Raw genomic sequence first — 461,373 nt, 5'->3', positions numbered from 1 at the left:
TGAAGCCCACGCTCCACCGCACGCGGGGCGCCCCCACTACGAACTCCGCATCGCCCGCCCACCGAGCAGCCGGGGCAAACACCCCACAGATCAGGGGGCCCTCTTCTGATGACCGCCGTCCTGCGGATCAGGGCCCCGCCTCACCCAACGTAAAGGTGGTTTAATTACTCCGCCGTCAGCGGAGCAGGGCAACCTCCGACCGGCCGCGCGTCCCACGGGGCGCCACAAATCTCAGACAACAAATGACGGCCAGCGCACAAGGGCAACAAGGCGCTGGCCGTCGGTGTCTCTCACCAGAAAGACCACACCATGCTATGTGACCGACACCCCGACTGTCCCCGGCCCGGCGACATCGCCCAGCTCAAGGGGGGTAACAGCATCGGCGCTGATCCCACCGACACCTTCGTCATCGTCGAGGACTTCCCCCCGACCGGCCGACACCTCGTGCTCAACCTGCCCGCCGACCACCCCGGCCGCGCCGACTGGGCCGCCGCCGTTCCTCTCGCCGACATAGCCACCCTCACCCGGCTCGAACCGGCGGGCAGCCGTACGTGGGCGCCGGCCCCAGACCCGGACGACATCCAGTGACCCCGCCGAGGGGTCACGACCCCGACCAAGAACAGGAGGCGACCGTGTCCCGCAAGACCGGCCGCACGCTCTACTCACGCGCGGACCTGCGCAAGGTCCACGGCATCAGCGAGCCGACGCTTCAGAACCTGTGGACCGACCGGGAGAACAACGGTCACCCGCCCGTCGCGGAGACCATCGACGGCGTCATGCACTGGGACGGCGACGTATGGGCGACGTGGCACCACGAGCTTCAACGCCAACGGGCCGTCGCGAACACCACGAACCCGCCGAAGCTGGACGGCGACCCCGAAGAGATGGTCGGCCCAGCCGAAGCCGCGAAGGTCTGCGGGTTCGCGGACTCCGCCACCGTCTCCCACTACGTCAAGAACCCGCCCGAGGGGTGGCCGGCGCCGGACGACTGGGACGAGCTTCCGACCCGGCGGCGTCCGAAGTGGAAGCGCTGGCGGCTGTGGCAGTACCTCGCGGACCGGAAGGGCCGCGGGCACGCCGGCGGACGGCCCACGGGCCGCCGTGGACTGGCCTACCCCTACCAGGGAGACGAGCGACTGACCCTCGCGCGGCAGGCTATCGCGGCGAACCCCGGCGCCAAGAATGCGGAACTGATCCCCGAGCTTCAGGAGCAGACGGAGAAGACCTATTCTCGCCCGACCTGGAACCTGATCCTCAAGGCCGCCCGCGAGCACCCCGAGGAGTGACCTGTGTCCGATGCCCGCTGTCCGCGCTGCGGCGGCCCGCTCGGTGAACGGCCCGCACGTTCCCGGCTGACCCTTGATCGTGAGGTCGTCATCTGCACCCCTTGCGGCTTGGATGAAGCGGAACGAGGTGCGAGTGAACTGCCGCCCATCCCATTCGGTGACTGGCCTGTGAAGTAACCGTCCTCCAGGCATGAGGGCTGCCCCTTAGGGGCGGCCCTCATCTCGTCTTCGTACGACAGGGATCACGCCAAAACGTCGATGCGCCCTCGACAGGCAGCACGGATCGCCTGGAGGTCGGCAACGGCGAGCTGTTGTTTGGTCTCGTCGTGATGCGGTGCGTCAATGACCGTCATCAGTGTGCGCCCCAGCTCCGTAATGGACTCGGTCGGTAGCACGAAGGAACCGGCCAGGTGAAAGCCGGTGTCGACCCGAGTGAGGAGAGTTGCTTCCAGGACATCCCAGGCACGCCGAGCAGCCGCCTGCTTGTCCTGCCGATCGGCGTCTGGGGCGCGGCCGAGTTCTTCCAGGGATCTGATCATGTCCGTTGTCCGCAGATGCAGCGCGGTGCAGATCCTCCGCACTCGGGCGAAGACCTTCAGAGTTACGGCGGCTCCGGCCGCGCCCAGGGTGAGGGTCGCCCCCAGCAGAACCGGCCGGAACCGCGCATCATCCTGGGTGTACTGCATGAACCACAGCACGCCAATCAGCCCGCACCAGAGAGCGAGGGTCCGCACCGGCGCGGCTCTGCCGAGCCGGCCTCGAAGGCGTTCGACCGCGAAGTTGCTCGGCTCAATGCCAGTTCCATATACGAACTGAAGGCACCACACCAGAAGTAGCAGCCCGGCAGCCTTTCCGCGGTCGTTCGGTGTCGAGACCAGGGCCAGCCACGCGAACAGCGTCACGAGGATGAGGTAGTACGCCAGGGGAGCCGCGGTGAATCGGCGTTGGCTCTCCTTGGGCAGCCCTTCGTACCAGGGCTTGAGCAGCCAGAGCACGGGCAGCGCGAGCGCCACGCTGACCGGGAGCTGAACCATCAGCCAGACCCTGGAGCCTGTGGCGATGGCTGCGAACATGAGCATGGGCACCGCGAAACCGAGTCCGGTAGCGATAGCGAACTGCTGGTTCTCGGTCAGTCCTCTAACCCGCGTGGGTATCTCCAGCGCGCGCAGGCGCTCTTTGACGTTGAGCACGGGTGGGGCCTTCCGGGATTTTGTGCCGTCTGTCGGCACGACGGCCTACCAAGCTATGTCGCGGCACTGACAGCAGCTTCTTCACCCTGGGCGAGGGCTGATGGTCAAGCCGTCCCCGGCTCGACTTGATCGTCTCGCTCGTCGATGTGCCCAGAGTGGCAAACCCCCATACCCCTCTTTCAGAGGTAAGAAGCCGTATCTCAACCGATCATGGAACGTGGAGGTCGAACAGGGTTCCTGGGGTGGTCTTCCGGCTGTAGGTGCATCAGGGCAGGGACTCTCGGTAGCTCGGGGCCCCTCACGAACAAGCGGAAGCAACCGGCCTAGATACCTTCATACTCTGGGCATGAGTAGATACGCCGAGGTCATCGTGCTGGCGCGGAGGGCGGAGAAGGTGATGGAGCCGCTGACGCGTCCCGACGAGGGCCGGGAGTGGTACCAGTGCTTCACCCGGGTCGACGACTACGTGTTCGCCGGAGAGGGCGGGCGGTCCGAGGAGTGCTACGGCTGGGTGATCCAGTTCATCCGTCACAACTGGACCGGGCTGCTGGCCCACCTGGAATCGCTGCCCTGGCCCTACCCGTGGTCGGTACAGGTCATGATCCGCGACGAGGACGACGACTGCTTCGGGCTGTGGATGCTCTACGACGGCAAGCTGGTCGAGGTGCCGCTGCCCCATACTCGGCGGGATCCCTTCCCGGCCAGCCTCAGTGGCGTGCTCAGCCGCACGGACGGGCCCCGAGACTGAGAAGCCGCATCTCGACCGATCTTGGAACGTGCGGGTCGAACAGGTTTCCCGCGTGAGTGATTTCCGGACGGCTGGTGCATGAAGGCAGGACCTCCTGGTAGCTCGGGGATGCGAATCCTTAACCGAGTACCCGGAGGCCCTGTTGCCGCAGTTGTACGCGTCTGCGCCCGCCCATTTCAACTCGTCCGACGTGTCGTGCGATTGCCTCGCGCACGTGTACGGCAACGCGGCCGATCACCCCGCCCGGAAGCCGCACTACCCGTCGGACATGTCGGACGAGGAGTGGGCGGCGGTCCGTCCTCTCCTCCCGGTCCCGGCCTGGTTGGAGGGCCGGGGCGGGCAGCCTGAGGGCTACTGCCACCGTCAGATGCTGGATGCGATCCGCTACCTCGTCGCGGGCGGGATCTCCTGGCGGTCGATGCCGGTGGACTTCCCCGCCTGGGCCCGGGTCTATGCCTTCTTCCGCCGCTGGCGCGCGAACGGGCTGATCGCCGAGTTCCATGACCGGCTGCGGGAGAACGTTCGAAAGCGGGAAGGTCGCGAGGCGCAACCCAGCGCGGGGATCATCGACGCGCAGTCGGTGAAGGCGGCTGCCTCGGTGCCCGCCGCCTCGCGCGGCTACGACGGAGGTAAGCAGGTCAACGGGCGGAAGCGCCACGTGATCACAGATTGTCTCGGTCTGATCCTAGTCGTCGCGGTGACCGCCGCGAACATGGGCGACCGCGAGGCAGCCCTCCCCTTGCTGGCCCGGCTGCGGGACCTGCACCGGGACATCACCCTGGTCTGGGCCGACGGCGGCTACACCGGCGGCCTGATCGACTGGTGCCGGGAGAAGCTCGCGCTCACCCTCGAGATCGTTAAACGTACCGACGACATGGAGGGGTTCGTGGTGCTACCGCGACGGTGGGTGGTAGAGAGGACGCTGAGCTGGTTGATGCATTCGAGGCGTCTGGCCAGGGACTACGAGACCCTGCCCGCGACCAGCGAAGCGATGATCCTGGTCTCGATGATCACGCGGATGGGGCGCCGGCTGGCCCGGCCACGAGCCGCCGTCCCGCACTGAACATCCCCGATGCCTCCAGGAGCAACCAGCCACGCTCGCCCAGGCGTTTCGCCTTTGAGCGCACTCCTTCAACCTTCGCCGACACTGTCGTATCGATCCCCAGCGCCTCGGCGATGTCCTTGGCCCGCACCGGCTCCGGGCCCGGCCGGTCCTGGAGCACATTCAAGATCCGCTGATTGTCCGGCGAGAGGACCGACACCGACAGCCCCTCCCGCCACGCAGGCACCACAGCCCCCGGCGCCGACGCGGCCACGGGCTCAGGGTCGGGCTCGGGCGGCGCGACCTTCTCCTCTCCGTCCTCAGTGACGACGGCGGTCTCGGCTGCGGACACGGCCAGGGCATCAACGAGTTCCTCACGCGCGATCACTCGTCGCTCCAACTCGACCTCAGCGGCCTCCAGCGCTGCAGCCGCCAACGCCGCGGCCTCCCGAAGCTCTTCGGCCCGCACACGAGCAGCCGCCTCGCGCTCCTCCAGCAAACCCAGAATCGACGCCACCGCGCGCACCTCGACGATCAGACGGAAACAGGACGCAGGATCTCTCCCTCGTCCCACCGAAACCATTCCTGACCAGCGAAGACTCAAAGATCACGTTCGGTTGAGATACGGCTTCTAACAGCTCAACAGCCATCAGACTCCAGGAGCCTGATCCGCACCGACGCCCAGGCCGCCCCGAGTATCCGAGGTTTCCCCTCGTTGATCATGATCTTGAACTTAGAGGACCAAGGTATCGTCACTTCGTGACGATACAATCAGCCAAGACGACCGAATCTGACCGGATGAGAGCGGGGGGTAAGCGGGCCGATGGGATGGGTGACCATGATCGGCCCCTCCGACGAGCAGGTTGAGTACCGCCTTACCGGCGGCCACGGCTGTGGGAAGTCCGTAGCGGTCGACGCCGCTCCCCTCGTCGCCGCCATCGAGGCCAAGGCCGAAGCTGCTGGTGCCCCCGTCGCTTCCCTGCTCGCCAACCGCGAGGCCAAGCGCGCCTTCTTCCGCGCCCGCGGACTCATCCGCAGTAAGGGCACCGCGCGGTTCACCGGCTTCGACGCCGTCGAAATCGCTGCCGCGGCCGGACTCGACGCCCGCGACCTCTACGGCGAACAGGCCCTTCCCCCACGGCCGACCGACGGACAGGTGGAGTACCACCTCGATGCCAGCGAACGCCCCCTGGTATGGATCGGAAACGGCCTCACGGAGTTCGGCACCACCCCCGGCAGCGTTCTCGCCCCCGAGCACTTCCAGGCCGCCCGACGCCTCATGCACGGCGAGGACCCCCGGACCGGGCAGACTCTCGTAGAACCCAAGCTCGCCATTGCGCCGACCGCCAAGCTCCCCGCCGCCCAGCTGGCCCGCGCCATCCGCCGCGCCGCCGCCGAACGCAGCGTGAAGCCCGTTTCCCTGCTGGACTCCAAGCGTAAGCAGGACGCCTTTCGCAGGATGGAGAGCCAGCTCAAGCGGTTCGGGGAATCGCACCGCGTCCCAGCCTCCACCGTGGTGAAGCTCGCCGATGCTGTCGGCATCGACGCCGTCGACCTGTACGGCGAAGACACGCTGGAGAAGGCCGTGACCGCTGAGGCGGGCGGCCACCTGGACGCCCGTGCTCTGCTTCGCGCCGTCGAGGCCCGCGCCACCCAGTCCGGACAACAGCCCGGCGACCTGTTCACCGCCGCGTCGATGAAGCGCCGATACACCCAGACTGAAGGCGAAGGCGAACGCCGTCTTCGGGATCTGCCGATGGACGTACGCGAAGCCGTCGCCATGGCCAAGGCGGCGGGGCTTTCGCCCGAGAATGTGTGGGACACCGAGGAGATCAAGGCCGCTCTCCTCGAAGGCCGAGTGCAGGTCGGCAACTTCGGCGCCGACGTCACCTTGGACCTCGCGAAGTCGAAGTCCGCGTTCCTCGCCTACGCCCCGGAGGAGATCGCCGCTCAGGTCGAGGGCATCTACACCTCCGCCGGCCGCGAGTCCATCACCGCCCTCGAACGGTGGACCGCGTACGCCATGCGTGGTCACCACGGTGACGGCGACGAAGCGGAGACCTTGGAGACGAGCGGGTTCTCCGGCTGGATGATGGTGCACCGCGCCGCCCGGCCCGTGGACGGTGCCCCGTACGGCGACCCCCACTTTCACCTGCACTTCACCCTGGCCAACATGGTCAAGGGTGCCGACGGCAAGTGGTCCACCATGGCCAGCGGAGGCCGTGACCTCCACCGACACACCCGCGCGACCCAGTCCCTCATGAACGCCCGTATCCGCCGAGAGCTGACCGACAAGTTCGGCATCAGCTTCCGTCGCGAGGAGCGGACCGGCGCATGGGAGATCGCAGCGATTCCCGAGGCGACGATCCGCCTGTTCAGCAAGCGCGACAGCCAGGTCCGGGATCTGCTGACGAAGCTGGGCATCGACTACGACAGCGCCACGACCCGCGAGCGTACCGCCGCCTCCACCGCATCCAAGGCCGCGAAGAACGGCGAGGCCGCCGGAGTCGGGGACGACGTCCTTCGCGCCTACTGGCAGGCTGAGGGGCGTGCTGCCGGTGAAGACCCCGACGCCATCGCAGCCAGCGCGATGGAGCGGGACCGAGCGGATCAGAACCCCTCTCTGGACGAGCTGTGCGCCCAGGTCTTCGACCCGAAGACCGGCCTGACCAGTCACTCCAAGGAATTCACCCACGCCGCCGCCATCGCCGCCGTGTTGGACGCTCTCCCGTATGGAGTCGCGAACGCCGAGGAAGCCGAACAACTCGCCACCTCCGTCCTCCGTCAGGCCGGATACGCGGTTCAGCTGAACCCGAAGGGCGCTCAGCACTTCACGCACGCCGACCGGTACACCACGGCGGATGTCGTGGCGGCGGAAGCTCTGATCGTCTCCGAGGCAACGAACCGGCTCGGCACGCAGGCCGCCGTCGTCAGCAGCGACACGGTCGACATGACTTTGTCCACCGTCGAGGCCCAGCACGGTGGCACCTTCGCGTTCTCCGACGAACAGCGCGCCGTCCTCGAACGGCTGCTCACGGCCGGGCACGGAATCGACGCAGTCGTGGGCATCGCCGGAGCGGGCAAGACCACGATCATGGACACCGCCCGGCAGGCATGGGAGGCCCACGGTCTCGTCATCGCCGGCGCGAGCACGGCCGCCGTCGCCGCCGCGAACCTGAAGGCCGAGGCGGGCATCGAGTCCCGCACCCTCACGTCCTGGCTCACCGGCATCCGCAACGGCGGCATCGGTCTCACCGGCGTTGACGTTCTGGTCGTGGACGAAGCCGCCATGTGCGATGACCGGGACATCGCCGAACTCCTCACCCACGCCGCGATGACCGGCACGAAGGTCGTAGGCATCGGTGACCCGAAGCAGCTGCACTCGCCCGGCATCGGCGGTTCCTTTGCCGCCGTGCACCACATCGTGGGCGGACTCAGCCTCAACGAGAACTTCCGGCAGACGGACATGGTCGAGCGCCGGGCCTTGGAGCTGTGGCGCGACGACAACCGCGTGGAAGCACTCCGCACCTTCACCGGGGCTGGCCGCGTGCACGCCCTCGCGGACAAGGACACCACCCTCGCCGCGATGCTGACCATCTGGGCCGACAAGCGCGCCGCGCACACCGACGACCACACCGCCGTGCAGCAGCTCCTCATGCTGGCCGCCACCAACGAGATCGTGGAGGAACTGAACGTCGGAGCCCGCGCACTGCGGAAGGAGAGCGGCGACCTCACCGGTCCCGACCACACCTACGCGCTGCCCGGCGGCGGCGAGCTGACGCTGTCCGTCTGTGACCAGGTCCTCCTTCGGATCAACGACTACCGGGGCAAGAAGAGCCGAGGCGCGAACGAAGACGTGCTGAACGGCTACCGCGGAATCGTGCGCGCCGTGGACGAGGAACGGCGGGTTTTGGTCGAGTGGCGCGAGAAGACCGCCGACGGCCACCGTGACGTTGCAGAATGGGTCAACGCCGAATACATCGCGCAGGGCGGACTCAGCCTCGGATACGCGATCACCGGTCACAAGTCTCAGGGCCTGAGCGTTCAAGAGGCCCTGGTCTACGGACCCGGCGCGCAGGCGAACGCCCTGTACACGATGATGTCGCGCGACAAGAAGGAATCTCACCTCTTCCTGCCGCTCTCCGTCTACGAGACCGACGCCGACCGCGCCGGCCACGGCGACGCACTCACCGAGCAGGAACAGCTTGACCGCGCAGTCGCGGGCCTCATCCGGGAGATCGAGAACGGCACCGAGGAACGCATGATCCTCACCGAACTCCCGAAGAACGCGGTCCCCGTCCACGTCCGCCAGGCCGTAGAGGATCTGCCGATCCCGCGTGGCCCCGGTGCGGGAGAACCGCATGACGCGGACGCCCCGGGAGAGGACGCGGAGCCCGAGGTCCGATCTACCCCGGCCACGGCCGGGCGGCACGAGGAGCTGACCACTCCTCCTGAAGCCGCGCCGACGGCTGACCGTCCGTACGCCCACCTCAGTAATTCAGCCATGCGCGACGCTGCGCGAAAGGCGGCGACGGCAGCGCGCGGCACCAGCGCGGCGGCCGAGAAGGCGGAGGCCGCCGCCGATCGTGCCGAACGGGAGGCTGCTGCCGGAACAGGCCCCAACTCGCTCGCGCTCCAACGCCGTCATCAGGACGTTGCCGAACGTGCCGTGGCCATCCGCGAAGTTCGAGCGCTGGACGGCACGATCGCTGAACGCACCGCCCGACTGAACGGCACGCAGGCCCGTATCGAAGGTCTCGAACAGCAGCTGGCCGCGACGGGCCGTTTCGGGCGCTCGGCGCTCCGCGGTGACGAGCGTGCTGCGGTTGAGGCGGACCGGGAGGCACTACTTCGTACCCGTGAGGAGACCGGACAGGACCTGGAGCAGATGAATACGCGGCTCCAGGAAGTTGCCGGGCAAGCCGGGCCCGTTAGTGAACACGAAGCAGTGCTTACGGAAGCGGACATGCCACAGCAGGAGAAGGCCGCGCTTCTTCGGCGGGCCAAGGCCAAGGACAACGAGGCAGCCAAGCAGCTTCGTGCCGAGGCCATCAAGGCTCGCAGAACTGCTCGCGGCGCTGACCACCGAGTGTCCGGCCTCCAGAAGGAGGCGAGTCTGCGAACCCAGCGCGGGCGTCAGCACGCCGACGCCGATGAGTCCGTAGCGCCGTCATCTCCGAAACCCGAGTCCTCGTACGCCAACCGAACCGCGATGGACTACACACAGCCCGGCCCACCGCCGGACAGCGCTCAGGACGCACCGCCTGTGTAGAGGGTGCCTGAGACTGCCTAGGTCGGCGGAGCGAAGACCGCGTTGTCGGACATCCGGTCGCGGAACGCGTCCGGGATGGTGCCCATGAGCCAGAGCCGGCGCGTCACGTGCACGGTGCCGGTTGGATCGTCCAGCAGGACGTAGCGGGACTCCTCGTCCCCTACGTAGCCGATCTCGGGCGGGAACCCTTGCTCGTCGGTCCACGACAGGTAATGGACGCCGTCGATCCGAAGGGCACGACGGCCGTCCGGGTCTTGGTCGCCGAGCATCGCGTACCCCAGGCACATCAGCCAGAAGTCACACGAGCTGCACACCCGATAGGCAGCCATCCGCGCGCCGACACCTCGGATCTCCCGGTCTGTCCCCTTGTTCGGGCACAACTTGCACTGGAACAACTGGTACACCTCGGGTGTACGGGCCCGCCTCATGCGCCGGAGGCGGCGGGCCTGCGCCGGACATGCTTGCATCGGACACCGCGTTCGATGTCCTGGAGCGAGGGTTTACGGGACGCCCCGCAGTCGGTGCACTCGCTCGGCCAAGGCATCGAGCGGGCACCGGGGTAAGGCCCCTTCGGCTCGTAGCCGGCCGCACGCATCACCTCCTCGGCCTCACGCTCATCGGCGGTCACCTCGGTGGTGGGCGGGGGCCCGGAGACGGCCGCGGGCGGGAGCTCGAAGCTCTGTGTGTGTCCTCCGAACAGCAATCCGAGGCTCACCCATTGCTTCTGCCGCGATGGAACGGTCATGGCAAGTCCTATCTCGCACGACTATGGGTCGCTTCGCCTGGGCCTACAGCTAGGCCGTGTCTGATAATTGATCTTGTGGCTGGCCGAGGTGAACTGACGGATGCGGCGTGGGAGCAAATACGACCGCTACTTCCTGCGGTGGATGGGCGGGGTAGGCCCTGGCGGGATCACCGGCAGGTGATCGACGGGGTGCTGTGGCGGCTGCGGACCGGTGCTCCGTGGCGAGATCTGCCCGAGCGGTACGGCCCGTGGCAGACCGCCTACGAACGCTTCGCCCGCTGGGAAGCCGATGGCACATGGGCCAGGTTGCTTGAGCACGCGCAGGTCCGCGATGACGCGGTGGGCCGGATCGAGTGGACCGTGTCGGTGGACTCCACCATCAATCGTGCCCACCAGCACGCCGCCGGCGCCCGCAAAAAGGGGAGCCCTGCGGGGACAAATTGGAGGATCCGCAACGCTCGGCGGCGCGGCAGGCTCTCGGCCGATCCCGGGGAGGACTTACCACCAAGGTCCACCTGGCCGTCGACGGACGAGGCCTGCCGCTGTCCATCGTCCTGACACCGGGCAACGTCAACGACTCCACGATGTTCGACGCAGTCCTGGACACCATTTACGTTCCCCGGTCCGGAATGGGCAGGCCCCGACGCCGACCTGACCGGGTGCTGGCCGACAAGGCGTACTCCTCCCGGGCTATCCGGGCCGCGCTCAGGCACCGTGGCATCAAGGCCACCATCCCCGAACGCTCCGACCAGGTCGGCAACCGGCGTCGAAAAGGCAGCGCCGGCGGTCGCCGCCCCGCATTCGACCGTGAGGCATACAAGCACCGAAACGTCGTGGAACGCTGCTTCAACCGACTCAAACAGTTCCGGGCCGTCGCCACCCGGTTCGACAAGCTCGCCACCCGCTACCAGGCGGGACTGCAGCTGAGTTCGCTCATCTTGTGGCTACGCGATCTGGTGCCGTGACCACCGGGCGAACAGACTTCGCCTCCTGCGAGGTTGAGTCGTGAACGCCGTTTGCGGGACACCCAGCGCATCGAGCCGTGACATGAGCCGAACCTCTTGCTCTGACGTGACAGAGATCCACAGGGCTGTGCCCGTGTCGCTGGCGCTGAAGATCTCTCGACCCTGTCGCCACGCCTCGGCCCCAATCGTGTAGGGAGCCAAGGCCAGAAGCACGTCGAATTGCGTGTCGTCGCGGACATCGACGTCAATCGCCATGCCAGGATCACCTTTCGCAGACCGGACGCCCTCGGCCACCTCGTTGGCGGCCATCGCCAACACCTGCTCATATGCGGGCGCCACTTCCCGTGGCCAGGCGATATCGCTGTAGGCATCGATGTGAGCCGTCTCGATGCTGTCTCGCAGGACACGAAGCGCCTCACGGTGAACACGTACCACGTCTGCTGCCTCCAGGCCGTCTCGGAGGAACAGGTCTCGACGTGGTTCATCGGCTTCACTGGTCATGCGGCTCAGCCTTTCACGTGCCGATGTCATCCGTTTGAAGGGCCTGACCTTTCGCGGCTGCGGCTGCCGTTGTGGCCACGCAGCTGACGACTTCGCTCGCCCACAGCTTGATCATTTATCAGACAGGCCCTAGTGGCCCCCGGCGGTTTACACGGCTCGCGGCCGACCTATGTCCCGCTTTCCTGGTGCAGGATCGCCGCCCTCGCTGCCCAGGCCAAGACGCTCTGTCCCCGCATGGACAGCCCAAGCCGGTTCCAGTGAAAGATCACGTGATAGCTGAGCACCTGCCTCAGCCCCCGGTCGAGCGTCCCGTCCTGTACGGCACGGCGGAGCTCCTGCCCCGTGCTGCGGAAGGCGGCGGCCCACTCGGCGACGGGCTCCAACAGCCCGTCGGGGCGCAGCAGGACATCACTGTCGGCGAAGAGCAGCGGCCGGATCTCCTGCGCGCGGGTGTCGAGCCGGTCTGCCGGGACGCCGCTGACGGTCGATCGGTGCTCTTCCGTGATGACGCGGTGCCACACGTCCCCTTGCTCGTACCACTCCAGACCCGCGGCGCGCATCATGATCGTGCAGAGGAGAACGGACAGCTCGCGCGGTCCCACGGCCAGGTCCCCGCGCTGCCTTAGTTGCTGCGCCTCTCGGCTGTCGGTGACGAACAGCGTGTGCGCGGCCGTCATGCTGACCGCGCCCCCGAACGCTGCGGTCTCCGGCTCGTAGATCCCGGGCCACCACCGTTGCAGATGCCCGTCGGAGACGAGACGGTCGAAGCCGTCGCCGAGGGCCAGTTTGGTTCCGGGCTCGGGCTGTAGACGAAGGCGCAGGCGCCAGCACGGGTGCTTGCGGGTGTACCACCAGCCGCCGATGAGCCCCGTGGCCTCTGCCTCCCGAAGCACGGGGAGCACGTGCGTGGTGAAGGTGGTGTCGGCCTCCGTCCAGTTGGTGAAGTGGAGGTACACCTGCCACCAGTCGGTGGTGGCGGCGTGGCGGGCCAGGGCCTCCCGGCCGGCTTGGTCGTAGACCGTCACGGCGTCGGACAGGATCGTCGGTTCCATCCCGTACTGGGCCGCGACGTCGGGGATCGGCAGGCCGGTGAGGGCAGCGGAGACCGCGCGCTGGATCGGGCTCGGCTCCGTCAAGATCAGTTGATCAAGAGACATGCGTCCCATCCGGAGATCGGGGCCTGCTGTGAGGCGTAGGTGGTGAGGGCGAGCGCGGTACCGGCGTCGCCGTTGATCAGGCCGGGCTCGGGAAGGTCCGGCTGGGCGTTTGCTGCGAGGGTGTCGCCGAGGCGCTTCGGGAGGGTCTGAAGGCGGGGGTCGCGGGCATCGGCAGCGGCGCGGGTGGCGGTCTGGTAGATGCCTGCCCAGCCGTGGCACAGACCCGAGTCGGTGACGTGGGCGAGCTGTTCGGGGTCGGTCAGGGCGCGGTACAGGGCGTCCTCGTAGAACGCCTGAACGTCGGGGGCGCGCAGGGCGAGCCCGGCGAGTTGCCCGGCCCGTGCGATGCCCGTGGTTCCGTAGCACCAGCTCGGCCGGGTGGGAGCGTCGTGGTGCGGGCGCCCAAGGTCGAGATCGCGGCGCGAGATGTGTTCGGGCCACCAGGGACCGGAGGGACTGAGCTGGCACCAGGCGTCAAGGTGTTCGCAGATGCTCCAGATGGCTTCGCGGTGGCCGCTGACGGTGATGCCGCGGCGCATGGCCTGGGCCAGCAGGAGGAGCGGGCCGGTGATGCCGTGGGCGGCACCGAAGTTGCCGTGGCCACCCGGGAAGTGGGGGGACTCGCCACGGGCCGGGTCGTGGCGGACCCACCAGCCCGGCAGGCCGCGGCCGTCGGGGACAAGGGGGCGGGTCAGGGCAACGAGGTACTTCAGGACCCGTTCCAGGGGGAGCCCTTCAGGGTCGGTCCGCAGGAGGTACGCCCCGATGCCGGTGAGGCCGTAGAGCAGGTCGTACTCGGCGAACGTGGGCAGGTCGCCCTTGCGGATGCGGGTGAGCGCGGCGTCCACGCGGCGGTGGGTCAGGTCGCTGATGTGCTGGTGCAGCGTCCGGCGCGCCGGTTCGTACAGGTGCTGGAAGGACGGCGGGACGGTGGTGAGGACGAAGCCGAGGGCCGGGGCGCCGAGGAACAGTCCGGCGGTGTCGGCCGCGCTGATGTGCCCGGCCGCTGCGGCGGTGATCCATCGGTGAGCGGGGCGCCAGGAGCCGCCGTGACGGCTGGCCATCTCGATGTGCAGCAGGCTGATTCCGGCGGCGCCGTCGGCGAGGGACTGCACCGCCCAAGGCTCGTCCGGGGGCGGGGGAGCGGGTTGTGCGAGGTGGGCGGTGTACTGCTCCAGGATCGCCGCAGTGGTGACGGCCGGCGCGGTCATCGGGCCGCCATCCTGTGCTGGAGGGCCGCGGTTCGTACGAGCCGGATCGTGGTCTCCTCGGCGCGCGGGTCGACGCCCAGGGCCCGGACGTGGTGCTGATGCAGTAGCGACCGGGCGACGCCGAGGGGATCACGCTGACCGGTCAAGGCATTCCGGTAGGTGTCCACAGCGGAGGCGCGGGCCCGCCATGCTTCGGCGACCGCAGGGCCGCCGGGGAGGGCCGCGAGCGCGGAGGCGCCGTTCGGCGTGGCGAGTTCGAGCACCTGGGTACGCAGGGCCCGGTTCAGTCGCCCCGCGCCCTGGGGAAGGTTGCGCACCAACCACTCCTCGCCCGCCGCGGTGTTCGGCGCCAAGGGGGTGACGAGGTGCAGGGCGCTGGCCGCGGCGAGGGCCTGCGGGGCGAAGGTGTCGGTGCGCTCGGTGAGATGGATCTGCGCGAGGACGGCGGCGGAGTCCGCGGCGAACACCTGGTGCGCGGCGTCCATGGCCGCCTCGCCGCCGAAGCGCCCGGTCTGCGGCTGGTAGGGAGCCAGGACGAGCCCGGCCGCCAGACCGGTCCCGTGAAGGCTGCCCGCCCACGTATGAACGTGCTGGGCGGCGGCCCCGTATGCGTCCGGCGGCAGGTGCAGCGTGAGGTCGAGGTGCTGGTCGGCGTCCGGGCGGGCCATCTCCCGGTGCCGGGTGAACCACCAGACCGGCAAGGTATTGCCGAACGCGGCGAGGAGGCTGGGCAGGTGGCGGCTCAGGATCTCGTCGTAGCGGCGCGGGTGCGCGTGAAGCTGCGCGAGCAGGACGTCACCGGCGCCCGGAAGATGCCGCCCCAGGGCCGCCGGGGCGGCGGCGCGCGGGCGGGGCACATCGGCGGTGTCCGGCTCCCGCCGGCCCAGGGAAAGCCAGATCTCGTGTGCCCGTCCGATCCAGCCGTGGGCGTCTGCGTCCGGGACCTCGCGCAGCTCCAGACGCCGGGCGTTGTCGAGGTGGGCGCGCAGGGCCCGGCGGTGGACCGGGTGGGACAGGTCGAGGGGAAGGCGCTGGTCGTACTCGATGATGGCGACCTGCATGGGGACCCGCAGCCGGTCCCGCCAGGCGGTGAAGGCGTTCTCCCACTCCTTCGTCGGGGCTTTGCGGCCGGGCAGGTCATCGGCCATCAGCAGCCATCGGGCCTGCGTGAGGATGGTGCGGCGGTAGCGCACGCGCGGGAGGAACGGGAGCCGGGAGCCGGCGCCGAAGTCGAACGGCTTGTAGGCGGCGTACCGCCCGTTGGCCACTTCGGCGAGGAACCGGGCCAGTGGTGGGGTCTGTGTCCCGCCTTCCAGGGCATGCAGGACCCGCACGTCGATGCGCCGGCCGGTGGAGAGCTGCACGAGGTGGAAGCTGCGCGGGTCCGCCGTGACGGCGATGTCGGCGAGCGGGATCGTCGTCTCGTCCGTCTCCTGGTGGCCGTACAGCTCGATGACGTGCGGCAGCAGTCGCGGCGTACGGGTGACGTTCTCGTTGCGGTGGCGGCGCGGTGGGAACACGAGCTGCGCCGTGAGGGCGTCCGGCGCCCCGTGGTACGTGGCGGCGAGCGCGTCCTGATGCTCGGGCGGCAGGACGTGGGCGAACCGGCCGGCCATGCTGCTGCCGGGGCGGGGGACCGCGGTGAGGAGGACATCGAAGGTGCCGCTGGACAATGCCCGGGTGCTGGGTGAGTGGACTTCGAAGGCGGCCTCCACCCGGGGCACGAACAGCCGCTCGTCCGCTCCGGCGGCCTTCTCCAAGGCGTCGACCATGTCGTCCGTCAGCCGCAGTTCATCGCGGCCGTCCAGGAGGACTTGCTGCATCAGCGCGAGCAGCAGTTCGTCGCGGTCGGTGCGCACCTTCAAGGCGGCGCCACGTTCGGAGCCGACGTATCCGGCGGGCAGGCCAAGGCCGCTGTCGGCGACCAGGTCCATCACCGGCACCAGGGCGCCGACGCCGTACCGGGCCCGGAACCGGCGGTGGTAGTCGCGCCAGTGCTGGTAGCCGTAGGGCTGCGGGGTGGTCCGGTAGAGGGCCGACACGGCTGCCTGCACTTCCGCGATCACGGCCTGCGGGAGCTGGGTCTCGCAGTCGAGGGCGGTGTCAATGAGCAGCGGTGTCGGGGTGACGGGGGTGAGGGCGCGCATCCGCCCAGCGACGGCGCTCACGCTGGTGTCGGAAAGCGTCGGCTGGTGGGCGGACACGTCGTCGCGCAGCGCGTACAGCGCGTGGACCAGGTCCCGGACCTCCGGGACGTTCTCCGCCTGGTGCCGGTCCAGTTCGCGGCACAGGTGCTGAAAACCGTCCACGGTGGTCATGGGCGCCCACAGGCTGGTGATGAGGAACTGCTGCTCGACCAGGCTGGTGAGAAGGGCGTCGATCTTCTCCGGTGTCGCCTGCGGGAAGCGGTCGCGCAGGTGGCTGTGGAGGTCGCCGTAGGGGATGGGGGTGCGGGCCGCGTCCATGGCGGCGGCCACCGGCCGGGCGTTACGGACGGATATCTCGACCGGGGCCAGGAGGACGGCGTGGCCGTCGGAGGGCGGGCCCGGCGCCACGAGCCGGTCACCGCGGGCGCGGGCGGCGTTGTTGGCGACGAGCGGTAACCGCTTCAGCAACGCGGGGGTGCGCTGGAGCCGGAGAACCATGTCGGTGACCCATTCGGCGTCCGGCCGGATCATCGCGCGGTGCTTGTCGCGCCACCGCGCACTCGCCCGGGGCCCGACGGACACCGGGGCGATGCCGGCGAACAGGCCAAGCGGGGTCGGCCGGTGCTGCCACCGCAGGAGATAGGAGACCGTCGACAGCGCGGTGCGGCGGACGTGACGGGGCTCAGTCTGCCGGCCCCGGACGACGGCCTCGATGGCGTCGGACAGGACGGGGGTGGCCAGCTCCAGCGCGCTGCGGAAGTCCTCGCGCTGCCAGATGCGGTTCAGCCATCCGCGGGTGACGGCCACGTTGTCCAGGTCGAGGGTACGGGGGATGTCTGCCGGCCCGGGGCTGGTGGTGGCGCGCAGCATCGCAACGCCTTGCCACTGGTATCCGGCGGCTGCTCGGGAAGCCATGAGGCCCTTCCATGAGGCGGCGCGGGGAGGGGAGAGGGGCCTGTGGGCCGGGCGAAGCGCTTCGCCCGGCCCACAGGTAAGGGGTCGGCCTGGATCAGGCCGGGTCCTCCGTGAAGGAACCGCAGGCGGAGGCACCGGTCGCGCAGGTGGTGCCGCAGCCATCGCCCGTGGAGCACATGAGATGGCCGTACGAGTGCTCGGCGATGACGACCTTCACGTCCAGGGGCGCGAAGTCGTCGTCGTCCAGGCCCGCCAGCGGGGCGGGCGCGACCGGGGGCGGGGCGAGAGTGGCGCTCGTCATGATGTGCCTTCCTCTTGTTGGGGTGGTGCGGGACGACCTGGCTCCCGGTGTTACGCCGAGGGCCAGGAGAGCGAGATCCGGCTGTGCACCTTGTCGATGACCCGGTCGGCCGGGATCTGGTCATCGGGAGTGCTGGCCGGATAGACCCGGATGACCGGGCTGGGGCCGCCGCGCCGGTTGGCCTCCCAGTCGCGGAGCACGTCGGCGATCTTGTCGGCGAACTGCTCCGCGTGCGGGCCGAGGGCGTGCACGCCGTACTCCAGGTGCTTGTTGTCCTCGGTGCGGCGAGTGACGAGGTAGGCGAAGGTGTCGTCCTCGACGGCCGCGAGGGCGAACCGCTTGTTCACCGGGTCGACCAGGCCCGTGTCCGAGTTCTCATCGACGGCCATCGTGCAGAAGCCCGGCAGGCTGATCGCCATCGCCATCTGGAGGGTGTCGATGAGTTCCTGGATGCGGACGGTGACGCCGGTCCATAGTTCGTGGCGCGGAAACGTGACGGCGTTGTCGAGCCGGTGCGGGTCGGCCGGCAGGCCGTCATCGAACTTGAGCCCGATCTCCGGGGTGCCGTTGACGAGGAGGAGTTCTTCCCGGTGCGCGTTCGAGCCCTGCATCGGGACGAAGCCGCAGATCCGCGCCGACTCGCTCTCCAGGTAGGGGCCGTGCTCGCCCTTGACCTGGGTGAAGGCGACCGACCGGGTCAAGCCCCGCATCCGCAACGGGACGACGAGCCGGCCGCCCTGCTTGAGCTGCGTGGTCCAGGCCGGGGAGACGTCCCAGGCCCCGGCTGTCACCATGACGACGTCGACCTCACCGAGATCCGGGATGGGCTCGGCGGCGTCCGCGGTGACGACGTGCACCCGGCCGTAACCGTGCTCGTCCAGGAGCCGTCGCGCGCGATCGGTGACGACGGGGTCGATGTCCACGGTGACGACTTCACCGTCCTCACCGACGAGTTCGGCGAGGTAGGCCGCATTCAGCCCGCCCGAGCCGATCTCCAGCACCCGCATCCCGGGCTTCACCTGGGCCTGCTCCAGCATCATGGCCTGGATCTGCGGCGCGGAGACGGAGCTGAGCTGCACGCCGTGCTCGTCCGTCTTGGTGATCACGGCGGCATACGTGTCATACGCCTTGTCCAGCGGCGTGTCGGCGGGGGTGAACTCGTGCCGGGGCACCTTGCGCATCACCGCTTTGATCTCCGGGGAAGAGATGTTGCCGTCCGCGCACAGCTCGTCCACCACCTTGTTCCGCAGGCGGGTCGCCTCGTCGGGCTCGACGGTCGTGTTCGTCATGGACTTCCTTCGGTCGTTCGTGTTCGGGGGGTGGGTAGGCCGGCACGCGTGCCGGGGGCCGGGAGGCTGTCGGCGAAAGCTCTCCGTTCTCGTCGGACCGCCGAAGGTTGGCGGGTTCGTGCTGGACGGCGCGCGAAGGTCCGGCGCCGGTGGTGAGCCGCCCGGCGGTCCTGTCTGTACCACTCAGGAGAGCCGGGCGGCCGTCTAGGCGGTGGGCACAAGATCGTCCAGGTTGACGACCTTGTACTCCCGCAGTTCCCGTACGAGCTGGGAGGCCAGGAACATGCCGATCTGGGGATGGCGGTAAGGGATGGGGGAGTCCATGTCCGAGAGGGCCTGTAGGCCGTTCGCGCTCCACTGGTACGCGTGGCCGATCACGCCGTACAGCGGGAAACGGGTGGCGAGAAGCGCTACGTGGCCCCTTGCCCTGAGCCGTGGGCACCGGCCTGCCGCCATCCGGGCGTGCTCCAGACAGACCGGCGGCTGCGCGGTCTTCACGGGACCGTCGTAGCCCTGTTCACCCGCCGTCTCCAGGAAGAGGATGCCGTCGGTGCGCTTCAACTGGACGGTGCATACCTGGCACCGCAGCAGCGCCATCGTCACGCGTTGACGGTGCGGGTGAACCATCCGCCAGCGCGGTGTCCCGCAGGGCTGCCCGAAGGTGTCGAGCGACATGGAGTAGCGGGCCCAGAGCACGTCCTTGAGGTCTCGGTCCGGCGGCGCCTCATCCACGTATCGGAGACGTGGCCGGCCGTCCGGCCCGCGGCCCATGCGCAGATTGAGGAATGAGTCGGCCTCTTCGCCCTCCCGGGCGGTGATGTAGGGCACGACGATCTGGGGAGCGGTGGTCACGCGGTGCTCCCGGCGGCGAGCGCGACCGGCCGGTGCGGAGCGACGATCTGGCCGTTCGGCAACAGCTCGCCGGTGTCCTCGAAGAGCAACACCCCGTTGCACAGCAGGCTCCAGCCCTGTTCAGGGTGGGCCACCGTGGGGCGGGCGGCCTCTCGGTCGGAAGCCTCGGCCGTGGGACACGGCGGGGTGTGCTGGCACATCGTACTCGTCGTCCTCTCAAGGCAGTGTGGGGAAGTTGGGCCCTCTTCGGCGACTACGAAGCCGTGGGGGAACACGGAGTGGAGGTTGCCGAAGAGGGCGTCTGTGGGCGTTCACGTACAAACGAGGTGATGGCGGACTCGCTGTAGCCGTAGAAGCGGCCGAAGACCACGTCGTCCTCCCACCACTCGGGAGCGAGATCGCCCCACTCGACGGTGTGGCAGGTATCGCGGTACGGCGACCATCGGACGCGGAGGTCCGGAAACCCCGGCCGGTTCGTGAGAAGGTCGCGTGCCCCTATTGCCAGGGACAGCAGATCGAAGGACATGTATCCGCCGCGACGCGGGCCGCCGACCGGCACGGCAAGCAGTGGTGCCCGGAAGACGCGTACCGCGACGGCGTGAGCAAGGACCTCGGGCCGGGCAAGGCGGTCCCGGAAGTGCTCGAAGTCGTACGCCTCCTCGGCAGGGCAGAGGGAAGGGCCGAACGAACGCGCCGAAGCCTTGGTGGTCGTCAGCACTCGACCAGCCCCCTGACGATCCCGGCCTCTTCCAGAAGCTCGGCGAGATCGAGGGTGAGTCGCGCCAGCTTCCGAACGAGTCCGATGGTCTGTCCCGCATCGCCGGCCACTACCTCGGCACGCAGCGTGCGGGCCTGTCCGATCAGAGCGGCGATGTCCGGGTGCTTCTCGTCGGCTTTGTCTCGCAAGGCGCGGGCTACAAGCAGCTTGAGCGCCATGAGGAAGCGCTGAGTAAGGGCGTCGTTGTTGTAGTTGGGTAATGGTGCTCCGCCGGACGGGCCCGCGGCGTGGTGGCTGATCTCTTCCTCGCCGTGCAGGATTGTGTCGAGGTCGTCGTACACCTCGTTCCAATCCACGCTTGCCCACTCGCGCACTGCGCACAGGTACCGCCGGACCTCCTCCTCACCGTGTGGAGGAGTCCAAGGGTTCGTGGGGACCGTCGGGTCCTTAACGCGGACCGGCATGGTCTCCGGGTTAGTCGTCTCGTCGCGTAATGCGGTGTTCGTCATCAGCACGCCACCAAACTCAGCTCGCACCACGTGGTGGCGCCGTTGTCGCTGACACCCCACGCGCCCTGTCTGCTTCGGGCGATCTCCTGCACGAGCACCAGGCCGCGACCGTTCTCGTCGTCGTCCTCGGGGCACTGAGCAGTGGGGCGAGGTCCGGGCACGCCGTCATGGACACGGATGCGCAGGACGCCATCGCGCACGTCAAGGGTCAGCCGGATTTGCCTGCCACCGCTGTGCACGATGGCATTGGTGATCAGCTCAGAGACAACGAGTGTCGCGTCGTCGGCGACGCAGGTCAGACCGCGGGAGGTGAGACGTTCGCGAGTCACGAGCCTCATGGCGCGGACGCGGGACTCGTCTACGGGAGGGGGGCGCTCGCCTGGGGAGTGCTTGGTGATGGGGAAACGCTCCTCCACCAGGCCGCCGGCACGAGTTGCGGTCGGGCGCTGCGACGCCGGGCCGATCACCGCTCCGCCCCGCTCTGTGAGGCCCCGTTTTCCGGGGCGGCCCGGTCGTCAAGGGAAGCGAGCGGGCCCGTCCGGCGTTGCTGGCCCGGGACGTGGCGGAGCAGTCCGGCAAAAGGAGGCAACGGTGTGTTCGCAGCGTCCGCGAGGTTGCGGCGGCGCTCACGATCTGCGGGAGTTCGTGTGGTCATCGGTAGTCCCCTTCCGCGAACGGGAAGAGGGCACCGAGCCTGCCGTGCAGAGCAACCGCTTCATCGGCCGTCAGGACCAGCGGAATGGTCGCGGGCTCCGTGGCCCCCTCGTGCAGGTCGAGGGGGACCGCGAAACGACCGGCCTCCGTGTGCGCGACCTCGGCCTCACGAGCAAGGCGGAGGTGGCGCTTGGCGGGCGGTAAGGGCGCCGCGCCAGCTTCCGTCTGAGCGTGACTTGTCGTCATGACCCGTAAACGTAGGGCCACTTCGGAGCCCCACCCCTGAGAAAAAATCAGGGCTGAGTAACGCTCAGGGTCTGCATATGCCTACGCGGCCAGCCCGATGTGCTTCGCTACCGCACGAAGGTCGTCGCGCCACATCGGTTTCTCGCGCTTCAGCAGGTCGGCCACCGCCTCCCTGACCAGGGGAGAGAACACGATCTCCTCCGGAGACTGCTTCAGCAGCTTGCCGAGAATGTGCACCGTCGCGTAGTCGTCTCGCTGGATGCGGTTGAGGTTCATTACCTCGATCAGGTACCGGGTCCGACGTTCGAGCGGGACCTCTTCGTTGATGAGGACGTGATCGGCGGCGCGAAGCGCTTCGCTGGTGTCGCCCTCCTCCGCCTTCAGGTGTACCTCGTGCATGGCGAAGTTGGTCGGACCGAAGCACGTGTGCCAGTGGTTGAGGTCCGCGCCGACCCGGTCCACGGCCTGCTGCGCGCCGTTGTACAGGTCCCACGCCCCCGGGCCCTTTGTAGCGCGTACGGCGGCGACGGCACCTTGCAGGTGTAGTGCGCCGTACGCGGACCAGTGCTCCGCGTTGGAGTCGTCGTGCGGCCGGCACTGGGCGATGGTCTGCCGGGCAAGTTCGTAGCTGTCTTCCACATCTCCAGCGGAAGTGAGAACGCAGGCCAGATTCCAGGCCGCAGCTGCGAGGAGGGCCGGGTCACCGGCGTTGTCCGCGAGGGAGAGGCCGCGGTCGGCCGCAATGCGGGCGAGGGTCGGTTCACCGACGCGGCGAAGCCAGATCTGGTGCAGGCCGTAGAGACTGATGAGCTGCCGGAGGACGGTGCCCTCCTCCTCAGGCGAGGCGTCGCGCAGAGCGGCGTGTCCCTGCCGCAACAGGGTGGGCAGCCGCTCGCCGACATCGCGGTACCGGTCGTCAGCCTGCGTCTCGTAGACCTTCCAGGCGTCCGTAACCGAGGACTCGAAGTCGTCGGAGGTGACCGACCCGATCCGCTGCGGAAGGAGGGAGGCGGGCAGCGACAGGGCCTGTCGGATGAGCGGAACGTGCTCGTGCTCCGTGCCCGCCGTAACGATTCCGGACACGTAGCCGCCCGTCAGGTCCTCCAGACTGCATCGCAGCTGCTTACTCAGGGCGATCAGGATTGGAAGCCGGTCCAAGGGCATCCGGTCATTCTCAATCTTGTAGACCCAGTTCTCTGACCTGCCGATTAGGTCTCCCAGCATCCTTTGGGACAAGCCCCGACGCTCACGCCACCACTTGATCCGCTGGCCGATGCTGAACAACTCTCCGTCATACACCATGGGTTGACCGTTCGCCGTAGTGGACAGGGCACTCGTGTCAAGCGTAGGCCCACGTGCTTCGGGGAGAGGCGATACTGGGGGTCTCTCCCTCTGGGGAGGGCACTCAACGGTCCCCCTGTCGCCCTGCGGCCGGGGGACCGCGTACACGTATGAAAGATCGGCAAGGAGGCCGCTTTGCCAGCCCCATACCGTGGCCTGATCCTCGACTTCGGTGGTGTGCTCACCACTCGGATGCGACTGAACGGGCAGGCGTTCGAGAGAACGGAGGGATTGACTCCAGGCGCGTATTTCGCGGCGCTGAATGAGCATCCCGACGGCGTCGCGATCTATGCAGCACTGGAGGTCGGTGAGGCAACCCAGGAGGACTGGAACCGTGTCATCGGCGGCATCCTCGGTATCGACTCCACCGACCTGATGCGGCGCGCTCTGGCCAACCTCCACCCGGAGCCTCAGATCGTCGCCGCCGCGAAGCGCGCTCGTGCGGCAGGGATCAAGGTGGCCATGCTCAGCAACTCGTTCGGGATCGAGCCCTACAACCCGTACGAGGACAAGGGCATGTGGACGGACTTCTTCGATGCCGTGATCTTGTCGGAGCTGGAGGGCGTACGAAAGCCGGCGCCGCTCATCTATCAGCGTGCGCTTGACGCCCTAGACCTGACCGGTCCTGAGTGCATCTTCGTTGATGACCACGCGGAGAACCTGCCGCCCGCCGAGACCCTGGGCATCCGCACCGTGCACCACACGACCGATCCCACCGGCACAGCTGCCATCCTCGACTCGCTTCTCCTCGACCCCGCTCCCGCTTGAACGAACAGAGCGAAACAGCTCGCCGGGGACGTCACGCCGGCCAACGAACGGCAGCAGCGTTCGAGGAACCCCTAGGGCTCCTCGAACGCTGAAGGACAGGTATGGGCTCTTGCTGGAGGGCGTTCTAGATTGCTGGGGACTCGGGCCCGTCGGGTTCACTCGGCCCTTCTGAAGGGGGTACTCCCCCATACGTAGGCCGCCTGGTGTCCGCTCTTCCAGGCTGATCATTTTTCGCGCCCGCGTCGGGGGTGACCTCACCAGGCTCCCGGGCGGCGACCTTCGTGAACACCTGCTCCGCGCGATCCAGGGTCAACCGCATCGTGCCGTAAGGCCCCACGGCGTACCCGGTCCGGTGCCCATGCAGGTGCAGTTCCTCCACTGCCTGAAGGCCGGCGTCGACCTCCGGCACGTCGTCCGGTGGGACGAGGGCGTGCAGTTCCTCCGTCCACTCCCAACCGAGATCACGGAGCACGGTCCGGGCTTCCTCCTGCTCCCAGCCGCTTCGCGCCACCAGTCCGTGACGAGGGTCCGTCGAGAAGACCATGTTCGGGTCCGTCATCATCCGGCCATCTCCTCGACTCGTCCCGCAGATCCCGTCTCCTCGCCCTTGGCCGTGGGCCAGGCCGCGAGCTGGAAACGCGCCGGACGGTCGTCGTGCTTGCCGACGCGGCATTCGTCGCCTGCCTTGCCCAACGTCTTGTTCATTCGGGTGAGGAAGCGGTCGTACTGCTCATGCCAGATCACGGACGAGCCCGCCTCCGTATAAGCGTCTCCCCTGGTGAAGGCCAGGGCCGCGATCTCGTATGCCAGGCCCTCGTGCTTCGCCCAGCAGGGCGGGATGACGTCCTGCGGCTGCCAGGCGTACGTCCGGTTCAGCCAGCGGCACACGGAATCGAGCCACGCGGGCATCGGCTTGATCAGCTCTGCTGACAGGGCGCCGATGTCCCACGGGGCGGGACCGTCGGCGGCCACGGACTCCTCCGTGCTCCGCTCCGCGATGTACTCCAGGATCAGTGCGGGCGGCTCGGGGAAGGGGTCGAAGCGGGTCAGGGTCTCGGTCATGCGGCAGCCGCTCCTTCACGGCCGGCCCACGCCGCCGCGTGGGCATTGGCCTGGTTCTTCTTCTCGGTGGCCCGCCGGGTCCGCTCGGCTTCGTTGGCGGCTCGAAGGTCACGGACGTGACCCTCGATCTCGGACCAGGAATCCCAGGTCCACATGCCGTCGAGCCGGGTGACGATCGGCGGGAGGTTGTCCGCGAGGACCAAGGCGTGCCCCTGGGGCAGGCCCCTGATTTGGTCTCCTCGAAGGACGGGTTCGAGCGCCATGTGCGTGGCCGTCGAGTGGCCGCCACGGTCCCCGCCGGACGTGGTCTTCGTCGTGCGTTCTCGCTCGACCTGACCGCACAGGTCGGACATGTCCTTCAGGAAGTCGGGGTCCTTGTCCCCCGGCAGGACGATGACGTTGTTGGTGAAGGCCGCCAGCTCCTTGGCGGTGTCCTCGCCGAAGCGGGCACGAGCCGACGCCCACGCCTGGAGGCCGTAGACGACCGTGATGCCACGTCCCCGGCCGTCGGCGACGCGTTGGCGGAGGGAGGGGATAGGCGCGATGTTCGGCGCCTCGTCCAAGGCCGCGAGGAGTGCAGGGTCGAGCCGCCCGGCCGGGGACGCGAGGGCGTGCGCCTCCGCGAGATCCAGAAGGTCTTCGGCTATCGCGGTGGTCAGCGGCGCGACGCTGTTCACCTCGCTGTCCTTGCCGAGAAGGTAGAGGGTGCCCCCGGCGTCGAGGAACGCGCCGAAGTCCGTGGGGTCCTCTCCGTCTTCCTGAAGGGCGTTGATCACCGACTGGTGCATGAAGGGTTCGAGGGCCGCGTCGAGGGTCGAGGCGGTGTTGCCGACGGTGCGGCTGTCGCCCGTGGTGGCCGTGCGGAGCATGTCCGCCCAGCCGGGGCCAGCGCCCGGGTGAGCGTTGAGGATGCCGAGGGGTGCCGGGTCGGTCAGCTTCCGGGCCCACCGCAGAACCCAGTCGAGCGAGGCGCCGTCGAGGGCGGCGGCGTGGAAGAAGGCAGCGAGGATCTTGGACGCCTGCCCCTTGTAGAAGGCGCTGCCCTCGCTGGACTGTGCCGCACCGTTGGGGGTGCGCGAGCCCGCGACGAACGCCTTCCCGCGCATCATCGCCACCTCCGTGTCGGCTGCGCCGTTGATCGGCGTCCACCGGAAGCGCGGGAGGCTAGGAGCGATGTTCTGCGGGTCGAAGACCGCGACGGGGCGACCGTCCCGCTGCCGCGCGTCGAGGGTCAGTTCGACCAGATCGGGCTTGGTCGAGGTGGCCAGAACCGGCCCGGCCCAGCGGCGGACGAGCGGGGCGAAGAACCGCAGCGTCTTTCCGCTGCCCATCGGGCCGATGACCCGGCATGCCTTGTCGGCGCGGGACCACAGCTCGACGCCTTTCGGGCGCTGCGAGGTGCCCAGCGAGTAGCCGAAATCGTGAGGATCGAGGGGGTGGTGCATGACGTACTCCGGAGCGAGGTGGGCGACGAGGAAAGAGGGTCAGCGAGCGGCGGAGCGGTCCTTCGCGAAGCTCACCCCGGTTGCGCGGTTGGGGTGGCCGTCGTCGCTGGTGAGGGAGGGCCGGATCTCGGTGGCCTTCAGGACTGCTTTGGCCGACATCTGGCGCTTGAGCTGTCCCTTGCTCGCGAATCCGGCGTTGCGCCGTCCGCGGTTCAGCAGGAACCAGAGCGTCACCAGGGCTACCGCGCACACGGCCGTCACGGCGTACAGGGCAAGGGAGATGCCGCCGGGCATGATGTCCATTACTCGGCCCTCCGGGCGACGCGGGCCGCCAGGTAGCGCATCCGCCGGCCGCACAGCCGCGACATCGACGCGTCGGGCCCGGCACAGCGCGGGGGCGCGGTGTGGAAGGCGCTGTGCAGGTCTTCTGCGGCTCGCCAGATGTGGGCGACGGCCGTACGTACGCGTCCTCCAGCGGCGGAGCAGTCGCCGTGGTCCAGCACGAGGGCCAGTTCTTTCATGCGCCGGGCGAGGTCGAGCGCTTCGGCGTGCAGCTGGTCGATGTCCTGTCGCACCGCGCGTTCGTCGGCGGGAAGCGTGGTGTGGTCGGTGGTGACGGTCATGGCGAGGGCTCGTTCCGAGTCTGCGTGAAAGGGGTCGGCGGCAGAAAGGTGGCGGTATCCGCTCATTCGGCGTCCGGGGAGGTGCTGGGCAGGTCGGTCATCGAGCCGGAGGAGAAGCACAGGTGCTGTTCGGCCTCGACCAAGAGGTGTTGGACGCCCGGGTAGATCACTTCGCCGACCTTCCACAGCGCGATCCCGCGGCGCAGGCGCATGATGTGCTCGGCCGTCCAGGACGGCAGGCCCAGCCGGGACACCGTCGCTTCCGCCTCGGCCTTCTTCTGGCTGTAGATCACGATGGTGTCGGCCATCTTCAGGGCCGCTTGGGTCTCCGGGCTGTCGTCGATGTCCGACAGGTGATGGACGATGAAGATGCAGGACAGCCCGTAGCCGCGAGCAAACTTGAGGAACTTCTCCAGCAGCGAGGCGAGTTGGGGCGTCCCGAGGATGTGCCATGCCTCCTCGCAGACGAGGATGCGCTTGCGCTGCGTGTAGCGGCGGCAGCCGGAGCCGGGGTTCGGCCCCAGCTCCCAGGCTCCGGAGTTCGCGTCGACTACGACCCGGTCGTGCTGCCCCGGCTCTGTTCCGCATTCGCACAGCGGGCGCAGCCAGACCTCTTCGAGGAAGACCGAGATCACGGCGACGAGGATGGTCATGGCGACGCCGCCGGAGGGGACCTTGGTCAGGTCGAAGACGATCATGTCGGCATCGAGGTCCACACCCAGGCTGGTGGGGCCGTCGAGCATGCCCGTCAGGTCGCCGGTCGCGTCCTGCTCGCTGCCGCAGAGCCGGTCCAGGACGTAGGACGCCTCCAGGCCGTCACCGAGAAGTTCGTCCCGCGTACGCTTCTTGGCCGTCGCGTCGGACTCCTCCGGGGACCGCAGCGCGGCGGCGACGTCGGCCAGGACCGGGGTGCGGCCGAGTTCTCCCGCCCTCTGGTGGGCCCTGCGGATCGCGATCCGCAGGGCAGAGCCGGCGAACTCGTCCAGGGCCTTGCCGAGACCCAGTTCAACGATCGTGCGCACCAGCTCGACTTGCCGCTTGCCCGCGATGGCCGGGTCCATCGGGTTAATGCACGAGGCATCACGGCCGCCGCCGGGCGCGAACTTCACCGGGGCCTTGCCAGTCAGCGAGCGGCCGAGCGCGGCCCACTCGCCTTCTTCGCGCTCCTTCTGCTCCTTGGTGTCGAGGACGACGACCTGACGCCCGAGGCGGATCTGCCGGGCCGCGTACGTCTTGGTCAGGGCCGACTTCCCCCGGCCCGTGTCCCCCATGACGATCATGTTGCCGCCGGGCAGGCCGTCGCCGAACGCCGAGAACGGGCAGTAGATGAACGCTTTGCCCGAATACAGCTCCCGGCCGATGATCGCGCCTGCCGTGCCGAGGGTCGGCGGTGCGATGGGCAGGTACAGGGCCTGGCTGGTGGTCGTCTCGGTGTAGAGGGGACGGCGCACCGTCTCGTGCATCGGCGACAGCGGGGCGAGGTCGAGGAGGTCTGTCACTTGATGCCTCCGGCGAGGGGCAGGGTCGTTGCGAAGGCGCGGGCGTGTTCGAGGTCGAGCCATTCGATCCGCAGGTGTGCGTTGCGGGCGCGGGAGGCGGTGGTGCGCTTGGTGCGCTCCAGCTCTTCGGCGCTGCGCGAGGAGATGGTGATGTAGCCGACGACGGCGGAGCCGGCCGCGCCGGAGGAGGCCAGGGTCATGCCTCGTGATCCGGTAGCACTGGCGGCGATCTGGTCGCGCGGGTCGATGTTCTTGCCGCGCTTACGGTCGCGGTCGATCTCGGCCTGGTTGTTCGTGTCCTCCGCGAGCATCCGCTCCACGGCCTTGTCGTTGGGTTCGAGCTGCTGCGTGATCGAGATGGTGCGGATGACGTCGGGCATCCCGATCAGCAGAGGCGAGAGGAAGTCGGGGCCGACGGGGGTCGTGGGCCATCCGACGACGGCGGCCGTGGCGTGGTACCAGCTGTCCGTGGAGCCTGCCGCGCGGGTGGCAACGTGGGCGCCGTCGCGGACGTCGACGTTGCGGGGGAAGGCGTGCGCCTGTCGGAGGTCGGTGTCCCAGATGGCGTGGTCAGGGTCGTAGGAGTTGCGGATGAACGCGGTCATCCGGCCTTCGTCCAGGGGCGCGATCACGGAGAGGTCGGCGTCCTCCGCGCGGGACCACAGCTCATCCAGGTACGCGGCCATGGCGGCGGCGATGCCTTCGTCACCAGTACCGCGGGCGGCACCCTCGGCCGCCAGGTCGCGGGTGAACCGGGCGTGGATGGTGATGTAGTAGCGGTGCTCCTCGGCGCTGGTGGAGACGGCGTTGGCCAGTACGTCGTACGAGTCCTTCAGCCACTGCGGGGCGTCCGTCGTCGCGGTCGACTCGTCGCGCTGCGCGATGTAACGCTGGTGGGCGTAGGGGTCCGACTTCATCTGCCGGGCCAGGACCTGGATGCGCTTCACCGGGTGTTCTTCGACGTTCCCGAAGGCGTCGAGGAGTTCGCCCCAGCGCTCCAGGGCCACGATCTGCTCACCGACTTCCTTGCCGCCGAGGCCGGGCGAGGCGATCTCCAGAGTGGCTGTGACGCACCCGGCCTCCGGCTGGAGGACCACGACGGCCTGCTGACCGCGGACCGTGACCGGCACCCACGTCATGCCCGTGACGCCTTCCGGCTCCACAAGAGCGGCGTCCGGGGGCGTGCCATTGGCACGCACGCCGGCCTCGACAGCCGGGGACACCCACACGCCGCCGGTACGGCGGAGCGCCTTGCGGTGGTAGCGGTTGATTCGCCACCAGCGGTAGAGGGTGCGCCGCTGGGAAGTGCCCTTGGGCCGGTACGGGGCGTACACGATGACCAGGGCGAGCAGGATTGGCAGGACCAGGCTCGTCGCGGCGATGGCCGTCACGCCGTTGAAGAGGTAGCCGAACAGGATGCCGGTGACGGCGCCGCCGCCGAGGACGACCTGTTCGCCGAGGTCGCGGCGGCCCACCAGGCCGGTGGGGCGGTGCTTTCCGAACTGATACGTACGAGTCGACATGGGGGGTCACTGATCCTTGCTGGGGTTCGGTCGTCCGGGTGCCTGGCCGCCCGCGGGCCGCGATGGAGGCGGAGGCGGGGGCGTGGCGGAGGGACCGGAGCCCGAGGTGGTTCCTGATGCGGAGGAGGGGAAGGCGGGCGGCGTCGGGCCCGAGGTTCCCGGGCCGGGCGACGGCGGCGAGGGCGGCTGAGCCGTGCTCGGCGCCCCGTCGGCTCCCGGCGGGTGTCCGGCCGAGGCGTGGCCGCCGGCCGAGGACCAGTCCGGAGAAGAGCTGACGACCGGGTCGGAGGTCGCTCCCTGGGGACGAGCGGCGTCCGGTGCGCCGGACGTACCGGCGGAGTGGTCGCCGCCCTGCTGGCCTTCGGACTGTTCGGGCTTGCCGCCGCCTGCGGCGTCGGTCCCCTGCGCGCCCGGGGAACTGGTGGCCTTGTTCTTCGCCATGTCGACGCCGGCCTTGGCAACGGCGGCCCCGGCCGCGACCGGTCCGGCCACAGCAGTTCCGCCTCCCATCTTCGCGCCAGCGGTCTTGGCGCCAGCGCTCTTGGAGCCGCCGACCAAGGAGTCTTGGACACGAGCGCCCATCGCCCTGTTGGCGTGCTGGGCGGGGCCGTCGACCGCTGCGGCTGGGCCGGAGGACTGTGCACTCTTCCGGTCGTGGTGGAGGCTGGCCATCTCGTCGCCGAAGGCGGGCACCCACTTGTAGAGCGTGGCGGACGCGAAGACGGCGAGCAGGAGAATCAGCGCGCCGACCAGGGTCTTGGAGACCGCGTCGGACATGCTCCCCGAGGTGTCGCTGAGGATCGCGCCGCCGAGGCCCAGCAGGGCGAACAAGATCGGTTTACTCAGCCCGATAGCGAAGATGGCACCGAACCACTTCTTCGACTTGCCCCACAGGTCGCGATCGACCAGCCCGGCGTTGACGATCGGCCCGAGCGCGACGGCCACGTAGATGGCCGCGCTGCGGATCAGCAGCTCGATCCACATCAGCAGGGCGCCGCACATCATGATGAGGTTGACGACCAGCAGCTGTCCCACGCCCTCCGTGGGGTTGGCTGCCATGACCTTGAGGATGTTCTCCAGGAACGGCTTGAAGTTGCTCGTCGCGTACGGCTCGAAGATGGCCGTGACTTCGTCAATGGCCTTCATCAGCAGTGCGATTGCGCCCGGCGTCATGGCGTTGACCACGAACTGGAGGAGCAGGAAGCCGATCGCCTCGGACACAGCGGTGGTCAGGGCGACTCCGCGGACCGCCCGCTTGGCCACGGCGATCAACCAGAGGGCCACGGTGAGCAGGCTGGAGGCCGCGAAAATGATCGCGTACTGCTTCAGGAAGCCGGGGCTCGTGAGGTCGATCTTCGTCGTGTTCTGGATCAGCTCCAGCATCTTGCGCAGGAACCAGATGTTCGCCTCGGTGAGCTTCTGGAGCAGGAACCCCAGCGGGTCCTTGACGAAGTCGATGGCCGCCTTCGCCTCGCACACCATCGGGATGTAGCAGAAGGGGTTGGCCACCGCCGAGGGCACGAACACGAACCCGATGATCACGTTGACCATGGCCACCGCCTGGAGGCGGCGGCGCCAGCGGCCTGGGGTTCCCCGCTCGATGGTCAACAGGCCGGGGGCATCGTCACGCAGTCGCAGGCGCATTGCTGGCACCCCCCACGTCCGCGAAGCTGTCGGCCGGGTCCGCCTCCTGCATGGCCGGCGGCGACGGCACGAGCGGTTCAGACGGCGTGACGGCCGTCGTCTTCCAAGTGCCTTCCTCCCAGACGAGATCCACGGTCATGCGCAGGAAGGCGACCTGCGGGCGCTGCGTCTCGTCCTTCCCGGCGACGCCGCCCACCGACGCCGTCCACAGCTCGATGCTCGCGGCCTGGTCGGAGTACGAGATCGAACGGGTGGCGAGCGCCGCAGTCCGCGTGATCAGTTCGCTGCCGTCGGCGGTCGTCCCGTCCGCGCCGACACCGCGGTTCTCCATGACCAGACGAGCCGTCGAGTCGGTGTCCGAGGTGACCGAGTGCAGCACGCTCGACGCAGCGGTGGCCGCCAGCATCCGGTGCCGCCAGCCCTCGTCGGTGAAGAACCGAGGGTCGCCGTAGAGCATGGTGGCGCTAACGGCGGCGGCACGCGCCCCGCGCTCGTTGTGCCCGTACGGGGCCGGGAATCCACTTCGGTCTTCGCTGCCGCTCAGCACGGGGTCTTCTGCAGCGGCCGGAACGTAGTCCGAGAAGTCGCCCGGCACGTTGGACGCCTGCCGCACGTCGATCGGAGCGACCAATCCCGTCGAGGCCGAACTGTCCTTCAGCTTCCAGTCATTGGACTCCCAGGTGAGCGTGACCGTCACCGACTGGAAACCCGTCTTCGGTGTCGCGTGCCCGGCCGCGCTGCCGCGAACCGTCGTCGTCCATAGCCGCACCATCGCCCCGTGGGCGTCGAAGCCCAGGACATGCGCCGAGAGGACACCGGTACGCGCGACGGTCTTCTTGACGGAGACCTTGGAGGTGTCGCCCCGCAGGGAGCCGACCACGTCCTCGGCAGCGTGGTCGGCCTTCTTCACCGCCGCATCAGCCGAGCCCTTGGCCGCCATAACTGCCACCGCACGGTGCCGCGCGTCCTTGTCTGTGAGGAACTGCGAGCTCCCGCTGACCGTCGTGTAGTTGGCCGCTGCCGCCTTGGCGCCGGATCGAGTGTGCGGGTAGCCGACGGGGACGCCGTGCAGCTCCCGCACGCCTTCCCCGCTCGCCTGCGGAGCCGAGTGGGCGGGTGCCGACGCGGAGGGGGCCGTGGCCGGAGGGGTGCCCGTCGTCATGCTGACGACCACCCCGGCCGCGGTGACCACGGCCGCGCCGCCGGCCGCGATGCCCCAGAGCTTGGCCGACGAGCGGCGCGCTCCGCTGGCTTTCGAGGAGGAAACGTTCCTCCGGGATCGGATAGGCATGGGTCACACACCCATGCCGTACGTGATGGCGAAGATGGTGCCGAAGCTGGCTACGAGGAAGACGCAGGTCAGGCCGCCGACCATCATGCCCTTGCCGCGCGAGCTGTCCATCGTGGAGTGGCCCTCGCCGAACCACCCCTTCGACTTGCCGACACCGGCGAGGAAGGCACCGGCGCCGACGACGAGGACGACGGCGGCGATGACACCCAGGATGACCTTCGCCGTGCCGCCGAGCTTCCCGAAGGGGCCCCAGTCCGGCTTCACGCCGGACACGACATCGGCTCCGGCGGCGAGGGTCGTGTGCAGGGAGGGATCGGCAGCGGCAGAAAGGAGGTTGTGCATGGTTCAGCCCCTTGGTGCTGTGAGGAATGGTTTGGGATGTTTTGGCGTGATTAGCCGACGTGCCGCATCGCGATGATCTGCGGTTTCCAGTAGCTGAGCGGCTTGATCCGCACCTGAGCCCCGGTGCGCGGTGCGTCAATGACCTGGCCGCCGCCGATGTACATGCCGACGTGCTCAGGGCCGGCGCTGCCGGGGACGCTGAACAGCAGGTCACCCGGGACGAGTTGGGAGACGGCCTTGACGGCGGTCCCGGCGTGGACCTGGTCGTACGTGGTTCGCGGCAGGTTCACTCCCGCCGCTGACCAGGCCATCTTGGTAAGCGAGGAGCAGTCACAGCCGCCCACACCCTCGTACGGCATGACGCAACTGCCGCCCCACCGGTACCAAGTGCCCAGAGCCGTCTTCGCGGCCGAGATCGCGCGGGCGGCGCCCTTGCCGGCCGGTGCGTCCGGGCTTACGGCGTCGGCCCATTTCGAGGCCAGAGCGCGGATGCTGCGCACGTAGTTGCGGGTCTCGGGGTACGGGGGGATACCGCCGTACTTGATCACCGCGCCGCCGCCCGCGTTGTACGCGGCCAGCATGTTGTCCGTCGAGTCGCCCGGTACCTTCTTGACCTCGTCGGCCAAGGTGCAGTCGTACGCGGCTTGCGCGGCGATGGCGTCGGCGGGGTTGCGGACGTCCTTGACTCCGTCGCCATCGCCGTCCTTGCCGTGCTGGGCCCAGGTCCCCGGCATGAACTGGGCGATCCCGAGAGCGCCGACGGGTGACGTCGCGCCGGAGTTGAAGTGGCTTTCCGTGTAGAGCTGAGCCGCCAGGAGCGAGGCTGTGACCTGCGGGCACTCGCCCGCGTGCTTGTTGATCAGCTCACGGACCCAGCCCGGCACGGGAGCGTCCGTCGTGATGCCGCCACCCGGACCGGCTTCCTGCGCGGAGGCGCTGTCGGCCCCTCCGAACGTAGTCAGCATGGCGACACCGGTGATGAGCCCGGCCGTGACGAGTCCCAGGCCAGTTTGCGTGCCCTTGTTCATCGCGGCCCCGTCACGCCCAGGGCAAGGCGGTGACGCGCCAGCCCTTGGAGGTGTGCTCCAGGCGGAGCGCGAGCTGTTCGCTACTGCTGCGCGTGTGACCGGACTTCGGGGTGGTCGTGAGGGTGTAGCTCACGCGGACGAGAGCGGAGGAGGCCGATGCCGCAGGTGCGCCGTCGGGGACGGCTGCTGACGTGATCTTGGCCGTCTGGTGTGCCTTCTCGGCCCGCAGGGCGGCCCAGGCGGCGTCTTGACCCGGCCGCTTCTGGGCGAGCACGCCAGCGAGTTCCCCCGAGGCGAGCCGCGCTGCCCGAGCGCCGGCATCCGCGTACGAGCTGTCGGCACCGTCGCGGGCGTCGTGTTCTGCGTAGGCCGTAGCGAAGGCCCGCGCCGTCCGCTCAACGTCAGCTGGGAGCACGGTGGTTGACGAGGAGGCGGTAGCGCTGCTGTGCGGCGTGGCCGTGTCGGGGATGCCCGCAGAGACGGAGTGCGGCTGCGCGGACACGGTCGAGGCCGCAGAAGCGTCGCTGGTCGAGCTGGAGCAGCCGGTCGACAGAAGGGCCAGGGAACCAGCCACACCTATTGCGGCGGATATGGGTATGAAACGGGTGAATCGAGGCATGCGGGGACCACAACCTTGGTGCAAGAGATTTCGGAAGTGCGAGCGGCGCGGTCCCGCGGGGGCTGGGGCCGCGCCGCTCCTTCGCAGGAAGGAGGGGGATTCCTTCTGCGGGCTTTACCGGCGAATGCCGGGGAAATCGCAAAGCAGGCCGGAGCGTATAGCTCTATCTGCCTTCTCATCTGAGGAAGAGTTCGATCTTGTTTCGCATCTGCGAGACGGTTGAGCTGGCGGGCGCGTTACTCATATCAAGGCCATCAGCCCCTTCCGTGATTCGAGCGAGATCGTGAGCAGATCTCTACGGCCGGAAAACGCCTTGCGGCGTTGGCCGTGCCTGAATCCTTGCAGGGGTTCGCGGACAACTCGAATCACGAAAAAAGCCGGAACTTAATTCCAGGAATTAAGTTCCGGCTTTCGCTCGGGGGGAGGCTTTGCGGGCCCTATGCGGCCCCGTGGCGCAGGTGCTCGATCGCCACGCCGAGCCACGGCGCGTCCGGGCCGGAAAGGAGCAGGGGTGCGCACGTGCTGTACGAGAGGACGACGGCGGACGGCTCAGCAGCGACCCCGGTCAGAAGGGCGTGGTCGAACGGCATCCACTCACGAGCCCTCAGCGGCAGGAGCCGTACCCCGGTTGAGGTGAGCACCACTCGGGCCGCGGTGTGATCGCGCCACTGCGGAAGAGCGGCATCTTCCGCTTCCTGGCGCCGACGGGCGTCGAGTCGCCCGTTGCTCACCCACCGCCGGCCGAAGGTTGGGTGATCCTCGAAATACCCGCTGGCCGAGGTCGGGTAGCCGACCTCTGTCCCGTAGAAGCGGGCGGCGGAGCACGCCACGTCCGCGAAGGCGACTTCACCGGCCGCAAGTGCAAGGCCGTCCGCTTGGACCGGCACAAGACTGCCGCCGCTCTGGAGGTGAACCGTGAGGGCGGACGCTGCCTGTATGGCATCGGCGCGGACGGCGTCCTCCGCCCGGTCGCGTCGGCGAGACCACATCGTCGTCCTACCTTTCAGAGGTGGTTGCTCTGGTCATTCGTAAGATCGGAGGGCCCAGGGGCTCTGGGTATGGCTGTCATCGTCGCGCCGTAGATGGCTCAAGGAACTTGGCCGCCCGGAGCCCCGCGACGACTCGACCGCCAATTGGGAGATGCGACTCCGATCGCTGCGTAGGACAACGTCGGCGAGGTCGTCTGCGGGATCGATGTACGACGAGCTGGCGGAGGAGAACGTGCCCGAGATCTGGGCCGGAGTGGACATCGGCAAGACCCATCACCACTGCGTGGTGATCAACGCGGACGGCAAGCGTCTGCTGTCCCGCCGGGTCGCGAACGACGAGAGTGAACTGCTCACCCTGATCGGCGGTGTCCTGGAGATATCCGCCGACACCCTGTGGGCGGTTGATCTCAACCACGGTGGTGCCGCGCTGCTGATCGGCCTGCTGGTCAGCCATGGCCAGCCGGTCGCCTACCTCACCGGCCTGGCGGTCCACCGAGCCTCGGCCACCTACAAGGGCGGCGAGGGCAAGACCGATGCTAAAGACGCCTTCGTCATCGCCGACCAGGCCCGCGTCCGACGCGACCTCGGCCTGCTGCGGCCCGGCGACGAGATCGCCGTCGACCTGCGCACCCTGACCACCCGCCGCCTGGACACAGTCTTCGACCGGACCCGGCAGATCAACCGCCTCCGCGCCCAACTGCTTGAAATCTTCCCCGCGCTGGAACGGGCCCTGGATCTGACGAACCGGGGGCCGGTGATGCTGCTGACCGGCTACCAGACCCCGGCGGCGATCCGCCGGGCAGGCGCGAGCCGGATCGAGACGTGGCTGAAGAACCGCAAAATCAGAGGCGCCGCCGCCTTGGCGAAGGCGGCCGTGGAGGCCGCCCAGGCCCAGCAGACCGCGCTTCCCGGCGAGAAGCTGGCCGCCGCCATGGTGGTCCGCCTCGCGAAGGGGGTGATGGCCCTCGATGAGGAGATCGCCGAGCTCGACGCCCTGATCGAGGCCAAGTTTCGCGAGCATCCGCACGCAGAGGTGATCCGCAGCCTGCCCGGCATGGGCGCCAAGCTGGGAGCCGAGTTCCTCGCTGCGACCGGTGGTGACATGGACGCCTTCGGCAGCCCCGACCGCCTGGCCGGCTTCGCCGGCCTGGCCCCCAGACCACGCGACTCCGGACGTATTAGCGGCAACCTGCGCCACCCCCGGCGCTACCACCGCGGTCTGCTGAGAACCATGTACCTGTCGGCCATGGTGAGCCTCCAGTGCTGCCCGGTCTCGAAGGCGTTCTACGACCGGAAGCGGAGCGAGGGCAAGGGCCACAAACAGGCCCTGCTGGCTCTCGCACGCCGACGTCTCAACGTCCTGTGGGCGATGATCCGTGACGGAGAGTGCTTTCACGCTTCACCTCCCGTCACGGGAGCGGCTTGACAACACGATTGGGAAGTTCCTTCCTGATCAAGCTGACCGGCCGGGGCCTGCACGGCGCGAGCCACGCAGGCCCCGGGCCCGTCATGAGATGAGATCACCAGAGGGCGGTGGAGGCAGCGGCGGGTGTCCTCGTTGCCTCCTCGTCCTCTTCCTTCAGCCGGGCCAGCAGCACACCAAGACGGTCGTTGCTGATCGCCTGGTGCTTGCGGACGGCGTCCCCTACAACCTCACGACTGGTCCGTCCGGCCCGCTCGGTAGCGGCCCGCGCGATCGGCAACAACTCCGCCAACCAGTCGTCGTCCGCCTCCCGGTCCTGTGGGCATTCTGCGTCGTCCGGGGCGGACGGCTTTTCGCCGTCCGTAGGGGTCCGGACCGCCGTGGGCCCGGAGGATTTCGTGCTCTCCGGCACTGCTGTGGTCGGCGCGTGGTCCGCAGGTTCGCCGCCCGGTCCGTCCGCGCTCTTACCCTCCGTCTCCTCTCCGTCCGCTCCCGCGGACGGGTGAGCCGCAGCGTCCTCCGTACGTGGTTCTACGTCGGGCAGGGGCTCGGCTTTCCGCAGGTCAACGGTTACTGCGGCGGGATCCTGCGGCGCGGACGGACCGCTCGTCAACGGCCGTGGAGGCATCGACGCTGGTGCTTCGAGCGGACGAGGACCCTGCTGGACCGCGACGCGTTCGAGCGTCGGAGACTCCTCGCGGACCGGTCCGGGACCAGTGTCAGCCCGGTCCGGGACCGCCCGCTCAGCCGTCCGCGCCATCAGGATGTAGAGGTGGACCGATCCGGCCAGTGCGAGGGGCGCGAGCATCGACAGCACACCGACGACGCTGTCCGTAAGGTGCAGCGCGGACCGTCCGGCCTGCGGAGAATCATTCAACGTGATGGCGTGCAGAGCGTTCGCGCCGAGGCTCGCCCCGGTCGCCGCGAGGAACAAGAACCAGGCGTAGAGCCGTGCGGCGAACCGCTGGTGCCGAAGGAGCACGATCGCCCGCACTCCGTAGGCAATGAACCCGTCGATGAACACCGGGAACAGGTAGGACAAGGTCTCCCTGGCATGGATCGCGAGGGCGATCTGACGCAGTGCGTCGTACGAGAAGGCGAAGCCGGCCGCGCCGAGCAGGATGATCGCACTGCGGTCCCAGGCCGTCATTCCGCGCAGGCCGTAGCTCTCCTGCTGTTCGGTTCCGGCCGCCGTGTCTATGTGTGCGTGTGACATCAGAGGTTGCCCCCGTCGCGCGGGCTGATGTCCTGCCAGGCCGGGGTCTGCGAGAGGAGCTGTCCGAGCTGTTCCAAGGACGTGACCTCGTGCACGTGCTGACTTGGGCAGCTCACGCACGACACCCGTAGCGAGATTCGGTCTGTGCCGCCCAGATCGGTGTAATACAGCTCCAGGTGCTGGCCTCCGGTCGTGTCGAGCGACGCGAAGGCTTGCAGGTGTTCCTCGAAGCTGAGAAGTCCCAGCACGTCCCAGTCGAGCGTGACTGCGGCGTCCCCCAGGAGGGCGCGTGCGTACTTGGACGCTGCGGTGATCGACCTCGGACCCCAGGTGCGGAAGGCAGCCTCCCGAGCGGTCTTGCGCCGCTCCTCTGCGGTGGTGAGGTGCTTGGCCGCAGCGAACATGATCGGGTGACTCATCAAGGGCCTTCCAGAAGATCGGTAGTGCGGGGTGCGGTGCTGCCGCCGGGCTCGTTGGCGAGGCGGAGGAGAACGTCCGCGTGGCATGGAGCGTCAAGGGGGCATGTGCACATCAGGTCGAGCCCACGCAGGACTCGGGCGAAGCGAGCGGCGTAGTGCCGCCCGACCGGGCCCCGGAGCGTGGCGGCGAAGAGGTCCACCGACTCCGCAGCGTCCATCGGGGGACCGAGCGGGGACCGCACCCCGGCTGTGAACGGGTTCGCGTACCGGCTGCGAGGACCGACGTATGCACAGGCTGTGGACAGCGCTGCGGCGTCGCGGGACGCTCCGCGGAGGCGGACGGGCATCACGCCGCCCTCCCACCACGGCGCCGATCGGCGCCGATCATCGGCACGAGGGTCGTGACCATCTCGGCCAGACGGCTCGCCACGCGGGCCCCGACGAAGTCGCTCAGGTCCGGGCCGTTCTCATCACGGGCCGGAAGGTTGGACGTGATGATCGTCGGCAAGCAGTGGTTGTACCTGTGGTTGATCAGCCGGTACGTGACCTCTTCGGTCCATTCCGAGGTCTTCGCCGTGCCGAGGTCATCGAGGAGCAGGTACTGAACCCGGCTGAGCCGTTGCAGCTCGTGTTCTGCTGCCCCCATGACCTGTGACGGGCGCAGGTTGCCGTACATGTCCGCTGAGTTCACGGCGATCAGCTCGAACCGGTCCGGTCCGCCGGCCGCGATCCTCCGCAAGGCCCCGTACGCCTCGTGCGTCTTGCCCGTCCCCGTGAGACCGGTGAGGAGCAGAGCGCCAGCGGCAGCGTTGTCCGTGAGTGCCCGGTCGGCCCAGCCGATGACCTCCGGCAGCGTGGCCTCAGCATCACGGAAGCGGGGAGGGGTTGCCCGCTGCCAGCGGCTCACGGCGTAGTCGGCCCGAGCCCGGCAGTGCCACTCGCGGTCTCCCGGGTTCTCCTCCGGTGCCTCGTCGGCGGGGTTGACATCCGGCACGGCCTGAAGTCCTTTCGCAGCGAGTATTCGTTCCATTGCGCGCATCGACCTGGCGCTGCCCGCGCGTTCCGGCTCTGCCATGATCAAAATCCGTTCTGGTAAGCGCTGGGGGCGGCGGTGTTCTGAAAGGGAATCCAGCCTCCGGACTGCCGACGCAACGGCACGACATTCCCCGGGGAGGCTGCTGCGGGAGCGTGCGAGGGCAGATCAGCCCAGATACGCAGCAGATAGCGGGCGGACTGTGGCGGGCGGTCGGCGTTCCATCGCCGCGCCACCATCTCGACCAGCCGTTCATTTCCCCAACGTGCTGCGAGAGCTGTTACCCGATCCCATTCCGATTCGGTCAGTCGCCAGCCGACGAGCATTCCAGCGCTCGTTATGGCTGTTACCAGGTCCTTGGCTCCGTCCGGAACCTTCACCGAGTCCTGCTTGACGGTGCTGTTCTCTCGGTGCGACCTCAGCAAGATAGCTTGCTCTTTGGTGGTGGTAATACTCCCTACGGGAGTATTACCACCACGCACGCGCGAGGAAGAAACTTCCGAATCTGCGTGATGAAACTTCCTACTTCCGGCTTCCGTAGCGGGGTTCTGGGAAGCAACTTCATGGACCTTCCGTCCCACAACTGACTCATCAGGGCGGGAAGTAGGAATTTCCTTCCCGGGACTGGTGCTTTCCTCCACGGCCCCGTTGCACAGCAGGATGGAGTAGGCATTCGGGTTGGAAGCACCCCCTCCCCGCTCGTGGCTCAGTTCTCCGAGCTTCGCCAGCTCTCCGAGGCACTTTGATATCGAACGGGGCGTAAGGCGGGTAAGCGTCGATATCTCGTCCAGGGTCAGCGTCGCCTTGCCGTCGTCGTCCGCCTCACGGGCCAGCGCCAGCATGACGAGGCGTGAGCCCCGGCACGACTTTGACTGTGACCAGACCAGTTCGGTCGCTATGCCGCTCATCAGCGCTCACCGCAGCCTATGAATATGCGACGGCTGAGGGAAAGGCCAAAAGACTGGTCGTCTTCCGGGACGTAGCCGTTTTGATGCGGCTCCGGGGTGAGATACAGCGTTTCGGTAGGGAGGTAGAAATCGTGGGCGCGACGCCAGTCGGCTGCCCTGCCGAAACCGCGCCTGACCATTCGCGCCACTTCCTCTTCGGTCCTGCGGTCGATGAGCATGCGGTAAAAATCCGATTCGAAGAGGTGGGTAACAGACCGACTTACGGGAAAGACCCGTACGAGCACGGCCGTAGGTGCAATTTCTCGGATCTCAGCACCGATGTTCGTACGGCGAAATCCGGAGGGGTTGTTCTGAAGCATGGGAGAACTCCCGTGAACGCAGGGTCCGCCGTGCGGAAGAATCGCTTCTTCGGGAGCGGAGTCAGGCGGCTACGACGCGGAGCGGGGGCGTGCCCTGCTCGGCCTGAGATTTTCGGTAGCGACGGGCGAGTTTCAGCAGATACTCGTGCGTCACGCCAAGCCCGCGGGCGACGGCGGCAGCGTCCAGTGAGGGATCAGTGGCGAAGTGCGCAATCACCGCGTCCCGGGCGGGCTTTGTCAGAGGTGAGGTGCACCCTCTAAGCGCGCCTTCTACGGCTTTCTCGGTGTCCCGGTCTTGCCAAGCACGCCGCAACTCTGAGCGCTCCGAAGCCAGAAGACCGCCCCGAATGCCGTACTCGTCGTCATCCTTGAGGGATTCCACCAGGCACCGGGCAGCGACGGCCACTGGGCATGACGCGCAGAAATTGCGAGGACGATTGAGGGAGATTCCCAACTTGGCCTTTACCAAGTCGGGGTCTTCCCGTGGGCCGTCTGCGAGAGGGACGAACATGTTGATGTCCTGGTTAGCGCATCGGGCAGATTCGGCCCAGTGCTTACCCGGAGCTCTCTTCGACTCCTCCAGGAGGGGCAGCCAGTTTCCCTGGTGCACAGCCTTGATAAGGCTGGATATGTCAGTGCTCATTTGTGTCTCGCGATGTTCGCAGCGCCGCGAATTGTTCCATCGGGCGCGAGAGGAGATCAGGAACGCTTACGAGAGCGCTTGGACGGCTGAAGCACCATCAGTGCCGACTCGTCATCCCTCTGGGTCCTTGCGTCAGGGCTGACGAAGTGCATATCGGAAATCGCGTGGAGGTCGTCCTCCGTGAACTGCACGAATTTCCCGAACTTCCGGTGCGGGAGCGTCGATATACGCTCACGAAGCCACTTTTCGGGAATGTTCAACCGTTCAGCAGCTTCGCTGTACCCGATGTGCAGACGCTTGTCGCGGGACTCCGTAGCCTGACTGCCCAACAAGGCGTCCAGGCCGCCGGCCTGAGCCAAGAGACCGACCATGGCCGCGAGTCCCTGCAAGTCCACGGCCGGGCCCGCGTTCGCCGGTGCCACGGCCGCCATCACGCCTCCAGCCCGCGCAGTTCGGCGGTCCGCAGGTCGAAGGCATGCCCGCCGGAGGCCGCCCATCCGGCCTGGGGGAACGAGCGAATGATCCACCGGGCGATGGTGAGCGCCTTCGCCCGAGGGACACGAAGGGTTCGTCCACGGGCGTTCACGGCGGTCAGCCCGAGGTGGGGCCACAGGGTCCGAGGCCCCTGAAGGCGAACTTGTACGACAGCGGCTTCCGGCAGCATGGACGACAGTTGCGCCGCCAGCCGTTCGGCCGGGCTCGAAGGGATCTCCACCTTCGGGTTGCAGCCCGTAGTAGGGGACATGCGACACTCCTTTATGTGGTACGCCGCTCCGTCGTGCCGTGCGAAAGGACACGGAGTGGCCGTGCGAGTGACCAGCGCCCTTGTCGGGGGTCGCGGATCACGAGCTGTCTGGCGTCCGAGAGGTGCGAACTCTCGGACGCCGATGGCGTTTTGAGGGAAGGGACCGCGCCCGAGTGATGCGCGGTAGCCCCTCTCCACCAAGTCGGTCCACGATGGGAACCGCAGGTGTGCGAAGGCTGAGAGGGGTGCGAACCCCCTCGTTTTTCGCTAAGATGAAGCTATCTTGGTTCGCATCAAAAGTCAACAGTCCGAGGATTCCTCGGATCACCCAAAAACGAGGTCCGATGCCAGCTCGCCGTTTCGACAGAGAACGTGTGCGTGCGGTACGTCGAGCCGCCGACGTCTCGCAGGCCGACGTGGCGTCCGCCCTCGGTGCTGCGGACTCGACCGTGGCGGGGTGGGAGTCGGGAGCGACGACACCCGATCAAGAGAAGTTGCCTGCTCTCGCCAGGGTGCTGAACCGGGATCTGGGCGACCTGTTCCCGCGCGACGGCTTGCCCGATCTGACCGACCTACGGTGCGACGCCGGCCTCTACCGGTACGAGACGCGGGCGGTCATCGGAACTAAGAGCGATGGGCCGGTGGCTGGAGCTGAGCAGGGCGTCCGACGACTCAAGGACCGGTACGTCCCTCTCCTGGCGGCTGCATATGGGGTGACCGAGGACGAGCTGAAGCGCGCCCAGGACCGGTCTTTCGGAGAGGCTGACGAGGACGCCGCCGAGGCCGAGAAGGTGCCGGAGACGCTGGCTGAGAAGATCACTCTCCTGCTGGAGCGCTCCTACCCGGGCAGAACCGCTCCGGGGGATCAGGAGATCGCGGACTCGGTGAACGCCTACGCGGGCTCCCAGGTCACATCGGCCGAGGACATCGAGGCCCTGCGGACGGGTGGAGACGACGCACCGGTGCCCGTGGTCCTCGAAGGTCTGGCCAACTTCTTCGACGTCTCCAAGCTGTACTTCGAGCCGAACGAGTCCGTCGCCCGGCAGGTCTACGAAGGACTCCGCCTCATGTCGGCGGCCAAGCAGGGCAAGGTGGGCCGAGTCCGGGCCCGCGGAATGAGCGCCGAGGGCCTGCCGGCCGATGTCCTCTCGATCCTGAACGACCTCGCCAGCGAGCTGGACAAGAAGGCCGGTCCAAGCACCAACAACTAGGCCGTGTATCGAAAGTGGATCTTGGGTTCTGAATGATCATGGTTCATGGGTTGAGGGGCCACGAAGTTTCCGGACAGGCACCCAATAGGGTTGTCCTGAACAAGGAAACGAGGAAGAAGTGGCGCCACCCAGTAAGTACTCGCCGGAGTTCCGCGAGGAAGCCGTCCAGATCGCGTTGAGGTCAAGCAAGACGATCTCCGAAGTCGCCCGGGAGCTTGAGCTGAACTCGGAGACGCTACGCGGCTGGGTGAAGAAGCACCAGAAACAGCAGGAACCGGCCCCCGATGCGGAACTGACGGTGAACGAGCGGGCGCGTCTGAAGGAACTCGAACGACGCAACCGCGAGCTGGAGATGGAAGTTAGCTTCCTGAAAAAAGCCGCAGCGTACTTCGCGAAGGATCCCCGGTAGCAAGCAAGTACGAGTTCATCGACGAGATGCGGCTCGGCACCGAGAAGTACGCATACAGCGTCGAGTTCATGTGCGGCCGACTCGGCGTCTCCAGATCCGGCTACTACGACTGGCGATCCCGCCCGGAATCCGCCACAGCTCAGCGGCGCGAAGAACTGAAATTGCTCATCGAGAAAGCCTTCGACATGTCCGGCAGCACCTACGGGCACCGGCGCATCCAGGCCCAGCTGCACCGCTGGGGCGTCACCGCGGGCGTGGAGCTGGTCCGCCGCCTCATGCGCGAACTGGCCCTGGTGCCCTGCCTGCCACGGCCAAAGAGGTTCAACCTCACTCAGGCTGTGGCCGGCCAGGTGCCGGACCTCGTCGGCCGCGACTTCACCGCGGATGCGCCCGGCGAGAAGCTCGTCGGTGACATTACTTATATCGCGACCGGGGAAGGCTGGCTGTACCTCGCAACGGTCATCGACTGCTGCACGAAGGAAGTCATCGGTTACGCGATGGACGACCACTACCAAACCCCACTGATATCCAGGGCGATCCGTAACGCGGCACGGAATAGGAACCTCTCGGCCGGCGCGATATTTCACTCGGATCGCGGAAGTAACTACATGTCAGCCGAGTTCGGGAGGACGCTGGACGGCTTCGGGCTCCGCAGATCTGCCGGCCGCACCGGGATCTGTTTCGACAACGCCATGGCCGAATCATTCTTCGGCACCCTGAAGAACGAGCGCGTATCAAGAGTGACTTACCTGACCCGCGAGGCCGCCCGGCAGGACATCACTCGCTACATCGAATTCTGGTACAATCGCAAACGCCTCCACTCGGCGGTGGGTTATCGCCCTCCGCGCGAAGTCCACGCCGAGTACGAGAAGTTGCGAATCGCCGCGTGAAATAAACGGTCAGAAGCCTGTCCGGGAAACGCGAGGCCCCTCAGGTCGGGGAGATCTCACGGACGAGCAGTGGGCAGCGCTGGAGCCGTTGTTGCCGAAGGGGACGAAAGCGGGGCGGCCGCCCGTCTGGCCTCGGCGGCGGCTGATCGACGGCATACGGTTTCGAGTCCGGACCGGTGTTCCCTGGCGGGATGCGCCCATCGAGTACGGGCCGTAGGGCCGGGTCTACGATCTGTCTCGCCGGTGGCAGCGGGACGGCACCTGGCAGCGGCTCCTGACCCGGCTCCAGTCCCAGGCCGACGCGAAGGGTGCGATCGTGTGGGATCTGAGCGTCGACTCCACTGTCTGCCGCGCCCATCAGCATGCGGCCGGGGCTCGTAAGCAGGATGATCTGCAGAAGGAACCACCCGGCGGTGTGTTCACTGAGCCTCGTGATCACGGGCTGGGACGGTCGCGCGGCGGGTTCATCACCAAGCTGCATCTGGCCGTTGAGCAGGGTCAGAAACCAATGTCGATCGTGGTAACGGCAGGGCAACGTGGAGACTCGCCGCAGTTCGAACCGGTGCTGGAGAAGGTCCGCGTGCCCCGCCTCGGGCCGGGCCGGCCACGCGTTCGCCCCGACCGCCTCCCGCAAGAACCGCGCTTACCTGCGCCGCCGCGGGATCTGCTGCACCATCCCGGACAAGGCCGACCAGGCGCGCAATCGCCAGAAGTTGGGCTCTCGCGGTGGTCGGCCGCCGTGCTTCGACCCGCTCGATTACCGCGAGCGCCATGCGGTCGAGTGCGGGATCAATCGACTGAAACGTAATCGCGCTGTGTCCACCAGATACGAGCTCGCCGTCCGGTATGAGGCGACCGTGCTGGTCGCGGCCCTCAACGAGTGGCTGTGACCCACCGAAGAGAGACTTGCAAGACGGGCACGGACGGGAACACTCGATCGCTCTGGCGCCCGTGCCACAAGCTCAAGACTCGTGCGAGGACTTCGGGTCCGCTGGTGCCCAGCCTGGACAGCGGCCCGCAGATCGCCCTGCCCGGACAGCGGCAGCCGGGGAGGCGCCGGTGGCCGGGTGACGGCCCGTACGCCGAGGGGCGGCCCCGGCCGGGATGGCTGGGACCGGCGTCACGACGTACATCACCGGAACACGCCTGCACGGGCCGGCCGCAGTCCGGCTGCCGCACCCAACGGCGGCGTTTGACCACTGCACGACTACGGACGGATGGTGCGGGAGAGCGCGAGAGGGCTGCAGCCCTCTCGCCAAGACGACCTGCACGCCTGGACCGTGGCCCGCAGGTTTCGCGCGATTGCCGTGCTGCGCGGTGGACCGTATTTGAGATGCCGGTGCGTTCCACTTCTTGATCAGACGAGTGGCCGTTGGATAGGCTCCACCGATACGGTGTGTGACGCTCGGGGAACGTCCTGTGTGCAGCCACCGGCGCAGGGGGGGTGGGCTGTGCCTGACTCGATAGCCGTGCCGACGGGTGTCCAGCCAATCAGCTTCGATGTGCACGCAGTCCGCGGGGGAAGCCCCGGCGGAGCCCGCGACGACTTCGAAACGATGATCGCTCAGCTTGCCGCCGCGACTACCCCAAACGTACGGTCCGTCGCTGCCAACCCGGGCGACTGGGGTATCGACGCCTTCGCCGGAAACCTCGGCGGAGCGATCACAGTGTGGCAGTCCAAGTACTTCATGCCGGCCACCACCAAGAAGCACGTACAACAGGTCAAAGACTCGCTCGACAACGTGCTGAAGGCAGCCGTCAAGAACGGCCACACCATCGCCAGCTGGATTCTGTGCATCCCCTCCAGCATGGACGGCCCCATGACGGCATGGTGGGACACGTGGACGAAGGCGAGGGAGAAGGAACACAGCCTCGTCATCCAGCTCTGGGACGAGACCGCCCTCCGGAAGAAGCTGCTTAGCCCCGAGGGCGACGACGTGCGTCGCGGCTTCTACGAGACGTACGCTCAGGCCGCCCCCGGCCCCGTGGAGCAGCTTCGGCTGGTACTCGAAGTCGAGGACGACAAGGCAGCCGCCCTTGGCTCCGCCTTGTTCATTCGGCAGATGACCGAAGCCGGCCACGTGGAGCTGGACTCGGCCAAGAGGCAGTTCTTCAATGCCGATCTGGTGGCTCGCGAGATCGCGCACAAGGATGTTCCGGCGGAGGTGGCGGCGCTCAGTTCCGCCGATGCGACGCTCCACGGTCTATGGGAGATGCAGTTCAACGAATGCGCGGCCGAGGACGCGCTTCGGGTTCTCCACACCCGTGTCTGGCGGGATGTACGCAACGAGCACGACAAACTGCCGAAGTCGCTCCGCCTGGAGCTGGTGCACAGCTGGGGGCTGGTCCACCGGCTCGTGGACAACCGCAAGGCGGGCTGGGTCAAACACTGGCGGCAGATCGCCGCCGAGCACTCCGACGGCTGACCGCCGTCGCCTGTCCTGTCAGACCTACGAGGAGTTCGCTGTGGAAGCACACCGGCCGGTGATGATGCCGGAGGACGAGGTGACCTTCCGGCTGGCGCAGCTGCTGCTTCTTCTCGACGCTGTCGCCGGACACGACGCGAAGGGGGCGAGCCTGGAGCGCATCGGCTACTACGACTTCCTGTCGGCGAATCCCTTCCTCGTCGTCGATTCCGACGGCCGGGAGGGCAATATGCTCAGGCTGGCCGGGTTCGATCCGCAGGTGCTCTCGTACGCGTCCTCCTCGCAGCGCTTCACCAGTCGACGCGAGCGCATCCAGCACGACCTCGGACTGCTCGTGGCTTACGGGTGTTGCGAGGTCCACAACCGCAACGGCGCCTTCGCCTATTCGATCAGCAACCGCGGTCGGGAACTCGGGGCTCGCTTCACCGCCACCTACGCCGCGTCGTTCACCACTGCGGCGTCCATCGTCGTGCGTCGCCTCCGCAAGCTCAGCGACAAGGCGCTGCGGGAACAGACCGCACGGTGGCTGCGGCCGGATGGAGAGGGCGGGCCCGGTGCCGCGCTCCTCAGCGTGCTGGGTCCGGGACCGCAGGCACCTGACATGCCCTGGGAGGGATGACCACCATGCAGCCTCTGCCTGGCATCCGGATCCGGCGCCTGCGCCTTGCTGGCGTCAGCCGGAACTATGACGTCGATTTCACGCAGGACCAGCGGGTTCGGGACCTGTCCGTGGTGGCCGGGGCATTCAGCTCGGGCAAGACCGCGGTGTTGGAGTTCATCGCCTACGGCCTCGGTGGGAAGCGCCATCCACGGCATCCTGAGGTGCTGCGGAAGGTCCGTTCCTGCCTTCTGGAAGTCGAGCTGTCCGGCGAACCGCACGTCATCGAGCGGCCCGTCGGGGAGCCGTCGAAGGTCGCCTACGTACGCCGGGGGACGCTGGACAGCCCGCCGCTCTCCAAGCCTGAGAGCAGGACCATCGAGCCGGCGGGAGCGCCCGAGAGCCTCTCCGCTCTGCTGCTGGGGCACTGCAAGCTCGAAGGCGTCCAGCTGCGGGAGGCCCCCTCCAGCCGTGAGTCCCGGACCGACCCCCTGAGCATCCGCGACCTCATGAACCTCGCGTTCCTGCCCAACGAGCGCATCGCCTCCAAGAACTTCCTGTTCGAGAACGAGTACATGAAGAAGCACAAGCTGAAGCAGGTGGTCGACGTCGTCTTCGGCGTTCACGACGACCGCGCCGTCGAGCTTGGGCAACGCATCAAGGAACTGGGCGCCCGACTCACCCAGGCACGCTCCGAACTCGCCGCAGCACGGGCGTTCGTCGACGAGCAGGACGTTCCCACGGTCGGCGCGCTGATCGCTGACCAATACGAAGGCGAGCTGCGGGAGCTGACCGAGCAGCTACGGGCCCTCGACGAGGCAGCGCAAGCCGGCACTACCTTCGCCGGGCGTCTGCGCCGCGAGCACCAGCAAGCTGCCCAGCGCGCCCGGCGAGCCGCCGGCGTGGTACGTGACTGCGAGACGCAACTCACCCGGATGATGCCGCTGCGGGCGCAGTACGCGGACGACCTCGTCAAGCTCAATATGCTGGCCGAAGCGCAGCGCCTGTTCGACCCCCTCAGCGTCACGACCTGCCCGGCGTGCCTGAATCGGCTGCCCGCTCCCCCGTCGGTGGAGAACGGCTCGTGCAGTCTGTGCAGCCACGAGCTGCCCCACGGCGACGGGCACCTGACGCTCGGCACCGCCACAGCCGAGCACTCGTCGGATGAAGGGCGGCTGGATGTCGCGGCCGAGGTCAGGGCCACCAAGGCCCGTCTGAAGGAGATCACTGCCTACGTTGAGGGCCTGGACAGCTCGCTCGCCACGTTGAAGCTCCAGGCAGAAGACGCCGCCATCGACGAAGAACGTGCCGCGGCCGCGGTCGACGAAGCCACTTCGCCCACCGTCACCCCGTTCCTCGCCGCTCGCGACAACCTCCAGCGCCGGCGCGAGGAAGTCCTCCGTCATCTCCAGCACGCCGAGAACGCGACGAAGCTTCAGGCTGGCCTGGAGAAGCGCGCCGCGCTCGTGGAGCGGCAGGAGGCACAGATCGAACGCCTGCGGGAGGAACGCGACCGGCTGGGAGATGCCGCACAGGACCGGGACCTGGTCGTCGGCCGAATCAGCGGCCGGTACAGCGAACTCCTGCGGCAGTGGCGCTACCCGAAACTCAGCCAGCCGATAATCGACACGAACCTGGTTCCTCACGTACGCGGCGACTCCTACCGCGAGGCATCATCCGGCGCCCGAACACTCCTGACCCTGGCCTGGCAGCTGGCCGTCTTCGAAGTGGCCGTCGAAACATCGGCCGCCCACCCAGGCTTCCTCATGATCGACAGCCCGCAGAAGAACCTGGGCCACGGCGCCACCCGGGACGCGGTAATCGCAGACGCGATCGCCATCGACGACTTCTACCGCCACCTGACCAGTTGGCTGGCTGAACAGGGGGCCGGTGCCCAGGTGATCATCGTCGACAACAGTCCGCCCGTGCTCGTGGAAGAGAACGTCGTGGTCCGGTACAGCCGCAACGAGGACCGGCCCCCCTACGGGCTGATCGACGACGAGACCACTACAGACGAAGGCAGCCCCGAATAACCTCCTCACCCCGCCTAGGCCATTCACCCGCCCGCCCCTGCGTCTGCCGCGGCGTTGGCGATCGGCCGCCAGCGGTCTCAGGGCGCGCCCGCGCGCCCTGGTGGTGTTGTGGTCGTTATGGCTGTGGATCGCCGGGTTCACCGGCGCTGACGGTCAGGAGCCGGAAGATCAGGTTACTGAGCCCTTTCAGCTGCCACTCGACGATCCCAAGGTCTGCTTTCGATACACGGCCTAGTGCCGCATCAGGCGACGTTCGCCCTGGACTTTGGTGATCGTCAGGGCGTATGGATGAGCGGGGTCAACTGCACGCCGAGCTGATGTTCTGGCTCGGCGTGCGGGACACCGTCCGCGCCAAGGAACAGGTAGAAGTACTGCGTCGTCAACGGCCTCGACGGCGAGGTCTCGCCCGCAGTGGAGCCGCTCAGGGCCCCAGCAGAGTAGAAGTGCGGCAGCCACTTGGGGCCCACGATCGCTTCCACCCAGGCCCGCGCCTCCCCTGGGTCAACTGCCTGGCGAGTGCCGAGCTGCTTGTGCCGCGCGGCGACCGACAGTGTCAGCACAGCCCCTTCCCGGCCAGGACGGTCCAGGAGTACGGCCTGGTCGATGATGTCCCCGACGATAGTGAGGACAGCATGCCGGTCGGTCACCGAGCGCACCGGTCCGAAACGGTGCGGCACCGTCTTTCCCTTCGCCCGCAACTGCTCCAGCACGGTTGTGGGCAGTACGGAGGCCAGGCCGCTATCGGCCGGCTCCGTAGAGAACAGGTTCCGGCGAAAGTGCCGCAGCTCTTCCTCCTGCTTACGCAACACAGTACGAATATCCGCACACATGCCGCCTACGGTACAAGCTGTCCTAATGCGCATCGAACCACCCGGATGTTCCTCTACCGGCACCGGCCATGCCAACCGCGAGGAGCGGACAGCATGATCCGCCGCTGCATCGCTTGGCGAGACCGCCATGCGACCGGCTGAGGACTTCAGCTGGCCGGCGACAGGGGCGAACGTTCCGTGATGCGGCGCTGGTGCCCTGTTCCCCGGACCCGCGAGGGTCAGGAAACAGGGCACCAGGGTGAGGTTCTTACTGTCCCGTGCTGTTCGGTTCGTGGCGCAGACCGGAGGCGAACACGGTTTGGACTCCGCTCAGTGCGGAGAGATCCGCAAGCGGGTCACCGTCCACCAGGAGGAGATCCGCTCGGAAGCCGGGAGCGACCTTCCCTGTGATCTCGCCCAGGCCCAGGGCAGCAGCCGCTTGCGACGTCGCCATGTCGATGATCGAGGCGTTCGACAGCCCCAGGTGCGAGTAGAACGACAGGGCCTGAGCAAGCCCGTCGAAGCCGGCACGCTGCACGCCTGCATCTGTCCCCGCGATCAGGCGGACTCCGGCGTCGGCCATCTGCCGCACCAGGTCGAACATCGCGTTGGCGCGCTCCTCGCCGAAGAAGCGCGGGAGCATCTGCCAGTGCGGGCTTACGGCCGGGCAGACGGTGATGTCCTTCGCGATGATCTGCTGAACCACGTCGGGCCGGAAGTCCAGGCCATCGCTCGACATCCAAGTGCAGTGCTCGATGGTGTCGACGCCGGCCTCTACGGCTGAGGCGATGCCGTCGGCACCGTGCGCATGGGCCGCGACAGGCACGCCCGCTTTGTGGGCTTCCTCCACAAGGGCGGCCAGTTCCTCCGGCGTGAACTGCGACTGGTGGCTCCTGGGGCCGTCCTTCGTGAGGCCGCCACCGGTGACCATCGCCTTGATGACGCCTGCCCCGGCCGCGAGGTTGCGCCGTACGAGCTCGCGGATCTCGGTCTCGCCGGAGACTTCGCCGCCGAGGAAGTGGCAGTGTCCGCCCACGGTGGTCGCCGGGGTGCCCGCGGAGACGATCCTCGGTCCTGGTGTACGCCGATCGCTGATTTCCGCAGCCAGACGAAGCGCCAGTCCGCCGCGGTCACCGAGATCGCGGACGGTGGTGACACCACTGCGCAGGAGCTGTTCGCTGCGCCGCCGCATGTCCTCGAACAGGGCTTCATCCGTCGAGCCCTGGAGGGTGGACACCGGATCAGGCCCGCCATCGAAGGCCAGGTGAACGTGAGCGTCGATGAGCCCCGGCAGCACGGTTCCGCCGAACTCGAATCGAGGCGCGTCGGCCCCGGCCCGCTCCTCGATCTCCTTGCGCGGCCCGACGGCAGAGATCGAGTCGCCCTCGATGAGAACGGCACCGTCTTCCAGGTAGGTCCCCGACTCGACGAGCACTCGTCCACCGGTAATCAGCATCGTGACTCCTTGATCTTGCGAGGTCATGCGGCTGCGCGCAGTTCGTCGGATACCGCAATCAGTTGTTTCACATCCGACTCGCGGTCGCTCCCCAGCGCCATCGCGAGCGGGACCGCGCGGCGGGGCGCAGGCACCCCCTTCTCGATCCGAGTGGAGGCCCGGCGAAGCCGGGCGGCGAGCTCGGCGGAGTCGATGTTGAGGACTGTGCTGTCGTCACCCTCGTCCAGCAGGTACGGGCTGATGTCCACCAGGCCGTCGCGGCACTCCACGATGCGGCGGTGGTAGCGCCGGTGCACGCCACGGGCCCGCCATCGGTCCAGTGCAGCAGAGGATGCCGGCCTCAGCACGTTGTCCGGATACGCCTCCGCCAGCAACTCCCACAGAGGCGAGAGGCGACGGTGATCACGCCGGTGTTGAAGCCAGAGTCGTAGGGAGGAAATTCGCGCTCGGGCTCCGGAGTAGGTGACACCCGCGGCGAACAGCAGGATTGATGCGACCAAGAGGAAGGCCACGGCCGCCATAAGGGGATGTGGCACGTCCACGTCTGCTGAGCGAACGGCGACGATGACGGCTCGAATCGCGCACGCTACGGCCATCGCTCCCAGACCGACGGCGGTCATCCAGAGCCCGGTGGAGTGCGGGCGTCGGGACATGCGGGCGTATCGGCGGGTCCACCGAAACGTCATGCCGAGGGCATACATGAGGTAGAGGCCAGCGCCGCCGTAGAAGAAGGCGATCTGGGGAATCGTCATGTCGGCTGTGCTGAAGCTGCCGGCGAAGACCTCGTGTGGCACCGACTCCGCAGCCACGGTAATCGCGACTGCGACGACCCCGACGAGCATGGCTTCCCTGCGTGCCTGCCGACGCCCCGCTTCTTCGTCAGCGGCGGAGTAGAGGTAGAAGCACATGAGGAAGTAGACCGTCAGGAGCAACAGCACGTTCTGGATCAGCTTCGCCGTCCCGTGGCCGGCGACGGTGTCGACTCCGGACGCGCCGCCGGGCATCGCTACGGGGTACGAGAGCGCAGCGCAGAGCAGGCAGAGGGTGACCGAGCGAAGAGGTGCGTCATGCGGGCTTCGCTTCCACTGGTAGAGCTTCCAGACCAGTGCGGCCAGGAGCCCCAAGAGCAGGAGTTCCACGAGTTACAGCCATCCTCGCCGGTCGCCAAGAGCCGCCTCGACCCGGCGCAGGGCAGGATCATCAGCCGGAGGAGTGGAGCTTGCGAGCAGGGCCGACCACTCCAGGATGATCGTCGCCGCGAGTTCGACGGAGCACTCCTCGCCGTCGTCGTACGAGCAACGCTGGGCAACACGCTTGATCGCCTCGGTCCCGAAGACCGGCAACAGGGTGGCCCACCCCTCCACGTCGACGGCCGCCGCGTCTTCATCAGGAGCGGTATCCGGCGTATCCGTCTCCACCTTGCGGGCGGAGTCCTCGGCTGCCTTCTCGTTCTCCGCCACGAGGATGTGTCCGACCTCGTGCAGGATGATCCCATCCTGGTGCAGCTCGGTCGTCTCCTGCTGGTACAGAATCACGTCGTAGGTGTCGTACTCCGCCCACATGCCCGAGGGGCCGGGCTTGGGCAGCGGAGCTGCACGCAGAAACAGCGGGCGCCCGCGCCGCCGGCTCAGCTTCTCGCAAAGGTCGTGAACGTCGAGTGGGGGAGTTACCCCGAGGTCTTGCAGCTCCCGCCGAATCAGGCGGTGCAGATCCTTCTCCACCGTCCGGGCCGTGGCTGCACGCCAGCGCCCAAGGCGACGGCGGTTGACTCCGTCCTGAGCGGGAACCTTGGGCTCCGACGTGTCTCGACCACTCTTATCCGACCACACTGAGTAATCCCTCCAACCGGCTCTGATGGCTCCCCCGAGCCGGGCGACACCGCGCCCATGTCGATGACGTCCGGTTCCCGGCGCCGGAAACGACCGCAGTCGGCTGCGCCTGCGCCCCACTAAACCCCCTCGCAGGGAGAGGGATGCCAGGACAACCAGGGCCTCCCGTCTACTCGGATATCACGTACGCGAACACGCACCGACGCCCGAGCGGGGCTGCCCCGTGGAGCTCCCGGGAACCTCTTTGGACAGTACGTGACGCTTCCGACAGGGCATGGCCTAAAAAGCATGATCGATTCGTGTAGAAACCAGGTAACTTCGGCCGGTCAAAGCGACGTAAATCAACCTTGTTCAATCTCGTGCGAGGCTCTGAGCTGGAGGTTTATGGTATGGCGTGAACGGATCAACTTTTGCGAGTCGATGTGCGACTCCGTTATCAACCTGAGACTTTAAGTGGAGCGGGCACTCTCGCAAACGCCCGCGAAGTGGACAAAATGGCTGATCGGAGGGGGTGTGGCGGCGGTCACTCTGGGGCAGTTCGGGCAGCTGAAGCGTTTACGCTTTCAGCCATGTCGAACGCGATATCCACCCAGCCGGACAGTTACCTGGAGTTCTGGAGTGAGTACCATCTGTGCACGCTGACCACGCTGCGACCCAATGGGCGACCGCATGTCGTGCCCGTCGGTGTGACGGTGGATGTCGCCGCCGGAGTGGCCAGAGTTATCACCCGCAAATCGAGTCGTAAAGTGGCCAACATTCTCGCGGGTGGGGGCGAATCCCGCGTGGCCCTGTGCCAGGTCGACGGAGGCCGGTGGGCCACGCTCGAAGGGGTGGCGGAGGTGTGCACCGACGAGGCTGCGGTCGAAGACGCGGTTGCCCGTTACGGAAAGCGATATGGCCGTACGCCGGCCCCGGACCCTGAGCGGGTCGTCATCCTGGTCTCGGTCGAACGGGCACTGGGCCAGACCTTGGGCGCCCGACCCCAGGCAGCCCAGGCCGCTGCGTAGCGTCAAGCGACCCACGGCATAGGCATATGCAGACCCTGAGCGTTACTCAGCCCTGAGTTTTCCTCAGGGGTGGATGACCGAAGTGGCTCTACGTTTGCGGGTCATGACAACAAGTCACGAACAGACGGACCCCGGCGCGGCACCCTTACCGCCCGCGAAGCCGCACCCCGCGTTGAGCGCGGCTCTGCCCGACGGCACTATCCGTAGCATCGTCGTGCGTCTGGCCGCCCACCTCAACGAGCAGGACGGAAGGCCGGCGTCGCCACCCGCGCTGGCCCTCGGCATCTTCGAGAGGGTCGGATCGAACTGGCTGTCCGACTCATTGCGCGGGGCAATGCCGCAGCACAACGAGCCTTTCCGCCAGCAGCTCGGTCGCGAACACCCGTTGTCGCCTGGTAACCGCGTGCCGCCGAGTCTTCAGGGGACCGGACTCAGCGGCTTGGGCTGGCACCATCTCCTGTGCGCGCTCAGCGACCTGCACGGGCAACCCCGGCACTTGGTCAAGGAGACGAATCTCTTCTTCGCCACGGACACCGTTCTGGGCATGCTGCCTGAATCGCCGGCCGTCGTCCTGACCCGGGCACCCATCGGGATCGCTTCCTCGTTCGCCCGAGGTCGGCTCTGGGACCGATGGCGCTACGGCGACCGCTACGCGCAGGTTGCCGCGACGGCCCGCGCACCCAGGTGGCGTACGGTCTTCGCCCCGCTCCTTCCGCAGGACGATCCCGATCCGGCCACCGCTTTGGGGCGGCTGATCGTCGTGAACGCACTGCTGCTCGCCCGCGCCCTCTTCGACGGAGACGAGCCGTTCCGCCGTCCCCGCCTGGTCATCCCGTACGAACAGCACGTCAGCGATCCCGGACGTACGGAAGTGGGCCTCACCCAGTTCCTCGGTATCGGAATGCCGGGACCGGCCGAGGAGTCGCCTAACGTCGCTGCTGGCACTACGACTGCGACGGACACCACCTTCGCCACCACCGGACGCAAGGACACCTTGGTCGCCGAATTGGCCTCCGGTGTGGTGGACCTCGTCAGCGCTGCGGTAGAGAAGACTCTCGCCCAGGCCCGCCAACAGCTCGACCCCGAAGTGACCGAGACCGTCACCCAGTGGCTCGCAGGTGACGATCAGTACGAGGTGCACGAACCCGTGCTCCGGCCCAGCCGCCGCGTCCGTCCCCAACCTGATCCCCAGCGGATGGCCAAACCGGCCTACAGGCCAGTAGGGCAGGCCCAGTGGCGCAATCTGCTGGTCACCAACGCGGAAATGGCCGAGCTGCTGACCATGCTGCACGCGGGCGGGGCAGTGAACTCCCGGCTCGGTACCAATCTCCTGGTGTGCCCGATGCCCCACGAACGTGGTGGACGACTCCACCACGACCCGGCCAATCGGCGCTGGGAGGTCAGCCGCGGATACGAGTCCCATCCCGCGTACTGGGTCACGTGGATCGGGGCGGCAGTCGCGGCCGCATGGTTCGGAGCGCGGTTGCCCAGCCGAGCCGAAGCCTTGGCCGCCACGAAGGGAGCGCGGGCGTACAACAGCGGCTACGTCGTGGGTGACAGCTGTCCTGTGGTGGAACCCCCCGGCCTTGGCGATCGGGAGATTCACCACTTGATCGGCAACGTTCAGATTTGGTGTGGCGATGGCCCCGCGCTGCCTGAATCGCAGCCCATACAGCGGTACTTGTTCGGTGCGGCCTGGAACACTCCGAGCACCGAGGATGCGGTGTCGGCTGTCCGCTCGCGCTACTTGCTGGGCTCCTCGCGAGGCGTTGGGATTCGCTTGGTACGCGACCTCCACACCACCGATGCCGCTCGGCTCGGAGCTTGGGAGCTGGCGCACCTGCTCAATCAGTGGGTCGACTCCGTCAACGAGTCCGCCCGGACCACGCCAGGCGGACTCGACCGGCTGCTGATCAGTTCGCTGGGCTCATAGGCCGATTGCGGACTTCGGCCCCATGTATGAACCCGCGCCCGGGAACCCGTCCCGGCAGAGCTTCACGAACACGTCACTGAAGCCTCGGTCGGGCAGGTCGTCCAGCGCCACGAACTCGACGCCTCGGATCGGCCGCGTGTCCGCACCCTCCTTGACCGCTCCGATCTCTCCGCCCACGATGCGGGCCTCGAAGGTGATGTGAACGACGTGAGCACTTGTGTTGTCGCACAGGTACAGCAGCCGGCCCACTTCAACCACGGCGCCGGTCTCCTCCTTCATTTCTCTGATCAGCGCCTCTTCCAGAGCCTCGCCGTCCTCGACCTTGCCGCCGGGCAGGGACCAGGTCCTGGGGCCGTCGGTGTCCTGGTTGAGCACCAGGATCTTGTCGTCCTCGATGACGATGCCCGTCACACGTGTATGCATCCGCCGACGCTATCGCTCGGGGGACCGGCCCGAAGGGGACACCGATGAATCTGCCGACAGCCTCTGCGGTGCCCCCTGTGGTGATCGCCGCAGGCGGACTGGGCACTCGGGTGGGTAGCTGGTCGCCGTACCTGCCCAAGGAGCTGCGGCCGGTTTGTGGTCGGCCGGGTTTGGCGCACATCGTGGATGAAGCCGCCGCCCTCGGCAGTGCCCACGCTGTAGTGGTCCACCACCCCTACTACACGCCGCTGATCGACTGGACCCGCCAGGTCCTCGCCCCCGGAGCCTTGGCCCACTACCAGACGCTCACCAACCAGCCTCCAGCCCAGCCGTCGGCAGCTGACTGCCTTCAAGTCGACTTCATCGCCCAGCACGGCAGGTACGCCGACATCACATCCGTGCTGAACGGCGCCGAACACCTGCGCACGGGGGATCTCTACGTGGTCTTCGCTGACAACGTTGATCCCACGCACGCGGCACTGTCCACGCTCGCCGAAGCGACGCCTCTGGATACTCCTGCGGTGCTAGCCGCACCATTCAACGTGGACGAGGCGAGCAACCACGGAGTGATCGTCTGCACGGGCGAGGGGTCGGTACAGAGGATGGTGGGGCTGATCGAGAAACCCGACCGTGAGCAGGCGGGCCTACTGGTGGCTGAGCGCGGCATCACCAACCTCCGACTCCTCCAAGGGCGGATGCGAGTGACGCCGCGACTGCTGCGCTACCTCGCCGTTGCCGCGGGGAAGGCGGCCTGCGAGCCGAAACTCTCTCTGGCACTGGCCTCCTACGCGCAATCCCATCGCGTCGAAGTGGTCACCAGCACGCAGTCCTTCACGGACCTCGGCCTGCCGAATACGGAAGGAGTCGTTGACGACGCGATTCAGACGTCAATGCCTGCTTTGGGCTAGTCCGGCTCCGTGACCGTCGGGTGCACGCACGCTGTTTGCGCGTTTGCCGGACGCGGGCGGCTGAAAGCCTACAATTCTGGGGTTGAGAGGTGCATCCGAGTTGCAGCCGCAACGGGTTTTGAGGGTGTGCCCATCAGTGGGCACATCGAGTCGGGGCAGCGGGATCGAGCAGGATGGAGCGGGACGGAAACGGGTCGGAAAGTCCGATTCTCTCGCAAAGGCTTGGTAAAACCGCAGGTTGGAGCGTCGTCCGTTTCGGGTTCGAATCTCCTAGGCTCCACATCGCTGGACCCCTCTGATCTGCGGAAACGCAGTCAGGGGGGTGTTTTTGTCCCGATTTTCCGTGCTGACGTGTCAGCGCGGTGATGCTGACGTGAGACTCGTGGGCCCAGTGTTTTCAAAGGTTGTTCCGCTGCTGGCTCTCCTGGCGGATCTCCTGGGTGTCATGGGGTGGGGGGTATGGCAAGGGAGCGGTCCAGGCTCATCGAACACGTCGGGCAGCTGGAGGTCCTCCACACCCTTGACCTCGACTACGCGGGGACGTACGGCGTGATGCTGCTGCACCGGGAAGGTGTACCGGTGGGGATCGCGGCCTCGGTTCACGCAGCGCGGAGTCTGTTGCTCGACCCGGAGAGTGATGCGCTGGTGGCAACGGTCGCCCCGGATGCGTACGAGGGGGCTGGGGTGCGGGTCTTCGACCTCAACCGCTGACCGGGGCAGCCGACGAGTACACCTCGGCCGTGCCCAATCGGTTCGGTGAGGAGACCGGGTTCGTCCTGGCCGGGGTGGCGATGACGGTGCGCACCGAAGTCGAGCAGGTCCGCTGGGGCGGGTGCGCGAGGCTTCAGGCGACGCCGTAGCCCTGGGCGGCGGTGACCGCGCCCCGGGTGCGGGCGGCCTCTTTCAGGTGTGCCGACTGCGGGTTCCGGCGATCTTTCAGCCGCGTGGCTGGGGCCATTTCTCCCGGAGCCAGGCCAGATCGGTTTCGGCGCGGGCGCGGGCCGTCCGCTCGCGGGTGAACACCGCGTCCGTCTTGGTCAGGACCAGGGTGTAGGGGCGTCCCTGGCGCCGGGTGGTGTGAGAAACGGGCAGGCCGGCCAGGTCGATACGGCTGTGGATGTGCTGGCGCTTGTCCTTCGCGAGCGGCCACTCCATGACCCGGGGGGTGCGGGAGGTGAGGAAGGCGTCCAGGTCGGGGCAGAGGTCGCAGCCGGAGCGGCAGGTACCGGCCGGGGCGAGGGACCAGTCGTCCGCAGCTCGTACGGGGAGGGCGACGGCTGCGGTCAGCCGGGCCTGACAGTGGTCGGCGAGCGACTGGAAGGCGCCGCCCGCGGGGGTGTCATCGCGTGCGGCGGCCGGGTGGCGTGCCGCGGCGCGCAGGGCCGGGAGCAGGCATTCCAGGGCGGTGTCCGGCAGCCCGCGCAGGGTGGTGGTGATCGTGTCGGCGGTCCGGGGGCCAGCTGCTTGCACGATGTGGGCGAGTGTGGTGCCGAGCCGCTCCATGGCCGGGCGGCGTTCCGGCTCCCGGCCTACGCCCAGCAAGCTGGTGAGCTGCTCCTCGATCGCTTGCCAGGCCCCTTCGGCCAGCGGTGTGGCCACCGCCTCCCCGCCACCGTCAGCGCTCCGCAGAGCGGCACATAGGCCGGGTAGGGATTCGAGCCATGCCGCGCGGTCGGCCCCGGTGTAGGCGCCGGTCGGGCCGAACCAGCTGGCGACGGTCTCGCGTGCCCACGTCTGTCCGTACCGTGCGGCCGCTTGTGCGAGGTCGGGGGCGTGGTCCTCGCTCAAGGTCTCCACCCCGAACGGCGCGAGGAGCATCACGGCGGTGTCCGCCTCCCCGACACCCACCGCGACGCTCAGGGCGGCGGCGAAGAGCGGGGCGGCGGGCGGGCCCGAACCGTGGTGCTTCCAGATCGGGGCGAGCGACCGGGCAAGCGTACGTGCGAGCTCCAACTGGCCGGTGTCCAGGTGGCTCTGGAGCTCGCGCAGGGCTCCCTCAGAGCCCGCTTCGGCGCGTGCTTCGAACGAACGCCGGCGGGGCCAGAGCACCACTGCGGCCCGCCTGTACCAGCGGTCCAGGGTGTTGCCGTAGTTGCCCATGTAGCCCTCGTACTCGGACTGGTAGGGCGTGAGGTCCTTGTTCTCGGTGGTGGCGCACACCTCGGCGTACGGGACGGGCAGGGAGATCTGCTCACCGCCGGTGCCGTCGGGGCGGGTCCACCAGCCGAGGGTGATCTCGTCGTCGATCAGGTCGTTGAGTTCGTAGTCGGAGAAGTCTCCGCTGCGGCGGCGCTCGGCTCCGGGCTCGCCGTCGGGGTCGAGGAGGCAGTCACCCTCGCATTCCTCGTCCTCGCAGCCGTCGAAGTGCTCGGTCTCGCCGTAGTAGTCGTAACGGTCGTGGGGCGGTACGGCGTCCCACGTCTCCTTCACCTCCGCCAGCGCGAGGACCGCTTCGCAGTCTGCCTGCCCGGCGGCCTGGCGGAGCAGGACGGCGCGGGTGGCGTCGACGCCCTTGAGGCGGTCCCAGTCCAATCCGCGCTGGGTGTACTCGTGGTCGAGGAGGTAGACGAGCCGGTTGGGCCGCGTGGCCTTGGTACGGACGTAGCCGTAGCGGTCCTCGGCAGGCTGGGCGAAGTGCTCGCTCAGGCAGTGGGCCAGGTCGACCACCGGCCCGCTGCCTGCCGCGTCGGCCGGCCGGACGGGCTCGGCGAGAAGGTTCATGGTGAGGGTGATGCGGTACCCGGAGTTGACGGGCTTGACCTCGTGACGGCAGTCCGCGTAGAAGGCGGCGAAGGTTAGCCGCTCCCGGGACGCCTGGTACGTGACGCTGCGGCCAGCGTGTTCGACAACGAGTTCGCCGCCGGTGTGGTGCGAGGGCAGCGAGACGACGAGGCTGCCCACCATGGAGTCGTCCTTCTCGGAGTCCTGGTGCGGCAGGAAGAACTGCCCCTTGCCGTAGACGAGCAGCGCGTGCGGTTCGGCGCGCAGGACGGTGGTGGGCGGCAGGCCGAGCGCGGTACGAACCCCGTCGAGGACACCGCTCAGCGTGCGGTCCCAGTCGGGGCCGCCCAGGGTGAACCGGTCCGCAGTGATCTCCCAGGTGTCACGCACGCCGGTGTCGGCCAGGGTCTGCTCACCGCGGCCGAAGCGGGCCTGCCGGGCCTGGGCGATCAGCTTCTTGGTGACCGGGGCGCGCAACGGCAGGGGCAGCTTGCCGACACCGTCGACCTCTATGCGCAGCGCCCGAGCGGGCATCTCGATGCGAGTACTGAAGTCCCCGTGCCGCTCCGAGCCGTCGAGCAGCTCTGCGAGTCGCTTCCGTGCCTCTTGCCCCATGGTGCATCCGTCTCCCTGCTCGGCGGCGTGCCGTTCCGGCCGTCCCGAAAACCCTAGTGCTACAGGGAGGCCCTACACATGGTCGACAGGATGATCTTGACATTCGGGGAGTACGTGGGTAGGGGGCGAGATCGACGTGGACCGCGTGATGGGGATGACAGCACTGCCTGTTCCCCGGCAAATTGCCTGCCCCCGCCAAGGTGCGGCGGCGGGCCGAGCGGCTTGAACGGTCAGCGGACCCAGTTCTTGAGCGGTTCGGTGTCGAGGGCGAAGCCGAGCGGGGCGGGAAGTTCGACGGTGCGGCCGAAGGGGCGGCGCAGCAGGCTGGCGTAGGTGTCGCCGTCGGGTTCGCTGTAGACGAGGGTTTCGCAGGTGTCGCGGTCGATCAGCAGGTAGACGGGGATGCCGGTCTGGGCGTACGCGGCCGGCTTCTCCTCGCGGTCACGCTTGTCGGTGTCGCTGTCGTACGAGGTGACCTCGACGACCATTACGACCTGCCCGGGGTCAGCCCACTCGCCTTGTCCGGCGAAGCTGCCTTCAGGGGCGAGAGCACCGTCCGGTTTGGCGTTGCCTTTGCGGTAGCGCTCGATGCGCAGGCCGCGTTCGGGGTAGAGCCACAGGTCGGGCTGGTGCTGCATGCAGTGTTTCATCAGCCAGCGGATGATCTCGTCGTGGTCGCCGTCGGGCACCGCTTTGACTCCCAGCCTGCCGTGGATGAACTCCATCCGGACGCCTTCACGCTCGGCGGCGGCAGCGATGCGCTCGAACTCCTCGGCCAGCATCTGTGGCCGGTCCTCAGTGATGGTCACCACACACCTCCCGCGCCCAGTGTAGGCAGCGCAGGGCGGAAGGGGGACGGCGTCGATGATCTGGCTTCGGCTCACCGTGTTCTTGGCGAGCTACACGGGCGGGTGGCTGTGGCGACTGTGGGGGCATTCAGAGCAAACTGCTCTTTGCTCTGCTCTACAGTGCCGTGAGCAGGCGCTTTCGTAGGTGTCGTTCACGAAATGCAAACGTCGTTGAGCCCGTGCTGACATGTCAGCACGGCACCGGGATCGAGGGGGATCGAGCCGGACCGAGGAGGATGAAAACAGGCGCGTTTGTCCAGATTTTCCGTGGTGACGTGTCAGCACGGTGGTGCTGACGAGCAGCTTGAGAAGCCCGAGTTTCCGGGGCTCGGGCTGCATTGGTCTCCCCTGCTGATCCCCTAGGCCCGGCAAGAGGGATGGCGTGCGGGTTCGCGTTTCCTACTCGTTTGACACAATGGGGCCATGTCCGAGACGACGTACAGCATCGGTGAGGGGCCGGCGACCCGGGTCGGCCTTTCTCTGCCTGAATTCGTTCGGGGTGGGCGGGCTGGCTGGGATCGCGACGGGGAGCCCGGCGCCGATCAGCGTACGTCGAAGTGCCCGACGCTACGATGCGGGCGCCGTGCTGACACAACTGTGGGCTCTCTGGAGTCATCACGCTGATTTGCATGGGCACGCGCGATGCGGTTGCCGCGTGAACCCCAGAATCAGGGGAGTTTGGGTGTCGCTGGCGAGCCATGATTCGTGACTGCAACGGCTCGCTGGTCCGTGCTGACGCGTCAGCACGGGTGCCGGATCGAGGGGGGATCGAGCCGGACGCAGGAGGATGGAAACGGGGTTGTTTGTCCGCTTTCCCTGGCGTTTCCGCAGGCCAGGAAGGTATCAATTTCGAGTTCGAATCTCCTAGGCCCCACATCGCTGGACCCCTCTGAATCTGCGGAAACGAGGTCAGAGGGGTCTTTTTTTGCGGCATCTACCCGTTGAGGCCGGGAGCAGGGCGACGTCCGGTGGCCCAGCGCAAGAACAGAGGACACGCGAGAACAGAGGACAACAGAGGCGCTCGCGTCAGTCGCCGACGACTCAGTGCGTTGTGGCAAACCGGATCTCGTTCGAAGCCTGCGGTGCGGGTGATCATTCGGACAGAGATGCCGGTGCGGTCGTGGGCATAGAGAAACGGGCCCCTTGGTAGTGACGTGGTTGTTGAGGCCGGTCACGAGCAAGGAGGCCCGTTGTCGGACGAGTTGACCATCTCTGCTGTGCCTGCGTCCACTGCGGTCACCCTTGGGTGTGACTGCTACGTGCACCGGTTCGGTTCGATCGCTGCGGGGCGGCGGGCAGGCTGCTATCCGAGTGACATGACGGACGCGGAGTGGGCCGAGGTCCGCTCCGTGATGCCGGTGCCGGCCTGGCTCCTGAAGCGGGGCGGGCGTCCGGAGGCGTTTTGCCATCGCGAGATGCTCGACGCGGTGCGCTACCTCGTCGACAACGGTGTGAAGTGGACGGCTCTGCCGGTCGACTTCCCGTACTGGCGGGCGGTCTACGATTTCTTCCGCCGCTGGCGGTCCTACGACTACGTGCGTGAGCTGTACGAACGCCTGCGACGCTCGGCGAGGGAACGCACGGGCCGCAACGCCGAGCCCAGTGGGGGGATCATCGACAGTCAGTCGGTGGACGCCTCCGAAACCGTCGGTGAGGACAGTCGCGGATACGACGGGGGCAAGTCATGTGACGGCCGCAAGCGCCACATCCTGACCGACACAGAGGGCCTGCTCCTGGAGGTCACCGTGACCACGGCCGACGTGCACGACTCCAAGGCCGCCCCCGCGCTGCTGGAGACGTTCATGGACCAGCCGGGCCGGCTGCTGAAGCTGGTATGGGTCGACAGTGCCTGCCAGGGGCCGGCCTTGGCGAAGGCGTTCGCCCGCCACGGAGTGCGCGTCGAGGTCGTGCGCCGCTCCGACGGACAACGCGGATTTGTCGTACTGGCCCGCAGGTGGGTGGTGGAGCGAACGCTGAGCTGGCTCTCCCGCTCACGCCGCCTCAACCGCGACCACGAACGCCGCCCCGATCACCACCAGCAGATGGTGTGGTGGGCCGCCGTGATCAGGCTGTCGAGGCGCCTGGCCGGGGACGCTCCGCACGGGCCGGACAAGCGCCCCGGCCGACTGCTCCGGGCGCGGGCATGAACCGTCCGTCCTTCGCCCGCAGCAGCCAGCCCCGCTTCTCCAGCACGTTGGCACGGTGACGGATCTTCTCCACCTCGTTCTTGATCTCCGCCTCCCGGCCCACCGCCCGCGTCAGCTCCACCCCGTTCACCGGCCCCGAAGCGGCCACCACCGCGGCGAACACCTCCCGATACAGGCCGCTGAGCACCTCTTCACCCATGCCCGACCGCCACACCGGCGGCCGCCCGCCCTGCCCCGCGCCCAAGCCGCTCGATCCCACAACAGCAGCCGCCTCACGACCAGACGGCACGGAAACCGGCGTATCAACCGTGCGCTCCTCCGCCAGCACCGACACGAGTTCCTCACGCCCCACCCGGGCCCGCTCGACCCGCTCCCGCGCGGCATCCACCTCCGCCTGAGCCTGCTCCAGAACCTCCGTCCAGGACTCCAGCTCCTGCCTCGCCCGCGCCTCACGCCGTTCCACCAACCCCAGCACCGACGGCATCGCACCCTCCTCGATCCACAACAAGCCGTCCGCTGCCTGCCCCTACTCCGTCGCGATCACGCCCCGCACACGAAGAAGCCCCTGCTCATCGAACAGGGACTCCCTTTGCCACAACGCACTCAGGTCGCAGGTACCTGGTGCGCGACGTCAGCGACCCGCGCTCCCTTCCTTCCGGCGCATGGACCTGCTCGGGCAGGTGGACCGGCCCCGGGAGGACGGAACCAGCCCGGTATGGGACACCGCATTCCGATGGAGCTCCGTGCCGCGGCCCCGGCAGGTCCACCGGCGGCTGATGTCCGAACCCGGCATCCGCTCACTCGTGGTCATCGGGTTGCTGACGAGAATGCCGGGCCGGCGCCGGCGCGCCGTGACAGGGAACGGGCGCCGGAGGACCTTGAAAGATCCTCCGGCGCCCGTTCCGTTGCGCGGGAGCCGTTCAGCGGCGGTCGTCGAGATCTGTGCCGTCCACACCCTCCGGGCCATCCGTCCTCTTGTTCTCCGTCTCCGCCTGCTTGGCCTGGACCTCCGGGTCGAGCGACGTCGGACCGCTGCCGTCGACCGAGGACAGCGGTGCGCGGTCGGAGACCTCAGTGGGAGCAGGCGGTTCGACCAGCCAGTCCGGGTTGGCCTGCTTGTCCCACCACCTCCAGGCGGCGTAGGCGGCGCCCGCCGCGACGCCGAGCACGGCGAGCCCCTTGAACAGCCGCCCTGCCTTCGCCCGCCGCTCGTGCTTCCTGGTCAGCTGCCTGATCTCCTTCGCGGTCACCTGGCTGCGCAGCGCTGCCAGTGCGGCGGCGCTGCGGGCCGTCGCCTCCTCGGCCACGGGCTGGGCGGCGGCCATCGCCTGCCCGACGCGCGGCACGGTGTAGTCCGCGGCGCTGCGGGCGGCCCGGCGGGTGCGGAGCGCGGCGCGCTGGGCGGCCTCGTCGACCTTCGGGGGTACATGGGCACGGGCCAGTTCGATACGTGGTGCGAGGTGCGCGTCGTACTGGACACGGGCCTGCTGGGCTGCCTTCGACACCTTCGGCGCGAGCAGTGCGCGGGCCTCGTACGCAAGTTGTGCGGCCTGGTCCTTGGCCGTGTCGGCGTAGGGCGCCACCACTTCCGCGGCGTGCTGCACGCTGTCCTTCGCCGAGTCGGTTGCGGCGCGCACGCTGTCGATGCGGGTCACGGGATCCTCCTCCTTGGTGGCGGGTGGATACTCCGCCTTTCCACCCATTTCGAGATCATGCCTGCCGGATGCCTGCCTGGCATGCGGGGCAGGCATCCGGGTCAATCAGGTCATCGGTGACGCCTTAGGGCAATGCGGTGCAAGGGGAGCTTGCCGACGACAATGCCACGGTTCGCTTCAGCCCGCGCCGGTTCGTCACGCACTTGGCCGCATTTGTTCCTGCGGGGAGCGGCACATGGGGGTTGCGGCGAAGGCGCGGGCGAGCGGGGCGGGATGGGGGCCTCGGTGGACGGGCGCGGAATCGGGCAAGAAGGTGAGCGAAGGGCGTTCCGGGTGGCGGCCGGGCGCCGGAGCGGACGGTCCGTGCGAGGATCGGTGGACGTCACTGAAGACTCAACGTCACTGAAGACTTACGGAAGGCAGATCGTGGCTGAGCAGCTTTACGCCACCTTGAAGACCAACCAGGGCGACATCGAGATCCGGCTCCTGCCGAACCACGCGCCCAAGACGGTCAAGAACTTCGTCGAGCTCGCCAAGGGCGAGCGGGAGTGGACGCATCCCGAGTCCGGCAAGAAGTCCACGGACCGGCTGTACGACGGAACCGTCTTCCACCGCGTCATCAGCGGCTTCATGATCCAGGGCGGCGACCCGCTGGGCAACGGCACCGGCGGCCCGGGGTACGAGTTCGGTGACGAGTTCCACCCCGACCTCAGCTTCAACAAGCCGTACCTGCTGGCCATGGCCAACGCCGGCCCGGGCACCAACGGCTCGCAGTTCTTCGTGACCGTTTCGCCGACCGCCTGGCTGACCGGCAAGCACACCATCTTCGGCGAGGTCGTCGACCCCGCCAGCCAGAAGGTCGTGGACGCCATCGCGGCCGCCAAGACCAACGCCCGCACCGACCGTCCGCTGCAGGACGTCGTGATCGAATCGGTCGTCATCGAGAACCGATGATCACCAATGGTCATCCGATGATCACGCTCTGATTGGCCTTTCGGGAACCAAGCGCCCTGCTCGTCCGTACTTGTTACATAACGGACGGGCAGGGCCGCGTTGCGCGTGCTGCCGCCACGAGAGCACCGAGGGGACCGGGAGTGATGGGACCGATGGACCAGAAGCCGCCGGGCGACCAGGACCGTTCCGCCGCCATGGACGGCTCGCTGAGCTGCTACCGCCACCCCGGCCGTGGGACGCACATCCGGTGCACCAGGTGCGACCGGCCGATCTGCCCCGAGTGCATGGTCAATGCCTCGGTCGGCTTCCAGTGCCCGGACTGCGTCCGCCAGGGCTCCGGTACGGGACACGGCCCGGCCGCCAATCAGCCGCGTACCGTCGCCGGCGGCGCCGTCACGGCCGACCCCCGACTCGTCACCAAGATCCTTCTCGGTATCAACGTCGCCCTGTTCATCGCCGTACAGGTGAGGGGTGAGGCACTGGTCAACGACCTGATGCTGCTCGGCCGCGCGACGACCTACTCCGGCGGGCCGGTGGAAGGCGTGGCCGAGGGCCAGTGGTACCGGCTGGTGACATCGATGTTCCTGCACCAGGAGGTGTGGCACATCATGTTCAACATGCTGGGGCTGTGGTGGCTCGGCGGGCCACTGGAGGCGATGCTCGGCCGCGCCCGCTACCTCACGCTCTACATGCTCTCCGGCCTGGCGGGCGGCGCCCTCACCTACTGGCTCTCCGCGCCCGTACAGGGCTCGCTCGGAGCCTCCGGAGCGATCTTCGGACTGCTGGGCGCCACCATCGTGCTCATGCGCCGGCTCAACTACGACATGCGCCCGGTCTTCGTGCTTCTCGCGGTGAACCTCGTCATCACCTTCAACCCCTGGGGCGGAATCGCCTGGCAGGCGCACGTCGGCGGTCTGATCGCGGGCACCGTGGTCGCGATCGGCATGGTGCACGCGCCCCGCGAGCGGCGCGCGCTGGTGCAGTACGGCACCTGCGCCCTGGTCCTGGTGGCCGTGGTCGCCGTCGTTTTCGCCAGGACGGCCGCGCTGACCTGAGCTCCCCCAAGGGTTTCCTTGGCCTTCTTTGTCGGCTCTCCGTGGGCTCTGTGGGGCTTCCTGAGGGCTTTCCGACGGCTTCCCGGGGGCTCCCAGGGTATTCCTTCGGTCAGTTGTCCACAGCGCGCGCCGGATCTTGTGCATTCTGTGGGAACAACTGTGCCCCTTGTCGCTGAGCTGGGTTTTTCCAGCAGAGACAAGGGGCACGCCATCCCTCCATGAGGGAGGCTGCAGTCACATCGGCGTCAACAGTCAGGGAGTTATCCACAGATCGTCTGACCTTTTCCCCCGCCTGTGGATAACTCTGTGGGTAACTTATCGCAAGGGTTGCGGGACCGGGCTCCGCTGTGGGATCAGGCGCCCTGCGGCCCCGCTTCCGCTGCGTGCCCTACTTCCACTGCGTGGAGACACCGAAGCCTCCGGCGATGAAGCCGAAGCCGACGACGATGTTCCAGTTACCCAGCGACTGGATGGGCAGATCGCCGTCGGTCACATAGAACACGACGATCCAGGCCAGGCCGATCAGGAAGAGCGCCAGCATCACCGGCGCCACCCAGCTTCGGCTGGTCAGCTTTATGTTGGTTGCCTGCTTCGCCGGAGGGGGCGTGAAGTCGGCCTTCTTGCGGATACGTGACTTCGGCACGAGGAACTCTCCTGTCGATGCGCTGCGTGACCGCGCAGGGAACTGTGGCTGGCGCCGGGGCAAGGCGCGAGGGGGAATGCTGCCTCCCCCGGGCGTCCGTTAGCGTAGTGCTTCCGTGGCGCCGAAGGAGATAAGGGTACGTTGAGCAATTCTGCCGACTCTCCCAGAGGACCGGTCCGGCGCACCTTCCGGCACCCGGTCAGGGTGCTCACCGCTGCCGTCTTCGCCCTCGCCGGACTGATCTTCGTCACCAGCGCCAACACGGCCAAGGGCACCAACATCCGTACCGACTCCTCGCTGCTGAAGCTCTCCGACCTCATCCAGCAGCGCAGCGGCAAGAACGCCCAGTTGGACGAGACCAACGCGTCGGTGCGCGAGGACATCGACACCCTCGTCCGGCGGGATGACGGCAGCACCGAGGCGGAGGACGCCCGGCTCAAGGAGCTGGAGAGGGCCGCGGGCACCACGAAGATCTCCGGCCGGTCCGTGTCCGTCACGCTCGACGACGCCCCGCCCAATGCCACCGCCAACCCCGGCTACCCCGATCCGCAACCCAATGACCTGGTCATTCACCAGCAGGACCTGCAGGCGGTCGTCAACGCCCTCTGGCAGGGCGGCGCCGAGGGCATCAAGGTCATGGACCAGCGGCTGATCTCCACCAGCGCGGTGCGCTGCGTCGGCAACACCCTGATCCTCCAGGGCCGGGTCTACTCCCCGCCGTACAAGGTCACCGCGGTCGGTGACCCGGGCAAGCTCAAGCAGGCGCTCGACGACTCCCCGGCGATCAGCAACTACCTGCTGTACGTGAAGGCCTACGGGCTCGGCTGGAAAGTCGAGGAGCGCGAGGCGGTGACTCTTCCCGGCTACTCGGGCACAGTGGATCTCCACTATGCGGAGCCGGTGAAGTAGCAAGCAGCTGTGGGGAGGCCGACGCGGTGTCGGTGCGACTGATCGTGAGAACGTTCAGCGAACTCTGCATCACCGTCGGCGCCGTGATCGTGCTCTTTGTGGTGTACGTGCTGTTCTGGACGGGCGTGAAGGCCCAAGGAGCGACCGAGGGGCAGATCGACACCCTCCGCGACCAGTGGGCGCAGGGCACGGTGTCGGCACCTGCGCCGGACGCATCCCCGACTCCGGACGCGTCCCCTACGCCGTCGACGCCGCCCGCGCCTGCGGCGTACCGGGACGGGAAGCCGTTCGCGATGCTGTACATACCCCGCTTCGGCAAGGGCTGGGAGTGGCCCGTCCTGGAGAACACCGAGGTCAGGACCTTGCGCAGGGGGCTCGGTCATTACGCGGGGACCGCCCGCCTCGGCGCGACGGGCAATTTCGCGGTGGCCGGACACCGTCGCACCTACGGGGATCCGTTCAAGGACTTCCCGAAGCTGCGGCAGGGCGACGCGGTGGTGCTGACGGACGGGACGACGTGGTTCACGTACCGCATCGACAAGAAGCCCTACCGGACGGTGCCGAGCGACACCGGGGTCATCGACCCGGTCCCCCGCAAGTCCGGTTTCGACGGGCCGGGCCGCTATCTGACGCTGACCACCTGCGACCCCGAATGGGGCAGCAGCCACCGGCTGATCGCCTGGGCGCACCTCGATGCGACCCAGCCTGTGACCGACGGCAGGCCGACAGCTTTCCACAGCTGACCCACGCTTCTGCCCCGGCCCTTTAGTCTGGTCCCGTACCGAATGGAGGGGACAGCATGTACGGCTGGATCTGGCGGCATCTGCCGGGCAGCGCATGGGTGCGTGCGCTCATCTCGCTGGTGCTGGTGCTGGCTGTCGTCTACGCGCTTTTCCAGTACGTCTTCCCGTGGGCGGAGCCGCTGCTGCCGTTCGGCGATGTGACGGTCGACGGCTCGACCGGGACGGAGGGCGGCCAGTGAGCGCCCGCATCCTCGTCGTGGACAACTACGACAGCTTTGTCTTCAACCTCGTCCAGTACCTCTACCAGCTCGGCGCCGAGTGCGAAGTGCTGCGCAACGACGAGGTGACCACGGCACACGCCCAGGACGGCTTCGACGGCGTACTGCTGTCGCCCGGTCCCGGTACGCCGGAGCAGGCGGGTGTCTGCGTCGAGATGGTGCGCCACTGCGCGGCGACGGGCGTCCCGGTCTTCGGGGTCTGCCTCGGGATGCAGTCGATGGCGGTGGCGTACGGCGGTGTGGTGGACCGGGCCCCGGAGCTGCTGCACGGCAAGACCTCGCTGGTGAACCATGAGGGCACCGGGGTCTTCACCGGTCTGCCGTCGCCCTTCACCGCGACCCGCTACCACTCGCTCGCCGCCGAACCCGACACGGTTCCCCCGGAGCTTGAGGTGACGGCTCGTACTGCCGACGGCATCATCATGGGGCTGCGCCACCGCGAACTGGCGGTGGAGGGTGTGCAGTTCCACCCGGAGTCGGTGCTGACCGAGCACGGCCATCTGATGCTGGCCAACTGGCTGGCCCAGTGCGGCGACACGGGAGCCGTCGCGAGGTCGGCGGGGCTTGCGCCGGTGGTGGGCAAGGCCGTCGCGTGACCGCACTCCGCCCCGAACATGACGCCGGACAGGACAGCCCGTACGAGCAGGGAGCGTACGAGGCCGCAGGCGCGTTCGAGGCGGCGGTCGACCAGCTGGCGGATCCGCTGAACGACCCGCTGCCGGGGCAGGAGCGGGCACGGGGGCGGGGGCTGCACCGGGCGCCGGATCAGCCGCCGCAGGAACAGAGACAGGCGCGGGCCCGGACACAGGCGCAGGAACAGGCGCCACACGGGGCGCAGAGGCCCGAGGAGACCCCGCCGGAGTGGTACGACCCCGAGGGGTTCGAACGGGACTGGTACGGGCAGCAGACGCCCGCGCCGTCCCCCGCGTCGGCACCCGTGTCTGCGTCCGCGCCGACACCTGCGTCAACGCCTGCGTCAACGCCTGCGTCGACGCACCGGGCGCAGCCCGTCACCCGCGCCTTCCCGCTCGACGACGAGACGGTTGGTCTGCGGACGGCGGACACCCGGCGCCTGGTCGACCAGGCGGTTCCGGTGACGATGCCGGAGCCGATGTCGGCACCGGGACCGGGATCGGTGAGCGATGCGGAGAGTTTCGCGGAACCGGGCGCGGGGCCCGAGAGCGTTGATCCGGAACCGCGCACCGGAGGCCGCGCCGAGCGGCGGCGCGCTGCCAAGGGGCGCGGCCGTAGGCGTACCGGACCGCAGCCGGAGAGCATGGCGTCAGCCACGGAGCCGGCCGCATCGGCTTCGGCCGCGAAGCCGATGTCGCGCGTCGAGGCACGGCGTGCGGCGCGTGCGGCCAAGGACAGTCCGGCCGTTGTCGCCAGTCGGGTCGTCGGGGAGCTGTTCATCTCGCTCGGCGTGCTGATGCTGCTGTTCGTGACGTACCAGCTGTGGTGGACGAATGTGCGCGCCGACCAGTACGCCGGCAAGGAGACGCACAAGATCCAGGACGACTGGGCGAAGGGTGACCGCAACCCCGGTGCGTTCGAAGCGGGGCAGGGATTCGCCATCATCCACATCCCGAAACTGGATGTGGTCGTTCCGATCGCCGAGGGCACCAGCAAGGAGAAGGTCCTCGACAGAGGCATGATCGGTCACTACAGCGAGGGCACGCTGCGCACCGCGATGCCGTCGGCCAAGCAGGGCAATTTCGCGCTGGCCGGTCACCGCAATACGCACGGAGAACCGTTCCGCTACATCAACCGGCTGGCCCCCGGTGACCTGATCGTGGTCGAGACGCAGGACGCGTACTACACGTACGAGGCGACGAAGACTCTTCCGCAGACATCGCCGTCAAACGTCTCCGTGATTGGTCCGGTTCCGCCGGGTTCGGGGTTCACCGGGCCGGGCCGGTACATCACTTTGACGACCTGTACACCCGAATTCACGAGTACGTACCGTTTGATCGTCTGGGGCAAGATGGTCGACGAACGGCCGCGCAGCAAAGGGAAGCCCGACGCGCTCGTCGGCTGAAACATCATCACGACAGGGACGGGTGCGGTGACAGCGAGGACCGAGCAGGAAGAGCGCGTAGGTGAGTCCGTGCCCCCGCCGCGGCGCAGTGGCCGCCATCCCGTGGCGACTGCGGTCAGTGTCTTCGGTGAACTGCTGATCACCGCAGGCCTGGTGCTGGGGCTCTTCGTCGCCTACTCCCTCTGGTGGACCAATGTGCTCGCCGATCGCGAGGCCACCAAACAGGGCCACACCGTCCGCGACCGCTGGGCGGGCGGGCCGGGCGCGCTGGACACCAAGGACGGCATCGGCTTCCTGCACGTCCCGTCGATGAAGAACGGCGAGGTGCTGGTCAAGAAGGGCACCGACACCGGGAACCTCAACGACGGCATCGCGGGTTACTACACGGACCCGGTGAAGTCGGCTCTCCCCTGGGACGAGCAGGGCAACTTCACCCTGGCGGCACACCGCGACGGGCACGGGGCCAAGTTCCACAACATCGACAAGGTGAAGACGGGGGACGCGGTCGTCTTCGAGACCAGGGACACCTGGTACGTCTACAAGGTCTTCAAGGAACTGCCCGAGACGTCGAAGTACAACGTCGACGTGCTGGAGGCGGTACCGAAGGGATCGGGAGCGAAGAAGCCCGGCCGCTACATCACGCTGACGACCTGCACACCTGTCTACACGTCGAAGTACCGCTACATCGTGTGGGGTGAGTTGGTGCGTACGGAGAAGGTGGACAAGGACCGTACGAAGCCGGCGGAGCTGCGCTGAGACAGGGACTGAAGTCCCAAGAGGACCTCGATCGGGCCGACTTCACGGAGCAGGCCCGTAGGATGGCGAAGGCCCGAAGCCGCAACTTCTTCTTGCGGCTTCGGGCCTTCGCGTCCACGGGTCGCTGTCGGCTACCTCAGGATCGCAAGCGTTACTCCAGCGCTCCACTTTTCGAGGTGAGCGCGGTCGACGAGGGTGATGCCGTGGGTCTCGGCGATGGCGCGTGCCTCGGGTGTGAAGGAGGTCGTGGCGACGAAGAGAGCCACATCGGCCCCGTGCTGGACGAAAGAGGCGCCGAGGAACTTCTGCAGCTCGCCGCTCCACACCGGACGGTAGGGCGCGAAGCTCTTGCACTGAACGACGATGCTCCGGCCGTCCGCGGTCACCGCTGTGACATCCACACCCCGGTCGCCGCGGCCGCCGTGCACCACGACGTCCGCGCAGCCGTCGCGACGGAGCAGCGCGGCGACGTGGTGCTCGAACTCCCGCCAGTTCATGGCATCGATGGACGCCATGACTCCGGTGTACGGGCGCGGGCCCTGGGCGTGCTCAAGATGCCTGAGCCTTCGGTGGTGGTTGCAGAGCTTCCGCTCGACCTTCTCGACGTCGTTCCGGAGCGAGATCAGCTCTTTGCGGTGCTCGCCGGAGGCCTCGATGAGGGTGTTGAACATGGGGACGACGGTCTTGCCGAGGATGTGGGTGATGCGTCGGTCGATGCGGTCGTCGAGGTACTCAGGTCCCCTGTGGACAGAGTTGTCCACAGGCTGAGTCCGCGCCACGTACTCCATGTCAAGCAGGTATGTACGCACCTGACGTGCGACTTCGCTGTCCCGGAGGAGCATGGCGACGTTGAGTACCGTCCGTCGGGAGAAGACCGCGATCGCCCGTGAGCGGGACTGAATTCCACAGGCCCCCTTGAAGAGGGCCAGTCGCGTGCCTGTCAGAACATGGAGGCCATTGGAGTCCAGCTCCTCTCTGTGGTCCTCCATAACGGACTCAAGGGTCTTCACGGCCACCTCGAAGTATGCCGCGACCATCGCCGTGGTCACGTGCATGCCGTCAGGCAGCAGCGAGAGCGCCTTGACCTTGTCGAGCACCTCTGTCCGGCCGGCGACGTCATTGCGTAGAGACCTCGACTCCAGCAGTACCGCATCGTTGATCACGTTCATGCCCTCTCGACTCGTCTCGGATGTTGGTGCGAGCTGGGGGTGGGGCCTGAACCCCCACGTCACCCCATCGGTCCAACGATTCAGGACATATGAAGACACGATCGGTATACGGCTGCATGTGCGGTATGCCGGGCAACTGGTACGGCGGCGGACACGGCAAAGGGCCCCGGTCACCTTGCGGTGAGCGGGGCCCGATGGGTGGTTCTGCTCGGGGTCAGTCCCGTGAGCCGGACGGGCCGCCGAAGATGTTGCCGTTCCCACCGCCCGGCATGGTCTGGACGGTGACCGCGCTGTTCTTGTCGACCGGCTGGTTCGCACCGGGCTGGAAGCCGACGATCTTCGCGTTGTCGTCATTGGGGCCCTGCACCGGGCCGAGCTGCAGACCCGCCTGAGCCAGCAGGCCCTTCGCCTCCGCGAGGGTCCTGCCCATCAGATCGGGAACCGTAGTCTTCTCCGGCTGCGGCGGGCCCTTCGAGACCTTCAGGACGATCTGGACGTCCCCGGCCTGCTTGCCGGCCTCGGGGGACTGCTCGACCACGGTGTCCACCGGCTGGGGCGAGTCGATGTCGACACGCTGGATGTTTGTGAACCCGATGCCCTTGAGCTGCGCCTCCGCATCCTGGTACGTACGGTTACGGACGTTGGGGAGGTCCAGGAGGGCCTGCTTGGCGACCGTGATCGTGACCTCGGAGTTCTTCTCGGCCTTCGCGCCGCCCTCGGGGACCTGCTTGATGACCGTACCCGCGGGCTTGTCGGACTCGGCTGCGGTGACGTTCACCGCGAAGCCCTTGTCCTCAAGGTCCTTGCGGGCGGTCGCCTCGGTCTTCTCCACGACGTCCGGGACCTCGACCTTCGGCGCACCGGTGGAGACGACGACCGTGACGGTCTCCTGCTCCGCCATCTTGCCGTCGGCTGCCGGGGTCTGGCTGCAGATCTTGCCCTTGGCCTGGTTCTCGCAGGGTTCGCGCGAGCCGACCTTGAGGACGACACCGGCGTTGTCCGCGAGTTTCTGTGCTTCCTTCACGGTCGAGCCGACCATGTTCGGCACATCGACCCTGCCGTCGCCGCTGTTGTTGTCGCTGAACACCGACCGGCCGATCAGGATCGCGCCGATCAGCACCAGGACGCCCGCGACGATCAGCAGGATCGTCGAGGTGTTGCTCTTCTTCTGGCGGCGGCGGTCCGGGCGGTCGTCGTAGCCGTAGCCGCCGTCGTCCGGGTTGACCGGGTTGACCGGGGGCAGCATGGACGTGGGTGCGCCGTGCTGGTCCGTGGCGCGCAGAGCGGTGGTGGGCTGGTCGTTGCCGTATCCGTCGTAGCCGCCGTAACCGGGCGCGCCCATCGCCGCGGTGGCGGCGACCGGCCGGCCGTCGAGGCAGGCCTCGATGTCGGCGCGCATCTCGTCGGCCGACTGGTAGCGGTAGTCGGGGTCCTTGACCAGGGCCTTCAACACGATCGCGTCCATCTCGGGCGTGATCTCGGGGTCGAAGTTGCTGGGCTTCTGAGGCTCTTCCCGTACGTGCTGGTAGGCGACCGCGACGGGGGAGTCCCCGATGAACGGCGGCCGGACCGTCAGCAGCTCGTAGAGCAGGCAGCCGGTCGAGTAGAGGTCGGAGCGGGCGTCGACCTGCTCGCCCTTGGCCTGCTCCGGGGAGAGGTACTGGGCGGTGCCGATGACGGCCGCGGTCTGGGTCATCGTCATGCCGGAGTCGCCCATGGCGCGGGCGATGCCGAAGTCCATGACCTTGACCTGGCCGGTGCGCGTCAGCATGACGTTCGCCGGTTTGATGTCGCGGTGGACGATGCCCGCGCGGTGCGAGTACTCCAGCGCCTGGAGGATGCCGACGGTCATCTCAAGGGTGCGCTCGGGCAGCAGTCTGCGGCCGGAGTGCAGGAGTTCCCTGAGCGTCGACCCGTCGACGTACTCCATGACGATGTACGGGATGGAGACCCCGTCGACGTAATCCTCGCCGGTGTCGTAGACAGCGACGATCGCCGGGTGGTTGAGCGAGGCGGCGGACTGGGCCTCACGGCGGAACCGGGCCTGGAAGGACGGGTCGCGGGCCAGATCGGCCCGCAGTGTCTTCACAGCTACGGTGCGGCCGAGCCGGGTGTCGTGTGCGAGGTAGACCTCGGCCATGCCACCACGGCCGAGCACCGAGCCCAGCTCGTACCGGCCGCCGAGGCGACGCGGCTCTTCCATAACTGTTCCAGCCCTCTCCGTCAGTCCCGACCGCACCGGTGTGCGGTCCGGCGGTGTGCTGCTCGCGCATACGCTACCGGCCGCACACCACCTGATCGGCCCGGAGTCCGGACCTGATATCTGACCGGTATCCCAATGTGCAGGTATGGCACCCGATGTGACGGGCATCACTTCTTGCTGTCGATGACTGCCTTCATCACAGCCTGTGCGATCGGGGCGGCCAGACCGCCACCGGAGATGTCGTCGCGGTTGGCCTGGCCGTCCTCGACGACCACGGCGACGGCGACCGGGGAGCCGCTGTCGGTCTTGGCGTACGAGATGAACCAGGCGTACGGCTTCTCGCTGTTGTTGAGACCGTGCTGGGCCGTACCGGTCTTGCCGCCGACGGTGACACCCGGGATCTTGGCGTTCTGCCCCGTGCCGCTCTCGACGACGGTCTGCATCATCTCCTGCAGCTTCTGGGCGTTCTCACCCGAGAGGGGCTGGCTGAGCTGCTCCTTCTCGTGGGTGTAGATGACGTCCAGGTTGGGGGCCTGGCGATCGGCGACCATGTACGGCTGCATCAGCTTGCCGTCGTTGGCGATCGCGGCGGCGACCATCGCCATCTGCAGTGGGGTGGCGCGGTTGGACGCCTGACCGATGCCGGCCATGGCGTTCTGCGGGCGGTTGTCCTTGGGGTAGACGCTGGCGTCGGCCCGTACCGGAGTGAAGATCTCCTTGTTGAAGCCGAACTTGTTCGCTTCCTCGATCATCTTGTCGTTGCCCAGGTCATCGCTCATCTTGCCGAAGACCGTGTTGCAGGACCAGCGGAGCGCCTCGCGGAGCGAGGCGTTCTTGCACGGGATGTTGCCCTCGTTCTCCAGGTCACTGCTGGTCAGTGGGAGCCGCCAGGGCAGCGGCGACTTGGTGGCCTCGTCGATGTTGGTGTACAGCCCGTTCTCCAGCGCGGCCGCGGCGGTGACGACCTTGAAGGTCGAGCCGGGCGGGTAGGTCTCGCGCAATGCCCGGTTGAGCATCGGCTTGTCCTTGTCCTTCAGGAGCTGCTGCCGGGCATCCGCGTCTTTGAGGGAATTGCCCGCGAAGACCGAGGGATCGTACGAGGGGGTGCTGACGAGGGCCAGAATGGCGCCGGTCTGCGGATCGATTGCCGCTGCGGCACCCTTCTTGTCACCGAGTCCCTTGAAGGCGGCCTTCTGGGCGGCGCTGTTGAGAGTCGTGACGATGTTGCCGCCGGTCTTCTTCTCGCCGGTGAAGAGGGACAGCGTGCGGTCGAAGAACAGCTGGTCGCTGTTACCGGTGAGGATTCCGTCCTCGATGCTCTCCAGCTGTGACGCGTCGAAGGCCTGCGAGGAGAAGCCGGTCACGGGGGCCCACATGGGGCCGTTCTTCCAGACCCTCTTGTACTTGAAGTCGCTGCCCTTGGTCTCGACGGACCCGGTGACGGGTTCTCCGTCGACGATGATGTTGCCGCGTTCGTGCGCATACCGCTCGATCTGGACACGGCGGTTGTGCTCGTTCGCGTTCAGTTCGTCGGCACGTACGTACTGGAGCCAGTTGACGCGGACCAGGAGAGCGAGGACGAGCAGCCCGCAGAAGATCGCGATCCTGCGAAGGGGCTTGTTCACGGTCGGACCACCTGGGTCATCTCGGCGTCGGGTGACGGGGCTGGGGCCGGCGCCGGGCGGCGCGCGGTGTCGCTGATGCGGAGCAGGATGCCGATCAGGGCCCAGTTGGCGATCACTGACGATCCGCCTGCCGCGACGAACGGCATGGTCATACCGGTCAGCGGAATGAGTCCCATGACACCGCCGGCAACGACGAAGACCTGAATGGCAAAGGAACCGGAGAGGCCGATCGCGAGGAGCTTGCCGAAGGGGTCGCGGGCGGCGAGCGCGGTGCGGACACCGCGCTCGACGATCAGGCCGTAGACGAGAAGGACGGCCATCATCCCGGCGAGGCCGAGCTCCTCGCCGACGGTGGCGAGGATGAAGTCGGAGTTGGCGGCGAAGCCGATCAGGTCGGAGTTGCCCTGGCCGAGGCCGGTGCCGAGGGTGCCGCCGGAACCGAATGCCATCAGGGACTTGGCCATCTGCTCGCTGGCGGCCAGCTTGCCCCATCCGGCGAACGGGTCGAGCCAGGCGGTGACGCGCTGCTGGACGTGCGGTTCGAATGTGGCCACGCCGACGGCGCCGGCTGCGGACATCAGCAGGCCGAAGACGATCCAGCTGGTGCGCTCGGTGGCGACGTACAGCATGACGACGAACATGCCGAAGAACAGCAGGGAGGAGCCGAGGTCGGTCTCGAAGACCAGGATGAGGATCGAGAAGGCCCAGACCATGAGGATCGGCCCGAGGTCCCTGCCCCGCGGCAGATAGAGACCCATGAAGCGGCGGCTGGCCAGGGCCAGCGCGTCGCGCTTGACCATGAGGTAGCCGGCGAAGAACACCGCGATGATGATCTTGGCGAACTCCCCTGGCTGGAGCGTGCCGACGCCGGGGATCTTGATCCAGATCTTGGCGCCGTTCACGGCGGGGAAGAACATCGGAAGGATCAGGAGGAACAGCGCCACCAGCATGGAGATGTAGGTGTAGCGCTGCAGAATGCGGTGGTCCTTGAGGGCCACCAGCACGACGATCAGCAGCGCGACGCCCACTGCCGAGAACAGCAGCTGCTTGGAGGCGGCGGGCGCGAAGTTCGGGGTTGCCTGGAACCGTTCGGACTGGTCCAGACGCCAGATGATGGCCAGTCCCAGCCCGTTCAGCAGCGTCGCCAGCGGAAGCAGCAGCGGGTCCGCGTACGGGGCGAACCTGCGGACGGCGAGGTGGCCGATGCCGCCGAGCAGGGCGAGCCCGAGTCCGTACCCGAGCATGCCCGAGGGCAGTTCGCCGTTGAGAGCGAGGCCCACGTTGGCGTACGCGAACACCGAGATGAAGACGGCGAAGAGAAGCAGAACCAGTTCGGTGTTGCGACGGCTCGGTGCGTCGATCGCGCCGATCGTGGTCGTATTGGTGACAACGCTCATGGTGCTGAAGGCCCCCTACGGCTTTACTGCTTACCGCACTGCGGGACCAGCTTTTTCTCTTCCTCCGAGAGGCTGGGACCAGGAGTGGGAGTCGCTGCGTTCGGCTTGGTCGTGGTGGTACCGGAAGTGCCGGACGTCTTGGCGGCGTCCGAGTCCGTGCCACTGGCTTGGCCCTCGTCGGAGCGGGCCTTCTCGGCCGCGCGTCGCTGGGCGTCCTTCTTGCAGGCGGTCGCCTGGAGGGCGAGTTCGCCGACCTTCTCGCGTGCGGAGGTGAGGTTGCCCTCGGCGATGGTCGCCTCGACCTGCTTGCGCTGGTAGGGCGGGAGGTACTTGAGTTCGATCTCGGGGTGGTCCTTCTCGACCTTCGAGAGCGAGACCCAGGCCAGGTCCTGGCTGATGCCCCGGAACAGCGCGACGTGTTCGTTCTTCGCGCCGACATAGAACTGGTTCTGGGTCCAGCGGTAGCCGCCGTAGAGACCGCCGCCGATGACGGCGAGCGCGAGCACGACGTAGAAGGACCTCTTGAGCCACTTGCGGCCGCCGCCGGGCTTGATGAAGTCGTCGTCGGTGTACGCGTCGAAGGAGCCGTCGGGCATTTGGCCGTAGCCGGCGCCGGCGCCGCTTCCGGGCGGTCCGAAGCCGCCTGCGGGGGGCGGGACCGGGCGGCCGAGGCCGGCCGCCCGTCCGGCGGGGGTCTGCATGGCGCTGCCGTCGTTCAGCTGGGCGGCCTGGTTCTCGGCGACCGCGCCGACGATGACCGGGGTGTCGTTGAGCTGTCCGGCCAGGGTGTCGTTGTTGTCGACGTCCAGGACGTCGGCGACGATGCAGGTGATGTTGTCCGGGCCGCCGCCGCGCAGAGCGAGCTGGATCAGCTCCTGGATGGTCTCCTGGGGGCCCTGGTAGCTGGCGAGGGTCTCTTCCATCGTCTGGTGGGAGACGACGCCGGAGAGCCCGTCGGAGCAGATCAGATAGCGGTCGCCGACCCGGACCTCACGGATGGAGAGATCGGGTTCGACGTGGTCGCCACTGCCCAGTGCCCGCATCAGAAGGGCGCGCTGCGGGTGGGTGGTGGCCTCTTCCTCGGTGATCCGGCCCTCGTCGACCAGCCGCTGCACCCAGGTGTGGTCCTGGGTGATCTGGGTGAGTACGCCGTCGCGCAGCAGGTACGCGCGGGAGTCGCCGACGTGGACGAGGCCGAGGCGCTGGCCGGTCCAGAGCAGCGCGGTGAGCGTGGTGCCCATGCCCTCCAGCTGGGGGTCCTCCTCGACCATCATGCGCAGTTGGTCGTTGGCCCGCTGGACCGCCGTACCGAGCGAGGTGAGGATGTCCGAGCCCGGGACGTCGTCGTCGAGCTGGACGAGTGTGGAGATCACCTCGGAGCTGGCGACCTCGCCGGCCGCCTGGCCGCCCATGCCGTCGGCGATGGCGAGCAGGCGCGGACCGGCGTAGCCGGAGTCCTCGTTGCCTTCCCGGATCATGCCCTTGTGCGATCCGGCGGCGAAGCGCAGGGAAAGACTCATGCGCACCTCTCCCGTCGGCTCGGGGTACAGCCGGTCTCGAGCCACACTGCCCACCCTCCGGTCGGGAGCCGGGCCGGGTCCGTTGCCCGGGCCGCTGCGGCTCGCTCGCTCCGCTCGCTCATTGTCGTACTACTTCCGCAGCTCGATGACGGTCTTGCCGATCCGGATCGGCGCGCCCAGCGGAACAGGTGTCGGGGTGGTAAGTCGGGTCCGGTCGAGATACGTGCCGTTGGTGGACCCGAGATCCTCGACGATCCACTGGCCGTCACGGTCGGGGTAGATCCTGGCATGCCTGCTGGACGCGTAGTCGTCGTCCAGGACGATCGTTGAGTCGTGGGCCCGGCCCAGCGTGATCGTCTGCCCCTGGAGCGCCACCGTGGTGCCGGTGAGCGTGCCTTCGGAGACGACCAGCTTTGTGGGTGCCCCCCGGCGCTGGCGGCCGGGCTGCTGGCGTTGCTGCGGCGGTGCCGCGGCGGATTGGCGTGCCTGTTGCGGACGTGTGTCGCTCGCAGTGCGGCGTGAGCCGCGTTGCGTGACGCGCGTTCCGAACAGGTCGCTGCGGATGACCTGCACGGCCACGATCACGAACAGCCACAGAACAGCCAGGAAACCTAGCCGCATGACCGTCAGGGTCAGCTCTGACATTGCCCCCGCTTCACCCTTCGGCTTGCCGGTAAACGATGGTGGTGCTGCCCACGACGATCCGCGAGCCGTCGCGGAGCGTAGCGCGGGTTGTGTGCTGCCCGTCCACCACGATGCCGTTGGTGGACCCGAGATCCTGGATCGTCGAGGGCGTTCCGGTCCGGATCTCACAGTGCCGGCGCGATACGCCGGGGTCGTCGATCCGCACGTCGGCGTCGGTGCTGCGTCCCAGCACCAGCGTCGGGCGGGAGATCTGATGGCGGGTGCCGTTGATCTCGATCCAGCGCCGGACCTGCGCGTTCGGCAGGGGGCTGGGCCCGGCCGGCGGGTGCCGGTCGGTGCTGGGCGCTCCGGGCCTGCCTGCGCCCGGCGGCGGGGCCGCGGGCATGGGCGGGGCGGCGCTGGGCGGGTAGCCGTAGCCGCCGGTGGGCTGTGCCGGCCGTCCCTGGCCCGGGTAGGGGGGCTGGCCCTGCTGTCCCGGGTGGCTCTGCGGTCCTGGCCGGCCCTGGGGGTCCTGCTGCTGTGACGAACTCGACGCCAGGGTGCGGCTGCGCACCCGGTAGAGACCGGTGTCGAGATCGTCGGCCTTCTCCAGATGGACCTTGATGGGGCCCATGAAGGTGTACCGCTGCTGCTTGGCGTAGTCGCGGACCAGGCCGGAGAGTTCGTCGCCCAACTGGCCCGAGTACGGGCTGAGCCGCTCGTAGTCGGGCGTGCTGAGTTCGACGATGAAGTCGTTGGGGACGACCGTCCGCTCACGGTTCCAGATCGTTGCGTTGTTGTCGCACTCGCGCTGGAGGGCTCCTGCGATCTCGACCGGCTGGACCTCGGACTTGAAGACCTTGGCGAAGGTGCCGTTGACCAGACCTTCGAGACGCTGCTCGAAACGCTTCATGACTCCCATGGGGCACCTCCTCCGTTGTAGTCGTCCCTGTACTGCTTACTGATCGTATCCACGCGTCGGGAAATCGGCTGGTTCCCCTTGTCTGCCCTGTGGATGAGTGTCACCTCTCACACGGATCGTAGAGGCGGCTTCCTGACAGTGTCCCGCACCTGGGGTGCACTGAGGAGGAGTGGGGGCGGCCGCACGGCGTTCCCGCTTCCCGCCTGGCGTTCGGTGAAACAACGGATGTGAATCCACCCTGTCCAGCGTGCTAATCTTCCGGATGTCGCCAGGCGCTCGCACCAAACGGTGAGAGAGTCTGAAAACACCACTCTTGCGCGAGTGGCGGAACGGCAGACGCGCTGGCTTCAGGTGCCAGTGTCCTTAGGGACGTGGGGGTTCAAATCCCCCCTCGCGCACAAGAGAGAAGCCCCACAGGCCAACGGTCTGTGGGGCTTCTTCGTTCCCGTTCGTCCGCGTTCGTTCCCGGGCTTTGTTTCACGTGAAACGCCGGATTTGTAGCGTCCTGTGCGGGTGTTGGGGCTTACGGGGCCCATGGAGTCCTGCATCCCCTCGGGTCCCGGCCGGCTGTGTTCCGTACGGCTCAGGCTGCGAGGCGGGCGGCGAGGGTCTTGCCCTTCTCCGCGGCTACGGAGAAGGCCTGGGTGCGGGAGGCGTCGGCGAGCGGAATGAGATCGGCCATCGCGGGCTGGGACCGGGCCAGCGTCAGTTCCGGGACGATGAAGTCGACCTCGGCGCCGAACATGGTCGTCAGCAGCGTCTCCAGGTAGTTCTGGACGAACTCGGCGCCCTCGCGCGGGGTGCCGGCGGCGTACGAGCCACCCCGGCTGGCGACGACGGTGATCGGGGTGCCCGTCGCCGTGCTGTCCGGACCCGCGTTGTGGCCGACGATGATCACCTGGTCGAGCCAGGCCTTCAGCGTGGACGGAATGGTGAAGTTGTACATCGGGGCGCCGATCAGGATGGCGTCCGCCGCTGCCAGCTCGTCCGCGAGTTCACGGCGCAGCGGGTCCTCGGCGCCGGCGGCGACAGCCGCGGCGTCCAGATGGGGCAGCGGGGAAGCGGCGAGGTCGCGGTAGACGACCTGGCCGTCGGGGTGCTGCTCACGCCAGGCCTGCACAAAGGCGGCACTGACATCGCGCGACGCGGAGCCCTCGGGGAAGACGGCGGAGTCGAGGTGAAGAAGTGTGGCCACGGGGATCTCCATGGATATCTGGGGGTGGCGGTATCTGGGGACGGCGGCAAACCGGTGCGGTGAGTCGCCATTTTCGTATGCACCTAGTAATAACATAGCTGCTTATTATTCGTAAGTACCTCATGGTCGCGCAGTACCCTGGGGTCATGGCGGAGCACAGCGAACAGGCGTGTAGGCGGGTCGATGTCGGCATCACCCGTGTCTTCGAGCTGTTCGGCAAGCGCTGGACGGGGCCGATCGTCTCGGTGCTGCTGCAGCAGCCGGTGCACTTCGCCGATCTGCGGCGAGCGATTCCGGGCATCAGCGAGCGCATGCTTTCGGACCGGCTTTCCGAACTCGGTGCGGCCGGACTGGTGGTGCGTGAGGTCGATGAGGGGCCGCCGCTGCGGGTTTCGTACCGTCTGACCGGGGCCGGTGCCGCGATGGAACCCGCGCTCAAGGAGCTGGCTCACTGGTCGAATACGTATCTGACCTCTGAAGACCCCTGCTGAGGCGTACCGGACGCCGAGGGGGCGGTGGGGGTCCGTTTTGTGGTGGGCCGCCGGCCTGTGAATGGGTGTCGCGGGACTGCGGGACTGCGGGACTGGTCGAGGGGAAGCGGCGGAAGGACGTGGCGGTGCCGGCTCCGGCCGCTGCTGTCGCCGAGTGCACGGAGGCAGGGGCCGCGTAGCGACGGGGGCGGCACGTCAAGGCCGAAGCCCGGACCGGGGCGGATGACGAGGAAGAACTGGAAGAGGCCGTCGGCGTCTGACCCGGCCCGACCGGGTCTGCCCAGGACAGAGTGTTGTCCACAGGCCGCGCGGTGAGTTTTCCACAGGGGCAGACGGCTTTCGGCGGACGGCGGTACCTTCGTCGCAATTGATCTGCGACAGGCATGGGGCCAGGAGCGCAGGACGAGGGCGGGGGAGGCTGCGCGCCATGGGTGAAATCGAAGCGACAGTGCCGGTTCAGCGGGCTGTGGCAGGTGATCCGCGCATTCCGGTCGTACCCGGATTCGCGCGCCGGACGAATGCGGCGACCGCGGTGGGCGGGAGTGCGCCGCAGTCGCCCAGGGAGGCGGGCAAGACGCTGCGGGAGAGGGTGCCCAGGGCCGCTCACTCAGCTCTTGACCTGCCTGCCGGGCGGCCGGATGCGGTGCAGGCGGTCGAGGAGTCGAGCCGGGGCAGGGTGCCCGGACTCACCTCGATCCGGGTGGGACGGATGGCGGCCACGCCGTTCGCGTTTCTGCGCGGTTCGGCCGGGCTGATGGCCCATGACCTGATGGGCACAGCGGTCAGCGGGGTGGGCGCCCAGCTCTGCGGCGATGCGCACGCGGCCAATTTCGGCCTGTACGGCGACGCGCGGGGCAGTCTGGTCATCGACCTGAACGACTTCGACGAGACCGTGTTCGGCCCCTGGGAATGGGACCTCAAGCGCCTCGCCACCTCGCTGGTTCTCGCCGGGCGCGAGGCGGGGGCGGACGAGGACACCTGCCGCCGGGGCGCGTACGACACGGTGGGCGCATACCGGCGGACGATGCGTCTGCTGGCCAGACTGCCCGCACTCGACGCGTGGAACGCCATCGCGGACGAGGAGTTGGTCTCGCACACGGACGCGCGGGATCTGCTCGGCACCCTGGAGCGGGTCTCGGAGAAGGCCCGTAACAACACCAGCGCCCGCTTCGCGGCCAAGTCCACCGAGGATTCCGGGGACGGCGGACGCCGCTTCATAGACGCGCCGCCGGTTCTGCGGCGGGTGCCGGACGAGGAAGCCGCGGCGGTGGCGGCGGGACTCGGTGACTATCTGGGCACGATTTCGGAGGACCGCGTACCGCTCCTCGCCAGGTATGCGATCCATGACGTGGCGTTCCGGGTGGTCGGTACGGGGAGCGTCGGCACCCGGTCGTACGTGGTGCTCCTGCTCGATCACCGTGGTGAGCCCCTGGTGCTGCAGGTGAAGGAGGCGCGGCCCTCCGTGCTGGCGCCCTACCTCCCGGCTGTCGGGTTCGATGTGCCGGAGGTGGCGCACGAGGGGCGCCGGGTGGTGCTCGGGCAGAAGCGGATGCAGGTCGTCAGCGACATCCTGCTGGGTTGGGCCACCGTCGACGGACGCCCGTTCCAGGTGCGGCAGTTCAGGAACCGCAAGGGCAGTGTGGATCCGGCGGCCCTGGCAGCCGATCAGGTCGACGACTACGGCCGGATGACGGGTGCACTGCTGGCGCGGGCCCATGCGCACAGCGCCGATCCGCGGCTGATCGCGGGCTACTGCGGCAAGAACGAAGAGCTGGACGAGGCGGTGGCGGCGTTCGCGGTGACGTACGCGGACCGCACGGAGGCGGACCACGCGGAGCTGGTGCGGGCCATCGGTTCGGGGCGGATAGCCGCCGAACTGGGCGTGTGAGGAGCTTTGTGCCGACCGCGCGTCCTCGGGGCGTGGACGGTGGCCATACGCTGGACGGGTGACCCACGAAGCGGCCGGGGCGCCGACCACCCGGAACGACGATGACCGGCAGGACAACGACCGGCAGCACGAGCAGCCTGCGCAGGATGCGGAGCACGGAGGGCCGGCCGGTGCCGATGATGGCGCCGGTCCGGAGGCCGACGCCGCTGGCGCCGCTGAGGGGGTCGGCGAGGCTGCCGACGGGACCGCTGAGGGGGCTCGGCCCGAGGCTCGGCTTGCGAAGGCTGTGAGGGCGGCGGAGCAGGCGCTGATCGAGTTCGAGATCGCGGTGGAGACCTTCCGGGTCGAGGTCGAGAACTTCTCCCGGCTGCATCACCAGAAGCTCGGGCCGATGTACGCCCGCCTCGATGAGCTCGATGCGCAGATCGCGGAGGCCCGGGCCGCCAGGACCGGTGACCCCGAAGACCTTCGCAAGGCGCAGGAGGCCCGGGCGATCGTGATGCCGATGCCGGGCGTCGACGAGCTGTTCCACGACTGGATGGACTCGGACGGGCTGTCCCCCGAGGCAGCGGCGATGCTGACCGAGCAGCCGGTCCGGCCGCCCAAGCGGGTCCGGCCGACCGAGGAGGCGCGCAAGCTCTACCGCGAGCTGGCGCGCAAGGCCCACCCGGACCTGGCGCAGGACGAGAAGGAGCGGGCGCGCCGGGACGAGTTCATCACCCGCGTCAACGGCGCCTACGGGCGCGGCGACGAGGCGCTGCTGAAGGAGCTGGCGCAGGAGTGGGCGGCCGGGCCGGTCGCGGAGCGGGCGGAGCTCGGCGAGAGCGGGGAGCTCTACGCCCGGCTGGAGTGGCTGACCCAGCGCAAGGAACTGCTGACGGTGCTCGCCCAGGAGTTGGAGGAGAGCGCGATCGGGGCCATGCTGCGGATGGCGCCCGACGATCCGGACCGGCTGCTCGACGAGATCGCCGATCAGCTCCTGGGCGAGGTCACTCGGCGCGAGGCGGAGCTGGCGGGGCTGGTGCAGTAGCGTTTCAGGTGACTCTGGAGCGTACGTACGAGAGAAGGCATGACCCATGAATTTCGCCCCGCTGCCCTCGGTGGATGTCGCGGTGGTGCCGTCGGACGGCTTTGTGCTGGATGTCCGTGAGGACGACGAGTGGGCGGCCGGACATGTCGAAGGCGCTCTGCACATTCCGATGAGTGACTTCGTGAGTCGCTTCGGCGAGCTGACCGAGGCCGTCGAGGACGGTCGGCGCGTGCATGTGATGTGCCGGGTCGGTGGCCGGTCCGCCCAGGTCACCCAGTATCTGGTGCAGCAGGGCCTCGACGCCGTGAACATCGACGGCGGGATGCTCGCCTGGGACGGTGCCGGACGCCCGATGGTCACCGACAACGGCAACCCGGCTTTCGTGCTCTGAGCCGGTCGGGTTGGGTCCAGTTGAGACCGTCCCGGGGCCTCCGGGGTCGGGCTCGTGGTTCTCAGCCGAGGGGATGGGCGGCCAGCAGATCGCCCAGGGCTGCCTCGTGCGCCGCTGCTGGGCCCAGGGAGAGTTCGATCTGCTTCGCCCAGGCGTGGAAGCGGTGCAGCGGGTAGTCGGTGTCCGCGCCGAAGCCGCCGTGCAGATGCTGTGCCGTCTGCACGATCCTGCGGACACCGTCCGACGCCCAGATCTTCGCCACGGCGATGTCGCCCTCGGCGGGCAGCGCGCCGGTTGTACCTGTGGAGATCCTCCAGGCCGCCTGCCAGAGTGTCAGTTCCATGGCCCGCAGATCGATGTACCGGTCGGCGGCCTGGACGGCGACGGACTGGAACGTGGCGACGGGGAACCCGAACTGCTCGCGCTTTCCCGTGTATTCGCTCGTCATGGCCAGCACCGTCTCGCCAAGGCCCAGCGCGAGCGCGCAGGTTCCGGTGGTGAGCAGGGCGCGCAGCCATTCCCAGGCGTCGGCGGTGTCGATCAGTGCGCGGTCCTCCACCCGTACGCCGTCGAGCCGGACCTCGGCGAGCAACTCGCCGCTGGTGGACACCTGTTCAGCCAGCGTGACGCCTTCGTCGGAGTGGCGTACCAGGGACAGGACGGCGCGGCCGTCGGCCGTGTGGGCGGGCACGGCGATCCAGTCCGCGACCTGCGCCCACGGCACCCCTGACTGCACCCCGTCGAGCACCCAGACCGAGCCGCTGTCGCTGTCGCCGGAGTCCCGGCGGGCGGTCACGGCGAGCTCGGCCGGATCGTGGCCGGAGCGGCCGTTGGCCCCGACCGTGAGAACCAGCTCACCCCGGCCGACGCGGGGCAGCAGCTCCGCCGCCAGCCCCGCGTCGCCGTAGCGCTGAAGCACCATGGCGACCGCACACGTCTCCAGCAGCGGCACCCTCGCAAGCACCCTGGAGGATTCACGCAGCACCAGGCAGAGTGCGATGAGATCGAGCCCGGTCCCGCCGTGCTCCGGCGACAGCGTCAGGCTCAGGAGGTCGCCCGCGGCGAGCCCGGCCCACAGAGACCGGTCGATGTCCTCGGCCACCGCGCCCGGCACGAGAGCGGGGCTGGGCACTCCGTCGGGTACGACGCCCGAGAAGACCGCTTTCGCCGCCTCAGTGGCTGCCTGCTGTTCCTCGGTGAAGGTGAAGTCCACTGCCCTGGCCTCCCGCGAACCGCTGCTCCCGTACCCGGACCTGACGGGCCGTCAAGATAGAACAGGTTCTATGAGAAGGGAAGAACGGAAGGCGGGGTGGGTGGATCGGGGGCGGGTGTCAGCGGTCGAAGTCGAGCTCCACCTCCGGCGTGACCGGATGCGACTGGCAGGCCAGCACATAGCCCGCCTCGGTCTCTTCCGGTTCCAGTGCGAAGTTGCGGTCCATCCGGACCTCGCCGGAGACCAGGAAAGCTCTGCACGTTCCGCACACACCGCCCTTGCAGGCGTACGGCGCGTCGGCACGGCTGCGCAACACCGTCTCCAACAGTGATTCGCCGTCCTGGACCGGCCAGTTGCCCGAGCGGCCGTCCAGTGTCGCGGTGAGTGTGCTGTGTGCGGGTGCCTCGACACGGGTGCGGGCGGTCGCGTTCGGCCCGTCGTCCACATGGAAGATCTCCTGGTGGATACGGATCCGGTCGATGCCCAGGCCGCGCAGCGCACGGTCGGCCGCCTGGACCAGTCCGAACGGGCCGCACAGATACCAGCCGTCCACATCCGGCACCGGAAGCAGCGCGGGCAGCAACTCGGTGAGCCGATCCCGGTCCAGCCGGCCGGACGGCAGGCCTGCCTGCTGTTCCTCCCGGGAGAGCACCGTCACCAGCTGGAACCGGTCCGGATAGCGGTCCTTGAGGTCGGCGACCTCGTCAAGGAACATCGTCGAAACCGCCGTCCGGTCACTGCGGACCAGGCAGAAACTCGCGTCGGGCTCCCGCGCCAGCAGCGTCGCCGCGATCGACAGCACCGGGGTGATTCCACTGCCCCCGACGATGGCCGCGAAGCGTCCGGCACGGGGCGTGAGCGCGAAGCGGCCCATCGGAGCCATCGCCTCGATCAGGTCACCGACGGCGAGTTCCTTCAGCGCGTATGTGGAGAACGCGCCGCCGTCGACGAGCCGGATGCCCACCCGCAGCATCGGGTCGGCCGGTTGCTCGGTGGCCGGGGAACAGATCGAGTACGAGCGGCGAATCTCCTCGCCGTCGACGGTGTAGCGCACATTGAGGTGCTGGCCGGGCTTGTGGCGGAAGGTCTCGCGCAGCTCGGACGGTACGGCGAGGGTGACGGCCACCGAATCGTCCGTGAGCCGTTCGATCGCGCGGACCCGGAGCGGATGGAACATCTACAACTCCTTGAAGTGGTCGAACGGTTCGCGACATGTCACGCAGCGGCGCAGCGCCTTGCAGGCGGTGGAGGAGAACCGGCTCAGCAGCTCCGTATCGGTCGAGCCGCAGTGCGGGCAGCGGACCGAGAGCGTGAGCGGCACCGGGCCTCCCGCGGGAGCCGTGGCGTCGTGCGGGCGCGGGGGCGCTATGCCGAACTCGGCCAGCTTGCGCCGCCCTTCAGCGCTTATGTCGTCCGTGGACCAGGCCGGCGAGAGCACGGTGAGCACGGAGACCTCCGGTATGCCGTGGTCGTGCAGCACCCGCTCGATGTCGGCGGACATGGCCTCGATCGCCGGGCAGCCGGTGTAGGTCGGGGTGAGACGTACGGTGACCTTGCCCGGTGCCACCACGTCCACACCCCGCAGGACTCCCAGCTCGTCCAGGGTCAGCACGGGCAGTTCGGGATCGGGAACAGAGCCCGCGAGCCGGTGCAGCTCCTCCTCCAGAAGCGTTTCGGTCACCATGACGCCCCCGGGTGGCTGCGATGCAGATGCTGCATCTCGGCGATCATCCTGCCGAAGGGTTCGGTGTGGATGCCCTGGCGCCCCGCGCCCGCCGTCCACGCTCCGGACTGCGGACCGGCCGGCACGGTCAGCGTGGCCCGCTCCAGCACCGCGGTGACGGACTCCAGCCAGCCGCTGTGCAGCGACTGCCAGTCGATCTCCACACCCTCGACGGGCTGGAACAGCTCGCCGGTGAACCGCCACAGGGCGTCCGCCCCGCGCTGCATCCGGTCGTGACTCTCGGCCGTGCCGTCGCCGAGCCGTAGCGTCCAGTGCTCCGCGTGGTCCTGGTGGTAGGCGACTTCCTTGACCGCCTTCGCCGCCAGCCCGGCGAACGGGCCCTCACCGGCCGCCAGCTGCTCGTACAGCAGCCGTTGGTAGACGGAGAAGTAGAGCTGGCGGGCGATGGTCTGGGCGAAGTCGCCGTTCGGCTGCTCGACCAGCTGGACGTTGCGGAAGGCGCGCTCCTCGCGCAGATACGCCAGCTCGTCCTCGTCCCCGACGAGGGAGAGCAGCACCCGGGCCTGCCCCAGCAGATCCAGGGCGATGTTGGCCAGGGCCAATTCCTCCTCCAGCACGGGGGCGTGGCCCGCCCACTCCCCCAGCCGGTGCGACAGCACCAGCGCGTCGTCGCCCAGGGCGAGGGCCGCGGTCACAGGTGCTTCACCCCTTCCGGGATCTCGTAGAACGTCGGGTGCCGGTACGGCTTGTCACCGGCCGGCTCGAAGAAGGAGTCTTTCTCGTCCGGCGAGGAGGCCGTGACCTGGGCGGACGGGACCACCCAGATGGAGACGCCCTCGGAGCGGCGCGTGTACAGATCGCGTGCGTTGCGCAGGGCCATTTCCGCGTCGGGGGCGTGCAGGCTGCCCGCGTGGGTGTGGGACAGCCCGCGGCGCGAACGCACGAACACCTCCCACAGCGGCCATTCGGTCGAGCTGTTCATGCTGTCGCCTCCCCATCGTTGCGAACCGCTGTGTGCTTCTCGGCGTACGCGACCGCCGCGTCCCGGACCCAGGCGCCCTCCTCGTGCGCCCGGCGGCGCTGGCTGAGGCGCTGCTCGTTGCACGGGCCGTTGCCCTTGAGGACCTCCTGGAACTCCTGCCAGTCGATCGCCCCGAAGTCGTGCTGTCCACGCTCCTCGTTCCACCGGAGATCCGGGTCCGGGAGGGTGAGCCCCAGCGCCTCGGCCTGGGGGACGCAGATGTCCACGAAGCGCTGTCGCAGCTCGTCGTTGGAGTGACGCTTGATCTTCCAGGCCATCGACTGCGCCGAATGGGCCGATGCGTCGTCCGGCGGGCCGAACATCATCAGGGACGGCCACCACCAGCGGTTCACCGCGTCCTGCGCCATCTCGTGCTGTGCCGGGGTGCCGCGGCTGAGGGTGAGCAGCAGCTCGTAGCCCTGACGCTGGTGGAAGGACTCCTCCTTGCAGATGCGGACCATCGCCCGGGCGTACGGACCGTAGGAGCAGCGGCAGAGCGGCACCTGATTGGTGATCGCGGCGCCGTCCACGAGCCAGCCGATCGCGCCCACGTCCGCCCAGGTCAGCGTCGGGTAATTGAAGATCGAGGAATACCTCTGGCGGCCCGCGTGGAGCTTGTCGAGCAGCTCCTCGCGGCCGGTGCCGAGCGTCTCCGCGGCGCTGTAGAGGTAGAGCCCGTGCCCGGCCTCGTCCTGCACCTTGGCGATCAGGATCGCCTTGCGGCGCAGCGAGGGCGCTCGCGTGATCCAGTTGGCCTCCGGCTGCATTCCGATGATTTCGGAGTGGGCATGCTGGGCCATTTGCCTGACCAGCGAGGCGCGGTACGCATCCGGCATCCAGTCACGCGGCTCGATGCGCTCGTCCGCCGCCACCGCGGCGTCGAAGGCCGCTGACAGGGCCGCACCGGCCCCTTCGGGCCCGCCTGATCCCGCCTGCGCTGTCTGGTCCGCAGTCACTGCCGTCATCCCGGACTCCCTACCGACCGACCGATCGTTCGGTTCATTGTCTTCAATGGTGAGTCGGTGGCCCGTAGGGTGTCAACCCTGTGGATAACTCACCGGGGATCGACGGGGATCGGGGCGGGATGGATTCGTACGACGACAGGGGCGTCGGGAGCGTGGGCGGGGGCGCCGGGCCAGGGGCGGGGCAGCGCGAGGACGTGTCGTCCGTCGCCGGTCAGGGTCCGGGGGCGGGTCCGGGTCCCCGTGGCGGCATGGCTGCCCTGACACTTCCGTATCAGATCGTCGCCGCGGTCGCACTGTCGGTCATCGGGCTGTTGGCCTGTGCTCAACTGGCCATGGTGTTTCTGCACGTGGCACCCTCCAACACCCTGACCAAGCAGCACGGTGAAGCGGTCGACGACTGGGTCTATCCCGAGTTCGAGCAGAACTGGAAGCTCTTCGCCCCGAACCCGCTTCAGCAGAACATCGCGATACACGTCCGGGCCGAGATATCCGGCGCCGACGGCCGCCGCACCACCTCCTGGATGAGCCTCTCCGGTGAGGACGGCAAGGCGATACGAGGCAATCCGCTCCCCAGCCACATCCATCAGAACGAACTCCGTCGTGGCTGGGACTTCTACCTCGGCTCCCACGACAGCGAGAACCGCGCGAACGGCACGCGCGGTGAGCTCTCCGAGCGCTACATCCGCCGCATCGCGATGCTGCGCCTCAGCGAACACGACTACGGCGGCACCATCGAGCGCATTCAGATCCGCTCCGAGGTGCGGTCCGTCGCGGCGCCCGCATGGAGCAAGGAGAAGATCAGCACGAGGCCGTCCTACCGGGTGCTGCCGTGGTGGACCGTCACCGCTGCCGATCTCCCCGAGAACGCCGAGGGGGCTGACCAGTGAGTACGTTCGCCTTCGATCGCAAGCTCGCCCGCGGCATCCAGCGGATCACCTCCTCGGCCCTCGGCCCGTACCAGAGCGCCGTCACCCGGATCGGGTTCTCCGCCACCTATCTGCTGTTCCTGCTGCGCGAACTGCCGCACCGGCACGAGATGTACGGACCCGATGCTCCGTGGCGCTGGGACATGGCGGAGCAGCTCATATCGGGCAATGGAGCCTTCACCACGCTCATGTGGTCGGACAGCACGGTCTGGTTCGAGATCGTTTACGCGGTTGCTCTGCTCTCCGCCGCGCTGCTGATGGTCGGCTGGCACACCCGCGCCATGTCGGTCCTCTTCATGGTGGGTGTGCTCTCCCTGCAGAACCGCAGCATCTTCTTGGGCGACGGCGGGGACAACGTCGTCCATCTCATGGCGATCTATCTCGTGCTGACGCGCTGCGGGCAGGTCTGGTCGCTGGACGCCCGGCGTGCGGCGCGCGTGGCCCGGGTGGCTGGTGCGGCCGGTGCGGCGGAGGAGGGTGCGGAAGCCGAGGGTTCCCGGCGTGCGGTGCTGGGGAATGTGGCCGGTCCGGTTCTCTGGGTGGTGCTCGGCCCGGTCCTGCTCGTGGCCACCTTGACGGACGGCCTCGGCGGCACATGGTGGCTGCCGGCTCTCCTCTGGATCCTCTGGGTCGGACAGGGTGCCTGGTGGGCCGTGAACCGACACGCACCGCAGAGCGAAGCGCGCACCCTGCTCGATGTCGTCGCCAATCTCGCCCACAACGCGACCCTCGTCGTGATCATGGCCGAGGTCTGTCTGATCTACGCGACGGCAGGTTGGTACAAGATCCAGGGTTCGCGGTGGCAGGACGGCACGGCGCTGTACTACCCGCTCAAGCTCGACTACTTCACGCCCTGGCCCGGGCTGTCGGACATCCTCGCCGCCAACGGCGTGATGGTGATGCTCATCACGTACGGCACGGTCGTCGTTCAGGTCGCCTTCCCCTTCACCCTGTTCAACCGGCGGGTCAAGAACGTCCTGCTCGTCGCCATGATCTGCGAGCACGCCGGCATCGCTCTGCTGCTCGGACTGCCCTTCTTCTCGATGGCCATGATTGCCGCCGACTCTGTCTTTCTGCCGACCGTCTTCCTGGTGTGGCTGGGCGGCCGGGTGACCCTCGGACGGGAGCTGCTGTTCTCCCGCAGGGGGAAGGTGCCGAGGCAGCGGCAGCGTGCCGTCCATGACGAGGAGGCCCCGCAGCACAGCGGCGACGGGGGCCATACGCTCGTCGGGTGAGTAGTGAGAGTGGCAGCAGTGACAGCAGCGGCAGCAGTGACAGTGCGGGTGGCGCGGGTGGTGCTGGTGACGGGGAGCCGTCGGCCGAAGAGTCCGTAGGGCCTGGACGCGAACCGTCCGTGGCATCCGTATCGGCGACGGAGCCGATGCAGTACGACGAGGGCTTCGGGACGGAGATCGGCGTCGGGCCGCATCCGCTGCCCTGGCCCGAGGACGAGCGGTACGACCCCGAGCTGCTCGCCCACGGCGACCGGCGCAATGTGGGCGATGCCTACCGCTACTGGACGCGGGAGGCGATCGTCGCCGATCTCGATCTGCGGCGGCACGACTTCCATGTGGCGGTCGAGAACTGGGGCCACGACTTCAATATCGGCTCCGTGGTGCGCACCGCGAACGCCTTCCTCGCCAAGGAGATCCACATCGTGGGGCGGCGGCGCTGGAACCGGCGCGGTGCGATGGTCACCGACCGGTACCAGCATGTGCGGCACCACCCCGACACGGAGTCGCTGACCGCGTGGGCCGCGGCGGAAGGGCTGCCGATCATCGGGATCGACAACCTGCCGGGGGCGGTGCCGCTGGAGCGGACCGAGCTGCCGCGGCGCTGCGTGCTGCTCTTCGGACAGGAAGGGCCCGGGCTGACCGAGGAGGCGCGCAAGCACGCCGCGATGGTGTGCTCCATTGCGCAGTTCGGGTCGACGCGGTCGATCAACGCGGGGGCCGCGGCTGCGATCGCCATGCATGCGTGGGTGCAGCGGTATGCGGAGATTCCGGGGTAGGCGGGGCGCCTGCGGCGGGCCTGTTCCCCTACCCGCCCCTTCCCGTAACGGGGGCTCCGTCCCCGGACCCCCGCTCCTCAAACGCCGGAGGGGTTGGGTAGGGGCCCGGAGAAACCGGGATGGGGAAGGGGCCGGGATGGGGAAGGGGACGGGACGGGGAAGGGGACGGGGTGCCAGCGGTGGGGATTACGCCTGGCGGCGGACTTCCACGGTGCGGAAGCGGTTTGCTACGAAGGCCCCGTCGCAGAGGGCCGCGTTCGCTGCCGGGTTGCCGCCCGAGCCGTGGAAGTCGGAGAACGCCGCGGTCTGGTTGACGTACACCCCGCCCGTCAGGTTCAGCGAGAGCTGGGCCGACTCGTCCAGGCAGACGTCCTCCACGGCGCGCTCCACCTCGGGTGAGGTGGTGTACGCGCCGACTGTCATCGCGCCCTTGTCGCGGATCGTGCGGCGGAGCAGTTCCACGGCGTCGGCTGTCGAGTCGACCGCTACCGCGAAGGAGACCGGTCCGAAGCACTCCGTCAGGTAGTGCTCCTCGTCGTCCGGCTTGGTGACGTCCAGTTTCACGACGACGGGGGTGCGGACCACGGCACCGGGGAATTCCGGGTTGGCCACCTCGCGGGAGGGCAGGGCGACTTCGCCCAGCTCCGCGGCCGCTTCCAGACGGGCCTTCACACCGGGGTTGACCAGGGCGCCGAGCAGGGCGTTCGCCCGGGCGTCGTCGCCCAGCAGACCGTTGACCGCGGCGGCGATGTCGGCGACGACTTCGTCGTACGTCTTGTCGCCGGCGTCGGTCGTGATGCCGTCCCGGGGGATCAGCAGGTTCTGCGGGGTGGTGCACATCTGGCCGCTGTACAGCGAGAGGGAGAACGCCAGGTTGGCGAGCATGCCGTCGTAGTTGTCCGTGGAGTCGACGACGATCGTGTTGACCCCGGCCTTCTCCGTGTAGACCTGGGCTTGGCGGGCGTTGGTCTCCAGCCAGTCGCCGAAGGCGGTCGATCCCGTGTAGTCGATGATCTTGATCTCGGGGCGGACCGCGAGGGTCTTCGCGATGCCTTCGCCCGGCCGTTCGGCCGCCAGGGCCACCAGGTTGGGATCGAAGCCTGCCTCGACGAGCACCTCGCGGGCCAGCTGCACCGTGAGCGCGAGCGGAAGCACGGCGCGCGGGTGCGGCTTGACCAGGACGGGGTTGCCGGTGGCCAGGGAGGCGAAGAGACCGGGATAGCCGTTCCACGTGGGGAACGTGTTGCAGCCGATCAGGAGTGAGATGCCGCGGGGCGCCGAGGTGAACGACTTGTGGAGCTGGAGCGGGTCGCGCTTGCCCTGAGGCTTGGACCAGTCGGCGTTCTGCGGGGTGCGGGTCTGCTCCTCGTATGCGTACGCCACCGCCTCCAGGCCGCGGTCCTGGGCGTGGGGGCCGCCCGCCTGGAACGCCATCATGAAGGCCTGGCCGCTGGTGTGCATCACGGCGTGGCCGAACTCATGCGTCCTGGCACTGATCCGCGCCAGGATCTCCAGACAGACCAGGGCCCTGGTCTCCGGGCCCGCCGCACGCCAGGCGGCCATCCCCGTACGCATCGCCGGAAGCAGGACATCCAGATCGGCGTGCGGATATTCGACGCCCAGCTCCGGCCCGTAAGGAGAGGTTTCCCCGCCCGTCCAGCCGTCGGTGCCCGGCTGGCCGAGGTCGAGCCGGGTGTGCAGCACGGCATCGAATGCGGCCTTGCCCTCGGCGGCGCTCAGGCTGCCGGGGGCGCCGTCCTCGCCGTATGCCTTCGGATGCTCGGGGTGCGGGGACCAGTAGGCGCGCGTACGGATCGCGTCGAGGGCCTGGTCGAGCGCGGGGCGGTGCTTCTCGGACAGCAGGTGCGGGGAGAGCTCGGCGGCCATGACGGACCAACTCCTCATCGAGCTGGGCAGGGACGGGCGGACAGAGTTAGAGTAACCGAACGATCGGTCGGGACAAGGGGGCCCGCCAAACCTGTGGACAACTCGTAGGGGAGGATCGCGGACATGACCACGGCCAAGCGGGACACGTACACCCCGGAGACTCTGCTCACCGTCGCCGTCCGTGTCTTCAACGAGCGCGGCTATGACGGCACGTCCATGGAACATCTCTCCAAGGCGGCGGGCATTTCCAAGTCGTCCATCTATCACCACGTCGCGGGCAAGGAGGAATTGCTCCGGCGTGCGGTCAGTCGGGCGCTGGACGGGCTCTTCGGAATTCTCGACGAGCCGGGAGCGACGCAGGGGCGCGCGATCGAGCGGGTCGAGTACGTCACCCGTCGTACCGTCGATGTGCTGATAGCCGAACTGCCCTACGTCACGCTGTTGCTGCGCGTAAGGGGCAATACGAAGGCCGAGCGCTGGGCCATGGAACGGCGGCGCGAGTTCGACCACCGGGTGACCGATCTGCTCAGGGCGGCGGTCGCGGACGGCGATCTCCGCTCGGACGTGGACATACGGCTGGTGACCCGGCTGCTCTTCGGGATGGTCAACTCCCTGGTGGAGTGGTATCGGCCGCAGCCGGACGGCGGCGTGGAAGGCGAAATGCTGGCGGACACGCTCGTCCGGGTGGCCTTCGAGGGGATGCGTTCCAGCCGCTGAACCGTTGACGGCCGGACAGGTCCAGACCACCATCCTTCGGCATGACCACCGCTGCCCTGCGCGTTCCCGGGCTCCTGTCCGCCGCCGTGCTGATCGCGGCCGTGTCGCTGACCGGATGCGGTGGCGGCGATGGTGACGTACGCGGGGACCGGGCTGCGACCGAGGCCGCGGCGCCTGACGACCTCGCTGCCTGACGCCAGAAGAGGCGAAGACCGCTTCCCTCGCCTTCGAGTCCGCGGACGGGAACGAGACGGGCGCCCATGCGCCGGGCGGTGCGAACGGCGGCGGGACCGGCGCGGGGATCGTGCTCGCGCACCAGTCCGACGGCACGGCCTGTCAGTGGAAGGACAAGGCCGACGAGCTGCACCGGGTCGGCTATCGGGTGCTCGCGGTCGATTCGGCGGGCCAGGAGGTCTCCGAGATTGTCGGAGCGGCCGCGTATCTGCGCGGCAAGGGTGTGGAGAAGCTACTGCTGATGGGGGCGTCCAAGGGAGGCGCCGCCGTGCTCGCGGCCGCGCCCGCGATACGGCCGCAGCCGGACGCGGTGATCGCGCTCTCCGCGCCGACGTTCTACTCCGGCATGAACGCGCTGGACGCCGTCCCGAAGCTGACCGCCCCGGTGCTCTACATGGCCGCCGAGTACGACGGCTCCTTCGGGGAGGACGCGAAGGAGCTGGACAAGGCCGGAGCCAAGGGAGCGGAGCACAAGCTGGTCTACGTCAGAGGTGCGGGCGAGCACGGGGTGGCGCTGCTCGACAGCGTGGAGAACTGGGCCACGGTCCGGGCATTCCTCAAGAAGTACGGATCCTGAAGCAGATCCGGCACCGGCTGCGGCTCCGGTTTCGTCCGGATTGCGGCTCATGTTCGCCGGTTGCCGTCAGGCGAGCTCGGTGGGTCTGTCCGGGCCCGGGGCCAGGTCCGTCTCCTCGAACACCAGAAGTGTGCGGGTGGAGAGCACCTCCGGGATGGCCTGGATCCTGGTCAGGACCAGCTCGCGCAGCGACCGGTTGTCCGGGGTGTGCACCAGCAGCAGGACATCGAAGTCGCCGCTGACCAGCGCGATGTGCGTGGCCCCCGGCAGTGCCTGGAGCTGTTCGCGCACGGTACGCCAGGAATTCTGGACGATCTTGAGCGTGATGTACGCGGAGGCGCCCTGACCCGCCCGCTCATGGTTCACGCGCGCGCTGAAACCGCGGATCACGCCGTCGTCGATGAGCCGGTTGATGCGGGCATAGGCGTTGGCCCTGGACACATGGACGCGATCGGCGACCGACCGTATCGAGGCGCGGCCGTCCGTCTGGAGCAGTCGCAGGATGTCGCGATCGACGGCATCGAGCGGGCGCGCGGGCGGAACCTGGCCGGGGTCCTGGCCCCCATCGGCCATTTGTTCAGCTGACATGTGCCCGCGCCTCCCTGTCCTGGACGACCTGCCCCTATCCCAGGCTGTGGAGAACCGTTTGTCCACAGGCTGAAGGTGCCTGTAGCCAAAATGCGCTCGCGACCGAACAATCGGTAGGTGAGGCGCACCACATCCGTGCCTCGGACAGTGCTCGACATTTCGAAGTATTTCGACACCCCTCGGCATCGGACGATCCCCCGACGCCGACAGACGCCGCTCGAAAACCCCTCGACGCCAGGAGGTGCTTGTCATGACGGTCCAAGAGCTGCCCGGCGCGGCTGCTTACCGGCCCACGCCGCCCCCGGCCTGGAAGCCGCTCACCGACCCCGCGCCGTTGCTCCCGGACCCCGAGCCGTACCGCGTGCTCGGTACGGATGCCGTGGCCGATGCCGACCCCGAGCTGCTGCTGCGGCTCTACGCGGAGCTGGTCCGCGGCCGGCGGTACAACGCGCAGGCCACCGCTCTCACCAAGCAGGGCAGGCTCGCCGTCTACCCGTCGAGCACGGGGCAGGAGGCCTGCGAGATAGCGGCCGCGCTGGTGCTGGAGGAGCGGGACTGGCTCTTTCCCAGCTACCGCGACACGCTGGCGGCCGTGGCGCGCGGCCTGGACCCGGTCGAGGCACTGACGCTGCTGCGCGGCGACCGGCACACCGGTTACGACCCGCGCGAGCACCGCATCGCCCCGCTCTGCACCCCCCTCGCTACCCAGCTGCCGCACGCCGTGGGCCTGGCGCACGCGGCGCGCCTCAAGGGCGACGATGTGGTGGCGCTGGCCATGGTCGGTGACGGCGGGACCAGCGAGGGCGATTTCCACGAGGCGCTGAATTTCGCGGCCGTCTGGCAGGCCCCGGTCGTTTTCCTTGTACAGAACAACGGCTTCGCCATCTCCGTGCCGCTCGCGAAGCAGACCGCTGCTCCGTCCCTGGCGCACAAGGCCGTGGGATACGGGATGCCGGGCCGGCTGGTCGACGGCAATGACGCGGCCGCCGTGCACCAGGTCCTCGGTGAGGCGGTGGAGCGGGCCCGCAGTGGTGGCGGTCCGACGCTTGTCGAGGCGGTGACGTACCGCATGGACGCCCATACGAACGCCGACGACGCCACGCGCTATCGCGTCGACAGCGAAGTGGAGGCGTGGCGTGCGCACGATCCGATCCAGCTCCTGGAGCGGGAGCTGACCGGGCGGGGGCTGCTGGGTGACGACGGGATCGAGGAGGCGCGTGCGGCCGCTGAGCGGATGGCTGCCGCTCTGCGTGAGCGGATGAACGCCGATCCGGTGCTCGACCCGATGGATCTCTTCGCCCATGTCTACGCGGAACAGACCACGCAACTGCGGGAGCAGGCTGCCCGGTTGCGTGTCGAGCTGGAGGCCGAGCAGGACCAGCACGGTCACGACGACGTGGAGGAAGGGCGATGACCACGGCAGCGGCGCCGGCCGGAGAGCGTGCGGCGAAGGCAAGACCCGCCACCATGGCGCAGGCGCTCGGGCGAGCGCTGCGCGACTCGATGGCCCAGGATCCGACGGTGCACGTCCTCGGTGAGGACGTCGGCACCCTCGGCGGGGTGTTCCGGATCACCGACGGTCTGGCGAAGGAGTTCGGCGAGGACCGGTGCACGGACACCCCGCTGGCCGAGGCGGGCATCCTCGGCACGGCCGTCGGCATGGCGATGTACGGGCTGCGGCCCGTAGTGGAGATGCAGTTCGACGCCTTCGCCTATCCGGCGTTCGAGCAGCTCATCAGCCATGTCGCGAAGATGCGGAACCGGACGGCCGGTGCCATGCCGTTGCCGATCACGGTCCGGGTGCCGTACGGCGGCGGGATCGGCGGCGTCGAGCACCACAGCGACTCCTCCGAGGCGTACTACATGGCGACGCCCGGTCTCCACGTCGTCATGCCCGCCACGGTCGAGGACGCGTACGGGCTGCTGAGGGCCTCGATCGCCTCCGACGACCCGGTGGTCTTCCTGGAGCCCAAGCGGCTCTACTGGTCGAAGGCGGACTGGTCGCCCGAGGCGCCGGTGGCCGTGGAGCCGATCGGACGGGCTGTCGTACGCCGGCCAGGTCGCAGCGCGACGCTGATCACGTACGGGCCGTCGCTGCCGGTCTGTATGGAGGCCGCGGAAGCGGCCGTCGAAGAGGGCTGGGATCTCGAAGTCGTAGACCTGCGCTCGCTGGTGCCGTTCGACGACGAGACCGTCGCCGCTTCCGTACGGCGTACGGGGCGCGCCGTCGTCGTCCATGAGTCCTCCGGTTTCGGCGGTCCCGGCGGCGAGATCGCGGCCCGGGTCACCGAACGCTGCTTCCACCATCTGGAGGCGCCGGTGCTGCGGGTCGCCGGGTTCGACATTCCATATCCGCCGCCGATGCAGGAGCGGCACCATCTGCCGGGCGTGGACCGGGTGCTCGACGCGGTCGCCCGTTTGCAGTGGGAGGCGGAGAGCTGATGCCGCAGGTACTCGAATTCAGGCTGCCGGATCTCGGTGAGGGGCTCACCGAGGCGGAGATCGTGCGCTGGCTGGTGGAGGTCGGCGATGTCGTCGCCATCGACCAGCCGGTCGTCGAGGTCGAGACGGCCAAGGCGATGGTGGAGGTGCCGTGCCCGTACGGGGGCGTGGTGACCGCGCGGTTCGGTGAGGAGGGTGCGGAACTTCCGGTCGGTGCACCGCTGTTGACGGTGGCAGTGGGCACGGACGCCGGTGCTGAGGCGGTGGTGTCCGCTGCGGGGCCGGGCGGCGGGGCAGGCTCCGGGGTCGGTACTGGTTCCGGTTCCGGTGCGGCGGAGGCGTCCGGGAATGTGCTGGTCGGGTACGGGACGGGCGCACCGGTGGCGCGCCGCCGACGAGTCCGTCCCCAAACGACGGCGGCGCCTGTTGCCGCACGCGTGACGGATTCGGCTGCAGAAGCGACTGCGGTTGCGGCAGTGGTTTCTGTGACTGTTCCGGACGTGGCGCAGGGGCCGGTGGCCGTCGTTTCCCCCCTGGTGCGGAAGCTGGCGCGGCAGCATGATCTCGATCTGCGACAGCTGGCGGGCTCCGGTCCCGACGGGCTGATCCTGCGGGCCGATGTCGAATCCGCGATCAGGGCGCTGGCAGAGGGTCCGGCGGCTGCCATACCGGCCCCGGTCCCGTCCGTGGTCTCGGTGCCGGAGCCGGGTCCGGTTTCGGAAGCGACTGCGGGTACAGCCGCGGAGCGGATTCCGTTGCGCGGTGTCCGGGGTGCGGTCGCCGACAAGTTGGCGCGCAGCCGGCGGGAGATCCCCGACGCCACGTGCTGGGTCGACGCCGACGCCACCGAGCTGATGGCGGCCAGAGCCGCGATGAACAGCGCCGGTGGTCCGGCCGCCGGGCCCAAGGTGTCGGTGCTCGCCCTGCTGGCGCGTATCTGCACCGCCGCGCTGGCCCGGTTCCCCGAGCTGAATTCCACGGTGGACCTGGAAGCGCGGGAGATCGTGCGGCTGCCGGAGGTTCATCTCGGGTTCGCGGCCCAGACCGAGCGGGGCCTGGTCGTCCCTGTCGTACGGGATGCGCAGGTCCGGAACGCGGAGTCGATCGGGGCCGAGATCACCCGGCTGACCGAGGCGGCCCGGACAGGGAAGCTGACCCCGGCGGAGCTGACCGGCGGCACGTTCACGCTGAACAACTACGGAGTGTTCGGAGTCGACGGCTCGACCCCGATCATCAACCACCCGGAGGCGGCGATGCTGGGCGTCGGCCGGATCGTGCCCAAGCCGTGGGTGCACGAGGGCGAGCTGGCCGTACGCCAGGTCGTCCAGCTGTCCCTGACCTTCGACCACCGGGTCTGCGACGGCGGCACGGCGGGCGGCTTCCTGCGCTACGTGGCCGACTGCGTGGAACAACCGGCGGTGCTGCTGCGCACGTTGTAGACCGAAAGAGGTGCGGGCTCCCGTTTCCTCCCCTCCACTGATCCACTGGATTGCGGACGGGGAGGATCAACGGGAGGCCGCGGCCCGCATACTCGGATGCATGACCGCGTATGACGTCATCGTCCTTGCCGGAGGGGCCGCCAAGCGGCTCGGCGGCGCCGACAAGCCCGGAATCCGGGTCGGTGGGCGCTCGCTGCTCGACCGGGTGCTCGCGGCCTGCGCCGACGCCTCGACCACCGTGGTGGTGGGCGGGCGGCGCCCCACTGTGCGCGCGGTGACGTGGACGCGCGAAGAACCGCAGGGCGGAGGTCCGTTGGCCGCGCTCGACGCCGGGGTCCGGCGTACCTCGGCGGAACGGGTTCTCGTACTCTCCGCCGATCTGCCGTTCCTCGGGGACAACACCGTCAAAACACTGCTGACCGCCGCCGGGGACGGGCAGCGGGACGGGGCCCTGTGCATCGATCAGGACGGTCGCGACCAGCCTCTCGTCGCCGCCTACCGTGCCGAACCGCTGCGCCGCGAGCTCGCCCTGATCGCCACCGAGCACGGCACTCTGTCCGGACTCCCCCTGCGATTGCTGACGAACGAACTCGACCTTGCCCGGGTGGAGGCCGGCCCCCTCGCCTCCTTCGACTGCGACACCTGGGAGGACATCGCCTCGGCCCGGGCCCGGATCAGAGAGCATGGGACCGTGCTGGACGAATGGATCACCGCAGTCAAGAACGAACTGGGCATCGAACTCGACGTCGACACCGGCGTCCTGCTCGACCTCGCCCGCGACGCCGCCCACGGAGTCGCCCGGCCCGCCGCACCCCTGACGACCTTCCTGGTCGGGTACGCGGCGGCGAAGGCGAGCAGCGACGGCGACGGCCCGGCGGCGGTGGCTGAGGCCGCCCGCAAGGCCGCCGCGCTCGCCCTCCGGTGGGCGGACGAGAACGAGACGCAATGACGGCTCCTAACGGCAGCTCCGACCGGCCTCCGCCGACCGATGCCGCATCGATGGGCGGCCGTCCCCCGGCGGGCGCGGGGCCCGTGGAGAGCGCGGGACCTTCGGCGTGCGTCGAGCCTCCGGCAGGTGCCGGGCCTTCGGCCCGTGACCGTCCGGGGCCGGGCATTTCCGGGGTGGCGTCGGCGGACCCCGGGATGGCGTCGGGCGATCGGTCTTCGGCGGTCGGATCGTCTTCGGCGGGCAGCCCGTCTTCGGAGGAGTTGCGGGCGGCCGACGAGAACCGGGCCGTTGAACAGGCCCTTGCTCTGGTCGGGCGGCAGGCGGCAGGCGAGCCTCAGCCCCCGCGGCCCCCCCGGTCCGAGGAGCGGCCCCACTTCGTGGACTCCCGCTCCTCGGGACAGCCGGACTCGGACTCCGCGGACCGGCCCCCGACCGTGGAAGGACTCGCGTCCGCGCCCCAGCCCTCGTCCCGGAGCGCCGACCGGCCCCACACACCTGATCGGCACAGGCAGACAACGCCCTGGCGGGAGGCGCGTGCTCTTGCCGCGCGGTTGGGGCGTGAAGTCCGCGTCCGTGGCCGGCGACTCCCCCTCGGGCAGGCACTCGGACACGTACTCGCCGAGCCGCTCGTCGCGCTCACCGATCTGCCGTCCTTCGACACCTCCGCCATGGACGGCTGGGTCGTCAGCGGACCGGGGCCGTGGACGATCCGGGAGGCCGACGAAGCCGGGGACGAGAAGGGTTCGGGGGGTGCCGGTGAGGGCGCGGGCCCACGCCAGGGACTGGGCATTCTCGCCGGGCACAGCACCTCCGCCGCGCTCCTCGACGGCCAGGCCGTACGGATCGCGACCGGCGCCCGCATCCCGGCGGACGCCAACGCCGTGATCCGCAGCGAACACGCACACGTGGACGAGGCCAGGGGGCTGCTCCATGCGCAGCGGCAGGTGCTACCCGGACAGGACATCAGGCCCCGCGGCCAGGAGTGCCGTTCCGGCGATCAACTTCTGCCCGCCGGAGCCCAGGTGACGCCCGCCGTCCTCGGTCTGGCCGCCGCAGCCGGGTACGACGAACTCGTCACGGTCCCGCGCCCCCGCGTCGATGTCCTCGTCCTCGGTGATGAACTGCTGACCAGCGGTCTGCCGCACGACGGGCTGATCCGTGACGCGCTCGGCCCGATGATCGGCCCCTGGCTCCGCGCGCTGGGCGCCGAGGTCTCCGCCCCGCAGCGCCTCGGTGACGACGCGTCGGCGCTCCGTCGCGCCCTCACCACCTCCGACGCCGATCTGGTCATCACCACCGGCGGTACCGCCTCCGGCCCTGTGGACCACGTCCACCCGGTTCTTGCCGAGATCGGGGCCGAGTTGCTGGTCGACGGCGTCGCCGTCCGCCCAGGTCACCCGATGCTGCTGGCCCGGCTCGGGACGGACGGTCCGGATGCGGGCCCGTATCTCGTCGGACTTCCCGGCAATCCCCTGGCCGCAGTCTCCGGGCTCCTCACGCTTGCCGAGCCTCTGCTTCGGGGACTGGCCGGCCGGGTGCCTGAGGCGCCGTACCGGGTCGTCGTACGCGACGAGGTGCACGGGCACCCGCACGACACCCGTCTGGTGCCCGTCGTCCACCGCAACTTCGGCAGTTCGGGAACCGACAGCGGTGCCGAGCACGTCGTACCGCTGCATTACAACGGTCCGGCGATGCTCCGGGGAATTGCCGCGGCGGACGGGCTGGCTGTCGTACCACCGGGCGGGGTACGGTCCGGCACCGAGGTGGAGATCCTCGATCTGCCATGGGCCTCGGCGACGCCGTGGACGGAAGGGTGTTTCACGTGAAACTTCCCGGCCACGATGCGATGGCCAGGCGCGCCGACGAGTATGTCGCGCCCACGCGGGTGCAACTACCGCGCAGGGTTGTCGACGGACCGGCGCGACAGGTCGCCAAGCGCCTGATGATGGCGTTGATAGTGCTCGCCGTCACCGTGCTGATCGTCTGGCTTGACCGCAGCGGATATCACGATGCCGCCGACGGCAAAGTCGATCTGCTGGACGCGGTGTACTACGCGACAGTCACCCTCTCCACCACCGGTTACGGCGACATCACCCCCTACGGGGACGGTGCACGGCTCACCAATGTGCTGCTCGTGACACCGCTGCGGGTGCTCTTCCTGATCATCCTGGTCGGCACCACTCTTGAGGTCCTTACGGAACGGACCCGGGAGGATTTTCGGCTGAAGCGTTGGAGAACCAACTTGCGTGACCACACCGTCGTCGTCGGCTTCGGCACGAAGGGCCGTTCGGCCATCCAGACCCTGCGGGCCACCGGCCTGAAGAAGGAACAGATCGTCATCGTCGACCCGGCGACCAAGGTGATCGAGATCGCCAATGCCGAAGGGTTCGTGGGCGTGGTCGGCGATGCGACGCGCAGCGAAGTGCTGTTGCGGGCCGAGCTTCAGAAGGCGCGTCAGATCATCATCGCCACCCAGCGCGACGACACGGCGGTGCTGGTGGCACTGACGGCGCGGCAGCTCAACCGCGGCGCGAAGATCGTTGCCGCGGTGCGCGAGGAGGAGAACGCCCCACTGCTCCGGCAGTCCGGCGCCGACGCCGTGATCACGAGTGCCAGCGCGGCCGGCCGGCTGCTCGGCCTCTCCGTCCTCAGCCCGAGTGCGGGCACGGTGATGGAGGACCTCATCCAGCAGGGCAGCGGTCTCGACCTCGTCGAACGGCCGGTGATAAAGGCCGAGGTCGGCAAGAGCGTCCGGGAGACCGACGATCTCGTGGTCAGTGTGCTGCGCGGGCATCGGCTGCTCGGATACGACGATCCGGCGGCCAGCCCACTGCAGTTGACGGACCGTGTGATCACCATCGTGCGTGCCTCGAACGACCCGCCGCTGAGCGGAAACCCTGTTACGGGCACACCGCGCCCGTAACAGGGCATCGCGTTGTACCTGGGGCCCCGCCCGCGGTGCCACGCCGTCGCCCCGGCCGCTCCACGGAGTAGCCTCGCGCCATGTATGCGATCACGATCCCCGAACCCGGTGGCCCCGAGGCGCTCGTATGGGCCGAGGTGCCCGATCCGGTAGCCGGCGAGGGCGAGGTCCTCGTCGATGTCGTGTCCAGCGCGGTCAATCGCGCCGACGTACTGCAGCGGCAGGGGTTCTACAACCCGCCGCCCGGCGCGTCTCCGTACCCCGGCCTGGAGTGCGCGGGCCGCATCTCGGCAATCGGGCCCGGTGTCACCGGCTGGTCGGTCGGCGACCAGGTGTGTGCGCTGCTCGCGGGCGGCGGTTACGCGGAGAAGGTCGCCGTGCCCGCCGGGCAGCTGCTGCCCGTGCCGGACGGGGTCGACCTGACTCTGGCCGCCGCGCTGCCCGAGGTGACGGCCACGGTCTGGTCGAACGTGTTCATGGTGGCCCATCTGCGCCCCGGCGAGACCCTGTTGGTGCACGGCGGATCCAGCGGCATCGGCACGATGGCGATCCAGCTCGCCAAGGCCGTCGGCGCACGGGTCGCGGTGACCGCGGGCGGCCCGGAGAAGCTGGCGCGCTGCGCGGAGCTCGGCGCCGACATCCTGATCGACTACCGGGAACAGGACTTCGTCGAGGAGCTGCTCAAGGCGACGGACGGGGCCGGTGCGGATGTCATCCTCGACATCGTCGGCGCGAAGTACCTCGACCGTAACGTGAAGGCACTCGCTGTCAACGGCCGGCTTGCCGTCATCGGTCTCCAGGGCGGCGTCAAGGGCGAGCTGAATCTGGGCGCCCTGCTGAACAAGCGGGCCGCCGTCACCGCGACTTCGCTGCGCGGCCGCCCGCTCGCCGAGAAGGCCGCCATCATCGCCGCCGTACAGGAGCACGTCTGGCCGCTGATCGCCGACAATGTCGTCCGGCCGATCGTGGACCGCACGCTGCCGATGCCGGACGCCGCCGAGGCCCACCGGGTGCTGGAGTCCAGCGCCCACATCGGCAAGGTGCTGCTGCAGGTGCCCGCGAGCTGACGCCCGCCCCGCTCCCGTCGCGCGCGAAAGGCCCGGCACACAGGTCGATGACCATGTGTGCCGGGCCTTGATGTCGTTGCTACGTGATCGAGGCGTGCGTACCAGGGGCGTACGGACCGGAGACGTACGGACTGGAGGCGTACGGACCAGAGGTGTACGGACCAGAGGCCTACGGACTAGAGGTACGGGCCCGACCGGATGGCCCCGTGCGGGTCCCCGCTGCCGTCCTCGTCCTCGTGTCCGCTCCCCGGCGGAAGGGCGCGCCGCATCTGCTCCAGCTGGGCCCGTGCCGCCATCTGCTGGGCGAACAGCGCCGTCTGGATGCCGTGGAAGAGACCCTCCAGCCAGCCCACCAACTGGGCCTGCGCAATCCGGAGTTCCGCCTCGGAGGGCACCGACTCCTCGGTGAACGGCAGGGAGAGCCGCTCCAGCTCCTCCACCAGCTCCGGCGCGAGGCCGTCCTCCAGCTCCTTCACGGAGCTTGCGTGGATCTCCTTGAGCCTGACCCGGCTCGCCTCGTCGAGAGGAGCCGCCCTGACCTCCTCCAGGAGCTGCTTGATCATGCTGCCGATGCGCATGACCTTCGCGGGCTGTTCGACCATCTCCGTCACCGGGACCTCCCGCGATTCGTCGTCAGTGCCACCGCCGCCGCCGATCGCCATGCCGTCCTGCCCCACTACGAGGACTTGGGGGTGCTCCTGCGACCGTTCATTCCTCGGCATCTCCATGGCGCCATTGTCTCGCACACCTGCCGTACAACACGGTGGTGCCCCCGCAAACGGTTGATCCACCGTTTTCGGGGGCACCGAACCGGCCGGTCAGATCACCGGCCGCACCGTCCGCGTCGTCATCCGGCTCGCCGGGCCAGCGCCAGGCGCGACCGTGTGAGCGCCGCCGCGAGCAGCCCGGCCAGCAGCGGAATGCAGACGACGAGCAGGCCGATGGTCGCCCAGGGCAGCACGATCGGCGTGTACGCCGAGTGCGTGGGATCGAGCCGCATCAGCTTCAGCGCCTCCCGCAGGTCGATGAGGCGCAGCGCCACCGCGGGCACCAGGCCCGCCAGCGTGCCGAGCACCACACCCGTGAGCGCCACCACCAGGCACTGGAAGCCGGACAGCTTCCGCCGTACGCCCGGAGGCGCGCCCACCGCGCTGAGGGTGTTGAGATCGGCCTCCGCGTCCGCCTTGGCGAGGCCCGTGGTGATCGCGGCCGCGCCCAGGGTCACCATGCCCGCGAACAGGGTCAGGATCAGCAGTATGGTGTCCTGCTCCCCGCTGGATCCCTGGTCGGACTGCACATAGACGCCGCCGCCGGCCTGCGCGATGGCGCCGGAAACCCGCTGGTTCTCGGCCTCCGTCGGCACATGGGTGACGGCGTACGCGCTCCCGGACGCCCTGGTGTGCAGGCCGAGCCGCTCCGCGGTCCGCTCCGGAAGGATCATGCGGATACCGGGGGTGGCGGCGTACTTCGCGGGGGCCACGTACACCTTCAGCTTGTCCACGGTGGTCCGTGCCTCGCCCGGGTGCTGCTTCCCGTACTTCTTGTCCTCCTCGCTGTACCGGTGGACCGCCTTGACGGTGACCTCGCCGTTCTCCGCGTACACCGGGTTGAGCAACACCGGTGTGCCCGCGGCCAGTGCCTTGGCGGCGGCGGGGTCGTGGAGCTTCACGTACGTGTCCAGCAGGTCCGCGTCCGCGACGACGATGCTGTTCTCCTCGGTGTTGAAGACACCCGACGCCATCAGGTCGGTGAGGCAGGCGGGGGAACGCATCAGCTTCTTGTGCTCGTCGGCGGAGAGCCGCGCGGCGAGATCCTTGGCTCCCTCGCCGGTCAGCGGGCAGGTGTGGGCCTTGCCGGCCGGCCTGACCAGCTCCAGCGAGCCGCAGTGGTTCTCCTCGTAGCGGTTGCAGTCGCTGCCGGCCCAGACCCGGCGGAAGTCCGCGTGTCCGCCGGTGACGGCCATGTCCTGCTCCACGGCCGTCCGCACCCGCGGGAGCTGCTCGGCCGCCTCCTCGTCGACGGACGCGAGGATGACGGTCCCCTCGGTGATGAAGGGAACGTGGTTGTACTCGTCCTCGGCGGATCGGCTGGACATGTACGTGGCGATGGCCACCGAACCCGCGACGGCCGCCATCACCGCGGCGACGGCGGGAGCCGTACGACCGCGGTTGCGGGCCGCGTCACGCAGCGCCATCCGGGGCGAGAGGGGCAGCCTCCTGCCGAGCCGTCCGAGGAAGCCGACGATCACCGGGATGCAGGCGAGCAGGCCGAGTTCGGCGATGATCGAGCCTCCGGCGACCAGCGTCGAATTCCCGCTGCTGCCGCCGTAGACGGCGATCGCGGTACCGGACGCCAGCACGCAGGCGCCCAGTACGGGCAGCACGCGTGAGGAGCGGCGGACACCGCGTCGTCCGGTGAGCGATTCCAGTACGGACTGCCGGCTCGCCACGATCGCCGGGGCGAACGCCGCCAGCAGGCCGGTGATCAGGCCGATCACGGCGATGAGCAGCAGCTCCAGGGGCGGCATCGCGAGCGAGCCGAACCGGTGTCCGGCCCAGTTCTCGATCACGGGCCGGAAAACCGCGGTGAGCCCGAGGCCGACCCCGACACCCGTCACCGCTCCGATGCCACCGAGCACCAGACCGCCACCGAGCACCACGGCCCTGACGTGGCGTCTGTCCCCGCCGCAGGTGCCGAGGAGGCCGAGCTGGCGGCGCGAGCGGCGCGCTCCGACCGCGAAGGCCGGTCCGGCGAGCAGCACGATCTCCAGGACCGCCATGGCGATCACGGTGACGAAGGCCGTGCTGACCTCTTCGGAGCGGACTTCGGAGATGCCGGGGCTCCTGGCCGCCAGCGGGACCTCGGAGTCCGGCGGCGGGTCGAGGACGACCTGCCGCGACTTGACGAGGACGCCCGACTTATTGGCCGCCATGATGTGCGGCCAGGTCACGCCCACCCCCTCGGGCCCCTTGACCAGCCAGTTCGTGGACCCGGCGTTCGGCGGGAGCACTTTCTTGTCGTGGTCGGACTCGGCCTTCCACGGGGCGATGACCGCACCGGGGTCGGCGTAGAGCGCCTGGGTCTTCAGCTCGCCGGGCAGCTCGACCACACCGGTGATGGTGTACATCCGGCCGGAGTTGCGCACGGTGGTGGTCGAGCCGATGTCCAGCCCGGTCGCCTTCAGGAACGGCTCGGTGGCGGCCATCTCGCCCTTGCCGTGCGGGTGGGCGCCGCGCACGAGGTCGATCTTGCCGCGAGTCATCCGGTCCGACGTCCGGATCTCGAAGATGTCGGTGTCCGTGACGCCGTACCGGGTGGTGACGCTCGCCGGGACGGACTGGATGCTGATCGCCCGCGAACCCTTGGGGAGCGTCGTCCTGACGTCGACGGGGGCGGGGCTCTCCACGGGCGGTCCGTCGTCGGGCCCCATGTAGCCCTCGCCGTTGGGGGACTGCTCGATGGGGCCCATCGCCTGGTCGCTGAACAGCGCGTCGGCGGAGCCCATTTCGCTGGTCAGCGCCTCGGCGGTGGTCGGCGTCACGCTGCGGTACGTCACATCGACGGCCGTGACACCGAGCACGGGTACGGCGATCATCGCGACCACCAGGGCGCTGCGGCCCTTGGCGCGCATCGCGTCGCGCCTGGCTATGCGGAGGGAGGCGCGCCAGCCCGTGAAGACGCTCACTTGGCGGCCTCGGCGGCCAGCAGCGAGTCGGCGTCGGCGGTGAGTGTCTGGTCGACGATCGAACCGTCCCGGAGGAACACGACCCGGTCCGCCCAGGCCGCGTACCGCGGCTCGTGCGTCACCATCACACCGGCCGCACCCTGGTCACAACGGTTGCGCAGCAGCGCGAGCACGGCCTCGCCGGTCTCGGAGTCGAGCGCTCCGGTCGGTTCGTCGGCGAGCACCAGGCGCCGGTCCCCCACCAGCGCGCGGGCGATCGCGACACGCTGCTGCTGGCCGCCGGACATCTCGTCCGGGAAGCGGTCGGCGATCTCCAGGAGCTTCAGCTCCTCCAGCGCCGCCCGCGCCTCCTTGCGGGCCTTGCGCACCGAGACGCCGTCCAGTTCGCGGGGCAGCGCGATGTTCTCGGCGGCGGTGAGCGCCGGTATGAGGTTGTAGTCCTGGAAGACATAGCCGACGCTGCGGCGGCGGAGGGCGGCGACGCCCTTGCGTCCGAGGCCTGCGATGTCCTGGCCCTCGATGACGACCTGGCCGCTGGTCGCGGTGTCGAGACCGCCCGCGATGGTCAGCAGGGTGGACTTGCCGGAGCCTGAGGGGCCCATGACGGCGACGAGTTCACCGGCGTGCACGGAGAGGTCGATTCCGCGCAGGGCGTGCACCTCGGCGATGCCGGTGCCGTGGGTGCGGGTGAGCGCTCGGAGTTCGAGCACCGGTGCGTCGGCCGGCAGCGGTGAGCCGGACGAGGACGCGGATCGGGACGGGGCGCGCGAGGACATGGTGGGTGGTTCCCCCCTTGGAACGGGTCTGTGTCTGTGGGGCCGACGCGGGACGCCTGAGCGGTCCGTGGCCGGCGCCGGGTGTGTGCGTGGCGGTCCGTGGCAGATGTTCGGTGGATACGTGGGCGGCTGCGGCGGGCGCCCGGTGGGCGCGCGGGCGATCCGTGGTCAGCGGCTGTTGCGTGGACGTGGGGTACGGGCCGCCGCGCGCGCCGGAGTACGGGCCGGGGCGCGGCTGGGCGTACGTACCTCGGGCTCCGGTTCCGTGGCCGCCGCCTCGGCGAGGCGGACCAGCCGGGACTCGCAGTGGTCCAGCCAGCGCGCCTCGGCCTCCGCCTGGAAGATCAGCTGTTCGACCACGAGCAGCCAGGCGACCTCGTCGCGGTTGGCCGGGACATCGGCGAGGGCCTGGGCCTTCAGGCGGGTGTAGTCCTGCATCGCCTTCACGGTGTGGTGGCGCTGGGACTGGATGACGGCCCGGATGTCGACCCCGGGCGCGCCGACCGCCATGGCGAGCTTGATGGCCAGTTCGTCGCGGGGCGGGTTGCTGCGGTCGACGGGCGTCTCGAACCAGCTCCGCAGTTCGGTGCGGCCTTCGTCGGTGATCGCATAGAGGGCGTGCCCCTGGTCGTCCTCGTCGTCCTGGACGACCAGGCCGTCGCGCTCCAGCCGGCTCAGCGTCGTGTACACCTGGCCGACGTTGAGCGGCCAGGTGGAGCCGGTGCGCGATTCGAATTCGGTACGGAGCTGGGAGCCGTATCTGGGCCCCTGCTCCAGCAGGGCCAGCAGCCCGTGGCGGATCGACATACTGAGTATGTATACCGAGTATGTTGTTCGATGCAAGTCCCTGCCGGGATGTGTCCCGGTCGGGTCAGTCCGGGCGGCGCATACGGAAGGCGAGGAAGCCCAGCCCCAGTCCTATCAGCGCGATTCCCGCGCCCAGCGACACCCGCTTCACCCGCTCCACGGACGGCCCGCCGAGGGCCTGGGGGGCGGACCGGCCGATTCCGGGTGACGTGCTCGCTGCCGGATTCACGGTGGTCATCGGCCCCGGGTCGGTCGCCGCGGGCCGCGCGTCGGGCTCGTCGAACGAACTGTCCGCGGGCGTGAGCTCCCACGGCTGGAGCTGCCGCCCCGGCCGCAGCCGCCCTTCCCCGGCCTCGCGCCCGGCGAGCGGGGACTGGGCTTCGGCGGGCTCCGAATCCGCGCGCGCGGCAGCGGCGGAGGGGGGCCCGGAGGAGGGTGAGGCCGAGGGGGAGAGGGATGCCGAGGGGGAACCGGAGGCCGGGGAGGAGCGCGGAGGAGATGCCGGGGGCGCGGGGGCGGCCGAGCTGCCGCCCGAGGGGGCGGTCGTCGGTATGCCCGAGGGTTCGGCCGAGGATTCGGCCGAAGGAGTGAGCGAACCCGTGCCTGACGGTGCGACACCAGCGGCGGAGGCGGCGGAAGGCCGACCGGAGAGCGGGGCGGGATGCGGGGTGGAGTGCGAGGCGGAAGGTGGTCCGGCCGGTGTGGTCGAAGGCGGCGTCGCCGCGGCGCTGACCGCATCCGGCGTCCCGCCGGAGCTGCGCCGGTCCGCGTGCGCCACGCCCGTCGCGCCCCCCAGCGCGGCGCCCGCCGTGAATATGAGGCAGACCGCGCACCTCGTGGACCGTGAAGGGTGAAGTCCTGGAGCCATGCGGTCAGCGTCACATGTGACGATATGTCCGGCATCTCGGATGGGTGACATCCTCAGGACCCGCCGTCACACACCGCGGCCCTCACACGGACGTGGCGCTCACCACGTCCACCGGCCCGTCACTTTCGCCCGCTCAGGCCGGGTCGCCCGTCGCGATGCGCAGCTCGAAGTGGGCGCCCGTCTTGGGCACGGCGGTCCCGGAGGTCGGGAACTGGTCGATGACCTGGTCCTCCGCGTAGGTGTTCCCCGGCACCTTGATCTGCTTGATGGTCCAGCCCGCCGCGTCCGCGCACGCCTTCGCGGAGAGGATGTCCTTGTACATGAAGCTCGGTGCGTCGACCTTGTTCGGGTCGTCGCTGTCCTCCATGGCGTCCGTGCAGTCCTCGGTGTCCATCGTCCGGTTCCGTTCCGGATCCTTGTGCTCGCTCGCGACCGGCGATTCGCTCTCGGAGCCGTCGCCGCCCGAGCCATCGTCACCGTTCAGCGAGAGCACCGTGATCAGCCCGCCGATCGCGATCAGCGCGACCACGATCGAGCCGACGATCACCGGCATGTTCCGCTTCGAGCCGCCGCCACCGGAGCCGACGTGCGACTGCGGCGAGATCGTGTACGGCGGCGGGGCCTGCTGCTGCATCGGGGACATCGGGGACATCGGTGCCTGGCTCTGGTACGCCGGGGCCGACTGCGGGTAGCCGTACGACGGTGCCGGAGCAGGCGTCGGGGTCGGGGTCGGCGAACCGTACGGCCCCGACTGGTAGGGGCCCGGCTGGTACGGCGTCTGGACGTTCTGCGGAGCCGGGGTGGACTGGTCGACGGGCGGGAAGACCGCCGAGCCGACGCCCGATCCGCTGTTCGACGGAGCACCGCCGCCCGCGACGATCACCGGAGCGCCGGTCTGTCCGCTCGCGTTCAGCACGCGCGCGATCTCGTCCTGCATCGCCGCGGCGCTCGGGAAGCGCTCGTTCGGGTTCTTCTTCAGCGCGCGGGCGACGAGCGCGTCCATCGCCGGTGTGATCGACCGGTTGATGGTGGAGGGCGCGACCGGCTCCTCCTGGACGTGCGCGTACGCGATGGCGAGCGGCGAGTCCGCGTCGAACGGGATGCGCCCGGTCAGCAGCTGGAACAGCATGATGCCGACCGAGTACAGGTCGGAGCGCGCGTCCACCCCGCGGCCCAGGGCCTGCTCGGGGGAGAGGTACTGCGGGGTGCCGACGACCATGCCGGTCTGCGTCATCGACGTGACGCCCGACTGCATGGCGCGGGCGATGCCGAAGTCCATGACCTTCACGACACCGCGCTTGGTCACCATCACGTTGCCGGGCTTGATGTCGCGGTGGACCAGGCCCATCTCATGGCTGGTGTCCAGCGCGGCCAGGACGTCGGACGTCACCTTGAGCGCCCTGTCGGCCGGCATCGCACCGTAGTTCTGGATGTCCGCCTGGAGGACGGAGCCGAGCGGCTTCCCCTCCACGTACTCCATGACGATGTACGGCATCAGCGCGCCGCCGAGCTCGTCCTCGCCGGTGTCGAAGACCGAAACGATGTTGGTGTGCTGCAGTTTGGCAACGGCCTGCGCCTCGCGCCGGAACCGCTCGCGGAAGGACTGCTCGCGTCCCAGCTCCGTGTGCAGCGTCTTGATCGCGACGTGGCGGTCCAGAGCGGAGTCGTATGCCAGATATACGGACGCCATCCCGCCCTCGCCGAGCAGGTCGCGCAGCTGGTACCGGCCACCGGCGACCGAACCGCCCGCATAGCGCCCCTGAGCGCCGTGTGCGCCGTCCTGGCTCATGACTTGCTTCCCCCTCGGCGCGCGACTGACGCGATGATCCCTATTTACGCGCCAAGTCTGCCCGAGGGGTACGACACGTCAAGCCGGGTGCCCGTTCCGTGACCCTACGCACAAGAAGCGTCTCGGAAGCGTTACAGGAACCGCATGGAATTTGCGCGGGCGGCACGCCGGCCGGTTGGATGACCGGTCCCTCTCGGAAACGACGGGTCCGGCGGAGGCTGTAGCGTGACGTGGCAATGCAGCTAAGGCCTCTCGTCCCGATCAGCCCGGCAAGATCCGGACGAAAGACCCTGGGCACCGTGAGAAACCGCGGACGCGCGGACAGATACGACGGCGAGGACTGATGGCACCCGATTCCGAAGCAAACGGCGGCGGAGTTTCGGATGGCACCGACTCCTGGGGCATCGGCGGTGTCGTGGGTGACGGACGCTATCGGATGACCCACCGGCTCGGCCGGGGCGGCATGGCCGAGGTCTTCGCGGCCGAGGACGTCAGGCTGGGACGTACGGTCGCGGTGAAGCTCCTGCGTTCCGATCTTGCCGAGGACCCGGTCTCCAAGGCCCGGTTCACGCGCGAGGCCCAGTCGGTCGCGGGCCTCAACCACCATGCGATCGTCGCGGTGTACGACTCCGGCGAGGACGTCGTGGGCGGCCAGACCGTCCCCTACATCGTGATGGAGCTCGTCGAGGGCCGCACCATCCGCGATCTGCTGCTCAACGCCGAGGCCCCGCCGCCCGAGCAGGCGCTGATCATCGTCTCGGGTGTGCTGGAAGCCCTCGCGTACTCGCACCAGCACGGCATCGTGCACCGTGACATCAAGCCCGCCAACGTGATCATCACGAACTCGGGCGCGGTCAAGGTCATGGACTTCGGCATCGCCCGTGCGCTGCACGGCGCGCAGTCGACGATGACGCAGACCGGCATGGTCATGGGCACGCCGCAGTACCTCTCCCCCGAGCAGGCGCTGGGCAAGGCCGTCGACCACCGTTCCGACCTCTACGCCACCGGCTGCCTGCTGTACGAACTCCTCGCGCTGCGGCCCCCGTTCACCGGTGAGACGCCGCTCTCCGTCGTGTATCAGCATGTGCAGGACATCCCGGTCCCGCCGTCCGAGGTTCTGGCCGCGGTGCCGCCGGAGCTGGACGGGCTGGTCATGCGCTCGCTCGCGAAGGAACCGGACGACCGGTTCCAGAGCGCCGAGGAGATGCGCGGCCTCGTCCAGTACAGCCTGCAGATGCTTCAGGTGCAGGGTGGCCACACGGGTACGTGGAACACCGGCCCGGTGGCGATGCACGACGGCGGACACACTCCGGCCATGGGCATCGCCGGGGGCACGATGGCGATGGGCCACCCGCAGCACGGGGACACCTCGCAGGGCCCGATCCTGCCGCCGATGAACCCCGACGACGGCGGCTACGAAGGCGGACACCACGGCGGTGGTGGCGGTCGCGGCAAGCTGTGGCTCTTCGTCGTGCTCGCGCTGATCGCGATCGGGGCCGGTGTCGCCATCGCCGTCAACGCGGCGAACAACAACGGCAACCAGCACGAGAAGACGCCGACCACGACCTCCGACTCGCCGGATCCGTCGAAGAGTTCGCAGGAGCCGAGCGACGAGGAGACGGAGGTGGTCCCGCCGCAGGACAGCACCACCGGTGGTGAGCAGCAGCCGACCTGGAAGCCGTCCACCACTCCGTCCACCACGCCCAGCAAACCGTCCGTGCCCCCGTCGGACTCGGCCACCCCGCCGGACACCGGCGAAACCAGCGGAGGTACGACGAGCGACGGTGGTACGACGACCGACGGTGGTACCAGTACCGACGGTGGCACCAGTACGGACGGTGGTACGACGACCGACGGTGGTACGACCGCCGACGGTGGTACGACCGCCGACGGCGGGACCACCACCGGTACCAACGGCAACGCGGGGCCCGCGGGGGGCGCCACCCCCTGACGTGCCGGGCTCTCACCCCGTGAACGCCTCGCACACCGCCTCGTACTCGCGCGTCCACCAGACCGCCAGGGCCGACACCGCAGGGAACTGCGGGTCGGCCCTTCGGTCGTCCAGGCAGTACCGCCAGCGCAGCATCCAGAAGTCGTTGAGCCGCTCCCACCACACCCGGTGCACCGCCGCGGCCAGTTCCGCCGCCCCCGCGCCGGCCGCCCGCCGGTAGGCCCCCGCGTACGCCCGTACCTTCTCCAGCTCCAGCTCCCCGGTGGGCTGTACGAAGAAGATGGCCGCGGCCCGTACCGCCTCCTCCGCGCGTGGCTGGACCCCCAGCCGGTCCCAGTCGAGGATCGCGGCCGGGTCCTTGCCCCGGTAGAGGACGTTGAGCGGGTGGAAGTCGCCGTGCACCCAGCCGGTGGCCGGGACGTCGGGGGTGGGCGGCCTGCGGTCGGCGTGCTGTTCCAGCAGGGTGCGCCGCTCCAGGAGGCGGTGCTCGGCCAGCTCGTCGAAGGAGTCCCGGGGGCGGCGCCCGCGTGCGGCCGCCAGCAGGTCGTCGATCAGCGCGAAGGTGTCGGCGGGGTCGGGGCTCCGGTATCCGCCGGAGCGCCCCGCGAGCCCCGCGCCCGCCTCCATGACCTGCTCAAGACCGGTGTGCACGGCCCCGAGCAGCGCTCCGAGCCGCTGCGACTGGGCGGCGGTGAGCTGGGCGCCCGCCCGGTGCAGCCCGTCGACCCAGGGGTGCAGGGCGTAGCACCGGCCGCCGATCTCCGTGACTGTGTCACCCTCTGTGTCCTCCAGGGGCGGGGCGACGGGCACGCCGAGTGACTGCAGCCGCTGGGTGGCGCGGTGCTGGCGGACGATCGTGGCGCGGTCGCCGGTGGAGTCGTCGAGGTGATGCTTGAGGAAGTAGCGGCCGCGCGTGGTGGAGACGCGGTAGCCGTGGTTGAGCAGGCCCTGGGTGACGGGATTGCAGGTGAGGGGCTCACCGGCGTCCGGGTAGCGGCGCAGCACCTCGTCCACCGGGGGGACGGGCGGACGGGGCACGGCCGGACGGGGCACGGGTGAGCGCAGCACCTCGCCGGCCGGCGGAGCGGACGGAAGGATTACAGATGAGCGCGGCACTCGCCAGATGTTAGATCACGCTGCGTTGCGGATCAGTTGACTTGCGTGAAAGCTCAGAGTGTGAATGGAGGCGAAGTGCGGGTCGACCCCGAGGTAGGCCGGGGTGAAGGGCTCCCCGTTGACCACGGCGGGCGCGGCGCCGAAGCGTTCCCGCTGTTCGGCGGTCGGGCGCACGATCTCGGCGGGGCCGGTGAACTGCACGGACCACAGCTCGCCCTCGTCCCCCGAGGGCGCGGTGTTGAAGTTGTCCGCCCCGTACGCCACGACCGTGCCGTCGCAGGCCTCGTGGTAGCCGAGGCCGCTGTGCATCCGCAGGACGACGCGGCCGTCGATCACGATGTGGCGGGCCACGGCCAGTATCGGGAGGGCCCGCATGCTCGTCGCCAGTCGGCCGTACGGGACGCGGCCGAGCAGTTCGAGCGCGTGGAGTTCCTCAGGGAGCATGGTTCCACTCTCCGCCACCGGGGAGGCCGTGGAAAAGAGGCTGCGGCCCCAGGTGGTCCGGGACCAAAGTCCCGAAGAGCGCCGAAAGCCGCGGTCCCTGGGGTCACCGAAAGCCGCGGTCCCTGGGATCACCGAGAACCGCGGCCGAACGGCCCGCGCCGCGGCCGCCTCACCACACGACGCCCGGCGCCCCCGTCCCTCCCGCCGCTCACGTCACGCCACGCTCAGTGCTTCTCCGCCTGCAGCCTGGCCACGTACGCAGCGGCCTGCGAGCGCCGTTCCATGCCCAGCTTGGCGAGCAGGCTGGAGACATAATTCTTGATCGTCTTCTCGGCGAGGTGCAGTCGCTCGCCGATCACCCGGTTCGTCAGCCCCTCCCCGATCAGATCGAGGATCTTGCGCTCCTGGTCGGTGAGGGAGCCGAGCTTGTCGTCGCCCCGGCCCTTCTTGCCGTCGCGCAGCCGCTCCAGCACCCGGGCGGTCGCCACCGGGTCCAGCAGCGACTTCCCGGCCGCCACGTCCCGTACCGCGGCCAGCAGCTCATTGCCGCGGATCGCCTTCAGCGCATACCCCGACGCGCCCGCCATGATCGCGTCGAAGAGCGCCTCGTCATCGGCGTACGAGGTCAGCATCAGGCATTTGATGTTCTCGTCCTGGGAGCGGATCTCCCGGCAGACCTCCACCCCGCTCCCGTCGGGCAGCCGCACATCGAGCACCGCCACATCGGGGTGGGTCGCGGGGATGCGGACCAGCGCGTCCGCCGCCGTGCCGGCCTCGCCGACGACCTCGATGTCGTCCTCGACCGAGAGCAATTCATGGACTCCGCGCCGGACGACTTCGTGGTCGTCCAGCAGAAAAACGGTGATTTTTCCTTGTTCGTGCACAAAACGCAGTCTCACACACTCGCCTCTTCCCTGCCGCCGAACGGCGGGATAACGTGCCGTTGTTCCGGCGGCCTGCAAGGCTGTTCCCAGTGCTGTGACCAGCGAGAGTTCCCGACTTTCTCGATTTACTTGGAAATCCAAGCAAAATCGCAGGTCAGATAGGGTTTCGCAGTTATGCGGCCTACTGGGTAACGTGCTTTCGGCAGGGCGCTCGCCGGGGCACCTGTCACGCCTGTTCCCGGACCGAGCGGCACCCACCCCGTGCACGGGTACGGACACAGGCGAGCCGCACTGGCTTCCCGGCAGACCCCGGGGGCCGGACCGACGGAGGAGCACGCACGTGACCGTGGAGAGCACTGCCGCGCGCAAACCGCGACGCAGCAGCAAGCGGACCAGCGCCGTGAAAACGACCGCCAAGACGCCCGCTGAGACGCCACAGAGTTCCGAGCCCGAGCTCGTACAACTGCTGACGCCCGAGGGCGAGCGGGTCGAGCATCCGGACTACCAGATCGACCTGACCGCCGAGGAGCTGCGCGGTCTGTACCGGGACATGGTCCTGACCCGCCGCTTCGACGCCGAGGCCACCGCCCTGCAGCGCCAGGGCGAGCTGGGCCTGTGGGCCTCGCTGCTCGGCCAGGAGGCCGCCCAGATCGGCTCCGGCCGGGCCCTGCGCGACGACGACTACGTCTTCCCGACCTACCGCGAGCACGGCGTCGCCTGGTGCCGGGGCGTCGATCCGACCAATCTGCTCGGGATGTTCCGCGGTGTGAACCACGGCGGCTGGGACCCGAACACCAACAACTTCCACCTGTACACGATCGTCATCGGCTCGCAGACCCTGCACGCCACCGGCTACGCCATGGGCGTCGCCAAGGACGGCGCGGACTCGGCCGTGATCGCGTACTTCGGTGACGGTGCCTCCAGCCAGGGAGACGTCGCCGAGTCCTTCACCTTCTCCGCGGTCTACAACGCCCCGGTCGTGTTCTTCTGCCAGAACAACCAGTGGGCGATCTCCGAGCCCACCGAGAAGCAGACCCGCGTCCCGCTCTACCAGCGCGCGCAGGGCTTCGGCTTCCCCGGCGTCCGGGTCGACGGCAACGACGTGCTCGCGTGTCTCGCTGTCACCAGGTCGGCGCTGGAGCGGGCCCGCCGGGGTGAGGGCCCCACCCTCGTCGAGGCGTTCACCTACCGCATGGGCGCGCACACCACCTCCGACGACCCGACGAAGTACCGGGCGGACGAGGAGCGGGCCTCCTGGGAGGCCAAGGACCCGATCCTGCGGCTGCGTACCCACCTGGAGAAGGAGGGCACCGCCGACGAGGCGTTCTTCACCGCGCTGGAGGCCGAGAGCGAGGCCCTCGGCAAGCGGGTGCGTGAGGCGGTACGGGCGATGCCCGATCCGGACCGGATGGCGATCTTCGACCACGCGTACGCCGACGGGAACCCGCTCGTCGACGAGGAGCGTGCCCAGTTCGCCGCCTACCAGGCATCGTTCGCAGACTCTGCCGAGGAGGGCAAGTAGCCATGGCCATGGAAAAGATGTCCATTGCGAAGGCTCTCAACGAGTCGCTGCGCAAGGCACTCGACACCGACCCCAAGGTCCTCATCATGGGTGAGGACGTCGGCAAGCTGGGCGGGGTCTTCCGGATCACCGACGGACTGCAGAAGGACTTCGGCGAGGACCGGGTGATCGACACCCCGCTCGCCGAGTCCGGCATCGTGGGCACCGCGATCGGCCTGGCCCTGCGCGGCTACCGGCCCATCGTGGAGATCCAGTTCGACGGCTTCGTCTTTCCCGCGTACGACCAGATCGTCACGCAGCTCGCGAAGATGCACGCCCGCGCGCTCGGAAAGATCAAGCTGCCGGTCGTCGTGCGCATTCCGTACGGCGGCGGCATCGGCGCCGTCGAGCACCACAGCGAGTCCCCCGAGGCCCTGTTCGCGCATGTCGCGGGCCTGAAGGTGGTCTCGCCCTCGAACGCGAGCGACGCCTACTGGATGATGCAGCAGGCCGTCCAGAGCGACGACCCGATCATCTTCTTCGAGCCGAAGCGCCGCTACTGGGACAAGGGCGAGGTCGAGACCGACTCCATCCCCGGCCCGCTGCACAGGGCCGCCGTGGCGCGTACGGGCTCCGACCTCACGCTCGTCGCTTACGGCCCGATGGTGAAGGTCTGCCTGGAAGCGGCCGCGGCCGCTCAGGAGGAGGGCAAGTCGATCGAGGTCCTGGACCTGCGCTCGATGTCCCCGATCGACTTCGACACCATCCAGACCTCGGTGGAGAAGACCGGGCGGCTCGTCGTGGTCCACGAGGCGCCGGTGTTCTACGGCTCCGGGGCCGAGATCGCCGCCCGGATCACCGAGCGCTGCTTCTACCACCTGGAAGCACCGGTGCTGAGGGTCGGCGGCTATCACGCCCCGTACCCGCCGGCCCGGCTGGAGGACGAGTACCTGCCGGGTCTCGACCGTGTGCTCGACGCCGTCGACCGCTCGCTGGCGTACTGAGGAGAAGGTTCGTGACGACGATGACCGAAACGTCTGCTCGCTTCCGTGAGTTCAAGATGCCCGACGTGGGCGAGGGACTGACCGAGGCCGAGATCCTCAAGTGGTACGTACAGCCCGGCGACACCGTCAGCGACGGACAGGTCGTGTGCGAGGTCGAGACGGCGAAGGCGGCTGTGGAGCTGCCGATTCCGTTCGACGGTGTGGTGCATGAGCTGCGCTTTCCCGAGGGCACGACCGTCGATGTCGGCCAGGTGATCATCGCGGTGGACGTGGCACCGGGCAGCGGTGACGCGGCCACGGCCACGGCTCCCGCGCCGGTTGCGGAACCGGAACCCTCAGAAGCGGCGGAAGAGGCGGCTCCCAAGGGCCGCCAGCCTGTCCTGGTGGGGTACGGCGTCGCCGAGAGCTCCACGAAGCGGCGCGCCCGCAAGGGTGCCGCGGCCGCGGCACCCGCCGCGGCGGCCGCGATCCAGGGCGAGATGAACGGCCACGGCGTCGCGGTCCCGGAGAGCAGGCCGCTCGCCAAGCCGCCGGTGCGCAAGCTGGCCAAGGACCTGGGCATCGACCTGGCGACGGTCGTCCCGACCGGCGAGGGCGGGATCATCACCCGCGAGGACGTGCACGCCGCGGCCACGCCCGTACCGGCACAGGCGCAGGCCCCCGTCGCGGCCGCGGTCGCAGCGGCCCCCGTCCCCGAGGCGCCGGCCGCCGTCGTCGCGGGCGTGCGGGAGACCCGTATCCCCGTCAAGGGCGTACGGAAGGCGATCGCCCAGGCGATGGTCGACAGCGCCTTCACCGCGCCGCATGTCACCGAGTTCGTGACGCTCGACGTCACGCGCACGATGAAGCTCGTCGCGGAGCTCAAGGAGGACAAGGACATGGCGGGGGTGCGGGTCAACCCGCTCCTGATCATCGCCAAGGCGCTCCTCGTCGCGATCAGGCGGAATCCGGAGGTCAACTCCGCCTGGGACGAGGCGAACCAGGAGATCGTGCGCAAGCACTACGTCAACCTGGGCATCGCCGCCGCCACCCCGCGCGGTCTGATCGTGCCGAACATCAAGGACGCGCACGACAAGACCCTGCCGGAGCTCGCCGCGGCGCTGGGCGAGCTGGTCTCCACGGCACGCGAGGGCAGGACGTCCCCCGCAGCCATGGCGGGCGGCACGGTGACGATCACCAACGTCGGTGTCTTCGGTGTCGACACGGGGACGCCGATCCTGAACCCGGGCGAGTCCGCGATCCTCGCGGTCGGGGCGATCAAGCTCCAGCCGTGGGTCCACAAGGGCAAGGTGAAGCCCCGTCAGGTCACCACGCTGGCCCTGTCGTTCGACCACCGCCTGGTCGACGGCGAGCTCGGCTCCAAGGTCCTGGCGGATGTCGCCGCGATCCTGGAGCAGCCGAAGCGGCTGATCACCTGGGCGTAACGGCCCGCGGACAGTACGGCGGAGGGGCTCACCACGCGCAGTGCGTGGTGAGTTCCTCCGCCGTGTGCCGTGTGCGGACTACTTCTTGAAGCTGTAGTCCATGATCTTCTTCATGTCCGCGGTGCGGGTGGTCGCGCTCGTGGAGGCGAGCACGGTGCCGATGACGGTCTTGCCGTTGCGGGTCGCCGCGAAGACCAGGCAGTACTTGGCCGTCGGGCCGGAACCGGTCTTCACGCCGATCGCGCCGCTGTAGCTGCTGAGCATCGCGTTGGTGTTGGACCACGACATGTAGCGGTAGCCGCCGGACTTCGTGGTGACCTTCTGCTTGGTCGACTTGGTCTTGACGACCGCGCGGAAGGTGGAGCTCTTCATCGCGTTGCTGGCGAGCTTCGTCAGGTCGCGCGGCGTCGAGTAGTTCGAGCCGTTCCCTATGCCGTCGAACGAGTCGAAGTGGGTGTTCTTCAGCCCGAGGGACTTGGCCTGGGCGTTCATCTTGCCGATGAACGACTTCACGCGGGCCGCGCGGGTGGTGCCGGAGCCGAACTTGTCGGCCAGCGCGTACGCGGCGTCGCAGCCGGACGGCAGCATCAGGCCGTACAGCAGCTGGCGGACCGTGACCTTGTCGCCCACGATCAGGCGGGCCGACGAGGCGCCCTTGGAGACGATGTAGTCGCTGTACGCCTTCTGGATCGTGACCTTGGAATCCAGGTTGAGGTTCTTCTGCGCCAGGACGACCTTGGCGGTCATGATCTTGGTGGTGGAGCCGGTGGAGCGGCGGGTGTCCGCGGCCTTGGAGAACAAGGTCTTCGCGGTCCCGTTGTTCATCACGTAACCGCCCTTGGCGGTGATCGTGGGGGTGGGCGTCGCGGCCTGTGCCGTGGAGGCGAACGCGCTGCCCGCGATGACGGCACCCGCGGTGAGGGCCACGGTGGCAGCGGCAGAAACGCGGTTTATGCCCTTAATACCCTTAATGCCGATTTTCAACTTGAACGCTCCAAATACCCCTGGAATGCGGCCACATGAGGGTGCCGCTCGGTGGTGAGACTCACGGGACCGGGGGAAGGATGTGCTGATTCCTGGGGCAATTTCGGGGCTGAGGTTGATTCGGGCCATCGGGTGAACCCGTCCGGATCGCGGACCGGTTTCGTCATGTACGCATGTTGTATCTATGCTGTGTACATGCCTGCAGCGCCCCCGGTCGTGAATCCCCCCGTCAAGCAGCCCCCCGCCGCCGAGCGCGTCTACACGCACATCAAGGAGGCGGTCCTGGACCGCCGATACGAGGGCGGCACGCTCCTCACCGAGGGCGATCTCGCGGAGGCCGTCGGAGTCTCCCGTACGCCCGTGCGCGAAGCGCTGCTCCGGCTGGAGGTCGAGGGGCTGATCAAGCTGTACCCGAAGAAGGGCGCCCTCGTTCTCGCCGTCTCCGCGCAGGAGATCGCGGATGTGGTGGAGACCCGGCTGCTGGTCGAGGAGTTCGCGGTGCGCAAGGCCGTTCCGGCGCCCGCGAGGCTGATCGGCCGGCTGGAGGAACTCCTGGAGGAGCAGAGGCAGATGTCGGAGGCCGGGGATCTGGCCGCCGTGTCCGTGAAGGACCGCTGCTTCCATGCCGAGATCGTGCGCAACGCGGGCAACGACATTCTCTCGCGCCTCTACGACCAACTGCGCGACCGGCAGCTGCGGATGGGGGTCGCCGTGATGGAGGCGCACCCGGACAGGATCGCCGCCAACATCACCGAGCACGGCGAGCTGCTGGAGGCGATCAGGTCCGGTGACGCGGACGGCGCCGCGCAGGTCGTCCGTCGCCATGTCAGCCGGGTCAAGGTGCTGGTCAGGGGTGAGGACCGGTGAGTTCTGCCGCCGCTCCCACCCTGTCCCTGCCCGGCGATCCACCCGGCGGCCGGCGTGCCGTGTGGGTCTGGGGCATCGGTGTCGCCGTCTACTTCGTCGCCATCATCTTCCGCACCAGCCTGGGCGTCGCCGGACTCGACGCAGCCGACCGGTTCCACGTCAACGCCTCCGCGCTCTCCACGTTCTCGATCCTCCAGCTGCTCGTCTACGCGGGCATGCAGATACCCGTCGGCCTGATGGTCGACCGGCTCGGCACCAAGAGGGTCCTCACCTTCGGGGTCGTCCTGTTCACCCTGGGGCAGCTCGGCTTCGCGCTCTCCCCCTCGTACGGCATGGCGCTGGCGTCCAGGGCGCTGCTCGGCTGCGGCGACGCGATGACGTTCATCAGCGTGCTGCGGCTCGGCGCCCGCTGGTTCCCGGCTCGGCGCGGTCCGCTGATCGGGCAGGTCGCCGCGCTCTTCGGGATGGCGGGCAACCTCGTCTCGACGCTCTTCGTCGCGCGGGCCCTGCACGGATTCGGCTGGACCACCACGTTCGTGGGCAGCTCGGCCGCCGGGGTCGTGGTGCTGGTGCTGCTGCTCCTCTTCCTGAAGGACCACCCCGAGGGCCACGAGCCGCCGCCCGTCGAGCACGCGGGCGCCGCCTACGTACGCAAGCAGATCGCCGCCTCCTGGCGGGAACCCGGCACCCGGCTCGGGATGTGGGTGCACTTCACCACGCAGTTCCCGGCCATGGTGTTCCTGCTGCTGTGGGGGCTGCCGTTCCTGGTGGAGGCGCAGGGGCTGAGCCGGTCCGCCGCCGGTGACCTGCTCACCCTGGTGGTGCTCTCCAACATGGCGTTCGGGCTGGTCTACGGGCAGATCATCGCCCGCCACCACGCGGCCCGCGCCCCGCTGGCCCTCGGGACGGTCTCGGTGACGGCCCTGTTCTGGGCGTCGACCATCTTCTACCCGGGCGACCATGCGCCGATGTGGCTGCTGATCGTCCTGTGCGTGGTGCTCGGCGCGTGCGGCCCAGCCTCGATGATCGGCTTCGACTTCGCACGGCCCGCCAACCCGCCGGAGCGCCAGGGCACCGCGTCGGGCATCGTCAACATGGGCGGCTTCGTCGCCTCGATGACCACGCTGTTCGCCGTGGGAGTGCTGCTGGATGCGACCGGGGACGACTACCGGATCGCGTTCGCCTCGGTCTTCGTGCTGGAGGCGCTCGGCGTCGTACAGATTCTGCGGCTGCACTCCCGGGCCACGCACCGCGAGCGGGACCACCATGTGATCAGCCGTGTGGAGGCCGTGCACGTACCGGCGTGACGCGCCTGCCCGCGTGACGCACCTGTCGCGTCCGCGGCCCGCCGTGCCGGATCGGCGGCGCGCCCGTCCATGTACGACGGGCGCCGCCGACCGCGGTGGCACGGCGCCGGGACGTCACGGCTTCAAGGCCACACGGCTTCGAGGCCTCATGGCTTCGAGGCCTCTTGGCTCAGGGTTTCACGACGTCACGGCGAAGTTCTGCAGGATCGCGTCCGCCAGATCCTCGTCGCCCTCGACCTTGATCCGGTCCGCGACCGAGCCCGCCCGCACCCGCCCGCAGGCGAGGCGGAAGTACGTCTCCCAGTCCATCGCCAGCGTCACGGCGGGCCCGAGCGAGGGTGAACCGTCCACCGAACCGCGGCCCTCCGCATCGACCCTGACCGTGCGCAGGAACTCCATCGGTCCGTGCACATCGAGCACGACCGCCGAATTGGCCGGCGCGCCCGCGTCCTTGGCGACCACATCCGGCAGCGCGGCGAGCAGCGCGTCCCGGGTGATGGTGGCGCCGGGGGAGTCCAGATTGCCGGGCTGTCCCAGCGTCGTCCGCAGATCCTGCTCGTGCACCCAGACGTCGAAGGCCCGCATCCGCAGTGCCAGTTCGAGGGTCTGCTCGGCGCCGAGCGGCGCCCGGACCATGGTCTGGGGGGCACGTGACTCATTGCGGAGCTGACGTGCGCGGCGAATGATCGTGTACTCCAGCTCGGAGGTCATCTCCGGCGCTGTGTGGTGGCGCCGCACATCGACCTGCATCTCCATGTAGCGGGCGATGTCGCTCTGCACATGGTAGAGATCGCGCGGCAGCGTGTGGATCGGACGCGGATCGCCGAGCTGCTCGCACTCCATGCCGATGACGTGCGAGACGACGTCACGCACCGACCAGGCGGGGCACGGTGTGCGGCGGTTCCACTCTCCCTCGGCGAGCGGCTTCACCAGCTCGGCTATCGACTCGACGGAGTGGGTCCAGGCATCGGCGTAGGTCTGGAGGCTGGGATGGACGGTCACGGGACCCCTCGTGCGGTTCTGCGGTGCATGGGCTGGATGCTGGGCGCGGGCGGCGGGCTGCGTGGGAGGTTCGGTCGCTAAGTTACGCTGCGAGCAGGCACCCCGGCAGTGCTTTCGTGTGACGATCGTAGGCCTGTGTTGACGGCTCGAATGCCAGGACGGTGGTAGTGTGCACGCCTCCCTCATCCAGATCGCAGTAGACCCGGACGAATCCGTCAATTCCCGCAGGCGGCGCGCGGCTTCGCTGATCGCGGCCCAGCACGGTGCGGATCTGGTGGTCCTTCCCGAACTCTGGCCGGTCGGCGCCTTCGCGTACACCGACTTCGAGGACGAGGCCGAGCCGCTTCAAGGGCCCACCCACGAGATCATGGCGAAGGCCGCCGCCGACGCCGGGGTCTGGCTGCACGCGGGCTCCTTCGTCGAGCGCGCCGACGACGGCACCCTCTACAACACCGCACTCGTCTTCACCCCCGAGGGCGAGCGGGCCGCCGCATACCGCAAGGTCCACCGCTTCGGCTTCGACAAGGGCGAGGCGGTCATGATGGGAGCGGGCGAGGACCTGGTCACGGTCGCTCTGCCGCAGACCACCCTGGGCCTTGCCACCTGCTACGACCTGCGCTTCCCGGAAATGTTCCGCGGCCTGGTCGATGCGGGCGCCGAGACGCTGATCGTCGCCGCGGGCTGGCCCGAGCGCCGGCGTGCCCACTGGACGCTGCTGGCCCGGGCCCGCGCCGTCGAGAACCAGTCGTACGTCCTGGCTGTCGGCACCGCGGGCACCCACGCCGGGATCCAGCAGGCCGGACACAGCATCGTCGTCGATCCCTGGGGCGAGGTGCTGGCGGAGGCGGGCGCGGACGAGGAGGTGCTGAGCGTGGAGTTCGACCCGTCGAAGGTCGCCGCCACACGCGAGCAGTTCCCGGCCCTCAAGGACCGCCGTCTGGGACTCGCGCCGCCGCGCTGACCAGCGGGTGGACCCGGCGGGACAGCCCTCGCGTTTCACGTGAAACGCGGTCCGACACCGGCATCGGGCCCCTTCGCCGACCATTTCGTCCCCCTCCGGAATGCGGGCCGTCTAGCGGAGGCGCGTGGAGGTGGACGACGTGGCCGACGCGGTCGCCGTCCGCATGGAGCGTCAACGCGTCCTCTACGAGGGTGACCGGCGGTTCGCGTTCCTGATTGAGGAATCGGTCTTGCGGAACGGGCTCGGCGGGGCGGACGCGCAGGAGGAACAGCTCCGCCACCTCCTCACGGTCGGCTCACTGCCCAGCGTCAGCCTGGGCGTGGTCCCCACACGAACCGAACGCTGCCGGATGCCGGTGGAAGGGTTCTGGATCTTCGACACCGGACAGGTCAATGTCGAGCTGGTCTCCGGCTACCTCACGCTGACCCAGCCGACCGAGGTTGCCGCGTACGCGGACACGTTCACCGAACTCGCTGACATGGCCGTGTACGGAGTGAAGGCCCGCGCGCTGATCACGAGCGCCATGCAGACACTCAGGTGAAAACCGTGCAACCTCGCGCAATCTCCTGGAAGTTGCTGCTCCGGCGTTCCTAGCGTGGTCGCTACACGGACGACACAAGGAGCGGGGCCGTGAAGGCGGTCACGTATGCGCAACCCCCGGTAGAGCTGCCGTTGCCAACGGACCCCGAGCCCGTCGGTGGCTGGCTGCGGGGTCTGCGCCGCCCTGGCTACACAGCGCCGGGAAGCCCGCCTCCTGGGCGACCACTCCAGGGTCAGCGATTGCAACGTGGAGCTTCGGAACCACCCGCACCCCGAGGGAGCCACATGACCGTGAGAGCCGTGCTCCGGTACGTCAGCTACGTCATGCACCGCCACCCCTCGGCGGGGACGACGGCCACGGCGCGGTGCCTGAACCCGGATTGCCAGTGGACAGCCGCGCCGACCGGGAGCGCGGACGTGTGCACGGATATGTGTATCGAGCACACGGGCCGTACCGGTCACATGACCTTCGTGCGGGAGTTCTCGGAAGTCGCCGTGGTCGAGCGTGCCCAGTGAGGGTGTCAGTCACCGACCTGGTGTTCCACGCGGTGGCGGATGTACTCGTCCGGATGGGACCGGGCTATCGCCACGGCCGCGTCCACCAGGTCGTGCAGCTCCGGAGAATAGGCCGACTTCCGGAGCGGCAGGCCCGGCAGGATGCAGCGCCGGACGTCCGGGTGCTCGTTGCTCACGAACTCACGTAGAGCAGCTTCATTCCACTCGGCCACCACGGCCGAGCCGTCATCGGGCTCAGCCTGACCGGTAAATCCGGGGTTCTTGGCCCGTACGAGGGGCATCCGTAGGGGTAGGGCTGACCAGTACCAGGCCCGCGCGGCGCCCGCTCGCTCAAGGTCCGTGCCGGTCCGCAGGTACCCGAGCAGCGCGGATTGGACGCGGCTGTGTCCGAACGCGTTCAGAGCCGGCTCGATGAAGCCACGGTTGAAACTCGGGTTGGGGTCGTGGACGGCCGCCTTGACGAGTGCGTCGAACGCTGCCTCGGACAGGTCCATACCTTGGCGGCAAGCCTCACGCAGCGCCGCCCGAGCGCGGTGCTCCCAGGTCAGAGGTCCACCCGGCTGAGACTCGGGAGCGACGGCGAGCCCGAGGATCCGGACGACCTCCTCCAGACGCGTGGCGAATGGCTCCCGCTTGTCCTCGGTGCGGTCCGGCAGCGCCATGAAGCTCTGTTCCGTCCGCGCCTTCTCACTGGCAGTCGTCTCGTTCCCGTCCGCAGCCATTCGTCGCTCCCCCCGCCGTACGCGTGTGATCCGACGTTCATAGCAGGATGGCAAGCTTGAAGAATGAACGATGCTGCTTCGGCGCCCACCCCTGCGCCCGCACCCCGCAAGCGTGCCCGTGTCCGTGCCCCCGAGCTGATCGGCAAGGGTGGCTGGCTGAACACCGGCGGCAAAGAGCTCACCCTCGCCGACCTGCGAGGTAAGTGCGTTGTTGTGGATTTCTGGACCTTCTGCTGTGTGAACTGTCTGCATGTCCTCGATGAGCTGCGCGAGCTGGAGGAGAAGCACCGCGACACCGTCGTGATCATCGGTGTGCACTCGCCGAAGTTCGTCCACGAGGCCGAGCACCAGGCCGTCGTCGACGCCGTCGAGCGGTACGAGGTCCACCACCCGGTCCTCGACGACCCGGAACTGGCGACCTGGAAGCAGTACGCCGTACGGGCCTGGCCCACGCTCGTCGTCATCGACCCCGAGGGCTATGTCGTCGCCCAGCACGCGGGCGAGGGCCATGCGCACGCCATCGAGAAGCTGGTCGAGGAGCTGGAGGCCGAGCACGGCGAGAAGGGCACGCTGCGCCGCGGCGACGGCCCGTACGTCGCGCCCGAGCCGGTCGCCACGCATCTGCGGTTCCCCGGCAAGGCCCTGCTCCTGCCCGACGGCGGACTCCTCGTCTCCGACACCACCCGCCACCGCCTGGTCGCGCTCGAAAGCGACGGCGAAACGGTGCGTCGTCACTTCGGTACGGGGGACAGGGGGCTCACCGACGGCGGACCCGACCAGGCCAGGTTCTCCGAGCCGCAGGGGCTCGCCGTGCTGCCCGACGGTCGGATCGCGGTCGCCGACACCGTCAACCACGCCATCCGCGCCCTCGACCTCGCCTCCGGGATCACGAAGACCCTCGCCGGTACCGGCCGACAGTGGTGGCAGGGCTCGCCGACGGCCGGACCGGCCCGGGAGGTCGACCTCTCCTCCCCCTGGGACGTCGCCTGGTTCGCGGACCGGCTGTGGATCGCCATGGCTGGCGTGCACCAGCTGTGGACGTACGACCCCGCGACGCAGACCGTGCAGGTCGCCGCGGGCACGACCAACGAGGGCCTGGTCGACGGGCCGGCCGACGAGGCCTGGTTCGCCCAGCCGTCGGGGCTCGCCACATCGGCCGACGGGGAGCGGCTCTGGATCGCCGACTCGGAGACGTCCGCCCTGCGGTACGTCGAGCGGGACGGCTCAGGCTTCGCCGTCCGTACGGCCGTCGGCACCGGCCTCTTCGATTTCGGACACCGCGACGGTGCCGCGGACCAGGCGCTGTTCCAGCACCCGCTGGGGGTGACCGCGCTGCCCGACGGGTCCGTCGCCGTGTGCGACACGTACAACCACGCGCTGCGGCGCTACGACCCCGCGAGCGGTGAGGTCACCACCCTGGCCACGGATCTGCGCGAGCCCAGCGACGCCGTGCTGGTCGACGGCGATCTCTTCGTCGTCGAGTCCGCCCACCACCGGCTGACCCGGCTGCGCCTCCCGGAGGAGGCCGTACGCGTCGCCGACCAGGCGCATCGCACGCAGCGCACGGCCACCGAGATCGCCCCGGGCACGCTCCGGCTCGATGTGGTCTTCCAGGCCCCCGCCGGGCAGAAGCTGGACACCCGGTACGGTCCCTCGACCCGGCTGCTGGTCTCGTCGACCCCGCCCGAGCTGCTGGCGGAGGGCTCCGGTCCCGGGACCGATCTGTTCCGTGACCTGGTCCTGGCGGACGGCGTCACCGAGGGTGTCCTGCATGTCTCCGCGATGGCGGCGTCCTGCGACGACGACCCGGAGAACGAGTACCCGGCCTGCCATGTCCACCAGCAGGACTGGGGCGTCCCCGTCCGCGTGACCGCGCAAGGAACGTCCCGGCTGCCGCTGGTGCTGGCAGGAATGGACGAGCAGGCCTGACCGCCCGGCGCGGCTCGGGCGTCCGGTAACCGTCTTCCGCCGCCCCGGCCGGGGCGGCGGCCCGCGCCCGGAACGCTCAGCCCGTCAGGAACGCCGCCACCGCGTTGGCCAGCAGATACGGGTCGTCCGCGCCGCACAGTTCACGGGCGCTGTGCATCGAGAGGATCGCGGCGCCGATGTCCACGGTCTGAATGCCGTGCCGGGCGGCGGTGATCGGTCCGATCGTGGTGCCGCACGGCATCGAGTTGTTGGAGACGAACACCTGCCACGGCACGCCCGCCTTCTCGCACGCCGCCGCGAACACGGCCCGGCCGCTGCCGTCGGTCGCGTACCGCATGTTGACGTTGACCTTGAGGATCGGGCCGCCGTTGACGACCGGGTGATGGGTCGGGTCGTGGCGCTCGGCGTAGTTGGGGTGGACCGCGTGACCGGTGTCGGAGGAGAGACAGATGGTCCCGGCGAAGGCCCGGGCGCGGTCCTCGTACGTACCGCCGCGGGCGAACACGGAACGCTCCAGGACCGTGCCGAGCAGGGGCCCGTCGGCGCCGGTGTCGGACTGCGAGCCGTTCTCCTCGTGGTCGAAGGCGGCCATGACCGGGATGTACGGGAGCTCGGCGTCCGGCTGTCCGGAGACGGCGGCGAGCGCGGCGACCGCCGCGTGGACGGAGAGCAGGTTGTCCATCCGGGGCCCGGCCAGCAGCTCGCGGTCCCGGCCCAGGTAGGCGGGCGGCTCGACGGCGTGCGGCATCAGGTCCCAGCCGGTCACGTCCTCGGCGTCGACACCGGCCTCCTCGGCGACGAAACGGATCAGATCGCCCTCCTCGACGTCCCCGAGCCCCCAGATCGGCTGCATGTGCTTCTGCCGGTCGAGCTTCAGGCCGTCGGTGTTGGCCGACCGGTCCAGGTGCACGGCCAGCTGCGGTACGCGCAGGAGCGGCCGGTCGATGTTCACCAGCCGGTGCGTGCCGTCGCGCAGCGAGATCCGGCCGGCGAGACCGAGGTCCCGGTCGAGCCAGGTGTTGAGGAGCGTCCCGCCGTAGATCTCCACGGAGATCTGCCGCCAGCCGTACGCCCCGGTGTCGGGCAGCGGCTTGACCCGCAGGTTCGGCGAGTCGGTGTGCGCCCCGACGATCCGGTACGGGGTGTGCGCCGCGGCGCCCTCCGGCACGTACCAGGCGATGATCGAGCCACCGCGCAGGACGTACTTCCCCCCGGTGGTGCCGTCCCAGGCCGCAGTCTCCTCGACCTGTCGGAATCCGGCCTTCTCCAGCCGCTCGGCCGAGCTGGCCACGGCGTGGTACGGGGAGGGCGAGGCCATGAGGAAGGCCATCAGGTCGTCGGTGTGACCGCGGTCGAAGCGGAGGGAGGAACTCATGTTCTTCACTGTAACGAGGCTGGAGTGGAACATTTCCCCCTCGCCCCGCGGCCCCCTCGCCGTCCCGGGCGCCGGGCCTACAGCTCGTCGATGGCGGTCAGGTCGATGTCGATGTCGTACGGGGAGGAGAGCTTCAGCCGGTCGTGGTGGACGCCGGTGGAGACGTAGGTCTTGTTGACCGGGTCCAGCTCGTAGGTGATGACCATGGGGCGGTCTTCCTCGCCGGTCATCTCGACGAGCCAGAAGTGCTCGATCCCAGCCGCCGCGTATTTGTGCGGTTTGGTGTCGCGGTCGCGGTCGCGGTCGCGGTCCTCGGATTCGGGAGAGACGACCTCGACGGCGAGCAGGACGTCCGCCGCTTCGTGGCGTGTCTGCCGTCGGCCGGTGATCGCTTCGGCTTTCACGACGACCACGTCCGGTTCCGGTGCGTTCCGCCTGCCCAGCACCACGGCCATCTCCCGACGCACCCGCAGATGCTCAGGGACGTGTTGGCGCAGGCCATTGACCAGCAGGTCCATCACCAGCGTGTGGAAGTCTCGCTGCGGACTCACGAAAACCAGGCTCCCGTCGATCAGCTCTGTGTGCGGCGGGAGGTCGTCAAGCGTGAAGAAGTCGTCCACGGTGTAGCCGTCCTCAGGTGGGACCGGCCACTTGGATGTCTCGCGCCGCAGCTGCGACGCCTCGGGCAGTGCCTCGGCGGTCATTGTTCCTCCCATGGACGGGATTCTGGCCCTGCCGCCAGCGTACCCAGCTGATACGACAGCACCGCCACCCGAAAGCGTGTTCGGGTGGCGGTGCTGGTTGACGATCTTGGGTGGAGAGGGCCTAGAACGCCGCCTCGTCCAGCTCCATCAGCGAGTTGTCGACGGACTCGGCGAGTGCGCGCTCGGCGCCGACGCCCGGGAGGATGTTCGCGGCGAAGAACTTCGCCGCGGCGATCTTGCCCTGGTAGAAGGCGACATCCTTCGCGGCGGCGTCCCGCAGCTTCTCGGCCGCGACGGCCGCGCCCTTGAGCAGCAGATAGCCCACGACGACATCGCCGGAGGCCATCAGCAGGCGGGTGGTGTTGAGGCCCACCTTGTAGATGTTCTTGACGTCCTCGCCGGTCGCGGTGAGGTCGTTGATCATCGTGCCGACGATCGCCTCCAGGTCCACGGCCGCCTTGGCGAGCGAGTCCAGCGCACCGGACAGCTCCTCGTTGCCCTGGGCGCCGGCGAGGAACTTCTTGATCTCCTCGGAGAGGATGTTCAGCGAGGCGCCCTGGTCGCGGACGATCTTCCGGAAGAAGAAGTCCTGGCCCTGGATCGCCGTCGTACCCTCGTACAGCGTGTCGATCTTGGCGTCACGGATGTACTGCTCGATCGGGTACTCCTGGAGGTACCCGGAGCCGCCGAAGGTCTGGAGCGACTGCGCCAGCTGCTCGTACGACTTCTCGGAGCCGTAGCCCTTCACGATCGGGAGCAGCAGGTCGTTGAGGCCGTGCAGCGCCTTGGCGTCCTCGCCCGCGGCCTCCTTCTCCTGGATCGCGTCCTGGACGGTGGCGGTGTACAGCACGAGGGAGCGCATGCCTTCCGCGTACGCCTTCTGCGTCATGAGCGAGCGGCGCACGTCGGGGTGGTGCGTGATGGTGACCTTGGGGGCGGTCTTGTCCATGAACTGCGACAGGTCCGTGCCCTGGACGCGCTCCTTGGCGTACTCCAGCGCGTTCAGGTAGCCGGTCGACAGCGTCGCGATGGCCTTCGTGCCGACCATCATGCGGGCGAACTCGATGATGCGGAACATCTGGCGGATGCCGTCGTGCTTGTCGCCGATCAGCCAGCCCTTGGCGGGGTGCTGGTCGCCGAACGTCATCTCGCAGGTGTTGGACGCCTTGAGGCCCATCTTGTGCTCGACGTTCGTCGCGTACACGCCGTTGCGCTCGGCCAGCTCGCCGGTCGTCCAGTCGAAGTGGAACTTCGGGACCATGAAGAGCGAGAGGCCCTTCGTGCCGGGGCCCGCGCCCTCGGGGCGGGCCAGCACGTAGTGGATGATGTTCTCGGACATGTCGTGCTCGCCCGAGGTGATGAAGCGCTTCACACCCTCGATGTGCCAGGAGCCGTCCTCCTGCTCGACGGCCTTCGTGCGGCCCGCGCCGACGTCCGAACCGGCGTCCGGCTCGGTCAGCACCATCGTCGAGCCCCACTGCTTCTCGACGGCGATCTCGGCGATCTTCTTCTGCGCCTCGTTGCCCTCGTCGAAGAGGATGCCGGCGAACGCCGGGCCCGAGGAGTACATCCAGACGGCCGGGTTCGCGCCGAGCAGCAGCTCCGCATAGCCCCAGATCAGGGAGCGCGGGGAGGTCGTGCCGCCGATCTCCTCGGGCAGGCCCAGACGCCAGTACTCGGAGTCCATGAACGCCTGGTACGACTTCTTGAAGGTCGCCGGGACCGGAGCCGTGTTGGTCTCAGGGTCGAAGACCGGCGGGTTGCGGTCGGCGTCGGCGAAGGACTCGGCCAGCTCGTTCTCCGCGAGGCGGGCGACCTCGTCGAGGATGCTCTTCGCCGTCTCGACGTCCATCTCGGCGAACGGTCCGGTGCCGTACGTCTTGTCGCGCCCGAGCACCTCGAAGAGGTTGAACTCGATGTCGCGGAGATTCGACTTGTAGTGCCCCATGGGAAGGCTCCGTAATCAATAGCAGTGGCGTGCAGCGACCCGGGAAGGGGTGTGGGCCGGGCGGGCGACGAGCTGGCGGTGCGTATATCAGCTGACCTCTCCGATGATGCTACCCGTCAGTAATAAGACGCAACCCCCCAAGGGCCTGATGTGTCCGATTACTCTTTGCGGTATGTACGGCTACGACCAGAACCCGGGCGCACAGCAGCAGATGGGTGGCGGCTACGGCGAGCAGCCGCTGTATCCCGAGCCCTCGCCGCCCTCCCTGGGTGATGCGGTACGGGCCTTCACCACCGGCTCGCTGTCCGCCGAGGACTTCCAGCAGATCTTCGCGACGTCGAAGGTCTACTGCCCGCGCGGCGACAACCCCGGATTCCTCGCGCTGCACAACACCCAGCAGCCGGTGATCCCGATGTTCACCACGCTCAAGGAGCTGCGGCGGTACGCGGGCAAGGAGTCCAAGTACTTCGTGATCACCGGGGCCGAGGTGATCGACCTGCTGCCGACCGGCTACGGCTTCGTCCTCGACATGGAGGGCGAGCACCGCATGGTCTTCGACGCCAAGGCCGTGGAGCAGATGGTCGACTTCGCGATGCGCCGCATGTACGGCTGACGTCCGCATCCCTGTTTCCGGAAGGGGCCCGTACCGCTCGGTACGGGCCCCTCCCGTTGCCGTGGGCGGCGCGCGGGAATGGGTGGCACCTTGCAAGATGTTCACCATTCAACTAACTTGAACTCAGGACAATCCCCGGAGGTGGCTCCCATGCCCGCAGTGACCGTCGAAAACCCGCTGACCCTGCCCAAGGTCGCCGCCTCGGGCGACGCCACGGCCCGTCCCGTGCTCGCCGTCACCACGGCGCCGAGCGGATTCGAGGGCGAGGGCTTCCCGGTGCGCCGCGCGTTCGCCGGGATCAACTACAAGCACCTCGACCCGTTCATCATGATGGACCAGATGGGCGAGGTGGAGTACGCGCCGGGCGAGCCGAAGGGCACCCCCTGGCACCCCCACCGCGGCTTCGAGACCGTCACGTACATCATCGACGGCACCTTCATCCACCAGGACTCCAACGGCGGTGGCGGCACCATCCAGAACGGCGACACCCAGTGGATGACCGCCGGGTCCGGCCTGCTCCACATCGAGGCCCCGCCGGAGTCCCTCGTCATGTCGGGCGGCCTCTTCCACGGCCTCCAGCTCTGGGTGAACCTGCCCAAGGCCGACAAGATGATGGCCCCCCGCTACCAGGACATCCGCGGCGGCCAGGTCCAGCTCCTCGCCTCCCCGGACGGCGGCGCGCTGCTCCGCGTCATCGCCGGTGAGCTCGACGGCCACGAGGGTCCGGGCGTCACCCACACCCCGATCACGATGGTCCACGCCACCGTGCGCCCCGGTGCCGAGGTGACCCTGCCGTGGCGCGAGGACTTCAACGGACTCGCGTACGTGCTCGCCGGACGCGGCAGCGTCGGCGAGGAGCGCCGCCCCGTCCACATGGGGCAGACCGCGGTCTTCGGCGCCGGTTCCTCGCTGACCGTCCGCGCGGACGAGAAGCAGGACGGCAACACCCCGGACCTGGAGGTCGTCCTGCTCGGCGGCCGCCCGATCCGCGAGCCGATGGCGCACTACGGGCCGTTCGTGATGAACAGCCAGGCCGAACTGAAGCAGGCCTTCGAGGACTTCCAGGCCGGCCGCCTCGGCACGGTGCCCGCCGTCCACGGAATGTGACACCCGCGGCCGGAGTGTGACAGTCCGTCACTCGTACGGCTTCACAAGCGGGACATCGCACCCGCGCCGTGATCGGGTGGGAGGGTGCAGACCCCCAAGCCCCTCCTGCCCGACGGCGCGCGGCGCACGGCCGCCTGGTGCGGTGTCGTGCTCCTCGTCACGGGGGTCGCCGCGGTCGCCGTCTGGCTGTGCGTCATCTTCAAGACAGCGGTCACACCCGTGCTGCTCGCGCTGCTCGGTACGGCGCTGCTCGGCCCGGTCCACCGCCGGCTGACCGCCCGCGGAATGAACCGCTCGCTGGCCGCGGGGCTCACCTGCGCCCTGCTCGTCGCGGTGGTCGGCGGCGCCGGATATATCGTCGTCACCGCGCTCATCGACACCGGCGACCAGATCGTCCGGTCGCTGAAGGACGCCGGGCAGTGGATCGTCGATCACTTCGGGGTCGGCAGGAACATCGATGTGGACGACCTCGCCGCCAGTACCCGGAAACTCTTCGAGAAGTTCGGTGCGAGCGCCGCGGGCGGACTCCTCACCGGGATCAGCCTGATCGGCTCGCTGATCGCGGCCGGCGTCCTCGCCCTCCTGCTGACCTTCTTCTTTCTGCGCGACTCCGACAAGGCCGTGGACCTGGCCCACTCGATCGCCCCGCGCGGGACCGGGGACCTGGTGGAGGCCATGGGGCGACGGGCCTTCGAGGCCGTCCAGGGCTTCATGCGCGGCACCACGTTCATCGCGCTGATCGACGCGGTCTGCATCACCGTCGGCCTGCTGATCCTGCGCGTCCCCGGCGCGGTGGGGCTCGGTGCGTTGGTCCTCGTCGGCGCCTACATCCCCTACCTCGGGGCGTTCATCTCCGGCACGGTCGCGGTGCTTGTCGCGCTCGCCGACCGGGGGGTGGCGATCGCGCTCTGGGCGCTGGGGGTCGTGCTCGCCGTACAGGTGCTGGAGGGCCATGTCCTGCAGCCGATGATCCAGAGCCGTACGGTCCAGATGCACCCCGCCACCATCATGATCGCGATCACGGCGGGCGCCGGTGTGGCGGGCGTGCTGGGCATGCTGCTCGCGGTACCGGCCTGCGCGGCGGCCTTCGGCATCATCAGCGAACTACGGGGCAGGCCCCCGGACCGCCCTCCCGGCCGGTCCGGCGTTTGAGGACGGGGAAACCTCCATCGGGAGAACCCTCCACCGGGAGCCCCGGGGTCGCATCAACCCGGCTCAGTCCTCCGGCCCCGTCCCCGATTCGTTCAGCTCGAACCAGATCGACTTCCCCGCCCCCCGCGGATCCACCCCCCACGCATCGGCGAGCACCTCCAGCAGCACCAGACCCCGCCCGCTGGAGGCCATCTCCCCGGGCCGGCGCCGGTGCGGCAGCTCGTCGCTGCCGTCGGCCACCTCCACCCGCAGCCGCCGCTCCCCTTGCTCCCTGTCCGCCCGGGCGACCATCAGCGCGTCCCCGTCCGTGTGGACGAGGACGTTGGTGACCATCTCGGAGAACATCAGCACCGCCGCGTCGACCTGCTCCGGATCCGCCCAGTCGTGCAGCAGCTCCCGCAGCTGCTGCCGCGCCGCCGAGATCCGTTCGGGCTGGGCCTGCGCGATGGTCAGCGCGGTGCGCCGCGACGCGGTCGCCCTCGGCGTCCCCCCGTCGCGCCGCAGCAGCACCACCGCGATGTCGTCCTCCCGGCGGTCCGCCAGCGGCCCGGTCGTGTAGTGGGACGTCGGCCCGTGCACGGCCTGGACGAGCGAGTCGGCGAGCTTCTCCAGGTCGGACGTGTCCCGTTCCAGGATCGGCCGCAGCCGGATCCAGCCGGTCCACATGTCATGGCCGCCGGTCTCGATCAGCCCGTCCGTACAGAGCATGATCGTTTCCCCGGCCTCCAGGGTGAGCCGGGTCGTCGGATAGTCCGCGTCCGTCTCGATGCCGAGCGGCAGCCCGCCCTCGGTCTGGCGGATCACGGCGGTTCCGTCGGCGGTCATCACCACCGGATCGGGGTGGCCGGCCCGCGCGATGTCCAGGACGCCGGTCTCCGGGTCGGCCTCCGCGTACAGACAGGTCGCGAAGCGCGGCGCGTTCGCCTCCCCGTCCTCGTACGCGTCGGTGAGCCCGGAGAGGAAGCGCGACGCGCGCGCGAGCACCGCATCCGGGCGGTGCCCCTCGGCGGCGTAGGCGCGCAGGGCGATCCGCAACTGCCCCATCAGCCCCGCGGCGCGCACATCGTGGCCCTGGACGTCACCTATGACGAGCGCGAAACGGCCGTTGGGCAGCGGAATCATGTCGTACCAGTCGCCGCCGACCTGGAGCCCGCCGCCGGTCGGGATGTAGCGGGCGGCGACCGTCATCCCCGGGATGCCGGGGCCGAGGGACGGCATCATCGAGCGCTGCAGCCCCAGCGACAGCTCCCGCTCGGTCTCGGCGACCCCGGCCCGGGTCAGCGCCTGGGCGAGCATCCGGGCCACGGTCGTCAGCACGGACCGCTCGTCCGGCGAGAACGACACCGGGTGCCGGAACCCCGCCATCCAGGCACCCATGGTCCGCCCCGCCACCAGCAGCGGCAAAAACGCCCAGGAGCGGCGCCCGAAGCGGCTGGCGAGCGGCCAGGTGGCCGGGTAGCGGCGGCTGTACTCCTCGGGCGAGGGCAGATAGATCGCCCGGCCCGTCCGTACGACCTCGGCGGCCGGATAGTCGGTCTCCAGCGGCATGTCGTTGAACGGGCCCTCGTCGCCCATGTCCTGCCCGTGGTGCCCGATGATCGTCAGCCGCTCGCCGGCGATGCCGAAGACCGCCAGGCCGTCCGGCGAGAACCCGGGCATGGAGAGAGAGGCGGCGACCCGCAGCACCTCCTCGGTCGACCGGGCCTCGGCCAGCGCCCGGCCCGCGTCCAGCAGGAACGCCTCACGGGAGCGGCGCCAGTCCCCGGTGATGGGGGTGTGCGCCCCGGTGGCGCCGGGCTGCGGCTCGGCGACCTCCTGGAGGGTGCCGACCAGCACATAGGCCGCGCTGCACGGCTTCTCGGCCGGGAGGGGCTTGGAGCGGCTGCGTACGGTACGCAGCACCCGGCCGTTCTCGTCCACGATCCGCAGCCTGGCCTCGGCGAGGGTGCCCTCGGCGACCGCGAGATTCACCACCCCGTTGATCTCGTTCCAGTCGACCGGATGAAAACGGGAACGCACCGCGGACTCGCGGAAGACACCGGCGGCAGCGGGCAGCTCCAGCAGCCGGGCCGCCTCCGCATCGAGCGTGACGGTCCCGGCTCCGTTGTCCCAGCGCCACAGACCGGTCGCGGTCGCGGCCAGGACGTCCTCGGTGCGCATTGCCCCAATTTAAGAAGATCTGATCGGTGGACGCCACCGAGGAATGCCGCGGATTGCCGCCCGGACCCGCCCGGGATGATCTTGAGATGTCAATGTCAATGATTCGGTGCGGGCGCGGGCGGTAGCCTGGGGTGGCTGAATCCACCCCGAACCGCGAAGACTGGATGAACGAGAATGCATCGGTACAGGTCCCACACCTGCGGCGAGCTCCGCGCCTCTGCCGTCGGCGCCGACGTCCGACTGAGCGGCTGGCTGCACAATCGCCGAGACCTGGGCGGCATCCTCTTCATCGATCTGCGTGACCACTACGGTCTGGTGCAGCTCGTCGCCCGCCCCGGCACCCCCGCCAACGAGGCCCTGGCGAAGCTCACCAAGGAGACCGTCGTACGGGTCGACGGCAAGGTCTCCGCGCGCGGCGCCGACAACGTCAACCCGGAGCTCCCGACCGGCGAGATCGAGATCGAGGTCACCGAGGTCGAGGTGCTGGGCGAGGCAGCCCCGCTGCCCTTCACGATCAACGCCGAGGACGGGGTCAACGAGGAGCGGCGTCTGGAGTACCGCTTCCTCGACCTGCGCCGCGAGCGCATGCACCGCAACATCATGCTGCGCTCGGCCGTCATCGCCTCCATCCGCTCCAAGATGGTGGCCCTCGGGTTCAACGAGATGGCGACCCCGATCCTCACCGCGACCTCCCCCGAGGGCGCCCGTGACTTCGTCGTCCCCTCCCGTCTGAACCCGGGCAAGTTCTACGCCCTGCCGCAGGCCCCGCAGCAGTTCAAGCAGCTGCTGATGATCTCCGGCTTCGACCGCTACTTCCAGATCGCGCCGTGCTTCCGCGACGAGGACGCCCGCGCCGACCGTTCGCCCGGCGAGTTCTACCAGCTCGACGTCGAGATGTCGTTCGTCGAGCAGGAGGACGTCTTCCGGCCGATCGAGAAGCTGATGACCGAGCTCTTCGAGGAGTTCGGCAACGGCCGCCACGTCACCTCGCCGTTCCCGCGCATCCCGTTCCGCGAGGCGATGCTGAAGTACGGCAACGACAAGCCGGACCTGCGCGCCAAGCTGGAACTGGTCGACATCTCCGACGTCTTCGCCGACTCGGAGTTCAAGGCCTTCGCCGGCAAGCACGTCCGCGCCCTCCCGGTCCCGGACACCGCGGGCCAGTCCCGGAAGTTCTTCGACGGCCTCGGCGACTACGCCGTCCAGCACGGCGCCAAGGGCCTGGCCTGGGTCCGCGTCGGCGAGGACGGCACCCTGGCCGGTCCGATCGCCAAGTTCCTGACCGAGACCGACATCAAGACCCTCACCGAGCGTCTCTCCCTCGTTCCCGGCCACGCGGTCTTCTTCGGCGCGGGCGAGTTCGACGAGGTCTCCAAGATCATGTCCGTCGTCCGCGTCGAGGCCGCCAAGCGCGCCGGCCACTTCGAGGAGGGCGTCTTCCGGTTCTGTTGGGTCGTCGACTTCCCGATGTACGAGAAGGACGAGGACACCGGCAAGATCGACTTCTCGCACAACCCCTTCTCGATGCCCCAGGGCGGCCTGAAGGACCTGGAGGAGAAGGACCCGCTGGACATCCTCGCCTGGCAGTACGACATCGTCTGCAACGGCATCGAGCTGTCCTCCGGCGCCATCCGTAACCACGAGCCCGAGCTGATGCTCAAGGCCTTCGAGATCGCCGGTTACGACCGCGAGACCGTCGAGCACGAGTTCGCGGGCATGCTCCGCGCCTTCCGCCTCGGCGCCCCGCCGCACGGCGGCATCGCCCCCGGCGTCGACCGCATCGTGATGCTGCTGGCCGACGAGCCGAACATCCGCGAGACGATCGCCTTCCCGCTCAACGGCAACGCCCAGGACCTGATGATGGGTGCACCGACGGAGCTGGACGAGTCCCGCCTGCGCGAGCTGAACATCGCCCTGCGCAAGCCGGCGGCAACGGCAAAGGACAAGACGGAGAAGTAACCCCCGGTTCCTTCCCCCGGTTCCACGTGAAACAGCCCCCGCCTATCAGGCCGGGGGCTGTTCGTCGTTTGCGGCGGGCTGGGTACGTGGGCGCTCTGATCCGTCGTCAGCCGCCGTTCCGGCGGACGGTACAGCCATATGGCCCCCGTGCGGATTCGCGTCGGCGTGTCGCGGCGTTAACTGGGTTCAGCGGGACGAGGCATGACGGGGAGGTCGCCCGTGCTGCCTTCACTCACGACCGCTGAGGAGTACCCGTGTCCGTGTTCCGTCCGTCGGCCGCCCGGCGTCCCTCGTATGCCGTCTGCGCCGGAACGTGTGCAGCGGCGATTGTGCTGCTCACCGCCTGCGACAACACCTCCCATACTGCCACGGGCAACCGCGATGTCCGGGTAGGCGCGACGGTTTCCGCCGGTGTCGCGGGACCGCAGGCCGACGGAGCACGGGGCAGGGCCGCCCCCGCTCCGGCCGTTCCGCGGGTCCGTCCCCGGGAGATCCCCGCCCTGGGGCTGCGGACCAGGGCGGCGATCCCGGCGGAATCCCGGCAGGCGCTCGTCGTCACCGGTGACTCCTACGACTCCAGCCTGTCCACCGCGGTTCTGTACACCCGCGACGACCCCGCGGCGGGCTGGCGCGCGGCCACGGACCGCTGGCCGGCGCACAACGCCCTGAACGGCTGGACCGACGAGCACTGGGAGGACGATCTGCGCACCCCGACCGGGGTCTACGGACTGACGTCCGCGGGCGGTCTGCTCGAACCCCCGGGCACCATGTTCCCGTACAACCAGAGCCCGGATTTCGCCCTGAGCGGCGAAGGGTTCGACGGGGAGCCCCTGGCGGGTTCCTTCGACTATGTCGTCGCCGTTGACTACAACCGGATCCCCGGCGCCTCACCCCTGGACCCCGAGCGTCCGCTCGGCAAGGAGCGGGGCGGCGGCATCTGGATCCATGTGGACCACGGCGGCCCGACCCAGGGCTGCATCTCGCTCCCCGCGGACCGGATGAGGGAACTGCTCCAGCTTCTCGACCCTGCTAAGAAGCCGGTCGTCGTCATGGGGGACATGGAGGGACTGGAGCGGTGAACCGAATACGGGCCCGGGGTCGGGCCCGTACGCTGCCGGGACCGGTTGTGCGGTCCCGGCCCCTTCCTCCATGCGCTTACGCGGGCTTCTCCTCCAGGCGGGGGAACAGCACCGCGCCCTTCGTCACCGTCGCACCCGCCGGGAGCAGGCCCCAGGTGCCAGCGTCCTGTACGCGCTGATCGGACAGCGCGCCCAGGGACGCCTCGGCGCCCAGGGACTCCCACAGCTTCTGCGAGGTCTCGGGCATCACGGCGTTCAGCAGGACCGCGACACCGCGCAGCGACTCGGCGGCCGTGTAGAGGATCGTCGCGAGGCGGGCCTGGCCCTCGGGGGAAGTGTCCTTGGCGACCTTCCAGGGCTCCTGCTCCGTGATGTAGCCGTTGACCTGCTTCACGAAGTCGAAGATCGCCAGGATGCCGGCCTGGAAGTCCAGCTCCTCGCCGATCTTCTGGTCCGCCGCGGCGACGGCCTTCGCCAGCCCCTCCTGGACCGCCTTCTCGGCGTCACCCGAGGCGGTGGCCTCCGGGAGCGCCCCGCCGAAGTACTTGCCGACCATGGCGGCGACGCGCGAGGCGAGGTTGCCGTAGTCGTTGGCCAGCTCGGAGGTGTAGCGGGCGGAGAAGTCCTCCCAGGAGAACGAGCCGTCGCTGCCGAACGCGATCGCCCGCAGGAAGTACCAGCGGTACGCGTCCACGCCGAAGTGCGAGGTCAGGTCCTGCGGCTTGATGCCGGTCAGGTTCGACTTCGACATCTTCTCGCCGCCGACCATCAGCCAGCCGTTGGCCGCGACCCGGCCGGGCAGCGGCAGACCCTGCGCCATCAGCATCGCGGGCCAGATCACCGCGTGGAAGCGGAGGATGTCCTTGCCGACCAGGTGGACGTCTGCGGGGAACGTACCGTCGAACTTCTCCTGGTTGGAGCCGTAGCCGACAGCCGTCGCGTAGTTCAGCAGCGCGTCGACCCACACGTAGATGACGTGCTTCTCGTCCCACGGCACCGGGACGCCCCAGTCGAAGGTCGAGCGGGAGATGGAGAGGTCCTGCAGGCCCTGCTTGACGAAGTTCACGACCTCGTTGCGGGCGGACTCGGGCTGGATGAAGCCCGGGTTGTTCGCGTAGAACTCCATCAGCTTGGGGCCGTACGCGCTCAGCTTGAAGAAGTAGTTCTCCTCCTTGAGGATCTCCACCGGCTTCTTGTGGATCGGGCACAGCTTGACGCCGTCCTCGTCCTCGATGAGGTCGCCGGGGAGCTTGTACTCCTCGCAGCCCACGCAGTACGGGCCCTCGTACCCGCCCTTGTAGATCTCGCCCTTGTCGTACAGGTCCTGCACGAACTCCTGTACCCGGTCGGTGTGGCGCTTCTCCGTCGTACGGATGAAGTCGTCGTTCGCGATGTTCAGGTGCTCCCAGAGGGGCTTCCAGGCCTCCTCGACGAGCTTGTCGCACCACTCCTGCGGAGTGACGTTGTTCGCCTCGGCAGTGCGCATGATCTTCTGACCGTGCTCGTCCGTGCCGGTGAGGTACCACACCTTCTCGCCGCGCTGGCGGTGCCAGCGCGTGAGCACGTCGCCTGCGACGGTCGTGTAGGCGTGGCCCAGGTGAGGAGCGTCGTTGACGTAGTAAATGGGGGTCGAGACGTAGTACGCCTTCGCCCCCTGCTTCTCGGATCCAGTGGCCGCCATGGTCGAAATCCTAACGGCCTGCGGGAGATCAACTCACACCGATAAACCGGGCCCCGGGCACGGGGACCTCCGCGCAGACGTCCGTGGAGACCTTTGCGAAACATTCCTTCCCGTAGCAAAGACGCATCCTGGGAGGGAGTGGGCACGCATGCACGAGGCAGGGGACATCACGATGCGGGTACTGGTCGCCGAGGACGAGGAGATCCTGGCGGAACTGGTCGCCACCGGGCTGCGGCGGGCGGGGTTCGCCGTCGACACGGTGTACAGCGGCGATGCCGCCCTCGCCTACCTGGGGCTGCACGACTACGACGTCGTCGTCCTCGACCGCGACCTGCCACGCGTGCACGGCGACGACGTGGCTCGGGGGCTGGTCGCCTCCGGCTCACGGACGAGGATCCTGATGCTCACCGCCGCCGGTTCCATGGAGGACCGCGTCGCCGGGCTCGACCTCGGCGCCGACGACTATCTGGGCAAGCCGTTCGAGTTCCCCGAGCTGGTGTCGCGGGTACGGGCGCTGCGGCGGCGCAGCGCCCGCCCCGTACCGCCGCAGCTGGAGCGGCACGGCGTCCGGCTCGACACCGTACGGCGCACCGTGTCCCGGGACGGGCGGGAGCTGGACCTCTCGCCCAAGGAGTTCTCGGTGCTGCAGCTGCTGCTGGAGGCCGACGGCGGGACCGTCAGCGCGGAGGAGCTGCTGGAGCGGGCCTGGGACGCCAACGCCGATCCCTTCACGGGCGCCGTCCGCGTCTGCATGAGCAAGCTGCGCGGGAAGCTCGGGGAGCCGGCCCTGATCCGTACCGTGCAGGGCGTGGGGTACGCCCTGTGAAGCGCCTGTGGCGTGTTCCGCATGTCCAGCACTCCACGATCCGTACGCGGATCGCGCTCGTGTACGGCGGGGTGTTCCTGGTGCTCGGGGCGGCGTTGCTCGCCACCGTCAACCTCGCCTCCCGCGCGGGTACGGACTCCCAGGCGCGCGCCATCGCCCGCACGGCCGTGGTCGTCCAGCCCGGCTACGCGGTGAACGGTCCCCTCGTCACCCGGCGCAGACTCGGGCCACCCACCGTCTACGACCTCACCGACCATGTCAGCGACGCGGCCGGTCAGCAGCTGCTCATCTGGTCCGCGGCCTCGCTGCTCGTCATGACGGCCTGCGCCGTCGGCGTGGGGTGGTGGACCGCGGGGCGGGTCCTGCGGCCCGTTCACGCCATGACCGCGAAGGCGCGCCGGCTCTCCGAGCACAACCTGCACGAACGGATCGCGTCCAGCGGCCCCGACGACGAGCTGAAGGAGCTCGGCGACACGCTCGACGAGCTGCTGGCCCGGCTGGAGAAGGCGTTCGACAGCCAGCGCCGGTTCATCGCCAACGCCTCGCACGAACTGCGGACACCGCTGGCCACCCAGCGCGCCGCGATCCAGATCGGTCTGGACGACCCGTCCCAGGAGGATCTCGTACGGACTCGGCAGACGCTCCTGGACAACAACCGGCGCAGCGAGCGGCTCATCGAGGGGCTGCTGGTCCTGGCGCGCAGCGAGCGCGGTCTCGCCGCGGGGGAGCGGGAGGCGGTGGACCTCGCGCAGGTGCTGGCGGAGGAGACGGCCCGGCGCCCGGGTGTGAAGGCCGACGCCAGGCCCTGCGCGGTACGGGGGAACCGGCTGCTGCTCGCCCAGTTGGTGGCGAATCTGCTGGACAACGCCGTGACCTACAACGTGCCCGACGGGACGGTGGACGTGTCCCTGGTGACGGCCGGTGACGGCGTGCTGCTGGAGGTGTGCAACACCGGGCCCGTGGTGGACGCGGCGGACATCCCCGGGCTGTTCGAGCCGTTCCGGCGGGGCGAGGGCAAGGACCGGATGGGGCGTGGTTCGGGGCTCGGTCTCTCGATCGTACGTTCTATAGCCGTGGCGCACGGCGGTACGGTCACGGCGGTGCCCGGCCCCGGGGGCGGGCTCGCCGTGACCGTACGCCTGCCGGTGGATCAGTCCTCGGCCGGCGCCGCTTCGCGGGCCGCGATCCAGGCGGGGAGGGCGGCGAGGACCTCGCGGTAGAGCGTGGTGTCCGCGACCTCGCGGGGGGCGGGGCCCGCGTGGAAGAACGCGGCGTTCGGGGCGTCCAGCTTCCGCAGGAAGTCGAAGCCCTTCGCGTCCTCGTCGCCGAACGCGACGAACTGGAAGAACAGCGGCAGCCGTGCCGCCTCGGTGAGCGCCTGCTTGGCGGGCTGCTTGGCGTCCGGCGGGCCGTCCGTCTGGAAGATCACCAGCGCGGGGCCGGTGGACTCCGACTTCTCGTAGTGCGCGACGACCTCTTCGACGGCGCTCTGGTAGTTCGTACGGCCGAGGCGGCCCAGGCCCGCGTTCAGCTCGTCGATCCGGCCCTCGTGGTCGGTGAGGCCGACCGTGCCGGTGCCGTCGATGTCGGTCGAGAAGAAGACGACGGGGACGGTGGCACTCTCGTCCAGGTGTGCGGCGAGGGCCACGGTGCGGTCGCCCAGGTGCTGGGCGCTGCCGTCCTTGTAGAACGGCCGCATGGAGCCGGAACGGTCGAGCACCAGGTAGACGGTGGCCCGCAGCCCGGTCAGCCCGTGCGCCTCCAGCCCGGCCTGGGCGGCCTTGTACGACTCGACCAGCGCGGGCGCCTGCGCCGTGACCTGGGCGAGGGGGACGGCGGGGGTGGGAGTGGAGGTGGGGACGGCGGGCGTGGTCTCGGGCTCGGCCTCGGCGGTGACGGGCTCGGGCTCGGCGGTGGTCTCGGCCTCGGTCTCGACCTCGATGGGCTGGGGCTCGGCGGGAGCGTCGACCTCGGCGGTGGGTGCGGGCTCCGGGGTCACGGCCTCGGGCTCGGGCTCGGGCTCGGGCTCGGGCTCGGGCTCGGCGGGAGTTTCGACCTTGGTCTCGGCTTCGACGGCCTCGACCTCGGCAGGGGCCTCGACCTCGGCGACGATCTCGGCGGCGGGTGCTGCCTCCGGCTCGGCGGGGGCCTCGGGCGCCTTGACCGGCTCCGGCTCCGGCTCAGCCTCGGCGGTGACGGGCGCGGCCTCGGGCTCGACCTCGGCTTCGGCAGTGACCGGCTCAGCTTCGACGAGCTCGGGCTCGGCGGCGACCGGTGCGGTCGTCGGCTCCAGCTCCACAGTCTCAGGCTCCACAGCCTCAGGCTCCGTGACCTCGACGGCTGTCGGCTTCGGCTTCTGGGACGAGCCCTGTGACGGGACCGTGGGGAGGGATGCCTTGTCGAAGGCTGCAGCCACCAGGTCCGATGCCAGGCCGCTGTCGCCGGTCGCGGACCGGGGAGAGGCGGGGGCCGGTACCGAGGCCTTGGTGGCCGGTACGGTTTCGCGCACCGGGGCGGTCTCCGCAGCCGGCTCCGACTCCGCAGGCGCTGTGCGTTCGGTCTGGGGCGGAACCGTGGCCGTCGGCGCCGGCGCGTCCTGCTCCGCGCGGTCGCGGCCGAACACCTTGCGCAGCAAGCTCCGAATGCCCATGGGTGAGGCCTTTCGCGTGAGTTGGGTGCGATAAATGTCCGACCTGCGGGAATTCATCCCTGGCCAGGGCGGATACGTAAGGTTAGCGGCCGGATCCGGCCGTTCGGTGGCGCGGCCCGCCCGTGGCACAACTGAGCCGCAACCGAGTCCTGCGCGCCTGCCGCGCCGACCTGATGTGTGTCATTCAAATGTGCCCACCTGACTCCGAGTTGCCTCGTCTGTATGGGCGATCGATATGCCTGACATATCGTCAGGAATGTTGTTGTCCGCGCTGTCCCGCAGAACAGGGCGCGCCTGCCGCATTAGAGTCGGATACATGGTTTCCGGTGAGGCGCCGCAGGCGGAGGGAAGCGTTCGGGTCGACGTCTGGATCTGGTCGGTCCGGCTGACGAAGACGCGTTCGCAGGCCGCTGCCGCCTGTCGTGCGGGACATGTGAAGGTCGCCGGTGAGCGCGCCAAGCCCGCGCAGGCGTTGCACCTCGGCGACGAGGTACGGCTCCGGCACGCGGGCCGGGACCGGGTCGTGGTCGTGTCGAAGCTGGTGAAGAAGCGGGTCGGGCCTCCGGTGGCGGCGGAGTGCTTCATCGACAACAGCCCGCCTCCGCCGCCGCGCGAGGCGGCGATCCAGGTTCCGGTACGGGACCGGGGTACTGGGCGCCCGACGAAGCGGGACCGGCGTGAGATGGAGCGGCTGCGGGGGACCGGGCCGGCGGAGTGACCATGGTCCGGTGGGTGGTGCGTTCCCCGGACCCGTCTGTTCAGCCCTGGTAGCCCTCGACCTCGTCGGCCGGACGGATTCTCGCTGCGGACGGGTCCTCGCCGTACTCGCTGAGGGCGCGGCGCTGTCGTAGCAGGTCCCAGCACTGGTCGAGCCGGATCTCCACCGTGCGCAGGCGGGATTTCTCGTCCTCGGTGAGGCCCGTTTCCCGGGTGGAGCGGTTGCGCAGGTCCCGTTCCTCCGTGATCAGTCCGCCGATGTTGTCGATGATGTCGCGTTCCTGGTCGTCCATGACGTCTCCTCCGCGTGGGTTCAGAGCACGATGACCGTCTTGCCGCGTGCGCCGCCCGTCCGGTTGCGGTCCAGCGCCTGCGGGGCCTTCTCCAGCGGGAGTTCGATGTCTATGGGCACGCGCAGGACGCCCTCGGCGGCGCCCTCGGCCAGGACGTCGAGCAGGACCGGGGTGGGTTCGAGCCGGAAGTCGATGCCGGTCACGTCCGCGGGGAGAGCGGCCCCGGCGGCGACGCCCCGTGTGGTGAGGGCGATCCCGCCGCCGCGTACCAGCGTGGCGCGGGCGGCGAAGGCCTCCGGCGTGGCGGAGACCAGGTCGACCAGGGCGTCGACGCCGTCCGGGCAGGTCTCCCGCACACCTTCTTCGAGGGAACGGTCCGTGGTGTCGATCGTGGCGGTGGCGCCCAGGGCCGCCATCCGCCCCCGTTCGTCGCCGCGCACGGCCGCGATCACGCGCACGTCGCGGGCCGAGGCGAGTTGGGTGAGATAGCTGCCGACGCCGCCCGCCGCGCCGATGACCAGCAGGCTCTCGTGGCCGCGGTGCACCGCGATCTCCAGGATCTGCGCGGCCGTCATCCCGGCGGACGGCAGCGCCGCGGCGGTGCGGAGGGGCAGGTCGTCCGGGACGAGGGTGATGACGGAGTCCTGCGGTACGGACACGTAGTCGCAGTAGGTTCCGGAGACGTACGTGCCGGTGTCGGCCGTCGGAGCGGCGATCCGGCCGAAGACCTGGTCCCCGACCCGGAAACGGTTCGCGCCGCTGCCGATCATGTCCACCCGGCCCGCGAAGTCCACGCCGACGACCAGCGGGAACGCGTGGGGGGTGGGGTCTTCGTCCGGCGAGCCCTGTGCGGCCTGCCAGTCGCACGGGTTGAGTGCGGCGTACTCGATCCTGACCCGTACCTCACCGGCTTCCGGCTCGGGCTTGGGCAGCTCGACCAGTGCGGGGTCGGCCCGGAACGCGCTGACGGCTATGGCTCGCATATGGATGACCTCTCAGTCCTCCCCGATCCGGCAGTCACGAGAACCACTCTTCCCCGGCCCGTCCACCGCCGCACGTCGAACCGGCTGCGTTACGGGTGCCGTCCGCGGGCGCGCCGCCCACAGCCGCCCGAGCACCGCGCACAGCGCCACCGCCAGCCCCGCTGCGAACACGGTCCACGCCGTCGTGCGCAGCGAGGCCGTCAGCGCGTCGTACACCGCCGCCGCGGCGCCCGCCTCGCTGTCCGGCACCTCGGACAGCACCCGGTCCCGGGCGATCGCGATCACCGCGCGGAGCACCAGCGCCCCGAGTGCGAAGCCGATCCCGGCCACCGCCGTGGCCGAGAGCGTGGCGCGTGTGGAGCGCCCGGGCCCCGGTCCGCCGCGCAGCCGGGCCACGGCCACGGTCAGGACGGCGAACACGACCGTGCCCACGGCGGGCCACACGCTCCCGGCCCGCAGCCACCGGAAGGTCTGGCGCAGCTGGTCGGCGCGGTCGGCGGAGACGATCGTGATGTCGGTGTGCTGGACCGGGATGAGGTCGGCCACCGGCACCCCGTTCTCCTCCAGGTTCCGCTTGACCTGCTCCGTCATCGGCGCCAGATCGATGGTCACGGCCTCGTCGGTGTTGCCGTTCAGCGCGGCGGTGACGGCTGCGTGGGCGGTGCGGTTGGCGGCGTTCCACGCGGCCCGGAAGGCGTCGGTGGTGGTGAAGGACATCACCGCCTCGTGGAGGAAGTCCCGCACGGTGCTCTGGATGGGGCCGGCGTCGATCTGCTTCATCGCCCCGTCGGTGATGAGGTCGCTGACCGTGCCGCGTACCTCGGGGTCGGAGGCGAGCGGGGCCACCGCGGCGACGTAACGGTCCGTGTCGTCGATCTCCAGATCCACCCAGGCGGAGAGCGCGCTCAGCGGCACGAGCACGGCGAGCAGCACCAGCACCACCACTGCCAGAGCCGCCGAGAGATACGTACGCACCCCTCCAGGGAATCCCGTACGGAAGCGGTGCGCCCCGGGCGCTGCGCCATCCGAGTTGCCGGGTGGCGCAGCCGGGTGTGCCCTGGAGGGAAAAGGGGCGACGGAAGGAGTTCTCCGCCATGGCCACTCATGCGGCAACGCCGGCCCGCCAGCGGGCCGGTGCCGGGTCACGGACGCGTCGGCACAGCGCCCTCGCCTGGGCCATACCCGTCACGCTGGGTGCGGCGTACGGCCTCTACGCGTCGTTCATCCTCCGCAACAACGGCGCGAGCGGCGGCCGGCAGTTCTGGTACGGCCTGATCGGTGCGGTGGTGCTCGCCGTCCTCTGCTTCGCGCTGGGCCGGATCCAGCACACCATGCTGCCCCTGGTGCGGGCGGTGGCGTACGGCGCGCTGACGGCCGCGGCGATCGGCCTGCTGGTCGGGCTGACCGATTCGAGCGTGCTGCGGTCCTCGGCACTGGGACTGGCGGTCGGCCTCGGGATGTTCATCACGACGTTCTACATCTTCTACACGCACGAGCAGACGTGAGCGCGTCTTCCGGCGCATCGTGGACATGAGGGCGGGCCCGCACGGCAATCGTGCGGGCCCGCCCTCATGTCCATGCCGTCGCGGTCAGTCGCGTACGACCGTCACCGGGCACGGTGCGTGCTGGGTGACATGGAGGCTGACCGAGCCGAGCAGGGTCGCCTTGAAGCCGCTGTAGCCGCGGGCCCCGACGACCAGCAGGTTCGCGCCCTTGGCACGGTCCAGCAGGGACTGGGCCGGGTTGCCGATCACCACGACCTTGCTGATCGCGGCCGCTCCCTCGGCGCCCAGGGCCTCTTCCAGCGTCTCGGTGAGGGCCACGGTCGCGACGGCCTGCGGGTCGAAGTCCTCCGGCATGCCCGGCATCATGGACGCCCAGCTGGTCGCGGGGTACTCCCAGCTGTTGACGGCCTCCACCGTGTCTCCGGTCAGTTCCGCCTGGCGTACGGCCCAGTGCAGCGCCTTGATCGACGACTCGGAGCCGTCAACGCCCACCACGATCCTGCCCATCTCTGCCTCCAGCTCGGTTCGGCTCAGTGCGCAGCGGCGTCGTGCGAGAAGACCTCGCACGACGCGTCTTTCGGTCCAACCCTAATCAAACCGGTCACCGCTCCGGATGGCGGGCCGCCTTAGCCCGGTCAGTCCAACCGGAGGTCGGCGAGCTGCTGTTCGAACGGTACGACCTCGTCGTCGAGCCCCAGCGTCCTCGGCGCTCCGGAGGCCGCCCGGCCTCCCGTGATCATGGTGGCGAGCTCGCCGCCCGCGCGCCGGATGCGGGACGGCAGGCCCTCGGTGTACTCGTCGCCGGACGAGCCCCAGTCCTCCGACGCCGCGTACACGGAGGTCGGTACGACGGTGGCCCGCAGGTAGGCGAAGAGCGGACGCATCGCGTGTTCCAGGACGAGCGAGTGGCGGGCGGTGCCGCCCGTCGCCGCGATGACGACGGGCTTGCCGGTCAGCGCCGTGTTGTCGATCAGGTCGAAGAACGACTTGAACAGTCCGCTGTACGACGCGGTGAAGACGGGCGAGACGGCGATCAGGCCGTCCGCCTGCGTCACCTCCTTGATCGCCCCGTCCAGGGCGCTCGGCGGGAACCCGGTCACCAGGTGGTTGGCGATGTCGACGGCCAGGTCGCGCAGGTCGATCACGCGGACCTCGACCGCGCGGTCCTGCTCGGTCAGCAGGCGCTCACGGGCGGCACCGGCCAGCCGATCGGCGAGCAGCCGGGTCGAGGACGGACTGCTCAGCCCGGCCGATACGGCGACGATCCTCAGGGGCTCGGTGGCGAACGCGGTGGACGAGGTGGACACAGTGGTCAGGCCTCCTTCGTGGCGGTGAGGGCCGTGCGGGCGGCGACGGCCGGGTGTACGGGGGCGGAGTCCGGGACTCCGGCCGGCCGCAGGCTGGCGAACTCCTTGCGCAGCACCGGGACGACCTCCTCGCCGAGGATGTCGAGCTGTTCCAGGACCGTCTTCAGCGGCAGTCCCGCGTGGTCCATCAGGAACAGCTGGCGCTGGTAGTCGCCCACGGCGTCACGGAACGAGAGGGTCCGCTCGATGACCTCCTGCGGGGAGCCGACGGTCAGCGGCGTCTGCTGCGAGAAGTCCTCCAGCGACGGGCCGTGGCCGTAGACCGGCGCGTTGTCGAAGTACGGGCGGAACTCCCGTACCGCGTCCTGCGAGTTCTTCCGCATGAACACCTGGCCGCCGAGGCCGACGATGGCCTGCTCGGCGGTGCCGTGCCCGTAGTGCGCGTACCGCTGGCGGTAGAGGTTGACCATCTTCCTGGTGTGCTCGATGGGCCAGAAGATGTTGTTGTGGAAGTAGCCGTCGCCGTAGTACGCGGCCTGTTCGGCGATTTCCGGGGAGCGGATGGAGCCGTGCCAGACGAACGGCGGGACGCCGTCCAGCGGGCGCGGGGTCGCGGTGAAGGACTGCAGCGGCGTACGGAACTTGCCCTCCCAGTCGACGACGTCCTCGCGCCACAGCTTGTGCAGCAGGGCGTAGTTCTCGATGGCGAGCGGGATGCCCTGGCGGATGTCCTTGCCGAACCACGGGTAGACCGGGCCGGTGTTGCCGCGGCCCATCATCAGGTCGACGCGGCCGTCCGCGAGGTGCTGGAGCGTCGCGTAGTCCTCGGCGATCTTCACCGGGTCGTTGGTGGTGATGAGGGTGGTGGACGTGGACAGGATCAGGTTCTCGGTGCGGGCGGCGATGTAGCCGAGCGTGGTCGTCGGCGAGGACGGGACGAACGGCGGGTTGTGGTGCTCGCCGGTGGCGAAGACGTCCAGGCCGACCTCCTCCGCCTTCTGCGCGATGGCGACGGTGGCCTTGATCCGCTCGTGCTCGCTCGGTGTCCTGCCGGTCGTCGGGTCGGTGGTGACGTCTCCGACAGTGAAGATCCCGAACTCCATGGCGCCCGCCTCCTGATTAGTTGAACGTTGAACTATGTGAACACACCCTACAACGGGACACCCCCCTGACCTATTCCGTCGGGAAACCGATGCGTGGGCGGTGCGTACTCTGGAGGGGGTCACGGAGGCCGCACGCGCCCCCGGCCGAGGAGAGGCGGGCACGGTGAGCGAGAGCAGCGACAGCGAGCGCTGGAAGGAACGCGGCGTGGCACTGCGCGTCTTCGTGTACGTCTTCGCCACACACCTCTTCGCGGGCTTCATCTGGATCCTCTTCTACGTGGGCGAGCACGCCAAGAAGTGAGCCGTGGGCCCCTGTGGAGCCGTGGTCGTAGATCCTCGGTCGCAGGTGCCCGGTCGCGGGGACCAGGGCCGTGTGCCGATGCGAGCGGCGGCTCCGGATGCCTACGCTGCGGGCCCCGGCGCGCAGAGGGGCGTGCCGCTGTCAGGGAGGGGCACCGCCGTGCCGTTCACCGCACGCAGTCATGTACGCCTTGCCCGGCCGTCACGGGATCTCGCCGCGGCCGAGCGGTTCTGGGTGGGCGGGCTCGGGCTGGGCGTGCTGTTCCGCGCCGAGGCGGGCCGGGAGCCCGGTGCGCACGATCTGCTCATGGTGGGGCTGCCGGATGCGTCCTGGCACCTGGAGCTCGTCCACGGCGGCAACCACCCCGTCGCACCGCACCCCACCGAGGAGGACCTGCTCGTCCTCTATCTGGACGGCCCCGTGCCCGAGGAGACGGTGGAGCGGCTGGAGGGGCACGGCGGCAGACGCGTCCTGTCGCCGAATCCGTACTGGAACGAGTGGGGCGTCACCGTCGAGGACCCGGACGGGTACCGGCTTGTGCTGTGCCGCCGCGGATGGCCGGCTTCTGGCCGTACACTCGCCCCATGACCTCCGTACCGTGCCGGAACTGGTGGCGCTCCTTCTAGGAGCGGCCGCCCCCATCTGCACGGAATCAGGGCCGTTCGACAAGGACGGCCCTTTCTGCTGCCCCCGTACGGCGGGCCGTCCTCCACGCACACACCATCGCGAGGAGAGACCCATGACCGTCACTGCCACTGCCACTGCCACTGCCACCGTCGCCGCCAGTGCCTCCGATTCGGGCGACCTGGAGGAGCGGATCCGGCGGACGCCCGACCGGTTCCGTGTCCTGACCGGCGACCGGCCCACCGGGGCGCTCCACCTCGGGCACTACTTCGGCACCCTCCACAACCGGGTGCGGCTCCAGGAACTCGGGGTGGACGTCTTCGTCCTCGTCGCCGACTACCAGGTGCTGACCGACCGGGACGTGGCCGAGCGGCTCACCGAGATCACCGAGGGGCTGCTGCTGGACTACCTGGCCATCGGGATCGACCCGGCGCGCTCGACGATCTTCAACCACAGCGCCGTACCCGCGCTCAACCAGCTGATGCTGCCCTTCCTCAGCCTGGTCTCCGTCGCCGAGCTGGGCCGCAATCCCACGGTCAAGGACGAGGTCGCGCACTCCCGGCAGTCCGCCGTCAGCGGGCTGATGTTCACGTATCCCGTGCATCAGGCCGCCGACATCCTGTTCTGCAAGGGCAACCTGGTGCCGGTCGGACGGGACCAGCTGCCGCACCTCGAAGTGACGCGGACCGTCGCACGCCGGTTCAACGAGCGGTACGGGACGGTCTTCCCCGAACCGGAGGCACTGCTCTCCGCCGCGCCGCTCCTCCTCGGCACCGACGGCACCAAGATGAGCAAGAGCCGCGCCAACTCCATCGCGCTCGCCGCCGACGCGGACGAGACGGCGCGGCTGATCAAGGGCGCGAAGACCGACGCCGAGCGGCACATCACCTACGACCCCGAGGGACGGCCCGGGGTGTCGAGTCTGGTGCTGCTGGCCGCGCTCTGCCTGGACCGTGATCCGCACGCGGTGGCGGAGGAGATCGGCGGCGGGGGCGCCGCCGTCCTCAAGCGGACGGTGACCGAGGCCGTCAACAGCGCGATGGCGCCGATCCGGGCCCGGCGGGCGGAGTACGCGCAGGACATGGGGTACGTACGGTCGGTGCTGCGGGCGGGCAACGAGCGCGCCAACGCCGTGGCCGACGCGACGCTGGCGGAGGTGCGGGCGGCCATGGGAGGCGTGCTGTAGGCCCGGCTGCCGGTCAGCCCGCCGTCGGCCAGGCGCCCCGTGCCGCGATGTCCAGGACCAGTGCCGCGATGTTCCACGCGTCGTCCGCGCCGCTGTGGTGGCGGCCTTCCAGGGGGAGCCCCGCGATCCGCAGGGCCTCGGCCATGCCGGGGCGTTTGCGCAGGGCGTGGGCGGCGGTGAAGGGGATCTTGGCGTTGGTGTGGCGGCCGTCGTGGCCGAAGGGGTACGGGGTGCCTGTCGCCCGGCACTGGCGCCTGAACTGGTTGTGGTCGTAGTCGCCCCAGCTGGCCCACGGGCGCGCCCCGGCCTCGTGCCCGGCCGCCAGCAGCCGGCAGGCGTCGGCAAAAGGCAGGCCGGTGTCGACCTCGGCCTGCGTCAGGCCGGTCAGCTCGGTGCAGAAGGCGCTGACGGTGGACCGGGCCGGGCGGACCAGGATCCGGTGGCGGGCGATCCTCTCGGCCGCCCGCAGGTCGACGACCGTCAGCCCGATCTCGATGATCTCGCCGACCGCCCCGGGCGGCGGCTGCCCGTCCCAGCAGGTCGCCTCGATGTCTATGACGTTCAGGAGTTCCGTCTCGGGTTCCGTTCCCATGGGAGCGAGGGTAGGGAGCGGGGATGCGGGCGGGCATCCGGATATCGCGGGCTCCGCTTTCCGCGCAGGCTCAGCGGTGTGTCAACGAGGTGCGTCTGCGCAGTAGTTCGGCCAGGCCGCGGCGGGTCGCGGCGATCACCACGCGGTCCTCGTGGCGCAGTACGTAGCCGGGGTGCAGGTCCCAGACCAGGCCCGAGGGGCGGTCCGTGGAGGTGCGGGTGGGGGTGGCGAGGTCCGGGCGGCGGTCCTCGGGCGGGGTGGCGTCCAGGGCCAGGACCCGCCAGGCGCCCGCCCGGAACGCCTGCTCGACCGTGCGGCCCTCCAGCTGAGGATGCCCCGCGACCTCGACGGCCGCGAACAGCATCACCTTCCGCTCGACCGGAATCGCACCCAGGATCTGCCGGCCCATCATGGCGACCGCGAAGGACGGCGCGGCCAGGTGGGAGACGGAGCGGGAGCGGGTCAGGGCCTGCGGGTGGGCGGTGCGCAGGGTGCGGTAGACGGCCGTGGCGAACTCGTCGTCGAACAGGCGCAGGGCCACGCGCAGATCCGGCTTGACCGAGCGGGCGTACAGCGCCGCCTCCAGATTGGTGGTGTCGACGCTGGTCAGGGCGAGGAGGGCACGGGAGCGCTGGATCTTCGCCGCCTCCAGCACGCCCTCCTGCGTGACGTCACCGAGGACCACCGGTACATGCAGCCGCCGCGCCACGGGGATGCCGCGCGCGTCCGGGTCGTCCTCCACACACACCACGGGAATGCCGAGCTCACGCAGCCGGACGAGGACCCGCGTACCGATCTTGCCGAGGCCCAGCAGCACCACATGGCCGGACAGCCCTCGCGGCGGCCGGCGCAGGGACGAGGCCGTGCGCAGCGATCCGAAGGCCTCCAGCACGCCCGCCACGAGCAGCGGAAGCAGCATCAACCCGGCCACGCCCGAGAGGAGCTGGATCACCTGACGGGCCAGGGGGTCGCCGATCGCCGGGTCGCCCATCGCGAACAGGTCCAGCAGCGTCAGATAAGCGGCGTGCAGCGGATCGTCGCCCGTGGTGAGCGTGGAGGCGATGGCGAGGCCCAGCACGGCCAGGCCGACCCCCAGCGCCGACCAGCGCAGCCGTCGCGAGAAGAACTGGCTGAGTGGTGCGCCCCTGCCGCCCATCCGGGGCGGCGGACCGGCCGGGCCCGCCTCGCTGACCGCCTCCAGGACGACCGTCCCACGCCCCGTCGCCGCTGCCACCTGCCGTTCGTCGGGCAGGAGTTGGGGGCCTTCGGCGCCGCTGCTGTCGGAGCCCTCGGCGCCCGCCGGGTCATGGGTGGTGGAGGAGAGCAGCGCGAGGGTGCACAGGCCGGGGTCGGCGATCCGGCCGTCCTCGGGCGGGGTGCGTTCGGCGGCGCGCAGCAGCAGGCCCTCCGCCTGGATGACCTTGCTGGAGCCGGTGAGCACGGTCGCCGCGAGGGCGGGCGCGGCGGTGTCCGCGTCGGACAGGACGGTGGTCGAGGTGTCCAGCGCGCCCGGGTCGATGCCGGGTGCGGCGACGGCGGCGGCCTGGTCGAGCAGGGTCTCCAGGTGCTGGCCGAGCTTGCGGTTGTAGAGCCGGATGACCAGCCGGACACGGGGGTTGAGGCGGCGGGCGGTCAGCGCGGCGCGGATGTTGCGCTCGTCGTCGTCGTAGACGAGCGCCAGTGCGGCGGCCGTGTCGACGCCCGCCTCCTCGAGGGCCTCGTCGGAGGGCTCCGGCGCCTCCACGATGCGTACCGCTTCCACTCCGGCGTTGGTGTCGCCGTTCCCGGAAGCCCCGGCGGGACCGATGCCGCCGCTGCCGCCGTTCCCGCCGTTGCGGTTCATCGCCTGTGACATCCGGCCGAATAGCGCCGCTGCCCGGCCCCGGCCGTTCAGCGGCAGATCCGGCCGGCGCGCGTCGGGCCCCGGCGGCAGTACGAGGGTGACCCGCTCCCCGTACACGTAACGCAGCTCCACGGCGAGCCGCTGGGCCAGTGCGTCATCGCCGCAGACGACCATGTGGCCGGTGAACGGGGAGCGTTGGGGCTGCTGGGGAAGGGGAAGTGGAGACACGGGACCCAGCATGCCTTGCTCCTCTCGTTCCTGTTGCGGTACGAGCCCTGCAGCCGGAACGGCGGTTCGGTGCGCGTCGCGTCCGTCTGCGCGACGGAGGCGATGTACGCGGCGTTCACGGCCGGCACCGTGTCCCGGGTGGTCAGCAGCGCCCGGGCGAATACCGCGCAGGCGAGCCCCGCGCGGGTGAGGCCGGTGACATCGTTGCGGTGCAGCAGGACCGGACGGGTCAGGCTCGTGAACCGGCCGACGACGACCCCCTGCTTCCGTGCGGGCGGACCGGCGGTGACCCCGGTGCTGCGGCACCGCGTCGAGCGGTGCCGCAGCACCGGGTCTTCCCCCGTATCCCCCGTGTTCCCCCGGTTGGTGCTGACCGGATCGTGTCATCCGGAGCTCTGTGCCGCACTGCCGGAATCCGGCAATCTTTATGCTTTGTTGATGCCGGGGAAAAGCGCCGGGGCAGGTCGCCGCGCGTTGAGCGAGTGTCAATGTCGCGTCAGGATTTGGGGAGTACGCGTGGCGGAGCCGGAGATACCCGACGATTATGTGACGGACCATGCCCGCATCCTGGCCGAAGTCGCCTCCACCGGACGCCGGTTGACGCGGGACGAGCTCGACGCCCGCCGCCTGCTGGGCAGGGAGGCCGCCGAGGCCGGATTCCAGCTGCGCGCCCTGGTCGGTCTCCATCTCGCCGCGACCCGTACGGCCTGGCCGCTCACCCCGTCCGCCGATGTGGCGTCCCTCGACTCGGTGCTCGCCGCGGTCGAGCAGTCCGTCGACGCCTTCGCTGCGGGCTTCGAACGGGCCCAGCGGCTGACCGTACGCCGCGAGGAGGCGGCACGCCGCGAGTTCATCGACGATCTGCTGTACGGGCGCAGCGATCTGGGCCGGCTCGCCGAGCGGGCCACCCGGTTCGGGCTGAGGCTCTCGCGCGCCCACGCGGTCGCGGTGGCGACGGGCCCGGAGGCGTACACCGAGACCGACTCCGTACCGCGCACGGTCGAGGCGGCGCTGCTCGCGCGCTTCGGCGGCCGGAAGATCCTGATCACGACGAAGGACGGGCGCCTGGTCTGCATCGCCCCCGGTAGCCAGCCCGACGTCCTGCGGTATTTCGCCAAGCAGTCGCACGCGGCGACGGACGGCGGCCGGGTCGCGGTCGGCCGCCCCCACCAGGGCCCCGGCGGCGTGGTCCACTCCTACGACGAGGCGCTCGACGCACTCGATCTCGCCGAGCGGATGGATCTGGACGATCCGGTGCTGTACGCCGCCGACCTGCTGGTCTACCCGGTGCTGACCAGGGACCGGCAGGCGATGGCCGATCTGGTGCGCAGTCAGCTGGGTCCGCTCCAGCGGGCGCGCGGCGGCGCCGAACCCCTGCTGAAGACGCTCAAGGTCTACTTCGACGCGGGCTGTGTGGCCGCCGAGACGGCCCGCAGGCTGTCGCTGAGCGTGCGGGCGCTGACGTACCGGCTGGAGCGGATCCATCAGCTGACCGGTGCGGATCCGTCCGACCCGGTGCACCGCTACACATTGCAGACGGCGGTCATCGGAGCCCGGCTGCTGGACTGGCCGGCCAAGGAGCTGTGACCCGGCGCGCCCCGGGGACGGGCGGGGCGGCCCGTCCGGGGGCCTGCGCGGTCAGTTGGGGGTCGACGGTGAGGGCGGTGACTCCGAGCGGCAGACCGAGCGCGCGCAGGGCCGGTTCGGAGAGCCTGATCCAGGGCTGGGCGTCGCCCAGGGTGGCGGCGAGCCGGTGCGGGGAGGTGAAGCCGACGGCGGTGCGCTCGCCCAGTGGCGTACGGAAGAACCGCGCGGTGCGACCGGTGCGGCAGGCTGCCGGTCCCGGCCGGACGGGGACGAAGAGCAGTCCGGCCGGGCCGGGATCAAGAGGTTCGGGGCCGGCCGTTCCGCTGTGCTCGGACATGGGGTGCCTCCTCGACGTGCCCTGGGTGCATGCGTGCTGCACCCAACACGTTATGCCCATGGGCGGGGGGAGTTGGCACGGCCCTGACGCTCCGTTGACGCGAGACCCCGCACCCGTGACGCCTTGCTGATGCGTGTTGCTGCGGGGGCGGGGTCCCGGGAAGGAGGCGGAGGCGGAGGCCTACAGGTCGAACTCGTGCGGCGGAAGGTCGAGCGCGAAGCACGCCTCCCGTACGACGGCCTGCTCCGACTTGTCGAAGTCGCCGTCGGCGCCGCCGATGACGATGCCGATCTGGATGACGGCACGCGCCTCGGCGGGCTTCTTCTTCGCCTTGCCGATCTCCTGGAGCACGCTGACCTTGCCGAAGGCGAAGTCGGTGGTGAGCTTGTTCACATAGTCGTTGAAGCGGCGCTGCAGATCGTCCGCCGGGAAGTTCTGCAGAACTTCGTTGGAGGCGATCAGCGAGGCGACACGCTGGCGTTCGGACGGGTCGATGGAACCGTCGGCCGCGGCGACCAGGGCGCACATGGCCATGCTCGCATCACGGAACGCGCCGCTCTTCAGGTCGTTCTTCTTCGCTTCCAGCTGCGACTGCATCGACGAAGCGGATTCCTTGATCCGATCCCACAGTGCCATGACGTCTCCATACGTTGCGTTGCGTTGTGTTGCCGGAATGGATTCCAACTCTACAGACGTGTAGAAGTTAGCAGGATGGGCGCCCGCTGTGTCCCGGAAACCGCGGTAAGTAGGATGCTGCGACCCCGCCGTTGACGCGGCATCGCAGAAGGGCGGACCCAGATGGACTCGGCCAGGCACGGCCACCACCCGGACAACGAGCCGCCCCGTGAGGAAGTGCCCGAGCCGCTGAGCCCCGATCAGTTGCGCCCCGGCAGCCGGCGGCTGCGCAGGCGCGGGCAGGGAGAGCTGGAGGCCCAGGTCCTCGCCGTACTGCACTCGGCGAACGGCCCCGCGACGGCCGGCTGGGTGCAGGAACACCTCGACGGCGACCTCGCGTACACCACCGTCATCACGATCCTCTCCCGCCTCCACGCCAAGAAGGCCGTGACGAGGTCCCGCGAGGGCCGCTCGTACACCTGGACGTCCGCCTCCGACGAGGCCGGTCTCGCGGCCCTGCGGATGCGCCGCGTACTGGACGGCGAACGCGACCGGGACGCCGTGCTCGCCCACTTCATCTCGGCCCTGTCCCCCGGCGACGAGGAACGGCTGCGCGCGCTGCTGGCCCGCGCGGACGCCCCGGAGGATCCGGACGCTGGGAACGGCCCGGACAACTCCCCCGACGCGGAAGGCCGATAGCGGTCCGATGGGTGTCTTCGTCTGTCTGCCGCTCGTGCTGCCGCTGACCGCGCTGCCGATCGCGCGCCTCGCCGGACAGCATCTGCACCCCCGCAGCGCGACCCGGCTGCTCGCCGCCGTCGGAACGCTGCTCGCCCTGTGCAGCACGCTGTGCCTGGGCCTGCTGATGGTGGTCGGTACGGCCCAGCTCCCGGGCAATCCGCTCCCGGACGGCTGGTCGGACCCTGAGGTGCGGGACGCGGTGCCGTACGAGGTGAAGGCGGGCATCGTCGCGATCGGGGCGCTGGCGGCGGTGGTCGGGACGTGCGGATGGACGGTGTACCGCCATGTGCGGCTGCGCATCCGTGCCGGACGCGCCCTGGCCGCCGCCTCTGCCGTCACCTCGGGCGACGTCGCGGTGCTCCCGGACCCGGAGCCGTACGCCTATGCGCTGCCCGGCGATCCTGGCCGGGTCGTCGTCTCGACCGCGATGATCCGGTGTCTGGACGCCCGTGAGCGGCGGGCCCTGGTCGCACATGAGCGGGCCCATCTGGCCGCCCGTCACCACCGCTATCTGCTGGCCGCCCATCTCGCGGCGCGCGCCAACCCGTTCCTGATGCCGCTGCGTACGGCGGTGGCGTTCAGCACCGAACGGTGGGCGGACGAGGAGGCCGCGCGTGCGGTCGGCGACCGGCGGGTGGTGGCGGTCGCGGTCGGCAAGGCGGCGCTTTTCTCGCACCGGGCGCCGGACGCCTCGGTCGGCTTCGCGGCCTTCGCCGCCGCCTCCGAGTTCGACTCCGCCGCGGGTCCCGTACCGCGCCGGGTGGCGGCGCTGCTCGCCCCGGTTCCGCAGGCGCGGCTGTGGCCCCCGTCGTCCTCCCATGCAGCGCTCGCGGCCCTCGTCGCGACGGCGGGCACAGCGGTCTCGGCGTTCTCGTCGCTCAACGCGGCGGTGACCCTGGTGCGGATTCTGCACGCGGCGACCCCGCTCTGATCCGTACGGACGGGACCGGCGCACCGGCCGGGCACCTCTGCGGATAGTGCCGGCCCGCACGGTACAAAGGGGGATGGCCGCGTACGAACAGGCACATCAGGACCGACCGTCGGACCGGGGCGGGGACGACGACGTCGAGGGGGTGACGCGTGCCGTGCTGACGGCGTCCAGGCTGCTCGTCGCCCTCTCGGCGCGTTCCCTGGCGGCGGTGGAGGACAGGGTGACACTGCCCCAGTTCCGGCTGCTCGTCGTGCTGTCCACGCACGGGAACGCCAAGCTGGTGACGCTCGCCGAGCGGCTCGGGGTGAACCCGTCGACCGCGATGCGCATGCTGGACCGGCTGATCGTCGGAGGCCTCGCGGAACGGGAGGTGAACCCCGCCAACCGCCGGGAGACGGTGCTGCGGGTGACCCCGGAGGGCCATCGGCTGGTCGAGGACGTCACGGCGGGCCGCCGCCGGGAGATCGCCGCCATCGTCGAACGCCTCGCCCCGGAGCAGCGCAGCGCTCTGATCGACGCGCTGACCGCGTTCACCGCGGCGGGCGGCGAACCGTCCGTACCGGCGGACGGTTCGGACGGGTACCCGCTGGGCTGGACATCCGACCTCCCCGCCCACCACGACATGTGACCACTGCGTCCGGCTGCGGGAGCCGGGCCCTCAGTCGGCGGAGGAGGCGAACTCCTTTTGGACCGCGGGCGCCGGACGGACCGCGGGAACGTCGCCGCTCCCCGTGCCGCCCTTGCCGTCCCGGTCCCGTTCCCGCCACGCCTGGATCCTGGCCACGGCGGGCTGGGTCCAGCGGGCGGTCAGCGGTCCGACGATGACGAGGATGAGGACGTACGCGGTGGCGATGGGCCCGATACGGGGCTCGGTCGCCACGGCCAGACCGGCGATGACGATGGAGAACTCACCGCGGGCGACGAGCGTCCCGCCGGCCCGCCACCGGCCGCGCGAACCGATTCCGGCGCGCCGGGCCGCGTACCACCCGGTGCCGATCTTGGTGAGGACGGTGACGATCGCCAGCAGCGCCGCCGGAAGCAGCACCGGCGGAATCTCGGCCGGATCGGTGGAGAGCCCGAAGAACACGAAGAAGACGGCGGCGAACAGATCCCGCAGCGGCGTCAGCAGCTTGCGCGCCCCCTCGGCGACCTCGCCCGAGAGCGCGATCCCGACCAGGAACGCCCCGACGGCCGCGGACACCTGAAGCTCCTGTGCCACACCGGCCACCAGGACGGTCAGCCCGAGCACGACCAGGAGCAGCATCTCCGGGTTGTCGGAGGACACGGCCCGGCTGATCAGCCGCCCGTGCCGCAGCGCCAGATAGAGCACGAACCCGACGGTGCCGAGCGCGATGAGCAGCGCGACGCTGCCCCCGGCGAGGCCGACGCCCGCGAGCATCGCGGTGAGCAGCGGCAGATAGACGGCCATCGACAGGTCCTCGATGACCAGCACACCGAGGATGACGGGCGTCTCGCGGTTGCCGAGGCGCCCCAGATCGGTGAGCACCTTCGCGATCACCCCGGACGACGAGATCCAGGTGACCCCGGCCAGTGCGACGGCCCCCACGGGCCCCCACCCGAGCAGCAGCGCCGCCACCGCCCCGGGGGTCGCGTTGAGCACGAAGTCCACGGCCCCGGACGGGTACTGCGTCTTGAGGCTGGTCACCAGCTCGGAGGCGCTGTACTCCAGGCCGAGCAGGAGCAGCAGCAGGATGACGCCGATCTCGGCGCCGACGGCGGTGAATTCCTCACTGGCCCCCAGCGGCAGCAGCCCGCCGTCCCCGAAGGCGAGCCCCACCAGCAGATACAGCGGGATCGGTGAGAGTCCTATGCGTCCGGCGAACCGTCCGATGATTCCGAGGCCCAGGATGACGGAGCCGAGCTCCACCAGCAGCGCGGTCGTGTCGTGCACGGTCAGCCCTCCGCAATGATCTCGGAGAGCGAGTCGACGCCCTCACGCGTACCGACGACGACGAGCGTGTCCCCGATGGCCAGCCGGAAGTCCGGCCCGGGCGAGGGATGCGCGCTGTGCGTCCGCAGCACGGCCACGATCGAGGCCCCCGTCCGCGTCCGCGCCCGGGTGTCCCCGAGCAGCCGCCCGCCGTACGGGGAGCGCGTCCCGAGCGGTATGTGCTCGGTGACGAGATCGATGCCCTCGGTCCGTACGGCGTCGATCGGTGCGGCGTCGATGAGGTGTGCGAGGCCGGTGGCCTCCTGTGGTGTCAGGGGTACCGAGAGCCGGCACGAATCGGGGTCGTCCTGGTCGTAGAAGCCGATGAACCGCCGCCCGTCGTGGTGGACGACGACGGAGATGTGCTGTCCCGACTCGGTCGTGTAGTCGTACTGCACGCCGACTCCGGGCAGTGTGGTGCGGTGGGTTCCCATGGCTTCCTCCCGAGAGATGCGGCGTCACGGCGACACACTTGGTGATCTTTTTAGCTGCCCATTACCTTATCCGGAGGCTTCCGCCGCCTGTGGGGGCCGCCTTCCGGGAAGGAAACGGGAATGCCGGACAGCCGAGAGCTCAAGTTCCGAGTGGTCACGTCGTTCCAGCGGCATGTCGTCAACCCGCTCGCCAGACGCTCGCGCTCGCAGACCCTTCTGGAGACGACGGGCCGCAACTCCGGTCTCCCGCGCCGCACCCCGGTCGGCGGCAGCCGCGTGGGACCTGAGTTCTGGCTGGTCTCGGAGTACGGCGAGAAGTCTCAGTACGTACGCAACATCCAGGCCGACCCCCGGGTGCGGGTCCGGATCAAGGGCCGGTGGCACACCGGCACCGCCCACCCGCTCCCCGGGGACGACGCCCGCGCCCGGCTCAAGAGGCTGCCGCGCTCCAACAGCGCCGTGGTGCGGGCTCTGGGGACGAACCTGCTCACGGTGCGGGTGGACCTCTCGGACTGACGCCGGGCGCGGGCGGGGTGCGGGGCTGATCAGTCGGTGATCTCGATCTTCCCGTTGGCGGAGGCGGAGCCGGATGCGGCCGCCTCCGGACCCTGAGCGGACGGGCCGTCCGAAGCCGTGGCAGCCGCACCGCCCTTGAGGTTCTTCAGCAGGGCCGCCAGGTCGACGCCCGTCGTGGAGCTGAGCAGTTCCATGCCCTGGGCGACGTTGTCCGTGACCGTACGCGACAGCTGACTCGCCCCGTCCGTCGAGATCACGGTCAGCTTGTCGATGGCGCTCAGCGGCTCGGACGCCTTGGCGACGACCTGCGGCAGCACCTCGACCAGCATCTGGAGCACGGCCGCGTCGCCGTACTGCGCGAACGCGTCCGCCTTCTTCTGCATGGCCTCGGCCTCGGCCGCACCCCTGGCGGCGATGGCCGCGGCCTCCGCCTCGCCCTCGATGCGTACGGCGTCGGCGAGGGCCGAGCGGTGCAGCTTCTCGCCCTGACCGGTCAGCCGGGAGCGCTCGGCGTCCGCCTCGGCCTCCTTGACCTGGGCTATCCGGCGGGCCTCGGCCTCCTGCTCGGCCCGGTAACGGGCGGCGTCGGCGGGCTTGCGGACCTTGGTGTCGAGTTCGCGGTCGGTCAGCGCCGCCTGGCGCTCGGCGACCTTCTCCTGCTCCGCGAGGACCTCCTGCTGGCGGGCCGCCTCGGCGAGCGGGCCCGCCGCGTTGGCCTTGGCCGCGGCGGCTTCCGTCTCGGCCTTGATCTCGGCCTGCTTGAGGTAGAAGGTCCGCTCGGCGATCGCGATCTCCTCGGCGGCCTTGAGCCGGGCCTGCTCGGAGGCACGCCGGGCGATCGCCTCGGCGATGTCCGCCTCCTGCTTGGCGCGGGCGGCCTCGGGGCGGCCGAGGTCTTCGAGGTAGGAGCCCTCGGTCGTGATGTCCTGGATCTGGAAGGCGTCCAGGATCAGGCCCTGCCCGGAGAGGCTCGCCTCGGCCTCCTCCGCGACCTGTCCGGCGAACGCGGCACGGTCGCGGATGATGTCCTCGACCGACATCCGGCCGACGATGGCGCGCAGCGCGCCGGAGAGCACTTCCTGGGTGAAGCCGACGATGCCGTTCTGCTGCTGGAGGAAGCGCTGGGCCGCGGCCCTGATCGCTTCCTCGCTGCCGCCGACCTTGACGATCGCGACGCCTTCGAGGTGCGACTTCACACCGCGCAGGGTGACGGCCCCGCGCACGGCCACCGGGATGTGCCGGCTGGACAGGTCCAGGGTGAACTTCTGCTGGACGAACGGGACGACGAAGACTCCGCCGCCGACGACGACCTTCTGACCGCTGTTGTCGATGCTGGTGCGGCCGGTGACCGGGTCGGTCGACTTCTTGCCGCGGCGGCCGGTGATGATGAACGCCTCGCTGGGCCCGGCGACCTTGTAGCGGGTGATGACGACGAGGGCGAGCAGCACCAGGAGTACGACGACTCCGATGACTGCGATCAGGACTGGGCTCATAAGGGTGTCCCCCCTGCCTCCCTGCGGGGACGGCAGCTCGATTTCAGGTGGTGTTCCGAACGTCGCGTCGGGCGGCGTATCGGGCGATGGTGAGAGCGGTGGTGAGAGCGTTGGTCAGCGCTCGACGGGGCGTACCGCGACCGAGGTGGTCGACAGCGTGGCCTCCACCCAGATCTCGGTGCCGCGGGCGACCGGCACCGGGCTCTTCGCCGCCAACTTCACGGTCTGGCCCGCGAGTTGCAGCAGGACCTCGCCGTAGCCGTCGGCGGGGATCGCCGTGACGACCGACCCGGACGTGCCGATGAGATCGTCGCCGCGCGGTGTGGTGCTGGTCTGGTCCCGCATCAGGGCCCGGCTGAACTTCCAGGTCAGCCAGGCCGCGACGATCCCGGCCAGCACCCCGGCGGCGCTCGCGGCGACCGTACCGGCGCCGGTGGTGCCGAGCACGATCGCTCCGCCGAAGCCGAGCATCGAGAGGAACCCCGCGATGACGGGGAGGGACAGGAGGCCGTCGAAGAGGCCGTCCAGTACGCCCCCGAAGAGGCCTTCGAGAATGCCGTCGAAGATCAGGGACAGGGTGAGCAGGGCGATTCCCGCGATGCCGAGACCGAGGAACAAGGTCATGTGATCACCCTCCCCGGTCTCCGGAATCCCCCGACGAAGTCTCCCCCGGCCATGTCTCCCCCGAACGCCGCTCCCCGAACATTTCCGTCGAACTGGCTGGATGATCCCATACACACCGGACAACGGATACTGCTGGGTTCCGGCAGTCTTTTACGCGTTCTTGATGCCGGACAACTGCTCGGTCAGTGTGTCCAGCGACTGGAACGTGGCCCCGAGCAGCGCGACGTGCTTCCAGCGCAGTACGCCGTCGGGCCCGATGAGGAAGACCGCGCGGCGCACCCCGATCCCGGGCGCGGTGACGCCGTACGCCCGCGCGGTCTCCCGGCCGGCGTCCGCGAGCAGTGGCATCCGCAGTCCGTGGGCGCGGGCGAACGACTCATGGCTGTCCACACCCTGTGGACTGATGCCCCAGACCTCCGCGTCGAGCTCGCCGAAGGACTCCATGCCCGAAGAGTACGAGCAGAGCTGCTTGGTGCACACGGCCGTGTTGTCGCCCGGGTAGAACGCCAGGACCACGGCGCGGCCGCGTGCGGCGGAGAGGGTGTAGTCCCGGCGCTCGAACGTCTCGCCGGTCAGCGCACCGCCCGGCAGTGTGAAGTCCGGGACGCTCAGGCCGAGTTGTGGCGACGATCCCATGTGGTTCCTCCGTGGTCCGGTGCTGTGTACGCGTTCGGGGACGTGTTCCGGCTCGTGTTCTGTCACTGGTCCGTACGCGGCTGCGGGCCGTCCACCGCGAAGCGGTAGACAGTCGACTCCCTGGCCCGGAAGCCCAGCCGCTCGTACAGCCGGTTCGCGGCGGCGCGGTCCGGCCGGGAGGTGAGGTCGACGGTCCGTGCGCCCGCCTTCCGGGCCAGTGCCAGTGCCTCCTGCGTCAGCAGGGCCGCGATTCCCTGCCCGCGTGCCCCGGTGTCGACGACGACGTCCTCGATGCGGGCCCGCACTCCGGTCGGGACCGGCAGCAGGAGCAGCGTCAGTGTTCCGACGACGGTGCCTGCGGCACGGGCGACGAGCACCGTGTTCGTCTCGCACCGCACCAGCCGGTCGACCGCCTGATGATCCAGTGGCCGGGCGGTCGAGGACAGTTGCGGCAGCAGCCGGCCGAAGGCGGCCACGATCTCCGGAGTCGCTTCACGGACGATCTCTACGTCGACGCTCATGCCGCGGAGCCTATAGCGGGTGACGCGGGCGGCGCCGTGGTGCACGGGCGGGGGAACGGGCGCACCCTGGTAGGGAGGTGATCGTCATGACGCAGACGACTGTCGGGTGGCATGTGGATCTTGAATTCGAGGAGGACACGCACCGCACCCGTGCGGCCGCCCTGGTGCGGCTTCCGGACGGGAACGAGGTGCGGTCCCATGGATATGCGAGCCGTCACCCCTCCGACAAGGACCAGCCGAGGGTCGGCGAGGAGATCGCGGGAGCCAGAGCACTCAACGAGCTGGCGATGAAGATGCTGACGAAGGCGCACGACGAGATCGACGAGGCGTCCGGGCGGACATCGCATCCGCTCGCCTGAGCCGGGGTCGAGGAGTCCCGGGCGTTCACACGCCCGGGACCTGTGCGCTGCCCGCGCGCCAGGGGGATGACCCGCCCCTGCTGCGGATGCGCGGCGGGGGCGGGCGGCCGACGATTGAGGGCCGGGCAGCGGGAGGTCCGTGCCCCCGCCCCAGGAGGTTGACGTGCAGGGCGACGCGTACGCCGACAGCGCGGTGCCGTTCGACCCCGCGGCCCTGGCGGCCCTGGTCGAAGGCACCATGGCCGGGGTGGGCGTGCTCGACACGGGGCTGCGCTATCTGTACGTCAACCCGGCCCTCGAACGGCTCAACGGCATCCCGGCCGCCGAACACATCGGGCGCACCGTCTCCGAGGTCCTCCCGGGGGTCGACGTGGGCGAGGACATGATGCGGGCCGTGCTCGCCGACGGGAAGCCCCGCGAGATCACCTCCAGCGGAGTCACCGCCACCGTGCCGGGCTCGGTCCGGCGGTACTGGCACGGGGCGTTCCACCGGCTGGAGGCCGGCGAGCGGATCGTGGGCCTGGCCGGGATCGTGCTGGAGGTCATGGCCTCCGAAAACGGGCGGCGCAAGCTGGAGCAGGCCCGGCGGCACATGACCATGCTCGACACCGCGGCCGCCCGGATCGGCACCACGCTCGACATGGACACCACCTGTGCCGAGCTCGCCGACCTCGTCGTGCCGGGGCTGGCGGACCTCGCCACGGTCGAGGTGTTCCCGCCCGATGTCGCGCCTCCGGTACGCCCCGCACCCGCCGGTGTGCTGCGGCTGCGCAGGGCGGCGCTGACGGCGGTGGCCGGGATGCACGACGGGCTGCCGGGGTTCGGGCCGACCGGCGAGTACGTCGACTACCAGGAGGGGGCCGCCGTGCAGCGCTGTCTGGCGACGAACCAGGCGGTCGTGGAGAACCTCGCCACCGACGAACAGCTCAGGCGCTCCGCCCCCGTCCCCGAACGGGTCGCCGTCTACCGCGCCCTCGGGATGCACTCGGCGGTCATCGTGCCCGTCGCCGTGCGCAGCCGTCCGCTCGGCGCTCTCGTCCTGATCAGGGCGGGGGACTCACCGGTCTTCGCCGACGAGGACGTGGTGGTGGCCCGGGAACTCGCCGGCCGGGCCGCCGTCGATCTCGACCACGCCCGGCGATACGCCCACGAGCACACCATCGCCCTGGAGCTGCAGCGATCCCTGCTTTCCGAGCCGCGCCCGCCGCACCCGCACATCGAGATCGCCACCCGCTATCTGCCGGCCGACCGCAGTGTGCTGGTCGGCGGCGACTGGTTCGACGTCATCCCGATGCGGGACGGACGGCATCTGAAGGCGATGGGCGATGTGATGGGCCACGGCGTGGAGGCGGCGGTCGCCATGAGCCACTACCGCTCGCTGCTGCGGATGTTCGCCGACGACGGTCTGCCGCCGCACCGCATCCTGGAACAGCTGGACCGGATGGTCGAACGGTCGGGTCTCGACCGGGCGGCGACCTGTCTGCTCGCCGTCGTCGACCGCTTCGGCGGTGCGTGCGAGGTGGCGAGCGCCGGGCATCTGCCGCCGGTGCTCATCGACCCGGGGAAGGCGGGAACCAGGGTGTGCGACGGGGTACCGGTGGGCCCGCCGCTCGGCACCGGGGTCGGGGGGTACCGGACGAAGGCGGTGGAGTTCGGGCCGGACACGGTGCTGTTCATGTACACCGACGGCCTGGTGGAGCGGCGCGGCGAGGACATCGACATCTCGGTCGGCCGCCTGGGCGAGCTGACCCTGCCCGAGAACGGCAGCCTCGACGAACTGCTGGACACGGTCCTGGAACGGTTCGGCCCGGGGGCGGAGGACGACATAGCGGTACTGGCCTCGCGCACCCGCCCCCGCGCCGTCCCCTGATCCGGTTCAGCCCAGTTCCAGGCTGGTGATGCCGAACAGGCCGCTGTGGTCGACGTCCGGTGTCGGGCCCGTGTACATCCGGGCGGTCTCGAACGACGGGGTGAGGCCCAGTTGTTCCGCCATGCGCACGGCGGACGGGTTGACGTCGGGTACGTCGATTGCCACCGGGGTGCCCGGATCGGTGGCCGCGAGCGCGCCGACCAGAGCGCCCGCCACCTCGGGCGACTCCGCGTACACCGGGCCGATGCGGGACGACGTACGGCACGGGCGCAGCACGGCCAGGCCCCGCAGCTCCCCGTCGCGGACCGCGGCGAGCGAGGTGCGTCCGGGCCCGGCGATCCACGGCGCGAGGAAACTGTCGCGGTCCGCGGGGAAGAAGCGGCGGTCGTAGGAGGCCAGTTGGCCGAACGGGAGGGTGCGGGCGTCGACGAGGGCGCTGCCGGCCGGGACGGGCAGCCCGTCGGGCGGCAGCCCCTCGTAACGCATGTTCGTCCAGGCCGAACGAAAGCCGGATTCACGGTAGTTGGGCTGCTGGGCCACCACTCCGTCCAGCCCGACGTTGCGCCCCTCCAGCCGTGCCATGCCGGCCCGCCAGAGCCGGATGCCGTAACCCCGGCCGCGCAGCTGGGGGCGGGTGAGGTAGAAGCCGAGGAACCCGAACCCGGAGCCGTAACGGATCACGGAGACGCAGGAGACCGGCTCGCCGTCGAGCCGGCCGATGAGAAAGCCGCGCGGATCGGTGGCGAAGAAGGCGTGGCGGTCGGTCAGGCCCGGGTTCCAGCCCTCCTCGTGGGCCCATTCGGCCAGCATCGTGAGGTCGTCGGCGCTTGCGGTGGTGATCTCGAAGTTCGGCACGGGGCACCTGTACCCCGGGGGGCGACCGGTTCAACGGTGGTTGTTCCGTCACCACCCGGTCGGGAGGAGGGCCGGATCAGACGAACAGGAACGCGCCCGCCGTCGCGGCCCCCAGCGACGCCCCGGCGACCGTCTGTGCCACCGAGTGGTACCCGAGCGCGACACGCGACCAGCACACCGCGACCGTCATGGCGTACCCGAGCAACCACCACGGCGAGTGGACCGCGGCGAGCAGGGCGACGACGGCCGAGCCGACCGCGGCGTCCACCGAGATCTTCCAGACCGTGTTGACGGCGAGGAGGATCACGGTCATCGCCCAGAGGGCGAGCATCGCGGCGAGGATGCCGGTGGGGGCGTGGCCGAGGACCATCACCACCGAACCGGCGCCGATGGAGCCGAGGATGACGAAGAAGATCGGGGCCCGCTTGGTGCGGTCGACGACATGGCGGTCGCCCCAGGTGCCGCGCCCGCGCTCCCATTCGATGTACCCGGCGGGTACGAGTCCGGCGCACAGGGCGCCGAGGAAGCCCCAGAGAAGTCCGGTCCAGTGACCGGCGGCGGCCAGGCCGATGCCGAGCATGCCGGTCAGCAGGAGGTTGCGGGGCTGGAAGACATCGGTGACGGTACGCGCGACGCCGGTGCGCGCCGATACGGGAGCGTCCGTGGTGTCGGTGGGGGCGGGGGTCATGCCTGCTCTTCCAGGGAGGGTGTACGGGCTGGCTCGGCGGCGTCGGCGGCGTCGGCGGATGCGGCGGACACGGCGCGGTCCAGCACGCGTTCCGCCCGGTCGTCCGTCACCGTCCGGTACGCGGCGGCCACCCGTACCAGCCAGGCCACCTCGCCGTCCTGGTCGGTGGCGTGCTGGGGCTCGACCGTCGCGGCGACCGAGGCCGGCGCCCCGGCGTTCCTGGCCTGCAGCGCGGCCTTGATCCAGTACGCGTCGGCGAGCGGTCCGGCCTTCTGCGGGTCCGCGGTGCCGCCCGCCGTGCCGTCCGCGGCGGCGGCCTTGGCGGCCGGGAGCAGGGTGTCGGGGACGTAGTGGCGCAGCTTCTCGACGGCGTCCGCGATATCGGCGGCCCAGCGGTCGATGCGCAGGTCGGCAGGGGTGTCGAAGCGGGTCAGTTCGCGGGCCAGCGAGGCCGGGGGGTCGAAGGGCTGATCGGGGAAGGCCGTCATCAACTCATGCCAGAGGCCGTGCAGTCTGACCTGGGCCCGCCACAGCTTCGCGCGGCGCCGTCCCTTGCTGAGGGCGGGGATGGAGGCACCCACCGCGAAGAAGGTGAACAGCACCACCTGGGCGGCCTCGGTGACCTCGTCGAAGCGCAGGGCGAAGGCCGCGCTCGGCTGGTCGACGACGCTGACCCACAGGAACAGGGTCCGGCTGACGGTGTATCCGACCCCGATGAACATGGCGAACGTCATCATCCCGAGGCCCACGCGCAGATGGCGCAGCCCGGCACCGGCGGTGGCCAGCGCCCACTGGTACGCGCAGACGGCTGACGCGGCACCCAGGTAGAGGTAGAACACGCTCATGTACAGCGTGGCGCCCCACTGGCCGGCGTGGTCGGCCACGAAGCGGTCCGAGGGCACGGAGCGGTCGACGACGGTGAAGAACAGCACCGTCAGCAGGATCAGCGTGGCGATCGACGCCTTGGCGGCCACCTGCTGGATGGCACGGGCGAACCCCACGTGGCGCGGCACGGTCCCGGCGTCGGGGTACCGGCCGTAGATCGCGACGATGTAGCTGAGGATCGCCAGGATCGCGATCGTCGCCGTGTAGTGCTTGATCAGGACGGCGAGGTCGGTGACGGCGCTGTTGTTGAGCGCGATGCGCACGGCCTGCGTCTTGGTCCACAGGGCGGCGGCGAATCCCGCGTAGCAGCCCCACAGGGCCCGGCGGCGCTTGTCTTCTTCGTCGCCCCACAGCGCGGCGGGCATGCGCCAGAGAGCGACGGCCGTCATCAGGGCCGCTACGAGATAGCCGGCGAGGTCGAGCGGGGTCACGGGCGGAATCCTCGGGGTGGGGGACGCGGGGGACGGTCGGTCATCAGGTGCGGCGGAACAGACCGCGGCGGCGGGTGGTGACGGGGTGGGAGAGGGAGTCGGCCAGGCGTCCCACCATGTCGTCGCTCGTCACGTCCCTGGCCATGCGGGGAATGAGCGACGCGCCGAACTCTGCCATGCGTTCGTCTTTCGTGTCGTACTGCGCCCGGGCCTGTACGGCGCCGTCGCCGGACCGGAGCGCGTCGGCGATCGTGGCGGCCACGGGCGGGGGAACGGCGGCGGGCGGCCGCGGCGGGGGTTCGGTTCCCAGGACCCGGCTGATCAGTGAGGTGTCGAAGACCGGCAGCAGCCGCCGGAGCTGTTCCGGGTCGAGGGAGGTGCCGTGGTCGAACCACTCGTGGCACAGCTCGTGCAGGATGACGTGCTGGGTCTGGTAAGCGGTCGGGCGGCGCCGGTAGAGCACGTAACTGGTCCCGCCGGTCTTCAGACGCAGCCCGCAGGCGGCGTTGACCCGGGCCAGCCGGTCGGGCATCTCGTGCAGCACGATGGTGCGGCCGCGAGCCGCCTCCATGTTCGCCACCAGTGCGTCGATGGAGAAGGGGGCGGGGATGGGCAGGTCGGCCAGCCCGGCCTCGCACTCCTTCCGCAGTTCGCGCAGGGACATGGCGACCTACTTCTCCGGCTCGCCGTGGGCGTTGCCGCTGTCGCCGCCGCCTGTTTCGCTCTGCCGTCCCCGGGCGTCCTCCAGCAGGGAGAGCGCGAACTGCAGCAGCTCCGGCGGGAGTCCGTCCTCGTCGAGGCCGCGTCCGGCCAGTCCGCTGATCTCCCCCGTACGCCGTTTCGCGAGGAACTGCAGCCCGGCGACGACGTCGTCGACGACCTCGGACTCCTCCTTGAAGAACCGCCAGTCCACGCCGAAGCCCAGACCGAGCGCCTTGAGGATGTCCTCGGACGGCTGGGTGACCTTGGCGGCAAGGATGTTGGAGAAGTAGCTGTGCGAGAGGGATCCGCCGCGCTCCTTGACCAGATCGGCGAAGACCCGCCCCGAGATCTTCTGCCCGGGGAATGTCTTCTCGACCATGTACTCGACCTTCTGCTGCAACGTCCGCAGCTCCGGCGCGCGTTCCTCGCCGCTGTCCATCCGGCCCCCCCCACGTATCCGCCCCCGTCCGACCGGCGCTGCACGGTCTTCGATTTCGGTCAACGGGCTCGTACTGTAACGAACCCTGACGCGGAGCCCTCGGAGCGGGAGGTATTTGGCGAGGCCGTACGGGATTGGGCTTGCGCAAACACTCTGCGTCACTGTTAACTCGAAAAAACACGGGCAGGGGACCACGAGGGGAGTCCCCTGCCCGTGAAGTCGCCGCGGGCAAAAGGGGCATGGCTCGCACATTAGGTGTAGCCCTTCACGACGGGGGATGCGTGAAGGGCTACACGTTCATTATGACTGCTGGTCAGGTCGCCATCAACTGACGGCTCGGTCAGCGTGTTCGAGGGCGCCGTGCCGGATCCGCCCCGTGCCGGACTCGGGCGGGCCCCGCGCCTGCCCTGCGCAGGCCCTGTTTCCGGCTCCCGCGGTGCCTGCCGCCGGGCGAATCCCACTGCCGCAGGCGCGGAATTTTGTGTAATGTGCGACAATTTAACTGATCCGGCGCCCGACGCGCCGTGACGTACTCGCGCAGCTGGGGCCCGCACCTTCGGGTGTGGGCCCCAGCTCGTTGCTTTTTTCCGCGTCCGGTACGGCTCATGCTTCGCAGCCAGATTTCGTATACGTATGCCAACGGCCCGTTCCTGCAATTCCCGCGCCGCTCGTCGCCTCGGTGAATTCCTCGACACGCGCCATATCGAGGAAAGAGATCCGTATGAATCGCGACCGAACATCCCGCACATTCCACACGGCCCACGCATCCCGCACATCCCGATCCGGCGGTTCCGGCCGCAGGCCCGCCGCCCTGCAGGGCGAATTCGCGCTGCCGAAGACGATCACCCCGGCGCTGCCCGCCGCGGAGGCCTTCGCGGATCTGGACATGCCCGCGCCCCTGCTGGCGGCGCTCGTCGCCGAGGGACTCAGCACGCCGTTCCCGATCCAGGCGGCGACCCTGCCGAACTCCCTCGCGGGGCGCGATGTGCTGGGCCGCGGCCGGACCGGCTCCGGCAAGACTCTCGCCTTCGGCCTGGCCCTGCTGGCCCGTACCACGGGCAACCGGGCCGACGCCCGCCGCCCGCTGGCCCTCGTCCTCGTCCCCACCCGGGAACTCGCCCAGCAGGTCACCGACGCGCTCACCCCGTACGCCCGCCCGCTCAAGCTGCGCATGGCCACCGTCGTCGGCGGCATGTCGATCGGCCGGCAGGCCTCCGCGCTGCGCGGCGGGGCCGAGGTCGTCGTCGCCACGCCCGGCCGGCTCAAGGACCTCATCGAGCGCGGCGACTGCCGGCTGGACCGGGTCGCCATCACCGTCCTCGACGAGGCCGACCAGATGGCCGACATGGGGTTCATGCCGCAGGTCACCGAACTGCTCGACCAGGTGCGGCCGGAGGGCCAGCGAATGCTGTTCTCGGCGACCCTGGACCGCAACGTCGACCTGCTGGTCCGCCGCTATCTGCACGACCCGGTGGTCCACTCCGTCGACCCGGCGGCCGGTGCGGTGACGACGATGGAACACCATGTGCTGTACGTGCAGGGCGCCGACAAGTACGCCACCACGACCGAGATCGCGGCCCGTGAGGGCCGGGTGATCATGTTCCTGGACACCAAGCACGCCGTGGACAAGCTCACCGGCCATCTGCTCAACAGCGGGGTGCGGGCCGCGGCGCTGCACGGCGGCAAGTCCCAGCCGCAGCGCACTCGCACCCTGGACCGGTTCAAGAGCGGGCACGTCACGGTGCTGGTCGCCACGAACGTCGCGGCGCGCGGCATCCACATCGACAACCTCGACCTGGTCGTCAACGTCGACCCGCCGAGCGACCACAAGGACTACCTGCACCGCGGCGGGCGCACCGCCCGCGCCGGTGAGTCCGGCAGCGTCGTCACGCTGGTGCTGCCGGGGCAGCGCCGCGACATGACCCGTCTGATGGCCGACGCCGGGATCACCCCGAAGATCGCCCAGGTCCGCTCCGGCGAGGCCGAGCTGAGCCGGATCACCGGAGCGCAGGCGCCCTCGGGGGTGCCCGTCACCGTCACCTCCCCGGTCACCGAGCGGCCCCGGGGCGGCGGCCCGTCCTCGCGCGCACGCCGCGGCGGCCCGGTCCGGTCCAGCCAGTCCCGCCGCTCGGACCTGCCCACATCGGAGGCCCGCGCCGCCGCCAAGCAGCGCCGGGCGAACCGGGGCTCGTAGCCCGGATCTGCCGGAGCCGCGGGGCCTGCCGCCCTCCCCCGCTAGCGCCCGCCCGCGACCCTCAGCACCGCGCCTGTCACGTACGACGCCTCGTCCGACAGCAGCCATGCGATGGCCGAGGCGATCTCGGGGGCCGCTCCCGGGCGGCCGAGCGGGATGCCGGATGCGGCCGCGTTCGCGCGGTCGGGGTCGCCCGCGGTGGCGTGCATCTCGGTGTCGATCATGCCGGGGGCGACCGCGTTGACCCGGACGCCGTCGGGGCCCAGCTCCTTGGACAGCCCGACCGTCAGGGCGTCCGTCGCCGCCTTCGTCGCGGCGTAGTGGACGAAGTCCCCGGGGCCGCCGAGCGTGGCGGCGGCCGAGGAGACGTTGACGATCGCGCCGGACCCGCGGGCCGCCATGTCCTTCGCGGCCCGACGGCAGCACATCAGGTAGCCGAGGAGGTTCACGTCGATGACCCGGCGCAGCGTCTCGGTGGAGGTGTCGACGAGTCGGCCGAGCGGCCCGGTCACGCCCGCGTTGTTGACCAGCCCGGTGACGGGGCCCAGCCGGTCGGCGGCCGTGTCGAAGAGCCGCTCCACATCGGCCTCCACGGCGGTGTCCACCCGCACCGTGACGCAGCGCGCCCCCGCGGACCGCGCCGCGGCCGCGGTCCGCCCGGCGGCCTCGGCGTTGCTCACGAAGCCGAGGGCCAGGTCATGCCCTTCGGACGCCAGCCGGACACAGGTCGCGGCACCGATCCCGCGACTGCCGCCGGTGACGACGGTGACGGGGCGCGACGACGGAGCGATGGTGCTGCCTGCCACTGGAGGAACCTCTCTCGTTGTCGGGCCACGACGGACACGGCGGCCACGGCCGTGTCCGGGCGTGTGATGCCGGTGCCCCACTCGTACCACGGCCCGCCCGCTGTTGGGGTGGCGCCGGGCGGGCCGTCGGTGCGGTGCGCGCCGGGGGCGTGCGCGGATGGCTAGGGTCGGCGGCTGACGGACCGCTGTCGGCGTGGAACGGGATGAATCGCCCGGCGCCGATGATGGCTCCTCCTCAACGGCGTTCCCCTGTCACCGCCTCGCATTGCGGTGGCAGGGGACGCCGACCGCCTCCGGCTACGCCCACAGCGCCTCGGCGACCGAGACGCCCACGAACACCGCGCCCAGCCCCGCCACCACGCTCGCCGCGACATTGGCCGCCGCGTAGAACTTCGCCCCGTCCTCGACCAGCCGCAGCGTCTCGTAGCTGAACGTCGAGTACGTGGTGAGCGCCCCGCACAGTCCCGTACCGAGCAGCAGCTGCAGGTCGGAGGAGGCGGCACCGGCCGCGGCCGCACCGGTCAGCATTCCCAGGATCAGGGACCCCGTCACGTTCACCGCGAAGGTGCCCCACGGGAAGACGGTGTCGTGCCGGGTCTGCACCGCGCGGTCGGTCAGATACCGCAGGGGCGCCCCGACCGCAGCCCCGACGATCACCAGCAGCCAGTTCACCGGGTCCGCTCCCGGCCGTCGCCGTAGTGCACGGTCTCGCACGCGTCCAGGACGACCAGGCCGCCGTCCGCGACCAGCTCTTCGATGAGCGGCAGGAACGCGCGGATCCGCTCCTCCGCGTCCACGATCACGACCGCCACCGGCAGGTCCTCGCTCAGCGAGAGCAGCCGCTGGGTGTGGATCATCGACGAGGCGCCGAAGCCCTCGGCCCCGCGGAACACGCTCGCGCCCGAGAGCCCAGCCTTGTGCGCCCGGTGCACGATCTCCGTGTACACCGGCCTGTGGTGCCACGCGTCGGACTCGCCGACGAGGACCGTCAGCCGCAGGGCCCGTTCCGTGTACGGAGTCCTCGTCATGACTGCCTCCACGCCAGCACGCGGCGGGTCGCCCACACCGCACTCCACACCGCCGCGAGGGCCGCGCACAGTGTCAGTCCCAGATACGCCAGGCCGGCCCGGGCCCGGTCGCCGTCCACCAGCCGCTCGATGTCCACCGCATACGTGGAGAACGTGGTGAACCCGCCCAGCACCCCCGTACCGAAGAACGGCCGCACCAGCCGGTGCGCCGCCCACACCTCGCTGATCACCACCATGAACACGCCGATCACCGCGCACCCGACGACATTCACGAGCAGCGTCGTCCAGGGGAAGCCGCCCGGGGCGGTGGGCCAGATCAGCGCCGCCCCGTAGCGGGCGCATGCTCCGAGCGCGCCGCCGAGCGCGACGACCGCGACGACGGAACCCTGGGGATTCCTGACTCCCATGCGTATCCGTTCTCTCGCCTGCTGCACACCCCAGGCTATCGCCGCCGCCCCGGGCGGGCCTGCCCGGGGCGGCGGCGAATGGAAGGCGGAGAACGGAGAGCGGAGAATGGGCAATGGGCATTGGAGAAGAGGAATTCGGAAAGCAGAATTATGTATTCCGATTTCTGCCGGACCCGGATCTGCGGATGTTAGGCTCGCGCGATCCCGCGCGGAGAAGATCCGGGCGACGAACGGGAGAACGTTGGCAGTGGAGAAGACCTCGCCGAAGATCGTGGTGGTCGTGCCCACCTACGACGAGCGGACCAACCTGCCCGTCCTCGTGAATCTCCTGATGGATCTCGGCCTGCCCGACCTGCATATTCTCGTGGTGGACGACAATTCCCCGGACGGTACGGGCGAGGTCGCGGACAAGCTGTCGGCCGACACCGCGGGCAGGGTCGGCGTGCTGCACCGCAAGGAGAAGGACGGGCTGGGACGCGCCTATGTGGCGGGCATGACACGTGCGCTCGCCGAGGGCGCCGACGTGGTGGTCCAGATGGACGCCGACCTCTCCCACCCGGCATCGAGGCTCCCGGTCATGATCGAGACGCTGCTCGCCGAGGATGCCGCCGGGGATGCCGCCGTGGTGATCGGCTCCCGCTATGTGGCGGGCGGCTCGCTGGCCACGGAGTGGCCCTGGCACCGCAAGGTGCTCTCCGCCTGGGCGAATCTCTATGTGAACGCGATCCTCCGGTTGCGGGTGGAGGATGCCACCGCCGGTTTCAAGGCCTGGCGGGCATCGACGCTGAAGGCGATCGATGTGTCCTCGGTCCGCAGCAACGGCTATTCGTTCCAGGTGGAGATGAACTACCGCACGGTCCGGCGCCATTTGAGGATCGTCGAGGTGCCGATCCGGTTCGAGGAACGGGTCGCGGGCGAATCGAAGCTCGGTCTGAGCGTGCAGATCGAGTCCGCCCTCGCACCGTGGAAGCTGCTGTTCGGCAGGGACAGCCGCTGATTTCCGGCGGGATTCCGGGGGCTGCCCCGGCCCCGCTCAGCCGCAGAGGTTCCTCGCCGCGCCCGCCGGGGTCGCCCCGCGTACGGTGTCGGACTCGGTCCGTGTGGTGAGCGCCGCGCACAGGTGCGCGGCGCTTTCGTCCGTGTCGAGGTCTCTCGTCCGGCGGAGCGGCCGCCCGAGCCGTTCCTGCGGGGAGACGCCGTCCCTGGCGTGCACGATGCCGATGACGCCGATGCCGAACAGGGCCAGCGGGGCGTCGGCCCCGGTGCCGAGCGGGCGGAGGGCCAGCCAGCCGGGAGTCAGGCGCATGGCGGTCCGGTGGAGGCGGTTCTCGCCGATGCGCCAGGTCCACACCCGTACCGTCGCCGCCTTCAGGATCGCCTCGACGATGTCCACCCGCTGCTCCACCTGGCCCTGGAGATCGGTGGGTACGGAGGTGGGCGGCTTGAAGAGGTCGTAGTCCGGGAAGGTCGCGTACACCTGGCGGCCGGTCGGGTCGAGGGAGAGGTGCGCGGCGCCCAGCGAGGACGGGAAGCCGGTGAGCCGGGCGACCTGCCGGCCCGTGTGCAGGTCCCAGACGCGGTACTCGGTGCCGTCCTTGTCGCCCGAGGGCGCGAGTGCGGCGACGATGCGGGTGCCGTCGGCCGAGGCGCCGACGCTCGCGTCCACGGCGAGCGGTGCGAGGACGCGGGGCGATCCGCCGGGCCGGTCGAGGTCGACGCGGGTGAGGACGTGGCGGGTGTAGCGGTGTGTGCCGGGCGCCCTGGTCAGCACGGTCGCCGCATGGCCGCCCGGGGACAGCCAGAAACCGGTGATCCCGGTACCCCGGACCGCAAGCGGGCGCTCACTGATGAGCCGGCCGCCCGCCGTCTCGCGGCGCTGCACCGACCAGCGGTTCTCGCCCGTACTGATGACCAGTGCGAGCACATCGCCGGACGGGTCGAAGCTCATCGCCGACACCTCGGCCGTCCGCGCGATGCCGGACACCGGGACGACGGTCGCGGCCCGCCCGGAGACCGCGTCGTACACCGTCAGACAGGTGGTGAACTCGGGCTTCGTCGGCACGGACGTGACCGAACCCGGCGTGCTGCACGCGTTCTTGGGGAGATCCGGGCCGATGGCCGGGCCGACGCTGTGGATGAAGGCGGCATGGCGGCCGCCCGTGTCGAGGACCGGCCGCCCGCCGAGCATCAGCGGATCACCGCCGGTGAGCCTCACCCGCTCGACGCCGGTGCCGTCCGCCCCGATCCGCCACAGCGCGGGCTTCATGTCGGGGGCGGTGGTGACCATGGTCCGTCCGTCCGCGCTCAGCCGGCTGGGCACGTCGGTCACCGTGTTCTCGGCGTTCATCACCTCGTTCTCGGTGCGCGTCGTGTCGCCGTCGGGCACCACCAGGTCGACCGACTGGAGCTGGGTCTCCGCGTTGCGCACCGCGCCGCGGGTCTCCTCGGTCGAGTCGGTGCGATAGGCGCGCAGGGCGAGCTGGGCGGAGCCGTAGACGTCGCGCACATCCAGCTCCTTGGACGCCACGGCCAGGGAGTGGGCGGCGGTCCCACTGATCGTGTCCTGCTGCTTGCTCCACTGGAGCCCGCCCAGCAGGGCCAGCGCGCCGACCACCGCGACGGACTGCAGGCCGATACGGCGCCATCGGCGTCGGCTCAGGACCAGATAGGCGCGCTCGTCGGTGCCGATGTCGTCGGGGTGGGCGAGCATCTGGCGCCGTGCCTCGCGCAGTTCGGAGAGCGGGAGCAGCCGGTGTCCGGGGCGGCCCTGCGTGTACCAGGCGTCGATGCGTCCGCGCAGGGCGTCCTGCCAGATGCGGAAGTCGCGGTACTGGCAGGCGAGTTCGCCGAGCCGGTCCCAGCGGGTGATCAGCGACTCATGGGCCAGCTCCACACCGAGCCGCGCACCGCCCGTGCCGGTGCGCGATTCCGGCAAGGCCGTCCCGGGGCGTGGTGCGTCCTCCAACTCGCGTATGACGACGACCCGTTCGGTGGCCAGCCGACCCGCAAGCGCCCAGGCGTCGTCGTCGAAGTCCGCGCGGGCCGCGGAGCGCCGGGTGAACGAGACCCGGTCGGGCAGGGGATGCACCAGCTGCGTCAACAGGCGGGTGGCCGCGGTGCGTCCGGGGCCGTCGAGCCCGCTCCACACCTGCTCGGCGTGGCGGGCCAGGGCGTGCTGGACACCGCCCGCCTCGGTGTACGCGCGATGGGTGAGCAGCCCGTTCTCCTGCCGCTCCCACAGCTGGGCCAGGGTGAACTGGACGAGCGGAAGCCGGCCGGGGGCGTACCCGACCTCGTCCATGATGCGGCCGACCAGACCCTCCTCGTACGCCACCGAGCGGATCTCCTCGACCGGCCCGGTGATGGCCCTGCGCAGTTCGGGGTCGTCGAGTTCGCCGACCGTCACCAGCCGGTGGTCGTCGACCAGGAAGCGCAGCCTCGGCCGGTTCAGCGCACTGCCGAGGAAGTCGGCGCGCACCGCGCTCAGCAGCCGTAGCCGGGAGTGCGGTGCGGCGGCCTCGGCGAGCGCGGTGCCGAAGGCGTCCGCCCGGTCGTCGGACTGGGCGAAGATCTCCTCCAACTGGTCGACGAACAGCAGCAGCCGGTCCGCCCGGTGTGTCTCCAGTACGGCGGCGACGGCCTCCCGCAAGCCCTCCCGGACGATCCGGTCCGTCAGCGCGGACACCCGGTCCAGCCGGTCGGCCGGCTCCCGCTCGGCAGCGACGGACCGGTCCAGCGCCAGAGCGAGGGAGCGCAGGGGCGTACGGGCCTCGGAGGGGCGCATGGACACGATGAGGTTTGCGGGGTCCTCCCGTAACCGGGGCAGTACTCCCGCCCGTACGAGGGAGGACTTGCCCACACCCGAGGGGCCGAGCACCGCGGTGCGGCTCATTCCGGCGATCCGGGCGGCGAGCCCGTCCCGCCCGAAGAAGACCCCCGACTCCGCCTCCGTGAAGGACCGCAGCCCGGGGAACGGGGACGGTGGCTGGGCCATGGCGCGCAGCTGCGGCCAGGCGGCGAACAGCTCGGCGGCGGGCACCATGTACGCGCTGCGGATGCCCGATCCGCGCCAGGCGGTGATGATCATGCCGACGGCGGCGGTGCGTTCGGCGTCCCAGACGGGCACGCCGGAGAAGCCCTTGCGGATGTCGAACTGGCTGGTCCCGTCCACATCGATCTGGACCCAGCCGTGCGCCTGCCGGCCCCGCAGCCGGCCGATGCTCCACACCCCGCTGTCCGAGAGCGCCGGAAAGCCCAGCACGACACCGCGGAGATCGAAGGTGTCCCCATGGGCGACGAGCGCCGCGGGGGTGGCCGCGACCGGGGCGGGATCGGTCAGCCGGAGCCCGGCGAGGTCCTCGGGCGCCTCGGTGCCGGGCGGCACCCAGTGCACGATCTCGGCCCTCAGCCCGGTGCCGGGCGCGAGGAGGGGGAAGTCGACGGTCACGGGCCCGGTGGGCCGTGCGCTGCTCCCGGCCGCCTCGCCGAGCGCCGTATTGACGACATGGGCGCAGGTCAGCAGGTGTCCGGGCGCGGCCAGGAACGCACCGCCGACGGGCCGCCCGTCGGGGCCCCGCACCCGGGCGACCGCGGCGCCCAGCGGACTCGCGCTGCGGCCGCTCCGCGCACGGCCGACGTCCGTAGCCAAGACGCCCGTCACCCCGTTCCCCGCCCGGTTCTGATAAGCATGGCACAACAGGCCTTGCTCAACGGGCTGTTGAGACTCATGGGGTACGGGGAACAGGGGGCTGGACATGGCCGAGGTGGTCGAGGTGCTGCTGGACGGTGGCGGCACCGTGTCCGTGGAGGTGCCGGACGACGCACCCGTGATCGAGCGGGTCAGCCGGAACGGCGACGCCCTGAGGTCCACGGCGGACACCCTGCAGGACGCCCTCGCGCGCATCCGGCCCGCGGTCGACGCGGTGGTGGGCCAGCTGCGGGACGCGGCGAGCCCGCCGGACGAGGTGAACGTCCAGTTCGGCATCAAGATCACGGCCGAGGCGGGGGTGGTCGTCGCGAAGGCGGCCACGGAGGCGAACTTCACGGTCTCGGCGACCTGGCGGCGGGACGAAGCACGGCCGGTGGACGGGCCGGGCAGCGGGAACGCGACCACCGCCGGGGCCTGAAACAGGTCATCGGCTGTCGCCGCTCAATCGCTGCCGGGTGTCACATGCCCGCTGTACCTGGCCTGCGTCAGCAGGGAGAGAACCTCCTCGTCGGAGGTCTGCGCGAAGTCCCGGTACCACTCGCCGACGGCGTAGAACAGGCGCGGCGTGGACAGGCACACCACCTCGTCCGCGTAGTGCCGCAGCCGGGCGACCGCGTCCGGCGGCGCCACCGGTACGGCCGCCAGCAGACGGGCCGGCCGCTGGGCCCGTACCACCTGGCAGGCGGCCTCGGCCGTGGCGCCGGTCGCGACGCCGTCGTCCACGACGATGACGGTCCGGCCTTCCAGCGGCGTGCGCGGCCTGCCCGCGCGGTACGTCTGCGCCCGGCGTACGAGCTCCGCCGTCTCGACCCGCTCGACCGCCGCGAGGTCCTCCTTGCCGGCGCGCAGGTGGCTGATGACGTCCTCGTTGATGACCCGCACCCCGTCCTCGCCGACGGCGCCGAACGCCACCTCCTCGTGGTGGGGCACGCCGAGCTTGCGGACCACGATCACATCGAGTTCGGCGCCGAGCATCTGCGCCACCTGGAAGGCCACGGGGACTCCGCCGCGGGGCAGCCCCAGCACGACCGGATTCTCCCGCTCCAGATGACGGAGCGCCTCGGCCAGCTGCTGTCCCGCGTCCACTCGGTCGGCGAACAGCACAGTGGTTCACTCCTTGATTCCCTACCTCGAAACAACCCCATGTGCGGCGGCTCCGCAACTCGGGCAGGGTCGGTGACATGGAGCGAATCGGAGCGGTACTGATCGACATCGACGGTGTGCTCACGGTGTCCTGGAAGCCGCTGCCCGGCACCGTGGCGGCCATGGAGCGGCTGCGCGAGGCGGGTCTCCCGCTGGTGCTGGTCACCAACACGACCTCCCGCACCCGCGCCTCGATCGCCGGGAGGCTGGCCGCGGAGGGCTTCCCCGTCTCCGCCGACGACATCCTCACCGCCCCCGCCGTCACCGCCGCCCACCTGCGAGAACACCACCCAGGCGCCCGCTGCCTGCTGATCAGCACGGGCGACATCCGGGAGGATCTGACGGGTGTGACACTCGTCGAGGAGGCGCCGGATGTCGTCGTTCTCGGCGGGGCCGGGGAGGCCTTCGGCTATGCGGCGCTCAACCGCGCTTTCCGCCATGTGCAGCGGGGGGCCCGGCTCGTCGCCATGCACCGGAACATGTACTGGCGCACGGCCACCGGGCTCGACCTCGACACGGGCGCCTTCCTCCTGGGACTGGAGCGGGCGGCCCGCGTCGAGGCGGAGATCACCGGCAAACCCGCCGGGTCGTTCTTCGCCGCCGCCCTGTCGCACCTCGGCGCCACCCCGTCCAGCGCCCTGATGGTGGGCGACGACATCGAGACCGACGTACTGGCGGCCCAGCGCGCCGGGCTCACCGGCGTACTCGTCAGGACCGGCAAGTACCTCCCTGGCACGCACCGCGCTGCCGACGGAACCCCGGACCATGTGATCGACTCCTTCGCCGATCTCCCCGCCCTGCTGGAGCGGCTGGGGACATGAGGGGGCCGCTCAGGACACCGGAGACGTCTTGGGCACCTCGCCCTCGGTCGTGTTGACGTCGATCACGGAGAACGCCGCGCCCTGCGGGTCGCTCAGCGCCGCGAAGCGGCCGAACGGCATGGTCATCGGGCCGAAGTGCAGGGTCGCGCCGCGCTCGGTCGCCTTCGCGACAGCCGCGTCGCAGTCCGGGACGGTGAAGTACACGTTCATGTACGGCGGGACCTCGGGCGGGAATTCGTCGCCCATCTTCATCCGGCCCATGACCGTCCGGTCGCCGACGTTGAACATCCTGAAGTCGACGTGGTCGTCCGCCATCTTCACCATGCTGTACGGGAAGACGGCGGAGAAGAACGCATCCGACTTCTCGGGCTCCCGGGTGAAGACCTCGGCCCAGCAGAACGCGCCGGGCACGCCCTGGGCCTCGAAGCCCTCGTGGCTGCCCGCCTGCCAGACGCCGAAGGTGACGCCTGCGGGGTCGCGGGCCAGCAGCATCGTGCCGAACTCGCCGACCTCCATGGGGTCCATCAGCGTCTCGCCGCCGTTGGCGCGGATCCTGGCCGCGGTGGCGGCGGCGTCCGGCGAGGCGAGGTAGAGACACCAGGCCGACTGCCCCTCCTGGCCGGGCATCGGGGGCACGACGGCGGCGACCGCCTTGCCGTCGGCGTACGCCTGCGTGTAGTCGCCGAACTCGGACGAGGACTCGCTGTACGTCCAGCCCAGCACGTCACCGTAGAAGCTCTTCGCCCCGTCGAGATCGGGGAACATCGCGTCGGCCCAGCACGGCGTGCCCTCCGGTTGTACAGCCATGACGTCGACTCCTTCGTGCTCGCGCGCTCAGTGGATCGTCCGGTCTCTCGCCGTCCGGGTTTTCACGCTAGCCAGCCGACCGCCCGTCCGCGCGCTGGACATGGGGTGGGCCTGTCGTCATCAGCGGTCCAGCACCGGACCCGCCGTGTCGAGCGCCGCACCGGCGTGATCGGCGAGGGTCACCGCCACGAGCCGCGCCTGCAACGACGGGACGGTTCCCGGCAGGGGCCGGAGCATGAACCGGCCGGAGTAGTGGCCGCTCGCCGAGGCGCGGAGCTCGATCTCGCCCTCCGGCCAGCCGTCGCGGTCGACATCCCTGCGCCGGTGCCCCACGACGACACCGCCGTCCTGTTCCAGCCTCGGCGGCTGCCCCAGCAGGCTCCCGTACTCGAAACGGCAGCCCTGCAACCGCAGCACGTCCATGAGCTGGCGGCGTACCTGCTCGACCACCAGGTCGGGGGAGGTGGCGGACTGGACGAGCAGCGCGGTGTCGTGGATCCGGACGAGGTGGTCCGCGTCCGTCACGGTGATCACCCGCAGGCGACGGGCGCGGGCGGCCAGCTGCGACACCACGAGGCCCACGGCCAGGAGCAGCACCGCCGTCTCGACGTCGGCGGCGCCCGCGATGGTGAACCGCTGGTACGGAGGGGTGAGGAAGAAGTCGAACCAGGCGGCGGACGACAGTGCCGCGACGGCCCCGGCCCAGCGGTTCCCGGTGGCCGAGACCGCCACCACGACGACGACCAGGACCAGGGCCGGATCGGCGCCCGACACGCTCGTACGGAAGGGCGTCAGCACCAGCGCGACCAGGAGGGGGCCAGTCAGCGCGGCGGCCATTGCGATGCGGTCACGAAGCGGGAATTCCATGATCCACCTCGCTGTGGTCCACAGTCTCTCCGGCGCCGGCCGCTCCGGCCGGCCACTCCAGCGTGCGTCCGGTCCGCCCCGCCCGGCGCTACGGGCCGGATGCCTTGACGCGTTCCTGGCGCGGACAGGGCATCAGCCCGGCAGATCGGTGCAGTGCGCCACCGTGGCGTCGTCGGGGACCCGGGCATCGGGGCCTTCGGCGGTGCGGGCTTCGGCCTGCCTGACGCGGCGGATGACATCGGCCGGCCCGTTGGCGGCGAGCAGTTCCAGTACGCCGGGCCAGTCGGTCAGGCCGTACGGGCTGACGATGCGGCCGGCGCCATTGCTGAGCAGCGCGACGCCGTCCAGGTCATCAAGGGGCCGGCTGCCGGTGACCGCTTCCTGCGCCGCGCGCGGATCATCCTTGGCGATCCAGTAGCCGCCCGGCTGGTTGCGGCGAGCCCGCAGCGCCTTGACGCAGGAGTCCCGGATCCGGTCGTACTCCGGCGTCCCCTCGGGAACGCCTTCCAAAGGCACTGAGCAGATGCGCCTGGCGGCCACCTCGCGCTCGTCGGTGATGACCTGCGGGCCGTCGTGGACCCGGTCGAGGACGAGGAAGGAGTCCGCGAGCAGGAGGTGGTCCAGGCGGCCCCGGTGGGCGCGGACGATCGCCACGGTCGCCTGCGGGCTGCTGGGGTTCGTGATGTCGCAGGTGCCGCGGTGATCATCGGCTGTCTCGCCGATCACCGCGGCGAGGATCGTCGCGAGGTCCTGCCCGTCGTCGCGCGACAGACGGCCGAGCAGCGCGCCGCCGAGGCGGTGCGTGTACCAGGCGACACCGTGGGAGCAGATCGACTCGGTTCCCGGGATGCCGGCGCCGTCCAGCAGCACAGCGGCGCCGGGAACGGCACCGACGAAGTCCTCGTTCGGCCGGCCGGCCCTGCCGGCGCTGGTCGCCATGCTGACGCGCATTCACGGGCTCCTGGGGCAGGGCGTGAGGTGAGGCTTCCGGCAGGACGGCGGCCGGCCGGGAGCCGATACCCCGGCCGGGAGCCTTGTCGCTGTCCTACCCCACTCGCGCCCGGACCAACTGCGCCCGGTGTGACCGGGCGGGTTGTCTACCGTGCCGTTGCGAAGTCCTGCGTCCAGTAGCTGCCGGGCTGGGCGAGGCCCACGCCGATCTCCTTGAACGAGCAGTCGAGGATGTTGCGCTTGTGGCCGGGGCTCTCCATCCAGCCCGCCATGACGCTCTCGGGGGTGCTGTAGCCGTAGGCGACGTTCTCGCCGTACGCGCTCCAGTCGTAACCGGCGCTCGTGATCCGGTCACTGGGGTCCGAGCCGTCGGAGCCCGTGTGGGACATGTTCTGGTGGGCCGCCATGTCCTCGCTGTGGGCCTGGGCGGCCTTCGTCAGCTTGGCGTTGAGGGTCAGCGGCGAGCAACCGGCGTTGCTGCGCTCGTTGTTGACGAGCGTCAGTATGCGGGCGACGGCATCGGACACCGGAGCGGTGGTCGCCGATGCGCTCGCGGACGCGGTGGGACGCGGGGTGCTGGTGGTCGCTGTGGGCTGCGGGGTTTCGGCGGTCGCGGTGGGCCGGGGTGCGCTCGTGGTCGCGGTGGGCTTCGGCGAGCTCGTGGCCGCGGTGGGCCGGGGTGCGGTCCTGGTCGCTGTCGGCCTCGGCGCCTTCGTGGTGGCGGAGGGGCGCGGTGCGGTCTTGGTCGCGGTCGGCTTCGGGGTGCTCGCGGGGGTGATGAGGTCTGCTATGCCCCAGTGCGTGGTGCGCTGTGCGGCGTGGGTCCGCGAGGCCTCCGCGGCCGGCTTCTCGTGCGGGTTGAAGCAGGCCATGGCGACAGAGGGCACACCCACGGCCGCCACGGCAACGGCGGCGATGATGATCCGCCGGCGGGGCGTTTTCTTGCGGTGCTTGCTCATGTGTGTGACCTCGCTCGATATTGCGCAGTTCCCGCGCCCGGGCTCGGCGGCGCCTTGCGGTCGCCATTCTTGGAACGGCCCTCGGAGCGGGGCAACAGGCGCACGTACTACCCGGGCTCGTAGAGAGGGAAGGGGCTTGAAACGCGCCCGCGGCCGTGCAGGCGGGGGACGTCGCGCCCCGGCGAGCCACTGCCGCACCGTCAGGAGTCTCTGCTCGGCCGAGGAACGGGCAGCAGTGGGGAGTGGCGCGAACGCGGCGGGGCTTCTCGCTCTCATACATGCCCCAATTGGGACAAACTCGCTATATCGCCGAGGTGGCATCTACTAACCGGCGCCCTGAACGCGAAAATGTGCTGTGACCGATGTCACCGGCGACCGACGCAACCATCCGTATCCGGCGAAGCGCCGGACTCCGTGGACCCCGGCCCTGCCCCGGGGCACGGCTGCCTAGCGCGTGGTGCCGTTGCGGCGGGTCGCGGCCGCGACGGTGGCCATCAGCTCCGCGTCCAGGACGGACGGGTCGGCCAGCCGCGTCGGAGCGGCGTACGGCACGGATCTGTTGGTCATGTGCCTGCCTCCTGGACTGCCTGCCGAGAAGGGGCTGCTGCTGCGGCTGTCCGCGCTGGACGCGGATGCCGCCACCGCCGTACGCGTGATCGCCCACTTCGAGGCGCTGCTCGGCGGCGCAGATGTCGTGCGTGATGTCCTCGTCGAAGAGTGCCTTGCTGCGCAGCCCGCCGCCGATCTCGTCGGCGCGTTCGTACAGTTCCCCCCAGACCCGCGCGCCAGGGTGACGCCGGCGGCGAGTCCGTTGGGGCCGGTGCCGACGACCGCGACGTCGATGCCGCTCATGCGGGTTCGCCCGCGTCCTGTCCCGCCGTGTTACCGGCGGCGAGCACACCTAGGCCGATCTTGTCGGTGCGGCCGGGCGATCCGCCGAGCCGGTGCACGAGCACCCAGTTCCCCGTCTGCGCGAGCACTCCGGTGAAGGCCGAGGCATCGCGGGTCGCGCCGTTGTGCCAGAGCAGCGGCCCCGCCGACTGCCAGGACGGCGCCGGTTCACCCAGTACGCGATCGAGCAGCAGTCCGGTGATCACGGTGGCCAGCGCGCGGGGCGTGGCCCAGAGCCCGCCCGCGGGCAGGATCGGCCCGTTCATGGTCCACCGGTCGCGTTCCCCACCGAACAGGCTCCGCGCGCCCAGCAGCCGACCGGCGGGCGGCTGCGCGGTGACCTCGTCCACCTCCATCGGCGTGAGCACGTACTCACGGACCAGTTCCTCGTACGGCTGCCCGGCCGCGGACACGAGGGCCGCACCGAGCACGGCGTAACCGAGGTTGGAGTACTCGGCCTCCTGCCCCGGTCGTCGTACGGCGATCTCCCCGAGCCGGCCCAGGACGGCCCGCAGCGCGTCCTGGTCGAAGGCCGCGTAGGGATCGCGGCCGCTCAGGCCCGGTGGCAGCCGCGGCAGGCCAGAGGTATGGTCCGCCAGCATCCGCAGCGTGATGCCCGATCCGGGCGGCGCCGGGAGCCGTTGCTCCACCGCGTCGTCGAGGCCGAGCAGACCCGCCCGGACCATCCGCATCAGTACGGTGCCGGTGAGCACCTTGGTCAGGGACCCGATCTCGACGAAGGCTGCCGGATCGTGCCCGTGCCGGGCCAGTGGCGGAGCCGAGCTGCTGAGCACGCAGACGGGCACGGGCCGCAGTGACAAGCGAGCCATCAGGGCTGCGCCCACTGCTGGAGAAGGGCCTCGCGTTCGGCAGGGCGCGGACTCTTCTTCCCACCGTGCGCCCGCCCCCAGGCGCTGAGGGCGGCCAGGCCGGGAGTCCCGTCGACGAGGCGGTCCAGCACCTGATGGGACAGCTCCACCTCACGAGGGGTGTACGCACCGGCGGCGGCCGAGTGTATGAGCAACTCGGTCTCCCCGTCTGCTGCTTGGACGCGCACGGTCATCTCGGCAGGACCCTCCGGCCCGCCCACTCCCATGGCTCCGAGCGCCACGTCCAGTGCTATCGACAGCTGCCGGCCGGGAGTCGCCTTGGCCCGCGCACCGACGACGGTCACCGAGCCGAGGTCGGCCCACTTCCAGGTGCCGGACTGCGGTCCGACCGCTTCGAGGCCCGCGTCGGTCACGCGGACACCGGGGGTCGATTCGCCAGGCGGCGCACCGAGATGGACCGCATCCTCGGAGACCCAGAACAGCCCGACCATTGCCACAGTTGACTCCACCGTTCACTCATTGCCGTGGGTCCGATCCGAAATCCGGTCTCGGTGAACCCGCCTGACGATCAGCTGGCATTTTCCATCGCGCCCGGGGCGGCTGCTCTGCCGACGTCCTCTTCCGGCCGTCACGGCCGCGGCGATGGCGAGCACGCCGAGGTTGTGCAGCGGGGCCCGCAGCGTTCTGGGACCTTCGGGTATCCGGCGGATCCAGCGCCCCGCGAGTCCCGAGGGGAGAGAAGCGGTCGTAGCAGCGGGTCAGAACGAGCATCGGGATGACGAGACAGGCGGTGCAGGACGAGCACCGGGCGGCCGCCCACGCCGAAGGTGACGGCCGGCGCGCTCAAGAGTCCAGCATGGGAGCGGTGTTGCTCATCGCAGGTCACCTGCCTTCCGCCAGTCGAAGTCCTGCACGCTGATCTCGTCCTTCGCGCTCGGGTCGTCGCGCTTTGACCAGGACGGCAACTTCCTCACGTACATACGGATCTGGATGCTCCGGGGGTCGCCTCCGCACGCCCGGGGCATCTGCGTCATGGCGTACCGGGAAGGGAAGCGGACGGCGTCCTCGCGTGAGCTCTTCCCGTACGGCATGAGGGGAGGAACCGGCTGTCCTGCGCGGCGAACGGGGGGATTTCGGCCGAGAAGGACGGCGCGGCGGATCTGCTGACGCACTCCGCTGGCGCATCCCGAAGTACGCGTGGCAGCGGCTCTCATCAATTCCCCCGAATTCACCGGACCGCGCTCACGGAAAAACCAACGCCGGTGGCGGGGCACCTGATAAATGGGTTTAGGTATCGACATATTGTCCGGTACAGGACAACTTCATGTCGGCGCGCCGCGAGGGGTCCGGGGGGCGCCATGGGTCGGGGGCGGCGCTCATGGAGCACGAGCCGGACCCCGTGGATCCCTACCCCAGCGGGGTGAGGCACGGATCGTCGGCGGTGCGCATACTCGCCACCATGAACAAGCACGGGCACCTCGCCGACTTCCTCCAGGCACGCCGGGGCCAACTGCGGCCCGAAGACGTGGGGCTGCGGACCTACGGCGAGCGGCGCCGGGTGCCCGGGCTGCGGCGGGAGGAGCTCGCGATGCTCGCAGGCATCAGCGCGCCCTACTACACACGCCTGGAGCAGGGCCAGTCACGCAACGCCTCGCGCGAGGTGCTCGACTCCATAGCGAGCGCCCTGCGGTTGGACGAGTCCGAGCGCGCCCATCTGCACGCCCTGGCCCGTGCCCCCGGACGGGCCAGGCCCGCGGGCCGGCCGCGCGCCGAACGCATCACCCCGGCAACCGGCGCTCTGCTGGCAGCCATCGAGGGCACACCCGCCATCGTCGTCGGTCGCCGCAGCGATGTCCTGGCCTGGAACCGTCAGGGGCACGGGCTGTTCGCCGGCCATCTCGATCCGGGCAGCCCCAACGTCCCGGGCCGACGGCCGAACATGGCCAGGCTGGTGTTCCTCGACGCGCACACCCGCGACCTGTACGCCGACTGGCCCGCCAAGGCGAGGGCCGTGGTCGGCAATCTGCGCCTGACGGCCGGCCGATACCCGGACGATCCACTGCTGGCCGGGCTGATCGGCGAACTGGCCATGAGCAGCGCGGAGTTCGCCGCGATGTGGGCCGATCACCGGATCCTGGCCTGCGATGTCGCCGAGTACGAGATGCGCCACCCCTCGGTCGGGACACTGACAGTCACCCAGCAGACGCTGCAGAGCCCGCAAGGAAGCGGGCCGTCCCTGGTGGTGGCCACAGCCGATCCCGGCTCCCCGTCGGCCACAGCCCTGACCCTGCTCGCCCACGCCACCGCACCGCAGGACGCGGCCCGGCCGCGCCCCGCCACCGAATCCCGCACCACCTGACCCGAGCCCCTCCGTCGCCCGAGGCGCTGCCCCGACCAAGGCGCCGCACCGCGGCTGCCGCATGCCCGAAAACAGTGAAGGAACCATGTCCAAGCGACGCATCAGGATCACCATGTCGGCCCTTCTGGTGGCCGCAGCCGCCCTTACGACGGCCGCACCGGCCAACGCGCTCTCCACCGGAGGGCCACTGACAGATGTGCGGATCACCACCCGTTTCGACCTGTCCGCCGGCCAGATGCCGGAGAACATCGCCCTGCTGCCCGACGGCACGGCATACGTCACCTTTGCCGCCGGCCGCCAGGTGGCCCGGATCACTCCCCGGGGCGCGACTCGCATCCTGGCTACGCTGCCCGCCCCCGCCGACGGCGGGGTCGACACGCCGGTCCTCGGCTTCCCCCTGACCACCGGCATCGTCCATGTCCCGGACGGCACCGTGTACGTGCTGTACGCGACCGGCACGGCCGATCTGACGGGACTGTGGCGGCTGCGCCCAGGGGCGGCCCCGCAGCGCATCGCCGCGCTGCCCGCAGGCGGCCTGCCCAACGGGCTGGCACTGGATGAGCACGGCGAACAGCTCTACATCACCGACTCGGTGCTCGGTACCGTGTGGACCGTCCCCGTCACCGGCGGCAGGCCCACCGCATGGTCCACCGCCCCCGAACTCGCCTCGACCGGCTTCCTCGGAGCCAACGGCGCGAAGGTACACGCCGGCGCGCTGTGGGTGACCAACCTCGACCGGGGCACCCTCCTGCGCATTCCGATCCGCTCCCCAAACCGTGCGGGAGCGCCGCAGGTCAGGGCATCGGGCATGGCCGGTATCGACGATTTCGCCTTCACCGGCCGCGGCGGCGACATCCTCGCCGCCCTCAATGCCCCCAACACGGTCGTGCGCATTCACCCCGATGGCACCAGCACTCCTGTCCTCGACGCCGGCGACGGGCTCCAGAACCCCACCTCTGTCGCACTGCGCGGCAATGACGTATACGTGCTCAGCGCCGCCTACACCACGGCCACCGACCCCAACCTGCTGCGCGCACGCCTGCGCCGCCACCTGTAGGAGCCGGCACGATACGAATGCAGGAGCACATGTCATGAGTGACGTCTCCGTCGGTGTCGGCGAATACACAGGGAAGGCTGCGCCCGAGAAAGGGGCCACCGGACGCAGCACCCGGCGGTGGACCTGTGTCGGGAGATCACCAGCTGACAGCGTCGTCCATCGACTGCTGCCAGTACGTGACCTTGAGCGAGTCGTCGATGTAAAGGCCCTTGGCGGGCAGCGAGGGGTGGGCGCCCGCACCGACGCTCTCATTGCCGGAGCGGCCGTGGAAGTAGACGACCAGGGACTTCTCCGTGCGGCCGTGGGAGCCGCTGCCGTCGGCGGCGGACAGATTCACTGAGGCATAGCCGGACTCGCCCGGCTTGAGTGTGACGACAGCCTGCGGCTGGGAGTCCTCGATGACCGGCGGCACCGACTGGGCCTCTCCGAAGCGGACGGCCGGGTAGCCGTACAGGTAGCAGGTGTTGCTGCCGGTGTTGGTGACGGTGAGGAGCATGTGGTTGACCGGGCGGTTCAGGGGGGCTGCGACGGTCTTGGTGTTGGACCCCTCGCAGGTGACCGCCTTGCCGGAGGAGGCGGGTGCCTTCGGGGCGGGGGCATGCGCGGCCGGCTTCGAGGTGGTGGTGGCCGGCTTCGCGTCGTCAGGGGAGGAGGTGCGGCCGGAGGATCCGGAGGCGGACGTCGGTGCCGCGGGAGCGGTCGCGGAGGGCGAGCCGGTTGTGGAGGAATCCGCTGACGCGCCCTCGTCCCTCGTGCCCGTTCCGTCGTTGCACGCGGTCAGGGAGAGGGCGGCGAGCGCGACGGTCGCGGCGGCGGTCATAAGGCGGGTGCGGGAGTTCCGGATGCTGGACATGTGGCTGTGCCCCTTCGGCGTTCGGGTGGGTGTGGTGCTTGGATGACTGGAGCTTGTGGGGTGATCCGTCCCAGCCGCCATGGACAGCGCGGAGTCAGGGACACCGAAACACTGGAATGGGCTCTGAGCAGGGGAGACACAGTTCCCCTGGAACGCGTGGATGGGACGTGGGGGATGGTGGAACGAGTGCCGGAGGCGAAAGGGGCCGGAAGGGCGGACGAGTTCGCGGCGCTGCTGCTGGAGCTGAAGGACCGTTCGGGACTGAGCTACGGGGTGCTGGCCAAGCGGCTGCACATGAGCACATCGACGCTGCACCGCTACTGCAACGGCACCGCAGTGCCCAACGAGTACGCACCGGTGGAACGTCTCGCACGGGTGTGCCGGGCAACGCCGCAGGAGCTCGTGGAGCTGCACCGGCGCTGGATCCTGGCAGACGCGGCACGAAGAGGCAGGCCGGACCAGGCCGCTGCGGCCGGGGCGAGGAACGCGGGTGACACCGCCGCGGATCCGGCCCGTGTGACGGGCTCGGCTCAGGAGACCGGTTCAGCCGGGGTGGCTCGTGGAACCGGTTCGCCGGAGACGGTGGATACCGGATCGCCGGCGGATTCGGCCGGCGCGGCGTCCACGCACGGACTCGGCCAGGACGGTGAATCGGTAGTCGTCGACGTGCCGCGCAAGCCCGCGCCGCGACGGCGGCGCCGTAGCGCGCTGATCGCCTCCGTCGCGGTGGCCGCCGTGCTGGGAGCCGTGGCGCTCGCCGTCAATGTGCCCTTCGGCGGGGACGAGAACGACTCGAAGGGCCGGCGGGCAGCCGGCGTCACCGGCAGGGCGGAAGCCACAGGGCCGTCGGCGACAGACTCCGCCCCCCCTTCCCCGGCCGGTGGGAGCCGCGGGCCGTCCGCCTCCGCCCCCACCGTCGAACCGGGCAGGACCGGGCCCGGTACATCCAAGGTCAGCGGCGAGCAGGGCGCGGCCGAGCCCACCAGCGGCAGCGCCGCCGTACCACTGAACGTCGCCTCCCGCCCCTATGTCTACGACAGCCCGTGCAGCCAGCATTTCCTCGTCGACAGCGCACCCGCGCAGGTAGGCCCGCCCGCGAGCGAGCAGGACGCGCCGCGTTGGGCCGCCGCCTACGGAGCGGTCTCCTCGGGGGAGCAGCGGGTCGCTCTGACCGTTCAGGGCGCCGGGCAGGACACGGTCGTCCTGGAGGCGCTGCACGTACGCGTCGTCGCCAAGGGCGCGCCGCTCGCCTGGAACGACTACGCGATGGGAGTCGGCTGCGGAGGTGGCGTCGACACCAAGTCCTTCGACATCGACCTCGACAACGGCAGCCCCACGGTCACCGTCAAGAACGGCCAGCGCGACTTCCCGTACAAGGTCAGCGAGTCCGACCCGGAGGTTTTTTACATCACCGCGCACACCAGGGCCCACGACGTCCGCTGGGACCTCAGCCTGGAATGGTCCAGCGGCACCCGCAGCGGCACGGTGCACATCGACAGCAGCGGCACCCCGTTCCGCACGAGTGCCGGCATCGGCCGACCGGGCTACGACTACCCGTTGGGCGGCGGCGAGTGGATCGAACGGGAGGAGGGCTGACCGGACTGGGGGACAAGGGGCTTGACGCCCTCTCAGTCGGCCGAGAGTTCGCCTTGGTCGTCGAGGACCTTCATATGCACTGTTTCTCCGTTCGAGCCTTCCCAGACGGTGCACCAGAACGAGTTGCCCTTCCTGGCCTCGACGGCGGCCGGGCATGTCACGCCGTCGGTGGAGGCTTTGCTCTGCCCTCGCGCAGCGGCAGCCGCTGCCCGCGCCACGGTGTCCGGATCCAGCAGCCGTGGCGTATCGGTGCTGGTGCTCACGACTTTGATCGTCACCGTCAAGGCGCAGGCGGCGACGATGACCGAGGAGAGTGCGATGACGGTGCGCGCGGTCTTCCCTTGATCAGTCACACGTAGCAGGCCCGAGCCCGCAGGTTTCGCCGCAAGGGCATCGGGCGGCTGCTGACCGAGCTGGTCCAGGAGCGGTTCCGCAGCGAGGAACGGAACGCCGTCCGTCTCGCCGTCCTGGACAACAACCCCGCGGCCCTCGCTCTCTGGAGCTCACTGGGCCGGCAGGAGATCGACCGCCGCGCCGACAGGCAGCACGGTCGACCCTGCATCCTCATGCACAAGCAGCTGGCGGGAGGGGGCCCGCGCTGTCATGGCGGTTACTTCGGGTCGCGGTTGAACTTCGCGTTGGACCAGAAGTAGCCGAGCACGGTGAGGCCGAGGCACCAGGCGATGGCGAGCCACCCGTTGTGGCCGATCTCGGTGCCGAGGAGGAGGCCGCGGAGGGTTTCGATGGCGGGGGTGAACGGCTGGTACTCGGCGATCGGCTGGAACCAGCCGGGCATGGAGTCGACCGGGGTGAAGGCGCTGGAGAGGAGCGGCAGCAGGATCAGCGGCATCGCGTTGTTGCCGGCGGCCTCGGCGTTCGGGCTGATCAGGCCCATGCCGACCGCGATCCAGGTGAGCGCCAGGGCGAAGAGCACGAGCAGCCCGAACGCCGCGAACCACTCCAGGGCCGTGGCATCGGTGGACCGGAAGCCGATGGCCACGGCGACGGCGCCCACGAGGACCACGCTCGTGACCGACTGCAGCACGCTGCCGACGACGTGCCCGACGAGCACCGAAGGGCGGTGGATCGCCATCGTGCGGAAGCGGGCGATGATGCCCTCGGTCATGTCGTTGGAGACGGACACCGCGGTTCCGACCACGGTGCTGCCGATGGTCATCAGCAGCAGGCCCGGGACGATGTACGCGATGTATGCGGAGCGGTCCGGAGTGCCGCCGCTGATTCCGGCGCTCATCGTGTCGCCGAAGATGTAGACGAAGAGCAACAGCAGCATGATCGGGGTGAGCAGCAGGTTCAGGGTGAGGGACGGATAGCGCCGCGCGTGCAGGAGGTTGCGGCGCAGCATCGTGGACGAGTCGCGTACGGCGAGGGAGAGGGAACTCATCGGACGGTCTCCTCGGGCTGGCTGGGCTGGTTGGGGATGTCGGCGGTGCCGGTCAGGGCGAAGAACACGTCGTCGAGGTCGGGGGTGTGGACGGTCAGTTCGTCCGCCTCGATGCCGGCGGAGTCGAGCCGGTCGAGGAGGGAGCGCAGTTCGCGCTGGCTTCCGTCGCTGGGGACGGACAGCGACAGTGCCTCGTCGTCCCGGGTGACCTCGCGCAGGGCGACGGCGGCGGACTGGTACGCGGCCGGGTCGGTGAACCGCAGCCGCACGTGCCCGCCCGGGATGAGCCGCTTGAGCTCCTCGGCGCTCCCTTCGGCGGCGATCCTGCCGTCGTTCAACACAGCGATGCGGTCGGCGAGTTCGTCGGCCTCATCCAGGTACTGGGTGGTGAGGAAGACGGTGACGCCGTCGGAGACGAGGCCGCGGATGATGCCCCACATGTTGTGGCGGCTGCGCGGGTCGAGGCCGGTGGTCGGCTCGTCGAGGAAGATGATCCGCGGGTTGCCGACCAGCGTCATGGCGAGGTCGAGGCGGCGCTTCATGCCGCCGGAGTAGGTGGAGGCGGGCTTCTTCGCCGCCTCCACCAGGTCGAAGCGCTCCAGGAGTTCGGCGGCGGTGCGCCGCCCCTCGCTGCGGGAGAGGTGGTGCAGGTCCGCCATGAGGAGCATGTTCTCCTCACCGGTGATCAGCCCGTCGACCGCGGAGAACTGGCCGGTGACACCGATCGCGGCACGGACCGCCTGGGGGTCGGTGGCCAGGTCGTGCCCGCCGACGTGCAGGTCACCGGCGTCGGCGGTGATGAGCGTGGAGAGGATCTTGACGGCGGTGGTCTTGCCGGCGCCGTTCGGGCCGAGCAGGGAGAAGATCGTTCCTTTGGAGACTGCCAGGTCGATGCCGTCGAGCACGGTCTTGTCGCCGTAGGACTTGCGCAGCCCGTTCGCTGCGATGGCCAGGTCGGTCATGAGGGGTGCTCCTTCAGAGGCTGCGGGCGGTGATGTCGCCGTAGGCGGTGGTCGCGTGGATGTTCAGGTCGGCGGCGCCTTCGGTGTTCTTGAGCGCGTTGTGGATCCGGCCGTAGGCGGTGCCGGCGTCGAGGGAGGCGGAGACTCCGCGGGCGGCGCCGACCGACACCTCGCCGGACTCGGTGCGCAGCGTGACCGTGCCGCGTACGGCCTCGGCGATGTGGATGTCGCCCTTTTGGGTGCTGATCTCCGCGGGGCCGCCCAGGCGGCCGACCGAGACGTCACCGGCGAGGAGGGTGAGGCGGGTGCTCGCGGCCTCGTCGAGCTCGACCGAGCCCTGCGCGCCCTCGAAGGCAACGTCGCCGAGCCGCCCGACGCCCCGGAACTCGGCGCCGGCCGCCTTCGCCTCGATGCGGGAGCCGGCGGGCAGCTGGATGGTCACCTCGACGGACCCGGAGCTGCCGAGGATCCGGTTCTTCGCCGCCGGGGCCTCGATCCGCAGGACACCGGCGTCGTATGCGACCTCGATCTGCTCCGCAGCCTTCACATCACGGCTCTTCGAGGCGTCCGCGGGCAGGCCTCCACCGCGGTGTCGGCCCGGTCGGAGGCGATGAACCGGATGCGTCCGGCAGGGATGTCGAGGACGGCCGAGACCGGGGCGGGTGTGTCGAACTTCTGCATCGTGCTCTCCTTCACTCCGTTGTTTCCGATGAAGGAAAAGCTACGTTGCGTTCATATATCTGGCAATGAAGTCGTTGCGCATAATTGCCATCAGTGCAGGCTGTAGCTGGGAAATCGTTGCAATGGAGTTGACCTTAATGCAACAACTGTCACCGTGTGTGTTGCAATGGACTGAGAGTGAACGCTATGCTTGAGGCGCCAGGGCCACGAAGGGGATCGCGCTGGCGGAGGGGGTGGACTCACCCGGCAGGAACGTCAGCAGATCGCGCTCGGGCTCACCGACGGCCTGATCCACGTCATTCGGGGGTGCATGCGCCGCACCCTGCCACCCGCCCTGTCGGCCGCGCTCGCCGTTCGCTCGCGCCGCCCCGGAGCCGGTTCAGGAGACGGAGAGCCGTCGGTCGGTCCGCATCAACCCCCCACATAGGTAGGTCGGTTGACGGACGAAGCTGCGGGGGTCCAATCCGAGGCCTGGACAGCAAAGAAGCCTGGGCCATTGGCCTGGGGCTTCCGCATGAAGCGGGTGACGAGAATCGAACTCGCGCTCCGAGTCCGGGAATCAACCGGCACTGGGTGGTCGTAAGGCCTCTGTTCGATGGACGATCGAGCGGGACTGACAGATCCTCATCGCGGTGCTTATGATGCCGGGGATGAAGAACTACTCCTCGTACGGATCGGGGGAATCGTTCGCGCAAGGTGAGTGCTGATGGCACACCACTTCGCGAATAGGATTCCGGCCCACCTGTTGATGTGGCAACGCGTGCGCGAGTACGCCGTGCCACCGTCCATGATCGAGACCGCGACCGCACGGCGTGCGGTCGGCGACTGGGCCGGGGCATGCGCCGCCGCCCGGGTCGATATCGATCTCGATCTGCGCGCCGTGCGTGACCGCCACGGCACCGATCTTGTCACCCGCCTTCGTGCGGATTTGCGCCGCCTGGCTCCGGATCTGCTCCGCTGGCACATGCCCCGGATCGCCCCCGACGGGCGGCTCCGCGCCGGACTCACCATCTCCCTGGCCCGATACCGGAGCTCCGGTGCCATGCCGCTGCACCTGGTGGTGCGGACACCGCCGGCCTGGGCGGACGCCGGGCAGTGGATATCCCTGGCCCTGTGGGAGGAGTCCGGGTACGACCCAGGGCGCCTTCCGCATCCGCATCCGCATCCGCATCCCAACCGGCGTTTCCGGCTCGACCTGCACCGGCATCTCTGGGACTGCGAACGGAGCGGCGAACTGGCGTGGCGGTGCGGTGCGGGCGAGGCGTCATCCCTGGTGCCGCCCGACCGGCCTTACGCACCCGCTCGGCCAGACATGCCGGACTTGCCGGATCGGCCGGCCGTCCACGATTACTCGTGGGGGTCGGCAAGTTGGGCTGCCGAGGCGGAGTTGCTGTTGCAGGCAGAGGGTTGCCCCCGCGGGGCCTTCACCGTACGGCTCGGTACGCGGAGTCGCGCCGTGCTCGAACTCGTCGCCCCCGACGACAGCCATGCCCCGACGTTCCGGCCGCTGCGGGAGACGCTGCCGCCGCAGGAGGTTGCGGCGCTTCCGGTGCTGCCGGATGCGGCGGCCCGGGTCCTTCCGGATCTGGAGCTGCTGCGCGCCGGGCTGGTCGCGACCGATCGGCTGCATCCGCTCGTCGCCACAGCACTGGCGGCGTTCGGCTCAGCGGCGCTGTCCAGCTCGGGACCGGCGACCGGCCCCGCCTCCCGGCCCGGTGATCCGCACCGGGTGGAGTGCCGGGGTGAGGTCCACCGGATAGCGCTGCGGGACGGGACACTTACGGCGATCGATCACGACCCGGCACAACTGCGCCGGGAGGAACTGCTGGTGGCGCTCGGCGGTCCCGCGCTGCCCTGCCTGCGTGCCATCGACGAGGTGCACCGTGACCCGGAGGCACTGCCCGCGGTCCGGGAGCGGCTGGGGCATGGCGACATCGCCGGGGCCCTGGCCGTGGTCGAGGGGCTGCTCGGTCCCGGTGCGGTCCTGCGCGACGGGCCGCTGCGGGAGGAGTTGGAGTCGGCTGCGGCCCGCCGCATCGACCACGGGCTCTTCCGCTCGGGGTTGGTCGCCGTGCACCCCGGTGCCGGTTCGGCAGCGGGCGGAAAGGCCTCGGGCCCGAGGCACGCGGGGGCGGGTCACCGCCCCCGACTCGACCGCCGTACGCCTCCCGCAATGCGCCTCAAGCAGAGCGGCCGGGCCCGGCCCCGTACCGGCCTGATCCCGAGGACCAGCTGACCGGCTGTCCCACCTGAGTTCCGTGCTCGCACTGCGCATTGCGCGCTGCACGCCCACGACATCCGGAACGGGCCGTTCCGTCCCGTTCCGTTCCCTCATCCCACCCAAGGTGATGCCCATGACCTCCAGCACCCTCCTGCCCGCCCCCGCCCCCGCCCCCGCCCCCGCCCCTGCCGGTGCGCCCGCGCCCACCTCCGTCGGCGCGTCCGGGACCGGCACCCAACTCGCCGTCGCCGGCGACCTCCTGTCCCTCCTGCGCACGACCACCACCGAACCGCGCCCCGACGAGCAGCTCGAAGCCCTCACTCTGGCCGTCGCGGCCGACCTGCCCGTGCTGCTCTGGGGCGAGCCGGGCATCGGCAAGACCGCGGCCCTGACGCAGCTCGCCACTTCCCTCGACCTCCCGCTGACGACCGTGATCGCCAGCGTCCACGAGCCGACCGACTTCTCAGGGCTGCCCATCGTCGGAGACGACCCGGCGGTGCAGGGGGTGCCGATGGCGCCGCCGCAGTGGGCCGTGGAACTGGTGCGGGCCGGCCGGGGGCTGCTCTTCCTGGACGAACTCTCCACCGCCACACCGGCCGTCCAGGCGGCGCTGCTCCGGGTCGTCCTGGAGCGGAGGGTCGGCGCGCTGCAACTGCCGCCGGAGGTACGGATCGTGGCCGCGGCCAATCCGAGCGCGTCGGCGGCGGACGGGTGGGAGCTGAGCCCGCCGCTGGCCAACCGGTTCGTGCATCTGTACTGGGTGCACGACCGGGAGGTGGTGGTGCGCGGGCTGGGCGGGGTCTGGCCCCGGGCGGAGCTGCCCCGGCTGGTGCCGGAGCGCTTGCCGGAGGCGGTTGCTTTCGCCCGGCGCGCGGTCTGCGGATTCCTGGAGGCCCGGCCGACGCTGATCCACCGGCTGCCTAGCACGGAGACACGGCGCGGCGGTGCCTGGCCCTCGCCCCGGAGCTGGGAGGCCGCGTTGGCCCTGCTTGCCTTCGGTACGGCGGCCTCCGTCTCCCGTGAGGTGCTGGCACTGCTGGTGCGGGGCACGGTGGGGGACGGGCCGGGGCTCGAACTCCTTGCCCATCTGGACCGGATGGACCTGCCGGACCCGGAGTCGCTGCTCGCCGATCCGGCCTCCGCCGAACTGCCGGTGCGGGGCGATCTGCGTCAGGCTGCGCTGGAGGCGGTGGTGGCCGCCGTCGGGGCGCGGCCCGAGCGGGCACGGTGGGAGGCGGGCTGGGCGGTGCTGGTCCGGGCGCTGGAGACCGGCCCCCCGGACCTGCTGGTCGCCCCCGCGACGACGCTGGCCTCGCTGCGGCGCGACGACTGGGAGGTGCCGGCGGCGGTGGAGCGGCTGGTCGGGGTGATTGGTCTCGCCCGACAGGCGGACCGGTCGGTGGGGCGGGTCGCGGCGGCGGCCGACGCCAGGCGTGCGGCGAGGGCACGCCGATGACGGGGGGCGCGAAGCACCCTCTGCCGCGCCCGATGGCCCGGCCCGCGCCGCCGCGCCCGGTGCGGGCCACCGTGCCGACGCCACCGGCCGGCTCCGGCACGCCGTACGGAGCGCCCGGACTTCCGCTGGACGTGGAGAAACTGCTGACCGCCCGGCTGCACGCGGTGAAGGTCCGCCCCTACCTGGCAAGCGCACTCTTCGCGCTGCACGTGGTGGAGGACCGGTCGGTGCCGACGATGGCGGTGGACGCACACTGGCGCTGCTACGTCGCCCCCGGCTTCGTGGAGCGCACCCCGGTGGAGGAACTGGCGGGCGTCTGGGTGCACGAGGTCTCCCATCTGCTCCGGGACCACCACGGGCGGGGTGAGCGGTATGCGCGGGAGCACGAGGAATACGGGCCGGGCGCTCGGCTGCGGCGGAACATCGCCGCCGACTTCGAGATCAACGACGACATCTACGGTGACGGTCTGCCCCTGCCTGCCGGGGCGGTGCTGCCGTCTCTGCTGCGGCTGCCCGACGGGTTGCTGATGGAGGAGTACCTGCGGAGGGCGTCGATGTCAGGGCTCACCGGGGACTTGGCCTGGCTGGACTGCGGCAGCGGTGCCGACGGGCAGGGCCGACCGTGGGAGCTGGGGCCCGACGGGGCACACGGGCTGAGCAAGCAGCAGCGGGACGCGGTCCGCTTCCGGGTGGCCGAGGGGATCAGGGGCCGGCCGGGCGACGCTCCGGAGGGATGGCGCCGGTGGGCCGACGAGGCGTTCCATCCACCTCAGCCGTGGCGGCGGTTGCTGGGGGCGGCGATCCGCTCCGCGGCAAGTGCGCCGGGGGTGGGCGAGGACCACAGCTACCGGCGTCCGTCCCGGCGCTCGGCCAGTGTCCCCGGAGTGCTGCTGCCGAGCCTGCGCCATACGCCGCCCCGGGTCTGCGTCGTGATCGACACCTCCGGGTCGGTGAGCGACGCCGAGCTGGGCAGCGCGCTGCTGGAGGTGGCGGCGATCTCACGGGCGGTGGGCGGGCGGCGCGACCTGGTCTCGGTGATCTCCTGCGACGCGGCGGCCGGGGTCGCCGTCCCGCTCTGCCGCGCCGAGAACATCGAACTGGTCGGCGGCGGAGGAACGGATCTGCGCTCCGGCTTCGCCCGGGCTCTCCGCTCCCGGCCCCACCCGGACGTGATCGTCGCCCTGACGGACGCTCAGACACCGTGGCCCACCGCGCAGCCGCCCTGCCGCACCGTTGTCGGCCTCTTCCCCCGCCCCTTCCGCGCTGCGGAAGAAGAGAACCCCGACTACGTCCCGGACACCCCGCCGCCCTGGGCACGTGTCGTCACCATCACCTGAGAAAACGCGGAGCGCCCTTCCGACGCTCGACCTTCGGACGTGAATGGGCGAGTTGTCCTTCCGACGGACGTCCGTCAGCGTCTCGATCACCGAAGCCTTCCGCCCGCGTTGCCGCGAGGAACGGACCCTGCAGTTTTCCGACCGAACGGGACGGAGGGCCCATGACGTCCCGGGCCAACGCCCTGCGGGACTTCGACAGAGCGTGGGAATTCAACTGGGGTGCCACGCTTCCACCGGGACACCTGCTACGCACAGCTCACCCGGACCGGTGGGTGCATTTCCACAGCCTGCCGCCGAGGGGCCTCGGACGGCTTTTCCGCCCATACGACGGCGGGGTCGACATCCTCACCTCGACCCTTGCCGAACGGAATGGCTCTAGCAGCACCCAGGGGCCTGTGACACCGCTGTCAGCCGACAACAAATAGGGCCCCGGTGTCTGACCTGGGCCTTCGTCATGGAGCGGGTGACGGGAATCGAATTCGCGCTCCGAGCTTGGGGACCACCGGTGATTGCGACGGCCGCATATGCCCTGACCTGGCGATACGCCGCGCTGGAGGTGCTCCCGGTGTGGTCTCTCGGCGCCCTGTCACCGCTGTTGACCGCTCGGCTGGGCACGAGCATCGGGGCGCTGTGCACGTCCACCGCGGTTGCACCCCGATGACCATTTCGAGGAGGAGGTGCCGAGGCGCACCAGAACCCCAGCGTGAACATTCGTCGGACGCCTCCTAGTGTCTCGTGATCCTGTTCATGTCAGTTCGAGTTGTTATTAACGAGTTTCTTCACGTTGGTCGCGACGAGTCGGACCTTCGCGAGGACCTCGCCGGCGGTCGCGGTCCAAGTGAACGGTTTCGCTGTCGTGTTCCAGGAGTTGATGTAGTCGCGGATCTGTTTGATCAGGACGTTGACGCTGGAGAACGTGCCGCGGCGGATGGACTGCCGGGTCAGGATTCCGAACCAGATCTCGATCTGGTTCAGCCACGAGGAACCGACGGGAGTGAAATGGAAGTGGACTTGCGGGTTCTTGACCAGCCACTCCTTGACCTCCGGGGTGGTGTGCGTCGAGAGGTTGTCCAGGACGACATGGATGTCCTTCCCGGCGTGCGGTTTCACCGCCTTCTTCAAGAAGGCCAGGAAATCCTTGCCGTTCCGGGTCGGCCTGCACTCGCCGAGCACTTCACCAGTGGTCACGTTCAGGGCGGCGAACAGGTTCGTGGTGCCGTGCCGGACGTAGTCGGCGGTGCGCTTCTCGCTCGCCGCGAAGGCGACCGGCAGCACCGGCTGGGTCCGGTCCAGCGCCTGGATCTGCGTCTTCTCGTCGATCGAGAGGACCACCGCGCCGCCCGGCGGGGCCAGATACAGGCCGATCACGTCGGCCACCTTCTCCGCGAACGCGGGATCTTTGGAAATCTTGAAGGTGCCGGACCGGTGCGGCTTCAGGCTCTCCTCCCGCCAGACGCGCGCGATGTAGTGCCAGGACACGGTGATGTTCTCGGCCCGCTCCAGATACTTCGCCAACTCCCGCGTGGACCAGCGCGAAAGCCCCGTGCCGTCCGGCGGCGTCATGCGCGTCAGCGCAATCACCCGGGCCCGCACCCGCGCCGGCACCTGTTCCCGCGCGCCACCGGGACGCTCACCTTCCAGCCCGGCCAGGCCCTGCTCGGCATAGCGGATCTTCCAGCGGTCCACGGTCGGCAGCGACACCCCGAGCAGCTCCGCAATGTCCTTGCGCCGACGCCCCTCACTCGACCACAGAACGATCCGGCCCCGCGTAGCGATGTCCGCAGGAACGTCCCGGCTGTTCACCAACTCCCGCAACTCGGCGGCCTGTTCCACGGAGATCTCCACACCAAGAGACCCTGCCATACAAGATCAAGTAACGCTGACGGAATCACGAGACACTAGCGGGGGATGGCGCCAGCAGCCCCGGACCGTGACAGCGACAGCTCGTCGGCGAGCTGCCGTACGACGGCGATGTCGCTGAAGGGAAGCAGTTCCTCGCCGATGATCTGGTGCGGCTCGCTGCCCTTCCCCGCGACGAGGACCACGTCGTCGGGCCCGGCGGCGGCGAGGGCGAAACGGATGGCCTGACTCCGGTCGGGGATCCGCTCGAACGGGGTGCCGGTCGGGGCGATGCCGGGGGTGATCTGGTCGAGGATCGCTCCGGGATCTTCAGTGCGGGGGTTGTCGGAGGTGAGGACGCAGTGGTCGGAGAGCCGGCCGGCGATCTCTCCCATGGCCGCCCGCTTGGTGGTGTCGCGGTCGCCGCCACAGCCGAAGACGGTGATGACGTGGGCGGTGGCGAAGCCGCGGATCGCGGTCAGGACCTTCTCCAGCGAGTCCGGGGAGTGGGCGTAGTCCACGATCACGGAGGTGCCGAGCGGGGTTACGTGGCGCTCCAGCCTGCCCGGGACCGGCGGCATCAGCCGCAGGGCGGCGACGAGGGCGCCCAGGTCGTGGCCGAGGGCGTGGCAGGCGGCGACCGTGGCGAGGGCATTGGACACCGAGAACCGTCCGGGGACGGGGATGGACGCAGGGTACGTACGCCCCTGGTGGTGGAGGGTGAACCGGCTGCCGGTGGCGTCCATGGAGAGGTCGGTCGCCCGGTAGTCCACGTCGGCGTCGGTGTCCAGGGCGTACGTGGTGACCGCCCCGGCCCCCGGCATCAGGCGCTGGATCCAGGCGCTCACCGGGTCGTCGGCGTTGACGACGGCATGGCGGCACAGGCCCTGGAAGAGCCGCAGTTTTGCGTTCCGGTAGCTCTCCATCGTGCCGTGGTCGTCCAGGTGATCCTGGGTCAGGTTGGTGAATACGCCGACGTCTATGTGGGCGTCGTCCACGCGATGGGTCAGCAGCGCCATCGAGGTGGCCTCCAGCACGACACTGCCCGTGCGGCGGTCGCGCATGTGACCGAGCAGGTACTGCAGGTCCGGCGACTCCGGCGTGGTCAGGACCGAGTGCGGCATCGGCACCGGGTCGTCGCCGATGCGGCTGCCGGCCGTCCCGATGACCCCGACCCTCGCACCCTCGGCGATCCGGAGGACCGACTCGACCATGTACGACACCGAGGTCTTTCCGTTGGTGCCGGTGATCGCCACCATATCCATCGCCCGACCGGGCTCGCCGTAGTAGCGGGCGGCGACAGCCGAGGCCGCGACCCGGATGTCCGGTACGCCTACGACGCACACCCCGTCCGGGACGACGACGCCCGTGCCTTCCACCAGGACCGCCACCGCTCCGAGTTCCACGGCACGCGTAATGGCTTCGGGGCCGCCTTCGCGGTGGCCCGGTACCGCGATGTACAGCGAGCCACGGGTCATGCGGTGGGCGTCGAAGTGCATTCCTCCGCTGATTCGCGTTCCGATGGAGCCCTGAAGCACCTGGTGGGTGTGCCCGTCCAGCAGTTCGTTGAGTTTCAAAGCTGTCCCCTCGGAAGCGGAGCTCCGGTACGCCGGTCTACGGCAGGCCGGAGGGCCGCGGTGATGACCATGGACCTGGCTGTCCGGTACCTGGAGTCAGGCACCCGACTGTTGGGGGATCGCGCAGGACGTGAAAGAAATCCGGGCACGGCGGAATTCGGCTCGGCGGCTCGGTGCTGCGCGAGTCTACGCCTGCACATCGGGGGGAACGGTCCGCCCCGGTCCGGCTGGAGTGCGCAGGAGCACAGTGCTGCCCCCGGGCGCCGTGCGGCACAGGCTGGACGGTGCGTGGCGGCGTTGGGCGAGCGGTGGCCGTACGTCGACAGGATCATGGTGAGCCGGCCCTTGTGGCACACCGGGCCCAGCACACTGACCCTCGCCGACCGTACGGTCCACATCAACCGCTTCGACGCCGGGGAGAGCCCGAGTGCGATCTGCCTGCCCTCCTACGGCGCCGGGCGCTGTGATCCGCTGGTCGTGCCACCCGGCGCGACACCCGCGGAGGCGGACCGTCTCATGCCCTCGGTGAGCACCCACGACGAGACGCGTGCCGGACAGGCCGGAAGGGCCCAAAGACGATGCCGCAACGCGGCCTCACTGTGGTGCCCCGCTTGCGACGGCTGCTATTCGGTCGGCGACGACACCCTGTGGGCGTCAACCGGCGCAAGAAGGGCACCGGGAACACACTGTCCGCGCTGAAATCGATCCGCGCCGGCCGGCCCGACGGCGCCCCGATCTGCGTGATCCTGGACAACCTGTCCGCCCACAGGGGCGCCGACGCCCGGCGCCGGGCGGCGAAGCACAAGGTCGAGTTGTGCCTCACGCCGACCTACGCCTCGTGGGTCAACCTCATCGAAGCCCACTTCGGACCGCTGAGGCGGTTCACCATCGCCAACTCGAACTACCCCAACCACACCGCGCAGACCGGGCGTTGTACGCATACCTGCGGTGGCGCAACACCAACGCCCGCCACCGCGACGTCCTGGCCGCCAAATGCAAGGAACGCGCCCGCAGCCGATGCGAGAAAGGCATCCGCTGGGGCGGTCGGCTACTCGCCGACGGCGCCATCGATGGCCTCACGGAGGAGGTCCGCATGGCCGACGTGGCGGGCGTACTCCTCGATCACGTGCTCAAGGACGAACCGCACATCGGTGTCACCGAATTCCCGGTTCGGCACGATGCGCGCGAGGTCGACGGTCACCTTCGCGAATACCTGCCGCGACTCCTCGCACGCCTTCAGGTAGTCCTCGTAGACGTCCCTGGCCGGCGTAGCGTCCGACTCGTCGTACCACTCGCCACCATCAGCGGTGACGTAGGTCCGATAGGGGAAGAAGCGAGGTGTCGTGCCTGCCAACGTCCGCTGGAACCAGGCACGTTCGACCCCCTGTAGATGACGCATGAGCCCCAGCAGGGTCAACGCCGACGACCTCACAGGACGTAGCCGCAGTTGTGCATCCGAGAGGCCCTCGCACTTCCACAAGAAGGTCGCTCGGTGGTAATCGAGATTCGAGGCGATCACCTCCAGCCACGGGCCCGATACTGCGCGCTCAGGCCGGACGAGCTTCCGGATCACAATGTCGCTCACGCTGGAGTCTCCTTACCGGTCATCAAGCTTGATCGAGTTCGTATGTGCCCACGACCCGAGGACTGGGCGGCGCCTCCACCGGCACCTCACGGGCACGTCCGTTCAAGAAGACCTCTTTTCGTATCGGAACTCATCGCTCGATGCCGCAACGGGAGTGGCCATTCACGCTGCGAGTGGCCGGGTATCGCTGCGAGTCACAGGCGGCCTGAACGCAGCCCGGCGAACCCGTGCGGTCACAGCACCAGCGGGCGCGTGGTTGGGCGGTGCCGCATTTCCGAGGCGTTCATGGTCGACAACGGATGCGGCCAATCACCTTTCCGGAGCGCTCGCTTCATGGTCCCGGCGTGCCTCGTGTCAGTGAGGTTCCCGCAGCGGCCCGAGCGCTGTGAGCCGGCTCGGAGAAGGAGATCTCCCAGACCTCACGGACATCACGAGTGACCGGTGTGCGAAGCGTGGGCCACACGCAGACGAGCAGGGTACGACGCGTCCAGAGTCATGTGGCATTCCTCACAGCGAAAGCACAGGCAGTGAAAGCAACTGCACCCTTTCGTCTTTTCTGTCTGTACCGGTGTTGTGGTATTGGCCGGACCAGGGGAAAAATTGTTGACGGTCAACTGCCGCCCCGGCCATACGATCACCTCAAGTCGCATCTGCGTGTTCCATTCCGCTGCGACCCCTTCTTCTCTTTTCGGACCTCGAAGGGCTCTTGTGAAGATTCGCCGGATTCTTGCCACAGCTGTTGCCGCCGCAGTGACCACGCCTGCTCTCCTGCTGTCGGTCACCCCCGCGTTCGCCGACGACAAGCCGGCAGCGCAGACGCAGGAGAAGCCGTCCATCGCGGAGCTGGAAAAGGCCGCCGCCGCAGCGAAGGTGGCGTACGACGACGCCGTAGCGGCCGAGAGTGCCGCCGAGGCGGCTCTGGAAGCGCTCCTGTCCGACACCGCTCCCCTGGCCGTGGCAGCCAAGGCCGCCCAGGCCGCGGCGGCCGACGCCGCAACCGCGAAGACCGACGCCGACCGGGCGGTCGTCGACGCCCAGGCGGCGATCGACGCCCTCCCGGAGACGGCCACCGAGGAGGAGAAGACCGCCGCGGCGACGACTCTCACCAAGGCAGAAGCCGCCGCCGCGGCCGCCGACGAGGCCAAGGCCGCCGCCGATGCGAAGGTCGTGGAAGCCCTGGACGCGCGTGACGACGAGCGGGTCGCCGCAGTCCGGACGCTGGATCAGGCGCAAAAGGCCACCAAGGCGGCGCTCGCTGACAAGACCGCCGCCGACGAGGCGCTGGCCAAGGCGAAGGAGGAGGGTGAGGACGGCGGGGACTGCGTCCCCGAGGCCAAGCTCACCACGGTCGTCACGGGTCTGCCGTCCACGGTCGTCGCCGGTACGAAGGTCAACTTCAATCTCCGGGTGACCAACGGCACCGACAAGGCGATGGACGAGGTGCTTCCGTTCGCCTACGTCCACGCGACCGACCGGAGCGGGCTCAACGCCATCGACGACCTGGTGCACCTGCAGTGGTCGTCCGCCTCGTCCTCGAAGTGGAAGACCGTCGACAACGAGCACTACATGGACGCCATCAGCCCGCTGAAGGCGGGCGCCCACGCCGACGTCAAGATGCGCCTCACGATCGACGCCTCGGCCCCCGCGGGCAATGGCATCACCTTCGTGGCCGGTGACTACTTCAACGACAACGGCACCTGCGGCGGGAGCCCGGACCTCGAGGGCTACGAGTTCCTGATCGCCGCCGCGGGAAGCAAGCCCGGCAAGGTCGACGACGCCAAGCCCAGCACGACCAAGCCGAACACCTCGGACCTCAAGCCGCAGAGCGGCGCGTCGGCCAGTCCCGTGAGCGGCAGCCTCGCCGCCACGGGCTCGTCCTCCGCGACGTCGCAGCTCGCCCTCGCGAGCGGCGCGGCCGTGGCGATCGGCGCGGGCGCGGTGTTCGTCGTACGCCGTCGCAAGGCCGGCTCCCACGCCTGACGCATGAGGCGGGGAGCCGACCAGGTACCCCGGCCCACATGCTGACAGCCCAGCGGGTCCGACACCGAGCGATGTCGGGCCCGCTGCGGTGACACGGCCGCCTGTGGCACACCGTCCTCGTGCCCGAGACGAGCTACGTCTCTCCACCTACTTCACGACTCACTCGCGAATAAAGCCGTACGGGCCGATGGCACATCGCTGGCCGATATCGCCCGTGACCTCCAGTTGAGACCCGCTTGTCTCAGCGACCTCACTTTCCGTCTGATGGTCGCCTGACCCAGCACTTTGCGGACGAAACGAAACGCTTCCCCGCAATGGGGTGGTGGAGGCCGCACAAAACGGATCGCAATATGCGAGGCTCGCCGCCGCCGCGCCACCGATGCGTGGCGAGGTCGGATAGGTCCAGACAACAAATAAGCCCCCGGCCGCCGGCCCGGGGCTTTTGCGTGGAGCGGGTGACGAGAATCGAACTCGCGCTCTGAGCTCGGGGAGCAGCGGCGCATGCGGCGTTCTCGCACGCTTTGGCTTGCCCTTATTCAGCATCAGGGGCGTGGTCGCAGGGCCTCGCGAATCACCGGCTCGACGGCACGGCCGCGTCAGGACGTCCTACTGGTGCGGATCGATTGGAGTGGGAGCACCGGTGCTACTACTCCTTCGGCTCCGCCTGGACCGCGGATGAAGAGACGGCGGCCCCGCGAAGGCGGCCGTAGGGGCGGGGTGTGAGGCGCGAGGTGTCCGATCGGAAAGGCGACCGCCGTGGTTCGCTCGATCGGGTCGCCGGGTCGCCGGGTCGCCGGGTCGCGGGGTCGCGGGGTCGCCATTCGACCAAGTCCGGTCGCATTTCTCTACGGGGCTGCGTTTCGTCGACGATTCGAGAGGTTTTTTCTGCTGTTCTGTCGGAAGAAATTACTCGGAGGGCTGACTGTGCTGCCGTGAGTGCGAAGGTGTGCGTAAAGGGACTGGCTGTTCGCTTTCATGATATAGTCCTAATGAATTTACAGGACGCCGCGAAAAAAGGGGAATGGCGTGAATACCGAGAAGGTTACGGCTCGACGTCTTACGGCCGAAGAGGTTTCGGAATTGGGCCTCCAGGACGACATCTTCGTCTCGGCGGAGATGGATGGCCTTCCTCTCGACTGCTACGCCCCGGCTCTCCTTACGAAGCCGGGTAAGAATTTCGAAAGAGGGTCCTTCATCGCGAGGACGATCTTCGGTGAGGAAATTCATGTTCTCCCGGAAAATCTCGAAGAGCGCGGGATCTGGATTGCCGACAAGGCAGGGGAAGAGATCGAGGTTCTCCAGAGTGCCGGCGTCCTCCTGAACCTCGCCCTCTTCGTGCCCGACGGGAACAAGGAATCCCTGGACTCGCTCTACTCCGCCGCACGGGACGCGTTCGGCGCGGGGATCGTTCAGCGCTGGAGCGAGGAAACCGTCGCGGTGCCCGACGTCAAGGTCGACCTGTACGAGGAGCCGGCCCGGGGGCGGAAGAACACGAACACCCAGAACCGCGACCGCCGTGCCCTGGACATCTACCCGACCCGAGTGCGGTTCCTGGAGCCCAGCGATGGCTGGAGGTTCATCGTCGAACCGCACAAGGAGATCGTCGATGACACACCGACGATCTGACCTGATGGCAGGTTAGCCTCGTCTTTCGCGGGAGCCCGTCAGCTTGCTGACGGGCTCTTCTTCGTTTGCCGGGGCTTGCGGGCGGGCCGGTGCTGTCGCGGATCTCGCCGCCAAGTTCGACAGCGGGCATCCAGGCGGAGGGCAGCACTGTCGGCACGGACCGGTGAATCTGATAGGTGATGGTCATGCCGGCCGAGTGGGGCAGCCATCGGCCCCGCTTCGCGAACCATTCGACGGATGCGCGGGTGCCTCCGCCGCAATCCGTGCGGATCAGCGTCCGCCGCCCTCGGCGGCACCTTTTCGAGGCCGTTGCGCCCCTCATCTGTCGCGGGGCTCCTGCGTTTGTCGCCGGTCCCCTGCGGCTTCGTCTGCGGTCGGTAACAGAGGGATCGTGTACGGGCGTTCGTATGTCCTCATGGGGGCACGGCATCGGCGGAGACAACAAAGGGGCGGGCGGACATGGCAAGGCGCAAGGGGAGGGGATGGCACGGCCGGCTTCTCGCGGCGGCGCTCGGGGTGACGGCGGTGGCCGCGGCCACCTCGGTGTGGACCGCGCAGGCCGACACCGCCGGAGGGCGGCAGCCGCAAGCGCGTGTCTCCGCGCCGGACGCCCAGCCCGAGGACCGGACCGTGGCCAAGGTGGCGGCGGACATCGCGCACGCCTCGGACCGCGGCGCCCGGGGCGTCAACATCACCATCGACGACGGACCGGACCCGGTCTGGACGCCGCAGGTGCTGCAACTGCTGAAGGACAGCGGTGTGAAGGCTACGTTCTGCATGGTGGGCACGCAGGCCCAGGCACACCCGGACCTGGTCAAGGCGGTCGTGGCGGGCGGGCACCGGCTGTGCAACCACACCGTCTCGCACGACACCACCATGGACACCCGGTCCGAGGCATACCAGTCCCAGCAGATCCTGGATGCCGAACGCATGATCACCAAGGCGTCCGGAGGCGTCCGGCCTCAGTATTACCGGGCCCCGGGCGGTGCTTTCACCCCGTACAGCAGGCAGCTCGCCGCGTCCCGGGGGATGCGGCCGCTGGGCTGGAACGTCGACTCGAAGGACTTCGAGCGTCCCGGTGTGGACACCATGGTCGCCACCGTCAAGAACGAGATCTCCAACGGGCCGACCGTCCTCTTCCACGACGCGGGAGGGGATCGCTCCCAGACCTTGGCCGCTCTGAGCGAGGTGCTGCCCTGGCTGAAGCAGCAGGGGTACTCCTTCGGCTTCCCCGTGCGGTGAGTAAGGCTCGCCCGCACTGACAACAAGAACCGCCCCCCCGACACCGGCAGCCAGGTACGAACAAGTTGGTCGTCGCAACCTCCGACCAGTCCCAGGTGATCAAGAACGGCCGGCCGGTCACGCTCTACACACCGTAGGCCGGTGCGCAGGGACTTCGGGCGGGAGATCGGGTCGTTGCTACAGAGGGCCCGCCGCTTGCCGAGGAACCTACTTCTGCAGGAAGGACTGCAGCATGGCTGTCACTTCCTGCGGCTTCTCCTCGGTCACCCAGTGACCCGAACCCTTCAGGACCCGGCCGTCGACGTTCACGGCGTACTCACGCCACTGGTCGGCGATTTTGCCACCGAACGATGCCTGGCCGCCGATCGCCAGGACGGGCATCTTCAGTTTGCCTTCGGCCAGGAACTTCTTGTTCTGCTGGACGTCTTCGCGGAGCTGGCGGTACATGTTCATCCAGGCCGTCGTGCGTCCGGGTTCCTTCAGCCCGGATCCACCGGCTGACCTCTGTGGACAACTTCTCCGGGAACGAGGAAGAGCCTTGTGACCTGCGATGATGGGAGTTCTTGAGGCTTCCAGCACGCACGATGACAAGGCTCTTCCGAGATGCAATCTTCCCATGCCGCCGTCCATGTCTCCGCACTCTTCGACGAGCCGAATCTGATCGCGGATGCGGGGCTGCTTCCGCTGATCGCGCTCGCCGAACGGGTCGGCCTGCCCGGTCTGGCCGCCCAGGTCCGCATCGAGGCGGCCGACAACAGCGGCGGCGCCCATCCGGCGGCCAAGGTGATGTCGCTGCTGGGCGCGATGTGCTCGGGGGCCGACTCCATCGATGATGCCGACCGGCTGCGGCACGGCGCAATGGACCGGGCCTTCGCCGGGATACGCGCCCCGTCCACGCTGGGCACCTTCCTGCGCTCCTTCACCCACGGCCACAACCGGCAACTCCACCGTGTGCACCGGGAATTCCTGGCCCGCCTCGCGACCCGTACCCCGCTGCTGCCCGGCGCCGGGCAGCTGATGTTCATCGACATCGACCCCACCCACCGCCGGGTCTACGGACGGGCCAAGCAAGGCGCCGAGCACGGGCGCCTGAAGGGGCAGCGCACCCTGCACCCGATCATGGCCACCCTGTCCACCCCGCTCGCCCGGCCGGTGATCGGTGCGGTCCGCCTGCGCCGCGGCAAGGCCGCCGACGTCCGCGGCGCGAAAAGCTTCGTCGCCCAGGCCCTGGCCATCGCGAAGGACGCGGGCGGAACCGGAATCCGGATGGTGCGGGCGGACAGCAAGTTCTACACCGCCGATGTGGCCGCCGCCTGCCACAGGTCCGGTGCCCACTTCTCCCTCACCACGGGCATGAACCCCTCCATCGCCGCCGCGATCGGCCGCATCACCGAGGACGCCTGGATCCCGATCCGCTACCCCGAGGCGTTCGTGGATCCCGACACCGGCGAGATGGTCTCCGACGCCGAGGTCGCCGAGACCGAGTACACCGCGTTCACCGGACGCAAGAAGGCCGAGCAGGTCACCGCCCGTCTGATCGTGCGACGGGTGCGACGCCTGAACCCGCAAGCAGCCACCGGGCAGGGCGAGTTGTTCGACTCCTGGCGCTACCATCCCATCTTCACCAACAGCCCCTTCGGCATGCTTCAGGCCGAACTGCACCACCGGCAACACGCTGTCGTGGAACAGGCGATCGCGGACGGGAAGTCCTCCGCGCTCGCCCACCTGCCCTCGGGAAACTTCCAGGCGAACGCCGCCTGGCTGATCCTGTGGGCCATGTCGCACAACCTGCTGCGGGCCGCCGGCGCCCTGGCCTCGGCCTTCCACGCCAAGGCCACCACCGCCACACTCCGCGCCCACCTGATCCACGTCCCCGCCCGACTCGCCCGCACCGCGAGGACCAAGCTGACCGCCCACCTGCCCGCCAACTGGCCCTGGCAGGCCGCCTACCAGGACTTGTTCGAGGCCGTCCATCACCCACCGTCGACACCCTGACGGCCTCCATCGACACCGCACCCTGACGGCCGCACCGGCCACCGGCACCACCGCCCCAGCCCCGACTCGCAAAACACCTCGGACAGGCCGCGACCCGAGCGCGGCGGGCGCCGCCCGCCCTCGAACCCAAGCCCCACACCACCATCAGCCCTCGGCGAGAAATCGGACCTCGGAAACATCAGCCGGTGGATCCGGGTTCAGGTAGTGGGCGTAGAAGTCGTAGTCAGCCGGGCTGAACGCGGACTTGTTGGCCAGAAGCTCCCCGATGAAGCCCTGGACAAAGGAGCGCTCGTGACCGGAGATGAGTTGCTCGGCGAGAGACAGCTGGAACAGGCCGAAGTGCCACATCGACGGGGTTTTCGGGTCGGCCTCCAGAGCCGGGAAGCTGTAGAGGCTGTCGTCCGGGATGGGAGCTTCCATCACGGCCATGCGGCGCACCTCCGACGGCCACTGGGCCGCGTAGGCGTAGCTGACCCACAGGCCGACGTCGTGGCCGACGATCTGGACGCCGTTGTTCAGCTTCAGCTGCTTCAGCAACTGATGCACGTCCGCAGCCATCTGCGCCTTCTCGTAACCGCTCTTGGTGACCTCGGAGTTGCCGGCGCCGCGCAGGTTGACGGCGATCACGGTGTGGGTCTTGGAGAGCGGGCCCATCTGATGCCGCCACTCGGCCCACGTCTGAGGGAACCCGTGGATCAGCACGACCGGTGAACCTTTGCCGCCTTGCAGGTAGTGCATGCGAAAGCCGTTCACGTCCGCGTACTTGGACTGAAAACCGGGGGGTGGTTCCGCTTGCGGGTAAGGCGACGGCGACTGTGCCGCCTTGCCCGCGCCATACCCGCGACTCTCGCCCCATGCTCCGGTGCTCAAGCTGACGGAAACCACCAGGACAGTCACCAGCGCCGCGACGAGCGCGATGAGCGCGATGAGCGTGTTGGTCCTTCTTATCCGGGTGCCCATGATTCACCTACCTGAAGTGACTCACCTGCTGCGAGTCATTTTCTCGTCATAGGTCACCAGCACACGTGACTACGGTGAAGCGACCCAGCGAATCCGGCACGACACACCCGACGAATTCAGCCCGCAGGTCCTCAATCTCCCTCAGGAGCAGCATGGACGCTATCGGCACTGGTGACGCTGCACATGCCTCCGAGAGTCATGAGAGCTTCCAGAAGCAAATACTGATGGTGGGGGCAATACGAAACGCTGGGCGCCTTCCTGGTTGCAGAGGCTGCCGGAGGCAGAGCTGAACGTTGGCCCTACCCGACCACCATGAGCACAGCACGCGGGGATGTGCCATTGGGAGGCCGTCCGGGAACCCGTCCGCGTCGACAATTGAGTCAGCGGCCGACTCCACGTCGTTCAGTTCAGTGCGTGGGGGACAGGCCAAGGCGCTGCGGGCATCGGTCCGGGAGACGGCTCCTTTCACAGCGGCGCGGAGGGCACGCCGCCTCACGGCTGGTCCAGATATGCTGCCTGACCTGCAGGAACCGGCTGGTGCTCCGCTGAACCGACTGTCGTTATGTCTCCCGTTTCGATCGCTCTTCACTGCCCCTACTGGCACGTTTCGGCACGGCCGCAGCCGGTGCAGCCGCGTTGCCCAGCCCTCTGACACCCGTGTCGGATGCCCGGTGAGTGTCCGTACGGAACCCAACCGCCGTGACGGCGGACAGAACGGAGACCTGCCCCCGAGCGACCGGGCTGTCACTGCTGCGGTGACCGGCTGAGGCTCGTACAACCAATCGATGCTCATGGCGGTCCTGTTCAGCGACGTCTGATCGACGTCTGATCGACATCTGTCGCTGAACAGGACCGAAGGACTTGATGAAACCAGCCAGACGCACCGTCGCCACCGCCTTGGTTCTGGCCACGGCGGGCGGAGTGCTCTACGCCACCGCCCTGCCCGCCTCCGCGGTGGTGAGCTGCACCTCCCCCGTCTTCAAACGGCAGTTCTTCGCGAACACGACGTTCTCGGGCACGCCGAAGAAGACGGACTGCGACTCCGCGATCGACCAGAACTGGGGCACGGGCGCACCCGTCTCCGGCGTACCGTCCAACAACTTCGGCGTGCGCTGGTCTGTGACGCGTGACTTCGGCTCCGGCGGCCCCTTCACGTTCGCGGTGTCCGCCCAGGACGGCATACGGGTCTACCTCGATGGTGTCCGCAAGATCGACCTGTGGAAGAACGTCTCCACCACCGTCAAAAAGACGGTCAACGTGACGATCCCCAGTGGCAAGCACACGCTCCGCGTCGACTTCGTCAACTGGACGGGCACCGCGAACGTCAAGTACGCCTATACGCCGCGCACCTCCGTCGACGTCGACAAGGTCAAGCCGCTCACCCCGACGGGCGCGGTCGTCTCCTACGGCACCGCCACCGGCGCGGCCAAGTTCACCTGGTCCAGGAACAAGGAGATGGACCTCGCGAACTACCGGGTCTACCGGCGGCTGAAGGGCTCGTCGTACGGCAGCAAGCCGCTCGCGACGACCACCGCCACGTCGTACACCGACAGCACCCTGCCGAAGACCGGCGCGGCCTACTACTACGAGGTGCGGGCCGTCGACAAGGCGGGCAACGTCTCCGGCGGCAGCGCCGACCAGCTCGTCACCACCGTCGACAGGACGCCGCCCGCCGCGCCGTTCGTCGAGTGGGACGCGTGCCCGCCCGGCCAGCCCTACGCGGCCCCGCAGCTGGTCACCACCGCGGAGAACGCCGCCGACATCGCCTGGTACGAGATGCAGCGGCTCGACGCGGCCACGAACCGCTGGAGCACCGTCTACTCCGGCGCCAAGGGCGCGATCTGCGACACCGGCTATCCGGCCGACGGCAGCAAGGTCACCTACCGGGGCCGGGCCCGGGACGCCGCCGGGAACTGGTCGGCGTACTCGGCCGCCACGACGTTCACCACCTCCGACCTGACCCCGCCGGCCGCCGTCGCGCAGCTCCGCGCCGAGTATCGGTCGGGTGTTCCGCATCTGGTGTGGTCGCCCGTCACCGGGGCCGCCTCCTACCAGGTCCTCCAGTACGACCCGGCGACCGGCAGCTACGGCAACGCCCTGCCCGAGAAAAGCACCACCACGCAGACCGACGTGGTGCCGAGCCAGCTGGCCGCCGTCGCCGAGAGCTACCGGTACGCGGTGCGCTCGGTGGACGCCAAGGGCAACGCCGCCGCGCCGGTGGAAATCACGCTGAAGATGGCCGACCGGCCGGAAGCGATCGCCGCGTTCGAGACCACCGCCCACAGGTTCGATGAGGGCGTGATGGTCGAGTGGAGCAGCGTCGACCCGTGGACCGTCGACGAAACGCCCCTTCCCACGTACAAGATCGTCCGCACCGACACCGTGACGGGCGAGACCAGCACCGTGGACAAGTGCAAGCCGTTCACCCCGTGGGATGAGCCGCTGGATGACCCGGACACGTACTGGACCTGGGCGGACGACAACGCCCCCTTGTCCGCCCGCAAGCAGGTCAACGGCACCTGCTGGGACGTCCAGGGCAAGTCGGAGACGACGTACGAGTACCGGGTCGTGACGACCGACCGGTACGGGCATGTCTCGCAGCCCGGCCCGGCCGCCACGGAGACCACCCCGGACACCGAGCGTCCCTCCCCGGTGCAGAACCTGACCGCGGAACGCGTCCCGCTCGGCGTCCGGCTGACCTGGACGCCGCCCGCCGATGCCGACGTCACCGGCTACCACGTGTGGCAGGGCATCACCGACCCGGACAGCGGCGAGACGGTCTGGAAGGAGAACTGCTGGATCGGCAGCTCCCTGGCCAGGACCGAGATGCTCTGCCCGACAGTCCCCGACGGCGCCACCCACGTCTACAAGGTGGCCGCCACGGACGGCCGGCTTCTGTACGACGACGAGCCACTCGACGTCCTCCACCCCGCCGAGGTCTCGGTCACCCTGCCCGACACCCGGCCGCCGGGCTGGACGGAGACCGAGGTCCGTGAGGGCCAGTACCCGGAGCTGTACGTCGGCTGCTCCGAGAGCTCCGGCCTCGGGGACTGTTCCCGGTTCGCGAGCTACCGCGTGGAGCGCTGGGACCCCGCCACGGCCGCCTACGTCACCCTGGCCGAGGGCACGACCGGCGACACCGCGTTCTACATGGACACCACGGTGCACGAGGACCGGCTCGGCCTGTACTACTACCGCGTCGTACGGCTGGACGCCTCGGGCGCCGAGGCCGTGACCCGATCGACGGCGTACGGCATCTGGGACTCCTGGCTCTGACCGGACGTGAGACATGAGGGCCGGACGTGAGACATGAAGAGGGGACCGGAGGATTCTTCGGTCCCCTCTCACACGCCCGCTACAGCACCGGATCGCGCCGGTAGAACCCCGTCCCGATACCGCCGCCCCCCTTCCTCCCCCTCCTGCACGACCTACGAGAGCGGCAGAGGGCGGCACTGACCACCAGAACTCGGACGGTGAGGGGCAGCAGGAGGTTGCGGAAGGCATCGACGGGCGAGTGCGCAAACGGCCTTTGTCGAAGGTGGCGGTGCATAGAGGCGGTGCAGGCAGCTTTCGCGGCGTTGGATCTGCCGCGGTAGTACGCCGTGCCGAGGTTCATGCCACTGTCGGAAGTGATCGGCGCTTGAAGCCATGCCACGCTCATCTGGACGCCTGCCTCGGCCCGAGCGGCGGCCACGAACGTGGCATACGGGTCGGCTACCGAAGATGCCTCGGTCTGTAGCCACGCCTGGTGAAAGGCCATGCGCGGCCTGGTCAGCAGAAACGCGAAGTCTATCGGCCCTTTTTCCACGACGCTCCCGTCGGGCAGGCAGCCCCGAGCGGGTGCGTGCCGGCTTGGCTGTCTGTTGATGAGGTGCCTGGGGCCCAGGGTTGGCAAGTTGGGGCATGCAAGAGGGCACGCCATTCCTCGCCCGGTCTGGACAAGAAAGAACCCCCGGGTCGTTGACCTGGGGATTTGTCTTGGAGCGGGTGACGAGAATCGAACTCGCACTCTGAGCTTGGGAATCACCGGGCTTTGTGCCCCCATCAACGAGCTGACCAGCGGGAATGGGTGCCAAGGGGAACCGCGGAGCTCGCCTCGGCACCCGTGGTTGACCGTGGTTCCCCCCTCGGTCGGGCACGGGGACCTTCTGTTCCGTGCTCAGCAGAATCGGGCGGCGACAGTCATACCGGTAACTCCGCGGGCCCGGAGGGACGCTGCCAGCCGGGGGCGGTTGCTGGGGTGGTGCCGCGCTGCTGTACCACCCCAGCCAGGCCAGGGCCGGCGGCGTGATTGTGCTCGTCATCGCTGCTGCGTCGGTAGCCCAGTTGATCCGTTGGTATCCGCTGGTAGAGCGAACGTCATGCCAGCGCGACTCCGTGAGTCCGAATAAGACCCTTTTTACATGTATATGAGTATTTCCTATGGGCGAGTGACGGTGCATCACGAGTCAGCGGGAGCTCGTCGTGAGTACGGCGCCTGTGACTGACCAGAGCTCACCTCGAGCGCCAGGGAGCCTGGCGACTGAGGTCAACGGTGACAAGAAAGGACTCATCCATGGCATTGGATGCCATCCCCTCCACCCCTCCTGGCAGGCGGCGAACACGGAGATTCAAAGCAACTGTCGCCATGCTGCCTGCGGCCGCGCTGGTGCTGACGATGACTTTGATCTCGAACCTTGCGAGCGCAGCTGAGGCGTCCGTGGGATTGGGGACTGCCACGAGTTACGCGGTCCTGGCCGGTACAACGGTCACCAATGTGGTCGTCCCCCCGGTCCCCAACACGGTCGTCAACGGCGACCTGGGGCTCAGCCCTGGGAGCTCGGTGACGGGCTTTCCGCCCGGAGTCGTCAACGGGGTGCAGCACGTCGCCGATGCCGCCGCCGTTCAGGCTCAGTCCGACCTGACCATCGCCTACAACGACGCGGCCAGCAGGGCAACCAACACCGTCCTGACCTCCCCGGGTGACATCGGTGGACAGACGCTGGTTCCCGGCGTCTACAGCGCTTCGTCGTCGCTGAATCTCACCGGGACTGTCACTCTCGACGCCCAGGGTGACCCGAACGCCGTCTTCATCTTCAAGATCGGATCCACTCTGATCACGGCCCCGACGAGCAACGTCTCGCTCGTCAATGGAGCGCAGGCCTGCAACGTGTTCTGGCAGGTTGGGAGCTCCGCCACGATCGACACCAATTCCTTCTTCAAGGGCAACATCCTGGCCCTGGAGTCCATCACGGTGAACACCAATGCGGCGATTGAGGGCCGGGCGCTGGCGCGTAATGGTGCGGTCACGTTGGACCACAACGTCATCACGAGGGCGGTCTGCATGACGGGACCGCCTGGGCCTCCTGGACCGACCGGGTCGACCGGCCCCTCCGGGCCTCCTGGACCGACCGGGTCGACCGGCCCCTCCGGGCCTCCTGGACCGACCGGGTCGACCGGCCCCTCCGGGCCTCCTGGACCGACCGGGTCGACCGGCCCCTCCGGGCCTCCTGGCCCCTCCGGGCCTCCTGGCCCCTCCGGGCCTCCTGGGCCGAAGGGGCATAAGGGAGACAAGGGTCCGAAGGGCCCTAAGGGAGACAGGGGCTCTAAGGGGCATAAGGGAGATAAGGGATCTAAGGGGGACAGTCACAAGGGTAACGGCAAGAAGGCCAACAGCCACAAGGCCAACAGCCACAAGGCCAACAGCCACAAGGCCAACAGCCACAAGGCCAACAGCCACAAGGCCAACAGTCACAAGGCTTGGTAGCGTCTGCTCGTTCTCGAGGCTGTATCGCAACGGTGGCGGCCTCTGAGAAGCGGCGCTATGCGTCCGTGAGGTGACTGCGCCCCTGGACATACCCTCCAGGGGCGCACAACCTCCCCGGCCGGACTCCTGGCTGGAGCAATGCTCATTACCTGTGGCGCAGAGCAGGGCAATGGCACGGCAATACGGAACAGACGGGGAAAGAATCCGCTTTAGGTTGATTTGCGGTGTATTCTAAAAGCAAGGACGCACACTCTCACGTGTGGCGCCCTGGAAGGGTCGGCTCCGGTGGCGAGACCATCGGGGCCGCTTCCATGTCCGCATCAACTTGGTGGTGCGGGGATGATGCCCACGCCCATGAGGATCTGCTCCGCGGGCGTGCAGTTTCCGTCCTGCACGGCCATGGCCATCGCAGCGCGCGCGGCGGCGGCACCGGCCGTGGGCGGGATCACCAGGAACGAGAAGTGGTCCTGCTCACCACGCGTGACGATCATCGTGCTGTCGTCGACGGCGGACCAGTCGATACGGACGGTCCGGCCATCGATCACGAGGTGGCCCGGGGCATCGTCCCAGGCACTCGCGTCCAGACCGACCCGCGCGATGGGTCCCAGCCGGGCGACCAAGGCGTCGATGAGACGGGGCAGTTGGGACGCTATGTCGCGGGAACGTGGCCACCACGCACCGTCGAAGATCCCCTCGCGATTGGAGGTGGTCTCCATCCGCAGCACCGCGGCCCCGGGAACGATCGGCCGACCGCTCGTGTCCGACAGGAGCAGGAGCGGTGCCGCGTCATCGGTACGGCCAGGGACATGCGCGTTCGAAGTCATGGCAAACCACTCCCCCGGGCGTGCACGTCGAGGAAGATCTCCATGCCTCACATCCCTTCCCTCGGGCCCGGCGCCCGGGCAAGCTCGGCCTCCCGCATCAGCCCACTCGCGGTGAGGCTCCGTGCCGGATCGGCGGCTGCGGTCAGCAGTCGGGCGGCGGTACCCAGGTCCGTCTGCGGTGGGATCACCAGCAGGTCCCAGCGGCCGGTGGTGTAGGAGAGGAGCAGCAACTTGTTCGGGTCCTGTTCGGGCTTGAACCAGCCGACGTGGACCACATGCCCCCGGACGGGCACCTTCCGTGGGATCACGGGCCAGACGGTGGGGTTCACCGTCACGCGGGTGATCCGCCCCCACAGCGGGTCGAGCACCGCTGTCAGCGCGGGAAGTTCCGCCGTCAGATCGCGCGACCGCGGCCACCACGCACCGTCCAGCAGAGCGGGATCGGTGTCGGTCGGAGCCAGCGAGAGGCGCGGCGGCAACGAGGACAAAGAGAAGGTCCGGTCGTCGACCGCGGACGTGTACAGAATGGTCGCAGTCATGACGCGAACCCTGCCCCGGGCTGGTCTACACGGGCCCGGCGTTGTGAATCGCCAAGAACGACACAGGCTCGGAGCTCATGTACGGAATGTTCTGGGTATGTCCAGGATACTCCGGCGGGGCATCCGGCGGAGTGCGGCAGCCCTGGGGATACGAGCCCACGACGGATCGAACGGCATGCAGGGACCTTCCGTTCACCACACCCGGAGGGAACACCGCTCGTGTCCTCGTGACCGGCGGTTCGTTACCCCCGCCGTGATCATCTCTACCGTCGCCCGGCGCATGGCCGCCGCCTCGCTGACAGCAGCCGCCCTGGCCGCACCCCTGCTCATGTCCCCGACCGCGCACGCCGACTCGCCGGAAACCATCGGTTGATGAACAGCTGAGAGGGAGGCCTCGGGGTTGCCCAGCCTTGCTCATAGCTACGAGTGAACCGCGGACCGCCGACGACATGGGCCGACATGCCGCGCTTGGCGTAATGAGCCGATCGGCCGGCGTTCCAGGTCACGTTGTGCGGAGGCGGTGGCAGGAAGGAGGTGGCATACCGGCCATGGGCGAGGAGAGCGTGGATCGGTCGGAGGGTTTCGGCGAGCGGCTGCTCGGTCTGCTGCTGGACAGGGCACGGCTGCTGCCGCCGCAGCTGATCGCCCCGCTGGTCGCGGAGGAGGTGGCCAGGATCGGAGGTCGTGACGTCTCCATCCTGCTCCAGGACTACGCGCAGGAGCTGCTGGTGCCGCTGCCGGGCAGGAAACTGCACGTCAGCGAGCCCGAGCCGATCATTGATTCCCCCGCCGGCCGGGCGTTCCTGCGCGGGGACGTCGTCGAGGTGTCGCAGAGCCCCTCGGGCATGCGGATGTACCTGCCGCTGCTGGACGGCAGCGCCACGGTGGGCGTGATGGCCCTCACCCTGGACGCCGTCGGCGACGACGACCGGCGGCTGCTGAGTCGGCTCTCCGGCCTGGTCGCCGACCTGCTGGTCACCAAGAACGCCTACACCGACGAGTTCTTCCGAGCCCGGCGCCGTGAGCCGATGAGCGTGTCCGCGGAGATCCAGTGGAGCCTGCTGCCGCCGATGTCGATGTCCGTGCCGCAGATCGAGGTGGCCGGCATCCTGGAGCCCGCCTACCGCATCGCCGGTGACAGCTTCGACTACGCCCTCAACGACAACATCCTGCATGTGGCCGTGATCGACGCGATGGGCCACGGTCTGGACGCTGCCACGATGGCGACCGTGGCCATCGGCGCCTACCGGCATGCCCGGCGCGTGCGCGTCAGCCTGGCCGAGAAGTACGCGTTCATGGACGATGCCATCTCGCGGCAGTTCGGGCCCGACCACTTCGTCACGGCGCAGCTGATGCATGTGAACATCGCCACCGGTGAGATGGCACTGGTCAACGCGGGCCACCCCGCGCCGCTGCTGATCCGCGACGGCCGGGTCGTGCAGCAACTGGAGAGCGCGACGACGCTGCCCGTCGGCTTCGGCGGTGAGGAGCCCCGGATCAGAAAGCACACGCTTCAGCAGGGCGACCGGGTGCTGTGCTACACCGACGGCATCATCGAGGAACACGTCAACGACGGGGAGCAGTTCGGCGAGGAACGCCTCATCAACTGCGTGAACCGCCTGGGGGAGGAGCCGTCGCACGGGCTGCGGGCGGATCTGCGCCGGCTCTCCCACACACTGAAGTGGGAACGGCGCGGGCGCACCAGCGACGACGCCACCCTCTTCATGATCGAGTGGCACGGAGGCGCCGCCGACCACCTCGCGGTCCTTGACTGAGTGCCCGCGCGTCAGGCCCGATCACGTCATGGGCGACAAGGGCTACAGCTCGAAGGCAATCCGCACCTGGCTGCGACCCCAACCCACCACTCACCCCAGCTTCCATCCCGTCCGCCTTCGGCCCACACCGCGCGGGTGTCGGCCGGCGGCGGCACGCTATCAATGAGCCAGCCCGAGGGCGGCAAGGAGCACTGCGGGCCCATGCCGACCGACACCCTGGACGCTACGGCTGCAGACCGAGCGTCTGGGGTCGATTCAAACAAGTCAGGAGCCCGGCCAAAGGTCCCCTCACAGTCCTGTCCTGACGCCCGACCGGCCCGTGTGATCCCTCGCGCATCGCACGGAAGGACAGCAGTACCCGGCATGGCAGATCAGATCGCGGTGGTCGGCGGCGTGGCCACCCACACCGACTTCCACCAGACAGCCGTGATTGACACCATTGGCCGGCACCTGGCCAACGCTCCGTTCCCCACCACCCCCGACGGCTACCGCCGCCTGCTGGAGTGGATGCGCTTGCACGGTGACGTGCTCGCCGTCGGGGTCGAGGGGACCGGTGCCTACGGTTCCGAACTCGCCCGGTTCCTTCGGGTGAACGAGGTGACCGTGGCCGACGTCGACCGCCCTGACCGCAAGGCCCGCCGGGCCAACGGCAAGTCCGACCCCGCCGATGCCTACGCCGCCGCGACCGCCGTCCTGTCCGGCCGCGCCCACGGCCGGCCCAAGACCCGCGACGGCATCGTGGAGGCCATTCGGTCCCTGAGGGTGGTCCGCCGCTCCGCCATCAAGTCCCGCACCCAGACGATCAACCAGATCCGCACACTCGTCGTCTCCGCCCCCGCCGATGTCCGGGAACGACTGCGCAGCCTTCCCACCCACCAATTGATTGCGCAGCTGGCCCGCTCTCGCCCCGGCGCGGACCTCGCCGGCCCAACCTGCGCCGTCCGAACCGCACTGCGGCGTCTGGCCCGCCGCTACCAGCACCTCACCCAGGAGCTAGCCTAGGCTGACGCCGAACTCGACCCCCTGGTCGCGCAAGCGGCTCCCGGGCTGGTGGATTTGATCGGCACAGGCACCGAGACGGCCGCCCAACTCCTGATCACCGCAGGCGACAATCCCGACCGGCTGAAGTCCGAAGCTTCCTTCGCCCACCTTTGTGGGGCAGCCCCCATCTCCGCCAGTTCCGGCCGGACCAACCGCCACCGCCTCAACCGCGGTGGCGACCGCCAGGCCAACCGTGCCCTCCACACGATCGCCCTCGTGCGGATGCGCTACGACCCCCGCACCCGGCTCTACGTCGCGCGACGCACTGCCGAAGGCATGTCCAAGAAGGGCATCCTCCGCTGCCTCAAACGCTTCATCGCGCGAGAGGTCTACAAGCATCTGACCAGCATGAATATCCCACGGCTACACCTCCTACAGGCCACTTGACGATCTATAGGAGCTTCCCTGACGCCCTGGGCCGTGACTGCTCGGCTCTGCCTGGGTCGAAGGCAGTCGGGATGGGAGCCCACAACGCTCACCACGAATCCGCCGGCACCCGCGAACGTACCCCCTCGTACGGACGCGGGCGATCGCTTCTATTCCTCGCTGTTGGTGCCAGTCGTGGATGTCAGCGCTAGCTGCGCCTGGGCCGACGGGGCACGTCGACTATCTGTCAGGTTTTGACGAGGGCGGAGGAACGTCCTTGTCGAGCAGGCCGTTTATGAAGCTGACAGCGAGATTGCGAGTCCCGGAGTCAGCGCCAGCGGCTCCACCTGCGTACCAACGGAATTCCTCTGGGTCACGCTCGGCTTCGTTCAGCCAGTGAGCCAGTCGGTGAAGACGCCCCCACTCAGTCGTATCGCAGTCTCGTGGACCCAGTCGGCTTCGGTGCCCGCATAGGTATCCAGCGCGCGGATGGCGAGACCAGCAGACGTGGGCGCAAAGACCGCTCGACACAGATCGCGGGTTTCGGAAGAGACCGGCATGCGACTGAGAATGCAGCCTGCATCATCAGTCGTGCAATGGGACGAGGGCAGAGGCTCTGTCCGGTCCACTCGAGGCAGGACTGCCCTCACGACCTCCCTGTACCCACGACTCATCTCAGCTTTCATCCCGCCGCCTTCGGCCCACACATCGTGGAGCGGGCCGATGCTCGGCGCCCTGGCTCTGTACGCCGAGCTGCCTGGTGTCGACGACGTGTTCATCGACACCATCGGCCCCTCTCTGGAGGGGAAGCCTTCTGGAGCGGATCTGGTGCGGGGCGATTGAACTGGTCCAGGCAAGAAAGAACCCCCGGGCCATTGACCTGGGGGTTTGTCTTGGAGCGGGTGACGAGAATCGAACTCGCGCTCTGAGCTTGGGAAGCTCATGTTCTACCATTAAACTACACCCGCGAGGCAAGCCGTTTGATCGGCTGTGCATCGCCCCACACTGTACCCCATGCCAGGTCCCCGGCGTTTGAGCCGTGGGGCCGTTTTGCAGTGGTGGTGGGTGGATGTGGGTGTCGGGGGCGGGAGTTGAGGGCGTAGCGTGGGTGGTCGGAGTGCCGCCTGGAGTGGCGTCCTGTTCATCCCCTAATGTGGCGGTCTCGTCCAAGGCTTGTTGGGGAAGGGACTTGATGGACTCCATGGAGCGCACCGTCGTCCGCTGTGCCGAAGGGCACGTTTTCGCTACCGCTTCGTTCCCGATGCAGCAGCTCGGGCCCGGGCGGATCGGTCCGGGGCGGCTCATTCGCTGTCCTCGCTGTGCGCGGCTGCGGCAGGCCGTGCCAGTGGTGTTCGAGCAGCGGTAGGAGCGGTAGGAGCGGTGACGGCAGGCGCGCGGGGCGGTCCCGGATTGGGGCAGGCCCGCGCGTTCTGCGTATCCTCGGGGCGTGCTTCTCTCAGATAAGGACATCCGGGCCGAGATCGACGCCGGACGTGTACGCATTGATCCGTTCGACGCGTCGATGGTTCAGCCGTCGAGCATCGACGTGCGGCTCGACCGCTACTTCCGGGTGTTCGAGAACCACCGCTATCCGCATATCGACCCAGCCGTCGAGCAGGCCGATCTGACGCGCATGGTCGAGCCCGACGGCGACGAGGCGTTCATCCTGCACCCCGGTGAGTTCGTGCTCGCTTCGACGTACGAGGTCATCTCGCTGCCCGACGATCTCGCGTCGCGGCTGGAGGGCAAGAGTTCGCTGGGACGGCTCGGTCTTGTGACTCATTCGACCGCCGGGTTCATCGACCCCGGTTTCTCCGGGCACGTGACCCTGGAGCTGTCGAATCTCGCGACGCTGCCGATCAAGCTGTGGCCGGGAATGAAGATCGGGCAGCTGTGCATGTTCCGGCTGAGCTCGCCCTCGGAATTCCCGTACGGCTCCGAGCGGTACGGATCGCGGTATCAGGGGCAGCGTGGGCCGACCGCGTCGCGCTCCTTCATGAATTTCCACCGGACTCAGGTGTGATGCCGGATGAGCGATGACGTGCGGGAGAACCTGACGTACGAGGCGTTCGGCCAGGCCGTGCGTGAGCTGGCGCAGACCGTGGCCGACGACGGTTTCGAGCCCGATGTCGTGCTGAGCATCGCGCGCGGCGGGGTATTCGTCGCGGGCGGGCTCGCGTATGCCCTGGACTGCAAGAACATTCATCTGGTGAATGTGGAGTTCTACACCGGGGTGGGCACCACGCTGGAAATGCCGGTCATGCTGGCACCCGTTCCGAATGCCATCGACTTCTCGGACAAGAAGGTCCTGATCGCCGACGATGTCGCCGATACCGGGAAGACTCTGAAGCTTGTGCGTGATTTCTGTATCGATCATGTCGCAGAGGTGCGCAGCGCGGTCATCTACGAGAAGTCGCATTCGCTCGTGAAGTGCGAGTACGTGTGGAAGAAGACCGATCGCTGGATCAACTTCCCGTGGAGCGTGGACAAGCCCGTCGTGCGGCGTAGTGGTCAGGTTCTCGACGCCTGACGCCCGCCCGGAGACGGAGATATGGAAGAACCCCCGGGGTCTGCTCCGGGGGTTCTTCTGTGCCTGTCGGCGGGAGCGTCAGATCGTGCCCAGCTTGATGATCGACAGCAGGGCGATCAGCTGGATCGCCGATGCGCCCAGAGCCTTCGGCCACGGCAGGTCGTGCGACTTGCTCACCATCGAGGTGAAGAGCGCGGCCGAGGCCAGCCAGGTTATCCAGCCGAGGACCTGGACCAGGGAGTTCTCGCCGCCGAGGAAGAGCGCGAATATCAGGCGGGGCGCGTCCGTGATCGACATGATCAGCATGGAGAGGCCCACGGTCGGCTGCCAGGAGCCGTTGCCGCCGAGCTGGCGGGCGAGCGTGTGCGTGACCGCGCCCAGGACCAGGCCGCCGATGACGAAGCCGATGCCCGTGACGACGACGTAGGGGACCGCTGTGGAGATCGTCGCGTGGATCGCGTCGTCCCGGGCCTGGTCGAAGCCGAAGAGGGCGAGCAGGCCGTACAGGAACGTGACGATCAGCGCCGGGCCCCAGACGGGGTAGTCGCGCATCTGCCAGAACGTCGGACCCGGGCGCAGCACGATGCCGGTGAGCAGGTCCTTCCACGGCAGTCGTGGGCCCGCGGGCTGGGCGGGGGCCTGGCCGGCGCGGTAGGTGTTGCCGTCGCCGTACGGGTCCTCGCCGATGCTGAACGCCTGGGTGTGGCCGGGGGAGTTGGCGTACGGGTCGCCGTGCTGGGCGGGCCCGTGGGGGTGGTGGGGCTGCTGGTACGGGTCGCCGAAGTATTCCGGCTCGCCGTGGCCGCCGCCGTTGTACGGGGGCGGCGGGGCGCCGTTTCCTCCCGTCGGGGGCCATGGCTGCTGGGCGTACGGCGGTGGTGCCTGTGTGCCGTACGGCTGCTGCCGCGGTTGCTGTTGCGCTTGCTGCGGGGTGCGGTTGTCCCGGCCGCGTCCGATCCTGAATCCAGCCACGTCGTCGAACGTACCTGGTCCGCGCGGGTGCGGTGAGAGTGCCTGGGGAACCTGCCCGCCATTGCTGCCGAGCTGTGACATCCCGTAGGGGATGTCCCCGGCCCCCTCGGGGGAAAGCAGAAGCGGCCGGTCCTGCCCCCGAGGCAGGTCCGGCCGCTTCTGTCGCACGACAGCCCGAGCTACTTCACCGGCTCCGGCTCCGGTGCGTCCGCCGGCTCCGCCTCGCCGGCCGGGTCGGCCGGGGTCTTCACGGAGTCCAGCAGCAGCTGCGATACGTCGACCACCTGGACCGACTCCTTCGCCTTGCCGTCGTTCTTCTTGCCGTTGACCGAGTCGGTCAGCATGACCAGGCAGAACGGGCAGGCGGTGGAGACGATGTCGGGGTTCAACGACAGAGCCTCGTCGACGCGCTCGTTGTTGATGCGCTTGCCGATCCGCTCCTCCATCCACATCCGGGCACCACCGGCGCCGCAGCAGAAGCCGCGCTCCTTGTGGCGGTGCATCTCCTCGTTCCTGAGGCCCGGGACCTTCGCGATGATCTCGCGCGGCGGGGTGTAGATCTTGTTGTGACGGCCCAGGTAGCACGGGTCGTGGTACGTGATCAGGCCCTCGACCGGAGTCACCGGGATCAGCTTGCCCTCGTCGATGAGGTGCTGGAGCAGCTGGGTGTGGTGGATGACCTCGTACTCGCCGCCGAGCTGCGGGTACTCGTTCGCGATGGTGTTGAAGCAGTGCGGGCAGGTCGCGACGATCTTCTTCGACGACTTGGGCTTCTTCGTCGACTCGTCCTCGTCATCCTCGCCGAACGCCATGTTCAGCATCGCGACGTTCTCCTGGCCGAGCTGCTGGAACAGCGGCTCGTTGCCCAGGCGGCGGGCCGAGTCGCCCGTGCACTTCTCGTCGCCGCCCATGATCGCGAACTTGACGCCCGCGATGTGCAGCAGCTCCGCGAAGGCCTTCGTGGTCTTCTTGGCGCGGTCTTCGAGTGCGCCCGCGCAGCCGACCCAGTACAGGTAGTCGATCTCCGAGAGGTCCTCGACGTCCTTGCCGACGATCGGGACCTCGAAGTCGACCTCCTTGGTCCACTCGACGCGCTGCTTCTTGGCGAGCCCCCAGGGGTTGCCCTTTTTCTCCAGGTTCTTGAGCATCGTGCCCGCCTCGGACGGGAACGCGGACTCGATCATCACCTGGTAGCGGCGCATGTCGACGATGTGGTCGATGTGCTCGATGTCGACCGGGCACTGCTCCACGCACGCACCGCAGGTGGTGCAGGACCAGAGCACGTCCGGGTCGATGACGCCGTTCTCCTCGACCGTGCCGATCAGCGGGCGCTCGGCCTCCGCGAGGGCCGCGGCGGGGACGCCCTTCAACTGCTCCTCCGACGCCTTCTCGTTGCCCTCCATGTCCTTGCCGCCGCCGGCCAGCAGATACGGGGCCTTGGCGTGCGCATGGTCGCGCAGGGACATGATCAGGAGCTTCGGGGAGAGCGGCTTGCCCGTGTTCCAGGCCGGGCACTGCGACTGGCAGCGGCCGCACTCCGTACACGTGGAGAAGTCGAGGATGCCCTTCCAGGAGAACTGCTCGACCTGGGAGACACCGAAGGTGTCGTCCTCGCCCGGGTCCTCGAAGTCGATCTCCTTGCCGCCGCTGGTCATCGGCTGTAGGGCGCCGAGCGCCGACGAGCCATCCGCGTTTCGCTTGAACCAGATGTTCGGGAAGCCGAGGAAGCGGTGCCAGGCCACACCCATGTTGGTGTTGAGCGAGACTGTGATCATCCAGATCAGCGAGGTACCGATCTTGATCATCGCGGTGAAGTAGATGAGGTTCTGCAGCGTGCCGAGCGCGAGGCCCTTGAATGCCAGGACCAGGGGGTACGAGACGAAGTACGCGGCCTCGTAGCCCTCGACGTGGTGGATCGCGCCCTCGAGACCGCGCAGGGTCAGGATCGCCAGGCCGATGACGAGGATGACGTACTCGACGAAGTACGCCTGCCAGGCCTTGGAGCCTGCGAAACGGGACTTGCGGCCGGCCCGGGAAGGCAGGTTCAGCAGCCGGATGGCGATCAGCACGAGGATGCCGACGACCGTCATCAGACCGATGAACTCGATGTACATCTCGAACGGAAGCCATTCACCGATGATCGGCAGCACCCAGTCGGCCTTGAAGAGCTGTCCGTACGCCTGGAGCAGCGTCGGCGGCAGCGTCAGGAAGCCGATGGCGACGAACCAGTGCGCGAAGCCGACGATCCCCCACCGGTTCATCCGGGTGTGGCCGAGGAACTCCTTGGCCAGGGTGATCGTGCGCTGCTTCGGGTTGTCGGTGCGGCTGCCTGCCGGGACCGGCTGTCCGAGCGTGACGAACCGGTAGATCTGCGCGACGGCTCGGGCGATGAGCGCAACGCCGACCACAGTCAGCACCAGCGACACGATGATCGCGGCGAGTTGCATTTGGGGGCTCCTCGGGCCTGCGAGGGTGGGATCCAGCGTCTACGAGCGAATACTGGGGATTACTAAGCAGTAACTTAATCAGTCTGTGCTGACACTATCCACTTATTCCGCCGCGATGTAGCCGCACCGGCGGTGATCTGTGTCGCTCAGGTGTGCCTTGCCGCGCCGAGTGGGTCCGCGGATCGCTCTGCGCAGTGGGGTGTGTACGGCGCCCGCCAGGATGGCCAGGTCGAGGCCCACCCAGTGGTGCTCGGCGTAGTGCTGATCGAGCAGGGCCGGCTCGTCCCAGGGCATTCCGGAGCGGGAGCGTACCTGTGCCAGGCCGGTGAGGCCCGGTTTCAGTTCCTGCCGCCAGTGTCTCGCGGCGGTGGCCGTGGCGGTCTCGGGGGTGCCGGCGTCCGGTGTCAGGGGCTCCGGGCCCACCAGGGAGAGATCTCCGCGTACGACGTGCGGCAGCCGGGAGAGCAGGTCCAGGCGCAGCCGCCGGGTGCGCAGCGAGCGCAGTACGAAGAGGCGGCCGCCGAGACCGATGCGGGGCGAGCGGATCAGTACGCCGCCGGGGTGCCGCCGTGTGGCGAGGGCAAGGGTGAGGGCGCCTGCGGCGAGCAGGGGTGCGGCCAGGGCCAGCAGGAGCGAGCCGAGGACCAGATCCAGTACGCGCTTGGCCGATGGTCGCTCCCATGCCCGTGCCCCGTTCTGCAGCGCCTTCCATGCCCGCTCCCAGCGGTGCGCGCGCATGCGGCTCCTGCGCCGGACCTGCCTCTGCCTCTGTCTCGGCCTCTGCCTCTGCATCGTTCGCACCTGCCTGCGGGTCGGGCGGATCGAGTGCCGGTTTTGCGTGGCTCACGGCATTTTGTGACAGAACGATCCCATGGCGCGATGATGGGGACGGGCTGCGCGGCCCGCGGAGCGTGCGGGTGTCGCCCCCGGCCTCCCGGTGCGCGCGAGGTGTGTGCACGATACTTGAGTCTGCCCGACTCAAGTCTGTTGACACTGGGGCGGGTGTCATGCATCCTTGAGTCAGTTCCACTCAAGTAGTCAAGCTGGAGGAATTGAAATGGCACGTGCGGTCGGCATCGACCTGGGCACGACTAACTCCGTCGTCAGCGTTCTCGAAGGCGGCGAGCCCACCGTCATCACCAACGCAGAGGGCGCCAGGACCACGCCGTCCGTCGTCGCCTTCGCGAAGAACGGCGAGGTGCTGGTCGGCGAGGTCGCCAAGCGCCAGGCAGTGACCAACGTCGACAGGACCATCCGCTCCGTCAAGCGCCACATGGGCACTGACTGGAAGATCGACCTGGACGGCAAGAGCTTCAACCCGCAGCAGATGAGCGCCTTCATCCTGCAGAAGCTGAAGCGGGACGCCGAGTCGTACCTGGGCGAGAAGGTGACCGACGCGGTCATCACCGTCCCCGCGTACTTCAACGACTCCGAGCGTCAGGCGACGAAGGAGGCCGGCGAGATCGCGGGCCTGAACGTCCTGCGTATCGTCAACGAGCCGACGGCCGCCGCGCTGGCGTACGGGCTCGACAAGGACGACCAGACGATCCTCGTCTTCGACCTCGGCGGCGGCACCTTCGACGTGTCGCTGCTGGAGATCGGCGACGGCGTCGTCGAGGTGAAGGCCACCAACGGTGACAACCACCTCGGTGGTGACGACTGGGACCAGCGCGTCGTCGACTACCTGGTGAAGCAGTTCGCCAACGGGCACGGCGTGGACCTGTCCAAGGACAAGATGGCTCTGCAGCGTCTGCGCGAGGCCGCGGAGAAGGCGAAGATCGAGCTCTCGTCCTCGACCGAGACCACGATCAACCTGCCCTACATCACGGCTTCCGCCGAGGGCCCGCTGCACCTGGACGAGAAGCTCACGCGCTCGCAGTTCCAGCAGCTCACCGCTGACCTCCTGGACCGCTGCAAGAGCCCGTTCCACAACGTCATCAAGGACGCGGGCATCCAGCTCTCCGAGATCGACCACGTCGTTCTCGTCGGTGGCTCCACCCGTATGCCGGCCGTCGCCGAGCTCGTCAAGGAGCTGACCGGTGGCCAGGAGGCCAACAAGGGTGTGAACCCGGACGAGGTCGTCGCCATCGGCGCCTCGCTCCAGGCCGGTGTCCTCAAGGGCGAGGTCAAGGACGTCCTGCTCCTCGACGTCACCCCGCTGTCCCTCGGTATCGAGACCAAGGGCGGCATCATGACGAAGCTCATCGAGCGCAACACCACGATCCCGACCAAGCGTTCCGAGATCTTCACGACGGCCGAGGACAACCAGCCGTCCGTGCAGATCCAGGTCTACCAGGGCGAGCGCGAGATCGCGGCGTACAACAAGAAGCTCGGCATGTTCGAGCTGACCGGCCTGCCGCCGGCCCCGCGTGGCGTCCCGCAGATCGAGGTCGCGTTCGACATCGACGCGAACGGCATCATGCACGTCGCCGCCAAGGACCTCGGCACCGGCAAGGAGCAGAAGATGACCGTCACCGGCGGCTCCTCGCTGCCGAAGGACGAGGTCAACCGGATGCGTGAGGAGGCCGAGCAGTACGCGGAGGAGGACCACCGCCGCCGCGAGGCCGCCGAGTCGCGCAACCAGGGCGAGCAGCTCGTCTACCAGACGGAGAAGTTCCTCAAGGACAACGAGGACAAGGTCCCCGGCGACGTGAAGACGGAGGTGGAGACCGCGCTCACCGAGCTGAAGGAGAAGCTCAAGGGCGAGGACACCGCCGAGATCCGCACCGCCACCGAGAAGGTCGCGGCCGTCTCCCAGAAGCTGGGCCAGGCGATGTACGCCAACGCCCAGGCCGAGGGCGGCCCGCAGGGCGACCCGCAGCCGGGCGCCCAGACCAAGGCCGACGACGACGTCGTCGACGCCGAGATCGTGGACGACGAGAAGGACGCCAAGGGCGGTGCGGTGTGACCGAGGAGACTCCGGGCTTCGAGGAGAAGCCCGACGTCCCCTCCGGCACCCCTGACGGAGCTGAGCCGAAGGACGCCCCCTCCTCGCCCGAGGAGGCGGCGTCCCCGGCCGGGGACGCAGTACAGACGGTCGGCCTGACCGCCCAGCTGGACCAGGTCCGCACCGCGCTCAACGAGCGCACGGGCGACCTCCAGCGGCTCCAGGCCGAGTACCAGAACTATCGCCGTCGCGTCGAGCGCGACCGGGCCACGGTCAAGGAGATCGCAGTCGCGGGCCTCCTGTCCGACCTCCTGCCCGTGCTCGACGACGTCGGCCGGGCCCGCGATCACGGCGAGCTCGTGGGCGGGTTCAAGTCGGTGGCCGAATCCCTGGAGACGGTCGCCGCCAAGCTGGGCCTGCAGCAGTTCGGCAAGGAGGGCGAGCCCTTCGACCCGACGATCCACGAAGCCCTGATGCACTCGTACGCGCCGGATGTCACCGAGACGACCTGCGTGGCGATCCTGCAGCCGGGGTATCGGATCGGCGAGCGCACCATCCGCCCCGCGCGGGTGGCGGTGGCCGAACCCCAGCCGGGTGCGGCACCGGCCGCGGCCAAGGAAGAGAAGGCAACCGACGAGGAGAGCGGTGGCACCGAGGAGGTCTGACATTCCGTCTGACCACCTCGTGGCCCACCGCCCGGCCATGCGACCGGCCAGTGTGCCGGTCGCATGGCCGATCGTCCGGAAGGAGGGACGTCGATGAGCACGAAGGACTTCGTCGAGAAGGACTACTACAAGGTTCTCGGCGTCCCCAAGGACGCCACGGACGCCGAGATCAAGAAGGCGTACCGGAAGCTCGCCCGCGAGTTCCACCCCGACGCCAACAAGGGTGACGACAAGGCGGAGGAGCGCTTCAAGGAGATCTCCGAAGCGAACGACGTCCTCGGCGACAGCAAGAAGCGCAAGGAGTACGACGAGGCGCGCGCCCTCTTCGGCAACGGCGGCTTCAGGGCCGGGCCCGGAGGCGCCGGAGGCAACTTCAACTTCGACCTGGGCGATCTCTTCGGAGGCACCCAGGGCGGGGGCCAGGGCGGCGGAGCCGGCGGTTTCGGCGGCGGCGGCGGTCTGGGCGATGTCTTCGGCGGCCTGTTCAACCGGGGCGGTGCGGGGACGCGGGTGCAGCCGCGCCGCGGCCAGGACATCGAGTCCGAGGTGACGCTCAGCTTCACCGAGGCGGTCGAGGGGGCCACGGTCCCGTTGCGGATGTCCAGCCAGGCGCCCTGCAAGGCGTGCTCAGGCACCGGTGACAAGAACGGCACCCCCAGGGTCTGCCCGACCTGTCTCGGCACCGGTCAGGTCTCGCGCGGCACCGGCGGCGGCTTCTCGCTCACCGACCCCTGCGTGGACTGCAAGGGCCGGGGCCTCATCGCCCAGGACCCCTGCGACGTCTGCAAGGGCAGCGGCCGGGCGAAGTCCTCCCGGACCATGCAGGTCAGGATTCCGGCGGGCGTCTCGGACGGCCAGCGGATCCGGCTGCGCGGCAAGGGCGGCCCGGGCGAGCGCGGCGGACCGGCCGGCGATCTGTACGTCGTGGTCCATGTCGACGCCCACCCGGTCTTCGGCCGCAGGGGCGACAACCTCACGGTCACCGTGCCCGTCGACTTCACGGAGGCGGCACTCGGCGGCGAGGTGAAGGTGCCCACGCTCGGCGGTCCGCCGGTCACCCTGAAACTGCCCGCGGGCACCCCCAACGGGCGTACGATGCGCGCCCGCGGCAAGGGCGCCGTACGCAAGGACGGCACCCGGGGCGACCTGCTGGTCACCGTCGAGGTGACAGTGCCCAGGGACCTCAGCGACGAGGCCAGGGACGCACTGGAGGCCTACCGGAAGGCGACCGCGGGCCACGACCCGCGGGCGGAGCTGTTCCAGGCTGCGAAGGGAGCTTGAGGTGGACGGCCGACGACGCAATCCGTACGAACTGACCGATGAATCACCGGTGTACGTGATCTCGATCGCGGCCCAGCTCTCGGGCCTGCATCCGCAGACGCTGCGCCAGTACGATCGCCTCGGCCTGGTCTCGCCCGACCGCACGGCCGGGCGCGGCAGGCGCTACTCGGCCCGCGACATCGAGCTGCTGCGCACCGTCCAGCAGCTGTCGCAGGACGAGGGCATCAACCTCGCCGGCATCAAGCGCATCATCGAACTGGAGAACCAGGTCGCGGCCCTCCAGCAGCGCGTCGCCGAACTCTCGGCGGCGGTGGACGGCGCGGCGGCGGCGATGCAGCAGCGCGAGGCGCAGGTGCATGCCTCGTACCGGCGGGATCTGGTTCCGTATCAGGATGTGCAGCAGACCAGTGCGTTGGTGGTCTGGCGGCCGAAGAGGCCGAAGGACTGAGCGGGTCCGGCCGCTTGGCCGGGTGATTCGCTCACGACTTCTCCCGTGTGGGGCCGGGGAGCTGATGCTCCCCGGCCCTTCGCCGTGTGTGCGGGCTCAGCCCGGGTCCTGTTCCAGGATCCCCGACCTGGCTATCAGATAGCCGAGTTGGGCCCGGCTGTTGCTGCCGAGAACGGCGGACAGCTTGGCGACGTGCGCGCGGCAGGTGCGGACGTTCATGCCGAGACGGCGGGCGATCGAGTCGTCGACATGTCCTTCCACGAGGAGTTGGGCGATGGAGCGCTGCACACCGCTGATCCCCTTGGGGGTCGGGTCGTACTTGACCTCTTCCAGGAGCGGGGCCGCACGGGTCCAGAGCTGCTCGAACACCTTGACGAGATACTCGACCAGTCCGGGATGGCGCAGCTCCAGGGCGACTTGGCGGTCGTCCTGGGCGGGGATGAACGCGACAGTGCGGTCGAAGATGATGAGCCGTTCGATGAGCTCCTCGAGCGTCCGGATCTCCACGCTCTCGTCGGACATCCGCTCCGCGTAGGCCAGGGTGCCGGGGCTGTGCCGTACGGTGTGCTGATAGAGAGTGCGGATGCTGACACCGCGATCCACCACGGAGAGGCCCCGTTCCAGGGCTTCGCTGAGGCGGTCCTCGCTGCGGCCGCCGCCGGGCTGGACGGTGAGGACTTCCGTGCGGCACTCTGCCGTGGCGAGATCCAGTGCCGCGTTGATCCGGTTGACGCCCTCCAGCACGGTGATGGCGTGAGTGGTCGGCGGGTCCTGGGCGCTGATGTCCATGAACGGCTCGAAGGACTCGGCCAGCAGGACCGAATGCAGTCGGCGCTCCTGGATCTCGCGTTCTATGGGATGCAGGCGCTTCGCCAGTGCGGCGGACGGCGGTACGGGACGCAGCCAGTCGGGGTCGTCGGGGTCGGGGTGCAGCAGGGCGAAATCCATCAGGCAGGGCGCCGGTTCCACCTCGCTGCGGGCGATGCGTCCCGAGCGCAGAGCGCTGGCGTAGAGGCGGCCTCCCGCTTCGCATAGTTCGGTGATCCCATGAGGATGTGTCGGCTTTGTATCGCTTGTGACCATATTCTCCACCCCCCAGGTTCCTGAACATTCAGGAACATGATGCATCGACTCAGTGGTGTTCGTGTGCCCAGGTGAGACATCGTCTTAGGTGCGGGGGAGAAGAATCCACAAGTGAGGACGAAGCCGACTATGTATAAGCGAATGCTTCGCTCGGCGCTTGCCGCCTCGTTCGTCGCGGCCCTGGGACTCGGGGTGCTGAGCGGCGGCGACATTGCCTGGAGCGGCGGGGCGGCACCCTCGCCGGGTGACATTGCCTGGTCCACTCAGGCGTCGGCACCAGGTGACATCGCGTGGTCCACTCGGGCGTCCGCGCCGGGTGACATCGCGTGGTCCGTCCAGGCATCGGCACCGGGTGACATCGCATGGTCCACCGGGACCGCTGTGCCGGGTGACATCGCGTGGAGCGTCGAGGCGGCAGCCGGGCCCGGTGACATCGCCTGGTCCGAACCGATCAACCAGGGCGCATGACCATCCCGCCGGACGACCGGACCTTCCGGCGGGAGATGGCTACGGCCTACCGATCAGGCTGGCATTTCATCGATCTCGTCACGGCCGTCCCCCGCTGTGGCGACTCGCTGATGGTCACCCTGTTCGGCGACCCCATCGTTGTCGCACGTGAAGAAGACGACGAAGTGCGTGCGTACCGCTGTCTCCGCAAGCCGCGTGGAGCTCCGCAGCCCGTCCGCTGCGCGATTCGGTACGACATGATTTTTGTGAACCTCGACCGGCGGGACCACCAGCTGTTCGAGCCAGAGACCATTTCCGCCACCCCCCGCAGTGCCTGAGCGATCCCCCGTCGTCATATGTCGCTCAGTCACTCCCCCACACAACGGCGCCATCGTGACCTGAACACGATGGCGCCGTTGTGCTGCCCGCGGGCATACGGGGCTCACGCCCTGCCGAGCGCCCGGTCCAGGGTGATCTCGATGACGACGCGGTCCGGGTTGGGCGCCGGCGTGCGTTCGTAACGCTGCGCGTAGCGGCTCACCGCGTCGGCGACCACGTCCGGCTCCGTGCGTACCGTCGCGAGGCCCTCCAGCGTCGCCCAGCGGCCCCGGTCGACCTGACAGACGGCGACCCGGGCGCCGTCCGGGCCCGCGGCCAGGATGTTGGCGACCTTCCGGCTGTTCTTGTTGGTGATGATGCGGGCGAGCCCGGCCCCGGGGTCGTACGTCACGCCCACCGGCACCACGTGCGGTGTGCCGTCGGAGCGGGGTGTGGTCAGGGTGCACAGGTGGTATTCGCGCCAGAACGCGAGGTACTCGGGGCTGGGATTCGTCACGTCGACTGCCATGGGGACAGCGTAGGCAGCGCCGGACAGTGGCCCGCCCCTGCGGTGGCGGAGGCGCGCTCCGGCCGGTTCACTCGGAACAGTCAGGGAGGGGCCCGCGGGCCCCTCCGCGAGCCGGTGAGTGGGTTGAGTGGAATAGACTCAACTTTATGCACGTTGACTCTGTCAGTACTGTGCGGAGAGCCAGTGCTGTGGAGAGGCCAGTCACCGCAAGGAGGAGAAAGCGCACGTGGACGCCGAGCTGACCAACAAGAGCCGGGACGCCATCAACGCGGCCACCAGCAGGGCCGTGAAGGACGGGCACCCCGATCTGACCCCCGGGCATCTGCTGCTCGCGCTGCTCGCGGGCGAGGACAACGAGAACATCATCGATCTGCTCGTCGCCGTGGAGGCCGACCAGATCGCCGTACGCACCGAGACCGAGCGGCTCCTGGGCGCCCAGCCCAGCGTCACCGGGTCGACCGTCGCCCCGCCGCAGCCCAACCGCGAGCTGCTCGCCGTCATCGCGGACGCCGCGCAGCGCGCGAAGGAGCTCGGCGACGACTACATCTCCACCGAGCACCTGCTGATCGGCATCGCCGCCGTGGGCGGCCGCGCCGGTGAGATCCTCTCCGGGCAGGGCGCCAGTGCGAAGAGGCTGCTGGACGCATTCGAGAAGAGCAGGGGAGGGCGCCGGGTGACCACTCCCGACCCGGAGGGCCAGTACAAGGCGCTGGAGAAGTTCGGTACGGACTTCACGGCAGCCGCCAGGGAAGGCAAGCTCGACCCCGTCATCGGGCGTGACCAGGAGATCCGGCGGGTCGTCCAGGTCCTGTCCCGCCGTACCAAGAACAACCCCGTGCTCATCGGTGAGCCCGGCGTCGGCAAGACGGCCGTCGTCGAAGGGCTCGCCCAGCGCATCGTCAAGGGCGACGTCCCCGAGTCCCTGAGGAACAAGCGGCTGGTCTCGCTCGACCTCGGCGCGATGGTCGCGGGCGCCAAGTACCGCGGCGAGTTCGAGGAGCGCCTGAAGACCGTCCTCTCCGAGATCAAGGAGAGCGACGGGCAGATCATCACGTTCATCGACGAGCTGCACACCGTCGTCGGCGCGGGCGCCGGCGGCGACTCCGCCATGGACGCGGGCAACATGCTCAAGCCGATGCTGGCCCGCGGCGAACTGCGCATGGTCGGCGCGACGACGCTCGACGAGTACCGCGAGCGGATCGAGAAGGACCCCGCCCTGGAGCGCCGCTTCCAGCAGGTGCTGGTTGCGGAGCCGAGCGTCGAGGACACCATCGCCATCCTGCGCGGCCTCAAGGGCCGTTACGAGGCCCACCACAAGGTCTCCATCGCCGACTCCGCGCTCGTGGCCGCCGCGACCCTCTCCGACCGCTACATCACCTCCCGCTTCCTCCCCGACAAGGCCATCGACCTGGTCGACGAGGCCGCGTCCCGGCTGCGCATGGAGATCGACTCCTCGCCCGTCGAGATCGACGAACTCCAGCGCGCCGTCGACCGCCTCCACATGGAGGAGCTCGCCCTCAAGAACGAGACCGACCCCGGCTCCAAGCAGCGCCTGGAGAAGCTCCGCCGCGACCTCGCCGACAAGGAGGAGGAGCTGCGCGGCCTCAACGCCCGCTGGGAGAAGGAGAAGCAGGGCCTCAACCGCGTCGGTGAGCTGAAGGAACGCCTCGACGAACTGCACGGCCAGGCCGAACGCGCCCAGCGCGACGGCGACTTCGACACCGCCTCCAAGCTGCTCTACGGGGAGATCCCCGGCCTTGAGCGCGAGCTGGCGGAGGCGTCGGAGGCCGAGCAGGAGGCCGCCAAGGACACGATGGTGAAGGAGGAGGTCGGCCCGGACGACATCGCCGATGTCGTCGGCGCCTGGACCGGCATCCCGGCCGGACGCCTGCTGGAGGGCGAGACCCAGAAGCTGCTGCGCATGGAGGAGGAGCTCGGCAAGCGCCTCATCGGCCAGACCGAGGCCGTGCAGGCGGTGTCGGACGCGGTACGCCGTACCCGCGCCGGAATCGCCGACCCCGACCGGCCCACCGGATCGTTCCTCTTCCTCGGCCCCACCGGTGTCGGCAAGACGGAGCTCGCGAAGGCCCTCGCCGACTTCCTGTTCGACGACGAGCGGGCCATGGTCCGCATCGACATGAGCGAGTACAGCGAGAAGCACAGCGTCGCGCGGCTCGTCGGCGCCCCGCCCGGCTACGTCGGCTACGAGGAGGGCGGCCAGCTCACGGAGGCGGTCCGCCGCCGCCCGTACAGCGTCGTCCTGCTGGACGAGGTCGAGAAGGCCCACCCCGAGGTCTTCGACATCCTGCTCCAGGTCCTCGACGACGGCCGGCTCACCGACGGACAGGGCCGGACGGTGGACTTCCGCAACACCATCCTGATCCTGACCTCCAACCTCGGCAGCCAGTTCCTGGTCGACCCGCTGACCAAGCCCGAGGTGAAGAAGGAGCAGGTCCTGGAGGTCGTACGGGCCTCGTTCAAGCCGGAGTTCCTCAACCGGCTCGACGACCTGGTGGTCTTCTCCGCGCTCTCCGGCGACGAGCTCTCGCACATCGCGAAGCTCCAGATCGACCGGCTGGCCGGGCGCCTGGCCGAGCGCAGGCTCACCCTCGACGTCACTCCGGCCGCCCTGGCCTGGCTGGCCGAGGAGGGCAACGACCCGGCCTACGGAGCACGGCCGCTGCGCCGCCTCATCCAGACGGCGATCGGCGACCGGCTCGCGAAGGAGATCCTCGCGGGCGAGGTAAAGGACGGGGACACCGTCCGGGTGGACCGGGTCGGCGACGGCCTGCTCATCGGGCCCGCGATCTCGGGGAAGACCTTGTAGATCGCGTACGGCCTGTTCGATGCCGTGTCCCCGGCCGGGAGTCTGCGCATCCCGGCCGGGGACCCGTCGTCCGCGCCGCACTGCAATTGAAGAAGAATTGCGATGATTTCGGGGGGACGGGAAATCGACCGCCGTCGTCGGCGATCCGTTGTTCAACGTCGATATTGAGCCAAACGCTTCGCCCCGCTTCGAGGGGTGAGGCCGCGTCACCCGCCCCGCCCCGGGTTGCGCCGCCCGCCTCTGACAAGGGAAGCCTGCCCGGGCGCCCGCAGCGCCCGCCCGGGGGCACGCGAATGATCAGGACACCTCGGGTCGTCCTCCACAACCTGCTTACAAGGAGGATTAGAGACCGAATTCGGCAGCCGGTAGCGTGCCCGCATGAACGAGCAGATAGGCGATGAGATAAGTCCGGGGCCCAAAAAGCCCAGATCTGACAATCTCTTTCACCTTGGCGAATTTCGTACCCTCTGGGCCGCTTATGCCCAGTCGATCCTGGGTGACCAGCTGGCACGCGTGGCCCTGTCGTTGCTCGTGTTCGAACGCACCGACTCGCCGGGATGGACCGCGGCGACGTATGCGCTGACCACCTTGCCCGCTCTGCTGTCCGGGGTGCTCCTGTCCGGTCTGGCGGATCGTTTCCCCCGGCGTACGGTCATGATCGGGTGCGACCTGGTGCGGACGGTGCTGGTCGGGCTGATGGCCCTGCCCGGTACGCCGCTGCCGCTGCTGGCCGGGCTGCTGGTGCTGGCGCAGTTGGCCGAGGCACCCTTCGGCGCCGCGCAGGGCGCACTGCTGCCGACCGTGCTCGGCGAGCGGAGATACGAACGCGGCCAGCGGGTCATGCAGATCACTCACCAGGTCGGACAGCTGGTCGGTTTCGCCGGTGGAGGTGTGCTGGCCGTGTGGCTGGGCAGCCACCTCTCCCTGGGTGTGAACGCGGTGACGTTCCTTCTCTCGGCGACCCTGGTCAGGTTCGGCGTGAAGGCCCGTCCCGCGGCGAGTGCCGACGGCGGCGAGCACAAGACGCGGCTCGGCGCCCAGGTCGGGGGTGCGGCCGCGCTGATCTGGTCGGACCGCAGGCTGCGCTCACTGGTCGCGCTGGGGTGGCTCGCGGGATTCGTCGTCCTGCCGGAGGGGCTGGCCGCCCCCTTCGCGGACGAGGCCGGCGGGGGTGCCTCCTCGGTGGGACTCCTGCTGGCCGCGCATCCGGCCGGAATGGTGCTGGGGGCAGCCATTCTGGGGCGGGCTCAGGTCGGGGACGAGCGGCGGCGCCGCCTGCTCGGGCCGTTGGCGATCGGCGCCAATCTGCCGCTGATCGTCTACTGGCTCGGCCCCGGCGTGGGCGTGGCCATGCTCCTGCTGCTGGTGTCGGGGGTGTGCTCCGCCTATCAGATCACCGCCGGGGCCACCTTCGTGCTCCTGACTCCGGCCAACCGGCGTGGCCAGGCGCTGGGGCTCGCACGGTCGGGGCTGATCGCCATGCAGGGGATCGGAGTCGCCGTGGGGGGCCTGGCAGCGGAGCTGTCCGGGTCGTCGGCGAACACCATCGGCGCGTCCGGACTCCTCGGAGTCCTGTGCACGATCCCCGTCGCCGTTGCCTGGTCACGGGCGCGGGAAGCCGGTGCGGGAGCGATTCCCCGGAGGGCGTAGACCCTCTGAGGGCCAAACGCGGCTAGGGTTCGACGGCAGGAAACCACGTGCGATCCACAGGAGTACCCAGCGATGTCTATCGATCCGTCCTCGATTCCGAATTTCGGGGGCCAGCCCGAACCGCAGGCGGCAGGACCCGAGGGCCCCGTTGTCCCTGACCAGGACCTCGTCAAGCAGCTCCTCGAACAGATGGAGCTGAAGTACGTCGTCGACGACGAGGGCGACCTCGCGGCGCCGTGGGAGGAATTCCGCACGTACTTCATGTTCCGCGGCGAGGACGAGCAGCAGGTCTTCTCGGTCCGTACGTTCTACGACCGCCCGCACGCCGCGGACCAGCGCCCGGTCCTCCTCGACGCGATCGACGACTGGAACCGCCGCACCCTGTGGCCCAAGGTCTACACGCACACCCACGAGCCCGAGGAGGGCTCCGAGGACGCCGAGGTCTCGGTCCGTCTGATCGGTGAGGCGCAGATGCTCATCGGTACGGGCGTCAGCCTGGAGCACTTCGTCTCGTCGACGGTCAGCTGGGTGCGCGCCTCGATCGAGTTCGACAAGTGGCTGCAGGAGCGCCTCGGCCTGACCCCGGCCGAGGAGAAGCCGCAGGACGGCACGGAGCAGGCCGCTCCGGACGCCTGAGTCCCGCACGGCAGTGACGCCCCGGCCCGGTGCGACGGTCTCCACGACCGCCGCCCCGGGCCGGTCCGCGTTCCGCCCGACGGTCGAACGTTTCTGAGACGTCGCACCAGGGGAATTGCGGAACGCGCGGCGGAAATGGGCCGGCCCGGCCCGTCGATCCAACGGGACAGCCCCGGGATCGGCGGCCGGCCTCATCTGCGACGTAGGCGTAGGGGTGTCGGCTCAGGACGCCAGGCGCCGCAGGCGTCCCACCGCTTCCTGGAGAACGTCGTCGCGCTTGCAGAAGGTGAAGCGGACCTGGCTGCGGCCCGCGTCGGCGGTGTCGTAGAAGACGGAGTTGGGGACCGCGACGACGCCGCAGCGTTCGGGGAGGGCGCGGCAGAAGGCGTAGGCGTCCTTCTCGCCGAAGGGGGAGATGTCCGTGGTGATGAAGTACGTGCCCTGGGGTTCGTGGACCTCGAACCCGGCCGCGCGCAGCCCGTCGCCGAGCAGGTTGCGCTTGCGCCGCAGGTCGGCGCGGAAGCCGTCGAAGTAGGTGTCCGGCAGGCGCAGCGCTTCGGCGATCGCGTACTGGAAGGGGCCTGCGCTGACGTAGGTCAGGTATTGCTTGGCTGTCCGGACGGCGGCGACGAGCGAGGCGTCCGCCGTGACCCAGCCGACCTTCCATCCGGTATACGAAAATGTCTTGCCGGCGGATGAGATGGACACGGTGCGCTCTCGCATGCCGGGCAGGGCCGCGATGGGGTGGTGTGCGCCCTCATAGACCAGGTGTTCATAGACCTCGTCGGTGACGACGAGCAGGTCGTGTTCGACGACGAGCGCGGCGATGGCGCTCTGTTCTTCGGCGGTGAGGACGATGCCGGTCGGGTTGTGAGGCGTGTTGAGGAGCAGGAGGCGGGTCCGCGGGGTGATCTTCGACCGCAGTTCGTCCAGGTCCGGGCGGAAGGACGGGGCGCGCAGGGTGAGCGGTACCCGCTGTGCTCCGGCCATGGCGATGCAGGCGGCGTAGGAGTCGTAGAAGGGCTCGAAGGCGATCACCTCGTCACCCGGTTCGAGGAGGGCGAGCATGGTCGCGGCGATCGCTTCCGTTGCCCCCGCGGTGACCAGCACCTCCGTGTCGGGGTCGACGCTCAGGTCGTAGAAGCGCCGCTGGTGGTCGGCGATCGCGGTGCGCAGCTCGGGGATGCCGGGGCCCGGCGGGTACTGGTTGCCGTGCCCGGCGCGCAGTGCCCGGACGGCGGCCTCCCTGATCTCTTCGGGGCCGTCGGTGTCGGGGAAACCCTGGCCGAGGTTGATGGAGCCGGTCCGTACGGCAAGCGCCGACATCTCCGCGAAGATCGTCGTGCCGAACTCGGCGAGGCGGCGGTTGAGCAGCGGTCGTCCCTGTGTCATGGCCGCCATCCTGCGCGGAAGCTCTGGAGTTGCTCAAGTCTGCTTTGGCCGTACGGGGACGGGGGCATCCCCGACACACGAAGGAAGCGCGGGGAAGCGCGAAGAGGCGCGGGGATGCGCGAGGCAGTGCATGGAAGCGGGGGGACCTCGCTTCGGGGGAATGGAAGGACGTGAGGTCGGTGGGGATTTTCGTCGGAGTGGTGATCGCGTTCGTTGTGATCGGGCTGGTCGTCTCGCAGGTGGGGGCGGGCAACCGGAAGAAGAAGCGCCGGGGCGCGCGCGGGGGCTCGGGCAGCGGCAGCGGCAGCGGCAGCGGCGGCGCCGCGGGCGGCAGCTGGTGGGCGGGGAATGACAGCGGCGGCTCCTCCTGCGGCAGCGGTGACTCCGGTGGTCACTCCGGAGGTCATTCGTGCGGTGGCGGTTCCTCGTGCGGTGGCGGGGGCGGATGCGGCGGAAGCAGCTGACACGGGGCAGCTGATCCGTGACCGGGCAGGACCACACGCCCGGTGCCGGACCCGTGCGGTCCGGTGCCCGACAGGTGCCCGGCGGGTGAACTCCCGCCGGGCACCTTTTTGTTGGGGGTCTGAGCGAGACACCGGTGAACAGATGAACCGAGAGGCCCCCGAGGGGATGGAAACCACGCCAAGTTGGGTAAAAGCGCTGTGGATGCGGCGTACTTCGTGATTCCCTCGGTGGAGAGAACATCCAGCCCTCGGACCCGAGTTGGACCTGATCGGGCGCTTCCCACCTCCCACGTGCATCACGTCGGAGGCGTCCCCTGTCCATGTGTCCACGCTTGCTTGCGGAGCCGACCCATGCTCACGACCCTCCAGACGGCCTATTCCGACACCCGCGCTGCCGACCTGGCCTGGGCGCTGGGGCGCGAACCCCTTCCCGCCCTCGCCGTGCTCGACCTCGATCTCGTGGGTGCCCGAGTCCAGATGCGCCTGCTCGGCGCCTCCCACCAGGTGCTTCTTGAGGAGGACGGGGGCACCTGTTCCGAAACCGTCGCGTGTATGCCCGGCAGCAGCACACCGCTGCCGCTCGGTGTCGCCAAGCGGCTCGGGGAGTGGGAGTACGAATTCGCGGCGCGCGTCGAGACGCTCTCGGCGGGCTCGTTCGCGGGGCGCGCGCAGGAGCTCCTCGCGCTCGTCGCCGACCATCCCCACGGTCTCGCGGGGACGTTCCCGGGCAGCCCGCACGCCTTCACGGCCATGCTCGCCCAGCGGACCGAGGGGCAGGTGCGGTGGCGCACCTGGCATGCGTATCCGCAGGAGGGCCAGCTGGTGGTGACGCGCACCCGCGTGGGAGTGCGGATGCCGGCGGCAGCACTCTGACGCGGTCCGGGTCCGTTGTGAGCACGCCACTTGCACCCTTGTGGGTGACAGGCCGCCACTGCGTCGTGACGTAGCGTTCGCAACATGATCGACCAGCAGGTGTCGCTGCGAGGGGGCGCGGCGCGTCTTCCCGTGCGGCCGAGGACCGGTCGGTGTCTCGTGCTGGCCGCTGTCTTCATCTGTGCCGCCTGCGGTCTGGTCTACGAGCTCGAACTGGTGGCGCTCGCCTCCTACTTGATCGGTGACTCCGTCACCCAGGCATCCGTCGTGCTCTCCGTGATGGTGTTCGCGATGGGCATCGGCTCGCTTCTCGCGAAACGTTTGCGCAGCCGTGCCGCGGTCGGTTTCGGGCTGATCGAGGCTGCGCTCGCCCTGGTCGGCGGCTCCTCGGCGGTCGTGCTCTACGCGTCGTTCGCCTGGATCGGGGAGTCGCGGTTCGCCCTGGTCGGGTTCTCGCTCACGATCGGGATCCTGATCGGGGCGGAGATCCCGCTGCTGATGACGCTGATCCAGCGCGTCGACCGGCAGGACGCGGGCGGGACCGTCGCGGATCTTTTCGCCGCCGACTACGTGGGCGCGCTGGTCGGCGGGCTGGCGTTCCCCTTCCTGCTGCTGCCGGTGCTCGGGCAGCTCACCGGGGCGCTGTTCACCGGCGCGGTCAACGCGGCGGCGGGCGGGGCGCTGGTGCTGTGGGTGTTCCGGCGGGATCTGACCCCGCGCTCCCGGTGGCTGCTGATCCTCGTCAACGTGGCCGTGATCGCCCTGCTCGCCACCGCCACGGCGCTGGTCGACGACTTCGAACGGGCGGCGCGACGCGCGGTGTACGGGGACGGGGTGCGGGTCGCGGTGCGGACCGGGGTCCAGGAGGTCGTGCTGACGGGGGCGGGGCGCAGCTCCCTGGACCTGTATCTGGACGGGCGGCTGCAGGTCAGCGCGCGCGACGAGTACCGCTACCACGAGGCGCTGGTGCACCCGGCGATGAACGGGCCGCACGCCCGCGTCCTGATCCTGGGCGGCGGCGACGGCCTCGCCGCGCGTGAGGTGCTGCGCTATCCGGACGTACGCGGTGTCACCCTCGTCGAGCTCGACCCCGGCGTCACCCGGTTGGCCCGTACCGACCGTGCGCTCTCGGCGCTGAACGCGCACGCGTACCGCGATCCGCGGCTGACGGCCGTCAACGCGGACGCCTTCAGCTGGCTGCGGACGGCGCACGGCAGCTATGACGTGGTGATCTCCGATCTGCCCGACCCCGGGATCTCCGCCTGTACGAAGCTGTACTCGGCGGAGTTCTACGGCCTAATCGCCGAGGCCCTCGCGCCGGGCGGCCGACTGGTGGTGCACGGGGGCCCGCCGGTGACCCGGGCGCGTACGTACTGGACGGTGGAGGCGTCGATGCGGGCGGCGGGCCTGCACACCCGCCCGTACCGGATCAGCGGCCGGCTCTCCGATTTCGCGGCGGGCCCCGACCGGGCCGCGTACCGGGCGCAGGCCGAGGACGGCTGGGGCTTCGTCCTCGCCGCACCGGGCGGGGCCCCGGCGCTCGGCCTGCCCCCGGGGGCGCCCCGGCTGCGGTCGCTGACGCAGACCTCGCTGGAACGTGCGGGGCGGGATGCGCAGAGCGCACGGCTGCGCGGGCTGCCACCGTCGACGCTGGTGCATCCGCGGTACTGGGAGGACCGGTGAGCGGTGCGTCGTGCGTCCGCGTCCGGTGGGCTCCGCGACTGGCCTTCGCGGTCGGTCTTCGCGGTCGACTTTTGGGATGCGGAACCGCTGACGTGATGGCCGGGGCTGAGTAGGCTCGGTTTCCATGGAGCATGAGGTGTTCGTTCCGGTTCCGGTCCCGTCCCTTCGGCGGACGCTGGGCGATCCCGCCCGCGTCGCGCGCTGCGTGCCGGGGCTCCAGCAGGACGCCGACGCGTCCGCGGGCCCGCTGTCCGGCCGGCTCAGGATCCGGGTCGACGGCCACACGATCACGTACCGCGGTGCGCTGCGGTTCAGCGACTCCCCGCAGGACGGTCCGGACGGGGACGGGGTCCTGGTGGCGGGCGAGGGCGTCGAGGCCCGCGGGACCGGCTCGGCGAAGCTGGCTCTGACGATCAGCCTGACGCAGAAGGACGGCGGTACGGCGATCGGTTTCTCGGGAACGGCGAGCGGCGACGGCCGCCTCCCGGACCTGGACCCGACGGCAGCACTCGCAACGGCCCACCGCCTGCTGGACCGCTTCGTCCAGCAGCTGGTGACGGAGACACTGGCGGGCGGGGACGAGGTGGCCGAGGACGCCGCGGGCGGGGTCCTCGGGGAAGCCGAGCGGTCCGTCGGGGAGGCCGTGGAGCAGGCCATCGAGGAGGCGGCCGAGGAGGCCGACGCGACCGGCGCGGCCACCGGAGCCCTCGATGAGTCCGCCGACGGGACCGGCATCGGCGACGAGAGCGACGATGCCCAGGCCGTGGACGAGGCGTCCTCCGCCGAGAAGCCCCCGGGCACGGGCTCCGTCTTCGACGCCCCCGTGCCCCCGCCCTCGCTCGACCCCGTGGCGGAAGTGGAGTTCACCGTCCCCGACGGCCCCCCGGCCGAGGCCGCGCACGCCCGGCGCACCATGATCGGCCGCAGCGCCGAGGAGGTCGACCACGCGCCGCCGCGCGGCAGGTACGCCCCCGTACCGTCACCCGATTCGACCACCGCGGGCGCCACGCTCCGCTGGGTCGCCCCCGCCGCCGCGCTCGCGCTCGCCTCCGCCGTCGTGGTGGGCCGGGCGCTGAGGCGGCGGAGGTAGCCGCGCCAGTAATCTCGGTCGGGTGAGTAGCAGCGAGAAGGACGTCCGGCTGTCCGTCGGCGACGCAGAGTTGACCGTGAACCCGACCAACGGCTGTCGCATCAGCAGCCTGCGGATCGGTGGCACCGAGCTGTTGCGGCAGGGGGAGCGGTTCGGCTGCTTCCCGATGGTGCCGTGGTGCGGGCGCACCGAGAACGGGCTCTTCCACAACGGCGACGTCCTGCACCGGTTGCCGGTGAACTCCCCGCCGCACGCCATCCACGGCACCGGCAGGAACACCGCATGGCGGACCGCCCGGGTGGGTGAGCAGGAGGCCGCGTTCTACTACGACCTCGCCGACCCCTGGCCGTACCCGGGCCGGGTGACCCAGACCTTCGAGCTGTCCGAGGACTCGCTCACCCTCGCCTTCGGCATCGAGACCTACGACGACTCGTTCCCGGCGCAGGCCGGCTGGCACCCCTGGTTCCTGCGCAACCTCGGCGGCGGTGGCAAGGACGTACAGCTGGCCTTCGACGCGGCCTGGCAGGAGGAGCGGGGCGCGAACCATCTGCCGACAGGCCGCCGCATCCCGCCGCTGCCCGGCCCGTGGGACGACTGCTTCGGGATGCCGGACGGGGTCGATGTGACGCTCACCTGGCCGGAGCAGCTGGAGCTGACCGTGAAGAGCCGGACCGAGTGGGTCGTGATCTACGACGAGCAGGACGAGGCGGTCTGTGTGGAACCGCAGTCCGGTCCGCCGAACGGACTGAACACCGCTCCCCACTACGTCACCCCGATCGAGCCGCTGGAGATCGCGACGACCTGGAGCTGGCGCACCCTCTGACCGCGCGGGCGCGGGCCGTGAGGCGGGCCCTCTAAGCTCATAGCCATGACTGACGTACGTGCTGAGCTGCTCCAGCAGATCAAGGACAAGGCCGTGGTTCACGGCAAGGTGACCCTCTCCTCGGGTCTTGAGGCCGACTGGTACATCGACCTGCGCCGCATCACGCTGGACGGCAAGGCCGCTCCGATGGTCGGTCAGGTCATGCTCGACGTCACCGCCGAACTGGACTACGACTGCGTCGGCGGGCTGACGCTGGGCGCCGACCCGGTCGCCACCTCGATGCTGCACGCCTCCGCCGCGCGCGGGCAGGAGCTGGACGCGTTCGTCGTCCGCAAGGCGCAGAAGGCGCACGGGATGCAGCGCCGCATCGAGGGCACGGATGTGAAGGGCCGCCGCTGTCTTGTCGTCGAGGACACCTCGACGACCGGCGGTTCGCCGCTGACCGCCGTCGAGGCGGTGCGCGAGGCCGGTGGCGAGGTCGTCGCCGTCGCCACGATCGTGGAGCGGGGTGCGGCTCCGGCCATCGCGGAGGCCGGTCTCCCTTACGTCCACGCCTACACGGTGGCGGATCTCGATCTGGCCTGACCTGCGGCTTTTTCCAGGGGTGGACGGTTTCACGTGAAACCGTCCACCCCTGTCGTATGTCCGCGAACAAGTCGCCGGAGCTCGGGGGGAGCAGGCCGGGTGGAGCCGGAGCGAGAGTCTGGGAAGATGGGGGCGACGATGACGTCGCCCCCAGGTCAGGGAACCAGCAACGCACACCCGCACATCCCAAGGAGCGGACAGATGCCCATCGCAACCCCCGAGGTCTACGCCGAGATGCTCGACCGGGCGAAGGCAGGCAAGTTCGCCTACCCGGCCATCAATGTGACGTCGACCCAGACCCTGCACGCTGCACTGCGCGGCTTCGCGGAGGCGGAGAGCGACGGCATCGTCCAGATCTCCACCGGTGGGGCGGAGTTCCTGGGCGGCCAGCACAACAAGGACATGGTCACGGGCGCCGTCGCCCTCGCCGAGTTCGCGCACATCGTCGCCGCCAAGTACGACGTCACGGTCGCGCTGCACACCGACCACTGCCCCAAGGACAAGCTGGACGGTTACGTGCGTCCGCTGCTCGACATCTCCGCCGAGCGCGTCGCCAAGGGTCAGAACCCGCTGTTCCAGTCGCACATGTGGGACGGCTCGGCCGAGACCCTCGCCGACAACCTGGCCATCGGCCAGGAGCTGCTCGCCAAGGCCGCCGCTGCCAAGATCATCCTTGAGGTCGAGATCACCCCGACCGGCGGCGAGGAGGACGGCGTCACGCACGAGATCAACGACGAGCTGTACACCACCGTCGACGACGCGCTGCGCACCGCCGAGGCGCTCGGTCTGGGCGAGAAGGGCCGCTACCTGCTGGCCGCCTCCTTCGGCAACGTCCACGGCGTCTACAAGCCGGGCAACGTCGTGCTCCGTCCCGAGCTGCTGAAGGACCTCCAGGAGGGCGTCGCCGCCAAGTACGGCAAGTCGTCCCCCTTCGACTTCGTCTTCCACGGCGGCTCCGGCTCCACCGAGCAGGAGATCGCCACAGCGCTGGAGAACGGCGTCGTGAAGATGAACCTCGACACCGACACCCAGTACGCCTTCACCCGCCCGATCGTGGACCACGTGTTCCGCAACTACGACGGTGTGCTGAAGGTCGACGGCGAAGTCGGCAACAAGAAGGTCTACGACCCGCGCAGCTGGGGCAAGTCCGCCGAGGCCGGCATGGCCAAGCGCGTCACGGAGGCCTGCGCCAACCTGCGTTCCACCGGCACCAAGCTGAAGTAGCGGCCGGTACGAAGTGTGGCCGTGGGCCCGGTACCCCTGGGGTGCCGGGCCCACGGCATGTCCGAGAGAAGACGTGAGGAATCCCCGTGAGTTCCACCGCCCGCTATGACTTCGACACCGTCGTCGACCGCCGGGGCACCTGGTGCGTCCAGTGGGACGGGGTCGCGGACCGGTTCGGAGTGGACGGACTGCTGCCGTTCACCATCTCCGACATGGACTTCGAGACCGCCCCGCAGGTGCTGAGCGCACTGCGGGCCCGGCTCGACCACGGGGTGTTCGGCTACACGACCTGGCAGCAGGACGACTTCCGCTCGGCGATAGCCCACTGGTACGCGACCCGGTACGGGACACGGATCGACACCGGGCAGCTGGTGTACGCGCCGTCCGTGCTCAGCCAGCTCTCGCAGCTGCTGCAGATGTGGACGGCCGAGGGCGAGGGCGTGGTCGTCCACACCCCGACGTACGACGGTTTTCGCAAGGCGATCACCGGGCTCGGGCGCGAGCTGCGGGGTGTACCGGTGGGGGACACCGGCGCGCTGGAACGCGAGCTCGCCCGCCGCGACAGCAAGGTCCTTCTCGTGTGCTCGCCGCACAATCCGACGGGCCGGGTGTGGACGGAGGCCGAACTGGGCGGGATGGCGGCGCTCGCCGCCCGGCACGGGGTCGCGGTGATCAGCGACGAGATCCACGCGGACTTCGTGCACGGGGAGCAGGTGCATGTGCCGTGGACGCGGGTCGGGGGCGAGGGGCGCTGGGCGCTGATCACCTCCGCGTCGAAGGCGTTCAACTTCCCGGCGCTGACCGGCTCGTACGGGCTGATCGGCGATCCGGCCGACCGGGCGGAGTTCCTGCGCCGGATGGAGACGGCGGAGGGGCTCGCCTCCCCGGCGGTGCTGTCCCTGACCGCGCACATCGCCGCGTACCGGGAGGGCGGGGCGTGGCTGGACGAGGTCCGCGCGTATGTCGCCGGGAATCTGGCGCTGGTCGCGGACCGGCTCAACAAGGCGTTCCCGGAGCTCGGATGGGAGCCTCCGCAGGCCGGCTATCTGGCCTGGATCGACCTGCGCCCGGCGGGCGTCACCGACGACGAGGCGTTGCAGCGGGTGCTGATCGAGCACGAGAAGATCGCGGTGATGCCGGGCGCGGTGTACGGGGCGGAGGGCTTCGTGCGACTGAACGTCGGGTGCCCGCGCTCCAAGGCGGAGGCGGGCGTGGAGGCGCTGATCCGGGGGGTACGGGCGGTGGCGGAAGCGGGGGCGTAGGGGATTCCGTGCCGCGTGCACGGGAGCCTTCGACGACTGCGCCGGCGCCCCGGCCGGCTTACGGTGCCCCGTCCCGATGGCCTTCCCGGCGGGGAGCGGCCATGCTGCTCGTATGCCTGACGCAGAGACGGGGGCCATCCGCGTCGCCTCCCCCACCGGACGCTGGGTCATCCTCACCACCGTCCTCGGCTCCAGCATGGCCATGCTGGACTCCACCGTCATCAACGTGGCCCTGCCCCGCATCGGCAAGGACCTCGGCACCGACCTGGCCGCCCTCCAGTGGACCGTCAACGCCTACATGCTGACCCTCGCCGGGCTGATCCTCCTCGGCGGCTCCCTGGGCGACCGGTACGGGCGGCGGCGGGTCTTCGCCGTCGGTGTCGTCTGGTTCGCCGCCGCGTCCGTGCTGTGCGGCATCGCGCCGAACGCCGCGGTGCTGATCGCCGCCCGCGCTCTCCAGGGCATCGGCGGGGCGCTCCTCACGCCCGGCTCGCTGGCGCTGATCCAGGCGAGCTTCCATCCCGACGACCGGGCCCGCGCGGTCGGGCTGTGGTCGGGGTTCGGCGGGGTCGGGGCCGCCATCGGGCCGTTCGTCGGCGGCTGGCTCGTCGACGGACCCGGCTGGCGGTGGGTGTTCCTGCTCAACGTGCCGGTCGCCGCGGTCTGTCTGCCGGTGGCGCTGCGCCACGTACCGGAATCGCGCGCCCCGGAAGCACACGGGCGCTTCGACGTGCTGGGCGCCGTCCTCGGTGCGCTGGCCCTCGCCCTGGTGACCTATGCGCTGATCGAGGCGCCGGGCCGGGGGGCGTCCGGCGTGGTGATCGGGTCCGCCGTCGGCGGGATCGTGCTCGGGGCGGTGTTCGTACAGGTGGAGCGGCGGCGGAAGGACCCGATGCTGCCACCGTCGGTCTTCGCGTCCCGGCAGTTCACCGTCGTCAACATCATCACCCTGTGTGTGTACGCGGCGCTCGGCGGCTACTTCTTCCTCTCCGCGATCCAGCTCCAGGTCGTGGCCGGGTACTCGGCCCTCGGCGCGGGCACGGCCCTGCTGCCGACGACCGTGCTGATGCTGCTCTTCTCGGCCTCCGCGGGCGAGCTGGGCCAGCGCATCGGGCCCCGCATCCCGCTCACCGTCGGACCGCTGATCGCCGCCGCCGGAATGCTGCTGATGCTGCGGGTCGGGCCGGGGTCGAGTACCGCCTCCGCCTACTTCAGCGATGTGCTCCCCGCGGTCGGTGTGCTCGGCGTCGGGCTCGTCACCGTGGTCGCACCGCTCACCGCGACCGTACTGGCCTCCGTGGACACCGCACGGGCCGGTCTCGCCAGCGGGATCAACAACGCGGCCGCCCGCGCCGCCGGACTGATCGCGGTGGCCGCGCTGCCGCTGCTCGCCGGGATGGGTCCGGAGGCGTACCGGGACCCCGGCGAGTTCGCAGCGACGTTCCGGCGGGCCATGCCGATGTGTGCCGGGCTGCTCGTGCTCGGTTCGCTGATCGCCTGGGCGACCGTACGGAAGCCTCCTGTGACGGCGGGCGAGAAGGAGAAGGCGCGCCCCGAGTGCACGGTGCACTGCGGCATCGTCTCCCCGCCCCTGGAACCCGCCCCCGGGGAGGCGGGGCGGCCGGGCGGGGGCGGCCCCTTCCTGGGGAAGCCGGGCGGGAACGGGCCCCTGCCGGGGAAGCCGGACACACCCGGCGCGGGCTGATCTCCGCGCGCCGGCCGGGTACCCCCGGCGCGCATGTGCCAGGCACACTTGAACCCATGTCGATCCACGAGAACCTGCTCGGGGGGCCTCCCCCGACCCACCTGCCCGACGACCCCGAGCCGCGCGAGCTGCTCGCGAACGGCACGCCCCCCGCCGACGTCGCCGCGAAGTACCCGACCTCCTCCCTGGCCTGGGCACAGCTCGCCGACGAGGCGTTCGAGGGCGGCCGCGTCATCGAGTCGTACGCCTATGCCCGCACCGGCTACCACCGCGGCCTCGACGCGCTGCGCAGGGCCGGCTGGAAGGGCCACGGCCCCGTACCGTTCGAGCACGAGCCGAACCGCGGCTTCCTGCGCGCCCTGCACGCCCTGGCGCGGGCCGCCCAGGCGATCGGAGAGCAGGAGGAGTACGAGCGCTGCTCGACGTTCCTGCGCGACTCCTCGCCGACCGCCGCCGAGACCCTGGGCTGAGAGCCCGGAGCATCGTCACGGACCCCGCGGATGCACCGGCATCCGCGGGGTCTGCGCGCTCCCGCGGGCTCCGTCTAGGATGCGGGCAGGGGACCGGAGCTCCATCACCTCACGGAAGGGGCGGACCGCTACCCGGAAGCTCGTGTCGAGGAGACAGAAATGTCGACGATCCACCCCGACCCCGAAGCCACCGGTGCGCAGACCCCGCACCTCGACTTCGCGGGAACGACTCCGTACGAGGACTATGTCCAGGCGGATGTCCTGACCCATCTCCAGCACCTTCGCTCCGACGACCCGGGCGAAATGGTCTTCCTGGTCACCACCCAGGTCATGGAACTGTGGTTCACCGTCATCGTCCACGAGTGGGAGACCGCCGCGCACGCCCTGCGCGAGAACCGGCTGCCCGTCGCACGCGATGCGCTCAAGCGGTCGGTGCGGGAACTGGAGGCGCTCAACGCCTCCTGGACGCCGCTCGCCCAGCTCACCCCCGCCCAGTTCAACTCCTACCGCGCCGCCCTCGGTGAGGGCTCCGGCTTCCAGTCGGCGATGTACCGGCGGATGGAGTTCCTGCTCGGCGACAAGTCGGCGTCCATGCTCGTGCCGCACCGGGGTGCGCCCCGTGTCCACGCCGAGTTGGAGAAGGCGCTCGCCGAGCCGAGCCTGTACGACGAGGTGCTCGCCCTGCTCGCCCGGCGCGGGCACGCCGTACCGCAGGCCGTGCTCGGCCGGGACCTGACGCAGAAGTACGAGCCGTCGCCCGAGGTCGAGACCATCTGGGCGGAGATCTACGCCAACCCCGACCAGCACGACGAGCTGGTCCGGCTCGGCGAGGCGCTCACCGACGTCGGCGAACTGGTGTGGCGCTGGCGCAACGACCATCTCGTCGCCACCCGGCGCGCGATGGGCTCGAAGACCGGGACCGGCGGTTCCGCCGGGGTCGCGTGGCTGGAGAAACGGGCCACGAAGAACGTCTTCCCCGAGCTGTGGACGGCGCGCAGCCATGTCTGAGACCTTCGCCGCGCGGGCCGCGGCACTCGACGCCGCCGATCAGCTCGCCGATCTGCGCAAGCTGTTCACCCTCGACGACACCGTCTACCTCGACGGCAACTCGCTCGGTGCGCTGCCCGCTCATGTACCCGCCCGGGTGCAGGAGGTCCTCACCCGCGAGTGGGGCGAGCTGCGCATCCGGTCCTGGGACGAGAGCGGCTGGTGGACCGCGCCGGAGCGGATCGGCGACCGGATCTCCCCGCTCGTCGGGGCCGCCGCCGGGCAGATCGTCGTCGGCGACTCCACCAGCGTGAACGTCTTCAAGGCCGTCGTCGCCGCGAGCCGGCTGGCGCCCCAGGGGCGCGACGAGATCCTCGTCGACGCGACGACCTTCCCCACGGACGGGTACATCGCCGCGTCCGCCGCCCGGATGACCGGCCACCGGCTCGTCCCGGTCGCCCCCGCCGAGGTGCCGGACGCGCTGGGCGCCCGTACCGCGGCCGTCCTGCTCAACCATGTCGACTACCGCACCGGCAGGCTCCACGACCTGCCCGGACTCACCGCCGCCGTGCACGCGGCGGGCGGCCTCGCCGTGTGGGACCTGTGCCACAGCGCGGGCGCCCTGCCCGTGGGCCTGGACGAGCACGGCGTGGACCTCGCGGTCGGCTGCACGTACAAGTACCTCAACGGCGGCCCCGGTTCGCCCGCCTATCTGTACGTCGCCGAGCGCCACCAGGCGGCCTTCGACTCGCCGCTGCCGGGGTGGACGTCGCACGCCGACCCGTTCGGCATGGCCCCCGGGTACGCCCCGGCGGACGGCGCCGTACGGGGCCGGGTCGGCACCCCCGACATCCTCTCCATGCTGGCGCTCGAAGCGTCGCTGGACGTGTGGAACGGGGTGTCGATCGAGGCGGTACGGGCCAAGTCCCTGGCGCTGACGGACTTCTTCCTGGAGTGCGTCGCGGCGTACGCGCCCGAGGGCCGGGTCACCTCCATCACTCCGGACGCGCACGCCGAGCGCGGCAGCCAGGTCGCACTGCGGTGCGCGGACGCGGAACCGGTGATGAGCGCGCTCATCGCACGGGGCGTCGTCGGGGATCTGCGCCGCCCTGACGTGCTGCGATTCGGGTTCACCCCGCTGTACGTGGGCTTCGCCGACGTGGAGCGGGCGGCGCGGGTGCTGGGCGAGGTGCTCGGCGAGGCGCTGGAGGGCTAGTGGGCGAGCCTCTGCAGTGATCTGCCGGCGGGGACGGGAGCCTTCCGTACTGGTACCGTCCCCGCAGGTCAGGCCAGTTGAGCCCAGATCCGGTTGGGCTCGGTACAGGACGGTTGGAGCAGCATGTCGGATTCTGCCGCGCGTGATCGTGACGCAGCCGAGGCCGAGTCGGCACTCTCGCACCCTCCGGTCGCCCCCGATGCGTCTGCCGCCTACGGCAGCCACCCCGACCAGTTGATCGACTTCTACGCCCCGCGCGACGGCCGGACCGGTGCGCCGGTCGTGGTTCTCCTGCACGGCGGGGCGTGGCGGGCGCCGTACGACCGGCAGCATGTGTCGCCGTTCGCGGACTTCCTGGCCCGGCGCGGTTTCGCCGTCGCCAGTGTCGAGTACCGGCGCGGCAGCGAGATCCCGCAGCAGCGGGGCTCCGGTCCGGTGGCGGGCCGCTGGCCGGAGACCTTCGACGATGTCGCCGCGGCGATGGACGCGCTGCCCGGGCTGCTGGCCGTGGTGCTTCCGGAGGCCGATGCCCGGCGGATCGTCGTCACCGGGCACTCCGCGGGCGGGCAGCTTGCCCTGTGGGCCGCCGCCCGGCACGTACTGCCCGAGGGCTCGCCGTGGCGGCTGCCCGCGCCGCCGCCGCTGCGGGGCGTCGTCGCCCTCGCGCCGATCGCCGACTTCGCCACGGCCGTCGAGCTGGACGTCTGCTCGGGGGCGGTCGGCCAGTTCCTGGGCCGCGCGGACGACTTCGACGAGCGGTCCGCGCACGCCGACCCGGCCGTGCTGCTGCCCACCGGGATCGCGACCACCGTGGTGCAGGGAACCACCGATGCAGATGTGCCCAAGGCCGTTTCCGAGGCGTTCGTCGACGCGGCGGCGAAGGCGGGGGAGACGGTGGGCCTGACCCTGCTGCCCGGCGTGGGCCACTTCCCGCTGATCGACCCGGCGAGCGACGCGTGCGCGGTGGTGGCGGAGGAGCTCGCACAGCTGGCCTGGTGAGCGGCGGGGGGAAGGGCGCCCGGCGCATAGTACTTGCGACGGACGGCGCAGGATCCGTATCACTGCTGACGACGCCGTGGGCCGGGCCGCCTACCTTGGGATCGTGACCGAGACCAACAGGACCAGAAGCCCCGAGTTCCGGCTGGCCGCAGGGGCGGTAGGCGGCCTGCGGCAGGACCTCTTCCACGATGCGTTCGCCTACCGTCCGCTGGCGCCCATGCGGACCGACGGGGCGCTGACCCGGCGGCTGTCCGAGCGGATGCGCGCGCGGGCCGCATGGACGCCGCACGCGCTGGTCGGTTTTGCCGCACTGATCACGTTCCTCATAGGCATCGGCACAACGAACAGTTCCGGGATCGGGTCCGGGATCGAGATCATCGTGACCGGGCTGCTCCCGGCGCTGACCGTCGGGATGACGCTGGTCCGGCCGGTCGGCGCGTTCTGGATGTCGATGGCGCTCACTCCGGTGACAGCCGTGGTCACCGGCGGCGACTGGCCGTGGGTGCCGAGCATGTTGCTCTCGCACCTGGTGGTGCTCGTCGTGGTCGCGGCCCGGACCCGGCCGCGTACCGCCGCCTGGATGTGGGTCCTGACCCTGGTGCTCGGCACCTTCCTGGAGAATTTCGGCTGGCACTACTCGTCGACCACCGGGCCCATGGCCGTGACCTCCGCGTTCGCCCTGCTCGTGGTGACCGTCGTGCAGACCCGCCGGGAGGCGGAGCGCGAGGTGACCGTGCAGCGCACCGTGACCGCCGTCGAACGCGACCGGCGCACGCTGCTGGAGGAGCGCACCACCATCGCCCGCGAACTGCACGACGTGGTCGCCCACCACATGTCGGTCGTCGCGATCCAGGCCGAGGCCGCCCCGTACCGGGTGGAGAACCCGCCGCCCGAGCTGGAGCAGGCCTTCGTCACGATCCGGGAGAACGCGGTCGCCGCACTCACCGAACTGCGCCGGGTCCTCGGCGTCGTACGGGCCGAGGACTACCAGGCGCCGGACGCCCCGCAGCCCACCCTCGCCCAGCTCGACGGGCTCCTCGCCAATGTGCGCGAGGCGGGCCTGGAGACGGAGAAGACGGTCACCGGCGCGGTACGTGAACTGCCGCAGGGCGTCGAGCTGTCGGCGTACCGGATCATTCAGGAAGCCCTCAGCAACACGCTGCGGCACGCGCCGGGCGCCGACGCCAAGGTGGAGATCGGCTATGTGCTGGGCGGTCTCGGTCTGCGGGTGGTCAACGGGCCGCCCACCGCTCCGGTGAAGCCCTCGCAGGGGGCCGGTCACGGGATCACGGGGATGCGGGAGAGGGTCGCGATGCTGGGCGGCGACATGACGGCCGAGGCGACGGAGGAGGGCGGTTACGAGATCACCGCGTTCATCCCCGTCCAGCCCGCCGACACCACGGGCGAGTCGCACGAGCCGCGCAAGGCTCAGGCGGAACAGGCGGAGCAGTCATGAGCAGCCCCGCCGCCCCCTCCATCCGGGTGCTGATCGTCGACGACCAGATGATGGTCCGCGAGGGCTTCTCGGTGCTGCTCAACGCCATGCCGGGGATCGAGGTCGTCGGTGAGGCCGTCGACGGCCGGCAGGCCATCGCACAGGTCGCGGCGCTGCGCCCCGACGTGGTGCTCATGGACATCCGGATGCCGGAGCTCAACGGCATCGAGGCCACCCGCGAGATCGTCGCCGCCGACGCGGACGCCAAGGTGCTGGTGCTGACCACCTTCGATCTCGACGAGTACGTGTACCAGGCGCTGCGCGCCGGGGCATCCGGCTTCCTCCTCAAGGACGCCTCCGCCCGTCAGCTCGCCGACGGGGTGCGGGTGGTGGCCGCCGGTGAGGCGCTGCTCGCCCCGACCGTCACCAAGCGGCTGATCAATGAGTTCTCGAAGCTCGCCGAGACCCCGCGGCCGCCCGCCTTCGCCCGGATCGGCGACCTCACGGAGCGCGAGACGGAGGTGCTAGTCCTCATCGCGCAGGGCCGGTCGAACGCGGAGATCGCCTCGCATCTGGTGGTCGCCGAGTCCACCATCAAGACGCATGTGAGCCGCATCCTGGTGAAGCTGGGGCTGCGCGACCGTACGCAGGCGGCGGTCTTCGCGTACGAGGCCCGGCTGGTCACGCCGTCCTGAGCGGCTGGGCGTGTCCCGATCAGCCGGCCGTGTCCCGGGTGGGTGGTCGGTGGCCGTCGGGTCCGGTTAGCGTCCGTACATGCACCCGTCCTCACGTCCCGCGGCCGACGACTCCTCCGCACCCTCCGCGCCTTCGGCACTCTTCGACCCCTGGTCCCCGGCGTTCGTCGCCGACCCGTATCCCGCCTACGCCGCGCTGCGTGCGGCCGGGCGGGTGCACTACTTCGAGCCGACCGACCAGTGGCTCGTACCGCACTACGCCGATGTGTCCGCACTCCTGCGCGACCGCCGCCTGGGCCGTACGTATCTGCACCGCTTCACCCACGAGGAGTTCGGCCGTACGCCGCCGCCCGCCGAGCACGAGCCGTTCCACACCCTCAACGGGCAGGGGCTCCTCGATCTGGAGGCCCCCGACCACACCCGCATCCGGCGCCTGGTCTCCAAGGCGTTCACCCCGCGCACGGTCGAGCAGCTCGTCCCGACCGTACGGCGGCTGGCGGCCGGGCTGGTCGACTCGTTCGTCGAGGCGGGCGGCGGGGATCTGCTCACGGCGGTCGCCGAGCCGCTGCCCGTGGCCGTCATCGCCGAGATGCTCGGCATCCCGCAGTCCGACCGCGCCCCGCTGCGGCCCTGGTCGGCGGCGATCTGCGGAATGTTTGAACTGAACCCGTCGGACGACACCGCCCGTGCCGCCGTCCGCGCGTCGCTCGACTTCTCCGCGTATCTGCGCGAGTTGATCGAGGAGCGGCGGAGGAACCCCGGCACGGATCTGGTCTCCGCGCTCATCGCCGCTCACGACGAGGGGGAGCGGCTGAGCGAGCAGGAGATGATCTCGACCTGTGTGCTGCTGCTCAACGCGGGCCACGAGGCGACGGTCAACACCACGGTGAACGGCTGGTGGACGCTGCTGCGCCACCCCGAGCAACTCGCGGCCCTGCGCGCCGACCACGGGCTGCTGCCCACGGCGGTGGAGGAGTTGATGCGGTACGACACCCCGCTGCAGATGTTCGAACGCTGGATCCTCGACGACATCGAGATCGACGGGACGGTCATTCCACGCGGCTCCGAGGTGGCCCTGCTCTTCGGCTCCGCCAACCGCGACCCGGCCCGCTTCCCGGCCCCGGACACCCTGGACCTGGCCCGCACGGAGAACCCGCACATCACCTTCGGCGCGGGCATCCACTTCTGCCTGGGCGCCCCGCTGGCCCGCGTCGAACTGGCGGCTTCCTTCGGTGAGTTGCTGCGCCGCGCCCCGAAGATGCGGCTGGCGGCCGAGCCGGAGTGGAACCCGGGCTATGTGATCAGGGGCCTGAGGGAACTGCGCGTGGAGCTGTGACGGAGGGGACGCTGTGAGGAGGGGGCGCTGTGACCGGGGCGACGCCGTGACCGAGGGGCGGGCCGGCACCGGCACTCAGCAGTCCGGACCGCAGCTCGACGGCGGGCCCTGCAGTACGTCGAATGCCACCCCGAAGCCCGCGAGGGCGGCGAGGAGCGCCGCCGCCCCGAGCGACCGCCGCCACTTTCCCTGTACGAGGGCGAGGAGCGCGGCCCCGGCCGCGAGGCCGCCGAGCGTCATGACCGGCAGCCCGAGCAGCAGTACGTTCCACTCGGACTCGCCCTCGAAGCCGCCGAAGATGCCGCGCCGCCCGTAGGGGGCCCAGGCGAGCATCCCGGCGGCTCCGCCGGCCGCGACGACCAGGCATCCGGCGACCCCGCGGACGGCTTCATGGACGGTCTCGCGTCGGTTCTCCATGACGGGGGTGACGCGGGTACACCGGGCAGTGGTTGCACCCCGGGGCCGCCGCCCGCCCCGCGGCGCCCCCGTGCCACCGCCACCGCCACCGTCACGTCAGGACATCGCGCCGCCGCAGCGCCGCCACCCCGGCCCCCACCAGCACCACAGCGGCCGCGGTGAGCGCCAGCACCGGGCCCCACTCCATCCCCGTGCCCCCCGGCAGCTTCGGCAGGTGTGTGAACGGCGATATGTCCATCACCGGCTGCGGCAGATCGATCGCGGGCCCGATCCACCCCAGCGCGAGGCAGATCCCGGCCACGCCCCAGGACGCCACCGCCGCCTTCGGGAATGCTCCGTACAGCAGGACCGTCACTCCGCCCAGCAGCCAGATCGCGGGCAGCTGCACCAGTGACGCACCCAGCACGGCCGGGAGTTCGTGTCCGTAACCGGCGGCCAGGCCCAGGCCGCCGACGGCCATGATCAGGGCCGCGCCGCCGAAGGCGATGACCAGATGACCGGCCGCCCAACCGATCCGGCCGACCCCGCCCGCCAGCACCGGTTCGGCGCGCCCGGCGGTTTCCTCGCCGTACAGCCGCAGCACCGACGCGACGATGTACAGCGCGGCGACCATCCCGAGCATGGAGACCATCGCGGCGAGGAACGCGTCGGTCAGACCGGACTGGCCGCCCATCCGCTCGAAGATCTCCTGCGTCTTGGCGTTGTCGCCGACGAGATCCGCCGCCCCGCCGGTCAGCCCGCCGAAGACGACACCGACCGCGGCGAAGGAGAGCGTCCAGCCGATCAGTGAGCCGCGCTGGAGCCGCAGCGCGAGGCCGGACGCCGTGGAGATCCGCCCCTGGGCGGGCCCGGGGCGGGTCGCCAGGAAGCTCATGCCGACATCGCGCCGCCCGGCCAGGGCGTACGCGAGGGCGGCCTGGACCGCGATGGCCGCCGCGATGACGAGCAGCACCCACCAGCGTTCGTCCGCGTACGCGCGCACGTTCTCCGCCCAGCCGATGGGGGAGAGCCAGGTCAGCACGGACGAGGCGTCGTCCGTCGCCGAGTCGCCCGCCGCCTTCAGGACGAACGCGGCGCCGATCACCGCCGCCGTGAGCCCCTTCGCGAGCCGGGCGCTCTCGGTGAACTGCGCGGCGATCGCGGCCGTGCAGGCGAACAGCACACCGATCCCGGAGACCGCCAGCGCGAGCACCACCGCTCCGGTGCCGCCCGCGCCCGCCCCGGCCATGGAGGCCGCGATCATCAGCGCCAGCGCGGTGTTGGCGATCAGCGCGGCGAGGAGCGCGGCGGTCAGCGGGGCGCGGCGGCCCACCATGGCGGAGGAGAGCATCTCCTGACGGCCGGTCTCCTCTTCCTCCCTGGTGTGCCGTATGACGATGATCAGGCTCATCACGGCGGCCAGTGCTCCGCCGAAGCCGACCATCCGCCAGCTGACGAGCCCGCCGACGGAGTCGTCGAAGACTGGGCCGTACAGGGCGCGGAGCGAGCTGTTGGCGTTCATCGTCGCGGCCAGCTCGGCACGCTGGGCGGCGGTGTCGTACAGCGAGGCGAAGGACTTCCCGACGGAGGAGAAGGAGGCGCCGAGCACGATCACCCAGATCGGCATCATGATCCGGTCGCGCCGCAGCGCGAGCCTCAGCAGGGGCCAGGTGCCGGCGAGCTGCCCGGCGCTTGCTCCGGCCCCGGCCCGGCGTCCCGCACCGGCCGGTGCGGTCGTGGTCACGGCAGTCATCGCGCCGCCACCCCCACGCCCTCGCTGCTGCCCGTCGCGCCGGTTCTGCCCGTCGCGTCGGTCGCGTAATGACGCAGGAAGAGCTCCTCCAGCGTGGGCGGGGTGCTGGTGAGCGTCCGGATGCCCGATGCGGAGAGCGATTTGAGGACGCCGTCCAGCTTGTCGGTGTCGACCTGGAGGGTGACCCGCAGGCCCTGTATGTCGAGGTCATGGACGCCGGGCAGATGCGCCAGCCCGTTGGGCGCACCGGCCAGTTCGGCGCTGATGTTCGTACGCGTCAGATGGCGCATGTCCGCCAGTGAACCCGTCTCCACCGTCTGCCCCTGGCGGATGATGCTGACGCGGTCGCAGAGCGATTCGACCTCGCTGAGGATGTGGCTGGACAGCAGGATCGTCCGCCCGCGCGCACGCTCCTCGGCGACGCAGTCCTGGAAGACCTCCTCCATCAGCGGGTCGAGCCCGCTCGTCGGCTCGTCCAGGATCAGCAGATCCACATCGGAGGCGAACGCGGCGACGAGCGCGACCTTCTGACGGTTGCCCTTGGAGTACGTTCGCCCCTTCTTCGTCGGGTCGAGCTCGAACCGTTCGACGAGGTCGGCACGTCGGGCCCGGTCCAGGCCCCCGCGCAGCCGCCCGTACAGATCGATCACCTCGCCGCCGGAGAGGTTGCGCCACAGCGTGACGTCGCCCGGGACGTACGCCACCCGGCGGTGCAGCTCCACCGCGTCCTTCCACGGGTCGCGGCCGAGCAGCTGGGCGGCGCCGGAGTCGGCCCGCAGCAGTCCCAGTAACACCCGGATGGTGGTGGACTTCCCGGAGCCGTTGGGCCCCAGGAAGCCATGGACCTCACCGGTCTCGACCCCGAGGTCGAGGCCGTCCAGCGCATGCGTGCGGCCGAACGACTTGTGCAGCCCGGCCACCGTGATTGCCTTCGTCATGATTTTGAAGCTACGCTACTTTCATGAATTTGTGAAGTTAAGGAAGCGTATAAACTTGCGAGCGCGGCGGGAGCCGGCGAATCAGGGGAGACGATCGGGTCATGACCAGCGAAACGGAACAGAGCACGCGCGACGGGCGGGACGCGGAGGCCGTGTCGCGATTCGTGGAGCGGTTCGCCTCGGACATGACGGAGGCGGGGATGCAGCGGATGGCGTCCCGCGTCTTCGCCGCGCTCCTCGTGGACGACGACGCGTCGATGACCTCCGCCGAGCTGGCCCTGGCGCTCCGGATCAGCCCGGCGGCCGTGTCCGGCGCGATCAATTACCTCACGCAGGTCAGCATGGTCGGCCGCGAACGCGACCCGGGCTCGCGCCGCGACCGCTACCGCCTGCACGACGAGGTCTGGTACACCACCTTCACCCAGCGTGACCGGGTGCTCACCCGCTGGGAGAACACCCTCAAGGACGGCGCCCGCACCCTGGGCGAACACACCCCGGCCGGCGCCCGCCTGGCCGAAACGGCGGCGTTCTTCGAGTTCGTGCAGTCGGAGCTGGTCGGAATGATGGACCGCTGGCACGAACACCGCAAAACCCTCGACCTCCCGACGCCCGACGCCCCCGGCCAGGCCTGACGGCCCGGCCCGCCGCGCTCACTCCCTCAGCCCCGCCACCAGGGGCGCCGCCCGCACCTCCGCCGGACGCAGCTGCCGCCGCAGGCTACGCCTCGCCCACCGGCAGCATCAGTCCCCAGGCCCCCGCCCGTACCGTCCATGTCCTCGTGCGGACCGGGCCGCCGATCTGTATGTCCGCGCGGTAGCGGAAGTCCGCGCCCGAGACCGTGACGGCCTTGGCCTCCGCCGTGACCGGTTCGCACGACGCGGGGCGGATCACCACCTCCGCGAGGCCGCCGTCGCCGCCCTGGGAGGTCACCGTCACCGACTCGACCGGGCGGTCCAGGTCGTTCAGCAGGACGCCGTCCGCCTCGACCCGCAGGCGGTGCGTGCGCGCCGGGGCGGGGGGTGCGGGCGGGGTGGGGCGCACCAGGGTGCGGACCAGGGAGCGGCAGGTGTCCCAGACCGCCGTGACCCCCGTGTGGGCGGCTGCCGCGCGCGGCAGCGCGCTCAGGGCCGGGATGTGGAGCGCTCCCAGGACGATGCCGTCGCTGTCGTCGACCAGCAGGTCGAGCCTGCGCACGGCGCCGTCCAGCGCCGTGCGCGCCGCCGCCACCGCGCCCAGGGGCACGCCGAGCGAATGGGCGAGCTCCAGCCCGGCCGCGGTGCCGACCGGGATCAGCGCGAGCGCGGCGTCGGCGGGCTCGCGCTCCCGGTGCAGCAGGGCCACCGCCCGCCGCAGCGCCCGGTCGTCGCCGACCACCACCGGACGTCTCCCGCCCCGGCGGGACAGGGCCCGCGCGAACTCCTCGGGCCCGTCCGGCAGGCAGATCTTGGCGTGCGAACCGGCGCTCAGCACGTCCTTCGCGATACGGACGGACTCGCCGTCGGTCCGGCGGGCTACCGGGTCGATGACCACCAGCAGCTGGTGCGCACCGTCGCCGGGGGGCTGGGCAGCCGACACCTCGGTCCTTCCTCGGGTAGCATCTTGGTGCAAGAGCCCCTTGCGCTATTGCGCCAGGGGCTTCGTCTATTCCGGGGCACCCGGTTCGACGGTTCAGGCCTTGTCGTACATCGTCGTACGGCATGTACGACGTTTACGTACGCCCCCTGACCTTGGACATGCCCCGCCCGGAAGGGGTGTACGCCTGTGCCCGCACTTGTGCTGCTCGGTGCTCAGTGGGGTGACGAGGGCAAGGGAAAGGCCACCGACCTCCTCGGTGGATCCGTGGACTATGTGGTGCGCTACCAAGGCGGCAACAATGCCGGCCACACGGTGGTCGTCGGCGACCAGAAGTACGCACTGCATCTCCTCCCCTCCGGAATCCTTTCGCCGGGGTGTACCCCGGTCATCGGAAACGGTGTCGTCGTCGACCCGGCTGTCCTGCTCTCCGAGCTGAGTGGGCTGAACGATCGCGGCGTGGACACGTCCAAGCTGCTGATCAGCGGTAATGCCCATTTGATCACCCCGTACAACGTCACCGTCGACAAGGTGACGGAACGGTTCCTCGGCAAGCGCAAGATCGGCACGACCGGCCGCGGCATCGGCCCGACGTACGCCGACAAGATCAACCGTGTGGGCATCCGCGTCCAGGACCTCTACGACGAGTCGATCCTGGAGCAGAAGGTCGAGGCGGCCCTGGAGCAGAAGAACCAGCTCCTCGCCAAGGTCTTCAACCGCCGCGCCATCGAGTCCGGCAAGATCGTCGAGGAGATGCTCCAGTACGCGGAGCAGATCAAGCCGTACGTCGCCGACACGACGCTCATCCTGAACAACGCCATCGACGAGGGCAAGGTCGTCCTCTTCGAGGGCGGTCAGGGCACGCTGCTCGACGTCGACCACGGCACGTACCCCTTCGTCACCTCGTCGAACCCGACCGCGGGCGGCGCCTGCACCGGTGCCGGCGTGGGCCCGACGAAGATCAGCCGGGTCATCGGCATCCTCAAGGCGTACACCACGCGCGTCGGTGCCGGTCCGTTCCCGACGGAGCTGCTCGACGAGGACGGCGAGGCGCTGCGCCGCATCGGTGGCGAGCGCGGTGTCACCACCGGCCGCGACCGTCGCTGCGGCTGGTTCGACGCGGTGATCGCCCGGTACGCGACCCGGGTCAACGGCCTCACCGACTTCTTCCTCACCAAGCTGGACGTGCTGACCGGCTGGGAGCAGATCCCGGTGTGCGTCGCGTACGAGATCGACGGCAAGCGCGTCGAGGAGCTCCCCTACAGCCAGACCGACTTCCACCACGCGAAGCCGGTCTACGAGATGCTGCCGGGCTGGTCCGAGGACATCACGAAGGCCAAGACCTTCGACGATCTGCCGAAGAACGCGCAGGCGTACGTGAAGGCGCTGGAGGAGATGTCCGGCGCCCCGATCTCCGCGATCGGTGTCGGCCCCGGCCGCACCGAGACCATCGAGATCAACTCGTTCCTGTAGGACGGGACAACGCGGAGGGGGGCCGGGGCGCAACAGCCGCCCCGGCCCCCCTCCGCGCGTTCAGTCCTCGCCGCAGATCCGCAGCCCCTTCGGCGTCGCGCACGGCAGATGCCCGTGCGTGCGGATCACGTCCTGGCCGTTGCCCCGGCTCAGATAGCCCAGGAAGCTGGAGGCCAGCGAGTCGGCGGGCGGCTGGCCGTAGGTGTAGGCGTACTCGATCTCCCGGTACGGGTAGGTACTGGAGCCGATCGTGTCGACGGACGGGACGGTGGAGTCGATGGCGACCTGGTGCGCCCCCGACAGCACGGTCCCGGCGCGCAGTTCGCTGTAGCCGATCGCGCCGTCGAGCCGGGCGACGGTGGACAGGACCTGTTCGGTGGAGTCGAGTTCGCAGCGGACGACCGGGGCCCGGGTGTCATCCTTCGTGGCGCAGTCGCGGGAGGACTGGGCGGGTTCGTTGCGGTCGAGCACACGGCGCTGGAAGACCTCGCGGGTGCCGGAGTTGGCGTCCCGGCTGACCAGCAGGACGGGCAGGTCGGGTCCGCCGAGCACCTCCCAGTTACGGATGTCGCCGCTGTAGATCCGACGGATGTCGGCGAGGGTCAGGTTCTTCAGCTGCACCTTGTCGTTGACGACGAGGTGGAAGAGCGAGACGGCGACCCGGTTCTCGCGCAGCTGCGGGAAGCCATCCGGCTTGGGGCCGTCGGACAGGGCGATCAGGGCGGGTGAGCCGGACTTGCCGGCCTCGGCCCCCCGTTCGCCGAGCTCCCGTATCCCGGCGTTGCTGCCGTGCGCGTCCACGGTGACGGTGGAGCCCTCGCACTCCTTCTCGTACTTCTTCGCCAGCTCCCGTACGACCGGCGCGAAGGCGGTGGAACCGGTCACCGTCAGGGAGCCCCGGGCGCAGCCGATCGGGGGCGGGGTGTCGTCGCGTATCAGGATGATCGAGGCGAGCGTGACGACGCAGACGGTCAGGGCCACGGTGATCAGCCGGGCGGCCCGGCCGAAGAGCGGCGGCTTGTCGTCGGGGCGGGCGGCGCGGTTCGGTGTCACCTCGCCGTCCCGGATGCCGCCGGTGATCCTGATCGGGCTGTCCACGGTGGCCCCGGTGAGGAGCACCAGCAGCTTGAAGTGTTCGCCCCGGTTGAGCGGTACGCGCGGCAGCCGGATGAGCGGACCGCTGTGGCGCATTCCGCCCGCGGGGGTGAAGTGCTCCATCAGATGGTCGGCGCCGGATGCCTGGGTGACCGCGATGCCGCGGACCGTGCGGCCGGTGAACTCCACGGTCAGCCCATGCAGTTCACGTCCCGTGTAGTCGTTGTCGGCGATGGACTGCGAACCGTCGTTCTCGATGCGGAGCAGGACGAGCGTGGCATCGGCCATGTCCGGTGTCTCGCTGAAGAGTCCGAGCCGCACATTGGCCCGGCCCTGGCTGACGTCGCTGCCGATCGGGGTGTCCATCTGGACCCGGTAGCCGATGTGCTTGCGGCGGGGCACCCGGCGCTCGTACCAGAGCACTCCGACCGAGGCCAGGACGCCCAGTACGGCGGTCGCCACGGCCACGACGTTCTCGGCGCTGAACCACTCCACGGCTTCCTCGCACTCCCCTCGTTGGAGCTCACCGGCCCCTGTCGGACCTCGCTGGACGCGTGTACGTGCGGCGGCTGGTGCGGGTTCGGTCTGCAGTTCGGGTCACCGTATGGGCGGCGTGGGGGAGTTGTGGGCGCAATGCCGGTTCCGTCGGCCGACGTTCGCCAGCCGTTCGCCCGCGCGTCCACAATGTGTCCGGCGTTCCGCATGCTGGACGGGCCGGAAGGTTTTACCTTCGGCCCCTCCCGCGGTGCGGCCCATGATCCGGATGAACTCGTTCCGGAATCACTCCTGTTGGGGGCGGGTTCGAAGGTGCGCATGGGGGACGGGACCGCCCGCACATGCTCCGATGCGAAGAGTTTCCGGCGTTGGTCTAGACCTTGACAGGTCCAGACCAACGGCGCTTGAGTGGCCGTCAACCCCCCATGGCGGCGCACCGCCCAGCTCGGTGCGCCGCGCCGAAGGAGTGATCACGTGATCAGACGCATCATGGGCCTGCTGACCGCGCTGGGCGCGGTCCTCGCGATGGTCGTCATCCTCCCCGCCACCACCGCCGCGGCAGCCGCCTGCGCGGCACCCTGGAACTCCTCGTCCGTCTACACCGGCGGCGGATCGGCCTCCTACAACGGACACAACTGGACCGCCAAGTGGTGGACCCAGAACGAGACCCCCGGCAGCTCCGACGTCTGGGCGGACCAGGGCAGCTGCGGCGGCGGTACGGACCCGGGCACTCCGTCCGGCTTCGTCGTCAGCGAGGCGCAGTTCAACCAGATGTTCCCGAACCGGAATTCGTTCTACACCTACAGCGGACTGACGGCGGCCCTCAGCGCCTACCCGGGCTTCGCGAACACCGGCAGCGACACCGTCAAGCGCCAGGAGGCGGCGGCGTTCCTCGCCAACGTCAGCCACGAGACGGGCGGTCTGGTGTACGTGGTCGAGCAGAACACGGCCAACTACCCGCACTACTGCGACAGCAGCCAGCCCTACGGCTGCCCGGCCGGCCAGGCCGCGTACTACGGCCGTGGTCCGATCCAGCTCAGCTGGAACTTCAACTACAAGGCCGCCGGTGACGCCCTCGGTATCGACCTGCTGGGCAACCCCTACCTCGTCGAGCAGAACGCCTCGGTCGCCTGGAAGACCGGCCTCTGGTACTGGAACACCCAGAACGGCCCCGGCACCATGACCGCCCACAACGCCATGGTGAACGGCGCCGGATTCGGCGAGACCATCCGCTCCATCAACGGTTCCCTGGAGTGCAACGGCGGCAACCCGGCCCAGGTCCAGAGCCGCATCGACCGCTACCGGGCGTTCGTCCAGATCCTCGGCACCACCCCCGGCTCCAACCTGAGCTGCTGACCCGTACTCCGCAGATCCCCCACCCGACGGTGGGCGTGCCCGGCCCCGGCCGGACATGCCCACCGTTTTCGGTTCACCCCGCCAGATCCAGCGCCCGGAAGGCCAGCCACAGGTCGTAACGGGCGCTCGGCGTCCGGAGCAGCGAGCGGTGAAGCGTCGATTCGAGGCGAGTGAGGCGCTTGCGGACTCCCGGCACCGAGATGCCCAACGCGGCGGCCGTCGGGCCGAGCTGGGCCTCGCAGTCCAGCCAGGCGCGGAGCGTCGTCCGTGGGTCGGTGGTGCTGCCGGAGATGCCGGACTCGGTGAGCGGGCGCAGTTGGCGGGCCGCCCACTCCTGGACCGCCGGGCCGCGCAGGATGTCGTCCAGCCGGTGGGGCCGCTCGGACGCCGCCTCGTCCCGGTCGGCGGCCCGGTGCGTGGTGGGCGTGGCGCGGATACGCAGGGCCAGGTCGAGGGCGGCCTGATCGGCGACCCGGTGCAGATCGAGGCCGAGCAGCTCACCGATCAGCCGCAGCCGTGCGGTCAGCGTGTTCCGGTGGATCTTCAGATGCTGGGTCGCGTGCGAGGAGAACGCGAGCCAGGAGGAGAGGGTCGCCGCGAGCTCCTGGCTGCCCGGGTCGTGGCTGCGCCGCGGCAGATGCGTGAGCAAGGGGTGCAGCAGCGCGTCCGCCCACTGCGCGGCGGCCGCACCGACGACCAGGGCGGCATCCGGCGCCGAACCGAAGCAGGCATGGCGGCCCGGCAGCCCGCGGGCCACGGCCAGGGCGTGGAACGCCTGGCGGTATCCGGTCGCCGTGTCGGACAGCGGTACGTCCTCGCTCGCCCCCACCACGCACTCGTCGACCACATCGGCGACCCGCAGGCCAAGTTGCTGTTCGGCCGCGTCCGGATCCGCCGGCACGACCAGGATCAGATGGCGTGCGTACACCGGACACCGCACGATCCAGGACCGCCCGGCCGAGAGCTCCGTGCAGATCCGGGCCACCTCGTCCCGGCGCCCGCCCGGGCATTCCACGACACACACCCGGACGGGGTCGGGCAGCGTGGGCCTCAGGGCACCCGCCACCTGGTGCGCTATCGACAGCTGGCCCGTCATGAGCAGATGCAGTACGGCTTCCCTGCTGCGGGACTCCGCGAGATCGACGCGGCGGCGCTTGCGCTCCACGGTCTCCGCGGCCCAGCACATGGCCAGCGGCATCGCCACGTCGGAGAGCAGCGGAAGGAGCCCGTCCGGCAACGGGCGCGGGGCGACGACGGCGAGGACCGGGGCGGCGGCGTCGGGCGGGCCGCCCAGCGGGAACAGCCGCGCGGTGTACGGCCCCCGGTCGAACGCGAACGAGCTCGCGCCGAGCGACGCCAGCTCCTTCGCGCCCTCGGTGGCCAGCGCGGCGGCCTCGGCGCCCATACGGTCCGCGGAGCGGGTCACACCGTGCAGGACGGTGCCGTCCCCGTCGAGCAGCCCGGCCCAGCCCTCCGCCCGGCCGGACACCCAGCGCAGGAGCTCCTGCGAACCGCCGGACCGGGCCAGTCGGTACATCCGTAGTACGTCGTCGGCCCGTTCCCGCGCGTGCACACATCCTCCGCCTCTGCGCTCCCGCCAAAGGAGCCCACGAAAAAAACCGGAGCGCATCATACCGTTTTGACTGTGCGGACTGATACCTCCGGCGGCCCACACAGTGCGAACTGAATCTTCCTGATGCCTACCCGAAGTCCTACAGTCCGAACACGGTTGCGGCGCCCTTCGGGGGAGGGGCACGGGGGCGACGGCAGCGGCTCACGGGGGTGGCCGCTGTCGTCGGCCGCGGCCGTTCTTCTGAACTCCCGTTGTCAGTGGCGGCCCCTAGTGTCGGATCACGATCACGATCGCGATCCAGAGACGACCGGGAGAGACCGCCGCCATGGAGTTCCGCATTGAGCGCAGCGCACTGACCGATGCCGTGGCCTGGGCGGCCCGGGTGCTGCCCACGCGCTCGCCCGTTCCCGTGCTGGGCGGGCTGCTGCTGGAGGCGGCCGACGGCCAGTTGCGTATCTCGGGCCTCGATTACGAGGCGTCCGCGTGCATCGAGGTGGAGGCGGAGACCATACGGGCCGGGAAGGCCCTGGTCATGGGCCGCCGGCTGCTCGATGTCTGCCGGGTGCTGCCCGAGGGAGCCGTGGAGTGCGCGGTCGAGGTCTCACGGTTCTCCCTGACGAGCGGCAGTGCCCGCTTCGGGCTCTCGGTGCTGCCGTTCGACGACTACCCGGCGCTGCCTTCACTGCCCGAGGTGCTCGGCGCGGTGGATGCGCAGGAGTTCGCGGCGGCCGTCGCCCATGTGACGGTGGCGGCGGGCCGGGACGACACGCTGCCGACCCTGACCGGCATCCGGCTGGCGCTCGACGGCGACACGATGACGCTCGCCGCCACCGACCGCTACCGGTTCGCGGTACGCACGCTCGCGTGGAAGCCCGCGAAGGATGGCGTCTCGGCCGATGTCGTCGTCTCCGCCCGCAGGATGAACGAGATCGCCCGTTCCTTCGGCCGCTCCGGAATGGTCCGACTCGCGCTGGACAACGGCTCGGTCGGTTTCGAACTGGCCGGGATGCGCACGACGGTCCGTCTGCTGGACGGCCGACTGCCGCGCCACGACAAGCTGTTCGCCCTGGCCGACCCCGTCTCCGCGGTCACGGACCGGGCGCCCCTGGTCGAGGCCGTCAAGCGCGTCTCCGTGGTCGCGGAGGGCGGCAGCCCGCTCCATCTGACCTTCTCCGGCGACTCGGTGCTCCTGCAGGCCGGTTACGAGGACGACGTCGCTTCCCAGCGTCTGCCCGCAGTGCTGGAAGGCACCGCTGAGCTGACGGTCGCCTTCAACCCGTCGTACCTGATGGACGCCCTGGCCTCGTTCGACGCACCCGTGGTCAAGTTCGACCTGCTGGGGCCGGGGCAGCGCGCGATGGTCACGGGGCGGCCATCGGGGGAGGACGCAGCGGGGGAGGATGCCTCGCACCCCGCTCACCAGCATCTGCTGATGTCGGCGAAGCCGCTGATATGAGGTGCGGGGCCGGACGATCCGTCCGGCCCCGCACTCATTCGCCTGCCCGCCCGGGCCCGGTTACTTCGTGAAGATGAAGTACTTCCAGGTGCCGCTGGTGGTCGAGTTCACGGTGTCGCCCGAGGTGCCGTTCACGTACGAGGCGCGGACGCGCATCCGGTACCCCGTGTCGTGGGTGCCGGTGAGCGTCACGACGGACTTGCCGCCGGTGCCGAGCTTGAAGTACTGCGAGCCCGCGTCGTACCACTTGCCCTGGTAGTAGAGCTGCAGGGACAGCTTGTGCGAGCGGTTCTTGTAGTACGTCATCGTCGTGGTGAAGACCGGGTTGGTCTTCTTGTGGAAGTACGCGTACGACGTCGAGCCGATCTTGGCCGTCTTGTACTGCTTGGAGATGGAGGTCGAGACCTTCACCTTGGCGTACGCCGTGGACGTGACCGTCTTGGACGTGTAGCGGCCGTCGCCCTTGAAGACGGCGGTGACGGTGGTGTCGCGGGTCATGTCGACGGTGGTGGACAGATTGCCCGAGGAGTTGACCTTGCCGGTCTTCACCAGCTTCTTCGGCTTGTCCGAACCGAACGGGTCCACCCACAGCTCGACGGTCCGGTTCTTGTACGTCTTGCCGAGGTGCGCGGTGAACGAGACATCGGTGCCGTAGGAGTACAGCGCCTTGTTGTGGTTCAGCGTCAGCGAGGTGACCGTCCGGGGGACGGCGACCTTGTCGGAGCCGGAGGCCGCGGAGTGGGCCGCGTCGCCCGCGTAGGACACCTTGTACGTGACCTGACCGCCCGCGGTCGGGGTGTCGGTGAAGGAGAAGCTGCCGTCCGACTTCAGCGTCACCGAGGGGAGCGTCCTGCCCTTGGGCGACTCGATGTCGGTACGCGTCACCGTGGCCTTCGCACCGGTCGGGAACGCGCCCTCGGACTTCACCCGGCCCGTGACCGTGAGCTTCTTGCCGAGCGCCGACTTCTCCGGCGCGCTGACCGTGACCGTCGTCGCGGACTTGACGGCGTCGGTGAGGACCCGCAGAGAACGTACGCCCTCGCTGTTGACCGTGACCGCGAACAGTCGGCTGGTGTCCGGCGCCCAGGCCAGGCCCGAGTCCTCCAGGGTGTCCGAACCGCTGCTGTTTCCGGTGTTGGGGAACTCGTACGTCCGGACCGGCTTGGCCGTGGCGTCCTGCTTGTAGATGTACACATCCGGCGAGTACCAGCTGGACGAGCCTGCGGCGACCGTGCCGTTCGGGGCGATGTCGACGGCGTTGGGGTACGAGTCGGATGCGTACTTGACGTCCGGCGTGAGGTCCGACGTCCGGTACGCCTGGTGGTAGTAGGGAGACGCGCTGGCCACCACGACCTGCTTGCCGTCCGGGCTCAACGCGAGGTCGCGCAAGTTGCCCCCGTCGGTCGACAGGAACGCGGTCCGCGTGGCCGAACCCGAGGACACGTCGTAGACGGCCAGATAGGTCGGGCTCTGGGACTCGATACCGGCGGCCAGTGTGTCCGGCGCACCCGGGGCGGAGGCCAAAGTCGGGGCCCCGTACCAGGTGCTGTTCGTCTCCTGGTCCAGGGTGACGACCGGCTCGGCGCCGGACAGGTCGAGCGAACCGATGTGGCCCGAGCCGCCCCCGCCGTACCCGAACCAGAGCTTCCCGCCCGCCAGCGCCGGGAACTTCGGGTCGGTGCCATCGCCGGTCGCGTACCGCGCGGACTCCTGGAGAGCCGCCGTGTCGATCGTCACGATGGCATCGACGCCCGGCACAGCGGCGTACAACGTGCCGAAGTCGGCGGACAGTTCCAGGCCGGTCACGCCCGGCAGCGACGGGATCGTGCCGACGACATTGCCGCTGTAGTCGGCGACGAGCACCTTGCCGCCGGCCGGGTCACTGATGAAGACCCGCTGATGCACACCGTCCGCGACGATGTCGCCGACCGACGCGGCGGGAAGGATCTTGCTGGAGTCGGCGGCAGCCGGGTTCGCCGCACCGCCGACCAGAACCACTGAACTGAAGAGGACCGCGAGCGAAGTCGCGGTCGAGATTCTGCGCGTACGCAAAATGATGTACCCCCACGGTAAAAGAGGGCCGCGTGGCACCCGGAGATGAGAGAGAGGTGCGGCCCGGATCGCAGGGTATGGCATGCCAATGACATGCCGTGAACATTTACGGGGCCGGGGCGTCCCCGGCCCCGTGCAGCGTCAGTTCGCCCAGGTGAGGAACGTCGACCAGGCCTCGGGAGCGACCGCGAAGGTGGGCCCTTCGGGCACCTTGGAGTCCCGGACGTGGACGGCGTGGGGGCAGGTCGCGACCTCGATGCAGTCGCCGCCGTTGGCCGCGCTGTACGAGGACTTGTGCCAGTCGAAGGCCACTTCGACGCAGTTGCCACCACCGCTGTCGCTGTAGCTGGTCTTGAACCAACGAAGTGTGTTGCTCATTGCTGATCTCCTGCCAACCGCTCGATGAGGTTTAGCGATTTGTGAGGACCCAGGGCCTGTGCCCGGATCTTCGCACAGCGCTGGGCGTACCTGCTGACCTTTGCTGGGTCGTTGATCAGCCAGCTCTCCTCCTGCACTTCCAGATAAGTCAGGTGCTGGTGGTCCGGGGTCTCCAGAACGTTCAAGCTGCCGTGGCCTCCGGCGTACTCGCCGCCTGGGCCCGGGTCCAAGGGCAGCACTTGAAGCGTGACGTTGCGACGCCGGGCGCACTCGGCGAGGTGCCGCATCTGCTCCTGCATGACTTCCTTGCCGCCGTATACCCGGGTGAGTACGGATTCCTCCAGGACCAGCTCGATGAGCGCCGCCGGGTCCCGGTCGAGGAGGGCTCTGCGGGCCATCCGCGCCTCGACGAGTTCATCCACTCGCGCATCGGGAAGCGGAGGATATCCTCCGCCGATCAACGCCCGAGCGTATGCCTCCGTCTGAAACAGTCCGTGGACGAAGTCCATTGCGTACAGCTGGATTCTTACTGCCGTCTGCTCCAGGGGAACATAGCTCTTGAACTCATCCGGATACTTCTCCATCCGGATGTACTTCCGCGCTGTCTCGAAGATGCCGGTGCTGTCACCGAGTACGCGCTCCAACGCTGCCAACATGTCGTCGCTCGCGGGCTGTGCGCAGGTCTCCATCGCACTCACCGCCGCTGCTGAGTAGCCGATTTCGCTGCCCAGGCGTTCTTGTGTCCACTTGCGCTTGATACGCATTGTGCGGGCGACCTCGGCCACCATCTGTGCCGTCGGACTTGCCGTCTCCTTGTTCCCTGCTCGCGCCACTGCGATCCCTTTTCGACTCAACCGGTCTCAACCGGTCACTACCCAGACCCGCCGAACTCAACTGAATTTCAAGGGAGTTCACACGAATCAACGGGTATACGACGCCCCTAGTGTCTCGTGATTCCGTCAGCGTTACTTGATCTTGTATGGCAGGGTCTCTTGGTGTGGAGATCTCCGTGGAACAGGCCGCCGAGTTGCGGGAGTTGGTGAACAGCCGGGACGTTCCTGCGGACATCGCTACGCGGGGCCGGATCGTTCTGTGGTCGAGTGAGGGGCGTCGGCGCAAGGACATTGCGGAGCTGCTCGGGGTGTCGCTGCCGACCGTGGACCGCTGGAAGATCCGCTATGCCGAGCAGGGCCTGGCCGGGCTGGAAGGTGAGCGTCCCGGTGGCGCGCGGGAACAGGTGCCGGCGCGGGTGCGGGCCCGGGTGATTGCGCTGACGCGCATGACGCCGCCGGACGGCACGGGGCTTTCGCGCTGGTCCACGCGGGAGTTGGCGAAGTATCTGGAGCGGGCCGAGAACATCACCGTGTCCTGGCACTACATCGCGCGCGTCTGGCGGGAGGAGAGCCTGAAGCCGCACCGGTCCGGCACCTTCAAGATTTCCAAAGATCCCGCGTTCGCGGAGAAGGTGGCCGACGTGATCGGCCTGTATCTGGCCCCGCCGGGCGGCGCGGTGGTCCTCTCGATCGACGAGAAGACGCAGATCCAGGCGCTGGACCGGACCCAGCCGGTGCTGCCGGTCGCCTTCGCGGCGAGCGAGAAGCGCACCGCCGACTACGTCCGGCACGGCACCACGAACCTGTTCGCCGCCCTGAACGTGACCACTGGTGAAGTGCTCGGCGAGTGCAGGCCGACCCGGAACGGCAAGGATTTCCTGGCCTTCTTGAAGAAGGCGGTGAAACCGCACGCCGGGAAGGACATCCATGTCGTCCTGGACAACCTCTCGACGCACACCACCCCGGAGGTCAAGGAGTGGCTGGTCAAGAACCCGCAAGTCCACTTCCATTTCACTCCCGTCGGTTCCTCGTGGCTGAACCAGATCGAGATCTGGTTCGGAATCCTGACCCGGCAGTCCATCCGCCGCGGCACGTTCTCCAGCGTCAACGTCCTGATCAAACAGATCCGCGACTACATCAACTCCTGGAACACGACAGCGAAACCGTTCACTTGGACCGCGACCGCCGGCGAGGTCCTCGCGAAGGTCCGACTCGTCGCGACCAACGTGAAGAAACTCGTTAATAACAACTCGAACTGACATGAACAGGATCACGAGACACTAGTCAGTCAAGGGAAACGCTAACCAATCGGGGCCAGACTGGTCCTGTGAATGCACCGAAAAGTGAACTCAACCTTGAATGGATTCCGGCCTCCGGATTTCAACTCCGCAAGGCGGGCGTGCAATTCGACGCCGTGCGCGTGGACGGCGACGAAGGGCGGCAGCTGGCCCTCCTCATGGAGGCGATCACGGGCGGTGAGCCCGGGCCCGTCGTCACCGAGGCCAACGGGCGGCGGGCGGTGTACTTCCTGGTCCCGGCCGGCAGCACCGTACGGAAGTCCTGGCCGGAAGGGGCGACTTTGCTGAACGCGACGGCGGGCCGGATCAGTTACGTACCGATTCCGGCCCTGATCGGCCGTACATGGCCGCTGGCGTGGCACTTTCCGCCGACAGGGCCTGACAGGTTCGTCCACACCCTGTTACTGCTCAACGCGGCGTCCGCGCTGCTGGGCTGATCAGTCGGACTTGGTGTACGTGAGCTGCTCGCCGGTGTCCGTGTTCTGGCGGCGCAGGGAGCCGTCCGGGAGCAGGGTGAGCGTGGTGGGGCTGCCCGCGGTGCAGGACGCCATGGGCTCGCCGACGACGACCGTGGAGGGGCCGACCTCCACCGGTCCGGAAGCGGACGGTTCCGCGGCCAGGTCCGCCTGGAAGACGCAGTGGTAGGAGCCGCCGGAGTCGAGCGGGCCGTCCGCGGTGAGGGTGAGGACGGTCTGGCCGACCGTGCCCTGCTGGATGACGAGTTCGCGGGTGGAGTGGCCCGAGGCGTTGTCGATGGAGCCCGACCAGTTGCCGAGGTAGTCGGCCGGGACGGGGCCGTCGCTGTTCTTCTGCTCGTCGGAGGGGGAGGAGTCCGTGTCCGGGGACGACGGGGCGTCGGTGACGGGGGAGTCGGACGAGGTGTCCGAGGGGGACGGGGAGGCGGTGGGGGACGAGTTGGGCGTCGCCCCGCTGTTGCTCATGAGCGCGTAGACCGAGCCGCCCGCGCCGATGGCGACGAGCAGGGCGACCGCGACGAGGGCGATGGTCGAGCCCTTGCCGCGGCGGGCGGGTTCGGGGCCGGGCTGTGGGGCGATGGGGTAGACGGGGCCGTACGGGGGTGTGGGGCCGAAGCCGGGCTGGTGCTGCTGCTGGTGCTGTTGTTGCGGGTATCCGTACCCGGCGTGGTTCTGCTGGGCGGGCAGCTGCGGATAGCCGTACGCGGGGGCGGGCGGCGCGGGCGGGGCGAGGGGTGGCATGGGGACGCCGGCCATGGTGGGGAGCGTGTGGACGGCGCCGGGCGGCGTCTCGGGAGCGGGTGCAGGAGCGAGCGCGGGCGCGGGCCGGACCGCGGGGGCCTTGTCCGCGACGGGTTCCTGCTGGGCCGCTTCCTCCGGGTCCTCGGAGTCGAGCAGTTCGACGGCGTGACGGCCGAGCTGGGCGATGAGGGCGCCGGGGAGCCAGGGCTCCGTCGCCGTCGCTGCCGGGTCGCGGTCGGCAAGGCGTTCCAGAATCGTTTCCGTCGTCGGACGGGCGGCCGGGTCCTTGTGCAGGCAGTCCTTGATGAGTTCGACGAGGCCGGCCGGGATGCCGGTCAGGTCCGGGTCCTCCTGAGCGATCCGGAACAACTGCGCGTGCACGCCGCTGTCGGAGGCCCCGAACGGGAGGCGGCCGGTCGACGCGTACGCCAGCACCGAGCCGAGACAGAACACGTCGCACGCCGGGGTGACGCGTTCGCTCCGGATCTGCTCGGGCGCCATGAAACCGGGCGAACCGACCAGGGCGCCGGTGCGGGTGAGGCCGCCGTCGGTGGCGGTGTCGAGCGCCCGGGCTATGCCGAAGTCGATGACGCGCGGGCCGTCGATGGTCAGCAGGATGTTGGAGGGCTTGAGGTCGCGGTGGATGAGTCCGGCGGCGTGGATGGCCTGGAGGGCGTGGGTGAGGCCGGCGCCCAGGATGTGGACCGAACGCTCGGGCAGGGGGCCGTACGCGCCGGAGACGGTGGCGTGCAGGGAGGGCCCGGCGACGTATCCGGTCGCGACCCAGGGCACGGCGGCCTCGGTGTCGGCGTCCAGCACGGGGGCGGTCCAGGAGGAGCCGACCTGGCGGGTGGAGTGGACCTCCTGGCGGAAGCGGTCGCGGAACTCCTGCTGCTCGGCGAGTGCGCCGCGTACGAGTTTGATGGCCACGGTGCGGCCGCGGTCGGAGCGGGCGAGGTAGACCTGTCCCATGCCGCCCGCGCCGACGCGGCCGAGCAGGCGGTAGGCGCCGATGCGTTGCGGGTCGGTGGGCCCGAGCTTTTCCATGGTGCGTGTCCTCCCCCGTACGGCGATACGCCGGAACGCGTTGAGAATAGCTGCGGTGCTGTGCGGCGGCGGGGCGGGATTTCTTCACGCCCGTACGCGGGGTGCCCGGTGCTTCCTCTTCCGGTTCCGTCCTCGAACGCCGGGCGGGCTTGATTCGGCCGGGCCCGCTTCCGGACGCGACACCCTGCACAGCAACGCGCCCCACGGCATACAACGTGGTCATGTCGAGCCGCTCCCCGCCCGACCTACGCTCGCCGCATGACCCCTCATGCCCCTCATGCCCCGCATGTCGACCCCGCAGCCGGTGCGGCCGTGAAGGCCGCCGACCGTGCGCACGTGTTCCACTCCTGGTCCGCCCAGGGCCTGATCGACCCGCTCGCCGTCGCCGGCGCCGAGGGGGCGTACTTCTGGGACTACGACGGCAACCGCTACCTGGACTTCACCAGCGGCCTCGTCTACACCAACATCGGCTATCAGCACCCCACCGTCGTCGCAGCGATCCAGGAGCAGGCGGGCAGGCTCACCACCTTCGCCCCCGCCTTCGCGATCGAGGCGCGCTCCGAGGCCGCACGCCTCATCGCCGAGCGCACCCCCGGCGACCTGGACAAGATCTTCTTCACCAACGGCGGCGCGGAGGCCGTCGAGAACGCCGTCCGGATGGCCCGGCTGCACACCGGCCGTACGAAGGTGCTCTCCGCCTACCGCTCGTACCACGGCGCCACCTCCACCGCGATCAACCTGACCGGTGACCCGCGCCGCTGGCCGTCCGACAACGGCTCGGCGGGCGTCGTCCGCTTCTGGGCGCCGTTCCTCTACCGCTCGCCGTTCCACGCAGAGACGGAGGCCGAGGAGTGCGCCCGCGCGCTCCAGCACCTGGAGGACACCCTCGCCTTCGAGGGCGCCGCCACCATCGCGGCGATCATCCTGGAGACGATCCCCGGCACGGCGGGCATCATGACGCCGCCGCCCGGCTACCTCGCGGGCGTGCGCGAGATCTGCGACCGGTACGGCATCGTCTTCATCCTCGACGAGGTGATGGCGGGCTTCGGGCGTACCGGCAAGTGGTTCGCCGCCGACCACTTCGACGTCACGCCCGACCTGATGACCTTCGCCAAGGGCGTCAACTCCGGTTACGTACCGCTCGGCGGTGTCGCCATCTCCGCCGAGATCGCCGCCACCTTCGAGACCCGTGCCTACCCGGGCGGACTGACCTACTCCGGTCATCCGCTGGCCTGCGCGGCCGCTGTCGCCACCATCCATGTGATGGAGGACGAGAAGGTCATCGAGAACGCCGCCCACATCGGCGAGACGGTCCTCGGCCCGGGCCTGCGCGACCTGGCCGAGCGCCACCCGTCGGTCGGCGAGGTCCGCGGCCTCGGCGCGTTCTGGGCGCTGGAGCTGGTCCGTGACAAGGAGACCCGCGAGCCGCTGGTCCCGTACAACGCGACGGGTGCGGCAAACGCCGCGATGGCGGCCTTCGGGGCGGCGGCGAAGAAGAACGGCCTGTGGCCCTTCATCAACATGAACCGCACCCACGCCGTTCCGGCCTGCAACGTCACCGAGGCCGAGGCCAAGGAGGGCCTCGCGGCTCTCGACGTGGCGCTGGCGGTGGCGGACGAGTACACGGTGTAGCGCACGGGCCCGCGGCCCCCGTACGGGCCCGCGCGGTCCGGCGTCACGGCGCCCCTTCCCCTGCCCGGATCCGGGCACCGCGGCCCTGGCTTAAAGTGACCCGAGCCGAAAAACGGGAAGGGGCGCCATGGGCGCGAGCGGAGCTGTAACCCGCAGTACGCTGCGGCAGCAGATCGCGGACGCGCTGCGTGACGAAGTGCTTGCCGGGCGTCTGCAACCGGGACGGGAGTTCACCGTCAAGCAGATCGCCGAGCAGTACGGCGTCTCGGCGACGCCCGTGCGCGAGGCGCTCTTCGATCTCTCCGCGCAGGGCCTGCTCGAATCGGACCAGCACCGCGGTTTCCGGGTGCGGGAGTTCACCGTCCCGGACTACCGCTCGATGGTCGAGGCCCGCACGCTGGTCATAGACGGAGTCGTCAGCGGCATCTTCGGCGGGCCCACGCTGTCGGCCGCGCAGCGGGCGGCGCACCGGGACTGCCTCGTTTCCGTACGCCGCAGGGCCCAGGAGGCCGCACGGGCGGCACAGGGCGGCGACCTCGACATCCTCATCGGCTACGACCTGCGGTTCTGGCGCGAGCTGGGCGCGCTCGTGGGCAACACGTACATCACCGATTTCCTGCACCGGCTGCGCGTCCAGGCGTGGGTGTTCGCGGTGCCCTATCTGCGCAATGACCCGGACGCCCGGGACGCGCTCTGGGACGGCCACCCGGCCCTGGTCGCGGCGATCTCGCTCGGCGACCACGACGCGGTGCGCGCGGCGCTGGACGGCTTCAACGCGCACGCGCTGAACTGGGCGGACCGGCTTGAGTCGAAGGCCCGGGCGGGCACCCGCGCCGGGACTCCGGCGGGAACTCCCGAGCACTCGGCGGGCCATGATCCGCAGCAGGCGGCCTCCGCCGACCCCCATCCGTGACCACCGGCCACTGTGCGCGACGACCCCACCGCATTACGCTGTCCCGACCGTTGTGAATACTCCGATGTGCACCCCGTGGGAGAGCGAGACTTCGTGGCCTGTGACCTGTGGCTGGTTCCCCTCGTCGATGTGCTGTGCCACAGCCCCGACAACCCGTTCGCCGAAGAGATAGCCGTCTACGACAAGGCACTGGGCGAGGCCGGACTGCCGCCCGTTCCCGTGTACGCCTACATGCCGGGCCTGACCGGCGACGTCGCCCCGATCGCGGGCTTCGACTACGACGCACTGCACTTCCTGCGCCGCGCCTATCTGCTCCAGCTCAGCGGCCTCGCCGTCACGCCCGTCGACGAACTGGGCGGGGACTACGAGCAGTTGCTGGAGATGTTCGAGGCGACGGCTCAGCAGTCCCACCTCGTCTGGCACTACGACCACGCGGGGGCGTACGTCCCGCTGGACTTCGCAGCCCCGCTCTCCAACGACGACCTGCTGGCGGGCGGCGGCCCGCTCGGCTCCGCGCACGGGCTGCTGCGGGAGTTGGAGTTCGTCGCCCCGTCCATCGGCATCGACCCGGCGAACCCGCCGGCCGCCCCGCTGCCGCCCGTCGGACCGACCTCACTGGAGGAACCGGCGGGCCCGATTCCGTACGACGACAGCCCGTTCGCCCGTGAGCGGCACGTCTGGCTGGGCCTGCACGCGGCGGCCACCCGCAGCCTTGCCCAAGGCTCCATGATCATCTTCAGCTGAATCAGAAGCGGGCGCCCTGAGTACTGCGTACCGCCAGAGACTGGGCGGGCGCCTCCGGCGTCACCGCGGTGGGATCACCGGGGTGACTCCGGAGGCCGCTGCCGCGGCATGTTCGGCCGGGCCATGGTCTGCAGCGGGAACCGTCCCGGCGACGCCCCCTGGTCCGTACGCCCCACGCCCCCGCTGCCCGACGAAAGCGCCTGCATTCCCATCGGCGCGGGACCGGCCCGGAACTCCACCATCCAGTCCGCGGTCTCGGTCCGTACGAGCTCCGTGATGTCCTCCGAGAACCGCCGCAGCACCCCCAGACACCGCTCGGCCGCCTCGCTGGCCGTCCCCTCGGTCGGGCCGAGCACCTCCCGTACGCACTCCGACGCCCAGTCGAACTGGAGCACCTGGAGGCGTCGCTGCACGGCCTGGGCGGTCGCGAGGTTTCTTATCCAGCCCGAGGTCAGGCCGAAGTACCGGTCGAACGCCATGCACGCGGCGCCCAGCAGCAGCGACAGATAGCCCCAGCCCGCCGCCCCGCTCAGCGCCCCGGTGAGATCGAGCAGCGGCAGCGCGGCGCCCGCCACCGCCCCGGCCGCCGTACCGATCCGCAGCGCCCTGGCCCCGAGCCGCTTCCACACGCGGTCGCGCAGATACCAGTCGGCGGTACGCAGTGCGTCGGCCTCGACCCAGCGGTACAGCTCGTCGAGGCGTTCGGCGGGTTCGCCCCAGTCGCCGAGCGGGAACGGCGTACCGGTCAGATCCCGGCCCCGCGCGCCCCGGACGTGTGCGCCGGAGCCCGAACCGGAGGAACCGGCCGAACCGGGCTCGTTGCGGGGCGGCCCTTCGGGCTGCATCTCCGGCTGACTCACCGGGGTACTCCTCTGCATTCTGCGTAGCGGCGCCTGATGTCTGGCGGTGTGCTCGACGGTGGGGCTGATCACTGCTCTCCGGCGTGGCCGACTGTCCCGCGAACGTAACCTTGCGTGACGAGCGGTGTACCTGGGTGTCCTGATGCGCATGCCCTTCCTACCGCCGAATGGTGGGCCGTGGGGTCGAAATCGCGGTATTCCCGGGTGCGCAGGGCCTGTGATCAGGTATAGGACTCTCGCCGACGTTGCAAGAAACTCACTCGAAAGAGTTGCTCGCCAGTGGGTGGGGCGCGCTGAGCGGTGACCACGTAGGCTCGGCGTACCGAAACTTTTTTGTCGTCGAATTGCCAGGAGTGACCGTGATTCCCGGTGGTGGTCAGCCCAATATGCAGCAGCTGCTGCAGCAGGCCCAGAAGATGCAGCAGGACCTCGCCGCGGCCCAGGAGGAACTGGCGAGGACCGAGGTCGACGGCCAGGCGGGTGGCGGTCTGGTGAAGGCGACCGTGACCGGCTCCGGCGAGCTCCGTGCTCTGGTGATCGACCCCAAGGCCGTCGACCCGGAGGACACCGAGACGCTCGCGGACCTCGTCGTCGCGGCGGTCCAGGCGGCGAACGAGAACGCGCAGCAGCTTCAGCAGCAGAAGCTGGGCCCGCTGGCCCAGGGCCTGGGCGGCATGCCCGGCCTCCCCTTCTGACTCCTTCGACTCTTCCTCTTCCGACTCTTCTGATCCGATGTATTCATAGCTCATCCAGGAAGGCGTTCCGTTGTACGAAGGCGTGGTTCAGGACCTCATCGACGAGTTGGGCAGGCTGCCCGGCGTCGGTCCCAAGAGCGCGCAGCGGATCGCCTTCCACATCCTGCAGGCCGAGCCGACCGATGTGCGCCGCCTCGCCCATGCCCTCCTTGAGGTCAAGGACAAGGTCCGGTTCTGTTCGGTCTGCGGCAACGTCGCCCAGCAGGAGCAGTGCAACATCTGCCGGGACGCGCGCCGCGACCAGACGGTCATCTGTGTGGTCGAGGAGCCGAAGGACGTCGTCGCGATCGAGCGGACCCGCGAGTTCCGGGGCAAGTACCACGTGCTCGGCGGCGCGATCAGCCCGATCGAGGGCGTCGGACCCGACGATCTGCGCATCCGCGAGCTGCTCGCCCGTCTCGCCGACGGCTCGATCACGGAGCTGATCCTGGCGACCGACCCGAACCTGGAGGGCGAGGCCACCGCGACGTACCTGGCGCGGATGATCAAGCCGATGGGCCTGCGGGTGACGCGGCTGGCCAGCGGGCTGCCGGTGGGCGGCGACCTGGAGTACGCGGACGAGGTCACCCTGGGCCGCGCCTTCGAGGGGAGGCGCCTGCTCGATGTCTGAAACCTTCACGATCACGACTCCCGATGTTCTTGCATCGGCTCACGACGGCTTTACGTTCAGCGACGCTATGTTCTACTCACCGTTCGCGACCGTGCCCACGGGAGGTCCCCTCGATGTCTGACGCCACGCTGAACTCCGTCACGCATGACCCGGACGACTTCGCCGTCCAGATCGCCGACCAGATCAAGACGTTCATCGTCGCCGTCACAGAGGTGTCCAGGGTCGAGGAGCCCGAGGAGGCCGTCCCGGTCCTGCTGCTCCAGGTCTCCCAGCTGCTGCTGGCCGGCGGCAGGCTCGGCGCGTACGAGGACATCGTCCCCGACGAGCGCTACGAGCCGGACCTCGGCGCGGAGCCGGACGCCGACGGCCTGCGCGAGCGGTTCGCCGCCCTGCTGGAGCCGATCGACGTCTACTCCGAGGTCTTCGACCCGTACGAGCCCCGCAAGGCCCCGGTCCCGGCCCGTATCTCCGACGACCTGGCCGACCTGGTCACCGACCTGCGCCACGGTCTGGCCCACTACGAGGCGCACCGCACGACCGAGGCCCTGTGGTGGTGGCAGTTCTCCTACTTCTCCAACTGGGGCTCCACCGCATCCGCCACCCTGCGCGCCCTCCAGTCCCTGATCGCCCACATCCGCCTCAACCAGCCTCTCCAGGAGCTGGACGGCCTGGACACGGACTCGGAGACCGTCGACGACGAGCTGGCCGAGGAGGCGGGCCGCGTGATGGCCGAGGAGATCGCGGGGCCGCTGGGGCTGCGCCCGGTGCAGTAACGGCCGATGAGCAGTGCCCGGCGCAGCGGGGCTTCGGGCGACACGCCGATGATCACGTGTTGAGCGGGATATCTCACCATGTGGTATCTGCCGGGTGATTCCGGACAGCTCGTTAAACTGAGGCGACCGCAGTAACGGACTGAGCGAGGAGCGCACGTGGGCCTTGTCGTGCAGAAGTACGGAGGCTCCTCCGTAGCCGATGCCGAGGGCATCAAGCGCGTCGCCAAGCGAATCGTCGATGCCAAGAAGAACGGCAACCAGGTGGTTGTCGTGGTGTCAGCGATGGGCGACACGACGGACGAGTTGATCGATCTCGCCGAGCAGGTATCCCCGATCCCTGCCGGGCGTGAGTTCGACATGCTGCTGACCGCCGGAGAGCGGATCTCCATGGCCCTGCTGGCGATGGCGATCAAAAACCTGGGCCACGAGGCCCAGTCGTTCACGGGCAGCCAGGCGGGCGTCATCACCGACTCGGTCCACAACAAAGCGCGCATCATCGATGTGACGCCCGGCCGTATCCGTACGGCGCTGGACGAGGGGAACATCGCGATCGTCGCGGGGTTCCAGGGCGTGTCCCAGGACAAGAAGGACATCACCACCCTCGGCCGCGGCGGGTCCGACACCACCGCCGTCGCGCTCGCGGCCGCGCTGGACGCCGAGGTCTGTGAGATCTACACCGATGTGGACGGTGTCTTCACCGCGGACCCCCGCGTCGTGAAGAAGGCGAAGAAGATCGACTGGATCTCCTTCGAGGACATGCTGGAGCTGGCCGCGTCCGGCTCCAAGGTACTGCTGCACCGGTGCGTGGAGTACGCACGCCGCTACAACATCCCGATCCACGTCCGCTCGTCCTTCTCCGGACTGCGCGGAACCTGGGTCAGCAACGAGCCGCAAGGGGACCAGAAGGTGGAGCACGCGATCATCTCCGGAGTCGCCCATGACGTCTCCGAGGCCAAGATCACCGTCGTCGGCGTGCCCGACAAGCCGGGCGAGGCCGCCGCGATCTTCCGCACCATCGCGAACGCGGAAGTCAACATCGACATGGTGGTGCAGAACGTCTCCGCCGCGGCGACCGGTCTGACCGACATCTCGTTCACGCTGCCGAAGGCCGAGGGCCGCAAGGCCATTGACGCCCTGGAGCGCAACCGCGCCACCATCGGCTTCGAGTCGCTGCGCTACGACGACCAGATCGCCAAGATCTCCCTGGTCGGCGCCGGCATGAAGACCAACCCGGGCGTCACCGCGGGCTTCTTCGAGGCGCTCTCGGACGCCGGTGTGAACATCGAGCTGATCTCGACATCCGAGATCCGCATCTCGGTGGTCACCCGCGCCGACGACGTCAACGAGGCCGTGCGCGCCGTGCACACCGCCTTCGGTCTCGACAGCGATTCCGATGAGGCCGTCGTCTACGGGGGCACCGGCCGATGACCACACGCCGCCCTTCGCTCGCGGTCGTCGGAGCGACCGGGGCGATCGGCGGTGTCATGCTCCAGATCCTTTCGCAGCACGCGGATGTCTGGGGCGAGGTGAAGCTGATCGCCTCGCCGCGTTCCGCCGGCCGCAAGCTGGTCGTACGCGGTGAGGAGAGCGAGGTCCTCGCACTCACCGAGGACGTCTTCGACGACATCGACGTGGCGCTGTTCCTGGTGCCCGACGCCGTCTCCGCGCAGTGGGCGCCGATCGCCGCCGCCAAGGGCACGGTCGTCATCGACGACTCCGCCGCCTTCCGGCTGGACCCGGACGTTCCGCTGGTCGTGCCCGAGATCAACCCGCACGCCGTACGGATCAGGCCGCGCGGCATCGTCGCGAGCCCGAACTGCACGACGCTCTCGCTGATCGTCGCCGTCGGTGCGCTGCACGCCGAATTCGGGGTGCGGGAACTGGTCGTCTCCTCGTACCAGGCGGTGAGCGGGGCCGGCCGGGACGGCGTCGCGGCCCTGCGTGAACAGCTGTCGATGGTGGCCGGTACGGAACTGGGCACGAAGCCCGGAGACGTACGCCGGGCCGTGGGGGACACGGAAGGCAGCCCCTTTGCCGCGCCGGTGGCCCTCAATGTGGTGCCCTGGGCCGGGACCGAGGCCGGGGACGGCTGGTCCTCGGAGGAGCTGGCGATCCGCGAGGAGTGCCGCAAGGTCCTGGACCTGCCGGGCCTGCGGGTGGCGGCGACGTGTGTGTACGTACCCGTCATCGCGACGCACTCGATGTCCGTGCACGCGCGGTTCGAGAACGAGATCGCGGTCGACCGGGCCCACGAGATCCTGGCGACGGCCCCGGGCGTGGTGCTGTACGACAGCCCGGCGGCGGGAGACTTCCCGACACCGTCCGACGTCGTCGGCACCGACCCGACCTGGGTCGGGCGAGTGCGCAGGTCACTGGACGATCCCCGGGGTCTGGAACTGTTCGTCTGCGGCGACAACCTCCGCAAGGGCGCGGCGCTGAACGTGGCGCAGATCGCCGAATCGGTGGCTGCCGAATTCCCCTGGTCCTGATCGAACCTGATTTGTACGTTCTGTGAAAGCGCTGTGAGCAAGTTGCAGGTCTGAACCTCTTGAGCTGGGACGTCGGGGTATCCGACGATGACCTTTCGGCCTGTTGCAACCGCAGGCCGGAGAACACGCGTCTATGCGGTCACTTCTTGCGCGGCGGGGCGCAGGCGGCTGGATACGTTCGGCGCATTCGGGGCATTTGGGGAAGAGCAGGTACGTATGAGGGCATGTCGCATCGCGTCGAACGCGGTGCCTCGCGCGTACAACCCTGACGGGGGGAAACGTGTCCAACTGGCGTGGCAGAGGTTCTCGATATCACAGTGGTGGGCCCCCTGCGCGGCGCTTCGGTGCGACCGCTCAGACGGCCCCGCGCACCCGGCGGTATGCCGGTGATTGCGCCCATGCCCGCTGCGCGGCCGACGCGGCTGCCGTCGCAGCGCGAGGGCGCTGAGGAGAGCGTGGCTGCTGGAACCACCGTCGACCATCTCACCGAGACCTATAGGGCCCACTACCGTTCGCTGCTCGGCCTCGCGGCTCTGCTCCTGGATGACACCGCCTCATGTGAGGACGTCGTGCAGGAGGCGTTCATCCGCGTGCACTCGGCGCGCAACCGGGTACGGGACCCCGAGAAGACACTCGCGTATCTGCGCCAGACCGTCGTCAACCTGTCGCGCTCCGCGCTGCGCCGCCGCATCCTCGGGCTGAAGCTGCTGTCCAAGCCCATGCCGGACATGGCGAGCGCTGAGGAGGGCGCGTACGACCAGCTGGAGCGGGACGCGCTGATCAAAGCGATGCGGGGGCTGCAACGGCGCCAGCGAGAGGTGCTGGTGCTGCGTTACTTCGCGGACATGACGGAGGCCCAGGTGGCCGAGACGCTGGGTATTTCCCTGGGCTCGGTCAAGGCCTACGGCTCCCGTGGGATCGCGGCGCTGCGCGTCGTGATGGAGGCGCAGGGATGAGTCGGCGCTTCCACGGGAACGAGAACGGCCACGAGGGTGAGCCTCGGATCGACCGGACTGACCGGACTGACCGGACTGGAAACGGAATTGTGAACGACGGGCCGGAGAGCGCCTCAGCTGAGAACCCGGACGAACCCGATTCGGGTACGGGCAGGGGCGCGAGTACGGGTGCAGGCGCGGGTGCGGGGCATGCGGATCGGGACCTCGCGTCCGTGAGCGGCTCCGGCGTCGGCGGCGATGGCGTCTTCGGTGACGTCCCCGGTGGCGGTCTCGACCTGGACGAGGTCGCGTTGCGCCGCATGCTGCGCGGGGCCGTCCAGAACCTCGAACCCAGCGACGGCACTCTCGACCGTCTGTACCGCGCCGTGCCCGTCCGGCGCGCCAGGCGGCGGCAGGCCGTCGTCGGCATGGCGGCTGCGGCGCTGCTCATCGGCACCGCGGTCCCCGCCTTCGTCCATGTCGCGAATTCCGGCGGCTCGAACACCGCCAACCCGTCGATAGCCGGACACGGTGAGCAGACGCAGGGCGGCAACGGCACCGAGAACGGCTCGGAGGGCGGCGGGAAGAGCAGCGGCGGCAGTATCGACGGTCACAACAACGGCGGGAACCAGCCGGAGAGCAGCAGCAGTCCGTCCGACAGCCGCGGCCAGGGCGCCGACGGCAACCTGGTCGGCGGGGTCACCGACCCGGCCGCCACCGTGGCGGCCTCCCTGCCGACCTGCGACCCGGGGCAGCTCGGCGTCGCCTCGGCCGAGACGGGTGCGGCGGGTGCCGACGGCACGGTGTACGGCACCTTCCGGATCTCCAATGTCTCCGGCACGGGCTGTTCGGTGAGCAGCAGCGGCAGCGTGGGCTTCGAGGCGATGGGCGCGGCCGATCCGGCCAAGATCAGCGTCGTCCAGCACACCGCGGGAGACGCGGCGGCCGGGCTGCCCGACCCCTCGCGGGAGCAGGGGACGGTACTGCTGCAGCCGTCCATGTCGTACGAGGTGAAGTTCGCCTGGGTACCGAAGGACACATGTCCGACCGACGGAGGCACACCGAGCCCGACACCGACGGACGGCGCGGGCGGCGCCTCTGCCGCGGGCAGCAGTACGGGCACCACGGATGGGACCACGGGCACCGCCGCACAGTTCGGCAGCGAGGACGGCGGCGGGGTGCTGGACGGCAGCGTTGCCGTGACGCACACACCGGAGGCCGGGGCGCCGGTCGCGGAGGCGAAGATCGCCAACGCCTGCGCCGGCACGATCTACCGGACCGGGGTGTTGTCCCCCACGACGTGACGCGGGGGCGGGGAGTACGGCGTAGGCCGCGTACTCAGCGCGTGCTCACTGCGGCGGGATCGGCTTCTGCGGCTGCGACTGCGGCTGCGACTGTGCCCGTGCCCGTGTCTGTGGCCGCTTCTTCGACCAGGCCCAGCTTCAGGTCCCGTGCCGCTTCGGCCTCGCGGCGGACCAGCCGGAACCACATGAAGAGCACGAACCCGGCGAAGACGAACCACTCGCCGGTGTAGCCGAGGTTCTGGAAGGCCTTCAGATCGAGCCCGGTGCCCTGCGGCGCGGCGGCCGGCACGGGACGCAGCGCACGGGTGGTGCTCGTGGTGCCGGTGCCGGTGCCGGTGTTGGCGTTGGCGTTGGCGTCCTGGAGCGTCACCCATGCGTCGTAGACGTCGTACGGGACGAGATTGACCAGGGACGCGGCACTGATGATCCCGAGCTGGCCGTCCGGTAGTCCGCCCGCCGTGTCGACGCCCTCGGTGCTCGCGTTCTCGGACGCCTGGAGGTCGCCCGTCACCGTGACCTCACCGGTCGGTGCGGCGGGAACGGCGGTGCCGCCGGGCTTGCCGGGCAGCCAGCCGCGCACCACCGGCAGGGCCTTGCCGCCGTCCGTACGGAGCATGTTCAGGACGTAGAAGCCGCTCTTGTCGTCCAACTCCCGTCCGGGCACCAGGAACTGGTCGGCGTACCGGCCGGTGGCGGTGGCGGGGCGGCCGGAGGTCACCGTGTCGACGGGCAGGAGGTCGTCGATCGGCTTGGCGGGTCTCGTGCCCGGGGCGGGCTGCTTCTCGGCGGCGTCGTGCGTCTGCACGCGGTCCTCGAAGCGGCCGAGCTGCCAGGTGCCCATGAACACGCAGAACGGGATGGCCAGCACGACGAAGAGGTTGATCCCCCACCATCGCGGGGTCAGCAGGAACCGGTACACCCCTCCAAGGTACGGTCCCCGCTCCGGCCACCCGGAGCGGGGGGCCGGAGTGAGGCGTCGGAGCAGAGTTCTGTAGCGGCGTTCCGGGTACCGATGCGGCTACTGGCCGGGGTTGCCGGTCAGGTGGCGCCGGGCGAAGTCGAGTTCCAGCCGGAACTGCTTGATCCGCTCCTCCACGACGAGCGAACCGTGTCCCGCGTCGTACCGGTACACCTCGTGCACCGCGGCACGGCCGCTCAGCCGGTCCACATAGTTCTCGACCTGGCGGATCGGGCAGCGCGGGTCGTTGACGCCCGCCGAGATGTAGACCGGCGCCCGCACGGCGTCCACGTACGTCAGCGGGGACGAGGCCTCGAAGCGCTCGGGGACCTCTTCCGGCGTGCCGCCCAGCAGCGTGCGGTCCATTGCCTTCAGGTCCTCCATCTCGTCGTGATACGCCGTGACGTAGTCGGCGACCGGGACCGCCGCCAGGCCCACGGCCCAGTCGTCCGGCTGCGTACCGAGGCCGAGCAGGGTCAGATAGCCGCCCCAGGAGCCACCGGCCAGGACCAGCTTCGCCGGGTCCGCGAGCCCGGACTTCACCGCCCACTCCCGCACCGCGGCGATGTCCTCCAGCTCGATCAGGCCGACCCGGTGCTTCAGCGCGTCCGTCCAGGCGCGGCCGTATCCGGTGGAGCCGCGGTAGTTGACCCGGACGACCGCGTAACCGTGGTCCACCCACGCGGCGGGGCCGGAAGCGAAGGCGTCGCTGTCGTGCCACGTGGGCCCGCCGTGGATCTCGAAGACCGTGGGAAACGGGCCCTCGGCCGAGGCGGCGGGCCGCTGGACGAGGGCGTGGACGCGGCCCCCGGGCCCGTCCACCCACACGTCCTCCACCGGCACGGACGCCGGAGCCTTCATGCCCGGCGGATCGAGCACCACCGCACCCGAGGTGGACCGGATGACGGGCGGCTGCGCGGCCGACGACCACAGGTACTCCACCGTGCCGTCCGGCCGGGCCGTGGCACCGGACACCGAACCCGCGGGGGTCTCCACCCGGACAGGAGCGCCGCCCGCACCCGGCTCGTACCGCCACAGGTCGCTGCGGGCCTCGAAGCCGTGCACGACCAGCAGAGCGGAGGCGTCCGGATACCATTCGGCGCTCACATCGCCGGGCAGGTCGAGCGCGAGGTCCGTCTCCTCGCCCGTCGTCGGATCCCAGATCATCGGCTCCCAGCGGCCCCGCCGCTGATGCCCGACCAGCAGCCTCGTGTCCCCGGCGACGGGGGCGAAGCCCAGCACGGACAGGCCCAGCTCCTTCGTACCGCCCTCGGTGTCGTCCAGTTCGGCGACCGTCGACCCGTCGGGCCGCACCACGCGCACCGCGGAGTGCATCGCATCGCCGTGCTCGGTGTGCTCCAGCGCGATCAGCGACCCGTCGTACGACAGGTCACCGACGCCCGCCGACTCGCGGTGGCGGTAGATCTCGACGGGAGCCGCCCCGGGCCGTACGACATGGATCGTCGTCCCGTCCTCGTCGGTCGAGCGGCCGATCACCGCCGTCCCGTCCCGCCCGATCGCGAGCCCGGCCGGGTACGAGGCACCGAGACCGGGGGCCGCCGGCTCGTCCACCGGCTCCGCGCCCCCGCCGCCGTGGAACGGCTGACGCATCCACACCCCGAACTCGTCACCATCGGTGTCGCTGAACCACCAGATCGACTCGCCGTCCGGTGTCAGCACGCCGTCCGTCGTGCCGTTCGGCCGGTCGGTCACCTGGCGCTGCTCGCCGGTGGCACGGTCCCATGCGTACAGCTCGTACGTCCCCGTGGCATTGGAGACGAACAGCGCGCGGTCCGGCGCGTCCTCCGCCCAGTCGGGCAAGGACACCCGTGGCGCCCGGAAACGCTGCTCCCACTCCGGGACGGAGGCGGTCGCCGGTGCGGGAGCGGTCGCGGGAGCGGAGGCGGTCGCCGGTGTGCCGGGGGCCGTCGAGCCAGTGATCTCAGTCATGTCCCCCATTCTGCGCCGGAACGCCGACAATCCGTTCGCATCGTCCGCAGCCTGTGGATAACCTCCCGGACATCTATGCACCGACCCCTGCCGACTGGCACGAGGCCAACCGCGCGCGCTGGGACGAGCGCGTCCCCATCCATGCCGTGAGCGACTTCTACGACCTGGATTCCTTCCGCGCCGGCAAGGACGCCCTGCGCCCGTTCGAGCTCGCCGAGGTCGGTGATGTCACGGGCAGGTCGCTGCTGCACCTGCAGTGCCACATCGGGCTCGACACCCTCTCCTGGGCCCGGCACGGCGCCGCGCGCGCCGTCGGTCTGGACTTCTCCGAACCGGCCGTCGAGACCGCGCGCGGCCTGGCCCGTGAGCTGGGGTTCGGCCAGGACCGGGCGGCGTTCGTCGCCGCCGATGTCCATGACGCCGCGGAGGCCGTCCCGGACCCGTCGTACGACATCGTCTACACCGGCGTCGGCGCGCTGAACTGGCTGCCCGACATCCGGCGCTGGGCCGAGACCGCCGCATCGCTCGTGGCGCCCGGCGGCTTCCTCTATCTCGCGGAGTTCCATCCGCTCACGGACTGCCTCGACGACTCGACCGGCACGACGGTCGAGCACGACTACTTCAGCCGCGACGCATGGGTGGACGAGACGCCGGGCACGTACGCGGACTTCGACGCACCGACCGTCCACAACCGCAGCGTCGAATGGCAGCACCCGATCGGCGACGTGGTGTCGGCGCTGGCCGCCGCCGGGCTGCGGATCGAGTTCCTGCACGAGCACGACGTCTCGCTCTTCGCCCGCTTCACCGCGCTGGAGCGGCAGGGCGACGGCCTCTACCGCTTCCCCGTAGACCGGCCGCGCATCCCGCTGATGTACTCGATCAAGGCATCCCGGCCGGCCGGCTCCTGACCGGATGCGGAATGCGAAGTCCGGCGCTCAAGGCCCGTTGTCAGTGGTGGGGTTCACACTCGACCCATGACCACGACTGCTGATCTGCGCGCCGCGGCGGAGACGTACTGGACCGCGGCCGACGACCGCGACTGGGACACCTTCGCCACGACGCTCGCCGACGAGGTGCTGTACGACCTGCCGCAGACGCGCGAACGCATCCGCGGCAAGGAGCGGTACATACAGTTCAACCGGGAGTACCCGGGGGACTGGCACGTCCGTGTCGAACGGGTCGTGGCCGACCAGGAGGGGCAGCAGGTGGCTGTCCGGACGCTCTTCTCGGTCGGCCCGCAGGAGCTGCACGCCATTCACTTCTTCACGTTCGACGCGCAGGGGCGGATCAGCGAGATCACCGACTTCTGGCCCGAGCCCTACGAGCCCCCGGCGGGCCGGGAGCATCTCGTGGAGCGGTACTGAGGGGGGAGGCAACGGAGAAGTGCGGCGGGCGGCCGGAAGTGCCTCCGGGGGCCCGCCGCACTTGCTCCTGTACCTCCCTCGTCCGCGTCCTACGCGGCCGAGCGGAAGGCCGGAAGATAGCCGCCCGACTGTCCGGCGGCCTTGGGGTGGTACGAGTTGTAGACCGGGATCGTCACGCTGTTGAGCCATGCGTCACCGGAGCACAGCTCATGCCCGGTGAACTCGTCCACCACGCTGGAGAACGCGAACCCGGAGTTGGCCGCCTGCTTGGCGATGACACTGTTCAGGACGTTGGACGCGTTGTTGATGGCGGCCCGCTCGTTCTCCGAGAGCCCGGCGATGCAGCTGCCGCTGAGCTGGTAGAAGCGCGGGTAGCCCAGCACCACGACACGCGCCTGAGGGGCCCGCGACCGGATGGAGCCGTAGAGCGAACTCAGGCTGGAGGGAAGCGAGTTCTGCATCTGCGAGACGGCCGAACTCACGCTGCTCAGGCAGGTGGCCTCGCTGTAGAGCACGCAGTCCTGCATGACATCGGCGAAGCCGACGTCATTGCCGCCCGCCGTGACGCTGACCAGACCGGTGGACGAGCTCAGCGCGCCCAGCTGGCTGCCCGCCACCGAACCCGTCGTGGCGCCCGAGCAGGCGACGAAGGCGAAGGACGAAGGCGAGTTGGCTGCCGCCCAGAGGTAGGGGTAGGCCTTGGTGCTGCGGCGGCAGTCGCCGCTGTCCGAGATGTAACTTCCTGCTCCTACACCGGACGAGTACGAGTCACCGAGTGCGACGTACCCGCCGGTGGCCGCCGAGGCCGGCTGGGCGATGCCCAGGGCGGCCACTGCGGCGAGGACAAGGGTGGAAGCGGACGCCCAGAATCTCCGTACTGACATGACTGTCAGCCCTCCGAGGGGGTGGGGGGTGGCTAGGGGTGATTGAGCGCCACGTTTCTAGCAGCTGCGGGTACTCGCCGGTAATAGCTGCACAAGAACTGGTCTGATATGCCCGAATGATCGTTCGGTCGCCTTAGCTCCGCGCGTAGATAAACCTCTCGGAGGCCCGGATCTGCGCGTGAAGTCGAAGCCTCCACCCCGGACCTGACTTGGCGTCAGGCAAGTTTTCGGGTGCGCAGTTCACGCACGGCACATGGTGCATGGGGTGGTGGATCATCTACGCAGAGTCACCAACGGTGGTCGTGTGAGTCGGATCCGCGGGGGAAGTGTCCGGACACAAAACCGCCCTCTGTGGTGGCACCCGGTGTCGGGTGCCACCACAGAGGGCGGTTGTCGTGGATCTACAAGAGAGATCTACGCGTGTGATCCACGAAGGTCAGTTGTGGCCGAACCTCCGCTGCTTCCGGTGAGAGACCTGCTCTGAAATCGAGTGCACCGTGTTCTGGGCGGCCGTTGGCTGCGGCGTCTGTTCCTTGGTCTCCGGAGCAGCGCTGCGTTCATGGCCGCCGGTGCGGGCGCCTCGGTTCTGCCGACTCTGCTTCTTGCCCACGATCGTGCCTCCTGTAGCGGATCTCGGATGATGGGCCACTCCCAGATTCGCATGTGAGTACGAAAGGTGCATTTCGGTCTACGGCTGTCAGGTGCGCTTACTCCAGGCAGATATTCGGATGCAGGTCGGAGCGAGGCTGGACGCGGCTGCGACTGCCGCTCGACTTCGCCGAACCGCCCCGGGAGGACCTGGAGTTCGTGACGGGTCACGCCTCCTCCGGGGTCAGGGTGGTGCGTCGCGGGCTCAGCTCACCGCCACGCCGTAGGGGCTGGCGCCGAGGGTGACAGTCGCGACGACCTTGTTGGAATCCGGGTCGATGACCTTGAGCGTGCCCGCTCCCTGATTCGTGACGTAGATCGCCTCGTCGGTGACCTCCAGGTTGAACGGGTCGGTGCCGGGAGGGCCCAGGGCAACGGTCGCTGAGACACGGTGGCTGTCGGTGCTGATGACGGATACGTTGCCCGGGCCGAGGTCGGCGGAGTAGGCGAACCGGCCGTCGGGCCCGATGGCCACGTCAAAGGGGCCCTCGCCGACGGATACGGTGGACACCTCTCCGGTACGGGTTCCGACGGCGAGGACGTGCGCCGCCGTCTCGTCGGCGACGTAGGCCGACCTGCCGTCCGGGGTGATGGCGACGCCCACCGGGGAGAGCCCTGCGGGAAGGTTCCGGTCGACCCGGCGGGTGCGGGTGTTGATGACTGACAGGTTGCCGGACCCGGAATTCGCCACGTAGGCCGAACCACCGTCCGGACTGAATGCCACGTCGACCGGAGACTTGCCGACCGGGATGGTAGAGGCCACCTTGTTGGTTCGGGTATCGATCAACGAGACGGTGTTCGAACCGCCGTTGGTGACGTAGAGGGCGCTGCCATCGGGGCTGAGGCCGACACCGGTGGGGCTCCTCCCGACCGTCACGGTTGTGACGATCTTGTTGTTCCGGGTGTCGAGGACCGAGACCCGGGCAGAGCCGCTGTTGGCGATGTACACATGCTTGCCGTCCTTGGCGGCCGCGACGCCTTCGGGGCCCACACCGGCCGGCACGGTTGCGACGACCTTGTAGGTACGGGCGTCGATCACCGAGAGCGTGTTGTCCTGCTGGTTCGTGACGTAGACACGGCCGCCGGCACCGGCGAGGACAGGCGCGACCGGCACGGCGGAATCCTTGCGGACCGAGGTGGCGTGCGTACAGGAGATCAACAGGATCCCGATGCCCGCCGCGAGTGCCGGCCGGAGCGTCCTGGCGGGTCGACGGCGGCCACCGCCGGCTCGGGTCCGCAGGGCAGAGAACATCTCGCCTCCTGTGCGCATTGCGACGGTTCGGTCCGGGGCCGCGCGGGGCGGCGTCCCCGCCGACGCCGTCCGGGGCAGGGAAGGATCAGGTCAGGAGCCCGCGGGCGTAGTAGTCCTTCTCGTCCCGAACTCCGGGAAGTGCGAAGAAGTAGCCTCCGCCCCGTGGGCTGATGAACGGCACCAGTGTTTCGTCTTCCAACCGGGTCTGCATGGCGACGTAGGTGTTCAGCTCCTGCTGGAAGCAGACGAATGCATGCCCCATGTCGAGTTCCGGCAGATTGGGGCTCCGGTCGTAGTCGTAACTGCGACGCAGGATCGTGCTGGTCGCCGCGGTCTGCGGAGTCTGGGGATTGGCGAGGCGGATGTGCGAGTTCAGCGGGGTGATCAGGCCTTGCGGGTCGTTGGTGTAAATGGGGTCGAGGAGATCCGTGGCGTTCTCGTCCACGGCGTACATGGGGGCGCCGCTCGCCTTGCGGCGGCCGAAGATCCGCTCTTGTTCGGCAATGGGCACCTTCTGCCACGCCTCGATGAAGAAATGCACGATACGCAGCACGTGGTACGTGCCGCCTGCGGCCCAGGCCGGTTCGGCGCTCTTCGGCTGGACCCAGACCACCTGATTCATCTGGGCGTCGTCGGTGACGGTCGGGTTGGAGATTCCGTCCTTGAAGCCGAACCAGTCACGCCGGACACCGACGGGACGCTCCGGATTGCGCTGGCCATCAATGCGCCAGCGCAGCTTCATCGCGGACTTGGTGTGGGTCAGGATGTCGATCAGTGCGTGCACCGTCGTGTCGCGATGATCAGCGCAGATCTGGATCAGCAGGTCACCCTGGCTCAGCGCGGGGTCCAAGTCGTCATGGCGGAAGGGCGTCATCGTGACGAGCTGGACCGGCTTGCGTGCGCTCAATCCGTAGCGGTCGTCGAAGAGGGACGCGCCCACTGCGACTGTCAGAGTGAGGCCATCCGCCACGAACGTGGGCCCCATGATGCCGTTGTCCGATGGCGTTGCCGTCTGGGGCACCTCCGGTGGCCTGCCGCCCGCCGTGAGGAAGCGCGCACGCGAGGTGAGCGCGCGGAACAGGTCGGTGAGCTCCGCGCGGTCGGAAGCGGTCACGTCGAACGAGACGAAAATCGCGTCCTGTTGGGGCGCAGTGGCGATGCCTGCCTGGTGATAACCGTGAAAGGGAATCGTACGGGATTTCGGTTCCGCCTTGATTCCGGACGTCGTGGCGGCGAGCGCCTCACCGTTGCCCAGAACGGCCCCGCCCGCCGCTCCGGCCATGCCCGCGGCGGCACCATGAAGAAACGACCGCCGGGCAAACGCACTTGCCGGGCATCCTCCCTCGCTGCGCTCTTCCTCCAGGGGCACGGAAGTCTCGTCGGTCATGGTTCCCCTCGGGCGACGATCCAGGTGACAAGCGGTACGGCTCCGCCGCCATCGGATTCCGTGAACTGGCCCCGGCGCAAGTGGCGCGCGATCGTATGCGGCAACCCCATCAGCGTCTGGATTGCCGCGAGTTACATAAATGTTCCGTAGAACGTAATATATTGGACATTCGGGCTCGCGCCACTTGGAGAGAGGCCGCCTGGTCGACCTCTCCCGCCATCGACATCGCACTGGTGGGTCATGCCGACGCCCGCAGCGTCAGGGCGAAGAGGTCACCATCGATGCCGACGGACGGCGGAGGCGCGGGCTTTCCTTATGGCGCACATGTTCGAATTCCGGTCACGCTGCACGCGCGGCATCGCACCAGCTCAAGGCGACCCTTCGCCGGGCCGCTCTGTCCCTCGCCCGCCCCGCGGCACAAGCCGAGCGCGCCGCGCGAAGGAAGATGGCCTCAGAAACGAGTCAGGGTCCTGATCCACGAGCGGCGACGAACTCGGCGAGGTGCCGGACCCGGACGGGAACGGCGACGACAACGGCACGGCCAGGGGGCAGCGGTCATGAGCGGCGGCGGATACTTCAGGCGGGTGGGGGCGGTACGGCCGAGCCACCTCATGTTCACCGGCGGCGTCGGCGCCCTCGTCGACCTGCCCAACTTCTCCGTCATGGTCAAGGGCCTCGACCACTGGAGTTACGCCGGTGTGCCCGATCCGGTAATCGAGGAGCCCCGCCTCCGCGGGGCCGTCAACCGGGCCCTGCGGCGCTACGGCCCGAACCAGGTGGGCGAACTGCGCGCCGCCCCATGGATCCCCGGCACCGACACCGACCCGAAGGGGAACGCGGCACGGATCGGCGTGCCCGTGACCCCTTTCTGGCAGTGGCTGCGCTGCACGGCGTGCAATGAGCTGGCCTCCCTGGGCTCGGGCAAGTGGGGGTTCGAGAACAACAACGCTCGCCGCCCTGACGAGGCGCGGTTCTACCACGAGAACTGCTACCGGAAGAGGAAGGGCCGCAAGCCCCTCGCCGTGGACGCCCGCTTCGCGCTGGCCTGCACCAAGGGCCACCTCGACGAGTTCCCGTACACGGAGTTCGTGCACGAGGGCCGCGCCTGCCCCGACACGACGTATCCGACGCTGCGAATGCGCGACAACGGGGGCAACCTCGCGGCCAACGTCTCCCTCGAATGCCTGGTGTGCAAGAAGGCGAAGCGCAACATCCGGGACGCGATGGGCGACAAAGGCCGAGAGAACCTGCCCCGTTGCCGTGGCCGGCACCCGCAGTTCGACGGCGTCTACGACACCTGCGACGAGACGCCGTATCTGCTGGTCGTGGGCGCGTCCAACCAGTGGTTCCCCGTGACGCTCAGCGCACTGGCACTGCCCGACACCGGGACCGACTCGCTGCGTAAGCTCGTCGAGGAACGCTGGCCGGACCTGGAGGACTTCGAGGACGAGGCAGAGATCGCCATGTTCGCCAAGAAGTCGAAGCACCACCGCTACCTGCGCGACTACGAACCCGGACAGGTCTGGCAGGCCATATCCGCCTACCGCGCGGCCTTGTCGGGCGATGCGGGCGAGACCGAGCAGCCTCCAGGCCCTCCGGACCTACTGACCCCCGAATGGCAGGTGCTGTCCGCGGCGAAGACCGCCGACCCGACTGAGGACTTCGCGCTGGTGGACGCTTTGCTCAGTGGGCCCTTGTCCACTGTCTTCTCCCAGGTGCGGCAGGCGGAACGACTGCGCGAGGTGCGGGCCCTCATCGGCTTCACCCGGCTCGACGCCCCCGATCCGGAGGACCCCGGCCTGGTCACCCGCGTGGACCTGGGGCGGCGCGAGCGCGGCTGGGTGCCGGCCAGCGAGGTGCGCGGCGAGGGGCTGTTCCTGCGGGTGGACGATCACCTGATCGAGCAGTGGGAGCAGCGAGTCGCGTCGAGCGACGCCCTCGCCGCACACGCCGCGGCTTTCGGCCGGTTCCGTGAGCACCGCAGGTCGGAACGGATCCAGGACGGCTCCGACCTGATGCAAGGCTGGCCGGGCAGTCGCTACATCGCCCTTCACACGCTCTCCCATCTACTCATCCGCACCATCGCGATGGAGTGCGGCTACAACTCGGCGAGTCTGGCCGAGCGGATCTATAGCGGCGACGCCGAGGAACGGCGGACCGGCATCCTCATCTACACGGCCGTCCCGGACTCGGAGGGCACGCTTGGCGGGCTGGTCTCCCTCGCCGATCAGGATCCGAGCACTGGGGAGAACCGGCTGGCCAGGATCGTACGGACGGCGCTGTACAAGGCGGGGCGGTGCTCCTCGGACCCGCTGTGCGGCGAGCGTCTTCCCAAGGCGCCGGAGGACTTCCTGCACGGTGCCGCCTGCCACTCCTGTCTGTTCGTGTCCGAGACGACGTGCGAGCGCGGCAACCGGTTCCTGGACCGGCGGTTCATCACCCACCTGGCAGGCGACCCGCAAACGCTGGCCCTCATCCCGGACTTCGGGTGAGCGGATCGACCCGGTGAGCCGCAGACGCTTCGAGGCGGCGGCAGCGACGGCCGCCGCCTCGCTCGGTCCCACACGGACTAAGGCGCTGGCCACGCTCCTCTCCCAGGGCCGCTCGCCTGCGTACATCCTCGGCAGGCTCCAGACGCCGGCCGCGCTGGAAGCCGTATCGGCGTTGCTGGTGTCGATGACGGAGGACGGCGTTCCCTCGGCGGAGGCGGCGGCGTATCTGCGGGGTTACGCGGCGGCCTGGACCCGGCGGCGCGAGGACACCGAGGCCCGAGCGGTGTGGAGCGGCCCTTCCACGCCCGGGACACCCGGCCGCGCCACCGCCCAGGTGCTGACGGAGGTGGTCGGCGCCGCGGAGCACCGGCTCGTCGCCGTGACCTACTCGGCCCGCTCGTACGCGCCGCTGACCGCAGCGCTGTCCGAGGCCGTGGCCCGAGGCGTCACGGTGGACATCGTCGTGGAGACGCTGGAAGGCGCGGGCGGGCTGCTCTCTGGGAACGAACCGGCCGACGCTTTCTCCCGTATACCGGGCATGCGGCTCTGGCACTGGCCGAAAGGCCAACGCCCCGCTCCTGGCAGCCGGTTGCACGCGAAACTGGCGGTGGCCGACGACCGGATCCTCTTCCTCTCCAGCGCCAACCTCACGGCGGCCGGCGCCGAGCGCAACATCGAGGCGGGCGTCCTGCTGAATGGCGGTCCCATGCCGGGGCGAATGGCGGACCACATACGGGAGTTGCAGCGTCGTGGGGTTCTCGCGCGGTGGCCAGGAGCTTCATGAGGTACCGCCACCGTCGAATGATCGCCATTCACATGACCGATTGACAGCCACTGTGCCCGGACAGCCGGAAACTGACCAACAATTGAGCCTCCAAGTTTCGCGAAATGTAGGAGGTCGCTGATGGTCGCCGTCGCTCTAGTACACAGCACCGCGCTGATGACGGAGCGGCTCCCTGAGAAACCTCCGGCCTGGCTGACCCGGGGTGAGCGGACCTTCGCGTACCCGTACAGGGACTGGAGGAAGCCGCGTGTGTGGTGTCTCGCCTTCTTCACGGACCGTCACGCCCGCTATGAGCAGCGCAGGATCATCGGGGTGGGCGGCGTCTTCCCGGGCAGGCGGTCGGGTACCTACGAACGTGCTCTGCTCGCCCGTGACTTCACCGCACTCCAGGTTCCGCTGCCGCTCGTCGACCTTGAGGGCGCCATGGGGGCCAGCCGCCGGTTTCTCAAGGACGACGGTCGTTTGTCTCCCGCGGCCGGCGACAACCTGCTCGCCGCCATCCGGCATCTGCGGCCGGAACTGAACGAGACGCTGGATGGCCTGGAGAACAGCCTGGGGGCCAATCCTCCGACAGGTCGGGAGGGAGAACAGCGGAGCTTTGAGAAGGACGCGGTGGGCACCGTCATGGAGACATTCGGCGCGGACCGCGATCAGCTCGAAGCGTGGCAGCAGCCGCTCGGCGGCGACGATCCCCGCTCCCGGTCCGTCCCCTTCATCGAAGGGATGCCCGCCCTCCGGCAGATCGAGGACCAGCAGATCGTCCACGACTACCTGCGCTTCCCTGGCATGGAGGGCGAAGACGCCGTGCAGGTCGGCTGGCGGATCTACCGCCGCAGCTCCGAATCCCGCCATCGGCTGTTCGTGTACAACGCCAACCGCACGAACGCCGAGACTGTCATGGGCGTCGACATGATCTACGTGAACGAGCACGCCCGCAGCGTGGCCATGGTCCAGTACAAGCGGATGCGTCAGAGCGGGCCCGGCTGGGTGTACTGGCATGACGCTACCGGCGAGCGGGAGCTGAAGCGGATGGAGACCGTCGACGAGGAGTGCAAGGCCGAGGACCGGTGGGCTCGGAGCAGTCAGGAGGGGCCGACGACGCTGGGAGATCCACGCCTGGTACCCACGCCCAGCATGGTCAAACTGTGCCGAACCACTCCCTTCATGATGAACTCCGCTGCCCTCATCCCCGGCATGTACCTGACGCGGGAGCACTTTCAGGAACTGCTTCAACGCCCCGAGGCCGACGGGCCGTCCGGCGGGACACGCATCGTCGAGGAGTCGGTTCCCCGGTACCTGAACAACACCACCTTCACCACGCTGCTCAGGGACGGATGGATCGGCACGCGCGGCACCGGCTGGGACTACGTCATCGACCTGATACGCGAGAGCCTGTCCGCCAGCGGGCCGGGCTCCGTCGTCGTGGGGATGCACCGGAGCGAGGTTCCGCCCGGCAACCGTCGAGTCAACTGACCCGTGCCGCAGGCGGACGGAGATCGAGGCGATCCGGCTGCCCTGGCACGTACGGACCGGTCTCGCGAATCGGAGCCGGTCAGTAAGGTGATCGTAGTCTTCTGGAGGGGCGCGGATGGCGACGCTGGGGATGCACCGGGACTTCCTGCTGGAGTTCGCGGCGTTGGAGAAACCCGTCCAGAAGCGGGTCTTCGAGGTGTTCGAGAAGTTCGCGGCAGCGACGCACACTGGGCTGCACCTGGAGAAGCTGAGTCACCAGAAAGATCCACGGCTGCGGACCATCCGCATCACCGGCTTCTGGCGCGGCGTCGTCCTCAAGGGCGAGTCGGGCGACAGCTACCTGCTGCTCAAGGTGCTCCCCCATGACAAGGCCAACGACTGGGCCGCCAAGCACCGTGCGTCGGTGAACGAGGCGACGCAAGGCATCGAGATACGCAACGACGTGGCCCTGGAACGGGCCACGGCGGGGCTGCGTGCGCTGGCCGCCGAGGAACCGACCCGCCTGTTTCCCCACTCCGACTACCCGGACAAGGTGCTGCGCAGCCTCGGTGTGGACGAGGAGATCCTGCCGATCATCCGGCTGATCCCGGACGAGGATCATCTGGAGGCACTACACAAGGTGCTGCCGGAGCATCAGTACGACGTCCTGCTGGGGCTCGCGACCGGCATGACGCCCGAGGCGATCGATCGGGAACTGGTGCAGGCGTACGCCCGGACCGCCGCGCAGACCCCTGCGGCCGACGACGGTGACGAGCTGGGCACCGCGATGGCCCGTTCCCGCGGCCGGGTCGCGCTCGTGTCGGGCCCCGTCGAACTGCAGGGAATCCTGGAGCGGCCGTTCGACGCCTGGCGGGTCTTCCTGCACCCGAGCCAGTACCGGGTGGCGTACCACGAGGGCTACGCCGGGCCGGCCCGCGTCACAGGCGGGCCCGGCACGGGGAAGACGGTGGTCGCCCTGCACCGGGCGTACCACCTGGCGCGGCAACTGCCCGAGGGCGCCCCCGACGGGAGCGTCCTGCTCACCACTTTCACCAGGGATCTCGCGGCCGAACTAGAGCGCTGTCTGACGCTGCTGGTCGAGGAAGAGGAGGTCCGGGCGAGGATCCGGGTAGTCAACGTCGACGCCCTGGCCAACGAGATCGTACGGGCGGAGCGCGGCGGCGCCCCGCTGAAACTGGTCTTCGACCAGAAGGAGATCACCGCCCGCTGGACGCGCATCGCGCGTCGGCTGGGGATCGACTTCACGGACGTCTTCCTCGACCAGGAGTGGCGTCAGATCGTCCTCGCGCAGGCCCTGACCGAACCGGAGGAGTACCTGAAGGCGCCGCGCACCGGCCGCGGCACCGCGCTCCCACCGCTGAAACGCCTTCAGGTGTGGCGGGCTGTCTCCGCTTTCGAGGAGCAATTGCGCCAGGCCGGCGAGTGGACGTTCCTTCAGGTGTGTGCGGAGGCGGCACGTGTCTTGGACGGCCGGGAGCAGCGGTTGTACCACCATGTCGTGATCGACGAGGCGCAAGACTTGCACCCCGCGCAGTGGCGGTTCCTGCGGGCCCTGGTCGCTCACGGTCAGGACGATCTGTTCCTCGCCGGGGACACCTACCAGCGGATCTACGGGAACCGGGTGTCGCTGCGCTCGCTCGGCGTCCAGGTCGTCGGCCGCTCGCACCGACTGCGGATCAACTACCGCACCACACAGGAGATCCTGGCCTGGTCGGCCTCGCTGCTGACCGGTGAGGAGCCGGACGACATGGACGGCGGGAACGAGACGCTGGCTGGATACCGCTCCACCATGCACGGAGAGCGGCCGGAGACGGCCGGGTATGCCACCAAACCCGAGGAGATTGAGGCACTGGTGGCCCGGGTGCGGGACTGGACCGGCGCAGGGGTGCGGGCGGAGGACATCGGGGTGGCGGTGCGCTTCGCCCAACTGGGACGGGACATCGCCCAGGCTCTGGAGCAGGCTGGCCTCGCCGCGTGCGTGCTCGGTGCCGGGCATGGTGGCCCCGGTGTCCGGATCGGCACCATGCACCGGATGAAGGGGTTGGAGTTCCGCTGCGTCGCCGTGGCCGGAGTGAACGACGGCACCGTGCCGATGAAGTCGGCCGTCACCGCGGTCGACGTCGACGCCCAGCAGCATCAGGAGGACCTGAACGGTGAGCTGAACCTGCTCTTCGTCGCGTGCACACGGGCGCGCGAGGCGCTGCGGGTGTCCTGGCACGGGGCGCCGAGTCCATTCCTGGCGCCGGTCGTCAACTCGCGCCCGTGATGTCCATGGGCTTCGCTCGCCGTTGCTACAGGCCCCATGCGTGACGTGGCGTGGGGCCGCAGGATGCCGTCGCCCCACGCTTCACCGGAGGGGTCACGGAGGGTGTCAGGGACTGTCGGGGTCCTTGTCCACCATACGGCGGGCCTCCGCGAGAGCCACCGTATGCGCGAACCACTCCAACACCGCGCAGATCTCCGCGCTGTGCGCGGCGAAGACCTCCACCGCGAAGGACGGGCGCAGGTCCAGTTTTGCCTCGGCCAGGTCGATGCCCTCGATCTTGTTCAGGCGGTTCATCAGCTCGCGCCGCAGAGGCTCGTCGTCGAACGGTGGGCGCCGTTTCAGATACTGGAAGACGACCTCTACGGTGCCGGAGACCGGGTAGAGGGCCAGGGGCCACAGCTCTCGGGAGGCGGGGGCGTTGCCGAAACTCACTGTGGGGAAGCAACTGGTCTCGCTCGCTCGGCCGTAGGCGAGATGACCGCCCTGCTGCTCCCAGAAGCGCAGGGCGTCCAGGACGCCGTCGACGGTCTCCTCGGTCTGGTTGTCGCGCAGTTGCGTTTCGAACCGGCTGGTCGCCGACTGCTGCTCATCGCCGTCAGCCCGTGGTGACGGCTCGGCCTCATCGGCGACATCCTTGCCCAGCAGGGCCGCCAGGTCGGAGGTGGTCAGCCGGTGGGATCGGCGGGCCCGGCCCGCATCGTCGAAGGAAACTCCCTCGGCCTCCAGACGGGTTCGCACATCACCGAGGTCCTGGCCGTCCGGCCACCTGAAGCCCGCCGAGACGCGGCCGTCCGCCGTCAGCACCCGGTAGGCGCCGTGCAGGCCCACCTTGGACGCCAGATGCTGGCCGACGGGGACGGCGTGGGTGCCGATGAGCGCGGCGACATCGCCGTACGTCGTCCACGTCCCGGCTGGCATGGCGAGAAGCGCGGCCCGCAGCTCCTTCCATCCGGACCACTCGTCGTCCACCGGGACCGTGCCCGCGACGGGCCCGGGCCACAGCCGCACCACCCGGTCGGCGAGGGCGGCGCCGCGGTCGAGGATTTCCGCCTTCCCCCAACGTTCCCGCCCTGCGATCTCCTGGTTCATCCGCAGGGAGCTGAAGTCCAGGATCTCCTGCTTGCGGCGGAACGGATGGTTCGAGAGCTTCGCGTTGTCAGCGGAAAGAGTCAGGTTGCCAAGCGTGTGGACGAGTAGGGCGTGGAGTTCCTCGGCGCCCTGTCCGTCCTCGGTCTCCTCGGCCAGCAGGTCCAGCCACTGGTGTGCGGGGCTCTGTGGCAGCACGTGCTCGACGGTCAGGCGTGCCTTGGCGAAGTCGACCGGTTCGCTCGCTCTGTAGCTCTCCTCCAGCCTCCGCAGCACCTGGAACCGCTGGTTGCTGCGGCCCGCCTTGTAGAACGGCCGGGTGCGGATCGCCTCGCGGACGGCGTCGTCGTCGGGCCAGACACGGGCACCCGTCTTGCTCTTCGACAGGAAGCGGCTTACGGCCTCGGCCGGGTCGTCGTCCTTCTCCATCTCCTTGGCCATCTCCATGAACACCCGATTGCTGCCCGTGGTGGAGTGTCCGGTGAACAGGCGCCGCACCATGTAACTCTCGGCGTACGCCAGTGCCCGGGCGGCCTGGTGGGGTGTGGCCTGCCCATCGTCCACGCGGCCGAGCAGATGAAGTGCCAGCGGGTAGTGGGTCTGACCGCCCCACCGGGAGAGCCTCTCCAGCACTTCGCGCAGCTCAGGGTCGGCCTCCCTCTCGGGTTCCAGGATCCGCATCAGACGTTCCGCCCGGCGGGCCAGGGAGGCGATCTCGGCCTCCAGGGCCGCTTCGTCGGAGCTCAGAGGCTCCAGGCGTTTCTTCTGGTCCCGGTAGATCTCGCTCTGCTTCGCCCGGCTGTTGCCGGCCACCACCAGGTCGAGCCAGACGAGGAGTTCGAGGTTGGCGGGGCCTAGCCGTTCCTGCATGGGCAGCCAGAGACTCTGGTAGACGGACTCACCTCGGGTCGGCAGGCACATGAAGAGGTAGTTGCGCAGCAGGTCGCTCTGGCTGAGTCCGACCCCAGTGTTGTTGATCGACTCGAAGATCCGGTAGACGTTGTCACCCTCCGACGCGGTGATCTCCACGATCGACAGCAGACCGCTCAGCACGGTCTCCACCGCGTCCGTCCACGTCTCACCAGCATTTTCCTCGCCCTCTGCGAGGGCGCCCAGGAAGAACCGGTAGGCGGCACCCACGTTGCCGGGGCCGCCGGCCCTTGGCGAACTCTCGACACAGGCGGTGAAGGCGTCGCGGTCCGCCTGCGTGGGCAGGAGCCGGTAGTGGTCGTCGCCGCTTCGGTACTTGTTGACGAGCACAAGGTCGTGGATGCGCTCGGCCTTCTGCTCCGCGCCGCGTTCCCGGTGGCGGTCGCGCAACGCCGTGAAGGCGAGCATGAGAGTGGTGAGCCGCTGCTGGCCATCGACCACGAGCCAGCGCTGCATGCCGCCGGCGGTGATCCGGCCCGGGGCCAGCACCACGGAGCCGAGGAAGTGCGCCGCGGGGGGCCGTCCTTCCAACTGCTCCTCGACCAACTCCTGAACGTCGTCCCAGAGTTGCCGCAGCTCGTCCCGCTGCCAGCTGTAAGTGCGCTGATAGAGCGGCACTTGGTACTGCTTCTCGCCCTGGACGAGTTCGTTGAATGTGGTCTCCTGAGCGTGCACGCGCGTCTTTCCCCCTGCCGAGTCCCGGACGACCCATATTCCACCATCGGGGCGGGGGTGTCCTCGTCCTCGACTGGATCAGTAGCGGCGACGCGTCTTTCGGGGGCCGGGCCTCCCGGCTACACGAGGGCGCGCTGACCCACACATTTTCGGTTCCAGCATCGTGACGGTGCTCCAGAAGGACACCGGCGGTGAGTTGCCGACGCCCCACTTTCGGTAGCCCGAGGCGAAGGTACGGGCCATCGCGTGGTCACTGATGGCGCAGAGGTCGGTACTCAGTCCGAGGATGCGGAAGTCGCCCATCGCCCGTGAGTCGTCGGAAAGATGGGCCCACCGGCTGCCGGTAGGGCGGCACTCGAAACTGCCGCCGTGTATCTGCTCTCACTCGCGGACCATCCCGATCAGGACGGCATCCGTCTTACGGCCGTCCGTGAGCCGTCTCTGCTCAGCGGGCGCCTTGGGCCAGGATGCGGCTGATCGTGTCTTCGGCCTTCTCGGTGTTCTGCGAACCGGAGCCTGCCCTCGGGTGCGATGAAACCAAGCAACACACCTCTCACAACGGCGCACACAATGCCGGGCAACCGAGGGCATTGTCTCGCCCCTCGCTGCCGGGAAACCACGCGCCGACGCAGATGGCTCATTTCAAGTCCATGTGGAAACAGGGGAATTCGCGTGGGTACGGGCCGAGGAGCGTCTGGTCAAGCCCGTGTTTCTGGTGACACCCCATGTTCCAGATAGGCGGTCAGGCCGTCTGCGCGCGCCTGGATGCCAGCGTTGATTCGTCGTACGAGGCGGGGAATCGTGAGCTCTGGCAGTCGCTCGGCGTGATGGAAGTCGTAGCTGCGGAGCTCGTCGGCTTGCAGCGCGATCTGCTGGCGCTGGTCCGCGCTGAGACGGCCGCCGTCGAAAAGGTAGAGGACCTTGTCTCCCTCTCCCGGATTCGGTGCCCAGTCCACGACGAGCAGGCGGCCGATGTCCGGCTTGATGCCCAGTTCCTCCTGGACTTCGCGCACACACGCTTGTCGGGGAGACTCCCCGTGCTCGACGTATCCGCCAGGGATGTCGCGGTAGTCCTTGTAAGAGGGTTCGACGAGCAGGACTCGATCAGCATCGTCGAAGAACAGCGCGCCGGCTGCCATGCGCGGGTGGGCCATCTTCGCTTCGTGCTCGTTCTCGCTCACGGGACGGACTCTAACCGCCGACGACGCCGAGCCTGCGCGCCAGGTCTGCCACGGGCTGGGACGGGCGGCCTCGGGTACTCCGGATCCAGCCGATGACCAGTTCTCGGCTCAGGTAGTGGTGGCGCACCTGCTCGGGGGCGGCCTGCTCGGCGTCCAGCAGGGTGGCCAGGGCTTCGTCGGTTCGGTTCCAGGCGCTGAGCGCTCGGGCGACTTCCAGGTTGTGCCTCACGCGGCGTTCCACCGGCAAGCTGCTGGTGTCGATGCGTTGTCCAAGGTCGGCGGCTATCTGGATGTCTCCGAGCTCTCCGGCGGTGGCGACGCAGTGGATGGCCACGTTGGTCGGGCCGAAGGCAGTCCACAGGTGGTTGGCGTCGGCGCCCAACCGCTGTGCGGCTTCGTCGGCTTCGCGAAGGAAGGTCTGTGTCGTCGCCCGGTCCTCCGCGCGGGCTGCCGCCATCGCGCCGGCGAGGAAGAGGGTGCCGTAGACCGAGAGGTACTCGTCGTTCGCGGTGGCCAAGCCGGGCTGCATCACGGCCGCGGCATCGTTCACCAGCTGGACCGCCGGGACGAAGCGCCCGGTGGCCAGCAGGCAGTGTGCGACCGCCCGGAAGAGCGAGCCCGTCACCGCACTCTGGCCGCTGTGCTGCGCGGCCGCCAGGCCGCGGTCGGCTGCGATCCATGCCAACTCCGACTCCCCGACCTTGCCGAGCACCATGGCCGCGCCTTGATAGGTCAGGGCGAGCAGGGCATGAGCTTCTTCCCCATTGCGCCCCGAGTACGTGCGGGCTGCGGCGAGGGCATCGGGCAGTACGAGGGGAAGGCGTCGCGTGGCGAAGCCGTAGCGGGACGCCTGATAGGCGTCGAGGATCTCCTCCACGTTGGCCCGAAGGTCCATCAGGGCCGGTGGTTCATTATCGGTCGCAGGCCCCAGTAGCGGCGTGAGCTGCTTGTAGTCCATGAGGGCTTCACGCAGGGCGGGGACCGTGCGGCGGCCGCTGTCGTTCGACCACTCCATGAGGGTCGGTTCGGCAAGCAGGTCTCCGAGGGAGACGTCGAGGGCCCCGGCGAGTGAGGTGATCACCGAGAGCCGGTCGAGCTCGATCCGATTGTTCTCCGCTTTGCACAGCCAGTCCGTGGTCCGTCCGACAAGGCCGGCCAGGACTTCTTGGGAAAGGCCGCGTCGGCGCCGGTACCAGGCGACGCGCTCGCCGATGGTCAGGTTTTCTGTCATCCCTCGCATGTCCTGAGCATCACCTCGTGGCCGGAATCGACCCCGGAAGGATTTTCCGGGGTGCTGCGGGGTGCCGTACCTACTGTCGCAGTAGATCGAAAAGGCCGCCGGGCAATGTGGTCAACTCCCGCCGCCTCGGGCGGCTTTGGCTATCGGTCCTACTTCCCGCATGGGAGTGGGGCACGGCTCGCTGACACGGACTGGAGGTGTGGAGGGTGCGCAGCACGAAGTCGGCGGAGCCGTGGACCGAGCAGGGTCTCGGCCCATTCGGCCCGGCAGCTCTCAAGCCGTACTCCAGAACGAGCTTCGCCACGGACGGCAGCGCCTTGCTGAAGATCTACGTGGGCATCGACCCCGAGGGCCGGCGCCGACGTGAGGTTGCGACCGTCGAGCGCGCTGCCCTGTGGGGTATCTCGGTCCCGGCCATCCTGGCCACGGGAAACGACGAGCCCGGCTCTTGGACGGCATTCCGGGCCGTGGATGGGACGCCGTGCTCGGTGGGCACGCACACAGCGCTTGAGGAGTACATCGGTCATGTCGAGGCTGTGGGCGGCAGGCTGCACCGGCCTGTTGCCGGCATTACGCCCGGTTCCGGCTGGGAAGCACGGCGAGCCAGTGGCGTTTCCGCACACCAGTTCCTGCTGGATCAGTTCTCTCCTCGCTGCTGGTGGCTGCCCTGGTGGGTGGTGCTGAGTGAGGCCCTCCAACCCATCGATTCCCATCCGGTTGTTCACCTGCATGGTGACCTCAAGCCCGAGCACCTCCTCGTCGACGGCGATCGCCTGTACCTCGTCGACTGGGAGGCGAGTGCCTGCGGACCGGCCGTCGTCGACTACACCGACGTGGTCTTCCACCTCGTACGCGACCTGCTGTACGGGGGTGTGCCGCCCGGACGCATCCCGGTCGATCTCCTGACCCGATTGCCGTTCAGTGGCCCTGTCCTGGCCTGGCGCCTGCTCCTCTGGCTCGATCGCCGTCGGACGCAAGACATCGACCTCATCACCGCTCACGACGTCTATCGACTCGCTGCCGAGGAACAGGCTGCGTCCGCGTACCGGTCACTCGCTCAGTCAGTCGCGCTCCTCCGCGCTGCCGGCGTTCCGCGCTGACTCCTCCGCTCCACCGCTCGTCCAGGCGTGCTGACGCCTGCGCTCATCCCCTTCTACCCACCCCTGAACGGGAGTTCGTGATGCCTCGTACGAGCACGATCATCGACAACAGCCACATCGTCATCGACACCGGCATGGCTCAGCCGGACGCGACGACCATCGTGGAACGCAAGGGCCTCGGCCATCCGGACACCCTGGCCGACCATCTCGCCGAGCGGTTGTCCCGCGCCTACAGCCGCTACACCGTTCAGCACTTCGGCGCCGTACTGCACCACAATTTCGACAAGCTCGCCCTCCTCGGTGGAGCCAGCGAGGTGCGGTACGGCGCCGGCCGGATGACGTCGCCGGTGCGGGTCCTGGTCAACGGGCGGGCCGCGCCCATGTGCGGCGGCGAGCCGATACCGGTCACGGACATAGTGGAGACCGAGGTCCGGGCGTTCTTCGCCGAGCGACTGCCCGAGGTCTCGGAGCACCTCGACATCGTCTTCAACATCACCAGCAACTCGAGCCCGGGTGCCGTCATCACCGGCGGCGGGGTGCCCGACCGCACCCGCTGGTTCAACCCGCGCTCCGTCGAGGATCTCCGCGAGCGGCGAGTACGGCTCTCTAACGACACGTCCCTCGGCACCGGCTGGGCGCCGGAGAACCCCTTCGAGTCGTTCGTACGGGAACTGGTGGACCACTTCTCCGGGAAGAGCGAGTTCACGCTCGCCCACGCCTGGTGCGGTTCGGACGTCAAACTCATGGGCTACTGGGACGGCGCTCAGGCCGACATCGTGTTGTGCGTTCCCCAGAAGTCGCGCCATGTCGCAAGCCGGGCGGCGTACGTCCGCAACGCGGAGACCGTTCTCGCCGAGTGCCACCGCCTCGCCGCCCTCCGGCTGCCCGAAGCGGAGGCGCGCTTCCGGCTGAATGCCCGCGACGTACCGGAGAAGGACGAGCTGTACCTGACGTACACCGGCAGCTCGATCGAGTCGGGTGACGAAGGCGTCGTAGGGCGAGGAAACCGGGTCAATGGGCTGATCACACCGCTGCGGCCGATGAACCTTGAAGGCGCCAACGGCAAGAACCCCGTCTACCACGTCGGCAAGCTGTACAACGTGGCCGCGCAGCGTCTCGCCCACCGGCTCCACGAGGCGACCGAGGGGCACGCCGAGGTTCACCTGGTGAGCACGACCGGGCAGCGGCTCGATCAGCCCTGGCGCATCCTCGTCCGCCTGTCGTCCCCCGACGCCGAGGTGGACAAGGTGCAGGCCCTCGTCGCCGAGGCTCTCGGCGAGTTCCTGGCCCTGACGGACGAGCTGGTTTCCGACGGGATCGTGCTGAGCTGATGGCGACGCGGACGCTCGGAGAGGTTCCCGCAGGGTGCAGGCAGCGACTACTCGCGCACTACGGGCCGGAAGCCCAGGCGTGGCTGGACACAGCACCGGACCTGCTGGAACAGGCCGCCGAACGCTGGAAGTTGTCCCTCGGCGACTACTACGACGCCGGACACGCCTCGGTGATCGCGACAGCGATCGCCCTTGACGGGCGTCCGCTGCTCCTCAAGGCATGGACCGACCCTGCCCGGTATCGCCACGAAGTCAGTGCGCTGCGGCTGTGGGCAGGCGGACCGACGGTGGACATCGTCGAGGCCGCTGACGACCAGGCGGTGGCCGCCCTGGAGCTGGTGGGAGGGCGCCCTGGTGGCGCTGAGCGGCCAGAGCGCGAGGTTCAGATGGTGGCTGCCGCCCTTCAGGGGCTGCACGCTCTTGGCCGGCGCCGAAGACGACCGAACAGCTTCCCGCTGCTCGCCGACCACCTCAGTACGGAAATGCTGCCGCGGATCCGGCGACGGATGGAGACGCTCGACCTCGGCGCACGGCATCTCGTCGTCGATGCCGCGCTCCCGGCGCTCGCCGGACTGCAGGAAGACGGAGACAGGACGACTGTCCTGCACGCGGACCTGTACCGGGAGAACGTGCCATTCGACCGGCTGGGGCACCCTCGCCTGCTCGATCCGCTGCCCATGCTGGGCGACGCGGCATTCGACTGGGCCTTCTGGACCGTCTATTACGACCTTGGGCACGGGACCAACGGACGGCTGGCCGCTGCCGCTCGGATCTCTCGGATCCCCATCCCTGTGCTCGCACCGTGGTGCAGAGCACTGGCCCTCGACGGACTCCTTTACTACCTGGAGGCCAGAGACCCGAGAGCGCCGCAGATGGCGGAAGTGCTCGCCGGCCTCTCCGCGTCGACCCCGAGGAGCGGCTCGTGACCACCTACGTTCTCCGCCACGGACAGACGAACTACAGCAAGCGATACCTCGTCAACGGCGACCCGTCCCAACCCATCCACCTGACCGAAGAGGGGCGGCATTCGCTGAGCCTGGGCTGGTCCACCCTCCCCCTCCACACCGTGCGGACGTGGCTGACCAGCGAGTTCCCACGTGCACAGCAGACAGCTTCTCTGCTGATGGGAGTGCCGGCGGCGGAGCTGGTCATCGACCCTCGCCTGAACGAACTCGACTACGGAGAGTTTGAGGGCAGCCCATTTCTGGAGTACGCGGTCTGGCTCGACGGCCAGGGCCCGAACGAGCGGCCGACGGGTGGCACCGAGTCCCAGCGCGACGGCATCCGGAGGATGCTCACCGGACTGCTCGCCGCCCTGGAGCGCCCTGGTCCCCGCGTTCTCGTAGGCCACGGCCTTCTTGCCTCCGTGCTCCTCTGGCATCAGAGCCGATCTCCGAAGGAGGCCATACCGCTCTTCTTCCCCGAGGCGCCGTACGTCGAGCCGATCGCCATACCAGATGACGAGCTGCTGGACTGGGTCACGACGCTGATGAGTGATCTCGACAGAGACGTTCCGGGAGGTCGCGCCGACCGTGGGGGCGCGGACATATTCCGGATCGGTGAGGGCTCGGCGGTTGCTACCGTCGATTCCGTATCCCACCAGCCGGATCAAAAGGATCTTCCTCATGCATGATGCCCGCGCCCTAATTGAAATGGGTGCCGAAGCGGTTCGTCGGCTCGCCCGTCGCGGTTACTCTCTGGACCTGTCCGAGCTGGAGTCCCTCCAGTCTCGGCGCAACCAGAGCATCCGCTCGGCCGACGAGCTGCGGGCTGAGTCCAAGCGGGTGGCGAGTGAGGTCCAGCAGACGGCCAAGCAGGGCGGCGACATCTCCAAACTGAAGGAGCGCGCCCGCGAGCTGAAGGACCAGATCCGGGAGATCGAGGCCGGGCAGGTGGAGGTCGAGGAACAGCTCCGCGATCTCCTCCTCAGCATCCCGAACCTGCCGGACGACGCGGCCCCGGACGGCGACTCCGAGGAGTTCGCGATCGAGATCCGCCGGGTCGGCACTCCGCCGGCCTTCCCGTTCGAACCGAAGGACCACGTCGACCTTGGCGAGGCCACCGGCATCCTCGACTTCGCTCGGGCGACGAAGCTGTCCGGCCCGCGCTTCGCGGTCTCGCGCGGCGCCGGAGCAGCACTGGAGCGTGCCCTGGCCACGCTCTTCCTCGACCTGCACACCCGTCGGCACGGGTACGTCGAGCACGCGGTCCCGTACCTGGTCACCCGCAAGACGATGACCGGCACGGGGCAGTTGCCGAAGTTCGAGGAGGACCTGTTCAAGACCGGCGTCGCCGACCGCGAGCTGTTCCTGATCCCCACGGCCGAGGTGCCACTGACCAACCTCTACGCCGACGAGATCATCCCTGCGGCCGAGCTGCCGCTGGCGCTCACCGCGCACACGCCGTGCTTCCGGTCCGAAGCAGGCTCGTACGGCCGCGACACCCGGGGCCTGATCCGCCAGCACCAGTTCGCCAAGGTCGAGATCGTCCAGATGGTCGACCCGGCGGATGCGGACGCCACGCTGGAGACGATGGTCGGCCATGCCGAGGCGTGCCTGAAGGAACTCGGCCTCGCCTACCGCGTCGTCAAGCTGGCCGCGGGTGACACCGGCTTCTCCGCCCAGCTCACCTACGACATCGAGGTCTGGATCCCGAGCCAGAACACGTACCGCGAGATCTCCTCGGTCTCCAACTTTGGCACCTTCCAGGCCCGCCGGGCCAACATCCGGACCCGCGGCGAGGACGGCAAGCCCAAGCTCGTCGCCACCCTCAACGGCTCCGGCCTGCCCGTCGGCCGCACCCTGGCCGCTCTCCTTGAGCAGTGCCAGCAGCAGGACGGCTCCATCGTCCTGCCCGAATCGCTCGTCCCGTACCTCGGCTTCCGCCGTATCTCGGCGGACGGAACACCGGAGGCATAACGTGCTCGTCGGCGTCTGCGACTTCCCTGGTAGCTACGCCTTTCCACCTGCTGGCTACGGCGGGATCGAACGATGGCTGTGGGCGGTCGCCGTAGGCGCCCGAGCCGCAGGCGCCGACGTACACCTTCTTGGGCCGGGCTGGCTCAGGGACCTGGAGAACGACTGGGTCCGAAAGCCGGTTCGCCTGGAGGACATCACACCCGGAACGCTCGCAGAGCGGGAGCTGCGCGGCAGCGGCTACGACCTCATGGTCGTGGGCCACGAGTACCCGTCGCTTCCGGCCTGGACCCGCACATGGAGCGAGCTGGACTGCGACGTCGCCACGTTCCAACACTCACCGGTTTTCCAGCACACCGCCACCGCCTTCGACGGCCGACGGTCGCGGCTCTACTGCTACTCGCCCGAGATGACCGAGCGCTACGCCGACCACCGGCCGATCCCTGAGCTCGCCGTTCACCTCGGCCTCCACGAGGAGGAGCCTCCAGCCACCGCTGGTAACGACCTCGTCTGGCTCGGCCGGATCGACGAGGACAAGGTCCCACACATCGCCGTGCGGGCGGCACAGATTCTTGGCCGCCGGATCCGAATCGTCGGTCCGGTCTTCGACAAGGAATATGTGCGGCGCCACGAGGACCTCTTCGGCGCCGAACACGTGGAGTGGGTCGGCGAACTCGGGGGCACCGCCAAGACAGCCGCGATCGCCGAGGCGTCGGTCTTCGTCTACACGTACGCCCGTGGGTACGTAGAGGCCGGTGCCGCTGTCTTCGGTGAGTCCCTCCGCGCCGGCACTCCTATGGCTGCTCTCACCTGGCGGGAAGGGACATGTGCCCAGGCAGCCTTGTGTAACGAGACCGGCGCGGTCGCCGTCGCCGACCCCCGAGAGGACGATGAGACAGCGGCGCGGAGGCTCGTCGACTCAATACAGCAGGCGGAAGACCTCGACCACCGCCGGGTCCAGGCTGTCGGAATGCAGCGCTTCGACCCGGTCCGTCACTTCCAGACGATGGCGACACGACCGTGCTGACCCGGGTGAAACAAACGTTTGGGGATGAATTGGCCCAGCAGATACCGGGCGTGCTGCGTGCCGCGTTAAGCCCGCACTGGGAATTCACGGCCGACGGCCGCCACATCGAGATCCGCCACCCGAACCGTGGTTCTCCCTACAGACCACCGCGCAGACCGCTCGCATGGAGTGAACTGCTTGACTCGCTGGAGACTGGTTTCGCGCGAGACGGGGTCGCACGTGACGCCTGCCTTCCCCTCCGCTGGGGCCGGGAGACCGAACTGACCATCTCCGCGGTCCAGGCACTCGACCCACTGCTCAAAGACGGCCAACTGCGTACATACCGAAGCGGGTTCCTGCCCCAACCAGTCGTCCGCTTCACGGGTCAGAGGGACGCCACCGGCCACCTGAGGGACGGCTTCCTGACCTCCTTCGTCAACATCTCCCGGGTTCAACGGATAGACAACCTGCAGGAGTACGGTGCCATCCTCGACGGGTGGCTGACAGTGCTCTCCCAACTCGGCTTTCATGCCCGGCACTTGGGCATCAAGGGCAAGTTGTCCTCCTGGCGTCGGCGGCAGGTCGAGGGCATCACACTGCGTTTCCAGCACCTGGACCGCACCCTTGGCGACATCGTCCTCCTATGGAACACCGAACACCCAGGCCACTTGGCCGTGGACGTCGGCAGCGGACTCGAACGCTTGGCGTGGGCTCGCACCCAGAAGTGCTGGCATCAACTGATCTACGCCAGCTTCGCCGAGGCTGCGCCGCCGACCACGCTGGATGCCATCCGTACCGCCACGCTCCTACTTGGGCACGGGATCAGCCCAGCTGCCCGGGGAGCAGGGGGAATCACCCGGCGGGTCATTGGCTCAATCGACCGAGACACCGCCCGCCTTGGCGTCGGAGCCCTGGTCCGGGAGATGTACGGCTACTGGTCGCTCGTCGGCGTCCTGCGCGCTCCATGGCCAGAGATCGCTCGCGCTATGGAGGAGGAGATGCGTCTGTAGGGCCACAGTATGTACGGGAGTTCCAGGGTGTGTCATGAACCGCGTACGGCAGGCCGCGGAGTTCTGCGACTCATCGGTGCCCCTCTGCCCTGGCCATGGCAGAGGGGCACCGTCATATGGCTGGCGTCACCTTGTCTTACGGGGGCGATTGTCTCGGTTCGGCGAGAGGCCGGCGGCACGTCGGTTGCCCGTTGTCGCGGTGGTGGTGGGCTCGGGCATCGCGGTCGCGTCGGCGGGCAGGTCGGCCATGCGGCGCAGCCGCCACACCAGCACGTCACTGATGGAATCGGCGGTGCCCAACTCCTGCCGTCCGGCAGCTTCTGCCAGGAGTGCGGCCGGGTCGTGTCCGGTGGTCTCGGCGTCGGCGAGTGTGGCGGCCAGGGCGTGCCAGCCCGCTTCGGCGAGGATCTGTTCGGCCAGCTCCGGCACTGTCTGGCGCAGGTGGGCGGCCTGCTTCTGGCGCAGGGGCTGGGGCAGGCGCCGACCTCGCCGGTACAGCACGCCCAATGGGACGTCGGCGGCTGCCTGGTAGGCGGCGCGCAGGTGTTCGGCGGCTTGGCGGGCTGCGGCGGCCTGTTGGGCGTGGTTCTTCTTCGCGTGCCAGTGGGCGGCGGCGGTGATGAGGAAGAACGCCATGTCGATCGCCATCGCGGTGGTGGCGCCGTCTTCTCCGCGGCCCAGGGCGGGGCCGCTGTAGACGAGGTCGCGGGCGGCCTGGCGTAGGGCGTGGTCGTGTCCGCGTTCTGCCTTGATGTGGGAGCGCGTCGCCCGCTCGAACGCAAAGGCCGCCTCACGCAGTTCGGCGCGGGTGTGGGCGGCGGAGGTCTTGGCGAGCGCGTCCAGGACCTCCCCGGCCGCCGCGATGTGCGCGGCCACCTGGGCGTCCTCACCATGGTCGATGACCAGCATTGCCTGCCACGCAGCCGTGGCCGTCCGACGCCGCGCTGTCGCCGGGCCACTCGGGGCTTCGACGGAGGGTGCGTCCGTGCCCTGGTTTGGGATGCCGGCGGTGAAGCGTTTGCGGATGCGGGGCAGGGACAGGTCGGGGGAGAGGGTGGAGCCCGCGTAGAACACGGGCTCTTTCTCGCCGTTGCGGTTGTCCGGGAGGGCGACCTTGTAGCCGAGCAGGTCGCCGGAGGGTGCGACGCGCTTGCGGATCAGCAGGCCGGCGGCGGCCAGTCGGTCGAAGAACTCCTCCTCGCTCATGGCTCCGGCCACTGCCCGCCGTACGGTTTCGCGCAGTTCCTCGCGTGCCGGTTGCTCCCTGCCCTCGCGTTCGGCTTTGTGGCATTCGGCGCTGGTGGGGGGCTTGGCAGCGGTGCCGTCCCCGGGCGGGACGCGGCGCAGTCCGTAGTCGGCTTCGATGCGGCGGCATTCGGTCTGGGCGCGGCGGGCCTCGTTGTGCAGGCGGGGCCGGCGGCCGTCGTCGCGTACGAGGGTGGCGATGATGTGGATGTGGTCGGCGGCGTGCCGGACTGCCGCCCACCGGCAGGCGGTTTCGTCGCCGTCGGGGGCGATGCCGGTGGCGGCGACCATGCGGCGGGCGATGGTTGCCCAGTCCTCGTCGGACAGGATCGGGTCCTCGGGGGCGGCCCGCACGGACAGGTGCCATACGTGTTTCTCGGGACGCTTGCCGGTGGCCAGGGCAGCGACGGGCTGGTCGAGGAGGCGCTGGAGGTGTTCGTAGGTGGCCTTCGGGTCGCGGCCGGGGTCGGGGGTGAGCGGGTCGAAGGCGGCCACCAGGTGCGGGTCGGTGTGTTCCTCTTTGGTGCCGGGGCCGTAGAGGTAGCGGATCAGGCCGATCGTCTCGCTGCCGCGGTCGTGGATGCTGGGGATCACTCCGGGGCACCGCCGTCGCGGTGGGCGAGCAGGGCGTCTGCGGCGTCCTCCATGCGGCGGGCCGCGCTGCCGACGCGCTGGGCCATGGCGTCCAGGTGGGGTGCGTCGGCACCGGAGTTGAGGGCCTTGGCGACCTGGTTGAACAGGCCGTGGATCCAGCCCAGGTGCCGACGGGCGGCGAACAGCTCGTTGATGACCTCTCGTTCAGTGGCGATCTCGGCGGCAGTGCGATGCAGGTCGCGTGCGGCCTTGTCGACGGCGTAGGCAAGGAAGGCGGCGTTGGACATCTGGCAGTGGGCGGCGGCGTCGGTGAAACGCTGGAACTCGGTGTCGTTCATGCGGCAGCTGGGCTGGTGCAGACGCTTGAGCGACGTCGGCTGACGCGGACGCTGGCGTCGCTTCGCCAGGGATTCGGCCTGCCGTTGCCTTCCCTGCTGCGATCCGCCCTAGGTCGCAGCCTGACCCCCCGGTGCCCCCTGGCACCGGGTTGTTCCCGCCACTCCTGGGGCGGGAATCCCGGGAGCATTGCTCCCGGTACAACTTGCTGGGCTGTTGTCTGGGGCGATCGGTATCTCCTGCTGGTTGATGTGGTCAGGGTGGTGGCTGGGCACGGGTGATGTTCTCCGGGGTAGGGATGCTGAGCCGCCGGGGGTGTGCCGACTGTTGGCAGACGGCCAAGGGTCGGAGCAGCCCAGCGGTTGTGGTGTGTGATCTTGGAAGGGCAACTGAGGCACGGGCTGGCGGAGCCGCAGCCGCGATCGCAAGGCCAACGGGGACCGGTCCCCAAAGCGCTGCGGTGCACGGTCCCCAGACACTTGGGGACGGGCACGTGCCGTTCATCGGGGACGGTCCCCCTGACGCATCGTCACGGGGACCGTCCCGTTCCACGGCATGGCCTCGGTCCCCGACGGGACCGTTTACGGGCTTTGCGGGGACGGTCCCCGATGCTGGGACCGTGACGGGGACGCCTTCGTGCCCCCCCTGACCAGCGGGTTCGTGAAGTCCTCGCCCGAGCTGACCAGTTTTCATATGGGCCTCGGAGACCGCGTCATCTCGGTCGTCGACGCAACCAGTCCCCCGCCTTTGGGGACCGAGGTGGGGACGGTCCCCGTTGCTGTCAGGCTCGTTCCCCGCAGCCTGTGACGGGCGATCTCTTGGGACGGTCCCCGATCGGTGAGGCGCATGCTTCGGGACCGACGCCGGGGACCGTGCCCAGCCGGCGATTCGCCTGGCCCCCCAGCTGTCCACGCGGGGCAGGCGGGACGGTGGCGAGAGGCAGGGGCTGCGTCATGTAGCTCTCTGCCGGGCGAGCACTCTGGCAGCGAGCTCGACATGTGTCGGATCGGGCGTGGCCCGGGGCGCCCTGCTCCGGGTGCGGCCGTCGGGGCCCACACGCCGACTTCGGCAGGGTTCGCCCTCGCGGGAGTGGCACCACTCGCATCGAACGCTGAGGGCATCGGGTTCTCCCCGCGCGACGGCGGTCTCGCGTACGTCACGGTTCCGCCGGTAGCGGTCAAGCTCGACGCGCGGGCGGCAGGAGGGATGCACGAGCCGACAGCGCGCAGTTGGGTCTTGATGTCCGGGTGGGGGTCGCCGCGCGTGAGCTGCCGGTGCGTCGAGGGGGCCGCCCTTCCGGCGGCGCCGGCGTGCCGACTGCTCATGGGCTCAGCCCGCCAGGCGGTCGGGTCGTCCGGGTCGGCGACCGGGGTCGGGTCGGTGTGTCGGGCGAGTCGGTCACGCCGGTACGTGTGCCACTTGTGGGCGACGTCCACCGGGAGGATCGGGTACGGCGAGTCGAGGACGTGGGCTCGTACCGCTTCGCGGACGTCCCGGCCGTGGACCGTGGTGAAGGGCACGTCGTCCAGCAGGTCGTGCCACTGGGCGATGTGGGCGCGGCCCTCGCCCGCGCCGGTGCGGATGTTGCGGGGGTCGAGGCGGCCGATGTAGGCCAGGATGGCGGCGATTTCGGTTCGTTCCAGGGTGGCTATTCCGTTCCGGTCGGTTCGTCCAGGGCGGCGAGCAGGGCGGCCATGTGCGCCTCGGTGCGGGTGATGCCGGGCGTGGGCGGGGCGGGCGTGCCGCCGGGCAGGGCGTAGAGGTTGGGTCGGTCAGGGGCGGGGGTGCGCTCCCGGGCGATCCACGCGCGCCAGTCGGCAGCCCAGGCGGCGGCGCTGCGGGGCGCCCATGCGGCCCGGTAGGCGCGCCACTTCTCGTCGGCGGCGTGCAGGGCGTGCTCGCCGAGTCGGTCGAGGTGGCCGTCGTGCTGCAGCCAGGCCCGGGCGCCGTCATCGACCTGCCAGTCGGTGGCGGGGATGAACGGTGCAGAGCTGCTGCTGTTACTACCGTTCACCTTCGGTTCTCTTCTGTTCTGGGGGTCGGAATCCGCACCCCCAGGGGGTCTGAATCTGACCCCCCAGGGGGTCAGATTCCGTACCGGGGGATCAGATTCCGACCCCTCGTCGAAGGCGTCAGCAGGGCCGGAGTCCGGTCCCCCAAGGGGCAGATTCCGACCCCCCGGGGGCAGATGCTGACCCTGCTCCGCTGCCTCCTCGGCCAGGAACCGGGCAGCGTCCGGCAGGTGGTAGTACGTCTCGCCCCGGGGCCCCTTGCGTCCGGCGAGCACGACCAGCTCCCCGTCGGCCACCAGCTTGGCCAGCGCGTCCCGCACCGCCGTACGGGAGGCGTTCGTGCGCTTCATGAGGGTGGGCACGGACGCGTACGCGATGCAGCGCCGGTCCGGGCATCGGTCGGCGATCAGGGTGAGTACCAGGCGGGCGGTGCCTTTGCTGCGGCTGTGGTTCCACACCCATTCGCGGGCGTCGTGGCTCATGAGGTGGCGGCTCCTAGGTCAGGGTGGGGAGGTGCGGTGAGCCCTCGTCGGGCGGTGCGCGGGGGAGGAGGTGCACGGTGCCCGACCCGAAAGCATCGGGGAGGGGTGCGCGGTCGTGCGCAGGCGGGATTCTTGCGTCCGGCACTGGTATGCCGAGGCGCATGCTGCCGGAGTCGGCCACCGGGGCGCGTAGCCAAGATAGCCACATCGGTGCCACACAAGTCCAGCATTCCGCCGAGGGAATGAGAGAGCTGACGGCGAACGCGTGCTCGGAGGCATTCCCAAAATTGTAATCCTGGATTGGCTGTTGCCGAAATAGCTTGCCTGTGAGGTCGAGCCAGAAGGATCACATCCGGAACCTGTTGACCTCCATCGGAGCGCAAGTTACAACACAACACCCCATGTCAGCACACCTGTCTGGCGGCCTCAGCCGCCATCTTCCGGTACCCCTGGAGCCGGGTCCGGCGGCAATTCCCTTCGCGCAGACGGGCGCAACATAGCCGACGATCGCCGGTTTCCCAAACCGGTGATTGCGACTTACAACTTGGAGCCATGGCAGCACGATCCCTGGAATCGGTCCGGCCGGAATACGAAACCGCCCGCCCCCTCGAAATCCCCGCACCGTACGCGTCCTCGCCCAGCGAGAACTCGCCGCCCGCGTCACCGGCCTCGGCCGTCCGATGTCCCACACGATGCTGTCCCGCATCGGACGAGCACAGGGCCGCTACGACATCGACGTCGCCGTCGCCTTCGCCCAGGCCCTCCCCGTCTCACCTCTCGTGCTGCTGCATGGGGCCGAGCATCCCGTGACGAGTTTCCGTCCAACACCGTCGACCGAGCACGCCCGCCAGAGTTAGGACCCATTCCTTTTGCCCCACACCGCCATCCCCCGCGCCCTTGCCCGCTCCCTCCCCGGCACCGAGGGCGAAGCCGCCTTGACTCGCCTCTACCGCCCCGAGGAGATCGCCGAGATCCTCGGCTGCTCTGCCTGGTGGGTCAAGGACCGTGCACGACGGCGCCTGATCCCGCACACGCGAGTTGGTCGCGCCTACCGCTTCACCGCTGAACACCTCAGCGCGATCATCCGGATCCACGAAGAGCCGGCAGCGCAGTCCGCGCAGCGCACCCCTTCCCGGACGTCCCGGCCTGCGCCGACCACGGCATCACCGCGTACGGGGCAGCAGCCCCAGTCCCCGGCGTCCTCCGTCCCCCGTCTCCGGGCCCGACCGCCCCGTAGGTCGCAGTACGGCACTGCCGCCTAGCACGAACCAGCAGACAACAGGAAGGGGGGCCACAGGGCGTGGGCTTTGCCGAGAAACGCGGTAGTTACTGGCGCGGCAGATACAAGGTCAGCGAAGGCAAGTACGGCACCGTCGTCGATCCGACAGGTGCAGTGGTCAAGTTCGCCACCAAGCGTGAGGCGAAGCATGCCGCAGACGAGGAAGAGGCCAAGGTGCGACGCGGCACCTGGCGCGATCCGGCGGCCGGCCAGGAGACGTTCGGCGAATACGCCAGTCGCTGGTACGACGCCCAGGACCTGGCCGCGTCCACCATACAGAACTACCGGCGCCACATAGAGGAGCACCTTCTCCCCGAGTTCGAGGACAAGGCGCTCGCCGGCATCCTCCGCACCGACGTGGACGTCTGGGAGAAGCGGGAGAAGGCCGTCTACGCCGCGTCGAGCGTCAAGACGTGGCGCGCGACGCTCCACCTCATCCTGGAAGACGCCGTGGATGAGGGACTCATCGCCTCCAACCCTGCCGCGAAGCGACGCGGACGCGGCAAGCGCGCCGGCCGTTCCCGCGACCGCGGACCCGAGAAGGTCATCACCGATCCGCTCGGACTGCTGCTGATCGCCGAGCGCGCAGCCCTGCTTTCCGGCCGCGACGACGAGTTCGTCGCCGTGATCCTCAAGGGCTACACCGGCATGCGGTGGGGTGAAGTCGTCGGGCTGGAGACCGAGTTCGTCCGCCCCGGCGCCGTACGCGTCGAGCACCAGCTGTACGAACTGGACTCGGGCGAGCTGACCCGTTGCCCACCGAAGGACGACAGCTACCGCACCCTTGATGCCCCCGCCTTCCTCTCAGCGCTGGTCGCCGATCACATGGCCCGCGTCAAACCGGCGCCCTGCCCCTGTCACGGCAAGCGGTACGTCTTCCGAGGTCAGGGCACCGCCCGCACCGGCGGTCACCAGGGCGCCAAGCTCGTGGACGTCGCCCGCCGTGCCGGAGTCTCCACCGGTACGGTCTCCAACGTCCTCAACCATCCGGAGCGCGTAGGCGAAGAAGCCCGCGTCCGAGTCGAACTCGCCGTCAGGGAACTGAATTTCGTACGTGGAGGCACCCCCACGGTGACCGCTGCTCACTGGCGCCGCAACGGCTTCGCCACCTGGCTGTTCACACCGGCCACTTCCGGCTGGTATCCGAAGAAGGCGCCCCAGGAGGCCCGACCCGTCCCGCTGCTCGGCGATCCCCGGCCCGGCATCCCGGTCCGAGGCCGCGGCGCCCACGACAGGGCGGACGCCTGCTGGCTCCCCATAGCCGCGGGACTCACCCCACACGGCCTACGCCACTCCCACCGGACGCACATGGAGGATCTCGGCACGGAGAAGGTCCTCATGGACGATCGCATGGGCCACATCGACGGCTCGGTCTCGGCACGCTACGCGCATGTCACCCCTGGCATGCGTGAGCGCCTCATGCTGGGCCTGACCAAGCAATGGGAAGCGGCTCTGGATGTCCGCCGGGGCATGCATCCGCGGTCGCCAGTCGCTGCCCTGGACCGCCTGTTGCGGTCCGCGTTTTGACGCGTTGCTGACGCTTTCTTAGCGGTGCTCCGGCATGGAGAACGAGCCAAAGACTGCCGGGAGTCGGCAATGCGGTTCAGGCGCCCAATAGGCAGGATGTGGGTGAGGGGAGCACGCGGAGTGGTCTTGATGCCGGACACCGGCAGGTGTCCGGCATCAGGCACATGACCGCGTGCTGTGCAGGCTGGGTCGGATCGGGGGTTAGGTATGTGGACGTTTGTCGAGGCCGCCACGAGTTTCCCGACCCACCTGTTCACCGCCGCCCTGGTCGTCGTCGCGAGCTTCTGGCTGCTGGTCGCGGTAGGCGCCGCTGACTACGCCGGTTTCGACGAGGACGTCAACGCCGACGCTTGGGGTTTTAAGGGGATGCCGGTCGCGGTGGCGTTCTCCTTGCTGACGGCCTTCGCCTGGATCGGCAGCCTCTGCGCGACTCTCTTGCTGGATCCGGTCGCCGCATCGTGGCCGATGAGTGCCCTCTCCGGAGCCGTCGTACTCCTCGCCGCCCCACTGCTCGCGTGGCGCCTGACCTGTGTGCTCGCGCGGTTCCTCCATCGCCGCCGGCACGGCGAACCCGGCCAACCCGAGCTGCCCCCTTCAGTCGGGACGGCCGGTGACGAGCGGACCAGCCCGGCCGATACGCCGCCCCGAGGGGCCTTCTCGTCCTTCCGGCAGTTGCCGAGGGTTCCGCTTTCGCGGCCCTGACCGAGCGTTCACTACCTCGCCTGCCGAGCCGCACGTCGTCGGACGGTGCTCGCTCCGAGACTTCAACTCCCTTACGCCCAAAGGACCTCTGTCATGAATGCCATCACTGTGGGCATCGTCGCCTTCCTGCTCATCGCGGGCGTCTTGCTGCTCGTCGTATCCCAGCTGTTCCGCAAGGTCGAGCAGGGCAAGGCGCTGATCGTCTCCAAGCTGCGGAAGGTCGATGTGACCTTCACCGGGCAGGTCGTGCTGCCGGTGCTGCACAAGGCCGAGGTGATGGACATCTCGGTAAAGGCCATCGAGATCACGCGGGCTGGCAAGGACGGGCTGATCTGCAAGGACAACATCCGCGCCGACATCCGCATCTCGTTCTTCGTCAAGGTCAACAAGACGGCGGAGGACGTCGTCAAGGTCGCCCAGGCCGTCGGCACCGCGCGGGCCAGCGACCAGAAGACCCTGCAGGAGCTGTTCCACGCGAAGTTCTCCGAGGCGCTCAAGACCGTCGGCAAGCAACTGGACTTCACCGATCTGTACACCAAGCGCGAGGAGCTGCGGTACCGGATCATCGAGGTCATCGGCGTCGACCTCAACGGCTACCACCTGGAGGACGCAGCGATCGACTACCTGGAGCAGACGCCGCTCACCCAGCTCGACCCGGCCAACGTCCTCGACGCCCAGGGCATCCGCAAGATCACCGAGCTGACCGCGATCGAGCACGTCCGCACCAACGAGGCCCAGCGCACCGAGGAGAAGGAGATCACCCGGCAGAACGTCGACGCCCGCGAGGCCATCCTGGAGCTGGAACGCCGGCAGGCCGACGCCGAGATCAAGCAGAAGCGGGAGATCGACACCGTACGGGCCCGCGAGGAGGCCGAGACCGCGCGGGTGGTCGAGGAGGAGCGGCTGCGGGCGCAGGGCGCGTTCCTGAAGACCGAGGAACAGCTCGGCATCCAGCGCGAGAACCAGGCCCGCGAGGTGGCGGTCGCCGCGAAGAACCGCGAGCGGGTCATCGCTGTCGAGAACGAGCGCATCGAGAAGGACCGGCAGCTCGAAGTCATCGCACGGGAGCGGGAGACCCAGCTGACGCAGATTGCCGCCTCCAAGGAGGTGGAGGCGGAGAAGCGGGAGATCGCCGAGGTCATCCGTGAGCGCGTCGCTGTGGACCGTACGGTCGCCGAGCAGGAGGAGTCCATCAAGACCCTGCGCGCCGTGGAGGACGCCGAGCGGCAGCGGAAGGCGGTCGTCATCGCGGCCGAGGCCGAGGCGCAGGAGCAGCTGGTCAAGGACATCAAGGCCGCCGAGGCCGCCGAGCAGGCCGCCGTCCACCGTGCCGCCGAGCAGCTGACACTCGCCGAGGCGCAGCTGAAGTCGGCGGATCTGGAGGCCAAGGCCAAGCTGCGGCTGGCCGAGGGCGTGCAGGCCGAGGCCGCCGCCGAAGGACTCGCGGCTGTCCAGGTCAAGGACAAGGAGGCCGAGGTCATCGAGAAGGCCGGCCGCGCGGAGGCCGAGGCGACGCAGGCTCGGATGCGGGCCGAGGCGGAGGGTGCCAAGGCGCAGGCTCTCGCCGAGGCCGAGGGCATCGGCGAGAAGCTGAAGGCCGAGGCCGCCGGTCTGACCGAGAAGGCCGCCGCCATGGCCGCCCTGGACGACGCCTCGCGTGGCCACGAGGAGTACCGGCTGCGGCTCCAGGCCGAGAAGGACATCCGGCTGGCGGGCCTGGACGTGCAGCGGCAGGTCGCCGAGGCGCAGGCCACGGTGCTGGCCACCGGGCTGGAGAACGCAGACATCAACATCGTCGGCGGCGAGTCGGTCTTCTTCGACCGGCTGGTGTCCTCGATCGCGCTCGGCAAGGGCGTCGACGGCTTCGTGCAGCACTCCGAGACCGCACAGGCGCTGGCGAAGCCCTGGCTCGACGGCACCGCGAGCTTCACCGACGACTTCACCCGGGTCCTCGGCTCGGTCTCCACGGCCGACGTGCAGAACCTGACCGTCTCCGCGCTGCTGATGAAGCTGATGAAGACGGGCGGGGCCGACTCCGGGCAGTTCCAGCAGTTGCTCGACAAGGCCGGCGAGCTGGGTCTGGCCGACAAGCCGCTCGCTGCCCTGAACGGCAGCGCGGTCCACGCCTGACCCGTTCCCGGTCCGGAGCCGCCGCGCAGGGGACGGCGGCTCCGGACGTGTTCACCCGACTTCCTGAGAGGGCTCTCATGACCACCGGCCTGGACACCGGCACCTACGAGGTGCTGCGTGACCGCCTCGCCACGCAGGCCGCCGAACTCGCCCGGCGCGCCGAGGCGCTCAACACCCGCCGCACCGAGGAGTTCGGCTCCACCGGCCTCGAACTCAACGGCACCGAGCGACTGCGCACCGAGCACGCGTGTGTGCCCCGAGACATCGTGGCCGTCGGCGACGTACTGCTCTTCGGCTACAACGTCCTCCCCGGCGCACAGCCGGAGACCACCGTCGGTGACGTCCTCGCCCTGCACGACCGCGACCTGAACCGGTTGCCGGACGACGCCGTACCCGGCCTGCTCGACGACCCCGCGTTCGTCCGCGAGTTCGCCGCCCTCTACCGCTACTACCGCCAGGCTCACCTTCTCCAGCTCCGCCGTGTCGACGGCAAGTTGCTGGCGGTCTTCCGGACTGGCGAAAAGCCCGGCGACATCCGCGTCCTGCGCTGGGCCCTGTCCGAGAACGGGCAGGCGTCCTTCCTGGACGCACGCGGCGACCGTGATCACGTCTTCCCGCCGTCCCACGACTTCGTATGGACGGCGACCACCCGCGAGTACCATGTCCTCGGCCGCCACCCCCATGTGTCCGTCGAGGGCGAGGTCTTCGTCGCCACGGTAGGCGGCACCCTCACCGTCAAGCTGGACGACAACACCGAGACGAGTGGGGGCAGTTACGCGGAGCCGGTCACCGAGCCGCTCCAGTCCCTCGCCGATGCCGACATCGCGTACGCGCGCGTGGGCGCTCTGCTCTTGCTGCGGATCCTCCCGTACAAGGAGGACACGCACCGCTACCTGGTGTTCAACACGCTCACCAGGACCGTCGTCCGCCTCGACGGCATCGGGCAGGCGTGCCGCCGTCTCCCCGAGGACCAGGGCATCGTCTTCCCCGGTGGGTACTGCCTGGCCACCGGCACCCACAAGACGTACGAACTCGACACGTCCGAGCTGGAGTTCGAGCGGGAGATCCGCTCCCCGAACGGCGAGGACGTCCTGTACGCCTTCCACGCGCGCGAGGAAGGCCGCAGTCTGCTCCTGCCGTACAACCTGATCCGCAAGGAGGTCGCCGCCCCGCTGTCCTGCCACGGCTGGGCCCTCTTCGACGATGGCACCCTGCTGGCGTTGCGCGCCGACAGTGACGAGCCACAGCGCGTGCACCCGCTCCAGCGGTGGAGCTCCCCGTACGTCTCCGACACCCACGCCGCCACCCGCCCCGCCGGCAGCGGTCCGCTGGCCCGAGTCGGCAACGCCGACCTGGTTCGCGGTATCTCCGACTGCCTGTCCCTGGCCGGTGCCGTCGCCGACACGACGCCGACGACCCAGGTGTATGCGGCCCTGGCCGCCGCCTGCGTCCGGGTGGCGGACACCCACCACTGGCTGGGCGAGCCGGATCTCGGCGACCTGAGCACACCGCTCCATGAGATGAGGGCCACCGCCGAGCAGGTGCTGGCCGAGTTCGAGACCGTCCAGGCCCTGACCCGGCAGGCCGCCGACGCGCTCACCGCAGCGGCGGAGCGGATCGCCGGAGTCGTACGACGGCTGCGCGGCGAGGCCCCGCGTGGCGCCGCCGGCTGGGTGGCGGGGCTGAGCGAACTCCGGCAGGCGCAAGGGCATCTGCTCACCCTCAAGGACCTGCGGTACGCGGACGCCGCTCGCATCGGCGAACTCGCCGCCGAAGCCGAGGCCGACCTAGCCGCCTTCGGACGGCGGGCCGTCGACCACCTCGCCCGCGAGGACGCCTTCGCCGGCCACCACGCCGAAGTCGAGCAGCTCATCGAGGACGCCGAGGCGATCGCCACCGTCGCCGAAGCCGCGCCGGTCGCGGCCCGGATCAGTGAACTCGCCGACCAGCTGGGCACGGTGACGGAGGTCGTCGCCGGGCTCGACATCGCCGACGCCACCGTCCGCACCTCCGTCCTGGAATGGATCGCCGAGATCCTCGGCGGCGTCAACCGCGCCCGCGCCACCCTCGACAGCCGCCGCCGCGAGCTTCTGGGCCACGAGGGACGAGCGGAGTTCGCCGCCGAGTTCGCACTGCTCGGCCAGGCCGTCACCGGTGCGCTCGCGGCCGTCGACAGCCCGGAGACCTGCGACGCGCAACTCGCCCGCCTGCTGATGCAGGTGGAGAGCCTGGAGTCCCGGTTCGCCGAGTTCGACGAATTCCTCGGCCCGCTCGCCGACAAGCGCGACGAGATCCACGAGGCGTTCTCCGCCCGCAAACAGACCCTCGCCGACGCCCGCGCCCGCCGCGCCGAACGCCTCGCCGACTCGGCGGACCGCGTCCTGCGGACGGTCACCCGGCGCGCCGCCACGCTGGACGACGCGGACGCCGTCGCCACGTACTTCACCTCCGACCCGATGCCCGCCAAAGTCCGCCGCACCGCCGACGAACTGCGCGAACTCGGCGACCAGGTCAGAGCCGAGGAGCTGGATGGCCGGCTCAAGTCGGCCCGCCAGGAGGCTCTGCGCGCCCTGCGCGACCGCACCGACCTCTACGCCGACGACGGTCGCACTCTCCGCCTCGGCAGCCACCGCTTCGCCGTCAACACCCAGCCCCTGGACCTCACCCTGGTCCCGCACTGCGACGGCCTGGCTTTTGCCCTGACCGGCACCGACTACCGCGCCCCGGTCACCGACCCGGACTTCGCCACCACCCACCCGTACTGGGACCGCCTCCTGCCCTCCGAGTCCCCGGAGGTCTACCGCGCCGAGCACCTCGCCGCCCGGCTCCTGGACGAACACGGCCCCGCGGCCCTGGCGGACGCCGACCTGTCCTCCCTCGTCCGGCAAGCGGCTGAGGAGGCTTACGACGAGGGTTACGAACGCGGAGTCCACGACCAGGACGCGGTGCTGATCCTCGGGGCTCTCCTGCGCCTGCACGAGGGTGCGGGGCTGCTGCGCCATGAGCCCGCCGCCCGCGCCGCCGCCCACCTGTTCTGGGCCCACGGCACGACGGCCGAGGCACGCCAGAACTGGGCCCGACGCGCGGTGTCCCTCGCCCGTGCGCGCGACACCTTCGGCCTGGCGCCCGCGATCGCCGACCTTCAGCGGGAACTGGCGGATGTGGTCGGCTCAGAGGCCGCCGCCGGGTACCTCTTCGAGGAACTGACCACCGGCCCCGACGGCTTCGTCATCAGCGCCGGCACTCGCACGCTGCTCGACAAGTTCCGCCGGACGGTGGGAACTTCGTCCTACGACGATGACTTGGCCGCTCTCGCCGACCCGGCCGTCCGCAAGCAACTGGTCGAGGCATGGCTGACGGCGTACACGACCGCCACCGGGACCGACCTCGCCCTCGGCGACCTGGCTGAGGCGGTGGCCGCCGAGCTCTGCCCCGACCTGCCGCGCTATGAGTCCGACGCGCCTGTGACCGTGGCCGTCGAGGGACTGCTCGGCGCCCACCCGCGGATCACCGGCCGTACGCTCACCGTCCGGATCGACGAATTCCTCGCCCGCACCCGGCAGTTCCGCACCGACGAGGTCCCCGCCCACCGCGCCTACCAGCGCCACCGCACCGCCCTCGTCGCCGCTGAACGAACCCGCCTCCGCCTCGATGCATTCCGCCCCCACGTGATGTCCGCGTTCGTCCGCAACCAGATCATAGACGAGGTCTACCTCCCGCTGATCGGCGACAGTCTCGCTAAGCAGCTCGGCACCACGGGCGACACGAAGCGCACCGACACCGGCGGTCTGCTCCTGCTCATCTCCCCGCCGGGCTACGGCAAGACGACCCTCATGGAGTACGTCGCCGACCGCCTCGGTCTGCTGCTCGTGAAGGTGAGCGGCCCGGCGCTGGGCCACACCGTCACATCGCTCGACCCGGCCGAAGCCCCGAACGCCACCGCCCGCCAGGAGATCGAGAAGATCAACTTCGCGCTGGAGGCGGGCAACAACACCCTCCTCTACCTCGACGACATCCAACACACCTCGCCCGAACTGCTGCAGAAGTTCATCCCGCTGTGTGACGCCACCCGCAGCATCGACGGTGTCCGGGACGGCGAGCCGCGCACCTACGACCTGCGCGGCAAGCGCTTCGCCGTGTGCATGGCCGGCAACCCCTATACCGAGTCCGGCACCCGCTTCCACGTGCCCGACATGCTGGCCAACCGCGCCGACGTGTGGAACCTCGGCGACGTCCTGACCGGCAAGCAGGCCGCGTTCGCGCTCAGCTTCATCGAGAACGCCCTCACCGCCAACCCGGTCCTCGCCCCGCTCGCCGGCCGCGACCGCACCGACCTCGACCTGCTGATCCGCCTCGCGCAGGGCGACGCGACGGCCCGCGCCGACCGGCTGACCCACCCGTACGCGCCCGCCGAGCTGGAGCGGATCCTGTCCGTCCTGCGCCACCTGCTCACAGTCCGCGAGACGGTCCTGGCGGTGAACGCCGCGTACATGGCCTCGGCGGCCCAGTCCGACGCCACTCGCGTCGAACCGCCCTTCCGACTCCAGGGCTCGTACCGAAACATGAACAAGATCGCCCAGCGCGTCCAGCCGGTCATGAATGACACCGAACTGGCCGCGCTGGTCGAGGACCACTACCGCGCCGAGGCCCAGACCCTCACCACCGGCGCCGAGGCGAACCTGCTCAAGCTGGGCGAGCTACGCGGCACGCTGACCGCCGATCAGGCAGCCCGCTGGGCGGAGCTGAAGACGGCCTACGTCCGCACCCAGGCCCTTGGCGGACCGGAGGACGACCAGCTGGCCCGGGCCGTCGCTGCCCTCGGTCTCCTCGCCGACCGGATCGCCGCAGTCGAGTCGGCGATCGACAGGGCGATCGACCCGCGCCACCTGATCGCCAACCCGACGGCACGCCACGCGGCCCGGCGGCAGGGACAGTGATGATCTACTTCCTTGCGCCACTCGCTGCCGCCGTCCTGGTCATCGCCGTCGCCACGGCCGTGCTGATCCGGCGCGACCGAAGGCGACCGGAGGCAGACGCCGACACCCTGCGCATCGAGGCCGCCGCCACTTCGGGCCTGCGCGAGGCCAGGCGCCGGGCCCACGCCTACCGGAACCGCTTCCTGCGCGAGCACGAGTGACACAGGAGCAGCTGAGGCCGTCTTGTCCCGGCCGAGGACAACCGCACGCTCCGTGCCTAACCTGGCAGATATGGGACGACCTGGCAGCGGACGAGCCCGGCCCGGCGGTACCCGCCGCCCGGCGTCTACCGGTGTGGTCCGTGACCGGTACTGGGCCCGCGACCTGCGTAGCGCGGCACGATGCGGCGTGCAGCTCTTCGGGGCGCTGATGCTGCTCGATTGGGTGCTCACGGAACTCACCGCCGGCCGTGCCGCGCTGTGGGCCGCGCTCGGCGGACTGCTCTGCATCGCGCTGACGCCACCGCGCGTGAGCGCGGAGGGCGGTGTACTCGACTCCCGCGGGTTGCTGGCCCACGACCGGGTACATACAGACCACCTCGTGGCCGTGCGGATGTCCGAGGGGATTGCACAGCGGCTGGTCCTGACCGACTCGTCCGGTCGGCATCTGGTACTGGACCCACATGTCCTGGCCGCCAACCCGTTGCTGTGGCACCACCTCGATCAGGGTGCCCGCCGATCCGTCCAGCACGGCACGCTGCGGTACGGCAGGGCGGTGCTGGAGAGCCTGGGCCGTCGTATGGACGGGGAGGCATGCCAGGGGATTCTGCGGGCTTCCGGCCTGGAGTAGCTCCTACGATCCCGCCGTACTGACCGCTCCTGTCGCGCCGAGAAGCTCGTGCAGGAGATGCGAAGCGGTGATGGCGCCGATCAGGTGCGTCCCAGCCTTGTCCTTCTTGGCGACCGCCACCAGCGGGCTGCGCACCCGTGCCATCAGCGCGGCCACCTCCAGTGCGGTGTCGTCGGGGTCGGCGATCGGCGGCGGCTCGGACTTGCTGGACAGGCAGTCCCCGACGGTGCGACCCTCCAGCGCCTTGCACAGCCGGTCGGCGTGTTTCTCGTCGACGACCGCGGCGAGCGTCGGATCCTCCACCACATAGGCGGGCACCAGCACCTTGACCATCTGGGAGGCGGGCAGGATCGCCTTGGGCTCACCGTCCGCGTCGAGCACCAGCAGGCCCGGAAGCCGGTGCTCGGCCATGAGCCGGGCCGCGTCCACGGCGTCGCTGTCGACGCTCACCGTCTCGTATCCAACCGCCAGGTCACGGGCGCGCACGGCGGGCTCCTCATCTGCTGGAAACGTCCCTGCCCTCAGCGTCGTACACCCTCGGGGCACAGGCCAGGACATTGACGCGAAATATACGGCGCCGTCAGCTTGAGGAGTGCGGGCCCTGCGGCCACCCTCCGTCGGTTCCGGCTCCGTCGCGGATCGTGGACTGCACGGCCCGACGGTAGAACCACTCACCGAGCTCCGAGCCGCACATGAGCCCCGCCGCGAAGGTCATCATCCCGAACTGCGCGGGGAAGGTGGCCAACGCGGCGTCCTCGGAATCCAGCCCGCCCCACTTGGCCAGCGGCACGACCATTCCGCTCGCCCAGAGCACCAGGAACGCCACCCCTCGGACCCGGATGCCCCACGGGCTGGTACGTCGTCGGACCCACCGGGGAGACCAGCCACAGATCAGGGCGATCGCCAGAGGCAGCGCTAGTGCGGAGAGACCGCACACCCACAACACATCGAACACGGCACACCTTCCTCGTCCCCCGCGACCATGCGGTGCGGGACTTCCGACTCAGGCCAGGGCGAAGTAGCGCAGCCACACGTACCCGGCCGACAGCGTCACCGTCACGACGGTGACGACCAGGCCGTACTTGGTGAACTCCCAGAAGGAGATGGGCTGCCGGTTGCGCTCGGCGATGCCCAGGACGACCACGTTGGCGCTTGCGCCGATGGCGGTGGCGTTGCCGCTCAGGTCGGCTCCGATGGCCAGGGCCCACCACATGACGTGGTCAGGGTCGCCGCCCATGTTGTGCACCAGGTCGGCGGTGATGGGGGCCATGGTGGCGACGTAGGGAATGTTGTCCACGATCCCGGACAGCACGGTCGAGGCGCCGAGCAGCAGCATGGAGCCGCCGAGATCGTTGTCGCCGATGGCGTCGGCGAGAGACTTGGAGATCTCGCCGATCACACCGGTCTCGATCAGCCCGCCGATCATGACGAACAGTCCGGCGAAGAAGGCGAGGGTGGGCCATTCGACCTCACCGATCACGTCGCCGGTCTCCACCGCAGAGAGCGCGATGAGTAGACCGGCCCCGAGCAGGGCGACGACGCTGGGCTCGTAGTGCAGCACCGGGTGGAGCACGAACCCGGCGACGACCAGCACCAGCACCACCAGCCCCTGGACGAGCAGCCGGGGGTCCTTGATCGCCTCGCGCTCCTCCAGCGCCATGATCTCCAGGGCGCGGGTCTCGTCGTAGACGAACGACTTGCGGAACAGGAAACGGCACAGCACGACCAGCACCACGGTCAGGAACGCGGACAACGGGGCGAGGTGGACCAGGAAGTCGTTGAAGGTGAGGCCGGCCCGGCTGGCGATGATGATGTTCGGCGGGTCGCCGACCAGGGTCGCTGTGCCGCCGATGTTCGATGCGAACACCTCGGCGATCAGGAATGGCGCGGCGGGCAGTGCGAGGCGCTCGCACACCAGCAAAGTCACCGGGGCGATCAGCAGGACGGTGGTGACGTTGTCGAGCAGTGCGGAGGCGACAGCGGTGATGACGACGAGCATCACCATCACCCGGAACGGCTTGGCCCGCGCCCGTTTCACGGCCCAGATGGCCAGGTACTCGAACATGCCGGTCTTCTTCAGCACACCGACGATCATCATCATGCCCATCAGCAGGAAGATGACGTTCCAGTCGATGCCGCTCTCTTCGGAGAAGAAGGCCGACGCGTCGTCGGTGGCGCCGATCGCCAGCATCAGGGCTGCGCCTCCGAGGGCCGCCGCCACGCGGTGGATCTTCTCGCTGATGATCAGCGCGTAGGTGGCCACGAAGACGGCGATGGCCGCCCAGCTCTCCCAGCCGTTCACGTTCCTCCGATGAGTCGTTCCATCAGGCGGGCGGCCGTCACAGCGCCCACGAGCTTGATCTCGTCGCCGTCGTGTTCGACGACGGCGACGAGCGGGGTGTGGGTGCGAGCCATCAGAGCCGCGACGCGTGTGACGCTCGCGTCCGGGGCGACGGTCGGCGGCCGGACTCGGTGGCGGGGCAGCTACTCCGCCACCGTGAGCCCGGCTATCCGATCCAGCGCTTCGTCGAGGTCCCGGTCGTCGCCCTCGGCTCCGGACACGGGGCCTTCCAGCGTGTGCGGAGGAAGGAGGGGCCCGATCAGCTGTGGTCCGGCCACCGCGGCGTACGGGTGTCCGTCGCGATCCACGACCAGCAGCGCGGGCAGCCCTTGCTCGACCAGCAGCCGGGCTGCCGTGCGCGCGTCGTCGTCGGTGGTCACGGACGGGTACGGCCCCGCAAGCTCACGCACCGACATGGTCGGCCTCCTTCGAGGTCAGGGGCGCCTCGTGGCCAGCGCGCACACCGGCGATGTCCTCGACGTGGAAGAGGCGGGCGATCGGCACGTCGGTGGAGCTGTGCGCGACGATCGAGAAGGCGATGCACACGGCGATGAGCGTGAACGCCTCCTCGCCCTGCGGAATCCCGGCCTGCAGCACCAGCAGCCCGTACACCACCGAGGCGAAGCCCTTCGGCCCGAACCAGGCGGCGACCAGCTTCTCCTGCCGGGTGAAGCGGGTGCCGAGCAGCGACAGCAGCAGCGAGGTCGGCCGGATCAGCACGATGGCCAGGACGACCGCGACGTACCCGCCGAAGGACAGGTCGCCGAAGAGCTGCGGCGTCAGCAGCGCTCCGAACACCAGGAGTGCCGCGAACTTCGCCAGCTCCGCCAGCGCCTCGCCGAGCGGCTCGAATGCCTCTTTCGCCTCCAGCGACCGTGCGGTGAGCACTGCCCCCGCCGAGAAGGCGGCGAGGTAGGGGTTGGCGTGCGTGAGGTGGCAGACCGCGTAAAGGATCACGCCGATCGCCAGCGGCAGCAGCGGCTGCAGCTTGGGCTCGGCGCCCAGCAGCCGGAACCGCACCAGCTCGATCACCACGAAGGGGAGTACGACACCGAAGACGAGGCCGAGGACCAGCTCCAGGGCGATCTTGCCGAGGTCGGCCTCGGCGTGCCCGGACGTCGGGCCGGCCGCGGCGATCAGGATGAGCACGACCGGCAGTGCGAGGCCGTCGTTGATGCCGCTCTCCACGTTCAGCAACTGGCGCAGCTTCGCCGGGACTTCCTTGCGGCCGACGATCGCCGAGGCGAACACCGGGTCGGTGGGTGCGAGGACGGCGCCGACGAGGAAGGACGTTGTCCAGTCCAGGCCCACAGCGAAGTGCGTGACCAGGGCCATCCCGACGAACGCGAGCGGCATGCCGAGCCCGAGGGCGCGGGCCGGATTGCGCCAGTTGGCGCGCAGCTTCGGGAAGGAGACGTGCATGCCGTCGGTGAACAGCACGGCGAACAGGGCCAGGTCGGCCGTCACGGACACGATCTCGCTGCCCGGCGTGATGTGGATCAGCCCGAGGAAGCCGTCACTGACCAGCGCCCCGCCGAGCAGGAAAAGGAGGGAGGTGGACAGGATGGTCCGGGCGGCGAGCCCGGACAGCAGCACCGCGATGAGCAGTGCCACCCCGAAGACCACGACGAGCACCATGACCAAACCCCCGATCGGCAAAGAGACTTGTCCCTACAACCGCCGACCAGGCTTCCCGGCACACCGCGGGGAACCCTACACGTTCTTTACGTGGCATTGACAGATCCTTGGCGGGCACTCTGGTGTGCCGGTCATTGCCGGATTCCGGCAACTTCAGCGGCTGGGGCCCGCTTCAGCCGTCCTGCTCCGACAGAGCGCGGGACAGACCGATCTGGTGCAGAACCGACTGCGCATGGTCACTGGCGTGGGTGATGACCAGCCGGCCACCGCGCACCCGGGCCGTTCGAAGCGCCGCGAAGAACGCCGCGCAGCCGTCCGGGCTGAGGTATTGCACATCCGCCAGGTCCACTTCCAGGACGTCCACCCCGGTGTCGATCAGCCGCACGAGTCGTCGGCTTGTCGCATCGGCGTTTCGGGCATCGAGGTCGCCGTGCAGGCGGACGACCGTGTGACCGTGCGGAGGATTGTCCCGGCCGGGCCGATGCCAGCGAATAAGAGAGCGAAAGCGGTGCATCGGGCCTCCGGGCACGCGAGCCTGTCCGCCGACCAGACTTCCCGGCACACCTGTGGGCAGCGTAGAGGCCCAGGCAGCGGAGCGCCTGCTGTGCGGACCCGTTCGGTGGCTCCGCCGGACTGCCGGAGCCCGGCAGAGACCTCGCCCCCACCAGGGCCCGATCCCCGGCCCATGCGCTAGAAAGGCGTCAACAGCTCATCGGATCCGGGGGAGCACATGGCAGGGCAGGACGTTTCCGAGGAGTACCTGGAGGGGTACGCACGCCTTCTCGCGGACGCCTCGGGGACCGGGCGTCGTCTGACACGGGAGGAACTGGACTCGCGCCGGGTCCTGGGGGAGCAGGCCGCCGAGGCCGGGCTCGGACTGCGTTCCCTGGTCGGCGCCCACATGGCCGCAACGCGAGCGCACTGGCCCACCGGTAACACCGCGTCCGCCGACGACGTCCTGGCCGCCGCCGCCCAGGCCCTCGACGCGTTTGCCGAGGGCTACGAACGCGCCCAGCGCCACGCCGTACGCCAGGAGGAGGCCGCCCGCCGTGAGTTCATCGACGATCTGCTCTACGGCCGCAGCGACCTGGGCCTGCTGGCCCAGCGCGCCGAACGCTACGGACTGCGGCTGTCGTACGAGCACGCGGTCGCCGTGGCACGTGGTGATGTTGCATACGACGAGGGTGACCCCGTGCCCAGGGAGGTGGAGCGCGCGCTGATAGGCCGCTTCGGCGACCGCAGCATCCTGCTCACCACCAAGGACGGCCGACTCGTGTGCATCGCACCCGGCGACCAGGGTGATGTCCTTGCCTACTTCGCCAAGCAGGCGTTCGCCGCCACCGACGGTGGCCGGGTCGCGATCGGCCGCCCGCAGCCCGGCGCGGCCGGCGTCGTCCAGTCGTACGAGGAAGCCCTGAACACCCTCGATCTGGCCGACCGTCTGGAACTCGACGAACCCGTGCTCCGCGCCGCCGACCTCCTCGTCTACCCCGTCCTCACCCGCGACCGGCAGGCCATGGCCGATCTGGTGGTCAGTGCCCTCGGCCCGTTGCGCCAGGCCCGCGGCGGAGCCGAGCCGCTCCTCGACACCCTCACCGCCTACTTCGACTCCGGCTGTGTGGCCGCCGAGGCGGCCCGCCGGCTGTCGCTGAGCGTGCGTGCGTTCACGTACCGTCTGGAACGCATCCACAAGCTCACCGGCGCCGACCCGTCCGACCCGGTGCACCGCTACACGCTCCAGACCGCGGTGATCGGGGCCCGGCTGCTGGACTGGCCCGCGAAGCCCTTCTGAGCGGCGTCGTTCGCAGGAGTCATGTGAAGCGCAGGCTGGGGGAAGGCGATCTGCCCACACAGGTCGCCGAGTTGGGAGAGAGGCCAGCGGAGTATCGGTTCGAACGTCGTGGACCGGACACCGTGGGCGCTGCGCTGGACACAACGGGTCCGGTGATTGACGGGTAGTAGTGCTGTTGCGGGTGGCGTTGCTGACTCGTCGTGGGAATTCTGCTTGTCCTGATACGGCTGTTGGTGTGACCCTTCTTATGGACGAGAAGGACGCACGACATGGCATACGCTCGCTGGCGCCACATCCTCATGGAGTCGCAGCGGCACGCCCTCAAAGCGGTGGACGAGTGGAATTGCTCGACTGGTAATTACAGCGACTTCCTCACGCACATGCACAGGGCGTGGCACTACCTGCTCCACGCCGAGTTCCACAAGGCGCAGATCGACTACCACTACCGAGACCCCAAGACCGGTCACCACCAGCTGATCGACGGTGAGCCCAAGGCTTGGGATCTGGACCGGTGCTTGCGGGAGCGTTTCCCCGACAACCAGGATCCCGTGCGTTTGAACGGGGAGCTGTTCGTGGCGCTCCGCAACAAGGTGGAGCACCGCTACGAGCACAACCTGAAGATCGTCACAGGCGGCAGGGCCCAGGCGCTCGTCATGAACTACGAGCAGGAACTGGTCGCCCACTTCGGCCCCGAGCACAGCCTTGCCGATCGGCTCCGCTTCCCGATGTCGCTCCAAGCACTCACCGCTGAAGGGCGGGAGCAGCTCCAGGCAGCGGCGAAGAAGCTGCCGAAGCACACCCGCGACCTGGTGGCGAAGTTCGAGGCCGCCATCGATCTCACGGTCCTCGACGATCTCCGATACGACTACCGCGTACGGCTCGTGCCCATCATCGGCGCCAAAACGGACGCTGACCTGGCGATCAACTTCGTCAAGCTCGACGAACTGAGTGAGGACGAGCGCAGGACCATGGTCGAGGCCGGGCGTCTCGGCACGGTGATCGAGAAGATCAAGCACGTCGAGGTGGCCGACAAGGACATGCTGCTCCCAGGGCGGGTCGCCCGCCTGGTGGAAGAGCAAGTGCCCTTCGAATTCAGTGTCCACAACGAGCACGCCAAAGTGTGGCGACGGCTCGCAGTCAGACCTGCCACCGGAGCTCCCGACCCCCGCGCCACGAACGCGAAGTACTGCATCTACAGCGAGGCATTCGGCACATACGTATACACACCCGCCTGGGTAAGGAAGGTCGTCAGGGAGATCGGCACCGTCGAGAAATACCGGGAGTTCTTCGGAAAGGAGCCTCGCCCGAAGAAGGTCACCCCGTTCCCGAAGCAGGCGGGAGCACAGGAACCGAACGACACGCGGCAGCGCAGCAAGTCCGCCTGAATCTCCGGCCGAAGCGTGTCACTCACCGAACAGGCTGTCCTGCACGTATTCGACGACCGTCCGCTCCGGGTAGAAGACGGCCAACAGCATGAAGGTCTTGGGATGGGCAGCGATGTTGCCGACGAAGAAGTGGACGGCCCGGTCCGGAGCGCACATCCGGTTGTACCAGCGCTCGCGCAGTGCCTCGTGGACCCCGCGCTCGCCGTACCTGCGCAGGAACTTGCGGTACGACTGGCCGGCCTCCCAGTCCTTCAGCCCCATGTCGTGGGTCGGGCAGTCGTCGTCGGCACAGCGGAAGCTGTAGCGGAGGTCGAGCGGTACCCATTTCAGTGGGTTCAGCTCCTGCTCGAACAGGTCGAGTTGGTCGGCGAGCGCGGCCTTGGAGACGGACCAGGGCTCGGCGGGCTCCAGCCGAAAGCGGGTGATCTCGGCGGGCTGGAAGACGCCGAGGGATGTTCCCCGCTTCTCTTGATCCCGCTTGATGGCGCAGAGCGACGGTGCGACCAGAGGCTCCACATACTGGTACCGCTTCTTCCAGCCGCCGTCGGGCGGCACCTGACCCACGATCTCCAAGGTGTCGAGGTCTGGCCGGAGGCTCTCCGGCCGTGAGTCCCGCTCTGGACGGTGCGGTTCGATATCGACCTCGATGATCGAGTACTTGGAGAACCGGGCCTCCTCGCTCAGGAGTCGGAAGGGCACCGGGAAGAGCCGCACGTGCTGCGGCTCCCCTTGGTCCAGGCGTATGCCAGCCACGCAGCTGGTCTCGCGGTACTTGTTGGACAGCTCCGGATATGTCTTGACCGTGATCATGATCCGGGCCCGCTGCCGCTTTCCGAGTGCCGACGACGCCATGTGTGCCCCCTCCATCGATCTCCCCGATCTGATTGGAAGAGAGGCATGCACCGCTGGCAAGGGCGCGTGCGAAACCCGACGACGAAGTCAGGCCAAGGGATTCACCGGCACCGAGACCCGGCTGCGGACCACCTCCAGGACGACCTGCCGGTGGCAGCGGCTCTCGTCCTTCTCGAAACACAGCACCGCGACACGTGACGTTCGGGCGTGCTCCGCGAGGCGGTCAAGGTCGGCCAGAGCCTCTTCGGACTGCAGCAGGGCACGGAAGCGCGCCTGTCCCACTTCGACGCGGCCGTCCCAGAAGGGCTCCCGATTGTCCTTGGGATTGCCCAGGCCACGCAGGTGCGTGTACTCGATGCCGGCCTCGGCAAGCGCGCCCCCGAGGCGGGTCTTGCTGAAGCCCTTCTTGCGGCTGATCGGGGTGAGCCGTACATCCGCAACCACGCCGATGCGGCTGGTGACGAGCGAGGCGACGAACGAGTCGATGTCCCGCCCTTCGTATCCGGCTGACCAGAGGCCGGGCGTGACCTGGGCCGCCTGGAACAGATCATCGAGGGAGACCGCGAGGGCCTCGGCCATGGCGCCGACGGTGAAGAAACCTGGCTGGATCGCTCCCTCGTTCTCCAGGCGGCTCACCGTTCCGACGGCGATGCCCGCCTCCTTGGCCAGTCGTTCACGCGTCCACCCGCGGTCCTCCCGCAACGCGCGTACCCGCTGGGCGAGCGCACGGGCACGGTCGTGGGGAGGCGCTGAGCGATGACCTGCCATGTGCGGTGTTCCTAACGACCGTTGGGGCGGCCCGCCGCGGTCTTCCTGGTCAGCTACGAGCCCTGGATTCGCGAACGCGCAGGTCCGAGCGCGCGTGAGCGCCGCTCTTCCTGCGGCACTGGAGACTGCTCCTGGGAGAAGCCGACCAAGATCTTCTCCCAGATTTCTCCCAAGCGATCTCCAGGAACCACTCAGGGGCCCGACCCGCACTGCGGATCAGGCCCCTGACCTGGTACTTCACTGTCGGGGTGGCGGGATTTGAACCCACGACCTCTTCGTCCCGAACGAAGCGCGCTGCCAAGCTGCGCTACACCCCGATCGTCGTCGGTGTCCCGGCGACATCGATTACTTTAGCCCACCCGCGCCCGCAGACGAAATCCGGTTTATGTGCTGCTGAGGGCGAGGGGGCCGAAGGGGGCCCGGGAGCCGTGGGGCTCAGTCCCGGGGGGTCAGGGTCAGCAGGGTTGCCTCGGGGGGGCAGGCGAAGCGGACCGGGGTGTAGCGGTTGGTGCCGCAGCCTGCGGAGACGTGGAGGTAGGCGCGGTGGTCCTCGACGGAGTGGGTGGAGAGGCCCTTCACCCGGTCCGTGTCCAGGTCGCAGTTGGTGACCAGGGCTCCGTAGAAGGGGATGCAGAGCTGGCCGCCGTGGGTGTGACCGGCCAGGATCAGGGGGTAGCCGTCCGCGGTGAAGGCGTCCAGGGAGCGCAGGTAGGGGGCGTGGACCACGCCGATGGAGAGGTCGGCACCCGTCTCGGGGCCGCCCGACACCTCCGCGTAGCGGTCGCGCTTGATGTGCGGGTCGTCCAGGCCGGTGAAGGCGATCTCCAGGCCGTCGATCTTGAGGCGGCCGCGGGTGTTGGCCAGGCCCAGCCAGCCCGCCTCGTCGAAGGCGTCGCGCATCGGCTCCCACGGGTTGTGGACGACGCCGACCGCGGGGGAGTTTCCGTTGAGGCCGTGCTTGCCCTGGGCCTTCTCGAAGAGGTAGCGGGCAGGGTTGCGGAGCTTGGGGCCGTAGTAGTCGTTGGAGCCGAAGACGTACACACCCGGGAACTGCATCAGCGGACCGAGCGCATCGAGCAGCTCGGGCACGGCTCCGGGGTCCGAGAGGTTGTCGCCGGTGTTCACGACGAAGTCCGGGCGCAGGCCGGCCAGCGACTGCAGCCAGGCGCGCTTCTTGCGCTGCCCGCTGACCATGTGGATGTCGGAGACCTGGAGTACGCGCAACGGGCGTGCCCCATGAGGGAGTACGGGGATGGTGACCCGTCGCAGGCGGAACGAGCGGGCCTCGAATCCGGCGGCGTAGGCGAGGCCGACAGCGCCGACCGCTGCGCCGACTGCCGTGACTTTCAGGGGTACTCCGTAGCGTGCGCGCATCCGCCCATCGTTGCAGACACCGTGAGCCCCGCGGAAAACCGGCGGGCGGCCCGCACCCCGCACCTGCCACAATCAGCACATGACCACGCTCAAGTCCAAGCTCAAGGAAGACCTCACCACGGCCATGAAGGCGCGTGACGAGCTGACCTCGTCCACGCTCCGGCTGACGCTCACCGCCATCACGAAGGAGGAGGTCAGCGGCAAGACGGCTCGCGAACTCTCCGACGACGAGGTGCAGAAGGTGATCGCCAAGGAGGCGAAGAAGCGCCGCGAGGCGGCCGAGGCCTTCGCCCAGGGCGGCCGGAGCGAGCAGGCCGAGCGCGAGCGGGCCGAGGGCGAGCTGCTCGACGCGTACCTGCCGAAGCAGCTGAGCGACGACGAACTGGGTGCGATCGTGGCGTCCGCCGTCGAGGAGGCGAAGGCCGCCGGGGCCGAGGGCCCGCGGGCGATGGGTGCCGTCATGAAGATCGTGAACCCGAAGGTCGCGGGGCTTGCGGACGGCGGCCGGGTGGCCGCCGCGGTGAAAAAGCTCCTGGCTGGCTGAGCCCGCGCCGCGTACGTACAGGGATGCACGAAGGTGGGGCGCCCCGGATCTGGATCGATCCGGGGCGCCCCACCTTCATGTGCGTGAACGGTAGAAGTCAGGGCCCCTGCGTACCGCCGTTGGTCTGACCGCCGCGGCCGCCGGTGTTCCCGCCGATCATGTCCGGCGGAACGCTGATTCCGGGGAACGGACTCTTGTCTCCGGGCTTCTTGCCGGGCTTCTGGCCCCCGGGACCGTTCCTGCCGGGGTCCTCGTCCTCGTCGTCGTGCTTCGGCGGGTCCGGGATGTTGACGGTGTTGAAGGCGGGGGCGACCACCCCGTTGAGGGCGCCCGTCATCGCGTCCCGCCAGATCGGTCCGGGGACCTGTCCGCCGTACACCTTGTCCTGGTACACGCCGCCGATGGTGATGTGCTCCATCTCGACCTTCTGGGACGGGCTGCCGACCCAGACGGCACCCGACATGTTCGGCGTGTAGCCGACGAACCAGGCGTTCTTACGGGCGTCGGTCGTACCGGTCTTGCCCGCGTTGTCGCGGCTCTGGAGGCCGGCCTCCTGACCCGTGCCGGAGTCGACCACACCGCGCAGCAGGGTGTTGATGGTGTCCGCAGTCGTCTGCGACATCGCCTGCGAGCAGCTGGTCTTCGGTACGGGAAGTGAGTCGCCGGCCGCCGTCCTGACCGACTCTATGGCGATCGGCGTGCAGTACGTACCGCGGTTGGCGAACGCCGCGTAGGCGCTGGCCATCGTGAGCGGCGAGAGGCCGTTGGAACCGAGGGTCAGCGTGGACGGGTTCTGCGGCAGCTTGGTGCCGTCGCCCTGCACCACGCCCAGCTTGTCGGTCATCTGTGAGACCGGACACATGCCGATGTCCTGGAGCATCTGCACGAAGTAGGTGTTGACGGACTTCTCCATCGCCTCCTTCAGCGAGTACGGCCCCTTCTCGGTCTCGCTCTCGTTCTCCAGGTGATACTTCGGCACGCCGTCGTTGACCCACGGGTTGCCGCAGGACCGCACCGTCTCCGGGTAGTCCATCTCGTACGGGGCCGGGTAGACCTGCGTGGCCGGCTTGCCGCCCTCTATGGCCGCGGAGGCGAGGAACGGCTTGAACGTCGAACCGGTCGGGAAGCCGTAGTTCGAGCCGCCCATGCTCTTGTTGACCGAGTAGTTGTACTGGGTCTCGTTGGCCCCGAAGCCGTACGGCTTGGACTGGCCCATTCCCATGATCTTGCCGGTGCCCGGCTGGACCAGCGTCACGGCCGTCGCGACCTTGTCAGTCTTGTAGACATGGCTCTTGATCGAGCTCTGCACCGACTGCTGGGACTGCGGGTCGAGCGTCGTCCGGATCGTCAGACCGCCCCGGTTCCAGATCCCGGCCCGGTCCTCCTTGGTCTTGCCGAAGACCGGGTCGGAGAGGAAGACGTGACGTACGTAGTCACAGAAGAAACCGGCTCCGCTGACAGCCGTGATGCAGCCGTTCTGCGGCTTCTTGACCTTCAGCTTGATCGGATTCGACTTCGCCCTGTCGGCCTCGGCCTGCGAGATGTCACCGACGTCGGCCATGCGCTGGAGCACGGTGTTGCGGCGCTTGGTCGCCTCGGCGGTGTCGTTGACCGGGTCGTAGCGGCTCGGCGACTGCACGATGCCGGCCAGCAGCGCGGATTCCTCCAGGGTCAGGTCCTTCGCGCGCTTGGAGAAGTAGCGCTGCGAGGCGGCCTCGACGCCGTACGCCTGCTGCCCGAAGAAGGTGATGTTCAGGTAGTTCGTCAGGATGCGCTTCTTGCCGAGCTTCTCCTCGACCTGGATCGCGTACTTCAGCTCCTGGATCTTGCGGCCCATGGTCTGCTGAGTGGCCTGCGCGACCTTGTCCGGGTCGTCGCCCGCCTCCTCGACGAAGACGTTCTTCACGTACTGCTGCGTGAGGGTCGAGGCGCCCTGCGCGGTCCCGCCCTCCTGCACGTTGCGGTTCAGTGCGCGCAGGATGCCCTTGAGGTCGATCGCCCCGTGCTCGTAGAAGCGGGCATCCTCGATCGCCACGATCGCCTTCTGCATGTACGGCGAGATGTCCTTCAGCTCGACCACCGTGCGGTCGCGCGAATAGACGGAGGCGATTGTTCCGCCCTTGCTGTCCAGGATCGTGGTGCGCTGGCTCAGTGGTGGAGTACGGAGATTGGCCGGGATTTCGTCGAATCCCTCGACCGTCCCCTTGGTGGCGAGACCCAGTGCTCCGGCGGCCGGCAGCGCGATGCCCGCGAGCACAACTCCGGAAAGTGCGGCGACACCGAGGAACTTGGCGGCCTGCTGGGTCGTCGTGAGACCCCCGCCCGAGCGCTTCTTTGGCATGGGGGCAGCCTACGTTCTCATTCGCCGGACACGCGTATATGCCTTGGCCTAAGCTGCTCACAACTGTCACAGCAGTCCCGTTCCGTATCAACCCCCGTGCACGATCCGGCCACGCGTTCAGGCGCTCCCGAATTCGCCTCCTGTGTCATCGAACGTCCGTTGTGATCCAGGCGAACTGTCCTGATTCTGCCGGGATGGCGAGGTATGTCCTCACCTCACTCCCCTGGGTGATCTGCCGCATACGCATAGTCCGTTCGGGCCATTCAAGATTGGGCCCGAAGGGGGTGTTGTGCTGTCGCCGCCTTCCGTAACGTCCTCAACTGGCAGCGGTGAATATGCCGCTACCGCCGTGGGGGAGCCTCGATTCGGGAGAGGACGGCGCCGTGATGGGCTGGGTAACCGACTGGAGTGCGCAGGCAGCCTGCCGCACTACCGATCCAGATGAACTGTTCGTACAAGGGGCAGCGCAGAACAGGGCCAAGGCGGTGTGCACCGGATGCCCGGTGCGGACCGAGTGCCTGGCCGACGCGCTGGACAATCGCGTCGAGTTCGGCGTGTGGGGCGGAATGACCGAGCGGGAGCGCCGCGCACTGCTGCGCAGGCGGCCCACCGTGACGTCCTGGCGCCGGCTGCTGGAGACCGCGCGCAGCGAGTACGAGCAGTCCACGGGCATCCTGCCCGTGGCGATCGGACTGGATGACGACGAACTGCACGAGAGGTACGCCGCGGTGGGATAGGCCGCACGGGCGGCTACGCAGCTCCGGCCGGGACAGAACCGGTCGCGAGCCGGTCCCCGATGGCCCGAAGCCCTGCGAGGTCGTGTACGTCACCGGGCAGGGCGGCCACGTGGGTCATGGCCACCTCCGGGTGCAGCGCGGTGAAGCGGTCGCGTGTGCGCTGTTCGCGTGCGACTACCTGCATCCGTTCCGCATGCAGCCGCAACAGACCCGCGGTCAGCTGCTCGACGGAGACGGCCTCGGTCGCGATCGCGGTCCTGGGTTCGGCTGCGGCTTCGGGAATCTGCTCGGAGGCCTCGGGAGTCTTGCGGGTTTTGGGGGTCTCGCGGATCTTGGGAGCCCGCTCGGAAGGATCGGGATCGGGTTTGGGAGAGGAACGATCGGGAGTGACGGCTTCGGGAGCGGCGACCGACCAGTCGGCCGGGTCACGAAGTCCAGCCTTCCCGGCCGTCTGATCCACAATGCCGACCCCGTCAAGATTTTCTGCGGCCGCCAGTGCGCGCTCGGCTGAGAGCCGGGCGGCGTCGCTGCCATGGACACGGTTGAGCACCAGTCCGGCCAGCGGCATCTCCTCCGCGGCCAGCCGTTCCACGAAGTACGCCGCCTCGCGCAGCGCGTCCCGCTCCGGTGTCGCGACGACGAGGAACGCCGTACCGGGTGCCTGAAGCAGTTTGTACGTGGCATCCGCCCGGGTGCGGAAGCCGCCGAACATGGTGTCCATCGCCGCCACGAAGGTCTGCACGTCGCGCAGGAACTGGCCGCCGAGCAGCTTGCCGAGGGTGCCGGTCATCATCGACATGCCCACGTTGAGGAACTTCATTCCGGCCCGGCCGCCCATCTTCGCCGGGGCCATCAGCAGCTTGATGAATTTTCCGTCCAGGAACGAACCGAGACGCTTCGGGGCGTCCAGGAAGTCCAGCGCGGAGCGTGACGGCGGGGTGTCGACGATGATCAGGTCCCACTCGTTGCGCGCCCGCAGCTGGCCGAGCTTCTCCATCGCCATGTACTCCTGCGTGCCCGCGAAACCGGCCGACAGGGACTGGTAGAAGGGGTTCTCCAGGATCGCGCGCGCCCGCTCGCCGTCCGCGTGCGCCTCGACGATCTCGTCGAAGGTCCGCTTCATGTCGAGCATCATGGCGTGCAGTTCCCCGGCGCCCTCGCTCTCGATGCCGGGCACCCGGCGCGGGATGTTGTCCAGCGAGTCGATGCCCATGGACTGGGCGAGCCTGCGGGCCGGGTCGATGGTGAGGACGACGACCTTACGGCCGCGCTCGGCGGCCCGTACGCCCAGCGCCGCGGCGGTCGTGGTCTTGCCGACCCCGCCCGATCCGCAGCACACGATGATCCGGATGCCGGGGTCGTCGAGCAGCGCGTCGGTGTCCAGCGCGGGGGCGGTGGCAGGGGCCTCGGTTCTGTCCGGGGCCGCGTCTCTGCCGACGTCTCTGCCTGAGTCGGTATCCGCGTCCGTGTCCGTGTCCGCGGCCGTGGTCGCGGTCGTGCCCTGTGTCATGTACCCACCCCTTGTCCCGCCCCTTCGCCCGCCCCGTCACCCACGCCCTGCTTGCGGAGCTCGGTCGCCAGGTCGTAGAGGCCTGCCGGGTCCATGCCCTCGCTGATCAGCGGGAGTTCGTACCCCGGCAGGTCCAGGCCCGCGAGCACCGCACGCTGCTCGCGCTCCAGCTCGACCCGCTGGGCGTGCTCGGCGGCCTGCTCGACCAGCGGGCGTACGAGCCCCGCGGAACCGGTCACGCCCGCACGGGTCAGCGCCTTGGCGATCTCCTTGCGGCGGCCGCCCGCGGCGGTGCGCAGCGCGTCCTCGTCCAGCAGATGCGGTCGCACCATGTTCACGATGACGCGGCCCACCGGTAGTTCGGCGGCCCGCAGCTCGGCGATGCCGTCCGCGGTCTCCTGGACCGGCATCTCCTCCAGCAGCGTCACCAGATGGACCGCCGTCTCGGGGGACTTCAGCACCCGCATCACGGCCTGCGCCTGATTGTGTATCGGGCCGATCCGGGCCAGCCCCGCCACCTCGTCGTTCACATTGAGGAAGCGGGTGATGCGCCCGGTGGGCGGCGCGTCCATGATCACGTAGTCGTAGACGTACCGGTTCTGCTTGTCCTTGCGGCGTACGGCTTCGCAGGCCTTGCCGGTCAGCAGCACGTCCCGTACACCGGGCGCGATCGTGGTGGCGAAGTCGATCGCGCCGAGCTTCTTGAGCGCCCGGCCCGCGCTGCCGAGCTTGTAGAACATCTGGAGGTAGTCGAGAAGGGCGCGTTCGGCGTCGATCGCGAGGGCGTACACCTCGCCGCCGCCGGGCGCGACGGCGATCTTGCGCTCCTCGTACGGAAGCGACTCCGTCTCGAAGAGCTGGGCGATGCCCTGCCTGCCCTCGACCTCCACGAGGAGGGTGCGCCTGCCCTCGGTCGCGAGGGCGAGCGCGAGGGCGGCGGCGACCGTGGTCTTACCGGTACCGCCCTTGCCGCTGACGACCTGGAACCTGCTCACGTATTCGAGCCTAACCAGTCGGGCCGCGGGCTACGCACGAGGCTGTGCGTGCCAGGCATTACAGTCGGGCCATGACCAAGTGGGAATACGCGACCGTGCCCCTTCTCGTGCACGCGACCAAGCAGATTCTGGACACCTGGGGCGAGGACGGCTGGGAGCTGGTCCAGGTCGTTCCCGGCCCGAACAACCCCGAGCAGCTCGTGGCCTACCTGAAGCGGGAGAAGGCGTAGTGGCGGGCGCGGTCGAGGCGAAGCTCGCCGAGCTCGGGCTGACGCTGCCGGACGTCGTCCCGCCGCTGGCCTCGTACCAGCCGGCCGTGCAGTCGGGGGTGTACGTGTACACCTCCGGTCAGCTGCCGATGGTGGACGGCAAGCTCGCGGTCACCGGCAAGGTCGGCGCGGAGGTGACGCCCGACGAGGCCAAGGATCTGGCGAAGACCTGCGCGCTCAACGCGCTGGCCGCCGTGAAGTCCGTCGCGGGCGACCTGGACCGCATCGCGCGCGTCGTGAAGGTCGTGGGCTTCGTCGCCTCGGCGTCCGACTTCACCGGGCAGCCCGCCGTGATCAACGGCGCCAGCGAGCTGCTGGGCGCGGTCCTCGGTGACAAGGGCGTGCACGCGCGCAGCGCGGTGGGCGTCGCGGTGCTGCCGCTGGACGCACCAGTGGAGGTCGAGGTCCAGGTCGAGCTGGTGGGGGCCTGAGCCGTAGCTCCGGTGCCGTCCGCTGTTCGTTCTCCTGCTCTTGTTCTTCGATCCCGTCCGGTCGTGATGACCGGGCGGGATCATGTGTGTACGGGGCATGTACGGATCAACGTGGCTCTCGAACATCGTCGCGGTTCCGGATAGCCTCCGGCCATGTCCAATGGTCAGTGGTACCCACCGGAATGGCCCGACCGGATCCGGGCACTCGCCGCAGGCGAGCTGACGGCCGTGACCCCGAAGCGGGCCGCCACCGTGATGCTGCTCCGGGACCCTGCCGCTGACACCGAGGGCGGTCCCGCCGTCCACATGCTGCGCCGCCGCGCCTCCATGGCCTTTGCCGGCGGGGCGTACGCCTATCCGGGTGGCGGGGTCGATCCGCGCGACGACGACCGGCTCGTCGGCTGGGCCGGACCCGCGCTGGAGAGCTGGGCCGAGCGGCTCGGTGTCGGTACGTCGGCCGAGGCGCAGGCCATCGTCTGCGCGGCGGTCCGTGAGACGTACGAGGAGGCGGGCGTCCTCCTCGCGGGCCCGACCGCCGACACGGTCGTCAGCGACACCACCGGCTCCGACTGGGAGGCCGACCGCGAGGCACTGGTCGCCCGCGAGCTGTCCTTCGCGGAATTCCTGGACCGGCGCGGTCTGGTGCTGCGCTCCGACCTGCTGGGCGCCTGGGCACGCTGGATCACCCCCGAGTTCGAACCGCGCCGCTACGACACCTGGTTCTTCGTCGCCGCGCTCCCCGAGGGCCAGCGCACCCGCAATGCCTCCACGGAGGCCGACCGCACGGTGTGGATCGGGCCCGGCGAGGCCGCCGACGGGTACGACAGGGGCGAGCTGCTGATGATGCCGCCGACCGTGTCGACGCTGCGGGCGCTCAGGCCGTACGGGACAGCTGCCGAGGCCCTGAAGGCGGCGGATGCCCAGGACCTCACCCCCGTACTGGCACAGGCGCGGCTGGAGGGTGACGAGTTGGTGCTGAGCTGGCCGGGACACGACGAGTTCACCAAGCACATCCCGAGCGGGCCGGGCGAGCCGGGCGGATCTGGTGGTTCCGGTGATGTCCGTGGCGTCGGTGATGCCCGTGGTGCGGGAGGTGAAGCCGGATGAGCGATGCGGCCGCGCTGCCCGGACAGCCACGCGGCGGGGTGCTGTCCGGCCCCGCCACCACCCGTACCGTCAACGTCCTCGCCCCCAACGCCTCGGCGATGACGCTGGACGGCACCAACACCTGGATCGTCGCCGAACCCGATTCCGATCTCGCGGTCGTGATCGACCCGGGCCCGCTGGACGACATACATCTGCGGGCCGTCATCGACACCGCCGAGCGCGCGGGCCGCCGGATCGCGCTCACCCTGCTCACCCACGGGCACCCGGACCACGCGGAGGGCGCGGCACGCTTCGCCGAGCTGACCCGTACGAAGGTGCGCGCCCTGGACCCGGCGCTGCGCCTCGGCGACGAGGGCCTGACCACGGGCGATGTGATCACCGCTGGAGGGCTGGAGCTGCACGTCGTGCCGACCCCGGGCCACACCGCGGACTCGCTCTCCTTCCATCTGCCCGCGGACCGGGCGGTGCTGACGGGGGACACGATCCTCGGGCGCGGCACCACGGTCGTCGCGCATCCGGACGGGCGGCTCGGCGACTACCTCGACTCGCTGCGGAGGCTGCGCTCGCTGACCGTCGACGACGGCGTGCACACGGTGCTGCCGGGGCACGGTCCGGTGCTGGAGGACGCGCAGGGGGCGGTGGAGTTCTACCTCGCGCACCGCGCGCACCGGCTGGCCCAGGTGGAGACGGCGGTCGAGGCCGGGCACCGGAGGGCATCGGAGGTGGTGGCGCAGGTGTACGCGGACGTGGACCGGTCCCTGTGGCCCGCGGCGGAGCTCTCCGTACTTGCGCAGCTGGAGTACCTGCGCGAGCACGGGCTGATCTAGGACGCATGGGCGGCGCAAGGCAGGCGCAGGGCCATGCGCAGGGCGCTCGTACGGCACGCGCAAGGCCCCGCCGTGCGGCGGGGCCTTTTGCGTACGTGAGAGAGCGTCCGGTCGTCGGCGGGGCGGCTAGCGGGACCGCTTCGCCAGGCGCTCCACGTCCAGCAGGATCACGGCGCGCGCCTCCAGGCGCAGCCAGCCGCGTCCGGCGAAGTCGGCGAGTGCCTTGTTGACCGTCTCGCGGGAGGCGCCGACCAGCTGGGCCAGCTCTTCCTGGGTCAGGTCGTGGACGACATGGATGCCTTCCTCGGACTGGACGCCGAAGCGGCGCGACAGGTCGAGGAGGGCGCGGGCGACACGGCCCGGTACGTCCGAGAAGACCAGGTCCGACATCTGGTCGTTGGTCTTGCGCAGTCGGCGGGCGACAGCGCGCAGCAGGGCCGTGGCCACCTCGGGGCGGGCGTTCAGCCAGGGCTGGAGGTCGCCGTGGCCGAGGCCGAGGAGCTTGACCTCGGTCAGCGCGGTCGCGGTGGCGGTGCGCGGGCCCGGGTCGAAGAGCGACAGCTCACCGATCAGCTCGCCGGGGCCGAGGACGGCCAGCATGTTCTCGCGCCCGTCGGGGGAGGTGCGGTGAAGCTTCACCTTGCCCTCGGTGACCACATAGAGGCGGTCGCCCGGGTCGCCCTCGTGGAAGAGCGCGTCGCCGCGCGCGAGGGTCACCTCACTCATCGAGGCGCGGAGCTCCGCGGCCTGCTCATCATCGAGCGCCGCGAAAAGCGGGGCGCGCCGCAGAACGTCGTCCACGAGTTCTCTCCTTGTCGGCCTGTTCAGGGAACCGTGGTCCCCATCATGCCGGACGGTAAAACAGTGCGATCAATCACAAACCAGTTTGACGCACGGGCGTGCCGAACCGTGAGGCAGGGGGCCGATTGGGGGTGGATACGCGGTGACCGGGGCGGATGTCAGTGCGTGGCTCTAGGCTGGCCGGGTGTCCAAATCGCCGGTGAGAGCGCAGGCCAAGGGGGCTGATGGGGTGTCGGAAGGCCGTGATTCCGCTGTGGGCGAACAGGCTGCGAGCCGCCCGAGAAAAGCGACAAAACGCCCTGCGGGCGAGCAGGCCCCGAAGGCCGGAGCCACGGCCGGGGCAGGGGCCGGTGCGAAGTCCGGAGCAAAGCGGCCCGGTGCGAAGCCGGAATCGCATCTGGCGATGGTCCGCCGTGCCCGCAGGATCAATCGTGAGCTGGCCGAGCTCTATCCGTACGCCCACCCCGAGCTGGACTTCCGTAACCCCTTCGAGCTTCTCGTCGCCACGGTCCTCTCCGCTCAGACCACCGATCTGAGGGTCAACCAGACCACCCCCGCCCTCTTCGCCGCCTACCCCACCCCCGAGGACATGGCCGCGGCCGTCCCGGAGGAAATGGAAGAGCTCATTCGGCCGACCGGCTTCTTCCGGGCCAAGACCAAGTCGCTGATAGGCCTCTCCGTGGCGCTCAGGGACAGATTCGGCGGCGAGGTGCCGGGCCGCCTCGCCGATCTCGTCACGCTCCCGGGGGTCGGCCGCAAGACCGCCAATGTCGTCCTCGGGAATGCCTTCGGCGTACCCGGCATCACCGTCGACACCCACTTCGGGCGCCTCGTCCGGCGCTGGAAGTGGACGGAGCAGGAGGATCCGGAGAAGGTCGAGGCCGAGATCGCCGCGATCTTCCCCAAGAGCGAGTGGACGATGCTCTCGCACCGCGTCGTCTTCCACGGCCGCCGTATCTGCCATGCCCGCAAGCCCGCCTGCGGCGCGTGTCCGATCGCCCCGCTCTGCCCGGCGTACGGGGAGGGCGAGACCGACCCGGAGAAGGCCAGGAAGCTGCTGAAGTACGAGATGGGCGGTCAGCCCGGTCAGCGGCTGAGCCCGCCGGCGGACTACCCGGGCAAGCCCGCGCCGCCCCTGGGGGCCGGCTGACGTACGGCGCTCGCTCCGGAACGAAATGCGTGACGACAGGCGTTGAAAGACGAGGGGTGCCTATGAAGACGCACGAACAGAGCACGCAGCGGCACGATACGTACGGGCAGAGCGCGACCGGAGTGGGCGCGGCGGGCGCAGGTCACGACGCCGCCATCACCGTCACGGCCGAGGGCCTGCCCGACTGGCTCGCCCCGGTCGCCCGGGCCGCGCGGACCATCGAGCCGGACCAGCTCAGCCGCTTCCTGCCGCCCGAGAGCGGCGCCGGGCGGCAGTCCGCGGTGCTCATCCTGTTCGGGGACGGCGAGCGCGGCCCCGAGCTGCTCCTCATGGAGCGATCCGGAAACCTGCGTTCCCATGCTGGGCAGCCCTCGTTCCCCGGTGGCGCCCTGGACCCGGAGGACGGCGACCAGGCCACGACAGGGCCGCTCAGGGCCGCTCTGCGGGAGGCCCAGGAGGAGACCGGCCTGGATCCGCGCGGGGTACAGCTCTTCGGTGTGCTGCCCCGGCTCTACATCCCCGTCAGCGGCTTCGTCGTGACGCCGGTCCTCGGCTGGTGGCGGTCGCCGAGCCCGGTCGGCGTGGTTGATCCGGGTGAGACGGCCCGGGTCTTCACCGTTCCCGTGGCGGATCTCACGGACCCGGCCAACCGGGCGACCACGGTCCACCCCAGCGGCCACCGGGGTCCGGCATTTCTGGTCGAATCCGCCCTGGTCTGGGGTTTCACCGCCGGAGTGATCGACCGGATTCTGCACTTCGCGGGCTGGGAGCGTCCGTGGGACACCGCCAAGCAGGTGCCGCTCGACTGGCGTGCATGACAGTCTGACTCCCGTGCTGTGCTGTCCGGCCCTGTCCGGACCCAGCCGAAAAGAACGGGCCCGGTGACGAATCTGCGAGGCTATAGACGGTGAACGTGCTGGACATCCTGCTGCTGGCCGGCGCCGTGTGGTTCGCGGTCATCGGCTATCGCCAGGGGTTCGTCGTCGGCATCCTGTCGGTGATCGGGTTCCTGGGTGGCGGTCTCGTCGCCGTCTATCTGCTGCCGATCCTGTGGGACCAGCTGACGAACGGCTCCGAGGTCTCATCGACGGCAGCCGTCGTCGCCGTCGTCATCGTGATCGTCTGTGCCTCGGTGGGTCAGGCCTTCACCACGCATCTCGGGAACAAGCTCCGCCGGTACATCACGTGGTCGCCCGCGCGCGCCCTCGACGCCACCGGCGGCGCCCTGGTCAACGTGGTCGCGATGCTGCTGGTCGCCTGGCTGATCGGCTCCGCGCTGGCCGGCACCTCACTGCCGACACTGGGCAAGGAGGTCCGCAGCTCATCGGTCCTGCTCGGCATCTCCCGCGTGATGCCCAACCAGGCCTCCACCTGGTTCACGGACTTCTCCTCGGTCCTGGCGCAGAACGGCTTCCCGCAGGTCTTCAGCCCCTTCGCCAACGAGCCGATCACCGAGGTCCGGGCCCCGGACCCGGCGCTGGTCGGCAGCCCCGTCGCCGCCCGCGCCAAGGAGTCCATCGTCAAGGTCGTCGGTACGGCCCCGAGCTGCGGCAAGGTCCTCGAAGGCACCGGCTTCGTCTTCGCCGACCGCCGGGTGATGACCAACGCCCATGTCGTCGGCGGCGTCGACGAGCCGACCGTCCAGATCGGCGGCCAGGGCCGGCTGTACGACGCGAAGGTCGTCCTCTACGACTGGCGGCGCGACATCGCCGTACTCGACGTACCGGACCTCGACGCGAAGCCGCTGAAGTTCACCGACACCGATCACGACGCCGACACCGGGAACAGTGCCATCGTCGCGGGCTTTCCGGAGAACGGCTCGTACGACGTACGGGCCGCGCGTGTCCGGGGCCGTATCGACGCCAGCGGGCCGGACATCTACCACCGGGGCACCGTCCGCCGCGACGTGTACTCACTCTTCGCGACCGTCCGTCAGGGCAACTCCGGCGGACCGCTGCTGACCCCCGACGGCAAGGTGTACGGAGTCGTCTTCGCGAAGTCGCTCGACGACCCCGACACCGGCTACGCGCTGACGGCCGACGAGATCCGCCAGGACATCACGAACGGCCGCGCCGCCAACCAGCAGGTCGACAGCCAGGCGTGCGCCCTCTAGGACGAGAGGCCTCCAGGCCGAGAGGTCCAAGGCGTGCCGACGTACCGATCTCTGGCAGCCGGGAGAGTTGTTGAAGTCCCGCCCGGCAGGTGAACTGAACGCTCACAGGCCGGCCGGGGCGGAGTCATCCGCGTGGATGGCGCAGCCGCGCCGAGACCCAGCGGGCTCTGCGGCGCAGAATGCGCGGGATACCGAGCCGGGGATCGTGCAGAACATGCATATCGTGCACCCGGCCCTGGGGGCCGCCCCCCTCATGAGTGCTCGGACTCGCCGTGGCGGTCGAGCGACGGTTGCGTGCTGCGTCACCGAAGTCGTGCGTCCAGCCCATACCCCGACGTCTGCCCGTGCCTCATGGTCGGTAACCGCCCATCCGTCAGCCAATTGGCTTATGCGCCGGGCAATTGGCTGTTCGTCGGACAACCGTGCCCGTCGGCTACCGGTCGGGCTCGGGATCCTTGAGCCAGTTGATGAGTTCGCCCGAGAACCCGTCCGGATCCTCCTCGTGGGGGAAGTGCCCCAGACCGTCGAAAAGTCGCCAACGGTACGGCGCTTCGACGTACTCGCCGGACCCTGCCGCACTCCGCGTACGGATCGCCGGATCGAGTGAACCGTGCAAATGCAGTGTGGGTACCCGCACCGGCCTCTTCATGCGCCGGTTGAACTGGATTCCGTCCGGGCGGGCCAGGGAGCGCACCATCCAGCGGTACGGCTCGATCGAGCAGTGCGCCGTCGACGGGATGCACATCGCGCGCCGGTAGACGTCGACCGCCGCGTCATCGGGGAACTCCGGGGTCCGGGGTCCCGCCCAGTCACGGATCAGCCGGCCCACCAACGCCGCGTCGTCCGCGATGAGCTGACGCTCCGGCACCCACGGGCGCTGGAAGCCCCAGATGTACGAGCCTGCGCGGGACTGCGCGAAGTCGGAGAGCATCGAGGAACGCCAGCGGCGCGGATGCGGCATCGAGGAGACCACGAGGCGGCGCACCAGCTTCGGCCGCATCACCGCGGCCGTCCAGGCGAGGTAGCCGCCCATGTCATGGCCGACCAGGGCGGCGTCCGGTTCGCCGAGCGAGCGGATCACGCCGGTGATGTCGAGCGCCAGGTTGGCGGGGTCGTAACCGCGGGGCGTACGGTCGCTGCCGCCGACCCCGCGCAGGTCCATCGCCACGGCGCGGAAACCGGCGTCGGCGAGAGCCGTGAGCTGATGGCGCCAGGTCCACCAGAACTGCGGGAAGCCGTGCAGCAGCAGCACGAGCGGCCCTTCGCCGACCTCGGCGATGTGGAAGCGGGCGCCGTTGGCCGCCACGTCCCGATGAGTCCACGGCCCGTCGAGCCGAACAGGCCCACCGGAGGAGGCGAAGCCGGGCGGACTCGGCGGATCGGAGAGGCCCGAGGAGTCCGAGGAGCGCGGGGAGTCCGAGGTGCCCTTGCGGCCGGTGGAGCCTGAGGGGCGTGACTGGCCGGGGTGGCCGGTCGAGCCTGAGGGGCCGTCCGGGCCCGTCCGGCCGTCGGGACGCGTCCGGCCGTCCGGACCCGCATGACCTTTCGGGCCTGCCTGACCTTCCGGGCCTACTGGGCCGGATGCGCTGGAATCGGGGACCGTCATGTGGACGAGCGTGCCACAGCGGACGCCTTGTCCTGGACCGGAGACTTCTCCAGGGCCTTGTTCGCCGGCTTGCCGCCCACGGCGGCCGGCAGGTTCGCCCCCGCCGTCACGGCGGACCGCGGGTGCGGCTTGACGCCCTGCAGCACGGCCGCCGTCTGCTTGGCCGACGCGATGGACTTCTCCGGCGGCTTGACCTTCTTGAACTTGGTGATGGCGAACAGCGCGAGCAACGCCCCCAGCACGATGAAGGCAGCGCCCACGATCAGGAACGACCAAGCGAGCCCGAGCCCCAGGTTGTGGATTCCGTAAGCCGCCGCGAAGCTCAGCACCGGGACCGCGAACAGAACCAGCACACCCGCGACGATGAACGCCACGCTCCCGGTGACGCCGCGCTTGACGTCCTGACGCACTTCGGCCTTGGCCAGAGCGATCTCGTCGTGCACCAGTGCGGACATCTCGGCCGTCGCCGAGGCGACCAGCTGCCCGAGACTGCGCTCGGCACTGCCCGCGTTGTTGCCGGGGTCGCTCATCCCTGACTCCCTCTCCAGCTCTCCTGCTCAACACATCTGGTGTCAGATCATGCCGGACTGTCCGGCTTGCTGCTCGCTGCCCCCGCCAGTTGGGCAAGCCGACGGTGCTCGGCCGCCTTCTTCTCGTAGATCGCGGCCATCCGCAGGTGGTACGCCGGGTCGCCCTGCTCGTAGATGTCGGGCACGCCGTCCTGGTCCTCGTCGCGCTCCTCCGCCTCGTACAGCGTCCGGTATCTGCGTACCCGGAGCTTGAGCAGTACACCGGAGAGTACGGCGGCCGTCAGGGAACCGAGCAGCACCGCGGCCTTGATCTCGTTGATCATGTCCTCGTCGCCGGCGAAGGCCAGCTCGCCGATGAGCAGCGAGACGGTGAAGCCGATCCCGGCGAGCGAGGCGACCGCGAAGACATCCGCCCAGGCCAGGTCCTTGTTCAGCTCGGCCTTCGTGAAGCGGGCGGCCAGCCACGTACCGCCGAAGATGCCTATTGTCTTGCCGACGACGAGTCCCAGGACGACGCCGAGCGTCTCGGGCCGGGTGAAGACCTGTGCCAGCGCGCCGCCGGAGAGGGAGACACCGGCCGAGAAGAGGGCGAACAGCGGCACGGCGACACCGGCCGAAAGCGGGCGGATCAGGTGCTCGATGTGCTCGCCGGGGGCGTGGGTCTCGCCGTCCCGCCGGGTGCAGCGGAGCATCAGGCCCATGGCGACACCGGCGATGGTGGCGTGGATGCCGCTGTTGTACATCAGGCCCCAGATGACCAGGGCGAGCGGTACGTAGACGTACCAGCCGCGCACGTTCCTGCGCAGCAGCAGATAGAAGACGGCGAGACCGATGAAGGCGCCGAACAGCGCCATGAAATCGATCTTCTCGGTGAAGAAGACCGCGATGATCAGGATCGCGAAGAGGTCGTCGACGACGGCGAGGGTCAGCAGGAAGGCGCGCAGTGCGTTCGGCAGCGAGGTGCCGATGACCGCGAGGACGGCGAGCGCGAAGGCGATGTCGGTGGCGGTGGGAACGGCCCAGCCGTCCGTGGAACCCCCGCCGGTCACTGCCACGAGCGTGTAGACGATGGCCGGAGTCACCATTCCGCACAGCGCGGCGACGACCGGGAGGGCGGCCGCCTTGGGATCGCGCAGTTCGCCCGCGACCAGTTCCCGCTTGAGTTCGACGCCCGCGACGAAGAAGAAGACCGCGAGCAGCCCGTCCGCCGCCCAGTGCTCCACGGAGAGGTTGAGGCCCAGCGAGCCGGGGCCGAAGTGGAAGTCGCTGACGGCCGTGTAACTGGATCCGAAGGTGTTCGCCCACACCAGGGCGGCTATCGCGGCGACCAGCAGGATGACTCCGCCGACGGTCTCGGTGCGCAGGGCGTCCGCGAGATAGTTCCGCTCAGGGAGGGACAGGCGCCCGAGAAAGGTACGGCGGGAGGAAGAGGGTGTGGGGGTGGGCGCGGCCACGAGTGAGGACCTCCGGGTAGGTACGGCAGCGATGGCATGGCTGATGCACTTGCCGACCAGACTTCCCGGCACACCCTGTGGAGATTTCTTATTGCTTTGTTGACGCAGCTGCCACTGTACCCGGGGTGCGCGGGACGGTATCCGGTGATCTTCACCCTAAATGCCCGAGGGGTATCCGGCGCGTCGCCGGATGCCCCTCGGGGACGTACTCGCTGCGGCTCAGTCCTCGGAGCCGGAGGAGGACGGCAGCTGGGTCTGGATGAGGTCCATCACCGAGGAGTCGGTGAGCGTCGTGACGTCGCCCAGCTCGCGGTTCTCGGCGACGTCACGCAGCAGGCGCCGCATGATCTTGCCGGAGCGGGTCTTCGGCAGCTCGGCGACCGGCAGGATCCGCTTCGGCTTGGCGATCGGACCGAGCGTGGCGCCGACGTGGTTGCGCAGCTCCGCGACGAGCTCGTCGGAGGCGACGGCCGTACCGCGCAGTATCACGAACGCGACGATGGACTGGCCGGTCGTCTCGTCGGCGGCACCGACCACGGCGGCCTCGGCGACCGACGGGTGCGACACGAGTGCCGACTCGACCTCGGTGGTCGAGATGTTGTGCCCGGACACGAGCATCACGTCGTCGACCCGGCCGAGCAGCCAGATGTCGCCGTCCTCGTCCTTCTTGGCGCCGTCGCCCGCGAAGTACTTGCCCGGGAAGCGCGACCAGTAGGTGTCGATGTAGCGCTGGTCGTCGCCCCAGATGGTGCGGAGCATCGACGGCCACGGCTCGGTGAGGACGAGGTAGCCGCCCCCGCCGTTCGGAACCTCGTTGGCCTCGTCGTCGACGACCGTGGCGCAGATGCCGGGCAGGGCGCGCTGGGCGCTTCCTGGCTTGGTCTCCGTGACGCCCGGCAGCGGTGCGATCATCATCGCGCCGGTCTCGGTCTGCCACCAGGTGTCCACGATCGGGCACTTGTCGGCGCCGATGTGCTTGCGGTACCACATCCACGCCTCGGGGTTGATCGGCTCACCGACCGAACCTAGGACCCTAAGACTGCTCAGGTCGAACTTTGCGGGGATGTCGTCACCCCACTTCATGAACGTACGGATCGCGGTCGGCGCGGTGTAGAGGATCGTGACTCCGTACTTCTGCACGATCTCCCAGAAGCGGCCCTGGTGGGGCGAGTCGGGCGTGCCCTCGTACATGACCTGCGTCGCGCCGTTGGCCAGCGGGCCGTAGACGATGTACGAGTGGCCGGTCACCCAGCCGATGTCGGCGGTGCACCAGAAGACATCGCTCTCCGGCTTGAGGTCGAAGACCGCGTTGTGGGTGTACGCGGCCTGCGTGAGGTAGCCACCGGAGGTGTGCAGGATGCCCTTCGGCTTACCCGTGGTGCCGGAGGTGTAGAGGATGAAGAGCGGGTGCTCCGCCTCGAATGCCTCGGGGGTGTGCTCGGCGGACTGCCGGCCGGTGATCTCGTGCCACCAGACGTCGCGACCCTCGGTCCATGCGGTGTCCTGGCCGGTGCGCCGCACCACGAGGACGTGCTCGACACTGTCGATACGGGAGACGGCGTCGTCCACGGCGGGCTTGAGCGCGGACGGCTTGCCGCGGCGGTATCCGCCGTCGGCGGTGATGACGACCTTGGCGTCCGCATCCTGGATGCGGGCGGCGATGGCGTCGGCGGAGAAGCCGCCGAAGACCACCGAGTGCGCGGCGCCGATGCGGGCGCAGGCCAGCATCGCGATGGCGGCCTCGGGGATCATCGGCAGATAGACGGCGACCCGGTCGCCCTTGCCGACACCGAGCTCGGTGAGGGCGTTCGCGGCGCGCGAGACCTCGTCCTTCAGGTCGGCGTAGGTGATGGCGCGGCTGTCGCCGGGCTCGCCCTCGAAGTGGATGGCGACCCGGTCGCCATGACCGGCCTCGACGTGGCGGTCCACGCAGTTGTACGCGACGTTGAGCTTGCCGTCCGCGAACCACTTCGCGAAGGGCGGGTTGCTCCAGTCGAGCGTCTCGGTCGGCTCCGTGGCCCAGGTCAGGCGACGGGCCTGCTCGGCCCAGAAGCCCAGCCGGTCCGCCTCGGCCTGCTCGTACGCCTCCGCCTTGACGTTGGCGTTGGCGGCCAGATCGGCAGGCGGTGCGAACCGCCGCTCCTCACGAAGCAGATTGGCCAGGCTTTCGTTGCTCACGACATCTCCCATTCCCAGGGTGTCCGTTGTGTCCCGGGGCATAGCTCATCAGGCCAAAGGCCGGGTGACAAGTGTCTGCCCGGAATTGGTTTAGACCTGTGTCTCGTGTATGGAGACACAGGTCCCGCCTCCACGTGCGGTCCGACGTGGTGCAGAGCGACACGGACCGGTACGGAGCGGTACGGAGGCGGGACCACAAGGTCTCACGGGCCGAGGGCGAATCCGGTTCAGACGCCGGTACGTTCCAACTCGCCGGACCCGGATGGATCGCCCGGGGCCGCGGTGGCCCCGGGGGTGCCGGTGTTGTCGGGGGCGTGGGAATCGGCCGGGGTGTGGGAATCGGCGTGGGGGTCGCCGGGGTCCACGCGGTCGAAGACCTCGTCGAGCGCGAGCCCGGCGCTCGCGCCCTCGGCCAGCAGATAGGCCTGCGCCTCGCCCACATGGAAGTACATCCCGTGCAGCTGGAGCGTGCCCTCGGTGAGCCGCCGCGCCACTGATTCATGGGCCCGCAGATGATCCAACTGCTGGACCACATTGGTGAGGCAGAGCTGCTCCAGAGCATCGGCCGGCAGCCGGCCGGAGATCCGGGCCCAGGTGTGATGCCGGGATGCCATCCGCTCCAGGCTCGGCAGCCCATGTCTCAGCCAGCGCCACAGGGACGTCAGCGGAGTGTCCGGGTCCGGCTCGGCGCCGAGCAGAGCCTGCATCGCGCCGCAGCCGGAGTGACCGCAGATGGTGATGGACTCCACCTTCAGCACATCCACCGCGTACTCGATCGCGGCACCCACGGAGTCGTCACCCGACTCGGCGTCCGGCGGGGGCACGAGATTGCCGATGTTCCGCACGGTGAACAGGTCGCCCGGGCCGCTCGCCGTGATCATGCTGGTGACCAGGCGGGAGTCGGCGCAGGTGATGAAGAGCTGAGAGGGGCGCTGGCCCTCGCGGGCCAACCGGGCCAGCTCGTCGCGCACCAGCGGAGCGGTGTTCCGCTGAAACGAACTCAGGCCGCTGAACAGGTGGTTGCCACCGCTGCGGCGCGGGGCTGCGGTGGGTGGAGCGCCCGGCCCGGGGTCGTTGTCGGCTCCGGGAGTGTTGTTGGTGCCAGGAACGTCGGTGGAGTCGTGGGGCGTGAGGTGGTCGGGAGAGCGGTCCTCGCCCGGGTCGGGGCCGGGGACGTGGCCTGGGCCTGAGTTGGAGCCGTGGTCGGAGGTGGGGGCGGGGGGCGCACCGAGGCCGCCGTGGCGGGTTTCGGGCGAATGCTCGGGCCGGTCGTGGCAGTGATGGTTGCGCCACGGCGTCCAGGGGCGGCAGCAGGAGTGCGCCGCCGAGGCGGGCTCGGCGATCCGGCCACCGGATCTGCCGGTGAAGACGACCCGGCCGCCATGGGCGGCCTGGGCGATGCTCCAGTCCTGGATCATCTCGTACGCGGCATGGTCCATGAAGAAGCCGTCCAGCTCGACGACGGCGTCCCCGTCCTGGGGCAGCTGGCCGAGCGTCCGGCTGAGCCGTGGCACCGCGAGGAACGTCAACTGGCCCCGTACGACCACCAGATGCTGGCCGTCCTGATCAGTCACGGTGATTCTGGTTCGGGCCAGCCGGTGCAGGGCGACGGCCACGGCCACCGCGATGCCGATCGCCACCCCCTTGAGCACGCCGAAGAGGACCACTCCGGTGATCGTCGCCCCGTACACCAGGAATTCCCGGTGCTTATGGACGTTACGGATGTGAGCGAAGCTCACCATCTGGATGCCGACCATCATGACCAGCGCGGCGAGCGCCGCCAGGGGGATTTGCTCCAGGGCGCCGACCAGCAGGCAGGCGGCGAGCACCACCCAGACGCCGTGCAGCACGGTGGAGGCACGGCCTGTCGCCCCGGCCCGCACATTTGCCGAACTGCGCACCGCGCCACCGGACACCGCCAGTCCGCCCACGAGCCCGGACAGGGTGTTGGCGATGCCCTGGGCGCGCAGCTCGCGATCGAGATCGGAGCGTCTGGCGGGTGGCGGAACGGCGGGGGCGGGCGCGGTCGGGGCGGCCGTAGCCGCGGTCGGAGCCGGGGCCGGGGTCGAACCGGAGGCCGAGGCCGAGGCCGACAGCTTGTCCACCGCGACCGCGGCGAGCAGTGACTCCAGACTGGCCACCAGCATTACCGTGAACACAGCGGTGGCCAGGGCGAGTACGGGGCCGTGCGGCATTTCCGGCAGGGCGTGCGAGCGCCAGGACGGCAGATCGACCCGTGCGATTCCGGGCGCCGTGATCGCGGCTACCGCCGTCGCCGTCACCACCGCGGCGAGGGCGGCCGGAATCCGCCGTACCACCCGGCCGATCCGTCCCGGCATCCGCGGCCACAGGACCAGGACGGCGATGGTCAGCGCGCCGATCAGCGGGGCGGCCGGACTTACCCGTTCCAGTTGGTCGGGCAGGGCGAGAGCGTTGGCGACGGCCGAACTCTGGGGCGAGCCGCCGAGCACGATGTGCAGCTGGGCGAGTGCGATGGCCACGCCGATTCCGGCGAGGGTGCCGTGCACGATGGCGGGGCTGACGGCGAGGGCGCTGCGCGCCGCCCGCAGCGAGCCCAGCAGGATCTGCAGAAGTCCGGCGCCGATGGTGATCGCGCAGGTGGTGCGCCAGCCGTAGATCTGGATCAGCTCGGCCGTGACCACGGTCAGTCCGGCGGACGGGCCGCTGACCTGGAGGGGTGTGCCGCCGAGCAGTCCGGCGACGATGCCGCCGATCGCGGCGGAGATGAGGCCGGCCTCCAGCGGGGCGTCCATGGCGACGGCGAGGCCGAGCGACATGGGGACGGCGAGCAGGAAGACCGTGATGGAAGCGGACAGGTCAGCGCCGTTGATGCGGAACCGGCCGCCGCTGGGCGGCGGTGGCGGGCTGTGCGGGCGCTTGATTCCCGAGGCGCGTGGTGGGCGCGAACTGCGGGATGTGCGGTCATGACGAGTGGGGACGCAAGCAGACATGTTCCCGTCTCCTCCGGGGCAGCGCGGTCGCGGAACGTGGGGGACGCGGCCGTGGGTCACGGCATGCAGCGGCGGGATTTCTCAACTCTCAGTAAACAGATCGTAATGGAGAGTAAAGATCTGTGTCCATAGTTGAGGCCAAATGGGCCATTCGACAACCCATTAAAGTGAATAAACATCTTTTCGGACGGTATGTCGTGTTGGTTGTAGTAGGACCACATGCGATCTTGACCGCGCCGAGTCGGCACTACGACGCAGTTTTCCCGGGAGGAGGAGAGCCGGCGGATGGTGGGCGCCGCGAAGAGAACCGCCGCGAAGCGGGAGGCCGGAGCGAAGATGAACGTCCCCCGAGTCGCGCCCAAGAGCATGTTCCGGCTCATCGGCGACGGCTCCACCACGTTCACGGGCCGCCAGCCCCGGCAGCTGCGACATCGGAACCCGCTTCAACGGCCACTTCTGAGGCCCCGACGATTTCCGAGGCCCCGACGATGGCATCGGCACCTGGTCCGTCGATCAGGCCAAGTCCTTTGTGAAGAGGGGGCAACCAGATGCGCGAAGGCCTGATCCAGGCCTTCGACCGCGCGCACGACGGAAACCGCGCCCCGCAGACCGTCGGCAACCACTCGGCCAGGCACCTGAGAAGGGCTGGGCGAAGTTCCTCGACGAACCCCGGGCCTCGGAGGCCGACAGGGCTCACGCCCGTACTGACTACACTCACATCAGGCCGGTCGTCAGCTGCGCGTCCGCGCCTGGTGACGGCGATCGCCCGCCGTGCACGGCACCGATCCGCGCGGCACCGATCCGCACGTCTCCCGGTTCCGGGGCCACGGATGCTTGAGCACGCAACAGCGCCCCGGCCGGAAACGAGCCCGCCCGACCGACCGGGGCGTCGGCGATCAGGCCGGCTGAGCGGCGCCGTTCTGCACCCACCGCTCATCGAGCACGAAGGCGGGGTCGACCTGAGCGGCCAGATCGGCGCCCGTCTTCTCATTGCCCCAGCTCTCCGCGTTCTTCAGATGGAAGTGCACCATCTGCCGCGTGTAGCGCTCCCAGTCCCGCTGCTCGTACGAATCCTCCGCGGCGTCCTGCAGCGCCTGCAGGGCCATCCGATTGTCAGCCTCCAGCAGCTCGAACCGGGCGGGCCTGCCCTTCTCCATGGCCCGTACCCAGTCGGAGTGCCCGACGCTGACCAGCAGATCGTCGCCCACCTCGGTACGCAGGAAGTCCAGATCGTCCTTGCCCTGCACCTTGTTGCCGATGACCTTCAGCGCGACCCCGAAGTCCCGCGCGTACTCCTTGTACTGGCGGTAGACCGAGACGCCTTTACGCGTCGGCTCGGCGACCAGGAACGTCATGTCGAAGCGGGTGAACATCCCGGAGGCGAAGGAGTCCGAACCCGCTGTCATGTCGACGACGACATAGTCGTCGGGGCCGTCGACGAGGTGGTTGAGGCAGAGCTCGACGGCACCGACCTTCGAGTGGTAGCAGGCCACGCCCAGATCCGACTCGGTGAACGGCCCGGTGGCCATCAGCCGGATCTCCCCGTCGTCGAGCCGGACGGTGTGGGCGCACGCGTCGTAGATCGGGTTGTCTTCGCGGACCCGCAGCAGCCGTGAGCCCTCGCCGGGCGGAGTCGTCTTGATCATCGTCTCGGCGGAGGCGATGCGGGGATTGCTGCCGCGCAGATACTCCTTGATCAGAGGCAGCTGGGCTCCCATGGCAGGCAGCGCCGCAGTCTCCTGGTCGTCGAGGCCGAGTGCGGCCCCGAGGTGCTGGTTGATGTCGGCGTCCACCGCGACGACATGGGCTTCATTGGCGGCAAGGTGACGGATGAAGAGCGAGGACAGCGTGGTCTTGCCGCTGCCGCCCTTCCCTACGAAAGCGATCTTCATGTTCACCTAGGGTAGCGGCATGATTGCTTTCTGCTGTCGCACTTCGTGAAGAAGGCCACTCCCGGGCGGTATCGGTGTAGGGGGCGCGTAGCCTCGCTACTTATGAGTACGACTGCCTCTGATCCGCTCGCCGCCCTGGGCGCCCTGCCGGGAGTCGCCGACGCGGTGGACTCCGTACGCAAGGCCGTCGACCGGGTCTACGGTCATCGCGTCATGCGGCGCCGCAGCAACGAGGTCACCGCCGAAGCGGCACTGCGCGGCGCCCGCGGGTCGGCAGCGCTGTCCGGAGCCGACTGGAATCTGGAGGAGGTGCGCCGACGCACCGACTTCAGTGGTGACGGTGAGGCGCATGTGATCGGGGCGGCCCTGAGGCTCACCGCCGAAGCGGGCCAACTGCTCTCCATCTGGCGGCAGTCGCCGCTGCGTGTCCTGGCGCGGCTGCATCTCGTCGCGGCAGGCGGCGCGGCGCCCGATGACGCCGTCGGCCGGCCGCGGCTGGCGGGCGAACCGGTGGACGAGCCGCTGATCGAAGCGCCGCTGCCGGACGCCGGGGAGGTGGCCGGGCGTCTGGAGGGGCTCTCCGGAATGATCCTTTCGGGCACTGCGGCGCCCGCGCTGGTGACGGCAGCGGTCGTGCACGGGGAACTGCTGGCCCTGCGCCCCTTCGGTTCGTACAACGGCCTCGTCGCGCGGACGGCCGAGCGCATCGTGCTGATCGGGAGCGGGCTCGACCCCAAGTCGATCTGCCCCGCCGAGGTGGGCCACGCGGAACAGGGGCGGGCGGCGTACATCGCCGCGTTCGAGGGCTATATGTCGGGGACGCCGGAGGGGATGGCGGCCTGGATCGCGCACTGCGGTCGCGCGGTGGAGCTGGGCGTCAGGGAATCGACGGCGGTCTGCGAGGCGCTGCAGCGAGGCGCCGCGTAACAGGGCGGCGGGCCTGACGGGTCCGCAGGCGTCAACTTGCAGGACGGTGACTTCACTGTAAAAGGGTTGCGGCGGTACCGACTTCGGTACCGCCGCTGGCATGTCTACCCAGTTACCATGCGTCCTCGATATGTGCCCATCAGGTCGGGGAACTTTGCCCGTTCCCTGGTGCGGCTGGCCCGTAATCGACGGGTCGACGTCGCGTGGGTGCTCGGTTTCCATGCTCGGTCCGTGGGGCCTTCTCTGCGTTACAGGTAATCCTCTCGGATGTCCTTGGTCTCGCGGGCCGTTGAGTCCTTTCTACTCCAGAGCAGGGGTGAGCGGTAGTGCTGGCCACACTTCTTTACTTTTAGGTTCAATTACGGGCGAGTTGGACACCTCGCCCGTGCGGGTCGAGCGGGGTTCGTCCCGCATCAGGCGGAGGTCGTGATGGCGCGGCGGCGGGAGGTGTACCAGGCGAGTCCCGCCGTGACGGCGGCTGCGCCAAGTGCGGCCGCCGCGACCAGGGCCGGGCGTGCCGGCATCGAGAACGTGGGCAGTCGCTGCTTGAGCCGGACCGGTCGGTCGAAGACGAGAATCGGCCACTCGCGGAGGGTCGCCTCGCGCCGCAGGGCGCGGTCCGGATTGACCGCGTGCGGGTGTCCGACCGACTCCAGCATCGGTACATCGGTCGCGGAATCGCTGTAGGCGTAGCAGCGTGAGAGGTCGTACCCCTCCGACACCGCGAGCGCTCTGATCGCCTCGGCCTTGGTCGGTCCGTACGCGTAGTAATCCACCTCACCAGTGAAGCAGCCGTCGTCGCCGACGACCAATCGGGTGGCGACGACGCGATCGGCGCCGAGGAGCTCACCGATCGGTTCGACGACCTCTGCGCCCGAGGTCGAGACGATCACCACATCGCGTCCGGCGGTGTGATGCTCCTCGATGAGCGTCGCCGCCTCGTCGTAGATGATCGGGTCGATCAGATCGTGCAGGGTCTCGGCGACGATTTCCTTCACCTGCTGGACGTTCCAGCCCTTGCAGAGCGCGGAGAGGTATTCACGCATCCGCTCCATCTGGTCGTGATCTGCACCCCCGGCAAGGAACACGAACTGTGCGTACGCAGTGCGCAGTACGGCGCGGCGGTTGATCAGTCCGCCATGGTAGAAGGACTTGCTGAAGGTCAGCGTCGAAGACTTCGCAATGACCGTCTTGTCCAGGTCAAAGAAGGCTGCTGTGCGCGGCAAGAAGCGGTTTTCCACAAGGCAGAGCATAGGGGCCCACCATTCGGCGTAAACTCGGCCGCGTGGGTTTGCCTGAGAAGGCTCTCGGGTACACCATGGAAGTCACGGATCGTTCGCGACCGTGCTAACCCGGTCCGGCTCCTCCCCCCCCCGAGTCGGCCGTGGGGACGACCCCCGCTCTCCCCCCCCGGCGGGGGTCGTCGCATGTCCGGATGTGTTTCTTCCGTTCGGAACAAAGCAATCTGCCTCCATCGCGGCCCTCGTCGGCCGGCTTCTCGTGCGGTCTCTCCTCATCTTGACTCGTCACGGTGTGTAGCGGAAGTGCTGCTCTCCGGAAGTCGTCTGTATGAGTGACAGAGATATTCACAACGGTGGAGGTGTCCACAGTTTTTGAGCAAGATCCACACGATTTTCCGAAGCGCTGCACGGTGATTCCAGCCGCGAAGTCCGCGGGTTGCGGAATCGCCGATCTCGGAACGCGCCGAGATCACCGCGAACCGCGATGAAGGTGCAGTGAGAAGGGGGCGGAGATCGTGGCTGAATCCATCGCACGGGATCGTCTGCCGGCTGTCGAAGTGCGACGGGGCGGACCGCTGATCGTGACCGAGGATGTGGAACTCCTCGACGATCTGCTGCGGCTGTGCGCTGCCGCCGGAGCGGAACCAGAAGTTCATCACTCGCTGCCCGAGCGCAGAGGCAGCTGGGAGCAGGCCCCGATGGTTCTCGTGGGGGACGATGCCGCCCAGCGGTGCCGCGGAGCGGTACGCAGGCGCGGCGTGATGCTCGTCGGCCGCGACCAGGACGCCCCGGATGTCTGGCGCCGCGCTGTGGAGATCGGGGCCGAATATGTGCTGAGGCTTCCCGACTCGGAGGGCTGGCTCGTCGACCAGATCGCCAATGCGGCGGAAGGTGTGGGACGGCCGGCACTCACCGTCGGGGTGATCGGCGGACGGGGTGGCTCCGGCGCATCCACCCTGGCCTGCGCCCTCGCAGTGACCGCGGCCAGGGCTGGACGGCGGACCATGCTGATCGACGGCGACCCGCTCGGCGGGGGCATCGACGTGCTGCTCGGTGGCGAACGGGCCGAGGGAATGAGGTGGCCGGATTTCGCCCATTCCAAAGGGCGGGTCGGCGGAGGCGCGCTGGAGGAGTCGCTGCCCGCACTGCACGGGCTGCGGGTGCTCAGCTGGGGCCGGGACGACTGGGTGGCCATCCCGCCGCAGGCCATGCGGGCCGTGCTGGCCGCTGCGCGCAGGCTCGGCGGGGTGGTGGTCGTCGATCTGCCGCGCCGGGTCGATGAGTCGGTGGCCGAGGCACTCGCACAGCTGGATCTCGGGCTGTTGGTGGTCCCCGGGGAGCTTCGCGCAGTCGCGGCGGCGAAGCGGGTGGCGTCGATGGCCCAGATGGTTCTGGACGACCTGCGGGTGGTGGCCCGCGGCCCGTATGCGGCGGGTCTCGACGAGCAGTGGGTGGCGCAGGCGCTCGGGCTGCCGCTCGCCGGTGAACTCCCGCTCGACGCAGGGTTGCTGGCTGCCCAGGAGGCCGACGCGCCGCCCGGCGGCAGTGCGCGCGCTCCACTGGCGAGGTTCTGCACGGCGTTCTGGGAGCGGGCGCTCGCCTCGCAGGGCGTGGGTGGACGCGCCGTAGGAGGTGCGTCATGACCGAGACGCTGCTCGACGCCGTACGGCAGCGGCTGGCGCAGAGCGGTGCGGCGCCGACCCCGGCCGGGGTCGCGGCAGCCCTTCGGGCCCAGGGGCGGCTGCTCGGCGATGCCGAAGTGCTCGGTGCGGCCGATGAGTTGCGCGGCGAGTTGGTCGGGACCGGGGTGCTGGAACCGCTGCTCGCCGACCCGGCGGTGACGGATGTGCTGGTCTGCGCGCCGGACCGGGTGTGGGTGGACCGGGGCTGCGGGCTCGAACTCACCGGGGTGACCTTTCCGGACGCTGCCGCGGTACGAAGGCTGGCGCAGCGACTGGCCGCCGTGGCGGGGCGGCGGCTGGACGACGCCCGGCCCTGGGTGGATGCGCGGCTGCCGGACGGCACCCGTATGCATGCGGTGCTGCCGCCGGTGTCCGTCGGGTCGACGTGCCTGTCGCTGCGGGTGGTGCGCCCCAGGGCCTTCTCGCTGGCGGAGCTGGTCGCGGCGGGGACCGTGCCGCCGGGCGGTGACCGGGTGCTGAGGGCGTTGGTGGAGGCCCGGGTCTCGTATCTGATCAGCGGGGGGACGGGGGCCGGGAAGACGACTCTTCTGTCGAGCCTGCTGGGTGCGGTCGGGGAGCGTGAGCGGATCGTGCTCGCCGAGGACTCGGCGGAGTTGAGGCCGGACCACCCTCACGTGGTGCGCCTTGAGTCGCGCCCCGCCAACCAGGAAGGGGCGGGGCGGGTGTCCCTTCGGGACCTGGTGCGGCAGGCGCTGCGGATGCGGCCCGACCGGCTGGTGGTCGGGGAGGTGCGGGGCGCCGAGGTCACCGAACTGCTGGCCGCGCTCAACACCGGCCACGAGGGCGGCTGCGGGACGGTTCACGCCAATGCTGCCGAGCACGTCCCGGCCCGTCTTGAGGCGCTGGGGACGGCTGCGGGACTGGACCGGACGGCGCTTCACAGCCAGTTGGCGGCGGCACTGTCGGTGGTGGTCCATCTCGTACGGGACCGGTCGGGGCAGCGGCGGATCGCCGAGGTGCAGGTCCTGGAGCGGGATGCGGCCGGGCTGGTGGTGACCGTGCCGGCGCTGCGCTGGGGTGCCGGCGGATTCGTGCAGGAGCGGGGCTGGGAGCGGCTGCGTTCGCTGATCGGGGGTGCGCTGTGAGCGGCGGCGCGGCGGTGGGGCTGCCGGCGAGTGCGAGCTGCGCGGCGGCCTTGTGCCTCGGGGTGGCGGCCTGGCTGGTGGTGGCGCGGGACCAGGGGCGGCGGAGAGCACGGGTGTTGTTCGTCGATGGGGTGGTGGAGTCGCCGCTGCGCAAGCGCTGGGAGCGGATTCGGACATGGCTTCAGGAGCTGTCGCGGGAGCGGCGTGAGTGGCTCGCTCTGCCGGTGGCGCTGGCTGTCGCCGGGCTTGGGGAGTCCGTGCTGCCGGTGCTGGCGGGGGTGGTGGCGGTGCCGCTGGTGCGACGGTGGCTGCGGAGACGAGCCCTGAGGAAGGAGCGGGAAAGCCGGGCCGATGGGGTGGTGGCGCTGTGTGCTGCCGTCGTGGGGGAGCTGCGGGCCGGGCGCGAACCGGGGCAGGCGCTGCTCGTAGCTGTCCGCGAGGCCGGGGTGACCGGGGTGATGGGAGCGGCGGAGGCAGGTGTGTCCGCCGCGGCGCGGTTCGGCGGCGATGTGCCGGGGGCGCTCGGGCAGGCGGCACGGGAGCCGGGTCTGGACGGGCTTGCCGGGATGGCTGCCTGCTGGCGGGTGACGGCGGACGGCGGAGCCGGTCTCGCGGCGGGCCTGGACCGCCTGGAGGGAGCGCTGCGGGCCGAGCGGCGCAGACGGGAGGAGTTACGGGCCCAACTGGCGGGTGCCTGGTCGACGGTGGCCGTGCTGGCGCTGCTGCCGGTGCTGGGCCTGGGGCTGGGGGCGGCGCTCGGAGCCGATCCGCTGAGGGTGCTCCTGCACACGCCGGCCGGGCTGGTCTGTCTGGCGGCGGGCGGGTTGCTGGAGGCAGCCGGGCTCTGCTGGGCGGGCCGAATCGTACGGGCGGGGGAGACGGCATGAACGGGGCCATGGGCGAGGTCGTCCACCAGGCGGTGGTGGTGTGGGCGGTTCTGGGCGCGCTCGCGTATCCGGCCCTTGCACTGGCGGGACGGCGACGGAGGCGGGCGGTGCGCCGTCGGGGTGCGGTGCTGCTGGCCATCGGTCCGGACAGGCCTCGGCGTGCGCGGCCGGCACCCGGAGCCCGGGTGAAGGAATGGATCGCGCCGCTGGGCGCTGGGGCGACGGGCGTGGTCCTGGTCGGCGGCCTGCTGGGGTTCGCGGCCGGGCTGGCGGGTGCGTACGGCGCCTGGCGGTGGCAGCGGGCCCGCAGTAGTGGCGATCCGGGGGCCGATGTTGTGGAGGCGGCGGAGTTCGTACGCCAACTTCCGTTGGCGGCGGATCTCTTGGCGGCCTGCGTCTCTGCCGGAGCCGGGCCGCGTGAGGCGGCGGAGGCGGTGGGGGAGTCGCTGGGCGGACCTGTCGGCGCGCGTCTGGCACGGACGGCCGCGGAGATCCGGCTCGGTGGTGAACCTGCGGTGGCCTGGGGGCGGTTCGGGGAGATACCGGGCGCCGGTGCGCTGTCCCGTTGCCTGGACCGTGCGGGATCGACCGGGGCTCCGGCGGCGGAGGCGGTGGCTCGACTGGCCGAGGCGATGCGGGCGGAGCGGGCGAGCGCGGCCGTGGCCCGCGCCCAGCGGGCGGGCGTGCTGATCACCGCACCGGTCGGGCTCTGCTTTCTGCCCGCATTCCTGGCGGTCGGGGTGGCGCCGGTGGTGATCGGCCTGGCGACAGGTCTGCTGCACACCGGATGACTGAAAAGTAATAGTAAGTATCTATTCGATATGAATTGCATATTTCGTGGGGGTTGAAATGAGGCAGCGAATCAGGGGCTGGGTGCGGAGCATGGTGCGCCGAATCCGGTCGGACGACGGAATGACGACATCCGAATATGCGGTGGGGACGATCGCGGCCTGTGCGTTCGCGGCGGTGCTCTACAAGGTGGTCACCAGTCAGCCGGTCATGTCCGCGTTGCAGTCTCTGCTCAAGGGCGCGCTCGATGCGAAGTTCTAGGAGCGGCTCCGGGGCATGGGCCCCGGGCCGCTCCGGGAGCGCGGGCGGGGACCGAGGCGCGGTGACGGCGGAGGCGGCCATGGCGATTCCCGTGCTGGTGGTGTTCGCCCTGGCGCTCGTCTGGGCGCTGATGGCCGCCTCCGCCCAGATCCGGTGCGTGGACGCGGCCAGGGCCGGGGCGAGGGCGGCCGCCCGCTCGGAACCGGAGGCTCTGGTGCTGGACGCCACCCGTTCGGCGGCACCCGGTGGGGCCGAAGTCGTGATGGAGCGGGCCGGGGAGTTGTGGCGGGTACGGGTGGCGGCGCCGATGCCCGGACTCGGGCCGCTGGCCCTGACGCTCCACGCCGAGGCGGCGGCACTGGCCGAGGACACGGTGGGGGTGGCGTCATGACCGGGACGGGAGTGGGAGAGGACGGGGGAGGGGGCGCTCAGAAGGCCGTCCTCGGGTGGCTGCGCGCGTGCGGGGACCGCGCCCGGAACCGAGGCGGGGCCCCGGACCGGGACAGGGGGCTGGCGACGGTGTGGGTGGCGATGACCACGGCCACGCTGTGTGCGGTGTTCGCAGTCGTGCTGGCGCTCGGGCAGGTGGTGGTCGCCCGGCACCGGGCCGGTGGCGCGGCGGATCTGGCGGCCCTGGCCGCGGCCGACCGGGCCCTGCGAGGTCCCGGGGAGGCGTGCGGGGCGGCCGAGGAGGTGGCCGCGGCGCAGGGGGCGGTGGTGGTGCGGTGCACCGTGCGCGGGGAGATCGCCGATGTGACGGCCCGGGTGGGCTTCGGGCCGTACGAACCGGCGGTCAGGTCCCGGGCCGGCCCTCAGGAAGCTGCTCCCGGCTCTCCGGGGCCGTCGCCTCCGACGGTTCAGGAGGGCTCGGCTTCCCGGGGTCCGGCGGGGCGGATCGCAGGAGTTCGTTGAGGAGGCGTACGGCGCCGCGTTTGTGCAGCGGATCGTTGCCATTGCCGCACTTGGGGGACTGGATGCAGGACGGGCAGCCCGCCTCGCACTCGCACGAGGCAATGGCTTCGCGGGTCGCGGTCAGCCATGTACGAGCGGTGTGGAAGGCCCGCTCGGCGAATCCGGCACCGCCCGGATGACCGTCGTACACGAAGACCGTGGGCAACAGGGTGTCCGGGTGCAAGGGCACGGAGACGCCGCCGATGTCCCACCGGTCGCAGGTGGCGAAGAGCGGCAGCATCCCGATCGACGCATGCTCCGCGGCGTGCAGGGCGCCGCCCAGGATCTCCGGATTGATGCGGGCGGCGTCGAGCTGGTCCTGTGTGACCGTCCACCACACGGCTCGCGTGCGCAGAGTGCGGGGCGGCAGGTCCAGCTTGGTCTCGCCGAGAACCTCGCCGGTGATCAGTTTGCGACGCAGGAAGGAGACGACCTGGTTGGTGACTTCCACGGAGCCGTAGCAGAGCCGCCCGTCGCCCCACGGGATCTCGGTGTCGGTCTCCAGGACGGCGATGGCGGTGGTGTCGCGTGCGGTCGTCGAGTACGGCGGGTTGGCCTCCTCGACCAGGGCGACCGAGTCCTCCAGGTCCAGCTTCCGGACCAGATAGGTGCGGCCCTGGTGGAGGTGGACGGCGCCTTCGTGGACGGCGGTGTGCGCGGCCGATTCGTCGACGGTGCCCAGCAGCCGGCCGGTGCCCTCCTCGACGATCTGGACGGGGCGGCCGCCCTCGCCCCGGATGTCGGTGAGATCGGCAGCGCGCTCCCGGCGGGTCCAGTGCCAGCCCGATGCCCGCTTGCGCAGCAGCTTCGCGGCCTCCAGCTGCGGCAGCAGCTCGGCCACGGCGGGACCGAAGAGCTCCAGGTCCGGTTCGGTGAGCGGGAGCTCCGCAGCGGCGGCACACAGGTGCGGGGCGAGGACGTAGGGGTTGTCCGGGTCGAGGACGGTCGACTCCACGGGCTGCTGGAACAGCGCCTCGGGATGGTGGACGAGGAAGGTGTCCAGCGGGTCGTCGCGGGCCACCAGGACGGCCAGGGCGCCCTGGCCGGAGCGTCCGGCGCGGCCCGCCTGCTGCCACAGCGACGCCCTGGTGCCGGGATAGCCCGCGATGACGACGGCGTCCAGGCCGGAGACGTCGATGCCGAGTTCGAGGGCGGTGGTGGCGGCCAGGCCGAGAAGCCGGCCGGAGTGCAGGGCGCGTTCCAGGGCGCGGCGCTCCTCGGGGAGATAGCCCCCGCGGTAGGCGGCGACCCGGGCGGGCAGGGAGCGGTCGACCTCGGCAAGGCGCTCCTTGGCGATGACGGAGATCAGTTCGGCGCCGCGCCGGGAGCGTACGAAGGCGACCGAGCGGACGCCCTGGACGGTCAGATCGGTGAGGAGGTCGGCGGTCTCGGCGGTGGCGGTGCGGCGGACGGGGGCGCCCTTCTCGCCGTGCAGCTCGGTCAGCGGCGGTTCCCACAGGGCGAAGACCATTTCGCCGCGGGGCGAGGCGTCGTCGGCGACCTCCACGACCGGGAGACCGGTGAGGCGGCCCGCCGCGACGGAGGGCTCCGCCGCAGTGGCCGAGGCGAGGAGGAAGACCGGATTCGCTCCGTAGCGGGCGCACAGGCGGCGCAGTCGGCGCACCACCTGGGCGACGTGGGAGCCGAAGACACCCCGGTAGGTGTGGCACTCGTCGATGACGACGAAGCGCAGGGCGCGCAGGAAGGAGGACCAGCGGGGGTGGGACGGAAGTATCCCGCGATGCAGCATGTCGGGGTTGGTCAGGACGTAGTTGGCGTACTGGCGCACCCACTCGCGCTCCTCGACCGGGGTGTCGCCGTCGTAGACCGCGGGCCTGATGGCCGTGCCGAGCGGTGCCGCGAGTTCCTTCACCGCACGTCTCTGATCGGCGGCCAGGGCCTTGGTGGGGGCGAGATACAGGGCGGTCGCGCCACGGCCGTTCGGCGCCTCGGAGCCGTCGAGCAGGGCGGTGAGCAGCGGGGCGAGATAGGCGAGCGACTTGCCGGACGCCGTGCCGGTGGCGATGACCACGGATTCGCCGTCCAGGGCATGCTCGGCGGCGGCCGCCTGGTGCGTCCACGGGTGGTCGATCCCGGCCTTCTGGATCGCCGCGATCACTTCTGGCCGGATGCGATCGGGCCAGATGGCATGGGTTCCCGTACGCGGGGGCAAGTGCTCCGTATGAGTGATGCGCGTGGACCGGCCCGCCACTGCGGCGAGCCGGTCGAGGATCATGGCGGGAGAGGGGCGCGAGTCCCTGTTCCCGGGTGGTCGACTGGGGCGGTGATTCTTGGCCATCGGCACCGAGTGTGTCACTGGCGTGACGGACAATGGTCCCAAGGCGTCGTGCATGGCTGCTGGTAAGTGATTGAATGCCATCGCGGCTGGCGATCCGTCCCCTGGCTCCGTCGGGGAGACCGAGGGGCGACCGCTCGATAGCAAGGTGCTGGAGGATCCGTGGACCTGTCCTTGTCGACTCGCAATGTGTCCGGCCCTGGTGGCGACCGTACGGTCGTCGAGGTCGGTGGCGAGATTGATGTGTATACCGCGCCCAAGCTGCGCGAGCAGTTGGTCGAGTTGGTGAATGACGGCAGCTACCACCTGGTTGTCGACATGGAAGGCGTCGACTTCCTCGACTCCACCGGCCTCGGCGTGCTCGTGGGTGGCCTGAAGCGTGTCCGGGCCCATGAGGGCTCGTTGCGCCTGGTCTGCAACCAGGAGCGAATTCTCAAGATTTTCCGGATCACCGGCCTGACCAAGGTGTTCCCGATTCACACCACGGTCGACGAGGCGGTTGCGGCCACCGACTGACGGCCGGTTCGCAGTCGGCCGACGTGTGGTCGGCGCACCGGTGGCCATGACCGGCGGCCGGTGCGACGCAGGCGGTCCGACCGCCGGTTGCCGTAGTCGGGCAGTCGGTGGGTCGGGCAGTCAGTGCTCCGATCGCCGGGGTAGCCGGTCGGTCGCCGTCAGGCGGCCGTTCGGCGGTCTGCTGCTTCCCGGCCGGTCGGCGGACGCCTTTGCCGGTTTTGGAAGAAGACTGGACGAAGTCCGGACGACGAATCGGAAGCCGACCGGAGTAGACCGGAAGAAGAGCAGGGTGCCGGGCAGCCCGCCCGGACCCCTGGGATGCACGCCCGTACGTCTGAGGGGGATCGCATGGCCACCGTTGAACTCCGCTTCAGCGCCCAGCCCGAACACGTCAGGACGGCCCGCCTCGTGGCAGCCGCCGTGGCGCGCCGGGCCGGGGTCGATGAAGCCGTGCTCGACGAGGTCAGACTCGCCGTCGGTGAAGCCTGCAGCCGCGCGGTCGGGCTGCACCGCAGCCACGGCATCACCGCGCCCGTCTCCGTCATCCTGACCGAGGAGGAGAAGTCCTTCTCCATCGAGGTCGGCGACGAGGTGCCCGGACCGGGCGCCGAACCCGCCCCCGGCGGAAGCGAAGCAGCCGGAGCCTCCGCGACACGCGGCGCCACGCCCGGCGTGGGGTTCGATGGACCGGATTCCGAGACCGATGCCGACGGCGAGGACGAGATGGGTCTCGCGGTCATCAGCGGGCTCGTCGATGATATGGAAGTCAGATCGGGAGCCCATGGCGAAGTGATCCGCATGAGCTGGCCGAAGACGCCCGTGACAGTGCTTCCCTGAGGCGCCGCAGGGGTTCCGGCGGGTTAGGCCGTCCCGATCCCGCTGGATCCCTCCCTCGTGCCATTTCTTGATCCGACTTTTGAGGCCCTGCTGAGCAGGGCCTTTTTCATTTCTGTGTGATCAATGATCTATAGAAAATGTGTCTGCCCCATTACTGCATTCGGGTCGATCGGTGACCGCGATCTTTTGCCGATCCGCGTGCCAAGGTCAATTACATTTTGCCGCGCACTGTTTTGATCAGCTTCCGCTCCCTACAATCCGTCCACGTCTTGAGCGCTGAGCGTCAAGGAGGACGTATGGCGGAGTTCTTCAACACCCCACTGGCAGGACTGACGCAAGATTCCGCACTTTCCACACCTTCCGGCCGGTCCGCATCTCTCGCGGCCGCGGTACTCACCGATGACAATCGCGTCATCGTGATCGTTGTCGCGGTCGTCGCCGTCGCCGCACTGGTCGTCGCCCGGCTGCTGGTCCGTCAGGTGCTGGCGGCCGGCGAGGGAACCGACCGCATGAAGGAGATCGCGGCCGCCGTGCAGGAAGGCGCGAATGCCTATCTGGCCCGGCAGTTGCGCACCGTCGGCATCTTTGCCGTCGTGGTCTTCTTCCTGCTTCTGCTGCTTCCGGCCGACAACTGGTCGCAGCGCGCGGGCCGTTCGTTGTTCTTCCTGGTGGGTGCGCTTTTCTCGGCGGCCACCGGATACATCGGGATGCGGCTCGCCGTACGCAGTAATGTCCGTGTGGCTGCTGCTGCGCGTGAGGCGACTCCCGCGCCTGGCGAACCCGAAAAAGATCTCACCGCTGTTTCGCACAAGGCGATGAAGATCGCTTTTCGTACCGGTGGAGTGGTCGGCATGATCACCGTCGGCCTCGGGCTGCTCGGCGCTTCCTGTGTCGTCCTCGTCTACGCCGCGGACGCGCCGAAGGTGCTGGAGGGCTTCGGTCTCGGTGCCGCACTGATCGCCATGTTCATGAGGGTCGGTGGCGGCATCTTCACCAAGGCCGCCGACGTCGGTGCCGACCTCGTCGGCAAGGTGGAGCAGGGCATTCCGGAGGACGACCCGCGCAACGCCGCCACCATCGCCGACAACGTGGGCGACAACGTGGGCGACTGCGCGGGCATGGCGGCCGACCTCTTCGAGTCGTATGCCGTGACGCTCGTCGCCGCGCTCATCCTCGGCAAGGCCGCCTTCGGCGACTCCGGGCTGGCCTTCCCGCTGATCGTCCCGGCGATCGGCGTGGTCACCGCGATGATCGGGATCTTCGCGGTCGCCCCGCGGCGCGCCGACCGCAGCGGAATGACCGCCATCAACCGCGGATTCTTCATCTCCGCAGTGATCTCGCTCGTTCTGGTGGCGGTGGCGGTCTTCGTCTATCTGCCGTCCTCGTACGCGGAACTGGACGGTGTCACCGACGGCGCCATCACCTCGCACGACGGTGACCCACGGGTCTTCGCCCTGGTCGCCGTCGCCATCGGCATCGTGCTGGCCGCCCTGATCCAACAGCTGACCGGCTACTTCACAGAAACCAACAGGCGTCCCGTCAGGGACATCGGCAAGTCCTCGCTGACCGGCCCGGCCACCGTCGTGCTCGCCGGTATCTCCATCGGTCTGGAGTCCGCCGTCTACACGGCGCTGCTGATCGGCCTCGGCGTCTACGGGGCGTTCCTGCTCGGCGGTACGTCGATCATGCTGGCGCTCTTCGCGGTGGCCCTGGCCGGGACCGGGCTGCTCACCACCGTCGGGGTCATCGTGGCCATGGACACCTTCGGCCCGGTCTCCGACAACGCGCAGGGCATCGCGGAGATGTCCGGCGACGTCACGGGCGCCGGTGCCCAGGTCCTCACCGACCTGGACGCCGTCGGCAACACCACCAAGGCCATCACCAAGGGCATCGCCATCGCCACCGCCGTCCTGGCGGCGTCGGCGCTCTTCGGCTCGTACCGCGACGCGATCGCCACGGCGGTCGACAACGTGGGGGCCAAGGCCGGGGGGATGACACTCAGTCTGGACATCTCACAGCCCAACAACTTGGTGGGCCTGATCCTCGGTGCCGCGGTCGTCTTCCTCTTCTCCGGCCTGGCGATCAACGCGGTGTCCCGGTCCGCCGGATCCGTGGTCTACGAGGTGCGGCGGCAGTTCCGCGAGCATCCCGGGATCATGGACTACAGCGAGAAGCCGGAGTACGGGCGCGTCGTCGACATCTGCACCAAGGACGCCCTGCGCGAGCTCGCCACGCCCGGCCTGCTCGCCGTCCTGGCGCCGATCGCCGTCGGGTTCACGCTCGGCGTCGGCGCGCTCGGCTCGTACCTCGCGGGCGCCATCGGCACCGGCACCCTGATGGCGGTCTTCCTCGCCAACTCCGGTGGTGCGTGGGACAACGCCAAGAAACTCGTCGAGGACGGCCATTACGGCGGCAAGGGCAGCGAGGCCCATGCCGCGACCGTCATCGGTGACACGGTCGGCGATCCGTTCAAGGACACGGCGGGACCGGCGATCAACCCCTTGCTCAAGGTGATGAACCTGGTCGCGCTGCTCATCGCCCCGGCGGTGGTGCAGTTCAGTTACGGGCAGGACGCGAGCGCCGGAGTGCGGGCGGTGGTGGCGGTGTTCGCCATCGTCGTCATCATCGGCGCGGTCTACGTCTCCAAGCGGCGCGGGATCGCCGTGGGGGACGAGGAGGACCCCGCGGACGGTGACGGGGGACCCGCAAAGTCGGCTGACCCGGCGGCCGTTTCGTGAAGTGGCTCCGGGGAGCGGGGGGCGGCGCATAGCCGGTCTCGGCTCAACGACCGGGCGGGCGACGCACTCTGATGCGTCGCCCGCCTTGTTGTCCGCTTGTTGTCCGCCGGTCGGAGATCCTGCCGATGTGGTTGTCGGCGCGCGTGTCCGTTCACCTGTCCGTGCACCCGTTCGTGCGCTTGCTCGTGCAGGTGTTCCCACCCCTGAGGGCCGTGCGGGTGAGTTGTATCTCCCTCATTTCCCTTGGTGCAAATGGCTGCAAAAGGCCACTCATCGGACGTTCGGCACCCGGATGGGGGGCGCTCGGCGTGTAAGTTCCGGGGCCGAGAGTCTTGGAAGGGACCGATCCGGTGAACAAGAAGCTTGGTACCGCGCTGTCCGGCGGCGCGGTACTGGTACTGACCCTGTCGGGCTGCAGCAGCGACGACAACAGCGACAAGGTGAACGCCTGGGCCAAGACGGTCTGCGACCAGGTCCAGCCCCAACTGCAGAAGATCGCGAATGCCAACGCCGCCATCCAGCAGCAGACCGCGGACAACAGCAAGCCCGCCGATGTCCAGAAGACCGACTCGGCCGCCTTCCAGCAGATCTCGCAGGCGTACAAGGCACTGGGCACGGCTGTCGATTCAGCCGGCCCGCCGCCGGTCGACGGTGGCGAGACCACGCAGAAGGAGGCCGTGAAGGAGCTCAACGCCTCCTCCGTGGCCTACGCGAACCTGCAGAAGAAGGTCGACGCCCTCAACACGAAGGACCAGGCGAAGTTCGCCGACGGTCTCAAGGGCATCGCGGACGAGCTCAACAAGATCAGCACCAGTGGTGACGACGCGCTGAAGAAGCTCCAGTCCGGCGAGGTCGGCGCCGCGATGGCCAAGCAGAAGGGCTGCCAGAAGCCGACGGCCTCGGTGCCGCCGAACACCAGTGCCTCGAAGACGGCCTCCCCGGCCGCCTTGCCCAGCAAGACGTCGTGACCGGGCGGCTGTAGCGGAGCAGCGGTTGTACGGACGGTCCGGCGGCCCCTGCAGGTGCCGGACCGCTGCCGTTGTCAGTGGGAGCGGCCACAATGGGTGGGTGAGTACGACCAGTCTTCCCGCGCCCGACCGTTCGCCCCTACTCCGCGAAGCCCTGCTCGCCGCCGCCTTCACCGCCGACGGACTCCTCGACCTGCTCGGTGCGCCCGCCTACGCCGCGCTCGCCCGCAGCGAGACGGTTCCGGCGCTGCGCGCCACCCGGGGCGACTCGCCGCTCGAAATACTGGTGCGGCTCTTTCTGCTCCAGCACCCCGTCCCGTACGAGCGGGCCCGCGCCGCGCTCCCGCTGGCCGAGTGCGTCGAGGACGGCTGGGTGACCCGCATCGGCGACGAAGTGCGGGCCACCGTCGACGTACGGCCGTACAGCGGCCCCGACGGGCAGGACTGGTACATCGTCTCCGACCTGGGCTGCGCGGTCGGCGGTGCGGGCGGCATCGGTTCGCACGAGGAGGGCGTGGTCCTCGGCGTCGGCGGGGCGTCCACCACGCTCGCCGGCATCACCGTCCGTACGCCTGTCGCCTCCGCGCTCGATGTCGGTACGGGCTCCGGCATCCAGGCGCTGCACGCCTCGCAGCACGCCACCCGGGTCACGGCCACCGACCTCAACCCGCGGGCGCTGGACTTCACCCGGCTGACCCTCGCCCTGTCCGGCGCCGCCCCGGCCGAGCTGCGCCAGGGGTCGCTGTACGAGCCGGTCGGCACCGAGACGTACGACCTGATCGTCTCCAACCCGCCGTTCGTCATCTCGCCCGGCGCCCGCCTCACCTACCGCGACGGCGGGATGGGCGGCGACGACCTGTGCCGGACCCTGGTGCAGCAGACGGGCGACCGGCTCAACGAGGGCGGATACGCCCACTTCCTCGCCAACTGGCAGCACATCGAGGGCGAGGAGTGGCAGAACAGGCTCGGTTCCTGGGTGCCGCACGGCTGCGACGCCTGGATCGTGCAGCGCGAGGTCCAGGACGTCACGCAGTACGCAGAGCTGTGGCTGCGCGACAGCGGCGACCACCGTGCGGACCCCGCTGAGTACGCCGCGCGGTACGACGCCTGGCTGGACGAGTTCGAGGCCCGCAAGACCAAGGGTGTCGGCTTCGGCTGGATCACCCTGCGCAAGTCCGCCGCGGCTGCCGCCGGGAACGCGTCCGTCGTGATCGAGGAGTGGCCGCATGCGGTGGAGCAGCCGCTCGGACCGGCCGTCCAGGCCCACTTCGCCCGTCAGGACTACCTCCGTGAACAGGACGACGCGGCGCTCCTGGCCGGGCACTTCACCCTCGCCGCCGAGGTCGTGCAGGAGCAGGTCGGACTGCCGGGCGCGGAGGACCCCGAACACGTGGTGCTCCGTCAGAACCGCGGCATGCGGCGTGCGACGAAGGTCGACGCCGTCGGCGCAGGCTTCGCGGGCGTGTGCGACGGGACGCTGCCCGCGGGCCGGATCCTGGACGCGATCGCCCAGTTGATGAACGAGGACCCGGTGCTGCTGCGCGACCGCACCCCGCAGGCGATCCGGTTGCTGGTGGAGGAGGGCTTCCTGGAGCCGGTGCCGTCGGCGCGCTGATGGCGTCGTTCGGATCCCGGGGAGCGGGGGCGGTGCGCCTCCGGGCTGCCCCTGCGCCTGCCACTGCCCGCCACGGCCCACGCCACCGTGGCCGTCTCCGTGGCCGGGATTCGTTCCGGTTCGGGTGCGTTGCCGCCGTATGCCGGTCCGCCGTATGTAAGGAACGGGCCCGCCAACAGCGTCTTCACGCTTGCTGCCGATGGCCCGGTGACGGTCCGTCGCGGAGGGTGCGGATTCCGGTTGGTCCACGGCCCGGTTCTGCCCCCGGGGCCTCGGTCCCGAGCATCCGGGTTGCGTGAATCCTTCCATTCACCCGGGGTTCGCGTACGAGACGCCCTGGGGTGGCAGCCTCCTCCTGACCGGATGGCACGGGCCCCGGCCGAGCAGGGACAGGGAGGCGTACGGACATGGAGAGCGGACCTGCGGTCTTCGCCGGGACGGCGTTCGCGCTGTTCGGTGTCGCGCTGCTGCTGTGGACGGGGGCGCGCTTGCTGCACCGCGCGCCGGTCGCGCACGGTGTGAGCCCCGTCGCCTCCGCCACTCTCGCCACTGTGTTCGGCGTACTTTTTCTCGTCCTCGGCGTGTGGTGCTTCACTCGCATCTGATCCACTCCCCGCCGGACCGCACCGCACCGGGCCGGGAGCCGGCAGGGCGCACAGGGCAGCGGCGCGGGGATGCCGGACAGTGGCGCGGTTGCGTCGGACGGTGACGGGGAACACGCCCGGACCGTCCGCATCTCACCACCCGTACCCGCAGCGCTGCTACAGCACCCAGAAACCCGCAGGCAGCGGCCGTGCGCTCGGCGGACCGGACAGTCCGGGCGGCAGGAATGGCGGAAGTCGGGTTACCGTTCGAGTGGCCGTTGCGGGCTTTTGCCGTTTGACACGGGGGCGGGTTGTACCGTCACACTCCGCAGCGACAGCACCGTAGGCAGCGTCATCGCGCTGCCCGGATGCCCACTGAGTGTCGACCGGAGAGAAGAGCGAAGTTGTCCCCGACCAGCGAGACCGCACAGGGCGGCCGCCGACTCGTCATCGTCGAGTCGCCTGCCAAGGCGAAGACGATCAAGGGCTACCTCGGCCCCGGATACGTCGTCGAGGCGAGCGTCGGGCACATCCGCGACCTGCCGAACGGCGCCGCAGAGGTCCCGGACGAGTACACCGGCGAGGTCCGCCGGCTCGGCGTCGACGTCGAGCATGACTTCCAGCCCGTCTACGTCGTCAACGCGGACAAGAAGGCCCAGGTCAGGAAGCTCAAGCAGCTGCTGGCCGAGTCCGACGAACTCTTCCTCGCCACCGATGAGGACCGCGAGGGCGAAGCCATCGCTTGGCACCTGCAGGAAGTCCTGAAGCCCAAGGTCCCGGTCCACCGGATGGTCTTCCACGAGATCACCAAGGACGCGATCCGGGAGGCGGTGGCCAACCCGCGCGAGCTCAATCAGCGCATGGTCGACGCCCAGGAGACCCGCCGCATCCTCGACCGCCTCTACGGCTACGAGGTCTCGCCGGTCCTGTGGAAGAAGGTCATGCCGCGCCTGTCGGCCGGCCGTGTCCAGTCCGTGGCGACCCGTCTCGTCGTCGAGCGGGAGCGCGAGCGCATCGCCTTCCGTTCCGCCGAGTACTGGGACCTGACCGGTACCTTCGCCACCGGTCGCACCGGTGACGCCTCCGACCCCTCGACCCTCGCCGCCCGCCTCAGCGCGGTCGACGGCCGCCGCATCGCCCAGGGCCGCGACTTCGGTCCGGACGGACAGCTGAAGTCCGCCTCCGGGCAGCTGCTGCACCTGGACGAGACGAACGCCCGGGCCCTGGCCGCCGCTCTCGCCGACTCGTCGTTCGCCGTACGGTCCGTCGAGTCGAAGCCGTACCGCCGCTCCCCGTACGCCCCGTTCCGTACGACGACCCTCCAGCAGGAGGCGAGCCGGAAGCTGGGCTTCGGGGCCAAGGCCACCATGCAGGTCGCGCAGAAGCTGTACGAGAACGGCTTCATCACCTATATGCGTACCGACTCCACGACCCTCTCCGACACCGCGATCTCCGCGGCAAGGGCGCAGGTCACGCAGCTGTACGGCGCCGACTACCTGCCGGACAAGCCGCGCACGTACGCCGGGAAGGTCAAGAACGCGCAGGAGGCGCACGAGGCGATCCGCCCCTCCGGCGACCGCTTCCGCACCCCGGCCGAGACCGGCCTCACCGGCGACCAGTTCCGGCTCTACGAGCTGATCTGGAAGCGGACCGTCGCCTCCCAGATGAAGGACGCGGTCGGCAACTCCGTCACCGTGAAGATCGGCGGCCGGGCGAGCGACGGCCGGGACGCCGAGTTCTCCGCGTCCGGCAAGACGATCACCTTCCACGGCTTCATGAAGGCCTACGTCGAAGGCGCCGACGACCCGAACGCCGAGCTCGACGACCGTGAGCGGCGCCTCCCGCAGGTCGCCGAGGGCGACGCGCTGTCCGCCGAGGAGATCTCGGTCGACGGTCACGCGACCAAGCCGCCGGCCCGCTACACCGAGGCCTCGCTGGTCAAGGAGCTCGAAGAGCGCGAGATCGGCCGCCCGTCGACGTACGCCTCGATCATCGGCACGATCCTGGACCGCGGCTACGTCTTCAAGAAGGGCACGGCGCTCGTCCCGTCGTTCCTCTCCTTCGCCGTGGTCAACCTGCTGGAGAAGCACTTCGGCCGGCTCGTCGACTACGACTTCACCGCGCGGATGGAGGACGACCTCGACCGCATCGCGCGGGGCGAGGCCCAGTCCGTGCCGTGGCTGAGGCGTTTCTACTTCGGTGAGGGCGACGACACCGTCAGCGGGTCGGCCTCCGCCGCGGGCAACGGTGACGGCGACCACCTCGGCGGTCTCAAGGAGCTCGTCACCGACCTCGGCGCGATCGACGCCCGGGAGATCTCCTCCTTCCCCGTCGGCAACGACATCAAGCTCCGCGTCGGGCGGTACGGCCCGTACATCGAGCGCGGTGAGAAGGACGCCGAGGGCCACCAGCGCGCGGACGTCCCGGAGGAGCTGGCACCCGACGAGCTGTCCGTCGAGTACGCGGAGGAGCTGCTGGCCAAGCCGAGCGGTGACTACGAGCTCGGCGCGGACCCGGTGTCCGGGAACCAGATCATCGCGAAGGACGGCCGGTACGGCCCGTACGTCACCGAGGTGCTGCCCGAGGGCACCCCGAAGACCGGCAAGAACGCGGTGAAGCCGCGGACCGCGTCGCTCTTCAAGTCGATGTCGCTGGACACGGTGACACTGGCGGACGCGCTCAGGCTGATGTCGCTGCCGCGGGTCGTCGGTGAGGACGCCGAGGGTGTCGAGATCACCGCGCAGAACGGCCGTTACGGCCCGTACCTGAAGAAGGGCACGGACTCGCGTTCGCTGACCTCCGAGGACCAGCTCTTCGACATCACGCTCGAAGAGGCGCTCGCGATCTACGCCCAGCCGAAGCAGCGCGGGCGGGCCGCCGCGAAGCCGCCGCTGAAGGAGCTGGGCACGGACCCGGTGAGCGGGGCTCCGGTCGTGGTCAAGGACGGGCGCTTCGGCGCGTACGTCACCGACGGCGAGACGAATGCGACGCTGCGCACCGGCGACAGCGTCGAGGACATCACGCCGGAGCGGGGCTACGAGCTGCTCGCGGAGAAGCGCGCCAAGGGGCCCGCCAAGAAGACGGCGAAGAAGGCTCCGGCGAAGAAGGCGGCGACCGCGAAGAAGACGGCCGCGAAGAAGACGACGGCCGCCAAGAAGACTGCGGCGAAGAAGACGACTACCGCGAAGAAGGCGGTTGCGGCGAAGAAGACGACGACTGCGGCGGCGAAGAAGTCGGCTGCGGCGTCTGTGGAGGACTGACGGTACGGCTGGTCTGTGGCGGGGCGGTGGGTGCGGGGCGGTGGTGCGGTTGGGCGGCGCCTGCGGCGGGCCTCGTCCCCTGCCCGCCCATTCCCGTAACCGGGGGCTCTGCCCCCGGACCCCCGCTCCTCAAACGCCGGAGGGGCTGAGGATTTCGCCGGGGCCGGGGTGTTTCGGGTGGCCATATGTTCGGGCGGGGCCCCGGGGACCCTGTTGCTCCGGATAGGCTGGGCGGATGACGCGAGCCGAGCAGCCAACGGTCGTGAGCCCCACCTCCGACACACTTGCCGCAGACTCACGCGAGCGCGCCGTACGAGCCCTGTTGCGTGTTCCTCCGCTGAAGCGGTTGTGGAGCGCCCAGCTCGTCGGCGGTATCGGCGATGCACTCGCCCTTCTCGTGCTGGTGCTGATGTCGCTGCAAGCGGCGGTCCTTGAGGGCTCATTCGGAGCCGGGTACCGAGGGGCGGCGTTTGCCGTCGCCGCGGTGTTCGGTGCCCGGATCCTTGCCACCCTGCTCTTCGGAGCCGTACTTCTGGGGCCGCTGACGACGCTCACCGCGCCGGGAGGACCGCTGGACCGGCGGTGGCTGATGATCGGGACGGACGGGCTGCGGCTCGCACTGCTGGTCGTCGCACCGCTGTGGATCGACTGGATGCCCGACAAGGCGCTCATGATGATCCTCATCACCGTCTTCGTCATCGGCGCGGCCGAACGCCTGTGGACGGTCGCCAAGGACGGCGCCGCCCCCGCGCTGCTGCCCGGCCCGCCCCCCGGGGGCGCCGCGGTACGTCCGCTGCCCGACCACCTGGACGCGCTGCGCCGGCTCTCCATCCGCACCGACTTCGCCGCCATTCCGGCCGCCGCTGCGGTGCTGCTGATCGCCACGCTGGTCGGCAACCTCCTGGGCTCGGGCCTGGAATGGTTCTCGTTCCACCAGGCGGCCCTCGGCTCGTATGTCGCGGCCGGGCTCTTCTCGGCCTCGATCTCCACGCTGTACTTCCTGGAACTGCCCGGTACGCAGACGCCTCGCCCGCGCTCTCCGCTGGAGGGCCTGCGCCGGCCGTCGACCGGCAGCGGCCGCGACAAGGGCCGTACCGGATCCGTACCACTGATCGTCGGCGCCTCGGCCGCGGTCGCCGGAGCCATTGCCGCCGCCGCAGCCGTCTCCGTACTGCACGCCATCGACCTGGGCGGCGGGCCCGCCACCTTCGCCCTGCTGATCCTCGGCCTGACCGGTGCCACGGCTGTCGGCATCCGTACGGCAGGGAAGGTGCTGCCCGCGCTGTCGCGGCGCCGGCTGCTCGCGCTGGCCATCGCCGTCACGGGTATCGCGCTCCTCGCCATGGGCCTCGTGCCGGACACCGCGACCGTGCTGATGATCGCGGTACTCGCCGGATACGCGGCGGGTGTCGCCGCAGGCACCGGTCACGTCCTGGTCGACCAGGAGACCGAGGATTCCCGACGGGCCAGGACGACCGAGCACCTCCAGGCCGTCGTACGGGTCCTCATCGCGCTCGGTGCGCTCGCGGGCCCGCTGCTGGCCGCCGCGATCGGCAAGCACCGGCTCGTCTCCGGTGACTTCGTCTTCGCGCACGGGGGAGCGGCCTTCGCGCTGATGCTGATCGGCGCGTTGCTGCTGCCGGTCGCCGTGATCGTCCTCGCGAAGACGGACGACCGTTCCGGAGTGCCGCTGCGCCGCGATCTGCGTGAGGCGCTGCGCGGCGGCGACCCGGCCGTCGCCCCCGCCGCGACCGGATTCTTCCTCGCCCTGGAGGGCGGCGACGGCGCCGGCAAGTCCACCCAGGTCGAGGCGCTGGCCGAGTGGATCCGTGCCAAGGGCCACGAGGTCGTCGTCACCCGCGAGCCGGGGGCGACCCCGGTCGGCAAGCGGCTGCGCTCGATCCTGCTCGACGTGTCCTCGGCCGGGCTCTCCAACAGGGCCGAGGCGCTGCTGTATGCCGCCGACCGTGCCGAGCACGTCGACTCGGTCGTCCGTCCGGCGCTGGAGCGCGGCGCGATCGTCATCTCCGACCGCTACATCGACTCGTCCGTCGCCTACCAGGGCGCGGGCCGTGACCTCTCCCCGACCGAGATCGCCCGGATCTCGCGGTGGGCGACGAGCGGCCTCGTACCGCATCTGACGGTGCTGCTCGATGTCGACCCGGAGACCGCGCGGGAACGGTTCACCGAGGCGCCCGACCGGCTGGAGTCCGAGCCGCCCGAGTTCCACGCCCGGGTGCGGTCCGGCTTCCTCACGCTGGCCGCGGCCGACCCGACCCGCTATCTGGTGGTGGATGCGGGCCAGGATCCGGAATCGATCACCACGGTCGTACGTCACCGGCTCGACCAGCTCCTTCCGCTCTCCGAGGCCGAGATCAAGGCCCAGGAGGAAGCGCGCAGGGCCGCCGAGGAGGAGGCCAGGCGCAAGGCCGAGGAAGAGGCGGCCCGCAAGGCCGAAGAGGAGCGGCTGGAGCGCGAGCGGCAGGAACAGCTCGCCAAGCTCCGCGCCGAGGAGGCGGAGCGGAAGCGCCTCGAAGAGGAGGAGGCGCGCCGGCGCGAGGCCGAGCGCCAGGCGGAGGAGGCCCGGCAGCGGGCCGAGGAAGCCCGTCGGCTGGCCGAGGAGGAGCAGGTCAGGCGCGAGGCCGAGGAAGCCGCCCGTGAGGCCGAGCAGGCCCGGCTGCGCAGGCTGGCCGAGGAGGAGGCCCGGCTGCGCAAGGAGGCCGAGGAGCGGCGGCTGGAGAAGCAGCGCAAGGCCGAGGAGGCTCTGCTGCGGGCAGAGGCGGCCCGTCGGCAGGCCGAGGCCGAGGCGGCTGCGGCGGCGTCCGTACCGGACAACGAGATCACGGTGCCGACACCGATCGTCAGCCCGAACGATGTGACGCAGTCGGTGCCCTCGCCGGTCACTCCGCCCGCGTCAACTTCCTCGTTCTCGTCCTCTGACGAGGCTGAGACGGCGATGATTCCGAAGATTCATGACAGGTCGGAGCGGGCCGAGCGGCCCGGTGTGGCTGGTGCCGCCGACGAGACGACGGTGCTTCCCCCGGTTCCGGGCAGGGACTCTCGGGATGTTCGGGACGCGAATCCGGCGGACCGGGTTCCGCGGGGCATCTTCCGCGACGAGCGTCCGGCGGACTACGCGCGGGAGAACGAGAACGAGCGCACGCGCGAGCTCCCGCAGGTCGGTGACCCGGATGCGGCTGCCCCGCAGCCGGGTCAGGAGCGCCGGGGCCGGCGTCCTCGTCCCGACTGGGCCGAGGAGACCCCGCTGGACGATCTGCCGACGCTCGCGGACGAGCTGCTGGGCGACCACCGTGACGACGAGGGCTCGGGTTCCTCGGGCCGGGGCCGCCGCCCGCGCCGCTGATCTGCGGATCCGGCTCTCCGTCGATCCGCGGCAGCGGCTGTGCTGCCGGGATTGTCAGACCCGTCCCCCACAATGGGAGTCGGATCGGGGAAGCCGGATCGACAAGCAGCGACATCACAGCCGCGCGGCCGTAACGCATCGGACGACAGCCGCGCGGCCGCACACCACCGGAAGGGCGGTGACCCATGACCGTATGGGACGACCTGGTCGGTCAGGACCGGGTGCAGGAGCAGCTCGGCGCCGCCGCCCGGGACGCCGATGCGCTGGTCACCGCCCACTCCGCGGGGCAGCCGGTGCCTCCGGGGTCGAAGATGACTCACGCCTGGCTGTTCACCGGGCCGCCGGGCTCCGGCCGTTCCACCGCCGCCCGGGCCTTCGCCGCCGCCCTCCAGTGCACCAGTCCCGACCGCGCCCTGGGTGGCGCCCCGGGCTGCGGCTTCTGTGACGGTTGCCACACCAGCCTCATCGGTACGCACGCCGACGTCGATGTGGTGCGTACGGATCTGCTCTCCATCGGTGTCAAGGAGACCCGTGAGCTGGTCCGCCGCGCCCAGCTCTCCCCGGCCGTCGGCCGCTGGCAGGTCATCGTCCTGGAGGACGCCGACCGGCTCACCGAAGGCGCGGGGAACGTCCTGCTGAAGGCCGTCGAGGAGCCCGCGCCGCGCACGGTGTGGCTGCTCTGCGCGCCCTCCCTCGAAGACGTGCTGCCCACCATCCGTTCCCGCTGCCGTCACCTCACGCTGCGCACGCCCCCGGTCGACGCGGTCGCCGACGTCCTGATCCGGCGTGACGGCATCGATCCGGAGCGGGCCGCGTCCGCCGCCCGGGCCACCCAGGGGCACATCGGCAGGGCCCGCCGCCTCGCCACCGACGAGAAGGCCCGATCCCGTCGAGCCGCCGTCCTCAAGCTCCCGCTGCGGGTCGAGGACATCGGGGGCTGCCTCAAGGCCGCCCAGGAGCTGATCGACACCGCCACCGATGACGCCAAGCAGGTCTCGGAGGAGGTCGACGTCAAGGAGACGGAGGAGATGAAGGCCGCGCTCGGCGCATCCGCCGGGGGGCGCATGCCGCGCGGCACGGCGGGCGTGATGAAGGAGCTGGAGGACCGGCAGAAGCGCCGCAAGACCCGCACCCAGCGCGACAGCCTCGATCTGGCGCTCACCGATCTGACCGGCTTCTACCGCGACGTACTGGCCATTCAGCTGGGCTCGCGGATCGCCATCGCCAACGGGGACGCGCAGGACGCCCTCGACCGCATCGCCCGCTCCTCCACACCCGAGCGCACCCTGCGCCGGATAGAGGCGGTGATCGCCTGCCGCCGGGCGCTGGACCGCAATGTGGCGCCGCTGCTGGCGGTGGAGGCGATGACGATGGCGCTGCGCGCGGGCTGACGCCAGCCCCCGTCACCACTGCCCCCGTCACCACCGCCACCGCTGCTCATCCCCGCCCATCGCCGCTTTTTCACCCGTACGTGCAGAGAAGCGGGCGAACCATCACGCGGCGACTACGCTCCGGGGATGGACACCAGGCGCCCGCTTCGCATTCTCGCCACCGCGCTCGGCACTGCCGGCCTTCTCATCTCCGGCTGCAGCAGCGGCAGTTCGACGAGCGCCTCGCCGTCCGCCCCGTCCGCCCCCGCCGTGCTCAAGCCGTACTACGCGCAGCAGCTGACCTGGCGGGACTGCGGTGTCCCGGGATTCCAGTGCACGACGATGAAGGCGCCCCTGGACTACGCGAAGCCCGGCGGCGGCGACATCAAGCTGGCCGTCGCCCGGGCGAAGGCCACCGGGCCGGGCAAGCGGATCGGCTCCCTCGTGGTGAATCCGGGCGGCCCCGGCGGTTCGGCCATCGGCTATCTCCAGAGCTATGCGGCCATCGGCTACCCCGCCCAGGTCCGGGCCCGTTACGACATGGTCGCCATCGACCCGCGCGGAGTGGCCCGCAGCGAGCCCGTCGAATGCCTCACGGGTCCGCAGATGGACGCCTACACCCAGGTCGACCAGACCCCGGACGACGCCGCCGAGGTCGACAGGCTGGGCAGCGCCTACAAGGAGTTCGCCGGTGGCTGCGAGCGGCGCTCCGGCAAGATCCTCCCGCATGTCTCCACCGTCGAGACCGCACGCGACATGGACATGCTGCGGTCCCTGCTCGGGGACGAGAAGTTGCACTACGTCGGGGCGTCGTACGGCACCTACCTCGGCGCGACGTACGCCGAGCTCTTCCCGGCCCGGGTCGGCCGCCTGGTCCTGGACGGCGCGATGGACCCGTCGCTCCCCGCCATCGATGTGAACCGCGATCAGACCGCGGGCTTCGAGGTCGCGTTCCGGTCCTTCGCCGCCGATTGCCTGAAGAAGGCGGACTGCCCGCTCGGCACCACCTCCACCGCCGACGCGGCCACCCGCCTGAAGCAGCTCTTCGCCGGCCTCGACGCCAGGCCGATCCCCAGCGGCGCCTCCCGCGAGCTCACCGAGTCCCTCGCCACCATGGGAGTCATCGCCGCCATGTACGACGAGTCGACCTGGTCCCAGCTCAGCGATGCCCTCACTGCTGCTCAGAAGGGAGACGGATCCGGTCTGCTCTCCCTGGCGGACGGCTACTACGAACGCGATCCGAACGGCTCGTACGCGAACCTGATGTTCGCCAACACCGCCGTGAACTGCCTGGACCTGCCGCCCGCCTTCGCCGACGCCGACGCCGCCGCCCAGGCGCTTCCCAGCTTCGAGAAGGCGTCCCCGGTCTTCGGCAGGACCTTCACCTGGGCCGCCCTGAACTGCGCCGACTGGCCGATCCACCCCACCGGCACCCCCCACCGCATCGAGGCCAGAGGCGCGGACCCGATCGTCGTGGTCGGCACCACCCGCGACCCGGCCACCCCGTACAAATGGGCCGAGTCCCTGGCCGGCCAGCTCTCCTCCGGCACCCTCCTCACCTACCGAGGCGACGGCCACACCGCGTACGGCCGCGGCAGCGACTGCATCGACACGGCGATCAACACCTACCTCCTGGAAGGCACCCCGCCGACCGACGGCAAAACGTGCTCCTGATCCCCTTCATCCCGCCCCCGACCTGCGAAAACAGACCGGATCCGGGCTGGTGCGGAGCACCCCCGGAAACTGTGTAGACTTGGCGACGCTGCTGATCGCATCATGGTGCGACAGGGCGCGCCGCCTTAGCTCAGTTGGCCAGAGCAACGCACTCGTAATGCGTAGGTCTCGGGTTCGAATCCCGAAGGCGGCTCTATGGTGAACCCCAGGTCAGGCCTCTGACCTGGGGTTTCTTGTTTCGGGTGACCTTTGAATCCGGGCAAATCGGGCGCCTGTGGTCTACGCATCGTAATGCGTAGGTCTGGGATTGGTAGCCAGTGGCCGTTTCGGTTCGCAGGGCTGTGACCTGGCTTTTTGTTCCGTTCTGCCGGTCGGTTCGGGTCTGTTGGGTTCAGTGTGGTGGCCATGTGGTGGCCAAGCGTGCAGAGATCGTGCAAACGGATCCCCAGCCGCCGTGCCCTCACAGGCGTGCTCAAGGCCGCAGGGTTGTGCCATCCGGACAATCCCACGATCAACGCGCTCCACATGGGGCACGATCGACAGCCCGCTCGTAGAGCGACTCCTGCGCCTGCAACAGTTGGCGCTCAACAGCCTCAGTCAGGTTCGGGTTGTCGATGATGGCCTCACCTCGCGTACCTCGTCGGCATCGCCACCGCAGGATTGCGGTTGGAGCCAGCAGTTGGAAATGCTCGGGAGCGTGACGTGACAGAGGGAACGCTTCGTGTTGTCGGCGACGGGTGCCGAGTTCGCGCCGTCGGTATCCACCGTGGCGGCACTGGACGTGGCAGGTCCTCGTTGGCGGGACGGCCGCAGGGGGGTGCCGTGCTTTGTCATCGGTCGACAACACTCCATGCGCAGGAGTGTGCGCGGTGAGGCGTGAGTCCCTTTGCCGGTTGAGCACAAGCCGCGCTCGTAGTGGTGGAAGAGGTATGAACCGCCTGCGAGCGTAGATCACGGCATGCCACAGTCGCGGCATGCGCAGCGCGGACGGAGTGATGGACGAGGGCGTTCCGGCACAGTCCGGGACGGGCGTGGAGGGCTCCGTGGCCGAGGTGGCCCGGCGGCGGTGGGGCGTGGCTCTGGGCGGACCGTTCCCGGCACGGTTCTCGGAGCCGGGGTGGAGTTACGAGGAACGGGTGGGGCACGGTTGTCCTGTCTGCGAGGGGGAGTTGCATGCCCTGCGCAGGCCGTATGCGTCGCAGGGGCGGGTGTACCGGTACACCGCGCTCATCTGCCCCGCCTGCCCCACCGCGTTCAGTTTCGCGGACCTGGGGGTGAAGACGTACGACCAGCTCGCGGCCGTACCTTCGGCGTCCATCCCTGTGCCGCCGGGGCCCTGTCCGGGCGGCCCTGGGGGCACCGTGACCACGATCCGAGTCCCAGGGCAGTTCCCCGCGGCGGTGCGTGAAGGGTCCCGTCCGGCGTGGCCGGAGGACCTGGCCGTGCCGGAACAGGACGAGAAGCGGGCCCTGTTGTGGTGCAAGGTGACCGATCCTGCGTGGTGCCCCGCCGAGGAGGCGCTCGCGGCAGCCGAGGACGTACGGGTGATCCTGCCCGAGGGACCGGAGTACGACGCGCTGCGTAGCGGGCTCGCGGGGCGCGGTGTCCCGTACCGTGTCAGCCGCTATTGGGAAGAGACCGAACAGGTCGGTACGGTCAACGAGTCGGGCGGTCGGACGGATCTGGTCGCGGTCGGTCCGGGCGGCGCCGCCCCGGCCGCGGGTCCCTGGGCAGTGGCGGCCCGGGACGCGTTCGCCGCCCAGTGGGACGCGCTGGAGGAGCTGCCGCAGGACGACGGCGGCGCGTATGTGCCGGTCGAGGAGCTGGTGCCGGCCGAGTGGGCCGCGCTGCTGCCGCACCCGGCGTTCAATCCGGCGCAGGCGGCGGCCGTTCCGGTCGTACGGGAGGGCACCGGGCATCTGGTGGTGGTGGCGCCGACCGGCGCGGGCAAGACGCCGATCGGGATGGTCGCGGCGCTGGAGGCGCACGCGAGGGGCCGTAGGGCGGCCTGGCTGGTGCCGCAGCGTTCGCTCACCGATGAGCTGGACCGCGAGCTTCAGTTGTGGCGGCGCCGTGGCCTGCGTGTGGTCCGCCTGACCGGTGAGGCCGCTGTGGACACCGCGCTGATCCGGGCGGCCGATGTGTGGGTGGCCACCACGGAGAAGTTCGAGGCGATCTGCCGTGCCGGATCGCTGAGCGACGTGCTCGCCGAGGTCGGCTGCCTGGTGGTCGACGAGATCCATCTGCTGGGCGATCCCGCTCGCGGCGCCGTGCTGGAGGCGCTTGTCGCCCGCGTGCGGGAGGACGGTACGGGGACGCGGATCGTCGGGCTGTCGGCGACGGTCGCCAATGCCGACGAGGTCGCCGAGTGGCTGGGCGCCCGCCTGGTCCGCACCTCCTGGCGGCCCACCCGGCTGACCTGGCAGCTGCCCGTCCTGCCGTCGGCGGACGAGGCGGACTGGGCGGCGCGGGCCGCGATGCGCACCGAGGCCGCGGTACGCATCGCCCGGGAAGTCACCGCGGACGGTGGCAGTGTGCTGGTGTTCTGCGGCAGCAAGCGCCGGGTGCGGGCGACCGCGCTGGCGCTGGCCGCCGACCGGGGCGTGCCGACGGCCGGGGCGGACGCGGACGACACCGAACTGGTCGAGCGGCTGTGCACCAAGGCCGGCGTACGGCTGCACTACCGGGACTGGCCCTACAGGCGGGAGGCCGAGCAGGCCTTCCGAGCCCGTGAGGCGGACGTCCTGGTCGCCACCTCCACCGTCGCCGCGGGCGTCAACCTCCCCGCCCGCGCGGTGATCGTCAGCGACACCAGCATCGGTCTGGACCGTATCGAGGTGTCCATGGTCCAGCAGATGTTCGGACGGGCCGGACGGATCGGCGCCGGGGAGCGCGAGGGCTGGGCGTTCCTGCTCGCCGACCCGGCCGAACGGGCGCACTGGCAGGCTCGGCTGGCCGCCGGATACACGGTGCGGTCGCGGCTGGGCGACCATCTGCCCGACCACCTGCTGGCCGAGGCCGTCCAGGAACGGCTGACCACCGCCCAGGAGACGGAGGCGTGGTGGGCGGGGACGTTCGCCGCACATCAGGGTGAGGACGGCGTCGAGCCCCTGCGTGAGGCGGCTCGGTTCCTCACCGCGTCGGGCTGTCTGCGTGCCACCACGGACGAGGGCCGCCTGGAACCGACCGCGCTGGGCCGGCTGACCAGCCGATTCATGGTCGATGCCACCCTCGCCGACGAACTGGCCACAGCGGTACGGGAATCCCCCGTGCCCGAAGACGCCTTCACCGCCGAGCGATCGCTGGCGGCCCTGCTCAGCACTCGCCTCCCGGTGCTCGAACAGGCGCCGTTCACCGACCGGGCAGGTTCGGTGCTGCGCCGAGTCCTGCGAGAGGCGGATCACGAGCATGGGGAGCCGGAGGAGAGTGACGCGGCGGCGGAGGACGAGCCGAAGCCGGAGGCCGGCGACCTCGCCCGCGCGGTCCTTCATCTGGTCGCCGGCCGCCCGGCCCTTTTCCGCGCCAGTCCCGGCTACGTCCTCGGCATCCCCGCCGACTCCATGACCGGCATCCTGGACGAGGCCCAGCGCTACCTGGCCTGGTTCGGCGCGCAGGGTCCCCTCGGCACGGTCCACCCCTGGGCGGCCGTGGTCGCAAGCGATCTGGCCCAGCGCATCCGGTGGCGGAGGCTGGGGCCCGGCCGAGGCGCCGGACGGCTGCTGTGGATGTGCGAGCGGATGGCCACCGCCCCGTTCGCACCCGATCTCGTCCCCCGCATGTGGCGCGCGGCCCGCGCCCGCGGCGTCGACGCCCCCGACTGGAGCGGGACGACACCGCCGGGCGACTGTGCCCTGACCCCGGACCGCTACCGCGCGCTGCTCGCGGAGCGCGTCACCGGCGTCCATCTCGCCCTCCAGGGCGACGAGGTCCGGGTGACGGCCCCGCCCGGCTCGGTGATCCGCCTGTGGAACGGCGCGACCACCACCCTGCGCACCGCCGACGGCGAGGAAACCACGCTGCTCCTGCCGCCCGACGACCCGTCCGATCCGTCGGCGGGGCGCAGCGGAGCGGTCGTCTTCACGCGCGGGGACCGGGTGGGGGCGGGGTGGCTGGGGGCGTACGCGGCGATCCGCCTCTGAGCCGACCGCCGGACGGATCCCGACGGCGGTCACCGCCCGGTAGGGGGGTGAGAGGGGGCGCGTGGTAGCACAGGTGGCATGAGCCGGGGAGCGGCTTACCCGCGCCGGTCGGGGTGCGGCAGACTGGTGCGGTCCGGCGGTGTCTCGGCCGGACGCGCACCAGCCGAGACAGGGGAGAAGGGAAGCCCGCAGATCTGTGAGTGACGAGTTCGATGCCCAGGAGCCCCCAGCCCCGGAGCCCGTCGACGAGGGCGCGTTCGGTATCGACGCGTTCTCCCTCGACGACCGGCTGCGGCTGTTCCACTTCGCCTCCGCCGAGAAGCGCCACGAATACCTGTGGCTGCTGCGGGCCTTCGACCGCGGACGCGGCAACTACCAGGTCCTGCTGCACGCTTCGGACGCGGTGGGACTGCTGGAGCGGCTCGCCGTCGACCACCCCGCGGCGCGCGCCGTCGGCGGTCTGGCCGGCGTTCAGCCGCTGCTCGACGCGCTCGCGGAGTGGCAGGTCCTGGACCGGTCGTACGACGGGACGCGCGCCGCGAACCTCGCCGAGTACCGCAACCGCCACTACGTCTACCAGTTCACCCAGGCGGGATACCGGGCGTACCGGGCCGTGGAGGACGTGCTCGGCGCGAGCCTGGAGGACGCCCAGCTCTCCCGCCTCGTCTTCCCCGACATCCTCGGTGACCTGCGCGCGCTGGCCGAGGCCAACACCGCGGGCGACGGCGAGGAGGTGTACCGCAAGCTCGGCCGTCTTGACTCCGTGCTGAACGAGATGGCGCAGCGGGCCGCCCGTTTCTACTTGATGCTGGGCGACCTGGCGCGTACCAACGACACCCGGCCCGAGGTGTTCCTCGCCCACAAGGACACGCTCCTCGCGCACATGCGGGAGTTCACCGCCGAACTCGGGCGCTACGCCCCGTTGCTCGCCGAGGCGGTCGAGAAGGCGGCGGCCACCGGTGTGGACCGCATGATCGAGTACGCGGCCGAGGCGGACGAGCGGCTCTTCCGCAGCCCCGCCGAGCGCCTGGCGGACTGGCGGCACCGGTGGGACGGCATCGTCCACTGGTTCGCGGAGCGCGAGCACAGCGAGACCGAGCGGCTGCAGGACGCCACCGTCACCGCGATCCGCTCCGTCCTCGCCCTGCTGCGCCGGGTAACCGAGGCGCGCCGGGGCGGGGTGAGCCGGGAGAGCCAACTGCGCCACCTCGCCCAGTGGTTCACCTCCTGCGAGAGCGACGAGGACGCGCACGCCCTGTTCCAGGCGGTGTTCGGGCTCGGCGCACCCCGCCACATCGCCGTCCCGTACGCCGATCCCGAGCAGATCCCGGGACGTACGTCCTGGTGGGAGGCCGAACCGGTCGAGCTGGCCCGCACCCTGGTCCAGTCCGGCCGCACCCCCGCCCTGCACGGCCCCGGCCGCATCGAACGCGACGACGACCGGCGGGCCCTGCTCCGCGCCGGGCAGCTGAAGGAGCAGGCCGAGCGCCGCGACGCCGCGAACACCCTCGCGTCGGACGGCGTCTACGGCCGGACACTCGACGAGCCCGAGACACGGGCGCTGCTCGCCCTCCTCGACGTGGCTCTCGCCGCCCGCGTCCCCGCCAGCCGCCGGGTCACCGCCGCCTCCGGATCCGCCCACGGGGTACGGCTCACCCTCACCCCTGCCGAGGGCTCCACGACAGTCGACACCGTGCGCGGGCGTCTCCATCTCGACGGGCTGCGCCTGGAGGTCACCGCATGAACCGTCACCGAGGCAGGATCGCATGAGCCGTGTCGCCGAGGGTGTCTCCTCGCTCGAACTCGCCGACTACCAGAAGGCGGTACGCCTCGTCCTGCGGCACCCGCTGATCACACCCGGGTACCCGGATCGGACGGCGCTGGCGACCGTGCGCCGCTGGGCCGACCAGCTGCGCACCGACCTGATGGAGGTGCTCGGCCACCGGCTCGTCACCACCGCCGACACCGCCCGGCTCCAGCGCGCCCAGGACGGCCTGGACGCCACCCGCCCCGCCCTCACCCGCGCGGGACGCCCCTTCGACCGACGCCGTTACGCCTACCTCGTCCTCACCCTCGCGGCCCTGGGCCGCCACGGCGCGCAGGTGGCGCTAGGCGAGCTGGCCGACGCGGTCGCCGCCGACGCCGTACGCATCGACGGACTCGGGCTCGACACCGCGCGCAAACCCGACCGGGACGCCTTCGTCGACGCCGTCACCTGGCTCACCGAACGCGGCGCGCTCACCCTCGCCGACGGCTCCGCCACCGCCTGGGCCGGCGACCCCGAGCGTGCCGAGGCCCTGTACGACATCGACCGCGAGATCCTCCTCGCCGTCCACCACCCGACCCGCGTCCTGCAGCACCTGACCTCGGTCACCGCGCTCCTCGACACAGGCAGCGCGCTCGGCATGTCCGCCGGCCGCGCCGGCCGGCGCCGCGACCAGGCCCGCCGCGCCCGCCGCCTGGTACTGGAGAACCCGGTCGCGTACTACGCCGACGCCGACACCGAACTCCTGGGCCAGCTGCGGGCCCCCGCTCTCGCCGAGGACCTGGAGCGGCTGACCGGGCTGACGGTGGAACGGCGGGCCGAGGGCTTGGCGCTCATCGACACCTCCGGCAGGCTGTCCGACCTACGCTTTCCCGGCGGCGGTACCGTCGCGCAGGCCGCGCTGCTGCTCGCCGCCCGGATCAGCACCGCCGTCCAGCGTTCCGGACGGCACGCCCTCGAACTGCTGCCCGCGCCCACCGCCGCCGAACGCCTCGCGGCACGTGCCCGGCGTATCGACGTGGCCCTGCCGTCGCGTGGTCTGATCGCCGCACTCGCGGAGCCGGACGAGGCGCCGGCGTACGGGGCACCCGGAGACGGGGCTCAGGAGTCGGCGGAGACCCGTTACCCCTTCGTCACGGACTCCTGGCTGCGAGGCAGACTCAAGGAGATCACCGCCGAGTACGGCGCGGGCTTCGCCGCCGATCTGCGCGGCGACCCGGAACGACTGCTCGGTCAGGCGGTCGACCTGCTGGCCGCCATGTCGCTGATCGCCCGGGTCGACGGCGGGGCTCTCGCGCTTCCGCTGCTCGCCCGCTACCGGGGGGTCACGGCCCGAGTGAGATCCCGTACGGCGGCCCGATCGCCCTCCCAGACCGCCCTGTTCTCCGACGACATCGTCAACGACACCGCCAAGGAACCGACTCCGTGAGCACCCCGGCTCCCACCCCGTCCGACCTCTCGGCCACCACCCCCGCCGCCCGGTTCGTCCCCACTCGTGCCGGGATCATCAACCTGTGGGACTACCGGGACGAGGAGTTCTCCTTCGCCGGCGGCTGGCTGGTGCTGCGCGGCCCCAACGGATCCGGCAAGACCAAGGCCCTCGAAGTCCTCTTTCCCTTCGTCCTCGACGGCCGTATCGACCCCAAGCGGCTCAACCCGTTCGCCGCCGAGGACCGCACGATGAAGTCCAACCTGCTCTTCCGCGGGCAGGACAACGCGCTCGGCTACGTCTGGATCGAGTTCACCCACCGGGAGACGGGCGAGGCCGTCACCTGCGGCATCGGGCTGCACGCCCAGCGCCACCGTGACACACCCGCCCGCTGGCACTTCGTCGCCGAGGGCCGCGTCGGTGAGGACTTCTCCCTCCTCACCCACGACGACCGGCCGATGACGAAGAAGCAACTCGCCGCCGAACTCGGACGCGAGCTGATCGCCTCCACGGCCGACTACCGCGCCGCCGTCGACCAGCGCCTGTTCGATCTCGGCCCGGAGAGGTACGAGCAACTGCTCACTCTGATCCTCACGCTGCGCCGCCCGCAGCTCGCCAAGAACCTCGACCCGGCCAAGCTCTCCGACACCCTCACCGCCGGTCTGCGCCCGCTCGACGACGACCTGATCGCCGAGGCGGCCCGTTCCTTCGACGACATGGAGTCCGTGCAGCGCACCCTGGAGGGGCTGGCAGCCGCCGACGACGCCACCCGCGCGTTCCTCGCGAGCTACTCCACCTACCTGCGGGTCCACGCCCGCGCCTCCGCGGACCGGCTCACCGCCCGCCGTACCGAGACCGCCGAGCGTGCCGCCGCACTGAGCACCGCCACCACGGACCTGGCGGCGGCCCGCGAGCGGCAGGCCGCCGCCGAGGCGCGCGCCGAGTCGGCCGACGCCGCGCTCGCCGCCCAGCGCGCCCGCCTCGACCAACTGCGCTCCTCCGCCGCCTACCAGGCCGTCGAGCAACTCGCCGACCTGGAACGCCTGGTGCGCACCTGTGAGCAGACCGCCCGGCAGGCCACCGCGGACCGTGAACGCCGTACGGCTGCCACCGGCCGCGCCCGCGCCGAGGCCGAACACGCAGCCAGCCTCGCCGCCGAACTCGACGCCGCCGTCTCCCGGGACGCCGCGGCCGTCGCCGACCACGCCCACACCGCCGGCCTCTCCTGGACCCCGGCCGACGCCGAGCCCGCTCGGCTCGCCGAACGCTCCGCCGCGCTCGCCGCGGCCCGCCACGAGGGCGTCCGGGCCGTGCGCGCCGCCCAGCAGGCGGCACGTGGCGCCGAGCAGACCCGTGACCTCGCCCGGGTATCGCTCGACCGTGCTGAGGAGGCCGTCAGCGCGGCCGAAACCGCCGAGACGGCCGCCGAGTCGGCTCTCGCATCCGCCCGTGAACAGGCCCGTGAGTCACTGGGACAGTGGGCGGAGGCACATGGTGAGCTTCTGACCGAGGAGGGAATCGGCCGACTCGCCGAAGCCCTCGAACTCACCGGCGAGGCGGACAGCTCGGGTGTGCCCGTCACGCTCGAAGACGCCTTCACCGAGGCCACCGCCTCCGCCGTACAGGAACTGCGTGACTCCCTCGCCGCCCTGCGCGCCCAGCGCGCCGATGTCGAGCGCCGCCGCGCCGAGACGGAGGCCGAACGCGACCGGATCGCCGCCGAACTCGACGACGCCCCGCCCCCGGCCCGTGGCCGCACTGCCGAGAGGGCGCCCGGTGAAAGGGGTGTTCCGCTGTGGCGGCTCGTCGACTTCGACGATCACCTGACGGACAGTCAGCGAGCAGGCCTGGAAGCCGCCTTGGAAGCATCGGGCCTGCTTGACGCCCTCCTCACCGCCGAGGACGCCCCCGTGGCGGCCGGGCGCAGCGAGGGTTGGCTGCGAGCCGGTTCTCCGGTGAGCGGGCCGAGCCTCGCCGACCTCCTGCGCCCCGAGGTCCCCGAAGCCGGCGATGCGATCCCGACCGCCGCCCGGGTCACCGCCGTACTGCGATCCGTCGCCGTCACCGGCGACCTCGACACCGGCATCCCGCAGATCAGCCCCGACGGCCGGTACGCCGCAGGTGTCCTGGTCGGTGCCCACACCAAGGAGCACGCCGAGTACGTCGGCGCGACCGCCCGTGCCCGGCGGCGCGCCGCCCGGATCGCCGCCTGCGAGACACTCCTGGCCGAACTCTCCGGCCATCGCGACGAGTTGGCGCGCGCGCAGACCCGCACGAACGCCGTCCTCGATGCGTACGCCGCCGCCCGCGCCGCCCTGCCCCGCACCACCGGCATCACCGCGGCGCTGCGCGAACTGGACAGGGCCGCGGCGAGGCTGCGCGCCACCCGCGACGCCGCCGACGCCGCCCAGGGTTCCTACGACGAGTCGGTGGCCGCCTGCTCGGTCGCCGAGCGCGCCCTGCGCCGCACCGCCGCCGAACACGCCATCGAGACCGACCGCGTCGACGCCGTCGAGACCGCCACCCGCGCCTTCGAGACGGCGGTCCGTGAACTGGCCGCCCGCCGCCGCGAACACGCCCGCCAGAGTGAGGCGGCCGAGGCGGCCACCGACCGACTCACCGTCGCCGCCGAGGACGAGGAGGCGGCGGCGGACACCGAGCGCGCGGCACGCCGCCGGTACACCGAGGAGGCCGCGAAACTTGAGGCCCTCCAGGATGCCGTCGGGGCCGAGGCGCAGGAGGTGATGCGCCAGGTGCAGGAGACCGAGGACGGCATCGACGCCCTGGTGGGGGAGGCAGAGACGGCCCGCACCGCTCAGCACGGCGCGATCGCGGGTACCGCGGCGGCCGAGGCCCGCCGTACGGCCGCGGCCGAGGCCCGGTCGGTCGCCGCGGCGGAGGAGAAGGACACCGCCCGCTCCCTGCGCCCGTATGCCGTCAGGGAACTCCTCGACATCCTGCGCTGCCCGCCCGGCCTCGCCTGGCCCGCCCAGGAGGCCGACTGGGCCGGCGAGACACTCCCGCCGGCCGTGGCCGCCGTACACGAGGCGATCCTCGCCGCGACCCGCGACCTCACCCCCACCGAATCCAGCCTCAAGCAGTCCGTCACCCGTCTCACCAAGGCCCTGGACGACCTGCAGGCGCAGCTGGCCGCCGCCGGGCAGGACTACCGGCCCGAGTGGGACGGTTCCGACGGGGTCATCGTCGTCCGTGTGGCCGACCAGGAGGGCCCGCTGCCGGTGGCGGCCTTCGCGCAGAAGATCTCCGCCCATCGCCGTGACCAGGCCGAACTGCTCTCCGAGTCCGAGCAGCGCATCCTGGAGGACGCCCTGCTGACCCGGCTCGCCCAGCAGATCCACGACCGCACCATCGACGCCCGTGACCTGATCCGGCGGATGAACACGGACATGCGCCGGCGCACCATGTCCTCGGGGACGACGGTCGGGGTGAGCTGGCTGCTCGCCGACCACCTCGACGACGAACAGCGCGGCGTCTGCGCCCTCCTCGACGCCGACGCCGCCCGCCTCGGCCCGGACGGTCTCGCCCGGGTGCGTACGCACTTCGCCGCACAGATCAAGAACGCCCGCGCCCGCCACCGTGACCAGCCCTACCGCGAACTGCTCGCCGAGGTCCTCGACTACCGGCGCTGGCGGCACTTCGCGTTCCAGCTGGTACGCCCCGACAAGACGGAGGAGAGGCTCACCCGAGCCCGGCACAGCCGCCTGTCGGGCGGTGAGCAGTCGGTGTCGCTCCATCTGCCGCTGTTCGCCGCCGCGCACGCCATGCTCAACTCCGCCCTTCCGCACGCCCCGCGCCTGCTCGCCCTCGACGAGGCCTTCGCGGGCGTGGACGACACCGGGCGCGGTGAACTCATGTCGCTGGCAGCGCAGTTCGACCTCGACCTGTTCATGACCGGCTACGACCTGTGGGCCGCCCACGCCTCCGTGTCCGCCGCCGCCCACTACGACCTCGCGCACAGCGCCGTCGACCACACCGTCTCCGCGTTGCTGCTCGTCTGGGACGGCGGCCGGCTCCTCGCGGACGACACCGGCGACCTCACCACCGCCCTCGGCTCGCCCGGCACCCGGCGTGTCCCGGCGCCCGAGGGGGCCGCGGTTGTCCACTGAGCGTGAGCCGTCGGCCTACGACGAGCTGCGGGGCGAGGGATGGACCCGGCTGCTCGCCGCCGCCCACCGCAGACTGGAGCGCACCGGCGGCGCGCTCGACGGCGACATCGGGCTCACGGCGCCCAGCGAGGCCGAGCGCCGCACCGTCATCGGCATCACCGGCCGCTACCGGCCCGAGACCGCCAGACGTCTCGCCGTACCCATACGCGATCTGGACGGGTACCTGTACGACCGCTACGGCACCGGTCTCCTCCAGACTCTCGGCCGTCTCCATGGCCCGCTGCGCGACCGGCCCGCCGAACGGGCCGAGGAGGAATCGCGCCGCGACCAGGCCCTCAAATCCCTCCGCTCCAGCAGGCTCGCCGGGCAGGGATGGTTCGCCGCCTGGCTGGAGCGGATCGCCGCCGACGGCACCCTCACCCGTCTTGTACGCCGGGGGGACGCGCCGCTCCTCGACGCGGCGGCACGTGTCCTGGAACGGCTCTGCGGCGACGGGGACCGCCGCACGGGCTCGCCGGAGCGGTCTTCCGTAGTCCTGCCGCTTCCGGTCCTCGCCGAATGGGCCACCGGCGACACCAAGGCCCTGGTTCCTGGCACCCCGCTCGAACAGCTCGTCCTGCGCGCCCTCGCCCAGCGCGTCGGCGACGGCCGCGCCGTACCGCGCGACCGGGCCGGGCGGCGCTCCCTGTGGGAGAGCGCCGGCGCCATCGCGGACGACCTCGCGAGCCAGGTCCTCGTCCTCAACATCGGCGCCAGGGGCGACACCGTCGTCTGCGACTGGCTGCGTGACGCCGCCGGCTTCGGCATACCCTTCCGGCTCACCCTCCACCAGCTCGCCACCGACCCCGTCGTCCCCGCCGCCCGCACCATCTTCGTCTGCGAGAACCCGGCCGTCCTGCGCGCCGCGGCCGGCGAACTGCAGGACACCGGCGCCGCCCTGGTCTGCACCGAGGGCGTCCCGTCCGCCGCCTGCCACAAACTGCTCGGCGACGCCGTACGCGCGGGAGTCCGGCTGCACTGGCGCGCCGACTTCGACTGGGCCGGCCTGCGCATCACCGCGGACGCCGTAGCCCGCCACGGCGCTCACCCCTGGCGGATGACGGCCGCCGACTACACGGCCGCACTCGGTGAGGGCGAGTCCACACCGCTCGCGGGACCGCCCACGACCAGCCCCTGGGACCCCGGACTGGCCCTCGCGATGGCGGCATCGGGCAGTACGGTCATGGAGGAACGCCTTCTGCCCGTGCTCCTGTCCGACCTCACTCGTGCCTGAACCGGCGCCCGGTGGCCGACTCGATCCGTCGACCGGAGCACGTCGAAGCGCATGCACCGGCGAGCCGGCGCCGGTACCCGAGCCCGTGGACGAGCCCAGTTCGATCGCGTTCGTTACCCCGCGTTACTCGGCGGGTGGCTCTCAGCGGGTGTCGGTGTCCGGGTCGGGCACCGGAAGCTCGTCGAGGTCGAGGGTGAAGGTGCGGCCGTCGGCCAGCGCGATGGGGAGCTTGCCCGTTCCGTACGCGCGCGTGTGCGCGGTGCTGTAGCCGTTCGCGGTGGGTTCGGTGTGCAGGACGACTTCCCGGGCGTAAGGGTCCACGACCAGGTAGACGGGGATGCCGTAGCGGCCGTACTTCGCCGTGCAGTCGTCGTAGTCCTTGCGCGCCGAGGAGGTGGAGACGACCTCCGAGATCAGCAGAACGTCTTCGAAGCTGTAGCGCTTGCTCTCCCGGCGCGCGTCCACGCGCAGGATGGCCAGGTCGGGGGCTGAGTTCTCGTCGGCCGGGAAGTCGATGTAGACGTCGGAGGTGACCTTTGCATGACGGCCGAGGGCGGCCGCCGAGTCGATCTGCATCGACCTGATGGTGCTTGAATGCTCCTCACTCTGCGGAGTCATGATCACCTTTCCGTCGGCCCCGAACAGGACCGTGTAACCCCTGGGGAACTCGGTGTGCACGATCGCGTCGACGCTCATTGACGGTGCTCCTTCCCGCGTGCCGTCATGATACGGCGGACAGCGCCATCCCGCGGGTACGTACCGACCCGAGGCGGGTGACCTCCCTGGTGAGGGCTTTGTTGCTCCTGACGAACCGCGGCGTCTCCCGGTGCCCGAGCTGGAAAAGTCCGCCTCAGGAGCGACCTGCGGGATACCCGGCACGGGTAAGAAGAGGCTGTGGAGCCCTACAATCCCGGTGCTCCTGCTTCTTGCCATCATTGGTGACCTTCCCGGTGGCCAGCCGGTGGCCGGATGCCTTCGGACCGCGCAGCATCGGGTGGCACGGGTCAACCTGCCGCACGTGCTCTGATCAGGCGAAACGTCACCGGACAGCACGGCGAGGCACGAGGCAACACGAACGCTCACGGTCTCGCTGCAGAGGTAGAGGCGCTGCTTACCCTCGATCGGATCGCATTCCGAAGGCGGCTCCGTGGTGAACCCCAGGTCAAGCCTTTGGCCTGGGGTTTCTTCTTTTGGTTGACCTTGGAAATCGGGCTGATCGGGCACCAGCGCTCTGCGCATCGTCATGCGTAGGTCGGTTGGGGACCGCCGTACATGTTGGGGACCGCCGTGCATCCGGAAGGGTTGCTTCTGCCGGTCGCGCGGCGAGGTGACGGCGCCGGAGGAACGGGCACGCGATGATCCGAACGACACGGACTCGGCCTGATCGACCGGACGCCAAGAGGTGCTGACGCGGTGGACATCGGTACCCTCCAGAACCAGCTCGCCCGCCTCGGGGTGTCGCTGGTCTTCGACGACGACACCTCCCTGCCCGGATACACCGCCCAACTGCAGGCCGAGCTGCAGACCAGCGGCAGTACCGGGCAGCGCTGTACTTGAATCATCTGACGGACACCCGGACGTTCCTGACGGCGACGCTTGCCGGCGAGCCCCCGGCCGGGCTCGGGGCGGCGGATTACCCCTGGGTGAAACAGGCACTCGCCCAGGGCAGCCTCCTCAACAACCTGGCGGAAAGCCTGGACCAGTGGCTCTGCGTCGCGGTCGGCCAGGCGATGGCCCGCCCGCCCGTCGCGGCGACGTACGCGGGCTGGTTCAACGCCCAGGTCCTCGCCGCCGACCAGGGCACCTACGACAACAACGTCACGGCGTTCTTCACGCAGTTCCCGGTTACCGAACAGGCTCTCGCCAAGATCGCCCAGAACTTCCGGAGCAACATCGCGACGGCCTGCCAGCGGATCCTCGACGACCGCGAAGACATCACCGACCTGTTCGCCGACATGTACCCCGGCCTGACGCTGGGCGGGCTGAGCAAGATCTCGTCGACCGGGTCCGACTTCCACAAGGGCGGCCAGCAGGTCCTGATCCTCATCTTCGCCGCGCGCATGTTCCAGGGCTGCAACCCGAAGAGCTTTCCACTGAAGGTCGTCTACAAGCCGTCCGACCTGGAGATCGACTGCCTGATCACGGGGAACTCGGCCGCGGCCAACCGGGCCTCGGGCGAACCCGGGTTCCTGAGGCAGGGCCTCGTCGAGATCTTCAACGCCTATGTCACGGCGAACCCCGCCGCCGGGCTCGAACTGCTGCCGACCTACCGGATCCTGCCGCGCTGTCCGACATCCGGGGAGCCTCTGCCCGCTCCCGTCCGTAAGGCCTACGGCTACATCGAGTATCTCGGCTACGAGCTCACCGGGATGGGCTGGCGCGCCTTCAACTACTACCCGCGGGGCGCCAGCGACTATGTGATCTTCCCGCGCCAGGCCAAGGCCCCGATTGTCGAGAGGTTCTACCACCAGTGCGGGCAACTGCTGGCCCTGGCGGTCACGTTCTCGCTCACCGACCTGCACGCCGAGAACGTTAGGGCGATGGGCTACCAGGCGTACTTCACCGACATGGAGACGGGGCGCGTCCTGGGGCACGAGAACATGGGTGAGGTGATCGAGGTCGGTGACGGTGTGGACCGGGTGAGGGTGGGAGACCTGGTCTGTCTGCCGTTCAACATCAGCTGCGGGTTCTGCCGCAACTGCGACAACGGGCTGACGGCGTTCTGTCTGACCACGCCGACGGACCCGAGGATGGCCGGAGCCGCGTACGGCTTCGCGGGGATGGGGCCGTACAACGGTGGCCAGGCGGAGTTCCTGCGGGTTCCGTACGGGGATTCCAACTGCCTGGTGCTGCCGGAGGAAGCGCGGGAGAAGCAGACCGACTACGTGATGCTGTCCGATGTCTTCCCGACCGGATGGCACTGCACCGAACTCGCGGGTGTGCGGCCGGGCGAGACCGTCGTCATCTACGGTGCCGGGCCGGTCGGGCTGATGGCCGCCCTGTCGGCGGAGCTCAAGAGCGCCGCCAAGGTCATGGTCGTCGACCGTCACCCGGACCGGCTGCGTCTGGCCGAGGAAATCGGCGCGATCCCCATCGACGACTCCAAGGCCTCGCTGATCGACCAGATCAATGAGCACACCAACGGCCTGGGCGCGGACCGCGGCTGCGAGTGCGTGGGCTTCCAAGCACACGACGCACAGGGGCACGAGCAGCCGAATCTGACGCTGAACAACCTGGTGCAGTCGGTGAAGTTCACCGGCACCATCGGTGTGGTCGGTGTCTTCGTCGCCCAGGACCCCGGCAGCCCGGACCAGCTGTACAAGGACGAGGGGGAGATCGCCTTCGACTACGGCATGTACTGGTTCAAGGGGCAGTCGATGGGGACCGGGCAGGCCAATGTGAAGGCCTACAACCGGCAGCTGTGCAACCTCATCCAGCAGGGCAAGGCCAAGCCGTCCTGGATCGTCTCCCACGAACTGCCGCTCTCGGAAGCGGCGCAGGGCTACGAGCACTTCGACCACCGTGACGACGGGTGGACCAAGGTCGTCCTTCATCCCGGTGACATCGGCTGAGTCCTGGGGGCTTTCAGGTTGTCAGTTCGGCTATCAGTGACGTCGCCCGGCCGATGAGCGCCACCTCGTGCGGGCTCATCGTCGGGTTCGCCGCGCGCTGCGAGGCCGCCTCGGCGAGGTGGTGGGCGGGGATGCCGCCTGAGGCGGTGAGGTGCGGCACCAGGGCCTCCAGCAGGGCGCGGGCGCCCGTCGACGCGGGGGACCGGGGGTCGACCGCTACCTGGGCCAGGATCAGGGACGACATGGCCCGGTCCGCGGCCGGTGCGCCCTCCCTGGTGTTGCTCCAGTCGATCACCACCGGGCCCCGGTCCGTCAGCATCACATTGTCCGGATGCAGGTCGAGGTGGAGGATCCGGTCCTCGGGGTGCGGGGAGAGCCGGGCCGGGACGGTGTGCAGTTCGGCGAGGAGATCGGCCAGCACGGCGCCCGCCTCGGCCGCCGACAGGTCGCCGTTCAGCAGGGAGTCCAGCATCGTCGGGCCGGTCAGACGTTGCAGCACCAGATCGCAGGGGGCCGTCTCGGCGTTGCGCGGACCGAGTCTGGGAACCGGGTAGCCGTGGGCGCTGAGGTAGGACATGACCGTCCACTCGTGGGTGGCGTCCATGCCGTCGCGGTATCGGCGCAGGACCCACTTCTCATCGAGTGCGTACACATCGGCGGATCGTCCGGCACCCAGCAGCTCACCTATTCGCATGGGGCGAACCTATGGGTACGGACGGCGGTATGGGGAGGTCACGGCGGCGGGATGAGGATCGGTGGCGCGTCGGCATGTTCCGGGCCACGGGCCCGATAACACGAAGTGAGGGGGAGAGCGGGATCTCCTGAGAGTGATGTGCGCGCGGCTACCTTGGCGGCAATTCCCCCGAAGTCAAGGAGAGCCCCGTGGAGAGCCCCACCCTCCGCAGACGTGCCCTGGCCGCGTGTACCGCCACCGTGGCCGTCGGTGCACTCGCACTGGCCGGCCTGACCGGCAGCGCGTCCGCCGACCCCGCCCCTCCCGCCGAAGGCGTGGACCAGCTCTCGCCCGGCCTGCTGAAGGCCATGCGGCGCGACCTCGGACTGACCGCCGCCGAGGCGCGCAACAGGAGCGACAACGAGTCCCGGGCGGCAGCCGTCGCCGCCGGGCTGAAGAGCTCCCTCGGCGCGGACTTCGCCGGGGCCCGGGTCAGCGGTGACGATGCCGTCCTGACCGTCGCCACCACCGATGCCGCGGACACCGACCGGATCCGCAAGGCCGGTGCCAGGGCCGTCGTCGTCGAGCACAGCCTGGCCGAACTCGACGCGGTCAAGGCCGCGTTGGACCGGGTGGCGCTGCGCAAGGCCCCCGAGGACGTACCCGTCTGGTTCGTCGACGTGACCACCAACCGCGTGGTCGTGCAGGCCGCCCGCACCTCGGCGGCCGACGTCTTCCTCGCCGTGGCGGGTGTGCCGCGCGATGTGGTGACGGTCGCCCGGTCCGCCGAGAAGCCCCGTACGTTCGTGGATCTGCGGGGCGGCGACGCGTACTACATGAACGGTTCGGGACGCTGCTCGATCGGCTTCCCCGTCAAGCGCGGCAGCAGCCAGTCCGGCTTCGTCAGCGCCGGTCACTGCGGAACGCCCGGGGTCAGCAGCAGCGGCTACAACCAGCAGGCCCAGGGCACCTTCCAGGGTTCCACCTTCCCCGGCCGCGACTACTCCTGGGTCGCCACCAACACCGACTGGACGCCGCGCGCCCTGGTGAACGGGTACGGGAGCGGCGATGTGACGGTCACCGGGTCCACCGAGGTGCTGGAGGGTTCGTCCGTCTGCCGCTCGGGCTCGACGACCGGCTGGCACTGCGGAACACTCCAGCAGCGCAACACCAGCGTCACCTACCGGGAGGGCACCGTCTCCGGCGTCACCCGCACCGATGTGTGCGCCGAACCCGGTGACTCCGGCGGGTCGTTCATCTCCGGCAGCCAGGCGCAGGGTGTCACCTCCGGCGGCTCCGGCGACTGTTCCCAGGGCGGTACGACGTACTTCCAGCCGGTGAACCCGGCGCTCCAGGCGTACGGACTCACCCTGGTCGCCAGCGGCGCCCCGACCGATCCGCTCACCGACCCGGGCGGCTCCACCTGGGCCATCACCGGCTGGGAACCGCCGGACGTCCCCGCGCTGTGGGAACGCGGGTAGGCAGGTCAGAGGGGTCTCCCCCAAGGGGCACCCGCTCCCGGGCCGCTGTCCGGGGGCGGGTGCCGGGCTGCGGAGTAGCCTTGATGTGTACGGCTCGCGGTGAGCCGCTCCTGTCGGCCTGCGCATCGAAGGGGGCCGGTACCGCATGGACACTCTGGTCACTGTCGTGGTCGTCCTGGCGATGATCGCGATCGCCGCGTTCGTCATCCATCTGCTCAATGCCCGGCATCGGCATCAGCATCTGCGTCCCGCGCACTACGACCACGGGCTGGCCGGGTTCGGCGAGGAACCGGGCGCGCGACCCGCTTCGGTACCTGCTCCGGAGCCTGCCTCGGGGCCGGGAACGGGTGAGCAGCGGGGGATCGGAGGGACTGCTTCGAGTCCGGGCAGCGCTTCGGCTACTTCGCGTCCGAGTAGCGCTCCACCACCGCCGTCGTGAACGGAAAACGCACCGGCGTCTCGCCGAAGACCGTCCGCCCGGCCAGATCACCGGCCGCCCGGATCGCGGCCACCACCTCCTCGGCCTCCTCCCGAGGGCAGTGCACGATCACCTCGTCGTGCTGGAAGAACACCAGTTCGGCCCGGAGACCGGCGGAGCTCAGCGACTGGCGCAGGGCGGCCAGGAGCAGCAGCGCCCAGTCCGCGGCGCTGCCCTGCACCACGAAGTTACGGGTGAAGCGGCCGCGGGCGCGCGCGTTCGACGATGCGTAACCGGGGGTGAACTCCCCGTCCGCGGAGGGCTGTTCGGCACTTTCCTGCGGGATTCCCGCCTCGTCGTCCTCCCCGCTCCCGGCCGCGGGCGGACTGGTCCGGCCCAGCCACGTCCGTACGAGACGTCCTTCCTCGCCCGCCTTCGCCGCATCGTCCACATAGGCCACGGCCAGCGGAAATCTTCGGCGCAGGGCGGCGAGGTTCTTCAGGCCGTCGCCCGAGGTCTGGCCGTAGACCGCGCCCAGCAGGGCGATCTTGGCGTGCTCCCGGTCGCCGTGGAACGCCCGGTCCGACAGCGAGGTGTAGAGATCGCCGTCATGGCCCGCCACCTCCATCAGACCGGGATCGCGGGAGATCGCGGCCAGCACTCTGGGCTCCATCTGGTCGGCGTCCGCGACGACGAGGCGCCAGCCCTCGTCGGCGACGACGGCCTGCCGTATCACCTTGGGGATCTGCAGCGCCCCTCCGCCGTTGGTCGTCCAGCGGCCGCTGACCGTGCCGCCCGGCTGGTACTCGGGGCGGAAGCGGCCGTCGCGCACCCAGTCCTGGAGCCAGCTCCAGCCGTGCGCCGTCCAGATCCGGTACAGCTTCTTGTACTGGACGAGGGGTGCGACCGCCGGGTGGTCCAGCTCCTCCAGCTCCCAGCGGCGGGTGGACTTCACCTTGATACCGGCCTGTGCGAAGGCCTTCACCACGTCGGCGGGGAGGTCGGGGCGGACCCGTCTGCCGAAGGCGGCCGACACCTCGTCGGCCAGCTCGGCCAGCTTGCGGGGCTCGCCGCCACCCGCGTACCGCTCGCCGAGCAGTTCGTGGAGGACGTCCCGGTGGACGTCGGCGCGCCAGGGCAGGCCGGACCGGTTCATCTCGGCGGCGACCAGCATGCCGGCCGATTCCGAGGCCGTCAGCAGGCGCATCCGGCCCGGGTGCGCGGTGGCGTCGTGGCGGCGGAGCTGGTCGGCGTACACCTGGAGCAGCTCGTCGAAGGGCAGGCCCGTGCCGGACTGCGGCTCGAACAGGGAGGACTGCGAGCCGGGCTCGGCGGAGCGGGGCGGGGGATCGGGGGGTACGGGGGCGTTGCGCAGGCGGGCGTGGGCGGCGGCCGCGGAGCGGGGTTCGCCGAGACGGCCCTCGTGTGCGAGGAGGAGGGACTCGGCGACCTCGATGTCGTAACAGCGGGCCACCGTGACGCCGGCCGCGAGCAGGCGCGGGTAGACCTCTGCGGTGGACCGCCAGACCCAGCGGGTGACCTGCGGGCGGGAGCGGACGGCCTCCACGAGGTCGGGTTCGGTCAGGACCGGGGCGCAGGGCAGGCCGGTGGGGTCCAGCGGGGCGAGGAGCGCGCCGCCGGTCTCCGTGGTGGCCAGAGCCCAACGTTCGGTCATGCTGTCGAGTCTGGCACCCGGCACTGACAAGGGGGCGGGGGCGCGAGGCGGGGGCGGGGCGTGAAGTGGGGAGGCGTGAAGTGGGGGCATGAGTCGGGGTCCGGGGCGATGCCCCGGACCCCGACCCCGGACCATTTACTCGGAGTCCGTCGTCCACGTGCCCAGCGAGATCTCGGCGGTGATGCCCGGGCCGAAGCCGGCCATCAGGCCGCGGTGGCCGTCCAGGGCCGAAGCCTCGTCGAACATCCGGCCAAGGGCGTCCAGCACCACCGCGCTGGCGATGTTGCCGTACTCGGTGAGCGTGGCCCGGCTGAAGCGGAACGCCTCGGGCGGTACGTCGAGGAAGAGGCTCAGATCGTCCAGGATGCGCGGGCCGCCGGCGTGGATGATGTAGAAGTCCATCTTGCTGGCGTTCCACTGGTGCTCCTCCGCGACGGCGTTCAACGCCGGGGCGAGGGGTTCCATGGTTCCGGGCACACGCTTGTCGAGCTGGAAGTGGAATCCGGTGGACCGGACCGCGTAGGAGATCCAGTCCTCGGTCCGCGGAATCACGAACGCGCCGTTGCGTTCCAGGCGGATCCCGGTGCCACCGCTGCCCCGGACCACGACGGCGGCGATGCCGTCGCCGAACAGGCCGTTGGACAGCAGGGATCCGACGCCCAGATCGGTGGGCTGGTAGCACAGCGAGCAGAACTCGCAGGCGACGACCAGGACATTGGAGTCCGGGTAGGCCGTGCAGAAGTCGTGGGCCCGGTTGACGGCAGCGCCGCCCGCGGCACAGCCGAGCTGGGCGATCGGTAGCTGCCGGGTCTCCGGCCTGAAGCCCATCTCGCTGATGAGCCACGCCGTCGGCGGCGGCATCATGAAGCCCGTGCAGGAGACGTAGACGATCAAATCGATCTGCCGCGGCTCCAGTTCGGCCTGTTCGAGCGCCCGGCGCACCACCGCGGGAACCCGGGCCTTGGTCTGTTGCTCGTAGGTGATGCTGCGGGCGTCCAGACCCGGATGCTGCAGCACCTTGTCGATCGGTTGTATCAGGTGCCGTTTCTGCACCCCGGTGTGCTCGATGAGACGAAGGACCAGGTCGATCTGCGGATGGTCGCCGTGCAACCGTTGAGCCAGGTCCAGGGTTTCCTCGTTGGTGATGATGTACTCGGGAACCTCGATTGCCGGCTTGCAGAGAACCGCCATGGAACTCCTCCTAGCGGACTTGGTCCACACCGCCGGGCCCGGAACCGGTTGTGGGGTGTTCGCCGACGCGGGAGTGCCCACCGCGTCTCCGCACGCGCGGTTAGGCGCGAGACTGAGCGTTGGTGGATTCCTGCGCCGGGTTCTGTACCCCTGGAACGGGCGCGGACGGGCCGACCGTCGAAGACTGAGTTCTAGCCGTTCATGGGCGGATACTGATCCGCCACGGCTCGGGTGGCTGTCGGGATCACGCTACGACAGGCCGATCAGGGCCGCACGTCGAGCCGGGGGGTGCATGCGTGGGCCCATGTACAGCAGGGCGCCCGGCCGGCCGGGGTCGTTCCGGCTTGCCGGGCGCCCTGGGGCGTCGCATCATCGATGACAGTCAGTGCCGGGGCCCCGTCACCAGGTGACGGGCAGTTCCAGGGGATAGCGCCAGATCGATGTCTTGTTCCAGCGCACCTCCTCGGCCGGCGCCGCCAGTTTCAGGGCGGGGAAGCGGTCCAGCAGAGTTCCGATGGCGACCTGGAGCTCCGTGGCCGCGAGCGGGGCGCCCAGACAGTGGTGTCCGCCCCAGCCGAACGTCATATGGGACGGAGCGCTGCGCTCCAGATCCAGCTCGTCGGGACGGTCGAACTTCCGGCCGTCACGGTTGGCCGTCAGATAGGAGACATGCACGATGTCCCCGGCCCGGATCGCGACCCCGCTCAGCTCCACGTCCTCGGTGGCGACACGGGGGATGCCGACCCCCTTGCGGAAGGGGATGAAGCGCAGCAGCTCCTCGATGGCCTGCGGGAGCATGCCGGGGCGGGCGCGCAGCATGGCGAGCTCGTCGGGCCTGGTGAGCAGCGTGTAGGCGATGTTCCCGATCTCGTACGTGGTGGTGTCCTGGCCCGTGATGAGCAGGACCATGGCCATCACGGTCAGTTCCTGGTCGTTCAGGATCTCGTCCCCGTCGCGCGCCGTGGCCAGCGCGCTGATCAGGTCGTCGCCCGGGTTCGCGCGCCGCTGCGCCGTCAGCGTCTGGAAGTAGGCGCGGAGATCGGCCTTGGCCCGTACCGCGTTCTCCTTGTTCTCGACGGTCGTGTCCATCATCGTCCGGGCGTGGGCGCGCAGTTGCGCGCGGTCGGCCTCGGGGATGTCGAGGACCTCGCAGATGGTGGTCAGCGGCAGCGGGGCCGCCAGGTGCTCGAAGAGGTCGGCGGGGGCGCCGTGCTCCTCCATCCGGTCCAGCAGCTCGTCCACGACATGCTGGGTGCGCACCTTCATGCGCTCCATGTGGCGGGGTGCGAAGCCCTTCGAGATCAGGCTGCGCAGACGGCTGCTGCCCGGCGGGTCCATCACGTTGATCGCTTCGTCCTGGACGATCGGCTCGGGGGTCATGCGCGGGAAGTTCCGGCCGATGATGGCGCTGCGGCTGAAGCGCCGGTCGGTGGTCACCGTGCGCACGTCGTCGTAGCCGGTGACGAGCCATGCCTCGCCGTCGCCGTGCGGCAGCCGGATGCGGGAGACGGGTTCTTCGGTCATCAAGTGCCTGAGCACCGGGTCGAATTCGAGGGCCTCGGCGTAGTCGAACGGGCAGTGCCGTGCGCCGGCGACTGGTTCCATACGGAGCTCCAGAGGGGGATCTGACGGGTGGGCCGGGGAAGGTGCGGGCTGGACGGGACATGGGTGCCCGGTCATCCGCGCGGGCACGCGCCGCTCCGGGCCGATTGGTCCATATGCAGAACGGATTCGGCGGCCGGGGTCGCTGGACCGGCGCAATCGGCCCGGCGACCCCGTACGGCCGGTCTCAGGCGACCGGTACGACGTCGGTCGCCACCACCGCGGGGCGCACCGCCCTGGCGAGTTCGACGCCGTCGCCCACGGCCCAGAAGTGGGTGAAGAACAGACGGGGGCTCTCCGCCAGGTGGTGGTTGTGCAGCTCGACGAGCTTGATCCCGCCGCGCCGCAGCGCCTTCAGTACGTTCTGCACCTCGTGGGCGAGCATGACGCAGTCGCCGCTGAGCGCGGCCCTTCCACCGCCCAGCGGCTGGAAGTTGAACGCGCTGGTCGAGCCCAGGCCGGGCGGCAGGATCAGATGGCCGTCCGCGATGGTCTCCCGGCGGACGAAAAGGATCTTGTAGAGCCCGTCCTCGACGGAGCCCTTGGTGCCCAGCACCGCCTCCATTCCGGCGGTGTCCAGGTCGACCGGGGCCGCCGGGCCGGGCGGCAGGGCCGGCGGGGTGCCGGTGCGGTCGAATCCGGCGCGCAGGCCGCGGGCCAGGGCCACCGCGTCGCGGCCGTGGGCGTGGACATGGGTCCACCAGATGTCGGGGGTCTGGGCGAGCAGGTGCTTGTGCAGCGCGGTCTGCTCGATCCCGTGCTCCTGCCAGGCGTCGGTCACCTGCTGCAGTTCGTCCTCGGTGACCACCACGTCGCCCATCAGCATCGTGCTGCCGTCGGCGTAACGGACGAAGGCCACATGCGTGCCGAGCGCGAGCCCCGGTGTGACGACGACGCCGTCGGAGACCACATGGAGGTCCCGTCGGGGGAAGCCCGTGTGGTAGTTCGTCCCGCGCAGCATGTTGCCCGTGCGGCCCAGCGCTCTCGCCACTCCCGTCCAGTCCGCCAGGGTGGTCGGCACCGGCCTGACCAGCCTGCCGTGCTCCGCCCCGGTCATCCCGGCCGCCCCGGTGGGGCGGGGCCGGGCGGCGGCGGGTCCCGCGGCGGTCAGCACCGGTGCGAGTGCGGCCGCGGCCAGTACGCGCCGCCGGGACGTGACCGCCCGTGTATTCGTGTCCTGCTGTCGGTCTCCAGTCATGACTTGTTCGCCTCCATGGCGAGATGAAACCATGCGAAATCCTGAGGAAAGGATGAAAGCGGATACATCGTCAGAGGGTGGGGCTGGATGGACCAGTCGCGGGCCGGTAAGGGGGTGGTGACCCGGTCACGGGCCCATGGCCGAGCGGCGCCGCACCGCCCTTGGCAGCAGCGCCGCCCCCACCGCGACCGCCGCGCACACCCCGGCCGCACCCCCGATCAGCTGCCACGGCACCGACACCGCCACCGGTGCGGACAGCGAGGCCAGCGCGGCGCCGAGGCCCGCCAGGTTCACCGCGGTCACGGCCAGTCCGAGCAGCGCCCCCAGCCCCACCGCGCACAGGGTCTCCCCGGCCACCACGGCGAGGACCCGCGGCCGGGTGGCCCCGGCCAGCCGGAGCGCGTTCAGCTCCGAGGACCGTACGGACCCCGCCATCAGCATCGTGTTGGCGAGGGCGAGTGCCGTGTACACCAGCGCGATCCCCAGGATCACGGCCAGGCCGAGCCGGGTCTGCGCACTCGTACGGGGATGCGTCGTGGCCAGCCACTGTCCCGTCGTCCGCACCGTGCCGCCGGTGTCCCGCAAGCGCGCCGCGACAGCGGCCCGGTTCGCGCCCGGTGAGAGGCGTACGCCGATGCGGTCCACCGGAGCCGCCGGCGCGTTCGCCCGTGTGACATAGGCCCCGTTGTTCCCCGTTCCGAGCGCCAGCACCGCCGCGATCCGCAGCGCGGCCGGCCGCCCGTCGCCGAGCCACACCCGTACCGTCGACCCCACCGTGTGCTGCTCCCACTCCTCGTTCACGACGATCGAGCGGTCGTCCAGATCGCGGATGTCGCCCGCCACCACCGGCAGCCGCTCCACCTCCGCCAGCGCTTTCGCGTCGTCCACCGCACGGGCACGGGAGGTGATGAGGGCGGTGCCTTCCTCGCGTACGTAGAGAGCCGTCGAGGCGGACGCGGAGAGCGTCGCGCCATGCACCGGCCGTACCTTCAACTCCTCGCCGGTCACGACCAGATCGGCCCGGGTGTGCTCGCGTGCCTCGGCCGCCTTCGCCGCCGTCACCGTCATCGCGGAGCCGGTCACCGAACCCGCCAGTGCCACGGTGATCAGCACCGGAGCGGCCACCGCGGCCGTACGCCGCAGCGATGCCGCGGTGTTCGCCCGTACGAGCATTCCGGTCGCACCCGGCAGCCGGACCAGCCGGGCCAACGGCCTTACCAGCAGCGGCGCGAGCAGGGCGGCGGCCGTGATCAGGACCATCGGCTGCGTGGTGTACGTCTTCCGCTTCAGCAGCGCGGACGGGTCCGTGACGAGGGACTTCGCCATCAGGAACGCGGCTCCCGCGAGCAGCGCGAAGCCCAGCAGACGGCGGACCGGCACCAGTACGTCCGTATCGATGTCGGCTTCGCGCAGCGCCTCGGCCGGGCCGATCCTGCCCGCCCGGCGCGAGGCCGCCCAGACCCCCGCGAACGCCACGGCCAGACCGGTCCAGAAGGCGGCATGCAGCGGCCAGGCGGCCTGGCGGACGGTGAACCAGGACGGTGCCATCCCCTCGTCGACCAGCAGCCCGGCCAGCAGGGGCGCCGCCCGGCGGCCCAGAGCGCACCCGGCGGCCGAGGCGAGGGTGCCGACCACGGCGGCCTCCGCCAGCAGCAGCCGGCGCAGCTGGCCCGGCGTGGCGCCCGCCGTGCGCAGCAGCCCGAATTCGCGCCGGCGCAGCGCGACCGCGAAGGCGAACGTCGACGCGACGACGAAGACCGAGACGAAGGCGGTGATGCCGCCCGCCGTGCCGAGCAGGGCGTTCACGGTCATCAGCCCCTCCGCGTCCCGCTCCGTGGCCGGGTCGGCGCGGCGGCGGTCGTCCCCGGTGAGGACCAGGGCGCGGTCACCGACTACGCGGCGCACCTCGGCGACGGGCGCGTCCACACCCACGGCGTCGGGGCCGCCCCGCGCCCGGCCTTCGTCGTCCCGCGCCACCGGGCCGAGCGTCCGCAGGTCGCGCAGGAGTTCGATATCCACAGGGTGTGGATGAGCGAGCGTGCGGCTGACCTCCGCTGTGGACGGCCCGCGCCGCACCCGCACGGTCAGGGTGTCGTCGCCCATCACCACCACCGGCGACCCGGCGAACCGCTGCGGTGCCCGGTCCGGGGCGTCGAGGGTCGAGGCGAGGCCGAGTCCCATGGCCGCGACCAGCCCCACGCCCAGCGCGAGCGCGACGAAGGTGCCGATGAGTGTGGTCCAGCGGGTACGGAGACCGGCGAGGGCAATGGTCAGCACGACGCCACCTCCGCGGCGCCTGCGCTGCCCGCGCCGTCCGCAGCGCGTGCCACACCTGCCGCCGTCCAGGCCGCGATCCGTTCGGCCGACGGGCCGGTCAGGTCGTCCGCCACCCGCCCGTCGACCAGGAAGACCACCCGGTCCGCATGCGCCGCGGCCACCGGGTCATGGGTGACCATCACGATCGTCTGCCCCTCCCGGTCCACCAGTTCCCGGAGCATCACCATCACCTCCCGGCTCGTGGCGGTGTCCAGCGCACCGGTCGGTTCGTCGCCGAAGAGCACCGCGGGCCGGGTGATCAGGGCCCGGGCCAGGGCCACCCGCTGCTGCTGCCCGCCGGACAGTTCGGCGGGCCGGTGCCCCGCCCGGTCGGCGAGACCGACCCGGGCCAGGGACTCCCGTACCTCGGTACGGGACGGGCGGCGGCCGGCGAGCCGCAGCGGCAGCGCGACGTTTTGCGCGGCGGTCAGCGAAGGCACCAGGTTGAACGCCTGGAAGACGAAGCCGATCCGGTCCCGGCGCAGCAGCGTCAGCCGGCGCTCGCTCAGCCCGGTCAGCTCCACCCCGCCCACCTCGACGGTGCCGGACGTCGGCCGGTCCAGCCCGGCCGCGCAGTGCAGCAGCGTGGTCTTGCCGGAGCCGGACGGGCCCATGACGGCGGTGAAGGTGCCGGGGCGGACGGTGAGGTCGATGCCGCCGAGGGCGGTCACCTCTCCATAGGCACGGCGTACGGAGCGCAGGCGCAGGGCATCGGCGCCGCCCGCGGGCGGCGCAGGGGGCGCGGTGGATGCGTGCGGGGAAGTCATGTCCTCGATCGAACCGTCTCCGCGCCCCGCGATCACGACCACCAGAGCCCGTCCCCGGGTAGGGCCAGGCATACCGCGCCGCACCGCCCTGCCTACCCTGACCTCATGGAACCGGTGATCGACCAGGCATTCGCGGCAGCCCTCTACTCCGACGGCGACGCCGGTCTCGACACCGGTGCCTCCCTCCTGGCCGCCGATCCGGCGGCCGACGCGGAACTGTTCCGGCGCGGCGAGGAGTTCGTCCGCCGGGCCTGGGACCGCGGTTGGCAGCCCGCCGATGTCGTACGCATCGTGCGCCGCGAACTCGACGAGACCGCGGCCGGCCTCGCCGCCGGGCTGATCGCCTCGGAGACCGGACGGTACGAGCGGCTGCCGCCGCGCTGGCGGGCCCAGCTCGACGGGCTCCCCGCCGCGCCGCCCCGGAACCGGCCCGACCGGTTCTCCTACGCCACTGCCCTCCTCGGCCTGTACCGGCTGCTGCTCCGGCTCCCGTCGATCGAACCGGTCGGACCGCCGCCCGGCACCTCCCCGCACGGCCTCCACCTGCCGCCCGCCCACGACGAACCCCGGATGCTGACCCGGATCCGCGCCCTGCTCGCCAAGGCGGAGGCGACCGGCTTCCCCGAGGAGGCGGAGGCCCTCACGACCAAGGCGCAGGAGCTGATGGCCCGGCACTCCATCGACGAGGCCCTGCTCGCCGCCCGTAGCCACAGCAAGGAGGCACCGGGGGCGTGCCGGATCGGGGTCGACGCCCCGTACGAGACGGCGAAGGCGATCCTGCTCGACGCGGTCGCCTCCGCGAACCGCTGCCGCGCGGTGTGGAACGGAGACCTCGGCTTCTCCACGGTGGTCGGCTTCGAGCCGGATCTGGAGGCCGTGGAGCTGCTGTACACCTCCCTGCTGGTCCAGGGCACGGTGGCGATGACGAAGGCGGAGGCGGGCCAGCGGGCCGGCGGACGTAAGCGGACCAAAACGTTCCGGCAGTCGTTCCTGATGGCGTACGCCCAGCGCCTGGGCAGCCGGCTCGCAGCCGACACCGCCCGCGTCACCGCGGCCGCCGAAGCAGGGACCGGGGCCGCACCCGGATCGGGATCGCCGAGGTCCGCCGCGCCTCAGCTGCTCCCGGTCCTCGCCGCCCGCGACATGGCCGTCACGGACACCGCCGAGCGGATGTTTCCCGAGACCACGACCACACGCGTCCGGGGCGCCACCGATCTCGACGGATGGACCCATGGGACAGCCGCCGCGGACCGGGCGAGGACGGGCCGGACCGGGCCGGAGATCCACGGCCGTCGCGGGAGCCGTTAGGAAACCCGGACACCGGGCGACGGAGGTCGGAGACCCGGATGAATGTCGTATTCCGGCAACTCGGGCTTATCAGTCATTCCGGCTAGGCTCTGGGCATGAGCTGGCTCCGGGCGCTGAAGGAGACCGCCCACGCGGGGCTGACGATCGAGCGGCGGCGGCTCGAACCGCTCATCGCGATCCGCGGTGCGGCCGGTCTCGCCCTCGTCCTCGGGATCGGTCTCGCGCTCTTCGGGCCGGTGGTCGCCGCCAGTTCCGCGTTCGGTGCGTTCCAGGCGGCCATCGCCACGTTCCAGCGCAGCTGGCGTCCCCGGCCCGTCCTCGCCCTGGTGTCCGGGGCGAGCCTCGCCGTATCGACGTTCCTCGGCTATCTCACCGGCTCGCGCATGCTGCTGTTCCTGGCCCTGCTGGTGCTCTGGACGTTCCTCTCGGGCCTGGCCTGGGCGGCGGGGCCGACGGCCGGCATCATCGCTTCGTCCAATGTGGCGATCATGCTGGTGACGGTCACCCTGCCCACCTCCGTCGCGAACTCGGCCGTGCACGCCGTGATGATCCTGTTCGGCGGTGTCGTGCAGGCGGCGCTGATCGTCCTGTTCCCGGTACGCAGATGGGGCGCCCAGCGCGACGCACTCGCCGACGCCCTGGCCGGCGAGGCCGACTACGCCCGACGGCTGCGCCACGACCCGCTCGCCGCCTTCGACCCGGTGCCGCTGATGACGGCCCGCAGCGCGGCCGCCGTAACCCCGCGTCAGGCCCGCCACCGGCCGCCCGAGCTGCGGGGCTCCCGCGGTGTCGCCGAGCGGATCCGGCCGGTGCTCGCCTCGCTCGCGGACCCGGCGACGGGCGTCCCGTCCGAGGGGCCGGAGCGGGACCGGGTCCGTGAACTCCTCGCCGCCGCCGGATCCGTGCTCGACTCGGCCGCCCGCGCCATCCGCCACGGCGACCCGGTGAAGCTCTCCCCGGCCGCCGTCGCCGCGCTGAAGACCCCCGACACCGGCACGCTCCTCACCGGTCCGACCCGCCGTGCCGCCGGGCGGCTCGGCGCGCTGCTCTCCGACGTCATCGAGACGGCCGAGGGCGAGGGCACGAAGGAGGAACAGGCCGCGGCCGAGGAAGCGGCCGAGACCATCAAGGCCACCGGCGGCGGGACACCCGCCGCCCCGCACCGCCGCCGCCCCACCCTCCCGCGGCTGGTCCCCGTCGTCGCGAACGCGGTGCGCGCCGAACTGCGCCCCGGTTCACCGATCCTGCGGCACGCCGTCCGGGTGTCCGTCGTCGTCGCCGTCGGCTATCTCATCGGCGCCGCACTGCCGTTCGGGCACGGCTACTGGGCACCTATGGCGTCCGTCATGGTGATGCGGCCGGAGTTCTCCCAGACGTACGGGCGTTCCGTGGCACGCTTCGGCGGCACGATCGTCGGCGTCTCGTTCGCCACCGCGATCGTCCAGATCACCGACCCCGGTGTCACTCCGGCCGCGATGCTCTCCGTGCTCTGCGCCCTGCTGATGTATCTGCTGATGCGCACCGGGTACGTGGTCGGCCAGGCGTGCGTCTCCGCGTACGTCGTCTTTTTGCTCGGCATGGCGGGCGACGACTGGTCGCAGACGGTACTCGAACGAGTCGTCCTCACCCTCGTCGGCGGCCTTCTCGCGATGATCTCGTACGCCGCCTACCCGGCGTGGGAGACCCCGCGGCTTCGCGGCAGGCTCGGCGACTGGCTGAAGGCGGACGGGCGGTACGTCGCCGCGGTCGTCGGTCAGTACGCCGGACCGGCCGAGGGCGGCCGGGACGACGTCCGTTCCGCCCTGCTCGACACCCGCCGGGCGCGCGTCGCCTGGCAGGAGGCGCTGGCCACCGCCCAGCACGAGCCGGTGCGCAACCGAGGCCTCTCGCGCGCCGCCGCCGACGACACCCAGCACGCCCTCGCCGAGTTCGGCCGAGTCGCGATGCTGCTGGAGGCTCACCTTCCGTGTGGCAGTGCCACCCCCGTACCGGCCGCCGCGCGCCTGGCCGAAGCGCTGCGCCGGGCCACCGAACGGGGTGCGAAGGAGGTGCGGGAGCGGCGCGTGCCGGACTGGGCGGAGGTGCGTGAGGCGCTGGCGCAGTGGGACGCGCTCCGGCGCGCGGGCGAAGGGGAGGCGGACCCGTTCGTACGGAACAGGGCCGGCCTCCTCCTCGAAGCCCTGGAGGAGTTCTCCCGGGGACTGGACGGGACGCCGAAGCCGAACCCACCCGTGGACCGGGCGGGTTGAGGCAGGACGCGACGCGACCGGGCGTCAGGGAGTGGGCAGGTCCGGCAGCTCCGGCAGGCCCGAGGGGATCGCACCCGGCTCGGTCTTGGCCAGGGTGTCCTTCGTCCCGCCCTCCCAGGACACGACGGCGGTCGTGCCGTCGTTGGACACGACGGATCCCATGGTGCGGGCGGTGTCGCCGTCGGCGCACTTCAGCACCAGCATCAGCTTGCCCATGTCCTTCACGTCGCCCGTGCAGGCGCGCTGCTCGGTGACGAGCACGGCCTTCCCGGATGCGACGGACAGGACGACCGCCTTGCCATCGGTCTTCCCGGCCCAACCGCCTTCCAGCGCCGAGGCGTTGGTCCCGAAATCGCTTCCGCCGCTGCTTCCGCCGCTGCTTCCGCCGCTGCTTCCGCCGGAAGTCCGGCCGGTCTTTCCGGCTCCCGAATCGGAGCCCGTGTCACTCTTCTCGCCGTCACTGCCGCAGCCGGTCAGTGCTACGGCGGTGACGAGTCCGGCGATGATTACGGCACCGGTACGTATGACTTTGCGCATGTGTAATTCCCCCTTGCCGACAAAAGACCGCGCCAAGTTACCAGCGCGCCCCGCCGGGATGGGCTGCCCGGCCCGGGGTAGGCGGAGCCAAACAGGCGTTCCGTGCGTCTATCCCTGCGTACGGAGCTGTAATCGCAGGAACACCGCGCGTGCACGTGCATCAGCGCATGCATCTGCTCATGCAGGGAAAATTGAACAGAGCTATGATCCGAGACAGTTGACACTTGCACCTTGCAACTCGGGGAGCGTCCTGTGCACCACGTGTACAACGGCATGGCGGCCACAGAGCTTCGCGGAGTCGTATGGCAGAAGAGCAGACACAGCAACTCCCAGGGTTCCTGCGTGGAGTTCGCTAAACTGCCCGACGGGGATGTGGCGATGCGGAATTCACGCCACCCCGACGGGCCGGCCCTGGTCTATACGCCGGCCGAGATAGAGGCGCTGCTGCTCGGGGTGAAGGACGGGGAGTTCGACCACCTCATAGCGGGCGGCTGATCACTCCCAGGGGCTGACCACTCCCACGACGGCGTCCCGGCCCGGCCCGCCGCACACGGCGGGCCGCACGGATCGCATGCACCGCGCACGTCTCACGCTCAACGTGCGTCACGTCTCAGGCGTAGTACTCAACGCGCGTCACATGTCATGTGTCGTCGGACAGTCGGAACAGCGCCCAGACCACCTTGCCGCGCGGCGCCCCCGCGGCGTTCGGGTTCTCCGCCCCCAGGACGGGGGAGGGGTGCCAGCCCCAGGAGTCGCTGAAGGACTCCACCAGGAAGAGGCCGCGGCCCGATTCCGCGGAGTCGGCGGCCTCGGAGGCGACGGGGCTTGCCTGACTCGGGTCGCGTACGGCGCACACCAGGCGCGAGCTCCAGCGCATCAAGTGGAGCCGTACCGGCGGTTCCTGGGGCTCCGGCGCGGTGTCCGCAGGCAGGGCGTGCCGCAGCGCGTTGGTGACGAGTTCGGAGACGACCAGTGCGACGTCGTCGAAGCGCTCGTCCAGTCCCCAGCCGTTCATCGTCTTCCTGGTGAACTGCCGTGCTCCGCCTACGGCTTCGTAGCGGGCGGGCAGGGTGCAGGTGGCCGATCCGGAGACGGCTGAGGGATCGATGGGGGGAAGCCCCTGCCGTAACGGCTCGAGCATCGTCGATCCATTCGTCCCCATGCGAGGCACTCCCGGGATTCGCGGCTGTATCGGTACTGCGGGGGGTACAGCGGCACAACACGAACGAGCACGCAGGTGCGCGAGGACCATGGTTCCGAATGCGCAGGGCGGATGCAAGGGCAGATGCACGTGCACGCGCCGGACCTGTCCGGTCCCGTGCCGGTTCTTGGTCATTTCTTCCTTTGTGTATTTTCGTAGCTTTCTGGAAGTCTTCTCATTTCCGTAATCGAATGAGTACGGGCTGAAGCGTTTTGATGGCAGAATCCGGCACTTGGGGTTCAGGGGGGAGCCCCGGTACCCGGGAAGCGATGGGGAGGGCCGGACCAGTGGCGGCAGGCGAGTCGAGTGGATCTGTGGTGCGGCGCATCCTGCTGGGCTCGCAGCTCAGGCGGCTGCGCGACTCGCGCGGGATCACCCGCGAGGCGGCCGGCTACTCCATCCGGGCCTCCGAGTCGAAGATCAGCCGCATGGAGTTGGGACGGGTGAGCTTCAAGGCCAGGGATGTCGAGGACCTGCTCACGCTCTACGGAGTCACGGACGAGGCGGAGCGCGACGCCCTGCTCGGCCTGGCCCGCGAGGCCAACGTGGCGGGGTGGTGGCACAGTTACGGAGATGTACTGCCCGGCTGGTTCCAGACGTACATCGGTCTGGAGGGAGCGGCATCGCTCATCCGGGTGTACGAAGTCCAGTTCGTGCACGGCCTGTTGCAGACCGAGTCCTATGCGCACGCGGTCGTCACCCGGGGCATGGGTGACGCCCCGGCCATGGAGATCGACCGCCGGGTCGCCCTGCGGCTGGAGCGCCAGAAGGCCCTCGTCTCCGAACGCGCACCTCATTTCCATGCCGTACTGGACGAGGCGGCGCTGCGCCGGCCGTACGGCGACCGTGAGGTGATGCGCGGACAATTGCGGCATCTGATCGAAATGTCGGAACAGCCCAACGTCACTCTCCAGGTGATGCCCTTCAGTTTTGGCGGGCATGCGGGAGAGGGGGGCTCTTTTACGATGCTCCGATTCCCGGAATCCGATCTGTCGGACATTGTCTATTTGGAGCAGCTGACAAGTGCGCTCTATCTGGACAAGGCCGAAGAAGTCGCTCAGTACGAAAAGGCCATGGTGCGACTGCACGAGGACAGCCCCGGTCCCGAGGAGAGCCGCGATCTCCTCCGTGGTCTACTCCAACTCACCTGATTCATCAGTACGATGAGGGTTCGACGGGAGTCTGCACCAGAGTTAAGGGATCGCATGTCCTTTTTCTACGAGCTGGCCGACCAGTACATCGACGGTGAGTGGCGGACCGGTAGCGGCTCGTGGGACATCATCGATTTCAATCCCTACAACGGGGAGAAACTCGCCGCCATCACCATAGCGACGGCACAGGAAGTCGATCTGGCCTACCGCGCGGCCGAGCGCGCCCAGCGGTCCTGGGCCACCACCGGCCCGTATCAGCGCCGCGATGTTCTGGAGCGCGCCCTGCGCGTCACCGAGGAACTGCACGACGACATCGCCGAGGCGATCGTCGACGAACTGGGCGGCACCCGGCTCAAGGCGGAGTACGAGGTCCGCGCCGCCAAGGAGTTCCTGCGGGACGCGATCCAGCAGACGCTGCGCCCCCGGGGCCGCATCCTGCCCTCACCGGTGGACGGCAAGGAGAACCGCCTCTACCGGCAGCCCGTCGGTGTCATCGGGGTGATCAGCCCCTTCAACTTCCCCTTCCTGGTGACGATGAAGTCCGTCGCACCCGCCCTCGCGCTCGGCAACGCGGTCGTCGTCAAGCCCAATCAGAACGCCCCGGTCGTCGGCGGCGGACTGATCGCGAAGATCTTCGAGGACGCCGGGCTGCCCGCCGGACTGCTCAACGTCCTGATCACCGATGTCGCCGAGATAGGGGACGCGTTCATAGAGCACCCCGTACCCAAGGTGATCTCCTTCGCGGGCACGGACCGGGTCGGCCGCCACGTCGGCGCGGTCGCCGCCGGACACTTCAAGAGGACGATCCTCGAACTCAGCGGCAACAGCGCCCTGGTGGTGCTGGAGGACGCGGACATCGACTACGCGGTCGACGCGGCCGTCTTCAGCCGCTTCGTGTACCAGGGCCAGGTCTGCATGGCCGCCAACCGCATCCTGGTGGACCGCCGCGTCGAGCGGGAGTTCACCGAGAAGTTCACCGCCAGGGTGGCCGCGCTGAGGACCGGCGACCCGCGCGATCCCCGGACCCAGATCGGCCCGGTCATCAACAACTTCCAGGCCGACGCCCTGACCTCCCTGGTCGACCAGGCGCTCGCCGAGGGGGCCACCGCGCTGGTACGCGGCCGGACCCGCGGCAACCTCGTCGAACCGACCGTGCTCACAGGGCTCCCCGAGGACTCCCCGCTGCTGTCCCAGGAGATATTCGGGCCGGTGGCGCTGCTGGTGACGTTCGACGGCGAGGACGAGGCCGTACGGATCGCCAACGACACCCCGTACGGGCTGAGCGGCGCCGTGCACACCCGCAGTGCCGAGCGCGGGGTGCGGTTCGCGCAGCGCGTCGTCAGCGGGATGTTCCACGTCAACGACTCCACCGTCCAGGACGATCCGCTGGCCGCCTTCGGCGGCGAGAAGTCCTCCGGGTCCGGCCGGCTGAACGGCGAGGCGACCGTGAACGCCTTCACCACCCAGAAGTGGATATCCATCCAGCACGAGCGGTCGGTATTCCCTTTCTGAAACCGGGTCCGCGCAGCCGATGTGTTGAGGACGGAAGCTGACCGCAAGGGTCCGTAGCTTGGCCGGTGTCAGAAAGAAACCGGCACAGCTACCCGAGGTGGACACCATGGTCACTCACGTTCCCGCAGAGACCTCCGGCGACGAGCGCGGCGCGCTCCTCTCCTTCGTCGAGGCACAGCGCGGCGCGATCCGGCGCTCGCTCATCGGTCTGACCGAGGAGCAGGCGGCGAGCCGGCCCAGCGCCAGTGAACTCTCCCTCTCCGGGCTGCTCAAGCATGTCGCGGAGACCGAGCTGGGCTGGCTGCGGATGGCTCAGCAGCGGCCGAGCGAGACCTCGCGCACCCAGGAGACCTGGGCGGAGAGCTTCCGGCTCGTCGGTGACGAGACCGTGAAGGGGATGCTGGACTTCTGGGACGGCGTCGCGGCCGAGGTGGAGAAGTTCATCCGCTCGGTGCCCGGTCTGGACGACACCTTCCCGCTGCCCGAGGCGCCCTGGTTCCCGAAGGAGGGGCGGGTCTCGATGCGCTGGCTGCTGCTCCACCTCGTCGAGGAGCACGCCCGGCACGCCGGGCACGCCGACATCATCCGGGAGTCCCTGGACGGCCGGACCGCGTTCGAGCTGGTCGCCGAGGCGGAGGGATACGCTGATCAAAGTTGAATAGAAAGGGTGCGTGACATGTCCGCGATCCGGCTGCTGGTCCTCTGCGCCGTGCGACAGCACGGCCGGGCGCACGGCTATCAGGTCCGCAACGACCTGGAATACTGGGGCGCCCACGAGTGGTCCAACGCCAAGCCCGGGTCGGTCTACCACGCACTGAAGCAGATGGCGAAGCAGGGACTGCTGATCGCCCACGAGACCGCCCCGAGCACCGCGGGCGGCCCGCCTCGCACCGAGTACGAGATCACCGGGCGGGGCAACGAGGAGTACTTCGCGCTGCTGCGCGCCGCGCTGACCTCGTACGACCAGAAGATGGACGTGCTGTCGGCGGGCCTGGGCGGCATCGTCGACCTGGAGCGGTCCGAGGCGGTGGCGCTGCTCAAGGAGCGGGTGGCCGGTCTCGCGGCCTGGCGGTCCTCGGTCACCGAGTACTACACGCCGGAGGCCGGGCCCCAGTCGATCGGCCACATCGGCGAGATCATGAACATGTGGGTCCACTCCGCGGACTCCGATGCCGAGTGGACGCGCGGGCTGATCGCCCGCATCGAGGGCGGGGCGTACACCTTCGCGGGGGAGGGCGAGCCCTTCGTCGGCGTGCTGGCCGAGGGCCAGGAGAACCCGTACGCGACAGGCGTCCGCGACCCCGGTGACGACGAGTGATCAAAAGCGAGTAATCAAGTTTGACGAATGGTGCTGGCGCGGTTACCTTCGATCTCGCTAGTCAAGTTTGACTACGAGAGGGTGTGGCGATTTTGACCGATGCGATCGTTGTCGAAGGTGTGCACAAGCGGTACGGGGAGAAGCGCGCCCTGGACGGCCTGGACCTCACGGTCGCCCGCTCCACCGTCCACGCCGTGCTCGGCCCCAACGGCGCGGGCAAGACCACGGCCGTACGCATCCTGTCGACGCTGCTGCGGCACGACGAGGGGCGGGTCGAGGTGGCGGGGTTCGACGTACGGGAACGGGCCCGCGAGGTCCGGCGCCGCATCGGGCTGCTCGGGCAGTCCGCGGCGGTCGACGAGAAGCTGGGCGGCCGGCAGAACCTGGAGATGTTCGGCCGGCTGTACCACCTGGGCGCCCGCCGGGCGGGTACACGGGCGGACGAACTGCTCGCCCGCTTCGGGCTCGCGGACACCGGGCGCAAGCCGGTCGGGGAGTTCAGCGGCGGCATGCGGCGACGGCTCGACCTGGCCGCCTCGCTGATCACCGACCCGGAGGTGCTCTTCCTGGACGAGCCGACCACCGGACTCGACCCGCGCGGCCGGGCCGAGGTGTGGTCGGCGGTGCGCTCACTGGTGGGTGCGGGCACGACCGTGCTGCTGACCACGCAGTATCTGGAGGAGGCCGATCAGCTCGCGGACCGGATCTCGGTGATCGACGCCGGACGGGTGGCCGCCGAGGGGACGGCCGACGAGCTGAAGGCGATGGTGGCCCAGGACCGCATCGACGTCGTCGTCAGGGACGGTTCGCAACTGGCGGCCGCCGCCCTGCTGCTGGGCGACGGCGCGGTGATCGACACGGACCGGCGGCTGGTCGGGGCACCGGCGCCGGACCGGATGGCGGCCCTGACCCGGACCGTACGGGCCCTGGAGGAGGCGGGCATCGAGGCGGAGGACATCGCGGTGCGGCGCCCGACGCTGGACGAGGTCTTCCTCTCGCTGACCGACCGGAAGCCGGAGCACGCAAAGGTGGCGGCATGAGCGCGATGAGCTGGGCGGTGTCCGACTCCTGGACGATGACCCGCCGCGAACTGGCGCACTGGGCGCGGCAGCCGGTGCAGGTCGTCGTCGGCCTGGTCTTCCCCGTGATGCTGCTGCTGATGTTCAACTACCTGGTCGGCGGCGGGCAGGGCGTCGACGGCGACAACACCGAGTTCCTGGTGCCCGGCATGCTCGCGCTCACCATGGCCTTCGGGCTGGAGTCGACCATGCTCGCGGTCACCCAGGACCTCGACAAGGGCGTCATCGACCGGTTCCGCGCCATGCCGATGGTCTCCGGATCGGTGCTGGTCGGCCGCTGCGCGGCGGACATGCTCCAGTCGGCGGCCGCACTCGCCGTGATGACCGGAGTCGGTTACGCGGTCGGCTGGCGCTGGCACCACGGCCCGGCCGCGGCGCTGGGGGCGGTGGGGCTGCTTCTGCTGCTGCGCTTCGCGATGCTGTGGATCGGCATCCACCTGGCGCTGGTGGCCGGGAAGCCGGAGCTGGTGCAGGCGGTGCAGATCCTCGTCTGGCCGGTCGGCTTCCTCTCCAACGTCTTCGCCGCTCCCGAGTCGATGCCCGGCTGGCTGGGCGCGGTCGTCGAGTGGAACCCGATGTCGGCCACGGCCACGGCGGTGCGCGAACTGTTCGGCAACCCGGGCGGCTCCGGCGGCACCTGGGCGTCCGAGCACGCCGGACTCCTCTCCGTGGCCTGGCCGTTGGTGCTGACCGCGGTGTTCTTCCCGCTGGCGGTACGGAGGTTCGCCCGGATCGACCGCTAGCGCCGCGGCCCGGCGTTCAGTGGTGGAAGGACGTCGCCGCCTGCTTGTCGTGGTTCAACGGGTGCGGCTGGCTGCGCAGTTCGGGCAGGATCTGCCGGAGGTCCTCAAGCAGCAGCTCGGCGAGGTCCGACGAGAAGCCGTTGCGGCACACCACCCGGAGCACCGACAGATCCTGCCGGTTGGCGGGGAAGGTGTACGCGGGCACCAGCCAGCCGTGCTCCCGCAGCCTGCGGGACACGTCGAAGACGTCGTACGCCCCGACGTCCGGCGCGGTCGTCAGAGCGAAGACGGGCAGCTGGCCGCCCCGGGTGAGGAGCCGGAAGTCCCCGAGTTCCTCGATCCGCTTCGCGAGCCCGGAGGCGACGTCCCTGGACGCCTGCTGGACGGCCCGGTAGCCCTCCCGGCCCAGCCGCAGGAAGGTGTAGTACTGCGCCACCACCTGTGCGCCGGGCCGGGAGAAGTTCAGCGCGAAGGTCGGCATGTCGCCGCCCAGGTAGTTGACCCGGAAGACCAGCTCCTCGGGCAGTTCGGCGGGTGAGCGCCACAGTGCCCAGCCGACGCCCGGGTAGACCAGGCCGTACTTGTGGCCCGAGGTGTTGATGGAGGAGACCCGGGGCAGCCGGAAGTCCCACACCAGGTCCTCGTCCAGGAACGGCGCCACCATCGCGCCGGACGCGCCGTCCACATGCACGGGGATGTCGAGGCCGGTGCGTTCCTGAAGGGCGTCCAGGGCCGCGCAGAGCTCGGCGATCGGCTCGTAGGAACCGTCGAAGGTGGAGCCGAGGATGCCGACGACCCCGATGGTGTTCTCGTCGCAGAGGTCGGCAGCGGCCTGCGGGTCCAGGTGGAAGCGGTCGCCCTCCATCGGGACCAGCCGCGGTTCGACCTCCCAGAAGTTGCAGAACTTGTCCCAGCAGACCTGCACATTGATGCCCATGACGAGGTTCGGCCGGGCGGTCGCCGGGTAGCGGTCGGGGTTCCTGGCCGCCCAGCGGCGCTTCAGCGCCAGCCCGGAGAGCATGCACGCCTCGCTGGAGCCGGTCGTCGAACAGCCCACGACGGCCGAGGGATCGGGGGCGTTCCAGAGATTGGCGAGCATCGCCACACAGCGCCGCTCCAGTTCCGCGGTGCGTGGGTACTCGTCCTTGTCGATCATGTTCTTGTCGCGGCACTCGCCCATCAGCACCCCGGCCTCGGGCTCCATCCAGGTGGTGACGAAGGTGGCGAGGTTGAGCCGGGAGTTGCCGTCGAGCATCAGCTCGTCATGGACCAGGCCGTATGCGGTCGAGGGCGGCATCGGCCCGTCGGGCAGCCGGTGCCGGGGCGGCGCCGACTCCATCCCCGCGACCGGGTCGGCCTCCCCGAAGAACGGGTTGAGGGCGAGCCTGCGGCGCTCCTTGGACGGTTCCGTGCCGTGGGGCGAACCTTTGTGGAGAGGCATAGGGGACAGCCCTTCTCAGCTCTCGGCGGCGAGGCCGCCCTTGACGGCCCGGGTGAACTTGATGACGGCGACGTTGACGGGCGTGGGCATTGCGGAGACCTCCGGCGGAGCATGACGGGGATGCATCGCTGCGCATGCGTACGAAGGGGACGATACGGAAGGCGGGGGCATCCGGCGCGCGGAGCGGCCGGGTGCGGGGCACGGTCGCGGGCCGGGCTCACCTCAGCGGCGTACCGTCCTCGCGCAGCTGCGTCTGCGGCCGGCGGGCCGAGCAGCAGCCCGCCGAGGGTCGGCGCCAGGACCGGAAGCGACGGTGTTCCGGGCTTGCACCTCACGTCACGTCAGGCCCCAGGCTCGGTACGTACCCGGAAGGGAGAAAGGAGCGGGGAGTCATGGACTACTCCGTGGGACAGGTCGCCGGATTCGCCGGAGTCACGGTGCGCACCCTGCATCACTACGACGGCATCGGGCTGCTCTCGCCCGGCGGGCGCAGTCACGCCGGTCACCGCCGCTACGACGACGGTGATCTCGACCGGCTGCAGCAGATCCTGTTCTACCGGGAGCTCGGCTTCCCGCTCGACGAGATCGCGGTACTGCTCGACGACCCGGACGCGGACCCGCAGGAACACCTGCGCCGCCAGCACCGGCTGCTGTCCGACCGGATCGCCGCACTGCGAAAGATGGCCGCCGCCGTCGAAACAGCCATGGAGGCACGGAAGATGGGCATCAACCTCACGCCCGAGGAGAAGTTCGAGGTCTTCGGGGACAAGGATCCCGAGGAGCACGCGCAGGAGGCCGAGCGCCGCTGGGGCGGCACTGCCACGTACGCCGAGTCGCAGCGCCGGGTCGCCCGGTACACCAAGGACGACTGGAAGCGGATGCAGGCGGAGGTGGCCGACTGGGGCGCCGCCTACAGCGCGCTGATGGAGGCCGGTGAGCCCGCCACGGGCGAGAGGGCGATGGAGCTGGCCGAGGCACACCGGCTCCACATCACCAAGTGGTTCTACGAGTGCACTCCCGAGATCCACCGGGGGCTCGGCGAGATGTACGTCCACGACCCGCAGTTCCGCGCGTACTACGAGTCGATGCGGCCGGGCCTGGCCGAGCACCTGCGGGACGCGATCGAAGCCAACGCGGAACGCCTGGCGTAACCGCGGCGGGAGGCGCCTTTGGGGCGGCTTTGCCCCGGTTCACCCGGTGCGCATTCTCCTGGGGGCCACTGGAACCCAGGGGCGTCATCCTGCGTTGATAGCTTTGGGCGGCCACGCAGCCGCCATCGACCGATCCAGGAGCCCGGACCCTTGAATACGCTTGCGCTCGGACCGAGCTGGCTGGACCCGGACTATCTGATCAACACCTTCGGACTTCCCGGCGTCCTCCTCATCGTCTTCGCCGAATCCGGACTGTTGATCGGCTTCTTCCTCCCCGGCGACTCGCTCCTGTTCACCACGGGTCTGCTGGTGACCACGGGCCAGCTGAAGTTCCCGCTCTGGCTGGTCTGCCTCCTGGTGGCGCTTGCGGCGATCATCGGCGACCAGGTGGGCTATCTCTTCGGCCGCAAGGTCGGCCCGTCGCTCTTCAAGCGCCCGGACTCCCGTCTCTTCAAGCAGGAGAACGTCGAGAAGGCCCACGAGTTCTTCGAGAAATACGGACCGAAGTCGCTGATCCTGGCCCGCTTCGTGCCCATCGTGCGTACGTTCACGCCGATCATCGCCGGTGTGAGCCGGATGAACTACCGCTCGTTCATCACGTTCAACATCATCGGCGGTGTGCTCTGGGGCGTCGGGGTCACGCTGCTCGGCGCGGCCCTCGGCAAGATCGACTTCGTGCACAAGAACATCGAGGCGATGCTCATCCTGATCGTGCTCATCTCGGTCGTGCCGATCGGGATCGAGTTCCTGCGGGCCCACTCCAAGGCGAAGAAGGAAGCGGCGGCCGGTGGCGGCGAGAGCCACGGCCCGTCCGTGGGCGGCGGCCCGGCGCCCGCCCCGGGCCAGCGCGGCCGCCACGCCAAGCGCTGAGGCATGGCTCCGGCTTCCCGGCCACGGGCCCGGAAGCCGGAGCCGTACCTGGCAGCCGTACCCGCGACGGTCTCAGAACCCGCGCGTGCGCTTGGCCGCACTGCGGGTCGCCCCGCCGACCGCCCCCGGCACCCGCATGAACAGCCGGGAGATCTCGCTCCCCAGGTTCACCCCTATCGCGATGGCCAGCGCCGTCGCCACCGCGGTCGACAGCGAGGCGAGCCCGGCGTTCACATTGCCCTGCGCCATGCCCAGCAGACCGAAGTACGTGGCCGAGCCGGGCAGCAGCGGGCCGATCGCCGCCGTGATGAACGGCAGCGACGAGGTGTTCCGGTAGCGCGAGAGCAGCTGCCCGAACAGGCCCACCAGACCGGCCGCCGTCGCGGTCGCCACCACCGGTGAGATGTTGCCGGTCCTGGCCATCGCCCCGTAGATCACCCAGGCCACGCCGCCGTTGAGGGTCACCGCCAGCACGGTGGACCGGTCCTGCTGGAGCAGGATCGCGAAGGCGAGACAGAGCGCCATCGACGCCAGGATCTGCACCACCGGCCGGTCGTGGGCGATGAACCTCGCCTCGGGGTTCAGCTGTGCGCCCAGCTGAAGCCCCAGGTACAGCACCAGCAGCACACCGACGACGATGCCGATGAACAGATACATGACTTCGAGCAGCCGCGCGGCCGCGGTGATGTAGAAGCCGGTCAGCCCGTCCTGCACGCCCGCCACCAGGGCCCGCCCCGGCAGCAGCGCGAACAGCCCACCGGTGATGACCGCGGACGGCCGTACGTCCGACCAGTGGGTGAGGGTCAGCGCCACGCCCAGCGCGGCGGGCGGCATCGCCGCCACCACGAACTGGTAGAACTCCGGCAGCCCCCGCCCGGCGCACAGCCAGGCGAGCCGGTCGCCGAGCATCGCACCGGCCGCCGCCACCAGGAACACCAGCGGACCACCGCCGACCAGCACCGATGCCGCCCCCGCGAGACCGCCGCCGGCCAGCGTCAGCACCCAGCCGGAGTACGGATGCCGGTTGCGCCGGATCTCCGCCAGGCGCCGGTAGGCGTCCTCCAGCGAGACCTCGACATCCTCGGTGGTGATGTCGTCCACGAGCCGGAAGACGGCGGCCAGCCGGGTGTAGTCGGTGCCACGGCGGCGTACGGTACGGCTGGCCGTCACCGGGTCCTCGACCAGCGATGGCTGGTGCGAGATCGACAGCAGGGTGAAGGTGACCGTGGGCTCGCACCGGTCCAGGCCATAGCTGCGGGTCACCGCGAACATCGCCGCCTCGACGTCCTCGGCGCCCTCACCACCGGAGAGCAGCAGCTCCCCGATGCGCAGCGTCAGGTCGAGCACTCGCGGCACCGCGGGCCCCGCCTCGTCGGGCTTCTGCACCGGCTCGGGTGCCGGGCGCTCGGCGACCGGCATCCGCAGCATCGTGCGCATCCGGTCCTGCCAGGGGGCCTCCTTGGTCAGCCGGATCATCGGGCTGCCGTGCGCCGGAGTGAAGGCGGGCGGCGGCTGCCGGTCGCCGTGGGTGCTCGGCGGGGCGAAGGCGGAGCCGACCGTGTCCGAGCCGGTGGCCGGACCGGAACCGGAACCGGAACCGGAGGCGGCGCCCGAAGCGGAACCCGTTCCCGGTCCCTGCGGCTCGGTCGTCAGGCCCGCCGGAACGGCGAATTCCGATGTCGGGTGGTCATCGTCGGAGGCAGGCGTGGGCCTCCCCACCCCGGCCGGCGGGACGAAGGCGCTGCGCGCCTCGTCGGACTGGGGCTTCTGGTCCTCAGGACCGCCCGTTTCCGCCACCACTCGACCTCGCTCCTCATCGGGCTGCGCGTCCTGGGTTGCGCCCCTGCCCCAGTATGGCCACGGACGAGGGCGGCGACGCGAGGCGGGCGGGCCTACGGAACGTACGGGCCCGGCAGGACATACGGAACGGGCGGCACCCCTCGAAAAGGAGTGCCGCCCGGTCCGGCCCGGAACCCTGAATGGAACCGTGCGACGTACCTCGGCCGGAATCCGGCCGTGACCCTCGGGTCAGTGCGCGCCGCCCTGCGCCTCAAGGCGCTTGTAGGAGGCCTCGATCTCGGCCTCGGCCTCGGCGCGGCCGACCCAGTCGGCGCCCTCTACGGACTTGCCGGGCTCCAGGTCCTTGTAGACCTCGAAGAAGTGCTGGATCTCCAGGCGGTCGAACTCCGACACGTGGTGGATGTCGCGCAGGTGCTCCACCCGGGGGTCGGAGGCCGGCACGCACAGCAGCTTGTCGTCGCCGCCGGCCTCGTCCGTCATCCGGAACATGCCGATGGCGCGGCACTTGATGAGGCAGCCGGGGAAGGTCGGCTCGTCCAGGATGACCAGCGCGTCCAGCGGGTCGCCGTCCTCGCCGAGGGTGTTCTCGACGAAGCCGTAGTCCGCCGGGTAGCTGGTCGAGGTGAAGAGTCGACGGTCCAGGCGGATCCGACCGGTCTCGTGGTCCACCTCGTACTTGTTCCGCGAACCCTTCGGGATCTCGATGGTGACGTCGAACTCCACGGGTGGCTCCTCCATGATCAAGACATACGACTGGTGATTAAGTGTCCCCCACGGAGATGTGTGCTCGCGAAAGGGGCTGGTCAACGGTGGACGAGCCGGTGAAAAGACCGTCGGTCGACCCGCTGCGCAAGCTGAGCAGGCTCACCCTGCCGGGCAGCGTGATCAGGTTGAAGGGACTGAACGATCGGCAGTTCACGGCTGTCTCCGCCGGCCTGGGCCTGGCGCTCGCAGCCGGCGTCGTCCTTGCCGCCGGCCCCTGGGACTCGGGTCAGCGTAAGGCCGAGCAGGACTGGGCCGCCGCCCGGAGCCGTACAGGTGGCGTACATCACGGAGCCGACGCGCCGCCCGGACCGAAGCCCGCGCCCAGCGCCCCGGCCGTCCTCGCGCCCCTCAGCTCCGTGGTCGACAACGCCGCCCCGGACGCCCGCGATGCCCCGGACGGCGCAGCGGCCGCCCTCCGCGCCACCCTCGGCCCGCTGCTGAAGGCCCCCGCCCTGGGCGCCGTGCGCACCGCCGTCGTCATCGACACCGCCACCGGAGAACGGCTGTACGGACAGGGCGCCGGTACGCCCATGACGCCCGCCTCCACCATCAAGATCGCCACCGCGGTCGCCGCCCTGAGCGCCCTCGGCCCCGACTACCGCATCGCCACGACGGTCCAGGCGTCACCCGACTCCCGCACCGTCACCCTGGTCGGCGGCGGCGACCCCACCCTAGACAAGGCCGCCCTGCGCGCCCTGGCCACGGACACCGCCCGCGCCCTGAAGGGCAAAGGAGTGAAAACGGTCCGCCTCACGTACGACACCTCCCGCTACTCCGGCCCCGCACGGCACCCGATCGGCCCCAACGAGAACATCGCGCCCGTCAGCGCCCTGATGACCGACGAGGGCAGGCTCGACAAATCCACCAGCGGACCCGCCCCGCGCAGCGCCGACCCGGCCGGTGACGCCGCCCGGACCTTCGCCGAGCTGCTCGACGGCACGGGGATCACCACCCGGTCCGCCCCGGCGCACGGCCGGCCCGCCGCCAAGTCCCGTCCGGTCGCCCGGCATCTGTCCGTCCCGCTCTCCGCCCTGGTCGAACGGGCCCTGACCAACAGTGACAACGACATCGCCGAGGCGCTCGCCCGGCAGACCGCCCTGGCCACGGGCGAACCGGCCGACTTCAACGGCGGCCGACGGGCCGTCACCGCACAGCTCAAGAAGCTCCATCTGCCGCTCAAGGGAGCGGACTTCGCCGACGGCAGCGGACTGAACCGCAAGGACAGGGTCACCGCGGGACTGCTGGCCGGCCTCCTGGCCCGCGCCGCCGACCCGGACCACCCCGAACTGCGCCCCGTCCTCACAGGCCTCCCGGTGGCCGGGTTCAGCGGCACCCTCAGCGGCCGCTACACGGAGAAGTCCGCGGGCACCGGCCTGATCCGCGCCAAGACCGGCACCCTCACCGGGGTGAACAGCCTTGCCGGAACAGTCGTCGACGGGCAGGGCCGGCTGCTCGCCTTCGCCTTCCTGGCATCCGGTACGACATCCCCGTCCGCCGCCCAGTCCTCCCTCGACGCCCTCGCCACGAGCCTCGCCGCCCGCAACCGATGAGCCGGTCGACACCACACCGCGAACGGACCCGAGCACGTACGGTTGACGCATGACGAGCATCGGTGGTGCCGAGATGGTCGACTGGAATCTCGCGGTCGCGACCGCGACCCGACTTGTACGGCCGGGGCCCGAGATCAGCCGCGAGGAGGCCCGCGAGGTCGTCGCGGAGCTGCGTCGGCATGCCAAGGCCGCGGAGGACCACGTCCGTTCCTTCACCCGGATGATCCCCGAGGGGACCGAACCCGAGGACACCCCGGTCCTGGTCGTGGACCGGGCCGGCTGGATCAAGGCCAATGTCGCGGGCTTCCGCGAACTGCTGCGCCCGCTGCTGGGAAAGATGCAGGACCGGCGGGGCGGCGGACCCGGCGGTGCCGTGCTCGGCGCGGTCGGCGGCAAGGTCACCGGCGTCGAGGTGGGGATGCTGCTGTCGTTCCTGGCCTCCCGGGTCCTGGGCCAGTACGAGACGTTCGCCCCCGCCTCCCGTGAGTTCCCGTCCGTGTCCGACGGCGGCGGCAGGCTGCTGCTCGTCGCCCCGAACATCGTCCACGTCGAGCGCGAACTGGACGTCGACCCGCACGACTTCCGGCTCTGGGTCGCCCTCCACGAGGAGACCCACCGCACCCAGTTCACCGGGGTGCCCTGGCTCCGCGACCATCTGAAGGGCGAGATCCAGGCCTTCCTCGAAGAGACCGACGTCGACCCGATGACCGTGCTGGAGCGGCTCCGCGAGGCCGCCCAGTCCCTGGCCGGGGGCCGTCCCGAGGGCGAGGACGGCGAGGACGGCGGCCGCAGCCTCGTCGAACTCGTCCAGACACCCGCCCAGCGCGAGATCCTCGGCCGCCTCACCGCCGTGATGTCGCTGCTCGAAGGCCATGCCGATTACGTGATGGACGGCGTCGGCCCCGAGGTCGTCTCCTCCGTCGGCGAGATCCGGGAGAAGTTCCAGCAGCGCAGGGCGCGCGGTGCGAGCCGCCTCGACCAGGCGCTGCGCAAGCTCCTCGGACTCGACGCCAAGCTGCGCCAGTACCGAGACGGCGAGCGGTTCGTCCGGGCCGTGGTCGACGAGGTCGGCATGGACGGCTTCAACCGGGTCTGGACCTCGCCTAACACCCTGCCGACCAAGGCGGAGATCGCAAAGCCGGCGGACTGGATCGCGAGGGTGCACCGTAAGGCAGAGTCGTGATCACAGCGGGCCCGACGGCGGATGACAGGAAACGAACGCGCGGGTAATCACCCATCCGAGGGACCGTAGGGGCATGGGAAGGCGTGCAATGCTCGATGGACGGCTTGCCTCTGTCACCATCGACGCACTCTGAGTGACGGCACTCTTTCCGTCCCGGCACTCCGAGGCACCTCCCGAAACTTCACGAAGGGCACCGGACATGGGTCCCCATCCTGCGGTCGCGGCGATACGCCTGGCGGTCCGCCGCGTACTCCACGACGTACTCACCGAACACACCCGCAGCGCCGAGCACGCCCGGCGCACCCCGCACCCCGAGCTCGCCGAAGCCGGCGCGGGCAGGCGGTGCGCCGCACTCCCCGAACGCCCCGATACCCCGCTGGTGCTGGTGGCATGCTCCGGCGGCGCCGATTCCATGGCCCTCGCCTCCGCCCTCGCCTTCGAGGCCCGCAAGCTCGACGTCCGGGCCGGGGGCATCACCGTCGACCACGGCCTCCAGGACGGCTCCGACACCCGGGCCGCCGAGGTCGTCGACCGCCTCACCGCCATGCACCTCGACCCGGTCGAGTCCGTCGCCGTGCAGGTCGGCCACGGCGGCGGGCCCGAGGCCGCTGCCCGCGACGCCCGCTACGCCGCCCTGGACGCCGCGGCCGAGCGGCACGGCGCCACCGCCGTCCTGCTCGGCCACACCCGCGACGACCAGGCCGAGACGGTGCTGCTGGGCCTCGCCCGCGGCTCCGGCATCCGCTCGCTCTCCGGCATGGCCGCCGCGTCCGGCCCGGCCGGCCGCTACCGCCGCCCCTTCCTCCAGCTCGACCGGCAGACCGCCCGCAAGGCCTGCCTCGTCCAGTCGCTGCCCGTCTGGGACGACCCGCACAACATCGACCCCGCCTACACCCGCTCCCGACTGCGCCACGAGGGCCTGCCCGCCCTGGAGAAGGCCCTGGGCAAGGGGGTCGTCGAGGCCCTGGCCCGCACGGCACAGCTCTCCCGCGACGACGCCGACGCCCTGGACACCTGGGCCGCCGAGGCCGACCGCACCGTACGGGACGACGCGGGCCGGCTGGAGTGCACCAAGCTGTACGCGCTGCCGCCCGCCGTCCGCCGCCGGGTACTGCGCCGGGCCCTCATGGAGGCGGGCTCCCCGGCCGGTTCCCTCTTCGCCCGGCACATCGAGGAAGTCGACCGTCTGATCACCGGATGGCGCGGTCAGGGGGCCATCAACCTGCCCGGCCGGGTCGAAGCCATGCGCCAGGGTGGCAGACTGGTGATTCGGCAGAGCTGAAGCACAAGCGGCTGACACGCAGGCGATCGGCCGCGCGGATCCGGGCATCACCCCGGATCCGGCAAGGCAGAGAAAGAGACGCGGGTGAACGAGAAGGACATGGGCACCGACCTTCAGTCGGTGCTCCTCACCAAGGAAGAGATCGACGCGAAGCTCGTCGAGCTGGCCGCGAAGATCGACGCGGAGTACGCGGGCAAGGACCTGCTCATCGTCGGCGTCCTCAAGGGCGCAGTGATGGTGATGGCGGACCTGGCGCGCGCGCTGTCCACCCCCGTCACCATGGACTGGATGGCCGTCTCGTCGTACGGCGCGGGCACCCAGTCCTCCGGAGTGGTCCGGATCCTCAAGGACCTGGACACCGACATCAAGGGCAAGCACGTCCTGATCGTCGAGGACATCATCGACTCGGGCCTGACGCTGTCCTGGCTGATGTCGAACCTCGGCTCGCGCGAGCCCGCGTCCCTGGAGATCTGCACCCTGCTGCGCAAGCCGGACGCGGCCAAGGTCGCGCTCGACTGCAAGTGGGTCGGTTTCGACATCCCCAACGAGTTCGTCGTCGGATACGGGCTGGATTACGCGGAGAAGTACCGCAATCTCCCCTTCGTCGGCACGCTCGCCCCGCACGTCTACGGGGGCTGACCTCCTCCCGGCGCCTCTCGCCCGGCGAGGGTGTCCGGCCCGACCGGTACCGACGGCGGGGAACCTTTCACCGGATTCCCGCCGTTGAGCAATCGAAGGCGGGTTTCGACAGACGTCCCCGGCGGTCGCGGGCGACAATGCTGGGGTACCGTCCGAAGAACAGTCTTTTTCACAGCAGCATTTACCTACGGGCAGGAGGGACGGGGCGTCATCGCCCCGTATGGATGGACGTGAAGCGATACTTCCGTGGGCCGGTCATGTGGATCGTGCTGGCCGTCCTCGCCGTGGTCGTGTTGATGCAGGTCGTCGGCTCGTCGGGCGGCTACAAATCGGTGGACACCGGCAAGGTGATCCAGGCGATCAGCAAGGACCAGGTGGCGCAGGCCAAGCTGACCACCGGTGACGAACAGATCATCAAGATCGAGTTGAACAAGGGCCAGAAGCTTTCGGGCGAGTCCGGCAGCAAGTTCCAGGCGAGCTACATCGGCGACCAGGGTGTCCAGCTCGCCGACACGCTGCAGCAGAAGTTCGAGAGCGGCAAGATCGACAAGGGCTACACCGTCGCGCCGTCGAAGCAGTCCCCGTTCATCTCGATCCTCCTCTCGCTGCTGCCCTTCGTCCTGATCGTGGTCGTCTTCCTGTTCCTGATGAATCAGATGCAGGGCGGCGGCTCCCGGGTCATGCAGTTCGGGAAGTCCAAGGCGAAGCTCATCACCAAGGACACCCCGAAGACGACGTTCGCCGATGTGGCGGGGTCGGACGAGGCCGTCGAGGAGCTCCAGGAGATCAAGGAGTTCCTCCAGGAGCCGGCGAAGTTCCAGGCCGTCGGCGCGAAGATTCCCAAGGGTGTCCTGCTGTACGGGCCTCCCGGTACGGGCAAGACGCTGCTCGCACGCGCCGTCGCGGGCGAGGCCGGTGTCCCGTTCTACTCGATCTCCGGGTCCGACTTCGTCGAGATGTTCGTCGGTGTCGGTGCCAGCCGGGTCCGTGACCTCTTCGAGCAGGCCAAGGCGAACGCCCCGGCGATCGTCTTCGTCGACGAGATCGACGCCGTCGGCCGGCACCGCGGTGCCGGAATGGGCGGCGGTCACGACGAGCGCGAGCAGACGCTGAACCAGCTGCTCGTCGAGATGGACGGCTTCGACGTGAAGGGCGGCGTCATCCTGATCGCCGCCACGAACCGGCCGGACATCCTCGACCCGGCGCTGCTGCGCCCGGGCCGTTTCGACCGGCAGATCGCGGTCGACCGGCCGGACATGCAGGGCCGTCTCGAAATTCTCAAGGTGCACCAGAAGGGCAAGCCGGTCGCGAAGGATGTCGATCTCGGCGCCGTCGCCCGTCGTACGCCCGGCTTCACCGGTGCCGATCTGTCGAACGTGCTGAACGAAGCGGCGCTCCTCACGGCGCGCGGCGGTCTGAAGCTGATCGACAACAAGATGCTCGACGAGGCCATCGACCGCGTCGTGGCGGGCCCGCAGAAGCGGACCCGGATCATGTCCGAGAAGGAGAAGAAGATCACCGCGTACCACGAGGGCGGACACGCCCTGGTCGCGGCGGCTTCCCCCCAGTCGGACCCGGTCCACAAGATCACGATCCTCTCCCGCGGCCGCGCCCTCGGTTACACGATGGTGCTCCCGGAGGAGGACAAGTACTCCACGACGCGCAACGAGATGCTCGACCAGCTGGCCTACATGCTGGGCGGGCGCGCGGCCGAGGAACTGGTCTTCCACGACCCGACCACCGGCGCTGCGAACGACATCGAGAAGGCCACCGCAACGGCCCGCGCGATGGTCACGCAGTACGGCATGACGGAGCGGCTCGGCGCGATCAAGTTCGGCGGCGACAACACCGAGCCCTTCGTGGGCCGGGAGATGGGCCACCAGCGCGATTACTCGGAAGAGGTCGCGGCCCTCGTCGACGAAGAGGTCAAGAAGCTCATCGAGACCGCGCACAACGACGCGTGGGAGATTCTCGTAGAGAACCGCGACGTGCTGGACGCCCTCGTTCTCCAGCTCCTGGAGAAGGAGACGCTCGGCAAGGAGGAGATCGCCGAGATCTTCGCCCCGATCGTCAAGCGCCCGGCCCGCCCGGCATGGACCGGTTCCGCCCGACGCACCCCGTCGACGCGCCCGCCGGTGCTCTCGCCGAAGGAGCTCGCCCTCACCAACGGCGCCACCACGGCGAACGGCTCGGTCGTCCCCACGGACACCGTCCCGGCCACCGAGGTGCTCCCGGAGGACCGCTCCGAGAGCTGAGTCGTACGACCCCGGTGTGGTTCCTGTCACGGGAGCCCCACCGGGCCCGGAATGGATGCCGTGCCTCCGCAGGTTCTAGCCTGTGGGGGCGCGGCTTTTTCGTACACCCGCACGGAGGTGTGTGCGGGTGACAGCTCAGAGGAACGAGGCACAGATGACCGACCCGGTGACGTTGGACGGCCAGGGTTCGATCGGTGAGTTCGACGAGAAGCGGGCCGAGGCGGCCATACGCGAGCTCCTCTTCGCCGTGGGCGAGGACCCGGACCGTGAGGGACTGCGTGAGACGCCGGGGCGGGTGGCACGGGCGTACAGGGAGATATTCGCGGGCCTCTACCAGGAGCCCGAGGACGTCCTGACGACCACGTTCGACCTCGGCCACGACGAGATGGTGCTGGTCAAGGACATCGAGGTGTTCAGCACCTGTGAACACCACCTGGTGCCGTTCCGGGGCGTCGCACACGTCGGGTACATCCCGGCGACCAGCGGAAAGATCACCGGACTGTCGAAGCTGGCCCGCCTCGTGGACGTCTTCGCCCGCCGCCCGCAGGTCCAGGAACGTCTCACCACGCAGATCGCCGATTCGCTCATGCAGATCCTGGAGCCGCGCGGGGTCATCGCCGTCGTCGAGTGCGAGCACATGTGCATGTCGATGCGCGGTATCCGCAAGCCCGGTGCGAAGACGCTGACCTCGGCGGTGCGCGGACAGCTCCGCGACCCCGCGACGCGCGCCGAGGCCATGAGCCTGATCATGGCGCGCTGAGCGCCGCAGCGGCTGTGAGGGGAGAGCTCGGTGACCGCTACGCGGCCGCCGAGCTCTTGTCGTTGTTGTCCCCGTCCTCCGGGAGCTTGCAGATGCGCTCCAGCCAGAGGGCCGCGGCGACCACGGCGATGCCGGCCAGGACCGCGAAGCCTGCGTAGATCGCCTGGTCGCGGCGGGCCGGGATGTCCAGGGAGCCGAGCAGGAAGACGCCCGTACCGCCGTACATGCCGGAGACCAGGGCGACGACCAGCGCGCTGGCCTGGCCGAAGACGACCGCGCGGGCGGCCATCAGCGGTTCGACGCCCTTGGCTCCCGGGCGGCGCTCGCGCTGGGCGCGCAGCCGGGAACGGATGGAGAGCGCCGTTGCGAACAGGACGGCGGCGATCACCGCGAGCACGATGGGCGCGGCGAGGGGAACGCTCGGCAGACTGCCCAGGGAGTCCCAGAGACGGGCGCCGCCCCAGGAGACCACCCCGGCCGCGGCGAAGAGGCCGGCCAGTACCCCGAGCCGTAGTTGCTTCACCGAGTGATCCGCCCTTCGTCGCCGGTGATCCGTGGTGCCACTGATCAGTGGTGCCAGTGATCCGTTTCCGTCGAGCCTAACGACTACTCGGGCAGACGGAGTTCCAGATCGGCCCGGGGCCGTACGCCCTCGCGGCCGACACCGGCCAGCAGCTCCGCGACGGGGCCCGCGCCGGGCAGCTGGGCCTCGGGGTCGATGTCGTGCCACGGGGCGAGCACGAAGGCGCGCTCATGGGCCCGGGGATGGGGGAGGGTGAGCGCCGGGTCCTCGGAGACGACATCCGCGTACGCCACGATGTCGACGTCTATGGTGCGCGGGCCCCAGCGCTCCTCACGGACGCGGTCGAAGGCCTCTTCGACGGCCTGGCCGCGCTCCAGGAGGGAGGACGGGGGGAGCGTCGTCTTCACGACGATCACCGCGTTGAAGTACGAGGGCTGGGAGCCGGGATCGACGCCCCAGGGCTCCGTCTCGTACACCGGGGAGACCGCCTTGACCCGCAGGCCGGGGGTGTCCTCCAGCGCGTCTATGGCGCCCTGCAGGGTCTCCAGGCGGTTGCCGAGATTGGAGCCCAGGGAGATCACGGCGCGCTTGGGGTTGGAGAGGGTGATGTCGGCGGCGTCCACCTGCTCGACCACGGAGGCGGGTACCGGCTGTACGGTCGGATCGCTCTGCCCCTGGGTGGAAAATGCAGTCATACTCGGCTCCGGGTGATGGTGATGGTCACATCGTCGAAGGGGACGGTGATCGGCGCGTCCGGCTTGTGCACCACCACCTCCACCTCCTCGACTCCTTCGTGCTTGAGGCACTTCTGGGCGATGCGCTCCGCGAGCGTTTCGATCAGATCGACCGGTTCCCCCTGCACCACATCGACGACTTCCTCCGCGACGATGCCGTAGTGCACGGTCTTCGCCAGGTCGTCGGCGGCTGCAGCGGGGCGGGTGTCGAGGCCGAGCACCAGGTCCACGATGAACGTCTGGCCCTCTTCCCGTTCCCGGGGGAAGACGCCATGGTGTCCATGGGCCTTGAGGCCGCGCAGCGCGACACGATCCACGCGAATCACTCCTGCTGTCGTTGGGCGTAGAGACACGAGGCCGCGTGCGGGCGACCGGGTGCTCTCTTTCGAATCTACCTGCGAGCACCGACAGTGCCCGCCCGCGGGGGCTATGGACAGGGCCTCGCGGGGCTGGTAGCCGCTTCTACCCGCGGCCCCGGATTCCAACCCACCGCCGGGCGGACGCCACGGTCAGGAGGAGGAGTCCTCGTCCTCGTCCTCGCCGGATTCGGTCAGGACGGGCGAGCCGTGGTGGGACCAGAGCTTCCAGCCGTCCGGGGTGCGCCGGAACACATTGGTGGCGACCACGAGTTGGCCGACCAGCGGTCCGAGCGCGTTGCCGTCCTCCGCGGGGCCGCCGCTGAGGATGTTCTCCGTGCAGGTCACCAGGGCCGTGTCGCCGGTCATCGAGACCCCGACATCGGTCAGGAAGAACTGGATGTACTCGGTGTTCGCCATGATCAGGGCATAGCTGCGCAGCACCTCGCCGCGTCCGGTGAGCACCGGCCAGCCGGGGTGGACGCAGGAGACGGTGAGATCCTCGCCCGGCAGCCAGAGCCCGGAGAGCTCCTCGAAGTCGCCGCGCTCCATCGCCTCGTAGAAGGCGGTGTTGGCCTGCTCGACGGCCGCGATGTCGGCGGCGGCCTCCGCGTGCTCGTCGCGCGGCCCGCTCACGCGGCTCCCTCGACGGCGCGGGCGACCCGTACGGCGTCGGCCGTGGCCCGGACCTCGTGGACCCGGACGGCCCAGGCCCCGGCGGCGGCGGAGAGCGCGGAGATCGCCGCGGTGGCGGCGTCGCGTTCGCGGGCGGGCGGCGGCGGTGCGCCCTCGCCCGCCAGCACATGGCCGAGGAAGCGCTTGCGGGAGGCGGCGACCAGCAGCGGGCGGCCCAGGGCGCGCAGCTCGTCGAGGTGGGCGACGAGAGCCAGGTCGTGCGCGGCGTCCTTGGCGAAGCCGAGACCGGGGTCGATCACGATCCGTTCCGGGGCGACACCGCCCGCGATCACGGCGTCCATCCGCTCCCGCAGTTCCCGGGCGACCTCGGCGACGACGTCCTCGTACACCGCGCGGCTGTTCATGGACTCGCTGAAGCCGCGCCAGTGCATCACGACGAACGGTGCGCCGGCCGCGGCGACGACCCCGACCATGTCCGGGTCGGCGAGGCCGCCGCTCACGTCGTTGACCAGGGCGGCTCCGGCCGCGACCGACTCCTCGGCGACACGGGCCCGCATGGTGTCCACGGAGACCGTGACCCCTTCGGATGCCAGGCCCCTGACCACCGGGACCACGCGCCGCAGCTCCTCCGACGCGTCCACCCGGCTGGCGCCGGGGCGGGTCGACTCGCCACCGACGTCGATCAGGTCGGCGCCCTCGGCGACCAGGTCGAGGCCGTGCTTGATCGCGGCCGTGGTGTCGAACCAGCGGCCCCCGTCGGAGAAGGAGTCCGGGGTCACATTGACGACACCCATGACCGCGCAGCGGTCCCACTCCGGCAGTCCTCGGACCGTGCCTCGTCCACGCAACGTACTCATGCGACCAGCGTAGGCCCGTACGGCGTGCGGCTACGCCGCGCGGGCGTGGTGCTCCTGGCCCGGCGCCGGGGCGTGGGCGCAGGGCAGCGGCCGGCGGCCCGGGAACCGGCGGGCGAGGCGGCCGGGCAGCGCGAGGTTCACGAAGCCCTCGGCCTGCATGGCCGCGAAGGATATCCGGGGCAGGTCGCGGGCGGTGCGGTAGACGACGAAACGGGGCTCCCAGCGGGGCCGGAACTTGGCGTTGAACTTGTACAGCGACTCGATCTGGAACCAGCGGGAGAGGAAGATCAGCAGTCCGCGCCAGGTCCTCAGCACCGGTCCCGCGCCCAGCTTCTCGCCGCGGGCGAGCGCCGAGCGGAACATCGCGAAGTTCAGCGAGACGTGTTCCACGGAGAGCCGGGAGGCGTCCTGCAGGGCGGCGACGATCAGCAGTTCGTTCATGCCGGGGTCGGCGGAGCGGTCGCGGCGCATCAGATCGAGTGACATGCCGTCCGTGCCCCACGGGACGAAGTGGAGTACGGCCTTCAGGTTGCCGTGGGGGGAGTCGGCGGTGTGTTCGTCGGCCTTGTGGGCGGTGGCTATCACGCAGTCCCCGTCGGCCGGGTCGCCGATGCGGCCGAGCGCCATGGAGAAGCCGCGCTCGTTGTCGGTGCCGCGCCAGTCTGCGGCGGCGCGACGTATGCGGGCCAGCTCGGCCTCGCCGATGTCGCTGACGCGCCGGACCCGGGTCTCGTAGCCGAGGCGTTCAATGCGCTTCACCATCTGGCGTACGTTGCGCATCGCGCGCCCGGCGAGTGAGAAATCCGCGACATCCACCACCGCCTCGTCGCCGAGCTCCAGCGCGTCAAGTCCGGTCTCGCGGGTCCAGACCTCACCGCCGGTCTCGCTGCAGCCCATGACGGCGGGGGTCCAGGAGTGGGCCCTGGCCTCGTCCATGAAGCGCTCGATGGCGCCGGGCCAGGCCTCCACGTCGCCGATCGGGTCGCCGCTGGCCAGCATCACCCCGGACACGACCCGGTAGCAGACGGCGGCCTTGCCGCTGGGGGAGAAGACGACGGCCTTGTCGCGGCGGAGCGCGAAGTGGCCGAGCGAGTCGCGGCCGCCGTGCCTGGCCAGCAGGGCGCGCAGCCGGGCCTCGTCGTCCTCGGTGAGGCGGGCGGCCGGGTGCTCGGGCCGGAAGGCGAGGTAGATGGTGGTGACGGCGGTCAGCAGACCGAGGGCGCCGAGGGAGCACGCCACGGTCCAGGAGGTGACCCCGGCGTACTCGACAGGACCCTCGAAGCCGAACAGCCCGTACAGCACGTGCTGGAGGCGGTCGGCGATGCTGGGGCTCCCCACGACCCGGCCGGGGTGGACGCTGGTGATGATCAGGCCGAGGCCGAGCGAACCCGCGCCGAGGAGCACGAAGTTGGCCAGCGCCCGCCAGCGGCTCCTGGGGTCGGGGAGCGCGGCGAACTCGGTGCGGTGGCGGATCAGCAGCAGGCAGAGGGCCAGCGAGACGAGCGTGCCGATGACCGAGTGCCGGTAGACGAACTGCGCCAGCGCACCGGCCGGGAGCAGGACGACGGCCGCCCGCCAGGCCCGCCGCTTGCGCCGCTTGAGGCCGTGGGCGAGGAGCAGCAGCAGGACGCCCGTGCTCAGGGAGAGGGCGGCGGCGAACGGCCCGAGGGCGCCGGGGAGCACCTCGGCGAGGGTGTGCATCCGGCTGTGCCGGAAGCGCGGGAAGACACCCGCGGCGACATCGATCAGGCCGACGACGGTGCAGGCGGTACCGACCAGCGTCGGTACGGATTCGGGGCGCGGTCCGCGTACGAACTTGCGTACCGGACTCGGAACCGATCCCGATTTATCCCCATCTAGCGTGACAGACATCGCTTCCCGTGGCTCCGCGAGAGATTTTTGAGTCCTTCGGCCGAGGCCTTCCGGACGATGTGCGATCTGTAGGACGAGGCTTCCACGGCGAGGGTTCACCCGCCGGCCGGAAAATTCCCGACGAGAAAGCTCACCCCGCATGGGTCTTACCAGCAAGATATTTCTGGCCCTGGCCATCGTGCTGGCCGTGGTGTTCTTCGCCGCCACGGTCTGGCTCTGGCCACGCCTGGCCCGGCGCAGCGTGTCCGCGGTGCTCGGCAGGGTCGGCCTGCT

The 461,373-nt window shown here is 69.6% G+C and carries 405 protein-coding genes, 4 tRNA genes and 11 pseudogenes (2 of these 420 running past the window's edge); 217 read left to right on the top strand and 203 right to left on the bottom strand.

Going from position 1 to position 461,373, the window contains the following annotated elements:
• The 3 genes from OG507_RS19940 to OG507_RS19930 form a co-directional block, all read left to right on the top strand.
• Positions 1-109: the final stretch of a DUF6349 family protein gene (locus OG507_RS19940; protein WP_327368555.1), read on the top strand. Its footprint begins 407 nt before the window's first position; only the last 109 of its 516 coding nucleotides appear in the window; its start codon lies off the left edge, out of view; its stop codon occupies positions 107-109.
• Positions 110-309: 200 nt separating this feature from the next.
• Complete coding sequence (locus OG507_RS19935; RefSeq protein ID WP_327368554.1) at positions 310-588, top strand: DUF6211 family protein; 279 nt, start codon at positions 310-312, stop codon at positions 586-588.
• A gap of 44 nt (positions 589-632) precedes the next feature.
• Positions 633-1,286 (top strand): hypothetical protein, encoded by a 654-nt coding sequence (locus tag OG507_RS19930; RefSeq protein WP_327368553.1) that lies wholly within the window; start codon positions 633-635, stop codon positions 1,284-1,286.
• Positions 1,287-1,528: 242 nt separating this feature from the next.
• Here the strand turns inward: OG507_RS19930 and OG507_RS19925 are convergent, their stop codons facing one another.
• Positions 1,529-2,476 (bottom strand): hypothetical protein, encoded by a 948-nt coding sequence (locus OG507_RS19925; protein WP_327368552.1) that lies wholly within the window; start codon positions 2,474-2,476, stop codon positions 1,529-1,531.
• 346 nt (positions 2,477-2,822) lie between these two features.
• Here OG507_RS19925 and OG507_RS19920 point away from each other — a divergent pair, with 346 nt between their 5' ends.
• Positions 2,823-3,224: a hypothetical protein gene (locus tag OG507_RS19920; RefSeq protein WP_327368551.1), complete on the top strand. Its 402-nt coding sequence runs from the start codon at positions 2,823-2,825 to the stop codon at positions 3,222-3,224.
• A 214-nt stretch (positions 3,225-3,438) separates the two neighbouring features.
• A complete protein-coding gene (locus tag OG507_RS19915) occupies positions 3,439-4,287 on the top strand; it encodes an IS5 family transposase (protein WP_327368550.1) in 849 nt (282 codons plus the stop codon).
• Here the strand turns inward: OG507_RS19915 and OG507_RS19910 are convergent.
• Positions 4,235-4,783 carry a hypothetical protein gene (locus OG507_RS19910; protein WP_327368549.1) on the bottom strand — a complete coding sequence of 183 codons (549 nt, stop codon included), beginning with the start codon at positions 4,781-4,783 and terminating at the stop codon, positions 4,235-4,237. The genes OG507_RS19915 and OG507_RS19910 overlap by 53 nt on opposite strands.
• Positions 4,784-5,104: 321 nt before the next feature.
• Between OG507_RS19910 and mobF the strand changes: the two genes are divergently transcribed.
• Positions 5,105-9,538 carry a MobF family relaxase gene (mobF, locus tag OG507_RS19905; RefSeq protein WP_327368548.1) on the top strand — a complete coding sequence of 1,478 codons (4,434 nt, stop codon included), beginning with the start codon at positions 5,105-5,107 and terminating at the stop codon, positions 9,536-9,538.
• A gap of 17 nt (positions 9,539-9,555) precedes the next feature.
• Here mobF and OG507_RS19900 read toward each other — a convergent pair whose 3' ends face one another.
• Both OG507_RS19900 and OG507_RS19895 read right to left on the bottom strand, forming a co-directional pair.
• Entirely contained in the window at positions 9,556-9,867 is a 312-nt protein-coding gene (locus OG507_RS19900; protein WP_327368547.1) for a hypothetical protein, read from the bottom strand.
• A gap of 95 nt (positions 9,868-9,962) precedes the next feature.
• Positions 9,963-10,283: a hypothetical protein gene (locus OG507_RS19895; protein ID WP_327368546.1), complete on the bottom strand. Its 321-nt coding sequence runs from the start codon at positions 10,281-10,283 to the stop codon at positions 9,963-9,965.
• Between the two features lie 75 nt (positions 10,284-10,358).
• Here OG507_RS19895 and OG507_RS19890 point away from each other — a divergent pair.
• Positions 10,359-11,248, top strand: a protein-coding gene (locus OG507_RS19890) for an IS5 family transposase (RefSeq protein ID WP_327368545.1) whose coding sequence is annotated in 2 segments (ribosomal slippage) — positions 10,359-10,710 and positions 10,710-11,248 — 891 coding nt in all. Because the reading frame shifts where the segments join, the coding sequence is not laid out codon by codon here.
• Here OG507_RS19890 and OG507_RS19885 read toward each other — a convergent pair.
• From OG507_RS19885 to OG507_RS19825, 13 genes are all read right to left on the bottom strand, one after another.
• Complete coding sequence (locus OG507_RS19885; RefSeq protein ID WP_327368544.1) at positions 11,228-11,749, bottom strand: hypothetical protein; 522 nt, start codon at positions 11,747-11,749, stop codon at positions 11,228-11,230. The two genes, OG507_RS19890 and OG507_RS19885, sit on opposite strands and share 21 nt — an antisense overlap.
• Positions 11,750-11,916: 167 nt before the next feature.
• The gene (locus OG507_RS19880) at positions 11,917-12,885 is read right to left on the bottom strand and encodes a thiopeptide-type bacteriocin biosynthesis protein (protein ID WP_327368543.1); all 969 of its coding nucleotides are present in this window, start codon (positions 12,883-12,885) and stop codon (positions 11,917-11,919) included.
• 2 nt (positions 12,886-12,887) lie between these two features.
• On the bottom strand, positions 12,888-14,117 hold the full coding sequence (locus OG507_RS19875; RefSeq protein WP_327368542.1) for a lanthionine synthetase C family protein: 1,230 nt from the start codon (positions 14,115-14,117) through the stop codon (positions 12,888-12,890).
• A complete protein-coding gene (locus tag OG507_RS19870; RefSeq protein WP_327368541.1) occupies positions 14,114-17,179 on the bottom strand; it encodes a lantibiotic dehydratase in 3,066 nt (1,021 codons plus the stop codon). The genes OG507_RS19875 and OG507_RS19870 overlap by 4 nt, the downstream gene beginning before the upstream one ends.
• Before the next feature lie 94 nt (positions 17,180-17,273).
• Complete coding sequence (gene fxlA / locus OG507_RS19865) at positions 17,274-17,480, bottom strand: FxLD family lanthipeptide (RefSeq protein ID WP_250287672.1); 207 nt, start codon at positions 17,478-17,480, stop codon at positions 17,274-17,276.
• A 50-nt stretch (positions 17,481-17,530) separates the two neighbouring features.
• Positions 17,531-18,769 carry a methyltransferase, FxLD system gene (fxlM, locus tag OG507_RS19860; RefSeq protein WP_327368540.1) on the bottom strand — a complete coding sequence of 413 codons (1,239 nt, stop codon included), beginning with the start codon at positions 18,767-18,769 and terminating at the stop codon, positions 17,531-17,533.
• 204 nt (positions 18,770-18,973) lie between these two features.
• On the bottom strand, positions 18,974-19,621 hold the full coding sequence (locus OG507_RS19855; protein WP_327368539.1) for a hypothetical protein: 648 nt from the start codon (positions 19,619-19,621) through the stop codon (positions 18,974-18,976).
• Positions 19,618-19,821, bottom strand: coding sequence for a DUF5999 family protein (locus OG507_RS19850; protein ID WP_327368538.1), 204 nt, complete (start codon positions 19,819-19,821; stop codon positions 19,618-19,620). Before OG507_RS19850 ends, OG507_RS19855 begins: the two co-directional genes overlap by 4 nt.
• A gap of 53 nt (positions 19,822-19,874) precedes the next feature.
• Positions 19,875-20,339: a DUF6302 family protein gene (locus OG507_RS19845; protein ID WP_327368537.1), complete on the bottom strand. Its 465-nt coding sequence runs from the start codon at positions 20,337-20,339 to the stop codon at positions 19,875-19,877.
• The gene (locus OG507_RS19840) at positions 20,333-20,848 is read right to left on the bottom strand and encodes a DUF6415 family natural product biosynthesis protein (RefSeq protein ID WP_327368536.1); all 516 of its coding nucleotides are present in this window, start codon (positions 20,846-20,848) and stop codon (positions 20,333-20,335) included. The genes OG507_RS19845 and OG507_RS19840 overlap by 7 nt, the downstream gene beginning before the upstream one ends.
• A complete protein-coding gene (locus OG507_RS19835) occupies positions 20,848-21,264 on the bottom strand; it encodes an ATP-binding protein (RefSeq protein WP_327372032.1) in 417 nt (138 codons plus the stop codon). The genes OG507_RS19840 and OG507_RS19835 overlap by 1 nt, the downstream gene beginning before the upstream one ends.
• A gap of 235 nt (positions 21,265-21,499) precedes the next feature.
• Complete coding sequence (locus OG507_RS19830) at positions 21,500-21,748, bottom strand: hypothetical protein (RefSeq protein WP_327368535.1); 249 nt, start codon at positions 21,746-21,748, stop codon at positions 21,500-21,502.
• Positions 21,749-21,829: 81 nt separating this feature from the next.
• Positions 21,830-23,050: a helix-turn-helix domain-containing protein gene (locus tag OG507_RS19825; RefSeq protein WP_327368534.1), complete on the bottom strand. Its 1,221-nt coding sequence runs from the start codon at positions 23,048-23,050 to the stop codon at positions 21,830-21,832.
• 174 nt (positions 23,051-23,224) lie between these two features.
• On the opposite strand from OG507_RS19825, the gene OG507_RS19820 reads away from it, so the two are divergent.
• Positions 23,225-23,857, top strand: a complete 633-nt coding sequence (locus OG507_RS19820) for an HAD-IA family hydrolase (RefSeq protein WP_327368533.1) — start codon at positions 23,225-23,227, stop codon at positions 23,855-23,857.
• A 558-nt stretch (positions 23,858-24,415) separates the two neighbouring features.
• On the opposite strand, the gene OG507_RS19815 is transcribed toward OG507_RS19820, so the two are convergent.
• From OG507_RS19815 to OG507_RS19760, 12 genes are all read right to left on the bottom strand, one after another.
• Positions 24,416-24,919 carry a hypothetical protein gene (locus OG507_RS19815; protein WP_327368532.1) on the bottom strand — a complete coding sequence of 168 codons (504 nt, stop codon included), beginning with the start codon at positions 24,917-24,919 and terminating at the stop codon, positions 24,416-24,418.
• The gene (locus OG507_RS19810; RefSeq protein WP_327368531.1) at positions 24,916-26,364 is read right to left on the bottom strand and encodes a type IV secretory system conjugative DNA transfer family protein; all 1,449 of its coding nucleotides are present in this window, start codon (positions 26,362-26,364) and stop codon (positions 24,916-24,918) included. The genes OG507_RS19815 and OG507_RS19810 overlap by 4 nt, the downstream gene beginning before the upstream one ends.
• A gap of 39 nt (positions 26,365-26,403) precedes the next feature.
• Positions 26,404-26,667, bottom strand: coding sequence for a hypothetical protein (locus OG507_RS19805; RefSeq protein ID WP_327368530.1), 264 nt, complete (start codon positions 26,665-26,667; stop codon positions 26,404-26,406).
• Positions 26,667-26,987 carry a DUF6238 family protein gene (locus OG507_RS19800; RefSeq protein WP_327368529.1) on the bottom strand — a complete coding sequence of 107 codons (321 nt, stop codon included), beginning with the start codon at positions 26,985-26,987 and terminating at the stop codon, positions 26,667-26,669. The genes OG507_RS19805 and OG507_RS19800 overlap by 1 nt, the downstream gene beginning before the upstream one ends.
• Before the next feature lie 62 nt (positions 26,988-27,049).
• Complete coding sequence (locus tag OG507_RS19795; RefSeq protein WP_327368528.1) at positions 27,050-28,486, bottom strand: ATP/GTP-binding protein; 1,437 nt, start codon at positions 28,484-28,486, stop codon at positions 27,050-27,052.
• Positions 28,483-30,009, bottom strand: a complete 1,527-nt coding sequence (locus OG507_RS19790; protein ID WP_327368527.1) for an SCO6880 family protein — start codon at positions 30,007-30,009, stop codon at positions 28,483-28,485. The genes OG507_RS19795 and OG507_RS19790 overlap by 4 nt, the downstream gene beginning before the upstream one ends.
• 6 nt (positions 30,010-30,015) lie before the next feature.
• The gene (locus tag OG507_RS19785) at positions 30,016-31,653 is read right to left on the bottom strand and encodes a hypothetical protein (protein WP_327368526.1); all 1,638 of its coding nucleotides are present in this window, start codon (positions 31,651-31,653) and stop codon (positions 30,016-30,018) included.
• Positions 31,634-32,944, bottom strand: a complete 1,311-nt coding sequence (locus OG507_RS19780) for a hypothetical protein (protein ID WP_327368525.1) — start codon at positions 32,942-32,944, stop codon at positions 31,634-31,636. Before OG507_RS19780 ends, OG507_RS19785 begins: the two co-directional genes overlap by 20 nt.
• 3 nt (positions 32,945-32,947) lie before the next feature.
• A complete protein-coding gene (locus OG507_RS19775) occupies positions 32,948-33,286 on the bottom strand; it encodes a hypothetical protein (protein WP_007447287.1) in 339 nt (112 codons plus the stop codon).
• Positions 33,287-33,336: 50 nt separating this feature from the next.
• Positions 33,337-34,314 (bottom strand): C40 family peptidase, encoded by a 978-nt coding sequence (locus OG507_RS19770; RefSeq protein WP_327368524.1) that lies wholly within the window; start codon positions 34,312-34,314, stop codon positions 33,337-33,339.
• A gap of 10 nt (positions 34,315-34,324) precedes the next feature.
• Positions 34,325-34,888: a hypothetical protein gene (locus OG507_RS19765; protein WP_327368523.1), complete on the bottom strand. Its 564-nt coding sequence runs from the start codon at positions 34,886-34,888 to the stop codon at positions 34,325-34,327.
• A gap of 482 nt (positions 34,889-35,370) precedes the next feature.
• Complete coding sequence (locus OG507_RS19760) at positions 35,371-35,922, bottom strand: hypothetical protein (protein WP_327368522.1); 552 nt, start codon at positions 35,920-35,922, stop codon at positions 35,371-35,373.
• 205 nt (positions 35,923-36,127) lie between these two features.
• On the opposite strand from OG507_RS19760, the gene OG507_RS19755 reads away from it, so the two are divergent.
• The gene (locus OG507_RS19755; protein ID WP_327368521.1) at positions 36,128-37,348 is read left to right on the top strand and encodes an IS110 family transposase; all 1,221 of its coding nucleotides are present in this window, start codon (positions 36,128-36,130) and stop codon (positions 37,346-37,348) included.
• A 94-nt stretch (positions 37,349-37,442) separates the two neighbouring features.
• Here the strand turns inward: OG507_RS19755 and OG507_RS19750 are convergent, their stop codons facing one another.
• From OG507_RS19750 to OG507_RS19710, 9 genes are all read right to left on the bottom strand, one after another.
• Positions 37,443-38,561, bottom strand: a complete 1,119-nt coding sequence (locus OG507_RS19750; protein ID WP_327368520.1) for a DUF2637 domain-containing protein — start codon at positions 38,559-38,561, stop codon at positions 37,443-37,445.
• Positions 38,561-38,980, bottom strand: coding sequence for a DUF6195 family protein (locus tag OG507_RS19745; protein WP_327368519.1), 420 nt, complete (start codon positions 38,978-38,980; stop codon positions 38,561-38,563). Before OG507_RS19745 ends, OG507_RS19750 begins: the two co-directional genes overlap by 1 nt.
• Positions 38,980-39,327, bottom strand: a complete 348-nt coding sequence (locus OG507_RS19740; protein WP_327368518.1) for a DUF4326 domain-containing protein — start codon at positions 39,325-39,327, stop codon at positions 38,980-38,982. The genes OG507_RS19745 and OG507_RS19740 overlap by 1 nt, the downstream gene beginning before the upstream one ends.
• Entirely contained in the window at positions 39,327-39,974 is a 648-nt protein-coding gene (locus OG507_RS19735; protein ID WP_327368517.1) for an ATP-binding protein, read from the bottom strand. The genes OG507_RS19740 and OG507_RS19735 overlap by 1 nt, the downstream gene beginning before the upstream one ends.
• An 83-nt stretch (positions 39,975-40,057) precedes the next feature.
• Entirely contained in the window at positions 40,058-40,921 is an 864-nt protein-coding gene (locus tag OG507_RS19730) for a hypothetical protein (protein WP_327368516.1), read from the bottom strand.
• The gene (locus OG507_RS19725; protein WP_327368515.1) at positions 40,921-41,280 is read right to left on the bottom strand and encodes a hypothetical protein; all 360 of its coding nucleotides are present in this window, start codon (positions 41,278-41,280) and stop codon (positions 40,921-40,923) included. The genes OG507_RS19730 and OG507_RS19725 overlap by 1 nt, the downstream gene beginning before the upstream one ends.
• Positions 41,281-41,341: 61 nt before the next feature.
• A complete protein-coding gene (locus tag OG507_RS19720; protein WP_327368514.1) occupies positions 41,342-41,923 on the bottom strand; it encodes a WhiB family transcriptional regulator in 582 nt (193 codons plus the stop codon).
• Positions 41,924-41,979: 56 nt separating this feature from the next.
• Positions 41,980-42,354, bottom strand: coding sequence for a hypothetical protein (locus tag OG507_RS19715; protein WP_327368513.1), 375 nt, complete (start codon positions 42,352-42,354; stop codon positions 41,980-41,982).
• A complete protein-coding gene (locus OG507_RS19710) occupies positions 42,354-42,668 on the bottom strand; it encodes a transcriptional regulator (RefSeq protein WP_327368512.1) in 315 nt (104 codons plus the stop codon). The genes OG507_RS19715 and OG507_RS19710 overlap by 1 nt, the downstream gene beginning before the upstream one ends.
• Positions 42,669-43,042: 374 nt before the next feature.
• On the opposite strand from OG507_RS19710, the gene OG507_RS19705 reads away from it, so the two are divergent.
• The 6 genes and pseudogenes from OG507_RS19705 to OG507_RS19680 all read left to right on the top strand — a co-directional run bounded on the left by OG507_RS19705 (position 43,043) and on the right by OG507_RS19680 (position 50,235).
• A complete protein-coding gene (locus OG507_RS19705) occupies positions 43,043-43,879 on the top strand; it encodes a helix-turn-helix transcriptional regulator (RefSeq protein WP_327368511.1) in 837 nt (278 codons plus the stop codon).
• Between the two features lie 118 nt (positions 43,880-43,997).
• A protein-coding gene (locus tag OG507_RS19700) for an IS3 family transposase (protein ID WP_327368510.1) occupies positions 43,998-45,178 on the top strand; the annotation gives its coding sequence in 2 pieces (ribosomal slippage) (positions 43,998-44,262 and positions 44,262-45,178; 1,182 coding nt in all).
• 1 nt (position 45,179) lies between these two features.
• Positions 45,180-46,068: pseudogene (locus OG507_RS19695) on the top strand (IS5 family transposase).
• A gap of 561 nt (positions 46,069-46,629) precedes the next feature.
• The gene (locus tag OG507_RS19690) at positions 46,630-47,604 is read left to right on the top strand and encodes a serine/threonine protein kinase (protein ID WP_327368509.1); all 975 of its coding nucleotides are present in this window, start codon (positions 46,630-46,632) and stop codon (positions 47,602-47,604) included.
• Between the two features lie 40 nt (positions 47,605-47,644).
• Positions 47,645-48,223, top strand: coding sequence for an ABC-three component system middle component 2 (locus OG507_RS19685; protein WP_327368508.1), 579 nt, complete (start codon positions 47,645-47,647; stop codon positions 48,221-48,223).
• A 5-nt stretch (positions 48,224-48,228) separates the two neighbouring features.
• A complete protein-coding gene (locus tag OG507_RS19680; RefSeq protein WP_327368507.1) occupies positions 48,229-50,235 on the top strand; it encodes a DNA recombination protein RecN in 2,007 nt (668 codons plus the stop codon).
• 275 nt (positions 50,236-50,510) lie between these two features.
• Here OG507_RS19680 and OG507_RS19675 read toward each other — a convergent pair whose 3' ends face one another.
• From OG507_RS19675 to OG507_RS19660, 4 genes are all read right to left on the bottom strand, one after another.
• Entirely contained in the window at positions 50,511-51,065 is a 555-nt protein-coding gene (locus tag OG507_RS19675) for a hypothetical protein (RefSeq protein ID WP_327368506.1), read from the bottom strand.
• 247 nt (positions 51,066-51,312) lie between these two features.
• Positions 51,313-52,500, bottom strand: a complete 1,188-nt coding sequence (locus OG507_RS19670) for an amidohydrolase family protein (protein WP_327368505.1) — start codon at positions 52,498-52,500, stop codon at positions 51,313-51,315.
• 23 nt (positions 52,501-52,523) lie between these two features.
• Complete coding sequence (locus OG507_RS19665) at positions 52,524-53,639, bottom strand: MAB_1171c family putative transporter (protein WP_327368504.1); 1,116 nt, start codon at positions 53,637-53,639, stop codon at positions 52,524-52,526.
• A 3-nt stretch (positions 53,640-53,642) separates the two neighbouring features.
• Positions 53,643-54,221: a hypothetical protein gene (locus tag OG507_RS19660; protein WP_327368503.1), complete on the bottom strand. Its 579-nt coding sequence runs from the start codon at positions 54,219-54,221 to the stop codon at positions 53,643-53,645.
• Positions 54,222-54,898: 677 nt separating this feature from the next.
• On the opposite strand from OG507_RS19660, the gene OG507_RS19655 reads away from it, so the two are divergent.
• Positions 54,899-55,336 (top strand): pyridoxamine 5'-phosphate oxidase family protein, encoded by a 438-nt coding sequence (locus OG507_RS19655; protein ID WP_327368502.1) that lies wholly within the window; start codon positions 54,899-54,901, stop codon positions 55,334-55,336.
• Between the two features lie 103 nt (positions 55,337-55,439).
• Complete coding sequence (locus OG507_RS19650) at positions 55,440-57,269, top strand: SUMF1/EgtB/PvdO family nonheme iron enzyme (RefSeq protein WP_327368501.1); 1,830 nt, start codon at positions 55,440-55,442, stop codon at positions 57,267-57,269.
• Here the strand turns inward: OG507_RS19650 and OG507_RS19645 are convergent.
• Entirely contained in the window at positions 57,264-57,692 is a 429-nt protein-coding gene (locus tag OG507_RS19645; protein ID WP_327368500.1) for an NUDIX hydrolase, read from the bottom strand. The two genes, OG507_RS19650 and OG507_RS19645, sit on opposite strands and share 6 nt — an antisense overlap.
• A gap of 44 nt (positions 57,693-57,736) precedes the next feature.
• Here OG507_RS19645 and OG507_RS19640 point away from each other — a divergent pair, with 44 nt between their 5' ends.
• Both OG507_RS19640 and OG507_RS19635 read left to right on the top strand, forming a co-directional pair.
• Positions 57,737-58,600 (top strand): NTP transferase domain-containing protein, encoded by an 864-nt coding sequence (locus tag OG507_RS19640; RefSeq protein WP_327368499.1) that lies wholly within the window; start codon positions 57,737-57,739, stop codon positions 58,598-58,600.
• Between the two features lie 459 nt (positions 58,601-59,059).
• Positions 59,060-59,311, top strand: coding sequence for a hypothetical protein (locus tag OG507_RS19635; RefSeq protein ID WP_327368498.1), 252 nt, complete (start codon positions 59,060-59,062; stop codon positions 59,309-59,311).
• 225 nt (positions 59,312-59,536) lie between these two features.
• Here the strand turns inward: OG507_RS19635 and OG507_RS19630 are convergent, their stop codons facing one another.
• Both OG507_RS19630 and OG507_RS19625 read right to left on the bottom strand, forming a co-directional pair.
• The gene (locus OG507_RS19630; RefSeq protein ID WP_327368497.1) at positions 59,537-61,936 is read right to left on the bottom strand and encodes a 2OG-Fe(II) oxygenase; all 2,400 of its coding nucleotides are present in this window, start codon (positions 61,934-61,936) and stop codon (positions 59,537-59,539) included.
• A gap of 230 nt (positions 61,937-62,166) precedes the next feature.
• Entirely contained in the window at positions 62,167-62,718 is a 552-nt protein-coding gene (locus OG507_RS19625; RefSeq protein ID WP_327372031.1) for a Uma2 family endonuclease, read from the bottom strand.
• A gap of 1,382 nt (positions 62,719-64,100) precedes the next feature.
• Here OG507_RS19625 and OG507_RS19620 point away from each other — a divergent pair.
• Positions 64,101-64,931, top strand: coding sequence for an IS5 family transposase (locus OG507_RS19620; RefSeq protein WP_327368496.1), 831 nt, complete (start codon positions 64,101-64,103; stop codon positions 64,929-64,931).
• Here OG507_RS19620 and OG507_RS19615 read toward each other — a convergent pair.
• Together OG507_RS19615 and OG507_RS19610 are read right to left on the bottom strand one after the other, a co-directional pair.
• Positions 64,849-65,415 (bottom strand): hypothetical protein, encoded by a 567-nt coding sequence (locus OG507_RS19615; protein ID WP_327368495.1) that lies wholly within the window; start codon positions 65,413-65,415, stop codon positions 64,849-64,851. The two genes, OG507_RS19620 and OG507_RS19615, sit on opposite strands and share 83 nt — an antisense overlap.
• Positions 65,416-65,851: 436 nt before the next feature.
• Positions 65,852-66,586 (bottom strand): DUF5324 family protein, encoded by a 735-nt coding sequence (locus OG507_RS19610; RefSeq protein WP_327368494.1) that lies wholly within the window; start codon positions 66,584-66,586, stop codon positions 65,852-65,854.
• A 426-nt stretch (positions 66,587-67,012) separates the two neighbouring features.
• Between OG507_RS19610 and OG507_RS19605 the strand changes: the two genes are divergently transcribed.
• Positions 67,013-67,540, top strand: coding sequence for a peptidylprolyl isomerase (locus OG507_RS19605; protein WP_327368493.1), 528 nt, complete (start codon positions 67,013-67,015; stop codon positions 67,538-67,540).
• 152 nt (positions 67,541-67,692) lie between these two features.
• Positions 67,693-68,595: a rhomboid family intramembrane serine protease gene (locus tag OG507_RS19600; protein WP_327368492.1), complete on the top strand. Its 903-nt coding sequence runs from the start codon at positions 67,693-67,695 to the stop codon at positions 68,593-68,595.
• 388 nt (positions 68,596-68,983) lie between these two features.
• Here the strand turns inward: OG507_RS19600 and crgA are convergent, their stop codons facing one another.
• Positions 68,984-69,238: a cell division protein CrgA gene (gene crgA, locus OG507_RS19595; RefSeq protein ID WP_114245501.1), complete on the bottom strand. Its 255-nt coding sequence runs from the start codon at positions 69,236-69,238 to the stop codon at positions 68,984-68,986.
• A gap of 141 nt (positions 69,239-69,379) precedes the next feature.
• Here crgA and OG507_RS19590 point away from each other — a divergent pair, with 141 nt between their 5' ends.
• Genes OG507_RS19590 through OG507_RS19565 form a run of 6 tightly spaced genes read left to right on the top strand, consistent with a single transcriptional unit; the run spans position 69,380 to position 73,962 of the window.
• On the top strand, positions 69,380-70,147 hold the full coding sequence (locus OG507_RS19590) for a DUF881 domain-containing protein (protein WP_327368491.1): 768 nt from the start codon (positions 69,380-69,382) through the stop codon (positions 70,145-70,147).
• 26 nt (positions 70,148-70,173) lie between these two features.
• Complete coding sequence (locus tag OG507_RS19585; protein ID WP_327368490.1) at positions 70,174-70,890, top strand: class E sortase; 717 nt, start codon at positions 70,174-70,176, stop codon at positions 70,888-70,890.
• 56 nt (positions 70,891-70,946) lie between these two features.
• Positions 70,947-71,129 carry a hypothetical protein gene (locus tag OG507_RS19580; protein ID WP_327368489.1) on the top strand — a complete coding sequence of 61 codons (183 nt, stop codon included), beginning with the start codon at positions 70,947-70,949 and terminating at the stop codon, positions 71,127-71,129.
• Positions 71,126-71,764 (top strand): aminodeoxychorismate/anthranilate synthase component II, encoded by a 639-nt coding sequence (locus OG507_RS19575; protein WP_327368488.1) that lies wholly within the window; start codon positions 71,126-71,128, stop codon positions 71,762-71,764. The genes OG507_RS19580 and OG507_RS19575 overlap by 4 nt, the downstream gene beginning before the upstream one ends.
• Entirely contained in the window at positions 71,761-73,206 is a 1,446-nt protein-coding gene (locus OG507_RS19570; protein ID WP_327368487.1) for a class E sortase, read from the top strand. The genes OG507_RS19575 and OG507_RS19570 overlap by 4 nt, the downstream gene beginning before the upstream one ends.
• A gap of 27 nt (positions 73,207-73,233) precedes the next feature.
• Positions 73,234-73,962, top strand: coding sequence for a class E sortase (locus OG507_RS19565; protein ID WP_327368486.1), 729 nt, complete (start codon positions 73,234-73,236; stop codon positions 73,960-73,962).
• 131 nt (positions 73,963-74,093) lie between these two features.
• Here the strand turns inward: OG507_RS19565 and OG507_RS19560 are convergent, their stop codons facing one another.
• The 7 genes from OG507_RS19560 to OG507_RS19530 all read right to left on the bottom strand — a co-directional run bounded on the left by OG507_RS19560 (position 74,094) and on the right by OG507_RS19530 (position 83,422).
• A complete protein-coding gene (locus OG507_RS19560) occupies positions 74,094-75,131 on the bottom strand; it encodes a restriction endonuclease (protein ID WP_327368485.1) in 1,038 nt (345 codons plus the stop codon).
• Between the two features lie 214 nt (positions 75,132-75,345).
• On the bottom strand, positions 75,346-77,334 hold the full coding sequence (gene pknB, locus OG507_RS19555) for a Stk1 family PASTA domain-containing Ser/Thr kinase (protein WP_327368484.1): 1,989 nt from the start codon (positions 77,332-77,334) through the stop codon (positions 75,346-75,348).
• Between the two features lie 167 nt (positions 77,335-77,501).
• Entirely contained in the window at positions 77,502-78,959 is a 1,458-nt protein-coding gene (locus OG507_RS19550) for a peptidoglycan D,D-transpeptidase FtsI family protein (RefSeq protein WP_327368483.1), read from the bottom strand.
• The gene (locus tag OG507_RS19545) at positions 78,956-80,356 is read right to left on the bottom strand and encodes an FtsW/RodA/SpoVE family cell cycle protein (RefSeq protein ID WP_327368482.1); all 1,401 of its coding nucleotides are present in this window, start codon (positions 80,354-80,356) and stop codon (positions 78,956-78,958) included. Before OG507_RS19545 ends, OG507_RS19550 begins: the two co-directional genes overlap by 4 nt.
• A gap of 23 nt (positions 80,357-80,379) precedes the next feature.
• On the bottom strand, positions 80,380-81,876 hold the full coding sequence (locus tag OG507_RS19540; protein ID WP_327368481.1) for a Stp1/IreP family PP2C-type Ser/Thr phosphatase: 1,497 nt from the start codon (positions 81,874-81,876) through the stop codon (positions 80,380-80,382).
• 129 nt (positions 81,877-82,005) lie between these two features.
• Positions 82,006-82,521, bottom strand: a complete 516-nt coding sequence (locus tag OG507_RS19535; protein WP_327368480.1) for an FHA domain-containing protein FhaB/FipA — start codon at positions 82,519-82,521, stop codon at positions 82,006-82,008.
• A gap of 10 nt (positions 82,522-82,531) precedes the next feature.
• Positions 82,532-83,422, bottom strand: coding sequence for a DUF3662 and FHA domain-containing protein (locus OG507_RS19530; RefSeq protein ID WP_327368479.1), 891 nt, complete (start codon positions 83,420-83,422; stop codon positions 82,532-82,534).
• A 315-nt stretch (positions 83,423-83,737) separates the two neighbouring features.
• Here OG507_RS19530 and OG507_RS19525 point away from each other — a divergent pair.
• Positions 83,738-83,820 (top strand) — tRNA-Leu (locus OG507_RS19525).
• Between the two features lie 185 nt (positions 83,821-84,005).
• Here OG507_RS19525 and OG507_RS19520 read toward each other — a convergent pair.
• The gene (locus OG507_RS19520; RefSeq protein WP_327368478.1) at positions 84,006-84,617 is read right to left on the bottom strand and encodes an FMN-dependent NADH-azoreductase; all 612 of its coding nucleotides are present in this window, start codon (positions 84,615-84,617) and stop codon (positions 84,006-84,008) included.
• A 146-nt stretch (positions 84,618-84,763) separates the two neighbouring features.
• Between OG507_RS19520 and OG507_RS19515 the strand changes: the two genes are divergently transcribed.
• From OG507_RS19515 to OG507_RS19500, 4 genes are all read left to right on the top strand, one after another.
• The gene (locus tag OG507_RS19515; protein WP_327368477.1) at positions 84,764-85,108 is read left to right on the top strand and encodes a winged helix-turn-helix transcriptional regulator; all 345 of its coding nucleotides are present in this window, start codon (positions 84,764-84,766) and stop codon (positions 85,106-85,108) included.
• A gap of 427 nt (positions 85,109-85,535) precedes the next feature.
• On the top strand, positions 85,536-86,996 hold the full coding sequence (locus OG507_RS19510) for a DUF2252 domain-containing protein (protein ID WP_327368476.1): 1,461 nt from the start codon (positions 85,536-85,538) through the stop codon (positions 86,994-86,996).
• A 58-nt stretch (positions 86,997-87,054) separates the two neighbouring features.
• Entirely contained in the window at positions 87,055-88,026 is a 972-nt protein-coding gene (locus OG507_RS19505; RefSeq protein ID WP_327368475.1) for a hypothetical protein, read from the top strand.
• 46 nt (positions 88,027-88,072) lie between these two features.
• Positions 88,073-88,417 carry a rhodanese-like domain-containing protein gene (locus OG507_RS19500; RefSeq protein ID WP_327368474.1) on the top strand — a complete coding sequence of 115 codons (345 nt, stop codon included), beginning with the start codon at positions 88,073-88,075 and terminating at the stop codon, positions 88,415-88,417.
• A 61-nt stretch (positions 88,418-88,478) separates the two neighbouring features.
• On the opposite strand, the gene OG507_RS19495 is transcribed toward OG507_RS19500, so the two are convergent.
• From OG507_RS19495 to paaA, 6 genes are all read right to left on the bottom strand, one after another.
• The gene (locus OG507_RS19495; protein ID WP_327368473.1) at positions 88,479-89,630 is read right to left on the bottom strand and encodes an acyl-CoA dehydrogenase family protein; all 1,152 of its coding nucleotides are present in this window, start codon (positions 89,628-89,630) and stop codon (positions 88,479-88,481) included.
• Positions 89,631-89,748: 118 nt separating this feature from the next.
• Complete coding sequence (locus tag OG507_RS19490; protein ID WP_327368472.1) at positions 89,749-90,807, bottom strand: 2Fe-2S iron-sulfur cluster-binding protein; 1,059 nt, start codon at positions 90,805-90,807, stop codon at positions 89,749-89,751.
• Positions 90,808-91,314: a 1,2-phenylacetyl-CoA epoxidase subunit PaaD gene (gene paaD, locus OG507_RS19485; RefSeq protein WP_327368471.1), complete on the bottom strand. Its 507-nt coding sequence runs from the start codon at positions 91,312-91,314 to the stop codon at positions 90,808-90,810.
• Complete coding sequence (paaC, locus tag OG507_RS19480; protein WP_327368470.1) at positions 91,308-92,009, bottom strand: 1,2-phenylacetyl-CoA epoxidase subunit PaaC; 702 nt, start codon at positions 92,007-92,009, stop codon at positions 91,308-91,310. Before paaC ends, paaD begins: the two co-directional genes overlap by 7 nt.
• Positions 92,006-92,296, bottom strand: a complete 291-nt coding sequence (gene paaB, locus OG507_RS19475) for a 1,2-phenylacetyl-CoA epoxidase subunit PaaB (RefSeq protein WP_327368469.1) — start codon at positions 92,294-92,296, stop codon at positions 92,006-92,008. Before paaB ends, paaC begins: the two co-directional genes overlap by 4 nt.
• Positions 92,293-93,300: a 1,2-phenylacetyl-CoA epoxidase subunit PaaA gene (gene paaA / locus OG507_RS19470; RefSeq protein WP_327368468.1), complete on the bottom strand. Its 1,008-nt coding sequence runs from the start codon at positions 93,298-93,300 to the stop codon at positions 92,293-92,295. Before paaA ends, paaB begins: the two co-directional genes overlap by 4 nt.
• Positions 93,301-93,419: 119 nt before the next feature.
• Between paaA and OG507_RS19465 the strand changes: the two genes are divergently transcribed.
• The 3 genes from OG507_RS19465 to OG507_RS19455 are packed head-to-tail and all read left to right on the top strand — an operon-like array spanning position 93,420 to position 96,237.
• Positions 93,420-94,187, top strand: coding sequence for a DUF5819 family protein (locus OG507_RS19465; protein WP_327368467.1), 768 nt, complete (start codon positions 93,420-93,422; stop codon positions 94,185-94,187).
• A complete protein-coding gene (locus tag OG507_RS19460; RefSeq protein ID WP_327368466.1) occupies positions 94,184-95,461 on the top strand; it encodes an HTTM domain-containing protein in 1,278 nt (425 codons plus the stop codon). The genes OG507_RS19465 and OG507_RS19460 overlap by 4 nt, the downstream gene beginning before the upstream one ends.
• Positions 95,458-96,237 (top strand): TrmH family RNA methyltransferase, encoded by a 780-nt coding sequence (locus tag OG507_RS19455; RefSeq protein ID WP_442810999.1) that lies wholly within the window; start codon positions 95,458-95,460, stop codon positions 96,235-96,237. Before OG507_RS19460 ends, OG507_RS19455 begins: the two co-directional genes overlap by 4 nt.
• Before the next feature lie 186 nt (positions 96,238-96,423).
• Here OG507_RS19455 and paaN read toward each other — a convergent pair whose 3' ends face one another.
• Complete coding sequence (paaN, locus tag OG507_RS19450) at positions 96,424-98,124, bottom strand: phenylacetic acid degradation protein PaaN (RefSeq protein WP_327368465.1); 1,701 nt, start codon at positions 98,122-98,124, stop codon at positions 96,424-96,426.
• A gap of 123 nt (positions 98,125-98,247) precedes the next feature.
• On the opposite strand from paaN, the gene OG507_RS19445 reads away from it, so the two are divergent.
• The 3 genes from OG507_RS19445 (at position 98,248) to OG507_RS19435 (ending at position 99,652) form a co-directional block, all read left to right on the top strand.
• Positions 98,248-98,841 (top strand): TetR/AcrR family transcriptional regulator, encoded by a 594-nt coding sequence (locus tag OG507_RS19445; protein ID WP_327368464.1) that lies wholly within the window; start codon positions 98,248-98,250, stop codon positions 98,839-98,841.
• Positions 98,842-98,882: 41 nt separating this feature from the next.
• A complete protein-coding gene (locus OG507_RS19440; RefSeq protein ID WP_327368463.1) occupies positions 98,883-99,035 on the top strand; it encodes a hypothetical protein in 153 nt (50 codons plus the stop codon).
• A gap of 110 nt (positions 99,036-99,145) precedes the next feature.
• The gene (locus OG507_RS19435) at positions 99,146-99,652 is read left to right on the top strand and encodes an alpha/beta hydrolase family protein (RefSeq protein WP_327368462.1); all 507 of its coding nucleotides are present in this window, start codon (positions 99,146-99,148) and stop codon (positions 99,650-99,652) included.
• Between the two features lie 66 nt (positions 99,653-99,718).
• On the opposite strand, the gene OG507_RS19430 is transcribed toward OG507_RS19435, so the two are convergent.
• Entirely contained in the window at positions 99,719-100,225 is a 507-nt protein-coding gene (locus OG507_RS19430; protein WP_442811106.1) for an Lrp/AsnC family transcriptional regulator, read from the bottom strand.
• 265 nt (positions 100,226-100,490) lie between these two features.
• Here OG507_RS19430 and pdhA (OG507_RS19425) point away from each other — a divergent pair, with 265 nt between their 5' ends.
• From pdhA (OG507_RS19425) to OG507_RS19395, 7 genes are all read left to right on the top strand, one after another.
• On the top strand, positions 100,491-101,654 hold the full coding sequence (gene pdhA / locus OG507_RS19425; protein WP_327368460.1) for a pyruvate dehydrogenase (acetyl-transferring) E1 component subunit alpha: 1,164 nt from the start codon (positions 100,491-100,493) through the stop codon (positions 101,652-101,654).
• Positions 101,651-102,682: an alpha-ketoacid dehydrogenase subunit beta gene (locus tag OG507_RS19420; protein WP_327368459.1), complete on the top strand. Its 1,032-nt coding sequence runs from the start codon at positions 101,651-101,653 to the stop codon at positions 102,680-102,682. Before pdhA (OG507_RS19425) ends, OG507_RS19420 begins: the two co-directional genes overlap by 4 nt.
• Complete coding sequence (locus OG507_RS19415; protein ID WP_327368458.1) at positions 102,682-104,121, top strand: dihydrolipoamide acetyltransferase family protein; 1,440 nt, start codon at positions 102,682-102,684, stop codon at positions 104,119-104,121. Before OG507_RS19420 ends, OG507_RS19415 begins: the two co-directional genes overlap by 1 nt.
• A 100-nt stretch (positions 104,122-104,221) precedes the next feature.
• Positions 104,222-105,070 carry an NTP transferase domain-containing protein gene (locus OG507_RS19410; RefSeq protein ID WP_327368457.1) on the top strand — a complete coding sequence of 283 codons (849 nt, stop codon included), beginning with the start codon at positions 104,222-104,224 and terminating at the stop codon, positions 105,068-105,070.
• 194 nt (positions 105,071-105,264) lie between these two features.
• Entirely contained in the window at positions 105,265-106,896 is a 1,632-nt protein-coding gene (locus tag OG507_RS19405) for a molybdopterin molybdotransferase MoeA (protein WP_327368456.1), read from the top strand.
• Positions 106,854-107,993: a potassium channel family protein gene (locus tag OG507_RS19400; RefSeq protein ID WP_327368455.1), complete on the top strand. Its 1,140-nt coding sequence runs from the start codon at positions 106,854-106,856 to the stop codon at positions 107,991-107,993. The genes OG507_RS19405 and OG507_RS19400 overlap by 43 nt, the downstream gene beginning before the upstream one ends.
• 80 nt (positions 107,994-108,073) lie before the next feature.
• A complete protein-coding gene (locus OG507_RS19395) occupies positions 108,074-109,060 on the top strand; it encodes an NAD(P)H-quinone oxidoreductase (protein WP_327368454.1) in 987 nt (328 codons plus the stop codon).
• Positions 109,061-109,236: 176 nt separating this feature from the next.
• Here OG507_RS19395 and OG507_RS19390 read toward each other — a convergent pair whose 3' ends face one another.
• The 6 genes from OG507_RS19390 to OG507_RS19365 all read right to left on the bottom strand — a co-directional run bounded on the left by OG507_RS19390 (position 109,237) and on the right by OG507_RS19365 (position 116,985).
• Positions 109,237-109,788: a bacterial proteasome activator family protein gene (locus tag OG507_RS19390; protein WP_327368453.1), complete on the bottom strand. Its 552-nt coding sequence runs from the start codon at positions 109,786-109,788 to the stop codon at positions 109,237-109,239.
• A gap of 119 nt (positions 109,789-109,907) precedes the next feature.
• Entirely contained in the window at positions 109,908-112,745 is a 2,838-nt protein-coding gene (locus OG507_RS19385; RefSeq protein WP_327368452.1) for an ABC transporter permease, read from the bottom strand.
• Positions 112,742-113,521, bottom strand: a complete 780-nt coding sequence (locus OG507_RS19380; protein WP_327368451.1) for an ABC transporter ATP-binding protein — start codon at positions 113,519-113,521, stop codon at positions 112,742-112,744. The genes OG507_RS19385 and OG507_RS19380 overlap by 4 nt, the downstream gene beginning before the upstream one ends.
• A 168-nt stretch (positions 113,522-113,689) precedes the next feature.
• Complete coding sequence (locus tag OG507_RS19375; protein WP_327368450.1) at positions 113,690-114,328, bottom strand: PadR family transcriptional regulator; 639 nt, start codon at positions 114,326-114,328, stop codon at positions 113,690-113,692.
• Positions 114,329-114,392: 64 nt separating this feature from the next.
• The gene (locus tag OG507_RS19370; protein WP_327368449.1) at positions 114,393-115,196 is read right to left on the bottom strand and encodes a hypothetical protein; all 804 of its coding nucleotides are present in this window, start codon (positions 115,194-115,196) and stop codon (positions 114,393-114,395) included.
• Positions 115,197-115,329: 133 nt separating this feature from the next.
• A complete protein-coding gene (locus tag OG507_RS19365) occupies positions 115,330-116,985 on the bottom strand; it encodes a protein kinase domain-containing protein (protein ID WP_327368448.1) in 1,656 nt (551 codons plus the stop codon).
• A 343-nt stretch (positions 116,986-117,328) separates the two neighbouring features.
• On the opposite strand from OG507_RS19365, the gene OG507_RS19360 reads away from it, so the two are divergent.
• Positions 117,329-118,936 carry a protein kinase domain-containing protein gene (locus OG507_RS19360; protein WP_327368447.1) on the top strand — a complete coding sequence of 536 codons (1,608 nt, stop codon included), beginning with the start codon at positions 117,329-117,331 and terminating at the stop codon, positions 118,934-118,936.
• Positions 118,937-118,948: 12 nt separating this feature from the next.
• On the opposite strand, the gene OG507_RS19355 is transcribed toward OG507_RS19360, so the two are convergent.
• From OG507_RS19355 to OG507_RS19345, 3 genes are all read right to left on the bottom strand, one after another.
• Positions 118,949-119,941, bottom strand: a complete 993-nt coding sequence (locus tag OG507_RS19355; RefSeq protein ID WP_327372029.1) for a phosphotransferase — start codon at positions 119,939-119,941, stop codon at positions 118,949-118,951.
• A 126-nt stretch (positions 119,942-120,067) separates the two neighbouring features.
• Positions 120,068-120,496, bottom strand: coding sequence for a pyridoxamine 5'-phosphate oxidase family protein (locus OG507_RS19350; protein WP_327368446.1), 429 nt, complete (start codon positions 120,494-120,496; stop codon positions 120,068-120,070).
• A 224-nt stretch (positions 120,497-120,720) separates the two neighbouring features.
• Entirely contained in the window at positions 120,721-121,380 is a 660-nt protein-coding gene (locus OG507_RS19345) for a response regulator transcription factor (RefSeq protein WP_327368445.1), read from the bottom strand.
• 340 nt (positions 121,381-121,720) lie between these two features.
• On the opposite strand from OG507_RS19345, the gene pdhA (OG507_RS19340) reads away from it, so the two are divergent.
• Genes pdhA (OG507_RS19340) through OG507_RS19330 form a run of 3 tightly spaced genes read left to right on the top strand, consistent with a single transcriptional unit; the run spans position 121,721 to position 125,309 of the window.
• Entirely contained in the window at positions 121,721-122,902 is a 1,182-nt protein-coding gene (gene pdhA, locus OG507_RS19340; RefSeq protein WP_327368444.1) for a pyruvate dehydrogenase (acetyl-transferring) E1 component subunit alpha, read from the top strand.
• 2 nt (positions 122,903-122,904) lie between these two features.
• The gene (locus OG507_RS19335) at positions 122,905-123,885 is read left to right on the top strand and encodes an alpha-ketoacid dehydrogenase subunit beta (RefSeq protein ID WP_327368443.1); all 981 of its coding nucleotides are present in this window, start codon (positions 122,905-122,907) and stop codon (positions 123,883-123,885) included.
• An 11-nt stretch (positions 123,886-123,896) separates the two neighbouring features.
• Entirely contained in the window at positions 123,897-125,309 is a 1,413-nt protein-coding gene (locus OG507_RS19330) for a dihydrolipoamide acetyltransferase family protein (RefSeq protein ID WP_327368442.1), read from the top strand.
• A 78-nt stretch (positions 125,310-125,387) separates the two neighbouring features.
• On the opposite strand, the gene OG507_RS19325 is transcribed toward OG507_RS19330, so the two are convergent.
• Positions 125,388-126,236, bottom strand: a complete 849-nt coding sequence (locus OG507_RS19325; RefSeq protein WP_327368441.1) for a D-alanyl-D-alanine carboxypeptidase family protein — start codon at positions 126,234-126,236, stop codon at positions 125,388-125,390.
• A gap of 252 nt (positions 126,237-126,488) precedes the next feature.
• Between OG507_RS19325 and OG507_RS19320 the strand changes: the two genes are divergently transcribed.
• Both OG507_RS19320 and OG507_RS19315 read left to right on the top strand, forming a co-directional pair.
• Positions 126,489-127,160, top strand: coding sequence for a GntR family transcriptional regulator (locus OG507_RS19320; RefSeq protein ID WP_327368440.1), 672 nt, complete (start codon positions 126,489-126,491; stop codon positions 127,158-127,160).
• Positions 127,157-128,467 carry an MFS transporter gene (locus OG507_RS19315; protein ID WP_327368439.1) on the top strand — a complete coding sequence of 437 codons (1,311 nt, stop codon included), beginning with the start codon at positions 127,157-127,159 and terminating at the stop codon, positions 128,465-128,467. Before OG507_RS19320 ends, OG507_RS19315 begins: the two co-directional genes overlap by 4 nt.
• Positions 128,468-128,644: 177 nt before the next feature.
• Here the strand turns inward: OG507_RS19315 and OG507_RS19310 are convergent, their stop codons facing one another.
• A complete protein-coding gene (locus OG507_RS19310; protein WP_327368438.1) occupies positions 128,645-129,469 on the bottom strand; it encodes a maleylpyruvate isomerase family mycothiol-dependent enzyme in 825 nt (274 codons plus the stop codon).
• A gap of 169 nt (positions 129,470-129,638) precedes the next feature.
• Here OG507_RS19310 and OG507_RS19305 point away from each other — a divergent pair, with 169 nt between their 5' ends.
• The 3 genes and pseudogenes from OG507_RS19305 (at position 129,639) to OG507_RS19295 (ending at position 131,486) form a co-directional block, all read left to right on the top strand.
• Complete coding sequence (locus tag OG507_RS19305) at positions 129,639-130,430, top strand: carbon-nitrogen family hydrolase (protein WP_327368437.1); 792 nt, start codon at positions 129,639-129,641, stop codon at positions 130,428-130,430.
• A 115-nt stretch (positions 130,431-130,545) separates the two neighbouring features.
• Positions 130,546-130,971, top strand: a pseudogene (locus OG507_RS19300) (Scr1 family TA system antitoxin-like transcriptional regulator); the annotation flags it as partial.
• Positions 130,972-131,255: 284 nt separating this feature from the next.
• Positions 131,256-131,486 carry a DUF7848 domain-containing protein gene (locus tag OG507_RS19295; RefSeq protein ID WP_327368436.1) on the top strand — a complete coding sequence of 77 codons (231 nt, stop codon included), beginning with the start codon at positions 131,256-131,258 and terminating at the stop codon, positions 131,484-131,486.
• 5 nt (positions 131,487-131,491) lie between these two features.
• Here the strand turns inward: OG507_RS19295 and OG507_RS19290 are convergent, their stop codons facing one another.
• Positions 131,492-132,208 (bottom strand): hypothetical protein, encoded by a 717-nt coding sequence (locus OG507_RS19290; protein ID WP_327368435.1) that lies wholly within the window; start codon positions 132,206-132,208, stop codon positions 131,492-131,494.
• A 63-nt stretch (positions 132,209-132,271) separates the two neighbouring features.
• Here OG507_RS19290 and OG507_RS19285 point away from each other — a divergent pair, with 63 nt between their 5' ends.
• Positions 132,272-134,137 carry an NHL domain-containing thioredoxin family protein gene (locus tag OG507_RS19285; protein ID WP_327368434.1) on the top strand — a complete coding sequence of 622 codons (1,866 nt, stop codon included), beginning with the start codon at positions 132,272-132,274 and terminating at the stop codon, positions 134,135-134,137.
• Positions 134,138-134,213: 76 nt separating this feature from the next.
• On the opposite strand, the gene OG507_RS19280 is transcribed toward OG507_RS19285, so the two are convergent.
• The 3 genes from OG507_RS19280 to OG507_RS19270 form a co-directional block, all read right to left on the bottom strand.
• Complete coding sequence (locus tag OG507_RS19280; protein WP_327368433.1) at positions 134,214-135,512, bottom strand: M18 family aminopeptidase; 1,299 nt, start codon at positions 135,510-135,512, stop codon at positions 134,214-134,216.
• Between the two features lie 77 nt (positions 135,513-135,589).
• A complete protein-coding gene (locus OG507_RS19275) occupies positions 135,590-136,228 on the bottom strand; it encodes a Uma2 family endonuclease (protein WP_327368432.1) in 639 nt (212 codons plus the stop codon).
• Between the two features lie 109 nt (positions 136,229-136,337).
• On the bottom strand, positions 136,338-138,164 hold the full coding sequence (locus OG507_RS19270; protein ID WP_327368431.1) for an acyl-CoA dehydrogenase: 1,827 nt from the start codon (positions 138,162-138,164) through the stop codon (positions 136,338-136,340).
• Positions 138,165-138,336: 172 nt separating this feature from the next.
• Here OG507_RS19270 and OG507_RS19265 point away from each other — a divergent pair, with 172 nt between their 5' ends.
• The 3 genes from OG507_RS19265 to OG507_RS19255 all read left to right on the top strand — a co-directional run bounded on the left by OG507_RS19265 (position 138,337) and on the right by OG507_RS19255 (position 141,036).
• Complete coding sequence (locus tag OG507_RS19265; RefSeq protein ID WP_148836880.1) at positions 138,337-138,777, top strand: SseB family protein; 441 nt, start codon at positions 138,337-138,339, stop codon at positions 138,775-138,777.
• A gap of 150 nt (positions 138,778-138,927) precedes the next feature.
• The gene (locus OG507_RS19260) at positions 138,928-139,884 is read left to right on the top strand and encodes a pirin family protein (RefSeq protein WP_327368430.1); all 957 of its coding nucleotides are present in this window, start codon (positions 138,928-138,930) and stop codon (positions 139,882-139,884) included.
• A gap of 84 nt (positions 139,885-139,968) precedes the next feature.
• A complete protein-coding gene (locus tag OG507_RS19255) occupies positions 139,969-141,036 on the top strand; it encodes an AI-2E family transporter (RefSeq protein ID WP_327368429.1) in 1,068 nt (355 codons plus the stop codon).
• Between the two features lie 63 nt (positions 141,037-141,099).
• Here the strand turns inward: OG507_RS19255 and OG507_RS19250 are convergent, their stop codons facing one another.
• Positions 141,100-143,196 (bottom strand): ATP-binding SpoIIE family protein phosphatase, encoded by a 2,097-nt coding sequence (locus OG507_RS19250; protein WP_327368428.1) that lies wholly within the window; start codon positions 143,194-143,196, stop codon positions 141,100-141,102.
• A gap of 174 nt (positions 143,197-143,370) precedes the next feature.
• On the opposite strand from OG507_RS19250, the gene aspS reads away from it, so the two are divergent.
• The gene (aspS, locus tag OG507_RS19245; RefSeq protein ID WP_327368427.1) at positions 143,371-145,155 is read left to right on the top strand and encodes an aspartate--tRNA ligase; all 1,785 of its coding nucleotides are present in this window, start codon (positions 143,371-143,373) and stop codon (positions 145,153-145,155) included.
• Between the two features lie 260 nt (positions 145,156-145,415).
• Positions 145,416-146,234 carry a L,D-transpeptidase family protein gene (locus OG507_RS19240; protein ID WP_442811105.1) on the top strand — a complete coding sequence of 273 codons (819 nt, stop codon included), beginning with the start codon at positions 145,416-145,418 and terminating at the stop codon, positions 146,232-146,234.
• A 76-nt stretch (positions 146,235-146,310) separates the two neighbouring features.
• On the opposite strand, the gene metG is transcribed toward OG507_RS19240, so the two are convergent.
• Positions 146,311-147,915, bottom strand: coding sequence for a methionine--tRNA ligase (gene metG / locus OG507_RS19235; RefSeq protein ID WP_327368425.1), 1,605 nt, complete (start codon positions 147,913-147,915; stop codon positions 146,311-146,313).
• 172 nt (positions 147,916-148,087) lie between these two features.
• Here metG and OG507_RS19230 point away from each other — a divergent pair, with 172 nt between their 5' ends.
• Positions 148,088-148,741, top strand: coding sequence for a response regulator transcription factor (locus OG507_RS19230; protein ID WP_327372028.1), 654 nt, complete (start codon positions 148,088-148,090; stop codon positions 148,739-148,741).
• The gene (locus OG507_RS19225) at positions 148,738-149,961 is read left to right on the top strand and encodes a sensor histidine kinase (protein ID WP_327368424.1); all 1,224 of its coding nucleotides are present in this window, start codon (positions 148,738-148,740) and stop codon (positions 149,959-149,961) included. Before OG507_RS19230 ends, OG507_RS19225 begins: the two co-directional genes overlap by 4 nt.
• On the opposite strand, the gene OG507_RS19220 is transcribed toward OG507_RS19225, so the two are convergent.
• A complete protein-coding gene (locus tag OG507_RS19220) occupies positions 149,892-151,391 on the bottom strand; it encodes a VWA domain-containing protein (protein WP_327368423.1) in 1,500 nt (499 codons plus the stop codon). The genes OG507_RS19225 and OG507_RS19220 overlap by 70 nt on opposite strands.
• A gap of 316 nt (positions 151,392-151,707) precedes the next feature.
• On the opposite strand from OG507_RS19220, the gene OG507_RS19215 reads away from it, so the two are divergent.
• Entirely contained in the window at positions 151,708-152,109 is a 402-nt protein-coding gene (locus tag OG507_RS19215; RefSeq protein WP_327368422.1) for an RNA-binding S4 domain-containing protein, read from the top strand.
• 40 nt (positions 152,110-152,149) lie between these two features.
• Here OG507_RS19215 and OG507_RS19210 read toward each other — a convergent pair whose 3' ends face one another.
• From OG507_RS19210 to OG507_RS19200, 3 genes are read right to left on the bottom strand one after another with little or no spacing between them, the layout of a single operon-like run.
• Positions 152,150-152,401, bottom strand: a complete 252-nt coding sequence (locus OG507_RS19210; protein ID WP_327368421.1) for a DUF2630 family protein — start codon at positions 152,399-152,401, stop codon at positions 152,150-152,152.
• A 20-nt stretch (positions 152,402-152,421) separates the two neighbouring features.
• A complete protein-coding gene (locus tag OG507_RS19205) occupies positions 152,422-153,384 on the bottom strand; it encodes an NADP-dependent oxidoreductase (RefSeq protein WP_327368420.1) in 963 nt (320 codons plus the stop codon).
• A 12-nt stretch (positions 153,385-153,396) separates the two neighbouring features.
• On the bottom strand, positions 153,397-154,359 hold the full coding sequence (locus OG507_RS19200; RefSeq protein WP_327368419.1) for a hypothetical protein: 963 nt from the start codon (positions 154,357-154,359) through the stop codon (positions 153,397-153,399).
• A gap of 119 nt (positions 154,360-154,478) precedes the next feature.
• On the opposite strand from OG507_RS19200, the gene OG507_RS19195 reads away from it, so the two are divergent.
• The gene (locus tag OG507_RS19195) at positions 154,479-154,889 is read left to right on the top strand and encodes a hypothetical protein (RefSeq protein ID WP_327368418.1); all 411 of its coding nucleotides are present in this window, start codon (positions 154,479-154,481) and stop codon (positions 154,887-154,889) included.
• 84 nt (positions 154,890-154,973) lie between these two features.
• Here the strand turns inward: OG507_RS19195 and OG507_RS19190 are convergent, their stop codons facing one another.
• The 3 genes from OG507_RS19190 to OG507_RS19180 form a co-directional block, all read right to left on the bottom strand.
• On the bottom strand, positions 154,974-155,396 hold the full coding sequence (locus OG507_RS19190) for a universal stress protein (RefSeq protein WP_327368417.1): 423 nt from the start codon (positions 155,394-155,396) through the stop codon (positions 154,974-154,976).
• A 128-nt stretch (positions 155,397-155,524) separates the two neighbouring features.
• Entirely contained in the window at positions 155,525-156,196 is a 672-nt protein-coding gene (locus tag OG507_RS19185) for an FMN reductase (protein ID WP_327368416.1), read from the bottom strand.
• 5 nt (positions 156,197-156,201) lie between these two features.
• Positions 156,202-157,299, bottom strand: coding sequence for an LLM class flavin-dependent oxidoreductase (locus OG507_RS19180; protein ID WP_327368415.1), 1,098 nt, complete (start codon positions 157,297-157,299; stop codon positions 156,202-156,204).
• Positions 157,300-157,462: 163 nt separating this feature from the next.
• Here OG507_RS19180 and OG507_RS19175 point away from each other — a divergent pair, with 163 nt between their 5' ends.
• The 3 genes from OG507_RS19175 to trpS all read left to right on the top strand — a co-directional run bounded on the left by OG507_RS19175 (position 157,463) and on the right by trpS (position 159,410).
• Complete coding sequence (locus OG507_RS19175; RefSeq protein WP_327368414.1) at positions 157,463-157,600, top strand: DUF6126 family protein; 138 nt, start codon at positions 157,463-157,465, stop codon at positions 157,598-157,600.
• 159 nt (positions 157,601-157,759) lie between these two features.
• On the top strand, positions 157,760-158,188 hold the full coding sequence (locus tag OG507_RS19170; protein ID WP_327368413.1) for a VOC family protein: 429 nt from the start codon (positions 157,760-157,762) through the stop codon (positions 158,186-158,188).
• A gap of 151 nt (positions 158,189-158,339) precedes the next feature.
• Positions 158,340-159,410, top strand: coding sequence for a tryptophan--tRNA ligase (gene trpS, locus OG507_RS19165; RefSeq protein WP_327368412.1), 1,071 nt, complete (start codon positions 158,340-158,342; stop codon positions 159,408-159,410).
• A 13-nt stretch (positions 159,411-159,423) separates the two neighbouring features.
• Here the strand turns inward: trpS and OG507_RS19160 are convergent, their stop codons facing one another.
• Positions 159,424-160,002, bottom strand: coding sequence for a 3'-5' exonuclease (locus tag OG507_RS19160; protein WP_327368411.1), 579 nt, complete (start codon positions 160,000-160,002; stop codon positions 159,424-159,426).
• A 70-nt stretch (positions 160,003-160,072) separates the two neighbouring features.
• Positions 160,073-162,085: an NAD-binding protein gene (locus tag OG507_RS19155; RefSeq protein ID WP_327368410.1), complete on the bottom strand. Its 2,013-nt coding sequence runs from the start codon at positions 162,083-162,085 to the stop codon at positions 160,073-160,075.
• Between the two features lie 504 nt (positions 162,086-162,589).
• Here OG507_RS19155 and OG507_RS19150 point away from each other — a divergent pair.
• Complete coding sequence (locus OG507_RS19150; protein ID WP_327368409.1) at positions 162,590-163,660, top strand: PucR family transcriptional regulator; 1,071 nt, start codon at positions 162,590-162,592, stop codon at positions 163,658-163,660.
• Here OG507_RS19150 and OG507_RS19145 read toward each other — a convergent pair.
• Complete coding sequence (locus OG507_RS19145; RefSeq protein WP_327368408.1) at positions 163,617-163,997, bottom strand: SAV_915 family protein; 381 nt, start codon at positions 163,995-163,997, stop codon at positions 163,617-163,619. The genes OG507_RS19150 and OG507_RS19145 overlap by 44 nt on opposite strands.
• A 180-nt stretch (positions 163,998-164,177) precedes the next feature.
• Positions 164,178-164,633 carry a tellurite resistance TerB family protein gene (locus tag OG507_RS19140; RefSeq protein ID WP_327368407.1) on the bottom strand — a complete coding sequence of 152 codons (456 nt, stop codon included), beginning with the start codon at positions 164,631-164,633 and terminating at the stop codon, positions 164,178-164,180.
• 162 nt (positions 164,634-164,795) lie between these two features.
• Between OG507_RS19140 and OG507_RS19135 the strand changes: the two genes are divergently transcribed.
• The 3 genes from OG507_RS19135 (at position 164,796) to OG507_RS19125 (ending at position 166,912) form a co-directional block, all read left to right on the top strand.
• The gene (locus OG507_RS19135; protein ID WP_327368406.1) at positions 164,796-165,311 is read left to right on the top strand and encodes a BlaI/MecI/CopY family transcriptional regulator; all 516 of its coding nucleotides are present in this window, start codon (positions 164,796-164,798) and stop codon (positions 165,309-165,311) included.
• 7 nt (positions 165,312-165,318) lie between these two features.
• Positions 165,319-166,284, top strand: a complete 966-nt coding sequence (locus OG507_RS19130; protein ID WP_327368405.1) for a M56 family metallopeptidase — start codon at positions 165,319-165,321, stop codon at positions 166,282-166,284.
• A gap of 73 nt (positions 166,285-166,357) precedes the next feature.
• A complete protein-coding gene (locus tag OG507_RS19125; protein ID WP_327368404.1) occupies positions 166,358-166,912 on the top strand; it encodes a MarR family winged helix-turn-helix transcriptional regulator in 555 nt (184 codons plus the stop codon).
• A gap of 30 nt (positions 166,913-166,942) precedes the next feature.
• Here the strand turns inward: OG507_RS19125 and OG507_RS19120 are convergent, their stop codons facing one another.
• Together OG507_RS19120 and OG507_RS19115 are read right to left on the bottom strand one after the other, a co-directional pair.
• Entirely contained in the window at positions 166,943-168,196 is a 1,254-nt protein-coding gene (locus tag OG507_RS19120) for a cation:proton antiporter (protein ID WP_327368403.1), read from the bottom strand.
• A gap of 2 nt (positions 168,197-168,198) precedes the next feature.
• Positions 168,199-168,669 carry a cation:proton antiporter regulatory subunit gene (locus OG507_RS19115; protein WP_327368402.1) on the bottom strand — a complete coding sequence of 157 codons (471 nt, stop codon included), beginning with the start codon at positions 168,667-168,669 and terminating at the stop codon, positions 168,199-168,201.
• Positions 168,670-168,789: 120 nt separating this feature from the next.
• Between OG507_RS19115 and OG507_RS19110 the strand changes: the two genes are divergently transcribed.
• Complete coding sequence (locus OG507_RS19110) at positions 168,790-169,185, top strand: nitroreductase/quinone reductase family protein (RefSeq protein WP_327368401.1); 396 nt, start codon at positions 168,790-168,792, stop codon at positions 169,183-169,185.
• 29 nt (positions 169,186-169,214) lie between these two features.
• On the opposite strand, the gene OG507_RS19105 is transcribed toward OG507_RS19110, so the two are convergent.
• From OG507_RS19105 to OG507_RS19090, 4 genes are all read right to left on the bottom strand, one after another.
• Positions 169,215-170,678 (bottom strand): flotillin family protein, encoded by a 1,464-nt coding sequence (locus tag OG507_RS19105; protein WP_327368400.1) that lies wholly within the window; start codon positions 170,676-170,678, stop codon positions 169,215-169,217.
• 114 nt (positions 170,679-170,792) lie between these two features.
• Complete coding sequence (locus OG507_RS19100) at positions 170,793-171,302, bottom strand: hypothetical protein (RefSeq protein WP_327368399.1); 510 nt, start codon at positions 171,300-171,302, stop codon at positions 170,793-170,795.
• A 150-nt stretch (positions 171,303-171,452) separates the two neighbouring features.
• Complete coding sequence (locus tag OG507_RS19095) at positions 171,453-171,938, bottom strand: peroxiredoxin (protein ID WP_327368398.1); 486 nt, start codon at positions 171,936-171,938, stop codon at positions 171,453-171,455.
• A gap of 62 nt (positions 171,939-172,000) precedes the next feature.
• On the bottom strand, positions 172,001-172,459 hold the full coding sequence (locus OG507_RS19090) for a GNAT family N-acetyltransferase (protein WP_327368397.1): 459 nt from the start codon (positions 172,457-172,459) through the stop codon (positions 172,001-172,003).
• Between the two features lie 86 nt (positions 172,460-172,545).
• On the opposite strand from OG507_RS19090, the gene OG507_RS19085 reads away from it, so the two are divergent.
• Together OG507_RS19085 and OG507_RS19080 are read left to right on the top strand one after the other, a co-directional pair.
• Positions 172,546-172,818 carry a DUF1876 domain-containing protein gene (locus OG507_RS19085; protein WP_327368396.1) on the top strand — a complete coding sequence of 91 codons (273 nt, stop codon included), beginning with the start codon at positions 172,546-172,548 and terminating at the stop codon, positions 172,816-172,818.
• A gap of 238 nt (positions 172,819-173,056) precedes the next feature.
• A complete protein-coding gene (locus OG507_RS19080; RefSeq protein ID WP_327372027.1) occupies positions 173,057-174,688 on the top strand; it encodes a SpoIIE family protein phosphatase in 1,632 nt (543 codons plus the stop codon).
• A gap of 6 nt (positions 174,689-174,694) precedes the next feature.
• Here OG507_RS19080 and OG507_RS19075 read toward each other — a convergent pair whose 3' ends face one another.
• From OG507_RS19075 to OG507_RS19055, 5 genes are all read right to left on the bottom strand, one after another.
• Positions 174,695-175,543 (bottom strand): GNAT family N-acetyltransferase, encoded by an 849-nt coding sequence (locus OG507_RS19075; protein WP_327368395.1) that lies wholly within the window; start codon positions 175,541-175,543, stop codon positions 174,695-174,697.
• 76 nt (positions 175,544-175,619) lie between these two features.
• Positions 175,620-176,231 (bottom strand): hypothetical protein, encoded by a 612-nt coding sequence (locus tag OG507_RS19070; protein WP_327368394.1) that lies wholly within the window; start codon positions 176,229-176,231, stop codon positions 175,620-175,622.
• The gene (locus OG507_RS19065) at positions 176,228-177,547 is read right to left on the bottom strand and encodes an MAB_1171c family putative transporter (protein ID WP_327368393.1); all 1,320 of its coding nucleotides are present in this window, start codon (positions 177,545-177,547) and stop codon (positions 176,228-176,230) included. The genes OG507_RS19070 and OG507_RS19065 overlap by 4 nt, the downstream gene beginning before the upstream one ends.
• A gap of 43 nt (positions 177,548-177,590) precedes the next feature.
• Positions 177,591-178,211, bottom strand: a complete 621-nt coding sequence (locus tag OG507_RS19060) for a toxin (protein WP_327368392.1) — start codon at positions 178,209-178,211, stop codon at positions 177,591-177,593.
• A 6-nt stretch (positions 178,212-178,217) separates the two neighbouring features.
• Entirely contained in the window at positions 178,218-178,688 is a 471-nt protein-coding gene (locus tag OG507_RS19055) for a hypothetical protein (RefSeq protein WP_327368391.1), read from the bottom strand.
• Positions 178,689-179,409: 721 nt separating this feature from the next.
• Between OG507_RS19055 and OG507_RS19050 the strand changes: the two genes are divergently transcribed.
• On the top strand, positions 179,410-180,882 hold the full coding sequence (locus OG507_RS19050; protein ID WP_327368390.1) for a DEAD/DEAH box helicase: 1,473 nt from the start codon (positions 179,410-179,412) through the stop codon (positions 180,880-180,882).
• 41 nt (positions 180,883-180,923) lie between these two features.
• On the opposite strand, the gene OG507_RS19045 is transcribed toward OG507_RS19050, so the two are convergent.
• The 4 genes from OG507_RS19045 to crcB (OG507_RS19030) form a co-directional block, all read right to left on the bottom strand.
• Entirely contained in the window at positions 180,924-181,688 is a 765-nt protein-coding gene (locus OG507_RS19045) for an SDR family oxidoreductase (protein WP_327368389.1), read from the bottom strand.
• 297 nt (positions 181,689-181,985) lie between these two features.
• The gene (gene crcB / locus OG507_RS19040) at positions 181,986-182,360 is read right to left on the bottom strand and encodes a fluoride efflux transporter CrcB (RefSeq protein ID WP_327368388.1); all 375 of its coding nucleotides are present in this window, start codon (positions 182,358-182,360) and stop codon (positions 181,986-181,988) included.
• Positions 182,357-182,716: a DUF190 domain-containing protein gene (locus OG507_RS19035; RefSeq protein ID WP_327368387.1), complete on the bottom strand. Its 360-nt coding sequence runs from the start codon at positions 182,714-182,716 to the stop codon at positions 182,357-182,359. Before OG507_RS19035 ends, crcB (OG507_RS19040) begins: the two co-directional genes overlap by 4 nt.
• A complete protein-coding gene (crcB, locus tag OG507_RS19030; protein ID WP_327368386.1) occupies positions 182,713-183,123 on the bottom strand; it encodes a fluoride efflux transporter CrcB in 411 nt (136 codons plus the stop codon). Before crcB (OG507_RS19030) ends, OG507_RS19035 begins: the two co-directional genes overlap by 4 nt.
• Before the next feature lie 247 nt (positions 183,124-183,370).
• On the opposite strand from crcB (OG507_RS19030), the gene OG507_RS19025 reads away from it, so the two are divergent.
• Complete coding sequence (locus tag OG507_RS19025) at positions 183,371-184,120, top strand: polyprenol monophosphomannose synthase (protein WP_327368385.1); 750 nt, start codon at positions 183,371-183,373, stop codon at positions 184,118-184,120.
• Positions 184,121-184,156: 36 nt separating this feature from the next.
• Here the strand turns inward: OG507_RS19025 and OG507_RS19020 are convergent, their stop codons facing one another.
• Positions 184,157-187,771: an nSTAND1 domain-containing NTPase gene (locus tag OG507_RS19020; protein WP_327368384.1), complete on the bottom strand. Its 3,615-nt coding sequence runs from the start codon at positions 187,769-187,771 to the stop codon at positions 184,157-184,159.
• 106 nt (positions 187,772-187,877) lie between these two features.
• Between OG507_RS19020 and OG507_RS19015 the strand changes: the two genes are divergently transcribed.
• Complete coding sequence (locus OG507_RS19015; RefSeq protein ID WP_327368383.1) at positions 187,878-188,249, top strand: CU044_2847 family protein; 372 nt, start codon at positions 187,878-187,880, stop codon at positions 188,247-188,249.
• A gap of 59 nt (positions 188,250-188,308) precedes the next feature.
• Here OG507_RS19015 and OG507_RS19010 read toward each other — a convergent pair.
• Positions 188,309-188,935, bottom strand: a pseudogene (locus OG507_RS19010) (phosphoribosyltransferase); the annotation flags it as partial.
• A 77-nt stretch (positions 188,936-189,012) separates the two neighbouring features.
• On the opposite strand from OG507_RS19010, the gene OG507_RS19005 reads away from it, so the two are divergent.
• Complete coding sequence (locus tag OG507_RS19005) at positions 189,013-189,795, top strand: HAD-IIA family hydrolase (RefSeq protein ID WP_327368382.1); 783 nt, start codon at positions 189,013-189,015, stop codon at positions 189,793-189,795.
• A gap of 9 nt (positions 189,796-189,804) precedes the next feature.
• Here OG507_RS19005 and OG507_RS19000 read toward each other — a convergent pair whose 3' ends face one another.
• From OG507_RS19000 to OG507_RS18970, 7 genes are all read right to left on the bottom strand, one after another.
• Entirely contained in the window at positions 189,805-190,602 is a 798-nt protein-coding gene (locus OG507_RS19000; RefSeq protein WP_327368381.1) for a VOC family protein, read from the bottom strand.
• Between the two features lie 120 nt (positions 190,603-190,722).
• Positions 190,723-191,469, bottom strand: coding sequence for a DUF4118 domain-containing protein (locus OG507_RS18995; RefSeq protein WP_327368380.1), 747 nt, complete (start codon positions 191,467-191,469; stop codon positions 190,723-190,725).
• A gap of 132 nt (positions 191,470-191,601) precedes the next feature.
• Entirely contained in the window at positions 191,602-192,420 is an 819-nt protein-coding gene (locus tag OG507_RS18990) for an integrase (RefSeq protein WP_327368379.1), read from the bottom strand.
• A gap of 146 nt (positions 192,421-192,566) precedes the next feature.
• Positions 192,567-193,379 (bottom strand): CAP domain-containing protein, encoded by an 813-nt coding sequence (locus OG507_RS18985; protein WP_327368378.1) that lies wholly within the window; start codon positions 193,377-193,379, stop codon positions 192,567-192,569.
• Positions 193,380-194,227: 848 nt separating this feature from the next.
• Complete coding sequence (locus tag OG507_RS18980; RefSeq protein WP_327368377.1) at positions 194,228-195,091, bottom strand: serine hydrolase domain-containing protein; 864 nt, start codon at positions 195,089-195,091, stop codon at positions 194,228-194,230.
• 8 nt (positions 195,092-195,099) lie between these two features.
• Positions 195,100-195,609, bottom strand: a complete 510-nt coding sequence (locus OG507_RS18975; RefSeq protein WP_327368376.1) for a hypothetical protein — start codon at positions 195,607-195,609, stop codon at positions 195,100-195,102.
• A 363-nt stretch (positions 195,610-195,972) separates the two neighbouring features.
• Complete coding sequence (locus OG507_RS18970) at positions 195,973-196,134, bottom strand: hypothetical protein (RefSeq protein ID WP_327368375.1); 162 nt, start codon at positions 196,132-196,134, stop codon at positions 195,973-195,975.
• 425 nt (positions 196,135-196,559) lie between these two features.
• On the opposite strand from OG507_RS18970, the gene OG507_RS18965 reads away from it, so the two are divergent.
• The gene (locus tag OG507_RS18965) at positions 196,560-197,459 is read left to right on the top strand and encodes a helix-turn-helix domain-containing protein (protein WP_327368374.1); all 900 of its coding nucleotides are present in this window, start codon (positions 196,560-196,562) and stop codon (positions 197,457-197,459) included.
• A gap of 85 nt (positions 197,460-197,544) precedes the next feature.
• Positions 197,545-198,516, top strand: a complete 972-nt coding sequence (locus OG507_RS18960; RefSeq protein WP_327368373.1) for a hypothetical protein — start codon at positions 197,545-197,547, stop codon at positions 198,514-198,516.
• Positions 198,517-198,652: 136 nt separating this feature from the next.
• Here OG507_RS18960 and OG507_RS18955 read toward each other — a convergent pair whose 3' ends face one another.
• Positions 198,653-199,369 (bottom strand): DUF4232 domain-containing protein, encoded by a 717-nt coding sequence (locus OG507_RS18955; RefSeq protein WP_327368372.1) that lies wholly within the window; start codon positions 199,367-199,369, stop codon positions 198,653-198,655.
• A gap of 174 nt (positions 199,370-199,543) precedes the next feature.
• On the opposite strand from OG507_RS18955, the gene OG507_RS18950 reads away from it, so the two are divergent.
• On the top strand, positions 199,544-200,965 hold the full coding sequence (locus tag OG507_RS18950) for a helix-turn-helix domain-containing protein (RefSeq protein ID WP_327368371.1): 1,422 nt from the start codon (positions 199,544-199,546) through the stop codon (positions 200,963-200,965).
• Positions 200,966-200,997: 32 nt separating this feature from the next.
• Here the strand turns inward: OG507_RS18950 and OG507_RS18945 are convergent, their stop codons facing one another.
• Positions 200,998-201,228, bottom strand: coding sequence for a DUF4333 domain-containing protein (locus tag OG507_RS18945; protein WP_327368370.1), 231 nt, complete (start codon positions 201,226-201,228; stop codon positions 200,998-201,000).
• 120 nt (positions 201,229-201,348) lie between these two features.
• On the opposite strand from OG507_RS18945, the pseudogene OG507_RS18940 reads away from it, so the two are divergent.
• A pseudogene (locus OG507_RS18940) lies at positions 201,349-201,618 on the top strand (GNAT family N-acetyltransferase); the annotation flags it as partial.
• On the opposite strand, the gene OG507_RS18935 reads toward OG507_RS18940, so the two are convergent.
• The 3 genes and pseudogenes from OG507_RS18935 to OG507_RS18925 form a co-directional block, all read right to left on the bottom strand.
• The gene (locus tag OG507_RS18935; protein WP_327368369.1) at positions 201,576-202,367 is read right to left on the bottom strand and encodes an ABC transporter permease; all 792 of its coding nucleotides are present in this window, start codon (positions 202,365-202,367) and stop codon (positions 201,576-201,578) included. The pseudogene OG507_RS18940 and the gene OG507_RS18935 sit on opposite strands and share 43 nt — an antisense overlap.
• Positions 202,364-203,329, bottom strand: coding sequence for an ATP-binding cassette domain-containing protein (locus OG507_RS18930; RefSeq protein WP_327368368.1), 966 nt, complete (start codon positions 203,327-203,329; stop codon positions 202,364-202,366). The genes OG507_RS18935 and OG507_RS18930 overlap by 4 nt, the downstream gene beginning before the upstream one ends.
• Positions 203,330-203,342: 13 nt before the next feature.
• A pseudogene (locus tag OG507_RS18925) lies at positions 203,343-204,010 on the bottom strand (DUF4097 family beta strand repeat-containing protein).
• 706 nt (positions 204,011-204,716) lie between these two features.
• On the opposite strand from OG507_RS18925, the gene OG507_RS18920 reads away from it, so the two are divergent.
• The 3 genes from OG507_RS18920 to OG507_RS18910 all read left to right on the top strand — a co-directional run bounded on the left by OG507_RS18920 (position 204,717) and on the right by OG507_RS18910 (position 209,024).
• Positions 204,717-206,246 (top strand): hypothetical protein, encoded by a 1,530-nt coding sequence (locus OG507_RS18920; protein WP_327368367.1) that lies wholly within the window; start codon positions 204,717-204,719, stop codon positions 206,244-206,246.
• Between the two features lie 118 nt (positions 206,247-206,364).
• Positions 206,365-207,687, top strand: coding sequence for an AAA family ATPase (locus OG507_RS18915; protein ID WP_327368366.1), 1,323 nt, complete (start codon positions 206,365-206,367; stop codon positions 207,685-207,687).
• Positions 207,688-207,818: 131 nt separating this feature from the next.
• Positions 207,819-209,024, top strand: a complete 1,206-nt coding sequence (locus tag OG507_RS18910; RefSeq protein ID WP_327372026.1) for a vWA domain-containing protein — start codon at positions 207,819-207,821, stop codon at positions 209,022-209,024.
• Positions 209,025-209,774: 750 nt separating this feature from the next.
• On the opposite strand, the gene OG507_RS18905 is transcribed toward OG507_RS18910, so the two are convergent.
• On the bottom strand, positions 209,775-210,887 hold the full coding sequence (locus OG507_RS18905; protein ID WP_327365137.1) for an IS630 family transposase: 1,113 nt from the start codon (positions 210,885-210,887) through the stop codon (positions 209,775-209,777).
• A gap of 35 nt (positions 210,888-210,922) precedes the next feature.
• A complete protein-coding gene (locus OG507_RS18900) occupies positions 210,923-212,440 on the bottom strand; it encodes a UDP-N-acetylmuramoyl-L-alanyl-D-glutamate--2,6-diaminopimelate ligase (protein WP_327368365.1) in 1,518 nt (505 codons plus the stop codon).
• Between the two features lie 63 nt (positions 212,441-212,503).
• Between OG507_RS18900 and OG507_RS40400 the strand changes: the two are divergent.
• Positions 212,504-212,947, top strand: a pseudogene (locus OG507_RS40400) (DUF5994 family protein); the annotation flags it as partial.
• Between the two features lie 111 nt (positions 212,948-213,058).
• Positions 213,059-213,506 (top strand): annotated as a pseudogene (locus tag OG507_RS18895) (transposase); the annotation flags it as partial.
• Here OG507_RS18895 and OG507_RS18890 read toward each other — a convergent pair.
• The gene (locus OG507_RS18890; protein ID WP_327368364.1) at positions 213,489-214,025 is read right to left on the bottom strand and encodes a DinB family protein; all 537 of its coding nucleotides are present in this window, start codon (positions 214,023-214,025) and stop codon (positions 213,489-213,491) included. The pseudogene OG507_RS18895 and the gene OG507_RS18890 overlap by 18 nt on opposite strands.
• Before the next feature lie 708 nt (positions 214,026-214,733).
• Between OG507_RS18890 and OG507_RS18885 the strand changes: the two genes are divergently transcribed.
• Complete coding sequence (locus OG507_RS18885; protein WP_327368363.1) at positions 214,734-216,005, top strand: LAETG motif-containing sortase-dependent surface protein; 1,272 nt, start codon at positions 214,734-214,736, stop codon at positions 216,003-216,005.
• Between the two features lie 1,026 nt (positions 216,006-217,031).
• Entirely contained in the window at positions 217,032-217,631 is a 600-nt protein-coding gene (locus tag OG507_RS18880) for a hypothetical protein (protein WP_327368362.1), read from the top strand.
• 94 nt (positions 217,632-217,725) lie between these two features.
• On the opposite strand, the pseudogene OG507_RS18875 reads toward OG507_RS18880, so the two are convergent.
• Positions 217,726-217,932 (bottom strand): annotated as a pseudogene (locus OG507_RS18875) (IS1380 family transposase); the annotation flags it as partial.
• Positions 217,933-218,090: 158 nt separating this feature from the next.
• Here OG507_RS18875 and OG507_RS18870 point away from each other — a divergent pair.
• The gene (locus tag OG507_RS18870) at positions 218,091-218,873 is read left to right on the top strand and encodes a polysaccharide deacetylase family protein (protein ID WP_327368361.1); all 783 of its coding nucleotides are present in this window, start codon (positions 218,091-218,093) and stop codon (positions 218,871-218,873) included.
• Between the two features lie 207 nt (positions 218,874-219,080).
• On the opposite strand, the gene OG507_RS18865 is transcribed toward OG507_RS18870, so the two are convergent.
• The gene (locus OG507_RS18865; RefSeq protein WP_327368360.1) at positions 219,081-219,326 is read right to left on the bottom strand and encodes an alpha/beta fold hydrolase; all 246 of its coding nucleotides are present in this window, start codon (positions 219,324-219,326) and stop codon (positions 219,081-219,083) included.
• 150 nt (positions 219,327-219,476) lie between these two features.
• On the opposite strand from OG507_RS18865, the gene OG507_RS18860 reads away from it, so the two are divergent.
• Positions 219,477-220,868, top strand: a complete 1,392-nt coding sequence (locus tag OG507_RS18860) for an IS1380 family transposase (RefSeq protein WP_327366649.1) — start codon at positions 219,477-219,479, stop codon at positions 220,866-220,868.
• 144 nt (positions 220,869-221,012) lie between these two features.
• Here OG507_RS18860 and OG507_RS18855 read toward each other — a convergent pair whose 3' ends face one another.
• Positions 221,013-221,828, bottom strand: a complete 816-nt coding sequence (locus OG507_RS18855; RefSeq protein ID WP_327368359.1) for an alpha/beta fold hydrolase — start codon at positions 221,826-221,828, stop codon at positions 221,013-221,015.
• A gap of 864 nt (positions 221,829-222,692) precedes the next feature.
• Here OG507_RS18855 and OG507_RS18850 point away from each other — a divergent pair.
• The gene (locus tag OG507_RS18850) at positions 222,693-225,104 is read left to right on the top strand and encodes a PA14 domain-containing protein (RefSeq protein ID WP_327368358.1); all 2,412 of its coding nucleotides are present in this window, start codon (positions 222,693-222,695) and stop codon (positions 225,102-225,104) included.
• Between the two features lie 1,480 nt (positions 225,105-226,584).
• Positions 226,585-227,574, top strand: a complete 990-nt coding sequence (locus OG507_RS18845) for an ice-binding family protein (protein WP_327368357.1) — start codon at positions 226,585-226,587, stop codon at positions 227,572-227,574.
• Positions 227,575-227,894: 320 nt separating this feature from the next.
• On the opposite strand, the gene OG507_RS18840 is transcribed toward OG507_RS18845, so the two are convergent.
• Together OG507_RS18840 and OG507_RS18835 are read right to left on the bottom strand one after the other, a co-directional pair.
• Positions 227,895-228,398 carry a DUF5994 family protein gene (locus tag OG507_RS18840; RefSeq protein WP_327368356.1) on the bottom strand — a complete coding sequence of 168 codons (504 nt, stop codon included), beginning with the start codon at positions 228,396-228,398 and terminating at the stop codon, positions 227,895-227,897.
• A gap of 47 nt (positions 228,399-228,445) precedes the next feature.
• Positions 228,446-228,937 (bottom strand): DUF5994 family protein, encoded by a 492-nt coding sequence (locus OG507_RS18835; protein WP_327368355.1) that lies wholly within the window; start codon positions 228,935-228,937, stop codon positions 228,446-228,448.
• Between the two features lie 548 nt (positions 228,938-229,485).
• On the opposite strand from OG507_RS18835, the gene OG507_RS18830 reads away from it, so the two are divergent.
• Together OG507_RS18830 and OG507_RS18825 are read left to right on the top strand one after the other, a co-directional pair.
• The gene (locus tag OG507_RS18830; protein ID WP_327368354.1) at positions 229,486-230,712 is read left to right on the top strand and encodes a PP2C family protein-serine/threonine phosphatase; all 1,227 of its coding nucleotides are present in this window, start codon (positions 229,486-229,488) and stop codon (positions 230,710-230,712) included.
• A 363-nt stretch (positions 230,713-231,075) separates the two neighbouring features.
• A pseudogene (locus OG507_RS18825) lies at positions 231,076-232,140 on the top strand (IS110 family transposase).
• 873 nt (positions 232,141-233,013) lie between these two features.
• Here the strand turns inward: OG507_RS18825 and OG507_RS18820 are convergent.
• Positions 233,014-233,087: transfer RNA gene (locus OG507_RS18820), tRNA-Gly, on the bottom strand.
• Positions 233,088-233,566: 479 nt separating this feature from the next.
• Here OG507_RS18820 and dcd point away from each other — a divergent pair.
• Both dcd and OG507_RS18810 read left to right on the top strand, forming a co-directional pair.
• Positions 233,567-234,142, top strand: a complete 576-nt coding sequence (gene dcd, locus OG507_RS18815) for a dCTP deaminase (RefSeq protein ID WP_072487843.1) — start codon at positions 233,567-233,569, stop codon at positions 234,140-234,142.
• Positions 234,143-234,148: 6 nt separating this feature from the next.
• Positions 234,149-234,649: a phosphoribosyltransferase gene (locus OG507_RS18810; RefSeq protein WP_327368353.1), complete on the top strand. Its 501-nt coding sequence runs from the start codon at positions 234,149-234,151 to the stop codon at positions 234,647-234,649.
• Positions 234,650-234,727: 78 nt separating this feature from the next.
• Here the strand turns inward: OG507_RS18810 and OG507_RS18805 are convergent, their stop codons facing one another.
• The 3 genes from OG507_RS18805 to OG507_RS18795 all read right to left on the bottom strand — a co-directional run bounded on the left by OG507_RS18805 (position 234,728) and on the right by OG507_RS18795 (position 238,806).
• On the bottom strand, positions 234,728-235,621 hold the full coding sequence (locus OG507_RS18805) for a YIP1 family protein (protein WP_327368352.1): 894 nt from the start codon (positions 235,619-235,621) through the stop codon (positions 234,728-234,730).
• Between the two features lie 179 nt (positions 235,622-235,800).
• Complete coding sequence (locus OG507_RS18800; RefSeq protein ID WP_327368351.1) at positions 235,801-238,068, bottom strand: (Fe-S)-binding protein; 2,268 nt, start codon at positions 238,066-238,068, stop codon at positions 235,801-235,803.
• A gap of 102 nt (positions 238,069-238,170) precedes the next feature.
• On the bottom strand, positions 238,171-238,806 hold the full coding sequence (locus OG507_RS18795; RefSeq protein ID WP_327368350.1) for a sugar transferase: 636 nt from the start codon (positions 238,804-238,806) through the stop codon (positions 238,171-238,173).
• 319 nt (positions 238,807-239,125) lie between these two features.
• On the opposite strand from OG507_RS18795, the gene dnaK reads away from it, so the two are divergent.
• The 4 genes from dnaK (at position 239,126) to OG507_RS18775 (ending at position 243,349) form a co-directional block, all read left to right on the top strand.
• On the top strand, positions 239,126-240,976 hold the full coding sequence (gene dnaK, locus OG507_RS18790) for a molecular chaperone DnaK (protein WP_327368349.1): 1,851 nt from the start codon (positions 239,126-239,128) through the stop codon (positions 240,974-240,976).
• On the top strand, positions 240,973-241,620 hold the full coding sequence (grpE, locus tag OG507_RS18785; RefSeq protein WP_327368348.1) for a nucleotide exchange factor GrpE: 648 nt from the start codon (positions 240,973-240,975) through the stop codon (positions 241,618-241,620). The genes dnaK and grpE overlap by 4 nt, the downstream gene beginning before the upstream one ends.
• A gap of 93 nt (positions 241,621-241,713) precedes the next feature.
• Positions 241,714-242,901, top strand: coding sequence for a molecular chaperone DnaJ (dnaJ, locus tag OG507_RS18780; RefSeq protein WP_327368347.1), 1,188 nt, complete (start codon positions 241,714-241,716; stop codon positions 242,899-242,901).
• Position 242,902: 1 nt separating this feature from the next.
• The gene (locus tag OG507_RS18775; protein WP_018522258.1) at positions 242,903-243,349 is read left to right on the top strand and encodes a heat shock protein transcriptional repressor HspR; all 447 of its coding nucleotides are present in this window, start codon (positions 242,903-242,905) and stop codon (positions 243,347-243,349) included.
• 96 nt (positions 243,350-243,445) lie between these two features.
• Here OG507_RS18775 and OG507_RS18770 read toward each other — a convergent pair whose 3' ends face one another.
• Positions 243,446-244,432, bottom strand: a complete 987-nt coding sequence (locus OG507_RS18770; RefSeq protein WP_327368346.1) for a helix-turn-helix transcriptional regulator — start codon at positions 244,430-244,432, stop codon at positions 243,446-243,448.
• 141 nt (positions 244,433-244,573) lie between these two features.
• On the opposite strand from OG507_RS18770, the gene OG507_RS18765 reads away from it, so the two are divergent.
• Complete coding sequence (locus OG507_RS18765) at positions 244,574-244,900, top strand: hypothetical protein (protein ID WP_327368345.1); 327 nt, start codon at positions 244,574-244,576, stop codon at positions 244,898-244,900.
• A complete protein-coding gene (locus OG507_RS18760) occupies positions 244,897-245,217 on the top strand; it encodes a (2Fe-2S)-binding protein (RefSeq protein WP_327368344.1) in 321 nt (106 codons plus the stop codon). The genes OG507_RS18765 and OG507_RS18760 overlap by 4 nt, the downstream gene beginning before the upstream one ends.
• A 104-nt stretch (positions 245,218-245,321) precedes the next feature.
• Here the strand turns inward: OG507_RS18760 and OG507_RS18755 are convergent, their stop codons facing one another.
• Complete coding sequence (locus OG507_RS18755; RefSeq protein ID WP_327368343.1) at positions 245,322-245,726, bottom strand: pyridoxamine 5'-phosphate oxidase family protein; 405 nt, start codon at positions 245,724-245,726, stop codon at positions 245,322-245,324.
• 226 nt (positions 245,727-245,952) lie between these two features.
• On the opposite strand from OG507_RS18755, the gene clpB reads away from it, so the two are divergent.
• The 3 genes from clpB to OG507_RS18740 all read left to right on the top strand — a co-directional run bounded on the left by clpB (position 245,953) and on the right by OG507_RS18740 (position 250,839).
• A complete protein-coding gene (clpB, locus tag OG507_RS18750; RefSeq protein ID WP_327368342.1) occupies positions 245,953-248,553 on the top strand; it encodes an ATP-dependent chaperone ClpB in 2,601 nt (866 codons plus the stop codon).
• 378 nt (positions 248,554-248,931) lie between these two features.
• Positions 248,932-250,203 (top strand): MFS transporter, encoded by a 1,272-nt coding sequence (locus OG507_RS18745; RefSeq protein ID WP_327368341.1) that lies wholly within the window; start codon positions 248,932-248,934, stop codon positions 250,201-250,203.
• Between the two features lie 72 nt (positions 250,204-250,275).
• Positions 250,276-250,839, top strand: a complete 564-nt coding sequence (locus OG507_RS18740; protein ID WP_327368340.1) for a YbjN domain-containing protein — start codon at positions 250,276-250,278, stop codon at positions 250,837-250,839.
• 222 nt (positions 250,840-251,061) lie between these two features.
• Here the strand turns inward: OG507_RS18740 and OG507_RS18735 are convergent, their stop codons facing one another.
• The gene (locus tag OG507_RS18735) at positions 251,062-252,231 is read right to left on the bottom strand and encodes a pyridoxal phosphate-dependent aminotransferase (RefSeq protein ID WP_327368339.1); all 1,170 of its coding nucleotides are present in this window, start codon (positions 252,229-252,231) and stop codon (positions 251,062-251,064) included.
• A 179-nt stretch (positions 252,232-252,410) separates the two neighbouring features.
• Here OG507_RS18735 and OG507_RS18730 point away from each other — a divergent pair, with 179 nt between their 5' ends.
• The 16 genes from OG507_RS18730 (at position 252,411) to OG507_RS18655 (ending at position 269,078) form a co-directional block, all read left to right on the top strand.
• Positions 252,411-252,695 (top strand): hypothetical protein, encoded by a 285-nt coding sequence (locus OG507_RS18730; RefSeq protein ID WP_327368338.1) that lies wholly within the window; start codon positions 252,411-252,413, stop codon positions 252,693-252,695.
• Positions 252,696-253,046: 351 nt separating this feature from the next.
• The gene (locus tag OG507_RS18725) at positions 253,047-253,568 is read left to right on the top strand and encodes a DUF2617 family protein (RefSeq protein WP_327368337.1); all 522 of its coding nucleotides are present in this window, start codon (positions 253,047-253,049) and stop codon (positions 253,566-253,568) included.
• A gap of 84 nt (positions 253,569-253,652) precedes the next feature.
• Positions 253,653-255,251: a polyamine aminopropyltransferase gene (locus tag OG507_RS18720; RefSeq protein WP_327368336.1), complete on the top strand. Its 1,599-nt coding sequence runs from the start codon at positions 253,653-253,655 to the stop codon at positions 255,249-255,251.
• A gap of 124 nt (positions 255,252-255,375) precedes the next feature.
• Positions 255,376-256,341, top strand: a complete 966-nt coding sequence (locus OG507_RS18715; RefSeq protein ID WP_327368335.1) for an SRPBCC domain-containing protein — start codon at positions 255,376-255,378, stop codon at positions 256,339-256,341.
• A 22-nt stretch (positions 256,342-256,363) separates the two neighbouring features.
• Positions 256,364-257,164, top strand: a complete 801-nt coding sequence (locus tag OG507_RS18710) for an aldose epimerase family protein (RefSeq protein ID WP_327368334.1) — start codon at positions 256,364-256,366, stop codon at positions 257,162-257,164.
• A 45-nt stretch (positions 257,165-257,209) separates the two neighbouring features.
• Complete coding sequence (gene pyrE / locus OG507_RS18705) at positions 257,210-257,749, top strand: orotate phosphoribosyltransferase (RefSeq protein ID WP_327368333.1); 540 nt, start codon at positions 257,210-257,212, stop codon at positions 257,747-257,749.
• Between the two features lie 201 nt (positions 257,750-257,950).
• Positions 257,951-258,973 (top strand): class II fructose-bisphosphate aldolase, encoded by a 1,023-nt coding sequence (fbaA, locus tag OG507_RS18700; protein ID WP_327368332.1) that lies wholly within the window; start codon positions 257,951-257,953, stop codon positions 258,971-258,973.
• Positions 258,974-259,059: 86 nt separating this feature from the next.
• Positions 259,060-260,235 carry a MalY/PatB family protein gene (locus OG507_RS18695; protein ID WP_327368331.1) on the top strand — a complete coding sequence of 392 codons (1,176 nt, stop codon included), beginning with the start codon at positions 259,060-259,062 and terminating at the stop codon, positions 260,233-260,235.
• 112 nt (positions 260,236-260,347) lie between these two features.
• Complete coding sequence (locus OG507_RS18690; protein WP_327368330.1) at positions 260,348-261,940, top strand: MFS transporter; 1,593 nt, start codon at positions 260,348-260,350, stop codon at positions 261,938-261,940.
• Positions 261,941-261,996: 56 nt separating this feature from the next.
• Positions 261,997-262,410, top strand: a complete 414-nt coding sequence (locus OG507_RS18685; protein ID WP_327368329.1) for a DUF3151 domain-containing protein — start codon at positions 261,997-261,999, stop codon at positions 262,408-262,410.
• A gap of 159 nt (positions 262,411-262,569) precedes the next feature.
• A complete protein-coding gene (locus OG507_RS18680; protein WP_327368328.1) occupies positions 262,570-263,418 on the top strand; it encodes a tryptophan 2,3-dioxygenase family protein in 849 nt (282 codons plus the stop codon).
• Positions 263,411-264,613 carry a kynureninase gene (kynU, locus tag OG507_RS18675; protein ID WP_327368327.1) on the top strand — a complete coding sequence of 401 codons (1,203 nt, stop codon included), beginning with the start codon at positions 263,411-263,413 and terminating at the stop codon, positions 264,611-264,613. Before OG507_RS18680 ends, kynU begins: the two co-directional genes overlap by 8 nt.
• A gap of 123 nt (positions 264,614-264,736) precedes the next feature.
• Complete coding sequence (locus tag OG507_RS18670) at positions 264,737-265,612, top strand: alpha/beta hydrolase family protein (protein ID WP_327368326.1); 876 nt, start codon at positions 264,737-264,739, stop codon at positions 265,610-265,612.
• Between the two features lie 103 nt (positions 265,613-265,715).
• On the top strand, positions 265,716-267,068 hold the full coding sequence (locus OG507_RS18665; RefSeq protein ID WP_327368325.1) for a sensor histidine kinase: 1,353 nt from the start codon (positions 265,716-265,718) through the stop codon (positions 267,066-267,068).
• On the top strand, positions 267,065-267,742 hold the full coding sequence (locus OG507_RS18660) for a response regulator transcription factor (RefSeq protein ID WP_327368324.1): 678 nt from the start codon (positions 267,065-267,067) through the stop codon (positions 267,740-267,742). Before OG507_RS18665 ends, OG507_RS18660 begins: the two co-directional genes overlap by 4 nt.
• Positions 267,743-267,821: 79 nt before the next feature.
• Positions 267,822-269,078 carry a cytochrome P450 gene (locus OG507_RS18655; protein ID WP_327368323.1) on the top strand — a complete coding sequence of 419 codons (1,257 nt, stop codon included), beginning with the start codon at positions 267,822-267,824 and terminating at the stop codon, positions 269,076-269,078.
• A 75-nt stretch (positions 269,079-269,153) separates the two neighbouring features.
• Here OG507_RS18655 and OG507_RS18650 read toward each other — a convergent pair whose 3' ends face one another.
• The 3 genes from OG507_RS18650 to OG507_RS18640 form a co-directional block, all read right to left on the bottom strand.
• Entirely contained in the window at positions 269,154-269,495 is a 342-nt protein-coding gene (locus OG507_RS18650) for a hypothetical protein (RefSeq protein ID WP_327368322.1), read from the bottom strand.
• A gap of 91 nt (positions 269,496-269,586) precedes the next feature.
• Positions 269,587-271,227, bottom strand: a complete 1,641-nt coding sequence (locus tag OG507_RS18645) for an ABC transporter permease (RefSeq protein WP_327368321.1) — start codon at positions 271,225-271,227, stop codon at positions 269,587-269,589.
• Positions 271,224-272,165, bottom strand: coding sequence for an ABC transporter ATP-binding protein (locus OG507_RS18640; protein ID WP_327368320.1), 942 nt, complete (start codon positions 272,163-272,165; stop codon positions 271,224-271,226). The genes OG507_RS18645 and OG507_RS18640 overlap by 4 nt, the downstream gene beginning before the upstream one ends.
• A 101-nt stretch (positions 272,166-272,266) precedes the next feature.
• On the opposite strand from OG507_RS18640, the gene OG507_RS18635 reads away from it, so the two are divergent.
• Positions 272,267-272,797 carry a GbsR/MarR family transcriptional regulator gene (locus OG507_RS18635; RefSeq protein WP_327368319.1) on the top strand — a complete coding sequence of 177 codons (531 nt, stop codon included), beginning with the start codon at positions 272,267-272,269 and terminating at the stop codon, positions 272,795-272,797.
• An 85-nt stretch (positions 272,798-272,882) separates the two neighbouring features.
• Here the strand turns inward: OG507_RS18635 and OG507_RS18630 are convergent, their stop codons facing one another.
• Complete coding sequence (locus OG507_RS18630; RefSeq protein WP_327368318.1) at positions 272,883-273,740, bottom strand: diacylglycerol kinase family protein; 858 nt, start codon at positions 273,738-273,740, stop codon at positions 272,883-272,885.
• Between the two features lie 186 nt (positions 273,741-273,926).
• Between OG507_RS18630 and OG507_RS18625 the strand changes: the two genes are divergently transcribed.
• Positions 273,927-275,210 carry an adenylosuccinate synthase gene (locus tag OG507_RS18625; RefSeq protein WP_327368317.1) on the top strand — a complete coding sequence of 428 codons (1,284 nt, stop codon included), beginning with the start codon at positions 273,927-273,929 and terminating at the stop codon, positions 275,208-275,210.
• 60 nt (positions 275,211-275,270) lie between these two features.
• Here OG507_RS18625 and OG507_RS18620 read toward each other — a convergent pair whose 3' ends face one another.
• On the bottom strand, positions 275,271-276,800 hold the full coding sequence (locus tag OG507_RS18620; RefSeq protein ID WP_327368316.1) for a substrate-binding domain-containing protein: 1,530 nt from the start codon (positions 276,798-276,800) through the stop codon (positions 275,271-275,273).
• Between the two features lie 474 nt (positions 276,801-277,274).
• Between OG507_RS18620 and OG507_RS18615 the strand changes: the two genes are divergently transcribed.
• Complete coding sequence (locus tag OG507_RS18615) at positions 277,275-278,156, top strand: glycoside hydrolase family 19 protein (protein ID WP_327368315.1); 882 nt, start codon at positions 277,275-277,277, stop codon at positions 278,154-278,156.
• 73 nt (positions 278,157-278,229) lie between these two features.
• Here the strand turns inward: OG507_RS18615 and OG507_RS18610 are convergent, their stop codons facing one another.
• On the bottom strand, positions 278,230-279,693 hold the full coding sequence (locus tag OG507_RS18610) for a helix-turn-helix domain-containing protein (RefSeq protein ID WP_327372025.1): 1,464 nt from the start codon (positions 279,691-279,693) through the stop codon (positions 278,230-278,232).
• A gap of 361 nt (positions 279,694-280,054) precedes the next feature.
• On the opposite strand from OG507_RS18610, the gene dnaN reads away from it, so the two are divergent.
• A complete protein-coding gene (dnaN, locus tag OG507_RS18605; RefSeq protein WP_327368314.1) occupies positions 280,055-281,185 on the top strand; it encodes a DNA polymerase III subunit beta in 1,131 nt (376 codons plus the stop codon).
• A gap of 60 nt (positions 281,186-281,245) precedes the next feature.
• Here dnaN and OG507_RS18600 read toward each other — a convergent pair whose 3' ends face one another.
• The 3 genes from OG507_RS18600 to OG507_RS18590 all read right to left on the bottom strand — a co-directional run bounded on the left by OG507_RS18600 (position 281,246) and on the right by OG507_RS18590 (position 284,448).
• Complete coding sequence (locus OG507_RS18600) at positions 281,246-283,237, bottom strand: YncE family protein (protein ID WP_327368313.1); 1,992 nt, start codon at positions 283,235-283,237, stop codon at positions 281,246-281,248.
• A 141-nt stretch (positions 283,238-283,378) separates the two neighbouring features.
• Positions 283,379-283,615, bottom strand: a complete 237-nt coding sequence (locus OG507_RS18595) for a DUF397 domain-containing protein (RefSeq protein WP_327368312.1) — start codon at positions 283,613-283,615, stop codon at positions 283,379-283,381.
• The gene (locus OG507_RS18590; protein ID WP_327368311.1) at positions 283,612-284,448 is read right to left on the bottom strand and encodes a helix-turn-helix domain-containing protein; all 837 of its coding nucleotides are present in this window, start codon (positions 284,446-284,448) and stop codon (positions 283,612-283,614) included. The genes OG507_RS18595 and OG507_RS18590 overlap by 4 nt, the downstream gene beginning before the upstream one ends.
• Positions 284,449-284,594: 146 nt before the next feature.
• Between OG507_RS18590 and OG507_RS18585 the strand changes: the two genes are divergently transcribed.
• Both OG507_RS18585 and OG507_RS18580 read left to right on the top strand, forming a co-directional pair.
• Entirely contained in the window at positions 284,595-285,707 is a 1,113-nt protein-coding gene (locus tag OG507_RS18585) for an IS630 family transposase (RefSeq protein ID WP_327365137.1), read from the top strand.
• A 140-nt stretch (positions 285,708-285,847) separates the two neighbouring features.
• A complete protein-coding gene (locus OG507_RS18580; RefSeq protein ID WP_327368310.1) occupies positions 285,848-286,183 on the top strand; it encodes a hypothetical protein in 336 nt (111 codons plus the stop codon).
• Here the strand turns inward: OG507_RS18580 and OG507_RS18575 are convergent, their stop codons facing one another.
• Positions 286,184-288,010 (bottom strand): serine/threonine-protein kinase, encoded by a 1,827-nt coding sequence (locus tag OG507_RS18575; RefSeq protein WP_327368309.1) that lies wholly within the window; start codon positions 288,008-288,010, stop codon positions 286,184-286,186.
• Positions 288,011-288,268: 258 nt separating this feature from the next.
• On the opposite strand from OG507_RS18575, the gene OG507_RS18570 reads away from it, so the two are divergent.
• The 3 genes from OG507_RS18570 to OG507_RS18560 all read left to right on the top strand — a co-directional run bounded on the left by OG507_RS18570 (position 288,269) and on the right by OG507_RS18560 (position 291,299).
• Entirely contained in the window at positions 288,269-289,642 is a 1,374-nt protein-coding gene (locus tag OG507_RS18570) for an aspartate aminotransferase family protein (protein WP_327368308.1), read from the top strand.
• A 127-nt stretch (positions 289,643-289,769) separates the two neighbouring features.
• Positions 289,770-290,555 carry a GntR family transcriptional regulator gene (locus OG507_RS18565; RefSeq protein WP_327368307.1) on the top strand — a complete coding sequence of 262 codons (786 nt, stop codon included), beginning with the start codon at positions 289,770-289,772 and terminating at the stop codon, positions 290,553-290,555.
• A 93-nt stretch (positions 290,556-290,648) separates the two neighbouring features.
• Positions 290,649-291,299 carry a hypothetical protein gene (locus OG507_RS18560; protein WP_327372024.1) on the top strand — a complete coding sequence of 217 codons (651 nt, stop codon included), beginning with the start codon at positions 290,649-290,651 and terminating at the stop codon, positions 291,297-291,299.
• A gap of 74 nt (positions 291,300-291,373) precedes the next feature.
• On the opposite strand, the gene OG507_RS18555 is transcribed toward OG507_RS18560, so the two are convergent.
• Positions 291,374-292,144 (bottom strand): SLATT domain-containing protein, encoded by a 771-nt coding sequence (locus tag OG507_RS18555; RefSeq protein ID WP_442811104.1) that lies wholly within the window; start codon positions 292,142-292,144, stop codon positions 291,374-291,376.
• Between the two features lie 374 nt (positions 292,145-292,518).
• Here OG507_RS18555 and OG507_RS18550 point away from each other — a divergent pair, with 374 nt between their 5' ends.
• The 7 genes from OG507_RS18550 to OG507_RS18520 all read left to right on the top strand — a co-directional run bounded on the left by OG507_RS18550 (position 292,519) and on the right by OG507_RS18520 (position 299,025).
• Complete coding sequence (locus tag OG507_RS18550; protein WP_150489003.1) at positions 292,519-292,854, top strand: YbaB/EbfC family nucleoid-associated protein; 336 nt, start codon at positions 292,519-292,521, stop codon at positions 292,852-292,854.
• 70 nt (positions 292,855-292,924) lie between these two features.
• Positions 292,925-293,524: a recombination mediator RecR gene (gene recR / locus OG507_RS18545; RefSeq protein WP_327368305.1), complete on the top strand. Its 600-nt coding sequence runs from the start codon at positions 292,925-292,927 to the stop codon at positions 293,522-293,524.
• 113 nt (positions 293,525-293,637) lie between these two features.
• The gene (locus tag OG507_RS18540) at positions 293,638-294,297 is read left to right on the top strand and encodes a DUF5063 domain-containing protein (RefSeq protein ID WP_327368304.1); all 660 of its coding nucleotides are present in this window, start codon (positions 293,638-293,640) and stop codon (positions 294,295-294,297) included.
• Positions 294,298-294,453: 156 nt separating this feature from the next.
• Positions 294,454-295,725: an aspartate kinase gene (locus OG507_RS18535; RefSeq protein ID WP_327368303.1), complete on the top strand. Its 1,272-nt coding sequence runs from the start codon at positions 294,454-294,456 to the stop codon at positions 295,723-295,725.
• Positions 295,722-296,786: an aspartate-semialdehyde dehydrogenase gene (locus tag OG507_RS18530; protein ID WP_327368302.1), complete on the top strand. Its 1,065-nt coding sequence runs from the start codon at positions 295,722-295,724 to the stop codon at positions 296,784-296,786. Before OG507_RS18535 ends, OG507_RS18530 begins: the two co-directional genes overlap by 4 nt.
• A 380-nt stretch (positions 296,787-297,166) precedes the next feature.
• On the top strand, positions 297,167-297,742 hold the full coding sequence (locus tag OG507_RS18525) for a SigE family RNA polymerase sigma factor (protein ID WP_327368301.1): 576 nt from the start codon (positions 297,167-297,169) through the stop codon (positions 297,740-297,742).
• Between the two features lie 212 nt (positions 297,743-297,954).
• Positions 297,955-299,025 carry a hypothetical protein gene (locus OG507_RS18520; protein WP_327368300.1) on the top strand — a complete coding sequence of 357 codons (1,071 nt, stop codon included), beginning with the start codon at positions 297,955-297,957 and terminating at the stop codon, positions 299,023-299,025.
• A 34-nt stretch (positions 299,026-299,059) separates the two neighbouring features.
• Here OG507_RS18520 and OG507_RS18515 read toward each other — a convergent pair whose 3' ends face one another.
• Together OG507_RS18515 and OG507_RS18510 are read right to left on the bottom strand one after the other, a co-directional pair.
• On the bottom strand, positions 299,060-299,944 hold the full coding sequence (locus OG507_RS18515) for an SURF1 family protein (protein ID WP_327368299.1): 885 nt from the start codon (positions 299,942-299,944) through the stop codon (positions 299,060-299,062).
• Positions 299,945-300,043: 99 nt separating this feature from the next.
• Entirely contained in the window at positions 300,044-301,933 is a 1,890-nt protein-coding gene (locus OG507_RS18510; RefSeq protein WP_442810998.1) for a S9 family peptidase, read from the bottom strand.
• 71 nt (positions 301,934-302,004) lie between these two features.
• Between OG507_RS18510 and OG507_RS18505 the strand changes: the two genes are divergently transcribed.
• Both OG507_RS18505 and OG507_RS18500 read left to right on the top strand, forming a co-directional pair.
• Positions 302,005-302,841: a class I SAM-dependent methyltransferase gene (locus tag OG507_RS18505; protein ID WP_327372023.1), complete on the top strand. Its 837-nt coding sequence runs from the start codon at positions 302,005-302,007 to the stop codon at positions 302,839-302,841.
• A 66-nt stretch (positions 302,842-302,907) separates the two neighbouring features.
• Entirely contained in the window at positions 302,908-303,297 is a 390-nt protein-coding gene (locus OG507_RS18500; RefSeq protein WP_327368297.1) for a nuclear transport factor 2 family protein, read from the top strand.
• 89 nt (positions 303,298-303,386) lie between these two features.
• On the opposite strand, the gene OG507_RS18495 is transcribed toward OG507_RS18500, so the two are convergent.
• The 4 genes from OG507_RS18495 to OG507_RS18480 all read right to left on the bottom strand — a co-directional run bounded on the left by OG507_RS18495 (position 303,387) and on the right by OG507_RS18480 (position 307,468).
• Positions 303,387-304,181 (bottom strand): SGNH/GDSL hydrolase family protein, encoded by a 795-nt coding sequence (locus tag OG507_RS18495; RefSeq protein ID WP_327368296.1) that lies wholly within the window; start codon positions 304,179-304,181, stop codon positions 303,387-303,389.
• 436 nt (positions 304,182-304,617) lie between these two features.
• On the bottom strand, positions 304,618-304,791 hold the full coding sequence (locus OG507_RS18490) for a hypothetical protein (protein ID WP_327368295.1): 174 nt from the start codon (positions 304,789-304,791) through the stop codon (positions 304,618-304,620).
• 243 nt (positions 304,792-305,034) lie between these two features.
• A complete protein-coding gene (locus OG507_RS18485) occupies positions 305,035-306,081 on the bottom strand; it encodes a YVTN family beta-propeller repeat protein (protein WP_327368294.1) in 1,047 nt (348 codons plus the stop codon).
• An 85-nt stretch (positions 306,082-306,166) separates the two neighbouring features.
• Positions 306,167-307,468 (bottom strand): Dyp-type peroxidase, encoded by a 1,302-nt coding sequence (locus OG507_RS18480; RefSeq protein ID WP_327368293.1) that lies wholly within the window; start codon positions 307,466-307,468, stop codon positions 306,167-306,169.
• A gap of 557 nt (positions 307,469-308,025) precedes the next feature.
• Between OG507_RS18480 and OG507_RS18475 the strand changes: the two genes are divergently transcribed.
• The 4 genes from OG507_RS18475 to OG507_RS18460 all read left to right on the top strand — a co-directional run bounded on the left by OG507_RS18475 (position 308,026) and on the right by OG507_RS18460 (position 314,483).
• Positions 308,026-309,960, top strand: coding sequence for a DUF1998 domain-containing protein (locus tag OG507_RS18475; RefSeq protein ID WP_327368292.1), 1,935 nt, complete (start codon positions 308,026-308,028; stop codon positions 309,958-309,960).
• A 13-nt stretch (positions 309,961-309,973) separates the two neighbouring features.
• On the top strand, positions 309,974-310,744 hold the full coding sequence (gene drmC, locus OG507_RS18470; RefSeq protein ID WP_327368291.1) for a DISARM system phospholipase D-like protein DrmC: 771 nt from the start codon (positions 309,974-309,976) through the stop codon (positions 310,742-310,744).
• Between the two features lie 120 nt (positions 310,745-310,864).
• On the top strand, positions 310,865-312,217 hold the full coding sequence (locus OG507_RS18465) for a hypothetical protein (protein ID WP_327368290.1): 1,353 nt from the start codon (positions 310,865-310,867) through the stop codon (positions 312,215-312,217).
• Between the two features lie 115 nt (positions 312,218-312,332).
• The gene (locus tag OG507_RS18460; protein ID WP_327368289.1) at positions 312,333-314,483 is read left to right on the top strand and encodes a UvrD-helicase domain-containing protein; all 2,151 of its coding nucleotides are present in this window, start codon (positions 312,333-312,335) and stop codon (positions 314,481-314,483) included.
• 105 nt (positions 314,484-314,588) lie between these two features.
• On the opposite strand, the gene OG507_RS18455 is transcribed toward OG507_RS18460, so the two are convergent.
• The 3 genes from OG507_RS18455 to OG507_RS18445 all read right to left on the bottom strand — a co-directional run bounded on the left by OG507_RS18455 (position 314,589) and on the right by OG507_RS18445 (position 319,586).
• Positions 314,589-317,174, bottom strand: coding sequence for a GmrSD restriction endonuclease domain-containing protein (locus OG507_RS18455; RefSeq protein WP_327368288.1), 2,586 nt, complete (start codon positions 317,172-317,174; stop codon positions 314,589-314,591).
• A gap of 698 nt (positions 317,175-317,872) precedes the next feature.
• Positions 317,873-318,355 carry an NUDIX hydrolase gene (locus OG507_RS18450; RefSeq protein ID WP_327368287.1) on the bottom strand — a complete coding sequence of 161 codons (483 nt, stop codon included), beginning with the start codon at positions 318,353-318,355 and terminating at the stop codon, positions 317,873-317,875.
• A gap of 10 nt (positions 318,356-318,365) precedes the next feature.
• On the bottom strand, positions 318,366-319,586 hold the full coding sequence (locus OG507_RS18445) for a helix-turn-helix domain-containing protein (RefSeq protein WP_327368286.1): 1,221 nt from the start codon (positions 319,584-319,586) through the stop codon (positions 318,366-318,368).
• A 206-nt stretch (positions 319,587-319,792) separates the two neighbouring features.
• On the opposite strand from OG507_RS18445, the gene OG507_RS18440 reads away from it, so the two are divergent.
• The 7 genes from OG507_RS18440 (at position 319,793) to OG507_RS18410 (ending at position 326,957) form a co-directional block, all read left to right on the top strand.
• Entirely contained in the window at positions 319,793-320,695 is a 903-nt protein-coding gene (locus tag OG507_RS18440; RefSeq protein ID WP_327368285.1) for an aminoglycoside phosphotransferase family protein, read from the top strand.
• Positions 320,696-320,775: 80 nt separating this feature from the next.
• Complete coding sequence (locus tag OG507_RS18435; protein ID WP_327368284.1) at positions 320,776-322,026, top strand: methionine adenosyltransferase; 1,251 nt, start codon at positions 320,776-320,778, stop codon at positions 322,024-322,026.
• On the top strand, positions 322,026-322,952 hold the full coding sequence (locus OG507_RS18430; RefSeq protein WP_327368283.1) for an aminoglycoside phosphotransferase family protein: 927 nt from the start codon (positions 322,026-322,028) through the stop codon (positions 322,950-322,952). Before OG507_RS18435 ends, OG507_RS18430 begins: the two co-directional genes overlap by 1 nt.
• Complete coding sequence (locus tag OG507_RS18425; protein ID WP_327368282.1) at positions 322,949-323,659, top strand: histidine phosphatase family protein; 711 nt, start codon at positions 322,949-322,951, stop codon at positions 323,657-323,659. The genes OG507_RS18430 and OG507_RS18425 overlap by 4 nt, the downstream gene beginning before the upstream one ends.
• Positions 323,652-324,944 (top strand): serine--tRNA ligase, encoded by a 1,293-nt coding sequence (serS, locus tag OG507_RS18420; RefSeq protein WP_327368281.1) that lies wholly within the window; start codon positions 323,652-323,654, stop codon positions 324,942-324,944. Before OG507_RS18425 ends, serS begins: the two co-directional genes overlap by 8 nt.
• A 1-nt stretch (position 324,945) precedes the next feature.
• On the top strand, positions 324,946-325,968 hold the full coding sequence (locus OG507_RS18415) for a glycosyltransferase (RefSeq protein ID WP_327368280.1): 1,023 nt from the start codon (positions 324,946-324,948) through the stop codon (positions 325,966-325,968).
• Complete coding sequence (locus tag OG507_RS18410; protein ID WP_327368279.1) at positions 325,962-326,957, top strand: hypothetical protein; 996 nt, start codon at positions 325,962-325,964, stop codon at positions 326,955-326,957. The genes OG507_RS18415 and OG507_RS18410 overlap by 7 nt, the downstream gene beginning before the upstream one ends.
• Positions 326,958-327,083: 126 nt before the next feature.
• Here the strand turns inward: OG507_RS18410 and OG507_RS18405 are convergent, their stop codons facing one another.
• The 4 genes and pseudogenes from OG507_RS18405 to OG507_RS18390 all read right to left on the bottom strand — a co-directional run bounded on the left by OG507_RS18405 (position 327,084) and on the right by OG507_RS18390 (position 331,626).
• Positions 327,084-328,796: a relaxase/mobilization nuclease domain-containing protein gene (locus OG507_RS18405; RefSeq protein WP_327368278.1), complete on the bottom strand. Its 1,713-nt coding sequence runs from the start codon at positions 328,794-328,796 to the stop codon at positions 327,084-327,086.
• Positions 328,793-329,134 carry a plasmid mobilization relaxosome protein MobC gene (locus OG507_RS18400; RefSeq protein WP_327368277.1) on the bottom strand — a complete coding sequence of 114 codons (342 nt, stop codon included), beginning with the start codon at positions 329,132-329,134 and terminating at the stop codon, positions 328,793-328,795. Before OG507_RS18400 ends, OG507_RS18405 begins: the two co-directional genes overlap by 4 nt.
• A 949-nt stretch (positions 329,135-330,083) precedes the next feature.
• Positions 330,084-330,775, bottom strand: a pseudogene (locus OG507_RS18395) (zinc finger domain-containing protein).
• 5 nt (positions 330,776-330,780) lie between these two features.
• A complete protein-coding gene (locus OG507_RS18390) occupies positions 330,781-331,626 on the bottom strand; it encodes a helix-turn-helix domain-containing protein (protein WP_327368276.1) in 846 nt (281 codons plus the stop codon).
• 692 nt (positions 331,627-332,318) lie between these two features.
• Here OG507_RS18390 and OG507_RS18385 point away from each other — a divergent pair.
• The 8 genes from OG507_RS18385 to OG507_RS18350 all read left to right on the top strand — a co-directional run bounded on the left by OG507_RS18385 (position 332,319) and on the right by OG507_RS18350 (position 343,029).
• Positions 332,319-332,483, top strand: coding sequence for a hypothetical protein (locus tag OG507_RS18385; protein ID WP_327368275.1), 165 nt, complete (start codon positions 332,319-332,321; stop codon positions 332,481-332,483).
• Positions 332,484-332,561: 78 nt separating this feature from the next.
• Complete coding sequence (locus OG507_RS18380) at positions 332,562-332,888, top strand: helix-turn-helix domain-containing protein (RefSeq protein WP_327372022.1); 327 nt, start codon at positions 332,562-332,564, stop codon at positions 332,886-332,888.
• A gap of 38 nt (positions 332,889-332,926) precedes the next feature.
• Positions 332,927-334,432, top strand: coding sequence for a LacI family DNA-binding transcriptional regulator (locus OG507_RS18375; RefSeq protein WP_327368274.1), 1,506 nt, complete (start codon positions 332,927-332,929; stop codon positions 334,430-334,432).
• Between the two features lie 207 nt (positions 334,433-334,639).
• Positions 334,640-335,134 (top strand): hypothetical protein, encoded by a 495-nt coding sequence (locus OG507_RS18370; RefSeq protein ID WP_327368273.1) that lies wholly within the window; start codon positions 334,640-334,642, stop codon positions 335,132-335,134.
• Positions 335,135-335,227: 93 nt separating this feature from the next.
• Positions 335,228-337,264, top strand: coding sequence for a flotillin family protein (locus tag OG507_RS18365; protein ID WP_327368272.1), 2,037 nt, complete (start codon positions 335,228-335,230; stop codon positions 337,262-337,264).
• Between the two features lie 77 nt (positions 337,265-337,341).
• Positions 337,342-342,201 (top strand): DNA repair ATPase, encoded by a 4,860-nt coding sequence (locus tag OG507_RS18360; RefSeq protein WP_327368271.1) that lies wholly within the window; start codon positions 337,342-337,344, stop codon positions 342,199-342,201.
• The gene (locus OG507_RS18355; protein ID WP_327368270.1) at positions 342,201-342,401 is read left to right on the top strand and encodes a hypothetical protein; all 201 of its coding nucleotides are present in this window, start codon (positions 342,201-342,203) and stop codon (positions 342,399-342,401) included. Before OG507_RS18360 ends, OG507_RS18355 begins: the two co-directional genes overlap by 1 nt.
• A gap of 187 nt (positions 342,402-342,588) precedes the next feature.
• Positions 342,589-343,029: a hypothetical protein gene (locus OG507_RS18350; RefSeq protein ID WP_327368269.1), complete on the top strand. Its 441-nt coding sequence runs from the start codon at positions 342,589-342,591 to the stop codon at positions 343,027-343,029.
• Positions 343,030-343,032: 3 nt separating this feature from the next.
• Here OG507_RS18350 and OG507_RS18345 read toward each other — a convergent pair whose 3' ends face one another.
• The 7 genes from OG507_RS18345 to OG507_RS18315 all read right to left on the bottom strand — a co-directional run bounded on the left by OG507_RS18345 (position 343,033) and on the right by OG507_RS18315 (position 347,522).
• Positions 343,033-343,515, bottom strand: a complete 483-nt coding sequence (locus OG507_RS18345) for a CBS domain-containing protein (protein WP_327368268.1) — start codon at positions 343,513-343,515, stop codon at positions 343,033-343,035.
• A 94-nt stretch (positions 343,516-343,609) separates the two neighbouring features.
• A complete protein-coding gene (locus OG507_RS18340) occupies positions 343,610-343,984 on the bottom strand; it encodes a hypothetical protein (protein ID WP_327368267.1) in 375 nt (124 codons plus the stop codon).
• A 48-nt stretch (positions 343,985-344,032) separates the two neighbouring features.
• A complete protein-coding gene (locus OG507_RS18335; protein ID WP_327368266.1) occupies positions 344,033-345,331 on the bottom strand; it encodes an ArsB/NhaD family transporter in 1,299 nt (432 codons plus the stop codon).
• Positions 345,328-345,513 carry a CBS domain-containing protein gene (locus tag OG507_RS18330; RefSeq protein WP_327372021.1) on the bottom strand — a complete coding sequence of 62 codons (186 nt, stop codon included), beginning with the start codon at positions 345,511-345,513 and terminating at the stop codon, positions 345,328-345,330. The genes OG507_RS18335 and OG507_RS18330 overlap by 4 nt, the downstream gene beginning before the upstream one ends.
• Positions 345,514-345,786, bottom strand: coding sequence for a hypothetical protein (locus OG507_RS18325; RefSeq protein ID WP_327368265.1), 273 nt, complete (start codon positions 345,784-345,786; stop codon positions 345,514-345,516).
• Positions 345,773-347,008 (bottom strand): cation:proton antiporter, encoded by a 1,236-nt coding sequence (locus tag OG507_RS18320; RefSeq protein WP_327368264.1) that lies wholly within the window; start codon positions 347,006-347,008, stop codon positions 345,773-345,775. Before OG507_RS18320 ends, OG507_RS18325 begins: the two co-directional genes overlap by 14 nt.
• 172 nt (positions 347,009-347,180) lie before the next feature.
• Positions 347,181-347,522, bottom strand: coding sequence for an STAS domain-containing protein (locus OG507_RS18315; RefSeq protein ID WP_327372020.1), 342 nt, complete (start codon positions 347,520-347,522; stop codon positions 347,181-347,183).
• Positions 347,523-347,738: 216 nt separating this feature from the next.
• On the opposite strand from OG507_RS18315, the gene OG507_RS18310 reads away from it, so the two are divergent.
• The gene (locus tag OG507_RS18310) at positions 347,739-348,800 is read left to right on the top strand and encodes a PucR family transcriptional regulator (protein ID WP_327368263.1); all 1,062 of its coding nucleotides are present in this window, start codon (positions 347,739-347,741) and stop codon (positions 348,798-348,800) included.
• A 269-nt stretch (positions 348,801-349,069) separates the two neighbouring features.
• On the top strand, positions 349,070-350,185 hold the full coding sequence (locus OG507_RS18305; protein WP_327368262.1) for a DUF3644 domain-containing protein: 1,116 nt from the start codon (positions 349,070-349,072) through the stop codon (positions 350,183-350,185).
• Between the two features lie 18 nt (positions 350,186-350,203).
• Here the strand turns inward: OG507_RS18305 and OG507_RS18300 are convergent, their stop codons facing one another.
• From OG507_RS18300 to OG507_RS18285, 4 genes are all read right to left on the bottom strand, one after another.
• The gene (locus OG507_RS18300; RefSeq protein ID WP_327368261.1) at positions 350,204-351,037 is read right to left on the bottom strand and encodes a hypothetical protein; all 834 of its coding nucleotides are present in this window, start codon (positions 351,035-351,037) and stop codon (positions 350,204-350,206) included.
• Between the two features lie 87 nt (positions 351,038-351,124).
• Entirely contained in the window at positions 351,125-351,805 is a 681-nt protein-coding gene (locus OG507_RS18295; protein WP_327368260.1) for a DUF488 family protein, N3 subclade, read from the bottom strand.
• A 243-nt stretch (positions 351,806-352,048) separates the two neighbouring features.
• Positions 352,049-352,122, bottom strand: a tRNA-Pro gene (locus OG507_RS18290).
• Positions 352,123-352,240: 118 nt separating this feature from the next.
• Complete coding sequence (locus OG507_RS18285) at positions 352,241-353,179, bottom strand: metallophosphoesterase (RefSeq protein ID WP_327368259.1); 939 nt, start codon at positions 353,177-353,179, stop codon at positions 352,241-352,243.
• A 79-nt stretch (positions 353,180-353,258) separates the two neighbouring features.
• Here OG507_RS18285 and OG507_RS18280 point away from each other — a divergent pair, with 79 nt between their 5' ends.
• Positions 353,259-353,723: a GatB/YqeY domain-containing protein gene (locus tag OG507_RS18280; protein ID WP_327368258.1), complete on the top strand. Its 465-nt coding sequence runs from the start codon at positions 353,259-353,261 to the stop codon at positions 353,721-353,723.
• Between the two features lie 97 nt (positions 353,724-353,820).
• On the opposite strand, the gene OG507_RS18275 is transcribed toward OG507_RS18280, so the two are convergent.
• A complete protein-coding gene (locus tag OG507_RS18275) occupies positions 353,821-356,064 on the bottom strand; it encodes a transglycosylase domain-containing protein (protein ID WP_327368257.1) in 2,244 nt (747 codons plus the stop codon).
• 386 nt (positions 356,065-356,450) lie between these two features.
• On the opposite strand from OG507_RS18275, the gene OG507_RS18270 reads away from it, so the two are divergent.
• Positions 356,451-356,801, top strand: a complete 351-nt coding sequence (locus tag OG507_RS18270) for a WhiB family transcriptional regulator (RefSeq protein WP_176740522.1) — start codon at positions 356,451-356,453, stop codon at positions 356,799-356,801.
• A 13-nt stretch (positions 356,802-356,814) separates the two neighbouring features.
• On the opposite strand, the gene OG507_RS18265 is transcribed toward OG507_RS18270, so the two are convergent.
• Both OG507_RS18265 and OG507_RS18260 read right to left on the bottom strand, forming a co-directional pair.
• Positions 356,815-358,311 carry an ArsA family ATPase gene (locus OG507_RS18265; protein ID WP_327368256.1) on the bottom strand — a complete coding sequence of 499 codons (1,497 nt, stop codon included), beginning with the start codon at positions 358,309-358,311 and terminating at the stop codon, positions 356,815-356,817.
• Positions 358,308-359,306, bottom strand: a complete 999-nt coding sequence (locus OG507_RS18260) for an ArsA family ATPase (protein WP_327368255.1) — start codon at positions 359,304-359,306, stop codon at positions 358,308-358,310. The genes OG507_RS18265 and OG507_RS18260 overlap by 4 nt, the downstream gene beginning before the upstream one ends.
• A 71-nt stretch (positions 359,307-359,377) precedes the next feature.
• Here OG507_RS18260 and OG507_RS18255 point away from each other — a divergent pair, with 71 nt between their 5' ends.
• The 4 genes from OG507_RS18255 to OG507_RS18240 all read left to right on the top strand — a co-directional run bounded on the left by OG507_RS18255 (position 359,378) and on the right by OG507_RS18240 (position 361,940).
• Positions 359,378-359,536, top strand: coding sequence for a DUF4177 domain-containing protein (locus OG507_RS18255; protein WP_003967454.1), 159 nt, complete (start codon positions 359,378-359,380; stop codon positions 359,534-359,536).
• Positions 359,536-360,006, top strand: a complete 471-nt coding sequence (locus tag OG507_RS18250; protein WP_327368254.1) for a RidA family protein — start codon at positions 359,536-359,538, stop codon at positions 360,004-360,006. The genes OG507_RS18255 and OG507_RS18250 overlap by 1 nt, the downstream gene beginning before the upstream one ends.
• Positions 360,007-360,159: 153 nt before the next feature.
• Complete coding sequence (locus tag OG507_RS18245) at positions 360,160-361,113, top strand: NUDIX hydrolase (protein ID WP_327368253.1); 954 nt, start codon at positions 360,160-360,162, stop codon at positions 361,111-361,113.
• Positions 361,110-361,940: an MBL fold metallo-hydrolase gene (locus tag OG507_RS18240; protein ID WP_327368252.1), complete on the top strand. Its 831-nt coding sequence runs from the start codon at positions 361,110-361,112 to the stop codon at positions 361,938-361,940. The genes OG507_RS18245 and OG507_RS18240 overlap by 4 nt, the downstream gene beginning before the upstream one ends.
• A 126-nt stretch (positions 361,941-362,066) precedes the next feature.
• On the opposite strand, the gene OG507_RS18235 is transcribed toward OG507_RS18240, so the two are convergent.
• Entirely contained in the window at positions 362,067-362,741 is a 675-nt protein-coding gene (locus OG507_RS18235; RefSeq protein ID WP_014046869.1) for a Crp/Fnr family transcriptional regulator, read from the bottom strand.
• Positions 362,742-362,994: 253 nt separating this feature from the next.
• Between OG507_RS18235 and nth the strand changes: the two genes are divergently transcribed.
• From nth to OG507_RS18220, 3 genes are all read left to right on the top strand, one after another.
• Complete coding sequence (gene nth / locus OG507_RS18230) at positions 362,995-363,891, top strand: endonuclease III (protein WP_442810997.1); 897 nt, start codon at positions 362,995-362,997, stop codon at positions 363,889-363,891.
• A gap of 62 nt (positions 363,892-363,953) precedes the next feature.
• On the top strand, positions 363,954-364,709 hold the full coding sequence (locus OG507_RS18225; RefSeq protein WP_327368250.1) for an NUDIX hydrolase: 756 nt from the start codon (positions 363,954-363,956) through the stop codon (positions 364,707-364,709).
• An 89-nt stretch (positions 364,710-364,798) separates the two neighbouring features.
• A complete protein-coding gene (locus OG507_RS18220; RefSeq protein WP_327368249.1) occupies positions 364,799-366,004 on the top strand; it encodes a MarP family serine protease in 1,206 nt (401 codons plus the stop codon).
• Between the two features lie 124 nt (positions 366,005-366,128).
• Here the strand turns inward: OG507_RS18220 and OG507_RS18215 are convergent, their stop codons facing one another.
• From OG507_RS18215 to OG507_RS18185, 7 genes are all read right to left on the bottom strand, one after another.
• Positions 366,129-366,332, bottom strand: a complete 204-nt coding sequence (locus tag OG507_RS18215) for a hypothetical protein (protein WP_229845996.1) — start codon at positions 366,330-366,332, stop codon at positions 366,129-366,131.
• A gap of 105 nt (positions 366,333-366,437) precedes the next feature.
• Positions 366,438-367,610: an alpha/beta fold hydrolase gene (locus OG507_RS18210; RefSeq protein WP_327368248.1), complete on the bottom strand. Its 1,173-nt coding sequence runs from the start codon at positions 367,608-367,610 to the stop codon at positions 366,438-366,440.
• Positions 367,607-368,140 (bottom strand): phage holin family protein, encoded by a 534-nt coding sequence (locus OG507_RS18205; protein ID WP_327368247.1) that lies wholly within the window; start codon positions 368,138-368,140, stop codon positions 367,607-367,609. The genes OG507_RS18210 and OG507_RS18205 overlap by 4 nt, the downstream gene beginning before the upstream one ends.
• Positions 368,141-368,187: 47 nt before the next feature.
• Entirely contained in the window at positions 368,188-369,594 is a 1,407-nt protein-coding gene (gene nhaA, locus OG507_RS18200) for a Na+/H+ antiporter NhaA (protein ID WP_327368246.1), read from the bottom strand.
• Between the two features lie 219 nt (positions 369,595-369,813).
• Positions 369,814-371,814 (bottom strand): acetate--CoA ligase, encoded by a 2,001-nt coding sequence (gene acs, locus OG507_RS18195; protein WP_327368245.1) that lies wholly within the window; start codon positions 371,812-371,814, stop codon positions 369,814-369,816.
• Positions 371,815-371,999: 185 nt separating this feature from the next.
• Complete coding sequence (locus OG507_RS18190; protein ID WP_327368244.1) at positions 372,000-374,744, bottom strand: bifunctional SulP family inorganic anion transporter/carbonic anhydrase; 2,745 nt, start codon at positions 374,742-374,744, stop codon at positions 372,000-372,002.
• An 896-nt stretch (positions 374,745-375,640) separates the two neighbouring features.
• Positions 375,641-376,636: an ATP-binding protein gene (locus OG507_RS18185; protein ID WP_327368243.1), complete on the bottom strand. Its 996-nt coding sequence runs from the start codon at positions 376,634-376,636 to the stop codon at positions 375,641-375,643.
• Between the two features lie 102 nt (positions 376,637-376,738).
• On the opposite strand from OG507_RS18185, the gene OG507_RS18180 reads away from it, so the two are divergent.
• Positions 376,739-377,563: an oxidoreductase gene (locus OG507_RS18180; RefSeq protein WP_327368242.1), complete on the top strand. Its 825-nt coding sequence runs from the start codon at positions 376,739-376,741 to the stop codon at positions 377,561-377,563.
• 413 nt (positions 377,564-377,976) lie between these two features.
• Here the strand turns inward: OG507_RS18180 and OG507_RS18175 are convergent, their stop codons facing one another.
• Positions 377,977-378,816, bottom strand: a complete 840-nt coding sequence (locus tag OG507_RS18175; RefSeq protein ID WP_327368241.1) for an HAD family hydrolase — start codon at positions 378,814-378,816, stop codon at positions 377,977-377,979.
• 503 nt (positions 378,817-379,319) lie between these two features.
• On the opposite strand from OG507_RS18175, the gene ssd reads away from it, so the two are divergent.
• Genes ssd through OG507_RS18140 form a run of 7 tightly spaced genes read left to right on the top strand, consistent with a single transcriptional unit; the run spans position 379,320 to position 384,441 of the window.
• The gene (ssd, locus tag OG507_RS18170; RefSeq protein WP_442810996.1) at positions 379,320-380,447 is read left to right on the top strand and encodes a septum site-determining protein Ssd; all 1,128 of its coding nucleotides are present in this window, start codon (positions 379,320-379,322) and stop codon (positions 380,445-380,447) included.
• The gene (locus OG507_RS18165) at positions 380,444-381,592 is read left to right on the top strand and encodes a TadA family conjugal transfer-associated ATPase (protein ID WP_327368240.1); all 1,149 of its coding nucleotides are present in this window, start codon (positions 380,444-380,446) and stop codon (positions 381,590-381,592) included. The genes ssd and OG507_RS18165 overlap by 4 nt, the downstream gene beginning before the upstream one ends.
• On the top strand, positions 381,589-382,479 hold the full coding sequence (locus OG507_RS18160; protein ID WP_442810995.1) for a type II secretion system F family protein: 891 nt from the start codon (positions 381,589-381,591) through the stop codon (positions 382,477-382,479). Before OG507_RS18165 ends, OG507_RS18160 begins: the two co-directional genes overlap by 4 nt.
• Entirely contained in the window at positions 382,476-383,270 is a 795-nt protein-coding gene (locus OG507_RS18155; RefSeq protein ID WP_327368239.1) for a type II secretion system F family protein, read from the top strand. Before OG507_RS18160 ends, OG507_RS18155 begins: the two co-directional genes overlap by 4 nt.
• Before the next feature lie 58 nt (positions 383,271-383,328).
• Positions 383,329-383,529 carry a DUF4244 domain-containing protein gene (locus OG507_RS18150; protein ID WP_327368238.1) on the top strand — a complete coding sequence of 67 codons (201 nt, stop codon included), beginning with the start codon at positions 383,329-383,331 and terminating at the stop codon, positions 383,527-383,529.
• A complete protein-coding gene (locus tag OG507_RS18145) occupies positions 383,516-383,920 on the top strand; it encodes a TadE family type IV pilus minor pilin (RefSeq protein WP_327368237.1) in 405 nt (134 codons plus the stop codon). Before OG507_RS18150 ends, OG507_RS18145 begins: the two co-directional genes overlap by 14 nt.
• Positions 383,917-384,441 (top strand): Rv3654c family TadE-like protein, encoded by a 525-nt coding sequence (locus OG507_RS18140; RefSeq protein ID WP_327368236.1) that lies wholly within the window; start codon positions 383,917-383,919, stop codon positions 384,439-384,441. The genes OG507_RS18145 and OG507_RS18140 overlap by 4 nt, the downstream gene beginning before the upstream one ends.
• On the opposite strand, the gene OG507_RS18135 is transcribed toward OG507_RS18140, so the two are convergent.
• Positions 384,323-386,860: a DEAD/DEAH box helicase gene (locus tag OG507_RS18135; RefSeq protein ID WP_327368235.1), complete on the bottom strand. Its 2,538-nt coding sequence runs from the start codon at positions 386,858-386,860 to the stop codon at positions 384,323-384,325. The genes OG507_RS18140 and OG507_RS18135 overlap by 119 nt on opposite strands.
• A gap of 78 nt (positions 386,861-386,938) precedes the next feature.
• Here OG507_RS18135 and OG507_RS18130 point away from each other — a divergent pair, with 78 nt between their 5' ends.
• The 16 genes from OG507_RS18130 to OG507_RS18055 all read left to right on the top strand — a co-directional run bounded on the left by OG507_RS18130 (position 386,939) and on the right by OG507_RS18055 (position 416,435).
• Positions 386,939-387,292, top strand: a complete 354-nt coding sequence (locus OG507_RS18130; RefSeq protein ID WP_003967428.1) for an STAS domain-containing protein — start codon at positions 386,939-386,941, stop codon at positions 387,290-387,292.
• A gap of 348 nt (positions 387,293-387,640) precedes the next feature.
• Complete coding sequence (locus OG507_RS18125) at positions 387,641-388,129, top strand: ATP-binding protein (protein WP_327368234.1); 489 nt, start codon at positions 387,641-387,643, stop codon at positions 388,127-388,129.
• A gap of 296 nt (positions 388,130-388,425) precedes the next feature.
• On the top strand, positions 388,426-390,867 hold the full coding sequence (locus OG507_RS18120) for a sodium-translocating pyrophosphatase (RefSeq protein ID WP_327368233.1): 2,442 nt from the start codon (positions 388,426-388,428) through the stop codon (positions 390,865-390,867).
• Positions 390,868-391,217: 350 nt separating this feature from the next.
• Positions 391,218-391,835: a small secreted protein gene (locus tag OG507_RS18115; RefSeq protein WP_327368232.1), complete on the top strand. Its 618-nt coding sequence runs from the start codon at positions 391,218-391,220 to the stop codon at positions 391,833-391,835.
• A gap of 100 nt (positions 391,836-391,935) precedes the next feature.
• A complete protein-coding gene (locus tag OG507_RS18110) occupies positions 391,936-393,450 on the top strand; it encodes a class I SAM-dependent methyltransferase (protein WP_327368231.1) in 1,515 nt (504 codons plus the stop codon).
• Positions 393,451-393,857: 407 nt separating this feature from the next.
• Positions 393,858-394,055, top strand: a complete 198-nt coding sequence (locus OG507_RS18105; protein ID WP_327368230.1) for a hypothetical protein — start codon at positions 393,858-393,860, stop codon at positions 394,053-394,055.
• 383 nt (positions 394,056-394,438) lie between these two features.
• A complete protein-coding gene (gene topA / locus OG507_RS18100) occupies positions 394,439-397,294 on the top strand; it encodes a type I DNA topoisomerase (protein ID WP_327368229.1) in 2,856 nt (951 codons plus the stop codon).
• Positions 397,295-397,529: 235 nt separating this feature from the next.
• A complete protein-coding gene (gene tmk, locus OG507_RS18095) occupies positions 397,530-400,658 on the top strand; it encodes a dTMP kinase (RefSeq protein WP_327368228.1) in 3,129 nt (1,042 codons plus the stop codon).
• 185 nt (positions 400,659-400,843) lie between these two features.
• Complete coding sequence (locus tag OG507_RS18090) at positions 400,844-402,049, top strand: DNA polymerase III subunit delta' (protein ID WP_327368227.1); 1,206 nt, start codon at positions 400,844-400,846, stop codon at positions 402,047-402,049.
• Positions 402,050-402,175: 126 nt separating this feature from the next.
• Entirely contained in the window at positions 402,176-403,702 is a 1,527-nt protein-coding gene (locus OG507_RS18085; protein WP_327368226.1) for an alpha/beta hydrolase, read from the top strand.
• A 119-nt stretch (positions 403,703-403,821) separates the two neighbouring features.
• Positions 403,822-403,895 (top strand) — tRNA-Thr (locus OG507_RS18080).
• 781 nt (positions 403,896-404,676) lie between these two features.
• Positions 404,677-407,841, top strand: coding sequence for a DEAD/DEAH box helicase (locus OG507_RS18075; RefSeq protein ID WP_327368225.1), 3,165 nt, complete (start codon positions 404,677-404,679; stop codon positions 407,839-407,841).
• A 196-nt stretch (positions 407,842-408,037) separates the two neighbouring features.
• The gene (locus OG507_RS18070) at positions 408,038-409,585 is read left to right on the top strand and encodes a TIGR02677 family protein (RefSeq protein WP_327368224.1); all 1,548 of its coding nucleotides are present in this window, start codon (positions 408,038-408,040) and stop codon (positions 409,583-409,585) included.
• 22 nt (positions 409,586-409,607) lie between these two features.
• Positions 409,608-411,035, top strand: a complete 1,428-nt coding sequence (locus OG507_RS18065; protein WP_327368223.1) for a TIGR02678 family protein — start codon at positions 409,608-409,610, stop codon at positions 411,033-411,035.
• Positions 411,032-415,162, top strand: a complete 4,131-nt coding sequence (locus OG507_RS18060) for a TIGR02680 family protein (protein WP_327368222.1) — start codon at positions 411,032-411,034, stop codon at positions 415,160-415,162. Before OG507_RS18065 ends, OG507_RS18060 begins: the two co-directional genes overlap by 4 nt.
• The gene (locus tag OG507_RS18055) at positions 415,152-416,435 is read left to right on the top strand and encodes a TIGR02679 family protein (RefSeq protein WP_327368221.1); all 1,284 of its coding nucleotides are present in this window, start codon (positions 415,152-415,154) and stop codon (positions 416,433-416,435) included. The genes OG507_RS18060 and OG507_RS18055 overlap by 11 nt, the downstream gene beginning before the upstream one ends.
• Positions 416,436-416,576: 141 nt before the next feature.
• On the opposite strand, the gene OG507_RS18050 is transcribed toward OG507_RS18055, so the two are convergent.
• Positions 416,577-417,131 carry a Uma2 family endonuclease gene (locus tag OG507_RS18050; RefSeq protein WP_327368220.1) on the bottom strand — a complete coding sequence of 185 codons (555 nt, stop codon included), beginning with the start codon at positions 417,129-417,131 and terminating at the stop codon, positions 416,577-416,579.
• Between the two features lie 717 nt (positions 417,132-417,848).
• Here OG507_RS18050 and OG507_RS18045 point away from each other — a divergent pair.
• The 3 genes and pseudogenes from OG507_RS18045 (at position 417,849) to OG507_RS18035 (ending at position 420,007) form a co-directional block, all read left to right on the top strand.
• Positions 417,849-417,992 (top strand): hypothetical protein, encoded by a 144-nt coding sequence (locus OG507_RS18045; protein WP_327368219.1) that lies wholly within the window; start codon positions 417,849-417,851, stop codon positions 417,990-417,992.
• Positions 417,993-418,165: 173 nt separating this feature from the next.
• Positions 418,166-418,603 (top strand): annotated as a pseudogene (locus OG507_RS18040) (DUF4135 domain-containing protein); the annotation flags it as partial.
• Between the two features lie 201 nt (positions 418,604-418,804).
• Positions 418,805-420,007, top strand: coding sequence for a glutathione-independent formaldehyde dehydrogenase (locus OG507_RS18035; RefSeq protein ID WP_327372017.1), 1,203 nt, complete (start codon positions 418,805-418,807; stop codon positions 420,005-420,007).
• Positions 420,008-420,020: 13 nt separating this feature from the next.
• Here OG507_RS18035 and OG507_RS18030 read toward each other — a convergent pair whose 3' ends face one another.
• On the bottom strand, positions 420,021-420,701 hold the full coding sequence (locus tag OG507_RS18030; RefSeq protein WP_327368218.1) for a phosphotransferase: 681 nt from the start codon (positions 420,699-420,701) through the stop codon (positions 420,021-420,023).
• Positions 420,702-420,889: 188 nt separating this feature from the next.
• Here OG507_RS18030 and OG507_RS18025 point away from each other — a divergent pair, with 188 nt between their 5' ends.
• Complete coding sequence (locus tag OG507_RS18025) at positions 420,890-422,161, top strand: S1 family peptidase (protein ID WP_327368217.1); 1,272 nt, start codon at positions 420,890-420,892, stop codon at positions 422,159-422,161.
• Positions 422,162-422,559: 398 nt separating this feature from the next.
• Here the strand turns inward: OG507_RS18025 and OG507_RS18020 are convergent, their stop codons facing one another.
• The 6 genes from OG507_RS18020 to OG507_RS17995 form a co-directional block, all read right to left on the bottom strand.
• Positions 422,560-424,254 (bottom strand): bifunctional 3'-5' exonuclease/DNA polymerase, encoded by a 1,695-nt coding sequence (locus tag OG507_RS18020; protein ID WP_327368216.1) that lies wholly within the window; start codon positions 424,252-424,254, stop codon positions 422,560-422,562.
• A 135-nt stretch (positions 424,255-424,389) separates the two neighbouring features.
• Positions 424,390-425,445, bottom strand: a complete 1,056-nt coding sequence (locus OG507_RS18015) for a type III polyketide synthase (RefSeq protein ID WP_327368215.1) — start codon at positions 425,443-425,445, stop codon at positions 424,390-424,392.
• A 399-nt stretch (positions 425,446-425,844) separates the two neighbouring features.
• A complete protein-coding gene (locus OG507_RS18010) occupies positions 425,845-427,050 on the bottom strand; it encodes a cytochrome P450 (protein WP_327368214.1) in 1,206 nt (401 codons plus the stop codon).
• 184 nt (positions 427,051-427,234) lie between these two features.
• Positions 427,235-428,245: a DUF1259 domain-containing protein gene (locus OG507_RS18005; protein WP_327368213.1), complete on the bottom strand. Its 1,011-nt coding sequence runs from the start codon at positions 428,243-428,245 to the stop codon at positions 427,235-427,237.
• Positions 428,246-428,371: 126 nt separating this feature from the next.
• Positions 428,372-430,522 (bottom strand): ABC transporter permease, encoded by a 2,151-nt coding sequence (locus OG507_RS18000; protein ID WP_327368212.1) that lies wholly within the window; start codon positions 430,520-430,522, stop codon positions 428,372-428,374.
• The gene (locus OG507_RS17995; protein ID WP_327368211.1) at positions 430,516-431,328 is read right to left on the bottom strand and encodes an ABC transporter ATP-binding protein; all 813 of its coding nucleotides are present in this window, start codon (positions 431,326-431,328) and stop codon (positions 430,516-430,518) included. The genes OG507_RS18000 and OG507_RS17995 overlap by 7 nt, the downstream gene beginning before the upstream one ends.
• A gap of 105 nt (positions 431,329-431,433) precedes the next feature.
• Here OG507_RS17995 and OG507_RS17990 point away from each other — a divergent pair, with 105 nt between their 5' ends.
• Both OG507_RS17990 and OG507_RS17985 read left to right on the top strand, forming a co-directional pair.
• Positions 431,434-432,636, top strand: a complete 1,203-nt coding sequence (locus tag OG507_RS17990) for a DUF2786 domain-containing protein (RefSeq protein ID WP_327368210.1) — start codon at positions 431,434-431,436, stop codon at positions 432,634-432,636.
• Between the two features lie 95 nt (positions 432,637-432,731).
• Complete coding sequence (locus OG507_RS17985) at positions 432,732-434,885, top strand: FUSC family protein (RefSeq protein WP_327368209.1); 2,154 nt, start codon at positions 432,732-432,734, stop codon at positions 434,883-434,885.
• Between the two features lie 24 nt (positions 434,886-434,909).
• Here OG507_RS17985 and OG507_RS17980 read toward each other — a convergent pair whose 3' ends face one another.
• Positions 434,910-435,422 (bottom strand): hypothetical protein, encoded by a 513-nt coding sequence (locus OG507_RS17980; RefSeq protein WP_327368208.1) that lies wholly within the window; start codon positions 435,420-435,422, stop codon positions 434,910-434,912.
• Positions 435,423-435,674: 252 nt separating this feature from the next.
• On the opposite strand from OG507_RS17980, the gene OG507_RS17975 reads away from it, so the two are divergent.
• Positions 435,675-435,917 (top strand): DUF397 domain-containing protein, encoded by a 243-nt coding sequence (locus tag OG507_RS17975; RefSeq protein ID WP_037690973.1) that lies wholly within the window; start codon positions 435,675-435,677, stop codon positions 435,915-435,917.
• Positions 435,918-436,062: 145 nt separating this feature from the next.
• On the opposite strand, the gene OG507_RS17970 is transcribed toward OG507_RS17975, so the two are convergent.
• On the bottom strand, positions 436,063-436,563 hold the full coding sequence (locus OG507_RS17970; RefSeq protein WP_327368207.1) for an ATP-binding protein: 501 nt from the start codon (positions 436,561-436,563) through the stop codon (positions 436,063-436,065).
• Positions 436,564-436,892: 329 nt separating this feature from the next.
• Between OG507_RS17970 and OG507_RS17965 the strand changes: the two genes are divergently transcribed.
• The 6 genes from OG507_RS17965 to OG507_RS17940 all read left to right on the top strand — a co-directional run bounded on the left by OG507_RS17965 (position 436,893) and on the right by OG507_RS17940 (position 442,426).
• On the top strand, positions 436,893-437,774 hold the full coding sequence (locus tag OG507_RS17965; protein ID WP_327368206.1) for a helix-turn-helix domain-containing protein: 882 nt from the start codon (positions 436,893-436,895) through the stop codon (positions 437,772-437,774).
• A gap of 54 nt (positions 437,775-437,828) precedes the next feature.
• Positions 437,829-439,286, top strand: coding sequence for an aldehyde dehydrogenase family protein (locus tag OG507_RS17960; RefSeq protein WP_327368205.1), 1,458 nt, complete (start codon positions 437,829-437,831; stop codon positions 439,284-439,286).
• A gap of 106 nt (positions 439,287-439,392) precedes the next feature.
• Positions 439,393-439,944, top strand: a complete 552-nt coding sequence (locus tag OG507_RS17955; protein ID WP_327368204.1) for a DinB family protein — start codon at positions 439,393-439,395, stop codon at positions 439,942-439,944.
• An 18-nt stretch (positions 439,945-439,962) separates the two neighbouring features.
• On the top strand, positions 439,963-440,604 hold the full coding sequence (locus tag OG507_RS17950) for a PadR family transcriptional regulator (protein WP_327368203.1): 642 nt from the start codon (positions 439,963-439,965) through the stop codon (positions 440,602-440,604).
• A gap of 92 nt (positions 440,605-440,696) precedes the next feature.
• Complete coding sequence (locus OG507_RS17945) at positions 440,697-441,644, top strand: ATP-binding cassette domain-containing protein (protein WP_327368202.1); 948 nt, start codon at positions 440,697-440,699, stop codon at positions 441,642-441,644.
• Positions 441,641-442,426 carry an ABC transporter permease gene (locus OG507_RS17940; protein ID WP_327368201.1) on the top strand — a complete coding sequence of 262 codons (786 nt, stop codon included), beginning with the start codon at positions 441,641-441,643 and terminating at the stop codon, positions 442,424-442,426. The genes OG507_RS17945 and OG507_RS17940 overlap by 4 nt, the downstream gene beginning before the upstream one ends.
• A 16-nt stretch (positions 442,427-442,442) precedes the next feature.
• On the opposite strand, the gene OG507_RS17935 is transcribed toward OG507_RS17940, so the two are convergent.
• Positions 442,443-443,867 (bottom strand): glutamate decarboxylase, encoded by a 1,425-nt coding sequence (locus tag OG507_RS17935; RefSeq protein ID WP_327368200.1) that lies wholly within the window; start codon positions 443,865-443,867, stop codon positions 442,443-442,445.
• 392 nt (positions 443,868-444,259) lie between these two features.
• Here OG507_RS17935 and OG507_RS17930 point away from each other — a divergent pair, with 392 nt between their 5' ends.
• Together OG507_RS17930 and OG507_RS17925 are read left to right on the top strand one after the other, a co-directional pair.
• Positions 444,260-445,018: a MerR family transcriptional regulator gene (locus OG507_RS17930; protein ID WP_327368199.1), complete on the top strand. Its 759-nt coding sequence runs from the start codon at positions 444,260-444,262 to the stop codon at positions 445,016-445,018.
• Between the two features lie 150 nt (positions 445,019-445,168).
• The gene (locus OG507_RS17925; protein WP_327368198.1) at positions 445,169-445,888 is read left to right on the top strand and encodes a DedA family protein; all 720 of its coding nucleotides are present in this window, start codon (positions 445,169-445,171) and stop codon (positions 445,886-445,888) included.
• Positions 445,889-445,960: 72 nt separating this feature from the next.
• Here the strand turns inward: OG507_RS17925 and OG507_RS17920 are convergent, their stop codons facing one another.
• Both OG507_RS17920 and OG507_RS17915 read right to left on the bottom strand, forming a co-directional pair.
• Complete coding sequence (locus OG507_RS17920) at positions 445,961-447,688, bottom strand: threonine/serine ThrE exporter family protein (protein ID WP_327368197.1); 1,728 nt, start codon at positions 447,686-447,688, stop codon at positions 445,961-445,963.
• A 228-nt stretch (positions 447,689-447,916) separates the two neighbouring features.
• Positions 447,917-448,411 carry an inorganic diphosphatase gene (locus tag OG507_RS17915; protein WP_003968257.1) on the bottom strand — a complete coding sequence of 165 codons (495 nt, stop codon included), beginning with the start codon at positions 448,409-448,411 and terminating at the stop codon, positions 447,917-447,919.
• A gap of 56 nt (positions 448,412-448,467) precedes the next feature.
• On the opposite strand from OG507_RS17915, the gene dacB reads away from it, so the two are divergent.
• The 6 genes from dacB (at position 448,468) to folE (ending at position 456,122) form a co-directional block, all read left to right on the top strand.
• Complete coding sequence (gene dacB, locus OG507_RS17910) at positions 448,468-450,003, top strand: D-alanyl-D-alanine carboxypeptidase/D-alanyl-D-alanine endopeptidase (RefSeq protein ID WP_327368196.1); 1,536 nt, start codon at positions 448,468-448,470, stop codon at positions 450,001-450,003.
• Positions 450,004-450,052: 49 nt separating this feature from the next.
• Complete coding sequence (locus tag OG507_RS17905) at positions 450,053-451,186, top strand: zinc-dependent metalloprotease (RefSeq protein ID WP_327368195.1); 1,134 nt, start codon at positions 450,053-450,055, stop codon at positions 451,184-451,186.
• A gap of 199 nt (positions 451,187-451,385) precedes the next feature.
• Positions 451,386-452,468 carry a tRNA lysidine(34) synthetase TilS gene (gene tilS / locus OG507_RS17900; protein WP_327368194.1) on the top strand — a complete coding sequence of 361 codons (1,083 nt, stop codon included), beginning with the start codon at positions 451,386-451,388 and terminating at the stop codon, positions 452,466-452,468.
• A 99-nt stretch (positions 452,469-452,567) separates the two neighbouring features.
• On the top strand, positions 452,568-453,107 hold the full coding sequence (hpt, locus tag OG507_RS17895) for a hypoxanthine phosphoribosyltransferase (RefSeq protein WP_072487175.1): 540 nt from the start codon (positions 452,568-452,570) through the stop codon (positions 453,105-453,107).
• Positions 453,108-453,331: 224 nt separating this feature from the next.
• Positions 453,332-455,362, top strand: coding sequence for an ATP-dependent zinc metalloprotease FtsH (gene ftsH, locus OG507_RS17890; RefSeq protein ID WP_327368193.1), 2,031 nt, complete (start codon positions 453,332-453,334; stop codon positions 455,360-455,362).
• A 154-nt stretch (positions 455,363-455,516) separates the two neighbouring features.
• Positions 455,517-456,122, top strand: coding sequence for a GTP cyclohydrolase I FolE (folE, locus tag OG507_RS17885; protein ID WP_327372016.1), 606 nt, complete (start codon positions 455,517-455,519; stop codon positions 456,120-456,122).
• 37 nt (positions 456,123-456,159) lie between these two features.
• On the opposite strand, the gene OG507_RS17880 is transcribed toward folE, so the two are convergent.
• The 6 genes from OG507_RS17880 to OG507_RS17855 form a co-directional block, all read right to left on the bottom strand.
• Positions 456,160-456,645, bottom strand: coding sequence for a DUF3180 domain-containing protein (locus OG507_RS17880; RefSeq protein WP_327368192.1), 486 nt, complete (start codon positions 456,643-456,645; stop codon positions 456,160-456,162).
• 83 nt (positions 456,646-456,728) lie between these two features.
• Positions 456,729-457,340: a 2-amino-4-hydroxy-6-hydroxymethyldihydropteridine diphosphokinase gene (folK, locus tag OG507_RS17875; protein ID WP_327368191.1), complete on the bottom strand. Its 612-nt coding sequence runs from the start codon at positions 457,338-457,340 to the stop codon at positions 456,729-456,731.
• On the bottom strand, positions 457,337-457,696 hold the full coding sequence (gene folB / locus OG507_RS17870) for a dihydroneopterin aldolase (protein ID WP_327368190.1): 360 nt from the start codon (positions 457,694-457,696) through the stop codon (positions 457,337-457,339). Before folB ends, folK begins: the two co-directional genes overlap by 4 nt.
• A 192-nt stretch (positions 457,697-457,888) precedes the next feature.
• Positions 457,889-458,371, bottom strand: coding sequence for a nuclear transport factor 2 family protein (locus OG507_RS17865; RefSeq protein ID WP_327368189.1), 483 nt, complete (start codon positions 458,369-458,371; stop codon positions 457,889-457,891).
• On the bottom strand, positions 458,368-459,228 hold the full coding sequence (gene folP, locus OG507_RS17860) for a dihydropteroate synthase (RefSeq protein WP_442810994.1): 861 nt from the start codon (positions 459,226-459,228) through the stop codon (positions 458,368-458,370). The genes OG507_RS17865 and folP overlap by 4 nt, the downstream gene beginning before the upstream one ends.
• A gap of 30 nt (positions 459,229-459,258) precedes the next feature.
• The gene (locus OG507_RS17855) at positions 459,259-461,100 is read right to left on the bottom strand and encodes a phosphatidylglycerol lysyltransferase domain-containing protein (protein ID WP_327368188.1); all 1,842 of its coding nucleotides are present in this window, start codon (positions 461,098-461,100) and stop codon (positions 459,259-459,261) included.
• Positions 461,101-461,239: 139 nt separating this feature from the next.
• On the opposite strand from OG507_RS17855, the gene OG507_RS17850 reads away from it, so the two are divergent.
• Positions 461,240-461,373, top strand: the 5' end (the start) of a protein-coding gene (locus tag OG507_RS17850; protein WP_327368187.1) for an alpha/beta hydrolase. Its footprint extends 988 nt past the window's final position; 134 of the gene's 1,122 nt are visible here — the first part of the coding sequence; it begins with the start codon at positions 461,240-461,242; the stop codon falls past the right edge of the window.

Origin of the sequence: Streptomyces sp. NBC_01217 (genome assembly GCF_035994185.1) — a bacterium.
Classification (GTDB): domain Bacteria; phylum Actinomycetota; class Actinomycetes; order Streptomycetales; family Streptomycetaceae; genus Streptomyces.
The sequence above is the reverse complement of the archived record's forward strand: the minus strand, read 5'-3'. Positions and strand labels throughout refer to the sequence as shown.

Bases quoted from the DNA above. Each gene is read 5' to 3' on its own strand.
- OG507_RS18905 (WP_327365137.1), bottom strand. From the start codon at position 210,887: ATGGCAGGGTCTCTTGGTGTGGAGATCTCCGTGGAACAGGCCGCCGAG.
- OG507_RS19130 (WP_327368405.1), top strand. From the start codon at position 165,319: ATGGGTGTCTTCGTCTGTCTGCCGCTCGTGCTGCCGCTGACCGCGCTG.
- OG507_RS18245 (WP_327368253.1), top strand. From the start codon at position 360,160: ATGTCCAATGGTCAGTGGTACCCACCGGAATGGCCCGACCGGATCCGG.
- OG507_RS19515 (WP_327368477.1), top strand. From the start codon at position 84,764: ATGGCGGAGCACAGCGAACAGGCGTGTAGGCGGGTCGATGTCGGCATC.
- OG507_RS18660 (WP_327368324.1), top strand. From the start codon at position 267,065: ATGAGCAGCCCCGCCGCCCCCTCCATCCGGGTGCTGATCGTCGACGAC.
- OG507_RS18855 (WP_327368359.1), bottom strand. From the start codon at position 221,828: ATGGGCACCCGGATAAGAAGGACCAACACGCTCATCGCGCTCATCGCG.
- OG507_RS17990 (WP_327368210.1), top strand. From the start codon at position 431,434: ATGGAACCGGTGATCGACCAGGCATTCGCGGCAGCCCTCTACTCCGAC.
- OG507_RS18430 (WP_327368283.1), top strand. From the start codon at position 322,026: ATGGCGACGCGGACGCTCGGAGAGGTTCCCGCAGGGTGCAGGCAGCGA.
- OG507_RS18915 (WP_327368366.1), top strand. From the start codon at position 206,365: ATGACCTCCAGCACCCTCCTGCCCGCCCCCGCCCCCGCCCCCGCCCCC.
- tilS (WP_327368194.1), top strand. From the start codon at position 451,386: ATGGGTCCCCATCCTGCGGTCGCGGCGATACGCCTGGCGGTCCGCCGC.
- OG507_RS18990 (WP_327368379.1), bottom strand. From the start codon at position 192,420: ATGCGCGTCAGCATGGCGACCAGCGCCGGCAGGGCCGGCCGGCCGAAC.
- OG507_RS19380 (WP_327368451.1), bottom strand. From the start codon at position 113,521: ATGTCCTCGCGCGCCCCGTCCCGATCCGCGTCCTCGTCCGGCTCACCG.
- OG507_RS18985 (WP_327368378.1), bottom strand. From the start codon at position 193,379: ATGAGCAAGCACCGCAAGAAAACGCCCCGCCGGCGGATCATCATCGCC.
- OG507_RS18205 (WP_327368247.1), bottom strand. From the start codon at position 368,140: ATGAGCGACCCCGGCAACAACGCGGGCAGTGCCGAGCGCAGTCTCGGG.
- OG507_RS18180 (WP_327368242.1), top strand. From the start codon at position 376,739: ATGAGTACGACTGCCTCTGATCCGCTCGCCGCCCTGGGCGCCCTGCCG.
- OG507_RS19645 (WP_327368500.1), bottom strand. From the start codon at position 57,692: ATGCATACACGTGTGACGGGCATCGTCATCGAGGACGACAAGATCCTG.
- OG507_RS18270 (WP_176740522.1), top strand. From the start codon at position 356,451: ATGGGCTGGGTAACCGACTGGAGTGCGCAGGCAGCCTGCCGCACTACC.
- OG507_RS19775 (WP_007447287.1), bottom strand. From the start codon at position 33,286: ATGCACAACCTCCTTTCTGCCGCTGCCGATCCCTCCCTGCACACGACC.
- OG507_RS18525 (WP_327368301.1), top strand. From the start codon at position 297,167: ATGCCGGTGATTGCGCCCATGCCCGCTGCGCGGCCGACGCGGCTGCCG.
- OG507_RS18645 (WP_327368321.1), bottom strand. From the start codon at position 271,227: ATGACTGCCGTGACCACGACCGCACCGGCCGGTGCGGGACGCCGGGCC.
- OG507_RS19770 (WP_327368524.1), bottom strand. From the start codon at position 34,314: ATGAACAAGGGCACGCAAACTGGCCTGGGACTCGTCACGGCCGGGCTC.
- OG507_RS18800 (WP_327368351.1), bottom strand. From the start codon at position 238,068: ATGCAACTCGCCGCGATCATCGTGTCGCTGGTGCTGACTGTGGTCGGC.
- OG507_RS19145 (WP_327368408.1), bottom strand. From the start codon at position 163,997: ATGTCCGAGCACAGCGGAACGGCCGGCCCCGAACCTCTTGATCCCGGC.
- OG507_RS19335 (WP_327368443.1), top strand. From the start codon at position 122,905: ATGGCCATGGAAAAGATGTCCATTGCGAAGGCTCTCAACGAGTCGCTG.
- OG507_RS19285 (WP_327368434.1), top strand. From the start codon at position 132,272: ATGAACGATGCTGCTTCGGCGCCCACCCCTGCGCCCGCACCCCGCAAG.
- trpS (WP_327368412.1), top strand. From the start codon at position 158,340: ATGACCGTCACTGCCACTGCCACTGCCACTGCCACCGTCGCCGCCAGT.
- folP (WP_442810994.1), bottom strand. From the start codon at position 459,228: ATGAGTACGTTGCGTGGACGAGGCACGGTCCGAGGACTGCCGGAGTGG.
- OG507_RS18400 (WP_327368277.1), bottom strand. From the start codon at position 329,134: ATGAACGACACCGAGTTCCAGCGTTTCACCGACGCCGCCGCCCACTGC.
- ftsH (WP_327368193.1), top strand. From the start codon at position 453,332: ATGGACGTGAAGCGATACTTCCGTGGGCCGGTCATGTGGATCGTGCTG.
- OG507_RS19375 (WP_327368450.1), bottom strand. From the start codon at position 114,328: ATGTCGATCCGCCACGGGCTGCTGGCCCTGCTGGAGCAGGGGCCCAGA.
- OG507_RS19600 (WP_327368492.1), top strand. From the start codon at position 67,693: ATGGACCAGAAGCCGCCGGGCGACCAGGACCGTTCCGCCGCCATGGAC.
- pyrE (WP_327368333.1), top strand. From the start codon at position 257,210: ATGACTGACGTACGTGCTGAGCTGCTCCAGCAGATCAAGGACAAGGCC.
- OG507_RS18370 (WP_327368273.1), top strand. From the start codon at position 334,640: ATGTGGACGTTTGTCGAGGCCGCCACGAGTTTCCCGACCCACCTGTTC.
- OG507_RS18035 (WP_327372017.1), top strand. From the start codon at position 418,805: ATGGGCTGGCGCGCCTTCAACTACTACCCGCGGGGCGCCAGCGACTAT.
- serS (WP_327368281.1), top strand. From the start codon at position 323,652: ATGCATGATGCCCGCGCCCTAATTGAAATGGGTGCCGAAGCGGTTCGT.
- pknB (WP_327368484.1), bottom strand. From the start codon at position 77,334: ATGGAAGAGCCGCGTCGCCTCGGCGGCCGGTACGAGCTGGGCTCGGTG.
- OG507_RS18955 (WP_327368372.1), bottom strand. From the start codon at position 199,369: ATGTCCAGCATCCGGAACTCCCGCACCCGCCTTATGACCGCCGCCGCG.
- OG507_RS18030 (WP_327368218.1), bottom strand. From the start codon at position 420,701: ATGCGAATAGGTGAGCTGCTGGGTGCCGGACGATCCGCCGATGTGTAC.
- OG507_RS19250 (WP_327368428.1), bottom strand. From the start codon at position 143,196: ATGCGCACCGAGGACGTCCTGGCCGCGACCGCGACCGGTCTGTGGCGC.
- OG507_RS18870 (WP_327368361.1), top strand. From the start codon at position 218,091: ATGGCAAGGCGCAAGGGGAGGGGATGGCACGGCCGGCTTCTCGCGGCG.
- OG507_RS17980 (WP_327368208.1), bottom strand. From the start codon at position 435,422: ATGCGCAAAGTCATACGTACCGGTGCCGTAATCATCGCCGGACTCGTC.
- OG507_RS19095 (WP_327368398.1), bottom strand. From the start codon at position 171,938: ATGGGATCGTCGCCACAACTCGGCCTGAGCGTCCCGGACTTCACACTG.
- OG507_RS19265 (WP_148836880.1), top strand. From the start codon at position 138,337: ATGTACGGCTACGACCAGAACCCGGGCGCACAGCAGCAGATGGGTGGC.
- OG507_RS18770 (WP_327368346.1), bottom strand. From the start codon at position 244,432: ATGGTCACAAGCGATACAAAGCCGACACATCCTCATGGGATCACCGAA.
- OG507_RS18150 (WP_327368238.1), top strand. From the start codon at position 383,329: ATGAGGCAGCGAATCAGGGGCTGGGTGCGGAGCATGGTGCGCCGAATC.
- OG507_RS19400 (WP_327368455.1), top strand. From the start codon at position 106,854: ATGGGCCTCGGCGACGCCGTGGACGGAAGGGTGTTTCACGTGAAACTT.
- tmk (WP_327368228.1), top strand. From the start codon at position 397,530: ATGACGCGAGCCGAGCAGCCAACGGTCGTGAGCCCCACCTCCGACACA.
- OG507_RS19655 (WP_327368502.1), top strand. From the start codon at position 54,899: ATGTCGAACGCGATATCCACCCAGCCGGACAGTTACCTGGAGTTCTGG.
- OG507_RS19160 (WP_327368411.1), bottom strand. From the start codon at position 160,002: ATGGGAACGGAACCCGAGACGGAACTCCTGAACGTCATAGACATCGAG.
- OG507_RS19180 (WP_327368415.1), bottom strand. From the start codon at position 157,299: ATGGAGTTCGGGATCTTCACTGTCGGAGACGTCACCACCGACCCGACG.
- OG507_RS18930 (WP_327368368.1), bottom strand. From the start codon at position 203,329: ATGACCGACCTGGCCATCGCAGCGAACGGGCTGCGCAAGTCCTACGGC.
- OG507_RS19115 (WP_327368402.1), bottom strand. From the start codon at position 168,669: ATGGGAACCCACCGCACCACACTGCCCGGAGTCGGCGTGCAGTACGAC.
- OG507_RS19615 (WP_327368495.1), bottom strand. From the start codon at position 65,415: ATGCCGTCGGTGCTGGGGTTGGTGGAACGGCGTGAGGCGCGGGCGAGG.
- OG507_RS18680 (WP_327368328.1), top strand. From the start codon at position 262,570: ATGTCGACGATCCACCCCGACCCCGAAGCCACCGGTGCGCAGACCCCG.
- OG507_RS19320 (WP_327368440.1), top strand. From the start codon at position 126,489: ATGCCTGCAGCGCCCCCGGTCGTGAATCCCCCCGTCAAGCAGCCCCCC.
- OG507_RS19215 (WP_327368422.1), top strand. From the start codon at position 151,708: ATGGTTTCCGGTGAGGCGCCGCAGGCGGAGGGAAGCGTTCGGGTCGAC.
- OG507_RS18500 (WP_327368297.1), top strand. From the start codon at position 302,908: ATGACCACGACTGCTGATCTGCGCGCCGCGGCGGAGACGTACTGGACC.
- crcB (WP_327368386.1), bottom strand. From the start codon at position 183,123: ATGGGAGTCAGGAATCCCCAGGGTTCCGTCGTCGCGGTCGTCGCGCTC.
- OG507_RS19070 (WP_327368394.1), bottom strand. From the start codon at position 176,231: ATGACCCCCGCCCCCACCGACACCACGGACGCTCCCGTATCGGCGCGC.
- fbaA (WP_327368332.1), top strand. From the start codon at position 257,951: ATGCCCATCGCAACCCCCGAGGTCTACGCCGAGATGCTCGACCGGGCG.
- OG507_RS19350 (WP_327368446.1), bottom strand. From the start codon at position 120,496: ATGCTCCCTGAGGAACTCCACGCGCTCGAACTGCTCGGCCGCGTCCCG.
- OG507_RS19750 (WP_327368520.1), bottom strand. From the start codon at position 38,561: ATGTCACACGCACACATAGACACGGCGGCCGGAACCGAACAGCAGGAG.
- kynU (WP_327368327.1), top strand. From the start codon at position 263,411: ATGTCTGAGACCTTCGCCGCGCGGGCCGCGGCACTCGACGCCGCCGAT.
- OG507_RS17995 (WP_327368211.1), bottom strand. From the start codon at position 431,328: ATGACTTCCCCGCACGCATCCACCGCGCCCCCTGCGCCGCCCGCGGGC.
- OG507_RS18365 (WP_327368272.1), top strand. From the start codon at position 335,228: ATGAATGCCATCACTGTGGGCATCGTCGCCTTCCTGCTCATCGCGGGC.
- dnaJ (WP_327368347.1), top strand. From the start codon at position 241,714: ATGAGCACGAAGGACTTCGTCGAGAAGGACTACTACAAGGTTCTCGGC.
- OG507_RS18285 (WP_327368259.1), bottom strand. From the start codon at position 353,179: ATGCGCGCACGCTACGGAGTACCCCTGAAAGTCACGGCAGTCGGCGCA.
- OG507_RS19490 (WP_327368472.1), bottom strand. From the start codon at position 90,807: ATGTTCCATCCGCTCCGGGTCCGCGCGATCGAACGGCTCACGGACGAT.
- OG507_RS18595 (WP_327368312.1), bottom strand. From the start codon at position 283,615: ATGAGCAACACACTTCGTTGGTTCAAGACCAGCTACAGCGACAGCGGT.
- OG507_RS19105 (WP_327368400.1), bottom strand. From the start codon at position 170,678: ATGAGCCCAGTCCTGATCGCAGTCATCGGAGTCGTCGTACTCCTGGTG.
- OG507_RS19445 (WP_327368464.1), top strand. From the start codon at position 98,248: ATGACCACGGCCAAGCGGGACACGTACACCCCGGAGACTCTGCTCACC.
- OG507_RS19785 (WP_327368526.1), bottom strand. From the start codon at position 31,653: ATGCGCCTGCGACTGCGTGACGATGCCCCCGGCCTGTTGACCATCGAG.
- OG507_RS19545 (WP_327368482.1), bottom strand. From the start codon at position 80,356: ATGAGCGTTGTCACCAATACGACCACGATCGGCGCGATCGACGCACCG.
- OG507_RS18670 (WP_327368326.1), top strand. From the start codon at position 264,737: ATGTCGGATTCTGCCGCGCGTGATCGTGACGCAGCCGAGGCCGAGTCG.
- OG507_RS18850 (WP_327368358.1), top strand. From the start codon at position 222,693: ATGAAACCAGCCAGACGCACCGTCGCCACCGCCTTGGTTCTGGCCACG.
- OG507_RS19370 (WP_327368449.1), bottom strand. From the start codon at position 115,196: ATGGCTCCAGGACTTCACCCTTCACGGTCCACGAGGTGCGCGGTCTGC.
- paaD (WP_327368471.1), bottom strand. From the start codon at position 91,314: ATGGTGACCGAAACGCTTCTGGAGGAGGAGCTGCACCGGCTCGCGGGC.
- OG507_RS19140 (WP_327368407.1), bottom strand. From the start codon at position 164,633: ATGGCACTGTGGGATCGGATCAAGGAATCCGCTTCGTCGATGCAGTCG.
- OG507_RS18020 (WP_327368216.1), bottom strand. From the start codon at position 424,254: ATGACCGAACGTTGGGCTCTGGCCACCACGGAGACCGGCGGCGCGCTC.
- OG507_RS19420 (WP_327368459.1), top strand. From the start codon at position 101,651: ATGACCACGGCAGCGGCGCCGGCCGGAGAGCGTGCGGCGAAGGCAAGA.
- OG507_RS19935 (WP_327368554.1), top strand. From the start codon at position 310: ATGCTATGTGACCGACACCCCGACTGTCCCCGGCCCGGCGACATCGCC.
- OG507_RS18310 (WP_327368263.1), top strand. From the start codon at position 347,739: ATGGCAGGGCAGGACGTTTCCGAGGAGTACCTGGAGGGGTACGCACGC.
- OG507_RS18265 (WP_327368256.1), bottom strand. From the start codon at position 358,311: ATGACACAGGGCACGACCGCGACCACGGCCGCGGACACGGACACGGAC.
- OG507_RS19465 (WP_327368467.1), top strand. From the start codon at position 93,420: ATGGATTCGTACGACGACAGGGGCGTCGGGAGCGTGGGCGGGGGCGCC.
- metG (WP_327368425.1), bottom strand. From the start codon at position 147,915: ATGGCGGCCACTGGATCCGAGAAGCAGGGGGCGAAGGCGTACTACGTC.
- OG507_RS19360 (WP_327368447.1), top strand. From the start codon at position 117,329: ATGGCACCCGATTCCGAAGCAAACGGCGGCGGAGTTTCGGATGGCACC.
- OG507_RS18720 (WP_327368336.1), top strand. From the start codon at position 253,653: ATGATCGACCAGCAGGTGTCGCTGCGAGGGGGCGCGGCGCGTCTTCCC.
- OG507_RS18920 (WP_327368367.1), top strand. From the start codon at position 204,717: ATGGCACACCACTTCGCGAATAGGATTCCGGCCCACCTGTTGATGTGG.
- dacB (WP_327368196.1), top strand. From the start codon at position 448,468: ATGTGTGCTCGCGAAAGGGGCTGGTCAACGGTGGACGAGCCGGTGAAA.
- OG507_RS17950 (WP_327368203.1), top strand. From the start codon at position 439,963: ATGTCCGCGATCCGGCTGCTGGTCCTCTGCGCCGTGCGACAGCACGGC.
- OG507_RS18175 (WP_327368241.1), bottom strand. From the start codon at position 378,816: ATGCTCTGCCTTGTGGAAAACCGCTTCTTGCCGCGCACAGCAGCCTTC.
- OG507_RS18435 (WP_327368284.1), top strand. From the start codon at position 320,776: ATGCCTCGTACGAGCACGATCATCGACAACAGCCACATCGTCATCGAC.
- OG507_RS18510 (WP_442810998.1), bottom strand. From the start codon at position 301,933: ATGACTGAGATCACTGGCTCGACGGCCCCCGGCACACCGGCGACCGCC.
- pdhA (WP_327368460.1), top strand. From the start codon at position 100,491: ATGACGGTCCAAGAGCTGCCCGGCGCGGCTGCTTACCGGCCCACGCCG.
- OG507_RS19100 (WP_327368399.1), bottom strand. From the start codon at position 171,302: ATGACCTTGTTCCTCGGTCTCGGCATCGCGGGAATCGCCCTGCTCACC.
- OG507_RS18140 (WP_327368236.1), top strand. From the start codon at position 383,917: ATGACCGGGACGGGAGTGGGAGAGGACGGGGGAGGGGGCGCTCAGAAG.
- OG507_RS19670 (WP_327368505.1), bottom strand. From the start codon at position 52,500: ATGCTGATTACCGGTGGACGAGTGCTCGTCGAGTCGGGGACCTACCTG.
- dnaN (WP_327368314.1), top strand. From the start codon at position 280,055: ATGGAGTTCCGCATTGAGCGCAGCGCACTGACCGATGCCGTGGCCTGG.
- OG507_RS19875 (WP_327368542.1), bottom strand. From the start codon at position 14,117: ATGACCGCGCCGGCCGTCACCACTGCGGCGATCCTGGAGCAGTACACC.
- OG507_RS18995 (WP_327368380.1), bottom strand. From the start codon at position 191,469: ATGGAATTCCCGCTTCGTGACCGCATCGCAATGGCCGCCGCGCTGACT.
- OG507_RS19790 (WP_327368527.1), bottom strand. From the start codon at position 30,009: ATGTCGACTCGTACGTATCAGTTCGGAAAGCACCGCCCCACCGGCCTG.
- OG507_RS18315 (WP_327372020.1), bottom strand. From the start codon at position 347,522: ATGCACCGCTTTCGCTCTCTTATTCGCTGGCATCGGCCCGGCCGGGAC.
- folE (WP_327372016.1), top strand. From the start codon at position 455,517: ATGACCGACCCGGTGACGTTGGACGGCCAGGGTTCGATCGGTGAGTTC.
- OG507_RS19405 (WP_327368456.1), top strand. From the start codon at position 105,265: ATGGCGTCGGGCGATCGGTCTTCGGCGGTCGGATCGTCTTCGGCGGGC.
- OG507_RS18585 (WP_327365137.1), top strand. From the start codon at position 284,595: ATGGCAGGGTCTCTTGGTGTGGAGATCTCCGTGGAACAGGCCGCCGAG.
- OG507_RS18530 (WP_327368302.1), top strand. From the start codon at position 295,722: ATGACCACACGCCGCCCTTCGCTCGCGGTCGTCGGAGCGACCGGGGCG.
- OG507_RS19260 (WP_327368430.1), top strand. From the start codon at position 138,928: ATGCCCGCAGTGACCGTCGAAAACCCGCTGACCCTGCCCAAGGTCGCC.
- OG507_RS19220 (WP_327368423.1), bottom strand. From the start codon at position 151,391: ATGGGCATTCGGAGCTTGCTGCGCAAGGTGTTCGGCCGCGACCGCGCG.
- OG507_RS17905 (WP_327368195.1), top strand. From the start codon at position 450,053: ATGACGAGCATCGGTGGTGCCGAGATGGTCGACTGGAATCTCGCGGTC.
- OG507_RS19395 (WP_327368454.1), top strand. From the start codon at position 108,074: ATGTATGCGATCACGATCCCCGAACCCGGTGGCCCCGAGGCGCTCGTA.
- OG507_RS19230 (WP_327372028.1), top strand. From the start codon at position 148,088: ATGCGGGTACTGGTCGCCGAGGACGAGGAGATCCTGGCGGAACTGGTC.
- OG507_RS18485 (WP_327368294.1), bottom strand. From the start codon at position 306,081: ATGTTCTCTGCCCTGCGGACCCGAGCCGGCGGTGGCCGCCGTCGACCC.
- OG507_RS18795 (WP_327368350.1), bottom strand. From the start codon at position 238,806: ATGCGCGCGCACCGCTGGGAGCGGGCATGGAAGGCGCTGCAGAACGGG.
- OG507_RS18225 (WP_327368250.1), top strand. From the start codon at position 363,954: ATGAAGACGCACGAACAGAGCACGCAGCGGCACGATACGTACGGGCAG.
- OG507_RS19530 (WP_327368479.1), bottom strand. From the start codon at position 83,422: ATGGGAGTCATGAAGCGTTTCGAGCAGCGTCTCGAAGGTCTGGTCAAC.
- OG507_RS18210 (WP_327368248.1), bottom strand. From the start codon at position 367,610: ATGACGGTCCCCGATTCCAGCGCATCCGGCCCAGTAGGCCCGGAAGGT.
- OG507_RS18305 (WP_327368262.1), top strand. From the start codon at position 349,070: ATGGCATACGCTCGCTGGCGCCACATCCTCATGGAGTCGCAGCGGCAC.
- OG507_RS19015 (WP_327368383.1), top strand. From the start codon at position 187,878: ATGGCCGAGGTGGTCGAGGTGCTGCTGGACGGTGGCGGCACCGTGTCC.
- OG507_RS18145 (WP_327368237.1), top strand. From the start codon at position 383,516: ATGCGAAGTTCTAGGAGCGGCTCCGGGGCATGGGCCCCGGGCCGCTCC.
- OG507_RS17985 (WP_327368209.1), top strand. From the start codon at position 432,732: ATGAGCTGGCTCCGGGCGCTGAAGGAGACCGCCCACGCGGGGCTGACG.
- OG507_RS18635 (WP_327368319.1), top strand. From the start codon at position 272,267: ATGACCAGCGAAACGGAACAGAGCACGCGCGACGGGCGGGACGCGGAG.
- OG507_RS19745 (WP_327368519.1), bottom strand. From the start codon at position 38,980: ATGAGTCACCCGATCATGTTCGCTGCGGCCAAGCACCTCACCACCGCA.
- OG507_RS18120 (WP_327368233.1), top strand. From the start codon at position 388,426: ATGGCGGAGTTCTTCAACACCCCACTGGCAGGACTGACGCAAGATTCC.
- OG507_RS19580 (WP_327368489.1), top strand. From the start codon at position 70,947: ATGTACGGCTGGATCTGGCGGCATCTGCCGGGCAGCGCATGGGTGCGT.
- OG507_RS18650 (WP_327368322.1), bottom strand. From the start codon at position 269,495: ATGGAGAACCGACGCGAGACCGTCCATGAAGCCGTCCGCGGGGTCGCC.
- OG507_RS19060 (WP_327368392.1), bottom strand. From the start codon at position 178,211: ATGTCCCTGCGCGAACTGCGGAAGGAGTGCGAGGCCGGGCTGGCCGAC.
- OG507_RS18865 (WP_327368360.1), bottom strand. From the start codon at position 219,326: ATGAACATGTACCGCCAGCTCCGCGAAGACGTCCAGCAGAACAAGAAG.
- OG507_RS19195 (WP_327368418.1), top strand. From the start codon at position 154,479: ATGGCCACTCATGCGGCAACGCCGGCCCGCCAGCGGGCCGGTGCCGGG.
- OG507_RS18640 (WP_327368320.1), bottom strand. From the start codon at position 272,165: ATGACGAAGGCAATCACGGTGGCCGGGCTGCACAAGTCGTTCGGCCGC.
- OG507_RS18065 (WP_327368223.1), top strand. From the start codon at position 409,608: ATGAGCCGTGTCGCCGAGGGTGTCTCCTCGCTCGAACTCGCCGACTAC.
- OG507_RS19085 (WP_327368396.1), top strand. From the start codon at position 172,546: ATGACGCAGACGACTGTCGGGTGGCATGTGGATCTTGAATTCGAGGAG.
- OG507_RS18565 (WP_327368307.1), top strand. From the start codon at position 289,770: ATGGGCGCGAGCGGAGCTGTAACCCGCAGTACGCTGCGGCAGCAGATC.
- OG507_RS19390 (WP_327368453.1), bottom strand. From the start codon at position 109,788: ATGGAGATGCCGAGGAATGAACGGTCGCAGGAGCACCCCCAAGTCCTC.
- OG507_RS19540 (WP_327368481.1), bottom strand. From the start codon at position 81,876: ATGAGTCTTTCCCTGCGCTTCGCCGCCGGATCGCACAAGGGCATGATC.
- OG507_RS19640 (WP_327368499.1), top strand. From the start codon at position 57,737: ATGAATCTGCCGACAGCCTCTGCGGTGCCCCCTGTGGTGATCGCCGCA.
- OG507_RS19155 (WP_327368410.1), bottom strand. From the start codon at position 162,085: ATGCTGGGTCCCGTGTCTCCACTTCCCCTTCCCCAGCAGCCCCAACGC.
- OG507_RS18735 (WP_327368339.1), bottom strand. From the start codon at position 252,231: ATGACACAGGGACGACCGCTGCTCAACCGCCGCCTCGCCGAGTTCGGC.
- OG507_RS19430 (WP_442811106.1), bottom strand. From the start codon at position 100,225: ATGGCCGATGGGGGCCAGGACCCCGGCCAGGTTCCGCCCGCGCGCCCG.
- OG507_RS18325 (WP_327368265.1), bottom strand. From the start codon at position 345,786: ATGTCGGTGCGTGAGCTTGCGGGGCCGTACCCGTCCGTGACCACCGAC.
- OG507_RS19920 (WP_327368551.1), top strand. From the start codon at position 2,823: ATGAGTAGATACGCCGAGGTCATCGTGCTGGCGCGGAGGGCGGAGAAG.
- OG507_RS18715 (WP_327368335.1), top strand. From the start codon at position 255,376: ATGGAGCATGAGGTGTTCGTTCCGGTTCCGGTCCCGTCCCTTCGGCGG.
- OG507_RS19415 (WP_327368458.1), top strand. From the start codon at position 102,682: ATGCCGCAGGTACTCGAATTCAGGCTGCCGGATCTCGGTGAGGGGCTC.
- OG507_RS19365 (WP_327368448.1), bottom strand. From the start codon at position 116,985: ATGAGCCAGGACGGCGCACACGGCGCTCAGGGGCGCTATGCGGGCGGT.
- paaA (WP_327368468.1), bottom strand. From the start codon at position 93,300: ATGACGGCAGTGACTGCGGACCAGACAGCGCAGGCGGGATCAGGCGGG.
- OG507_RS19725 (WP_327368515.1), bottom strand. From the start codon at position 41,280: ATGCTTCAGAACAACCCCTCCGGATTTCGCCGTACGAACATCGGTGCT.
- folK (WP_327368191.1), bottom strand. From the start codon at position 457,340: ATGACTGCATTTTCCACCCAGGGGCAGAGCGATCCGACCGTACAGCCG.
- OG507_RS18575 (WP_327368309.1), bottom strand. From the start codon at position 288,010: ATGGAAAAGCTCGGGCCCACCGACCCGCAACGCATCGGCGCCTACCGC.
- OG507_RS19710 (WP_327368512.1), bottom strand. From the start codon at position 42,668: ATGTCCCCTACTACGGGCTGCAACCCGAAGGTGGAGATCCCTTCGAGC.
- OG507_RS18830 (WP_327368354.1), top strand. From the start codon at position 229,486: ATGGGCGAGGAGAGCGTGGATCGGTCGGAGGGTTTCGGCGAGCGGCTG.
- OG507_RS18445 (WP_327368286.1), bottom strand. From the start codon at position 319,586: ATGACAGAAAACCTGACCATCGGCGAGCGCGTCGCCTGGTACCGGCGC.
- OG507_RS19190 (WP_327368417.1), bottom strand. From the start codon at position 155,396: ATGGGCAGGATCGTGGTGGGCGTTGACGGCTCCGAGTCGTCGATCAAG.
- OG507_RS18240 (WP_327368252.1), top strand. From the start codon at position 361,110: ATGAGCGATGCGGCCGCGCTGCCCGGACAGCCACGCGGCGGGGTGCTG.
- OG507_RS19830 (WP_327368535.1), bottom strand. From the start codon at position 21,748: ATGACGACAAGTCACGCTCAGACGGAAGCTGGCGCGGCGCCCTTACCG.
- OG507_RS18725 (WP_327368337.1), top strand. From the start codon at position 253,047: ATGCTCACGACCCTCCAGACGGCCTATTCCGACACCCGCGCTGCCGAC.
- OG507_RS18935 (WP_327368369.1), bottom strand. From the start codon at position 202,367: ATGAGTTCCCTCTCCCTCGCCGTACGCGACTCGTCCACGATGCTGCGC.
- OG507_RS18765 (WP_327368345.1), top strand. From the start codon at position 244,574: ATGCTTCGCTCGGCGCTTGCCGCCTCGTTCGTCGCGGCCCTGGGACTC.
- OG507_RS18355 (WP_327368270.1), top strand. From the start codon at position 342,201: ATGATCTACTTCCTTGCGCCACTCGCTGCCGCCGTCCTGGTCATCGCC.
- OG507_RS19295 (WP_327368436.1), top strand. From the start codon at position 131,256: ATGACCGTGAGAGCCGTGCTCCGGTACGTCAGCTACGTCATGCACCGC.
- OG507_RS19810 (WP_327368531.1), bottom strand. From the start codon at position 26,364: ATGCACCACCCCCTCGATCCTCACGATTTCGGCTACTCGCTGGGCACC.
- OG507_RS18125 (WP_327368234.1), top strand. From the start codon at position 387,641: ATGGCCACCGTTGAACTCCGCTTCAGCGCCCAGCCCGAACACGTCAGG.
- OG507_RS18005 (WP_327368213.1), bottom strand. From the start codon at position 428,245: ATGACTGGAGACCGACAGCAGGACACGAATACACGGGCGGTCACGTCC.
- OG507_RS19110 (WP_327368401.1), top strand. From the start codon at position 168,790: ATGCCGGACAGCCGAGAGCTCAAGTTCCGAGTGGTCACGTCGTTCCAG.
- OG507_RS18165 (WP_327368240.1), top strand. From the start codon at position 380,444: ATGACCGAGACGCTGCTCGACGCCGTACGGCAGCGGCTGGCGCAGAGC.
- OG507_RS18255 (WP_003967454.1), top strand. From the start codon at position 359,378: ATGACCAAGTGGGAATACGCGACCGTGCCCCTTCTCGTGCACGCGACC.
- OG507_RS18015 (WP_327368215.1), bottom strand. From the start codon at position 425,445: ATGGCGGTTCTCTGCAAGCCGGCAATCGAGGTTCCCGAGTACATCATC.
- aspS (WP_327368427.1), top strand. From the start codon at position 143,371: ATGCATCGGTACAGGTCCCACACCTGCGGCGAGCTCCGCGCCTCTGCC.
- OG507_RS17970 (WP_327368207.1), bottom strand. From the start codon at position 436,563: ATGCTCGAGCCGTTACGGCAGGGGCTTCCCCCCATCGATCCCTCAGCC.
- OG507_RS18215 (WP_229845996.1), bottom strand. From the start codon at position 366,332: ATGGGCTGGACGCACGACTTCGGTGACGCAGCACGCAACCGTCGCTCG.
- OG507_RS18105 (WP_327368230.1), top strand. From the start codon at position 393,858: ATGGAGAGCGGACCTGCGGTCTTCGCCGGGACGGCGTTCGCGCTGTTC.
- OG507_RS18570 (WP_327368308.1), top strand. From the start codon at position 288,269: ATGACCCCTCATGCCCCTCATGCCCCGCATGTCGACCCCGCAGCCGGT.
- OG507_RS19035 (WP_327368387.1), bottom strand. From the start codon at position 182,716: ATGACGAGGACTCCGTACACGGAACGGGCCCTGCGGCTGACGGTCCTC.
- OG507_RS18280 (WP_327368258.1), top strand. From the start codon at position 353,259: ATGACCACGCTCAAGTCCAAGCTCAAGGAAGACCTCACCACGGCCATG.
- mobF (WP_327368548.1), top strand. From the start codon at position 5,105: ATGATCGGCCCCTCCGACGAGCAGGTTGAGTACCGCCTTACCGGCGGC.
- OG507_RS18970 (WP_327368375.1), bottom strand. From the start codon at position 196,134: ATGACGCAGATGCCCCGGGCGTGCGGAGGCGACCCCCGGAGCATCCAG.
- OG507_RS19895 (WP_327368546.1), bottom strand. From the start codon at position 10,283: ATGACCGTTCCATCGCGGCAGAAGCAATGGGTGAGCCTCGGATTGCTG.
- OG507_RS18950 (WP_327368371.1), top strand. From the start codon at position 199,544: ATGGTGGAACGAGTGCCGGAGGCGAAAGGGGCCGGAAGGGCGGACGAG.
- OG507_RS18475 (WP_327368292.1), top strand. From the start codon at position 308,026: ATGAGCGGCGGCGGATACTTCAGGCGGGTGGGGGCGGTACGGCCGAGC.
- OG507_RS19815 (WP_327368532.1), bottom strand. From the start codon at position 24,919: ATGACCGAGACCCTGACCCGCTTCGACCCCTTCCCCGAGCCGCCCGCA.
- OG507_RS19630 (WP_327368497.1), bottom strand. From the start codon at position 61,936: ATGGGGCAAGAGGCACGGAAGCGACTCGCAGAGCTGCTCGACGGCTCG.
- OG507_RS19755 (WP_327368521.1), top strand. From the start codon at position 36,128: ATGTACGACGAGCTGGCGGAGGAGAACGTGCCCGAGATCTGGGCCGGA.
- OG507_RS18320 (WP_327368264.1), bottom strand. From the start codon at position 347,008: ATGGTGCTCGTCGTGGTCTTCGGGGTGGCACTGCTCATCGCGGTGCTG.
- OG507_RS19000 (WP_327368381.1), bottom strand. From the start codon at position 190,602: ATGGCTGTACAACCGGAGGGCACGCCGTGCTGGGCCGACGCGATGTTC.
- OG507_RS19290 (WP_327368435.1), bottom strand. From the start codon at position 132,208: ATGGCTGCGGACGGGAACGAGACGACTGCCAGTGAGAAGGCGCGGACG.
- OG507_RS19205 (WP_327368420.1), bottom strand. From the start codon at position 153,384: ATGCGAGCCATAGCCGTCAGCGCGTTCCGGGCCGACCCCGCACTGGTC.
- OG507_RS18690 (WP_327368330.1), top strand. From the start codon at position 260,348: ATGCCTGACGCAGAGACGGGGGCCATCCGCGTCGCCTCCCCCACCGGA.
- OG507_RS19055 (WP_327368391.1), bottom strand. From the start codon at position 178,688: ATGGACAGCGGCGAGGAACGCGCGCCGGAGCTGCGGACGTTGCAGCAG.
- OG507_RS19825 (WP_327368534.1), bottom strand. From the start codon at position 23,050: ATGGTGTATGACGGAGAGTTGTTCAGCATCGGCCAGCGGATCAAGTGG.
- OG507_RS19535 (WP_327368480.1), bottom strand. From the start codon at position 82,521: ATGTCAGAGCTGACCCTGACGGTCATGCGGCTAGGTTTCCTGGCTGTT.
- OG507_RS19850 (WP_327368538.1), bottom strand. From the start codon at position 19,821: ATGTGCCAGCACACCCCGCCGTGTCCCACGGCCGAGGCTTCCGACCGA.
- OG507_RS18685 (WP_327368329.1), top strand. From the start codon at position 261,997: ATGTCGATCCACGAGAACCTGCTCGGGGGGCCTCCCCCGACCCACCTG.
- OG507_RS17930 (WP_327368199.1), top strand. From the start codon at position 444,260: ATGGACTACTCCGTGGGACAGGTCGCCGGATTCGCCGGAGTCACGGTG.
- OG507_RS19870 (WP_327368541.1), bottom strand. From the start codon at position 17,179: ATGGCTTCCCGAGCAGCCGCCGGATACCAGTGGCAAGGCGTTGCGATG.
- OG507_RS19090 (WP_327368397.1), bottom strand. From the start codon at position 172,459: ATGAGCGTCGACGTAGAGATCGTCCGTGAAGCGACTCCGGAGATCGTG.
- OG507_RS18495 (WP_327368296.1), bottom strand. From the start codon at position 304,181: ATGTCAGTACGGAGATTCTGGGCGTCCGCTTCCACCCTTGTCCTCGCC.
- OG507_RS19680 (WP_327368507.1), top strand. From the start codon at position 48,229: ATGCAGCCTCTGCCTGGCATCCGGATCCGGCGCCTGCGCCTTGCTGGC.
- OG507_RS19280 (WP_327368433.1), bottom strand. From the start codon at position 135,512: ATGAGTTCCTCCCTCCGCTTCGACCGCGGTCACACCGACGACCTGATG.
- OG507_RS19885 (WP_327368544.1), bottom strand. From the start codon at position 11,749: ATGACCAGTGAAGCCGATGAACCACGTCGAGACCTGTTCCTCCGAGAC.
- OG507_RS18465 (WP_327368290.1), top strand. From the start codon at position 310,865: ATGGTCGCCGTCGCTCTAGTACACAGCACCGCGCTGATGACGGAGCGG.
- OG507_RS18085 (WP_327368226.1), top strand. From the start codon at position 402,176: ATGGACACCAGGCGCCCGCTTCGCATTCTCGCCACCGCGCTCGGCACT.
- OG507_RS18740 (WP_327368340.1), top strand. From the start codon at position 250,276: ATGTCTATCGATCCGTCCTCGATTCCGAATTTCGGGGGCCAGCCCGAA.
- OG507_RS19270 (WP_327368431.1), bottom strand. From the start codon at position 138,164: ATGGGGCACTACAAGTCGAATCTCCGCGACATCGAGTTCAACCTCTTC.
- OG507_RS19720 (WP_327368514.1), bottom strand. From the start codon at position 41,923: ATGAGCACTGACATATCCAGCCTTATCAAGGCTGTGCACCAGGGAAAC.
- OG507_RS18960 (WP_327368373.1), top strand. From the start codon at position 197,545: ATGTCCAAGCGACGCATCAGGATCACCATGTCGGCCCTTCTGGTGGCC.
- OG507_RS17965 (WP_327368206.1), top strand. From the start codon at position 436,893: ATGGGGAGGGCCGGACCAGTGGCGGCAGGCGAGTCGAGTGGATCTGTG.
- OG507_RS19900 (WP_327368547.1), bottom strand. From the start codon at position 9,867: ATGGCTGCCTATCGGGTGTGCAGCTCGTGTGACTTCTGGCTGATGTGC.
- OG507_RS18460 (WP_327368289.1), top strand. From the start codon at position 312,333: ATGGCGACGCTGGGGATGCACCGGGACTTCCTGCTGGAGTTCGCGGCG.
- OG507_RS18655 (WP_327368323.1), top strand. From the start codon at position 267,822: ATGCACCCGTCCTCACGTCCCGCGGCCGACGACTCCTCCGCACCCTCC.
- paaB (WP_327368469.1), bottom strand. From the start codon at position 92,296: ATGAACAGCTCGACCGAATGGCCGCTGTGGGAGGTGTTCGTGCGTTCG.
- OG507_RS17935 (WP_327368200.1), bottom strand. From the start codon at position 443,867: ATGCCTCTCCACAAAGGTTCGCCCCACGGCACGGAACCGTCCAAGGAG.
- acs (WP_327368245.1), bottom strand. From the start codon at position 371,814: ATGCCCCGGGACACAACGGACACCCTGGGAATGGGAGATGTCGTGAGC.
- fxlA (WP_250287672.1), bottom strand. From the start codon at position 17,480: ATGACGAGCGCCACTCTCGCCCCGCCCCCGGTCGCGCCCGCCCCGCTG.
- OG507_RS18760 (WP_327368344.1), top strand. From the start codon at position 244,897: ATGACCATCCCGCCGGACGACCGGACCTTCCGGCGGGAGATGGCTACG.
- OG507_RS19275 (WP_327368432.1), bottom strand. From the start codon at position 136,228: ATGGGAGGAACAATGACCGCCGAGGCACTGCCCGAGGCGTCGCAGCTG.
- OG507_RS18745 (WP_327368341.1), top strand. From the start codon at position 248,932: ATGAACGAGCAGATAGGCGATGAGATAAGTCCGGGGCCCAAAAAGCCC.
- OG507_RS19805 (WP_327368530.1), bottom strand. From the start codon at position 26,667: ATGGACATCATGCCCGGCGGCATCTCCCTTGCCCTGTACGCCGTGACG.
- OG507_RS19715 (WP_327368513.1), bottom strand. From the start codon at position 42,354: ATGGCGGCCGTGGCACCGGCGAACGCGGGCCCGGCCGTGGACTTGCAG.
- OG507_RS19760 (WP_327368522.1), bottom strand. From the start codon at position 35,922: ATGTGGTCTCGCCGACGCGACCGGGCGGAGGACGCCGTCCGCGCCGAT.
- OG507_RS19625 (WP_327372031.1), bottom strand. From the start codon at position 62,718: ATGCTGGCCGAGGAGTTCGAGCGCATCGCTGCCGCCGCCGAGCGTGAA.
- OG507_RS18840 (WP_327368356.1), bottom strand. From the start codon at position 228,398: ATGACTTCGAACGCGCATGTCCCTGGCCGTACCGATGACGCGGCACCG.
- OG507_RS19410 (WP_327368457.1), top strand. From the start codon at position 104,222: ATGACCGCGTATGACGTCATCGTCCTTGCCGGAGGGGCCGCCAAGCGG.
- OG507_RS18810 (WP_327368353.1), top strand. From the start codon at position 234,149: ATGAGCGATGACGTGCGGGAGAACCTGACGTACGAGGCGTTCGGCCAG.
- OG507_RS19560 (WP_327368485.1), bottom strand. From the start codon at position 75,131: ATGAACGTGATCAACGATGCGGTACTGCTGGAGTCGAGGTCTCTACGC.
- OG507_RS18385 (WP_327368275.1), top strand. From the start codon at position 332,319: ATGCTGTCCCGCATCGGACGAGCACAGGGCCGCTACGACATCGACGTC.
- OG507_RS19840 (WP_327368536.1), bottom strand. From the start codon at position 20,848: ATGACGAACACCGCATTACGCGACGAGACGACTAACCCGGAGACCATG.
- OG507_RS18295 (WP_327368260.1), bottom strand. From the start codon at position 351,805: ATGGCAGGTCATCGCTCAGCGCCTCCCCACGACCGTGCCCGTGCGCTC.
- OG507_RS17960 (WP_327368205.1), top strand. From the start codon at position 437,829: ATGTCCTTTTTCTACGAGCTGGCCGACCAGTACATCGACGGTGAGTGG.
- OG507_RS18135 (WP_327368235.1), bottom strand. From the start codon at position 386,860: ATGGCATTCAATCACTTACCAGCAGCCATGCACGACGCCTTGGGACCA.
- OG507_RS18755 (WP_327368343.1), bottom strand. From the start codon at position 245,726: ATGGCAGTCGACGTGACGAATCCCAGCCCCGAGTACCTCGCGTTCTGG.
- OG507_RS18540 (WP_327368304.1), top strand. From the start codon at position 293,638: ATGTCTGACGCCACGCTGAACTCCGTCACGCATGACCCGGACGACTTC.
- OG507_RS18155 (WP_327368239.1), top strand. From the start codon at position 382,476: ATGAACGGGGCCATGGGCGAGGTCGTCCACCAGGCGGTGGTGGTGTGG.
- OG507_RS18275 (WP_327368257.1), bottom strand. From the start codon at position 356,064: ATGCCAAAGAAGCGCTCGGGCGGGGGTCTCACGACGACCCAGCAGGCC.
- OG507_RS17940 (WP_327368201.1), top strand. From the start codon at position 441,641: ATGAGCGCGATGAGCTGGGCGGTGTCCGACTCCTGGACGATGACCCGC.
- OG507_RS18360 (WP_327368271.1), top strand. From the start codon at position 337,342: ATGACCACCGGCCTGGACACCGGCACCTACGAGGTGCTGCGTGACCGC.
- OG507_RS19135 (WP_327368406.1), top strand. From the start codon at position 164,796: ATGGACTCGGCCAGGCACGGCCACCACCCGGACAACGAGCCGCCCCGT.
- OG507_RS19080 (WP_327372027.1), top strand. From the start codon at position 173,057: ATGGCCGGGGTGGGCGTGCTCGACACGGGGCTGCGCTATCTGTACGTC.
- OG507_RS19500 (WP_327368474.1), top strand. From the start codon at position 88,073: ATGAATTTCGCCCCGCTGCCCTCGGTGGATGTCGCGGTGGTGCCGTCG.
- OG507_RS19650 (WP_327368501.1), top strand. From the start codon at position 55,440: ATGACAACAAGTCACGAACAGACGGACCCCGGCGCGGCACCCTTACCG.
- OG507_RS18190 (WP_327368244.1), bottom strand. From the start codon at position 374,744: ATGTCTGCTTGCGTCCCCACTCGTCATGACCGCACATCCCGCAGTTCG.
- OG507_RS19620 (WP_327368496.1), top strand. From the start codon at position 64,101: ATGACGGACGCGGAGTGGGCCGAGGTCCGCTCCGTGATGCCGGTGCCG.
- OG507_RS18300 (WP_327368261.1), bottom strand. From the start codon at position 351,037: ATGGCGTCGTCGGCACTCGGAAAGCGGCAGCGGGCCCGGATCATGATC.
- OG507_RS19675 (WP_327368506.1), bottom strand. From the start codon at position 51,065: ATGTGTGCGGATATTCGTACTGTGTTGCGTAAGCAGGAGGAAGAGCTG.
- OG507_RS19510 (WP_327368476.1), top strand. From the start codon at position 85,536: ATGGGTGAAATCGAAGCGACAGTGCCGGTTCAGCGGGCTGTGGCAGGT.
- dnaK (WP_327368349.1), top strand. From the start codon at position 239,126: ATGGCACGTGCGGTCGGCATCGACCTGGGCACGACTAACTCCGTCGTC.
- fxlM (WP_327368540.1), bottom strand. From the start codon at position 18,769: ATGACGAACACGACCGTCGAGCCCGACGAGGCGACCCGCCTGCGGAAC.
- OG507_RS18185 (WP_327368243.1), bottom strand. From the start codon at position 376,636: ATGAAGATCGCTTTCGTAGGGAAGGGCGGCAGCGGCAAGACCACGCTG.
- OG507_RS19740 (WP_327368518.1), bottom strand. From the start codon at position 39,327: ATGCCCGTCCGCCTCCGCGGAGCGTCCCGCGACGCCGCAGCGCTGTCC.
- OG507_RS18835 (WP_327368355.1), bottom strand. From the start codon at position 228,937: ATGACTGCGACCATTCTGTACACGTCCGCGGTCGACGACCGGACCTTC.
- OG507_RS18860 (WP_327366649.1), top strand. From the start codon at position 219,477: ATGCAATCTTCCCATGCCGCCGTCCATGTCTCCGCACTCTTCGACGAG.
- OG507_RS19125 (WP_327368404.1), top strand. From the start codon at position 166,358: ATGGCCGCGTACGAACAGGCACATCAGGACCGACCGTCGGACCGGGGC.
- OG507_RS17855 (WP_327368188.1), bottom strand. From the start codon at position 461,100: ATGTCTGTCACGCTAGATGGGGATAAATCGGGATCGGTTCCGAGTCCG.
- OG507_RS18965 (WP_327368374.1), top strand. From the start codon at position 196,560: ATGAACAAGCACGGGCACCTCGCCGACTTCCTCCAGGCACGCCGGGGC.
- OG507_RS18390 (WP_327368276.1), bottom strand. From the start codon at position 331,626: ATGAGCCACGACGCCCGCGAATGGGTGTGGAACCACAGCCGCAGCAAA.
- OG507_RS18555 (WP_442811104.1), bottom strand. From the start codon at position 292,144: ATGCAGCCCGAAGGGCCGCCCCGCAACGAGCCCGGTTCGGCCGGTTCC.
- hpt (WP_072487175.1), top strand. From the start codon at position 452,568: ATGGGCACCGACCTTCAGTCGGTGCTCCTCACCAAGGAAGAGATCGAC.
- OG507_RS19440 (WP_327368463.1), top strand. From the start codon at position 98,883: ATGACCACCGCTGCCCTGCGCGTTCCCGGGCTCCTGTCCGCCGCCGTG.
- OG507_RS19005 (WP_327368382.1), top strand. From the start codon at position 189,013: ATGGAGCGAATCGGAGCGGTACTGATCGACATCGACGGTGTGCTCACG.
- OG507_RS17955 (WP_327368204.1), top strand. From the start codon at position 439,393: ATGGTCACTCACGTTCCCGCAGAGACCTCCGGCGACGAGCGCGGCGCG.
- OG507_RS18480 (WP_327368293.1), bottom strand. From the start codon at position 307,468: ATGACCGACGAGACTTCCGTGCCCCTGGAGGAAGAGCGCAGCGAGGGA.
- OG507_RS18050 (WP_327368220.1), bottom strand. From the start codon at position 417,131: ATGAGCGTCGACGCGATCGTGCACACCGAGTTCCCCAGGGGTTACACG.
- OG507_RS19635 (WP_327368498.1), top strand. From the start codon at position 59,060: ATGGCAAGGGAGCGGTCCAGGCTCATCGAACACGTCGGGCAGCTGGAG.
- OG507_RS19780 (WP_327368525.1), bottom strand. From the start codon at position 32,944: ATGCCTATCCGATCCCGGAGGAACGTTTCCTCCTCGAAAGCCAGCGGA.
- OG507_RS18090 (WP_327368227.1), top strand. From the start codon at position 400,844: ATGACCGTATGGGACGACCTGGTCGGTCAGGACCGGGTGCAGGAGCAG.
- OG507_RS19800 (WP_327368529.1), bottom strand. From the start codon at position 26,987: ATGACCGTCACCACCGACCACACCACGCTTCCCGCCGACGAACGCGCG.
- paaN (WP_327368465.1), bottom strand. From the start codon at position 98,124: ATGGCCGCCGAGCTCTCCCCGCACCTGCTGTCCGAGAAGCACCGCCCC.
- OG507_RS18010 (WP_327368214.1), bottom strand. From the start codon at position 427,050: ATGGAACCAGTCGCCGGCGCACGGCACTGCCCGTTCGACTACGCCGAG.
- OG507_RS19050 (WP_327368390.1), top strand. From the start codon at position 179,410: ATGAATCGCGACCGAACATCCCGCACATTCCACACGGCCCACGCATCC.
- OG507_RS18610 (WP_327372025.1), bottom strand. From the start codon at position 279,693: ATGTACCGACTGGCCCGGTCCGGCGGTTCGCAGGAGCTCCTGCGCTGG.
- OG507_RS18075 (WP_327368225.1), top strand. From the start codon at position 404,677: ATGCGCAGCGCGGACGGAGTGATGGACGAGGGCGTTCCGGCACAGTCC.
- OG507_RS19730 (WP_327368516.1), bottom strand. From the start codon at position 40,921: ATGAGCGGCATAGCGACCGAACTGGTCTGGTCACAGTCAAAGTCGTGC.
- OG507_RS19210 (WP_327368421.1), bottom strand. From the start codon at position 152,401: ATGGACGACCAGGAACGCGACATCATCGACAACATCGGCGGACTGATC.